The sequence below is a fragment of the Variovorax sp. VaC1 genome, from assembly GCF_043658315.1.
Taxonomy (GTDB): Bacteria; Pseudomonadota; Gammaproteobacteria; order Burkholderiales; family Burkholderiaceae_C; genus Variovorax.
This window is the reverse complement of the sequence record NZ_JBIGLT010000007.1, coordinates 167,369-553,435: the sequence shown is the minus strand read 5'-3', so window position 1 is coordinate 553,435 and position 386,067 is coordinate 167,369. Positions and strand designations below refer to the sequence as shown.

Genomic DNA, 386,067 nt, shown 5'->3' with positions numbered 1-386,067 from the left:
CGGCCGTGGCCGCCGGGCCCCGGTTTCCGTCCACCCGGACCGGGCTTCCGACCAGGGCCGGGTCCGCGCCCGCCGGTGGACCCTGGTTTCAGGCCGCCCCGGCCGCCGGGCTTCCGGCCCGGCGGAGGTGGTGGGCACCCGCACGGCGGTGGCGGCGGGCATCGGCACTGACTGACCGACTGAGCAGGGCGCGCGCTATCCGGCCTTGGCGGGCTGGGCGCCGGCGGCCGCCTGGCGGTCCCGTGCGATCAGCGCCACGAAGCGCTGGGCGCCCAGGCCCAGCGGGCGCTCTCTCGACCACACCAGATCGACCCACAGGTCGAGCCCGTTGCTGAGGTTCTCGAAAGGAATCTCGACCAGCGCGCCCGCTGCCACGTGCGGTCGTGCGAAGTTGCGCGGCAGCCAGCCCCAGCCGAGCCCGGCGGTGATCAGGCTCAGCGCCGCCAGCGCGTTGTCGGTGCGCCAGACATGGCGCGCGAACACGAAGCGCGGGTCGCTGGTGGTGAGGTCGCGCCCGGCGACCACGATCTGCCGGGTGTTCGTCAGGTGCTCTTCGCGCAGCCGGCCGCCGGAGGCCGCGAGCAGCACCGGATGGTCGGGCGCCATCACGGCCACCATGATGTCGCTGCCGACCTCCTGAAAGCCCTCGCGGCCGTCCAGGCTGGGGCGCTCGAACACCAGCGCCAGTTGCGCGCGGCCGCTGTGCAGCAGGTCGAGCGCGTCGGCCTGCGGGGCGGCCAGCACTTCCACCTGCAGCAGCGGGTATTCCTGTGCCAGTTCGGACAGCTGGCCGCTCCAGGGGGCGGCCAGCAGCTCGGGCGCGATGGCGAGCGTGAGCCGGTCTTCCAGCCCCTGCGTGAGCGCCAGCGCCTGCACCTGCAGTTGCTTGAGCTGGGCGGCCAGCAGCCGCGCCTGTGGTTCGAGCGAGCGGGCGGCGGCGGTCGGCTGGGGCTCGCGGCCGCTGCGGTCGAACAGCGGCAGGTCGAGCTCCGCTTCGAGGTTGGCGATGGCCATGCTCACGGCCGACGGCACCCGCCGCAGGGCCCGCGCGGCGGCCGAAAAAGAGCCGTGGTCGATCACGGCCAGGAAGACTTCGACGTTGTCGCTGGAGAAGGCCATGGCACCGATCTATCAGTAAAACTGAAACAAGTTAACTTTTTATATCAGCAAATAGCAAATAAAGTCCACCCCATCGCAGTCAAACATCTCAGTGAGCAAGTCATGCAAGGCATTCAGCGTCGCATCGTTTACATCTCCCTTTACGAAGGCATCGCCATCGTGGCCGCCAGTGCCGGCCTCGCACTGATGACGGACGCCGGCCTCGGCCATTCCGGCATGCTGGCGGTGGCCGCCTCGGTCATCGCGGTGCTCTGGAACCTGGCGTTCAACGCCCTGTTCGAGCGCTGGGAATCGCGCCAGGCCGTGCGCGGGCGCAGCGTGCGCCGCCGGATCGCCCACGCCATCGGCTTCGAAGGCGGGCTGATCGCCTTCCTGGTGCCGATGTTCGCGTGGGGCCTGGGCGTGTCGCTCTGGCAGGCGCTGGTGATGGACCTGGGGCTGGTGGTGTTCTTCCTGGTCTACACCTTCATCTTCAACTGGGCCTTCGATCGCGTGTTCGGTCTGCCGGCCTCGGCCATGGGCGAAGCGCAACCCGCGTAAGCCTGCGCTTACTTAACCGCCTTGCCGCGCCGGTTTGGACGCGGCAGCCGAGCGCATCGCCAGGGCACCGCTCAGGCGAAGGCGCTCGGTGTCGTTGAAGAGCGTCTCGCGCAACTGGGCCTGCTCGGCTTCGGAGGCGTTGGCGTAGCGGTCGAGCCGGGCATTCCACTCCTGCGTTTCCTGGTCGAGCGTCGCCAGGCCGCGCGCCACTTCGTAGCCGTAGGCCTCGCTGCGCGCGGCAAAGCGCTCCTGGGGGCTGGCGCCGCGCGCGTCCAGCGCCTCGGTCTGGCGCATCACGTCCAGGTGCGCCACCGATTCCTTGCGCACCTCGCGCTGTTCCGGCGACAGCCAGGCCTGCTCGCTTTTCGCGAGGGCCGCGGCCCGCTGCTCGGGCGTCAGGGCGGTGTTGGCGAGCAGTTCCAGCTTGTCGGCCATGAAGTTGTCCTGCCGGATCTGGTCGCCGAACAGGCCTTCGATTTCCTCGGGTGCGAAGTACTGGCGGCGCAGCGCCTCGCGCGCCTGCAGGCTGCGGCGCAGGTAGGCCGCGTCGCCGGGCGTGGGCGGCTGCATCGCCTGCATGGCTTCCTGCAGGTCGACGTAGCGCTCCAGCAGGCCCAAAGCGCGCACGCGCCAGTCTTCGCGCAGGTACTTGGCGAGCAGGGCGGGTGCCCTGGCCATCAGGGTGGCCTTGCTGTCGGCCTGTGCTTCGGCGAGCACCTTGTCGAAGACGGAGACCAGGTCGCTGGTCAGCAGCGCATCGGGGGCGGCGGGCGCCTGTGCCGGGCGTGGCTCGGGGCTTGCCGTGGGCCTGGCTGTGGTGGCCACGGCGTCGCGGGTGGCCGCCGGCGATGCATCGGTCGCGTCGGGCCCGGCCGCGAGCCAGCCACCGCCGACGGCGATCAGCAGCGCCCCGCCGGCGGCCCAGAAAGGCCATTGCCTGCGCATGCCCGCGCCCGCCTTCAGAGGCCCACGCTCTTCAGCCGCGCGGCCTGTTCCTTGAAGATTTCCGGCGGCTTCTTCTCGTAGTACGGGAACTGGCTGCCATAGGTGTTGCCCAGCACCTGGTTGACTTCGTCCAGATGGTTCTGGCGGTAGTCGCCCAGGTGGGTGCCCAGGCGCGTGGTGCAGACCGCGAGCAGGCCGTCGTTGGCTTCGCCGAAGAAGAAGAGCGTGCCCAGCGCCGACAGGGCGCCGTCGCTCGGGTCGAACAGGCTGAAGCCGGTCGAGACGCCCGACCACGAGTAGTAGCGCACGCCGTTGACCGTGGCCGCGCCGCTCTTGACGTCGCACGAGGAACCGGGGGCAGGGCGCCCCTGCGGGAATTTCTTGTCGAAGGCCGCGCCGCCCGCGGTGGTGAGCGAGGCGAGGGCGTTCAGCGGCACTTCGGGCAACTGGCTCGGGTCCTTGCCGGAGAGGAAGCCGATCACGTTCGTCAGCAGCCCGATGGCGGTCACGGCCACGCCTTGCGCAAGGCTGCCGTCGGGCAGCTTGGCCAGCAGGTCCGCCACCTTCGAGCCGCCGTTCGCACCGCCCACCGACGTGACCGACGCCACCATGTCGGGCGCCACCGCCGCAACGTAGCGCACCGTCGGCGCGCCCTGCGAATGGCCGATCAGGTTGAACTTGAGCGTGGGGTTCTTCTCGAGCACGCGGATGGTCTTGAGCTCCTGCAGCAGCTGCTCGCCACGGATCTCGGAGGTGTTGGTGCCCGACACCTGGGCCACGTAGACCTTGGCGCCCGCACCGGCCAGCTTGCCGGGAATGTCGTAGAAGTAATCGACACCCAGCAGGTTGTCGAAGCCCAGCAGGCCGTGGACCAGCACGATCGGGTACTTGGTCTTGGCCTCGTCGGATGTCGCGCGGGCCTGGACCAGCGTCGATGTTCCGCTGGCGGCGGCATGGGCGTTGTGCGTCAGGGCCGCTGCGGCCATGAGGCCGCAACAAAGCGCCACGGCGCGCATCGGGTTGGCTGCAAGCTGCAGTCGGGCGTTCCACTTCCTGGCCATCTGGCGCTCTCCCTTACGTTGGTTGAAAAACACGAACGTTCGTTCAGAAACGGTGGCCGCATTCTGTGGATGCACGCCGAAATGGAAACTGGGGTTTTCCCCGGGGCTGACCGAATCGCCCTAAAATGCGCGACTTCCCAAGGAGCGTTGCAGCGGCTTGCCACAGAGGCAAACCGTCAGGCTTGGGGCGACAACGACGCTCGCCTGTTCGACTGTTCCGCAGGTGAGGCCATGTCCCAGATTCCCGCTTCTTCCTCCTCTTCTTCTCCCGTTCCTCCGCCCATGAAGCTGTCCGGTCTCGAACCGGTCGCCATCGGCGAGGGCACGCTGTTCGTCAACATCGGCGAACGCACCAACGTCACCGGTTCCAAGGCCTTCGCGCGGATGATCCTGAACGGCCAGTTCGAAGAGGCCCTGGCCGTCGCGCGCCAGCAGGTCGAGAACGGCGCGCAGGTGATCGACATCAACATGGACGAGGCCATGCTCGACAGCAAGGCCGCCATGGTCCGCTTCCTGAACCTCATCGCCAGCGAGCCCGACATCGCGCGCGTGCCGGTGATGGTCGACAGCTCCAAGTGGGACGTGATCGAGGCCGGGCTGCGCTGCATCCAGGGCAAGGGCATCGTCAACTCGATCTCGATGAAAGAGGGCGTCGACAAGTTCAAGCACGAGGCCAAGCTGGTCAAGCGCTACGGCGCCGCCGCCGTGGTCATGGCCTTCGACGAGAAGGGCCAGGCCGACACCTACGAGCGCAAGGTTGAGATCTGCGAGCGGGCCTACCGCATCCTGGTCGACGAGGTGGGCTTTCCGCCCGAAGACATCATCTTCGACCCGAACATCTTCGCCATTGCCACCGGCATCGAGGAGCACGACAACTACGCGGTCGACTTCATCAACGCCGTGCGCTGGATCAAAGAGAACCTGCCGGGCGCGAAGGTCTCGGGCGGCGTGAGCAACGTGAGCTTCAGCTTCCGCGGCAACGACCCGGTGCGCGAAGCAATCCACACCGTGTTCCTGTACCACGCGATCAAGGCGGGCATGGACATGGGCATCGTCAACGCCGGCATGGTCGGCGTGTACGACGACCTCGAACCCGAACTGCGCGAGCGCGTCGAAGACGTGGTGCTCAACCGCCGCCCTGACGCCGGCGAGCGCCTCGTCGAAGTGGCCGAAACCGCCAAGAGCGGCGCGAAGGACGACAGCAAGAAGCTCGAATGGCGCGGCACGCCCGAGAACCCGGTGCACGTCAACCAACGCCTTTCGCATGCGATGGTGCACGGCATCACCGACTTCATCGTCGAAGACACCGAAGAGGCCTACCAGCAGATCCTTGCCAAGGGTGGGCGACCGCTGCACGTGATCGAAGGCCCGCTCATGGACGGCATGAACATCGTGGGCGACCTGTTCGGGCAGGGCAAGATGTTCCTGCCGCAGGTGGTGAAGTCGGCGCGCGTCATGAAGTCGGCCGTGGCCCACCTCATTCCGTACATCGAGGAAGAAAAGCGCCAGGACGAGGCCGCCGGCCGCGACGTGCGCACCAAGGGCAAGATCATCATCGCCACCGTGAAGGGCGACGTGCACGACATCGGCAAGAACATCGTCACCGTCGTGCTCCAGTGCAACAACTTCGAAGTGGTGAACATGGGCGTGATGGTCCCGTGCCACGAGATTCTTGCGAAGGCGAAGGTCGAGGGCGCGGACATCGTGGGCCTGTCGGGCCTCATCACGCCGAGCCTCGAAGAAATGCAGTACGTGGCCGGCGAAATGCAGAAGGACGACCACTTCCGCATCAAGAAGATCCCGCTGCTCATCGGCGGCGCCACCACCAGCCGCGTGCACACGGCCGTGAAGATCGCGCCGCACTACGAAGGCCCCGTGGTCTACGTGCCCGATGCTTCGCGCAGCGTGAGCGTGGCGCAGTCGCTGCTGAGCGACCAGGCCACCGCGTACATCGACGAGATCAACGCCGACTACGAGAAGGTGCGCGTCCAGCACGCCAACAAGAAGCAGGTGCCGATGTGGCCGCTGGCCAAGGCGCGCGCCAACAAGACGCCGATCGACTGGACGAACTACACGCCGCCTTGCCCCAAGTTCATCGGCCGGCGCGTGTTCAAGAACTTCGACCTCACCGAACTGGCCAAGTACATCGACTGGGGCCCCTTCTTCCAGACCTGGGACCTGGCCGGCCCGTTCCCCGCCATCCTGAAGGACGAGATCGTTGGCACCGAGGCCGTGCGCGTGTACGCCGACGGCCAGCGCATGTTGAAGCGCCTGATCGAAGGGCGCTGGCTCAGCGCCAGCGGCATCGTCGGTTTCTGGCCCGCCAACACGGTGAACGACGACGACATCGAGCTGTACACCGACGAGACGCGCAGCGAAGTCGCGCTCACCTGGTACGGCATGCGCCAGCAGACCGAAAAGCAGGTGATCGACGGCGTGATGCGCCCCAGCCGCTGCCTGGCCGACTTCGTCGCGCCGAAAGATAGCGGCCTGAAAGACTACGTGGGCATGTTCGCGGTCACCGCCGGCCTGGGCGTCGAGAAAAAAGAGAAGTACTTCATCGACGACCTGGACGACTACTCGGCCATCATGCTCAAGGCCCTGGCCGACCGGCTGGCCGAGGCCTTCGCCGAGGCATTGCACCACCGTGCGCGCACCGACTTCTGGGGCTACGCGCCCGACGAAGGCCTGAGCAACGAGGACATGATCGGCGAGAAGTACCGCGGCATCCGCCCCGCGCCAGGCTACCCGGCCTGCCCCGACCACAGCGTGAAGCGGCCGATGTTCGACCTTCTGGCGTGCGCGGACATTGGCATGACCCTGACGGAAAGCCTCGCTATGATGCCCGCCGCCAGCGTGAGCGGCTTCTACCTGGGCCACCCCGAGGCGACGTACTTCAACGTCGGCAAGATCGGGCACGACCAATTGCAGGACCAGGCCGCGCGACGCAAGGAAAGCGAATCCGACCTCGAGCGTCTGCTGGCGCCCAATCTTTGAGCGTTCTTCTTTGAACCTGCCGGCCGGCGTGGCCGCCCGGCACCGGGAGTTGTTATTCAGAAGCTGATGTTTGCAGCCGCGCACTACGCGGCACTGGCGATTTTCGTGATCAGCTGCTGGGGTGCCGGACGCGCCGTGCTGGCCCGCCTGGCGCCGCCGCCCCGGCGCGACGCGTGGCTCGAAGGCGCCGTGGCCGTGGCGCTTGGCGTCGGCCTTTTCATCTGCGTGTTCCAGGCGCTGGCCATCTTCGGTGCCTTCAAGGTCGAGGCCACCATCGCGCTGGTCGCGGCCGGCGTGGTGGCCGCTGCCTTGCAATTGCCCGCATGGCTGCGCGAGCAACGTGCGCTGCGCGCCCATGCCGCCGTGGCACCGTGGACATGGTTCGACAGGGTCGCGATGGTCGCGCTGGCGCTGGTTGCCTTGCCCGCGCTCGTCGCGCCGCTCGCACCGCCCGCCGCCTTCGACGAGCTGATGTACCACCTGCCCTATGCGCGCGAGGTCGCGCAGAACGGCTCGCTGGGCATCCACGCGTGGCTGCGCTACCCCTGGTTCCCGTACAACTACAACCTGCTCTACGCCGCCGCGCTGCAGGTGGGCGACGACGTGCTGCCGCACTTCCTCAACGGGCTGGCGGGTGCGTTGTCGGTGGTGATGGTGCTGCGCCTGGGCACGCTGCATGCCAGTCGGCTCACCGGCCTTGTGGGTGCGGCCATCTGGCTGGGGCTCGGTGATTATTCGAACGCGCTGATCGACATGGGCGTGGCGCTCTTCGTGCTGACGGCCTGCGTGTCGCTGTGGTGGTGGCGCGAGTCCGAGCCCGTGCACAGCGGCGCGCGCTGGCTGGCACTGGCTGCGTTCTTTCTGGGGCTGGCGGCCGGCTCGAAGTACCAGGCGCTGGTCTTCCTGCCGCTGGTGGCGCTGTTCGTCGTCTGGCACGAGCGCCGGCCGAAGGTCTGGGCGCTCGCGCTGCTGTGCTTCGTGATTCCGTGCCTCTACTGGTACGCGCGCAACGCCGTCATGACCGGCGACCCCTTCATCCCCATCGGCGCCCGCGTTTTCGGCTTCACCGAATGGGTGCCCGAGGACTACGTGCGGCAGGTCGACGACGTGCGCGCGCACGCGGCCATGCCGAACCCGCTCATCTGGCTGGTGGTGCTGGCGCCCTTCAGCGTGTTCTGGAAGCGTTCCGCGGCGGTGCGCGCGGCGGGCTGGTTCTGCCTGTACTCGGTGATCGTGTGGGCCGTGACTTCGCGCTATCCGCGCTACCTGATGGCCTCGTTTCCGCTGCTCGCGATGACGGCGGCCGTGGGCTGGCAGGTGTTCTTCGGTTGGATCGCCGCAGGTGTGCGCCGCGTCTTCGGCGCGAAGCGCACGCCGGCCACCGAAGCCAACACCGCATTCACCGGCGCCATGAGCCGCAACACCGCGCGCTCCGGCGCCCGCGTCGGCGACTGGGTGGCCGTGCTGCTGCTCGCCGTGCTGGCCGCCGTCGCCGTGCGCCAGACCGCGGCCAAGGTGGCGATGATCTCGCCCGACCCCGAGGCGCGCGAAGCCTTCCTGCGCAAGAACGTGCCGGGCTATGCCGTCATGGACTACATGCGCCGCAACGCCACCGGCCGCGTCTACCAGATCGCGCTGAGCGAGGCGATCTACTACGGCCCGAACCCGATCTGGGGCGATACGCTCGGCCCGTGGCGCTATGCCGACTTTCTCTTGCTGCCGCCCGCCGACATGGCGCGCAAGCTGGCCCAGCAGGGCTTCGCCGCCATCGTCATGTCGCCGGAGATGGTGCCGATCTTCACCACGCGGCCCGGCTTCGACACCCATTTCAACCTGCTGCTCGACAAAGACGGCAGCCGGGCCTACAGCATCCTTCCGAGCGCAGCACCATGACCGACGCCGATCTCTCCGCCGCCTCCTTCGCCGCTTCTTCCGCGAGCCGAAGCCGCAGCGGTGCGGCGCTGCGCATCGCCGCCGTCATCCCCTGCTACAACGAAGCGTTGGCCATCGCGCAGGTGGTCGAGGGCTTCCGCGCGGCGCTGCCCGAGGCCGAGATCCACGTCTTCGACAACAACTCGACCGATGACACGGCAGCCGTGGCACGCGCGGCGGGCGCCATCGTCACGCACGTGGCGGCGCCCGGCAAGGGCAACGTGGTGCGGCGCATGTTCGCGGACGTCGAGGCCGACGTGTACGTCATGGTCGACGGCGACGCCACCTACGACACCGGCGCCGCGCGCCGCCTGATCGACCGGCTGGTCGACGGCAACCTCGACATGGTGGTCGGCAACCGGGTCGACGACGGCCAGGACGCGCAGACCTACCGCAAGGGCCATCGCTTCGGCAATCGCCTGCTCACCGGCGCGGTGGTGCAGCTTTTTGGCGGCGGCCTCACCGACATGCTCTCGGGCTACCGCGTGTTCTCGCGGCGCTATGCGAAGTCGTTCCCGGCACTGTCGCGCGGCTTCGAGACCGAGACCGAACTCACGGTGCACGCGCTCGAACTGCGCATGCCTTACGCCGAGGAAAGCACCGCCTACAGCACGCGGCCCGAGGGCTCGCACAGCAAGCTCTCGACCTACCGCGATGGCTGGCGCATCCTCAAGGCCATCTGCAAGCTCTTCGTGAGCGAGCGGCCGCTGCAGTTCTTCTCGATCATCGCGGCCCTGCTCATGGTGGCATCGATCGCGCTGGCCGTGCCGCTGCTCATGACCTACATGCACACCGGCCTGGTGCCCCGGCTGCCCACGGCTGTGCTGTCCACCGGCGCGATGCTGGCGGCGATGCTGTCCTTCGTGTGCGGCATCGTGATGCACACCGTCACGCTCGGCCGGCAGGAGGCCAAGCGCCTGTGCTACCTGGCCATACCGGGTGTGCGCGACCGCATCACGCAGCAGCAGCAACAACAACGATGAAGCTCGGCCGCGAGTTCCTCTCGTTCGCCGTGGTCGGCGTGATCGGTCTCGTGGTCGACGTGGTGCTGCTGTACCTGCTGGCGCCGATGCTCGGCTGGTACGTGGCGCGGGTCGTCTCGTTCCTGGCGGCCGCCACCACGACCTGGGCCTTCAACCGTCGCTACACCTTTGCCACGCGCGTCTCGGCAAAGGGCTCGATCTGGCGTGAGTACTTCAGCTACCTGGCCACCATGGTCGCGGGCGCCGTGCTGAACTACGGCGCCTATGTGCTGACACTGCACTGGGTCGAGGGGCGCTGGGCTGCCGCGCTGGGCGTGGCAGTGGGCAGCATCGCGGGGATGGGCGCGAACTTTCTGTCGGCGCGCTTCCTGGTCTTCCGTTCGAAGTAACCGTCTTGCTCCCTCCCCCTCTGGGGGAGGGCTGGGGTGGGGGCACGCGGCGCATCCATCGGGCATCCAGCCTGCCCCCATCCCAACCTTCCCCCAGAGGGGGAGGGAGAAAGAGGAAGCACTGACGCTCTCAGTGCGCGCCCGACACCACTACCGGAATCTCTGTCGCGGGCGGCGTGTTGCGGCTGCGGCCGCAGCGCACGATGCCGTCGATCATCACCATGCCCACGCCCGGGATGTCGCCGAGCTGCACGCTTTCGAGCAGGCCCGGCGCGGGCGAGTGCTGCGCGCGGTCCATGAAGACAAAGTCGGCATCGCGACCCACTTCGACCAGCCCGCAGTTGAGCTTGCGGATCTTCGCGGTGTTGCCGGTGGCAAAGCAGAACACCAGCTCGGCCGGGATGTTCGCGATCGACGACAGCATCGCCACCATGCGCAGGATGCCCAGCGGCTGCACGCCCGAGCCCGCGGGCCCGTCGGTGCCCAGGATCACGCGGTGCAGGCACTTCAGTTCGAGCGCGGCCTTGGCTGCCGCGATGGCGACCTTCTCGTTGCCGTTGTGCACGATCTCGATGGCGCGCGAGCTCTTCTCGCACAGCTCGCACACATGCGCCTCGGGCAGCGAGGTGTGGCCGCCGTTGATGTGGCCGATGATGTCGGCGTCGGCTTCGAGCACCACGTCCTTGTCGATCAGGCCCGAGCCCGGGATCGACGGGCCGCCCGTGTGGATCGTGCTCTGGATGCCGTACTTGCGCGCCCAGGCCACCATCTCCTTGGCCTCGTAGCCGGCCTTCACCGAGCCCAGGCCGACTTCGCCGAGCAGGCCCACGCCGGCTTCGGCGAGTTCCTTGAAGTCGCTCTCGACCATGCCTTTTTCGATGACCGGCGCGCCGGCCAGCACCTTCACGCCGCCGGGGCGGAAGTTGTCGAAGGCGCGCTGCGCGGTGATGGCCAATGCCTTCAGGCCGACGATGTCCTTCGGGCGGCCGGGCAGGTGCACTTCGCCCGCGGAAATCATCGTCGTCACGCCGCCGTGCATGGTCGAGTCGATCCAGCCGATCTGGCCCTGGCGCGGCGTCCAGTCGCCGAACACCGGGTGCACGTGGCTGTCGATCAGGCCCGGTGCCACGCAGGTCTTGCGCGCGTCGATGACGGTCTGGGCGCCTTCGAGGTCGCAGTCTTTCTCCTTGCCGACCGCGACGATCAGGCCGTCGTTCACCACGATGGTGTCGGCGTCGAGGATGGGCTTGTCGATGTCGCCCGAGAGCAGCAGCCCGATGTTCTTTATGACGACCTTGCCCGACTTTGCGCCGGCTGCGATTTCTGCCATTTCGTGGTGTCCTCGTCGTGGGGTGGGGAGTTGTTGTCTTGTATGTCGTCCGCGCGCACGGTGCGCAGCACGGTCTCGATCACGAAGTCTTCCCAGTGCGTGATCGCCTCGGGCGATTCCAGCGGCTCGCCGAGGAAGGCGGTCAGCGTGTGCCGGTTCGAGGTGTAGAAATAGCCGGTGGACGCGATCAGCAGGTAGATGTCGCGAGCCACGAGGTCCTTGCGGAACAGGCCCTGCGAAGAACCGCTGGCCAGGATCTCGGAAATGATCGCCACCGCCCGCGACGAATACTCGCGCGCCCGCAGCGACTTCGAGATGTGCCGGCCCTTGTGCAGGTTCTCGGTGTTCAGCAGCGTCACGAACTCGGGGTTCTTGCGGTAGTAGCCGAGCACGAAGCGGATCACTTCGGTGAGCGCTTCCACGGGGCGGCTCGCGTCGAGCGCAATGGCGGCCTCGGCATCGTCCATGCGCTGGTAGATGCCTTCGAGCACCGCGATGAAGAGGCCTTCTTTGCTGCCGAAGTAGTAGTAGATCATCCGGTCGTACGACTTGGCCGCCTTGGAGATCTTCTCCACGCTGCCGCCGTCGTAGCCGTACTTGGCGAACACCTTGGTCGCCGACTTCAGGATGCTGTCGCGCGTGGCCTGCGCCGCCGCCTCGCGCACGCCGATGCGGCGCTGGGGCTTGGTCAACTTCGTGGCGGTGCGGCTGTCGGCCATCGTGCGCGCGGCGTCTCTTGGCTTACTTTTCTGCGAAGGCGCGTTCGACGACGAAGTCGCCCGGCGTCGAGGTGTTGCCTTCCTTGAAGCCACGCGCCTCGAGGATGTGCTTCAGGTCGACCAGCAGGCCGGGGCTGCCGCACAGCATGACGCGGTCTTCCTCGACGTTCAGGGGCGGCAGGCCCAGGTCATCGGTGAGCTTGTTGCTCTCGATCAGGTCGGTGATGCGGCCCTGGTTGCGGAACTCTTCGCGCGTGACCGTGGGGTAGTAGAGCAGCTGCTTTTCGATCATCTCGCCCAGGATCTCGTGCTTGGGCAGGTGGTCGGTCACGAGGTCGTGGTAGGCCAGCTCGTCGACCTGGCGCACGCCGTGCACCAGGATGACCTGCTCGAACTTCTCATACGTCTCGGGGTCGCGGATGATGCTCATGAACGGTGCAAGGCCGGTGCCCGTGCCGAACAGGTACAGGCGCTTGGCGGGCAGCGTGTAGTCGATCAGCAAAGTGCCGGTGGGCTTGCGGCCCACGATGATGGTGTCGCCCACCTGGATGTGCTGCAGCTTCGAGGTGAGCGGGCCGTCTTCCACCTTGATGCTCAGGAACTCGAGGTGCTCCTCGTAGTTGGGGCTCACGATGCTGTAGGCGCGCAGCAGGGGCTTGTTGTTGACCTTCAGGCCGATCATCGTGAAATGACCGTTCGAGAAGCGCAGCGCCGCATCGCGCGTGGTGGTGAAGGTGAACAGGCGGTCGGTCCAGTGGTGGACGCTCAGGACGCGTTCTTCGCTGAATGCACTCATACAGAACTCAAGTGTTGGTTGAAAACAGAGGAAGGTGGCTGAGCCGAAATGCACGCCTGTGGGGCGGCAACCGTCGGCCGGCTTCGAACCCTCCATTGTCGTTGGTCGGCAAAAACCCCGAGAGAAAACACCATTGCAAGCATCGGGCCCGTTTGCTACATTGACCTCGAATGTAGTGAACGCAACATGAAAGTGTAGGGAATGCTACACAAACGGCAGTCGACGCACAAGCGGGCAGACGGCACGTTTGTTGCAACCCTCGCCGGACGGTATTGCCCGACACACGCCCACGAGATCGCCCCGATGACAGAACACACCAAGACAGACGGATTGCCCGGCATCGACATGCCGGTGGTTGCCGAAGCCGGCAGCAGCGCCTTCGGCAAGGCGCCGCCGCGCAACGAGCGCATGAGCACCGCCAAGGTCGAGTGCAACGCCTGCCCCGTGCTGTGCCAGATCTCCGACGGCCGCACCGGTGCCTGCGACCGCTATGCCAACAAGGAAGGCGTGCTGGTGCGTGTCGACCCCGTGGTGCTGCTGCGCCGCGCAATCGCAGCCGATGCGCCCGCGCTGGTGCCGTTCAATCGCACCACCGAAGAAGCCGCCACCACAGCCGATGCAGCGGGCGCAGTGGCCGCACCCGACTGGAACGGCGACCTGCTGCACGCCGACGAAGTCTTCGTCACCGGCGTGGGCTCGTCCACCACCTACCCCGACTACAAGCCCGCCCCCTTCATCGTGGCTTCCAAAGCCCGTGGCGTCGACATGGTCACCGTCGTCACCGAGGGCATCTTCAGCTACTGCAGCTTCAAGGTGAAGATCGACACCGACCGCTTCCTCGGCTCCGAGCAGGCCAACGTGCGCTACCGCGGCGAGGTCGTGGGCCACGTCACCACGGCCGAATACGGCTCGCAGATGCTGTCGCTGGGCGGCGTGCATCACCTCACCGGCGGCAGCAAGAAAGAGGGCCGCATGACGGCCGAGCTGATGCAGCTGCTGGGCAACAAGAAGGCGGTGGAATGCACCATCGACGGCGGCTCCACCCTCGTCATCCAGGCCGGCAAGGCACCCATCGTCAACGGCGTCGAAGAGCAGCGCATGCGCGTGGGCTGCGGCTCGGCGGCGGTCGGCATCTTCGCGCGCCAGTTCGCGGGCGTGGCCGACGAGGTGGTGGTGGTCGACGACCACATCACCGGCGTGCTCACCGAGCACCAGGCCGGCCGCTGCCTCGACATGTCGCCCTCGGGCATCCAGATGCTGGGCCGCAAATCGACACCGGGGCGCTACTTCCAGGTGGCGAACCCGGGCAACGGCTGGGGCGGCACCGACATCGCCGATCCGCTCGCGATCATCGAAGGCTGGGAAGAGGGTGTCGCGCGCCCCGGCCTGCGCCTGCTCATGACATCGACCACCGGCGAGCATGCGCAGTGGTACGTGCTCGACGAGGCGCTCAAGCCGGTCGAGCACCCGATGCCGCCCGAAGTGAAGCGCATCGTTGATCGCATCGGCGAGAACTGCGAGCCGTCGCTGTGCACCGTGTTGTTCCTCGGCGGCGCCGGCGGCAGCCTGCGTGCAGGCGTCACCGAAAACCCGGTGCTGCTCACGCGCGCCATCAAGCGTGCGCTGGTCAACGTCACCTGCGGCGGCGCGCCGGCCTATGTGTGGCCCGGCGGTGGCATCACCGTGATGGCCGACGTCATGCGCATGCCCGACAACAGCTTCGGCACCGTGCCCACGCCGGCCATCGTGGCGCCCATCGAATTCAGCATGCGCCGCGACGACTACGAAGCGCTCGGCGGCCACATGGGGCACATCTTCTCGCTCGAACAGGCGCTTGCGCGCGGTGCGTGGCAGGAAGACGGCGCGCCGCTCGCGCGGCAGTGGCTCGCGATCGACGAGGCCAATCCGTGGCCGCTCGGTCACGCGCCGATGCTGGGTTGAAAAATGCCCGCGTCGATGCGCGCCGTGGTTCTTGCTCCTTCCCCCTCTGGGGGAAGGCAGGGATGGGGGCGGGCAGAGCGCCCGATGGCCGCGCCGCGTGCCCCCACCCCAACCCTCCCCCGGAAGGGGAGGGAGAAATGCGCACCCCTCGAGGGCGAGCCATGACCGCCCAACGCACAGCGCTCGACAACGACCGCTGGCATTTCAACCACGGCCCCATCGACATCGTGGCCGAAGCGCACGGCGACCGGTACGCCGTCGCGGCCGCGCACGACGCGGCCTGGGCGCGCTTCTCGCACGTGCTCGAAGAGCTGGTGCAAGAGCTGCCGCTGCTGCGCCTGCCGGTCACCGACAAGCTGCGCCCGCGCGGCGTCATCGCACGCCGCATGTGGGACGCCTGCGCCGCGTTCTCGCCGATGTTCATCACGCCGATGGCGGCGGTCGCGGGTGCCGTCGCGCAGGAGCTGATGCCCTTCTACGAGCGCCCCGGCATCGAGCGTGCATGGATCAACAACGGCGGCGACATCGCGCTGCACCTCGCGCCCGGCCAGAGCGCGCGCGTCGGTGTCTTCGCCGACATCGCGCGTTTCGACTGGCGCGAAAACAGCGGCCTGCTCACCACCGACGGCCAGTTCGAGCTGCACGCCGACCAGCCCGTGCGCGGCGTGGCCACCAGCGGCTGGCGCGGCCGCAGCTTCTCGCTGGGCATCGCCGACAGCGTGACGGTGCTGGCCGCCACCGCAGCGCAGGCCGACGCCGCCGCCACCGTGATCGCCAACGCCGTCGATGCCGACGACCCCGCCATCCGCCGCCGCCCCGCGAACGAATGCAAGGACAACAGCGACCTGGGTGACACCCTCGTCACCGTCGACGTGCCGCCGCTCGCACCGTCGCAGGTCAGGAGCGCACTCGATACGGGCGCGATCTGCGCGAAGGTGCTGCAAAAAGGCGGGCTCGTGTGGGCCGTTCTACTCGTTTGCCAGGGGCAGTGGAAACTCGTCGAGCCCTTATGCTCGAAGGCGCTCAAGAGCAAGCTGCCCAAGACAGTTGGTTCAGTATTTGCTTAACGAAAAGCAAGGTTCTTTTTCATGATCGAAATCCGTCGCGTCTTCACCCATGTCGAGCACATTCACCACGAGTTCGGACCGCGTGCCGACACGCCGTTGGTGCGCGGTGCCATCGGCGCCGTGCTGACCAATCCCTTCGCCGGCCGCTACGAGCCCGACATCCTTCCGATGATGGCGCTGCTCGACCCGGTGGGCGTCGACATGGCGCACAAGCTGCACGCCGCCATGGACGTGCCGCTCGACCAGATCGCCACCTACGGCAAGGGCGCCATCGTCGGTGCCGACGGCGAGCTGGAGCACGGTGCGCTCTGGCACGTGCCCGGCGGCTACGCCATGCGCGAACTGCTCGGCTGGAAGGGCAGCCGCGCGGCCTACACCGCGGGCAAGGCCGAAGAAAAAACCGGCCAGCCCGGCAATGCGCTTTCCATCGTGCCTTCGACCAAGAAGGTCGGCCCGCCCGGCGCCGCGCTCGACGTGCCGCTCACCAACATCAACGCGAGCTACGTGCGCGGCCAGTTCGACGCCATCGAAGTGCGCGTGCCCGGTGCGCCGGCTGCCGACGAGATCGTCTTCATCCTCGCAATGAGCACCGGCTACCGCGTGCACGCCCGCGTCGGTGGCCTGCTCGCGAAAGACATCAGCAAGTGGGACGGCCTGCGCTGATCCCCGCGCGCACAAAGACAAGCCAAAGAGACAAGACAAGGACCACACAGAACATGACCGCCAACATCCGCAAGCTCGTCATCCAGGTCGATGAAACCCGCAAGGAAATGGGCCAGGACGTGACGCCGCCCACGCGCCGCGCCGTCGCCATCGCCGTCATCGAGAACCCCTACGCCGGCCGCTACAGCGAGAACCTCGACGAGCTCATCGCCATCGGCGAAGAGCTCGGTGCGCTGCTCGGCCAGAAGGCCGTGAAGGCGCTAGGCATCGAGCCCGGCCAGGCGCAGAGCTACGGCAAGGCCGCCATCGTCGGCGAGCGCGGCGAGCTCGAACATGCCGCCGCCATCCTGCACCCCAAGCTCGGCGCGCCGCTGCGCGTGGCCGTTGAAAAGGGCGCGGCGCTCGTGCCTTCGGCCAAGAAGCAGGGCACGCTCGGCACCGCCATCGACGTGCCGCTCGGCCATAAAGACGCCGCCTTCGTGCGCAGCCATTTCGACGCCGTCGAAGCCCGCGTATCCGACGCGCCGCGCGCCAACGAAATCGTGGTCGCCGTGGCCGTCACCGACAGCGGCCGCCCGCTGCCGCGCATCGGCGGCCTGCAGGCCAGCGAGATCAAGGGCGAAGACGGCCTTCGCTGAGCCGGCCGCTTTCGCACCACCGTCACAACATCGTGTTTATTGTTCGAACCCAAGGAGCTTCCCGATGATTCCATTGCGCCATGTTTTCTGCGCTGCTTCCGTCGTCACGCTGGCCACAGCGGCCCTTGTCCCCGCGCATGCGCAGGGCGTGATCAAGATCGGTGAAATCAACAGCTACAAGGCGCAGCCCGCCTTCCTGGAGCCCTACAAGAAGGGCATGGAACTCGCGGTCGACGAGATCAACGCCAAGGGCGGCATCAACGGCAAGAAGATCGAGCTCATCAGCCGCGACGACAACGCCAACCCCGGCGACGCCGTGCGCGTGGCCGAAGAACTGATCTCGCGCGAAAAGATCGACGTGCTGGCCGGCGCTTTCCTGTCGAACACCGGCCTGGCGCTGGCCGACTTCGCCAAGCAAAAGAAGTTCTTCTACCTGGCCGCCGAGCCGCTCACCGACAAGATCGTCTGGAGCAACGGCAACAAGTACACCTACCGCCTGCGCCCCTCGACCTACATGCAGGTCGCGATGCTGGTGCCCGAGGCCGCCAAGCTCAAGAAGAAGCGCTGGGCCATCGTCTACCCCAACTACGAATACGGCCAGTCGTCGGTCGCCACCTTCAAGACGCTGCTGAAGGCCGCGCAGCCCGACGTGGAGTTCGTCGCCGAGCAGGCGCCGCCGCTGGGCAAGGTCGATTCGGGCAGCGTGGTGCAGGCCCTGGCCGATGCCAAGCCCGACGCGATCTTCAACGTGCTGTTCGGTGCCGACCTCTCCAAGTTCGTGCGCGAAGGCAACACGCGCGGCCTGTTCAAGGACCGTGAAGTCGTCAGCGTGCTGACCGGCGAGCCCGAGTACCTCGACCCCCTGAAGGACGAAGCGCCCAACGGCTGGATCGTGACCGGCTACCCGTGGTACGGCGTGAAGACGCCCGAGCACAAGGCCTTCCTCGACGCCTACCAGGCCAAGTTCAAGGACTACCCGCGCCTGGGCTCGGTGGTGGGCTACAGCGCCATTCACTCGATCGCGGCCGGCATCAAGAAGGCCGGTGGCACCGACACCGAGAAGCTCGTCGCGGCCTTCAAGGGCCTGCAGGTCGACTCGCCCTTCGGCAAGATCAGCTACCGCGCGCAAGACAACCAGTCCACCATGGGCGCGTATGTCGGCAAGACCAAGAACGATGGCGGCAAGGGCGTGATGGTCGACTACGTCTACCTCGACGGCGCCAAGTTCCAGCCTTCGGACGACGAAGTGAAAAAGATGCGCCCTGCGGACTGACCGCACGGCTCCTGCAACGCGCCGCTCACCGCCGGCAGCCGGCGGTGAGCGGCGCGGATGTCTCCAGTTTCCTCAGGGTCCTTCATGAGCTTTTCAGGCTTCGTTGTTCAGTTGCTCAACGGGTTGGCCGGCGCGTCTTCGCTCTTCTTCGTGGCGGCCGGCCTCTCGTTGATCTTCGGCGTGACGCGCATCGTCAACTTCGCCCATGGGTCGTTCTTCATGGTCGGCATCTACCTGGCGTATACGCTCGTCGACAAGCTGGGTTCGAGCCTGGGCTTCTGGCCCGCGCTGCTGATCGCGGCGGTGGCGGTCGGCGTGCTCGGCGCGCTCATCGAAGTGCTGCTGCTGCGCCGCATCTACAAGGCGCCCGAGCTGTTCCAGCTGCTCGCGACCTTCGCGCTGGTGCTGGTCATCAAGGACGCGGTGCTGTGGCTCTGGGGCCCTGACGAACTGCTCGGCCCGCGCGCGCCGGGCCTCAGGGGCTCGGTCGAAATCCTGGGCCGGCAGTTTCCTTCCTACGACCTGTTCCTGATCGTCATCGGCCCGGTGGTGCTGGGCCTGGTGTGGCTGCTGCTGACGCGCACGCGCTTCGGCACGCTGGTGCGCGCCGCCACGCAAGACCGCGAAATGGTCAGCGCACTGGGCGTCAACCAGGCTTGGCTTTTTACCGCCGTGTTCGCGCTTGGCGCCTTGCTCGCCGGCCTCGGTGGCGCACTGCAACTGCCGCGCGAACCCGCCACGCTCGAGATGGACCTGAACACCATCGGCGCCGCATTCGTGGTGGTCGTGGTGGGCGGCATGGGCTCACTGCCCGGTGCCTACGTGGCCGCGCTGCTCATCGCCGAGATCAAGGCCGTGTGCATCTGGCTCGGCGTGGTGCAGATCTTCGGCATCGACGTGTCTTTCTCCAAGCTCACGCTGATGGTCGACTTTCTGGTCATGGCCATCGTGCTGGTGTGGCGCCCGTGGGGCCTGTTCGGCCGGCCGCAGGCGCCGAGCCGCTACGTGGGCATGCAGGAAGAGCCGCTGCGCCGCCCGAGCAACGCCTACCTTGTCGCTGCCGCGGTGCTGGCGCTCATGCTCGCCGTGCTGCCGCTGCTGACGGTGAACTCGCCCTACACGCTGGTGCTGATGATCGACCTGCTGATCGCCGCGCTCTTCGCCACCAGCCTGCACTTCATCATGGGGCCGGCCGGCATGCACTCGTTCGGCCATGCCGCGTACTTCGGGCTCGGTGCCTACGGCGCCGCGCTGCTGGTGCGTGCACTGCACCTGCCGATGGAAGTCGCGCTCATCGCCGCGCCGATCGTGGCGGCGCTCGGCGCGCTGGTCTACGGCTGGTTCGCGGTGCGGCTGTCGGGCGTGTACCTGGCCATGCTCACCTTGGCCTTCGCGCAGATCACCTGGGCCATCACCTACCAGTGGGACAGCTTCACGGGCGGCAGCAACGGCCTGACGGGCGTGTGGCCTTCCGAGTGGCTCTCCGACAAGCAGGCCTACTACTGGCTCACGCTGGTGCTCGTCGGTTTTGGCGTGTGGTGGCTGCGGCGCGTGCTGTTCTCGCCCTTCGGCTATGCGCTGCGCGCGGGCCGCGACTCGGTGCTGCGCGCCGACGCCATCGGCATCGACGTCAAGCGCATGCAGTGGGCCGCATTCGTGATCGCGGGCACGGTGGCCGGCCTGGCCGGTGCGCTCTATGCCTTCTCGAAGGGCAGCATCTCGCCCGAGAGCCTGTCGGTCGGCAAGTCGGTGGACGGCCTCGTGATGGTGCTGCTCGGCGGCATCCAGACGCTGGCGGGGCCGGTGGTCGGCGCCATCACCTTCACCTGGCTGCACGACACCGTGGCGCGCAACACCGACTACTGGCGCGCGATGCTCGGCGCCATCATCCTGATCCTGGTGCTGCTGTTCCCGCAGGGCATTGCGGGCTCGATCAAGCAACTGACGGATCGGTGGCGTGCGCCGAAGAATGAAGCAGACGCTGAAGCCAAGCTCAAGGAGGTGAAAGCATGAGCCTCCTCAAGGTCACCAACCTCGGCAAATCGTTCGGCGGCGTCAAGGCCGTGGACGGCATCAGCTTCGAGCTGCCGCCCGGCGAACTGCTCGCGCTCATCGGCCCGAATGGCGCAGGCAAGTCCACCACCTTCAACATGGTCAACGGCCAGCTCAAGGCCGACCAGGGCTCGATCACGCTCGACGGCCAGGAACTCGTGGGCCGCAAGCCGCGCGAGATCTGGCGCAAGGGCGTGGGCCGAACCTTCCAGATCGCCGAGACCTTTGCCTCGCTCACCGTCGTCGAGAACGTGCAGATGGCGCTGCTCTCGCACGACCACAAGCTGTTCTCGATGTGGCGCCGCGCCGCCGACCACAAGCGCGACGAAGCGCTGGCGCTGCTCGACCAGGTCGGCATGAAGTCGCAGGCCGACCGGCCCTGCAGCGTGCTCGCCTATGGCGACGTGAAGCGCGTCGAGCTCGCCATCGCGATGGCCAATTCGCCCAAGCTGCTCTTGATGGACGAGCCCACCGCCGGCATGGCGCCCAAGGAGCGCAACTCGCTGATGGCGCTGACCAAGGACCTGGTCATCCAGCGCGGCATGGCCGTGCTGTTCACCGAGCACAGCATGGACGTGGTGTTCGCGTACGCCGACCGCATGATCGTGCTGGCGCGCGGCCGCCTCATCGCGCAGGGCAAGCCGCTGGAAATTCGCGACCACCCCAAGGTGCAGGAGGTGTACTTCGGCACCGGCAAGACCTTCGAGAAGAAGATCGCCGAAAAAGCGGCAGCTATTGGAGAAGCGGCATGAGCACGCACGAACCCCTGCTGGAAGCCAAGGCCCTGTGCGCCTGGTACGGCGCCGCACAGATTCTTTATGACGTCGACCTCGACGTGCGTCGCGGCGAAGTGGTCGCGCTCATGGGCCGCAACGGCGCGGGCAAGTCCACCACGCTGAAGGCGCTGATCGGCATGCTCGCCAAGCGCCGCGGCGCGGTGCGCTTTCTCGGCCACGACATCTCGAAGAGCGAGCCGCACCACGCGGCGCGCCTGGGCCTGGGCTTCGTGCCCGAAGACCGGCGCGTGTTCACCGACCTCACGGTGATGGAGAACCTCGAAGTCGGCAAGCAGCCCGCGCGCCGCTGGGCCGACGGCACCGATGCGCCGCTGTGGTCGCCCGAGCGGCTGTTCAAGCTGTTCCCCAATCTCGGCGAAATGCCCAACCGCCCCGGCGGCCGCATGAGCGGCGGCGAGCAGCAGATGCTGACCGTGGCGCGCACGCTGATGGGCAACCCCTACCTCGTGCTGCTCGATGAACCTTCCGAGGGCGTGGCGCCGGTCATCGTCGAGCAGATGGCGAACATGATCCTGGAACTGAAGGCGCAGGGCGTGAGCATCCTGCTGTCGGAGCAGAACATGCACTTTGCCGAACTGGTGTCCGACCGCGCCTACGTGCTCGAGAAGGGCCAGATCCGTTATCACGCGACGATGGCCGAGTTGGCGGCCAACGACGAAGTGCGCCGTGCGTATTTGAGCGTCTGATTTTTCTTCAACCCCTGGAGTCCACGCCATGCATCGCAGAACCCTCGTGAAATCCGCCGCAGCCCTCGGGCTGGCCGGTGGCCTCGGCAGTGTCGCTTTCAACGCCTTCGCGGCCGGCAAGATCAAGCCCGGCGCCAAGGCGGCGCTGATCGTGGTGGACGTGCAGAACTGCTTTCTCGACGGCGGCACGCTGGCGGTGAAGGGCGGCAACGAAGTCATTCCGGTCATCAACGCGCTGGCGCCGGCGTTCGAGAACATCGTCGTCACGCAGGACTGGCACACGGCCGGCCATGCTTCGTTTGCCAGCACCTACAGTGGCAAGAAACCCTTCGAGACCACCAAGCTCAGCTACGGCACGCAGGTGCTGTGGCCCGACCATTGCGTGCAGGGCACGGAAGACGCGGCGCTCGGCAAGGAGCTGAAGGTGCCGACCGCGCAGCTCATCATCCGCAAGGGCTTCCACAAGGAAATGGACAGCTACTCGGCCTTCGAGGAAGCCGACCACAAGACGGCCACCGGCCTGGCCGGCTACCTCAAGGCGCGCGGCATCAAGACCGTGTTCGTCACCGGCCTGGCCACCGACTTCTGCGTGGCCTGGACTGCGATGGACGCGCGCAAGGCCGGCTTCGAGGCCTACGTGATCGAAGACGCCACGCGCGGCATCGACCTCAATGGCTCGCTGGCCGCCGCGTGGAAGCAGATGGCGGCCAAGGGCGTCAAGCGCATCCAGTCCGGCGACATCCAGACCGCCTGAGGCACGCAGGGCCGACAACCTGCAACCACGACAAGACCAGAAAAAACAACGAGACAAACGACGCATGAAGCTTTCGATTTCAAGGCGCGCGGTGGTGGCGGGCGGCGCGGCCCTGGCGCTCGGCCCGGGTTTGCTGCGGTCGGCACGCGCGGACAACGGCGTGACGGACACCACCATCCGCATCGGCCAGTCGGCCGTGTTCAGCGGCCCGGCCAAAGACTTCGGCGTCGACTACCGCGCGGGCATCAAGCTGTACTTCGACCGCGTCAACAAGTCGGGCGGCGTCAACGGCCGCAAGATCGAACTGATCACGTATGACGACGCCTACGACCCCGCGAAGACGGCCGTCAACACCGCGAAGCTGATCGATGAAGACAAGGTCTTCGCGCTCACCGGCTACGTGGCCACCGGCAACCTCGCGGCCGCGATGCCGCTGGCCGAGAAGGCCGGCGTGCCGATGTTCGCGCCGCTGGTGGGCACCACGTCGTTTCGCACCAAGACCAACCGCTACCTGTTCCACGTGCGCGCGGGCTACGACCTGGAACTGCGCAAGATCATCAGCCACCTCTCGACCCTCGGCATCCAGTCGATCGCGGTGGTCTATCAAGACAGCGCCTTCGGCAAGTCGAACCTCGCGACCTGCGAGGAGCTGGCGGCCGACTACAAGGTCAAGGTGCTCAAGACCTTGCCGCTGGCGATCACCGCCGAAGACGCGAAGTCCGTCGTCGCGAGCCTGGCCGAAGCCAAGCCCGGTGCGGTCGTGATGATCATGGCCGGCCGCATGGTCGAGGTGTTCATGCGCGACTACCGCGCCAATGCGGTGGCGGCGCCGCTGTACACGCTGTCGGTCGGCATCACCGATGCGGCCGGCTCCGCCAAGCGGCTCGACGGCAAGCTCGCCGGGCTGGTCACGGCCAGCATCGTGCCGCCGCCGACCGCGCAGCGCGTGCCCATCGTGGCCGACTACCAGCGCGACCGCGCCGAGTTCGGCGAGAAGATCGACAGCTACACCGCGCTCGAGGGCTACATCGTCGCGCGCGTGATGGTCGAGGGCCTACGCCGCGCGGGCAAGACGCTCACGCGCGACAGCTTCATCGCCGGGCTCGAAAGCATCGGCAGCACGCGCTTCGGCGACTTCCCCGTCGACTACAGCGCGAAGAACCACAACGGCTCGACCTTCGTGGACCTGGAGATGTACACCCGTGACGGCCAGTTGCGGCGCTGAGCCGCTGCACCTGCGGGTCAACGGCCAGGCGCATGCAATCGCCGGCGTGCCGCGCGAGGCGACGCTGCTGCATCTGCTGCGCAACGATCTGGGGCTGAACGGCCCCAAGTACGGCTGCGGGCTGGGGCAGTGCGGTGCCTGCACGGTGCATGTCGATGGGGTGGCGGCGCGTGCCTGCGTGATTCCGGCGCATGGCGTGGCGGGGCGTGCGATCACGACGCTCGAAGGGCTGGGGGCGCGGGGCAATTGGCATCCGGTGCAGGCTGCGTTCGAAGACGCGCAGGCCGCGCAGTGTGGCTACTGCCTGAACGGCATGGTCATGCAGGCGGCGGCGTTGCTCGCGCGCGATCCGCAGGCGAGCGAGGCGCGCATTCGCAGCGAGCTGTCGGGCAACCTGTGCCGTTGCGGCACGCACATTGAAATTCTCGATGCGGTGCATCGTGCGGCGCTGCGCATGCGCGCGGAGACGAACCCGTGAGCCGCCCACGTTGTCGCCTCCCGAGGTTTTATCCCCTCTCCCTCTGGGAGAGGGCTAGGGTGAGGGCATCGGCCTTCACACAAGCACAGCCTCAACCATCGCCGCGTGCCCTCACCCCAACCCTCTCCCAGAGGGAGAGGGAGCAAGACGGGGAAACGGGGCAACAGCGATGACGCGACGCGCCGATCTGCCGCAAACACGCGCCGAGTTCTTGTCGGCCGATGGCGTCCTGCTCATCGTGCGCGAGGCGCCCCCTGCACCGCCGCCCACCAAAGGCCAGCCCGCATTGATCGCCGGCAACCCCATCGAAGGCGACGAGATCCTGCTCGCCGTGTGGGACGACGGCAGCGCCTCCGCGCTCAACGGCCACGTCGACCTGGGCACCGGCATCCAGACCGCGCTCGCGCAGATCGTGGCGGAGGAGCTCGACCTCGGCATGCCCTGCGTGCGCATGATGCTCGGCGACACCGCGCGCGTGCCCAACCAGGGCGCGACGATCGCGAGCGCATCGATCCAGATCCATGCGCAGCCGCTGCGCCTGGCCGCGGCGCAGGCGCGTGCATGGCTGCTTGCGCGCGCGGCCGAGCGCCTTGGCGTGGCGGTCGATGCGCTGCAGGTGCGCAATGGCGTGGTGCGCGTCACCGAAGCGCCGGACCACCACGTCAGCTATGCCGAACTCGTTGCCGGCCAGCGCACCGTGCTGCGGCTCGACCCGCAGGCGCAGCCCAAGAACCCGGCCGACTACCGCGTGGTCGGCACGCGGCAGGCGCGCGTCGATATTCCCGCCAAGCTCGCGGGCGAGCTCGTGTTCGTGCACGACATGCGCGTGCCCGGCATGCTGCACGGTCGCGTGGTGCGTCCGCCCTATGCGGGCGCGGACCATGGCGAGTTCATCGGCAACACGCTCGAGTCGGTCGATGAATCTTCCATCGCGCACATTCCCGGCATCCGTGCCGTGGTCGTCATCCGCGATTTCGTCGGCATCGTGGCCGAGCGCGAGGAACACGCTGAACAGGCACTGCGCGAACTGCGCGTGAAGTGGAAGCCGTGGCCCGGCATGCCCGACCTGTCCGATGTTGCGCAGGCCCTGCGCGACAACCCTTCGACGCAGCGCCTGCTGGTCGATGAAGGCGATGTCGATGGTGCGATGGCCGCGGCCGCGCAGCCGATGCAGCGCACCTACGTGTGGCCGTACCAGATGCATGCGTCCATCGGCCCTTCATGCGCGCTGGCCGAATGGCAACCGGCCGATGGCAGCGGCATGCAGCTGCGCTGCTGGGCCGGTTCGCAGAACCCGCATGTGCTGCGCGCCGACCTGGCGAAGCTCATGGGCGTCGAAGACGTGCAGGTCGATGTGGTCCGCATGGAGGCCGCAGGCTGCTATGGCCGCAATGGCGCGGACGACGTGGCTGCGGACGCCGCGCTGCTCGCACGCGCGGTCGGCATGCCGGTGCGCGTGCAGCTCACGCGCGAGCAGGAACACGCGTGGGAGCCGAAGGGCGCCGCGCAGCTCATGGAGATCGACGGCGGCCTGATGGCCGATGGCCGTATCGCCGCCTACGACTTCGAGACCTCGTACCCATCGAACGGCGCGCCGACGCTCGCGCTGCTGCTCACGCGCACCATCGAGCCGGTGGCGCAGGCCTTCGAGATGGGCGACCGCACCGCGCGCCCGCCCTACAGCTACGACAACCTGCGCGTGAAGGTCAACGACATGGCGCCGATCGTGCGCGCCTCGTGGCTGCGCGGCGTGTCGGCACTGCCGAGTTCGTTTGCGCATGAGTCGTACATCGACGAGCTGGCGACGGCTGCGGGTGTCGATCCGGTGCAGTTCCGGCTGCGCCATCTGGAAGATCCGCGCGCGGTCGAGCTGGTGCAGGCCACCGCGCAGAAGGCCGGCTGGCGCATGCGCACCGGGCCGCAGGAGAACGCCGACGGCGGGCTGGGCGAGGGCGGCGACATCCTCTTCGGCCAGGGCTTCGCGTATGCGCGCTACATCCACAGCAAGTGGCCCGGCTTCGGTGCCGCGTGGGCCGCATGGGTGGCCGATGTCGAGGTCAACCGCAAGACCGGCGAGGTGCATGTGCGCCGCGTCGTGGTGGGGCATGACGCGGGCTTGATGATCAACCCCGCAGGTGTCGAGCACCAGGTGCACGGCAATGTGATCCAGACGACCAGCCGGGCGCTCAAGGAGCGTGTGCAGTTCGCGCCGCAGCAGGGTGGCGCCGAGGCCGGTGGTGCGCAGCTGCCGGGCGTGTTGCCGTCGGGCGTGGTCGCGAGCCGCGAGTGGGGCAGCTACCCGATCATCAACTTCCGCGAAGTGCCGGTGATCGAGGTGATGCACATGCCGCGTCCGGGCGAGCCTTCGCTGGGGGCGGGGGAATCGTCGTCGGTGCCGGGGACGGCGGCGATCGCGAATGCGATCTTCGATGCGACGGGGGTGCGGTTTCGGGCGCCGCCGTTCACGCCGGAGACGGTGTTGGCGGAGTTGAATCGGGGTTTGCTCCCTCCCCCTCTGGGGGAGGGCGGGGGTGGGGGCATACGGCGCTCAGATGGTGACGCTGCTGTGCCCCCATCCCAACCTTCCCCCAGAGGGGGAAGGAGCAATGCCGAAGCCATCTGGCCCAAGAGGAAGGGTGTGTGGGCGACGGGCGCAGCCCTCTTCATCGGCGGCATCGGCGTTGTTGCCGGCCTGCTCGGCTGGCGCTCCGCCATCGCGCCCGTGTCCCTCACCGCACCGGTCTACAGCGAGTCCACCATCGAGCGCGGCCGCGTGCTCGCCGCCCTCGGCGATTGCGCCGTGTGCCACACTGCACCCGGCGGGGCACCCAACGCCGGAGGCCGCGCGATGGACACGCCCTTCGGCACGCTCTACACCACCAACCTCACGCCCGATGCCGACACCGGCCTGGGCCGCTGGTCGTTCAGCGCCTTCCAGCGCGCGATGCGCGAAGGCGTCTCGCGCGACGGCCATCACCTGTACCCCGCGTTCCCCTACACCGCATTCGCGAAGACCAGCGACGACGACCTGCAGGCGCTCTATGCGTACTTCATGTCGATGCCTGCCGTGCGCGCCGAAACGCCGAAGTCCGAACTCAAGTTCCCGTTCAGCATGCGGCCGCTGATGGCCGGCTGGAACGCGCTCTTTCATGACCCCGCGCCATTGCAGCCCGTGGCCACGCAAAGCGCCGAGTGGAACCGCGGCGCCTACCTCGTCAACGGCCTGGGCCATTGCGGCGCCTGCCACACGCCGCGCAATGCATTGGGTGCAGAGCAGGGCGGCAGCGCCTTTCTCTCGGGCGCGATGGTCGACGGCTGGGAAGCACCCTCGCTCACGCAGTTGTCGAAGTCGGCCGTGCCGTGGGATGCCGACGCGCTCTATCGCTACCTGCGCAACGGCCACTCGCCACGCCACGGCATCGCTGGCGGCCCGATGGCCGAGGTGGTGCGCGAACTGGCCCAGGTGCCCGACGCCGATGTGCGCGCCATGGCCACCTACCTCGGCTCGTTCAATCCATCGCCGGTGGCCGAACCACAGGCCATCGCGCAACAGGCGATCGACAACGCCGCCCGCACGCAAGGCCAGTTGCTCGGCTCCGCGCAGCGCATGTTCGACAGTGCATGTGCGTCATGCCATCACGATGGCAACGGCCCCACGCTGCTGGGCGTGAACACGCCGCTCGCGCTCAACAGCAACCTCACGAATGCGCGGCCCGACAACCTGCTGCGCACCATCCTCGATGGCGTGCGCGAACCCGCGAGCCGCGACATCGGCTTCATGCCCGCGTTTCGCGAAGCCCTCGACGACCGGCAGATCGCCGAACTGGCCGGCTACATGCGCGCACGCTTCGCGCCGCAGGAGCCGGCGTGGAAAGACCTGCCCGCCGAAGTCGCCCGCGTGCGCGCGGCACCGGGGCACTGACAGGGCCGGCCGTCGTCATCCGCGATGCGCCGCTACGATGCCCCGTAGCGACACATACCTACGGAGACACGACGCCATGCCCTTGAACCTCTCGACTTCTTCCAGCCTGCCCCGCGACGCCGAGCGCGCCACACTGGTCGGCCGCATCTGGCAACCGGGCGTGGGCCCGGTGCTGGTGGCTGTTCATGAGGGCGGCCTGCACGACCTCTCGACGCTCGCATCGACCATGAGCGAGCTGCTCGAAGGCGACGCACAGCCTGCAGAAGCCGTTCGCCGGGCATTGATGACGAACGCACCGCGCATCGCAACGCTCGACGCCGTGCTCGCCAACAGCGATGAGACCGCGCGCGACGAAAGCAAGCCCTGGCTGCTTGCGCCCTGCGACTTGCAGGCCATCAAGGCCAGTGGCGTGACCTTCGTCGCGAGCCTGCTCGAGCGCGTGATCGAGGAGCAGGCGCGCGGCGATGCATCGAAGGCCGAAGCCACGCGCGCCGCAATCGGCGATGTGCTCGGCGACAACCTTGCCGACATCGTGCCGGGCTCGCCCGAAGCCGCGAAGGTCAAGGACGTGCTGATCGCGCAGGGCCTGTGGTCGCAGTACCTCGAAGTCGGCATCGGCCCCGACGCCGAGATCTTCACCAAGGCCCCGGTGCTTGCGGCCGTGGGCACGGGCGCCGACGTCGGCATCCATTCGGGCTCCGTGTGGAACAACCCAGAGCCCGAAGTCGTGCTCGCGGTCAACAGCCGCGGCCAGACGCTGGGTGCCGCGCTCGGCAACGACGTCAACCTGCGCGACTTCGAAGGCCGCAGCGCATTGCTGCTCGGCAAGGCGAAGGACAACAACGCCTCGTGCGCCATCGGCCCCTTCGTCCGTCTGTTCGATGCGCACTTCGGCATCGCGGATGTGCGCCGCATCACGGTCGGGCTCGAAGTGACGGGGCCCGAAGGCTTCAGGCTCGAAGGATCGAGCTCGTTGTCGAAGATCAGCCGCGATCCGCTCGACCTCGTGGCGCAGACGGTGGGCATACATCACGCCTACCCAGACGGTTTCATGTTGTTTCTGGGAACCATGTTTGCGCCGACACAAGACCGTCACGGGCCTGGTCAAGGATTCACCCATGTGGTGGGCGACAGCGTGCGCATCGCCGCACCCGAATTGGGAGCGTTGGTCAATCGCGTGGTGCACGCCGATCAGGCGCCGCGATGGACTTTCGGCATCGGCGCGTTGATGCGCAACCTGGCCGGGCGCGGACTGTTGTAGTTGCGCTGTAGACGTTCGGTAAACGTTTTAAAAGGAGTTGTACTCCTTTGTGATTCATAGGCTGCGCGTTGCATTCTGTTGCGGTTGACCGAAGCTTGCGTACCCCTCAAGATAACTATTGTTGAAAAACGGTTAACAGGGGAGAAGAGTTGTCGCCGAGCGAGATCGAACTGTTGCAGTCGCCTGTGGAGGGCCCGTTCCCGTGCGGTGAAGATCTGGAGTACGACCCCGATTTCATGGCACTGCAGCAGGCAACGACGGGCAAGCGCGAACAACAGTTCGGGTCGACCATCATCCCCGCCGAGCCACCGGACTGGGCCCGCGTCGAGCGCATCGCCAAGCAGCTGTGCACGCGCACGCGAGACCTGCGTGTGCTGGTGCCGCTCACGCTGGCATGGACCGAAAGCCGGGGCCTTCCGGGCTATGTCGACGGCCTGCAGGTGGTCGATGCGGTGCTGCAGAAGTTCTGGAGCGACGTGCATCCGCGCGTGGTGGTCGATGAGGATTTCGAAGACCCGTTGCCGCGCATGAATGCGTTGGCTGCCCTGGCCGAATCCGAAGGACTCGGACGCAGCGTGCGCGATGCGCGCCTGCTGGACGACGGCGGCGCGGCCATGAGCCTGCGGCAGGTCGAGGCGCTGCTCGATTCGAGCAAGACCGACCAGGTCGACTACCCCGGCGGCATCGGCCGCCTGCGCGATGCGGCCCGCCGCGCGCACGAGAAAGAAGCGCCGCCGGTGGTGGCCCTGCGTGCCGCGCTCGATCTGCTGCAGCGCATTCGCCAGACCTCCGAGCGCGCGTTGGGGCAAAGCTGGGCGCCCGACTTCTCGCGCCTCGAACGCTCGCTGCGCACGGTGGTCCAGCTGCTCCCCGAGCAGGCGCAACCCGACCCGTCGCAAGCTGTTGAAGCCCCATCAGGAGTGGCATCGGATGGGGTCGCACCCACCGAATCGGTAGTACCAAATGCCGCGGCCGGTACGGCTGCAAATGGCGGCGCAGGACTACGCGCGGCCAGCATTAAAGATATTGAAATATCGAGTCGTGATGATGTGCAAGTGTTGTTGGAAAAAGCTTGCCTGTATCTGGAGCGTGCGGAGCCCAGCCATCCGGCGCCCATGCTGATACGAAGAGCGCAGCGGCTGCTGGACCTCAACTTCTTCCAGATCATCGAAGAGCTCGTGCCCGAGGGATTGCAAAAGATAGAGAGCCTCGCGGGGCGGCCGTTGAACGGCGGGAGCCCGTCGCAATAGCCACCAGACGCCGCGGGCCCGGCGACAGCCGGTCGATCAGGGGCGGACCCCACACGCATTCAGATTCAAGAGGAAGCTTATGGCAGACAACCGTGTCAGAAACAGTGGTCAGAAGTTCATCGCGCGCAACCGCGCGCCGCGTGTGCAGATCGAGTACGACGTCGAGATCTACGGCAGCGAACGCAAGATCCAGCTGCCCTTCGTGATGGGCGTCATCGCCGATCTCGCGGGCAAGCAGATCGATCCGATGCCGGACCTGGCCGAACGTGAATTCATGGCCGTGGACATCGACAACTTCGACGACCGCATGAAGTCGATCAAGCCGCGCGTGGCCTTCCAGGTGCCCAACACGCTCACCGGCGAAGGCCAGATGAATGTCGACATCACCTTCGACAGCATGGACGACTTCTCGCCCGCGCGCATCGCACGCCAGGTCGATGCGCTGCAGCAGCTGCTCGAAGCGCGCACCGAGCTGTCGAACCTGCTGTCCTACATGGACGGCAAGAACGGTGCGGAACAACTGATCGCGCAGGCGCTGCAGAACCCGGCGCTGCTCAAGTCGCTGGCGTCCGCGCCCAACCCCGCCGTTGCCAAGGCGGTGGAAGCCGCGAACGAAAAAGCGGGCTCGGCACCCGGCGCTTCTTCCGAGTAAGCGCACGCACGAGCAGCACCCGCAACGCAAGCCGACGACGACAGGATCTCCATCATGAGCACCGCACCCAAACAGACAGCAGCGCAAGCGCAGGCCACCGTGGAGGCGCTCGCGCCGAACGAGTTCTCCGACCTCCTGCAGCGCGAGTTCAAGCCCAAGACCGACCAGGCCCGCGAGGCGGTGGAGAACGCCGTCAAGACGCTGGCCGTGCAGGCGCTGGAAAACACCGTCACCATCTCCAACGATGCCTACCGCTCGGTGCAGGCCATCATCACGGAGATCGACCGCAAGCTCTCGGAGCAGATCAACCAGATCCTGCACCACGAAGACTTCCAGCAGCTCGAAGGCGCATGGCGCGGCCTGCACTATCTCGTGAACAACACCGAGACCGACGAGCAGCTCAAGATCCGCGTGATGTGCGCGTCCAAGCGCGAAGTGGCGCGCTCGCTCAAGCGCCACAAGGGCATCGGCTGGGACCAGAGCCCGTTGTTCAAGAAGATCTACGAAGCCGAGTACGGCCAGTTCGGCGGCGAGCCCTTCGGCGCGCTGATCGGCGACTTCCACTTCGACCACAGCCCGCCCGACGTCGAGATGCTCGGCGAAATGGCCAAGATCGCCGCGGCCGCGCACTGCCCCTTCATCGCCGGCGCATCGCCTACCGTGATGCAGATGGACTCGTGGCAGGAGCTGTCGAACCCGCGCGACCTGACCAAGATCTTCCAGAACACCGAGCACACCGCATGGCGCTCGCTGCGCGATTCGGAAGATGCGCGCTACATCGGCCTGGCCATGCCGCGCTTCCTGGCGCGCCTGCCTTATGGCGCGCGCACCAACCCGGTCGACGAATTCGAGTTCGAGGAAGAAACCGATTCGGCACAGCACACGCGCTACACCTGGGCCAACTCGGCCTACGCGATGGGCGTGAACATCAACCGCTCGTTCAAGCAGTTCGGCTGGTGCACGTCGATCCGCGGCGTGGAGTCGGGTGGCGCGGTCGAGAACCTGCCCACGCACACCTTCCCGACCGACGACGGCGGCGTGGACATGAAGTGCCCGACCGAGATCGCCATCAGCGACCGGCGCGAGGCCGAACTGGCCAAGAACGGCTTCATGCCGCTGGTGCACCGCAAGAACTCCGACTTCGCGGCCTTCATCGGCGCGCAGTCGCTGCAGTCGCCGGCCGAGTACTACGACGCCGATGCCACGGCCAACGCCAACCTGGCGGCACGCCTGCCGTACCTGTTCGCATGCTGCCGCTTCGCGCACTACCTGAAGTGCATCGTGCGCGACAAGATCGGTTCGTTCCGCGAGCGCGAGGACATGGAGCGCTGGCTCAACGACTGGATCATGAATTACGTCGACGGCAGCCCCGGCACGTCGTCACAAGACACGAAGGCAATGAAGCCGCTGGCGGCGGCCGAAGTCCAGGTGGAAGCCATCGAGGACAACCCCGGCTACTACGCCGCCAAGTTTTTTCTCCGGCCGCACTATCAGCTCGAAGGGCTGACGGTTTCCTTGCGGCTGGTTTCGAAGCTGCCATCCAACAAGAAGGACGGCAGCTAGTTCAACGGTGTCCCGGCACACGGGCGCAAATAACTTTGGGGGTTAATCATGGCAGTAGACATGTTCATGCGCGTCGAAGGCGCGAACGGCGAATCCAAGGACTCGAATCACAAGGAATGGACGGATATCAAGTCGTTTGCCTGGGGTGCGACGCAGCCTGGAAACATGGTCAGCGGCGGTGGCGGCGGTGTGGGCAAGGCCAGCTTCAACGACTTGCAGGTTCTGGCCCGCATCGACAAGGCGGCACCGTCCGTCATGAAGAACTGCGCAAGCGGCAAGCACCTGTCCAAGATCGAAGTGTCGGTGTGCAAGGCCGGCGGCTCGCAGATCGAATACACGCGCGTCACGCTCGAAGAAGTGCTGGTCACCTCGGTGCAGTACACGGCCGAACAGGGCTCTGACGCCGTGCTCGTGCAGTACGCCTTCCAGGCCGCCAAGGTGAAGCAGCAGTACTGGGAACAGACCGACAAGGGCGGCAAGGGCGCCGAGACGGTGCTGGCCTGGAACATCAAGGAAAACAAGGAAGCCTGATTTCCTTGCGCTGAGCCCGACGGGCCGCGCGCGTCGCACGATGGTGCGACGCGTTCGCGGGCCGGCCGGGGATGTTCCCCGACGGCCATCGACGGCCGTCTTTTGCACGACGGCTTTTTTTCGCGCCGCGTGCCAGCAGTCAATGAGGAAGCTTCATGGGCGATGGGTTTGCAGTGCTGGGCGATCGCTCCGTGGCCGAGCACACCGAAGGGGTACAGCGGCAGATTCGCGCCCGCCCCCAGGACGCCGGCCTGCGGCTTGCCCTGTGCCACTTTCTTGCGCTGCGCGGCGAATGGCAACGGGCTGAAGACCAGCTCAAGCTCGCCACCAAGCTCGATCCCACGTTCACGCCGGCCAGCGTCACCTGCGCGATGGCGCTCGCGGGCGAACGTCATCGCACCGAATTCTGGGCCGGCGGACGCGCGCCGGCCATCGTCTGCGGCAACGCGGACTGGGTCGAGCAGCTGATCGCCGCGGCGACGCTGCCGGCCGAACGCGCCGAAGAAGCAGCCGCCCTGCGCGACAGCGCGCGGCAGGCCGCGCCCGCATTGCAGGGCACCCTTGCCAGCGTCGACCGCTCGGATGCGCGCGCCGTGCAGGCGCTCGACGGCGAACCGGTCGAGCACAGCGAATTCGCCTGGCTGTGCGACGGCGACGCGCGCCTGGGCGCGGTGCTGGAACTGCTCACGCCCTCGGGCTATGCATGGCTGCCGCTGCCTTCGGTGCGGCGCATCAAGTTCTCGCGCCCGCAGCATCTGGTCGACCTGTTGTGGGCCCCGGCCCAGATCGAGCTGCACGACGGCCGCGCACTCAACGGCCTGGTGCCGGTGCGCTACCCCGGCCCGCTCGATGCCCTGGACGACGACACCGCGCTGGGCCGCCGCACCGACTGGCTCACGCTGCCCGGCGAGGCGCAGTACGCGGGCGTTGGCCAGCGCACGCTGATCAGCGAGGCCGGCGACCATTCATTGCTCGATCTGCGGCTCATCGAATTTGCGGCCGCGGCGAGCGCCTTGCCATGAGTGCCCTGATGGACGCCGAAGGCGACCCGCAGGAAAGCGTTGCGCGCGACCGCCTGCAACCCGTGCTGCTCGATCGCCTGACCGACAAGCAGCCGCTGACCCGGCAGGAGCGCGCGGGTTCGTTCCTCATGAGCGGCAAGCTGCTGCGCGACTCGGTGCTGCGCGATCTGCAATGGCTGCTGAACACCGCCAACTTCGGCGCCGACCACACCATCAACGGCATGCCGCGCGCACGCAGCTCGGTGCTGAACTACGGCGTGCGCGGCTGGGCCGGCGGGCGCATGTCGGAGGTCGACTTCGCGGACGTCGAGGCGGCCATCCGCGCCTCGATCATCGACTTCGAGCCGCGCATCATGAAGGACAGCATCGACGTGCGCTGCGTGACCGACGCGACCGAGCTGGAGCACCACAACCTGCTCGCGCTGGAGATCCGCGGCACGCTGTGGTCGGTGCCTTACCCGATCGAGTTCATCCTGCGTTCGGAGCTGGACCTGGAGAGCGGGCACATGGTGCTGCGGCCGACCGGGGGACTTTGATGCTGGCGTTCTCTTTTCGTGGAACACCGTGGAACCGGCTTTGCCGGGCCACCGGTGTTGCCCCCTGCAAGGGGGTTGGCGAAGCGACACGAAGTGCGCGCAGCCTGGGGGTGAGTCGCTGATGGATGCCCGGCTCCTCGACTACTACAACCGCGAGCTCACCTACATGCACGAGCTCGGGGCCGAGTTCGCGCAGCGCTATCCCAAGATCGCGGGCCGGCTCGGCATGCGCGGCATCGAGGTCAGCGACCCGTACGTGGAGCGTCTGCTCGAAGGCTTCAGCTTTCTCACGGCGCGCATCCAGCTCAAGATGGACGCGGAGTTTCCGCGCTTCTCGCAGCGGCTGCTCGAAGTGGTGTACCCCAACTTTCTCGCGCCGCTGCCCGCCATGGCCGTGGTGCAGATCGACGGCAATCTCAACGAAGGCTCGCTGAAGTCGGGCTACGAACTGCCGCGCCACACCATCCTGCGCGGCCGCATGATCAAGGGCGAGCAGACGGCCTGCGAGTTCCGCACCGGCCATGCCGTCACCCTGTGGCCCATCCGGATTGCCGAAGCGGGCATCGGGCCGGTGCCGGCGGAGATCGCGCATGCGATGCCCGTGGTGGCGCGGCAGGCCAAGAGCGCGCTCACCATCCGGCTCGAAGCCGTGGGCGGCGCACGCTTTTCCGACATGCCGCTCGACCGGCTCGAGTTCTTTCTCTCGGGCGCCGAGCTGCATGCGCTGCGCCTGCTCGAACTCGCGGCGCACCACAGCGTGGGTACCGTGTGCCGCAGCGGCCCCGGCAGCACCGCGCGCCTGGTACCGCTGGGCGACGACGCCATCCGCCACGAAGGCTTCGACCCCGAGCAGGCGCTGCTGCCTTACGACGCGCGCTCGTTCCAGGGCTATCGCCTGCTGCACGAGTACTTCGCCTTTCCCGATCGCTATCTGTTCTTCAGCGTGAGCAAACTGCGCGCGGCGGTCTCGGCCATCGGCGGCACCACGATGGAAATCGTGATCCTGCTCGACCGTGCCGATGCCGACCTGGAGCGGCTGGTCGATGCCAAGCACTTCTCGCTGTTCTGCACGCCCATCATCAACCTCGTGCCGCGTCGCAGCGACCGCATTCCGGTCGGTCCCGGCCAGCACGAGCACCATGCGGTGATCGACCGCACGCGGCCGCGCGACTTCGAGATCTTCACGGTCGAGCGCGTCACCGGCCACATGGCCAACGGCTCGGAGGAGCGCGAGTTCCGGCCCTTCCTCGGTTCGTTCGCGGCCGACGACGGCGACTTCGGTGCCTACTTCTCGCTGCGCCGCGAGCCGCGCCTCGTGTCCGACCGCGCACGGGCGCAGGGCACGCGCACCAGCTACACCGGCAGCGAGGTCTACGTGTCGCTGGTCGACCAGCACGACGCGCCCTTTCCGCACAGCCTGCGGCATATCACGCTCGATGCGCTGTGCACCAACCGCGATTTGCCGCTGCTGATGCCGACCGGCCTCGAGTCGGACTTCACGCTGCGCGTGTCGGCACCCGTGCGCGCCATCCGCATCCTGCGCGGCCCTTCGCGGCCTTACCCCGCGCTGGCCGAAGGCGCGCTCACCTGGCGCCTCATCAGCCACCTGGGCCTGAACTACCTGAGCCTGACCGACATCGATGCGGCGCAAGGCGCGGCCGCGTTGCGCGAGATGCTCGACCTCTACGGCAACCTGGCCGACCCGTCGGTGCGCCGCCAGATCCAGGGCGTGCGCTCGATGGCGCTGGCACCGGTGTTCCGCCGGCTGCCCGAGCCGGGGCCGATCGTCTTCGGGCGCGGCGTGGAGATCGCGCTGAAGATCGACGAGGTCGCGTTCTCGGGCGCCAGCCCTTACCTCTTCGGTGCCGTGCTGGAGCAGTTCTTCAGCCGCCACGTGTCGCTCAACGCGTTCACCGAGTTCGCGCTGTCCAGCCTGCAACGCGGCGAGATCGCGCGCTGGACGCCGCGCGTGGGACGCCGCCCCGCCGTATGAGCGAAGCCGGCGTCACTGAAGGCATGCAGCAACAAGCGTCGTCGGCCGAAGACGGCGAGGTGCTGCTGGACGCGGCCGTGGCCGGCATGGCCCACGGCATCCCGCCGTCCGCGCAGGCCACGCCCGCGCCGCGCGGCATGCCCGAGGCCGACCCCGAGCTCTGGGCCCGGCTGCTCGATCAACCCTTCGAGCACGACCTCTTCATGCTGCTGCGCCGCCTCGATGCGCAGGGCGACCATCCGCTGCTGGGCCGCGCGCCGCGCCCGCTCGACGAGCCGTTGCGGCTCGGGCAAGAGCCTTCGATGGCCTTCGCGCCATCGAACGTGTCGGGCGTGGAGACGGATGGCGATGGCCCACCGCGCATCTCGATCTACGGCTTTGGTTTGTTCGGCCCCAACGGCCCGTTGCCGCTGCACCTGACCGAGTACGCACGCGAGCGCAAGCGGCACCACGCCGACAACACGCTCAGCGCATTCGCCGACCTGTTCCATCACCGGCTGATCATGCTGTTCTACCGGGCCTGGGCCGATGCGCAGTCGGTCAACAGCCTGGACCGCGTCGACGGCCACCGCTTCGTCGACTACGTCGCGAGCCTCATGAGCATGGGGCAGCCAGGCCTGAAGAAACGCGACCGCATCGCCGACCATGCGCGCACCTTCATGGCGGGCCATCTTGTGCGTCAGACGCGCAACCCCGAAGGCCTGATTCAGATCCTGCGGCTGTACTTCGACGTGCCGGTGCGCGTCGAGGAGTTCGTCAGCAACTGGATGATGATCGACGAGCGCCAGGTGAGCCGCCTGGGCCTGTACGGGCGCAACCACCAGTTGGGAGGCGGCGCCACCATCGGCCTGGCGGTGCGCGATGCGCAGAGCAAGTTCCGCCTTGAGCTCGGGCCGCTGTCGCAGGCGCAGTTCCGCGAGTTCCTGCCGGGCAGCACGCGGCTGCGACAGGTGGTCGACTGGGTGCGCCAGTACGTCGGCATCGAATTCGCCTGGGAGCTGCGGCTCGTGCTGCGCAAGCAGGACGCGCAAGGCATGCAGCTCAACGGCGGCCAGCGCCTCGGATGGGGCAGCTGGCTCGGCACGCGCCTGTCGGACACCGACGCCGGCGACATGGTGTTCCAGCCCGAGGCCCTGTTTTCTTCCCACGCAACGGCGGCATCCGCTGCCGCGCCCGCATCTTCCCTATGACCGACATCCGCCGCGTCTCCCTGTTCTCGAAACTCAATCCGATGCTCTACAAGGCATTGGAGACCGCCACCGCATTCGCCAAGCTGCGCGGCAATGCGTACGTCGAGCTGGTGCACTGGCTGCACCAGATCCTGCAGCTGCAGGACAGCGACATGCTGCGCATCATCAAGCGCGCGGGCCTGAACCTCGACGCGGTCGAGCAGGACCTGGTGCGCGCGCTCGACCGCCTGCCGCACGGCGCCACGTCGATCAGCGATATCTCGGAGCATGTCGACAACGCCGTCGAACGCGCATGGGTGTACGCCAGCCTGCGCTTCGAGGCGACCTCGATCCGCGGCGCCTACCTGCTTGCGGGCATCATCAAGACGCCGGGGCTGCGGCAGGTGCTTTCGGGCATCTCGCGCGAGTTCGACAAGATCGTGCCCGACGTGCTGGTGGCGCAGTTGCCCGCATGGACCGAAGGTTCGCCCGAAGACGACTACGACGTCGCGCCAAGTGTGGGCGGCACTGGCAGTGCCGGCGCATCGGCCGCTGCGCACCACCAGGGCGATGGCCCGGCGGCGGGCGGCTCGGCGCTTGCGAAGTACGCGAGCGACCTGACGGCCAAGGCACGCGCGGGTGAACTCGATCCGGTCTACGGCCGCGACGACGAGATCCGCCAGATCATCGACATCCTGATGCGGCGCCGGCAGAACAACCCGTTGCTCACCGGCGAGGCTGGCGTGGGCAAGACGGCCGTGGTCGAAGGGCTGGCCTCGCGGCTGGCGGCCGGCGACGTGCCGCCTTCGCTCAAGGACGTGTCGCTGTGGGTGCTCGACCCCACCCTGCTGCAGGCCGGCGCGGGCGTGAAGGGCGAGTTCGAACAGCGGCTGCGCCAGGTGATCGACGAGGTCGAGAAAAGCCCCAAGCCCATCGTGCTGTTCGTCGACGAAGTGCACACGCTGGTCGGCGCGGGCGGCACCGCCGGCACCGGCGACGCGGCCAACCTGCTGAAGCCGGCGCTGGCGCGCGGACGGCTGCGCACCATCGGCGCGACCACCTGGTCGGAGTACAAGAAGTACATCGAGAAAGACCCGGCGCTCACACGCCGCTTTCAGACCATCCAGGTGCACGAGCCCACCGAGCCCAAGGCGGTCGTCATGCTGCGCGGCATCTCGGCCGAACTCGAAAAGCACCACGGCGTGCTCATCCTCGATGCCGCGCTCGAAGCGGCCGTGAGCCTGTCGCACCGCTACATTCCCGCACGGCAGTTGCCCGACAAGGCCGTGAGCCTGCTCGACACCGCCTGCGCGCGCGTGGCGCTGAGCCAGCATGCGCTGCCGGCTGCACTGGAGGATCTGCAGCGGCGCATCGAAGTGCTGGGCATCGAGTCGGGCATCGCGGGGCGCGAGGCAGCGATCGGCGTCGGCGAGCACCAGCGCGTTCAGGACATCGCGGCCGAAGTGGCGGCGGCGCAGGCCGAACTCGATCTGCTGGAGCAGCGGCGCGTGGAAGAAAGTGCGTTGGTCGAGCGCATCGTGGCGCTGCGCAAGCTGCTGTCGCCGGCGGCCGTGCCGGCGCAAGCCGAAGTGCAGGAAGAGGGCGTTGAGCGCGCGGAAGCCGCTGCCGCAGATACCGCACCGGCCGAGCCCGAAAGAACCCCTGAAGAGATTCGCGCCGAACTCAACGAGGCGCAAGACAAGCTCGTGCAGCTGCAAGGCGAATCGCCGCTCATCCTGGCGGCCGTCGATGCGCAAGCCATCGCCACCGTGGTGGCCGACTGGACCGGCATTCCCATCGGCCGCATGGTGCGCGACGACGCGCAATCGGTGCTGCGCCTCGGTGAGATCCTGTCGGCCCGCGTGGTCGCCCAGCCCGATGCGCTGGAGACCATCTCGCGCCGCATCCGCACCGCGCGTGCGCGGCTCGACAACCCCAACAAGCCCGTCGGCGTGTTCCTGCTGTGCGGCCCGTCGGGCGTCGGCAAGACCGAGACCGCGCTCGCGTTGTCGGAGGCCCTCTACGGTGGCGAGCAGAACCTCGTGACCATCAACATGAGCGAGTTCCAGGAGTCGCACACCGTCTCCACCCTCAAGGGCGCACCGCCCGGCTACGTGGGGTATGGCGAAGGCGGCGTGCTCACCGAGGCCGTGCGCCGCCGGCCCTACAGCGTGGTGCTGCTCGACGAGATCGAGAAGGCGCACACCGATGTGCACGAGATCTTCTTCCAAGTCTTCGACAAGGGCTGGATGGAAGACGGCGAAGGCCGCCACATCGACTTTCGCAACACCGTGATCATCATGACCTCGAACGTCGGCACCGACCTGGTCATGCAACTGTGCGAAGACCCGACCCTGCGGCCCGACCCCGAGCCGCTGGCCGCGGCGCTGCGCGAGCCGTTGCTCAAGGTGTTCGCGCCCGCGCTGCTGGGCCGGCTCGTCGTCGTGCCTTACTACCCGCTGCATGCCGAGGCCCTGCACCGCATCATCCGGCTGCAGCTCGACCGCATCGCCACACGCCTGCAAGCGAATCACGGCATCGCACTGGCCTACGACGACAGCGCTGTCGAACTCGTCGCGCGTCGTTGCACCGCCATCGAATCGGGTGGCCGGATGATCGACGCGATCCTCACGCACACCATCCTGCCGCGACTGAGCGAGGAAGTCATCGGTGCCACGGTCAGTGCGCGCAAGCTCGCGGGCGTGCAACTGAGTGCGGCCGGCGATGACTTTCATTACGAATTTTCTGAACACTGAGCGCAAAGAGGGAGTACCACATGGCCAGAGTCGTCATTGCACATACGCCGCTTGCACCGGACCAGTTGCTGTTCCGTTCGATGCACGGCAACGAAGGGCTGTCGGAGCTGTTCGAGTTCGAGGTGGACCTGCTGAGTCCCAACACCTCCGTCGACATGAAGGCGTTGCTCGGCAAGCCGCTCACGCTCGAGATCGTGACCATCGACGGGACGCCGCGCTACCTCAACGGGCAGATCACGCGCTTCACGATGATCGGCCGCGAAGAGAGCTCGTCGCGCTATGTGGTGTACCGGGCCCTCGTGCAGCCCTGGCTCTGGTATCTCACGCGCACCAGCGATTGCAAGATCTTCCAGAACAAGTCGGTGGTCGACATCCTGGACGAAGTGCTCGGCGAGTACGGGTTCGCGTTCGAGAAGAGGCTCAGCGCCAGCTACCGCCAGCGCGACTACTCGGTGCAGTACCAGGAGACCGACTTCGAATTCGTGAGCCGCATGATGGAACACGAAGGCATCTACTACTACTTCAAGCACGAGAAGAACCAGCACACGCTGGTGCTGGCTGACGACATGGGTGGGCACGACACGCTGCCGGGCTATCCGCGCATCGGCTACCTCGCCACCGATCGCGTGGGCGGGACGGGCCGCGAAGTGATCGACCAGTGGGAGGTGACCGAGGAGATTCGTCCCGGCACCTTCGTGGTCGACGACTTCGACTTCAAGAAGCCCAAGGCCGACCTGCTCAACACGCGCAGCCAGCCGCGCGACAACGACCACGGCCGCTACGAGATGTACGAGTGGCTCGGCGGCTACAGCGACGCCGGGCAGGGCGAGCACTACGCGCGCATCCGGCTCGAGGAAGCGCAGGCGAAGGCCGAAATCGACACCGGCCATTCCAACGTGCGCGGCATGGCGCCCGGTTACCGCTTCAACATGCAGAACGCGCCGCGCGATGAGGACAACAAGGAATACCTGATCGTCGCGGTGACGTACAACCTGCGCGAGGGCGGCTATGCAACGGGCAGCCCCGACGGCCTCTACAGCTTCAACTTCGGTGTGCAGCCCACGTCGTTTCCGTTCCGCGCGCCGCGCGTCACGCGGATGCCGACCACGCACGGCCCGCAGACCGCCACGGTCGTGGGCCCGCCCGGGGAAGACATCTGGATCGACAAGTACGGCCGCGTGAAGGTGCAGTTCCGCTGGGACCGCTACGGCCAGCGCAACGAAGACAGCTCATGCTGGGTGCGTGTGTCCAGCGCGTGGGCCGGCTCGAACTTCGGCGCGGTGAATCACCCGCGCGTGGGACAGGAAGTGGTCGTCGATTTCATCGCCGGTTGCCCCGACCGGCCGATCATCATCGGCCGCGTCTACAACGCCGACCAGATGCCGCCGCTCGAACTGCCGGCCAAGGCAACGGTCAGCGGCTTCATCAGCCGCACCATCAAGGGCGACGGAGAGCTGGCCAACCACTTCGTGATCGACGACGACCCCAGCAACGAGTCGATCAAGCTCCATGCGCAGAAGGATCTTGGCGTCAGCGTCGAGAACAATGAAAAACACACCGTGGAAGGTACGCGCGAGACGTGGATCGAGCGCGCGGACACCTACACGGGAAACACCTCGCTCGATGAGACGATCAACGGGCCGCACACGCTGACGGTCAACAAGGGCGGGCCGCAGAAGATCACCGTCAACGGCGGCGACCAGTTCATCAAGGTGGATGGTGGCAACCAGCAGGTCGATGTCATCGGGAATCAGACCATCCATGTCACCGGCAAGCGCACAGACACGGTGGACAAAGGGGAAGAGCGAATCATCGGTATCTCGCTCAAGGAAGACATTGCGGGCCCGCAGACCACGACGGTGGTCGGTCTGTATACCGAAAACACCAAGGGAAAGAAGGTGACGGTCGACGGCAACGAGGACTATCTCGTCAAGGGGGCCCAAAAGGTGCATGCGAACACGTCGTTGAGCGCGACGACGGATGGCCCCATGAACCTGGAAAGCACCAAGGCGGACATCACGATCAAGTCACCGACCAAGATCATCCTGAACGCACCGAATGTGGAGGACACGTCGAAGAAAAAAATAACGTTCACGGACTGGGGCATTGCTTTCAAGGGCTTCAACATGGGGATCACGGGGATCAACGTGAACGTCAATGTCGCAGCCATCACCGCGAATGGGAGGACGGTCAGCGTTGCCGTCCAGAACATGGGGTTCAACGCCTACTCGATCACGGGTTCCATCAACAAGTTCGACATGTATTCCGCCAGCGGGGCAATGGGCCTCTACTCCACCACGCAGACGCTGTTCCAGACAGCCAACAAGGCGACGACCATCGAAATGTCTCAAGTGAAGGTGAATCCCCGTGGGATCACCGTGTACCTCTGATGGCTCAGATGTCGGATCTTTTCGTTGGGTGGTTCGCTGAACACTGGCTTCTCATTGTTCCGATCGCAGTCGTCCTGCTGCTGTGGTCCGGGCTGACCGCGCTGGCCAAGCGCTATGTGTTCCACATATTGCATATGCAGAGCGAGGTCAACCGCCGTGTGATGGGCTCGGACCGCGCCGAGCGCGTGCTTCGCACCGGGCAGGCGGCGGTGGCGACGGTGCTCGACAGCCATGACACCGGCATGCGCGTCGAGTTCATCTATGTCATGGTGCGGCTCAAGCTCCGGGTACAGCCCGAGGGCGGGTTGCCCGCCTACGAGACTGAACTGGACGCTCCGATCAGTCCGGTGAAGCTCGCCGACTTCGCACCAGGGCGTTCCGTGAAGCTGCGCTTTGATCCGGTCTCACGCGAGATCGCCATCGACCAGCCGATGCGCTGAAGCAGGTGCGCTGCCCCGATGAAGACCATCAAGCCTTTTCGCCTGAGCATCCTCACGCGGCCCTTCCGAAGGCAACGGCAAGACCACCTGGGCGTCTCGGTCTTCGCGATGGCCAGCCTGGCGCCCGAGCCCTTGCTGATGCCTGACCAGGATCTCTGGAAGCTGGCGGCCGACGAGATCGGGCCCGGCAACGTGCTGGACATGGGTGTGCCCAAGATCGAGCCGGAGTGGTTGGTCAGCGGCTATGCGTACACGGCGCATCAGGACGACAAGACACTGTGCGCGGCCCAGGCCGTCTTCCATGGCAAGGCCAAGTCGTTGCTGGTGAGTGGTGATCGCTATTGGCTTGGCGGCCGCGCGACGCATCCCCAGCCTTTCGAGCGCCTGAGGCTGGATTGGGCACATGCCTATGGCGGCCCGGGCGAGTCCGAAAACCCCGAAGGCATCGGCAGCTTCGATGAAACGATCAACGGCGTGCATACGCGCCGGGTTCCCAATGTCGAGTTGCCCGGCGCGCGTCAGGACGCACCCGGGCGGCGCATCGTGCCTGCGGGTTTCGGCGCCGTGCCACCCGATCGGCCGCAGCGGCTCGCACTGATGGGGCGCGCCTACGACCAGCAGTGGCTGCAGCACGAGTACCCGGGTTTCGCCGATGACATGGACTGGCGCTACTTCAACGCTGCGCCTGCCGACCAGCGCCTGCCCGGCCAGCGCGAGTTGCCGCCGGGCGCCGCCTACGAACTGTGGAACATGCACCCTCGGCAGCCGGTGATGCGCGGCCAGCTGCCCGATTGGCAGGCGCGCTGCTTCGCCAGCTTTCAGAAAGACGGTGGCGCGCTGTCGGAAATTTCGCTGAGCTTGAGCACAGCCTGGTTTTTCCCACACGCCGAGCGCGTCATCCTGGTCTGGCACGGTGCATCACCCATCGCAGAGGATGACGCGGCCGACGTCAAGCACATCATGCCCGCGCTCGAGTTGCGCGGGCAGCCGCGGCCGCTCGCCCACTACCAGCAGGTGCTGCAGCAGCGCATCGATCCAGCCAAGGCGGTGCTGGTCCTGCGCGACAGCGACTTGGTCCCCAAGGCGGTCATGGGGCCGTGGGCGGGCGACCAGGTGCCCGATATCGCCTCGCTTCCGCTGGTGCGCAATCTGCGCGCAGGCCGGCAGCGCGAGCGCGAACGCCTGCACGCCCGTCTGCTGGAGCAGGGGCTGGACCCGGCGCAGTATCTGCCGCCCCTGTCCGAACCGGATTTGCAGCCGCCTGCCTCCATGGACGATCTGCCCGACTTCGCCGAGAAGGCCGATCAAGCCCTCGAGCAGATGCGCAAGGCGGCCCTTGCCCGCGGCGCCGAGGACCGGGCTCAGGTCGTCGCACACGGGATGCCCGCGGCCATTCACCCCGATATCGATATCCCGCCGCTGTCGCAGATGGATCCGCGCAAGCTGTCCGACGAGATCAAGGCGAGCATCGACAAGGCCATGACCGAGGTGGCATCGCAGACCGGCAAGCCTGTGCAGCGCCGATTCGACCCGGACCGCCTGCTGCACGACCTCGTGCGCCTCGAGGAAGACGCGGCGCGTGAGCGCCGAACACCCCTCACGCCCGACGAGGCCGCCGAAAGCGCGCGGCTGCGCGAGCAGGCCGGGCGCAGCGCGCGCATGGGGCACCTCTACGGCGCACACCTGCTCGAGCCGGCGCCGCCGGCCAGCAGCCTGCGCTCCAGGCGGCTGCGTCGGCGTCTCGAGGCCGCAGCCAGCGGCGAGCGTCGCTTCGCAGGCATGAGCTTCGCCGGCGCCAACCTCTCGGGGCTGGACCTGCGCGGTGCCGACTTCACGGAAGCGAACCTCGAAGACGTCGACTTCAGCGATGCGCGGCTCGATGGCTGCAACTTCACGCGCGCGGTGCTTGCGCGGACGCGGCTTGTCCGGGCGTCACTCACCGATGCGAGGCTGGACGAGGCCAACCTGGGTGGCGCGCATTGCGAAGGCGCGAACTTCACGGGTGCGAGCTTCGTGCAGACGCGTTGCAACAAGACCATTTTTCGTTCCTGCGTGCTGGCGAAGACCGCATTCAAGCAAGCCGATCTGTTCGAAAGCGAATGGGTGTGTTGCGATGCGCGCGGCTCGCACTGGGAGGAAATGGCGCTGCTCAAGCTGGCGCTGAAAGACATGGCTTTCGACAACGCCGCGTTCAAGCAGGTGAGCTGGATCGAGTGCAGCTTCAAGGGAGCATCTTTCGTACGCGCCGCGCTGAACGCCTGCGCTTTCGTCACCGTCGATGCGCAGGAGGGAGTCGACTTCACCGAGGCCAGCCTCGTGACCTGTTCCTTCGTCCATGGCTGCAGCCTGGTGCAGGCCGTGTTCTGCGCTGCTTCGCTCAGGCAGTGTGGCCTGCGCGGCGCCATATTGGTCGGCGTCGACCTCGCGAAGGCACGCCTTGACGGCTGCGACTTCTCCGAGTGCGACCTGCGGCGCGCGCGGCTGGAAGGGTTGCATGCCGGCGAGAGCCTGTTCATTCGCGCGGACTTGCGCGAAGCCTCGTTGCGCGGTGCGAACCTCATCGATGCCAATCTTTCCAAGGCCGACCTGCGCTTTGCCAGCCTGCAGGACGCCAATCTGTTTCGCGCCGACGTGTCGCAGGCCGCCATCGACGGCTCGACCACCTTTGTCGGCGCCTACACCCAAGGAGCCAAGACCTTGCCTGCAAGAAGGACTGAGCCGGTTCGATGACAGTCGAAGAACTTCTGGACAAGATTCGGCATGGCGAACCGGTGGTCAAGGCGAGTCTCGCGGGTCAGGACCTCAGCGGCATCGACTTGTCGGGGGCGCAGATGGAGCACGTCGACTTGAGCCGGACGAATCTGCGCGGCGCCTGCCTCGACGACAGCTCGCTGGCGCAATGCAACTTCGATCAAGCCGACCTGTCGGCGGCCAGCTTGAAAGGCGTGCGCGTGTTTCGGTGTCGATTGGAAGCCGCGCAACTCGGCCGCGCGTTCATGCAGGACGCCAACTTCTTCGAATCTTCACTGGCTCACGCGGATTTAGAGAAAGCGCAAATGGAGCGCGTGGCTTTTGTCCGATGCGAGCTCGGACATGCGGCGTTGAAGCCCAGCATCTGCGATCAGATCGTCATCACCGAATCACGGGTCGACCAGCTCGATTGCCGCGGGGCGAAGCTGCTGCACCTGATGTTCTTTCGCATGGATCTGCGCACGGTGGAGTTCGCCCAGGCCCAATGTGATGGTTCGATCTTGATGGAGTGCAATCTCGAAGGGCAGCGCTTGCCGCACACCGCCTTCCTGCGCTGCCAGTTCACCGACAGCGCCATGGCCGGTGTTGATTTCAGCGGCGCCGTGCTGACCCAGAGCAACTTCAAGGGCGCCACGCTGACCAAGGCGAATTTCAGCGCAGCGGATGCCGCGCAGACGATGTTCCCGGAGGCCGATCTGCGTGAAGCGAATTGCACCGATGCCATCTTCGATCAGTCGATCTGGGCCGACGCCAAACTCGAAGGTACCGATTTCAGCCGCTCGCGCCTGCCGTTGAGCGTGTTCCATCGCGCGCAGGCCAGGGGGGCCAGCTTTCGCGACGCGGACCTGCAGGATGCCGATTTTTCTTATGCCGGACTTCAGAATGCGGATCTGCGCAATGCACGTTTTTTGCGCACCCGCTTTCATCGCGCTGTGCGCACAGATGCGCGTTTCTCGGGAAGCGGTGGCATCATCGAAAACGATGCGGAGCTGTTCAAGGCTCAAGAGCTCCTTTCGCCGCGCTGATGCCGCCAGGCCTGTCCGTTCCACTGTTTACCCATCGAAACAAGGAAATCTCCATGTCAGTCGTTTCACTGCGCAAAGCCTCGAAACTGGCGACGCCGGTTCACTTCCAGGGGGTGGTCGCCGCATTGCTGCCGGATGGACGCGTCACCGTCGATGACGAGCAGGGTGCTGTCTGGGTTTGCCGGCGCGCGGCGAGCTGCCTGCTCAAACCGGCCGGCGGCGATACCGTGCTGGTGTCCGGTCCTGACAGCGCGCGGGCCTACCTGATCGCCGTGATCGAGCAGGCCGATGCGTCGTCAAGCTGCATCGAGGCGGCGGGCGACGTCACCTTCGCATCCACCGGCGATGGCCGGGTGACCATCGCGAGTGCCTCGGAGCTCAAGCTTCGCGCAGACAAGCGCTTCGTACTCAAGACGGAAGAGGGCGAGTGCGACATCGGTGAACTGCGGCTGGTGACGCGCTCCGCGCAGGCCGCGGCCGGAAGCGTCCGGCTGGTTGGCAAGGTGTTCGAGACCGTGGCCGATCGCATCGTGCAGATGGCGCGCCAGACGCTGCGCCTGACGGATGAAGTCGACCAGGTGCGTGCGGGCCACATGGACTACAAGGCCAGCGAGACGGTGCGCATTCATGGCCACCACACGATGGTCACCGGCCAGGAGCTGGTGAAGGTGGACGCGGCTCAGATCCACATGGGCTAGGCAAGGAGGTACCCGATGTTTGCAAATTGCCAGCTCATGGGAATGGACATGGCATTCCCCGACGTCTGCAGGACGCCGGTGCCCATTCCTTTCCCGAACATGGCCATGGGGCCGATGGCCATTCCGAATGCCTGGAACATCCTCTTCATGGCGATGCCGGCACATAACATGGCGACGACCACGCCAATCACCCTGGGCGATCAGCCCGGGGCACTGGGTGGCGTTGTGTCGCAGACCTTCATGCAGCAATCGCGTCATCTGACAGGCGCGTTCACCGTGCTTCTCAAGGGGACGCCGGCCACGCGGGTCACCAGCATCACGACGCAGAACCGATGCAACATCGTCGGCATGCGCATCGTGCCGAGCCAGTTCAAGGTGCTGATGCTGGCGCCCTGAGGGCGCACCGATTCAGACCGTCCCCGCCAGCGTCACCTGCTGCGGAAACCCCACCCACACGGCCAGCGCCGAGTAGTTGTCGCGCGACTCGTCGGCCTTGGCTTCGGCCGCGCGACGGATCAGCGCGAGCCACTCTTCCGCGCTGTCGGCCAGTTGCAGCGAGCGTTCCATCACCTGCTGCGAGATCAGCTGCCACAGGCCATCGGTGCACAGCAGGAAGGCATCGCCATCGGCCAGGCGCTGCGGCGCGGTGATCGTGGCTTCGGCCGTGGCGCGTGCGCCGAGTGCGCGGTACAGCAGATTGGTCTTCACCAGGCGCTCGCCGCCGTTCTGGTGGCTCGCGGCGGCATCACCCGAGCGCTCCGACAGGCTGTGGTCTTCGGTGCGCTGCATCAGCGCACCGCGGCGGAACCAGTAGAGGCGGCTGTCGCCCACGTGGGCCCAGCAGGCCTGGTTGGTGGCGCGGTCGACGAACAGCGAGACGAACGTGGCGCTCATCTTGCTCTGGTCGGCCAGCTCGCGCTGCTTCGCAAGAATGGCGTCGTTGGCGGACTTCACGCAGCGCTGGATGGTGTCGGCTTCGAGCGAAGGCGCGATGACGAAGGTGTCGAGGGCGGTGTCGACGGCGATGCGCGAGGCCAGCTCGCCGCCCGCGTTGCCACCGACGCCGTCGCTCACGACGAAGCAGGCGTTGTGTTCGTCGAGGTGGTAGCCAATGGCGTCCTGGTTGCCGCTGCGTTCGCCCACGCAGGAGAACTGCGAGGTCGAGATGGGCACGGCGAAAGCGCGGGCGGCCTCAAGCACGGCGAGCCTCCTTCAGCCGGTCCATTTCCTTGTCGTAGGCCTGCTGGAAGGCCCGGCCGAAGACGGCCTGGAAGTCGTCCTCGACCGCCGCGGTGGTGTCCGCATGCAGTGCCTGCAACTGGCGCCACAGCCGCGCCTCGCGTCCGCCGGGCAATACCTTCTCGCCGAAGCTGCCGTCGTGCGGCGTTTCGCGGTTGAGCACGGCGGGGTCGAAGCGCTGCAGCAGCGTGAGCAGCGCGGCACGCATGCCGGCCACCATGCCGAGTTGGTGCGACTGCAGGTCGCCGAGCGCATCGTGCACGGCGGCCTCGGGCGTGAGAAAGCCGGGCATGCGCGCACCGAACATCTGCATCAGCACGGCGCGGCCGTTGGGCAGGATCTTGAAGGGGTTGTTCTCTTCGTCCACGATCATCGTGATCTCGGCGCGCACCTCGCGCTTGAGCATCGCGCGCGAGGACAGCAGCTCGATGGTGCCGTCGGTGAAAGCGCGCATCAGGCGGCCCAGGCGCTGCATGGCCTCGATGTCGAGGGCCTGCTGGCCAGCGACGTCGGGCACGCCGGCGCCTTCGAGGAACGCCTTGAAGAGCGCTTCGGACGAAGCGGATGAACCGGAGGGCAGCGAAGGCGCATCGGTCGCCGGGGTCGTCGGTGCCACGGGCGTTGTAGGCGTCACCGGGGGCGCGACAGGCGTTGTTGCAACAGATGCCGTGACGACAGGCGCCACGGCCGTCGGCATTTCGACGGCAACAGGGGGCACTTCGGCTGCGATTGGCGGGGCTGCTGCCACGGGTGGCGCCACCACAGGGCTTTCCTGCACTGCAGGCGGAGGCGGCGGTGCAGGAGGAGGCGGTGGCGGTGGTGCCTCCACCTTCACCGGTGCCACGACAGGCGGCGGTGCGGCCACGACCGCAGGCGCTGCGACCGGATTCGGTGGCCGGAACTGCGCCGCCACTTCACGCGTGTGGTTCGCGTGGCTGAACCCCGGTGTGACCTGCGGCGTGGGCCGGGTCAGCAGGTCGAAGGGGGTATCGACTTCACCGAGCAACGGCTGGTCGTGCGTAGTGAGCGCGGTGGGGCGCGGATCGGACAGCGGCGAAGGCGCGCTGTCGTCGTGCGCGAAGAAGGACAGCGGATCGACGCCGCGCTTGAGCGCCACGTCCGACATGTCGTTCGCCGCATTTGGGTTCAGTTCCGCGAGCGGATCGACCGGGTTCCTGCGCGCCTGCGATGGCAGCTCGAAGGGCTCGTGTGCCATGGGGTCGGGCATCGGCGCGGGCGTGCTGTCGACGCGTCGCGGTGCGTTGGCCAGGATGGCGTCCCAGTCTGCCGCGGAAGGTATCTGCGACGAAGGCGCGCTTGCCGTGCGAGGCGCTGCAGCCGGTGCAGGTGATGACAAGGGCGGCGCGTACATCGCGGGTTGCACGGGCGCTGCAAAAGGGTCCCTGGGTGCATGCACCGGTGCGAATGCGGGAGGCGGTGCAAATGCAGGCGCCGGTGCGGGCACAGGCGCGGGTGCCTGCATGGGCGACGGCATCGCCACCGTTTGCTGCTGGTGCGCATCGCCGATGGGCAGCGCGCCTTCGCCGAACAGGTCCGAGAACACGTCGGATGCCGGCGATGCGGGCAGCAAGCCGCCGAGCGGGTTCGATGGCGTGGCGCGCGCATCGTGCGGCGCCGGCATCGGCGCGGGCGGCGGAGGCGGTGGTGGCGGTTGCCATGGCGGCGGTGCAGCCACCGCTTCCACCATGGGCGCCGCGCGCTGCGCGCTCGCGGCCTCCAGCAGATAGCTGCCGATGGCCACGTGGTCGCCATCGGCCACGCGCGATTCCTGCTCGTGCGCCAGCGTGCGTCCGTTGACGCTGATGGGCAGCACCGCGCTCATGTTGCGCAGCACCGCGACACCGTCTTCGTCGAAGCGCACGGTGGCCTGCAGGCGCGAGATCTGTCGCTGCTCGTCGGGCAGCACGAGGTGGTTGTCGGGACTGCGCCCGATCGTTCCGCCGGGCGCGGCGAGCAGTGCCGAGGGCCCCGCCGTCACCGGCCTGCCGGCATGTTCGATCACCGTCCAACGCATGGCTTCTCCGTGTTCATGTCGAGCCGCGGCCCTCTCTGTTGCCCGCGGCGTTCAACGCTTCATTCGCTTGGCGGCCTCGAAGGCCGGGCCCCACACCGGGTGCTTGCGTTCGGCCACGTTGAGATCGAAGCTGGGAAACGCGTCGAGGATCTTGCGGAACTGCGTGCGGCACTCGGGCACCTGGTTGGCCACGCAGTAGCTGAAAGCTTCGAGCTTCATCGCGTCGAGGCGCGTGTTGGGGTCGGCACCCTCGAACACCGAGACGCCACCGCTCTTGAGCGTGTTGATGGCCTTGGCGTAGTCGCCTTCGTCGTACGCCTGTTGCGCGCGTTCGAGCGTGGTGCGCGCGACCTGCTGGCTCAGGCGCTCGGGCGTGGGAGGCGGTGTGGGCTCGGGCGGCGGTGTGGTCTTACAACCGGTCACCAACAACAAAGTGAACGCCAGAGCTGGCAGACATGACTTCAATCTTCTCTCCTACCTCGCGAAAGGCAATGCTTGAGATAGTGTGCCGCTGTGTTGCGACATGCATGTGATGCGACATTCGAAGTGCGCATGACTTCGATAATATAGGCCGCGAACCTCTGGGGGAGATATCAATGCATCGACGAACCTTGCTACAAGGCGCACTTGCAACAACACCGTTGTTTGCGGGCCTCAGTGGATGCGCATCGACAGCCAAGTCCTTGCCCACACCCTATGCCATCTCGATCAGCATCGACGATGGCGTCAACCCCGACGGACGCGGCCAGGCCGCGCCGATCCTGGTGAAAGTCTTCGAACTGAAATCGTCCGGTAACTTCGAGACGGCAGACTACTTTGCACTACAGGACCGCGACCGCGAGACGCTGTCAACAGAACTCGTGAACGCAGACCAGGCCATCATGCGCAGCGGCGAAGAGCGCGTGTTCAAGCGCGAGGCCGGGCTCGACTCGCGTGCCATCGGCATCATCGCGGGCTACCGCAGGCTAGAAGCCGCGCGCTGGCGCATCGTGCTGCCACTGAAAGAACCGAAGCAGACCAACCTCTACAAGGTGTGGCAGTTCTCGCCGAGCGAGCAGGCGGTGCATGTTGCCATCCGCAAGACGGGCATCGAGCTACTACCAAGTCGCTAACTCTGGGGCTCCAGTAGTGCGAAAGTGCGAAAAATGAGTGCGAGAAATGCGGTGCAAAACGTAAGACGCGCCGTGTAGCATCAAGAGCAAAACCGATCGATCGGGAGGTCGTTCATCCACGCACCTCCCGCTTCCGTGTTGAGCACTCCCAGGAGGTTCTTTGGTGACAGTTCGCAACTCGGGCTCCGGAAGAAACGGCGCCCAACCGCAGGCATTGGCGAATCGCGTGGTGTGGTCCGAAGGCATGTACCTGCGGCCGCAGCATTTCCAGCAGCTGGAACGCTATGTCGAACAGTACGTGACCCGCCGCACCGCGGGCCTGCAAGGTGCCTATTGGGGTTGGCTGCACCTGGAGATCGACCGCGATGCCTATGCGCTCGGCCGCGTGTCGCTGCTCGGTGGCGCGGGTGTGCTGCCCGATGGAACACCGTTTTCTTTTGGCGCCGAAGATGCGCCGCTGCCTTATGAAGTGCCCAGCGACCTGACCGACGAGCTGATCGTGCTTGCGTTGCCGCTGCGCAGGCCGGGCAGCGAAGAGGTCATCTTCTCGGACGACGAAGGCTCGGCCGCGCGCTTCGGCGTGATCGAGCGCGAGGTCAACGACGGCAACGCGGTCGCGCTCGGCCCGGCCGTGCTGCAGCTTGCAGCACCGCGCCTGCGCCTGGCGCGCGCGTCCTCGCTCACGGCCGAATGGCAGGCCATCGGCGCGGTGCGCGTCATCGAACGGCGCACCGACCACAAGCTGGTGATCGATGCGAACTACATTCCGCCGGTGCTCGATGCCTCGGCGCACACCATGCTGCGCAGCATGATCGCCGAGCTGCACGGCCTGCTCACGCAACGCTCCGAAGCCCTGGCCTCGCGGCTGTCGCAACCGGGGCGCGGCGGCGTGAGCGAGGTCTCCGACTTTCTTCTGCTCGAACTGGTCAACCGCTACCTGGCCACCACCTGGCATGCGCAGCAGGCGGTGCAGGTGCACCCCGAAGAACTCTTCGTCGACTGGCTCAAGCTGGCCTGCCACCTCGCCACCCACACCTCGCCCACTCGCCGGCCGGTGCTGTGGCCGGTGTACGACCACGACAACCTCAACGAAAGCATTCGTCCGCTGATGGAAGAGCTGCGGCGTTCGCTGTCGGCGGTGCTCGAGCAGAGCGCCATCGCCATCGAGCTCGAAGAGCGCAGCCACGGCGTGCGCGTGGGCCGCATGCCCGACCCGGTGCTGGTGCGCAACGCGGGCTTCGTGCTCGCGGTGCATGCCGACCTGCCGGCCGAGGCGATCCAGCAGCGCTTTCCGACGCAGGTCAAGATCGGCTCGGTCGAGCGCATCCGCGACCTCGTGCAACTGCAGCTGCCTGGCGTGGTCGTGCGGCCGCTGCCCGTGGCGCCACGGCAGATTCCGTACAACGCGGGCTACCACTACTTCGAACTCGACAAGAGCGGCGACATGTGGCGCCAGCTCGAAAAATCAGGCGGCGTCGCCATGCACCTGGCCGGTGACTTTCCAGGGCTGGCCATGGAGTTCTGGGCCATCCGTCCGTGAGGGACTCTATGAACGGTGTCAACGACATGGCCGTCGGACCGGGAGGCTTCGTGCCGCCGAACCCCGGTGGCGGCGCGAACGGCGATTCGTCGCGCGGCTTCGGCGCGCAGCCCGAATCTTTTACCGCGTGGCATGACGCGCGGCGTCCGCATGCGGGCGACACGGCGCTGGCCGGCAACAACCCCTTGGTCGCGGCGGCCAATCCGCTGCTCGACCTGATCCCGCAGATCCGCGCCACCGGCCACCACCCCGCGCCCGCGCAACTGCGCGAGCATCTGGTCGATGAAGTGCGGCGCTTCGAGACGCGCGCGCAGCAGGCCGGCATCGCGCCCGAAGTGATCATCGGCGCGCGCTATTGCCTGTGCACGGCCGTCGACGAGGCCGCGGCGCTCACGCCGTGGGGCGGCAGCATCTGGTCGTCGCAGAGCCTGCTCGTGATGTTCCACAACGAGACCTGGGGCGGCGAGAAGTTCTTCCAGCTGCTCTCGCGCCTGGTGCAGAACCCGCAGCAGCACCTGCAGCTGATCGAACTCATCTACTTCTGCCTGGCCATGGGTTTCGAGGGGCGCTTTCGTGTCATCGACAACGGCCGCTCGCAGCTCGAAACGCTCAAGCAGCGGCTGCTGCAGATCATTCGACAGACACGCGGCGAGATCGCCGTGCCGCTGTCGCCGCACTGGCAGGACGCGAGCGCGCCGGTGCGCCGCACGCGCAACTGGCTGCCCGTGTGGGCGGTGGCCGCGCTGGCGGGGGTGCTGCTGGTCATCGCGTTCACGGTGCTCAACTTCAACCTGGCCGGCAGTTCCGACGGCGCGTTCGCGGCCGTCAATGCGGTGCACCTGCCGCAGTCGGCGCGCGCCGTGGCCATTCCGGCGGCGCAGCCGCGCCTGCAGCGCTTTCTTGAACCCGAGATCCGCGACGGCCTGCTGACCGTGCGCGACGAGGCCGACCGCAGCGTGGTGGTGCTGCGCGGCGACGGCCTGTTCGCCTCGGGCTCCGACCGCGTGCTCGACCGCTATGCGCCCGTGCTCGCGCGCGTGGCCGATGCGCTCAATGCGGTCGAAGGCAACGTCCTGGTCAGCGGCTTCAGCGACGACCAGCCGATCCGCAGCGTGCGCTTTCCTTCCAACTGGCAGCTTTCGCAGGCGCGTGCCGATGCGGTCAAGAAGATGATCGCCGCGCGCGTGACCCGACCCGAACGCCTGCGCGCCGAAGGCCGCGGCGATGCCGATCCGCTGGTGCCCAACGACTCGGCCGCCAACCGCGCGCGCAACCGGCGCGTCGAGGTCACGCTGCTGGTGGCGCCGGTGGCCGGCGTGCCGGTGCAGCCTGTGGCGCCCGCCCCCGCACCCGCGCAAGGAGGAGCACGCTGATGCTGCGCGCCATCTTCCGTTTTCTCATCAGCCGCGATCTCTGGGTCTTCCTGGGCCTGATCGCCGTTGCGTTCCTGATCTGGATCATCGGCCCGGCCATCGCCGTGGGCCGCTACCGGCCGCTCGAAGACGAACTCGTGCGCATCGTGGTCATCGTGCTGATGTTCGCGATCTGGCTGATACGGCTGGTCTACCGCAAGTGGCGCGAGCACCGGCTCAATGCGCAGCTGCTCAACCAGCTGCGCACGCCCTCGAAGAAAGAGAAAGAGGCCAAGCCCGAGGACGCGCCCGAAATCAAGGAGCTGCAGAGCGGCTTCACCGACGCCACCGCAATCCTGAAGAACATGCGCTTCGGGCAGGGCGCCGACGGCAAGCCCGCGAGCCGCTTCGCGGTGTTCGACCGGCAGTACCTGTACCAGCTGCCCTGGTACATCTTCATCGGCGCGCCGGGCTCGGGCAAGACCACGGCGCTGGTCAACTCCGACCTCGACTTTCCGCTGGCCGACCAGCTCGGCAAGGCCGCGGTGCGCGGCATCGGCGGCACGCGCAACTGCGACTGGTGGTTCACCAACGAGGCGGTGCTGATCGACACCGCCGGGCGCTACACCACGCACGAGAGCAACCGCGAGACCGACGAAGGCGAGTGGAAGGGCTTCATCGAGCTGCTCAAGAAGTTCAGGCCGCGCCAGCCGATCAACGGCGCCATCCTCACCATCAGCATCGCCGACCTGCCGCTGGCCGACGACGCGCAGCGCGCGCGTCACGCCATGGCGCTGCGCAAGCGGCTGCTGGAGCTGCGCAACGACCTGGGCATCGACTTCCCGGTCTATGTGCTGGTCACCAAGACCGACCTGCTGGCCGGCTTCAACGAGTACTTCGGCTCGCTGGGCCGCGCCGAGCGGCAGCAGGTGTGGGGCTTCACCTTCCCGATCGAAGGCAACCCGGCCAACAAGTCCCGGGGCAAGGCGGCCGCTCCCGCGAGCACCGACCTGCGCGAGCGCTTCCACCAGGAATACAAGCTGCTGCACCAACGCCTGGACGAACGCCTGCCCGAGCTGCTGGCGGCCGAGCCCGACCCGATGCGCCGCGCGCAGGCCTACCTGCTGCCGCAGCAGTTCGCAAGCTTCGAGGACATCCTCGGTACCTTCCTGGCCGACGTGTTCAACCCCTCGAAGTTCGAGGCCGCGTCGATGCTGCGCGGCGTGTACTTCACGAGCGGCACGCAAGAAGGCACGGCCTTCGACCGCGTGATGGGCGCGATCAAGCGCTACCTGCAGGTCAACGCGCCGCCGGCGCCGCCGCCCGGCCCCGGCAAGAGCTACTTCCTCAAGGAGCTGCTGCAGCAGGTGATCTTCCGCGACGCGGGCGTGGCCGGCACCAACCTGCGTTGGTACCGGCGCAAGCGCGCCATCGACATCGCGGGCTACAGCCTGATCGGCGTGCTGCTGGTGCTGTTCCTCGGTGCCTGCGTCAACAGCTGGCGCAACAACAAGGACTACGTGGCCGAGGTCGATGGCAACGCGAAGGCCTTCAACAAGGCGTCCGCGCGCGGCGAGCTGCCCACGGTGGTCGACTCCAGCGGCGACATCGCCAGCTCGCTGCTGGTGCTGGACAAGCTGCGCGACCTGCCCAAGTCGAGCCACTTCGACATCGGCGATCCGCCCGTGTCGTACCGCTTTGGCCTCTACCAGGGCGAGAAGCTGCAGGCCGCGACCGATGGCGTCTACCAGCGCGCGCTCGAAACCGTGCTGCTGCCGCAGGCGGCGCAGCGCATCGAGCAGTCGCTGCGCGAAGCCTCGAAGGCCGACGCGGAATACAGCTACGAGGCGCTCAAGGCCTACCTCATGCTGTACGACGCCGAGCGCTACGACGCCGACTTCCTGCAGGCGTGGCTGCTGACCGACGTCGACCGCAAGATCGGCGCCTCGCTCACGCGCGAGCAGCGCGCCAACCTCGAGATGCACCTGAAGACGCTGTTCGCGGGCCGCGTGCTGACGTCGCCCTTCGCGAAGGACGACCGCCTCATCACGCAGACGCGCGAGCGCCTGGCCGGCGTGCCGCTGGCGCAGCGCGCCTATGCGCGGCTGCGGCGCATACTGCTGCAGACCAGCCCGCCCAATGCCTTCAGCATTGCCGAGGCGGGCGGTGCCGAATCGGCGCTGGTGATCCGGCGCGCCAGCGGCAAGCCGCTGACCGACGGCATCCCCACGCTGTTCACCTACCGCGGCTACTGGGACACCTTCGACAAGCGCATGGCCGAGACCACGCTGTCGCTCGAACAGGAAGACCGCTGGGTGCTGCAGATCCGCGCGCCCGGCATCGCCGACATCACCTCGCGCGAGCTGCTGCTGCGCGAAGTGCGGCGGCTCTACCTCACCGACTACATCAAGGTGTGGGACGACTACCTGGTCGACATCCGGCTGGCCGACAGCCGCTCGCTGCTGCAGAGCATCCAGATGACGCGCGTGCTCTCGACCAGCGAGTCGCCGATGTCGCGGCTCATTCGCGGTGCGGCGCGCGAGACCGACCTGCTGCGCAACCACGACGAGGCCGCGCGCAGCCTGCTCGACCAGGCACAGAACCGCGTGGCCAGCACGCGCGAGCGCATCGAGCAACTGATCGGCCAGCCCGACGGCAGCCAGCGCCGCAACACGCAGGTCGACCGGCCCGAGTCGTTGGTCGACAACCACTTCGAGCCGCTGCGCCGCATGGTGACCGCGCCCAAGGCCGGCGGGCAGGCGCCCATCGACGCGACGGCCGCGCTCATCAACGAGCTGTACAACTTCCTCACCGCCACCGACACCGCATTGCGCAGCGGCAACATCCCGCCGTCGAGCGATGCGGTCACCAAGGTGCAGGCCGAGGCAGGGCGCTTGCCGGTGCCCTTCCAGGGCATGCTGAACGACCTGTCGGCCACCGCGTCGTCGAAGGCTGCGGCGGTGACGCGGCAGAACATCGGGCAAAGCGCGGCGGCCAGCATCGGCTCGTTCTGCAACCAGGCGATCGCGGGGCGCTATCCGTTCTCGCGCGGTTCCAACCGCGACGTGGCCTCGGGCGATTTCGCGCAGCTCTTCGCGCCGGGCGGAATGATGGACGACTTCTTCCAGAAGAACCTCGTCACGCAGGTCGACACCTCGGTCAACCCGTGGGCCTTCAAGCGCGGCGTGGACGGCAGCGCCTCGGGCCGCTCGGGGTATCTCGATTCGTTCCAGAAGGCGCAGGCGATCCGCGACGTGTTCTTCTCGGGCATGGCGGGCGGGCGCACGCCGTCGTTCACGCTCGACATCCGGCCCGAGGACATGGACGCCGCGCTCACGCAGTTCACGCTCGACGTCGATGGCCAGACGGTGCGCTATGCGCACGGCCCGCAGGCACCGAGCACCATCAAGTGGCCCGGCCCGCGCAACAGCAACCAGGTGCGCCTGCAGGTGACCACCGCCAACGGCACGCCGGCCGGCGGTATCGTGACCGAAGGGCCGTGGGCGTTGCATCGCCTGTTCGACAAGGCCTCGATCTCCGCGGGCAGTTCGCCCGAATCGTTCAACGCGACCTTCGACCTGCAGGGCAAGAAGGTGGTGCTGGCCGTGACGGCGAACAGCGTCTACAACCCGCTGCGGCTGCCGCAGATGAACAGCTTCTCGTGCCCCGGGAAGTCCTGACCGACATGAACAGCAGCATTCCCCCTCAAGCCTGGGTGCCGGTCGACGAACAGGTCGGCTGGTACGGCAAGCTGCCCGCCGCCGGCGACTTTCTTTATCGCCGCATGCCGCGCGAACTGCAGGCCTGGTGGGACCGCTGGATGCAGAACGGCCTGGGCAGCTTCAAGCGCTGGCCCGATGCGATGACGCGGCACTATGCGGTGGCGCCGGTCTGGAACTTCGCCATTCCGGCCACGCAGGGCGTCAATGCGGTGCAGCTCGGCTGCATCGCGCCGAGCTGCGACCGCGTGGGCCGCTACTACCCCGTGTGCGTGACGCTGCAGGTGGCCGCGTCGAGCTACCGGCCGTCGGTGCTGGAAGGCTCGGCCGAGTGGTACTGGCAATGCGGCACCGCCTTGCTGCAGGCCATCCGCCATGGCGTGGCACCCGACCAGTTCGACAGCCAGGTGCTGGCCGCGGGCCGCGCCGGCTTCCAGACCGCCAGCGGCGGCTCGGACGACATTCTTTCGATCCTCGGGCCTACAGCCGGTGGCGCGGGTGCCCAGCAGCGCCTGGGCTGGCCAGAGCTTCCACTGTGCTTCGATGCCTTCGGCAGCACCAGCTACTGGTGGACCAACCAGGCCGACGGGTCGCCGTTGCGGACCGCTGCCCACGGCGGCGGCCTCAACACACCGCTGTTTTCAAAACTGTTTTCGCAGGGGCATGTGCCATGGGCATGAAGCGTCACAAGAGCCACGGTCCGGCCGCGGGAGGAGAAGAAGCATGACAACGACGACGCATGGCATCGGCAGCCTGCCGGCCGATCCGCAAGAGCAGCCTCATCCGCTGGGCGTGGGCCATCGGCTGGACGAATTCGAGCTGCTGGAGGTGATCGGCGAAGGCGGCTTCGGCATCGTCTACCGCGCGTACGACCACTCGCTGCAGCGCGAGGTAGCCATCAAGGAATACATGCCCTCGATGCTCGCGCGCCGCGTGGGCGACAACAGCGTGCACGTGCGCTCCGAGCGGCTCACGGCCACCTTCGAGGCGGGCCTGCGCAGCTTCATCAACGAGGCGCGCACGCTCGCGCAGTTCAGCCACCCGGCGCTGGTGCGCGTGCATCGCTTCTGGGAGGCCAACTCGACCGCCTACATGGCGATCCAGCTCTACAAGGGGCGCACGCTGCGGCGGCTGGCCGAGGAAGAGCCGGGCAAGGTCACCGAGACCTGGCTGGTCGGCATGCTCGGCCCGCTGCTTGGCGCGCTCGAGACGCTGCACCGCAGCCAGTGCTTTCACCGCGACATCGCGCCCGACAACATCTTCATCCAGCAGGACGACCTGCCGGTGCTGCTCGACTTCGGCGCGGCGCGCAAGTCGATTGCCGACCTCGTCGACGAGGTGGCGGTGATGGTGAAGTCGGGCTACTCGCCGATCGAGCAGTACGCCGACGACAACACGCTGCTGCAGGGCGCATGGACCGACCTGTATGCGCTGGGCGCCGTGCTGTACCGCGCGGTCACCGGGAACCCGCCGCCCTCGGCCGTGGTGCGCAGCGTGCAGGACGCCTACGTGCCGCTGTCGTCGCTGGGGCGCAGCGACCTGAGCCCGGCCTTCTGCGCCGCCGTCGACCACACGCTGGCCGTGCACAGCAAGGACCGCACGCAGACCGTCGCGGCCTTCGCGGCCGAGCTGGGGCTCGTGAAGCTCGGCGAGATCTACGTGAGCGGCATGGCCGCGCCGACGGTGATCATTCCCGCCGCGCCCGTGCCGGCGACACCGCCGCCGCCGCAACGCGTGCCGCAGCAGTTTCCACCCGCGTCGGCGCCGGTGCCGCTGGAGGGCGGCGATACGCGGGGCTTCGCAACGCCACCGGTCGCGGCGGCCGAGCCCGTCATGAAAACCAGCGCCAAGGCCAAGCCGAAGCCGGCCGCTGCGCCGCAGCTTGCTGCGCGGAAGAAGGCGTCATCGGGAAAGCCGTGGCTGCTGGTCGGTGGGCTGGTGGTTGCGCTGGTCGCCGTGGGCAGCTGGATCGGCCTGCGCATGACCTCGACCAAGCCGGAGACCTCGACCGCGATGGTGCCCGTGCCGCCGCCTGCATCGTCGATGTCGAACACCGCATCGCCGCCGGCGGTGATGCCGCCGGACACGGGTGCGCCAGCCTCGACCCCGGTCGCCGGATCGGGTGCACCGGGCGCACCCGATGGCGTGGTGCCGCCGGCCGTTGCCGGTGGCAGCACCGTGGTCGCCGCCGCATCTCCGCCCGCGGCAGCGGCAAGCGCACCCGCTGCCGGCGGTTCGCTGACCCCGTTGGCGAGCGTGCCCGTCAACCAGCCGCCGACCACCGTCGTGCCGCCCGAGACCCCGGCTGTGACGGCCGAAGTCGAAGACTGGAACCTGGCGCAGGCCGAGAACACGCGCGAAGGCTACGAGGCCTACCTGCGCCGCTATCGCCGCGGCCTGCACGCGCGCGATGCACGCAACGCGATCGCCGAGCTGAACCGGCTCTCGCCACAGACCGTTCCGGTCGCGCCCGGCGCGCTGCCACCCGGTGCCGCCACCACGACGGTGGCGGGCGTGACCACGGGCACGGCAGGCGGCACCGCCGCACCCGCAGGCCCGCCGGGTACGGGGCGCGTGGTGCTCAACATCCGCCCGTGGGGCCAGGTGTTCGTCGATGGCGCGGACCGTGGCGTGAGCCCGCCGCTCAAGTCGCTGTCGCTGCGCCCCGGCATCTACAACATCGAAGTGCGCAACGGCGACCTCGAGGTGTACCGGCAGCGCGTGACGGTGCAGGACAGCAAGTCGGCACCCGTGGTGAGCCACGAGTTCAAGTAACGGCCAAGCGCCTCAGACGCGTCAGGCGGCGCTGCGCAGTGCCCGCCGGTACTGCACCGCTTCCGCCACGTGCACGATCTGCACCGCATCGGACGCGGCCAGGTCGGCGATGGTCCGCGCCACCTTCAGCGCGCGGTGCGTGCCGCGTGCCGACCATCCGAGCTTGTTCGCGGCGTTGAACATGAACTGGCGCGCCGAGGCCTCCAGCCCTGCGTGCACGTCGATGGCACTGCCTTGCAGCGATTGATTGGGCGTGCCCTGGCGCCGCATCGCGCGTTCGCGCGCAGCGACCACGCGGGTGCGGATGCTGTCGGTCGATTCGCCAGGCGGCGCATCGAGCAGCAACTGCGGTGACACCGCTGGCACCTCGATGTGCAGGTCGATGCGGTCCAGCAGCGGGCCGCTGAGCTTGCCCTGATAGCGTGATATCTGGTCGGGCGTGCAGCGGCAGGCCTTCGAGGCCGCGCCGAGATAACCGCAAGGGCAGGGGTTCATCGCGGCGATCAACTGGAACCGTGCCGGAAATTCCGCATGCCGCGCAGCCCGCGCGATCGTGATCGTGCCGGTCTCTAGTGGCTCGCGCAGGGCTTCCAGCGCGGCGCGCGCGAACTCGGGAAATTCGTCGAGGAACAGCACGCCGTGGTGGGCCCGCGAGATTTCACCGGGGCGTGGTGGCGACCCTCCTGTGAATTACTGCTAAATATGCGACTGAGAAAAATTGACTTCCAATGAGGCATGTCGCATGCTTCACATCAAATATCGTGACTGAAAACCACTAATAAGTGCGACTGAATGGAGATTTCAGCTTAATGACGCGACTCGTTTTGGATGGGCCAGTCAGGCCGCTTAAATTGGCCCGCAGAAGTCTTAGCGGGCGTGTTGCCCTCGGCGCTGGGGGGACGGCTGGCTATGAGTCTTCGCTTGAACGAGATTGGCTCATAGCCCTTGATTTCGATTGGCGAGTGAAGCGCATCCAGGAGCAGCCCTACACGCTGGGCTACTTACATGAGGGAACCCTTGTATTGCTCCTTGTCCCTGAAGTTTTTCAAGTGCGTGGACCAAATATTCGAACTGCTGCGACCTGGCGCGCATGCGCTCAAGAGCATCAGCGGGCGCTGGTGCGACACCGGCGTACGTCGGACTTCCCGCCGAGACCAGCGATGCGGCACCACTCGGTGTTTGAGGTGCGGGCTTCCCAAACTTTTGGCTGCTCTCCTTCTTCTGCTTATCGATCTTCGGCTCGTTAAGAAAAGCGAACGAATCCAAGGAGAAGACATTGATCGATTCGTCGGCATCTGGATCTGATGTAGACGTAGCCAATGCTTCGGGATCGCCTTCTACGGGAGGTTTTCCAGGCCGATAGGGGCGATTGCCTTCGGCGGGATGCTGCACTTCCCCTATCGCGTTGCTGGTGTGGCTTTCGCGCATGATGACTTGGTCCGGGAGGGACCAAGAGGAGCCTGTAATCGCCGTGACCAGGAAGCGCTCGAATTCCTGTGGCTGCGATGGTTTACGCGCGCGTAGCTCAAACCCCTGAAAAATCATCTTGAACGGATTTGGCTCCGAGCGATGTGGAATGTTCGCGCTTGCGAACCAACTTCGGCCCTCTGAGCCTCTCTTGCCGTTGTTTTGAATGAGCGAGTCGGTATACAGTGAATCGGCCTGCATTCGCCCATGCGGGTCGAACCATAGCAAAGCCAACGGTGCAGCCAAATGAAGAGGGACTCCTGGTTGCAGCACGATGTTCCAAGTCCCAGTCGCGGCATCGACCCCCGTAAATATTCCCGACTCGTAGTTGTTGAACGAGATGAGCTCCTTGGCAGACCGAATCCAAGCATCGCTGCAGAGGGCATTGATCATCTTTGAACTCAAGCCATAAAAAGCTCGGAAGATGACTATCTTTGGCAGGATGTATTCGGTTTTCTTGTGCCGAAACACGAGACAGCGCGATTCCTGAACGCCAGCGATGCCTCCGATAAGCTGATACTCGAAGCGATTCAGCACGCGAAAGGGTGTAGGAACCGTCCAATCGGGCGGAGCATCAATCTCGGCACCAATCCTCTGGTCAGCAATCGTCGTGCTGCCGGTGAGCGTAACTGTGCGGGATTTTCTCGGTAGCCGGCTAACTCGCCCCGCTCCCTCGATGACGTCACCTACGTACAGCAAGGGAAGGTAAGCAGCCTGGATCACACGACCAACAAACATCGGTGGTTCCTGCGCCGGCGCGGGATCGGAAGCGTATGGTGAGCGCGGCCTCGTGCCGAGTAGCTCTTTGACGTTGTCGTCGTTCAGCAGGGCGAGTGGTGATTCGGAATCATGACCGAGTTGAAAGCGGTCTATCCACTTAACAAGCCACAGGCCGGGTGGAAGAGGATCGTCTGCGAAAAGTTGCATCTGCTTATAGGGCTCCCTTCACTAATTTAACGCAGTCGCGTCAATAGTTGTAGATGAACTGCGTCAACTAGATCCACAAAATCTGCTGGGTGAGTTATCACTTCACAGTGCTGACTACGCGCTAGCGCAGGTACGCGGCGTTTGTAGTAGAGCGGCCCGGCTACGAAGGCAGGTTTCCTTTGACGAACTCAGACGGCTAGCCTTTCATGATCGGGAGAGGAGGAGAATTCATTCTCGGCGGCCTCATCGGCGCATCGAGTGGTCTTCTCCTGAGCTACTTGGTTGTGGATGCTGTGGGATTATTTGAAGGATCTCCATCGGTGTATTTTCCAGCGCTGCTTGAGAATCTGCCTGCCTATCGCTCGGCGCATACTCTCTATGACCGCTCACATTGCGTAGGAGATCCGGAAAAAATAGCGCCACATACTGGCTCTTCGGCCACAAAGGACTCGTAGCTGGCGGTGCGCCTCAAGCGCATTACTCTCCAAAGATAGAAGTGTCGATCTGGGGTCTGCTCTCCATTGGCCTGCGGGGGGGCTGCCTCTCCAATCAGCGCCGTACCGCAGAGCCCGCTCATCGCTGTGGGATGGGCTGGCGACCAGCCAGCGTTCCAGTAGTTGAGGGTTGCCACTTGCCTGTGTCCCGATGAGATCTTCAAATTGCCTTCCATTGGTTCGACAGTGAGGCCTCCGTCGATTCCGGTCATGATCGGGTAGTAAAGGCGGTTGGGGTACAGATCTGTCTGGAGATATCCGATTCGACCAAACCCATAGACGGTAGCCATTGGAGCAGCGTTTGTTTCGGGATCAAGCACACGCTCAAGTTCGACCTTCGGTACGGAAGTCGTCTGCGCGCACCCGGAAGCTTGGCAAGCACCGTAGTAACCCCGGATCTGCTGAGCATGAAAACGCTTTGCCAAGTCTTGTGCATCAACGGTAGTTGATCCCCACTGGCGCCACCTGACGACGGAGACCTCCACGATCTCGTTGTCGCTCACATACGTCGGCGTCACCAAGGCGAGCAGCACGGAACCAGGGTGGGTTGCAGATAGACCGGCGATCGCATCGCGAATGAAGGCTTTAACAGCACGATTTCTAGTGCCGACCCCTTGACCAAGCGGAGGCAGCCACCGAGGGCGCGTGGAACGCAGAAATGCCAGCGTGGGGTCTATAGGTAAAGCCGCGAGGGCCAGTATCATCGTCCACTTCTCGGGTGCACCCCAGAAGGCCCTTGCCACGGCGAGCGTGCGCTGATACGCCGTCGTCATTCGATGAGTTGCCCTGGACGTCAAGCCGCCTGTGGCATTGCCGCCAAGTGGTCGTACAAAATGGCCCAAATCGCCTTGGAGTGGCGCCCCTGGATAAGTTTGCTCGGTCTTGAACCACTCGAAGGCGCACTGTCGGATAAATGGAAGACCGGTGTCGCGCTCTAACTGCAGCAGACGTGTGCGATAAACCCGCGGTACGTTGACGCCTTGGATGTCTACAAATTGTGCCGGAGCGTCGAAGTCGTCGGGGGACTGTTGTAGCGAGGGATTTGGTTGCTCGTGCAACGTGAGTCCCATATCGCGCAGCAATACCTCTGCCAGTAATGAAGGGCGTGTCAACGCGGGTATCAGCCCGGCGTTTGGCCTTCCTCCTCGCTTGGCGGCCATCCAAAAGATGAACAGGATTTCGACAGCTTCGCCTTCCAGGCGGCAGCGTGTTAGCTCCTTCAAAAGCCGCCTCGACACTTCCTCGCAGGTCGCCGGCAGAAGCAAAAAAGCTGCGAGCTCTTGAATCACCCACCATCGCGTTGCTGATACAGGCCAGCGCAGGCGAGCAATGAGAATCTCGAGGTCCTCGCTCAAGCTGTGTCCCGTTTGGCTTCAACGAGAGCATCTGCCCATTCAGGGCGCTCGAGTCGCAGGGTCCTAGTGTCCTCTTGAACGGATCGAACCATCGCCTCGGTAAACTGAACTGCTTCAGTCTTTTTCCCCTGAAGACCAAGAAAGTAAACCATGATGTCGCTCGGAATGACGCGGCCTGCGAATGGCTTCTCGTACCAACTGAACGATGATTTCAAGAAGAACTCGTCGCATCGACGGGGGTACTTTTTGACGACGGTTCTCAACCGAGCTTCGGTGACCTCTCGGGGCTCCCAATGCATCGGCCCAAGCCATCCACCATTGAACCGCTGTGCCTGCACCACATACGGAAAGGCCGCGGCCGGACCTTCCAGCCTCACTTTCGTCGCGAAAGCCAAGTCAAGTAGCGCGTGCAGGTCATCGTCACGGCAATCGAGTGAAAGAAGTCTGGGCTCAAGCGTCGCGATCAGCTCCGAACCTTGCTGCTGTCCTTCCCAGTAGCTGTACCACTCACACAGAACGTCCCTGCGAATGCCGTAGTGCTCGGCCAGATCAGACAGCAGTCGAGGCAGGTCGGGCACCTTGTAAGTCTTGACGTCTCCAGGGAAAGGTTTCCAGTTGGTCGTCGAGTTTCCTGACTTTGGTGAACGGATCCTGCCTACGTCGACTCCGATGTGTTCTTCACCTTGAGCAAGCAGGTCCGCTGCGGTCGCATTTCCGCCAGTGGCTGCTTCTTCCATCCGGTCGACGGCTTCTCCATGGAGCCCTGTCCGCATCAATGCATTCAGCATGGGGGAGCTAGAGGCGCTGGTTGCCACGAATGTGTTGAAGCTGCTTTCGGCATGACTCCATTTGCCAGCCTCCGTGTGCTCCCTGTGCTTCTCTACGAGCGCGCCTCGGTGCAACCTCGCCAACAACTCATCTGCTTGGCCCAAGATGTGCCGAGTGCCCTTGCCGTCCGTGTACGACAACACGTTGTGTACCTGAGGAGAAATTTCGGCCAGCAGCCTGCGCGTCTCATCTGGAGCGATGGGCTCCAGATAGTCCAACGCATCCATGACTTCGGCGAGAGCCGGATCCTTGCGCTGGCCATAGCCGATCGCCAACTCCCATGTTCTACGGCACGCATCCGTAGCTAGCGTGCGGAGGTTGTGCCGCAAAGCCATCTCGCAAAGCTCGAGGCACATCGTCATGCGGGTACCGGTTTCCTCGTCGACGCTCGCGTCCAACGCTTCCAGTTGTTTTCGAATGAAAAAATCGGCTGCTTCGTCAGACAGAGCCTTCACGCCGCCAGACACGTATTGCACCCTGAACTGGTTTACGTCGAACCACTGCAGTGGCATGGCACGCTGCATCTCATCAATTTCGACCAATGGGCTTTGACCAAATCTTGAGCTCAGAAGGTGCAGATCGATTGCAATAGCGTGCAAAGAGCGCCGAAAGTCGGACGCGCCTTGGGCGAGATCGTAGTTCGACGAATATCCCGGAAGGGTGATGCTCTCAAATGCTTCATAGACATACGAAAAGGAGGTGGGTACTCCCGAACGCCATCGGCCTGCCGCATCTTTGCCAAGTTCACTGATGTGGTCCAGATAGTCCGAGACATTGTCCCGATCTCCGAATCTTGGGGCCTTGGATAGAGGGATGTCATCCGTCTTCGTGGTCAGCGCGAGGTGCGCCGAACCAAAAAACCAGTCATGGACAAGATTGGCAAGGGATTCCTGGCGCTGCTCGTATCCGCCATTCAACCAGTCCACTTCGAGCGGTCGTTTCCACACATCCGCTTTTCCTCCAACCATCGCCGTCAGGCAGCCGACGAGAACACCACAAGTAAGCCGGGGAAACTCAGTCCATGACGGAAGATCCGCGCCGGCTATGGCGGCTGCTCGAACTGCAGCATCACACACCATCTGCTTGGCGCTGTCTTCGGGAAGTTCGATAGCGATACCAACCAGAGCCCGCAGATCCTGCCTGTCGATGTACACCTCCATGAACTTGCGCACGATAGAAAGTGAGTTCTCGCGAACAATCTTAGCTGCCTGTGCCGTAGTTGTACCCAGTACACCAAGTGATCCAAATGCCCGCGCCAAATAAAGGTGCCCAATGCGCGCTTCATTCCTTCTATTCAGGTTGATGAAGCGGCTTTCGCCGCGGTACCGCCGATAGGCTTCTTCGGCGCACTTGACTGCAGTCGCTCTGTTGCCTCGGGCATCGAGTGACAGCCCAAGGGCTGCCATGTCTGTAGTCGGTAACTCGTGCCGCGATGCGACGGCCTCGTCAATGACGCTGTCGTCTTGAGCGAGCATCCAAGTGCATGCCTTGAGACGAGTCGCGTCTACGCCGTGGAGCTGGTACGAGAGGGCGTTCAGCAGTCGGGTTTTGAGGTGGCGAAGCCGATACGCGTCGGCATACTGTGCACGCTGGATCGCGTGCTCCTCGGCTTCGCCGAGAAGGCCTTCAAAAAGCTCGATAGAGTAGCCCTCTTGTAGGCGTTCCATGACCCAATCACGCCGCAATCCCTCAATGAGTTCATCTGGACGACCTTGCCTAGCTTTCACAGCCCAAAGCCAATTGACGCGTAAAGCATTGGGAGCGGATTGGCTTAACCAAGCCTCGACGTGCGGTGTCAGCTCTGCAATACGTCTTCCGTATTCATCGGTCTGCTTGATGAATACAACAAGGCTTTCGTGAAACGGCTTGAGTCCTGCCGCAGAGTTGTGTAGCAGGTGTTCGACTGCCGTGACTGCAGGAACGGGCAGTCCGGCGAGTACTGCAATCTCTGCAAACGCCGACTTGGGCCAAAAGAATGGGAACTCGCAAACCAGTCGTAAGACGTCCTTCTGACTTGCAGTGAGTAATTGCCAGAGCGAGCCGTAGTAGCTCTTGGCGTCGTGACTCAGGTCGCCAGCAAGCTGTTCGATGCTCCACTTCGAAAGCGCACGGCCCGAGTGAACAAGCTCCTCTGTCGCATAGATCACGTGCAGAGGATGGCCGTTTGTCCGCGCTCGCAACTCGGCCGCTGCAGATTGAAGTTCCTCTCCTGCGCGCGCTTCGTCGATGGTCATCTGTAGACGCCCCTGCGAAAGCTCTTTTCGCAGGTACTGGAAGACAGCCTCGTCAGACATCGACGGAAGTTCCCGCCATGTGCTGCGCGGGGCCTCGGTCAGCAGCCGGTTCGGCAATTGCTGGTCGTCGACGGGCTGGGTTCCGACCACTACCACCAGATTGTCCTCAGCCGGCAGGATCTGGTCGAATATCTCCTCCAGGGGGCGCTTGTCTTGGCCTTGGTTGCGCCAGACATGATCAAGACCGTCCAGGATGACCACAAAGGGCTTTCCCTTCGACTTGTAGTGACTGGCGCAGCTGGCCAAGACTGATCGCAGTGATTGATCCCCAGTCACCACGTCGCTGTGAAAGGTCTTGACCTGAGACTGTAGCGATTCTTCGACAACAAAGCTGGTGTGACGATCAAACGTCCGATCGGTGGCCGACAGGTAGTAGTGATGGCGAACGAAGGGGATTCCCTTTTTCTGCAGCAGTTCACACACTCTGCTCAGGTAGGTGCTTTTTCCGCGGCCTGGTGGCCCCGTCAGGACGATCGGCTGTTTAGGCCTTGCTTCGATGGCCGTGACGAAGCCGAGATGAAATGCGGTATCGGGAACTCGATACCCTGGCGGGATGAAGAAATTCTCCGGCAAGGGCTCGGGCGCCACCGCGCGAAGCGTCGTCTTCAGGATCTCGAGGGTGATCCACCCCTCAGGCGCCGGCTGGTTTTTCTCGATCGCCCAATGGACTGCACGGTACTTTAGTGCTTCTATGCCCTCCGCAGTCGCGTGGCGTCGAAGCCTCTGAGTGACGTGAGCTTCAATGCTGGAAAAGCCTTTGTCACTATGCCGAATCACCAGTGCCTTGAAGAGTCGCTTGGCGTTCGCGGCCCCATCGAGTGTTTCCTCGATCTTCAATCGAACATCTTCCGGGGCGCGGGTGTAGTTGATGAGGTTGTCGTCTGTAAGGCAGGTCTCCATCACGAGGTCCGGCACGCGATTGGTCAACAGGCGGATATCACCGATCTCCGATTGATCAATGGACTCAAATGCATCAAACCATTTGCGCAGATTAGATCGAGATTTCCCGCCTGCCTTGCCCGGTTTATCCAGCAGCCAGTCCCAGTTGAGTGGGTGCTTTTCCGAGGAAGGCGTGAACTTCACTTGCCACAGATCGCGGCGTCCATCAGCGCGAAGCGCAACCAGGTCGTCGAGACCCTGAGGTGCCACCTCCTCCTCATCGCATTCGAAGCGGACGCGCGTGTAGCGCGTAGGGGAGTCCAGCCAATCACAAAGCAAATTCACGCCCTGCATGGTCTGGTAAACGTATCCCGAAGCGGGGATGGCCGAAGTTTTGATTTCTGCGCTCATTGCAAGAGGGACATGTAGACGCAACGCGGTGGATTATTTAGGGGAACTCGACGTTGAGCACCTGTTCGGGCGAAACGGCCGTGTTTTTCCCATCGAAGCACCAGACGGCGCCGGGACCGGGACGGCCCTCCAAAGCGCAGGATTGCAGGTAGCGCAGAGACACACGTACGGCACACTCCGCAGAGGCACCCGCTGGCGCAACGAACTTCACTACGGCAGGTGTCCAGCGCTCTTGAAAAATCGTGAGCAAATCAAGTCCACTGGCGAATTGCACGTCCTCGCACAAATCCTCGATGATCTCAGGCATTCCGAGATAGTCGTGTTGACCGAGGGCGTTTGCATATGACGCAACCTCACGCACAAAGATGGCGTAAGGCCCCCAGTGCAGCGAGTTCTTGAGCTTATTTCCGAAGTGGAAGCCGAAGCCTCCTTGACGAGCGAAGGCTTGGTCGACTTCGCGTTTGGCGCCGGGATCGTCAAGGGTGGCAAGCAGCGCTTCTTTGAGCTGAGGGAGTACCCGTCCCAGTGGAAGGATTCCTTCGCCAAATGCGGTGGAGGCAGGCACTCTGGTGCAATGAAACCAGCAAAGCTCGTGCGGAAGATGCGGATGGCCGAGCGCTTCGCAGGCACGTGCGTACAGAAATTGGTCGTACTCGGGCAATGATTGCCAGTGCTCCTCAAAAAACCGTAGGTGACTTGAATCCCCCAGAAAGTGATTCAGGTCCGGGGAGGAACAGCCAAATATCTCAAGCAGCGACGCTTCAGTCGACTGGCGCGTCTCGCAGTCGAGCCGACTCCGGCGCATCACTTCTTCAGGCGGAGGGAAAACTGTGGTCATTGTTTGCATGTGCCCAATCCGGCAGAGCCCCGACATTGAGCTTCAGCATAGCTTCTCTGTCATGGTTAAAGAATGCTGCCGATCAGCGGAGCGGGATTTCAGGCTTCGCAGATTGGCCGGCATGCATGGTGTTTTCCATGGTGTCTACGCGAGTTTTAGGAGGGCATCATCGTCGTGGACATGAGCCATTTGCTCAGGGCAGATCACCCCGCGCCGATCAGACTCGTGCTCGCTGGACCGTAGTCCTTTTTGAAGCTGGTGAGCCAAAGGCGTTGACCTCTTGGGGACCCCGATCTGAGCGAGCAGGCGTGTAACCTCCATCGGATTCTCCAACGTGAAATAGATGTATGCAAATTCGAGATCCAATAGTCGAGCTGCACGAAACGCAGCTGTACCGCGCGCTCACCGAGTGTGATCCGGAATACGCGCAGCGCATCACGCAATTCGTCAGCGCGGTGGCGCCGATCATGGCTACCACCGAGCGGCATTTCCCTTACTTCACTCGGCACGACGCTCACCACGGATTTCGCGTTGTGCGTCGCATGGAGCAAGTGGTCAAGAAATCTTGTCTGGAGGCCGGCGCGGAAAATGCGTTCTCGGCCGTAGAAATTTTCCTTCTGATTGCAGCAGCCTATGCCCATGACCTCGGCATGACGGTTTTTCCCGGCGAAGCGGACGAGTTGCTGGGCATGCTGAAGCTGGAGCAGACGCCGGGATGGGAAACGCATCCCGACCTGCAGCGGCACCTGCGCCGCGAGCACTCTCGACGCGGAGGCGACTTCATTCTCAAAAATTCTGCGATGCTCGGAGTTCCGCTGAACCTGGTCAATGCGTTGGACACGATGATGAAGGCGCACAACTTGGCTGTCTCCGATTTAGAGGCACTCAATGTCGTCTATGCCGCTCAGGAACGTGAGTTCGAAATACGCCAACTCGCTGCAATCATTTGTGTCGGCGATGCGCTGGAGTTCAGTGACACCCGTGTGATGGAGGGAGTTCTTGATCGCATTCAGATCGATCCCAGCGACAGCGCACGCGTCTCCTACAGGGAGAACATGAAGCATGTGTGCGTCGGCGATAGCTTGGCTGTGGACAACGAAGGGCGTGTCATTGTCTCTGGAACGTTCCAGGAAGAAGAAGTACTGGGCCTTGCGCACTTCACGCTGGATCAAATGGAGGACTGGGTTCAAGGCTACTGCGACATTGACAGGCGAATGAAGCAGCCACGATTCAGGATTCGACCTGAGGTCTTCTCGCGCAACCTGGTGTTCACTGGTGGTCAGTTCGAGCGATTGGGAGTTCGCCTGAACAAGAAGAGCGTCATAGATCTGATCGCTTCAAACGCTGTATGGCGAACGAGCGCGGGCATTGCGGTTCGAGAGCTCATCCAGAACGCTGTGGAAGCCTGTCGCTACCGGGTTCATCATTCCGGGCCTGCAGATCGATACGTTCCTGCAGTGAGGGTGGAGTTTGATCGCGGCAATCACACCATCTCGGTTTCCGACAATGGGTGCGGCATGTCCGAACGGACGGTCCTCAATCACTTCCTCACGGTAGGAAGCAGTCGATCCAAGACCGCCGGATACATGGAGACGGACTATGCGCCGATCGCCCGCTTCGGCATCGGCTTCTGGTCTGTCTTTACGATTGCGCGCACCGCACGAATCGAGACCGCTGCTTTTGAGCCGTGCAGAGGTTCTCCAGCATCAGCCATGCAAGCAAGCGGCATTTCGTTTGAGGTCTCACTCGATGAGCTCAAGGAATACACCGTTTTTCGACCTGTCACGCGCCATTGCGGTACTCAAGTAGTTCTGACTCTTCGTAACGACGCCGTGTTCGATGACGTCGTTGCACAGGGCCGTGGAATGCTTCTTTGCTCGGAAATCCCGGTAAGCCTGTCTCTTGATGGTGAAGAAATTGAAGTTTCGCAGTCGGTGCCCGATGTCTCAGACCACGACATCTTGGGTAGTCGAAATCGAGTGATGGGCGAACTGGGAGTGCAGATCTTCCGGTGGCGCGGCACTGTAAATGCGACAGAGCTCGCTTTGGCTCTTGCATATCGGGTCGTCGATGGCAAGGCAAGCTTCCTTGCGGATTCATCGTCTTCACTCATGACTGCTATTGGAGGACTTCACCATCCTAAAACGAGTGTTTGTGGCTTCTCGGTTCCGGTACACCCCGATCCGTTGTGTATCGATCTCATGCGAATTGGCGTTTTCTTCGCAAACCACCGCAGCCCCGATGGGTTTGAGTTTTCTCTTGATCGGCAGCAGTTGCTGGTGAACGCCGCGTCACAGCGCTTCTCGCGAGAAATCACGGACCTGTTTCATGCTGGATACCGTGCGTTCCTGACAGCGACAAACTCACAAGATGCTGCGACCATCTCAGCCCTGCGCGATCAAGCGCAGATGAATGGCGGGAACGTCTACGACGCGTTCACCGGACTGGAGCTTTCTAGTGCTGCGGAGCGCTTTCCCGATTTGCTCTGCTTTCGGCTCCTTCCTGTGCAGCTTGCAGATAGCGGGAGCCCGGTGATACCGGTCCATGTCAATCTCGATGAACTTCGGAAGCTCCGTGGAACGGTCTACACACTGCAGAAAGGCGTTGACAGGCCAATCCAAGGCGGGAGGTATATCGGTCTCAATGTCGAAGATCCACGGATTTTGGCTTTTACCTATAACAATGTCCGGGCAATCGCGGCGGCTGATCCATCTACTCAGCCTGCATACGTTATGGAGGTCGACAGACGCGGATCAATGCTCTTTGACGCGGATCCCGAAAGCTCGGTCAGATTTATCAACATTCCCTCGTTTGACTCACTATGCATTCAAGTGATGAAGCTCGAGCGGGCTCGCTTCAACACTCCGCCTGAGAACATCCTTGCGCAAGTTCAGGGTAGGTGGTCGGGTGCCATTTATTTGCGGGCTTTCAACACACCCGATGCCACGCCCTACCTTTTCCTCGGAAGGTATCGTGTGCTGATTGAACGCTCCAGCCGGCTTGCCCAGCATCTGCAAGAACTGATGGATGCGGGCAAGCGCACGCGCCTTGCAGAGGTGATTGCTGATCTGAAGGAGGCCGAGGCCGGCTATCCTCCTGCTGCGATCGTTGATCTTCTGTGACCGTCACAGACGCGCCGCTGCGATGGCCGCACAGGACAAAAAGCCCTATCGCGGCGAATCGTCCAACTCACGTTTGGGCGATGGGTATAAGGACAGGACTCTCCGAGCACACAATGACTCGCTGTGCTCCGCGAGTCAGCGCGACATAGAGGTTCGAGGCTGTCATCAATTCAGGTTGCAAAATGACGGCCACGTCGGCCTCCAAGCCTTTGAGCAAAAGAGTGCTTCCGACAGCGCGACGTGACAATGAACGGCCAAGGTGGCGATTTCGTTCCCGAGCCTGAAGCACCGCGGCATGCAAGGTGCATGCCCCTCCCGCGGCCGCCTGCATTGCGGATATGCAGCATCTGAGAATTTCGGGCCGGTAGACGCGCACGCCGTCCTGTTCGGTCAAAGTGCTCAAGACTCGTAGCGCTGCTGGAATGCTCGGCGCGTTGGCGAAATCCACTGCAGCTGCCTCCACTGGTGTCGGAGGATTGCGCGGACGTCCTTGCCGCAGTATTTGCACCCTTTTCATCAGCTCTGTCGCTCCTACACCTATCATGAGGCTGGAGTAAAAGTTGATCATTTGCTCCAGCCCATCCGATGCTGCTGGGTCAAATCGACGCCCAAATCGAGCGAGATCTGCGAGGTCGACACTTTCCACCGCGGTGGCTCCAGGCGTCTGGCTGGCCAGTTGATAGCGGCCTTGAGGATTTCGAGCATCGCCAATGATGAGAACATCGCCGTGGCGGTTGGGCGCATGCACGCGAACGGCGGCCAGTCGTTGCTGAACGGCCGTGGAAGGATGGAGTTGGACCCACTGGACTTCGCCTGGAGCGCCACGCAGATCGATCGGCTGTCCTGCCAGAAGCTGCACTCTTGTGGCTAGTAGCCAGTTGCCGAGGTTCTCAGTTCCGGCTTTGCGCCAGCGCCACGGGGTCTGCAATTCGCCAGCGGCAGGAAACTGCGGTTGCACGTTGGCTTGCCAGTTCACAAGTTGATTTCCCGCGAACCCGAAGATGCCCTGTAGCGGATCTCCGAACACGCACGTTGGCAAGACGACGGCGGCCCAATCCACGATGGCGTGTTGGGTCAAACTGCAATCTTGGTATTCGTCAACGAGCAGACGGGAATATGTCGAGCGGAGCGCGTCACTCACATGACCAGCCTGGAGCAACTGCCAAGCAGCGCTTCGAATTGCCGGGTAGTCTTGGGCGGCGTTATCCAGATTCAAGATGCGGGGGTTGTGCCCGCTTCTGTGCGGAAACTTGCTGATGAGGCGAATAGCGAATCCATCGATGGTCGAGAGCCGGTAGGCTGTGTTCGGCACTCCTGCTCGCTGGAGGCGTGTGCGCAATGCGCTCACCCCGGCATTAGTATGCGTAAGGACGAGGACGGGCCTGGTGCCGCTGTGTTGGCTCACCGTGTCCGCGATGAGCTGGGTTTTCCCGCAGCCTGCTGGGGCAGTTATCGAGCCTCGAATGACTCCAGATAGGTCCAGCTCAGGCGGCATGAATCCATCCGCGAAGCTGTCCGACAAGTGTTTGGAAACCAAGCTCGCTGGTCGCTAGGTTTGGGCCCACGATATCCCTCGCGACGCCTTCAAATTTGGTCACAGACTTGAACCAACTGTTCTTTCCCTTGCGTGAGGCGAGGCTCAGCAAGGTTCGAGTCGCCGTGGTATAGCCACCGCCGGTAGTTCCCTCGGCCCAAGCAGTGTTCAGTGTCACTCGCCCTTGAGATTCGGACTGAATGTGCGCGTTGACGAGGTCGGCTTCGACGAGCTCTACCGCTCTTTGCACCAGTCCGCTGACCGCGTCATTGTGCAATGACAAGAACAATTCATCTTCAAGGGCGCGACCTGGCCTCCATGTGATGGTTGCCCCGCCTGCGGCAAAAAAAGTTTCAACGGACTGTTGTCTCGGGGTCTTGTCGGCATCCACGAGCACAAGCACCCTATAGCCAAGACTGAGCAGAGCGGTGCCCCTGGAGTAGCACTTGTCGGGGTCGCCGCCGCCAACGTTGACATGGGCCCCGCCCGTGGCGAAGAACGAGGGAGCGCCCTGGCTGACCCAGTATTGGTCCAGCCCACGCGCAAAACCCACCTCACTGGCACCTTCGCAGACGATGACCGATTTCGCGAGAAAGGCTTCAGGATCCGCGCGAATGGTGCTTTGAACGTCGTCGGCAACGCCTATCGCGCGCACGTGGTGCTGGTTTCCCCGCGCTCTGACAACGAAGACTTGGTCGCCTGACAGCTCCCGAATCGCAACGGGAGAATGCGTGGTCATGAAGACCTGCAGCGGCAACGTGGGGGCCTTGGCTCCGAGGGAATCCAGAAGACGAACCAGGCGATGCGGCTCAAGTCCATATTCCACTTCGTCCACCAATGCGATGGTGGCCGCTTCTGCCGCGGCGCGTTGAAGGCCTGCGATGAGGAGGCGAGCCGAGCCGGTACCTAGAGATCGAAGTGGTACGCCGACCTCGTTGTGTAGAGCGATGGCACCATCTCCTATCGAGACAGAGTGGGCGTCCAGGAGAGCTTGGGCAGATGCCCCGACGGGGACCCCGAGTGAGCCTGCAGTGGCGTTGACAACACCAATGGTTCGGGCCAACTGAACGCCCGCCTGGTTTCCGAAGCTCGCGCGGGCTTCGCGTGCCGCGCGCGCAAGCTCAGCTCCAAGGTTCGCGCGTTCTTCGGTGAGTCTGTTCAGAACCGAGCCTCGGGTCCAGGAGAGGTTCGTGTTCGCGTAGCTGCCGATGCGAGCTGGCGCGAGCGAATTTCTATCCTTCCAGGTCAAACCTCTTTCCAAGCCCTGCTGTTCTGCTCGTTCCGAGAACAATGTCCAAGAAGGCTCGAGGTCCCCTGTAACCCTCAAACGCAGCGTGATTACCGTCTCGATGCCGACGCGTGGCTCGTCTTCAACAAGCTTTGTCGCCGGGTCATACCCGCGCAGAAACTCTCCGTACGCATCGAGATTTTTAAGCTCGTCGGCCAACGCGCCCAGAGTCAATGCGATGACGATGGGCTGCTCGACATTCAGCCGAAAGAAGTCGGTGTCTCCAAAGGGCGCGCTTCGACGCGCTCCGAGACAGAGATCAATGGCGTCCAGAACGCTGGATTTCCCGCTATCCCCTGGACCGATGAGGCAATTGATGCCCGCCGAGGGTGACCAGTCCAGTGCCTGGATGGAGCGAAAGTTCCAGATCTCGATTCTTCGGATACGGGCCACGCGACCTCCCTGGTGCAAGTTGGCATTTGAGAGTACCTCCAAAGTATCTCAGCGGCTAGCGATTGCCGAGGCGCATCACTGCGACTGCCGCGTTCGCCAGGACTACCATGCGGCCCTCTCAAGAGGAGGAGTGCTCCGGTGTTGCTCTGCACAAGGCCCAAATCTTTCTCTCGGCTTCATCGACTGCGCTGGCGTCAGGAGAGTCGATTCGTATGGCCGTATGAACCCCGATGGGGCGGCTGACCAAGAACCGGTGTACGGCGATCAGCGTAAGCAACTTCGACAAATGCGAGTGGACCCAGGTCTGCTGTCATTCAATGCGAATGCTCCGAGGAGCTGCTGGGGCGCGCGGGTTCGAATCCTGCCGTAGTACTCTTGCTGCGGTGTTGCACTATCGCGTGGTTAGGCGCTCCGCAATTTCGCGTGCACCGAGGGTTCGCACTGTCGCAAGATTTTCGAGTTGCGCTGCCCGCGGGCGTGCCTTGCCTTGTTCCCAGTGGTAGATCGTCTGCCCGGACACGCCGACCAACTGCCCATAGCTCGCCGCAGACAGTTCGAGCTTTGCGCGATGTGCCGCCAACCTGGTTGCGCTGAATCGGCGCTTCGTGCCTGCCGCCGTCTCATCGTCTGAATCAGGCGCTGTGGCGGGGCCTGTCATTCCCCTCGCAACTCGACGCAGTTCCTTCTCGAGCGCATTCATTTGGCGACGTAGCTCAGCAATCGATGCGCGATGCGCGACCGATGCTTTCTTAAGAGTTTCGATCTCCGCACGCACTTCTTTGCGAGCAACGCGGGAGATTTCGGCTTTGAGGATCGAGGCGATATTTGGCATGGACGCATTGTGCCGTTCCATTGCAGCGCTGATGCTCCGCTTCTGGACCTACAAGCTTGAAATTGAAGAGCAACAGCGGTCGGCATCGAGGCGGTTCCTGAGTGGCTTTTTCTCCCTGACCTCTACCAGCGCCGAACCCCTGTCGAGCGGCAGTGTCCGTGACCCAAGTGAAGTCCGTGCAGGAGTTCTGTGAAACGATGCTCGCCGTCTTGCTTCGTGCAACCGCAGCCCCTAACGCCGCCAGTCGGACCAGGGAGTTCAATTGATCGGTATGCCACCTTTGTTTGCCGGCTCGAAGATGTAAGCAAGCGGTGTGCTGAACAAGATCACAAGACGATTGAGCCAGACCGCGGCGGTCCTGCATCCAATGCCTCCGCATCAAGAATTTAATGCAGGTCTTTGCAAGTCGAAGCTGGCCGGCATGCCCATCCGCGCTGTTTAGCGATCCGGCAGAGGGATTCCTTTAGGCGCTTCCATGCCCCATCGCCGACTACGTGGGGAGCGCACTCGATCTGAGCGTGAGCATAGTTTTCGTCCAAGGGGCGATGCAGTACGTCCACAGCGTGCTTCACCTCAACCTCATCGTTCTTGTTCATGGTCGCGACCGATATGCCGCGAACCTCGCTTGCACCAAGAGCGATCACTCCATCGGAGGGCGACTTTTTGGAAGCTTGAGGGGCGCCTTGACGCAGACCTTGTCTATCTACCGAAGGCTTGCGCTCCCGATCATTGAAGGCTGAGGTTCTAACTTGTAGAAGCTCCCCTGAGCCATCGCACATGAAGCAGTCCTCACTGTCTCGAACGGATCGCAACAAAAGTTCGTCTGCTGCTACCTCGGTGACAGGCTCAGGCATATTGCAGCCAACCCCAAACAGCCGCGAAAGCATCAAGCGATGGCATAGGGCGTTGGTCCATTTCCGTGTCTATGTTTGTTCCCCAACTACGGATGACTTCCATGGACTCAGGTGCAAAGTAGAGCGTGACCTTTCGCTCGCCGCTCCACCATTCGAAAAGCACCTCCCCGTCTTCGCTCGCGCTGATTTGAGGCTCGCGCCAGATTCCAACACGCGTGCTCAAGCGATAAAGCTCAGGCAAGCGTGCTTCAGCGTTTGCTATCGCTTCGGCCATTGGTCTAGCACTACCATTGCCGTCCCAGTTTTCGTCGAAATTTCGAATGAGTGCCAGCTTCTGTTGGGATTTCGATGTCAGCAATCTGGCAACCTGGTGTTGAGGTGGTTCCCCGATCTCTTCGGGTATTGAGCTGTATCGCCCCAGACCATATGTGTCTGCGGTGTTCGTCATGCTGCTCGACAACAGACTGCCGTGCCTAGTGGGATGCAAGTTCATTCGATCATCCTCCGGACCTCATCAGTAATAGCTGCTTCAAATATCTTGTTCTTTCGCTCGCGCAGTTGGTATAACACGTCCCAAACTGCGGCAGAGTCCATGGCAAGCTGTTTGGTGCAGAAGACGTCTATATCTAAAAGTACTGCCATCGCCTTCGGGTCTGGCGCCGCTTCGAGGCCAGAATTGACGATGGCTGTGTATTCGACGCCCAGATCTTTCTGCGGAAGCACCAGCTGCATGAAGTAGCCCTGCAGGTCGGCAGAAACGTCACCAATCAATCGAGGTGACAAGTTCAGATAGGTGTCTAGCTCGACACCCTGTGGTACGACGATTCGATTGATATATCGAACGGCAAGGCGATTAACTGAGGTGGCCTTGAACTCGAGAACGAAGTTCTCCAAGATTGGACGCATCTCCTCGGCGAAACTTTCCCACTCCGAGTACGGCTGCATATGGCTGTAGGACAAGCCTTGGCGACGTAGCTGCAATATTCGATCGCCCTTGGAGCTTGTCAGGCGCACACCGAGCGTCTCGCTTGCCGTGTTACTTGAAATCTCGCCCGCATTCGACGCCGCAAACGCCAATGCAAAGGTATTGATGCGTTGCGATTGGGGAAAGGAATCGCGCAGTGACGCCGCATATTTTGCAAGATGCGTCACCGTCGGCTGCTCCTCGAAACCGAGTTGCAGGTCGATAACAGCTTCTGCGATGGGTGCTCGGTTGTAGTGGGCCAATCTGATTGCGGCGACGTCTCGGGTGGGCATCAACCGGTTTTGTCCTCGTCAGTACGCCTATGTTGCCTCAGGAAATTGGCCTTGGGAATACGTGTTCGCCAGTTTATGCACCGATTTTCCACCAAGTTATCCACAATAGAGGGCGCAACGGCAGCCGGGATGGCAAGCAATGTGCGGCGGTCCGCTGCCGTGCCTACTATGACGTTGCGGGGACCCTTCCGCCGCAATCGTTGCCAGAGTGACCTGGGCTGTCGCCGACGCCGCTCGTCGCCAAAGGGCGCGGATATCGCGCACGAGCCACTTTGTGGCGGAGAAGGGGCCAGGCATGCTGGAGTCATGAGCAGGTCCTGTTCCACATGGACGAACAGGACCTTCCTCTTTTTTTCGCATTTTTCGACCGCGTTCACAGAGCGACGTCGAGTCGCATTCATTGATGGTGAGTCGCATTTATAGGTGGAATCAACACCTCCGCCCACCAGCGCCACCGCACTGGCTGTGTGATGGGGTGCCGCCGTTGGCCGGCACATCCACTTCTCGGTGGCAAAGCGCCCGCCAAGGCTCGCCACTGCGGCGCTCTCCAGCGCCTCGTCGATGCTCATCGGCGGTAGCAGGCCGGCAAAGCGCTGCGCAAGCATCGACTTGCCCGAGCCCGGCTCGCCCACCATCAACAGGCTGTGGCCACCCGCCGCCGCGATCTCAAGTGCGCGCTTGGCACCCGTGTGGCCCTTGACGTCGGCAAGGTCGGCATACGCGGGTGCGGCCACACCGGATGCGGCCTGCACCCGTGCCCAGCCGTCGCCTGGCGCATCGGGCAACTGCGCGGCCGCATCGGCGTCTGCGATGAACTGCCGCACCACGTCCAGCAGATGCCGTGCGCCGTAGACCTCGCCGCTAGGCACGAGCGCGGCCTCTTGCGCGCTGTCCATGGGCAGCACGAGCCGCGTGGCCACGCCGCGCACATGCAGGGCCAGTGCCATCGCCAGCGTGCCGCGCACGGGCCGCAAATCGCCCGAGAGAGACAGTTCCCCGGCGAACTCGTGGCCGGCAAGGCGGGCGTTGTCGATCTGCCCGCTGGCGGCCAGGATGCCCAGGGCAATCGGCAGGTCGAAGCGGCCCGAGTCCTTGGGCAGGTCGGCGGGCGCGAGGTTAACCACGATCTTCTTGTTGTTCGGAAACTCCAGCCCCGCGTTCTGGATGGCCGAGCGCACGCGTTCGCGCGCCTCTTTCACCTCGGTCTCTGCCAGGCCCACCAGCGTGAAGCTGGGCAGGCCGTTCGCCAGATGCACCTCGACAGTGACGCTGGCCGCTTCAAGCCCAAGCAAAGCGCGGCTCTGCACCAAAGACAGACTCATTCTTTTCCCTCTCCCCAAGATGGTGCGCCCATCTTTCTCGCGTCCGGTGGGGTGCGGTGTACCCGCATCTGCAACCACTCGAAACATCCGTTGTAACGAATTGGCTCTCAACCCGCGCCGCATTCACCGCCTTGAACGGCCGCATTCGTGCACTTTGGCACGCTCCCTGCTTTGGGGGTCATCAGGTTCCACAACATAACTTGCGAGGAGTTTCCCGATGACGCACCGTTCCGCCGTTCCGGCGCTGATCGTTCTGGCCACTGCATTGACCACGTCGGGCGTTGCCCTGGCGCAGACAGCAGCAACGACGGACGCCGCGGCGCCGGCGGCAGCTCCCGCCCCGAATCTCACGGGCAACGTGTCGCTGACCACGAACTACAAGTTCCGTGGCCAGGACCAGGACATGATCGGCCGCAACGACTACGCCAAGACCAAGGGCTTCAAGCCCGCCATCCAGGGCGGCCTGGACTACGCCTTCGGCGACAGCGGCTTCTACGTGGGCAACTGGAACTCCAGCGTCAACTGGCAGAAGGGCAACAGCATCGAGATGGACGTGTACGGCGGCTACAAGTTCAAGGCCGGCCCGATGGACATGGACGTGGGCGCGCTCACCTACATCTACCCGGGCAACTCGGCAGGCAACACCACCGAGCTGTATGTCGGCGCCACCTACACCAACGACGCCATCGGTTCGTTCACCGCCAAGTACTCGCACACGGTGTCGAAGGACTACTTCAACTTCGCAGGCAACAAGGGCGGCTCGGGCCTGAAGGGCACCAACACCGGCTACCTGAACCTGGCCTACAGCAAGGAGATCTTCCCCAAGGTCACGCTCAAGGCGGCGGTGGGCTACACGGCCCTTTCGAGCGACATCCGCAGGAACACGCCGTACAAGAGCTACGTCGACTACAACATCGGCGCCGCCTACGACTTCGGCAATGGCCTGTCGCTGACCGGCTCCGTGCAGGGCGCCAACAAGAAGACGGCCTACAACACCGCGGCCGGCCCGGTGTACGACTTCGGCTTCTACACCGTGCAGCAGGTCTATTCGCCGAACAAGGCGCGCTTCATCCTCACCTTGACGAAGACGCTGTAAACAACCACAACGAGGCGCGGCCCAAGCTGCTGCGCCATTTCATTTCCATCCAAAGGAGCAACTCATCATGAAGCTGGTCACAGCCATCATCAAACCGTTCAAGCTCGACGAGGTGCGCGAAGCACTGTCGGCCATCGGCGTGCAGGGGATCACCGTCACCGAGGTCAAGGGCTTCGGTCGCCAGAAGGGCCACACCGAGCTGTACCGCGGCGCGGAGTACGTGGTCGACTTCCTGCCCAAGGTCAAGATCGAGGCGGCTGTCTCCGATGACCTCGTCGATCGCGTGATCGAAGCCGTCGAGGGCGCAGCCCGCACCGGCAAGATCGGCGACGGCAAGATCTTTGTCTACAACCTCGAGCAGGTCGTTCGCATCCGCACCGGCGAAACAGGCCGCGAAGCTCTCTGATCCCGTCCAGGCCCGAAAGAACAACGACTATGAAAAAACTGCTTGTCTCTCTTGCGCTCGGCTTGAGCGTATTGGCCGCCGGCACCACCGGCTTCGCACAGACGCCCGCAGCGGCCACGGCCGAAGCGCCGGCCGCTTCGGCGCCGGCTGCCGCCGCACCTGCAGCGCCGGCCGCGCCAGCAGCAGCAGCCGACGCGGCACCTGCCGCTGCGGCAGCCGCGGCGCCCGCCGCCGCACCGGCACCGAAGATCGACTCCGGCGACACCGCCTGGATGCTGACCTCGACCCTGCTCGTGATCCTGATGACCATCCCCGGCCTGGCGCTGTTCTACGGCGGCCTGGGCCGCTCGAAGAACATGCTGTCGGTGCTGATGCAGGTCTTCGTGATCTTCTCGCTCATCAGCATCCTGTGGGCCGTCTACGGCTACAGCCTGGCCTTCTCGGGTGACGGAAACTTCTTCGGCACCTTCGACAAGATCTTCATGAAGGGCATCACGCAGGAAACCTTCGGTGCGCTGACCACCATTCCTGAATACGTGTTCGTCGCCTTCCAGGGCACCTTCGCGGCCATCACCGTGGCGCTGATCGTCGGCGCCTTCGCAGAGCGCGCCAAGTTCTCGGCCGTGCTGCTGTTCTCGGTGCTGTGGTTCACCTTCAGCTACGTGCCGATCGCCCACATCGTGTGGGGCGGCGGCCTGCTCGGCAAGGACGGCGCACTCGACTTCGCGGGCGGCACCGTGGTGCACATCAACGCCGGTGTGGCCGGCCTGGTCGGTGCCTACATGGTCGGCAAGCGCGTCGGCTACGGCAAGGAAGCCTTCACGCCGCACTCGCTCACGCTCACCATGGTCGGCGCCTCGCTGCTGTGGGTCGGCTGGTTCGGCTTCAACGCCGGCTCGGCCGGTGCTGCCAACGCCGTTGCCGGCCTGGCCTTCATCAACACAGTGCTTGCCACCGCCGCCGCCGCGCTGTCGTGGATCCTGGGTGAGAGCCTGCACAAGGGCAAGGCCTCGATGCTGGGCGCTGCGTCCGGTGCCGTTGCCGGCCTCGTGGCTGTCACGCCCGCCGCCGGCTTCGTCGGCCCGATGGGTTCGATCGTGCTCGGCCTGCTGGCTGGCCTGGTCTGCCTGTGGGGTGTCGGTGGCTTGAAGCGCATGCTCGGCGCCGACGACGCGTTCGACGTGTTCGGCGTGCACGGCGTGGGCGGCATCCTGGGTGCCATCCTGACCGGCGTGTTCGCGGCCAAGGGCCTCGGCGGCACCGGCGGCGCAACGCCCGACACCTTCGCGATGGGTGCACAGGTCTGGATCCAGATCAAGAGCGTGGCGCTCACGATCGTGTGGTCCGGCGTGGTGGCCTTCATTGCCTACAAGATCGCCGACCTCACCATCGGCCTGCGTGTGTCGGAAGAAGAAGAGCGCGAAGGCCTCGACATTTCTTCCCACGGCGAAACCGCCTACAACCGCTGATCCGCCGCCGCGGGGCTGCCCTCGGGTGGCCTCGCGGCTGGATGGATGACCGGATGACCACCATCCTTTTTTACAAGAACAAATCTTCGTAACGAGTTTTCAAGCGAGAGTCTCCTTTGGATGTTCAGCCCGCGAGCGCTTCGGCGCCAGCGGGCTTTTTTTTGCCCGCTGGCGCGATGGCCGGGGGCACAATCGACGGCACCATGTGGACCTCCATCGAAGACAGCCTTTGCGAACTGGGTGAATCGCCGTTCTGGCACCCGCAGGAACGTGCGCTCTACTGGCTCGACATTCCTGGCCGCGCCGCGCTGCGCACACGCGGCGACATCGGCACACCGTCCGCCACCGTCGAGCGATGGCCCTTGCCAACCGAGCCCGGCTGCATGGCGCCCGCGCGCAGCGGCGGCCTCGTGATCGCACTGCGCGACGGCATCTACCGCGCCCGCGAATGGGGCGGTGAACTGGTCGCGATGGCGCGCGTGGAGCACGACGTGCGCACCATGCGCTTCAACGACGGCAAGTGCGATGCGCTGGGCCGCTTCTGGGGCGGCTCGCTCAACGAGGCCAAAGACCGCCCCAACGCCGCGCTCTACTGCCTCGACGCGCGCAGCGACACGGGCATCTCGCCCACCATCACGCAGATGCTCAACGAGTCCACCACCGCCAACGGACTCGCGTTCTCACCAGATGCCCGCACGCTCTACTGGGCCGACACCGCCGCGCACGTGGTGTGCGCGTGGGACTGGGACGCCGAGGCCAATTCGCTGTCGCACGCGCGCGTGTTCCAGCAGTTCGACGCCAAGCCCGAAGGCTGGACGCCCGATTCGCCGGTGCGCTACGAAGGCCGCCCCGACGGCGCCACCATCGACGCGCAGGGCCACTACTGGGTGGCGATGTTCGAGGGCGCGCAGTTGCTGCGCTTCGCGCCGTCGGGCGAGCGTGTGGCGTCCATCGCCACGCCGGTGCAATGCCCGACCATGCCTTGCTTCGGTGGCGACGATCTGAAGACCTTGTTCGTCACCAGCGCCCGCAAGGGCCGACCTGTTGCGGAGGTCGAGCAGCGGCCGGCCTCGGGCACGGTGATCTCGATGCGGGTCGATACGCCGGGGTTGCCTGTCAGCTTCTTCGAGGACTAGTTTTTTTGCGTTGTGCGTGGGGTGCGTTGTTCAGGGCGCGCTCACGCCGACGGGGTACCTTGCTCCGCGAATGTCCCCCGGGGCTTCGCCCCTCCTCCTTTATTTCGCTGCGCAAGGTACCCCGCCAGCGTGAGCGTTGGGCAGTGCGGTGATTGATCGGCGAGCACAACGACAGCGCCTCTTGTGCGCAGGGCATCGGGTGCTCCCCGCAGCGAAATAAAGGAGGAGGCCGCAGGCCGGGGGACATTCGCGGAGGGGAGTACCCGGTGTCCTGTGCACGCGCCCTGAACAAGAGCCCCCAAACAAGGAGCCCCCTTGAACACGAGCAACCAGAACACATGCACCGCGTGACGAATCCAAGCACCGCAAATCCAGCGACAAGAGGCTAGACCCCCATGGCCCTGCAACACATCCCTCCCATCCAGTGCCTGCTGACTTTCGAGACCGTGGCCCGGCTGCGCCATGCGGGCCGCGCGGCCGACGAGCTGTGCGTGACGCCCAGCGCGGTGAGCCACCGCATCCGCCAGCTCGAATCGCATGTCGGCTTCAAGCTCTTCGGCCGCAGCGACTTCAGCCTCACGGCCGATGGCGCGGCCTACCTTGCGAACGTGCGCACGGGCCTCGCGGCACTGCAGGCCACGCCGCTCGGCAGCAGCGCCGTGCAGCGCGCCACGCGCCTGCGCATCGCCGTCACGCCCACCTTCAGCCGGCAGTTCCTCATGCCTCGGCTGGAGCTGTTCCGCAACATCTACCCCGACATCGAACTCGTGCTGCAGGTGTCGATCCCCTTGCTCGACGTCACGGCCGAGCAGGCCGACCTCGAAGTGCGCTACGGCCCTGGCGCGTATGCCGACTGCGAGCACCGCCTCCTGCTCGAAGAGCAGGTCGTGCCCGCCTGCAGCCCCAGCTACCTCAACGAGTTCGGCCCGTTCACCGGCTTTCGCACGGCCGCTGAAATTGCCAGCGCACGGCTGATCCGCAGCCCGCTCGAACCCTGGGGCACATGGTTCGCAAGCTGCGGGCTCGACCAGCCCGAGCCGAACATCGGCTCGCAGTTCAACGACCTCGGGCTCGTGTACGACGCCGCCGCCAGCGGCTTCGGCGTGGCGCTGGTGCGGCAGAAGCTGGGCGCCGAGTGGTTCGAGTCGGGCCGGCTCGTGGCGCTGTCGGAGCAGGCCGTGCCCTCGCCGCACCGGCACTACATCTGCTGGCAGCCCGGCACGCTCGAACGTTGGGAATGCGCGGCCTTTGCCGACTGGCTGGCGCAGAGCCTGCACTGAGCCCTGAGCCGCGCGGGCCACGCGTGGGGAGGGCGGCAAAGTTCTCTCAAGCGCCGCACAAAAAACCTTCAACCCGAAGGCGCCGCATTTCCGTAGAGTGCGGGCATCCACGAGACATTTCGCCAGAAGAAAACAAGACAGAAGGAAGAGGTCCGCCGCATGAACGCGCCGCTCACCCCCACGACCCACGAATCGCTACAGAAAGCAGAGCGCCAGTCCCAGGTCGTTCGCGCGCTGCAGGCGCACCTGCCGGCCCACGCGCTGATCTGGCACGACGAAGACACCACGCCCTACGAGTGCGACGGCCTTACCGCCTACCGCGCGCGCCCGCTGGTGGTCGCGCTGCCCGAAACCGAGGCGCAGGTGGCCGCCGTGCTCAAGACCTGCCACCAGCTCGGCGTGCCCGTGGTGGCGCGCGGCGCCGGCACCGGCCTGTCGGGCGGTGCCATGCCGCACACGCTGGGCGTGACCATGTCGCTCGCCAAGTTCAACCGCATCCTGAAGATCGATCCGGTGAGCCGCACGGCCGTCGTGCAGTGCGGCGTGCGCAACCTGGCCATCAGCGAGGCGGCATCGCCCTTCAACCTCTACTACGCACCCGACCCGTCGAGCCAGATCGCCTGCACCATCGGCGGCAACGTGGCCGAGAACTCGGGCGGCGTGCATTGCCTCAAGTACGGCCTCACGCTGCACAACGTGCTGCGTGTGCGAGGCTTCACCGCCGAGGGCGAGCCCATCGAATTCGGCGGCGAGGCGCTCGACGCGCCGGGGCTCGACCTGCTCGCGCTGGTGATCGGCAGCGAAGGCATGCTGGCCGTGACCACCGAGGTCACCGTCAAGCTGGTGCCCAAGCCGCAGCTGGCGCGCTGCATCATGGCCAGCTTCGACGACGTGCGCAAAGCGGGTGATGCGGTGGCGGCGGTGATCGCGGCCGGCATCATTCCGGCGGGGCTCGAGATGATGGACAAGCCCATGACTGCCGCCGTCGAAGACTTCGTGCACGCGGGCTACGACCTCGATGCCGCCGCCATTCTTCTGTGCGAATCCGACGGCACGCCCGAAGAGGTCGAGGAAGAAATCGGCCGCATGACCGCCGTGCTGCGCGGCTGCGGCGCCACCGCCATCGCGTGCAGCACCAGCGAAGACGAGCGCATGAAATTCTGGAGCGGCCGCAAGAACGCCTTTCCGGCTTCGGGTCGCATCAGCCCCGACTACATGTGCCTGGACTCCACCATTCCGCGCAAGCGGCTGGCCGACATCCTCCTGGCCATCCAGGAGATGGAGAAGAAGTACAACCTGCGCTGCTGCAACGTCTTCCACGCGGGCGATGGCAACCTGCATCCGCTGGTGCTGTTCGATGCGAACGACCCCGACGAACTGCACCGCTGCGAGCTGTTCGGCGCCGACATCCTCGAGACCAGCGTGGCGATGGGCGGCACCGTGTCGGGCGAGCACGGCGTGGGCGTGGAGAAGCTCAACAGCATGTGCGTGCAGTTCACCGCCACCGAGAACGAGCAGATGTTCGGCGTCAAGCGCGCCTTCGATCCTGTGGGGCTGCTGAACCCCGGCAAGGTGATCCCGACGCTGCAGCGTTGCGCCGAATACGGCAAGCAGGTGGTGCGCGGCGGCAGGTTGCCGCATGCCGACCTGCCGCGTTTCTGAAAGGGCACCGGTCATGGATCAAGCCCTGCACCAGATCGTCGAGCGCATTCGCGCCGCGACCTCCGACGCCACGCCGCTGTGCATTCGCGGCGGCGGCACCAAGGACTTTCATGGCGAAGCGCTTCAAGGCGAAGTGCTGAGTACCAGCGCGCTCACCGGCATCACGAGCTACGAGCCGAGTGAGCTGGTCGTGACCGTGCGCGCCGGCACGCCGCTCGCCGAACTCGAAGCGGTGCTCGCTGAAAAAGGGCAATGCCTGCCTTTCGAGCCGCCGCACTTCGGCACCAGTGGTGCCACCACCGTGGGCGGCATGGTCGCCGCCGGCCTCAGCGGCCCTGCGCGCGCCAGCGTGGGCGCGGTGCGCGACTACGTGCTCGGCGCCACGCTCGTCAACGGACGCGGCGAGCTGCTGAGCTTCGGCGGCCAGGTGATGAAGAACGTGGCGGGCTACGACGTTTCGCGCGTGCTCGCCGGCTCGCTCGGCACGCTGGGCGTGATCGCCGAGGTCAGCCTCAAGGTGCTGCCCGTGGCGCCGGCCGAAGCCACGCTTGAATTCGCCTGCGGCCAGGCCGATGCGCTGCGGCTGCTCAACGAATGGGGCGGCCGGCCGCTGCCATTGAATGCGAGCTGCTGGTTCGAGTACGCCGGTGCTGGTGCGCTCTACCTGCGGCTGCGCGGTGCGGTGGCCGCCGTGGAAGCGGCTTGTACTCATCTCGGCGGCGAGCGCAAGGACAACGTACGCGCCGCCGCCGATTGGCAAGCGCTGCGCGACCAGCAGTTGCCGTGGTTCGCCACGACCGAGGGGCCGGACGCGCTCTGGCGCCTGTCGGCGCCGCAGACCGCACCGGTGCTCGCAATGGATGGCGCTGTGCCATTGATCGAATGGCATGGCGGCCAGCGCTGGTACAAGGCGCCGCTCAGGCAGGCTGTGCGCATCCGCGAGATCGCACGCGCGGCGGGCGGCCATGCCACGCTGTTCAGGCTGCCTGCTGGTGCCGATGCGCAAACCGGTGCGCCGCGCTTCGACGCATTGAGCGCGCCGGTAGCACGCATTCATCGCGCGCTGATGCACGAGTTCGATCCGCACCGGCTCTTCAACCGCGGCCGGTTGTTCGCAGCCGAATAAATAAAAAAGAAACGACACCCGCGATGCAAACCGAACTCGCCCCCGAATTCCGCGACACCGACGAAGGCCGCGAAGCCGAAGCCATCCTGCGCAAGTGCGTGCACTGCGGCTTTTGCACCGCCACCTGCCCCACGTACCAACTGCTCGGCGACGAGTTGGACGGCCCGCGCGGCCGCATCTACCTCATCAAGCAGGTGCTCGAAGGCAAGACGCCCACGCGCAGCACGCAGCTGCACCTCGACCGGTGCCTGACCTGCCGCAATTGCGAAAGCACCTGCCCGAGCGGCGTGCAGTACGGCAACCTCGTCGACATCGGCCGCAAGATCGTGGACGAGAAAGTGCCGCGCCCCGCAATGGAATCGGCGCAGCGCTGGCTGCTGAAAGAAGGCCTGCCATCGCCGCTCTTCGGCCCTGCGATGAAGCTGGGCCAGTCGGTGCGCGGCCTGCTGCCCGAGGCGCTCAAGGCCAAGGTGCCCGCGAAGCAGGAAGCCGGCGCGTGGCCCACCGCCACCCATGCGCGCAAGGTGCTGATGCTCGCGGGCTGCGTGCAGCCGTCGATGATGCCGAACATCAACAGCGCCACCGCGCGCGTGCTCGACGCGGCCGGCATCCAGGTGGTGATCGCGAAGGAGGCCGGCTGCTGCGGCGCCGTGAAGTTTCACCTCAACGACCAGGAAGGCGGCAAGGCGCAGATGCGCGCCAACATCGATGCGTGGTGGCCGCAGGTCGAGCGCAACGAAGTCGAGGCCATCGTCATGAACGCCTCGGGCTGCGGCGTCACCGTGCGCGAGTACGGCCACATCCTGCAGCACGACCCGGCCTATGCCGCGAAGGCCGCGCGCATCAGTGAACTCACGCGCGACCTGAGCGAGCTGCTGCCCGACCTCGTTCCCGCATTGAAGGCCCGCGTGCGCGCGCCCGAAGGCGTGGTGGCCTACCACCCGCCCTGCACGCTGCAGCACGGCCAGAAGCTGCGCGGTGGCGTCGAGACGCACCTGCGCGCGTTGGGCTTCGACGTGCGCGTGGCCATGAACGAATCGCACCTGTGCTGCGGCTCGGCCGGCACCTACTCGGTGTTGCAGCCCGAGTTGGCCTATCCGCTGCGCGACCGCAAGCTGGGGCACCTGAAGCAGCTGCAGCCCACCACCATCGCTTCGGCCAACATCGGCTGCATCACGCACCTGCAAAGCGGCAGCGGCGACACGCCGGTGCGGCATTGGGTCGAGCTGCTCGACGCGGCGCTGGGGCCGCCAGGTAGGGCCTGATCGCACAGCAGGGCAGGGTGCGGTCCGACTCGCGCGAAACGCGCGGGCGGCGCATCATGGCGCACCGAACCTGCAAGGAGCCCGTGCCATGTCCCATGCCCACGCATTCTTCATTCCCGTCCGCCTGCGCCACGTGCTGCTGGCGTGCGCCTGCGCGACCGGCGCCCTGACGGCGCAGGCGCAAGCGCAGTCCGCCATGCCGGCCTGGCAGGGCGCGGGCTCGGTGCGCTATGTGTGCGGCGGCATCGGGTCGGACGAGTCGACGGCCATGCGCGCCGCCATGAAGGACCATCCGCTCGCGCTGCTGTTCTCGCGCGCGGACGGCGCCTACATGGCCAACGTCGCGGTCGCCATCAAGGGCGGCGACGCCAACACCGCCGCCGCGCTCGCCTTGCGCGCCAACGGGCCGATCTGCCTGATCGACCTGCCGGCGGGCCGCTACGTCATCGACGTGACCGCGCCCGGCGGCGAGAGCAAGAGCGAGACCGTGACGGTCGGCAGCGGCTCGAAGACGGCCAGCTTCCGCTTCTGAGCCTTGCCCGAGGCTGCGGCTACGGTGCCTCGCGCCGCAGCGGCAAGGTCAGCCAGAACGTGGTGCCCACGCCCGGCGCGCTTTCTGCCTCGATGCGCCCGCCGTGCTGCTGCAGCACCGCGCGCACCACCGAGAAGCCGAGGCCCATGCCGCGCGCGGCCGGCACCGCGGGTTGCGCGGTGGTTGCGCCGTTGTCTTTTTTCATGACCAGGCGCTGGCCGCGCGGCGTGCTGAGCAGGGCCTGCAATTGCGCGGCGGTCATGCCCGAACCTTCGTCGCTGACGATGATCCGCACGGCGCCTCCGGGCTGGCCGTCGGTGCCCGCAACGATGTCCATGCGCAGGCTCACGCAGCCGCCCCGCTGGCTGTGGCGGATGGCGTTGTTCAGCAGGTTCACGATGGCACGCGTCAGCAGCGAGCCGTCGGCGGGGATCACCGTTTCGTCGCTCTCGTCGAGCCGCGCCTCGACGCGCACGCCATTGGCCTGGGCATAGGGCCACACCTGGTCGCGCGCATCGAGCAGCACCGCGCCCACGTGCGTTTCGGCGAAGCGGTAGTCGTTCGACTCGGCCTCGGTGTAGTCCATGAAGCCTTCGGCCAGCGTGAGCGTGCGCTCGGCCTCGCGGCGGATGGCCTGAAGCAGGTCGTCGGGCGGCGGCGCGGCCCCGGGGTGCGTGGCCGCATCGTGCATCGACAGCAGGCTGAGGATGGTGATCTGCGGGCTGCGCAAGTCGTGCGACAGGAAGCGCCGCCATTCGTCGCGCTGGCGCTGGGCTTCGCGCTCGGCCGTGAGTTCGGGCAGCACGATCACCCAGCCACGGTCTTCGGGCGCGGCGGCGCCGAAGGCCGCGGCCTCCAGGCGGAACACGCGCGCCTCGGCTGTGATGTATTCGCCGTGCAGGCGCGCGGTCCAGTGCGTGCCGTCGGTTGTTGCTGCCGGGCTGGCCGTGGCGCCGGCCCGTGGCGTGGCCGCCAGCGGCGCGATCAGCGCGGGCAGCGACACGCCCCGCAGCGCGCCCGCATCGTCATGCCGCAAAGGGAGCGCGCCACCGCCCAACAGGCGGACGGCCGCGGCGTTGCTCGAACCGATGCGCCCTTCCTCGTCGCAGATCAGCATGGCCACGGGCATGGTGTGCATGGCCTCGTCCATCAGCTTCTGCATGCGCTGCACGCGGGCGATGGCACGGTCCAGCGCGCGCTTGGGCCGGGCCATGGGATCGGCAAGGGGGGCGCCGCGCGCGGGCAGTACTTCGAAGGCGCCGGCCGGCAGCGCGTCGAGTGCCTGGGCGCGCTCGCGCAGGTAGGCGAACTGCGACTCCAGCCGCCGCCAGCTCCACAGCATGTAAAGGATGATGAGCCCGAGCATCGGCGCCGCCGGCGGCAGCCACCAGTGCCGCGCGAACATGGCGACGACGCTCGTGAGCAGGCAGGCGGCGGCCAGGCCGAACGCGATCGGCAACGCGTGGTGCGCCATGCGCACCAGGAGCCACAGCGCGATCCAGAGCGGCACGATCGCCCATGCCGCGTAGGCCAGCGGCGACAGCACATACACGTTGCGCCCGTGCAGCAGGTTGTCGATGGCGTTGGCATGCACTTCCACGCCGGGCAGCACGCCGCGGATGCGCGCATTCGGCGTGAGCGTCTGGTCGCCCAGGCCCGGCGCGGTGGCGCCCACGAGCAGCAGCTTGTCGCGCAGCAACTCGCCGGGCACCTCGCCGCGCAGCACGCTCACGTAGGGCACGGTGCGGTAGCTGCCGCGCGGACCGGCGAAGAGCAGGCGCAGCGGGTCCTGGCGCAGCCAGGTGCGGTCCGGCGCGGCCCTTGTGGTGTCCGTGGTGTCGTCGGGGCCGGGCGGATGATTCGCTATCAGCGCGCCCACATAGGGCTGCAGGTGCCCGGCATAGCCCTCGCGCAGGTACAGCGTGCGCGCCACGCCGTCGATGTCGGGTGTCAGCTCCGCATGGCCGATGCCCTTGGCGCGCTCGGCGAACAGGCCCAGGGGCGGCAGGAAACCCGGCCAGTTGCCCGAGACCGGCGCCAGCGGGTTCGCATGCAGCAGCGGCAGGTAGACCGGCAGCTTTTCCATCGCCTGCGCCAGTCGCTCATCGTCGTGCGTGTCGACGCTGGGCTCGGTCAGGAAGAGGTCGAGCAGCACCGCGCGCGGCTTGTCGGCGGCCAGGCGCTCCAGCAGGCGCGCGTGCGTGTCGCGCGACCAGGGCCATCGGCCCAGCTCGCTCAGGCTGCGCTCGTCGATGGCGACGATCAGGATGTCGGGCGCCGGCGTGTGCGGTGCAAGGAGCAGCATCCGGTCGTGGATGGCCGCATCGAGCTGCAGCAGGCCGGGGCGCTGCGCGAGCCACAGGATCGCGATGGGCAGCAGCAGCGCCATCAACAGCCGTTCGACCGCGAGCCGCGTTCGCATGGTGCGGGCTCAGCGCGCGGGAATGTCGAAGCTCCCGCCGAAGCCTTGCAGCGGCTGGCCGGCGGCGTCGGTGGCGCCCGGCTCGCGCACCCGCCAGTGGTAGCGGCCGCCGAGCGCGAAGGGGCCGACCGTCATGCCGGTGGCATACACGGCAGGCTCGTTGATGAGCAGCAGCGAGAAATCGGCGCTGCGCGAAAGCTCGAAGCTGTAGCGGTGTCCGGCCACGCCGGGCCAGCGGATGTCGACGCGGCCGTCGGCCGCCAGCGTGGCCGAGCCTGCCTGGCCGCCCGGCGCGCTGCCGGTGGAGGGCGGCAGGTAGATCGTGCTGTCGCCGGGCAGGCCTTCGAGCTGCCCCGCGTCGAAGGCGGTCAGGCGCAACTGGTAGAAGCCGGCGTCGAGGTTGGGCGGCACGGTGAACGTGGGGCCGGGGCCGCGCTGTTCGTGCACCGGCAGCAGAAAGCGCTCGTCGCGCGCGAGCTGCAGCCGGTAGGTCTGCGCACCCGCGACGGGCATGAGCTGCAACGTCCGGTCGCCGCCGCGCGGGCCGGTGGCCGGCACGAGTTGCGGCGCCGGCAGCAGGGTGTGCGCCTGGGCGGTGCCGCTGTCCAGCAACACCGCGCCGTTGCCTGCGCGCAGCACCAGCGGCGCGGGCGGGGGCTCGGCGGGGCGCTGCTGTGCACCTTGCGCGGCTTGCGGATCTTGCGAGGCCACGGCGGTGTCGCGGCGCACGACCACTTCGCCCTCGATCACTTCGCCGGTCAGCAGGCCTTCTTCGTCGCGCACGCGGAAATGCGTGCCGCGCACGCCCAGGCCCATCGACCGCGCGCGGATCTCGAACTGCTGGCCGGGCTGCTGTTTCTCGACCTGCGATTCCACGCGGCCCTGCACCAGCCGCAGGCGGATGGTGGTCGTATCGACCGCCAGCACCTCGAGCGTGCTGCGCGACGGCAGCACCACGCGGCTGCCGCCGGGCAGGCCCAGGGTGACGAAGGCTTCGCCGCCGGTCACGAGGGTGTCGCCCGGTTCGATCGGCATGCCGGCCGTGAGCACCTGTTCGGGCGCCGTGCCGCGACGGCGCCAGGCCGGCCCTTCCACCGCGGCGATCACGGCCGAGCCTTCGGGCACGATGCGCCCGTCGACGAAGTACAGCACCTTGCCGGGCTGCAGCAGGCGGGGCTCGCCCACGTTGTTGCGCTGCTGCACCTCGGGCCAGCGCAGCGGCGACTGCAGCGTTTGCCCCGAAATGCCCCACAGGGTCTCGCCGGGCTGCACGACATGCGGCGGAGGCTGCGAAGGGGCCTGCGATTGCGCCGACACCGCGAGCGCCACGAGCCACGCGCACATCGCCAGCGGCCGGCACAGCCGCAATGGAAAAGCTCTTCTCGTCCGGGGTTCGCTGTTCGTCATGTCGGGATCGTTCTTGCCGGTGCCAGCATAGCCCCGGCCCATGAAGCGGGCATCAGGGCTCCGCCTGCTGCGTGGCTTCGAGCCGGTAGCCGCGTCCGTAGACGGTGCGCAGGCTCAGCCCGCGTTCGGCCTCCAGGCCGAGCTTGCTGCGCAGCCGGTAGATGTGGCTGTCCAGCGTGCGTGAGGGCAGCTCTTCGCTGCTGTAGCCGGCGCTTTCCAGCAGGTGGGCGCGCGACACCACGCCGCCCAGGTGCTGGAACAGCGTCAGCGCGAGCTTGAACTCGCGGTCGGTCAGCGCATGCCGTTCGGGCGGCGTGCCGTCCGGCGCGGCGGGATGGATCAGCACGCTCTGCGTGAGCCGGTCGAACTCCCAGCGGCCGAAGCGCTCCTGGTCCGACTGCGCCACCGGCGACCTTCGCGTCATCAGCCGCTGTACGCGCGCGCGCAGCTCCAGCGGGCGGAACGGCTTGACGATGTAGTCGTCGGCGCCGAAGTTCAGTGCCTGCACCACGTCCTGCTCCGACGCGCGCGAGCTGAGCATGAGCACCGGCACCAGGTCCTGTTGCCAGGTGCGCAGCCACTTCAGCAGCTCGACGCCTTCGAGCCCCGGCACGTTCCAGTCGAGCACCAGCAGGTCGAAGCTTTCACGCCGCAGCACGTTCTGCAGCGCCGTGCCGTCGGCGAAGGTGGTGCAGGTCACCGTCGTGTCGCCCACCGTGAGCAGGTGCTCCAGCGTGCGCACGAGGTGCGACTGCTGGTCGGGGTCGTCTTCGAGGATGGCGATGCGCATGGGCTCCGTTCGTCTGGCGGCGGGATTCTGACAGTGAATCGAGGGCGCAAATCTGACGAATTCGGACGCGCGCAGCCTCCGCCGCATTGTTAGCGGGCGTTTGCAAGTAGTAAAGAAATTCACAAATGGGGCTGAAATGCACCGGCAATTCTGACCAAACCTCGTGGCGTCTTCTTGCGCGAAGACCCCCCTCGACATCATCCGCGCCCTGTGCAGTGCCCGCGGCGCTGCGACCCCATTCGAGTTCGCGACTTCTCCGCTGGTCATGGCGCAGGGAGGTTGCGGGTCCCCACGATTGATCGAGGAATCGAGAGAAATGAACACAACCTATCGCTCCATATGGAACGAGGCACTGGGCACCTGGGTGGCCACAGCTGAAATCACGTGCGCACGAGGCAGGAAGTCCAGCAACAAGCGGGCGATTGCAGTTGCGGCGACTGCCTTTTTGATGGCCGCGGCTCTGCCTCTGCCGGGACGCGCAGATGTCGCCATCGGTACTTCAAGCGGAAGCGGCGCCCCGATCGTCTTTGGCACCAACAACGGCGCTGTGTGCTCGACATCGGCTGGAATGACGTCGACATCGCTTTGGACGTGTCAAGTGCCCAACAGCAGCGGCGGCTTTGCCACGGTCAGCGGCGTTCCCAGCAACGCCGCCGGCAACGGACCCGATTACGCATCCTTGAACAATTGGGTATCCGCCAAGCTGAGTGGCGCCAACGCCATCGCATTCGGCGATCTGACGACCCAGGCCACCGGCGCCGGATCCATCGCATTGGGCGTCGGCGCCTCGGCCACGGGCGGGGGCAATACGGCCGTCGGCAACAACGCCGCAGCGACGGGTGGCCTGGCGCTCGTCACCGTTTCGCGTCCGTCCGGGGCTGTCACTCTCAATCCCGCGGCGACGGCGATGGGCGCGAACAGCGCTGCCAGCGGTAGCGCCTCCACCGCCCTGGGCGGAGAGACGACGGCCAGCGCCTCCATGGCCACCGCCGTTGGGGCCACCTCCTATGCGAGCGGAACCAACGGGACGGCCGTCGGCGCTGGCGCCTATGTGGATCAATTCGCGGCGACTGCCGTGGGAAGCGGTGCCACCGGCAAGGGCTTGGGAAGCACGGCGATGGGGGCAGTCGCTACGGCTCTGGGCTCCGCGGCGACCGGGGTGGGCGGGGCATCGCTGGCTGGCGGCGACTATGCAACAGCCGTCGGATATGCCAGCGGGGCGATTGGAACAGCGACCTCGGCGATAGGGACCGCGTCGGCCGCAACAGGCGCGAGCAGCATCGCCATCGGCTCGGGAGTGACCGGCACCGCGATCCGCCCGACAGTCACCAACGCGGACGGTTCGAAGACCATCGGCGGATTCCAGATCAGCGCGGACGGCAACACGATCACGGCGCCCGACGGCACGCAGTACGTCGTGGGCAATGACCTGTCGGTTCCCGCCACCCAGAAGGCCCTGGCCATCCGGAATGCGCTTCAGGGGAACAGCGCACTTGCGACGGGCGACAACGCCATCGCGCAAGGGGCGGCGTCCACCGCGACAGGCGCGTCGAGCATCGCCGTGGGGGCCAGCGCGCAAGCCATGGCGGCAAGCGCCATTGCCGTGGGCCAAAGCGCGCAGGCCACGGGCACCCAGTCGCTCGCGATGGGCGATCAGGCCCAGGCTGCGGGACTCAACGCCGCCGCCATCGGCACCAGCGCCAAGGCAACGGGGCAGAACGCCACGGCCCTGGGCAACAACACCAATGCCGGCGGCGCTTCCAGCCTGGCGGCGGGCGACAGTTCCGCCGCCGCCGGCTTGCAGGCCACGGCACTGGGCGTGCAAGCCAGTGCGAGCCAGAGCAACGCCACCGCCCTGGGCTATGCGGCCACGGCCAGCGGCCAGCAGGCGACGGCACTGGGCGTTGGCGCAATCGCGTCGCAGCTCAACTCAACAGCCGTGGGCGTTGGTGCCCATGCCGACGGGACCAGCAGCCTGGCGATGGGCTCGTCCGCCACGGTCAGCAGCATCAGCACCGATGGCGTGGCGATCGGCTCCAATGCGTCGACCACAACGGCCGGCGGCGTTGCCCTGGGCGGCGGCTCGGCGGCGGGCACCGGGGGCGGTATTGCCGGCTATGTGCCAACCGGCGCTTCGACGGCGCAGACGGCCGCCGTCAACGCCACCACCGGAACCACCGGGGCCGCGGCAGTGGGCGATGCGGCCCATGGGGTGTATCGCCAGATCACCGGCGTGGCCGCGGGCACGGCCAACAGCGACGCGGTGAACGTGGCGCAGTTGCAGGCGGTGCAGACGCACTACTTCAGCGTCAACGCGACGAACCAGGCTGCTGGCAGCAACTACGCCAACGACGGTGCCGCAGGCACCAACGCGGTGGCCGCAGGTGTGAACGCCTTCGCGGCCGGAGCTTCCAGCGTGGCCATCGGCGACGGCGCGCGGGTCACGGGCACGGGCTTCTTTCCTGCCGGCGTGGCCATTGGCCAGAACGCCCAGTCCAACTCGTGGACCGCGCTGGCCATCGGCTCCAACGCCGGGAACGGCTACACCGGCGGCGGCTTCGACACTCTGGTGGGTGTCAACACCGGGCTGAATTCGACCAACGTCAACCCCAACAGCTACTCAGGCTCCACGCTGGTCGGCATGGCGGCGGGATCGAACGCCACGCTGGGCTATCGCGACACCTTCATCGGCTACCAGGCAGGCCAGAAGTCGAACGTCGGCGCCTCGCAGGGCAATGTTCAGGGGAACAATGTCGGCATTGGCGACAGTGCGTTCGGAAGCAGCACGGGTAACTGGAATGTCGTTGTGGGCCGTGAGGCCGGATCCAGCTCGACCGGGTCCAACAACCTGGCTGTGGGCGGGTTCCGAACGGGTACCTCGGTCAACGGCAGCGGCAATGTTGCCCTCGGATCGGAGGCGGGCCAGAGCGTGACGGGCAACAGCAACGTCGCGATCGGCTCGGCGACCGGCGGTGGATTCCCGATCACGGGCACGGGCGCCGGTTCGGGAGCGAATGGCTCGAACAACATCGCGTTTGGCGCTTCGGCGGGCCAGAACATCACGGCCAGCAACACGGTGTCCATCGGCCAGGGGGCGCGCGGCAGTGCGAACCAGGCCATTGCCATCGGCACTGGTGCGATTGCTTCGGGCACGCAGTCGATCAGCGTCGGCACGGGCAACGTGGTCAGCGGCAACAACTCGGGTGCGTTCGGCGATCCGAACAACATCTCGGGCAACGGTTCTTACGCGACGGGGAACAACAACACCATCGCGGCAAACAACGCCTTCGTGGTGGGCAACAACGTCACCATCGCCGCCGGCCTTGACGGCGCCGTGGCGCTCGGCAACAACAGCGGCGTGACGCAGACTGGCGGCGTGGCGCTGGGCAGCCAGTCGCAGGCGACAACGGCCGCGGGCATTGTGGGCTACGACCCGAGCACGGGCACAGCGGCGGCTGCCGGCACGCCCATCGCCAATACGACGAGCACGCTGGCCGCGGTGAGCGTGGGAGGCAACGGGCAGTACCGCCAGATCACCAATGTGGCCGCGGGTACCGCCGACAGCGACGCGGTCAACGTGAGCCAGCTGAAGGCGGTGAGCAGCGCCGCAGCGACGGGCGCGGTGCACTACTACAGCGTCAACTCCACCGCCACCGGCGCGGGCAGCAACTACGACAACAAGGGCGCCACCGGCACGAACGCGCTGGCTGCCGGCGTGGGCGCCACGGCGGGGCAGTCGAGCGACGTGGCCGTTGGCGCCAACGCCACGGCCAGCAGCCAGGCCACACCCAACTTCGGCTTCACCGGCCAGGCCACTGCCGTCGGCAGCGGCGCGTCCGCCTTGGCGTGGCATGCCACCGCCCTCGGCGCCAACGCCAATGCCGGCGGTGTCGCCTCCCTCGGGCTGGGCAACAGCGCCAACGCCAGCGGCGACTCCGCGATCGCCATCGGCGACACCGCCGTATCCACCGGCAATCACAGCATCGCGATGGGCTCGGGCGCCGAGGCCGACAACTACGCCTCGACCGCGATCGGCGCCTTCAGCAAGGCCACCACGGCGGGCTCCACCGCCCTGGGCGATTCCGCGCAGGCCACCGGCGGTACCAGTGCCGCCATCGGCTATGGCGCGCATGCAAGCGGCACCAACGCCGTGGCACTGGGCACCAGCGCCACGGCGCAGGGCACGGGCAACATCAGCATCGGAGCCGGCAGCACCTCCAACGGCGACGGGTCCATCGCGATGGGTTCGGGCGCCACGACCCGTTCGCCGGTCTGGGGCAACGGAATGAACGGCATCGCCATCGGCACCAATGCGGCGGCTGGCGCGCAGGGCATCGCCATCGGCCTGGGGGCCACCAACCAGATCGCCACGTCGGCGACCGGATCGATCAACGGACTGGACTCGATCGCCATCGGCACCAACTCGCAAACGATCACCGACGGCGACATGGCCATCGGCGCCAACGCGGTGGCCAAGGGCACGGGCGGCAATGCGTTCGCGGCCGGCTATGGTGCCAACGCGACCGGTGACAGCGTGGCACTGGGCACCAATGCTCAGTCCCAGGGGGCCGGCTCCGGCAATGGCACCACGGCCATCGGTGCGCAGACGAGCGCCACCAGCCCGCGCGCCACCGCGCTCGGCTACAAGGCCACGGCCACCGTCGATGACGGCGTGGCGCTGGGTGCGGGCTCGGTGGCCAGCACGGCCGCGGGTGTGGCGGGTTTCGACCCGGCGACCGGCGCCGCCAGCACCAGCACCTCGCCGACCTGGAAGAGCACCTGGGGCGCGGTGAGCGTGGGTGACGGCACCAACACGCGCCAGATCACCGGCGTGGCGGCGGGTGCCAACGCGACCGACGCGGTGAACGTGGCGCAACTGCAGGCCGTGAGCAGTGCGGCTGCGGCAGGGGCGGTGCATTACTACAGCGTCAATGACGGCGGCACGGCGGGCGCGAACTACGACAACACGGGGGCGACGGCGCCCTTCACGATCGCCGCGGGGGTTGGCGCCTCGGCATCGGCGGGCAACAGCATCGCCATCGGCCTGCGCGCGCAGGTTCCCGCAATCGAATCGATCGCGATCGGGCGCGACGCGCAAACCTACGGCCAGGGCAGCGTGTCCATCGGTACGGCAGCGGGCCAGGGCACCACCGGGAACGGCGGAAACTTTGCGAACGTCTACATCGGCTACGTTGCCGGCGCCAACAGCGGCGCCAACGGTGCCGCCGGGATCACCGCCATCGGCTACCAGGCCGGCAACAACGTGTCGGGCCGGGACAGCGCCTTCATCGGCAGCAACGCGGGCAACAACTCGAGCGGCAACAGCAACTACGCGTTCGGCTCCAGCGCGGGCCAGGACACCAGCGGCAGCGGGAATCTGGCGCTGGGCACCAATGCAGGTCCTGGCGGCGGCGCGACGACCAACGACAGCATCAGCATCGGCACGTTCTCGACGCCCTATGCGGGCACCAACCGCGCGGTCGCCATCGGCTATGGCTCGGGCGCGCAGGCCACCGATTCGATGGCACTGGGTTCGAACACGGTGGCTGTCAACGCGGGCAACGTGGCACTGGGTTCCGGCTCGGTGGCATCCACGCCGGCCGGTGTCCTTGGCTATGTTCCCACGGGAGCATCCGCCGGGCAGCAGGCCACGATCCTCGGCACCGCGGCGCTGACGCTCGGCGCCGTCTCCATCGGCGATGTGGCCAATGGCCAGTACCGCCAGATCAATGGCGTGGCTGCAGGCACGGCGCTCACGGATGCCGTCAACGTCGCGCAGTTGCAGGCCGTGTCGAGCCAGGTCGTGATTGCCGGCAGCAAGTGGGTCACGGGTTCGCAAACCACCACGTATGTCGCGCCGGTGGCCACGGGCACGGAAAGCACGGCCGTCGGGTCGGGTGCGGTCGTCAACGCCAACAACAGCGTGGCGGTCGGCACCGGTGCCACCGCGACCACCAACAACAGCGTGGCCCTTGGCAACGGCTCGACCACCACCGCCGCCACGCCAACGGCCAGCACCACGATCCAGGGCCAGACCTACAACTTCGCCGGTGCCAACCCCACCGGCGTGGTGAGCGTCGGCGCACCGGGTGCCGAGCGGCAGATCCAGAACGTCGCGGCCGGCCAGCTCAGCGCCAGCAGCACCGATGCGGTCAACGGCAGCCAGCTGTACGCGACCAACCAGGCGATCAACAACATCCAGGTGGGCGGCGCGGGCATCAAGTACTTCCACGCCAATTCGCAGGCGGCGGACTCGCAGGCCAGCGGCGCGAACAGCGTGGCGATCGGGCCGCAGTCGATCGCGCTGGGCACCAACAGCTTCGCGGGCGGCAACGGCGCGCAGGCCAACGGTGCGGGCAGCATCGCGCTGGGCACCAACGCCATCGCCACGAGCAGCAATGGCGTGGCGCTGGGCAACGGCGCCTCGGCCGACCGCGCGGGCATGAACGGGCAGCAGGAGATGTTCTCCAGCGTCTCGGTGCTGTCCACGCAGGGCGCGGTGTCGGTGGGGTCCGCCGGCAACGAGCGGCAGATCACCAACGTCGCCGGCGGCACGCAGGCCACCGACGCGGTGAACGTGCGCCAGCTGCAGGCGGTGCAGCAGAGCACCGTGCGCTACGACACCAACCCCGATGGCAGCGTCAACTACAACAGCGTGACGATGGGCAACGGCGGCTCGAGCGGGCCGGTGGCGGTGCACAACGTGGCGCCGGGCGTTGCGCCCACCGATGCGGTGAACGTGCAGCAGCTGAACCAGCAAGGCGCGGCCAGCACCGCGTACACCGATGCGCGCGTCAACGCGCTGGGCAACGACCTCAACAACGTCGCGCGCAACGCCTACTCCGGCGTGGCCGCTGCCATGGCGGTGCAGATGCCGGCGTCGTATGTGCCAGGCAAGACGGTGATGCGCATCGGCTATGGCGTCTTCAAGGGCGAGAGCGCGGTCGGCGTGAGCTTCCGTCGCACCGCCGAGAACAACGGCTGGAGCCTGACGGGCGGTGTCGGCGTCAGCCGCGCAGGGGCGGCGGCCACGGTCGGCGCCGAGTGGGTCTTCAATTGAGTGCAGGGAGAAAACAAACCATGAATCGAGCGATCTGCGGGGCCGCGCTGGTGGCGGTGATGCTGGCAGTCCAGGGGTGCGCCTCGCCGGGCGCGGCCATCGACAAGGACGCGCAGGCGCGCGCCGCGTCGGAACAACCGGCGGCGCCGAAGCCCGAGGACTTTCCGTCGCCCGATGGCGCGAAGTGGAAGCAGGGCGCCTTCCCCGGCACCGATGCGTTCGCCCGCATCCGCACGGGCATGGGCAAGGATCAGGTGCGCGAGCTGCTGGGCTGGCCGCACTTCAGCGAAGGGCTCTGGGGCGTGCGCGAGTGGAACTACCTCTTTCACTTTCGCACCGGCAAGAGCGCCGACTATGTGACCTGCCAATACATGGTGCGCTTCAACGGCGACGGCGTGTCGACCGGCGGATGGTGGAAGAACCCCGACTGCGCGCTGCTCGCCCAGCCGCCCGCCGCCACGCCGATTCCCGCCACCACGAAGCTCGCGCCGCCGCAGAAGGTGACGCTGAACGCCGACGGCCTGTTCCGCTTCGACGGGGCATCGCTTGCCGACCTGCTGCCCGACGGACGTGTGCGCCTCGAACGCCTGGCGACGGAGTTGCGCAACAACTTCCGCGCGCTGCACTACGTGCTCGTGACGGGGCACACCGACCGGTTGGGCGGCGACGCCTACAACGAGGCGCTGTCGCTCGAGCGTGCCAACACCGTGCGCGAACTGCTGGTGCAGCAGGGCATCGACCGCAAGCTGATCCGCACCGCAGGCATGGGCAAGCGCCAGCCGGTGGTCAGCGATTGCGAGGGCACGCGCAGTTCACCCGCGCTGCTGCATTGCCTGCAGCCGAACCGGCGCGTTGAGATCGACGTCGCAGGGGAGCAATAGGCCATGCGCGCAGAGGTCCATCGGGGGTATCGGATCGCTCTGGTGGATTCGGATGCACTGCAGCGCATCTGCACCAACAACTCGCTGTGGGCGCTGGGTGCGGACAGCACGCCTTTCGGGCGGGTGTCGGAGCTCGTGGCGGCGATCCGCGCGGGGCAGCGTTTCGATGCCGTCATCGTGGGCCTTCATGCCGACGCCACAAGAACGGCCGCCAGGTGGCCCGAGGTGGAAGAGGCCGCGGGCCGGCCGCTGCCCGTGGCGTACATGGCGCACTACACCGAGCTGGACAGCGTGCAGTGCCTGCCTTCGAGGATGCTGGACGCCGCGTCTTTCAGGCTGCTGGCTTCGCCGGTGGACGAGGACGCGTTGCGCACGTGGCTGAACACGCTCGACCCGTGGGACGCGGGGGCCGGGTTCTTGCCGCCGGCACCTCCTGGACTCAGGCGGCCGCCAGCGCGGCCTCGACGTCGCGCGTGAGCGATGCCGGCGTGTCCAGCGGCGCGTAGCGCTTGAGCACCGTGCCGTCGCGCCCGATCAGGAACTTGGTGAAGTTCCACTTGATGGCCGTCAGGCCCAGCAGGCCCGGCTTTTCCTTGGTCAGCCACTGGTACAGCGGCGCGGCGTTGCTGCCGTTGACGTCGATCTTTTCCATCATCGGAAAGCTCACGCCGTAGTTCTTGGTGCAGAAGGCGCCGATTTCCTCGTTCGTGCCCGGGTCTTGCGCGCCGAACTGGTTCGACGGAAAACCCAGCACCGTGAGGCCCTGGCCGGCGTACTTCTCGTGCAGTTCTTCGAGCCCCGCGAACTGCGGCGTGAAGCCGCATTTGCTGGCGGTGTTGACGATCAGCAGCACCTTGCCCTTGTAGGCCGAGAGCTTCACCGGCGTGCCGTCGATCTGGTTGGCCTCGAAGTCGTAGACGCTGGTCATGGGATGTTCCTCAGGTGGACACGGAGGCGCGATCATCGCGCGGCGGCGGCGTTCGTGCAAACGCCGACCACAGGGCGCCCAGCACGATCAGCGCACCGCCCACGAGGATGCGCGGGTCCATCGTGGCCGCGCCCAGCGCCACCGACGAGACGCTGGCGAACAGCACTTCCGACAGCATGATCACCGAGGTCGCGCTGGCCGCGAGCTTCGGTGCGGCGTACTGCAGGCACACGTTGGCGATCACGAAGCCCGTGCCCAGCAGCACGGCCCAGCCGAACCAGCCGGGCGAGGCCTGCATCGGCGAGTCGATGCCGCCGAAGGCCGTGCCGATGACTGCCGCGGTGCCCGCCACGACGGTGCAGCCGCAGAACATCGCCAGCGCGCGCGATTCACCCGGGGCTTGCCGCAGATGGCGCAGCACGATGTTGGTCACCGCGAAGCCGAAGCCCGCCGCCACGGCCAGCCAGTCGGGCAGGCTCGACGGCACGGGCCAGTCGGTGCCCGGCGTCTTGAGCACCACCACCACGCCGGTCAGCGCCAGCGTCACCCGCGCCAGCGCGCCACCCGTGGGCCGCTCGCCCAGCACCAGCCAGGCCAGCAGCACGCTCCACAGCGGCATCAGATAGAACAGCAGCACCACGCGCACCACGTCGCCCTGCGTCACGGCCCAGTTGAAACCCACGTTGGTGAAGCCGGCCGCAAGGCTCAGCAACCCCAGCATCGGGAACGTCGCAAAGCCCTTCCAGGCATGGCGACGCACGAGGCCCATCACGGTGGCGATGGCAAGGTAGACCAGGCCCGTGGTCCACAGCGGGTGCAGCCCGAGGCCCGCGAGATGGCGGAAGGGGAGCCAGGAGATGCCCCACACGAAGGCATTGAAGGTGAGGGCGAGCGCGGGCATGGTGGCGTTGGAAGGGGGCGCTCGGCGCGCCGGCCATCTGCACCAACGCGGTCGCGCAAGATCAGTGGTGCTTGTCGCTGCGGGCGATGGCCAGGAGGTGTTCGACTTCTTCGGGGTACTTCTTCAGGTTGCTTTCGTGCCAGCGCTTGATGAGCCACATGAAGCCCGCCACCACGAGGCCGAAGGCGCTGATGGCACCGTAGGCCGACAGGCCCAGGCCCGTGCACACGCTGTAGAACACGCCCAGCAGCAGGATGCAGGCCTGTTCGTTGAAGTTCTGTACCGCGATGGAGCGGCCCGCGCCCATCAGGTTGTGGCCGCGATGCTGCAGCAGCGCATTCATCGGGACCACCAGGAAGCCGCCCAGGCCGCCCAGGAAGATCAGGAAGGGAATCGCCAGCCAGATGTTGCCGATGAAGTTCATGGCGATCACCATCAGGCCCATCGCGATGCCCATCGGGATCACGCGGGTTGCCATGTCCAGCCGCATGTACACCGAGGCCACGACCGCGCCCACGGCCGTGCCGATCGTCACCACGCCGGTGAGCGCCGAGGCCTGCGTGGTGTTGTAGCCCAGGGCCAGCGAAGCCCAGGCCAGCACGATGTACTTGAGGTTGCCGCCGGCGCCCCAGAACAGCGTGGTGGTGGCCAGCGAGATCTGGCCGAGGCGGTCGCGCCACAGGCGGGAATTGCAATGCCAGAAGTCGGGCAGCAGCGCGGCGATGTTGCGCGCCATGCTGTGCTGCGGGTTGGCGCGCAGCGGGCGCATCTCGACGCCGGTGTGCGGAATGCGCGTGTTGAACCACGCGGCCAGCACATAGACGACGATCAGCACCGCGATCGCGGCCTCGGCCGGCGAATTGATGCCGGTGTCGATGAAGGGGAAGTCGAAGGCCAGCAGCTTGCTGGAGACCGTATGCCCGACCAGCGCGCCGCCGAGCACGATGCCCAGCAGGATCGAGGCGATGGTGAGACCCTCGATCCAGCCGTTGGCCTTCACCAGCTGGGAGGCCGGCAGCAGCTCGGTCAGGATGCCGTACTTGGCCGGCGAGTAGGCCGCCGCGCCCAGGCCCACGATCGAATACGACAGCAGCGGGTGCGAGCCGAACAGCATCATCAGGCAGCCGAGCACCTTGATCGCGTTGCTGATGAACATCACCCGGCCCTTGGGCAGCGCGTCGGCGAATGCGCCGACCAGCGGCGCCAGCACCACGTAGAAGACCGCGAAGATCGGCACCAGGGCCGCGCGTTGCCATTCGGGCGCGCCCGAACTTCGCATGAGGTCGACGGCAACAACGAAAAGCGCTTGGTCGGCCAGCGACGAAAAGAACTGGGCCGACATGATCGTGTAGAAACCGCGCTTCATCGATGGGCTGGCTGGCCAGAGGGTGGGTCTGCTGGCGGTAGTGAAAAAGTGTCGCGTTGGGAGCGAATGGGCGGTTATAGCATGGGGGTACGACGCCGAATTAGGCATCCCCACGGTATTCGCCCCCATTCCCGAAGGTGCTAAAACGTGGGCTGCATTTTCCTCGAACCTCGCCAGAGCCCGCCATGCCGCGCCCCATTCTCGCCACTGTCCACACGGAAGCCCTTCGCCACAACCTCGGCCAGGTCCGCCGCAAGGCCCTCGACGCCCGCGTCTGGGCCGTCGTCAAGGCCAACGCCTACGGCCATGGCATCGAGCGGGTTTACGAGGGGCTGCGCGGTGCCGACGGCTTTGCGCTGATCGATCTTGCCGAGGCCGAGCGCGTGCGCGCCCTGGGCTGGCGCGGCCCGGTGCTGCTGCTCGAAGGCGTGTTCGACGCGCGCGACCTGGAGCTGTGCTCGCGCCTGGACCTGTGGCACACCGTGCACTGCGACGAGCAGATCGACATGCTCGCGGCCCACAAGACCCTGAAGCCGCAGCGCGTGTTCCTGAAGATGAACTCCGGCATGAACCGCCTGGGCTTCACGTCCGAGCGCTTCGGTTCCGCCTGGACGCGCCTGAACGCCCTGACCCAGGTCGACGAGATCTCGCTCATGACCCACTTCAGCGATGCCGACGGCGCCCGCGGCATCGCCCACCAGCTCGAAGTGTTCGAGCGCGCCACGCGCGACATCCCGGGCGAACGCTCCATCGCCAACAGCGCCGCCACGCTGCGCCACGCCGACGCCACGCGCGGCGACTGGGTGCGCCCCGGCATCGTGCTGTACGGCAGCGCCCCCGACTTTCCGGTGCACGACGCGGCGCACTGGCAATTGCAGCCCACCATGACGCTGTCGACGCAGCTCATCGGCGTGCAGACGCTCAAGGCCGGCGACACCATCGGCTACGGCTCCAATTTCACGGCCGAAGGGCCGCTCACCATCGGCGTGGCCGCGGTCGGCTATGCCGACGGCTATCCGCGCCACTGCACCACCGGCACGCCCGTGCTGGTGAACGGCGTGCGCACCCGCATGGTCGGCCGCGTGAGCATGGACATGATCACCGTCGACCTCACGAACATTCCCGATGCGAAGTTCGGCGCCGAGGTCACGCTGTGGGGCCGCTCCCCCAAGACGGGCGCGCTGCTGTCCATCGACGAGGTCGCGCAGGCGGCCGGCACTGTCGGCTACGAACTCATGTGCGCCGTCGCGCCACGCGTGCCCTTCGCGGCCCAGGGCCCTGCCGACGATCGATGAAGGTTCTTTCCGATTGGCGCTCCGTGCGCCTCTGGGAAACGCAGGTCGAGCGCGACCTGCACCGCAACCACAGCCTGCGCACGCACGGCATCCTCATCGGCAGCTTCACGCTGCTGCTCATGTGGGGCGTGTCGGCGCTGCAGATGCACCTGTTCCATGTGGACTCGCTGGCGGTGCGCTACCTGCTCACGCTGGGCGTGGGGTACCTGGGTTATCTGCTCGTGCTGCGCTGGTGGGCCCGCTACCTGGTGAACACAACGACCGGGCTCGATGCCGATGCGGGCGACGCCATCGATGCCGTCGATTTCGCGCTCGATGCGGGCCGCGGCCTCGCCCGCGGCGGTGAGGGCATCGGCGGTGACGGCGGCGTGCTCTCCGACGTGGCGGGTGGTGCGCTCGACATCGCGGGCGGCGCGGACGAAGGTGCCATCGTCGTCGTGCCGGTGGTCGCCGTCTTCCTGATCTGCGTGGCACTGCTGTTCGGCGTCGGCTCGCTCGTGCTGCTGTACTTCAGCTGGGACGCCCTGCTGGCCGTGGCCATCGAAGTCGCCTTCTCGTACGTGTCGGCGCGTGCCGCGGTGCGCGTCGCGCGCGAAGGCTGGCTCATGGCGGCGGTGCGGCTGACGTGGAAGCCGCTGCTGGGCGCGGTCGTCAGCGCGGTGATCCTCGGCGCGCTGCTCGATCACTTCATGCCGCAGGTCAACTCCTTGCCCGAGGCCGTGCGGGTCTTGCTGAAGAAGCACTGAGCTGCGCGCCACGCCCGTCGGCCAGCGCGCCGAGCAGGTGATCGATCAACACCCTGCACTTGGGCGCCGTGAAGCGGTTCGGCGGATAAAGAATCCATGCGTGCCCGTGGTAGTTGCCCTGGAACTCCCAGTCGGCCAGCACCCGCACCACGCGGCCTTCGTCCAGCGCCTCGCGCGCCATGAAGGCCGGCACGCAGGCCACGCCCAGGCCCGCCAGCGCGCCTTCGAGTCGGATCTCGCTGTGGTTGGAGATGTAGCGCCCGCGCACCACGGCCGTCGCGTCTTCTTCGCCCTCTTTTTTGAACCGCCAGTGGTTGTCGCGCTCGTGCTCGCCGAGCGACAGGCAACTGTGCGCCAGAAGGTCGCGCGGATGCGCGATGGCCTCGTGCTGCGCCAGATAGCGCGGCGTCGCGCACAAGATGTGTTCGACCGCCATCAGCTGCCGCGCCACCAGCCCTTCGGGCGGGGCCGTCGTCAGCCGCACCACCAGGTCCACGCCTTCGCGGATCGGGTCGATGTCGCGGTCTTCCACGATCAGCTGCACATCGACCTCGGGGTAGCGCTGCAGAAAGTCGAGCAGGTGCGGATGCAGCACGCGCCGCGCAAAGGCCTTGGGCGCACTCAGGCGCACCAGCCCGCCCGGCTTGCGCGAGAACTGCTGCGCGACGTCCATCGTGCCCTGCGCCGCCAGCACCAGTTCGCGGCATCGAGCGAAGGCTTCGGCGCCGGGCTCCGTCAGGCGCAGCTGGCGCGTGGTCCGCTGCAGCAGCTGCACGCCGATCTCTTTTTCGAGCCGCTTGACCTGCCGGCTCGCGGCCGACGGCGTCATGCCCAGCAGGTCGGCCGCGGCCGAGAAGCTGCCGAGTTCGGCGACCCGCAGAAAGGTCACCATCTCCGGCAGTACTTTGAGAAATGAATTCGTTCCCACGGCGCAAGGGTCCTGTTCCGGCCGGTGGCTACCCGGCCCTGGTGAAGCCAGGAACAATTTCTTCTTTCTTGTTCATGGACGGCGGGCCGACAGTATGGATTCAAAGCAGTTGCGCGGTGCCGCGCCGGTCGGCCGGGGCGCGAAGTGGGCGGCAGGCATCGGTTCCGCCGAAATCATGCTGCTGCTGGTGGCCGCCGTGTGGGGCGGCAGCTATGCCGTCGCCAAGCAGGCCACGCAGCAGTTGCCCGTGCTGGAGTTCATCGCGCTGCGCTTCGGCCTGACCTTCGTCGTGCTGCTGCCGGCGCTCGGGCCGCTGTTCAACGCGCAATGGCGGCAGGGGCTCGCCGTGGGCGGCCTGCTCGGCGCCAACCTGCTGGCGATCTTCGTGTGCGAGACCTTCGGCGTGTCGCTCACCACCGCGAGCAACGCCGCCTTTCTCATCAGCCTGTGCGTGGCGATCACGCCTTTTGTCGAATGGTGGTTGCTGGGGCAACGGCCGGCGCGGCGCGTGTTCTGGGCGGCGGGTCTGTCGGCGTTGGGCGCGGCCATGTTGTCGGCCACGTCGCCCGCCGATATCTCGGTAGGCTGGGGCGATGGCCTCATAGTGGTCGCCGCCTTCCTGCGCGCCGTGATGGTCTGCATGACGCGGCGCCTGGCCGGCCGGCATGCGATGCCAGCGCTCACGCTGACGGCCGTGCAGGCGGGCGTGATGGCGCTCGGTGCCATGGCGATATCGCTCGTCGCGTCGCCGCCGAACGGCGCCTGGCACATGCCGCCCGCCACGGCATCCTTCTGGTGGGGCATGGCGTACCTCGTGCTGCTGTGCACCGTCTTCGCGTTCTTCGCGCAGAACCATGCGGCCTCGCGTTCGAGCCCGAGCCGGGTGTCGCTGCTGATGGGCAGCGAGCCGGTGTTCGGCGCGCTGATCGCGGCGTGCGGCTTCGGCGAGCGCATCGGGGCCTGGGGCTGGGCCGGGGGCTTGCTGATCGTGGTGGCGGCCTGGTGGGTGACGATGCCGCAGCCCGTTGCACCGCGCCCGCATTCGTGAATTTTTAGGCGCGCACCTGTCGGGCAGCGCCCTTCGGCCAAGGACAATCCCGGCCGGAGGAAGAACTGTTCACATGATCCTGAAAAAACGACCACACGCCGCTCTCCCATGCGGCATCGCACTGGCCATCCTTGGCTTCTCGGCGCACGCCGCCGAGCTCGAGGTGCCGGCCCCGGCGGCCGAACCCCCGGCAGTTGCCGCAGACACGCCGGCTCCGCCTGTCGAGGCAACGACAGCAGCGCCAGCACCACAACAATCCACGACGCGCGTGCGCTTCGGCCGGGGCTTCTACAAGCCCGGCATCGAACGGCTTCGTGTGGTCCGGCGCGAAGACACGGGCAACTACATCGCGGGGCAGATCGCGCTGAACGTGGCCACGACCTTGATCGCGGGCAGGCTGTCCGTCGGCGCACAGGGCTTTTCGAAAGACGACCTGGGCGGCACGACGCCGGAAGAACTCAAGGACGATCCGCTGGCCGTCAATCCGGCCATGAGCGAGCTGAACGATGCCTTGAGCAAGGTCGCGACCGACATCTACCGCAAGCGCGCCGAAGCCGCGTATGCGACGGCCCTGACGGACGGCTCCACGCCCGAGGAAATCGAAGAGGCGCGGCAGGTCCAGAAAGAGGCCGACACGCCGCTGCTCCCGGGGCCGTGGCACCTGGTCTACGAAAACCTCACGGGAACCGATGAGCTGTTCCGCCTGAAGTTCGGCGCCGAACTCGGCCGCGCGGGCTTCATGCGCCCGCCGTTCGCGTGCCTCTATCAATCGGAGCCCATCGCCTGGACGCAATGGAAAGCCGACAACTGGCAGCTGCTGCGTGAGGAACGCGCGAAGGCCGTGGCCAGTTGCACCGAGACGCTCGCGGCGACGCCCGAAAAGCGCTGGTGACCGATGAGCGCGGGCGCCGCCTGGCGCGCGCCCTCGCAGGTCGGGTCTCGCTCAGTAAAGCCCGAGCTGCCGCGTGCGCAGCCGCGCCAGCCCCAGCAGCGCATCCGTGAACGGCGTGGCCACGCCCGTCAGTTCGCCGAGCTCGCGCACCACCGTCACCAGCGCATCGAGTTCCACCGAGCGTCCGGCTTCCACGTCCTGCAGCATCGAGGTCTTGAACGCGCCGAGCTTCTTCGTGATCGCATGCCGGTCTTCGGGGCTCTGCGTGATCTCGATGCCGATGCGCCGGCCGATTTCCTTGGCTTCGAGCATCACGGCCGAGATGAAGCCGCGCACGTAGTCGTCGCCCATGATCAGGTCGGTGGTGCAGCCCGTGAGCGCGCTGATCGGGTTCACCGTCATGTTGCCCCACAGCTTGAACCACACGTCCTTCTGGATCTGCGGCGACAGCGTGGTGTCGATGCCGGTGCTCTTGAGCAGGTCGACCAGCTTCTGCACGCGCGGCGTGGCCTCGCCCGAAGGCTCGCCCACGATCAGCCCGTTGCCGAAGTGATGGCGCACCACGCCGGGCCCGTCGAGCGAGCAGCTGGCGTGCACCACGCAGCCGATCACGTTGCGGGCCGGAATGGCCTTGGCAATGGCGCCTTCGGGGTCGACGGCCGCGAGCCGGTGGCCTGTGATCTCGCCGCCGAAGCCGCCTTCGAGAAACCACCACGGCACGCCGTTCATCGCGACCAGCACCAGGGTGTCGGGTCCGATCAGCGGCCCGATGCGTTCGGCCACGCCGGCCAGCGCGGGCGCCTTCACGGCGATTACCACCAGGTCCTGCACGCCGAGCGCTTCGGGGTCGGCCACTGCGTTGACCGGCACGCGCGTGCGAATGTCGCCGCGCATCAGCGAGAGGCCGTCGCGTTGCAGCGCGTCGAGCGTGGCGCCGCGCGCCACCACGTTGAGCCGCTGGCCTGCCTGCGCCAGGCCCACGCCGATCCAGCCGCCGATGGCGCCTGCGCCGTAAATACAAATCTTCATGGGAAAAGTCGCCTCAGTTTCTGTAGCTCGGGTCGATGCGGTCCACCTGCCGCACCAGCGCATTGAACACGTCCTGTCCGGCGCCGTGCTCGGGGCTGAACTGCAGCGCATCGCGCGTGCAGCGGCGCGCGATGTCTTCGCTCACCGGCAGAACGGTTGCACCCATCGAGAAGGTCGCCATCTGGATCTCGCAGGCGCGCTGCAGCGTCCAGAGGATCGCGAAGGTCTGCGGCAGCGTCTGGCCCCAGGCCAGCAGGCCGTGGTTGCGTAGGATCACCGCGTTGCGGTTGCCGATGCTCTTGAGCAGGCGCGGGCCTTCGTCGGCATGGATCGTGATGCCCTCGAAGTCGTGGTACGCCACCATGTCGTGCAGCTGCGCGGTATAGAAGTTGGTCTGCTGCAGCCCTTCTTTCAGGCAGGCCACGGCGACGCCGGCCGTGGTGTGCGTGTGCATCACGCAGTGCGCGCCGGCCAGGCCATCGTGGATGGCCGCATGCACCACGAAGCCGGCCGGGTTCACCTTGTGCGTGGACCCGTCGAGCACATTGCCGTGCAGGTCGATCTTCACGAGGTTGCTGGCCGTGACCTCGCTGTAGTGCAGGCCGAAGGGGTTGATGAGGAACTGCTTCTCGCCACCCGTCACGCTGTCGGGCAGCCGCACCGTGATGTGGTTGTAGATCATCTCGACCCAGCCGAGCATCGCGAACACGCGGTAGCAGGCCGCAAGCTCTTCGCGCGCGGCGCGTTCGTCCGGATGCAGGTTGGGATGGACCAGCGAAGAGGCGGCTGGCGCGGCGGTGGCGGTGTTCATGGGCGGTTCCTTTCCGGGGTTGTCAGGCGTCTGCGGTGAAGCCGATCTTCTTGACGATCGGCCCCCACATCGCGGTGTCTTTCTTGAGCAGTTCGGCCAGTTCGGCGGGCGAGGACGACATCGCTTCCAGGCCGATGCCGGCAAGCCCTTCGACCACGTCCTTCGACGCGATGGCCTGCTTCATGGCGGCGTTCAGCCGTGCCACCACTTCGGGCGAGGCCTTGGCGGGCAGGAAGAAGCCGAACCATTCGCTGAAGGCCATGTCTTTCAGGCCTTGTTCGACCAGCGTCGGCACCTCGGGCGCAAAGCGGCTGCGCTTGGTGCCCGACGTGCCGAGGATGCGCACCTTGCCGCTGGCCAGGTGCTGCGTGATGTCGCCGATGGGGCCGGACACGGCCGACACGCTGCCGCCCAGCAGGTCGAGCATGGCCGGCTGCGTGCCGCGATAGGCCACGTGCTGCAGCGTGATGTCGGCGTTCTTGGCGAGCAGCGCGCCGATGAAGTGCGGCGTGGAGCCCGCGGCCGGCGAGCCGAAGTTGGCGCCCGCCGGATTGGCCTTGGCCCAGGCCAGGAACTCGGGCACCGTCTTCACGCTGGCCGGCACGGCCGGGCCGACCGCGAAGCCGAAGTCGAACACGCAGGCCAGCGAGACCGGCGCCAGGTCGGCCACCGGGTCGTACGGCAGCTTCTTGTAGATGTGCGGGTAGATCGTGAGCATCGAGGTCGGCGTCTGCAGCATGGTCGAACCATCGGCAGGCTGGCCCTTCACGAACGAGATGGCGATCTGCCCGCCCGCGCCGGTGCGGTTCTCGACCACCACCGAACTCGTGGCGTAGCCGGGGCTGAGCTTGGTGGCGACGCGGCGGCAGGTCACGTCGGACGTGCCGCCGGCCGAGAAGCCCGTGATGATGCGTGCGGTGTCCAACTGCGGCGGATGGGCCTGTGCAAAGGCTTGCTGGCCGATGCTGGCAAGCAGCGCGGATGCGCTGGTGGTCTGAAGAAGCTGGCGGCGTGAAATCGGCATGGTCGGTTGTCTCCGGTTTGTTGTCGTGCTGCAGAACTTCAGGACTCGTCGCGCAGCCACGTGACCGCGCCCGAATGGGTCACGGCGCCCTGGTGGGCCGGGCGCACGGTGAGTGCATATTTTTCGAGCACGCCGCCCCGGGCGATGCCTGCGTGGGTTGCGCGGCCGGCCAGCCGCGTGGCGATCTCTTCGGCGCCCAGTTCGACCGAGATCGAACGTGTCTCGGCCCGCGCGTCGATGGCGATGATGTCGCCGTCGCGCAGCGCCGCAATCGGCCCGCCATCGGCAGCCTCGGGCCCCGCATAGCCGATGCACAGGCCGCGCGTGGCGCCCGAGAAGCGCCCGTCGGTCAGCAGCGCGACCTTGTCGCCCATGCCCTGGCCGTAGAGCAGGGCGGTGATGCCCAGCATCTCGCGCATGCCGGGGCTGCCCTTGGGGCCTTCGTTGCGAATCACGATCACGTCGCCCGCTTCATAGTGGCGGTTCTGCACGGCGGTCTGTGCTTCTTCTTCCGAGTTGAAGACACGCGCCGGGCCGCGAAACACCAGGCCCTTCAGGCCCGCCGTCTTGAGCAGCGCGCCATCGGGGCAGAGGTTGCCCTTGAGCACCGCGAGGCCGCCGTCGCGCGTGATCGGATTGCCGGCCTCGCGCACCACGCGGCCATCGGGCGCGAGCGCGCCAGCCAGCTCTTCGGCCATCGTGCGGCCGGTGAAGGTGAGCACGTCGCCATGCAGGAAGCCCTGCTCCAGCAGCGTGCGCAGGATGACGCCTGCGCCGCCGATGTAGAACACGTCGCGCGCCAGGTACTGGCCACCGGGGCGCAGGTCGGCGATGAGTGGCGTGCGCGCGAAGACCTCGGCCACGTCGTCCAGATGAAACTTGATGCCCGCTTCGTGCGCAATCGCCGGCAGGTGCAGCGCGGCGTTGGTCGAACCGCCCGTGGCCGACACCACCGCGCAGGCGTTTTCGAGCGCCTTGCGCGTGACGATGTCGCGCGGCAGCGGGCTGTCACCCATCACCGCCTTCATGAGGTTCTTCGCGGCGCGGCGCATCAGCGGCGCGCGTTCGCTGAACACGGCAGGCACCATGCTCGAGCCGATGGGCGCCAGGCCCAGCGCCTCGGACACCATGCCCATCGTGTTGGCCGTGAACTGCCCCGCGCACGCACCGGCCGTGGGCAGGCAGGCGCGGCTCATCGCGTCGAGTTCGTCGTGCGTGGCGGTGCCGGCCAGCACCTTGCCGATGGTCTCGTAGGTGTCGACCACGTTCAGGTCGCGGCCGTCCGGCCCCGGCATCTGGCCCGGCAACGCCGAGCCGCCGTGCACGAACACGCTGGGCACATTGCAGCGCACCATGCCCATCATCAGGCCCGGCAGGTTCTTGTCGCAGGCGCCGATGGCGAAGATGCCGTCCCACTGGTGGCCGCGCGTGGAGGCTTCCACGCTGTCGGCGATCAGCTCGCGCGAGACCAGCGAGAAGCGCATGCCCGAATGCGCCATCGTCAACCCGTCGCTGATCGACACCACCGGGCACTCGTGCGGCGTGCCGCCGCCGGCATAGATGCCGGTCTTGGCATGCTGCGCCTGCTCGCGCAGGTTGAGGTTGCACGGGCTCATCTCGCCGCCGGTGTGAAACACGCCGATGTGCGGGCGCGCGATGTCCTCGTCGTCCTGCCCCAGCGCATGCAGGAAGCTGCGCGTGGTCGCGCGGATCGTGCCTTCGCGGATGGTGGCGGAGCGAAAGCGCTTGGGCGTCGGATCGGTGGGCGTGGTCATTCGGCTGGCTGGCGTTGGCTGGCTGGGTTTCAGGCGGTCAGAACATGCCGTTCTTGTTGGCGGCGGTTTCGGGAACGGGCTGCACCACGTCCCAGTGCTCGACGATCTTGCCGTTCTCGAGCTTGAAGATGTCGACGATGGCGCTGCCGCGCGTGCCCGGCTCGCGCACCGCATTCACATGCAGGATCACGTAGTCGCCATCGACGAAGCTGCGCTTGATGTCGCTGTGCGATTTCGGAAACTTCTCGCGCAGGAAGGCGACGAACTTGCGAAAGCCTTCGGGGCCATCGGCCGCCGTGGGGTTGTGCTGCACGTAGCGGTTGCCCACGTACTGCAGGGCCGCGTCGGCGTCCTTCTGGTTCAGGCCCTTCTCGTAGAAGGCGAGCACGGTCTGGCGGTTGGCTTCCTGCTGCGAGGTGGTGCCTTGCGTGGCGCCGCCCATGGGAGCGCAGGCTGCGAGGAACAGGGTGGCGGTGGCGGCGATGGCCGTCCAGGTGATGCGTTGCATTGGATAACTCCCTTGGTTGAAAAGATCAGTAGCCGTTGACAGCGTCGGTCTTCGCCGAGTTCCTGTACTTCGCCAGCAGCTGCTTGGCCGCCGCCGCGAGCACGATGGTGTCCACGCCCACCGCCACGAACAGCGCGCCGGCCGCGAGCCATTTGCGCGCCTGTTCCTCGGTGGTCGAGAGAATGCCCGGCGCCTTGCCGGCCTTCAGGATGCGCGCGATGGCATCGGCGATCACGGCCTGCACCTCGGGGTGGTTGGGTTGGCCCACGAAGCCCATCGAGGCCGACAGGTCGGCCGGCCCGATGAACACGCCGTCCACGCCCGGCGTGGCCGCGATGGCGTCGAGGTTCTTCATGGCCTCCACCGTCTCGGCCTGCACCAGCAGGCAGGTCTGCGCGTTGGCTACGTGCAGGTAGTTGGGGTAGGCCTGCCAGCGCGAGGCGCGCGCCAGCGCACTGCCCATGCCGCGAATGCCTTCGGGCGGATAGCGCATGCCCTGCACCAGCCGCGCCGCCTGCTCGGCGGTGTCGACCATCGGCACCAGCAGCGTCTGCGCGCCGATGTCCAGGTATTGCTTGATGAGCGTGGTGTCGCCGGTCGGGATGCGCACGATCGGGTGCGAACGCTCGGCCTCGGGCTGCGCCGACCACGCGCTCGAGATGCCCTGCAGTTGCGCGAGCACCGAGCGCACGTCGTTCGGCGCGTGCTCGCCGTCGACCAGCAGCCAGTCGTAGCCGGTGCCGGCCAGGATCTCGGCCGCATAGCCGTCGGCCAGGCCGACCCAGAGGCCGATCTGCGGCTTGCCGGCCTGCAGGGCCTGCTTGAAGGTGTTGGTGGGTGTTTGCATGAAGATGGCTTTCAGACGAAGCGGAAGGCGATGGCGCCCAGCGGGCCGTAGTCGGCGTGGAAGGTGTCGCCCGGCACGGCGGTGGTGGGCCGCGTGAACGAGCCGCCCAGCACCACTTCGCCGGCTTCCAGGTATTCGTCCCACGGTGCGAGCTTGTTCGCAAGCCAGGCCACGCCGGTGGCGGGGTGATTGAGCACGGCGGCGGCCACGCCCGACTCTTCGATCACGCCGTTCTTGTAGAGCAGCGCGCTCACCCAGCGCAGGTCGACCGCGTCGGGCTTCACCGGCCGGCCGCCGAGCACGATGCCCGCATTGGCCGCGTTGTCGGCGATGGTGTCGAACACCTTGCGCGGCGCCTTGGTGTGGCGGTCGAACTGCTCGATGCGCGCGTCGATGATCTCGATGGCGGGCACCACGTAGTCGGTGGCCGCGAGCACGTCGAAGATGGTCACGTTCGGGCCCTGCAGCTTCTTGCCGAGGATGAAGGCCAGCTCGACTTCGACGCGCGGTGCGATGAAGCGCTTGAACGGGATGTCGCCGCCCTGATCGAAGAACATGTCGTCCAGCAGCGTGCCGTAGTCGGGTTCGTCGATCTGGCTGGACTGCTGCATGGCGCGCGACGTGAGGCCGATCTTGTGGCCCTTCACGATGCGGCCTTCGGCGATCTTGTTCTTCACCCACTCGCGCGAGATGGCGTAGCCATCTTCGATGGTCATCTCGGGAAAGCGCTTGGAGAAATGCTCGACCTGCACGCGCGACTTTTCGCTCTCGTGCAGTTCGGCGGCCAGTTGGGCGATGGTGGCTTTGGACAGCATGGCGACTCGCTTCTTCTATGACTTGTTGAACAGGGGATGCAGGTTGCTGTGCTTGCCGTCGTACACCTGCCCGGGGCTTTCGTCGATCTGCAGCGTGATGCCGATGTGGCGCTTGTCGAAGATGGACGAGAAATGTGCGCGCACGTCGGCCAGCAGTTCGTCGCCGGCCTTCTTCTTCACTGCCTCCGAGCGGCCCGCGGCCATGCGGATGTTGAGGTACACGAAGGCGTAGTCGGCCTTGCCGTCGGCCACCGCGTAGTGCGCGGCGGGGTAGGCCAGCACGCGCGTGCCGCCGATCGGGAACACCGGCTTGTCGGCCTCGTCGCGCTGCTGGAGCATGGTGTCGGCCAGCGTGCGGCACAGGGCCGACATGTCGGTCTCGGCCTCGATGTTGGGCGTGTACAGGATCACCAGGTGCGGCATGTCGTGGCTCCGTTGTTCTTCTTCATGCCACCGACATCACGGCGGCCGTGCAGGTCACCGCGAAGATCGGAATGGCCTTCATGTGGAAGATCTCGCCCTTGCCGCGCGCGGCGGCGGCCACGCTCAGGAAGGTGCGAATCTCGAAGCCGCCCTGGCCCGCTTCGCGGTAGGTGGCCTCGTCGTTGTAGTCGGCCTGCGAGAGCAGCGCCTCGCGGTCGTTGGCGCACCAGCGGCGCATGAACTCGGCGTCCCACTCTGCATTGACCTTGCCCGAATCGGGCGTGGCCGGCCAGTGCGAGATGCCACCCGTGCCCACCAGCGCGATGCGCTCGGGTGCCTTGTCGCAGGCACGGCGCAGCGCTTCGCCGAAGGCCCAGGCGCGGTGCAGCGGCGTGAGCGGCGGGCCCTGGCAGTTGATGTTGACGGGGATGATCTTGGTGTCGAACTTCGGCGTGAGGAAGTTCAGCGGCACCATGATGCCGTGGTCGAACTTCCACTCTTCCGCGTAGGCCACGTCCACCGTCTGCATCACTTCGCGGATCAGGCGCTGCGACAGCGCGGCGTCGCCCGGGATGGTGTGCTTCTCGATGCCCAGCCACTTCGGGTCTTCGATCGGGCCTTCGTAGCTGTCGGCCATGCCGATGGCATAGGCCGGCATGTTGTTCATGAAGAAGTTCGCGAAGTGCTCGGCCGCGATGACGATCACCGCGTCGGGCTTCGTGGCGCGCATCGCCTCGCCGAAGCGATGGAACTGCGCGTGGAACTCGTCTTTCACCGCCGGGTCGGCGAGGTGCGCTCGGCCCGTGATGCCGGGGGCGTGGCTGCACACGCCTGCAAATACGAGACTCATACGCCTGCCACTTTCTCATCGGTTCCGGTTGTCATTGCGTAGATGCCGGCGCGCACCGGGCCGTACTTGCGCACGCCTTCACGCATGGCTTCGAGGTAGTCGGCCCATGCAATGCCGAGCAGCGGTGCGAAGTGCATCAGCAACTGGCCATTGCAGCCGAGCACGTAGAGCTTGCCGACGTCGCCGGTGGCGATGGCTTCACGCTCTTCGTCATTGAGGTCGTAGTCGGCAAGCAGCGCGGTGCGCGTGTCGCCACCTTCCGCATAGCGGCGCTGCACCTCCGCCTCGCGGTTGAGCGCGAACAGGAATTTCTGCATCGCATAGAGGCTCATCGGTCAGCCCTCGATCTGGATGTTGGCCTTGCGGATCACGTCGCCGTACTTCGCGATCTCGCTCTGGATGAACGCCGCGAAGCGCTCCGGCGTGCCCGACAGCGACGCGATGCCGCCCTTGTGGAAGGCATCGCTCACCACCGGCCCCGCGAGCGCGCGGTTCACCTCGGCGTTCATGCGCTGCACGATGGCGTCGGGCGTGCCGCTGGGCGCCAGCAGGCCGTTCCATGAATTGGACTCGATGGCCACGCCCTGTTCGGCCAGTGTGGGTATGGCGGGCGCGTACTGCGAGCGCTGCGCGGTCGCCATGCCCAGCGCAACGAGCTTGCCGTTCTGCACGTGGCTGCGGAACTCGGGCCAGTTGCCGAACATCATCGTCACCTGGCCGCCGAGCAGGTCGGTCAGCGCCGGGCCTTGTCCCTTGTAGGGCACGTGCACGATGTCCAGCCCCATCTGCTGCTTGAGCATTTCGCCCGACAGGTGCGCCGAGGTGCCGTTGCCGAAGGAGGCAAAGCTCAGCGTGCCCGGCTTGGCCTTGGCTGCGTTGCGCAGGTCGGCCAGCGTCTTCAGGCCGCTGTTCGGGTGCGTGGCGAGCACGTGCTCCGACATGCCCATGAGCGCGACCGGGCGCAGGTCTTTCTGCGTGTCGTAGGGCAGCTTGCGGATCAGCGTCTGGTTGGCCGTGAAGCTGTTGGCCACGCAGACGAAGGTGTAGCCGTCGGGCGCGGCCTTGGCTGCGGCATCGACGCCGATCACCGTGCCCGCGCCAGGCTTGTTGTCGATGATGACGGGCTGGCCCAGCGCCTTCGACAGTTCCACGCCGACGAGGCGTGCGACGAAGTCGGTGGTGCCGCCGGGTGTGAAGGGCACGATCACGCGGACCGGCTTGCTGGGCCATGCTGCCTGCGCGCGTGCCAGCGAGGGCAGGGCCGCGAGCGCTGCTGCGCCTTGCAGCAGCGTGCGGCGTTGTACGTTCACGCCACGGCCCGGCGTGAATTCGGGAGCGTGGCTCACGCCACGCCCCAGTGCGGAATGTGGTGCGAGCCCATCGACACCGCGATGTTCTTCGGCTCGCAGAACACTTCATAGCTCCAGGTGCCGCCTTCGCGGCCCGTGCCTGAGGCCTTGGTGCCACCGAAGGGCTGGCGCAGGTCACGCACGTTCTGGCTGTTGACGAAGCACATGCCGGCTTCCACGGCAGCGGCCACGCGGTGGGCCTTGCCGATGTTCTCGGTCCACACGTAGCTGGAGAGACCGTACTGGATGTCGTTGGCCAGGCGGATCGCATCGGCCTCGTCCTTGAACGGAATCAGGCAGGCGACGGGGCCGAAGATTTCGTCCTGCGCGATCTTCATGCGGTTGTCGACATCGGCGAACACGGTGGGCACAACGTAGTTGCCCTTCTTCACGCGATCGGGCAGGTTGGCCGGACCTTCGAGCCCGCCGCACAGCAGCGTTGCGCCTTCCTTCGGGCCCAGCTCGATGTAGCTGCGTACCTTGGCCAGGTGGGCCTGCGAGATCATGGGGCCGACGATGGTCTTCTCGTCCAGCGGGTCGCCCACGGTGATGCGCTTCGCGCGCTCCGCGAACTTCGCGGCAAAGTCGGCGTAGATCGACTGCTGCACCAGGATGCGCGAGCCGGCCGTGCAGCGCTCGCCGTTGTTGCTGAAGATCATGAACACGGCCGCGTCGAGCGCGCGGTCGAGGTCGGCGTCGTCGAAGATCACGAAGGGGCTCTTGCCGCCCAGCTCCATGCTGAACTTCTTCAGGCCCGCGCTCTTCACGATGCGGTTGCCCGTGGCGGTGGAGCCGGTGAACGAAATGGCGCGCACGTCGGGGTGGCCCACCAGCGGCTCGCCGGCCTCCTTGCCGTAGCCGTGCACCAGGTTCAGCACGCCGGGCGGAATGCCGGCCTCGAGCGCCAGCTCGCCCAGGCGCGCCGCCGTGAGCGGTGACAGCTCGCTCATCTTCAGCACGGCCGTGTTGCCGAAGGCCAGGCAGGGCGCGACCTTCCAGGTGGCCGTCATGAAGGGCACGTTCCATGGGCTGATGAGCGCGCACACGCCCACCGGATGGAACAGCGTGTAGTTCAGGTGCGTGGGCGTGGGGTAGGTGTGGCCGTCGACGCGCGTGCACATCTCGGCGAAGTAGTAGAAGTTGTCGGCCGCGCGCGGCACCAGCTGCTTGCCGGTCTGCGCGATCACCTGGCCGCAGTCGTTGGTTTCGGTCTGCGCGATCTCGGGCACGTTCGCGGCGATCAGGTCGCCGAGCTTGCGGATCAGCTTGGCGCGCTCGGGTGCGGGCATGCCGGCCCACTTGGGAAAGGCTTCCTTGGCAGCGGCCACGGCCGCGTTGACTTCGGCTTCGCCGCCCGAGGCGACTTCGGCCAGCACTTCCTGCGTGGCAGGGTTGACGGTCTCGAAGTAATCGGTGCCGGCAACGCTCTTGCCGTTGATCAGGTGATCGACTCTCATGCTTTTCCTTGGATGGTCTCGATGGTGTTCATGAGCGCGCCGATGCGCTCGATCTCGGTGACGATGACGTCGCCCGGCTTGCAATCGACCACGCCGTCCGGCGTGCCCGTGAGGATCAGGTCGCCCGGCGACAACGTCATGAAGCGGCTGAAGTACTCGATGAGGAAGGGCGCGTCGAAGATCATGTCGCGCGTGTTGCCCTGCTGCGTGACAGTGCCGTTGACGGTGGTGCGCAGCGCAAGGGCCATGGGGTCGGGCACGTCGGCCGCATCGACGAACCACGGGCCCAGCGGCGTGCAGGTGTCGCGGTTCTTCACGCGCAGGTTGGGGCGGTACCAGTTCTCCAGGTAGTCGCGGATGGCGTAGTCGTTGGCCACGGTGTAGCCGCCGATGAAGTCGTAGGCGTCGTCGCGCTTCACGTTCTTCGCGGTCTTGCCGATGACGATGGCGAGTTCGCATTCGTAATGCATGAACTGCACGTCGGCCGGGCGGTGCGTGTGCTGGCGGTGGCCTATCAGCGTGCTCTGGCCCTTGACGAAAACCAGCGGCTCTTCGGGCGCCTTGAACTCGAGTTCCTTGGCGTGGTCGGCGTAGTTCAGGCCGAGCGCGAGGATGGTGCGCGGGCGTGCCGTGGGTGCGAGCGGGGGGAGCCAGGTGAGCTGGTCCTGGAACACGATGCGGCCGTCGTCGAGGCGCACGGCTGCATCCGGGTGACCACCGAACTCATGAGCCGTGCCTGTGTATTCGCGGCCTTCGTAGATGACGCGTGCGTGCTTCATGCGGCTTCCTTCACCAGCGTGTCGACCAGTGTGTTGGTGAGGGTCTCGAAGCCCGGCGCAGAAATGTCGATGCGGTCGCCCGCGTGTGCCAACGGCCGGCCGGCGTCGCAGCCCAGCATCAGCACATCGCCGTGCGCAAGCGTCATGAAGTCGCCGACCTCGGCGAGCAGTTGCTTTGCCGGGCGCACGAGCTGCGAGAAGTCGATCGACTGCTTCAGCTCGCCGTTGACGCGCACCTCGGCGCGGAAGTTCGCGGGGTCGGCCACGTCCTGTGCGTCGCGCAGCACCGGGCCGATGCCCAGGAAGCCGTCGACGCACTTGAACTTGACCGGCGGGCGGAAGAAGCTGGCGTGCGGAATCGACAGGTCGTTCATCAGCACGAAGCCTTCGACGTCGCCCTCGGCGCCGATCACCATGCCGATGCTGGCGCCGACTTCCACCTCGGGCACGCCGGTGGGCACTGTGATGGCGCCGCCGTGCGGGCTCCAGGTGTTGGCCGTCTTCACATAGAGCACGGGCGCTTTCGGCGGTGCCTTGTAGGGCGGCTGCGTCATGTGCGGCGCGAGCGCCTCAACCTCGGCGCGGAAGTTCAGCAGGGTGCCGTACACCGTGCCAGTCGGAAGGTAATGGGGAAAGTCGCTCATGAGGGTTGTTCCAGTGCGATGAGTTCGTCGAGCAGCCCGTAGAGCTGCGTGAGCTTGGCCTTGCCCATGGACTTTTCCATCCACTCGTAGTGCGACTCGATGCTGGTCGACAGACGCTTGACCAGCTTCATGCCGTGCGGCGTGGCCTCGACCACGGTGCGGCGCTGGTCGGCCGGGTCGCGGCTGCGGGTGATGAGGTCGTCGCGCTCCATGCGCGCGAGCACGCCGGTGAGGCTGGGGCCGAGGATGAAGGCCTCGCGCGCGACGCGGCCGGTGTCGACCGCGCCGTGCTCGCCCAGCACGCGCAGCACGCGCCATTGCTGGTCGGACAGCGCGTGCTCGCGCAGGCTGGGCCGCGTGTGGGCCATCACGGCTTCGCGGGCCTGCAGCAGCAGGCGCGGCAAATTGCGGTGCGTGAAGGTGGTGCTCAAAAGCTGTGCCTCTCGAAATTACTTAACATGTTAAATGATTGGCCATTTCTTTCCAAGGCGCCGGCCATCAGGGTTTGTGCGGACACCTAAACTCGGAAGATGGCCAAGGACAAAACAACTTTCGTTTGCAGTGAATGCGGTGGCACCAGCCCCAAGTGGCTCGGAAAATGCCCGAGCTGCGGCGCCTGGAACACGCTCGTCGAGCAGGTCGCGGGCGCGGCCGGCGGCCCGGCCAACAACCGCTTCGGCACGCAGTTCGCGTCGCTCGCGGGCGCTTCCGAACTCGCCACGCTGTCCGAGATCGAGGCGACCGACGTCGCCCGCACGCCCACCGGCATCGACGAACTCGACCGCGTGCTCGGCGGCGGCATCGTCTCGGGCGGCGTCACGCTGATCGGCGGCGACCCCGGCATCGGCAAGTCGACGCTGCTGCTGCAGGCGGTCGATGCACTGCAGCACGCGGGGCAGAACGCGCTGTATGTCACCGGTGAAGAAAGCGGCTCGCAGGTTGCGCTGCGCTCGCGTCGCCTCGGGCTCGACCACTCGCAGGTGCAGGTGCTGGCCGAGATCCAGCTCGAAAAGATCATCGCCACGCTCGACGCCACGCGCCCGGCCATCGCGGTGATCGATTCGATCCAGACGGTGTATTCCGACCAGCTCACCTCCGCGCCCGGCTCGGTGGCGCAGGTGCGCGAATGCGCGGCGCACCTCACGCGCTTTGCCAAGACCAGCGGCACGGCCGTGGTGCTGGTGGGCCACGTCACGAAAGAAGGCGCGCTGGCCGGCCCGCGCGTGCTCGAGCACATGGTCGACACGGTGCTGTACTTCGAGGGCGACACGCATTCGAGCTTCCGCCTCGTGCGCGCCATCAAGAACCGCTTCGGCGCCGTCAACGAGATCGGCGTGTTCGCCATGACCGAGCGCGGCCTGAAGGGCGTGACCAACCCGAGCGCCATCTTCCTGAGCCAGCATGCCGAGCCAGTGCCCGGCAGCGTGGTGCTGGTCACGCTCGAAGGCACGCGGCCGATGCTGGTGGAAATCCAGGCGCTGGTCGACAACGGCGGGCCGAGCCCGCGCCGCCTGTCGGTGGGCCTGGACCGCGACCGCCTCGCGATGCTGCTGGCGGTGCTGCACCGCCATGCCGGCGTGGCCTGCATGGACCAGGACGTGTTCGTCAACGCGGTGGGCGGCGTGCGCATCAGCGAACCCGCGGCCGACCTGGCCGTGATGCTGGCCATCACCTCCAGCCTGCGCGGCAAGCCACTGCCCAAGGGCTTCATCGCCTTCGGCGAAGTGGGCCTGGCCGGCGAGGTGCGCCCTGCGCCGCGCGGGCAGGAGCGCCTGCGCGAGGCCGCCAAGCTGGGCTTCAGCGTGGCCGTGGTGCCCAAGGCCAATGCGCCGCGCAAGGGCGCCAAGGAAATCGAAGGCCTGACCATCCACCCCGTCGAGCGCATCGAAGAAGCGATGGACGTGGTGCGCCGCCTCGACTGACCAAGCGCAGGTTCGTGCCGCCGGCCGCCCCGCGGGTTACCCTGCGGGCGGTGGCGCAGCCGTTCACACCTTCGGAGGACCTTCACCATGCAACTCATCGTTTCCGCCAGCCTGATCGCGGCGGTCGTCCTGTGGGGGCTGGTTTCGCCGGCAACGCTCGACAGCGTGTTCAGCACCGCGCTGGCCGGCATCACGCGCAACTTCGGCTGGTTCTACCTGTGGGTGGTACTGGGGCTGGTGGTGCTGGCGTTCTTCCTGGCCTTCAGCCGCTTCGGCGACCTGAAGCTGGGCGATGAAGACGACGAGCCCGAGTTCTCGCTCGCCGCGTGGTTCGCGATGCTGTTCGCGGCCGGCATGGGCATCGGGCTGGTGTTCTGGGGTGTGGCCGAGCCGATCTCGCACTACACGAACCCGCCGCCGGGCGTGATCGCGGGCACGCCCGATGCTGCCGGCGTGGCCATGCGCTACGCGTTCTTCCATTGGGGCCTGCACCCGTGGGCCATCTACGGCATCGTCGGCTTGTCGATTGCTTTCTTCAGCTTTCGCCGCAAGGCGCTGCCGCTGGTGAGTTCGGCCACCGAGGCCTTGCCGTGGCGCTTCGTGCAGCGGCTGTCGCCGGCCTTCAACGTGCTGGCGGTGGTGGCCACGGCCTTCGGCGTCGCGGCCTCGCTGGGCATGGGCGCGACGCAGATCAACAGCGGGCTGCATGCGGCCTTCGGCATGACGATCGGGCGGGGAACGCAGGCGGCGATCATCGTGGTGACGACGGTGTTGTTCATCACCTCGGCGGTCACCGGCGTCGAGCGCGGCGTGAAGTGGCTGTCGATGGGCAACCTCGTGCTGGCGGCGCTGCTGGCGCTCGTGGTGCTGGTCGTGGGGCCGACCATTGCCATCGTCGAGACCTTCACCAACACGCTGGGCTCGTACCTGGCCGAGTTCGTGCGCATGAGCCTGCGCATGAACCCGTTCCGCAACAGCTCGTGGGTCGGCGACTGGACGCTCTTCTACTGGGCCTGGTGGCTGGCGTGGTCGCCGTTCGTGGGCCTCTTCATCGCGCGCGTGTCGCGCGGCCGCACGATCCGCCAGTTCATCCTGGGCACCGTGATCGCGCCCACGCTGGTGGGCTTCGCATGGTTCTCGGTGTTCGGCGGCGCGGCGCTCAACTTCCAGATCTTCCAGGGCGTGCCGCTGGTCGAGGCGGTCAAGGCCGATGTGTCGACCACCATGTTCGTGATGTTCAAGGCCATGCCCATGGGCATGCTGCTGTCGATGGTCGCGACGCTGCTGGTGTTCGTGTTCTTCGTGACCTCGGGCGATTCCGCCACGCTGGTGCTGGGCATCATGAGCACCAAGGGCAACCCGAACCCGCCGGCCCGCGTCAAGATCACCTGGGGCGTGCTGGTGGCGGCCATCGCACTGAGCCTGCTGTTCGCGGGCGGCATCAAGGCGATACAGACGGCGACCATCGTGTTCGCCTTGCCCTTTGCGTTCGTGATCCTGCTGATGGCGCTGTCGGTCACGCTGGCCATCCGCGACGACTGGAACGCGGAGCAGAAACGCGAACGCGAGCTGCGACGCAAGATGCGGCAGCTCGTGAACGGTTAGCTGTTGCCAAAAAAAGCCCGGCGCACCAGTGGCGCGCCGGGCACCCCCCCTTATCCCCCGATGTGCATCGTGAACGCCGGCCCGCTGTTGAGCACGCATTGGCCGCTGCCCAGCGTGGCCGAGTTCATCGTGTACTGGCAACTCAGGTTGCCGCCGCGGCTGCCGGTGGCATTTGCCACGCCGGCGCCCCGCGAGCCTGCGACCCGGGTTGCCTCTCCCTGAAACTGTTCGCCGCCGATCTGCGCATTGAAGTGGCCGCGGCCGTTCATGTCGCTGGTCACCGTGCCGCCGATCGCTCCGTAGCGCGCTGCCTCGGCGTTGGACGGATAGAGCCGTGCGCTGAAGGTCTGTGCCACCGGCACCGGTGCGACCGCATAGGCCTGCGACGACGGCGCGTTGGGTGCGGGCTGCCCCAGCGGCACCACGTAGCAACCGCTGAGTGCGGCGGCCGAGAGCGTGGCGACAAGGGTCAGGCGGACGAAGGTGACGGAGCGCGGAATGTTCATATGCTTTTCAGTGGCCCGGGCTGATGCCCGTGCGGCGAAATGTGCCGGCTGCGGCTCGCGCGCCCTGCGCTTTTCGCGGTGAGTACCGCCGCGCGCGCCCGGAAGTAGCCACGGCGGCTACTGCGGCATGCGCGGCCGGGCGGCAGAATCGCGCTCCCTTCTTCACAGGCCCCGAATGAAATCGACTTCTCCCCCGATTGCCGCAGTCATGGTCCACGTCGCCGATGTCGAGGCGGCGCTTGGCTGGTACGCGCGCGCATTTCCCGAGGCCGAGCGGGTGTCGATCGGCACACCGGCCTTCGAGTGCCTGTCGCTCTTCGGCGTGCTGCTGGAGATCGTTCCCGCGGACGAGAAGGTCGGCGCGGGTGCCTCCGGTTCGATCGTGTACTGGAATGTCGAATGCTTCGATGCCGCCCTGGGCCATCTGCAGTCGCTGGGTGCGACGCTCTACCGCGGCCCGATGCGGCTGGAGGGCGAGGAACACATGTGCCAGGTGCGCGACCCGTGGGGAAACTGCATCGGCCTGCGGGGCCTGTCCGGCGGGCGGCGACAATGCGCGCCATGAATTTCCAGAAATTGCTGGTGCCCGTGGGCGCCATCCTCCTTCTCGGCCTGGCCTGGCGCAGCGGTGGCTGGGGCGGCGTCGCACTGGCCGGCGGCGCGATCGTGATGTTTTTTCTGCTGCACTTCAATCGCGCGATGCAGGTGCTCAAGCGGGCCGCCGAACGGCCCGTGGGCTATGTCGGCAGCGCCGTGATGCTGAATGCCAAGCTCAAGCAGGGCGCGACGCTGATGCACGTCATCGCGATGACGCGCGCTCTCGGCGAACTGCGTTCGCCGAAGGACGAGCAGCCCGAGCTGTACCGCTGGACCGATTCCGGTGGCTCCTACGTCGATACCGTGTTCAACGGCGGCAAGCTGCAGAGCTGGGTCATGACGCGGCCCGAAACGCCGCCTGAAGAAGACACCAAGGACAATACCCCCGCGAGCTGATCGCTCACGTACCCACGCTCGTGCTCGCGCCCATCTTGCGGCGCAACTGCCGCCACGGCGGATTCGCCTTCGCATGGTGGCGCGCCTCCTTGGCGAACTCGGTGCACATGTGCGTCATCAGGTCGGCCGAGCGATAGACCAGGTACACCCCGAAGTCCGGCACCTCGTCGGTGATCGGCAGGCGCTCGAGCAGGCCCGGCTGCAGCCGCAGCGGCCCCGCGCCATGGAACACGAAGTCCGACCACATGCTGATCAGGTCGGTCTGTGTGGCCAATTGCAGCCCCAGCAGGTTCGATGCGCTCTGCACCATGCGCGTGGGCAGCGCGAGCCCGTTCAGGCGCATCGTGCTCACCAGCGGGCTGCCCGCGTCGTCGATGGGGTCGAGCACCAGCCAGTCGGCGTCGATCAGCGTGCGCAGCTTGCGCACGCGCCGCAGCGGATGGCCGGCGCGCACCGACAGGTGCATCGCCACTGAAAACAGCGGCTCCCACTGGAAGGCACCGGCGCCCGGCCCGTTGCAGGTGGAGATCAGGCCCAGGTCGAGCCGGCCTTCGCGAAGCCCTTCCAGAATTTGCTGCGGCCGCAGCTCGAAGCCGCACAGCGCCACGTTCGGAAAGCGCTGGCGAAACGAGGCCATCGCGTCGGGCAATGGCCCGCTCGACGCCACCGCGGTAAAGCCGATGTTCAGCTGCGCCTCGTCATGCCCGCGGATGGCCTCGATGTCTTCGAGCGCGTGCCGCAGTTCCTGCTCGACCAGGCTGGCGCGCTTGACCAGCGCCACGCCATAGGCCGTGAGGCTCACGCCGCGCGTGGAGCGCACCATCAGCGTCACGCCGAGTTCGCGCTCCAGCTCGGAGATGGTCTTGGACAGCGCCGGTTGCGTGGTGTGCAGGCTGCGCGAGGCCTCGTGGATGCTGCCATGCTGTGCCACCGCCAGCAGGACGCGCAACTGTTGCAGCTTCATCGTGGTGCGGCCTTCTCGGAAATGGGGCAAGAAATGGGGTGTCTCGGTAGTTGCCCCGATAGCCGCGAAAGGCCTCTTGTGTCGGGGATGCCATTTGGTTATCGGCATGAAAATTTGTGATTCTTCGCTGCAGCGCTTTGCCTGAATACTCCGCCGCGAACGGGCCCATCGCCCCCCCGCAAACAGTACGTGGAGTGACATTAGATGAGCGAAGCCGCATTGCCCGCAAGCCCGATCCAGGGTGCTTTACCCGCCAGCGCGCATGCGCCCCATGCCGCACACGGCAACGCACACGGCAACAAGGGAAAGCAAAGCCAGTTCCGCCTGATCGCCGCCTGCTCGCTGGGCAACGCGCTGGAGATGTACGACTTCACCGTCTACAGCTTCTTCGCGCTCCTAATCGGCAAGCTGTTCTTTCCGTCCGACAGCCCCTACGGCTCGCTGCTGCTCGCGGTGGCCACCTTCGGCATCGGCTTCGTGATGCGCCCGCTGGGCGGCGTGATCATCGGCAACTACGCCGACCGCAAGGGCCGCAAGGCCGCGATGACGCTGACCATCGGCCTCATGGTGATCGGCACGCTGTGCATCGCCCTGGCGCCGACCTATGCGTCGGCCGGCGTGTTCGGCTCGCTGATGATCGTGGCCGGCCGGCTGCTGCAGGGCTTTTCGCTCGGCGGCGAAGTGGGCGCGGCCACCTCGATGCTGATGGAGGCCGGCGGCGTCAAGGGCCGGGGCTTCCGCGTGAGCTGGCAACTGGCGAGCCAGGGCATCTCGGCGCTGCTGGGGGCGCTCACCGGCGCCGCGCTGTATGCCGCGCTGCCGCAGGCCTCGCTCGAAAGCTGGGGCTGGCGGCTGCCGTTTCTGCTCGGCCTGCTGATCGCGCCGGTGGGCCTGTACATCCGTGCGCACCTCGAAGAAACGCACACCGCCGACAGCCATGAGTCCAGCCCCATCGGCCGGCTGCTGCGTGCGCACGGCGGCACGGTGCTCAAGGGCATCTTCGCGACCACGGCGGGCACGGCCACCATGTACCTGGTCGTGTTCTTCATGCCGACCTACATGATCCGCGTGCTGCACATGCCGCCTTCGCTGTCGCTGCTGTCGGGCTGCGTCACCGGCATCACGCTGTTCGTGGTCTCGCTGGTGGCGGGGCGCCTGGCCGACCGGCTGCCCAACCGCAAGCCGCTGGTGATCGGCTCGCTGCTGTTCAGCGTGATCGCGGTCTATCCGGTGTTCTGGCTCATCAGCCACTACCCGAGCGTGCCGCTGGTGCTGGCGCTGTCGGCGCTGCTCACGGCGAGCGTGAACATCGGCACCACGCCCATGTTCCTGATGATGCTGGAGATGCTGCCGATCGGCGTGCGCGCCAGCGGCATCTCGGTGATCTACAGCATCGGCGTGACGGTGTTCGGTGGCTCCTCGCAGTTCATCGTGACCTGGCTGCTCGCGAAGACAGGCAACCCGATGTCGCCGGCCTTCTACATGATGGTCTGTGGCGTGCTGAGCCTCGTGGCGCTCCTGGCGATGCGTGAACGCAAGGCCGACTGAGCCACCTTTCTTCCTGCCTTCCTTCCTTCTTGTCGAACGAACCGAACGCCTTTCATGACACGCGAACTCAGCCTCCAGACCACCAAGCTCCTGTCCCGCCTGCTTCCGCCTGCCGACACGCAAGCCTTCATCGACATCCGCCGCCAGATCCACGCCAACCCCGAGCTCGGCTTCGAGGTGAGCGCCACCAGCACATTGGTGGCCAACCTGCTGCGCGAATGGGGCTACGAGGTGCACACGGGCATCGGCAAGACCGGCATCGTGGCGCAGCTCAAGCTGGGCAACGGCACGCGCCGGCTCGGCATTCGCGCCGACATGGACGCGCTGCCCATCGTCGAGGCCACGGGCCTGCCCTACGCAAGCCGCAACCCCGGCCGCATGCATGCCTGCGGCCACGACGGCCACACGGCCATCCTGCTGGCGGCCGCGAAGGCGCTGGCGCGCACGCGTGACTTCGACGGCACGCTGAACCTGATCTTCCAGCCCGACGAAGAAAACCTCTGCGGCGCGCGCGCAATGATCGAAGACGGCCTGTTCGAGCGCTTCCCCTGCGATGCGGTGTACGCGCTGCACAACGCGCCGGGCGTGCCGCTGGGCACCGCGCTCGTGGTGGCGGGGCCTGTCACGCTGTCGTCCGACGTGGCCGACGTCACGATCAAGGGCGTGGGTGGCCATGGCGCCATGCCGCATCGCTCGCGCGACCCTGTGGCCGCTGCGGCTGCGGTGGTGACGGCGCTGCAGACCGTGGTGGCGCGCAACGTGGCGCCCGACGACACGGCGGTGGTGTCGGTCGGCTTCATCCGCGGCGGTGCCACACACAACGTGATTCCGCAATCGGTCGCGCTCGGCCTCAACGTGCGTGCGGCACGGCCCGAGACGCGCGCGCTGGTCGAGCAGCGCATCCGCGAGATCGTGAGCTTCACCGCGCAGGCGCATGGCGTGGAAGCCGAGATCGACTATCGCCAGCTGGTGCCGCCGGTGGTCAACACCGTGGCCGAAACGCAGCTGATGGCGCAGGTCTGCACCGAGCTGGTCGGCGAGGCGAACGTCGTGACGCAAGTGCCCAAGGGCTTCGCGGGCAGCGAAGACTTCGCCTGGATGCTCGCCACGTTGCCGGGCTGCTATCTGCTGCTCGGCAACGGAGAGGGCGAGTTCGGCGGCTGCATGGTGCACAACCCCGGGTACGACTTCAATGACCAGGCGCTGCCGCTGGGGGCCGCCTGCTGGGTCCGACTCGCGCAGACCTACCTGGTCGCCTGAGGGGCAACGGAGGGCCCGTCAGAACGGCGCGTCTTCTTCCTCGACGGCATCGGCCGGGGTCGTGGTGGTCGGGGTCGATGCCGACGCGGCGGGCTTGGGCGTTTCGTCCGGCAGGGCCGCCGAGAACGCCGCTTCGCCGCCGAGCGCATCGAGCAGCGCCGGCACCATCTGGCCCAGCTCGCCGGTGGCAATGGCCACGTCGGCGTCGAAGTTGTCTTCTTTCTTGCCGCCCGCGGCGCCGTCACCCGTGCCTTCGAGGAACACGATCTTGCGGATCAGCATGCCCTGCGTCAGCTCGAAGGAGACGCGGTCGTCCCAGGTCATGGCCAGGCGCGTCGGGCGCTTGCCGTCGGTGATGTGCTGCTTGACCTCTTCGATGTCGAGCGGGTGCTTGGCATAGCGCACCACGGCCTTCGACTCGTCGGAGGCCTTCAGCTCGCACTCGCGGTCGATGGTGAAGCCGGCCGGCGGCTCCTGCGTGAGCAGCCAGTTGGCCATGGCGGCGGCCGGTTCGATCTGCGTGTTGATCAGGGCCACGGCAAAGCCGTCGAGCGACTTCACGAGGCTGGTGACCACTTCGTCGGCGCGCGCGGCATTGCCGCTGTTGATCACGAGGCGGTTCTCGGCCTTGTCGATCCACACGGCCACGCGGGCGCTGCGCGTGAAGGCCATCGGCAGCAGCTCCAGGGTGATGTCTTCCTTGAGCTCTTTCTTTTCCTTCTTGCCGGGCTTGCGGCCGGTGGTGGCCTCGATCTGCGCGCAACGCTCGTCGAGCTTGCGGCGCACGACCGAGCCGGGCACCGCCTTGCTCTCGATCATGTATTCGACCAGCCACTGGCCGTCGATGGATTCGACCAGCGGGCCGTTGGCCTCGCCGCGGGGCTCGACCCAGCCGGCGGACTTTTCCTGCGAGGGGCCGCAAGGCTCGAAGCGCAGCTTGCCGAGCCCTTCTTCTGCCTCGGCCAGTGTCTGGGACCAGGCAGGTTCGATGCGATAGACGATGACGTTCTTGAATACGGACACGGAAACCCTTTTTCCACTGGTTTGGACAACCGGCCATTGTCGGGTACTCGGTTCCGGACGCGGCCGTAAAATCGCAAGCTTTTGCGACATCCCCCCGGTCGCACCCCACCGCTTCCAAAGGAATCAGGAAATGAGCTCGATCCCCCCCTCGCTGGACGACCGTGACGGCAAGATCTGGATGGACGGCGAACTCGTGGACTGGCGCGACGCCAAGATCCACGTGCTGAGCCACACGTTGCACTACGGCTGCGGCGCCTTCGAGGGCGTGCGCGCCTACAAGACGGCGGACGGCAGCACGGCGATCTTCCGCCTGGCCGAGCACACCGAGCGCCTGTTCAACAGCGCCAAGATCCTGCGCATGAAGATCCCGTTCACGCAGGAACAGCTCAACGAGGCCCAGAAACAGGTGGTTCGCGAGAACAAGCTCGAAAGCTGCTACCTGCGCCCGCTGATCTGGATCGGCTCCGAAAAGCTGGGCGTGAGCCCCAAGGGCAACAAGATCCACGCCATGGTCGCGGCCTGGTCGTGGGGTGCGTACCTCGGCGAAGAAGGCATGAAGCGCGGCATCCGCGTGAAAACCTCGAGCTACACCCGCCACCACGTCAACATCACGATGACGCAGGCCAAGACGGTGAGCAACTACACCAACTCGATCCTGGCCAACATGGAAGCGCTGGACGACGGCTACGACGAGGCACTGCTGCTCGACGCGAGCGGCTTCGTTTCCGAAGGCGCGGGCGAGAACATCTTCGTGGTCAAGGGCGGCGTGGTCTACACGCCCGACCTGTCGGCCGGCGCGCTCAACGGCATCACGCGCAACACCATCCTGCACGTGTGCAAGGACCTGGGGCTCGAACTCGTGCAAAAGCGCATCACGCGCGACGAGGTCTACATTGCCGACGAAGCCTTCTTCACCGGCACGGCCGCTGAAGTGACGCCCATCCGCGAACTCGACCGCGTCGAGATCGGCAACCGTGGCGACGGCGGCGCGCGCGGCCCGATCACCGAGAAAATCCAGTCTGCCTTCTTCGACATCGTGAACGGCAAGAATCCCAAGTACGCCCACTGGCTCACGAAAGTCTGAAACCCATGTCTACCAATGCAACCGTCGAACTCCTGGCCAAGGAGCTCAACCATCAGGGCGGCGTGTTCTGCCCCAACCCCAAGGCGGACATGAAGCTCTGGAACAGTCACCCGAAGGTCTACCTCGACGTGGCGCGCACCGGCGAAGCCAAGTGCCCGTACTGCGGCACGGTGTACCGGCTGAAGGCCGGCGAAGCGGTTTCGGCGCGCCACTGACCTGACGGTCTTTGCCCCGGGTGGGTGCTTCGCGGCGATCAGGCCCGCGAAGCGGCCATGCCGGGTGCCTGCAATTTCTCTCGGGCCCTTTCAGGCCCTCTCAGGCCTGCTGTGCCGCCGGATCGAACGCCCTGGAACCGGCACGCGGCCACAGGTCGCGCCAGGGCGCCGGGTCTTTCGATTCCATGGCCAGCCGCAGGTAGACCTGCGAGATCCACAGCAGCGCCAGGCCGATCTGCGCGTCGCGCAGCGCCGAGTTCACGCTCGATGCGATCAGTGCGATCAGCGTGGCCGCCAGCGCGTAGCGGCCCGCGATGTCGGGCCGCTTCCATGCCTGCCAGACGGCGCCGGCCATGATGACCAGCAGGCTCAGCAAGGCCGGCAAGCCGCCCTGCGAGCCGACCCACAGGAAGTCGTTGTGCGGCATGTTCGAGTCGGCGAACAGCTTCGGGCCGCGCTTGTGCCACTGCTCGGTCCAGCCGCCGATGCCCCAGCCGGTGAAGGGCCGGTCGGCGATCATGAGGCTCGTGTCCTTGTACATGTAGTAGCGGATGACCCAGCTGCCCTTGAAGACGGCGCCGGACTGCGCCTCTTCGATCTCCTGCACGCCGGTCTCGACCTTGTGCTGCAGTTGCGGCAGCTGGTAGAGCCCGGCGCCGAGCACCACGGTGCCCAGCACCAGCGCGCCCACCAGCATCTTCAGGTGGTTGCGCCACTGGTGGATGCACACCGCCGGAATCACCAGCAGCAGCGCGAGCACCGAGGTGCGCGAGGTCAGCGGCAACGCCACCACCAGGCCCAGCCCGAGCATCAGCACGAAGGCGGGAATGGCGCGCAGCGGCCTGTGCGCAGCAATCTGCGCAATGCCCCACACGGCGGCGGTGGACGCCACCACGCTGAACAGCAGCGCGTTGCTGATCGACTTGTTGCCCACCTCCATGACCACCGCGCGCAGCGGCGACCAGATCGGAAAGCCGATGGCGTAGTAGAGAACGATCAGGAGGATGTTCAGCGCCGCGATCAGGAGGAAGCCGCGCAGCGCCCATATCGCTTCCTCGCGCGTGAGCGCCATCGCCATCAGCAGCGTGAGGCCGATGCGTATGCCGTGGAACAGGTTGGAGCCGGTTTCGGGGTAGTGCTGCCCGAAGGCCAGCACGATGAGGGTCCAGGCCAGGTAGGCCATCACCGGCCACCACATCGGGTTGGCGCGCAGCCGCGCGATGCGCTCGCGCGTGTCGCCGGCCAGCATCATCGTGAGCAGGAGAAGAATGGCCGACAGGTAGGTGACGCCGACCGGCAAGAACACCACCAGCCCCCAGAACATGGCCGCGGGCCGAACGATGTGCGATCTCTGCATAGGGGCGGGATTTTAGGTGCGGCCTGTGGCCGCTACCTGACTGCACCCGTGCGGGCGCAGGGTGCTTTTCTTTGGTGTCTTGTCAGTGGCCGCGTGCCACCGGCAGGCGAATCACGAAGCTCGCGCCGCCGCCCGGCCGGTCTTCGCAGCGCACCGAGCCGCCATGGCGTTCGGCGATCGATTTCACCAGCGACAGCCCCAGGCCGACACCGCCATTGCGCTCGCTGGCGCCGGGCAGGCGGTAGAAGGGCTCGAAGATGCGTTCGCGCAGCGCGGGCGGCACGCCCGGCCCCCGGTCGTTGACGCGCACGGTGGCAAAGCCGTTGGTGTTGCCCAGCTCGACGGCGATCTCGCCGGCGCCGTAGCGGCGGGCGTTTTCCAGCAGGTTGCGGATCGCGCGGCGCAAGAGGCGCGACACGCCGGGCACGGTGAGCGTGGCGTTGTCGGTGCCTTCGGCAAGGTCGAGCTCGGCGTTCACCTGCGCGCATTCCTCGGCGGCCAGGCCGGTCAGGTCGACCGCCTCGACGGTGCCCATGTCGGCCTCGCTGGCATCGAGCCGGCTGGCCAGCAGGATCTCGTCGATCAGCTGGTCGAGCTCGCCGATGTTGCGCGAGATCTCGTCGCGCGCGGCCGGGCTCGGGCGCTCGCCCATCAGCTCCAGGCCCATGCGGATGCGGGTGAGCGGCGAGCGGAGTTCATGCGATGCATTGGCCAGCAGCGACTTGTGCGAACGCACCAGCTGTTCGATGCGTTCGGCCGATGCGTTGAATCGTTTGGAGAGATCAGCCACTTCGTCCTGCCCTTCTTCGGTCACGCGCACCGAGAGATCGCCTTCACCCCATCGCTGCACGCCGCGCTGCAGCGATTCCAACCGCTGCGTGATGCGCCGCACGATCGGGTAGACGGCCAATGCCACCGCCACCCCCACCAACGCGATCATCCAGCCCAGCCCGAAGGGCGTGCGCCACGGCGCGAAGCCGGCCGCGCCGGTGGGCCGCTCGCGCGGCGCCACGCGCAGCGTGATGTCCTTGCCGTCGCTGAGCGTCACGTCGAACTCCAGGCCCTGGCCCGGCACGCGCAGCGCCTTGCCGGTGCCGATGGGCTTGTCTTGTGCATCGAGCACGACCACGTCGCGCGGCACGGGCGCCAGCCGCTCGCGCTCGGCCTGCGCCGCCTCGCGCACGATCCAGTTGGCCATCAGCGTGAGGATGACCACGCCGCCCACCACCGCGAGCCAGATGCGGACATAGAGGTGGCGGTTGTAGAGGCTGCGCAGCATCGGGGCCGGCTCAGTCTTGCTGCTTGGCGAACACGTAGCCCACGCCGCGCACGGTGAGGATGCGCTTCGGGTTCTTCGCATCGACCTCGATGGCGGCGCGGATGCGGCCCATGTGCACGTCGATCGAACGGTCGAAGGCTTCCAGCTCGCGGCCGCGCACGGCTTCCATGATCTGGTCGCGCGTGAGCACGCGGCCCGCGCGCTCGGCCATGGCCACCAGCAGGTCGAACTGGTAGGAGGTCAGGTCGGCCAGCGCGGAGGCCACCGACACGGTGCGCGCATTGCGGTCGATCTCCAGCGTGCCGAAGCGCATCACCGTGGAGGCTTCCGCCTCGGTGGCGGTCTCGCTGCGTCGGCGCAGCACCGCGCGGATGCGCGCCAGCAGCTCGCGCGGCTCGAAGGGCTTGGGCAGGTAGTCGTCGGCGCCGATCTCCAGGCCGATGATGCGGTCCATCGGATCGCCCTTGGCCGTGAGCATCAGCACCGACACCTTGGACAGGGGGCCGGGCAGTGCGCGGATGCGGCGACAGACTTCAAGCCCGTCGGTGTCGGGCAGCATCAGGTCGAGGATCACGAGGTCGGGCGCGTGCTGCTGCAGTTGCTCAAGCCCGCTGGTGCCGTCGCCGGCATGGTTGAAGGCGAAGCCCGACTGCGTCAGGTATTCGCCCACCATCTGCGCCAGGCGGGCGTCGTCTTCGATCATCAGGAGTTGGGGGGTGCTCATGCGCTTCATGGTCGTCCACGGGGAGCAAGCGGGCTTGAACGCTCCGTAAAGTTGGGTAAACGCAGCACCGGCCTGTCAACCGCAAGCGCTGCGAAAAGCATAGCGCCTTGCCCAGCGTTCACGGGCGCCATGTTCGTCTTCGAGTACCTACCAACGCGCGGGTGACGGAGCGCGCCGACCACCCCCCGCGCATCGTCAGCCCGCGGGCTGCAACTGCAGCCGCAGCGCGAGCGTGCCCGACAGCGGCAGTTCGATCGGCGCGCCTGCGCTGCCTGCGCTGCCTTCGACCTGCGCCAGCGCCTCGAACAGGCCCAGCGCATCGGCCATCGGGTTGATGCCGACCAGCGTGCGTGCCGCCGCCGAGCGCGGCGCCGCCGGCGCGCCGGTGCCATCGGTGCCGACCAGCGACCAGTCGAGCGAGGCCGCGGTGCGTTCGGTGCGCTCGTGCGCGATCACCAGCGCCACCGCGAGCAGGCCGCGGCTGTCGGTCACCGAGGTCAGCGGGCCGACGGTGGGCGTGTCGTAGCCCACCAGCAGCACCGGCTCCTGGTCGGCCGCGCACTGCACCGCCGCTTCGAGCAGGCCGGAGGCAAAGCTGTGTTCGTAGGCCGAAACCGCATTGCTGGCCGCCATGCAGCCGGTGCCGATGGTCCAGTAGCCCACGGCCGCGTTGTGCACCGAGTTGTGGAACTTGGTGGGCGACAGCATCTTCGGATCGGTCGCGAGCGTGCCGCACATGTAGTCGTTGATCGACAGGTCGCCGTGTGCCGACGTGAACACGCAGGGCACGTCGGCCGCATTGCGGCCCGAGGCCACCATCGCGGCGGCCGCCACTTCGAGCGCCAGCGCCACGGTGTCGGGCGCGCGGCGGCGCTCGGCCGGTGCCAGCACCTGCGGCGACGGGCGCTTGGCGGGCGGATCGGCCAGCGTGCCTTCGCCGCGGAAGGCGGCGCGCGCCGCGTCCCAGCCGGGCAGCGTGGGCGTCCAGAAGGCCGGGCCTTCGATGTAGAGGGTGGGGGGCACAGGGCGCGTCGTGGTCGTGCTCATGCGGCCTCCGCCTTGCCGAACACCAGCGAGCAGTTGTTGCCGCCGAAGCCGAAGGAGTTGGACAGGGCATAGCGCACCTCGCCATGCGCGGGCTGCAGCTTGATCTGCGGACCGAAGCCTTCGTCCAGCGTGCTCGTGTTGACGGTGCCCGGCATCAGGCCGCGCTCGATGGCCAGCAGGCTGATGACGGCCTCGACGATGCCGGCAGCGCCCAGCGTGTGGCCCATGAAACCCTTGGTCGAGCTGGCGTGCGTGCGGGCCGGGAAGCGGCGCGCCACCAGCGCGCCTTCGACCTCGTCGTTCTTCTGGCTCGCGGTGCCGTGCATGTTGATGTAGTCGATGGCCTCGGGCGCAAGGCCCGCGCGCGCCAGCGCCTCGTCGAGCGCGCGCTCGGCGCCCAGGCCCTCGGGGTGCGGGGTCGACATGTGGTGCGCGTCGCTCGCTTCGCCGTAGCCCAGCAGGTGCATCGGCGCGGCGTCGGCGCCGCTCTGCACGCGCTCGACCAGTGCAAAGCCGGCGGCCTCGCCCAGGCTGATGCCCTTGCGGCTGGCATCGAAAGGCCGGCAGGGTTCGCTCGACACCAGTTCGAGCGAGTTGAAGCCGAACAGCACGCTGCCGCACAGTGTGTCGGCACCGCCGACCACGGCCGCGTCGGCCAGGCCCAGGCGGATCAGCCGTTCGGCCGAAGCGAACACCTTGGCGCTGGACGAGCAGGCGGTCGAGATCGTCTCGCTCGGCCCGGTGAGGCCCAGCACCTGCGCGGTGAACATCGCCAGCGAATGGGGCGTGTGCACGGCGGCGCGGCGCTGGTTGGGCGCAAACATGCCTTCGGCGTCGAGCTGCGTGTAGGCCAGCTCGGTTTCGCCGATGCTGGCGGTCGAGGTGCCCAGCACCAGCGCGATGCGCGAGGCGCCGTACTTTTCGCGCGCGGCGGCCACCGCCTCGATGAAGCCGTCGGCATGCAGGCCCAGCCACGCGAGCCGGTTGTTGCGGCAGTCCCAGGGCATGAGCGCCTCGGGCAGGCGGATGTCTTCAAGACCGTCCACGCGGCCGATCCAGGTGGGCAGCGGTGCGTCGCCGAAGTCGTTGGCGCGCAGGCCGCTGCGCGATTGCGCGAGCGCGTCGGCCAGCGATTCCTTGCCGACACCGACGGCAGAGGTCGCCGTGAAGGCGCTGATTTGAAGGGGAGAAATTCGGGACGGCACGATCTTCTTTGAAAGGCTGCAGGCAACAGGGAACGCAGGGGAAGAAACGAATGTAAACCGGCACAGCCTACCAGTTGCAGGGCCTGCGCCGCGTCGGCCGATTCCTATAAGGCCATGGCCCTATTGACGGTCGGGAGGGCTTGTGGTGGTCGTCAGACGGGAAGCCAGCGCCACCAGCACCAGCACCGGCAGGCCCAGCACCGCGGTGGAGGTGAAGAAGGTGCTGTAGCCGTAGGCATCGACAAAAGCGCCCGAATAGCCGGCGATGAACTTCGGCAGCAGCAGCATCAGCGAGCTGAACAGCGCGTACTGCGTGGCCGAATAACTGATGTTCGTCAGGCTCGACAGGTAGGCGATGAAGGCCGCCGACGCAATGCCGCCGGCCAGGTTGTCGGCCGAGACCACCGCGATGAGCGCCGTGAGGTCGTGCCCGCGCGTGGCCAGCCAGGCAAACAGCAGGTTGCTGCCCGCGCTGAGCACCGCGCCCAGCATCAGCACGCGCATCACGCCCAGCCGCATCGACAGCACGCCGCCGACGAAGGCGCCGGCCAGCGTCATGATCACGCCGTAGATCTTGCTGACCGTGGCCACTTCGTCCTTGGTGAAGCCCATGTCCACGTAGAAGGGGTTGGCCATGATGCCCATCACCACGTCGCTGATGCGGTAGATGGCAATGAGCGAGAGGATCAGCACCGCCTGCCACTTGTAGCGGCGGATGAAATCGGCAAAGGGCTCGATCAGCACGCTGCGCAGCCATTCGGCGGCGTTCTTTGCCTTGGGCAGTGCGCGCTGCACCGGCTCGGGCGACAGCAGCACCGTGAGCACACCGACCGCCATCGAGGCGGCCATGACCAGGTAGGCCGTTTTCCAGGCGCCGTTCTGGTAGGCGGCCGCGCCAGTGACGGCGGCGGCCGGCGCCACCTCGGCCCAGGCCGCGACCCACAGCACGCCCGCGCCGGCCCAGATCATCGCGAGCCGGTAGCCGGTCTGGTAGGCGGCGGCGAGTGCGGCCTGCTTGCGCGCCTCGGCCGATTCGATGCGGAAGGCGTCCAGCGCGATGTCTTGCGTGGCCGAGCCGAAGGCCACCAGCAGCGCGCACCAGATCAATGGCGTGAGCCCGAGCCGCGGGTCGTTCAGCGCCATGCCGATCAGACCCGCGATGACCATGCACTGCGCCAGCAGCAGCCAGCCGCGTCGCCGCCCCAGCAGCGTGGTCAGCGGCGGCAGCGGCAGCCGGTCGACCAGCGGCGCCCAGACCCACTTGAAGCCATAGGCCAGCCCGACCCAGCTCAGGTAGCCGATGGTGGTGCGGTCGATGCCGGCTTCGCGCAGGCGAAAACTCAGCGTGCCCAGCACCAGCAGCAGCGGCAGCCCGGCCGAGAAGCCCAGCGCCAGCATGCGCAGCGTGGCGGGCTCGAGGTAGACCTTCAGGGCGTCACGCCAGGGCGGGGAAGGGGCGGTGGGGGTTTCGACGGGCGAGGCGGACATGAGCCCCGGATTGTCCATGAGTGCACGGGGACATCGGCCGGCCTTTTGCGTTCATTTGTTCCTATGATCCGGCCCATGTGCACACGATGCGAACGCCTTCTGCGTATTGATTCCGCCGACTCCACCGTTTCCGCGGCCTCGCCCTGGCAGCCGCGAAGGGCCTTCCTGCTGGCCGCCGCGGGCGCGGTGCTGGCCGGGCCCGCGCTGGCGCAGGTCAATGTCGGCAGTGCCTCGGTGGCGCGCAACATCGTGCCGGCTGAGAAGGTCGAGGCGGCCGGCGTGCAGCAGTACGCCGAGCTGCTCGAACAGGCCCGCGCCAAGGGCGCCCTGGCCGGCGACAACAACCCGCAGCTGCAGCGCCTGCGCGCCATCGCGCAGCGGCTCATTCCCTTTGCCACGCCGTGGAACTCGCGTGCGCGCGACTGGAAGTGGGAGGTCAACCTGATCGGCAGCAAGCAGATCAACGCCTTCTGCATGCCCGGCGGCAAGATCGCCTTCTTCACCGGCATCCTCGAGCAGCTCAAGCTGAGCGACGACGAGGTCGCGATGGTGATGGGCCACGAAATGGCCCACGCGCTGCGCGAGCATGCCCGCGCCCGCATGGCCAAGAGCGCGGGCACGGGGGCGGCGCTGTCGATCGGCGCGCAACTGCTGGGGCTCGGCCAGGTGGGCGACATCGCGGCCCGCGCCGGCACGCAGCTCATCACGCTGAAGTTCAGCCGCAGCGACGAGACCGAGGCCGACCTCGTGGGCCTCGAACTCGCGGCGCGCGCGGGCTACGACCCGAAGGCTTCGGTGACGCTCTGGCAGAAGATGGCTGCGGCGTCGAAGAACCAGGGCGGGCTGAACTTCCTGTCGACGCATCCGACGGGGCCGGATCGCATCACCAAGCTCGAAGCGAACCTGCCGAAGGTCGAGAAGCTTTACCGCGACGCGAAGAAGAGCTGAATGGTCTGACGCCCTCTCCCCTTGGGAAGAGGGAGGGGTGAGGGCCGTGGCGTTCATTCAGGGGTCGTGCCTTATCGGCGGCACTACACCGCAACCCTCCCCCCAAGGGGAGAGGGAGTAAATCCTCCCACCTGTTCCTGATCCGCGCGACCTGTGGTCGCCGCTGGCACATTGCTTGCATCTCGACTTGTACACAAGTTGGGATGCTTAAAGATGGTGCATGTAAAAAACGGATCGCCCGCCGCCGCCTGGATCGCGAAATTCGCGGTGCCCCTGGTTGGCGCGCACGCCGGTGAAAGGCTTGGCGCGGTCCTCCCGCTCGCCGGCCTGCGCTTCGCGGTCAAGGACAACATCGACGTCGCCGGCGTGCCGACCACCGCCGCCTGCCCGGCCTTCGACCGCCTGCCTGATGCCCACGCCGCCGTGGTGCAGCGCCTGCTCGACGCCGGTGCATCACTTGTCGGCAAGACCAATCTCGACCAGTTCGCCTGCGGACTCAACGGCACGCGCTCTCCTTATGGCGAAGTGCCCAACGCCTTCGATGCCAGCCTGGTTTCGGGTGGCTCCAGCTCCGGGTCGGCCTGCGTGGTCGCCGACGGAGAGGTCGACTTCGCCCTGGGCACCGACACCGCCGGCTCCGGCCGCGTGCCCGCCGGCCTGAACAACATCGTCGGCCTCAAGCCCTCGCGCGGCCTGCTGAGCGCCTTCGGCGTGGTGCCCGCGGCGCAGAGCGCGGATTGCGTGTCGATCTTTGCGCGCACCGTGGCGCTGGCGGTCGATGTGCTGCTGGCCACCGCGGGCCGCGACACGCGCGATCCGTATTCGCGCGACGTGCCCCTGCGCCGCCAGCCGCTGCCCGCGCACTTCCGCTTCGGCGTGCCCGACGCGCTGGCCTTCTTCGGCGATACCGCCGCCGAACAGGCCTTCGCCGATGCGCAGACGAAGCTCATCGCGTTGGGCGGAACGCCCGTCACCATTCCCCATGCGCCACTGGCCGAGGCCGCCGCGCTGCTTTATGAAAGCGCACTCGTCGCCGAACGCTACGCCGCGGTGCGCGAGTTCTTCGACGCCCACGAGAGTGAAGTGATCGAGCCCGTGCGCAGCATCCTTGCAAGCGGCCGCAACTACACGGCTGCCGACGTGTTCGACGCGCAAACGCGCCTGCGTGCCATCGCGCAGCAGGTCGAGCCGATGTGGCGCGACATCGACGTGCTGCTGGTGCCCACCGCGCCCACGCACTACAGCCGCGAGCGGATGCGCGCCGACCCGGTGGCACTCAACCGCAACCTCGGCGCGTACACCAACTTCGTCAACCTGCTCGACTACGCCGCGCTCTCGGTGCCGAGCAGCCTGCGTGCCGATGGCCTGCCCTTCGGCATCACCTTGATCGGCCCGTGCGGCAGCGACCTCGCATTGGCCGAGCTGGGCCAGCGCTACCACCACGCCACGGGTCTTGCGCAAGGCGCAACCGGCAAGCCCTTGCCCGCGCCGCGCGCGGTGCCGGGGCTGCGCGCGGTGGCGGCCGACACGCTGCCCATCGCAGTGGTCGGCGCGCACCTCTCGGGCATGCCGCTCAACGGGCAGCTCACCGAGCGCGGCGCCACGCTGCTGCGCGCCATGACCACCGCGCCGTCCTACCGTCTTCACGCACTGCCCGGCACCACGCCACCCAAGCCCGGCCTGCAGCGCGTGGCTGAAGGCGGCGCGGCCATCGCACTCGAAGTGTGGGCGGTGCCTCTTGCGCAAATCGGCGGCTTCCTCGCATTGATCCCGCCACCGCTTGGCCTCGGCAGCGTCGAGCTGGCCGATGGCAGCTGGGTGCACGGCTTCATCTGCGAAGGCCATGCGCTGGCCGGTGCGCAAGACGTGACCCATCACGGTGGCTGGCGCGCGTACATCGCGAGCCTCGACACCTTCCAGCAGGAGGTGCGCCGATGACACCCGAGATCAACATCCCCGACGTGCACGCCGAAGTCAGCGCCGTGTTCGCGCGCTACGAAGAAGCGCTTGTAAGCAACCAACGCGAGGTGCTCGACGAGCTGTTCTGGAACAGCCCGCACACGCTGCGCTACGGCTTCTCCGAGAACCACTACGGCCACGCCGACATCCGCGCCTTCCGCGCTTCGCTGCCCGTGCAGAGCCCGCCACGCGAACTGCTGCGCACCGTCATCACCACCTACGGCCGCGACTTCGCGACCGCCAACGTCGAATTTCGCCGCTCTGGCAGCCGCGAGATCGGCCGCCAGAGTCAGACCTGGCTGCGCACCGCCGAAGGCTGGCGCGTGGTCGCGGCCCACGTGAGTCTGCCGGTCTGACGCCGGATGCGGCAGCACATTTTTTGCACCTTCCTCCACTCCTCGAAAGAACGCCATGACAAGCCAACTCAATCGCCGTGATTCCCTCAAGTCCCTGGCCGCGCTGGGCGCCGTTGGTGCGCTCGGGGGCTGGAGCACCCTGGCCGGCGCGCAGGCCAAGCCGCTCACCGTCGGCGTGATCTATGTCGGCGCGCGCGACGACTACGGCTACAACCAGGCGCACGCCATGGCCGCCGCCGAAATCAAGAAGCTGCCCGGCATCAAGGTGGTCGAAGAAGAGAACGTGCCCGAGACCGCCGCCGTGCAGAAGACCATGGCCGGCATGATCTCGCAAGACGGCGCCAAGCTGCTCTTTCCCACGTCCTTCGGCTACTTCGATCCGCACATCCTCGCGGTCGCGCCCAAGTACCCCGACGTGCGCTTCTCGCACTGTGGCGGCCTCTGGACCGAGGGCAAGCACCCGAAGAACGTCGGCAGCTTCTTCGGCTACATCGATGAGTGCCAGTACCTGAACGGCGTGATCGCCGCGCACATGACGAAGAGCAACAAGATCGCCTTCGTCGCTGCCAAGCCGATTCCGCAGGTGCTGCGCAACATCAACGCCTTCACGCTCGGTGCGCGCTCTGTCAAGCCGAACATCACCTGCAGCGTGATCTTCACGGGCGACTGGTCGATGGCCGTGAAAGAGGCCGAGGCCACCAACAGCCTGGCCGACCAGGGCTGCGACGTGTTCACCATGCACGTCGATGGCCCCAAGGTGGTGGTCGAGACAGCCGCCAAGCGCGGCAAGATGGTCTGCGGCTACCACGCGAGCCAGGCCAAGCTCGCGCCCAACGCGTACCTCACGGGTGCCGAGTGGAACTGGCTCACTGCCTACAAGGCCGCCATCGACGCCGCGCAAACCGGCAAGCCGCACCCCAACTTTCTGCGCGGTGGCCTGAAAGAAGGCTACGTGAAGATGTCCGCCTACGGCCCGATGGTGACGGACGCCGCGAAGAAGCAGGCCGACGACATCAAGGCAAAGATGATCGCGGGCACCTTCGACATCTTCAAGGACGGCATCAAGGACAACAAGGGCGCCGTGGTGGTGCCGGCCGGCAAGGTGCTCAAGCAGACCGACCTGGAGCTGGAGAAGATGAACTACCTCGTCGAAGGCGTCATCGGTCAGGCCTGATCCGCGGAGCCTCGTCATGCGCCACGCGCTCAAGGAATTCGCCCTGCCGGTGTTCGCCATTGCGGCGGCACTGCTGCTGTTCGGCCTGCTGGTGGCCTTTGCCGGTGTCGATCCGGTGGAGGTCTGGACGACGCTCTTCAAGGGCGCGTTCGGCGACTGGTTCTCGTGGCAAAACACGTTGCAGCGCGCGGCGCCCTTGATGCTCACGGCGCTGTGCGTGGCGTTGCCCGCGCGCGCCGGGTTGATCGTCATCGGCGGCGAAGGCGCGCTGGTGCTGGGCGGCCTGGCCTGCGCGGCGCTTGCGCAAGCGGTGCCGCTGCCCGGCAACATCGTCGGCACGGTGGTGGTGTGCATCGCGGGTGCGGTCGTCGGCGGGCTGTGGATCATGCTCGCGGGCTGGCTACGCCAGTACCGCGGCATCAACGAAACCATCAGCAGCCTGCTGCTGGCCTACATCGCCATCGGCATCTTCAAGCACCTGGTTGAAGGGCCGCTTCGCGATCCGGCGAGCCTCAACAAGCCTTCGACCCACGCACTGAACGACGGCATGCTGATCGGCGGCATCGGAGGTTCCGACGTGCACTGGGGGCTGGTGATCGGCGTCGTGGCTTGCCTCGGGCTCGGCTGGTGGCTGCGCGCGACGGCTTCGGGTTTTTCGGTGCGCGTGGTCGGCGGCAATCCGCGCACCGCGCAGCTCGTGGGCCTGCCGGCCACGCGGCTCATCCTCACCGCCTGCGGACTGGGCGGCGCGTGCGCGGGGCTCGCGGGCGCGGTCGAGGTGGCGGCGGTGCACACCAACGCCAACGCCTCGCTGATCGCGGGGTACGGCTATGCAGGCATCCTCGTGTCGTTCATCGCGCGACACAACCCGGTGGCCATCGTGCCGGTGGCGATCCTGTTCGGCGGCTTTGGTGCAGCCGGCAGCCTGCTGCAGCGACGGCTCGGGTTGCCCGATGCATCGGTGCTGGTGCTGCAGGGCATTGCCTTCGTGCTGATCCTGGCGAGTGAGGGGCTGCGCACGGTCAACTGGAAGACCGTGGGCGACCGCATGCTGCCCGAGGCCAGGAGCTACACATGAGGAGGGGCTCCTTGTCTTGTCCCCTCTCCCTCTGGGAAAGGGTGCCAGACCGTTGCAGCGCGGAGGCCGTTGAATGACGGCCGACCAATGGATCGCCCTGATCGCCGGCATCGTCGGCGGCGCATTGCGCGTGGGCGCGCCCTTCCTGTTCGTGAGTCTGGGCGAATGCCTCACCGAGAAGTCGGGCCGCATCAACCTCGGGCTCGAAGGCGTGCTGGTGCTGTCGGCCATGGCCGCATTCGGCGGCGCGTACCTCACCGATTCGGCCTGGCTCGGCGTGTTGATCGGCGCCACGGCGGGCGCGGCGCTGGCGCTGCTGCATGGCCTGCTGTGTTCGCTCGACCGCGTGAACGACGTGGCCACCGGCATCGCGCTGATGCTGCTGGGCACTGGGCTCGCCTTCTACCTGGGCAAGCCGTTGATCCAGCCGCAGGCGCCGCAGATTCCTGCGATCCCGCTGGGCTTCTGGAGCGACAACACGGTGGTGCGCTCGGCGCTGCAGCTCAACGCGCTGGTGCCCATCGGCGTGGCGCTGGCGGTGCTGCTCTGGTGGGGCTTTGCGCGCACGCGCGCCGGCCTGCTGGTGCGCATGGCGGGCGATTCGGCACAGGCGACACGCGCGCTCGGCTACTCGGTCTCGGGCCTGCGCACCGCGACCACCACGGCGGGCGGCTTCATCGCGGGGCTCGGCGGTGCGTCGCTCACGCTGTTCTATCCGGGGAGCTGGAACGAAGGCATCTCCAGCGGACAGGGCCTGATCGCCGTGGCGCTCGTGATCTTCGCGCGCTGGAGCCCGCTGCGCTGCGTGGGCGCGGCGTTTCTCTTCGGCGGTGCGGGCGCCATCGGGCCGGCGCTGCAGTCCATCGGCGTCGGCTGGGGCTACCACCTGTTCAACACCGTGCCTTATGTGCTCACGCTGGTGATCCTGGTGTTCACCTGCAAGCCGGGCAGCGCCGCCATCGGCAGCCCCGGCGAACTTTCATCGACAAAAAACTGAGTGCCCGCGCAGGCCGAACCCAAGCCATGACCACCCTCGCCCACACCACCGAACGCCACGTCGCCGCCGAGCCCTATGCCTGGCCTTACAACGGCGCGCTGCGGCCCGACAACACCGCGTTGATCGTGATCGACATGCAGACCGACTTCTGCGGCAAGGGCGGGTATGTCGACGTGATGGGCTACGACCTGTCGCTGGTGCAGGCGCCCATCAAGCCCATCGCGCGCACGCTCGCGGCGCTGCGGCCGCTGGGCTTTCACATCATCCACACGCGCGAAGGCCACCGGCCCGACCTGGCCGACCTGCCGGCCAACAAGCGCTGGCGTTCGCGGCAGATCGGTGCGAACGGCGTGGGCATCGGCGACGACGGGCCCTGCGGCCGCATCCTGGTGCGCGGCGAGCCGGGCTGGGAGCTGATTCCCGAACTCGCACCGCTGCCGGGCGAGGTGGTGATCGACAAGCCGGGCAAGGGCTCGTTCTATGCAACCGACCTCGAACTGATCCTGCGCACGCGCGGCATCGAGAACCTGATCCTTGCCGGCATCACGACCGACGTGTGTGTGCACACGACGATGCGCGATGCCAACGACCGCGGCTTCGAGTGCCTGCTGCTGTCCGACTGCACGGCGGCCACCGACCATGGCAACCATCTGGCGGCGTTGAAGATGATCACGATGCAGGGCGGCGTGTTCGGCGCGCACACCACGTCGCAGGCGCTGCTGGCCACGCTCGCGCCCGAAGCGACCACGGCCTGAGGCACCACATGGCGGCCGCTCTTTCCGCGCAACCCATCGGCGGCCTGCCCGCCGGCACCGGCGCACTCGCGCTCGATACCTACGAGTTGACCAAGCGCTTCGGCAGCTTCACCGCGATGGACCGCGTGACGATGCGTGTCGAGCCCGGCTCGGTTCACGCGCTGCTCGGCGAGAACGGCGCGGGCAAGAGCACGCTGGTGAAGTGCGTGGCCGGCTTTCAGCGCGCGGAAGAGGGCAGCATCCTGATCGATGGTCGCGAGCAGGACATCGCCAACCCGATCGTGGGGCGCGCCCTGGGCATCGGCATGGTCTACCAGCACTTCACGCTCGCACCCGGCATGACGGTGGCCGAGAACCTGTTGCTGGCCGGCGGCAAGACGCCCGCGCTGATCGACTGGAAGAAAAAGCGCGCCGAGCTGGAAGACTTTCTGGCGACCACGCCCTTCAGCCTCGACCTCGATGCACGGCCTTCGGAACTTGCGGCGGGCGAGAAGCAGAAGCTCGAATTGCTCAAGCAGCTGTATCTGCAGCCGCGCCTGCTGATCCTCGACGAACCGACGTCGGTGTTGACGCCGCAGGAGGCCGACGAAGTGCTGGGCCATGTGCGTGCCATTGCGCGCAGCGGGCGGTGCACGGTGCTCATCATCACGCACAAGTTTCGCGAGGTGATGGCGTATGCCGACAGCGTGACGGTGCTGCGGCGCGGCAAGGCGGTGCATCACTGCCGCGTGGTGGGCACGAGCCCGTCGCAGCTTGCGCAGGCCATGATGGGTGGCGAGGGCGCGGTGGCTTCGGCGCCCGTGGCCAGAAGGCCGGTGGACGCGAGCGCGCCTGTCGCGCTGAAGGTGGAAGGGCTTCAGGCGCAGGGCGACCGGGGCACGCTGGCCTTGCACGACCTGAGCCTGTCGGTGCGTGCGGGCGAGATCCTCGGCGTGGCCGGCGTTTCCGGCAACGGCCAGCGCGAGCTGGTCGAGGCGCTGGTCGGGCAGCGGCCACGGCTGGCGGGCCGCGTGACAGTGATGGGACAGCCCTACAACGCACGGCGTGCGGAGAACCGCAGCCTCAAGGTCCGCAGCCTGCCCGAAGAGCCCTTGCGCAACGCATGCGTGGGCGATCTGAGCGTGTCGGACAACATGGCGCTGCGCGATTTCGACAGGCCCCCGTTGTCGCGCGGTGGGGTGCTCAACTTTCCGTTCTGGCGCAGCCGGGCGCGCGAGTGGATCGCGGCGTATGGCGTCAAGACGCAGGGCGAGGGCGCACCCATTCGCAGCCTGTCGGGCGGCAACGTGCAGCGCGCGGTGCTGGCGCGTGAACTGGCGGGCGACATCAACGTGCTGATTGCCGCCAATCCGGTGTTCGGCCTCGACTTCGCGGCGGTGGCGGAGATCCACTCGCGCATCGTGCAGGTGCGCGAGAAGGGCGGGGCGGTTCTGCTGATCAGCGAAGACCTCGACGAACTGCTGGAGCTGGCGGATCGCATTGTCGTGATGAGCGAAGGGCGCGTGGTGTTCGAGACTTCTGCTGCGGGGGCTGAACGGCATGTGATCGGGGGGCACATGGGGGGTGGGCATTCCGGGCCTTCTGTGGAGGCTGCTGCATGAGTGCTCTGTTGCTTGTTGCGAGGCCGCCCGGCATCCCCGCTGTGCCGGCCGCTTCGCGGCTTCCCTGCGGTGCTCGCGTTTCGCGGGGTCTCGCAGAACTCGCTTCGCTCAAACAGCTGCGAGCCCTGATCCGCGAAACGCTGCGCTCCTCGGCGGCCCAGAGGGGACGTCGGCACCGCACCGCCTGCCGGGCTTCGAGGGGGCGTGCTTGCCCTCTGTGCGTTTATGGCTCTGCACATAAGGGAGGACGACGATGCGCATAGGCATGGAAACGGCAGCACCTTTTCCTTACGAGTTTGAACTCGCGAACACGGCGTTGGTCCTCATCGACATGCAGCGCGATTTCATGGAGCCGGGGGGCTTTGGCGAGACCCTGGGCAACGACGTCTCGTTGCTTCAGGCGATCGTGCCGGCGACGCGGAAAGTCCTGCAGGCTTGGAGAGCCGCAGGCGGCCTCGTGGTCCACACTCGGGAGGCTCATGCCGCCGATCTGTCCGACTGCCCACCGGCCAAGCGCAACCGTGGCAAACCCGCGCTGCGCATCGGCGACGAGGGGCCGATGGGGCGCATCCTCGTGGCAGGGGAGCCCGGCAACCAGATCATCGAGGCGCTTGCACCCATCGACGGAGAGATCGTCATCGACAAGCCGGGCAAGGGCGCCTTCTATGCCACCGGGCTGCACGAAATGCTGCAGCAACGCGGCATCACCCACCTGCTGTTCGGCGGCGTCACCACCGAGGTCTGCGTGCAGACCTCCATGCGCGAAGCCAACGACCGGGGCTACGACTGCCTGCTGCTCGAAGACTGCACCGAGAGCTACTTTCCGGCCTTCAAGGCAGCCACGCTCGACATGGTGCGTGCCCAGGGCGCCATCGTCGGCTGGACGGCACCCAGCGCCGCGCTGCTTGCGGCGCTGCTGAACCACGCGGCATGACGCGGACGCCAGCGACTACCATTCCCCACGTGTCTACCGTTCGACCCCGCCCCGCTTCACCTGCTCCCGCCGTCGTCACTGCTGTCGATGCGGCTGTTTTCCGCACGCGGGCCGACGAGGTCTATGCGCAGCTCAAGCGCGACGTGGCCGACTTCATCCTCGTGCCGGGCGATCGCTTCACCGAGAACGAGATCAGCGAGCGGCTCGGCGTCTCGCGCACGCCGGTGCGGCAGGCGCTGTTCCGATTGCAGCAAGAGGGGTTTGTCGAAGTGCTGTTTCGCAGCGGCTGGCGCGTGCTGCCTTTCGACTTCGACCAGTTCGAGCAGCTCTACGATTTGCGCATGGTGCTGGAGACCACCGCCGTGCACCGCCTGTGCGAAACCGATCGCCACATCGACCGCGGCCTGATCGAGACGCTGGCCGACATCTGGCTCGTGCCCGTGGCGCAGCGCAGCGCCGACACCGCGCAGGTCGCGCAATGGGACGAGGCTTTTCATTGCACGCTGGTGGCTGCAGCCGGCAATGCCGAGATGGCGCGTGTGCATGGCGACGTGACGGACCGTATCCGCATCATCCGCCGGCTCGACTTCACGCAGCAGCCGCGCATCGACGCGACCTACGAGGAGCACGGCAAGATCCTGAAGGCCGTGCGCGCGAACCGTGGCGATCAGGCCGCGATGCTGCTGCGCGCGCACATCGAAACCAGCCAGGCGGAGGTGCGCAAGATCACGTTGCACCAGGTGCATCTGGCGCGGCACGCGGGGAAGGCGGCGCTGCGCTGAGGTTTCGCACCTGCAGCGCACCCTCAGGTGTGGTCAGGGAGCGCCGAGGGGCGCAAACATCATTCGGGGAAGGCGCGTAAGGCCCACTGCCATCATTCCATCCGGCGTCACCACCAGCTGACGGTCATAAAGATAACCGTACCCCTGGAGATTGAAGGATTTCAGCAGCGCCCCGCTGGGCGCATGGAGCCAGAGGCCGTCGTCAAGATAGCCGCCGTCGATGCCGCACAGCACGCGGCCGTCCCTGGTGACCTCGACGTTGTTGGGATAGGGGCTTCCCCCTGGAAGGCTTCCAATGAAGCCCAGGGTCAGAGGATCCACTGAAGAGCATCGGTAGGGCGAGCCCGATGCCGTATAGAGCGCAGTGCCGTCTGAATTCACTGCGATGTCCAAGCCGTTCGAGGCACCATTGATGAAAGCCGCTCCTGCGGTGGATTTCACCATCAGGGTGCCGTTCGCCATTGCCGAGTAGTCGACATCGTATGCACCGACGCTGGCCGGGCTCATGCCTTTGTCCTGTACGAAAACTCTTCGGCCATCGGACGTTGCCGTGAGATTCCAGTTGCTGCTGAAGGGTTGCGGCAACGCGGCAAAACGGGTTCCATCTATGTATGCGATGCCGTTGCCTGTCAGAACGACATCCTTGCCATTGACGCGGATCGCCAGCAGGGTTTGTGGATAAGACTCACCGGGTTTCAACGTCAGCGGCCAGGTCGCGATCTTCGATGCACTTGCCAGGTCGACGACGACGATGGGGCCGCCTCCTTTGTCGAGCACGTACAGGAGGCTTCCATCGGGCGCGACGCTCATGTCGCTCAGCCAAGCTCCGACGTTCGCGATGGTGCCGACTTTCGTGCCCAGGTGCGCGTTGTAGATGTCGATGAACGTGCCGCCGTTGTGCGCGTAGACGTAAGGTCGGACCTTGTCGGCGACGACGTTCGTGTAGCTCGCGGACAGCGGGGTCAGGGCGGTCAGCCCATCGTCGGCGCGCCACAGGCCGACACGGACGATCGCGTCCGCAACGCCCGGTTGGGACGTCTTCAGCGTCACGGTCGCATAGCTGGTCGCACCCGTCGGCGCCAGTTGGGGATCCGCGGTGAGCACAAGGCCCGGACCGGTTCCGGTGGTCCCGCTGCCCGTCACGGAAAGCCAGGAGGCACTGGAGGTGGCGGTCCACGGCAGGGCGCCTGCGAAGTTGTCGGTAACCCGCAGCGTTCTCGTGAGCACCGATCCACCAGGCGTGCTTGCAAAGCCGACGCCCCACTCGGAAGGAAGAAGCTGGCGCTTGTCCCGGTTCAACACCAGGGTCAGGGGCAGGGTGGCCGTGGTGCCGTTGACTTGCGCCGTCACGGTCGCTGTGCCCGATTGGGTGCCGGGCGCGGCGGCATTGAAAACCGGCGAGAAGCTCAACGAAGTGCCGCTCGCATCAACGGTGCCGGAGGTGGGCGAGGCGGTGACCCAGTCGGGCAGCGGCGCCGAGAGGGTCCAGGGCCATTTGTTGTCCCTGTTCAGACTCATCGTCAAGATCGATTGCGTGACCTCGTCTCGCCCCTTGGGGCCACCCAGTGTGACGGTCGTGGATGGCGCCGATAGCCTGGGTTGGGAGAGCGGGGCCAGGAGCGACGCCCTGGCAGCCAGAGAGTCCGGATCGACAGGCAGTCGTGACGAAGCGGTGCCCGCCGTCAAGCCGCTGATCGAATCAAGGCTCGTAGCTCGCAGCGGTACGGCCGCACCGTTCACGTCCGTCAAGGAAAGTGCCGTTGCGTTGTTCGTATCGGCAGGACTGGAAGTGGAAGTCGCCGACGCTGCGCCGGCAACGCCAGAAGAGCCTCCGCCTCCCCCACCACCGCATGCAACCAGCGCCAGACAAAAGCCAACGATGGCTGTGAATTTCAGCGTCATGTCCCTCTTCCCTCGTCATCTTTCTCGCTCGGAGCCGTACTGCGAAGTAATGCACGCATGCACGACGGTTAATACTTATTGCAAAAGTATCGCAGTTTTCGAGCGATGATAGTCTTGTGACCATGTGGTGGTCGATGCACTCTTGAGCCGCGCGCGCCATGCGGTCCGCGCGAGAAAAGCTGAGCCAAGATGCGCAAGAGAGAGTCGGCCGTATTGCTCATGGCCGCAGCCCCTTCTGTGCCCTTCAGCGGGGAAGGGGAAAAGGAGGTTGCATTTAACCAGCTGCGCCACCGTGGCGGCCTTCTGTACGTTCGGGTTCGTTACCAGCAGCAGCGTGCCCCAGGACGTGAGTGACACCGGCGTGAAGTCGTTCACCGGGTCGTAGCTCAGCGACTTGCAGAGGCTGCGGTTCATGAGCCGTACAGCGCTGTGATGCACGCCAGTGCAATTGCTACGGAGAACCGATGGGGACGAATGCCATTTTGGGATCGTTCGTCAGGCCTACAGCCATTGTTCCGTCTGGCGTGACGACCAACTGGCGTTCGAGTAGTCCCTTTGCGTAACCTGCAAACCTGAAGGTTTTCAGTGTTGTTCCATCGGGCGCGTAGATACTGATATCAGCGATTGAATACATGCCACCGCTGCCGCATAGCACACGACCATCCTTGGTTACCTCGACGTTGTTGGTCCCGAAATGTATGTCTGGAGCCGGAAGTTCCGCAATGAATGCCAAGGTTCCAGGATTCAGGGAATCGCAACTCCACCCCCCTGTTATGTAGAGCGCGGTCCCGTCTGCATTGGCTGCGATATCTCTCCCGCTCGTGCGGCTGACACCCCACATTTCTGCAGTGAGTGTTGCCGTCAGCGTCTGGTCTGGCATTGACCCGTAGTCGAGGCTGTACGCACGACCGCTGGCCGGACTGAGACCATTGTTTTGTGCGAAGACCTTCCGCCCGTCGGATGACGCGGTGAAATCCCAGTGGGCATATGACGACAACGTCGCAATGTGCTTGCCGTCCACGTACGCGTCTCCATCGCTTGCCAGGACGATGTTCTTGCCATTGGTTCGGATCGCCAACAAACTGCGTGGCGCGCCGACGCTGACCCCTCCTATCTGCGCTTTCAAAGGCCAGGTTTCGGTCTTCGTCAGGTTTGCGAGGTCAACGACAACAATGGTCTTGCTCGGCAAATACTCGCTCTCGGTGTCTCTGTCGAGTGCGTACAGCAAGCTGCCATCAGGTGCAACGGTCATCTCCGACAGGGCGGCCCCAACGTTTGCGATGGTGCCGACCTTTGTGCCCAGGTGTGCGTTGTAGATATCGATGGAAGTGCCGCCGTTGTGCGCATAGACGTAGGGCCGAATCTTGTCGGCCACGACGCTCGTATAGTCCGTCGGCAATGTGGTGGTGGCAGTCAGGCCTTGACTGGAGCGCCACAGTCCAACACGGATGACAGCCGCCTCTATATCCGGGTTGGACGTCTTCAACGTGACGGTCGCATAGCTGATCGTATCCATCGTCGCCAGCTGGGGATTCGCGGTGATTGCCAGGCCCGGGCCGATATCGGTCGTCCCACTGCCCGTCACGGAGAGCCAGGGCGCGCTGGAGGTGGCAGTCCACGGCAGGGCGCCGCCTCGGTTGTCGGTGACCCGCAGCGTTCTCGTGAGCACCGATCCACCAGGCGTGCTTGCAAAGCCGATGCCCCATTCGGAAGGAAGAAGCTGCCGCTTGAGTTTCAGTGCGGCCCGGGCCGTCAGGGAGGCCGGATCGAAAGGCGGTCCCGACGAGGCGGTGCTCGCCACCAAGCCACCGATCATCTCGGAATCCGAAGCCTGCGGCGAAGCGGTCGCACCGGCACTGTTCGCTTCCTTGAAAGAGAAAGCCTTTGTGCCGTCCAGCGACTGCTCGGGCAGCACTTCAGGTGTGAGCCCGACCTTGGCCTGCTGGCCATTCGTGCCGGCAGCACCTGCGCCCGCAAGGCCGGAAAAACCTCCGGCTCCACCGCTATCTCCACTCCCACCACATGCAACCAGTGCCAGGCAAAAGCCAACGATGGCTGTGAATTTCAGCGTCATGTCCCTCTTCCCTCGTCATCTCAATCGCTAGGAGCCGCACAGCGTTGCGATGCAGGGTGCATGCACGGCGGTCAATACTTATTGCAAAAAGTATCGCAGCTTCGTGTGACGAGTGTTTTGACCGTTGTGTGACGAGCGATGTTCATGCGTCGGGTGACTCGCCGCGGCGCAGCGGCCAAGGAGGAACAAGGGCCGGTGCATTCAGTCGGCCGTGATGTTCCCGCGCTTCACCACCCCAGCCCACCGATCCGCATCCTTCTTGATGAGTGCCCCGAACTCCGCCGGCGTCGAACTCGCCGGCACCATGCCCTGCGACTCGAACGACTTCGCCACGTCGGGCTGCTTCAGCACCGCCGCGATCTCCTTGTTGAGCCGCGCCACCACGTCGGGCGGCGTGCCCTTGGGTGCGAGCACGCCGTACCACATGTCCACGTTATCGGCGGTCACGCCGGCCTCGGCCAGCGTGGGCACATCGGGCAGTTGCGGCAGGCGCTTGCTGCTGCCGGTGGCAATGGCCTTGAGCTTGCCGACCTGGATGTGCTGCAGCGCCACGTGCACCGGCAGGAACATGGTGTCGATGCGTCCGCCCAGCAGGTCGGTCACCGCGCCGGCGGTGCCCTTGTACGGCACGTGCAGCATCTCGGTGCCGGAGCCCTGCATGAAGAGCGCCATCGACAGGTGATGCGGCGTGCCGACGCCCGGCGTGGCGTAAGTCAGCTTGCCGGGGTGGGCCTTGGCCGCGCTCACCAGCTGCGCCACCGTGGTGGCCTTCTGCACGTTCGGGTTCGTCACCAGCAGCAGCGTGCCCCAGGACGTGAGCGACACCGGCGTGAAGTCGTTCACCGGGTCGTAGCTCAGCGACTTGTAGAGGCTGCGGTTCATGACCAGCGTGTTGACCTGCACCATCAGCGTGTAGCCGTCGGGCCTGGCGCGGGCCACCTTCTCGCTGCCGATGTTGCCGCTGGCGCCGGCCACGTTGTCCACGATCACCGGCTGGCCCAGCAGGGCCGGCAGGCGGGCCGAGAGCTGGCGCGCCACGAGGTCGATGCCGGTGCCGGGCGTGTAGGGCACCACCAGCGTGATCGGCTGGTCGGGCCAGGCGTGGGCGGCCACGGCGGTGGCCGAGACGAGCAGGGCGGCAAGGGTGCGGGTGAACAGTCGCATGGGTGGGGGTCTCCGTTGTCTTTCTTGTGGGTGGGTGTGCCGGCGCTCAGAGGTACGAGGCGCGCGCCTTCAGCGCCACCGGGTCGTAGCCGGCCACGCGCTTGTAGTTGTCCGAGATGGCCTGCAGCTCGGCCGTGGTCACGACGTCTTCGATCTGCTCGAAGCGCTGGCCGCCCGAGCGCTCGAACACTTCGCGCAGGATCGCGTCGGGCGGGTTGCTGCGGTTGGTCAGCACGACGTCGGTGGTCGCCTTCACGCGCACGCGGTCGTAGTCCTCGAGCGCGGCGGTGCCCACGCCCAGGTCCTTGAGTGCGCCCGCCAGGAAGCGCGCGTCGATGATGGCCTGGCCCGCGCCGTTGGAGCCGCGCGGCACCATCGGGTGCGCGGCATCGCCCAGCAGCGTGAGGCGTCCGTGCGTCCAGCGCGGCAGCGGGTCCTGGTCGACCATGGGGTACTCGAGGATGGTGTCCGAGGCGAGGATCAGCGCCGGCACGTCGAGCCAGTCGAAATGCCAGTCGGCAAAGGCGGGCATGAAATCTTCGAGGCGACCGGAGCGGCTCCAGTCGCGCATCGCGGGCTGCGGCGCGTGGATCTCGGCCACCCAGTTCACGAGTTGGTGGCCCTGGGCATCGATGTCGTTGCGGATCGGGTAGATCACCATCTTGCCGACCGACAGCCAGCCCGCGCGCACCATGCTCGCACCGGACAGGAACGGCTTCCAGCGTGCGGTGCCGCGCCACATGTTCACGCCCGAGTAGCGCGGCGCGCCTTCGTTCGGATAGAGCTGCTTGCGCAGCGCCGAGTGGATGCCGTCGCAGCCGATCGCGACAGCGCCGCGCACCGAGGGCGCGTTCGCGAAATGCACGGTCACGCCTTCGGCGTCTTGCGTCACGCCGGTGCAGCGGCGGTCGCAGACCACGCTGTCGGGGCCCAGGCGCTTGAGCGTCTCTTCGTACAAGACGGTCTGCAGGTCGCCGCGATGGATCGAGAACTGGGGCCAGTCGTAACCCGCATGCTCGCCCGCCGCCTCGCGAAAGATCAGCTGGCCGTGCTCGGTGAAGAAGATCGATTCCTTGGTGCGAACGCCCACCACGTCGAGCTGCGGCAGCAGGCCCAGCTCGGTCAACTCGCGCACCGCGTGTGGCAGCAGGTTCACGCCCACGCCCAATGGCTTGAGTTCGGGCACGGCCTCGTACACGCGGCAGGGAATGCCGGCCTGGTGCAGGCTCAGCGCCAGGGTCAGGCCGCCGATGCCGGCGCCCAGGATGATGACTTCGTTCATGGTCGTTCGTGGTGTTGCGGTGTATCCCGGAGGCGCATTAGGAACGCAGGCGAGCCATTTGGGAAATTTAGATGTGATATGGATTTATCATGAATCCTTATGAACCTCTCGACCCGCCAGATGCGCGCCTTTCTGCATGTGGCGCGCATCGGCAACTTCACGCGCGCGGCCGAGCAGGCGCACATCACGCAGGCGGGGCTGAGCATCCTGATCCGCGAAATGGAAAAGCAGCTGGGCTGCCGGCTGTTCGACCGCACCACGCGCGTGGTGAGCCTCACGCCGGCCGGGCGGCGGCTGCTGCCGGTGGTCGAGCGCCTGGTCACCGACCTCGAGGACGTGGCCGCGCAGCTCGGCGCCGAGGGCGACGAGGCGCGCCAGACCTTGCGCATCGCGGCCACGCCGCTGGTGTCGTCGCACCTGCTGCCGCAGGTGTTCACCACCTTCCGGCAGGCCCATCCGCAGGTGAGTCTGCGCCTGTTCGATGCCGACCTGCACGACGTCGGCGCGATGGTGACCGCCGGCGATGCCGACATGGGCCTGGGCTTTTTCTTCAAGGTCGCGGCGGGGCTCGACCGCACGCCGGTCGGGCGCTTTCACCTGATGCGCGTGGCGCCCTTGCCGGGCGGTACCGGCGAGCCGCCCGCCGTGCGCACCACTCCCTGGTCGGCATTGCGCGGTGCCGGGCTCATCGGACTGCCGCCGGGCAACCCGATCCAGAAGGTGATCGACCAGCATCTGTCTACCATCGGCCTGGCCGACGCACAGCGGCCCGCGTTCAACTTCTTCGGCACGCTGATCTCGATGGTGGAGGCCGGCTTCGGCACCGCCGTGATGCCGACCTTCGCGCTTGCGGCCTGCCGCCGCCACCGCGTGCGCACCGACGTGCTGACCCAGCCGAAGGTCGGGCTCGACTTCTACCGCATCACCAAGCGCGGCACGCAAGAGACCGAAGCCATGCAGGCCTTCACCGCCACGCTGGTGAAGGCGCTGCCCGCGCTTTCGCGCTAGCGGGTTGCCACCCGCGGGCGCTCAGACCATCGCGTTGTCGCCGCCGGGAATTTCGTGCGCCTTGATCTGGCGGCGCGTGAGCTTGTAGAGCGTGGACGAAAGAAAACCGTCCTGGTGCGTGTTCTTGGTCACGTTGACCACGAACTCGTCTTCAGGCGCGACGGCCTGCGCGCCCATGATCCAGCGCACGCTCTCGCGGTAGTTGTAGAGCACCTTGTCGTTGGCGTCGGCCAGCAGGGTCGACAGCGCGGCCATGGCGATGGCGTCGCCGTTGGTCGCATGCTCGCGCACGAAGTCCAGGTGGCGATGGCGCGCGCTGAGGTCGGACAGGTCGCTGATGAACATCAACGCGCCCTCGGTGGCACTTTCGTGGCCGAGCTCGCGGGCCTTCAGCATGGCCTCGACCGCCTGCACCTGCAGCGCGGGGCGTTGCGCCGCGGGCGTGGCGTCTTCCCAGGCCATGTCGTGGCAAAGGTAGCCGAGCTTGTAGGCTGCGACGCTGTTGCCGACGTCTGCCGCCTGGCTGTAGCAGCGCATGGCCTGCTGCCGGTCTTTCGTGCCGTGCAGGCCACCGGCGTGGAAGATGCCGAGCGTGAGCAGGCACGAGGTGTCGCCTGCCGCAAGCCCGAGTTCCAGCATCTCGAAGGCTTCCTTGTTGCGCGGCACGCGCCACAGCGCGCGCGCCAGGTCGTCCCAGTGCTCGGTGCCGGCGGCACGCTCGCGCGCGGCCGCCAGCCACGCGTTGCCGGTCGCTTCGTTGGGCACGAAGCCGAAGACGCCCTTCAGGCTGCAGTAGCCGTGCAGGATCAGCGCGGTGTTGCATTCGTAGGCATTGGCGCTGTTGCAGATGGCCTGGCCCAGCCAGTGGCCTTCGGGCTCCTGTTCGAGGGCGATGTGCACCGCCATGTTCATCGCGTATTCGTCGTCGATGGGGTGGTGGCTCTCGGCTTCGCGCAGGCAGGCCAGTGCTTCCGCGTGCTGGTCGAGCATGTAGTGGCTGACGGCCAGCCAGCGCAGGGTTTCCCAGCGGTGGTAGGGGTAGAGCGCCTCGTTGGCGCGCTGGCGCGTGGCGGCCATGCGCTGCTGGGCTTCGGCCGGGTCGTCGTCCTTGTCGACCGAGTTGCCCTGGTAGTCGTCGCGCCAGATCTCGTGGCGCAACCGGTCTTTCTCGACCTCGTTCAGGTGGGCGCAGGCGGGCGATGCGATGAAGGCGCGCACGCGCTCGTGGCTGCCGCCCCAGCGCGGCTGCTGGAACCAGACGCACTGGCGCATGAAGAAGAACAGCCGCGGGTGCACGTGCAGCGTGGCATGAATCCAGTAAGAGATGCCGCTGATCATCTTCTTGCCCTGCACGGGCGAGGGCAGGGCGACGGGCGCTTCTTCGGGGCATGCGATGCGCTCGTCGTGCCGCAGGCCCGAGCGCGCGAGCATGGTGAGCAGCTCTTCGCGCGTGGCCGGGTCGCCGAGCGAAAACGAGTGTTGCAGCGGGCTGTCGGGCCAGCGGCCGCTGCGCACCAGCTCGGTCAGCCAGTCGGGCTCGTTGAAGGCCGAAGTGCTTTGCAGCAGCAGGGCGCAGCTGGTCCACATGGTGGGCGCGAGCGTCAGCGCCCGCAGGGCCGCGACCGCGCTGCGCGTGGCGCAGGCATGGGCGCATTCCCAGCCCAGCGCGGTGACCGAACTGGCCCAGCCCGAGCCTCGGTACTGGTAGGCCCAGTGGTACCAGTAGTGGGCTTCGCAAAGCCAGGCATGGGCCGATTGCGGGCGGGCGGCCTGCCAGGCGAGCAGCCGGGCCAGGCCCTCGGCGCCGTCCGCCGTGCAGCCGGCGAGGTCGTCGGGCAGCGCGCCGTAGTAGCGCTCTTCGTCGTCGCGGTCATGGAAGCTGGCGGCCAGCGCATCGTCCAGGCGCTGGTCGAGCGCGGCGTAGTCGCCGGTACGCAGCAGGGCGTCGATGTCGCAGAGCTTCCAGCGCGCGGGCGCGGGAGGAATCACGGTCGCTGCGGCGGGGGGCGTGTTTGTCGTCATGGGCGGGCGGTCGCGCTTCAGGCTGATTCGGGCCGATTCAGGCCGTCGCGACGGGGGCGATGGTGGTGGTGGTGGGTTGGGGGTCGAAGATGCGGTAGCGCTTCCACGGCAACGTGAGCCAGTTGCCCTGGGTGTTCTGCAGGTGCTCCTGCACTTCCAGCGTGGCGCGCGAAGAGGCGGGGCCGTCCTGGCTGCTGATGCGCAGCCAGTGCAGCCGTGCCCGCGCGTAGGCGTGGCCGAAGTCTTCCCAGCTCTCGAAGCTGTCCTGCGCGCGCTGCGCATTCAGGAACAGCACCAGCCAGGCCTGCGATTCGGGCACCCAGCCCAGCAGCGCGATGCAGCGCACCAGGAAGGCGGTGCGCGCGCAATCGAAGGCCAGCGCGTCGCGCACCTTGCCCTCGGCCGCGAGCTGTTCGTAGAAGTTGGCGTGGGTGCGGCCGAGTCCGCCGACCCAGCCGACCAGCGCGGCCTGCATCTGCGTGGCGATGTCGCGCTCGGGCAGGTCGGCGGCCATGTTCATTTCGCGCAGCACCTGCCTGGCCAACCGCTGGCGCTGCTCGGTGGGCAAGTCGAGCGCCAGCGCGTCGCTGTCGCAGCGCAGGCCGTTGCGCAGCAGCAGGATGTCGCCGAGCGCCAGCGCCCAGCGGCGGCGGTTGGGCACGACCTTGCCGGATTCGGCACGGGCCTGCGCCGCGCGCGCCGAGAGGTCGGCGTTGGCTTTTTCCATGTGGCCGATGACCTTGCCCGAGCCGTGCATGGCGACGCGGAAAACCGTGCGCACGATGAACCAGGCCACGCGCACCGCGAGGTACAGCAAGCCCAGCAGCAGCAAGAGGATGAAGGCCTTCAACATGTCGTCATGCAGCCGCGGTGGGTGGCGCGCACATGGCGGCGCTCAGCGAGATGCCCTCGATTTCCATCATCGCGGCGGGTGCCTGCGGTACCTCCGGCACATCCGGCGAGACCGTACGCAGCGACGGCGGCAGGCGGTTCTGGGGCAGCGTCAGCCGGGCGGCGGCCGCCACGGCCACGTCCATCTGCCGCAGCCGCGCCAGCTCATGCGGCGCGATGCGCAGCAGCAGCCATTGCAGCGCCGGCGGCGGCTGCTCGAAGTGCTCGATCAGGTGGAAGTTGCCGCTCATCACGCTGAGCAGGAAGTCGGGGCTCTGCACGTCGGTCACGAACTTCCATTCGCCCCGGGCGGTGTCCGATGCCTCGGGCTCGAACACCAGGCCCATGCCCTCGCAGTCGCTGTGGCGTTCGCCGCGCGGCGGCAGCGTGCGCAGAAACTGCAGCACGTCGTCGGCGTACTTGCGGATCGGGTGGCGGTTCTGCTTGCCCTTGATCTGGTCGACCCGCAGCCCGTCCGGATGTACTTCGAGGCTGATGGTCACGTGCGGCAGGTTGCCCGCGCTGCGCAGCGTGAACAGGCGCAGCCGGCCGCTCTGCGCGGCGCTGGCGTACTGCTCGCCGTAGCCGCCGGCGAGCTTCTTGATGTTGGCGAACTGCCCCAGGCAGTGCTGCATGTGGAACGACTCGTAGGCCATCTCCTCGCGCAGCGCCGCATGGCTGCCGACGAACTCGAAGATCACGCCGTTGGGCGTGCGCAGCAGCTCCTTCAGGGCCAGGCCGCTGCTGGGCACCCAGCCCTTGTTGCGCTTGGCCTGCATGCGCTGGTGTTCCTGCTCCCACATGGCCATCGCCATGAAGCAGGTGATGCGCTGCAGCTTCTGCTCGAGCCGCGTGCCGCGCCGCGAGCGCAGGAACTCGACCAGCATGCGCTCGCGATCGACCAGCAGCAGGTGCTCGGGGTCGAGGTAGTAGAAGGTCTTCGGGCTGGCTTCGGTGGCGGGCGATTCGGTCTTGTCCTGCGACTTGTCCTTCGACTTTTCCTTGTCCTTGTCTTTGTCCTGCGCGGTGGCCGTGGCGATCGGTGCGCGCGGCTGGAACTGCCTGGCCAGCCAATCGGGCAGCGGCTTGTCGGGGCCGGCCGCTGCCAGGTAGTCGGCGGGCGACTGCACCGGCAGCACGTTGGCGAAGCTGCCGATGGCCCAGCGGAAGAAGTGGTTCAGCAGCCAGGCCGTCATGTCGGCGTCGTCGCCGCGCTCGGCGCTGCGGCGTGCGATGGCGGCCTTGACCTCGGGGGCGTTCACCACGTCGCGCGGCAGGTACACCGCCGACGCAGCCGTGGCGGTGGACGAAGACGGCGCGACCGTGGAAGGAGGCGGAACGGGCATCGGCGGCGGCGCGACTTGCTTACAGCGTGAAGTCGTACTCCACCGTGATCGGTGCGTGGTCGCTGAACTTGACGGTCTTGTAGATCGCCTCGGTGCGCGCCAGCGCGCCGATGGCCGGCGTGGCCAGGTGGTAGTCGAGCCGCCATCCCACGTTGTTGGCGTAGGCCTGGCCGCGGTTGCTCCACCAGGTGTAGGCCTCGTCGGTGGTGTCGGGCTTGAGCCGGCGGTACACGTCCACCAGGCCCGCGCCGTCGGTGCCGGCGTCGAGCAGCTTCGTCATCCAGGCGCGTTCTTCGGGCAGGAAGCCGCTGTTTTTCTGGTTGCCGCGCCAGTTCTTCAGGTCGATCTGCTGGTGCGCGATGTTGATGTCGCCGCACAGGACGAAGTCGCGCTTCTTCTTGAGCGCCACCAGGTGCGGAAAGAAGCCCTCGAGAAAGCGGAACTTGGCGGCCTGCCGTTCTTCGCCCGAGCTGCCGCTCGGGAAGTAGCAGCTGATGACGGAGAACTTGCGCTTGGGCGTGTCGAAGCGCAGTTCGAGGTAGCGGCCTTCGGCGTCGAACTCGGCGTCGCCCCAGCCGACCACGACCTTGCTCGGCGCGTGCTTCGTGTAGACGGCGGTGCCGGCGTAGCCTTTCTTCTCGGCGAAGTGGAAGTGGCCCTTGAGCCCGGCCATCTCCTCGAAGCGGCCTTCGACGTCTCCGGCCTGGACCCGGATCTCCTGCATGCAAATACAATCCGGCGCAAGTTCGGCCACCCAGTCGGCCACGCCTTTGGTAGCGGCCGAACGCAGGCCATTGAGATTGAGACTGGTCAGTTTGAACACAAGGAAATTCCCGATGGCTGTAGATGGTGAGAAAAGCAGCGCGGTCGCACAGGACTTCGTCCAGTTTGCGTTGGATGCCGGCGTACTTCGCTTCGGCGAATTCAAGACAAAAGCCGGTCGGATGAGTCCTTATTTCTTCAATTCGGGGCTCTTCGACGACGGCGGCAAGATCGCGCGTCTGGCCGGATTCTATGCAGACCGGCTGATCGAGAGCGGGCTCGAATTCGACATGATCTTCGGCCCCGCCTACAAGGGCATCCCGCTGGGCGCCACGGTGGCCGCCGAGCTGGCCCGCCGGGGCCGCAACTACCCCTTTGCCTACAACCGCAAGGAAGCCAAGGCGCACGGCGAAGGCGGCAACCTGGTGGGCGCGCCGCTCAAGGGCCGCGTGCTGATCGTCGACGACGTGATGTCGGCCGGCACCGCGGTGCGCGAGTCGATCGCCGCGATCCAGGCCGCCGGCGCCACGCCGCATGCCGTGGCCATCGCGCTCGACCGGCAGGAGAAAGCCACCGAGAACGGCGTCGACGTGGACCACAGCGCCGTGCAGTACGTGCGCAACCAGCTCGGCCTGTCGGTGATCGCCATCGCCACGCTGGACGACCTGCTGAGCTACCTGTCGGGCAATGCCGCCGCCGACCTGGGCACGCACCGCGATCGCGTGCTGGCCTACCGCACGCGCTACGGCGCCGCCTGAGGCACGGCACCGATGCGCGCGCGCGATCACGGCAAGCCGACCCGCCTGCTGGCGGTCGCATCGTTTCTGGTGACTTCGGGTTTCAGCGGTGCGTTGCAGGCGCAATCGCAGAAACTGGAAGGCGCCGCCCCCGGCATCTTCACCTGCATCGACTCACGCGGCCGCACGCTCACGGCAGACCGGCCGATCGCGGAATGCAACGACCGCGAGCAGCGCGAGCTGAACCCCAGCGGTTCGGTTCGCCGCAAGGTCGAGCCCACCTATACGGCGCGCGAGCTGGCCGAGCGCGAAGACCGCGCCCGCGAAGCCGCCGCCCAGGCAGCGCGCCTGACCGACGAGCGCCGCCGCGAGCGCGCACTGCTGGTGCGCTACCCGAACGCCGCCACGCACGACCGCGAGCGCGCCGAAGCGCTGGTGCAGATCGACGCGGTGATCCAGGCGGCGAAGAAGCGCATCGCCGAGCTGGGCGAAGACCGCAAGAAGATCGACGAAGAGCTGGAGTTCTACAAGGCGGACACCAGCAAGGCGCCCGGTGCGGTGCGCCGCAAGCTCGAGGACAACACGCAGAGCGTGGCGGTGCAGAACCGCTTCATCGCCGAACAGGAAGAAGAGAAGAAGCGCGTGAATGCGCGCTTCGACGAAGAGCGCGGGCGGCTCAAGCTGATCTGGTCGCCGCAGAACGGCGGCAACCCTCGCTGAACCCGCCGGGGCCTTGCGCAAGGCCCCGGCTTCTTTGTTCGATCAGCCCAGCTTGGCTTTCAGCAGCTCGGTGACCTGCGCCGGGTTCGCCTTGCCGCCGCTGGCCTTCATGACCTGGCCCACGAGGCCGTTGAGCGCCTTCTCCTTGCCGGCGCGGTATTCGTCGACGTTCTTCGCGTTCTTGGCGATGACTTCGTCGAGGATCGCATCGAGGGCGCCGGTGTCGCTCATCGGCTTCAGGTCCTTGGCTTCGATGATCGCGTCGACATCGCTGCCTTCGCCGGTCCACAGGGCATCGAACACCACGCGCGCCGCGTTGTTCGGCAGCGTGCCGTCGGCAATGCGCTTGACCAGCTGGCCGAGTTGCTGCGCTTTGACCGGCGCGGCCTCGATGCCGATTTCGGCGGCGTTCAGGCGGCGTGCCATCTCGCCGGTGATCCAGTTGCTCGCGAGCTTGGGCGCGGCGCCGGCGTTCACGGCTTCATCGAAGTAGCGTGCGAGCGCGGTGCTCTGCGTGAGCTGCGTGGCGTCGTATTCCGACAGCCCGTGGTCGCGCACATAGCGTTCGGCCATGGCGCGCGGCAGCTCGGGCATGGTGGCCTTCACGCGCTCGATCCAGTCGGCCGCAATCACCAGCGGCGGCAGGTCGGGGTCGGGGAAGTAGCGGTAGTCGGCCGAGTCTTCCTTGGCACGCATCGCGCGCGTCTCGCCCGTGTCGGCGTTGAACAGCACGGTGGCCTGCTCGACCTTGCGGCCGTCTTCGATCTCTTCGATCTGCCAGCGGATCTCGAAATCGATCGCCTGCTGCATGTGCTTGAAGCTGTTCAGGTTCTTGATCTCGCGCCGCGTGCCGAGCTTGTCGCCGGGCTTGCGCACCGACACGTTGGCGTCGCAGCGGAAGCTGCCTTCCTGCATGTTGCCGTCGCAGATGCCGATCCACGTGACGATCTTGTGCAGCTCCTTGGCGTAGGCCACGGCCTCGGCGGTGGAGCGCATGTCGGGCTCGGTCACGATCTCCAGCAGCGGCGTGCCGGCGCGGTTCAGGTCGATGCCGCTCTGGCCGATGAAGTTCTCGTGCAGCGACTTGCCCGCGTCTTCTTCGAGGTGGGCGCGCACGAGGCGCACGGTCTTCTTTTCTTCGCCGAGAAAGAACGACACCGCACCGCCTTGCACCACCGGAATCTCGAACTGGCTGATCTGGTAGCCCTTGGGCAGGTCGGGGTAGAAGTAATTCTTGCGTGCGAACACGCTGCGCGGCGCGATGTGCGAGCCCAGCGCCAGGCCCAGCTTGATGGCGCGTTCGACCGCGCCCTTGTTCATCACGGGCAGCGTGCCGGGCAGCGCCAGGTCGACCGCGCAGGCCTGCGTGTTGGGCTCGGCGCCGAAAGCGGTGGACGCGCGGCTGAAGATCTTGCTGGCGGTCGAGAGTTGCGCGTGCGTCTCGAAGCCGATGATGACTTCATAGCCGCGCACCAGCGGACCGGTCGGGCGGCCCTGTTGTTGTGCTTCGAATGTGTTCACGGTCTCGCTCATCTCAAAAGCCCTCCGGCGTGCGTGCGTGCCAGTCGGTGGCCTGCTGGAAGCGGTGCGCTGCATTCAGCAGCTTCGCTTCGCCGAAGTAGTTGCCGATCAGCTGCAGGCCCACGGGCATGCCGCTGTCGAAGCCTGCGGGCACGCTCATGCCGGGCAGGCCGGCCAGCGATGCGGGCAGCGTGAAGATGTCGGCAAGGTAGTCGGCCACGGGGTCGTCGCCGTGCTCGCCGAGCTTCCATGCGGTGGTCGGCGCGGCAGGGCCGGCGATCACGTCGCACTGCTTGAAGGCCTGCTGGAAGTCGTCCGCGATCATGCGGCGAACCTTCTGTGCCTGCAGGTAGTAGGCGTCGTAGTAGCCGTGCGAGAGCACGTAGGTGCCGATCATGATGCGGCGCTTGACTTCGTCGCCGAAGCCTTCGGCGCGCGTGCGTTCGTACATGTCGGACAGGTCCTTGTACTGCTTGGCGCGGTGGCCGAACTTGACGCCGTCGAAGCGGCTCAGGTTGCTCGACGCTTCTGCAGCAGCCAGGATGTAGTACACGGGAATCGACAGCTCGGTGCGCGGCAGCGTGACCTCGACGCGCTTCGCGCCGAGTTTTTCATACTGCAACAGTGCTGCATCCATCGCCGCGCGCACGCCCGGTGCCACGCCTTCGCCGAAGAACTCCTTCGGCACGCCGATGCGCAGGCCTTCAAGCGAGTCGTTCAGCGAGCGGCTGAAGTTCTCGGCGGGCTTGTCGAGCGAGGTCGAATCGCGGTCGAGGTCGGAGCCGCAGAAGGCCGACAGCAGCAGCGCGCAGTCTTCGGCCGAGCGGGCCATCGGGCCGGCCTGATCGAGGCTCGATGCGAAGGCCACCATGCCGTAGCGCGAGGCGCGGCCGTAGGTCGGCTTGATGCCGGTCACGCCGCAGAACGAGGCGGGTTGGCGGATCGATCCGCCGGTGTCGGTGCCGGTGGCGGCGGGGGCAAGGCGTGCAGCCACGGCGGCTGCGCTGGCGCCCGAGGAGCCGCCCGGAATGCGTTCGCGGTTCCAGGGGTTTTGCACGGGCACGGCCTTGTCGTGGCCGACGGCGGGCACGGCGACGTTCTCGTTGGCCGAGCCCATCGCGAACTCGTCGCAGCTCAGCTTGCCGAGCGTGACCGCGCCGGCCTCGGCCAGGCGGCGCACCACGGTCGCGTCGAAGGGCGAGCGGTAGCCCGCGAGCATCTTCGAGCCGGCGGTGGTGGCGAAGTCGGTGGTGACGAAGATGTCCTTGTGCGCGATCGGCACGCCGGCCAGCGCGGGGGCGTTGCCGGCTGCAATTTGCGCGTCGGCCGCGCGGGCCTGGGCCAGCGTGACCTCTTCATTGACGTCGACGAAGGTGCCGAGCGACTCGTGCGCCTTCATGCGGCCCAGGAAAACCTGCGAGGCCTCGACGGCCGAGACCTTGCGGTCGGCCAGCGCCTTGGCCAGCGCAACCACACTCATTTGGTGCAATTCACCGCTGCTCATTATTCGATCACCTTGGGCACGAGGAACAGGCCGGCTTCGACGGCCGGGGCGCTCTTCTGGTTGGCTTCGCGGTTGTCGGGCTCGCTCACCACGTCGTCGCGAAGACGCAAGGTGATGTCCTCGATGGCCGCCACGGGGTGCGCCAGCGGCTCGACGCCTTCGGTGTCGACCGAACGCATGCGTTCAACCAGGTCGAAGAAGCCATTGATCTGGCTGAGCATGCGCTCGCTTTCGTCGGGAGCAAGCTGCAGCCTCGCCAGCGAGGCGATGCGCGCAATATCGGAAGTGGACAGTGACATAGGGTCGGGTGGCCAAAAAAAGCCGAGGTAATCGCACGCCGAAGAGGGTGCTAATACAGGAATCAGAGGGGATTCGGGTATTATCCCGCCTTTGCCGCAACCCCCGCGAACGCGCCGGCTTTTGCGTCAAAAACGATCAATTCACCCCGTCAAACGACCCAAAAATAGAGCGACGACCTGCCGGTGCGCAGGCCGTGCTCCAGAGGATTTCGCACATGTTTGGAGCTTTCCGTCGGTACTTTTCCACCGACCTTGCGATCGATCTCGGCACCGCCAACACCCTGATATTTGCCCGCAACAAGGGCATCGTGCTGGACGAGCCCTCGGTGGTCGCCATTCGCCACGAAGGTGGCCCCCACGGCAAGAAGGTGATCCAGGCCGTCGGCCGCGAGGCCAAGGCCATGCTGGGCAAGGTGCCCGGCAACATCGAGGCGATCCGCCCGATGAAGGACGGCGTCATTGCCGACTTCGTGATCACCGAGCAGATGATCAAGCAGTTCATCAAGATGGTGCACCCGCGCACGCTGCTCACGCCGAGCCCGCGCATCATCATCTGCGTGCCCTGCGGCTCGACCCAGGTCGAGCGCCGCGCCATCAAGGACGCGGCCGAGGCGGCCGGCGCCACCTCCGTCTACCTCATCGAAGAACCCATGGCCGCGGCCATCGGCGCGGGCCTCCCCGTCAGCGAAGCCTCGGGCTCGATGGTGGTGGACATCGGCGGCGGCACCACCGAAGTGGGCGTCATCTCGCTGGGCGGCATGGTCTACAAGGGCTCCGTGCGCGTCGGCGGCGACCGCTTCGACGAAGCCATCATCAACTACATCCGCCGCAACTACGGCATGCTGATCGGCGAGCCGACGGCCGAAGTCATCAAGAAGACCATCGGCTCGGCCTTCCCGGGCTCCGAGGTCAAGGAGATGGAAGTCAAGGGCCGCAACTTGTCCGAAGGCGTGCCGCGCAGCTTCACCATCAGCAGCAACGAAGTGCTGGAAGCCCTGACCGATCCGCTGAACAACATCGTCTCGGCCGTGAAGAACGCGCTGGAGCAGACGCCGCCCGAACTGGGCGCCGACATCGCCGACCGCGGCATGATGCTGACCGGCGGCGGCGCGCTGCTGCGCGACCTCGACCGCCTGCTGGCCGAAGAAACCGGCCTGCCGGTGCTCGTGGCCGAAGACCCGCTGACCTGCGTGGTGCGCGGCTGCGGCATCGCCCTCGAACGCATGGACCGCCTGGGCAGCATCTTCACGAGCGAGTAAAAGGCGAAAGCCATCATCGGCCGGCCTCTGCTTGCATAGGCCGGCTTTTTGTTATTTGATTCCGCACCACCGCCGGGTCTGAATTCATGCCTCTGGGCACGCTCGATCGCACAGCGCCACCTCTGTTCAACCAGGGGCAGTCGGCACTCAGCAAGCTGATCTTCTTCGGCGCGCTGTCGCTCTTCCTGATGGTGGCCGATGCGCGCTTTCATATCGTGCAGCCGATCCGCGCCGGCCTCGGCGCGGTGCTCTACCCGGTGCAATGGGTGGCGCTCAAGCCGGTGCAGATGGCAGTGGGTGGCGGCCGCTACCTCGAAGATTTGCAGACCGCGCAGCGCAACGAGGCCGATGCCCGCAAGGCGCTGATGATGCAGGCCGAGCGCGCCAGCCAGGCCGACACGCTGGCACAGGACAACGCCCGCCTGCGCGAGCTGCTTGAACTGCGCCAGACCACGCAGACCCCCGGCCGTGCGGCCGAGGTGCTGTACGACGCCGCCGATCCCTACACCCGCAAGATCGTGATCGACCAGGGCATGACGCAGGGCGTGGTGGCCGGCTCGCCGGTGATCGACGCGCGCGGCGTGCTCGGCCAGGTCACGCAAGTGCTGCCCTTCACGAGCGAGGTCACGCTGGTGATCGACCGCGACCTCGCCATTCCCGTGCAGAACACCCGCACCGGCGTGCGCAGCGTGGCCTTCGGCGACGCCTCGGCGCACGGCGGTGGCCTCGAACTGCGCTTCATGGCGGCCAACGCCGACCTGCAGGAAGGCGACTTGCTGTCCACCAGTGGCGTCGACGGCATCTACCCGGCCGGCCTGCCGGTCGCGAAGATCGAACGCATCGAACGCCGCGCCGACTCGGCCTTCGCCCGCATCTACTGCGTGCCGCTCGCGCATGTGACGGCCGCGCGCTACGTGCTCGTGCTCGAACCCACCGGCGCACCGACGGCCCCGCCGCCCGCGCCGCCCGTGACCACGCAGCGCAAGCGCCCCGACGGCAAGCCCGGCGCAGGCAAGAACGAAAAGAAGCCCGGAGAACGCCGATGATCAAGCGACCCGGCCAGCAGCAGCTCCTGCTGCCCGTCAGCCCGCTCTTCATGTGGACCAGCCTCGTCGTGGCGCTGCTGGTCAACATGGTGCCGATCGGCCGCGCCGTCTGGATGCCCGACCTGCTGGCGCTGGTGATCGTGTTCTGGGGCGTGCACCAGCCGGCGCGCGTGGGCATCGGCGCGGCCTTCGTGTTCGGCCTGTGCATGGACGTGCACCAGTCGTCGATGCTGGGCCAGCATGCGCTGTCCTACACCACGCTGGGCTTCTTCGCGATCACGATCCACCGGCGCCTGCTGTGGTACCCGGTGCTGTCGCAGGCGCTGCAGGTGCTGCCGCTCTTTGCGCTATCGCAGCTGATCGAGGTCATCACGCGGATGATCGGTGGCGGCGTGTTCCCGGGCTGGGCGGTGCTGATCTCGCCGGCCATCGAGGCCGCGCTCTGGCCGCTGGCCTCGGCCCTGTTGCTGGCGCCGCAGCGCCGCACGCCGGAACCGGACGAGAACCGACCGCTCTAATCCTGCCCCGCAGCCGCATTTGCCATTGCACTTGCACGCGCCTAAGCTCCCACCGCCATGACCGAAATCCGCAACGTCGCCGCCGATCTCGCGCGCTTCAAGCGCCGTGTGATCGTGATCGGACTGGCGGTGTTGTTTGCGTTCGGCCTGCTGTGCGCGCGGCTGGTCTACCTGCAGGTCACGCGGCACGAAGACCTGGCCGAGCAGGCCGAGAGCAACCGCACGGCCATCGTGCCGGTGGTGCCCAACCGTGGCCTGATCCTCGACCGCAACGGGATCGTGCTGGCCTCGAACTACTCGGCCTACACGCTGGAGATCACGCCTTCGAAGGTGGGCGACGTCGAGGAAACCATCGACAGCCTGACGCAGGTGCTCGAGATCTCTCCGCGCGACCGGCGCCGCTTCAAGCGCCTGCGCGAAGACTCGCGCAGCTTCGACTCCATTCCGATCCGCACCCGCCTGAGCGATGAAGAGGTGGCGCGCTTCGCGGCCCAGCGCTATCGCTTCCCGGGCGTCGAGATCAAGGCGCGCCTGTTCCGCAACTACCCGCAGGGCGAGCTGGCCTCGCACGTGCTCGGCTACATCGGCCGCATCAACCAGCGCGAGAAGACCGCGATGGAAGACTGGGACGAAGACGAGCAGGCCAACTACAAGGGCACCGACTACATCGGCAAGCTGGGCATCGAGCAGAGCTACGAGAAGACGCTGCACGGCCAGACTGGCGTGGAGCAGATGGAAACCTCGGCCGGCGGCCGCGCGGTGCGCCGCCTTGCGAGCCACCCGGCCACGCCCGGCAACACCGTGATGCTGGCGCTTGACATCAAGCTGCAGAAGCTGGTCGAAGACATGTTCGGCGAGCGGCGCGGCGCGGTGGTGGCCATCGATCCCAAGACCGGCGAGGTGCTGGCCTTCGTGAGCAAGCCGACCTTCGACCCCAACCTTTTCGTCGAAGGCATCGACAACGAAAGCTGGACGGCGCTGACCGAATCGCTCGACAAGCCACTGCTGAACCGCGCCCTGCGCGGCACCTACCCGCCGGGCTCCACGTACAAGCCCTTCATGGCGCTGGCCGCGCTGCAGACCGGCAAGCGCGGCCCCAGCGTGGTGGTGAACGACCCCGGCTACTTCAACTTCGGCGGCCACCGCTTCGGCAGCCCCGAAGGCTACCTGGGCGGCGTCGACATGCGGCGTGCGATCCAGCTGTCGAGCAACATCTATTTCTACTCGCTGGCCAACGAGATGGGCGTGGACATGATCCACGACGCCATGAAGCCGCTGGGCTTCGGCCAGATCACCGGCATCGACCTGGGCGGCGAAGTGCGCGGCGTGCTGCCCAGCACCGAGTGGAAGCGCAACACCTACAAGCGGCCTGAGGCCAAGAAGTGGTACGCCGGCGAAACCATCTCGCTGGGCATCGGCCAGGGCTACAACGCCTTCACGATGCTGCAGTTGGCGCAGGCCACGTCCATCGTGGCCGACGGGGGGCTCAAGCACAAGCCGCACCTCGTGCTGGCCACGCGCGACACGGTCAGCGGGCAGGTGGTGCCGCTGCCGCAACCGCCGGCGGAAAACCTCGGCTACACGCCGGCCGCGATCGCGGTGATCCGCGAAGGCCTGACCAGCGTGGTCACTGCCGGCACGGCGCGCGGCGTGTTCGCGGGCGCGAGCTACCAGGCGGCCGGCAAGACCGGCACGGCGCAGGCCGTGACGCAGGCGCAGAACACCAAGTACAACGCCCGCGCGCTGGAAGAACACCAGCGCGATCACGCGCTCTTCATGGGCTTCGCGCCAGTGAACGACCCGAAGATCGCCGTGGCGGTGATCGTCGAGAACGCAGGCTGGGGCGCGGGTGCGGCGGCTCCCATCGCGCGCCGCGTGTTCGACTACTGGCTGGCGAACCAGTACCCGAGCGAGGCCGACATGGCGGCCATCAAGACCGGCAAGGCGACCGCGCCGATCGGCAAGCCGCGCGTGGCGAGCGAAGTGGCGTGGCCGGCGGCTGCGAGCACGACGGCGCCTGCGCCCTGACGTCTTGCTCCCTCTCCCCTTGGGGAGAGGGTTGGGGTGAGGGGGGCGGCGATGAAGGCCGCGCGATGTGGTGAGGCCGCTTGCCCTCACCCTGACCCTCTCCCAGAGGGAGAGGAAATAAAACCTCAGACCACCGTGCCGGCAACTTCACCCAGGCCGATACGCACAGCCCCCGCGCGCTCGCAGTACCCGCGCATGACCAGCGTGTCCCCATCTTCCAGGAACGTCCGCTTCTCGCCATTCGGCAGCGTGATCGGCTGCTTGCCGCCCAGCGTCAGCTCCATCAGCGAGCCGGCTTCGTCGGGCTTCGGCCCCGACAGCGTGCCCGAGCCCAGCAGGTCGCCCGGCTGCAGGTTGCAGCCGTTCACCGTGTGGTGCGTGATGAGTTGCGCTGCGGTCCAGTAGGCGGCCTCGGTCGTGTTGCCGCGCGTCAGGCGCACGGGAGCGACGCCTTCGGCGCGCATCTTCGCGGTCTGCAGCAGCACTTCGAGCGTGATGTCGAGCGCGCCGCCTTCGCGGTTCGATGCCGAGTCGAGGTACGGCAGCGGCTGCGGGTCTTCCGCGGGCCGCTCGAACTTCGCGCGGAACGGCGCCAGCGCTTCCATCGTCACGATCCACGGCGACAGCGTGCTGGCGAAGTTCTTCGCCAGGAACGGGCCGAGTGGCTGGTATTCCCAGGCCTGCAGGTCGCGCGCCGACCAGTCGTTGAGCAGCGTCACGCCGAACAGGTGGTCTTCGGCCTCGCCGATGGCGATGGGCTCGCCCAGCGCATTGCCTTGGCCGACCAGGAAGCCCAGCTCCAGTTCGTAGTCCAGGCGCTTCGAAGGGCCGAAGCTCGGTGCCACGGCATCGGGCGCCTTGGTCTGGCCTTGCGGGCGCTTGAAGGTCTGGCCGCTCACGCCGATCGACGAGGCGCGGCCGTGGTAGCCGATCGGCACCCACTTGTAGTTGGGCATCAGCGGCTGGTCGGGGCGGAACAGCTTGCCGATGGTGGTCGCGTGATGGATGCCGGTGTAGAAGTCGGTGTAGTCGCCGATGCGGCAAGGCACCGTCATCTCGGCCTTGGCCTGCGCGAGTAGCGCCTTCGACCATGCGGCCTGCTTGTCGCTGCCTTCGGCAAGACCGGCCGAGATCGCGGCGCGCAGCGCCTGACGGTCTTTCACCGAGGCGTTCATCAGCGCGTTCATGTCGTCGGTGTCGATCAGGCCCGTGGCCTTCAGGTCCAGCACCTGGTCGCCGATGGCGACGCCGACGCGAAAGCCTTCGCTGCTGCCGGCGGTGCGAAAGCGGCCGAAGGGCAGGTTCTGGATCGGGAAGTCGGTGCCGGCTTCATTGGCCGAGGCGACCCAGCTGCGCAGCTTCGGGTCATGGGTGGCGTTCAGTGCGGTCATGGATGTCTTTCAAACAGTGTTCTATGAGGGCGGGGCTCTTTCGGGGAACACCGCAGAACCGGCTTTGCCGGGCTGCTGGTGTTGCCCCCGGTAGGGGGTAGGAGGCCACACGAAGTGGGCAAGCCTGGGGGCGAGTCTTAGTCTGCGCTCATGCCGGCCTTCTTGGCGACTTCGCCCAGGCGCTTGTATTCCGTGTCGGTCAGCGTGGTCAACTCCTGCGCGGTCGAGCCGCGTGGCGAGAAGCCGGCCTGCGCCAGCTTGGCCTTCACGTCGGGCATCGCAAGCGCTTCCACGAAGGCTTCGTTCAGCGCCTTCACGATCGGCGCCGGCAGCTTCGCCGGCCCGTACACGCCGAACCACGGCTCCAGCGCGTAGCCCTTCAGGCCCGCCTCGGCCATCGTCGGCACGTCGGGCAGCGACGGCGAGCGCGTGGGCCCGGCCACGGCCAGCGCGCGCAGCTTGCCAGCCTGGATGTGCGGCAGCGACGCCGGCAGGTTGTCGAACATCGCGCCGATGTTGTTGCCCAGCATGTCGGTGATGGCCGGGCCGCTGCCCTTGTAGGCGACGTGCACGAGGTCGGTGCCCGTCATCTGCGCGAACATCACGCCGGCGAGGTTCATCGACGTGCCGGCGCCCGCGGTGGCGTAGGGCATGCCGGGGTTCTTCTTCGCGGCCGCGATCAGGTCGGCCACCGATTTCACCGGCGAGGCCGCCGGCACTTCGAGCACGATGGTCGAGGTGCCCAGCAGGCTGATGGCGGTGAAGTCCTTGCGCGGGTCGAAGGCCATCGACTTGTAGATGTGCGGGTTCAGCGCATTGGTCGAGATGGCACCGAAGCCGATGGTGTAGCCATCGGGTGCGGCCTTGGCCACGGCGTCCATGCCGATGTTGCCGCCCGCGCCGCCGCGGTTGTCGATCAGCACCGGCTGGCCCAGCTTCTCCGACACTTTCTGGCCCACGGTGCGCGCCACCAGGTCGGTGGTGCCGCCGGGCGTGTAGGGCACCACGAAGCGGATCGGCTTCGTCGGGTAGTCGGCAGCCTGCGCGAAGAAGGGCACTGCGAGCAGGGCGACGGCCGCGGCGCGACGCGTGATGACGAAAGCGGTTGTCTTGTTCATGCTTTGAATTGGTCTTTCAGGCCGGCCCAGCAATCGGCGTAGTCGGTATCGAGCACGGGGCTCTTCAGGGCGAAGTTGGTGGGAATGAAGCGGTAGCGGCTCTCGAACATGAAGGCCAGCGTGTTGTCCAGCTTGTGCGGCTTCAGGTCGGCGTGCGTGGCCTTGTCGAAGGCCTCTTCGTCGGGGCCGTGCGGCACCATGCAGTTGTGCAGGCTCGCGCCACCGGGCTTGAAGCCGCCCGGCTTGGCGTCGTACTCGCCCAGCACCAGGCCCATGAATTCGCTCATGAGGTTGCGGTGGAACCATGGCGGACGGAAGGTGTTTTCCATCACCATCCAGCGCGGCGGGAAGATCACGAAGTCGCAGTTGGCCGTGCCGGGCGTGTCGCTGGGCGAAGTCAGCACGGTGAAGATCGACGGATCGGGATGGTCGAAGCTGATCGAGCCGATCACCATGAAGTGCGCCGTGTCGTACTTGACCGGCGCGAGGTTGCCGTGCCACGCGACCACGTTGAAGGGCGACTGCTTGGCCGGCGCCTTCCAGAAGCGGCCGGCGAATTTCTTGACCAGTTCGTAGGCTCCTTCTTCCGTCTCGAACGCCGCCACGGGCGCCTGGAAGTCGCGCGCATTGGCCAGGCCGTTCGAGCCGATGGGCCCCAGCTCGGGCAGGCGGAAATGCGCGCCGTAGTTCTCGCAGACATAGCCGCGCGAGAGGCCGTCGGGCAGCGCGACCTTGAAGGCCATGCCGCGCGGCAGCAGCGCGATTTCGCCGGGCTTGACGTCGAGCACGCCCAGCTCGGTCGTGACGACGAGGCGGCCCTGCTGCGGCACCACCAGCATCTCGCCGTCGGCGTTGACGAAGGCGCGGCGCTCCATCGAGCGGCCGGCCAGGTACATCAGCGAGCCGATGCCGACCTGCGACTCGGCGTCGCCATTCGCCGCGATGGTGTGCATGCCGTCGATGAAGTCGGCTTCGGCGGCGCCGTCCAGCGGCTGCGGATGCCAGCGCAGGGGCTCGGGCGGCAGCGCGATCTCGCGATCGGCGCCGGTGGTCCAATGCGGTTGCGCATACGGCTGGTAGCGGCCCGACACCACCGAAGGCTGGCGACGGTACAGCCAGGTGCGGCGGTTCTCATGGCGCGGCGCCGTGAAGGCCGTGCCCGAGATCAGCTCGGTGTACAGGTCGAACGGGCCGCGCTGCGGGTTGTTGCGGCCCTGCGGCAGCGCGCCGGCCACGGCCTCGGAGGCGTATTCGTTGCCGAAGCCGCTCTGGTAGCGCCGCTCGGTGGCGGGGGAGGGTTGGGTCATGGTGTTCTCTTTCGAAAATCGCGATGAGATGGAAATGATGCGGCGCGTTGCGTTCAGGCGCTGCGCGCGGCGTCGAAAGCCTCACGCAGCACGGCGAGCGAGCCGACGTGGTTGGCCAGCACGAGCACGAGGCGCGCGTTGAAGGCGTGGCTCTCTTCAGTGGAAAGCCCCTGGTGGGCCTCGATCAGCGCCTCGTAGAAATCGTCGGGCGCGTCGAGGTTCGGCGTGGTGATCAGTGATTGCTGTTGTTGCATGGCGTTCAGGCCTTTGCCAGTGCGCGGTGGGTCGCCGCGCGGATGTGGTCCGCCGTGGGCTGGCGCCAGCGCGCGCACACGTGCTGGTCGGGCCGCAGGAGGTAGACGGTACCGGGTTGCGCGTCGTAGCGCTGCGCCGCGAGTTCGCCGGCGGGCGTGCTGGCCTGCACCTGCACGATGTGCAGCGCCACATCGCTGGCCTTCAGCGCCTGCAGGCTGCGCGCGGCCGCCTCGCCGGTGCCGAACACCAGGGCCGTGAACCGCGCCGCATCGCATTCGCGCAGCAGCCAGCCGGTGCTGCCGTCGGCGCGCAGCACGGGCGCGTCGGCTGCGGCGGCGCCGGGCACCATCGCGCCGGCGAAGGCTTCGGCGTCGGGCGTGTTGAGCGGCGAATCGCGCAGCACCGTGGCGACGGAAAGCCGCCCGCTGTTGACCAGCGTTCGCGCAAAGGCATGGCGCCGGGTCAGCTCCAGCACCGCATCGCGAAAGAGCCGGCTCACCTCGCTCTTGGGCGTGATGAAGTCGGTGGCGCGCGTCGAGTTGCGGATGTTCTCGTCGGCCGCGAACTCGCGCTCGCTGGCGTAGCTGTCGAGCAGCGCGTCGGGCGCGTCGCCCTGCACCACGGCCGCGAGCTTCCACGCGAGGTTGTCGGCGTCTTGCACGCCCGAGTTGGCGCCGCGCGCGCCGAAGGGCGACACGCCGTGCGCCGAGTCGCCTGCAAACAGCACGCGGCCATGGCGGAAGTGCGCCATGCGCTGGCAGGCGAAGGTGTAGACGCTGGCCCAGCCGATCTGGAACTGCACGCCCTCGAAGCCGATGCTGTCGAGCAGGGCGCGCACGCGCGGCGTGATGTTCTCGGGCTTGCGTTCTTCCACCGGGTCGGCGTCCCAGCCGAGCTGGAAGTCGACGCGCCACATGCCGTCGGCTTGCTTGTGCAGCAGCACGCTCTGGCCGGGGTGGAACGAGGGGTCGAACCAGAAGCGGCGCTCGGTGGGCAGTTGCGCGTCCATCGTGATGTCGGCGATCAGGAAGCGGTCGCGGAACACGCGGCCCTTGGCCTCCTGGCCCAGCAGCTGGCGCAGGTTGGAGCGCGAGCCGTCGCAGGCGGCGACGTAGCCGGCCTGCAGCTGATAGTTGCCTTCGGGCGTTTCCACCGTCAGCACCGCGCCGTCGTCGCGCTGCTCGATGCCCGTGACCTTGCTGTTCCAGCGCAGGTCGATCAGCGGCAGCTCGGCCACGCGTTCGACGAGGTAGCCCTCGACGTAGTACTGCTGCAGGTTGATGAAGGCCGGGCGCTCATGGCCGGGCTCGGGCAGCAGGTCGAAGCGGTAGACCTGCTCGTCATGGAAGAACACCTTGCCCACGTTCCACGACACGCCCTTGTCGACCATGCGGTCGCCGCAGCCCAGGCGGTCGAACACTTCGAGCGTGCGCTTGGCGAAGCAGATGGCGCGCGAGCCGCTGGACAGGGTGTTGTCGTTGTCGAGCAGCACCACGGGAATCTGGCGCAGCGCCAAGTCGATGGCGAGCGTGAGGCCGACGGGGCCGGCGCCGACGATCACCACGGGGTGATGGGCAGGGGTGGCCGCGTCCTGGTCGGCGTGGCGTTTGTAGTCGAAGCGCAGACTTTGATAGTCGATCACGTGTTGTCTCCGTGTCCTTGGGTCTTGTATTGCTCCTTCCCCCTCTGGGGGAAGGTCGGGATGGGGGCTCGGCGGCGCTCGAAACTGGCGCTCTGCCTGCCCCCACCCCAGCCCTCCCCCAGCGGGGGAGGGGGCAAGGCAATCAGCCTTCCAGCGCCTTCCACATGTCGATGTCGCGCTGCGCCGTCCACACGCGCGGATCGGCGTGGCCCGAGGCTTCGTCGTACGCGCGGCTCACGTCGAAGGGCATGCAGTGGTCGAAGATCACCCACTGGCTGTACTTGGGCTTGAGCTTGGCGTAGGTGTCCTTGTAGACCGCGTTCAGGTCGCGGCCGGCCTTCACGCCTTCCTGCACGCTGGCGTACACGTCGGAGATGAAGTTGCGCGTGCCGGTCAGGCCCTCGGCCACGGCTTCGGGCGTGGTGAGCGCGGCGCCGCGGCCCGGCACCAGTGCCACGGGCTTGAGCGCGGCGATGTTGTCCAGCGTCTGCGGCCAGTCCTTGAAGTAGGCGTCGCCGGCGTAGGGCGTCGCGCCGAACTCGACCAGGTCGCCCGACAGCAGCGTGCGCTCCTGCGGCAGCCAGACGACGGTGTCGCCCTTGGTGTGGCCGCGGCCCAACTGGATCAGCTGCACTTCGAGCTTGCCCAGCCACAGCGTCATCTTGCCGGTGAAGGTCATGGTGGGCCAGGTCAGGCCCGGCGGCACGGTCTCGACGTTCTGGAACAGGCGCGGGAAGCGGCCGATTTCGCTGGCCTTGTCTTCCTCGCCACGCTCGACGATCAGGTCGCGCGTGTCCTGGCTGGCCAGCACGTGTTCGGCGCCGTAGCCCGCCGCGCCCAGCACACGCACCGCGTGGTAATGCGTGAGCACCACGTACTTGATGGGCTTGTCGGTCACTTCGCGGATGCGGCGCACCACGTCGGCGGCCATGGCGGGCGTGGCCTGGGTGTCGGCCACCAGCACGCAGTCGTCGCCGATGACGATGCCGGTGTTGGGGTCGCCCTCGGCGGTGTAGGCCCAGGCGTGCTCCGAGATCTGGCTGAAAGTGATCTTCTTTTCTTCCATGTCGGCCTGGCTGGCGAACTTCTTGGCTTGGCTCATCGTGTGTCTCCGGTTCGTGGGTGGGTTTCTGGCGGGGTCTGGAATTCGCGGGTCAAAAATTCGTTTAGAGCGAATGAATTTGCGGATAACGAATTTCTGCAGTGTAAGCGCCGGATCAGTTCATGTCTAATCCCTTCTTCATGAACGAACAACCAGACGGCAAGGCGGGCCATGGCAGCGACTGACACCGACCGCGCCCAGCGCGGCATCCAGAGCATCGAGGTCGGTGGCCAGCTGCTGCGTGCGCTGGTGCACCACGGCCGGCCGATGGCGCTGAAAGACCTCGCGCGCGAGGCCGACATGACGCCCGCCAAGGCGCACCCGTACATGGTGAGCTTCGGGCGCCTGGGCCTGATCGAGCAGGACCGTGCCAGCGGCCACTATCTGCTCGGACCGCTGGCCTTGCAACTGGGCCTGATCAGCCTGCAGCAGGCCGACCCGGTGCACATCGCCACGCCGCTGATCGGCCAACTGGCCCAGCAGATCGGCCACACCGTGGCGCTGGCCGTGTGGGGCGCGCGCGGCGCGACCATCGTGCGCACGGCCGAGTCGCCTTCGCCGGTGCACGTGAACATGCGGCACGGCACGGTGTTTTCGCTCACCCACACCGCCTCGGGCCGGGTGTTCGCCACCTACCTCGATGCCGCCGTGGTGCGGGCGCTGCTCGAGGAAGAGCGCCAGCGCCAGAAGCAGCGCAAGGGCGCCGAACCGGCCCCGCCTGCCGGCATGCCGCCGCTGCAGCCGCTGCCCTCGTGGAGCGACTTCGAGCAGCAGCTCAAGGAAGTGCGCGACCACGGCATCAGCCGCTCCGACGGCGAGGTGATCGAGGGCGTGAGCGCCATGGCCGCACCGGTGTTCGACCACACCGGCGCCATCGTGCTGGCCGTGACCGCCATCGGCCCGGCCGGCATCTTCGACACCGCGTGGGACGGCGAGATATCGCGCGCCCTCAAGGCCTGCGCGGACACCGTCTCCCAGCGGCTGGGCGCCACCGTGGCCCCGGCCGCCACCAGCCTTTCCAGAACCGAACGATGACGCCAGTCAGTCCCGATACATCTTTTTCCTTTTCTCTCGATGCGGCCACGGCGCTGCTGCGCGATGCCCGGCGCATCGTGGTTTTTTCCGGTGCGGGCCTGTCGCGCGCCTCGGGCATCCCGACCTACCGCGATGCCGACGGCCTCTGGAAGAGCCAGAACGCCCTGCAGTTCTCCCATGCCGAAGACCTGCAGCGCGATCCGTCCGGCTTCACCAAGTTCTGGGCGCAGCGCCTGTCGGTGGTCGAGTCGGCCCAGCCCAACCCGGGCCATGCCGCGCTGGCGCAGCTGCAAAGGTTGCGGCCCGCCACGCGGCTGGTCACGCAGAACGTCGACGGCCTCCTTACGCTGGCCGGCGGCCAGGACGTGCTCGAGCTGCACGGCTCGCTGCGCCGCTGGCGCTGCGACCACTGCGGCAACCGCAGCGGCCCGTGGCCTTTCCACCGGTGCCTGCGCTGCGGCTCGCACGCGCGGCCCGACGTGGTGATGTTCGGCGAGATGCTCAACGCCGGCGTGCTGCTCGACGCCCAGGTGGCGGCGCAAGAGTGCGACCTGTTCCTGGTGGTCGGCAGCACGACCATCGTCTACCCGGCCGCCGAGCTGCCGCAGACCGCGCTGGCCCACGGCGCGAAGCTGGTCACGCTCAACCTGGAGCCGCTGCCGCACCTGGACGATGCCGCCTCGGCGGTGCTGCGCGGCGCGTCCGAAGACCTGCTGCCGCGCCTGCTGGCGGGCATGGCCTGAAACCCCCGCACCGCCGTCGGGCACTTTCGCCCGGGCGACGGTCTAAACTCGTGCGCCCCACGAGGCGTCGCGAGTTCGCGCTTCCGCATACCTATTTCCAAAGATGACGCCCGCAAAACTCTGGTTGTCGATATTCCTGACGGCCTTTGCCGTCTTCACCGGACTGCTGATCCAGACACTGGTCACCCCCATTCCCTACGGTGACCTGGCCCGCATCGGCCGCATCTCCGACTACGACTTCGGCTGGCGCATCGAACCGCCGCACGTCGAGCCCGAGCTGCTGGAAGGCGTGCCCATCGACAAGGCCGACATCGTCGTCATCGGCGACAGCTTCTCGGCCACGCACCGCTGGCAGTCGCGGCTGGTGAAGGCCGGCTACGGCGTGACCACCGTCTTCTGGGACACGATCGACGAACGCCTGTGCGGCGACTTCGACGACTGGCTCGCCAAGGCGGGCTTTCGCGGCAAGCTGGTGATCGTCGAAAGCGTGGAGCGCATCGTGTCGCTGCGGCTGTCCAACTCGGAAGGGTGCGGCAAGATGAAGAAGCCGCTCGAATCCCAGGCCGCGCCGCGTTCGCCGCCGCCCGAGCACGTGCCCGGCTTTGCCCTGAACTGGGACGGGCAGCTCATCTCCGGCTGGCTCACGGCCCAATGCACCCGCGCCGCCATTGCCGGCAAGGTGAACGACGAATGCGACCAGCAGACCGTGGCCCGCCCCGTGCAGGACGGCTGCGAGCGCTTCAGCCACCGGCGCTGCGACCTGGCGTTGTTCCTGGCCGCCGATCGCGACCTGGGCGAAATCAAGCCGGAGAACGTGGCGCAGCTGCAGGCCTTCACCCGGTCGCAGGCCAAGGTGCCGATCCTGTGGATGCTGGTGCCCAACAAGTGGACCACCTACCTGGAGCCGACGCACTCGCAGACCTTCATGGCCGCCTTCAAGCAGACCGACCTGGGGCCGGATCTCTTCAGCTTCACGCAGGAAGAGAAGGTCAAGATGAAGGACTTCTACTTCCCCAACGACACCCACATCTCGATGCACGGCCAGCTGCTGCTGGGCGATCGCATGCTGCAGGCGGTGCGGCAGAAGCTGGGCGCCGCGCCCGCACCTTCCGGCGACTGACAAGGTGTGAATAAACCTGCTGCGCGTCCCGATCTCGCACCTGCGGTCCTCACCGTACAAAGTACGGCTCCGGTCCTCGATGCAAGCTCGGGGCGCTCGCTACGGTTTCTTCACACCTTGTGAGCCGGACGGGGCTCAGCCCTTCCGGCCGCCCAGCAGCACCAGCGCGCCGCCCACCACGATCACGGCGACGCCGGCCCAGGCCGGGAAGTTGACGGTCTGCTTTTCCTTCACCGAGAACTCCAGCGGGCCCAGCTTGGCCTGATGGGTTTCCTTGGTGAAGCTGAAGCTGCCCATGGCCAGGGCGGCGATGCCCGCCACGATGAGCAGGATGCCGACGATGCGCGTGACGTTCATGGGGACGGCCCTCCGTTCAGGGGTTTACTGGCGCGGCTGCAGCGGTTGTTGCTGCGGCTGCTGCTTCTGCAGCGCGTCCACCCATTGCACCACCTCGGCCACCGCGCCGTCGCTGGCCGCGATCAGCGCCTTCACGCCGCCGGGCGCATCGGCTGTGGGCGCGGGGCGGCGCACGGTGAACATGCGCTGGCCCATCACGCGGTCGCCGCCGGTCGTGCCGCGGATCAGCGTGGCGCGCAGGCGCACCAGGCCCACGCTGCTGGTGGCCGAATCGAAGTAGTGGCTGAACTCGTCGAGCGAGATGCGCAGCGTGTCGGGCACTTCGCCTTTGGCGCGCGCAATGGTCGCGCTCTCTTCCGGGCCGAGCACGGTGCGCTGCTGCGCCAGCGTGTCGCGCAGCCGCTGGCGCAGCAGTTGCGCGGGCGGCTGGCTCCAGCGCGACTGGCCGTAGGGGCGCAGCTCGTTGGCGTCGGCATAGCCCAGGCGGTACAGGATCTGCGTGCCGTCGATGCGCGTGTTGCTCTCGAACTCGGCCAGTGCCAGCGTGGGCAACTGCGTTGCAGCAGCGGGCGCTGCGGCGGCCGGGGCCGTGGCGCCGGGGCCGAAGTCGTACAGCGCCGCGCGCGCGGGCTTGTCGGGCAGCGCGCCGCAGCCGGCGGCCAGCAGCGCGATGCCGAAGAAGAGCGCCGCGGCGCCCACGCGGCGTGCACGGCGCGCGCGTGTGTTCAGGGTGGATCGAATGGCGTTCATGGTGGTGCTTGCCTTCCCTCAGGGCCGCGTGGCTGCCGGCGCGGAAAAACCGGGTTCGCCGGGGCCCGCGGCCGAGCCGCCGTTGCCGAACAGCAGCGATTGCGGGTTGTCGTTGATGCTGTCCGCCGCGCGGCCCAGCCGGCGCACGGCGTGCGAGGTGTCGTCGGCCACCCGGTTCACGCGTGGCAGCGTCGCCGAGTTGAACGAATCGACCGCCTGCGCCAGCGCCTTGGTGCCGTCGCCCAGCCGTTCCATCGGGCCGTCGGGTGCGTTCAGGCGGCCCACGGTGGTGTTGAAGTTGTTGGCCACGCGAGAGACGTCGCCGGCCGCCTTCTTCACCGAGGCCAGCGTGTCCGGCAGCTTGGTCAGGGCCGGGTTCAGGCCCGTCTTGACGGTGCTGTCGAGCGTCTTGAGCAGCGTGTTGGCGCTGGCCGAGGCGGCGGCGATGTTCTCCAGCGCATCGGCCGCGCGCTTCTGGTTCGGGTCGCTCAGCAGCTGGTTGGCGCGCTTGGTCACTTCCTCGACCTGGTTGATGATGGCTTCGCCACGGTCCTGCAGTTGCGCCAGCATCGAGGGCTTGAGCGGAATGCGCGGCGGGTCGTCGTTGTCGGGCTTCAGTGACACGGTCGATTCGCCCTTGTCGTCCAGCGCGATGAAGGCCAGGCCGGTCACGCCCTGGTAGCTCAGCGTGGCAAAGCTCGACGTGGTGAGCGGCACGCGCTCGTCGACGGTGATGCGCACCCGCACATTGCCCTTGACCTTGGGGTCGAAGTCGATCGAGGCCACCTTGCCGACCGCGATGCCCCGGTAGCGCACCGTGGCCTGCGGCTGCAGGCCGCTGACGGCCTCGCGCGTGGACAGTTCGTAGATGTTGCGCACGGTGTTGTCGCGCGTGAACCAGATCACCAGGGCGACGAGCGCGGCAATGAGGCCGAGCACGAAGGCGCCGGCGGCGAGGGCATGGGCCTTGTTTTCCATGATGGGGCTACCTTTCAGCGAGCGCCCGCGCTGGTGGCGGGCGGCGGTGTGGCTTCGGCGGGTTGGTCATGCAGGGCCTCCAGGGCGCGCTGTCCGCGTCCGCCGAGAAAGTATTCATGAATGAAGGGGTGCGGGTAGGCGATGACATCGCGTGCCGCGCCGCTGACGATCACCTTCTGGTCGGCCAGCACCGCGATACGGGTGCTCAGGTCGAACAGCGTGTCCAGGTCGTGCGTGACCATCACCACCGTCAGGCCCAGCTCGCGGTGCAGGCCGCGCAGCAGGTTGCAGAAGCTGTCGGACGCCTCGGGGTCGAGGCCGGCCGTGGGCTCGTCGAGCAGCAGCAGCGGCGGGTCCATGATGAGCGCGCGCGCCAGCGCCACGCGCTTGATCATGCCGCCCGACAGGTCCGACGGGCTCATGTTGGCGTGCCGGGGCTCCAGGCCCACCATCTGCAGCTTCACCAGCGCCGCGTGGCGGATGAGTCCGTCGGGCAGGAGCTTCAGCTCGCGCAGCGGAAAGGCGATGTTCTCCAGCACGCTGAAGGCCGAGAACAGCGCGCCGTGCTGGAACAGCATGCCCACGTTGGCCGCTCCGGTGGCGCTGAGTTCGCCGGGCGGCTGGCCCAGCACCTCGACCACGCCACGCGTCGGCTTTTCGAGCCCGAGGATCTGGCGCAGCAGCACCGTCTTGCCGGTGCCCGAGCCGCCGACCAGCGACAGCACTTCGCCACGGTCGATGTGCAGGTTCAGGTCGCGGTGCACCACCTGCTCGCCCTCGGCGTTGCGGAACACCGTCCACAGGCCGCGGATGTCGACCACGGCGGTGGGCGTGTCGGGGCGGATGGGCATGCTCATGGGCGCATCTCCATCACCCCCGGAACCCGATGCCCTTGAAGAGCACCGCAAACAGCGCGTCGACCAGGATCACCGCGGTGATCGACGTCACGACCGACGACGTGGTGCCGCGCCCCAGGCTCTCGGTGTTGGGCTTGACCTTCATGCCGAAGTAGCAGCCGATCAGCGCGATGAGAATGCCGAACACCGCCGACTTGGCCATGGCCAGCCAGAGGTTCGAGATCGGCACCGCGCGCGGCAGTGCCGACAGAAAGTAGGCCGGCGAAATGTCGAGCGCCGCGTCGGCCGCCAGCATGCCGCCCGCGAGCGCCGCCATCGAGGTCCAGAGGCTGATCAGCGGCATCGCGATGGCCAGCGCCAGCACGCGCGGCATCACCAGGCGAAAGCCGTGCGGAATGCCCATGACGCGCATCGCGTCGAGTTCTTCGGTCACGCGCATCACGCCGATCTGCGCGGTGATCGCCGAGCCCGAGCGGCCCGCGATCAGCACCGCCGCCAGCACCGGCCCCAGCTCGCGCACCAGCGACAGCCCGAGGATGTTGACCACGAAGGTCTCGGCGCCGTACTGGCGCAACTGCTGCGAGATCAGGTAGGCCAGCACCACACCGATCAAGAGGCCGACCAGCGCCGTGATGTGCAGCGCCGTGGCGCCGAACTGGTAGAGATGCCCCGAAAAATCGCGCCACGGGCCGCGGTGCGGGGCCCGGATCAGCGCGCCCACGTCGAGCGCCAACTGGCCGATCAGGCCCGTGAAGTCGCGCATCACGTACATCGCGCGCGGGCCGTTGTGCGAGAAGTCCCGCACGCGGTCGGCCAGCGTCCGGGGCGCTTCTTCGGGCGTGGCGGCGGTGAACTGCGCCACCTGGTCGAGCACCGCCTTCTGCTGCGGCGACATCTCCAGCGTGGCCGGCCATTCGTGGCGCCAGTGGTCCCAGAGCAGCTGCGCGCCGATGTGGTCGAGCTGCACGATGGGGCGCAGGTCCCAGGCGCGGTCGTCGGCAGGCGGCGCGGCTTCCAGGCTTTGGGCCAGCGCCCGCCAGGCCGGCTTGGACGACAGGCCCAGCGTGGTCCAGCGGCCGCTGGCCACGGTCCACGCGCGGCCGTCCTGTTCATGTTGCCGCACCAGCGGCATCACGCTGCCGGCGGCTGAAACGTCGGCAGGCGACGGTGCATTCGACATGGGCGTATGAACAGGAAAGTAAACAGAAAGGAGACGGGGAAGCGCGCATCGTAACCGGGTGCATCCATGCCCGATGTGCTCCAGACCCCTCGTTGGCGTAGGGCGCGACGCCGTTTCTTGCGAAGAACCGCGCTGACTGGGCAAGAAACGCCGACGACACATTGTTTGCGCCTTTTCAGCATCCCTTCAGGATCGCGCTTCCGGACAGGCGCGCGGCATGCCCCATGTGCCTTGCGCGCCTGCCCGCGCGTTTTTTTATTGGCCGTCGAGTTCGAGCCGGTAGGCCAGCGCGATGAACAGGCTCTGCGCCAGGCCGATGGCGCTGGTCAGCGAGCGGAATCCGAAGGAGATGTTCTCCTGCACGCACAGCACGGCCTCGGCCTGCTCGGCGAGCGGGCTCAGGCGGCTGTCGGTCAGGGCGATGATTCGCGCGCCGCGCTGGCTGGCCGCCTCGGCGATGGCCAGGGTTTCCGGCGCGTAGGGCGCGAACGAGATCGCCAGCAGCACGTCGCCCTTGCGCAGGGAGCGCAGCTGCCCCTCCTGCATGCCGCCGAGCGCGCCGATCAGCGCCACCCGCTTGTCGGTGTGCTGCAGCGCGTAGTCAAGATAGGACGCGATCGAGAACGAGCGGCGCATGCCGACCAGCCAGATCGAATCGGCCCCGGCCAGCAGCTCGACCGCCTGATCGAAGTCGCTGCGGTCCAGCGTGCCCAACAGCTCCTGCATGCCGGCGATGCTGCCGCCCAGGAACTGGCGCGCGATGTCGGTGCTGGCCAGCGGTTCGTTGACCTTGATCGCGTCGCGGATGCGCGCCTGGTAATTGCGCCCCGGCGCGATCTGCAGCGAGATCGCCTCCCGGAACAGCTTCTGCATTTCCGTGAAGCCGGTGAAGCCGAAGTGCTTGGCAAAGCGCACCACCGCCGAAGGCTGCACGCCGCAGGCCGCGGCCACTTCCTGGATGCCTTCGATCGCGAGGTGCTCGCGGTGCGTTTCCACGTACTTGCCGATCAGCTTCAGCTGGCGGCTGAGGTTCGGGTACTGCGCCGAAATATCGTTGAGCAGTCGCTGTTCTGCGGAGAGGGAAGGCTGCGATGAGGTGGCGTTCATGGGCGTGGGGCACGGGGAAAGGCGACGGCCAGGTCCGGGCAATCTTAGGGCCTGTGCCTTTCCGCGCGGCGGCGCGCCCGGCGCCGCTTCTTCGGGCTGCTTCTTCGCGCTGCCTGTTCTGTTTATTCCCACCAGGCTTCCATCTGGATGCCGTAGATGGTTGCGGCCCGTCGGCCATTCGCACCGAAGGTGCTGGCGTTGGCATCGGCCGCGGCCTTGTTCCAGCTCGCCCGCGTGGCGTAGATGCGGAACTCGGGCCGCGTCCAGAAGTCCGTGTTCGGCGAGAAGGCCACCGCCACCGTCCCCTTGTTCAGCGTCTGGCGCGGCTGGTCGCTGACGCTGCGGCGCGTCGTGCCCAGCTCTGCCAAGAGCTTGGTGTACTTCGCAATGCCATACGACACGCGCCCGCCGAGCGTGAAGTCCTTCGTCTCCGGCCCGTTGTCCGGGCGCGTGGTCTGGTAGCCGATCAGCGTCTGCCCGCCGAAGCGCCCGAACTGGAAGTCCATCGAATCCAGGATGCGGCGCTGCTTCGCACCCGCCTGCGGCGTCACCACCGTGCGCTCCACCAGCGGCGCGAACAGGAAGATGTCGGATGCGGATGCACCGAAGCCCGGCGGCAGCAGCAGCCCCGTGGTCGTGGTGCTGTTGTCCAGGTTGTAGAACTTGCCGCTGAGCGACGCATGCCCGCTCGATGCCTGTGCAATGAAGATGTTGTTCAGCCCCGGCACCAGGAAGTTCTTCTGGATGTGCATCAGGCCCAGCGCACCGCCATCCTTGCCCTTGGCGAAGTTGCCCGAGATCAGCCCGCCCGTGATCGTGAGCTTGCCGTCTGGGTTGGTCGGAATGTCGCGCCACTGCACGTTGATGCGCTTGGCGTTGTTCGGGTTGCCGCTTTTGTTGTCCACCGAGTCGGCCGTGTGCACCGCCACGTTCAGCCGGCCCAGGCCGCCCAGCGGGATGTCGTCGATGCCGGCGCCGTAGTTGTCGCCGTCCTCCACCACCCACTTGTCCACGATGTGCACGTCCTGGATGCGGTGGTAGCGCTGACCGGCCCACAGCGTGGCGCTGTTGCCGAAGATGCCGCTGAGCGAGAAGTACGCCTGCGCCGTGCCGCTCTTGCCGTTGTAGATCGTGGGCATGTAGAACACTCCCCACTTGATGCCGCCGCCCAGGTCGAACTTCTTGCCGATGCCGAATTCCAGGTAGTTGTCGCCCTCGTTGCCCAGGCGGTACTTCTGCAGGTCGCCGCCCAGCGAGTAGCCGCCCTTGGGTGCACCCTTGGGGGCGCCGAAGAAGCCGCCGCGGCCGTAGCCCCAGAACTCCAGGCCGGTGGCGTCGTTGACCTTCTTGATGAAGTCCTTGGTGGGGTCGGTCTTGACCTCGGCTTCGGGCGGGGCGTCCGTGGGTGTGTCCATCGACTGGGCATGGGCCAGTGTGTGGATGCCGGCGAACAGCACGAGGGCCGCGGCTGCGGTGGCTGGGGTCGCTGCGAGTCGGTTCGGCTTTCTGAATTTCACGTCATGTCTCCTCTTGTGGGTTTCGGTTGGCGGTGGAAAAAAGAAGTGGCCTGGCTTCTCGAGGGCGCAGGCGTGCCCTGCGCCAGCGACGCGGGTCGCTGGACGGTTCGGAAAGCGGGGGAGAGGGGGCCGGAGGGAGTGGCTAGGCTGCGGGCTGCAGCATCCACTCGTGGGCCGGGTCGTTCCTGAACACCCAGTAGCGGGTGGGTCCGGCCATCACGTTCAGGTAGTAGAGGTCGTAGCCGTGCGGCGCCACCACCGGGTGGTAGCCGCGCGGGACCATCACCGTGTCGTGGTTCTCCACCGCCATCGCCTCGTCGAGGCTGCGGTCATCGGTGTAGACGCGCTGGAAGGCAAAGCCCTGCGGCGGGTTCAACCGGTGGTAGTAGGTTTCTTCCAGCCGCGTTTCTTCGGGCAGCGCATCGCGCTCGTGCTTGTGCGGCGGGTAGCTCGACGAATGGCCGGCCGGCGTCAGCACTTCCACCACCAGCAGGTGCGCCGCGCGTGGGTCGGTGTGCGGCAGGATGTCGCAGACATGGCGCGTGTTGCTGCCCTTGCCGCGCACCGAGCGCGTCATCGCGGCCGGGTCGATCACCGACACCGTGCGGGGCTCGGTGCCGGCCGGCGCGGTGCACAGCGCCACTTCGGCGTTGCGCCGCGCGCGCACCGTGACGGTCTTGCCGCCGGGCACGTACACCGCGGCGGGCGACACGGGCTCGAACACGCTGTCGCGCGTGCCGAGCTTGTCGAAGCGCTGGCCGTCCACCTCCACGTCGACCGTGCCGGTCAGCACCACGAGGCACAACTCGCGCGCGCCGGTGTCGACCGATTCGCGCTCGCCTTCGGCCAGGCGCAGCACCTTGAAGCCGACGTGCGTCCAGCCGGCGCGCTCGGGTGTCACCTCGACCACCGTGCGTCCTTGCGCGGACGCCTTCACAAGAAGCGGACTGAGCGGCATCAGCGGGCTCCCTGTTCCATGGCGACGAGCTGGGCATCGGCCGTGGCAGCGTCGATCCGGTCCACGATGCGGCGCAGCGTCTCGTAGCCCTTCTTCGCGTAGGCGTAGCTCGGCGCGACTGCCGGGTCCTGCTCGGCTTCGACCACCAGCCAGCCTTCGTAGCCGCTCGCATGCAGCGTGCCGAGCAGCGTGTCGTAGTCGAGCGCGCCATCGCCCGGCACCGTGAAGGTGCCGTTCAGCACCCCGTCGAGGAACGACCAGCCGTTGTTGCGCGCCTGCCGGATCACGTCGGCGCGCACGTCCTTGCAGTGCACGTGCGCCACGCGGCTCGCGTGCTTCTGCAGCAGTTCGACCGGGTTGCCGGCCCCGCCGAAGTAGGCATGCCCGGTGTCGAACAGAAGGGACACGCAGTCGGGCGCGGTCAGGGCCATCAGCCGGTCGACGTCCTGCGGCGATTCGACATAGGCGCCCATGTGATGGTGGTACGCCAGCGTGATGCCGTATTGCGCCTTCAGGTGTTCGCCGAAGGCGTTCAACCGTTGTGCATACGCTTTCCATTGCGCGTCGTCGGCGAACTGCGGGCGCTTGGCCAGCGGCGTGTCCATGCGGCCCTGGATCGAGCCAGCGACCTCGCCGTAGACCACCACGCGGCAGCCGTTGAAGCGCAGCTTTTCCATGTGGGTGGCGCAGCGTTCGATCTCGTGGTCGACCGTGTCCTCGGCCAGTTGGCCCGAGTACCAGCCCGAGACGCAGGCCAGCCCGTACTGCGCCAGCTTGGCCTTCAGGGCCGCGGGCTCCTTCGGAAATTTGTTGCCCAGCTCGAAGCCGGCGTAGCCGATCTCGGCGCCTTCCTGCAGCGCGGTTTCGAGCGGCGTGTCGCCGCCCAGCGCGGGCAGGTCATCGTTCATCCAGGACAGGGGGTTGATGCCGATGCGGACGTTCCAGGTGTTCATGGTGTGGTTCTCTCCCAGGGGCGATGTCATTCAGAGTCGTTGATGTTGTTTGGCGGCTTCGTAGCGGGCGCGGGCGTCGAGCACTTCGGTGCGTGCCGACACCTCGGGAATCGCCACCTCCCACCAGCAGCCGCCTTCGGCCGTGGTGCGTTCCGCCGTGGTGTCGATCACGATCACCTGCGTGCGGCTGGCGGCGCGCGCGGCCCGCATGGCCTCGCGCAGTGCGGCGATGCCGTCCACGTGCACCGCCTGTGCGCCCATGCTGCGCGCGTGCGCGGCGAAGTCGATGTCCGATGCGCTTCCGCCTTCGGGAATGCAGTCGTCCAGCATGTTGTTGAAGCACTCGCCGCCGCTGGCGCGCTGCAGCCGGTGGATGCAGCCGTAGCCGCGGTTGTCCAGCACCACCACGATCAGCTTGCGACCGAGCAGCACCGAGGTGGCGATCTCGGCGTTGAGCATCATGTAGGAGCCGTCGCCCACCATGACGATCACTTCCTTGTCGGGCCGCGCGAGCTTGACGCCCAGGCCACCAGCGATCTCGTAGCCCATGGTGGAGTAGCCGTATTCCATGTGATAGCCCCCCGGCGCGCCGCTGCGCCAGAGCTTGTGCAGTTCGGCGGGCAGCGTGCCGGCCGCGCACACCACGATGTCGCGGGTCGGTGAATCGCTTGCGGAATCGCGCACGGCGCCGATCACTTCGGCGTCGTAAGGCAACTGGTCCCGTGGCGGCTGCGCGGTCGTGAGCTCGGTGACGCGTGCGGCCCAGCCGGCCGCCAGCGTGCGGCTGCGCGCGGTCCACGCCGGCTCGGCCTGCCAGCCTTCCAGTGCCTCGCCGAGCTGTTGCAGGCCGGTGCGCGCATCGCTCACCAGCGTGGCGCCGCCCCGCTTGGCGGCGTCGAAGGCCTGGACGTTCAGGCTCAGCAATGGCACGTGGCCGAAGAGGCTGTGCGAGCCGGTGGTGAAGTCCTGCAAACGCGTGCCGACCGCGAGGATCAGGTCGGCTTCTTGCGCGAGGGCGTTCGCGGCCGGCGAGCCGGTGACGCCCACCGCGCCCAGGTTGAGCGGATGGTCCCAGGCCAGGCTGCCTTTGCCGGCCTGGCTCTCGGCCACCGGCACGCCATGGGTTTCCGCGAAGCTGCGCAATGCATCCCACGCCTGGCTGTAGAGCACGCCGCCGCCCGCGACGATCAACGGCCTGCGCGACGAACGCAGCAGGGCGGCTGCATGCGTCAGCTCACGGGGCTCGGGCTGCGGCCTGCGCCAGCGAATCACCTCCGGTTGCAGGAAGTGCGTGGGGCAGTCAAAGGCCTCGGTCTGCACATCCTGCGGCAGCGCCAGGCAGACCGGGCCGCAATTGGCAGGGTCGGTCATGGTCTGGATCGCGCGGGGCAGGGCGGTAAGGATCTGCTCGGGCCGCATGATGCGGTCGAAGTAGCGCGTGACCGGCCGCAGGCAGTCGTTGACGCTCAGGTCGCCGTGCTGGAAATCTTCGAGCTGCTGGAGCACCGGATCGGGCGCGCGCGAGGCGAACACGTCGCCGGGCAGCAGCAGCAGCGGCAGCCGGTTGACGTGCGCCATCGCCGCCGAGGTGACGAGGTTGGTGGCGCCCGGCCCGATCGAGGTCGTGACCGCCATCGCGCGCTGGCGGAAATGCGCCTTGGCAAATGCCGTTGCCGCGTTCGCCATGCCTTGCTCGTTGTGGGCGCGGTACACCGGCAGCGTCTCGCGCCGCGTCGCCAGCGCCTCGCCAAGGCCGGCCACGTTGCCGTGACCGAAGATCGCGAACACGCCGCCCAGGTACGGCTGCACCGTGCCGTCGTCCATCTCGACGCGCAGCGCCGCAAGGTGCTGCACCAGCGCCTGCGCCATGGTGAGCCGTTGAGTGTCTTGTTGCTTCATGCAGGGCTCCTTCAGGCGGCCGCGCGCAGCGGCTGGTGGGCGAGGTCCCAGGCTTCCACCAGCGCGGCGAAATTGCGCGCCACTTCCTGCACCAGCGTTTCGTCGTCGATGGCCTGCTGCAGCCAGCGCAGGCCCGGTTCGGCCCAGAGCGTGCGTCCGATCATGAAGCCCTTGACCACCGGATTGGTGGCGTCCGAGAAGCTGCGCGCCAGATGCGCCAGCGGTTGGTTCAGCCCGAGGATCACCGCGCCCCGGCATTGCGGGTCGCGCGCGGCGATCAGCTCGGCGAGCCGGTCCCAGGCCTGCGGCGCCATCGGCGAGAGCTTCCACCATTCGGGCTTGAAGCCGAGGTTGTAGAGCCGCTCGATGGAGCGCAGCACCACGGCGTCGCGGGCTGCGTCGGTGTCCGTCTTCGGCAGCATGCCGGCGGGCGGGATCAGCTCCAGCAGCAGCTCGTGGCCGCTGGCGCGCGTGGCTTCCCACAGCTCGCGGATGCGGGCCTCCTGCTCCAGCCGCAGTTCGACCGCGTCGTCGGGGTGGTAGTACACGAGGCACTTGACGGTCTGCTCCACCGGCCACTGCACGAGCTGCGAAGCCACCGACGAAGTGCCATCGAAGCGCAGCGGGCGCGACAGCGGCAGCTCCACCGGCCGCCCGACCCACCAGCCGCAGCCGGTGGCGGCCGCGAGCGCGTCGCTGCCGTAGCTGCCGTCGATCAGCACGCCCACGCGGCCCTGCAGCGAATGGCTTTGCGCCACGCGCGCGGCGGCGGACACCAGCAACTGCTTGAGCGCCGGCACCCGCGATTCGTCGCTGCCGGCCTGGCGTGCGAGGTCGGCGAACTGCGCGCGGTGGTCGAAGGCCAGCACCGCCAGCGACGACCACGGCGTGCGTGCCGCGGTGGTACGGTGCAGGTGCGCCAGTTGCGCGTCCGCGTCGACCTTGGGGTTGCGCTGGCCGCTGAACCAGTGCGCCAGTTCGGCCGGCGTCGGCATCGCGGCCGAGCAGGCATGGCGCGAGACGACGATGGCGCCGCATGCGTTGGCCAGTTGCGCGGCCTCTTCGAAAGGCTGGCCGCGCAGCAGGCCGGTCATGAGGCCGGCGGCGAAGGCATCGCCGGCGCCCAGCACGTTCAGCACCTCGACCCGCTCGCCCTGCACCGTCTGCGCGTCTTCGATGCGCTCGGGCACCGCACCGGGAATGAAGCAGCAACCCGCTGCGCCCAGCTTCACCACCATGGCGGCTTGTGTCACGGCGCGCACCGCACGCAGCGAGGCCATCAGGTCGCCCGGCACGCCGCCGGCGATGAGGAATTCTTCTTCCGTGCCGATCAGCAGGTCGAAGCGCGGCAGCAGCGTCTGCAGCCGCTGCGTGACCTGCGCATCGGGCACGAAGCGGTTGGCGCCTTCGCCGCGCTTGGTCAGACCCCAGAGCACGGGGCGGTAATCGATGTCGAGCACGCGCAGCACGCCATGCTTTTGCGCGTGGTCGAGCGCGGCGACCGAGGCCGCGCGCACGCCGGGGGCGCTCAGGTGCGTGCCGGTGATCAGCAGCGCGCGGCATTGCGCGATGAAGGCCTCGTCGATGCCGTCGGCCTCCAGCGCCATGTCGGCGCAGTTCTCGCGATAGAACAGCAGGGGAAAGGTGTCGCGGTCTTTCAGTCCGAGCAGCACCAGTGCCGTCAGGCGCTGCGGATCGACCTGCACCTGCGACACGTCGCAGCCTTCGCGCTGCAGCGTCTCGACAAGGAAGCGGCCCATCTGCTCGTCGCCCACGCGCGAGATCATGGCGGCCCGCAGGCCCAGCCGCGCGGCGCCGAATGCGATGTTGGCGGAGCTGCCGCCCAGGTACTTGGAAAAGCTCGCGGCGTCTTCGAGCCGGCTGCCGATCTGCTGGGCGTACAGATCGACGGCGAGCCGGCCCAGGCAGGCCAGGTCGTAGCGGCGTCCTTCGGGGAAATTCAACGTTTGCATGTTTCTCTCTGTGGCTCTTGGTCTTCTGTCGTTGTCTTGTCAGTCAATCAGTGCTTGCCGCCGCGGCGCGACTTGGCGTAGGTGTCGAAGGCCACCGCGATGACGATGATCACGCCGATCACCACCTGCTGGTAGTAGGCCGATACGTTCAGCATCACGAGGCCGTTGAGCAGCACGCCCAGCAGTAGCGAGCCGATGATGGTTCCGCCCACGCCGCCCAGGCCACCGAAGAGGCTGGTGCCGCCGATCACCACCGCGGCGATCACGCGCAGCTCGTAGGAAATGCCGGCCACCGCCTCGGCGGAGCCCAGGCGCGCCGCGAGCAGGAAGCCGCTCAGGCCCGCCAGCAGGCCGACAAGCAGGTACACGCTCACCAGAATGCCCTTGACGTTCAGGCCCGACAGGCGCGCCGCTTCGGGGTTGCCGCCCACGGCGTAGATCGAGCGGCCGTAGCGGGTGTAGCGCAGCGTCACGTAGCCGGCGCCGGCCACCACCGCGAACACCAGCACCGGCACCGGAATGCCGAGCACGTCGCCGCGCCCCCACCAGCGAAAGCTTTCGTCGAAGCCGCTGATCGGGCCGCCGTCGTTCAGGATCAGCGTGGCGCCGCGCCAGATCGTCATGCCGCCCAGCGTGACGATGAACGGCGGCACGTTCAGCTTGGTGATGGTCTTGCCGTGCAGGTAGCCCGCCGCCATGCCGACGCCGCAGGCCACCAGCAGGGCGACCAGCCAGCTCAGCGGGAAGGTGCCGCCGAGCGCCATCACCACGGCCGCGGCGCACATGCCGGCGAAGGCCAGCAGCGAGCCGACCGCCAGGTCGACGCCGCCCGTGAGGATCACGCCGGTCATGCCGACCGCCATGATTCCGTAGATCGACACTTCGGTGAGGATGTTGAAGACGTTGCGCGTGGACAGGAAGCGCGGGTTCTGCGTGGCGAACAGCAGGATCAGCAGCACCAGGAACAGCAGCACGCCGTATTTTTCGAGGAAGCCCACGAGATCGAAGCTGCGCGGCTTGCGCGCCTCGACCGTGGCGGTGGTGGGGGTCATGGGTGTCTCCTTGCGGGGCGAATCGATGGTTTCATCTCAGGCGGCGAGCGCGCTCGGCAGCGCAGCCTCTTGCGGCGCGTCCTCGCCGAGCGCCATCAGGCGCATCAGCTGCTCTTCGGTGGCTTCGCCGCCGGGCGTGGAGCCGGTGATCACGCCGTTCATGAAGGTCACGATGCGGTCGCTCACGGCCATCACCTCGGGCAGCTCCGATGAGATGACGATCACCGCGACCCCCTGGGCCGCCATGTCGAACAGCACCTGGTGCACCTCGGCCTTGGCCCCCACGTCGATGCCCCGCGTGGGCTCGTCGACGATCAGCACCTTCGGGTTCAGCGCCATCGAGCGCGCCAGCAGCACCTTCTGCTGGTTGCCACCCGACAGCGTGCCGATGGTCACCTTGTCGCTGGACATCTTGATCGACAGCTTGCGGCGGTATTCCTCGATCAGCCGCGTCTCGGCCGCCTCGTCGACGAACCAGCGCATCTTGCTCAGGCGCCCGAGGCTGGGCAGCGTCATGTTCTGGCGGATCGAGTGCGACAGGAAGCAGCCCTGTTGCTTGCGGTCTTCCGGCACCAGCACGATGCCGGCGTCGATGCCGTCGCGCGGCGAGCGCAGCGTTACCAAGGCATCGCGCAGCCGCACGGTGCCGCTGTCGCAGGGGTCGGCGCCGAAGATCACGCGGGCCATCTCGGTGCGGCCCGCGCCCACGAGGCCGGCAAAGCCGACGATCTCGCCGGCCCGCACGTGCACCGACATGTTCAAGAGCGACGTAGCGCTGGTGCCCGAGACCGCCTTCAGGCGCGTCACGCCCTCGACCCGCAGCACCACCTCGCCCAGCGTGTTCGTGGCCTGGCGCTTCACGCCGGCCACGTCGCGGCCTACCATCTGGCGCACCAGGTCATTGACGCTGGCATCGGCCACCGTGCCCGTCGTCACGTAGCGGCCGTCGCGGAACACCGTGTAGCGGTCGCAGATGGTCTTGACCTCGTTGAGCTTGTGCGACACGTAGATGATGCCGATGCCGCGCGAACGCAGGTCGCGGATGATGTCCAGCAACTGACCCACCTCGCGCCCGCTCAGCGCGGCGGTCGGCTCGTCCATGATGATGAGCCGGGCCTGCACCGTCATCGCCTTCGCGATCTCGACCATCTGCTGCTTGGCCACGCTGAGCGTGCGCACCTCGGCGCGCGGATCGAGGTCGACCTTCAGGTCGGTCAGCACCTCCTGCGCGCGGGCGTACATGCGCGGCCAGTCGATCAGCCCGTGCCTGAGCGGCTCGCGGCCGATGTACATGTTCTCCGCCACCGACAGCGCGGGCAGCAGGTTGAACTCCTGGTAGATCGTGACGATGCCCATGCGCTGCCGCTGGATCGGCGTGTCGGTGGGCAGCAGGGCGCGGCCCTCGAAATGGAGCGTGCCTTCGTCGGCCGGCTGCGCACCCGCGAGGATCTTGAGCAGCGTCGACTTGCCCGCGCCGTTTTCGCCGAGCAGCGCGTGCACCTCGCCCGGCGCGATGTCGAGATGGACGCCGTCGAGCGCCTTCACGCCCGGGAAGGATTTGCGAACGCCGCGAACCGACAGCAGTGCAGTGGTGGACGACATGGCCGGTGCCTTACTTGAGCTCGCCGGCGCGCGCGGCCTCGGCGATGTTGGTGCGCGTGATGAGGATCGGCTCGATCGCGACGGTCTTGATCTCCGTCCTGTTGCGGATGTTGGCCACCAGCACCTGCAGCGCGGTGCGGATCTGCCGGCCGGGGCTTTGCTCCACCGTGGCGGCCATCTCGCCATCGCGCACTTTCTTCAGCGCGTCTGGCGAGGCGTCGTAGCCCAGCACCTTGATGCCCTGCTTGCCGAGGCCGGCCGACTGGATCGCCTCGACGGCGCCGAGCGCCATGTCGTCGTTGGCGGAAATGATCACCTGCGGCGGGTTGCCGGTCAGTGAGGTCAGGATGTTCTGCGTGACCGTCAGCCCCTGGTCGCGCGCCCAGTTGGCGGTCTGCTCCGCGACGATCTTGTACTTGGGACCGGCGGCGGCCAGCGCTTCGTGGATGCCCTTCGCGCGGTCGATGGCCGAGCTGCTGCCGGGCTGGCCCGTCAGGAAGACGATGCGCGCGCCCTCGGGGAAGTTCTGCACCACCCACTGCGCCATCTTCCGGCCACCCGCCACGTTGTCGGCGCCGACATGCGGAATGGGCTTCTTCGCGCCGTCCACGCGCCGGTCGACGGTCACGACGGGGATGTTCTCGGAAAGGATCTCGTTGATGGCCGGCACCATCGCCTTGGCGTCGGTCGGCGCGATGACGATGCCGCTCACGCCTTGGGTCAACGCGTTGGACACGTCGGCGCTTTGCTTGGGTGAACTGGCCTGGCCGTCGACCACGTTCACCTTGACCTTGAGCTTGCGGGCCTCGTCCAGCAGTTCGCGGTTCATGAACACGAAGAAGGGTTCGGCCATGTTGTGGAAGAGCACCGCGACGGGCTCGTTGTCGGCCAGCGCCGGCGAAGCCGGCAGGGCCAGGGTGGCGGCGATGGCCGCTGCGAACAGCACCCTGCGAAGAGGCCGTGTTGCGTTCTTCATTTCTATGTCTCCTGTGGCGTTGAGCGGTTTTGCCTGGGGCAAGCCGTGCTTTTTTGCGTGGTTTGTCGCCGGCCGGCCCGTCTGTGTGACGGTCACGCAAATTCTAGAAATGAAGAATCAAAATTGCAAAGAAATTTCTAAATAAATAGATAAGTGAAAACCCTGTTCCAAATTGGGAGGGGGTTTCGCAGAATCGCCATGGCCTTGCGCGGGAGGCGCCCGGCCGTTTTTTCTTCCCCCAACCCGCTTTCCAGCGAACTTCACCGACTCATGAAACAGGTAGCCGTCTTTGGCGCTGGCCGCATCGGCCGCATTCACGCAACCAACCTCGCGGCACTGCCGGGCGTGCGCTTGCGCTACATCAGCGATCCGGTGGGCGAGAGCGCGTCGTCGCTGGCCCATCGCCTGGGGGCCGAGGCCAGCTCCATCGAGGCGGCGCTGGCCGATCCGGCCATCGACGTGGTGGTCGTCACCTCGCCCACCACCACGCACAGCGACCTGATCCTGCGCGCCGCGCAGGCGGGCAAGCACATCTTCTGCGAGAAGCCGGTGGACTTGTCCGTGCCGCGCGCCGAGGCGTGTGCCGCAGCGGTGCGCGCCGCGGGCGTCGCCTGCATGATCGGCTTCCAGCGCCGCTTCGATCCGACCTTCAACGAGGTCAAGTCGCGCATCGAGCGCGGCGACATCGGCTCGCCCGAGATGCTGGTCATCACCAGCCGCGACCCGGGCGCACCGCCCGCCGAATACCTGCGGCAATCGGGCGGCATCTTTCGCGACATGCTGATCCACGATTTCGACGTGTTCCGCTGGATCCTCGGCCAGGGCGACGGCAGCGCCGGCCCCGATGAAGCCGCGTGGCTCAGCGCCACCGGCGCCTGCCTGGTCGATCCGGCCATCGGCGCCGTCGGCGACATCGACAGCGCGGTGGTCAGCATCCGCACCCGGGCCGGCCGGCTGTGCCAGATCAACGCCTCGCGCCGCGCCGCCTACGGCTACGACCAGCGCTTCGAGGTGCTGGGTGCCAAGGGCCTGCTGGCCGCCGGCAACCACCGGCCGCACGAGGTCACGCAGATGGACGCGAACGGCGTGCGCACCGACAACCCGGAGCCCTTCTTCCTCGAGCGCTACCGCGCGGCCTACCAGCTGGAGATGGCGCACTTCTTCGAGCAACTGCAGTCGGGCGGCAGCTTCCGCTGCTCGGTTCACGACGGCGTGGCGGCACAGAAGCTGGCCGACGCGGCGGCACTCTCGTTCGAGACCGGACAGCCCGTCACCTTTTCCGAATGAGCATCGCCATGACCAACACCACCACCCGCAAACCTCCTCTGCGCATCGGCATCGCCGGCCTCGGCCGACTGGGCTGGCGCCATGCCGAGAACATCGCCCACCGCATCCGCGATGCGCGCCTCGTCTGGGCCTGCAGCCCGGTGCAGGCCGAGCTCGATGCCGCGCGCAGCGAACTCGGCGTCGAGCAACTGACCACCGATTTCGACCGCTTCATCCACGCGCCCGACATCGACGCCGTGGTGCTCGTCACGCCGACCGCCATGCACGCGGCGCAGACCATCGCGGCGCTCGAAGCCGGCAAGCATGTCTTCGTCGAAAAGCCGCTGGCGCTCGACCTCGCCGATTGCGAACGCGTGGAGGCCGTCGCGGCGCGGCATCCGGACCGCGTGGCGATGGTGGGCTTCGTGCGCCGCTTCGACCCCAGCTACCGCCGCGCCCACGAAGGCGTGGGGCGTGGCGACATCGGGCGGCCCTTTCTCGTGCGCTCGCAGACCTGCGACATGAACGACCCCTCGGGCTTCTTCGTGCAGTACGCGCCGCAGTCCGGCGGCATCTTCATGGACTGCAGCGTGCACGACATCGACCTGGCGCGCTGGATGCTGGGCAACCCGCGCGCCGAGCGCGTCTTCGCCACCGGCACCATCGCCATGCACCCGGGCCTTGCGCCGCACGGCGACGTCGACAACGGGCTGGCGCTGGTCGACTTCGAGGGCGGTGGCCGCGCGGTGTTCTATGCCTCGCGCACCTTCGCGCACGGCCACGAGACGCAGACCGAAGTCATCGGCACCGCCGGCAAGCTGCTGGTCGGCCACGACGCGGCGCGCGACCGGATCGTGACGAGCGACAGCGCGGGCGTGCGCTTCGCGTCCACCGGCGATTTCTTCGAGCGCTTCGGCGATGCGTTCCTGCACGAGATGAACGCCTTCGTCGCGGCCTGCCGGGGCGAGGCCGCGCTGGGGCTCACGCTGTCCGACGCGACGGAGGCCACGCGCATCGGGCTGGCCATCACGCGCTCGCTGCGCAGCGGGCAGGCCGAGAAGGTCTGATCTCTTCGGCGTTTGAGGGCCGGATGTTTGTGCTGCCGTTCAGGCCGCAAAACCGCCGGCCAGCACTTCCCGCAGCCACGCGACGAAGGCGCTCACCGCCTGCGGCACATGCGTGGCATAGGGGCGAATCGCGTAGAGCCTTTCACCGAAGGCGCCCACCGAGCGCCATTGCGGCAGCACCTCCACCAGCTTGCCCGACTGCAGCGCCGACTGCGCGCTGAAGTCGGGCACCAGCGCAATGCCCAGGCCGGTCAGCGCGGCATCGCGCAACGCCTCGCTGTTGTTGGCGACCAATGGCCCCGACACCGGCACCGTGAGGCGCGGTGTCTTTGATTTCTGTGACGCCGTGCGCGCCTCGAAATGCCAGGTCGGCGTGTCCTGCGCGCGCGGGTAATGCAGGCAGTCGTGTTCGGCCAGCGCCGTCGGTTCGCGCGGCGTGCCACGCCGGCGCAGATAGGCGCGGCTGGCCACCAGCACGGAACGCGTGTCGCACAGCGTCCAGGCGACGTGCGTGTCGGGCGGCGAGGCCGTGTGCCGGATCGCGAGGTCGAAGCCTTCCATGGCGAGCGAACTGAGCCGGTCCGACAGGTCGAGCTCGATCCGCACCTCGGGCTGCGCGCGCAGGAAGTCGGCCAGCCGCGGCACCAGCTGCTGGCGCGCAAAGGCCACCGGTGCGGTGACACGCACCAGCCCGCGCGGCACGCCCGCCAGGTCGCGCACGCCGGCAAAGCTGTGGGCGATCTGCTCGAAGGGCGTGCGCATGTCTTCCACCAGCCGTTGCCCGGCTTCGGTCAGCCGCACGCTGCGCGTTGTGCGCTGCACCAATGGCGCGCCGGCCGCGCGCTCCAGCTCGGCGATGCGCTGGCTCATGGCCGCCTTGCTCACGCCCAGGCGCAGCGCGGCGGCCGTGAAGCTGCCCTGCTGCGCCAGCACCGTGAGCCAGTGCAGGTGCGTCCACAGCGACTCGATATTTTGAGGTTTCATGCATCCATTGTTCGCTATGCTGAACAATAAGTTCAAGTCTCGTGGCTATGCGCGTCGGCGGTCGCTGCCTAAACTGCCGCAACGCCCCCTTCTTCTTTCACGCGAAAGCCCCGACCCATGTCCACCGTTCACCTCGACCACTACATCGCCGGCAAGCCGGCCGCCAACACCTCCGGCCGCACGCAGGACGTGACCAACCCCGCCACCGGTGCCGTCACCGGCAAGGTGGGCCTGGCCGATGCCGCGCAAGTCTCGGCCGCCGTGGCCGCCGCACAGGCCGCCTTTCCGGCCTGGGCCGACACGCCGCCGATCCGCCGCGCCCGCGTGATGTTCAAGTTCTTGCAGCTGCTCAACGAGCACAAGGACGAGCTGGCCCACCTCATCACCGCCGAGCACGGCAAGGTCTTCACCGACGCGCAGGGTGAGGTCTCTCGCGGCATCGACATCGTCGAGTTCGCCTGCGGCATTCCGCAGCTGCTCAAGGGCGACTTCACCGACCAGGTCAGCACCGGCATCGACAACTGGACGCTGCGCCAGCCGCTCGGCGTGGTCGCCGGCATCACGCCTTTCAACTTCCCGGTGATGGTGCCGATGTGGATGTTCCCGGTGGCCATCGCCGCGGGCAACACCTTCGTGCTCAAGCCCAGCCCGACCGACCCGAGCGCATCGCTGCGCATGGCCGAGCTGCTGAAGGAAGCCGGCCTGCCCGACGGCGTGTTCAACGTGGTGCAGGGCGACAAGGTCGCTGTCGATGCGCTGCTGGAGCACCCCGACGTCAAGGCCATCAGCTTCGTCGGCTCCACGCCCATCGCCAACTACATCTACGAAACCGGCGCGCGCCACGGCAAGCGCGTGCAGGCGCTGGGCGGCGCCAAGAACCACATGGTCGTCATGCCCGACGCCGACATCGACCAGACCGTCGATGCACTCATCGGCGCAGGCTACGGCTCGGCCGGCGAGCGCTGCATGGCGATCAGCGTCGCGGTGCTGGTGGGCGACGTGGCCGACAAGATCGTGCCCAAGCTCGTCGAGCGCGCCAGGACGCTCAAGGTGCTCAACGGCACCAACCTCGCGGCCGAGATGGGCCCGATCGTCACGCGCGCCGCGCACGAGCGCATCACCGGCTACATCGCGCAGGGCGAGAAGGAAGGCGCGAAGCTGCTGGTCGACGGCCGCCAGTTCGACGGCAAGGTGGCCGGCGATGGCTGTGGCGACGGCTTCTGGATGGGCGGCACGCTGTTCGACCACGTCACGCCCGAGATGCGCATCTACAAGGAAGAGATCTTCGGCCCGGTGCTCGGCTGCGTGCGCGTGGCCAACTTCAAGGACGCGATCGACCTCGTCAACGCGCACGAGTTCGGCAACGGCGTGAGCTGCTTCACCCGCGACGGCAACGTGGCGCGCGAATTCAGCCGCCGCATCCAGGTCGGCATGGTCGGCATCAACGTGCCGATCCCGGTGCCGATGGCCTGGCACGGCTTCGGCGGCTGGAAGAAGAGCCTGTTCGGCGACATGCACGCCTACGGCGAAGAGGGCGTGCGCTTCTACACCAAGCAGAAGTCGGTCATGCAGCGTTGGCCCGAGAGCATCGGCAAGGGGGCGGAGTTCGTGATGCCGACGGCCAAGTAAGCAGATAAAAAGCAAGCCCCCGGCCGCTGTCGCGCCGGGGTCTCCCCGATCCTTCGGGTCCTGAAACGTTTCTTCCGTAGAGTTCGCGATGACCGCCTAGAAACCCGGACGCATTCCACGTCCAACATCAGAAGACCAGAGAGGACCGAGGAGAAATGGCAGCGAACAACGACAAGACGACTTCCCGTACTTCGGCCCCGGCCGGCATCGCGCTCTGGCGGCTGCTGGCCCTGGCCATTGCACTCGCGGCCCCGCCGCTGCACGCCGCCGGCGTGCTCAGCGTGAGCCCGCAGGGCGAGGCGCGCGATGTGCGCCAGCTGGCGATCCGCTTCGACGCCGATATGGTGCCGCTGGGCCAGAGCGATGGTGCTGAGCCCGCGAGCGTGCAGTGCTCGCCGCAGACGCCGCAAGGGCGCGCGCGCTGGATCGGACCGCGTGCCTGGGCCTTCGAGTTCGAGAGGGACGTGAGGGGTGGGACGCGATGCAATGTCGTGTTCAAGGCGGGGTTGAAGACGCTGGTGGGCGAGGCGGTGACTACGCCGCCGAACCCGGGCTTCGTCGCCGGTCCTTACGGTTTCTTCGCGTCTTATCCAGGCGAGGGTTCGGAGGTCGCGCCCGACCAGGTCTTCCTGCTGCAGCACCACGACCCGCAGCCAGCCGCCGACCCGCAACAGCTGGCCGCCGGCTTCACCTGCGAACGGCGCGACGGCGACAAAGTGCTGAGCCAGCCGACCGTGCCCGTGACCGGTGCCACGCTCGATGCCGCACGGCGCGCCGTGCCGTCCGTCACCTTCGCGCTGGCATTGCGCTGCGCGCAGCCCGTGCCCGAAGGCGTGGAACTGCGCCTGCGACAGGCGCCGGTGGGCAACGCGGAGCCACGGCTCTTCAACTACCGGGTGCGCCAGCCTTTTACGGCCCGTGTCGCCTGCACCGTCGTCGAGTACCCCAAGGGCAACAAGGCCTGCGATCCGCGCCAGCCGCTGGCGCTCACGTTCTCGGCGCCTCTCGGCATGCAGACCGCGCAGCAGATCCGCCTCGTGGGTGCTTCGGGTAGTGAGGTGCCGCTCAGGCCGTCGCCCAACTGGCGCAATGCCACGGAAACGACGCAGGTGCAGGTCATGCCGCCCGGAGGAAGTTTTGGCGAAGAGAGCCGCTACACATTCCAGATGCCAGCGGACCTGCGCGACCTGCTGGGCCGGCCGCTGGCGAACGCCAATGAGTTCCCGAAGGCCGTAGCGTTCGCGCGTCTGCCGCCGTATCTCGGCGCGGTGAATTCGCAGTCCGTCATGCCGTGGCAACCAGGCGCGTCCGCTGCCGTTGCGGCCTTCGCCGTGCGCCGCGTCGAAAAGTCGATGCCGCTGCGGCAATGGCGGCTCGGCGGAGAAATGGGCGCGGGCATCGAGGCCTACGCCATCGAACTGCTGCAGAGCCGGCAGAACGGTCAATGGCCCGCCGAACAGCTGACCGCCAAGGCGGGTGCGCCCCGCACCTCGACACTTGTTACGCAAGGCGACGCGATGGAGTTCGTCGGCGTGCCGTTGACCGCGCCCGGCCTGCATGTGGTGCGCGCCGACAGCGCAGCTTTTGCTGAATACATGGACGCCCGTACGCCGGGCCCGAACGAGTCGCCCGACGCCACGCCGCGCCAGCGCTACGCGGTGGTGCAGGCCACCAACCTCAACCCCGGTGCCAACTTCAGCGACACGGGCGCGTCGGTGGTCTGGGTCACGGCGCTCGACAGTGCGCAGCCAGTGGCGGGGGCGGACGTGGCGGTCTATTCGTGCACACGCGAACTTCTATGGCGCGGCAAGACCGATGCGCAGGGCCTGGCACGCCCTGAAGAGGCGCTGCGCGGCAAGCTGGCCTGCAGCGGCGGTGGCTACAACGGCGGCCCCTGGGTGGTCGCGCGCGCCGGCAACGACATGGCTCTGATGCAGGCTTCGATGGGCTGGAGCGGCTACTACGCCGGCCGTACGGCGCAGAACCTGCGTGCCCACACGGTCCTCGACCGTACCCTCTTCAAGGCCGGCGAGACCGTCAGCATGCAGCACGTGGTGCGGCTGCTCGAAAGCCGCGGCTTCGCGCTGCCGCCGACGGGCACGCTCGACGTCGAGATCCGCTACGGCTGGAGCGACAAGGTGAACGCCACCAGCGTGCCGCTGGCCGCCGACGGCAGCGCCACAAGCCAGTGGACGATTCCACTCGATGCCAAGCTCGGCAGCTACACGGTCCAGTTGTCGCAGGGTGGGAGTCATCTGGCCAGCACGCAATTCCAGGTCGAGGAGTTCCGCACGCCGGTGTTCGATGCCGCGCTGGGCGCCAAGGCGTTCTGGGAGCGTGATGTGCAAGTCACGCAACTCGATGCGCGCCTGGCCTACTTTGCCGGCGGTGCCGCGGCGGGCCTGCCCGTCAGCGTCCAACAGGGCTGGCTGCGCCAGGTGCAGGCTCCGCGTGTTGGTTACTTGTTCTACGAAGAGAGTATCGACATGGCCCCGGTCATGCCGGCGTCTATCCCGCGACGGGACCTCAAACTGGACAGCGGCGGCAGGGCGCAGATCCGGCTGAAAGCGCCGCCGCTCGAGCGGCCGATGCTTCTGCAGACCGAACTCAAGTTCCAGGACCCCAACGGCGAGACCCAGACCGTCGGAGCCAGCGCCATGCTGTGGCCCGATCGCATGAAGCTCGGCCTGCGCCTGCGCGCCAAGGACCGCGACCGGCCACAGGCCATCGAAGGCATCGCGCTGGACGACAAGGACCAGCCGGTGGCTGATGAGCCCGTGACTGTCCGCGTCAAGCCGGTGCGCCGGGACTGGAGCGGCGGCCAGAACCGGATCACGGATGTCGGGCTCGAGGTGGAGGTGTGCAGCACCCGCACTGACGCGCAGGGCCAGTGGGCGTGCGAGTGGCAGCTGCCTGCCAACGCGCAGGACCAGCAGGTGGCCGAGCAATGGCTGTTCACCGCCAGCGCGTCCGCCCTGAAGCGGAGCCGCGCCGTCGTGCGCACAGCGATGCTGCAGTACCGCTGGACGCTCGGCTGGCAGGCGGCGCTCGCGCGTGACGCGCTAAAGTTGGAGAACGGCCCGTCATTCAGTCCCGGCGACACGGCCATCGTGGTCGCGCGTCCTGAACGCCTGCCGGCGGACCTGCTGCTCACCACCGAGCGTGAAGGCGTGATGGCCGCCAGCGTGCATGCGATCACCGCGATGGAGCAGCGCATCCCGCTGCCGCTGAGTGCGCAGCATGCGCCCAATGTGCACCTCTCGGCGCGCTATGTGTATCCGCTGCAGGGTGCAGGCAACAGCGAGCCGCTGTCGAGCACGCAACGGGTGAGCGTGCGGGTTCGTCCTGACGCGTGGACGCTGTCGGTGGGCGTGCGTCCTGCGAGTGCGAGTGCGAGACCGCGCGCGCAGGTGCCGATGGAAGTTGCGGTGCGCGATGCCGCCGGCCGACCCGTGGCCGATGCGCGCGTGACCCTGGTGGCGGTCGACCAGGCCCTGCTGGCGCTCAAGCCCAACGGTACTTGGGCGCTTGCTGCCGCAATGTTTGCGGCGCGGGACAACGCAGTGCACACCACCGCACTCGACGCGCGCCTGCTGCGTCGCGTGGAGACAGGCCCGCAACCGCAGCACCGGCCGAACGACGAGGCCGCGCGCAGCATGTTCGGCGTCGCGCCTGTCGCGGCGGCGGCTCCGATGGTTTCAGCCTCCAAGGTCACCGATCCCAACGACCGCGACGAGTCGCCGCCGCGTACCGACCTCTCGTCGCTCATCCTCTGGCGCACCGACCTGCGCACCGACGCCGAGGGTATTGCCCGCGCCACCGTTCCGCTCAACGACGCGCTCACCCAGTTCCGCATCGTCGCCATCGCGAGCGCGGGAGAGGCACAGTTCGGCCAGGGTGAGACCACGATCACCAGCACCCAGCCGCTGCAGATATTCAGCGGCTTGCCCGAGTTGCTGCGCACGGACGACGCTATCGTGCAGAAGCTCAGCCTGCGCAACACCGGCACGACGCCGCTCGCCGTGGTGCTCAAGGCCGAGGCTGCGGTCGAGCCCAATGGCGAATGGCCTGGCGCACGCGAAGTCGTGCCCGCCGATGCATTGGCCGCGCGCGGCCTGAAGATCGAGCGCCGAGTGCACCTTGCGGCCGGCCAGACGCAGGAAGCGCTGTGGCCCGTGGCCGTGCCTGTAGGCGCCGGCACGCTGCGCTGGCGGATCAGTGCACAGGGCGGTGAAGAACGCGACGCGCTGGAAGTCACGCAGCGCGTGGTGCCCGCGCTGACCGCCACGGTGCGCCAGTCGACATTGCTGTCGGTGGCCGATACGGGCGCCGTGCCGGTCGTACAGCCGCGTGATGCCGTGCCGCTCACGGGCGGCGTGCGCGTGGCACTGCAGTCCAGCCTGGTCGATGCGGCGCTTGCCGAATCCACGCGCTGGATGGCTCAGTACCCGTACAGCTGCCTCGAACAGCAGAGCTCGCGCTTCGTCTCGCTCGACGACCGCGCGAGTTGGGACAAGCTGATGGCCCAGCTGCCCAAGTACATCGACGGCAAGGGCCTGGCGCGCTACTTCCCCGAGTCCTCGCTGCCCGGCAGCGAGATGCTCACCGTGCAGCTGCTCGACCTGGCCCACGCCAAGAGCTGGCCCGTGCCCGATGCGCCGCGCCGCCAGATGCTCGATGCGCTCGACTCCCTGCTGCAGGGCCGCATGGCCGCGCAAGACTGGGCGCCGCGCAACTACCTGGAGCCGCAACAACTCGCCGCGCAGGCCACTCTAGTGGAGCACGGCCGCGCGAAGATCGTGGTGCGTCCCAAGGCGCTCGATGCGCTCTCGGCCCAATCGCTGGTCGATTGGTCGCGCGCGCTCATGGCGATGACCTCTGATGCCGAGCACGACGCAGCCCTGAAGGAAGCCGGCGCGCAGCTGCGCAGCCGCTTCGACGTGCAGGGCACGCGCCTGCGCTGGCGCGACGAATCTTCGCTGCACTGGTGGTGGTTCATGTGGAGCGGCGACAGCACCGCCGCGCGCATGGCCCTGCTCGCGCAGCAATGGGCCGAGACCGACGCAAGCTGGAAGGCCGATGCGCCGCTCATCACGCAAGGGCTGGTCGGTCGCCAGAGCGCAGGCCGCTGGAGCACCACCACCGGCAATGCCTGGAGCACGGTCGCGCTGCGCCGCTTCCAGCAGCAGTTCGAAGCCGGCCCGGTCGATGGCACGACGCGCGCCACGTTGGGCAGCAACACGCGCGATGCGGTTTGGGCCGAGGCCAAGGCCCCGAGCATGCTGCTGCCTTGGCCCGCGCAAGGCGCCCAGGGCGCGCTGCAGCTGCGCCACGAAGGCAGCGGCAAGCCCTGGGCCACCATCAGCACGGTGGCCGCGGTGCGCAACACGCAACCCGTCGCCAACGGCCTTGTGGTGCACCGCAGCGTCACGCCGGTCGAACAGAAGCGCAAGGGCCAGTGGTCGGTGGGCGACGTCTACCGCGTGCGGCTGGATCTCGAATCGACCGCCGAACAGACCTGGGTGGTGGTGCGCGACGCCGTGCCCTCGGGCGCGAGCCAGCTCGGCCGCGGCCTGGGCCGCGAGAGCAATCTCGCGCAGCGTGGCGAAACCAGCGAAGGCTGGGCCTGGCCCAGCTACATCGAACGCACCACCGACAGCTACCGCGCGTATTTCCGCTATGTGCCGCGAGGCAACTGGCGCGTTGAATACAGCGTGCGGCTGAACAACGCGGGCGACTTCAAGTTGCCGCCGGTGCGCGTGGAGGCCATGTACGCGCCCGAAGTTTTCGGCGAGGGCACCGCCCAGACCATGACAGTGAAACCTTGAGAAAAAAGATGAGAGACAACGACATCACCTTCGACTTCATCATCATTGGCGCCGGCACCGCGGGTTCGCTCATGGCCAACCGGCTCAGCGCGGACAAGACAAAGCGCGTGCTGCTGATCGAGGCCGGCCGCAAGGACGACTACCACTGGATCCATATTCCGGTGGGCTACCTGTATTGCATCGGCAACCCGCGCACCGACTGGCTCTACACCACCGAGCCCGATGCGGGCCTGAACGGCCGCGTGCTGCGCTATCCGCGCGGCAAGACGCTGGGCGGCTCGTCGAGCATCAACGGCATGATCTACATGCGTGGCCAGTCGCGCGACTACGAGCAGTGGGCGCGGCTCACGGGCGACGAGTCGTGGCGCTGGCAGAACGTGCTGCCGGCCTTCAAGAAGCATGAAGACTTCTATCTCGGCGCCGACGAGATGCACGGCGCGGGCGGCGAGTGGCGCGTGGAAAAGCAACGCCTGCGCTGGGACATCCTGGACGCCTTCGCCGATGCCGCGGCGCAGGCCGACGTGCCGCACACCACCGACTTCAACCGTGGCAGCAACGAAGGCGTGGGCTACTTCCAGGTCAACCAGAAGAGCGGCTGGCGCTGGAACACCGCCAAGGCCTTCCTGCGGCCGACCTGCTATGGCAGGCCCAACTTCGAGCTGTGGACCGGCGCGCAGGTGTCGCGCCTGCTGTTCGAGACGCTGCCCGACGGCACGCGCCGCTGCACCGGCGCCGAGGTGTGGAACGGCAGCGAGATGGTCACCGCGCACGCCACGCGCGAAGTGATCCTGAGCGCGGGCGCCATCGGCTCGCCGCAGATCCTGCAGCTCTCGGGCGTCGGCCCGGCCGAGCTGCTGCGCCAGCACGGCATCGACGTGGTGCTCGATGCGCCCGGCGTCGGCGCCAACCTGCAAGACCACCTGCAGATCCGCGCGGTCTACAAGATCAGCGGCGCGCCCACGCTCAACGTGCTGGCGTCGTCGATGGTCGGCAAGGCGAAGATCGGCCTCGAATACCTGCTCAAGCGCAGCGGGCCGATGAGCATGGCGCCGTCGCAGCTCGGCGCCTTCACGCGCAGCTCGCCCGACCACGAATGGCCGAACCTGCAATACCACGTGCAGCCGCTGTCGCTCGATGCCTTCGGCGAGCCGCTGCACAGCTTCCCGGCCTTCACCGCGAGCGTGTGCAACCTGAACCCCACGAGCCGCGGCACCGTGCGCATCAAGAGCAGGCGCTTCGAAGATGCGCCCGCCATCGCGCCCAACTACCTGAGCACCGACGAAGACCGCAAGGTGGCGGCCGATTCATTGCGCGTGACGCGCCGCATCGCGTCGCAGCCCGCGCTGGCCAAGTACAAGCCCGAAGAATGGAAGCCCGGCGCGCAGTACCAGACCGACGAAGACCTCGCGCGGCTCGCGGGCGACATCGCCACCACCATCTTCCATCCGGTCGGCACCACGAAGATGGGCGCCGACAGCGACCCGATGGCGGTGCTCGACGCCAGGCTGCGCGTGCGTGGCGTGCAGGGCCTGCGCGTGGTCGATGCGGGTGCAATGCCCACCATCACCAGCGGCAACACCAACAGCCCGACATTGATGATGGCCGAGAAGGCGGCGGGCTGGATTCTCGAAGACAGCGCCGGCCGCTGAGGCGGCGTCAGCGGCGCGGCGTCGGCTTGCCCGGTCTGGCTTTGGGCTTGGGCTTTTTGTCGGCCGCCAGCCGCGCCTTCGCGCCTTCGAGCATGAGGTCCACGCCGACATCGAACATCGCATCGGGGCCGGCCTTGCGGTAGTTGGCGAAGGCCTCGGCCAGCAGGGGGCGCGACGCCGCGGCGGCATCGAGCGTCTGTTGCCGCACTTGCGCATCGGGCGGCGCGGCCTGTTCCTCGAGCACGCAGCCCACGGTGTAGCGGCCCAGTGCGATCAGCAGCGTCATGGCCTGCGTTGCCGGCATGCCCAGGCGGACCACGGCCGCGAGCTGGGCTTCCACCATGTCGAGATCGTCCGGGTCGGGCTCGGAGCCGGCATGCAGGCGCGCGCCGTCGCGCCGTGCCAGCAGCGCGCGGCGGAAGCTGCGCGCGTTCTCGCGCAGGAAGGTCTCCCACGTTTCCTCGGGCAGAGGCAGCCGGCGATCGTGCGCACGCCGCAGGAGCTCGCGGTTCATCGCATCGAGCAGCGCGCGCTTGTTCTTGAAATGCCAGTACAGCGCGGGCTGCTGCACGCCGAGCCGCTCGGCCAGCAGCCGGGTGCTGAGTTTGTCCATGCCGACCTCGTCGAGCAACGCAAGCGCTGCTTCGAGGATCACTTCACTGTCCAGTTTCATGCCGATGTCCGTGCCCGTTTCCGGGCCGATGGGTGGGGTGCTTCACAACCTGGAATTTATCGCTGATAATTCCTTATCAATGATAAATTCCAACATTTCTTCCAACCCCTCAGTCGCGGGCAGTCGCCATGCGCATGCGGTGATCCTGGCGATCGTCACGCTCGATGCCGTCGGCATCAGCCTGGTCATGCCGATCGTGCCGGGCCTGTTGCGCGAGGTCGGCCACACGGGTGATCTCGGCTGGCGCTTCGGCGCTTTTCTCTCGCTGTACGCGCTGATGCAGTTCCTCTGCGCGCCAGTGCTCGGCGCGCTCAGCGACCGTTTCGGCCGCCGGCCGGTGCTGCTGGTGTCGGTGGCGGGCGCGGCCATCGATGCGCTCTTCATGGCCTTCGCGCCCTCGCTGTGGATGCTGTTTGTGGGCCGCGCGATCGCGGGCATGACGGGCGCGAACATGGCGGTGGCCTCTGCCGCCGTCGCCGACCTCACGCCCGAGGACCAGCGCGCGCGCTGGTTCGGCCGCATGGGCGCCTGCTTCGGCCTGGGCTTCATCGCTGGGCCGGCCATCGGTGGCGTGCTCGGCGACCACGGCGTGCGGCTGCCCTTCATCGCGGCCGCGGTGCTCAACGGCCTGACCTTCCTCGTGGCCCTGCTGGTGCTGCGCGAATCGCGCCCACCCGACCTCGCGTCACGGCCTTTCGACCGCAGCGTGCTGCATCCGCTTGCGCCGCTGCGCTGGGCGGCGGGCTTTCCCGCGCTGCTGCCGATCCTCGGCGTGTTCCTGGTGCTCGTGCTGGTGGGCGAGGTCGCCGGCACGACCTGGGTGATCCACGGCGAAGACCGCTACGCCTGGAACGGCACCACGGTCGGCCTTTCGCTCGCGGGCTTCGGCCTGATCCACGCGGTGGTGCAGGGCTTTTTGGCGGGTCCGCTGGTCGAGCGCTGGGGCGAGCGCGTGGCGATCGCGGTCGGCACCCTCTCCGACTGCACGGCCTACGCGTTGATCGCCTTCGCCTCGCAGGGCTGGATGGCACTCGCGCTGCTGCCGTTGCTGTGCATGGGCGGCGTCGGTCAGCCCGCGCTGCAGGCGATGCTCTCGCGGCGCGTGGGCGAAGCCGACCAGGGGCGGCTGCAAGGCGTGCTCGCGAGCATCTCCAGCCTGGCCTCGGTGGTCGGGCCGTTGCTGATCAGCGCGCTGTACTTCGCGTACCGCGCGCGCTTTCCGGGCATCGTGTGGCTGGTCGGCGCCGCGCTCTACCTGCTGTGCCTGCCGGTGCTGCTGCGCAGGACCACACCTCAGGCGCCGGCGGCCGCCGCCGCGGCGCGTCGCTGAAGAAACTGCCGCACGGCCGGATCGCGTTCGAGACCGATCGCCAGCTGGTAGGCCTGTGCCGCCCCCGGCACGTCGCCGCTGCGGGCCAGCAGGTCGGCGCGCGCGGCCCAGTAGGGTTGGTAGTCCGCCAGCCGCGTGTCGCCGGCGAGGGCGTCGAGCGCCAACAGGCCAGCCGCGGGCCCCATGGTCTGCGCCAGGGCCACCGCCCGGTTGAGCGCCGCCACCGGCGAACCGGTGAGCGCGCACAGCGCGTCGTACAACTGGCCGACGGCCACCCAGTCGGCGCGGCCGGTGTGGCGGCGCACCGCGTGCGCGGACTGCACCGCCGCTTCCAACTGATAGCGGCCGCCGTCGTCCTGGCAGCGGCTGGCGCGCGACAGCAGCGCTTCGGCTTCGTCGATCATCGCGGTGTCCCAGCGCCGCGTGTCCTGCTCGCCCAGCGGCACATAGGCGCCCGAGGCATCGCGTCGTGCCTCGCGGCGCGCGTGCGCATGCAGCATCAGCGACAGCAGGCCCAGCGCCTCGCCTTCGTCGGGCAGCAGCGACGCGACCAGTCGGCCCAGCCAGATGGCCTCTTCCGCGAGATTGCGGCGGCGCGCGTCGGCGCCCTCGGGGTCCGACCAGCCTTCGGCGAAGGCCGCGTAGATGGCTTCGAGCACCGCGTCGAGCCGCTCGGCCAGCAGATGGCGCGGCGGCACTTCGAAGCCGATGCCGGCCTGACGGATCTTCGCCTTGGCACGGCTCAGCCGCTGGCCCATGGCGGCGGGCGCGATCAGGAAGGCCGAGGCAATCGCCGCGGCGTCGAAGCCGAGCACCACCTGCAGCATCAGCGGCGCGCGCACGCCGCGGTCGATGCCCGGATGCGCGCAGGCGAAGAGCAGGCCCAGCCGGCGATCGGGCATGCCGGACGGATCGTCCCGGCCCTCGTGTTCGTCGGCCGTCAGCTCCGCCAGCCATTGCAGGTGGGCGGCCGCGTCTTCGTCGAGCACCCGCTGGCGCACCGCGTCGACCCGGCGGCGCCGTGCCACGGTCAGCAGCCAGGCTTCGGGCGCCCGAGGCACGCCCTGCACCGGCCAGTCGGCCAGCGCGGCGGCGAAGGCTTCGGACAGTGCGTCCTCGGCGCCCGCCACGTCGTGCGTGCGGGCCGAGAGGAAGGCGACCAGCTTGCCGTAGCTGTGCCGCGCGGCCGATTCGGCCGCGCGTGCCGCTGCACGGGCGTCGTCGGCCGTCATCGGGCCTCAGTAGTCGGTGGCGGGCCAGAGCGGCCGCACCTCGACCGCGCCGTGGCTCGCGCCAGGGCAGCGCGCGGCCCAGGACAGGGCCGCGTCGAGGTCCGGCACGTCGATCAGGTAATAGCCTCCGAGCTGTTCGCGCGTGTCGGCGAAGGGGCCGTTCAGCACTTCGGTCTTGCCGGATTGCAGCCGCACGGTGGTGGCCGTGGTCGCCGGCCGCAGCCGGCTGCTGTGGCGCAACACGCCGGCCTTGCGCAGGGCTTCGCCGTAGGCGCCATAGGCGGCCAGGGCTTCGCTCGTCTGCGCGGGGGTCAGGGCCGCGAACCCGGTGGGGTCCGAAAAGAGCAGCAGCATGTATTCCATGACGATCTTCCTTCTGGTGACGGCGCGGCACCATGCCTCGCCTGGACAATGTCGCGTGGCGCGGCGCGGTTTCGACATCGGATCACAAAAAAAGAAAAGGCCGCAAGAAAAACTTGCGGCCCCTTGCGCCAGGAATGATGCCGCGGCTCAGCGCTCGATGGTCTTGTTCCAGCGCGCGTTCCACGCTGGCCGGTTCGCGTTGATGCTCTCCCAGTCGATGGTGACGGCGGTCTTCATCCACTTGTTGATGTTCGCCACCTGGGTCGCGCTTTCACCCGTCACCGGGGCCTTGGCGTTGGTCGGGATCTGCGCGCCGTACTGCAGCACGTTGGCCTGAGCCACCGGGCTGAGCAGGAACTCGGCGAGCTTCTGCGACAGCTCGGGCTCGCTGTTGTTGGCGATCACGCACTGCGCCGTGACCAGCACCACCGCGCCTTCCTTGGGCGGCGCGTACTCGACCGGAATGCCCTTGGACTTCAGCGAGTCCACGATGGTCGGCGTCAGCGGAAAGATCGCCGCCTCGCCGGTCTGGACCATCTCCGACAGCTTGGCCGAACTCGGGATGTACTCCAGCACGTTCGGTCCGATGGTGGTGGGCCAGGCCTTGAAGCCCGGCTCCACGTTCTTGTCGTTGCCGCCCTGCAGGCGGTTGAACATCAGGAAGCCGTGCAGCCCGAAGGACGAGGACGACATCGACTGGAACACCACCTTGCCCTTGAACTTCGGGTCGGCCAGGTCCATCCACGAGGTGGGTGCGGCCCAGCCCTTTTCCTTGAACATCTTCGCGTTGTAGGCCAGGCCCGTCATGCCCAGGCTCACGCCGCTGGCCATGTCGTCCTTGAAGCGTGCGGCGGGGTAGATCTCGCTGAGCGACTGACTGGGCTTCTGCTTCTGGCACAGGCCCATGCCGATGGCGCGCACCATGATGCCGTCGTCCAGGAACATCACGTGCATCTGCGGCTTGTCCTTGTTGGCCTGCGCCTTCGCAAGGATGTCGGACGAGGTGCCGGGCACCACCACCACCTTGGCGCCGTAGGCCTTCTCGAAGGCCGGGAACACGTACTGCGTGTACGCCTTCTCCATGGTGCCGCCGTTCATGCCGATGTAGAGCGTCGGGACTGTCTGCGCGAATGCGGCCCCGCTGCATGCGAGCGCGGCGGCTGCTGCGATCAGGGGGCGGCGTGCGAAGAAGGAGCAGGAGCGGGTGAGGCGAGGCATGGTTTTTCCTTTCAGTGGGGAAGGGCGTCGGAAGCGGTCGTGGATGCAGGTTGGGGTTCAGGTTCGGGAACGGGGTCGAAGCGTTCGATGGCAAAGGCATCGATGGGCGTGCTGCTGCGCCCGTCGCGTGCCAGTTCGGCAAGCACCTCGCCGGCGGCCGGACCGATCTGGAAGCCCGCGCCCGCAAAGCCGAAGCCATGGAACAGGCCCGGCGTGGTGCGGCTCGGGCCCAGCACCGGTTCGCGGTCGGGCAGGTAGCCTTCGGTGCCGCTCCAGGTGCGGATGAAATGCGCATGGCGCAGCGTGGGCAGCAGCTCGATGGCCTGCACCGCGAGCGTGGCGATGGCGTCGCGGTCGACGCGCGCGCGGTCGGCATCGAGCGCAATGCCCGCGCCGCCGCCCAGCACGAGATTGCCGCGCGCCACCTGCCGGCAGTAGATGCCGCCGCCCTCGACGCCGAGGCTCCAGTCCATGAAATGCGGCACCGGCTCCGTCACTGCCATCACCGGGTGGCCCGAGCGCAGCGGCAGCGTTTCGCCGAACCGTTCGGCGATGGCGCCGGCCCAGGCGCCCGCGCAGTTGAGCAGCACGGGCGCCTGCACTTCGAGTGCATTGCCGGAGCGCACCATGAAGAGCGCGCCGTCGTGCGCGACCTCGTCGACCTTGTGGCGCTCGAAGACCTGCGCGCCCGCGCGCTGCGCCGCGAGCGCGAAGGCCGGCGACACAAGGCGCGGATTGGCCTGCCCGTCTTCCACGCACAGCGAGCCGCCCACGGCGCGCGTGCCGAGCCAGGGGCATTGCGTGCGTAGGCGCGCGGCGGAGATCAGCTCCAGGCCCAGGTCGAAGTCGCTGCTCATGGTGCGGTAGCGCTCCAGCGAGGCCATGTCCGACTCGCTGCGTGCGATCTTGAAATGGCCCGAGCGGATGTATTCACCATCGGTGCCGAGCAACTCGGGCAGCCGACCCCAGATGCGGTGTGCGCGCTGTGCCAGCGGCAACTGGCTCAGCGGACGGCCCTGTCGCCGCACGCCGCCGTAGTTCACGCCACTGGAGCGCGAACCGCAAAGGTCGCGCTCCAGCAGCGCGACGCCGAGGCCCATCTGCCGCAGCGCCAGCGCGGCGGAGGCGCCGACGATGCCGCCGCCGATGATGGCGACGTCGGTGCGCAAGGTGCGGATCGTCGTCATGCGTCGCCCTCCGTGCAGGGCACGAGCCGGATCGGAATAGGCTTGATCGGCGCCTGTCCGCGCAAGCGGCCCACCTGCTGCACGGGTTGGCCGGTGGCATGCGCCAGGATCTCCGCCGCCGCCACGCCGCACATGCGGCCCTGGCAGCGGCCCATGCCCACGCGCGACAAGGCCTTGAGCCGGTTCATCTCGTCCGCGCCGTTGATGGCGACGGTCTGGCGCAGCGTGCCGGCCGTGACGTTCTCGCAGCGGCACACCACCAGATCGTCGGGCGCGTGCGCGGCCCAGTCCTGCGGCAATGGGAAGGCGCGCTCCAGGCCGCGGCGGAAGGTGGTCAATCTGTCGAGCTTGTGTTCGAGTGCCGTGGCGCGCGCGGCGTCGATGGCCACGCCGTTGTCGGCCAGCAGCGCCAGCGCGGCGCGCTCACCGGCCCACTCGGCCGCGTCCGCGCCCATGATGCTGGCGCCATCGCCCGCGAGGTACACGCCTTCGACGCTGGCGCGTCCCGCTGCATCGCGCACCGGCAGATGGGCGCGGTGCATCGGCGCGTAGTCGAAGCGGCAGCCGAGCAGGTCGGCCAGTTGCGTCTCGGAGCGCAGCGCGTAGCCGAAGCCGACGGCATCGCAGGCCAGCGTGCGTTCTTCGCGACCGTCGTGCCATGCCACGCCGGTGACGCGACCCTGCGGTTCGTCGCCGATCACGCGCAGCGGACGCACGCCGCTGTGCAGGGCAACGCCATGCGCGCGCAGCCAGCCCACGTAGTACACGCCCTTGGCGAACACGGCAGGTTGCGTCAGCATCGCGGGCGTCGCGGCGAGCTGGTCGGCAAGGCGCGCGGTGTCGAGCACCGCCGCCACCGTCACGCCGGCCTTCGCGTACTGATACGCCACCAGGTACAGCAACGGCCCTGTGCCCATGAACACCACGCGCTGCCCGATGGCGCAGCCCTGGAATTTGAGCGCCACCTGCGCACCGCCGAGCGTGTAGACGCCAGGCAGCGTCCAGCCCGGCACCGGCAGCACGCGGTCGGTCGCGCCTGTCGCCACGATCAGATGGCTGTAGGGCACGCGGCGGGTGCTGCGGGTCGGGTTGTGCAGCACGTCGAGTTGCTGCCCTTGCGCGTTCCACACGAGGCTGTCGGGGCGATGGTCGATGCTGCCTTGCAGCGCGTCGAAGGCCTGGTGTACTGCATCGGCACGCTTCGACTCGAAGCCGTAGAGCGTTTGCGCGCTGCGCTGCGTCAGGCCCGTGGGTGGACGCCGGTAGATCTGCCCGCCGGCACGCGGAGCTTCATCGATCACCACGGGCCGCAGGCCGTGCGCCACCAGTGTTTGCGCGGCGCGCACGCCGGCCGGTCCGGCGCCGACGATCACGGGCCGCAATGCGTTGGCCGTTGCAGTGGTCGTCGTCATGCGCCGTTCTTTCCCGTGACCAATGCCATGCCCGGTGCGATGAAGGTCGAGCAGGCGCGCAGCCGCTCGCCCTCGTCGGTCGAGATCCAGCAGTCCTGGCAGGCGCCCATCATGCAGAAGCCGGCACGCGGCAGCCCGCTGAATTCGTTGCGCCGAAGTTGATCGGATTGCGTGAGCACGGCCGTCAGCACGGTGTCGCCGGCCAGTGCGCGCGCGGGTGCACCGTCGAGCGTGAAGGGCACGGCCTCGCGGCCGTTCTGCTCGGCCACGCGATGCAGCAGCGCGCGTGCGCCGGTTGTCGATGATGTGTTTGTGCTCATCTGCGTCCCACCAGCACGCGGTCCAGCCCGTAGATGCGGTCGAGCAGCACCATCGCGAAAGCCGTGACCGCCACCATCAGCGCCGACACCGCCGCCATCAGCGGATCGATCGATTCGGTCGCGTACATGTACATGCGCACCGGCAGCGTCACCGTGCTCGGCGCGGTGACAAAGATCGACATCGTCACTTCGTCGAAGCTGTTGATGAAGGCCAGCATCCAGCCACCGGTGACGCCGGGCAGGATCATCGGCAGCGTGATGCGCCGGAACACCGTGGCTTGGCTCGCGCCCAGCGACAGCGCGGCCTGTTCGGCGCTGCGGTCGAAGCCCACCAGCGCGGCCACCACCAGCCGCAGCGTGTAGGGCGTGACGATGAGCGCATGCGCCATCACCAGCCAGCCGAAGCTGCCCGTGCCGCCGACCAGCGCGAACAGCTGCAGCAGCGCCACGCCCAGCACCAGGTGCGGCACGATCAGCGGCGACAGGAAGAGGCCATTGAGAAAGTCGCGCCCCGGAAATTCATAGCGCGTGATCGCCATGCCGGCCGGCACCGCGAGCAGCGTCGCGATGGTGGCCGAGCTGAGCGCCAGCCACAGGCTGTTCCAGAACGACTGCATGAAGTCGGGGTGCGCGAACACCGCCTTGAACCAGCGCAGCGAGAAGTGCGTGGTCGGAATGGTCAGCGTGTTCTCGGGCGTGAACGCGACGATGCACACCACCACCAGCGGTGCCAGCATGAAGACGATGACGAGCGCGTTGAAGGTGAGGGCGATGGGGCCGTTCTTGTTCATCGGGCCTCCCGCCGGGCCGCCCCAAGGGAGGCCTGCGCCCCCTTGGGGGGCAGCGAATACACGTAGTGATTGAGCGTGGGGGTCATGTCAGCCCAGCGCTTTCTTGTAGCGGCCTTCGACGAGGCGGTTGTAGCTGAGCATGACCACGAGGTTGGCCACCAGCAACACGAGTGCGACGGCCGCGCCGAGCGGCCAGTTCAGCTCGCTCAGGTATTCGTCGTAGACGATGGTCGCGACCATCTTCAGCCGCCGCCCACCCAGCAGACCCGGAATGGCGAACGAACTCGCGGCCAGGCCGAACACGATCAGGCTGCCCGACAGAATGCCCGGCATCACCTGCGGCAGCACGATGCGCCGCAGCGTGGTGAAGGGCGTGGCGTTGAGCGAGAGCGCCGCGTTCTCGACACCCGGGTCCAGCTTCTGCAGCGAGGTCCACACCGGGATCACCATGAAGGGCAGCATCACGTGCACCAGCGCGATGACCACCGCCGCGTTGGTGTAGAGGATCTTCACCGGCCCGATGCCGAGCAGGCCCAGCAGTCCGTTCACCGCGCCTTCGGGCCCGAGCAGCATGCTCCAGCCGAAGGCGCGCACCACCACCGACACCAGCAGCGGCGCGAGCACCACCAGCAGCAATACCGAGCGCCACGGGTTACGCATGCGGCTCAGCACATAGGCCTCGGGTGCGCCGATCACGACGCAGATCAGCGTGACGAGGGCCGAGACCCAGAAGGTGCGCCAGAAGATACCGAGGTAATAGGAGTCCGAGAACACCAGCGCGTAGTGCGCGAGCGTGAACTCGCCGGCCTTCGGCCCGGTGGCCGGGTCGTACACGTTGAACGACAGCACGGCCGTGAGCGCGAGCGGCACCAACAGCAGCGCGGTGAACAGCAGCAGCGCCGGCCCCGACAGCCACCACGGCGTGGCTTTGTTCTGCACGCTGCTCATGCCGCCACGGCCTCGTCGGCGGGCAGCAGCCGCATGCAGTGGGCGGGCCAGTCGATGCCGGTGCGGGCGCCTTCGTCGAGCGCGTCGCGGCCATCGTTGGGGCTCAGCACCGTGAGGTCGCCGACCGGCGTGGCGATGCGGTAGAGCCACTGGCTGCCGAGGAAAAAGCGCTCCTGCACCTCGCCGTCGAGGCGGCCCCGGCCCGGCGGCACCAGCTGCAGCTTCTCGGGCCGCACGCTCAGCAGCGCCGATGCGTCGACGCGAAAACCCGTGTCGTCCACGTCGAGCGAGAGCGCGCCGACCTCGACGCAGGTGCGGGTGGCGCCACTGTTCGACACGCGGCAGTTCAGCAGGTTGGCCTTGCCCACGAAGGTCGAGATGAAGCGCGTGCTCGGGTGCTCGTACACCCGCTGCGGATGGTCGATCTGCGTGGCGCAGCCGCCTTCCATCACCACCACGCGGTCGCTGATGGACATGGCCTCGCTCTGGTCGTGCGTGACCATCACCGTGGTGGTGCCGACCTTGCGCTGAATCTGGCGCAGCTCGAACTGCATCTCTTCGCGCAGCTTGGCGTCGAGGTTGGACAGGGGTTCGTCGAGCAGCAGCACCGGCGGCTCGATGACTAGCGCGCGGGCCAGCGCCACGCGTTGCCGCTGGCCGCCCGAGAGCTCGCGCGGGTAGCGCGTGGCGTGTGCCTCCAGGTGCACCAGCGCCAGCGCCTGCTTCACGCGGTCGGCGCGCTCGGCCTTGGGCATCTTGCGCATTTCGAGGCCGAAGCTCACGTTGTCGGCCACCGTCATGTGCGGGAACAGGGCGTAGGTCTGGAACACGATGCCCAGCCCGCGCGTGTTGGCCTTGGCATGCGTGATGTCCTTGCCCGCCAGTTCGATGCGCCCGCTGCTCACCGCCTCGAAGCCCGCAATCATCTGCAGCGTCGTGGTCTTGCCGCAGCCCGAAGGGCCGAGCAGCGAGACGAACTCGCCCTTTTCCACCGTGAGGTTCATGGCCGACACCGCGCGGGTGGCGCCATAGAACTTGGTCACGTCGGTGAGCCGGAGGAATGACATGGAAGAGCCTTTCTGCGGTGCGAATGGATGGCGTGCGACACCTTGGTGCATGCCATGGACGACTTGCTGCTTTCAATTCACTCTATTGCAACGATTGCGCCAGATCGCCTCGGGTATTCCATTAATCAGAATTTTTATCTGATTTATTCCGTTCAATGAAATATGATGGCCGAACGCAGTCCAAGAAATTCCACAGGAGGAAGGTATGGAAACCCCAACGGCGGCCAGCGGCGGCGTGCCCCGCGTCTTTTCGGTGATCCGCGCGCTCGGCGCGGTGCAGGCCGAAGGCGGCCGCGTGACCCAGATCGCACGGTCCGTGGGCCTCACGCAGGCCACCACGCACCGTTTGCTGCAATCGCTCATGGCCGAAGGCATGGTCGAGCAGGACGAACGCAGCAAGCTCTACCGGCTCAGCATCGACTTCTTCGCGCTCGCGGCCAGCGCGGGCAACCCCGGCGACCTGCGCTCGATCTGCCGGCCGGTGCTGCTGCGGCTGTGCGCGAGCCTGGGCGACAGCATCTTTCTATTGGCGCGCAGCGGTTTCGACGCGGTGTGCCTGGACCGCAGCGAAGGGCCGTTCCCGATCCGCTCCTTCACCGGCGACATCGGCGGGCGCATTGCGCTGGGCGTGGGGCAAGGCGCGCTGGCGATCCTGGCCTTTCTGCCCGAAGCCGAGCGCGAGGAAGTGATCCGCTTCAACCTGTCGCGTGTGCGCGAGTACGGCGTGTACGACGAGGTCTATTTGCGCACCGAGATCGAGCGCGTGCGGCAGCAGGGCTACGCGGGGCGCAACACCGGCCTGCTCGAAGGCATGGCCGGCGTGGCGGTGCCGATCCTCGACCGTGAAGGGCGCGCCGTGGCCGCGCTGAGCGTGGGCACCATCGCCGACCGGCTCAACCCCGACCGCATGCCCACGGTGGTCGAGCTGCTGAAGCGCGAAGCAGCGGCCATCGGGCCGAAGATCAACCCCTTCGACGCGACGCTGCGGCGGCCGGCGCAGAGCCTGGCGGGGTCGCCGGCGGGGCAGCGCATCACGCTGCCCGAGGCGCCCGGGCCGGCGTAGGCTCGCGGCGGGCGCATCGGCCGTTTCGTCTTCCGCTCATCCATCCATCCATCGAACGACAACGTGGAGCCTTCTTCATGCACGACCCTTCGATCCTCTACCCCGTGTTCGCCCTGGCCGCATGGACGGGCTTCGTCCTGCTGCTGATTCCCATCGTCCGCATCCGCGCGGTGAATCGCCGCGAGGTGCGGGCCGCCGATTTCCGCCTGGGCGAATCGCCGGCCGTGCCCGATGCGGTGCGCGTGCCGAACCGCAACTACATGAACCTGCTGGAGCTGCCGGTCCTGTTCTATGTGGTGTGCCTGCTGTTCTACGTGGCGGCCATGCCGTCGCCCACGGTGATCTGGCTGGCCTGGGCGTACGTGGCCCTGCGCGTGCTGCACAGCGTGGTGCACCTGACCTACAACCACGTCGTCCAGCGGCTGGTGCTGTTCGCCGTGAGCAACGGGGTGCTGGTGATGCTCTGGGTATCGGCAGCGACCCGGTTGGTGCGCTAGCCGCACGCGAATGTCGCGAGTTCATTCCTGAAACGCATCAGGTCCTTCCATATTTTCGCTATGCAAGGGTGCGGGATTCGCTGATATTGCCCGGATGTCCGAAGCCCACACCCCCCTTCCCGTCGCCACCGAAGTCGAACAACTGCTGCAGCGCCTGGGCGTGCCGCACACCGCCTACACCGGCGGCGATCTGGCGGTGCGCTCCCCGGTCACCGGCGAGGTGATCGCGCAGGTGCCGCAGACCACGCCGGTCGAGGCCACCGGCGCCATCGGCCGCGCGCACGAGGCCTTCAAGGCCTGGCGCAATGTGCCGGCGCCGCGCCGCGGCGAGCTGGTGCGCCTCCTGGGCGAAGAGCTGCGCGCCGCCAAGCGCGACCTGGGCCGCCTCGTCACGCTGGAGGCCGGCAAGATCCCGTCCGAAGGCGCGGGCGAGGTGCAGGAAATGATCGACATCTGCGACTTCGCGGTCGGCCTCTCTCGCCAGCTCTATGGCCTCACGCTGGCCACCGAGCGCGCCGAGCACCGGATGATGGAAACCTGGCATCCGCTGGGCGTGTGCGGCGTGATCTCGGCCTTCAACTTTCCGGTGGCCGTGTGGTCGTGGAACGCGGCGCTGGCGCTGGTGTGCGGCGACTCGGTGGTGTGGAAGCCGTCCGAGAAGACACCGCTGACCGCGCTGGCCACGCACGCCATCGCGCAGCGCGCCATCGAGCGCTTCGGCGATGCGCCCGAAGGCCTGCTCGGCCTGCTGCTGGGCCAGCGCGACATCGGCGAAGTGCTGGTCGACGACCACCGCGTGCCGATTCTTTCGGCCACCGGCTCCACCGCGATGGGGCGGCAGGTCGGGCCGAAGCTGGCGGCGCGTTTCGCCCGCGCGATTCTTGAACTGGGTGGCAACAACGCCGCCATCGTCACGCCCTCGGCCGACCTCGACCTCACGCTGCGCGGCATCGCCTTCGCGGCGATGGGCACGGCCGGCCAGCGCTGCACCACGCTGCGCCGCCTGTTCGTGCACGACAGCGTGTACGACGCGCTGGTGCCCAAGCTCGCGAAGGTTTATGGCAACGTGCAAGTGGGCGATCCGCGCGAGGCCGGCACGCTGGTCGGTCCGCTGATCGACCGCGCCGCCTTCGACGGCATGCAGAAGGCGCTCGGCGAAAGCCGCGAAGCCGGCGCGACGGTGCACGGCGGCCAGCGCGTCGACGGCATCGGCACGCAAGACGCCTACTACGTGCGCCCGGCGCTCGTGGAGCTGAAGGCGCACGCCGGCCCGGTGCTGCGCGAAACCTTCGCGCCCATCCTGTACGTGGTGCGCTACACCGAACTCGACGAAGCCATCGAATGGCACAACGCGGTGGGCGCGGGCCTGTCGTCGTCGATCTTCACGCTCAACGTGCGCGAGGCCGAGCGCTTCATGTCCAGCGCGGGTTCGGACTGCGGCATCGCCAACGTCAACATCGGCCCGAGCGGCGCTGAAATTGGCGGCGCCTTCGGTGGCGAGAAGGAAACCGGCGGCGGCCGCGAAGCCGGCTCCGACAGCTGGAAGGCGTACATGCGCCGCGCCACCAACACCATCAACTACTCGACGGCACTGCCCCTGGCCCAGGGCGTGACCTTCGACATCGGCGACTGATCGCCCCCCGGCCCGTTGTTCCTGCCGCGCAGCACTCGGCTGCAGCGGCAAGGAAGCGGCCGTGCCTTTCAAAGAAAAACTACCAGGAGACAGAGAAGATGAAGATGCAATTGAAGACCCTTGCCACCGCAGCGCTGCTCGCGCTCGCATTCGGCGGCGCCAGCGCGCAGACCGCCACCACCGGCACGCTCGACAAGATCAAGGCCAATGGCAAGGTCGTGCTCGGCGTGCGCGAAGCCTCGCCGCCGATGGCCTACATGCTGGGCGCGGGCGAGAAGTACGTGGGCTACCACGTCGAGCTGTGCGAGCGCGTGCTGAAAGACATCGCGCCCAACGCCAGGCTCGAATACATGGCCGTGACCGCGCAGAACACCATCCCGCTGGTGCAGAACGGCACGCTCGACATCGGCTGCGGCCCCACCACCAACAACACCGCGCGCCAGCAGCAGGTGGCTTTTGCGCTCACCACGTACGTGAGCGAAGTGCGCATGGCGACCAAGGTCGACTCGGGCATCACCACGCTCGACCAGCTCGCGGGCCGCAACGTGTCGGCATCGACCGGCACCACCGCCGTGCAGTTGCTGCGCAAGCGCGAGCGCGCGCAGAACGTCTCGTACAACACGATGCTCGGCAAGGACCATCTCGAAAGCTTCCTGCTGATGGAGTCGGGCCGTGCCGATGCCTTCGTGCTCGACGACAACCTGCTCGCCGGCATCATCGCCAACTCGAAGAGCCCGGCCTCCTACCGCATCGTGGGCGAGGCGCTGGGTTCCGAGCCCATCGCGCTGCTGTTCCGCAAGGACGACCCGGCCTTCAAGAGCGCGGTGGACGATTCGCTGCGCAAGCTCATGAAGAGCGGCGAGCTGGAAAAGATCTACACCAAGTGGTTCGTGGCAGCCATTCCGCCGAAGAACACCAGCCTGAACCTGCCGATGAGCCCGGCGCTCAAGCAGCTGATGCTCGAACCCAACGACAAGCCACTGGAGACCTACACCAAGTGACCCCCGACACCGCCGTGTTCTCGCCGGCGCAGCGCGTGCGCGCCATCCACGTCTCGGAGATCCTGCGCATCACCGACCAGGCGAACGCGCTCAAGCGCGCGGGCCGGCCGGTGATCGTGCTGGGCGCGGGCGAGCCCGACTTCGACACGCCGCACAACATCCGCGAAGCGGCGGTGCGCGCCATCGAAAAGGGCGACACGCGCTACACGGTGCTCGACGGCAGCCCGGCGATGAAGGCGGCGGTGCAGCTCAAGTTCAGGCGCGACAACGCGCTTGAATTCGCGCTCGACGAGATCAGCGTGAGCGCGGGCGCCAAGCAGGTGATCTTCAACGCGCTGATGGCGAGCCTCGACCCCGGCGACGAAGTGATCCTGCCCGCGCCGTACTGGACCTCTTACGCGGACATCGTGCAGATCTGCGGCGGCGTGCCGGTGTCGGTGGCCTGCAGCGAAGAGAACGGATTTCGCCTGAGCGCAACGCAGCTCGAAGCGGCGATCACGCCGCGCACGCGCTGGCTCTTTCTGAATTCGCCGTCGAACCCGAGCGGCGCGGCCTACAGCGCGGCGCAGTTGCAGCCGCTGTGCGATGTGCTGCTGCGCCATCCGCAGGTGTGGGTGCTGGCGGACGACATCTACGAACACATCCTCTACGACGGGTTGGCCTTTGCCACGCCCGTGGCGATCGAACCGCGCCTGCGCGAACGCACGCTGACGGTGAACGGCGTGTCGAAGGCCTACGCCATGACCGGCTGGCGCCTGGGTTACGGCGCGGGGCCGCGTGCGCTGATCGGCGCAATGGCGGTGGTGCAGAGCCAGTCGACCTCGTGCCCGTCGTCGATCACCCAGGCGGCGGCCATCGAAGCGCTGACCGGGCCGCAGGAGATCGTGGCCGAACGGTGCGCCGATTTCCAGGCGCGTCGTGACTTCGTGGTGGCCGCGCTGAACCGCATGCCTGGCCTGCATTGCCGCGTGCCCGAGGGCGCGTTCTATACCTTTGCGAGCTGCGCCGGCGTGCTCGGCAAGCGCACCCGTGGCGGCGCGCTGCTGCAGACCGACAGCGACTTCTGCCGCTATCTGCTGCAGGACTTTGAAGTGGCGGTGGTGCCGGGCAGCGTGTTCGGGCTGGCGCCGTATTTCCGCATTTCGTATGCAACGTCGATGGCGCAACTCGAAGAAGCCTGTGCCCGCATCGCCGCTGCATGCGAAGCCCTCGAATGACTTTGAATTTCTCCCTCCCCCTTTGGGGGAGGGCAGGGGTGGGGGCAGGCGGCCTTGCAATTGCTGTCGGCCCATCGACCGCCGCTTGCCCCCATCCCAACCTTCCCCCAGAGGGGGAAGGGGCAAGACCCGCACCTCATACCTTCATCATCTCCTTGGACACTGCATGACTTCCTCCCGCACCGGCGGCCAGATCCTGGTCGACCAGCTCATCACCCACGGCGTGCAGCAGCTCTTCTGCGTGCCCGGCGAAAGCTTTCTCGCCGTGCTCGATGCGCTGCACGACGCCGCCATCGACGTGACCGTGTGCCGCCAGGAAGGCGGCGCCACCATGATGGCCGAGGCGCAGGGCAAGCTCACCGGCAAGCCCGGGGTCTGCTTCGTCACGCGCGGACCGGGTGCCACCAACGCGGCGGCCGGCGTGCACATCGCGCACCAGGACTCGACGCCGCTGCTGCTGTTCGTGGGCCAGGTCGCGCGCGATGCGCTGGGCCGCGAGGCCTTCCAGGAGCTGGACTACGGCGCGGTCTTCGGCACCATGGCCAAGTGGGTCGTGCAGATCGACGATCCGGCGCGCGTGCCCGAGCTGGTGTCGCGCGCCTTCCATGTCGCCACCTCGGGCCGCCCCGGCCCCGTGGTGATCGCACTGCCCGAAGACATGCTGACCGAAGCCGCGACGGTGGCCGATGCGCTGCCGTATGCCGTGACCGAAACCCATCCCGGCGCGGCGCAACTGGCCGACCTGCAGCAGCGCCTGTCGCAGGCGCAACGGCCGGTCGTCATTCTGGGCGGCAGCCGCTGGTCGGAAGAAGCCACGCGGCAGTTCGCAGGTTTCGCCGAGGCTTTCTCGCTGCCCGTGTACTGCTCGTTCCGCCGCCAGATGCTGATGTCGGCCGAGCACCCTTGCTATGCCGGCGACCTGGGCCTTGGCGCGAACCCGCGCATGCTCGAACGCATCCGCAATTCAGACCTCGTACTGCTGGTCGGCGGGCGGCTGTCGGAAGTGCCATCGCAAGGCTACGAGCTGCTGGCCATTCCGCAGCCCAAACAGGCGCTGGTGCACGTGCACGCCAATGCCGACGAACTCGGCAAGCTCTACCGCCCTGCGCTCGGCATTCATGCCACGCCTCAGGCGTTTGCCGAAGCGGTGAGCGCATTGCGCCCGGCTTCAACGCCGACCTGGCAGGCCGAGACGAAGACCGCGCGCGAAGATTTCCTGCGCTGGAGCGACCCGGCTCCCATCCGCATTCCCGGCCCGCTGCAGATGGGGGAGGTCATGCAGCACCTGCGCGAAGTGCTGCCGGCCGACACCATCTTCTGCAACGGCGCGGGCAACTTCGCCACCTGGGTGCACCGCTTCTGGCCGTTCCGTGCGTTCGCCAGCCAGCTCGCACCCACCAGCGGCTCGATGGGCTACGGCCTGCCGGCCGGTGTCGGTGCCAAGCGGCTGTGGCCGCAGCGCGAGGTGGTCGTCTTCGCGGGCGACGGCGATTTCATGATGCACGGCCAGGAGTTCGCGACCGCCGTGCAGTACGGCCTGCCGATCATCGTGGTGCTGCTGGACAACGCCATGTACGGCACGATCCGCATGCACCAGGAAAAGCATTACCCCGGCCGCATCAGCGCGACCCAGTTGAAGAACCCGGATTTCCGCGGCTATGCCGAAGTGTTCGGTGGCCACGGCGAGCGCGTGACGAATACCGAAGAGTTCGGCCCCGCACTGGCGCGCGCCCGTGCCAGCGGCAAGCCCGCGATCCTGCATTGCCTGCTGGACCCGGAAGCCATCACGCCGGTCAGCACGCTCCAGAGCATTCGCAAGGCGGCGCTGGCTGCGAGTTGAGTCAGCGACGGAGGGCGTGATTGTTCAGCGCCGTGGTTGATCGGCCAGCGCAACGGCAGCGCCCACTGTGCACAGGGCACCGGGTGCTCCCCGCAGCGAAATAAAGGAGGAGGCCGAAGGCCGGGGGACATTCGCGGAGGGGAGTACCCGATGTCCTGTGCACGCGCCCCGAATGAATCCGCGCAACCCAAGAGTCAACGCAACCCACCCACATAGCGAGGCGGCGGCGTAGGCGGATTCCCATCCGGCTGCCGCGCCGCCAGCCGCGCAGCCCGCGCCAGCGGCTCCATCGCCTGTTCGAGGCGTGTCGCGAGCTGCTCCAGTTCCGCGTCCTGCGTGTCCGCCGCGTGCGCACGCGTCATGCGCACGATCTCGGCGGCGTACTCGGCATTGGTTGCCATCCACTCGGTGTCGGTCACGCGCCCATGCTTTCGCCGCAATGCCACGTGGAGGCGGGCGGCGAGGGCGATGCGTTCGCTTTCGGACATGGATGGCATGGTTCCTCCGTCGGTGGATCAGCTCCCCAGGTGTTCACGATGCTGTGCAAGATCGAGGCCCAGTTGCTCGCTTTCCGGATCGACGCGCAATCCGACCAGCACATGCACCAGGAACAGCACGATCGCCGTTCCCGCCGCACTGTAGATCGCCACGCTGCCGACGGCGATGGCCTGCGTCAGCACATTGCCGGTCGCGCCCGAGACACGCGCATCGGCGAACACGCCCGTGAGCAGCGCGCCCACGATGCCGCCGATGCCGTGCACGCCGAACACGTCGAGCGAATCGTCCGCGCCCAGCAGGTGCTTCAGGCCCGTCGCGCCCCAATAACAGGCCAGCCCCGCGATGGCGCCGATGGCCAGCGCCGCCGGCGGCGTCACGAAGCCCGCTGCGGGCGTGATCGCGACCAGCCCCGCCACCAGCCCCGAACACAGCCCCAGCAGCGACGGACTGCGCCGCACGGTCCATTCGCCGACCATCCAGCTCATCGCCCCGGCCGCCGCCGCGATGTGCGTGACCAGCATCGCCAGGCCCGCGCGCCCGTCCGCTGCCACCGCCGAGCCCGCATTGAAGCCGAACCAGCCCACCCACAGCAGGCCCGCGCCCACCATCGTGAAGGCCAGGCTGTACGGCTCGAAGGCCTCGCGCCCGTAGCCCTTTCGCGGCCCGAGCGCATAGGCGCAGACCAGCCCCGCGATGCCCGCGTTGACGTGCACCACCGAGCCGCCCGCGAAGTCGAGCGCGCCCATCTGCGCGAGCCAGCCGCCCGGTTCCCACACCCAGTGCGCGATCGGTGCATAGACCAGCACGCTCCACAGCAGCGCGAACCACAGCACCGCCGAAAAGCGCATGCGCTCGACAAAGGCGCCCAGCACCAGCGCGGTGGTGATGATCGCGAAGGTCAGCTGGAACATCGCGTAGATCGATTCGGGTACGTTGGGCGCGACATGGCTCACCGCCACCTGGCCGGCGTCCTTCAGGTACTCGAAACCCGAGAACCAGAAGCGCCCGGTGCCGCCCAGCCAGGGCCAGCCCTCGGTGAACGCCAGCGAATAGCCCAGCGCGAACCAGGTCAGCGAGACCGCCGCGGCAATCGCCACGACCGCGGCCATGGTCGCCAGCACGTTCTTGCGGCGCACCATGCCCGCATAGAAGAGGGCGATGCCGGGCAGCGTCATCAGCAGCACCAGCGCGGTCGAGGTCATCATCCAGGCGGTGTCGGCCGCGTTGATGGAGGCTTGCGGGACCAGGGCCATGACGGTGCTCTTCTTCGGGTGGTGAACCGTGGTGTGCAGTGCACAAGTCATGCCACATCGTTAACTACCAGAAACACTTTGGTTTGCGAACAGGTCTTCGCAGGTAAGGCAAAGCGGGTAATTCCTAATGCACTGGCGCGGTGCACCCCCTAAAGTCTGCGCACTCGCGAACGGGCCCTGCTCGTGCTGCCGAGGGTCCGAGGAGACAATCCCCCGAACAAGAAAAATGCTTCCGAAGGCTCCGTACGAGATGCCATGTCTGACTTTGAAAGGCGCCGCTGGTCGGCGCCTTTTTTATGCCCGCCAGACTGTCGAAGGGCACGTTTTTCCTGGAAGCCAAACAACCCCGGTTCGCGCGCAGCGTGTGCGTATGCAGCTATCGTTTCGGTAGCAAACCGGTGAGACAATCCCGGCATGGAAATGCTGGTGGTGACGGGCGCCTCGATGCTCGCGGGTTTTGTCGATTCGATCGTGGGCGGAGGCGGGTTGATCCTGGTGCCGGCGCTGTTCGCCGTGTTTCCCGGCGCACCGCCGGCCACGTTGCTGGGCACCAACAAGAGCGCGTCCATTTGGGGCACGGCCGCCGCCGCGGCCCAATTCAGCCAGCGGGTGCAGATGCGCTGGGGCGCCTTGTGGCCGGCCGCGCTGCTCGGTTTCGTGGGCTCGATGCTGGGCGCATGGGGCGTCACGGTGTTTCCGGGCGACTTCCTGCGCCGGGCGCTGCCGGTGATCCTGCTCGGCGTGCTGCTCTACACGCTGGCGCGCAAGGACATGGGCCGGCTGCACGCGCCGCGCTTCAGCGGCCGGGCCGAAACCCTGGCCGCCTGCACCATCGGCCTGTCGATCGGGCTGTACGACGGCTTCTTCGGGCCGGGCGCGGGCAGCTTCCTGGTGTTCCTGTTCGTGCGCTGGATGGGCTACGACTTTCTCAACGCCTCGGCCTCGGCCAAGCTCATCAACACCCTGACCAACGCCGCCGCGCTGATCCTGCTGGCCGCCAAGGGTCACGTCTGGTGGCACTACGGGCTGGTGATGGCGGTGGCGAACGTGGCGGGCAGCCTGCTGGGCACGCGCGTGGCGCTCAAGCACGGCGCGGGCTTCGTGCGGGTGGTGTTCATCGTCGTCGTGAGCGCGCTGATCCTGAAGACGGCTTACGACGCGTTCCTGAAATGAAACAACGCTGCCGCGCTGGGGTTTGACGCTTTGTGCCGTGGGGCGCGACTGTCCAGGGCGTGCTCGCGCCGACACGGTGTCATTCGCACGCCCCCGAACCGCAGCACCTCTCAAAACAAAAGCAAAAGCCGCAATAAAAAAGCCCCCGGATGGGGGCTCTTTGCGAAGGCCGAAGCCGCTCGGTTTACTCCTCGACAAAAGCCTCTTCGCGCTTGGCCTTGATGGCCGGCAGCAGCACGATGCCCAGCAGCATCGCCGCAGCCACCAACAGCCCCGCCGACAGCGGCCGCGTGACGAACACGCTCCACGCACCGCGCGACAGCAGCAGCGCGCGCCGCAGGTTCTCTTCCATCATCGGCCCGAGGATGAAGCCCAGCAGCAGCGGCGCAGGCTCCGTGCGCAGCTTGATGAACAGGTAGCCGATGAAGCCGAAGGCGGCCACCATCCACACGTCGAAGGTGTTGTTGTTGGTCGAGTACACGCCGATCGCGCAGAACAGCACGATGGCGGGGAACAGGAACTTGTAGGGCACCGTCAGCAGCTTGATCCACATGCCGATCAGCGGCAGGTTCAGGATGATCAGCATCGCGTTGCCGATCCACATCGAGGCGATCAGGCCCCAGAACAGCTCGGGGTTGCTGGTCATCACCTGCGGGCCCGGCTGGATGTTGTGGATGGTCATCGCGCCCACCATCAGCGCCATCACCGCGTTGGGCGGAATGCCCAGCGTCAGGAGTGGAATGAAGGAGGTTTGCGCACCGGCGTTGTTGGCCGACTCGGGCGAGGCCACGCCGCGGATGTTGCCCTTGCCGAACGGCACTTCGCCGGGCTTCATGCGGATCTTCTTTTCGAGCGCATACGAGGCGAACGAAGCCAGCAGCGCACCGCCACCGGGCAGAATGCCCAGTGCAGAACCGAGCGCCGTGCCGCGCAGCACGGCCGGCATCATGCGTTTGAAGTCGTCCTTGGTGGGCCACAGGCCCTTGACCTTGTGCGTGAACACTTCGCGCTCGTCGTCGGGCTGCGAGAGATTGCCGATGATTTCGCCGTAGCCGAACACGCCCATGGCGATCACCACGAAGCCGATGCCGTCGGTGAGTTCGGGAATGTCGAAGCTGTAGCGCGCCACGCCCGAGTTGACGTCGGTGCCCACGATGCCCAGCAGCAGGCCCAGCACGATCATGGCCACCGCCTTGATCAGCGAGCCCGAGGCCAGCACCACCGCGCCGATCAGGCCCAGCACCATCAGCGAGAAGTATTCGGCCGGGCCGAACTTGAAGGCCAGTTCGGTCAGCGGCGGCGCGAAGGCGGCCAGGATCAGCGTGCCCACGCAGCCGGCGAAGAACGAGCCCAGGCCCGCCGCCGCCAGCGCAGGGCCCGCGCGGCCCTGCCTTGCCATCTGGTAGCCATCGATGCAGGTGACCACCGAGGACGACTCCCCGGGCAGGTTCACCAGAATGGCCGTGGTCGAGCCGCCGTATTGCGCGCCGTAATAAATGCCGGCCAGCATGATCAGCGCCGACACGGGCGGCAGCGCATACGTGGCGGGCAGCAGCATCGCGATGGTCGCGACCGGGCCGATGCCCGGCAGCACGCCGATCAGCGTGCCCAGGATGCAGCCGATCAGGCAGTACAGCAGGTTGGTGAAGGTGAACGCGACGCCGAAGCCGGTCGCCAGGTTGTGGATCAGGTCCATGGTGTTGTTCTCCCTCAGCCCGAAATGAATGTGGGCCAGACCTGGATCTGCAACTTGAGCGCCCAGATGAACGCCACGTAGCTGCCTGCCGCCAGGATGGTCGAGAGAACCAGCACGTCGCGCAGCTTGAAGTGCTCGCCCGCCATGCTCGAGATGATCGTGAGCGCGTAGATCGCGATGACCATGCCCATCGCCGGCAGCCCGATGCTGGGCAGTCCGCCCAGCAGCACGCCGAAGGCGAGGTTGGCGCCGAGCACGAAGGCCAGCGGCTTCCAGGCCCACTTGCCGATCGGATCGCCGTCGGTGGTTTCCACCACCAGCGCCTGGAACATGATGATGACCCCGAGGATGGCCAGCAGGATGCCCAGCATCAGCGGGAAGTAGCCGGGCCCCATGCGGGCTCCGTTGCCGACCGTGTAGGTGGTCGCGCCAATCGCGAAAGCGCCCCCCACGGTGGTGAACATGACTCCTGAAAAGAAGTCAGCCTGACTCTTTATTTTCATTGTCTCGACCCTCTTGTTTTGGAGGGATGAGGGTCGTTGTCGGCGGCTGACCGTTGGCTGACCGCCCCGGTACGGACAAATGCGTACCGCCGGGACAGGGTTCTCCCGCAGGGCCCGGCGCGTGGTGCTTCGCTTCTTGCCGGTGGGCATCGCGGGCCCGCGAAGCCCGCTTGCTGGCGCGTTTGAAAAGGACGGCGCAGAAACGAAAAAAGCTCCCGAAGGAGCTTTTTATTCATTCAGAGGGCCGAGGCCCTCATGAGTGTGGGTGAGGGCTTAGTAGCCGCCGCGACCACCGCCGCCGCCGCCGTAACCGCCGCCGCCACCACCGCTACGGCCACCGCCGCCGCCGTAACCGCCGCCGCCGCCACCACCGTAGCCGCCGCCACCACCGCCGCCGTAGCCGCCACCACCGCCGGTGCGGGGAGGACGAGCTTCCATCGGACGGGCTTCGTTCACCGTCAGGGCGCGGCCCTGGAGCGAATGGCCGTTCATGGCTTCGATGGCTGCGAGTGCTTCAGCGTCCGAACCCATTTCGACGAAGCCGAAGCCCTTCGAACGGCCGGTGTCGCGTTCCATCATGACCTTGGCGCTGACGATCGAGCCGAACTCGCCGAAAGCCTGTTCCAGGTCGTTGTCACGCACAGAGTAGGCGAGGTTGCCTACGTAGAGTTTCTTGCCCATGGAGGGACTCCTAATTCAAACCAACAAAACAAAGCGATGGAGTCCCAGAATCACAACAAACAAAATGCGCTGTGGCGCGAAACTGACCGATCACCGAATTACGTGCACGGGAGACAAAGCTCGCAGACACGTAGGCGGGATTATCCAGCCCCATTTCGGAAAAGAGTGGGGAAATCATGTGTTATTGAGAAACATCTCGACCCGACGGGCGGTTTCGCAACGGTTTGAGCAGGTCCGAGAGCCCGTTGTGGTCTATTTCATGCATCAAATGGAGCAGCCGCCCTATTTCTCCCGAGGGAAAACCCTCGCGTGCAAACCACGTCAGGTAATTTCCGGGCAAATCGGCAATCAGCGTGCCCTTGTGTTTGCCAAAAGGCATTTGGAGCGTCACCAGGCGCTGAAGGTCTTCGGGGTTCATCGCGCGCTCAGCCTCCGGCCCGCTTGACCGTGTGGCCCTGCTTGACCAGCGCGGCGATCACGGTTTCGCGGTGGTCGCCCTGGATTTCGATGACGCCGTCCTTCACCGTGCCCCCCGAGCCGCAGGCCGTCTTGAGCTGCTTGCCGAGTGCCGTGAGCGCCTCCGCATTCAGTGCGACACCCTTGATGACGGTCACGCCCTTGCCTTTGCGCCCCTTGGTCTCGTGCGATACACGCACAATGCCGTCAGTGGCCGGCACGCGCGCCTTGAGTTCCTTGCAACGGCACTGGGCCACGGGCTCGCCGCAGTCGGGGCACATGCGTCCACCGGCCTCGGTGGAATACACCAGGGCGCTGCCGGTCTGCTGATTGCGCTGTTTCATCGTCGACATTCGGTACGTCTCTTCTCTATCTATCTCGGGTTTTCTCTCTGTCTGCTCACATGCCATTCGACTCACTGGGCCTGGCCCCCGCGCTCGTGCAGGCTGCCGCCGAAAGCGGCTATGCCGCGCCGACCGCCATCCAGGCCGCGGCCATCCCCGCGATTCTGCAAGGTCGCGACGTGCGGGGCTCGGCACAGACCGGTTCCGGCAAGACCGCTGCATTTTCCCTGCCGCTGCTGCAGCGCCTGGTCGCCGAAGCCGCGCAGTCGCCGCGCCGCGTGCGCGCGCTGGTGCTCGTGCCCACGCGCGAGCTCGCGGCCCAGGTCGGCGAGACCATGCGCAGCCTGGCGCAGCACCTGCCCCAGCGCCTGAAGATCGCCATCGCCTTCGGCGGCGTGTCGATCAACCCGCAGATGATGGGCCTGCGCGGCGGCGCCGACATCGTTGTCGCCACGCCCGGCCGTTTGCTCGACCTGGTGGACCACAACGCGCTCAAGCTCAACACCGTGTCGATGCTCGTGCTCGACGAGGCCGACCGCCTGTTCGACCTGGGCTTTGCCGACGAACTCAACCGCATCCTTGCGATGCTGCCCGCACAGCGCCAGAACCTGCTGTTTTCCGCCACCTTCCCGCCCGCCATCCAGGCGCTGGCTGACGGCATGCTGCGCGAGCCCGCCGTCGTCGACGTGCAGGGCGAGCCGGGCACCGAGCCGAACATCGTGCAGCGCGTGATCGAGGTCGACCCCGACCGCCGCACCCAGCTGCTGCGCCACCTGCTGAAAGAGAACGAGTGGGAGCGCGTGCTGGTCTTCGTCGCCACGCAGCATGCGGCGCAGATCGTGGCCGAGAAGCTCTACAAGAACGGCGTGTACGCAGTGCCTTTCCATGGCGACATCGCGCAGGGCACGCGCACCGACATCCTTGCGCAGTTCAAGCAGAGCCGCTGGGACGTGGTGATCGCCACCGACCTTGCGGCGCGCGGCATCGACATCGCGCAGCTTCCGGTGGTCATCAACTACGACCTGCCGCGCTCGCCGACCGACTACATCCATCGCATCGGCCGCACCGGCCGCGCAGGAGAAAGCGGCCTGGCCATCAGCTTCGTGAGCGCGTCCACTGAAGCGCATTTCCGCCTGATCGAAAAGCGCCAGGGCCTGAGCCTGCCGCGCGAGCGCATCGAAGGTTTCGAGCCGACCGAAGTGGCTGTGCCGATGGTCGATGCCACCGGCACCGGTGGCATCAAGGGAAAGCGGCCGAGCAAGAAAGACAAGCTGCGCGCGGCGCAGGCCGCCGCACAACAGCAGCAACAACAAGCCAAGCCTGCCGAGAACGACGACTGAGGTGCGTGCCGGTCTTCAGCCGATGTGGGTGGCGAACCAGTCCAGCATCAGCTCGGGCTTTTCCGAGAAGTAGTTGTAGCCATCGAAGCGCCGGCTCGTGCCTTCGATCCAGAACAGCTTCTTGTCTTTCGCGGCAATGTTGTCGTAGATGGTTTGCACGTCCGAGGGTTTGGTGAGCACGTCGTCGTGCACCTGCACCACGAGCGTGGGCACGGTGACCGCCTTGGCGTGTTCGATCGGCGACAGCTCGTCGATGCCGAAACCGGTGCGCCGGCGGCTCGCCGCATCGAAGAGTTCGGGCCCGTTCGCAATGCCCGCATTCTCCGAAGCGCGCTCCACGAAAGGCCGCGCCGACACCGGCTGGTGTGCCAGCAGCGCCTGGATGTGCGTGAACTCCTCGGGGTGCCTGTTCATCGCCACCATCGTCGAATTGCATCCGAGGCACACGCTCAACAGCGCCGTCTTCATGTGGCCGCGCGTCTTCGCATAGCGCAGCGAACCGATCACGTCGCGGTACTCCAGCAGCCCGATGCCGACCAGGCCGCCATTGCCCGCGTCGCTGCGGCCGTGATTGCGCAGGTCGTAGGCCAGCACGTTGTAGCCTGCGTCGTGCAGCGCCTTGTACTGCGGCAAAAAGTTGACCTCGAAGCCGCCGAAACCGGTCCACGGTTCGAGGTGCCCGGGATAGCCGTAGCGGTTGCCCGGCATGAAGTGATTGCAGATCACGAGGCGGTCGGAGTCGGCGGGAATGAACCAGCCTTCGAGGGCCACCCCGTCGAGCGATGGAAAGAAGACATCCTCGTAGGCCATGCCGTATTCGTCGGGCCGCCGGAGGATCGGCGTGCGCATCGAGTGCGCAAAGAAATCGGCCAGGCCATCGATGACCGGGTTGGTTGGCGGCTGTGTATTGCTCATGGTGTGGTTCCCTGTGTTTCCCTGTGTGAGGGCGGCACGGAGGTTGCCATAGGCACGTAGCCGGATTGTCAATTCGCCGCGCAGCGGCCTGAACTTCCGCCCGAGCAGTGGCGCGGCGGCGCGGCCCGCGCCTTTTCACCTTGCCAATCGCCGCTCGCTACGCATGCTTGCCAAGAAAGCTCGTGATCAGGTCCACCGGCAACGGGAACACGATGGTCGTGTTCTTGTCCGCACCGATCACCGTCAGCGTTTCGAGGTATCGCAGCTGGATCGCCTGCGGTTCCTGCGCCAGCACATGGGCCGCCTGGAACAGCTTCTCGGACGCCTGCAGTTCGCCCTCGGCGTGGATCACCTTGGCGCGGCGTTCGCGCTCCGCCTCGGCCTGCCGCGCGATGGCGCGAACCATCGATTCAGTGAGGTCGATCTGCTTGATCTCGACGTTCGACACCTTGATGCCCCACGACGCCGTCTGCACGTCCAGCGACTCGCGCACATCCAGGTTGAGCTTCTCGCGCTCGGCCAGCATGTCGTCCAGCTGGTGCTTGCCCAGCACCGAGCGCAGCGTGGTCTGCGCCAGCTGGCTGGTGGCGTTGAAGAAGTCCTTGACCTCGATGATGGCTTTCTCTGCGTTGACGATGCGGAAATAGACGACCGCGCTGACCTTCACCGACACGTTGTTGCGCGAGATCACGTCCTGCGTCGGCACCTCGAGCACCACGGTGCGCAGGTCGACGCGCACCACCTGCTGGATGCCCGGGATCACGACCACCAGGCCGGGCCCCGTGACCTTCGAGAACCGCCCGAGGGTGAACACGATGCCGCGCTCGTACTCCCGGAAAATCCATATCGCCGAAAAGACCAGCACCACCAGCAGGATGAAGATGACGGAGCCGATGCCGTAAGTCAAAGAGAACATGGTGATCTCCCGCGACCCCGACAGGAGCCGCTGGATCGTTGGACACGCGCATCGCGCAGGCGTTCCAGGATGGACGCGAAGAGGGGCCCGCCCAGTGTAGGCGCGCGCCTACCAGCCCATCTGCCGCGCCGCCAGTTCCTTCATGATTTCCTCGGCGCCGCCGCCGATCATCATCACCTTCACCTCGCGGTAGATGCGCTCGCTCACCGTGCCGCGCATGAAGCCCATGCCACCCAGGATCTGCACCGCCTGGTCGGCGCAGAACTGCATGGTCTGCGTCGCGTGGTTCTTGAGCATGCAGATCTGCGCCACCCACTCGGGCGCGTTGAAGCGGCCGGCGGCTTCGTGCGCATCGCCCTCGGCCGACACGGCTTCGAGCCACGCCTCGGTGGAGGCAATGCGCATCTGCATGTCCACCAGCTTGTGACGCACCGCCTGATGCTCGATGAGCGAAGCGCCGAAGGCCTTGCGCTCGCGTGCCCAGGCCAGTGCTTCGTCGAGGCAGGCTTGCGAAAAGCCCAACGCCCCGGCCGCCAGCCCGATGCGCTCGCCGTTGAAGTTGCCCATGATCATGCGGAAACCCGCGCCTTCATCGCCGAGCAGATAGCGCGCGGGCACGCGCACGTTGTCGAAGTGCAACGTGGCCGTGTCGGAGCACAGCCAGCCCATCTTCGACAGGCGCGTGCGATTGAGGCCGACCGAATCGCCCGGCACCAGCAGCATGGAGATGCCACCCGCGCCGCGCCCTTCGCCAGTGCGCACGGCCACCGTGATCCAGTCGGCGCGCATGCCCGAGGTGATGAAGGTCTTCTCGCCGTTCACCACGTAGTGATCGCCGTCGCGTTTTGCTGTCGTGCGCAGCGCCGCCACGTCCGAGCCGCCACCGGGTTCGGTGATGGCGAGCGCCGCGATCTTCTCGCCGCGCAACACCGGCGGCACCACCTCCTGGCGTACCGCATCGCTGCCATGCAGCACCACGGGCGGTAGGCCGATGTTGTGAGAGAACAGGCTGGCCAGCACCCCGCCGCTCTTGCCGTGCCGAGCGAGCGCGATCCATGCGGGCAGCTTGAGCGCATAAGAGGCCGGCGTGCCGCCCAACGCCTCGGGATAGCTCAGGCCGAGCAGCCCCAGTTCAGCGGCGCGCGTGTACAGCGTGCGCGGAAACTCGCCCGCGTCGTCCCATGCCTGCACATGCGGCGCGATCTCGCTTTCGGCAAAGCGCCGCACCGTGTCGGCAAGTGCCGTGCGGTCGGCCTGCAGTTCGGCGTCCATGTCGTGCTTCGCTTCAGCCGCGCTGCGGTGGCCGCTTGGCGATGCCCATCGTCTTCGCGAGGATGCCGAGCATCACTTCGTCCGCGCCGCCACCGATCGAACCCAGCCGGCCGTCGCGATAAAGACGCGAGACGCGGTTATCGAGCGTGAAGCCCATGCCGCCCCAGAACTGCAGGCAGGTGTCGGCCACCTGCCGAGTGAGGCGGCCGGTCTTGAGCTTGGCCATCGACGCCAGTTCGAGCACGTCCTCGCCCTGCACATGCAGGTCGCAGGCGCGGTACGTGAGGGCGCGCAGCGCCTCCACCTCGGTCTTGAGTTCGGCCAGCTTGAACTGCACCCACTGCTGGTCGGCCAGCGTGCCGCCGAACATCTGGCGCTGCTGCGCCCATTCGATGGTCTGTGCGATGCAGTCTTCCATCGACTCGAGCGAACTCGCGGCGGCCCACAGCCGCTCTTCCTGGAACTGCTGCATCTGGTAGATGAAGCCCTGGCCCTCTTCGCCGATGCGGTAGCGCTGCGGCACGCGCACGTTGTCGAAATAGATCAGACCCGTGTCGCTCGAATTCATGCCGATCTTGCGGATCTTCTTGGCCTTCTCGATGCCCGGGAGGTTCATCGGCACCATCACCAGCGACTTGTTGCGGTGCACCGGGCCATCGCTGGTGTTGACCAGCATGCACATCCAGTCGGCCTGCAGGCTGTTGGTGATCCACATCTTCTGGCCGCTGATGAGGTAGTCGTCGCCGTCCTTGCGCGCGTGGCTCTTCAGGCCCGCCACGTCGCTGCCCGCGCCGGGTTCGCTCACACCGATGCAGCCGACCATGTCGCCCGCGATGGCGGGTGCCAGGAACTCGCGGCGCAATTCATCGCTGCCGAAGCGTGCGAGCGCCGGCGTGCACATGTCGGTCTGCACGCCAATGGCCATCGGCACGCCGCCGCAGCTGATGTGACCCAGCGCCTCGGCCATGGCCATCGCATACGAATAGTCGAGCCCGGCACCGCCGAAAGCCTCGGGCTTGTTCAGGCCCAGCAGGCCGAGGTTGCCGAGCTTCTTGAAGACCTCGTGTGCGGGAAAGATTTCGGCCGCCTCCCATTCGTCCACATGCGGGTTGATCTCTTCATCGATGAAGCGGCGCAGGGTCTTCTGGATCTCGAGGTGTTCGTGGGTGTACTGCATGTTGCTTGTCTCCGGTCAGTCGTTCGATTCGTTCTTCGGCGGTGTCTGGAACACGCGCGGCGTCTGCGCCAGGTGAAAGCCATCGAAGGGCCGCACCGCCGCGCGCTGCTGTGCCTGCGCATCGGGCAGCGCCATTGGCCAGCCCATGCGCACCTGCGGCCGCGCGCCGTCCACGCGCAGCACGCTGCCGCTGATGAAGCTGGCGGCCGGGCTCAGCAGGAAGGCGATGGCGGCGGAGGTTTCGGCCTCGTTGCCGAAACGGCCCGCGGGCACGGTCTTGCGCATGGCGCGCAGCATGTCGCCGGCTTCGGGCGGGTAGTGGTCCATGCCGCTCGATGCGATGTAGCCCGGCGCCACGGCGTTCACGCGCACGCCGCTGGCGGCCCATTCGAGCGCTGCCGTTTCGGTGAAGCTCACCATGCCGGCGCGCGCGGCGCCGCTGTGGCCCATGTTCGGCATCGAGCCCCACATGTCGGCCACGATGTTGACGATGGCGCCGCCGTTCGCGCGCATGCTCTGCCCGAAGCATTCGCGCGCCACGAGAAAGCCGCCGGTGAGGTTGGTGTGGATCACCGCTTCCCAGCCCTTGGCCGAGATGTCGGCCAGCGGCGTGATGTACTGGCCGCCGGCGTTGTTGACGAGGCCGTCGATGCGGCCATGCGCAGCGACGATGGCCGCGACGGCCGTGCGCACGGCTTCTTCCTGGCGGATGTCGAAGGCCTGCGTGCTGGCCTTGCCGCCGGCCTCGACGATCTCGGCCTGCACCGCTGCGAGCTTCTCGGCATTGCGGCCGACCAGCACGACTTGCGCGCCGAGTGCCGCCAGTTCATGCGCGGTGCAGCGGCCGATGCCCGAGCCGCCGCCCGTGACGACGATGACCTGCCCGCCGAAAAGGCCGGGCGCGAAGACGGAGCGGTAGCGGGAAGAGGGGGCGTTCATGCGAAAGACTTCCGGGGCATTGAAAGAAAGAAGCGAGAGGCGGGCGCCGTCATGCGTCGGCGATTTCGGCGACCACATGGCGCGCGGCCACCTGGGCGCCCACGGCCACATGCAGTGCGGCAACACGGCCGGCGCGCGGTGCGCAATGCACGTGCTCCATCTTCATGGCTTCCAGCGTGACGAGCGGCTGTCCGGCCGCGACCGCATCGCCTTCGGCCACCAGCAGGGCGATGACGCGGCCGTTCATCGATGCGCGCAGCAGGCCGTCGCCACCGGCGGCGTCGGCACGCGCTTCGGTGACATGCGTGAGGTCGCGCAGCTCGAAAGATCGGCCGTGGAAGTGAATCCACAGGTGGTCGGCGGCTTCGCGCACCGCAAGTGCTTGATCCGCCATGCCTTGGCACGAGAAGCGCACGGTGCCATCGCCCGGCAAGGCCAGCAGGTCGACTCGCGTGGGTGCTTCGTTGTCCAGCGCCACATCGAAGTGGCCGGCGCCGCGCGGCGTCACGCGGGCTGCATGCACCTTGCCGTCGAGCGCGAATCGCAGGGCGTTGGGGAGCGTGTGCGCGAGTGGTGAAGGCCAGCCGCGTTCACCCAACTGGAGCAGCAGCGCGGCGAGCAATGCGGCATGCGTGTCGGTGGCCGCATCGGGTGCAAGCAGCGCATCGAGGTGATCGGCGATGAATGCCGTGGTCGCGCCACCGCTTGCAAACACGTCGTGCGAAAGCACGCGCTCCAGCAACTGCTGGTTGATTGCAAGGCCCAGTGCCACCGTGTCCTGCAGGCCCGCGACCAACCGGTGCCTGGCTTCATCGCGCGTGCGGCCATGGGCGATGAGCTTGGCGATCATCGAGTCATAGAAAGGCGGCACGACCGCACCATCGCGCAGCGCGTGCTCGGTGCGCAGGGCCGCAGCCGGCCGCCATGCGGCGAGCGTGCCGCTCTGCGGCATGAAGCCCTGCTGCGGGTCTTCGGCGCACAGCCGCACCTCGATCGCATGGCCGGTGATGCGCACGTCTTGCTGGGCCAGCGGTAGGGGCTCGCCGGCCGCGACGCGCAGTTGCAGCTCGACCAGATCGAGCCCGGTCACCGCCTCGGTCACCGGGTGCTCCACCTGCAGGCGCGTGTTCATTTCCATGAACCAGTACTGGCCTTCGGCATCGAGCAGGAATTCGAGCGTGCCCGCGCCTTCGTACGCGATGGCCTTCGCGGCGGCGACGGCGGTGGCGCCCATGCGTTCGCGCAGCGCCTCGGACACGGCCGGCGAAGGCGCTTCCTCGACCACCTTCTGATGCCTGCGCTGCACCGAGCAGTCGCGCTCGCCGAGATGGATGGCGTTGCCGTGCCGGTCGGCGAACACCTGGATCTCGATGTGGCGCGGCGCGACGATGGCGCGTTCCAGGATCACCGTGGTGTCGCCGAAGGCATTGAGCGCTTCGGACTGCGCGCTCTGCAGCAACTCCGCGAACGATGCGGCCGAGGTCACGAGCCGCATGCCGCGCCCGCCGCCACCGGCCGTGGCCTTGATCATCACGGGCCAGCCGATGCGCGCGGCTTCGGCGGCGAGCGTGGCGACGCTCTGGTCCTTGCCCTGGTAGCCGGGAATGCAGGGCACGCCGGCCGCCTGCATGAGCCGCTTGGCGCCGGCCTTGTCGCCCATCGCGCGAATGGCCTCTGGCGAGGGGCCGATGAAGACCAGCCCCGCGTCGCGGCAGGCCTGCGCGAACTCGGCGTTCTCGGCGAGAAAGCCGTAGCCGGGGTGCACCGCATCGGCACCGCTGGTGCGTGCAGCCTCGATGAGGGCGGCGATGTTCAGGTAGCTTTGCGCAGGGAGCGATTCGCCAATCCACACGGCCTGGTCGGCTTGCCGCACGTGCTCGGCATCCGCGTCTGCACTCGAATACACGGCAACCGTGCGGTAGCCCATGGTGCGCGCGGTGCGCATCACGCGCACCGCGATCTCGCCGCGGTTCGCAATCAGGATCTTGTGGAATTTTTTCATGGCCGTGCCACCGAAAACTGCATGGCCTGCGGCGTGCGCGCATCGGCATCGCGGCACACGGAGAGCACTTCGGCCAGCACCGCGCGGGTGTCGCGCGGGTCGATCACGCCGTCGTCGAGCAGCAGCGCGCTGGTGGTGAACACGCTCATCTGCCGATCGAAGCGCTCGATGATCTGCTGCTGCATCGCGTCGATCTTCGCGGTGTCGACCGTGCCCTTGCGCGCCATGCCGGCCTCCATGACGATGGCCATGGTCTTGGCGGCCTGCTCGCCGCCCATCACGGCGGTGCGCGCGTTGGGCCACGAGAAGCAGAAGCGCGGTGCAAAACCGCGCCCGCACATGCCGTAGTTGCCCGCGCCGTAAGAGGCGCCGCAGTACAGCGTGATCTGCGGCACGGTGGCGCTGGTCACGGCCTGGATCATCTTGGCACCGTGCTTGATGATGCCGGCCTCTTCGTGCGCGCGGCCCACCATGTAGCCGGTGATGTTCTGCAGGTAGACGATGGGCGTGCGCGACTGGCAGCAGGCCTGGATGAAGTGCGTGGCCTTGGTCGCGCCATCGGAATCGATGGGGCCGTTGTTGGTGATGATGCCGACCGCGTGGCCTTCGAGCCGGATGTGGCCGCAGACGGTGGCGCTGCCGTAGTGCTCGCTGAACTCCAGGAACTCCGAGCCATCGGCGATGCGCGCGATGACTTCGCGCATGTCCACCGGACGGCGCCCGTCGCTCGGCATGATGCCGAGCAGGTCTTCGGCGTCGTAGCGCGGCGGCGCGAATTTGCGCGGCGCTTCGTCGCGCGCCCAGTCGATGCCGCCGAGGATCGAGCGCGCGATGCGGATGGCGTCGCGGTCGTCTTCGGCCAGGTAGTCGCCCAAGCCCGAGATGTGGGTGTGCATCACGGCACCGCCCAGTTCTTCTTCGGTGGCGATCTCGCCGGTGGCGGCCTTCAGCAGGGGCGGCCCCGCGAGAAAGGCCCGCGTGCGGTCGCGCACCATCACGATGTAGTCGGACAGGCCCGTCTGGTAGGCACCGCCCGCGGTCGACGAGCCGTGCGTCACCGTCACCACCGGCAGCCCCGCGGCCGAGAGCCGCGAGAGGTTGCGAAAGATGTTGCCGCCGCGCACGAAGTCCTGCACGCGGTAGTGCATGAGGTTGGCGCCGGCGCTTTCCACCAGCTGCACGTAGGGCAGCTTGTTTTCGAGCGCGATCTCCTGCACGCGCAATTGCTTGTCCAGGCCCATGGGCTGCAGCGCGCCGGCGTCGATGCCGGAATCGGAGGCGTTGACCATGCAGCGCACGCCCGCCACCTGGCCGATGCCCGAGATCAGCCCGCCGCCGGGCACGCTTTTCGACAGGTCGGGGTTGTCATGGCCCAGCCCCGCGAGCGAGGCGAGCGGCAGGAAGGGCGCGCCGGTGTCCAGCAGCAGCGCGATGCGCTCGCGCGGCAGGAGCTGCCCGCGCTTGGCAAAGCGCTCGGCCGATGCGCCGGAGGCCGCCACGGCGCGGGCCTCGTGTGCACGCACCTGTTCGAGCAGGGCGAGCATGCCGGCGCGGTTGGCCTGGAAGGTGTCGCTGGCCGCGTGCAGCCGGGATTCGATGACGGGCATGAAGAGTCTGTGCAGATCGCTTGTTGAAGGTCTGCACAGACTGTAGGCCGCGGGCGCCGGGCCCGCTTGTGCCAACTAGCTGGTCAGCTGGTGCGTGCGCGGCGCTGCGTGGGCGCTGCGTCGAGACTGCTGCCGGTGACCACCCAGTAGATGAAGATCAGCACCGCGCCGGCCGTGCCGAACACCGTGAGGCCCATGGAGCTGCCGCCGATGGCCAGCGCGTCGGCGGGCGCCGCGGCGATGCAGACCATGCTGGCCGCGCTCATGCCCACGTAGTGCATGGTGCAGACCGCCACGCCCATCACGGCGGCGGCCGCGACCTTGTGCGTGAACTTGTTCAGGTTGAACGCCAGCCACAGGGCAGCGGCCGCTGCGGTGATGGCGATCAGCACCGACAGGCCGACCGTGGCGATGTTGAAGTCCATCGTGGCACGCATGTTCATCGCGTACATGCCCATGTAGTGCATCACGCACACGCCGAGCCCGGCCAGCAGGCTCCCGGCCGCCCAGCCCGACCTGCTGAACTTGCGCCGGCCGCCGGCCATGTACAGGGCAATGCCCGAGATCAGGATGGCCGCCACCAGCGACACCACCGTGAGCGGCATGTTGTAGGAGATGCCGACCGGCAGCCGGTACGCCAGCATGCCGATGAAGTGCATCGACCAGATGCCGATGCCGCCCAGCGCCACCGCGGCGCAGGCCACGACGGCGAGGTTGGGTTTGCCGTCCGCGCCGACCATGCGCCCCGCGCAGATCAGCGCCACCAGCGAACCGGCGAATGAAATCAGGAAGGAGAGCGCTACCAGGCCCAGTGAGTATTCGGGCGATAGCAATTGGCCTACGACGAGCGGAGTCATGCGTTTGTCCCTTCAGGAAAGAACGCCTGGGCAACACCCCCGACAGCCGGATGCGATCAGGGCGCCACGAGACGTCCCGATCAGTCTGTAATATTTGTTTTTAAAAGTAAATGATAATTTACACTTATTGTTACGCTACCTTACAGCGCGAATCCGGTAGATCGCGTTGTTGCGATCGGCGGCCATGTAGATCGTGCCGTCGCTCCCCACGGCAACGCCCGTGACCACGTACGGCGGCGGCATTCCGGGGCTCGGCGCCAGGCCGATCGGCAGGTTTTCGGCCACGGTGCGGCGGCTGCCGTTGGCCGGGTCGATCTCCACCAGCCGGCGGGCCGCGCTCTCGGCCACGATGAAACTGCCCCACGGCGTCTGCGCCACGCCTTCAGGCAGCGCCAGCCCGTCGGCCACGGTGCGCAGTGGCGCGCTGGCGTCCAGCGGAATGCGCAGCAGCTTGCCGGCCGCCTCGGTGACGTAGAGCGCGCCGTCGTGGCCGACGATCATTTGCACCGGGCCGCTCAGGCCGCTAGCAAGCACCAACTTGTCGGCAAACTTCGGCCCGCTCGCGCGGGTGATGCTGCCAGCGGCCAGCTCGGCGTAGATCACGCTGCCGTCGGCCATGGGGATCGCGTCGAACGGCGCCTTCAGGCCGTGGATGGTCTCGACGGTCTTGAGCGTCTGGCGGTCGACCAACTGCACCGTGCCGCCGAACCATGAGCTGAGCGCGAAGAGCCTCGCCGACAGGCCGACCGCGAAGGGGTAGTCCAGGTCCGGATCGCGCTGCATGCGGAACACGTCGCGCACTTCGCCGGTGCGTACATCGACCTGGCGAAAGCCGAAGACGTCGGCCACCCAGAGGTCGTTGCCGTCGATCTTCATGCCCGCCGGCACCGCCACCTTGCCGCTGGTGAGCGTGCGCAGCTCGCCCGTGGCCGGGTTGAAGGACTGCACCTCGTTGTTCGCCATGTTCGACACATAGATCATTCCGTCGGGCGCGATCGCGAGGTTGTCGAGCGACGGGCGCAACTGCTTCGCCACCGTCTTGTGGCCCGTGGCGAGGTCCACGCGCACCAGTTCGCCGCTGCGCGCATCCACCACCCAGAGGTTGCCCTTGCCGTCGAGGTTGGCCGCGGCCGGGATCTTGAAGCCATCGGCGATCACGGCCATGGCGCCGTTCGCCGGGTCGATCTTCACCACCTGGCCCTTGAACCACAGCGGCCCGTAGAGCATGCCGTCGGGCCCGACCTCGAAGCCGTTGAAGCCGCCCATGTCCTTCTTGATGAGCCGGGGCGGCTTCTTGCCGTCGCGGTCGATCTCCCACAGAGCGTCGCCCAGGAACACCTGCGAGGCGTAGAGCTTGCCGTTGCGGCGGTCGAAGTCGAGCGAGTTCAGGCCGGGCAGGTCCTTGGCCAGCACGCGCAGCGGCGCGTTGTCGCTCTCGCGGTAGCGCAGCATGCCCATGAGGTAGTTGGTCCATGCCAGCTCGCCCTTGGGGCCGACCGCGATGTCGTCGGCCTGGCCTTCGGGCGCGTCGATGAGCACGCGCGCCGCGCCGGTGGTGCGGTCGACCTCCCACAGCGTGTTGCCCAGCACCGAGCCCGCGAGCAGGCGGCCCTTGGCGTCGATGGCCAGCCCGTGCACGCCGGCGAACGAGGAGGGCGCGACCAGCGCCTCGGGTGCCGCCCACGATGCGGGCCGCGTGGGTGGCGTCGCCGGCGATGCAGGTGCCGGCGACACGGCCGCCGGCGCCGATGACGGCGGCGCGGACACCGGCGGCGTCACCGTGCTGCAGGCGCCCAGCAGGGCGGCGATGGCGGCCAGCGAGGCGCCGCGAAGGCTTGGACGGGGCATGCGTTCTTCTCCTCTTTTGATTGCGCGGAGCAGTCTAGGAGGCGGATGTGTCCGCGGGGTCGCTCCCGGGACAGGATGCGCACTTTCGTTCGCTGTGGATTACCCGCAGCCTTCAGATGCCCTTGAGCTTTCTCTTATTGGCTCAGCCGCGCAGCAGTTGCGTCACGGTGTGGATCAGCAGCCCCACCAGCCCGCCCACCAGCGTGCCGTTGATGCGGATGAACTGCAGGTCGCGCCCGATGTTGCGTTCGAGTTCGAGCGTCATCTCTTCGGCGTTCCACTCGCCCACGCGCTCCTCGATGTAGCGGCGGATGTCCTCGCGGTAGCGCTCGATGGCCAGCGGCGCGGCGGCCTCGATCTGCTCGTTGATCCAGCGGCGGATCGGCTCGTCGGCCTGCAGCCGCGTGCCGAGCGCGCCGGCCATCGACGCGATGCGCTGGCGGATCGTCGAGTCGCCACGGCCCAGGTCGTCATGCAGCCACGCCAGCAGCTCGCCCCAGAGCCCGTGCAGGTAATCGCCCAGAGCCGGGTGCGCGATCAGCTCGGCGCGGATCTGCTCGCCGCGCTGCTGGAATTCGGGGTCGAGCTTCAGGCGCACCACGAAGTCGTCGACGAAGTGGTCGAAGCGTCTGCGCATCGGATGGTCGGGCTCGGCCGCGAGTTCACCGATGGTGCGCGCCACCGCCGCCACGATCTTGCGGGTGGCGAGCTTGGCCGCCACCTGGTCGAGGCCCACGTAGCGCAGTGTCTTGATCTCGCGCGCAATCGCCTCGGTGATGTGCGCCTGCACCTCCTCGCCGTCGAGCAGGTCGGCCACCTGCTGCAGCACGTCGTCGAGCAGTGCCTGGTGGCGGCCACCGGCCGTGAGCGCGTCGAGCGCCTGGCCGGTCAGGCGCGACAGGTCGATCTTCGCCAGGCCTGCCGCGGCGGCGCGGCCCATGAAGTCGCGCACGCGTTCGTCGTCGAAGGCCGAGAGCCCGTAGCGCGTGGCGGCCACGCCCCATTCGCCGAGCTTCTGGCCGCTCGCGGGGCGCGCCAGCCAGTCGGCAATGCGGCCGGCCGCATCGAACTGGCGCAGCTTGGCGAGCACCTGTGCGGTGCTCAGGAAGTTGTTGCAGATGAAGCCGGCGAGCTTGGCGCCGATGCGGTCCTTGTTGCTCGGAATGATCGCGGTGTGCGGAATCGGCAGGCCCAGCGGCCGGCGGAACAGCGCCACCACCGCGAACCAGTCGGCAATGGCGCCGACCATTGCGGCTTCGGCGAAGGCCGCCACATAGCCCCAGGCCGGATGCTGCGCGTGCAGCGCGCTCGCCACCGCATAGAGCAGCGCCGCCGTGCACAGCAGGCCGAGCGCGACGCGCTTCATGCGACGCAGCGCATCGCTGCCCTCGGCTTCAGCCAATGGCAGGGGAGGTCGCGAGGCGCTCCATGAACAGCTCGCAGCGCGCGAGTTGTTCCAGGCTCACGAACTCGTCGGGCTGGTGCGCCTGCTCAATGCTGCCGGGGCCGCACACCACGGTGGGGATGCCGGCGTTCTTGAACAGGCCCGCTTCGGTGCCGAAGGCCACCAGCGTGGTGCGGTCTTCGCTCGCCAGGCGTTGCGCGAGCAGCGTGATCGGGTCGTTGGCTCCGCCAAGAAAGCTCGGGATCTCGCAGATGGTCTCGAACTTGAAGCCCGCATCGGGCGCCACCTTCTTCATCGCCGGCTCGATGCTGCCCGCGTAGGCCACCACGTCGGCCTGCATGCGCCGGGCGTCGGCCGTGGGCAGGTCGCGGAATTCATAGCGGAACTCGGCGTCGCGCGGCACCACGTTGTCGGCGATGCCGCCGTGGAACTGGCCCACGCTCGCGGTGCTGAAGGGCACGTCGAAGCCCTCGTAGCGCGGCTCGTTGCGCTCGAAGTCTTCCGCCATGTCGCGCACCTTGCCGATCACGCGGGCCGCCATCTCGATGGCGTTGACCGACTTGGGCGTGAGCGACGAATGCGCTTCCTTGCCGCGCACGCAGCACTTGTAGCGGTACACGCCCTTGTGCGCGATGGCCGGCACCATGCTGGTGGGTTCGCCCACGATGCAGGCCAGTGGCTTGATGCCGGCGTCGCGCATGTCGGCGATGAGCTCCTTCACGCCGAAGCAGCCGATCTCTTCTTCGTAGCTGAAGGCGAAGTGCACCGCGAAGGGCGAGTCGCTTTCAAGGAAGCGATGGGCATTGGCCAACGCGATGGCAATGAAGCTCTTCATGTCGGCCGAGCCGCGGCCGTACAGGCGCTCGTTCTGCACGATGGCTGAGAGCGGGTCGACGCTCCAGTCCTGCCCGTCCCAGGGCACCGTATCGGTGTGGCCCGAGACGATCACGCCGGCCGGCTTGCCTTCGCCCAGCGTGGCGAACAGGTTCGCCTTGGTGCGTTCGGCGTTGTAGGTGATGCGGCTCTTGACGCCCAGGGCCGCGAGGTGGCTCTGCGCAAAGTCGATCAGTTCGAGGTTGCTGTTGGCGCTGATGGTGTTCATGCGCACCAGGGTCTGGGCCAGCAGGAGGCTTTGGGGGGAAAGCGTGTGGAGCATGCAACACATTCTCCCGGAAGTCGGCGCCCTGCGCCGGCCGTCATCGAAGCCGTCACGCGAAGCGGGTACCCTGCTTTTTTTGGACGGAGAAGCAAAGACCATGCGCACCCTTCAGATCGCCCTGACCGCGACCGCCGCCCTGTGCGTTGCGGCCTGCAGCACCACCGGCCCTTCCAACAAGCTGCTGACGCTCGACGGCAATCCGCCGCTGGTCATTGCCCACCGTGGTGCATCGGGCTACCTGCCGGAAGAAACGCTCGAAGCCTATTCGCGCGCCATCGAACTGGGCGCCGACGTGATCGAGATGGACCTGGTCTCCACCAAGGACGGCGTGCTCATCGCCCGCCACGACCCCAACCTGGCCATCAGCACCGACGTGGCCAAGCACGCCCAATTCGCCTCGCGCAAGAAGACCATCAAGGTCGACGGCGAAACCCAGACCGGCTGGTTCAGCAACGACTTCACGCTGGCCGAAATCAAGACCCTGGGCGGCATCTCCACCGACGCCGAGCGGGCGCAGGAATACAACGGCAAGTTCAAGGTCGTGACCTTCCAGGAGATCATCGATTTCGCCAAGGCCAAGACGAAGGAAACCGGCCGCACCATCGCGATCTACCCCGAGTCCAAGAACCCGACCTACTTCCGCGACCTCGGCCTGCCGCTGGAAGACAAGATGATCGCCGCCATCGTCGCCGCCGGCTGGAACAACAAGGCCGCGCCGATCTACGTGCAGTCCTTCGAGCCCGGCAGCCTGAAGTACATGAAGAGCAAAGGCCTGAACACCAGGATCATCCAGCTGATCGACGGCGACAGCGTCGACCTGAAGACCGGCGCCGTGACCTTCGCCGTGCCCAGCGACCGCCCCTACGATTGGACCAAGGCCGGCGACAAGCGCAACTTCGACGCCATGGTCACGCCCGCGGGCCTGGCCGAAATCAAGACCTATGCCGACGGCATCGGCCCGTGGAAGCGCTACATCGTCAGCGTCAAGGGCACCATCGGCGCCGACGGCAAGCCGGTCGACGTGAACAAGGACGGCAAGATCGACGACGCCGACGCCACCTCGATGGCCCCGACCACGCTGATCGCCGACGCCCACAAGGCCGGCCTGTTCGTGCACCCCTTCACCTTCCGCAACGAGTCGCGCCGCCTCGCGTCCGACTACAACAAGGACGGCAAGAACGAGTACGGCGTGTACTACAAGCTCGGCGTCGATGGCGTGTTCACCGACTTCACGGACACCGCGCTGGCCGCGCGTGCGGACTACCTGAAGAGCATCGGCCGCTGAAGCCGGCGGCTTTCAGAAGGTCGTCGGGTGACCGGCGCTGTCGGTCTCCGATACCTTGAAGCGCGCCAGCTCGGCGCGCAGCCAGGTGCCCGCCTTGCCGAGCGGGCGCGCCTTGTTCCAGAGCAGGTCGACGCCCAGCAGCCAGTCGGTGTGCGGGTAGGCGCCCAGCTGTAGCTCGACCAGTTCGCCGTCGGCCAGTTCGCGCTGCACCAGCCGCCTCGGCAAGGTGGCCCAGCCCAGGCCGGCGCGCGTCATCTCCAGCAGCGCCAGGTAGCTCTCGGCGCGCCAGCACCGCGTGGCGCCCAGGTACTCGGTGGTGGGCAGCCGCTCGCTGTGCGCGCTGAAGGCGAGCCGGCGATGCCGGTGCAGGTCGGTGAAGTTCACCGTGGCCATGGCTGCCAGCGGATGCCCGCGCGCCGCCACGTGTGCCATCACCAGCTTGCCCATCTGCACGAAGTCCAGCTCGTGCGCGTAGCCCGGCTGCGCGAACCCGATGCCGATCTGCGCCTCGCCTTGCTTCACCAGCGCACTGACATCGCCGTGCAGCGGATGCCGCACTTCCAGGTCGACATACGGAAACTGCTCGGCAAAGGCCGCGAACGCCGGCATCAGCACGTTGTACGGAATCTCGATGGCCAGCGTGAGGCCCGACTCGACCGACTCCGACAGGCTCTGCGCATGGCCTTCCAGCGCCAGGCAACGGTCGAGCACGCCATGCGCCTCGCGCAGCATGCGGTGGCCCGCTTCGGTGAGCGTGGGGATCTTGGTCGCGCGGTCGAACAGGGCCACGCCCAGGTCGACTTCGAGGTTGCCGATGGCCGCGCTCACCGTCGACTGCGTCTTGCCCAACTGGCGCGCCGCCGCTGAAAAGGAACCGGCCCGCGCCACGGCGGCAAAGGTTTCGAGCTGCTCCAGCGAATAGCGCACGGCGTCCTTCTTCCATCGAAAAAAACGATGAATACTAACTTTGACTCCCGATGGAGGCCATCGATCATCCGCCCGTCCGGCCACAGAAGCCGGACCGGCACAAAGACGAGAACCCACAACGCGGAGACTTTCGATGACGCTTTCTTCCGGTGTCCACCCCGTGGACGAAGTGCTGCCCTCGCGGCAGATGGCGACCTATGGCCTGCAGCACGTGCTGGTGCTCTATGCGGGCGCGGTGGCGGTGCCGCTGATCCTGGGCAGCGCGCTCGGGCTCACACAGGCGCAGGTCGTGACGCTGATCCAGACCCTGGGCTTCTGGAAGTTCGGCGCGCGGCTGCCGCTGGTGCAGGCCTGCTCGTTCATCGCGCTGGCACCGATGATCATGATCGGCAAGGAATACGGGCTGCCCTACGTGTTCGGCGCCGTCATCGCCGGTGGCGCGATCACGGTGTTGCTGGCACCGGCCATCAGCCGGCTGCTGCGCTTTTTTCCGCCGGTGGTGATCGGCAGCCTCATCACCGTGATCGGCATCTCGCTGATGCCGGCCGCCGCCATCTGGCTGGGCGGCGGCAACCCCGATGCGGCCGATTTCGGCAGCGTGCCGAACCTGCTCCTGGGCCTTGTCACCATCTCCATCACGCTGTTCGTGTATGCCCGCTTCAGCGGTTTCGTCGGCAACCTGGCGGTGCTGCTGGGGCTGGTGGCGGGCACGGCGATTGCAGCGGCGTTCGGGCTCACCGACTTCGTGCAGGTGGGCCATGCGGCGTGGTTCGAGGTGAGCGCGCCTTTCGCATTCGGCCTGCCCGCGTTCGGGCTGGCCCCGATCCTGATCATGACGCTCGCAATGCTGGTCATCATGGCCGAGACCACCGGCAACTGCCTGGCCATCGGCCAGATCGTCGGCCGCCCGTCGACCCAGGCGACGCTGGGCAACGCCTTTCGCGCGGACGGCCTTTCGACCATGATCGGCGGCGTCTTCAACAGCTTTCCGTACAACGCCTTCACGCAGAACACCGGGCTCATCGCGCTGTCGGGCATCAAGAGCCGCTACGTGGTGGCCTCGGCGGGCGCGATCATGGTGCTGATGGGGTTGTTTCCCAAGCTCGGCGCATTGATCGCGTCGGTGCCGCGGCCGGTGCTCGGCGGCTGCGCGATCGTGATGTTCGGCATGACGACGGTGGCGGGCATCCAGGAGCTTTCGCGCGTCAGGTTCGAGGGCACGCGCAACGCGATCATCGTGGCGGTGTCGGTGAGCGTGGGCGTGCTGCCGATGTCGTTCCCCGCGCTGTTCGCGCATGCCAGCGGGCCGCTCAAGCTGGTGCTTGAAAGCGGCATCTTCCTGGGCGCGATCACGGCGGTGCTGCTCAATCTGCTGCTGAACCGGGGCACCGCGACGGTGACCGAAGAAGCGCCCGCGGTCGTGGCGCGCTGATCCAGACAAACATTTCTTTTCTCTCCCGACGAAGCCCTACCGACATGAACCACAGCCCACAAAACCCCACGCCCGCCAACCTGTCCCCGCGCGACCTCGAACTGCTGCGCATGACCATCGCGCTGTCCGAAGAATCGAAGGCCCGTGGCCGCCATCCCTTTGCCGCGCTGGTGGCCGACGAGCATGGCGAAGTCGTCGTGACGGCCGGCAACAACTCGATGCCGCCCGAAGGCGACCCCACGCAGCACGCCGAGCTGGTGGCGGCCGCGCAGGCGGCGCGCCGGCTCACGCCGGAGCAACTGGCGCGCTGCACGCTCTTCACCAGCGCCGAGCCCTGCTGCATGTGCGCCGGCGCCATCTACTGGACCAACATCGGCCGCGTGGTCTATGCGCTTTCGGAACACGCGCTGCTCGGCCTGACCGGCGACCATCCAGAAAACCCGACCTTCTCGCTGCCGTGCCGCGAGGTGTTCGTGCGCGGCCAGCGGCGCGTCGAAGTGGTGGGGCCGTTGCTCGAAGACGAGGCCGCGGCGCCGCATCGCGGCTTCTGGACCGCGGGCCACTGACACGCCGACTGCGTGTTTTCCGCCGTGCCTCGAAATGCCGGAGTGGATAGACTGGCGTTTTGAGACCACGCCATGAAACTCATTGATTCCCTCGTCACCCAGGCGGCCGGCATTGCCGCCGTCCGACGTGACCTCCACGCCCACCCCGAACTCTGCTTCGAAGAAGTCCGCACCGCTGATGTGGTGGCAGGCAAACTCACCGAATGGGGCATTCCCATCCACCGGGGGCTCGGCACCACCGGCGTGGTCGGCATCATCAAGAACGGCACCAGCAATCGCGCCGTCGGCCTGCGCGCCGACATGGACGCGCTGCCCGTCACCGAGCTGAACACCTTCGCCCACGCCAGCAAGCACCACGGCAAGATGCACGCCTGCGGCCACGACGGCCACACGGCGATGCTGCTGGCGGCCGCGCAGCACCTGGCGAAGAACCGCAACTTCGACGGCACCGTCTACCTGATCTTCCAGCCGGCCGAAGAGGGCGGCGGCGGTGCCCGCGAGATGATCAAGGAAGGGCTGTTCGAGCAGTTCCCGATGGACGCCGTGTTCGGCATGCACAACTGGCCCGGCATGGCCGCCGGCCAGTTCGCCGTGAGTCCCGGGCCGGTGATGGCGTCGGGCAACAAGTTCTATCTCAACGTGATCGGCAAGGGCGGCCATGCCGCGCTGCCGCAGACGGGCGTCGACCCGGTGCCGATCGCCTGCGAGATCGTGCAGGCCTTTCAGACCATCCTCACGCGCAAGATGAAGCCGACGGACTCGGCCGTGATCTCGGTCACCACCATCCACGCGGGCGAAACCAACAACGTGATTCCCGACAACTGCGAGCTGTCGGGCACGGTGCGTACCTTCTCGATCGAAGTGCTCGACATGATCGAAGCGCGCATGAAGCAGATCAGCGAGCACATCTGCGCGGCGCACGATGCCACCTGCGAGTTCCGCTTCGAGCGCTACTACCCGCCGACCATCAACACCGAGGCCGAAGCCGACTTCGCGCGCCGCGTGATGGGTGGCATCGTCGGCCCCGAGAACGTGTTGAAGCAAGAGGCCGCCATGACCTCGGAAGACTTCGCCTTCATGCTGCAGGCCAAGCCCGGCGCCTATGCCTTCATCGGCAACGGCGACGGCGCGCACCGCGACGTGCACCACGGCGAAGGCCCGTGCACGCTGCACAACGCGAGCTACGACTTCAACGACGACCTGATCCCGCTCGGCGCCACCTGCTGGGTACAGATCGCCGAGCAGTTCCTCAAGCCCGGCGGCGCTGCTGCCTGATCGCCTGATTCAACCGGAGGTCGAGCGTCACATGATCGGAATAGCCGAAGCCTTCTCGCCGCGCTACGCGCAGGCGCGCCAGAAATTCCTGCAGGGCTGCGTGAGCGCCGGCCTCACGGTCGAGCCGCACGCGCATCCACTGAAGGGTCGCGATGGCGAAGAGCTGTCGATGGACGTGGCGCTCGACGGCAATGCAGATGCCGAGCACCTGCTGATCGTCACCAGCGCCTGCCACGGCGTCGAGGGCCATTGCGGCAGCGGCGTGCAGGTGTTCGCGCTGCACGATGCCGAATGGCGCGAGAAGGCCAAGGCGCAGGGCGTGGCGGTGCTGTATGTGCACGCGCTGAACCCGCACGGTTTTTCGTACGGCCGGCGCGTCACGCACGAGAACGTCGACCTGAACCGCAACTTCCTCGACTTCTCCAAGCCGGTGCCGGTGAACGAGCCCTACGCCAAGCTGCACTCGCTGCTGTTGCCCGACACCTGGCCGCCCACGCCCGACAACCAGGCCGCGATTGCCAAGTGGATCGACAAGCATGGCGCCACCGCCTTCCAGGCGGCCGTGACCAGCGGCCAGTACCAGTTCGACGATGGCCTGTTCTTCGGCGGCAAGGCGCCGACCTGGAGCAACAAGACCATCCGCGAAGTGCTGCGCCGCCATGCCGGCCGCGCACGCCGCGTGGCCTGGATCGACCTGCACACGGGGCTCGGCCCCAACGGCCTGGGCGAACGGATCTTTGCCTGCCGCGACGACAAGGTGGCCTATGCGCGCGCCAACGCGTGGTGGGGCACGCCCGCGGCGCCGGTCACGTCGATCTACGACGGCTCATCGACCTCGGCGCTGCTGCGCGGGCTGATGTGGGACGCCATGTACGAAGAGTGCCCGCAGGCCGAGTACACAGGCATCGCGCTCGAATACGGCACCTTGCCGATGCTCGAAGTGACCGGCGCGCTGCGTGCCGACCACTGGCTGCACAAGCACCCGGAAGCGCCGGCCGACCTGGCCGATGGCATTCGTGCGCGGATGGTCGAGGCCTTCTATACCGACACCGACGCGTGGCGTGGGCAGATCGTCAGCCAGGCGCGGCAGGCGATGTTCCAGGCCGTGGATGGGCTCGCTGGTTGAACTGACCGACCGGCCTGCGCCAGTACGAGCGCAACGCTCATCGTGTCCGGTGTCCTGTGCACACGCCCCGAACAACGCTGACCGCTAAGTCCTGACCCGCCCGTCCCCCGTCAGCATCGACAGCTCGACGAACTTCGAGCCCACATGGTTCTTCGGCGAGAACGACACCTCGAAGCCGCCGAACTGCTGGCGGTCGATGCTCTCCAGCCCCGCGACCAGCCCATCCCGCGTGGCCTTGCCCGGGGCCTTGCGCAGCCCCTCCGTCAGCACCTTCGCGGCCAGATAGCCTTCCATGCTCGAGAAGTTCGCGCTGGCGCCGCCGCCCGCCTTGCGCACTGCCTCGGCGAATTCGCGCGTGATTGCGTTGGCCGGGTTGTAGGGCGAGGGCACCACCTGCGTCACCATCACGCCCGCGGCTTCCTTGCCCAGTTCATCGGCCAGCGCCTGCGTGCCGACGAAAGACAGGTTGATGAAGCTGCCGCCGTAGCCCGCCTTGCGCGCCTCGCGGATGAAGGCCGCGCACGCCTTGTAGGCGCCGACCTGGACCACCGCGTCGGGCCGCGCCGCCACCAGCGTCTTCACCGCCTGCGCCACGTCGGACGAGTTCCGCTCCACCGTGGCCAGCGCCACCGGCTTCAGCTCCTGCTGCGACAACGCCAGCGTCACGCCGTCGAGCCCGGCCTTGCCGTAGGCGTCGTTCTGATGAAAGACCGCGATCTTCTTCAGGCCCAGGTGGGTGAGGTGCTTCACCATCAACGCCGTTTCGTCGTTGTACGACGCGCGCAGGTGAAACACGTTCTTGTGAAAAGGCTCGCGCAGCGACATCGCGCCGGTGAACGGTGCGATGAACGGCACCTTGTCCTTCACCGCCAAGGGCAGCGCGGCCAGGCTGGTCGGCGTGCCGATGTAGCCGAACAGGGCGAACACGTCTTCCTCGATCAGCTTGCGGGTGTTGGCGGCGCAGCGGTCGGGCTCGTAGCCGTCGTCCAGGTTCTTGATGACCACGTCGCGCTGGCCCGGCTGCGCGTTGTACTGGTCGAGAAACAGCTTGGCGCCCTGGTGGAACTGGATGCCCAGTTGCGCCGCCGGCCCGGTGAACGGTGCCGACTGGCCCAGCACCAGCGGAGCCTCGCTCTGCGCCTGTGCAATGCCGAAGCCGCCCAGCGTGGCGGCCGCCCCGACGGTCAAGGAAAAACGCCTGCGATTCAACATCGTGAAAACCTCCCTCCGCGCTCTGGCTTGCGCACAAATTAGACTCGGCCGATGGCCCACGCACCGGATACCTTGCTCGAAGAAGCACCCCAGCCCGTCACCTCCACCGTGCTGGGGGCCTGCCCTCATGACTGCCCGGACACCTGCGCGCTGGTGACCACCGTCAAGGACGGCGTCGCCGTGAAGTTGCAGGGCAATGCCGCCCACTCGCACACGGGCGGCGTGCTATGCACCAAGGTGTCGCGCTACATCGAACGCAACGACCATGCCGAGCGGCTGGTGCAGCCCCTCAAGCGCGTCGGCCCCAAGGGCAGCGGCCAGTTCGAGCCGGTGTCGTGGGATGCCGCTCTGGATGACATCGCCGCGCATCTTCGGTCATTGCAGGGCAATCCTGAAGCAATTGTCCCCTACAGCTATGCGGGCACCATGGGCCTGGTGCAGGGCGAATCGATGGACCGGCGCTTCTTCCACAAGCTGGGCGCCACGCTGCTGGACCGCACGATCTGCTCGATGGCCGGTGGCGAGGCCATGGTCTACACGCTGGGCGCCAAGGTCGGCATGCGGATCGAGTTCTTCGCCGAGGCGAAGCTCATCCTCATCTGGGGCAGCAATTCCATCGCCAGCAACCTGCATTTCTGGCGCCATGCGCAGGCCGCCAAGCGCGCCGGCGCACGGCTGGTGTGCATCGACCCGCGCAAGACCGAAACCGCCGACAAGTGCGACGAGCACATCGCGCTGCTGCCCGGCACCGACGCCGCACTGGCACTGGCGCTGATGCACGAGCTGATCGTGCACGACTGGCTCGACCACGACTACATCGCCAGCTACACGCTGGGCTGGGAGCAACTGCGCGAGCGTGCCCTGCAGTGGCCGCCTTCGCGCGCGGCGCAAGTCTGCGGCGTGCCCGAAGAACAGATCGCGGCGCTGGCAAAGGCCTATGGCACCACTAAGCCCGCCGCGATCCGCCTGAACTACGGCATGCAGCGCGTGCGCGGCGGCGGCAACGCGGCCCGCGCCATCGCCTGCCTGCCCGCACTGGTCGGTGCCTGGCGCGACCGCGCAGGCGGCCTGCTGCTGAGCAGCTCGGGCCACTACCCGGTCGATCGTGCTGCGCTGCAGCGGCCCGACCTGATGGCCGGCCGCCGGCCGCGCACCATCAACATGAGCACCATCGGCGACGCGCTGCTCGACACCGCCAAGCCGGTGAAGGCCATCGTGGTCTACAACAGCAACCCCGTGGCCGTGGCGCCCGAGTCGGCCAAGGTGGCAGCGGGCTTCGCGCGCGAAGACCTCTTCACCGTGGTGCTGGAGCAGTTCCGCACCGACACCGCCGACTACGCCGACTACCTGCTGCCCGCTACCACGCAGTTGGAGCACTGGGACATTCACTGCAGCTACGGCCACACCGACGTGCTGCTCAACCGCCCGGCCGTGGCGCCGCGCGGCGAGGCCCGCAGCAACGCTTGGGTGTTCCGCGAGCTGGCGCGCCGCATGGGCTTCGACGAGCCCTGCTTCTCGGAGAGCGACGAGTCGCTGTGCCGCACCGCCTTTGCCGAAGACAGCATCGATTTTTCGCAGTTGCTCGCGCAGGGCTTCACCAGCGTGAAGCTGCCCGATGCGCCTTTTGCCGAAGGCAGGTTCCCCACGCCTTCGGGCCGCTGCGAATTCTTCAGTGGGCGCCTGCAGGCCATGGGCATGGACGGCCTGCCCGACCATGTGCCCAACTGGGAGCCGGCCGGCAGCTCGACCGAGTTCCCGCTCGCAATGATCTCGCCGCCCGCGCGCAACTTCCTCAACTCGACTTTCGTCAACGTGACGAGCCTGCGCGCCATCGAGGTCGAGCCGCTGCTCGAAATCCACGAGGCCGACGCCGCCGCGCGCGGCATCGAAGACGGCGCCATGGTGCGCGTGTTCAACAAGCGCGGCGAGCACCGTTGCCGCGCCGAGGTCTCGCGCCGTGCGCGGCAGGGCGTGGTGCACGGCATGGGCATCTGGTGGCGCAAGCTCGGCGTGGACGGCACCAACGTCAACGAACTCACCAGCCAGCGCCTGACCGACATCGGCCGCGGACCCACCTTCTACGACTGTCTGGTGCAAGTCGAAAAAGCATGAGGCCCCTGTTCGCCTTGACGCTGGCCGGTGCGGCGCTGCTGTCGCTCTCCGGCTGCGCCGACCTTGGGTACTACTGGCAATCGGCCAGCGGCCACATCGGCATCATGCGGGCCGCCAAGCCCGTGCCCGAATGGCTGGCCGACCCGGCCGTGTCGGCGCAGCTCAAGGCCAAGCTCGAACTCACGCAGCGCATCCGCCGTTTCGCGGTGACCGAGCTGGGCCTGCCCGACAACCCCAGCTACAAGTCGTACGCCGACCTGCACCGCGCCGCCGCCGTGTGGAACGTGGTGGCCGCGCCGCCGTATTCGCTCACGCTCAAGAGCTGGTGCTTCCCGGTTGCAGGTTGCGTGGGCTATCGCGGCTACTACGACGAGGCCGCGGCCAAGGCCGAAGCCGAGGCGCAGAAAAAGCTCGACATGGAAGTGGCGGTGTACCCCGTGCCCGCGTACTCCACGCTGGGCTGGATGAACTGGGCCGGCGGCGATCCGCTGCTGTCCACCTTCATCGGCTACCCCGAGGGCGAGCTCGCGCGCATCGTGTTCCACGAACTGGCGCACCAGGTGCTCTACGTGGCGGGCGACACGGTGTTCAACGAGTCGTACGCCACGGCGGTCGAGCGCATCGGCGGCGCGATGTGGCTGCAGCGCGAAGCCGGCGAGGCGGCCCGCCGCGAATACAGCCAGTTCGACGCGCAACGCCAGGACTTCCGGGCGCTTGCGCTCAACACCCGCCGCGCGCTGACGCAGGTTTACGAATCGCCGCAAGCCAAGGCCAAGGACTGGGCTGCGGTGGAGGTCATGAAGCAGGCCGCCATGGCGGACTTTCGCGCGCGCTATGCCAAGCTGCGCGAAGGCTGGCCGGGTCCGCGCCAGGGCGCCTACGACGGCTGGGTGGCGCGGGCGAACAACGCGGCCTTCGGTGCGCAGGGCGCCTACGACGACCTGGTGCCCAGCTTCGAGAAACTTTTCGAGCGCGAAGGCCACGACTGGCCGCGCTTCTACACTGAGGTCCGGCGCATTTCCAGATTGCCGACCGAGGAAGAACGCCGCAGCGCGCTGCAGGCGGCCACCGGTATCCTGCAAACCCACAGCGACCACAACGACAAAAACGGAGATCACGGTGCCTGACATCCATATCGAACGCAACCACACGCTGGGCATTGCCGGCGCCCGCGAAGTCGCGCGCCAATGGGTGCAACAGGCCGAGCAGGAGTTCGGCCTCGAGTGCGCCTACACCGAAGGCAAGGACCGCGACACCGCGCAGTTCACCCGCGCCGGCATCGACGGCACGGTCGAGGTCACGGCCAGCACTTTCACGCTCGATGCCACGCTGGGCTTTCTGTTCAGCAGCTTCAGCGAACAGATCGAACAGAAGATCACGCGTAACCTCGATGCGCTGCTCGACGCGCCGCAGGGCGGCAGTCGCTTTGCCTGAGCGGCTTTTCTTTCCTTCCCTCTTTTTTCAGACGATGGTGTAGCCGCCGTCTACCGGCAGCGCCACGCCGCTGACCATCGACGCACCGTCGCTCAGCAGGAACAGGACGGGCGCGACCACTTCTTCCACCTGTGCGAAGCGGCCCAGCGGAATGCCCCGGATCGCCGCCGCGCTCTTGACCGGATCGGCCCAGGCCTGTTCGGCCATGGGCGTGAGGGTGACGGTCGGGTTCACGCTGTTCACGCGAATGCCGTGCGGCCCGAATTCGAGGCACAGCGAGCGCGTGATCGCGTCCATCGCGGCCTTCGATGCGCAATAGCAAAGATGCGCGTCGAGCGCGACCAGCGCGGCCTGGCTCGACACGTTGACGATGCTGCCGCGCACGCCGGCCGCAATCATGGCCTTGCCGCAGCGCGAGGCCACCAGAGCGGCGGCGCGCGCGTTGACGGCCATCACGGCGTCGAAGTTCTCGGCCTTCAGGTCGAGTGCCGATTCGAGCAGGGCGATGCCGGCGCAGTTCACCACGAGGTCGAAGGCTGGCAGCGCGGCGAGGGCGCGTTCCAGTGCGGGGGCGTCGGCGACGTCGAGCACCAGTGGCGTGCAGCTGGCTTCGGCCTGCAGCGCATCCAGTGCGGCTGCGTTGCGTCCTATGGCGGTGACCTGCGCGCCCGATTGCGCGAGTCGTACCGCTACCGCGCGGCCGATGCCGCTGCTCGCACCGGTGACGAGTGCGCGCTTGCCGGAGAAGTCGAAGGAGGTGGTCATGTCGGTGGGTCTGTGAGGTGTTGTGTTCGGGGCGTGTGCGAATGACATCGGGTACTCCCCTCCGCGAATGTCCCCCGGCCTGCGGCCTCCTCCTTTATTTCGCTGCGGGGAGCACCCGATGCCATTCGCACATGAGCGCTGCGGTTGTGCTGGCCGATCAACGGCCGTGTCCATCGATCACGTCGATGGTGTGTTCTGCGCAGCGAAATAAAGGAAGAGGGGCGCAGCCCCGGGGGACATTCGCGGAGCAGAGCACACCGTCGGCGTGAGCGCGCCCTGAACGGCAGCGCCCCGAATCGAATGGACGGAGTTCATTTCAGCCGATGCATCGCATCCCGCAGCGCGGGGTAAAGCGACTTGTAGATATCGAAGCGCTCGCGATACACCGCCTGCGCTGAAGGCGCCGGCCGCGCCCGTTCCACCAGCGTGACCCAGCCGCGCTCGGCCGTTGCTGCATCGACCAGCCCCGCACCCAGCGCAGCAAGCATTGCCGCACCCAGCGCTGCTTCGACTTCTTCCTCGATGGTGAATACCGGGTAGCCGGTGATGTCCGCCACGATCTGCATCCACAGGTCCGAATGCGCGGCGCCGCCGACCACAATGAGTCGGTCGTCCAGCGGTTGCCCGCTTTGGCGGCCGGCCTCGATGTTGTGCTGCAGCGCGAAGCTCACGCCTTCGAGCACCGCGCGATACAGATGCGCGCGGCTGTGCGCGAGCGACAGGCCGATGAACGCGCCCTTGGCCTGCGCGTCCCAGATCGGGCTGCGCTCGCCCATCAGGTAGGGCAGGAAGACCAGCCCTTCCGCGCCGGGCGGCACGTCGACGGCCTTGCGCTCGATCAGCGCGTGCGCATCTTCGCCGGTGCGCGCGGCCTCGGCGATCTCGGCCTGGCAGAAGGTGTCCTTGAACCAGGTGATGGCCGCCCCCGCCGTGATCGCACCGCCGAACACATAGCTGCGGTCGGCGCCGCGGTACACATGCGGCATGGTGATGAGCTTGTGCCGCGCATCGACCGTCGGGCTCACGAAGCCCCAGCACATGCTGGTGCCGATCATCGCCACGTGGTCGCCGCTGCCGGTGACGCCCGCGCAAAAGGTGGCCACGGCCGCATCGACGCCGCCCGCCATCAGCGGCATGCCTTCGGCAAGGCCGAGCTTCGTGGCCCATTCCGCGCTGAGGCCACCCACGATGTCGCTCGACTCGACAAGGCGCGGCGGCATCATGCGCGCCAGAATGCCGAGCATGTCGAGCGCTTCGCTCGACCAGCGGCGCCGCGTCGCGTCGTACACGCCGCCGATGTTGCCGGCCGAGCTGTGATCGACCGCAAGCTCGCCGGTCAGGCGCCAGTTGATGTAGCTGTTGGGCGGCAGGAAGTACGCGGTCTTGGCCCACACCTCGGGCAACTGCTCGCGAATCCACAGGATCTTCGTGAAGCCGTGATAACTGTCAACGCCGTTGCCGGTGATGGCTTCGAGGCGCGGCACATCGACGTTCGCGTTCACCCACGCGACCTCGGCGGTGGCGCGCCGGTCCATCCAGATCAGGCAGGGGTGCAGCGGTTGCATGGCCGCATCCACCGGGATGCCCGCGCCACCGTAGAGGCTGCTCACGCACATCGCGGCAATGTCCGAAGGTGCGATGCCGCTTTGCGCGACGCAGGTGCGAACGCTCTCGCACACCGCGTCGAACCACACCGCGCAATCCTGTTGCGCCCACAACGGTTTCGGCGTTTCGGGCTGGTAGGCCACGCTGTGTTGCGAATGCACCTTGCCGTCGATGCCGACCAGCAGGCACTTGGTGCTCTGCGTGCCGATGTCGATGCCGATCACGTATTTCATGGTTGGCCGTCTCTCAGGATCTGGGCTGCGGCTTGAGCAGCACCTTGATGGAATCCAGCGAGTTTGCCAGCGCAAAGGCGCGTTCCCATTCGGTCAGCGGAAAGTCGTGCGTCACGATGCCCTTCGATGTGACGAGGCCGCGCGCCAGCAGGTCGATGGCGATGGGGTAGCAGTACGGCCCCAGGTGCGCGCCACGCACGTCCAGCTCCTTGCGGTCGCCGATGATCGACCAGTCGGCGCTGGTCTCCGAGCCGAACACGCTGAACTCGACGAAGCGGCCGAGCTTGCGGATCATCTCCAGCCCCTGCGTCACGCCGATGGGCGCGCCGGTGGTCTCGATGTACACGTCGCAACCGTAGCCTTCGGTCAGGCCCTTGACGATGGCGTCGGCGTTCTCGGTCTTGGGGTTGATGGTCACGTCGGCGCCGAACTGTTCGGCAAGTGCGAGGCGCTCGGGCACGAGGTCGATCACGATCAGCTTCTTCGGCGTCTTCAGACGCGCGGCCTGCACCATCATCAGGCCCAGCGGGCCGGCGCCTGCGATCACCACCACGTCGTCGAGCTGGATGTCGCCGCGGTTCACCGTGTGGATCGCGCACGAGAGCGGCTCGATGATGGCCGCGTCTTCCAGCGAGATGCCGTCGGGGATCTTGTGCACGCGCGAGGTCGGCGGCAGCCGCATGTAGTCGGCCATGCCGCCATCGGCCACGATGCGCTGGAAGCCGAAGATGTTGTGCACCTCGCACATCCAGTACTTGCCCGAGGTGCAGAAGCGGCACTTGCCGCAGGGCACGATCTGCTCGGCGATCACGCGGTCGCCTTTCTGCACGCCGAAGTGCTCGGCTGCGCCTTCGCCAAGCGCTTCGACGTAGCCGAAGAACTCGTGGCCTGGAATGACCGGAGCCTTGACCCACGAAGGCTGGCCGTCGCCGCCCCAGAACATCTTCGCGCCCGAGTGGCACTTGCAGTCCGAGGCGCAGATGCCGCAGGCGGCGATGGAGATCAGCAGTTCGTTCGCGCCGATGGTGGGCATGGCCACGGTTTCGAGGCGGTAGTCCTTGGGGCCGTGGCAGACGACGGCCTGCATGGCGGCGAGTTCGCCGATGGCACCCGAGGCGTTGGGCTGGAGTTTTTGGTACGACATGGGGTCCTTGTGGTCGGAGGGTGTGTTGGGTTTTGGCTTTTGGTTTTTCTCCCTCCCCCTCTGGGGGAGGGCAGGGGTGGGGGCAAGCGGCGTTGCCAATGGGCACGCTCTGCCTGCCCCCATCCCAGCCTTCCCCCAGAGGGGGAAGGAGCAAGACGGAAGGAAAGAGGGGTCAGCGCTTGGCTTCCCGGCTGATGAAGATCGCGAGCAACACGATCCCGCCCTTGATGATCAATTGCAGGTACGGCGACACGCCGATCATGTTGAGACCGTTGTTCAGCACGCCAAGCAGTAGCGCGCCAACCAGCGTGCCGACGATGGCGCCGCGGCCGCCGGCGATGGACGTGCCGCCCATCACCACCGCCGCGATCGCATCCAGCTCGAAGCCCACGCCCACGCCAGGCTGTCCGCTCGTGACGCGCGCCGCCTGCACGATGCCGGCGATGGCCGCGGTGAGGCCGCTCAGCGCATACACCAGCAGCTTGTAGCGCGACACGCGCACACCCGACAGCCGCGTGGCTTCCTCATTGCCTCCGATGGCATACACGTAACGGCCGAACGGCGCCATGTTCAGCAGCACATACGCCACGAGGTACGTCGCCAGCATGATGAGGATCGGCACCTTGATGCCCGCCAGCACGCCGCCGCCGAGAAAGGCGAACGAATCGGGCAGCCCGTCGATGGGGTAGCCGCCCGTGTAGATCAGCGCGATGCCGCGCGCAATGCCCATGGTGGCCAGCGTCACGATGATCGGCGGCATGCGCAGGTAGGCCACGCAGTAGCCGTTGAACAGGCCGATCACCACGCCGACGGCCAGCCCCAGCGGCACGGCAAGCATCGGCGGAAGGCCGAACTGCACCATCATTCCCGAGGCCAGCGTGCCCGACAGCGCAACCACCGCGCCCACTGAAAGATCGATGCCCCCGGTAAGGATCGCGGCCGTCATGCCGACCGCGATGATCGCGTTGATCGACGACTGCAGCGCGATGTTTTGCAGGTTGCCCCACGAGAGAAAGTTGTCGGTCGCGACGATCATGAAGACCGAGATCGCGACCAGCCCCACCAGCGGCAGGAAGGCTGTCGAGCGGCGCAGCTGGGTGAAGAACCCGCCGGCGGGCGCTGGTGGCGTGGGGTGAGTGGCGGTGGCATTCATTGCGGGCCCCCTGTCGTTGCGTGGCGCATGATGTCGCCGGAGTTGATGGAGTCGCCCTCGAGCGTGGCCACGATGGACCCGCCCGAGAACACGGCGACGCGGTCGCACATGCCGACGATCTCGGGCAGCTCGCTCGAGATCATCACGATGGCCTTGCCCTGTTGCGTCAGTTCGCGCATGAGGCCGTAGATCTCTGCCTTGGCGCCCACGTCGATGCCGCGCGTCGGCTCGTCGAAGATCAGCACCTCGCAGGCGTGGCCGAGCCAGCGCGCGATCACCACCTTCTGCTGGTTGCCACCCGAGAGCGTGGCCACGCGGGTCTCGATGTCGGGCGCCTTCACGCCCACGCGCTTCGCAAGCTCGCTGGCCGACTGCTTCTCCGACTTCTGGCTCACCAGCCCCGCATGACGGTGCTTGCCCAGGTTGTTCATCGAGATGTTGAAGCGGATCGTGAAGTCGGTGATGAGCCCCTCGACCTTGCGGCTCTCGGGCAGCAGGCCGATGCCGTTTTCCAGCGCCTGCGTCGGGTCGTTCAGGCGCACAGGCTTGCCGTTGCGCAGGACGGTCTTTCGATGCACGCGGTCGGCGCCCATCATCCCGAGCGCGAGTTCGGTGCGGCCCGAACCCACCAGCCCCGCGAAGCCGAGGATCTCGCCTTCGTGCAGGTCGAAGGCGTTGACCGGCCCGCCTTTGGCAAGCTGGATCTCCGGCACTTCGAGCACCTTGCGACCGCGCGGCGCGGGCTGCGGCTTGGGCGGAAAGTTGTGCTCGATGCGGCGGCCCACCATCATCTCGACCAGCGCATCCACGTTCGTTGCACCCACGTCCGCATGCCCTGCATTGGCCCCGTCGCGCAGCACGCTGATGCGGTCGCACACCTCGAAGATCTCGTCCAGGTGGTGCGAGATGAAGATCATCGCCACGCCCCTGGCACGCAGCTCGCGCATGATCTTGAACAGGTGCCCGGCCTCGTTCGGCGTGAGCGTGGCGGTCGGCTCGTCGAGCACCAGGAGCCGCGCCTTCAGCGACAGCGCCTTGCCGATTTCCACGAACTGCTGCTGCGCCACCGAGAGCCGGCAGATCGGAACGCCGAGGTCGATCTGCACGCCCAGCTCGTCGAAGAGCTGCTGGGCCGAGCGCTTCATCGCCGCCTTGTCCATCAGGCCGAAGCGGTTCTTCAGGTAGCGGCCCAGGAAGATGTTCTCGACTGCGTTCAGGTAAGGCACCAGGCTGAACTCCTGGAAGATGATGCCGATGCCCGCCGCGATCGCGTCGTTGTAGCCCGCGAACCTGCGCTCGCTGCCTTCGATGAAGATGCGGCCCTCGTCGGCCTGGTAGATGCCGCCGAGGATCTTCATCAGCGTCGACTTGCCCGCGCCGTTCTCGCCGAGCAGCGCATGCACCTCGCCCTTGCGGATCGAGAGCTCGATGCCCGCGAGCGCCTTCACGCCGGGGAAGCTCTTGGAGACGCCTTCGAGCCGCAGCATCTCGGCGTTGTCGTTCGTGGTCACGGGCTTGCCTGCCTGCTTGCTTGCTTGTTTGCCTGTCGCTTGTTCGCGCGGCTTACTTACCAGCTGAAGGTCTTGGCGCCTTCGGCGTCGATCAGCTTCACGTCGACCGGCACGGCGGCCGGCACGTTGGCGCCCCACTTCTTCGCCAGCGCAATGCCGATGGCCAGGCGGATCTGGTCGCGCGGGTACTGCGCGGTGGTCGCGATGAACTTGGAGCCCGGCTTCTGCATGGCCTTGATGGCCTCGGGCGCGCCATCGACGCTGGTGAGCTTCACGTCCTTGCCGCTGGCCTCGATGGCGGCGAGCGCGCCCATCGAGCCGCCGTCGTTCACGCTGAAGATGCCCTTCAGGTTGCCGTTGGCCTGCAGGATGTTCTCGGTCACGGTGAGCGCGGTGGCGCGCTCCTGCTTGCCGTTCTGCGTGCTCACGACCTTGATGCCGGGGTACTTGGCGAGCGCTTCGCGGCAGCCCTTCACGCGCTCCAGGATCGGCACGACCGGAATGCCGTCGAGGATCGCCACGTCGCCCTTCTCGCCGATGTTCTTGGCAAGGTACTCGCAGGCCAGGCGGCCCGCGTCGGTGTTCTTCGAGCCCACGAACGAATCGACCGGGCCCTGCGCATTCGCATCGACCGCCACCACGATCAGCCCCGCCTTCTTGGCCGAGCGCACGGCCGACTGCACGCCGGTGGAGTCGGTCGGGTTCAGCAGCAGGATGTCGACCTTCTTCTGGATCATGTCTTCCACGTCGCCGATCTGCTTGGCCACGTCGTGCCGCGCGTCGGTGGTGACCACGGTGGCGCCGATGCTGGCGGCGGCTTCTTCCAGCGCCTGCTTCATCGTCACGAAGTAGGGGTTGTTCAGTTCCTGGAAGGTCATGCCGATGCGCAGCGGCGGCTTCGGTGCCTGCGCCTGCGCGGCGGATGCAGCGCACAGCAGTGCGGCGGTGAGGGCGGTGGCTTTGAGGATGTTCTTCATGGTGGCTGTCTCCTTGGGTTTGTGACTGGCTGGCTGATGGACTGAGGGACTGACTGACGGTCGAAAAAACGCGGACAAAGGCTCGCCCCACGCGGCACCCGAAGGCGCCGCGCCGGTGACGACACGGGGAACACGGAAAGAGCCGGCTACGGCGGGCTGGCGGCACGCGAGGCCGCGGCCTGCATGCGATGGAAATTGCGGAACTTGGTCGGCGGCATGCGCTTGTGCAACAGGAACTGCCGGTTGAAGTTCGACACGTTGTTGAAGCCCACGTCCATGCAGACGTCGAGCACCGGCTTCTCGCTGCTGGTGAGCAGCTCGCAGGCGCGGCTGATGCGCAGCCGGTTCACATAGCGCACGAACGACTGGCCCGTGTGCTTGCGGAACGACCGCGAGAAAGCGCTCGGGCTCTGGCCCACCAGCTCGGCCAGCATCGGCTCGCGCAGGTCGTCGCCCAGGTTGGCCGCGATGTGCGCCAGCACGTTGTTGATCGCGTGCGACATGAAGGCCTTGGGGTCGGGCTTGAAGGCGGGGCTGGCGAGCCGCTGGCGGTCGCTGCTGTCGACCAGCAACTCGAGCAGCGACAGCAACAGGATCACGCGGCGCAACCCGCGCGCCTCGAGCAGCGACTCCATGATCGGCTTGGCGGCGACGGCGGTCTCGGCGGAAAAGAGCACGCCCGCGCCCGACTCGGCCAGCAGCGGCACGATGCGCTGGAACTCGGGGAAGGCGGCCGCCATGTGGTCGGGCAGCGTGGCCGGAAACTGGATCACGATGCCGCGTCGCTCGACGCTCTGGCCGGCGGGCACGTCGCTGATCCAGTTGTGCGGCAGGTCGGGGCCCATCAGCACGAGGTTGCCGGGCTCGAAGTGGCCGACGTGGTCGCCCACGAAGTACACGCCCTTGGTTTCCACGATCAGCTGGATTTCGTATTCGGGGTGGAAGTGCCAGCGCACCGTGCGATACGGATAGCCGTGCGCCCAGGCGGTGAACGACTCATCACCGCGGACTTCGACGATTTCCAGATCGGGTTGCATGGCGTTCTTCTTTCCTTGTCTCTTCGTTGACTTGTTTGTCGTGCATGGCGACGTGTGACAGCGTGGGGCGGACTGTACGAATCGCCCAGGACGTCAACAACCAGAGAAGGCGCTCCAGATTGATACTTTTTTGACCCAAGGGCAAGGCGCACAAGCTGTGCATTGCGTTGCAGCAAAGTGCTTTCTCCCCGGTGGGAGAAGGGCGCGCCGGGGCGATTGCTGCACTGCAAAAGGCGCGGCAAGTGCGGTGTCAAGAATTCATAGGTGTTTTCCCGCCCCGAGGCGGATGGCCGGCGGCACGGCACACTCTGGCGTCATGACGGAAACCGCTTCTTCCTCCTTCTCTTCCTCCTCTCCCACAGCCTCGGCCAAGGGCCCGCTGGCCGGCCTCAAGGTCGTCGAACTCGGGCAGCTCATTGCGGGGCCCTTCGCCGCACGCACGCTGGCCGACTTCGGCGCCGAGGTCGTCAAGATCGAGCCGCCCGGTGCGGGCGATCCGCTGCGCACCTGGCGGCTGCTGAAGGACGGCACGTCGGTCTGGTGGCAGGTGCAGTCGCGCAACAAGCGCTCGCTGGCGCTCGACCTGCGCGAGCCCGAGGCGCAGGCCATCGTGCGCCAGCTCGCGGCCGAGGCCGATGTGCTGATCGAGAACTTCCGCCCCGGTGCGATGGAAGGCTGGGGCCTGGGCCCCGATGCGCTGCTGGCCGCCAACCCCGCGCTCGTGATGCTGCGCATCAGCGGCTACGGCCAGACCGGCCCATATCGCGATCGCCCCGGCTTTGGCGTGGTGGCCGAGGCCATGGGCGGGCTGCGCCACCTCACGGGCGAGCCGGGTCGCGTGCCGGTGCGCGTGGGCGTGTCGATCGGCGACACCTTGGCGTCGCTACACGGCGTGATCGGCGTGCTGATGGCGATGCAGCACCGGCATGCGACGGTGAGTGCCGAGCATCCGAAGGGCGTGGGGCAGGTGATCGACGTGGCGCTCTATGAGGCGGTCTTCAACTGCATGGAAAGCCTGCTGCCCGAGTACGGCGAATTCGGCGCGGTGCGCGAGGCGGCCGGCAGCGCCTTGCCCGGCATCGCGCCGACCAATGCGTACCGCTGCGCGGACGGCGGCTATGCGCTCGTCGCGGGCAATGGCGACAGCATCTTTCGCAGGCTCATGGAATGCATCGGCCGGCCCGATCTCGCGGCCGATCCGGCGCTGTCGGGCAATGCCGGGCGGGTGGCGCAGGTCGGAATGCTCGACGCGGCCATCGGCGACTGGACCGCGCAGCGCACGGTGGACGAAGTGCTCGCTGTGCTCGATGCCGCGCATGTGCCGGCCGGGCGTATCTACACCATCGCCGACATCGCGGCCGATGCGCACTACGCTGCGCGCGGCATGCTGCAGCAGGTGGCCATGCCCGACGGCAGCGCGCTTTCTGTGCCCGGCTTCGTGCCCAAGCTGTCGCTCACGCCGGCCAGCCACCGGCACAACGCGCCGACGCTGGGCGCGGACACCGATGCGGTGTTGAAGGAAATCGGCTTGAGCGCCGAGCAGATCGCCGCGCTGCATGCGCGCGGGATCGTGGGTTAGCCAACCCGGAGCGTCAGGCTCGGAGCGATTCGATGAGGTCGATGTACTTCTGCTTGGCCTCGTCGGCGCTCGCACCCTTCTGGGCGGTCCAGGCGTCCCACTTGGCGCGCGCCACGATGTCGCTGAAGCTGGGCTTCTTGGCGGCGTTGTCGCCTTCGGTGGCCTGCTTGAACAGGCCGTAGATCTTGAGCAGGGTCGGGTTGTCGGGGCGCTCGGCGAGCAGCTTGGAGTTGGCCTGGGCGGCTTCGAACAGGGTGTTGAGATCGGACATGGCGGTCAAATTGGAATGCGGAAAACGCGCATCTTAAATGCCGCGGTACCCATGGGTACCAAAGTCAGTCGCGCAACCCCACGCGCGCCAGTTCCACGTCCAGCCGCTCCCGCGCATCCGCCGGCTTCAGCGCCGCGGCCTTCTCGAAAAGCCGCGTGGCTTCGCCCATGCGCGATTCGCCATGCAGCATCGCGAGCGCGCGGGCGTACTCCATCATTCCGGCGGCCGAATCGGGGTGCAGTTCGAGGCCGCGCTCGAACAGCTCGATCGATGTCTCGGCCCTCACGCCGTAGGTCATGCGCCCGACCAGCGCGCCCACCTTGTCGATCACCTCGGCATGGAAGGCCGCCAGCGCGAGGTGCGCGTCGGCGTGCCGGGGCTGCAGCGCGATCACGCGTTCCAGCGCGCCCTTGAGCTTGCTGCCCAGGCCCTGCGCCAGCGCGCGTGCCACGCTGATGCCCTGGCTGTAGCGGCCCAGCGCATAGGCCTGCCAGTACAGGGCGTGGCAGTTCTCGGGCTCGGCGGCAACCTGTGCGCCGGCGCGCTCGATCACCTGGCGGAACATCGACAGGCGCATGGCCTCGCGCGGCTCCAGGTAGTTGGCGTAGATGGCAGTGGCCTGGTTGGCGAGCACCAGGCCGTCGCCGCCATGCCGCAATCCGAGCGCGGCGGCGCGTTCGAACTCGCCGCTGTGGAACAGGGCCCAGCCTTCGGCGAGCGGCGAATCCTCGGCCGGCGGCGGCAGGCCGTTGCCGGCATGCAGGCGCTGCCAGTGCGGCAGCACGCTGCGGGCGTCGTAGCGCGGCGCATCGGCGTAGGGCAGGGGCGTCCAGGGTTCCGCGTTGGCGGCAACCGGACCGGCGGACATCAGCGAGAGCGGTTTGAAGTCTGGGTGAGGCATGGTCTAGACCGCCATATCGACAGTGGGGGCCGAGGCGCTGCCGCCTTGGGCAGCATCTTCTCCGTTGTAGGCGTTGCTCAGTGCCAGCAGATGCCGCCGCTGTTCGCGCCCGAGGTAGGGCGCCAGCAGGTGCAGCGTGTGGTGGCCGCCGCGCAGCAGTGCGCCCTGTGCATGCGCGGGCTCCAGCGCCTCGCGCGGGTTGCGCACGTACTCGTAGCTGAGCCAGTAGGTCAGCACCACGACCATGCTCTGCGCGAGCGTGTCGACCTCGTGCGCGTCGATCTCCAGGTGGCCGGCGCGGCTCAGGCCCGCAATCAGTTGGCGGATGGCGCGGGCCTTGTTCTTCAGCACCAGCTGGAACTGGGTCTCCAGGTGCCGGTTCTTGCTCAGCAGGTCGTTGAGGTCGCGATACAGAAAGCGGTAGCGCCAGATCAGCTCAAACAGGCTGTGCATGAAGAACCATGCGTCTTCCACGTCGTGCACGCCTTCGCTGGCGTGCAGCAGCTCGTTGAGCTCGGCCTCGTAGCCTTCGTAGAGCTTGTTGATCAGCTCTTCCTTGGCGGGGTAGTGGTAGTAGAGATTGCCCGGGCTGATGTTGAGCTCGCCCGCCACCAATGTGGTCGAGACGTTCGGTTCCCCGAAGCGGTTGAACAGGTCCAATGCGGCTTCGAGGATGCGTTGCGCTGTGCGGCGTGGCGCCTTCTTTGCCATGTCGGTGCCCCCGTGTGTCTCGTAGTCTCTTGGGGACACTCTAGCGTATGTGCACCGCACCATGGACGGTGCGGGCCATGTTTTGCGGCGCTGATTTTTTGTGCAGTGCCGCAATATCGGCAGGCTCAGCCGGCGTTGCCGCTCTTGTTGCGGCGCACGGTTTTCTTGGCTGGGGCGACGGGCGCCTTGCGTGCCGCGGTCTTGCGCGCGGCGCGTGCCGTCTTGGCGGGCGTGGCAGTTTCGCTAGCGGCGCCACCGCGGTGCTTCAGTTGTGCTTCGAGGGTGTCGATGCGGGCCTGCAGCGCGGCCACGTCGGCGGCCGAGGGCACGCCGAGTTTTTCGAGTGCGCGCGCCACGCGCTCCTCGAAGATGTTCTCCAGCTTGCCCCACTGGCCGGCAGCCTTGGTGCCGAACTCGCTGGCAAAGCCCGCCATGCGTTGCTGGGCCTGCGCCAGGGTTTCTTCGGCGGCCTGCTGGGTCTTCTTCTGCATGCCGGCGCCGTCCTTGACCAGCGCCTCGAAGGCCTTGCTGCCTTCTTGCTGCATCTTGGCGAAGGCGCCGAGGCCGGCCAGCCAGATCTGCTGGGCGGAATCCTTGATGCGGTCGGAGGCTTTGTTGTTGTTGCTGTCGTCGTCGGCGGTGGCCATGCGGATGTTCCTTGAAAGAGGCGTCGAATCGCAGGACTCTAGCCGCCCGCGGCCCCTGCCGTTAGAGCTTTCCGCCTAGCCGGAAAAGGTCAGGGCGTGGCGCCGGCCGCGCGGCTGGCATCGAGGTGCGTCTTGGCGCGCTCGGCCAGGGCCATTTCGCCGGGCGTGCCGGGCACGAAGCTCTCGACCGGCAGCGGCCGTCCGTGCGAGTCGACCGAGACGAACACGATCAGGCATTCGGTGGTCTTTTCCATCGCGCCGCCCTTCATGTCGCCGCTGCGCACCTCGACCGAGATGTTCATGCTGGTCTTGCCCGTGTAGGCCAGGCGGGCTTCGACCTCAACGAGGTCGCCGATCATGATCGGCCGGTGAAAGCGGATGCTGCCGATGAACGCGGTGACGCAGTAGCGCTTGGCCCAGCTGGTCGCGCAGGCGTAGCCGGCTTCGTCGATCCACTTCATGACCGTGCCGCCGTGGACCTTGCCGCCGAAGTTGACGGTGCTGGGTTCGGCGAGGAATCGCAGGGTGATGGAAGACATGGCGCGCCTTTTTGTGTGGGCTGTAGGGTGGGGAGCCGCGATTATGCGAGTGGCTGCCGTCTGCTTCGGCGCCGCTCGTCTCCCGTGCATGCTCGCCTGTCTGCAAGGCTTGTGCCAAGGGGGCTTGTTCGGGGCGAGTGCGCATGACACCGGGTGGTCCCCTCCGCGAATGTCCCCCGCTTCGCTCCTCCTTTATTTCGCTGCGGGGACCACCCGGTGTCATGCGCACAAGGGCGCGCTGCTGGTGTACCGCTGATCAACAGCGGCTCCGAACAACGCTCACGCCGGCGGTGTGCTCCCCGCAGCGAAATAAAGGAGGAGGCCGCAGGCCGGGGGACATTCGCGGAGGGGAGTACACCGTCGGCGTGAGCGCACCCCGAACAGCAGCGCCCCAAAAATTCAGCCGTTGAACAACTGCGCCATCGTCCGCCGCAGCCACGCATTGCCAGGGTCCGCATGAAAGCGCTCGTGCCAGTGCTGCTTGACCGCGTAGTCCGCCAGCGTGAAGGGCGGCTCCAGCAGCTTCACCGGTTCCTGCGTGGCCAGTACCTTGCCCAGGATGCGCGGCACCACCACGATCAGCTCGGTGTGCGCCACGATGCGCGCCACGCTCAAAAAGCTCGACAGCCGTACCACCACGTCGCGCTTCAGCCCCAGCCGGGCGATGGTCGTGTCGACGATCGCGTGGCCCGTGCCCGACGTCGACACCACCGCGTGCGCTTCCGCCTCGAAGCGCTTGCGCGTGAGCCGGGCGCCGATGCGCGGATGGTTCTGCGCCGCCAGGCACACGAAGTTCTGCATGAACAGCGTCTGCTGGTAGAAGCCCGCGTCCAGCTGCGGCATGAAGCCCACGGCCAGGTCAACCTCGCCGTCCTGCAGCCGGCGGCCGCTGATCGTCGAGATGATTTCGGTCTCGATGTGCACACCCGGCGCCACATGCCGCAGATGGTCGAGCAGGCCCGGCAGCAGCACCACCTCGCTGATGTCGGTCATGCAGATGCGAAAGCGCCGCTGCGCCTGCGCCGGATCGAAGCTGCTGCGGTTGCCCTGGGCCTGCGCCAGTTGCGCCAACGCCTCGCGCAGGTTGGGGTAGATGCGCTCGGCATGCGGCGTGGGCTGCATGCCCTGCGCGGTGCGGGTGAACAGGCGGTCGTCGAAATGCGCGCGCAGCTTGTTGAGCGCCGTGCTCGCCGCCGCCTGCGCCATGCCCAGCCGCTCGGCCGCCTTCGAGACATTGCCGGTCTTGTAGACCTCGTCGAACACGGCGAGCCATTCGAGATCGAGCTTGGACATGAGGGGCTTTTCCGAATGCGAAAGACACCATTATCCGAATTTGCAATTCCGGGTATTGGCTATCGGCCTTGAGGAAATAGTGGTGCGGATCAACAATGCCGCCGCTGGCGTTCATCGCCGGCGCCCGGAGACAAAAAACCGCCATGAACCCCGCCCCGCAAAACAAAGCCCCCGCGCCAGCCCCGGCCAACGCCGCCGAGCGCCGCGACTACTACGCGCGCATCCGCCCGCTGAACCTCTCGCCGCTGTGGGAGTCGCTGCACGCACTGGTGCCGCGCGAACCGCAGACGCCCTGCGTGCCCGCCCTGTGGCGCTACGACGAGATCCGCCCGCTGCTGATGGCATCGGCCGATCTCATCACCGCCGAGGAGGCCGTACGCCGCGTGCTGGTGCTCGAAAACCCGGCGCTGCCCGGCAACGCGTCGATCACGCAGTCGATCTACGCGGGCCTGCAGCTCATCATGCCGGGCGAGGTCGCGCCTTCGCACCGCCATGTGCAGTCGGCGCTGCGCTTCATCGTCGATGGCAAGGGCGCCTACACCACGGTGGGCGGCGAGCGCACCACCATGCACCCCGGCGACTTCATCATCACGCCCTCGTGGGCCTGGCACGACCACGGCAACGAAGGCATCGGCGGCGTGACCGAGCCGGTGGTGTGGCTCGACGGGCTCGACATTCCGATGCTGCGTTTCTTCGACGCGGGCTTCGCCGAGAACGACGATGCCAAGGTGCAGCACGTGTCGCGGCCCGAAGGCCACAGCCTGGCGCGCTTCGGCCACAACATGGTGCCGGTGCGGCACGACCATGTGTCGGCCACCTCGCCGATCTTCAACTACCCCTATGCGCGCAGCCGCGACGCATTGGCCCAGCTGCAGAAGCAGGAAGCGCCCGATGCGTGGCTGGGTCACAAGCTGCGCTACATCAACCCGCTGACGGGCGGCTCGCCGATGCCGACCATCTCGACCAACCTGCAGCTGTTGCCCAAGGGCTTCGCGGGCAAGACCCATCGCGCGACCGATGGCACGGTGTACAGCGTGGTCGAAGGCCACGGCACCGCCGAGATCGCCGGCCAGCGCTTCGAGTTCGGCCCGCGCGACACCTTCGTCGTGCCGTCGTGGGCACCGCTGCGGCTGTTGTCACCAGCCGAAGACACGGTGCTCTTCAGCTTCTCCGACCGTCCCGTGCAGCAGGCCATGGGCATCCTGCGCGAAGCCTTCCTCGAAGACGCCTGAACACAGGCCCATCTCCTTTCTTTTTCACTTGTTCGACCGTGTGCCGCCACGTGCGGCAGGAGCCCCCATGTCCTTCGTTTTCACGCCCCCTTCCATCGTCGGCCTGCCCATCGCCGATTCCGACAAGCTGTTCCCCGTGCGCCGCGTCTACTGCGTCGGCCGCAACTACGCGGCGCATGCGCGCGAGATGGGGTTCGACCCCGACCGCGAGCCGCCTTTCTTTTTCTGCAAGCCCAATGACGACGCATCGGTGGTGCCCGTGGCCGAAGGCCAGACCGGCGCCATTCCGTATCCGCCGCTCACCAGCAACTACCACTACGAAGCCGAGCTGGTCGTCGCCATCGGCAAGGGCGGCAAGGACATCCCGGTCGATCAGGCCGCCAGCCACATCCACAGCTACGCCGTGGGCCTGGACATGACGCGCCGCGACCTGCAGATGAAGATGCGCGAGCAGGGCCGCCCCTGGGAAATCGGCAAGGCCTTCGACTTCTCGGCGCCCATCGCACCGCTGCGCACGCTGGCCGACGTGGGCGAGATCAACGGCGGCGCCATCACGCTCGAAGTCGACGGGCAGGTGCGCCAGAACAGCGACATCACCCACCTGATCTGGTCGGTGAACGAAGTCATCGCCAATCTCTCGACGCTCTTCACGCTGCAGCCCGGCGACCTGATCTTCACCGGCACGCCCGAAGGCGTGGGCGCGGTGAAGCCGGGCCAGACGATCAAGGTGAGCATCGAGCGGCTGCCTTCGCTCACCGTTCGCATCGACTGACACGACACGACAGCGCCCGGGAACACAACGACAAGGAGACATCCACGTGCCAGCCGTCCCATCCACCATCGACGTCGCCAGCTTCATCGATCAGCGCAGGGTGTCGCCCTACCAGATCATGATCGTGGTCCTGTGCTTTCTGATCGTCGCCATCGACGGCTTCGACACGGCCGCGATCGGCTTCATCGCGCCGGCCATCCGGGCGCAGTGGCAGCTTGCGCCGGCCCAGCTCGCGCCGGTCTTCGGCGCCGGGCTGTTCGGGCTCATGGTGGGCGCGCTGACCATCGGGCCCTTTGCCGACCGCTTCGGCCGCCGGACGGTGCTGCTGCTCAGCGTCTTCTTCTTCGGCCTCATGAGCCTGGTGTCGGCCTGGTCGACATCGCTCGACATGCTGATCGTGCTGCGCTTTCTCACGGGCCTGGGGCTCGGGGGCGCCATGCCCAATGCGATCACGCTGACGGCCGAGTACTGCCCCGAGAAGCGGCGCTCGCTGCTGGTCATGACGATGTTCTGCGGCTTCACCGTCGGCTCGGCGCTGGGCGGCCTGGCATCCGCCGGACTGGTCGAAGCCTACGGATGGCATTCGGTGCTGGTCGTGGGAGGTGTGCTGCCGCTGTTGCTGCTGCCGGTGCTGTGGGTGTTGCTGCCCGAGTCGGCCCGTTACCTCGTCACCACCGGCAAGCGCCTCGATGAAGTCACGCGGACGCTGCGGCGCATCGCGCCCCACACCGACCTGCAAGGCGCCACCTACAGGCTGCCGCCGCGCCCGCCCGCTGGCTCGCCGGTGTCGCACCTCTTCAGGCCCGACCTGTTGCGCGGCACCTTGCTGATGTGGCTGGCCTTCTTCATGAGCATGCTCATCATCTATCTGCTGTCGAGCTGGTTGCCGACGCTGCTCAAGACCACCGGCGTCAGCCTCAAGACCGCGGCGCTGATCACCATGATGTTCCAGGTGGGCGGCACCCTGGGCGCGATCGCCCTGGGGTGGCTGATGGACCGGGCCAACCCGCACTACGTGCTGGCCGTGGCCTATGGGCTCGCCGCGCTTTTCATCGCCGCCATCGGCAGCTTCACCGCAACGCCGTGGCTGGTGGGAACGGTGGTGTTCCTGGCCGGCTTCTGCGTGTCCGGTGGGCAGGTCGGTGCCAACGCGCTGTCGGCGGCCTTCTATCCCACCGATTGCCGCGCGACCGGCGTGAGCTGGGCCAACGGCATCGGGCGCATCGGGTCGGTGGTCGGCTCGATGGGCGGCGGCGCGATGCTGGCCATGGGCCTCACGCTGCCCGCCCTGTTCGCGGTGGTCGGCATTCCGGCCATCGTCGCGGGGCTGACGCTGGCCATGCTGGGCGTTCATCGGGCGAGGACGCAGCGGCTTGCCTCCCATGTCGTGCGCGCCTAGAGGCGCCTGAACATCGAATGACCCGTTCCCCAGAGAAGAGATACGCAAGGAATCCATCAAGATGACGTCGACCCGAGTCAACCCCACCGTGCTGCTCGTCGGCGGCGGCATCGGCGGCATGGCCGCCGCGCTCGCGCTGGCCCGCCTGGGCGTGGCCATCGACCTGCTGGAACAGAGCGCCGCCATTGGCGAGATCGGCGCCGGCCTGCAGCTGGGCCCCAATGCCTTCGCGGCACTCGACGCGCTGGGCGTCGGCGAGGCGGTGCGCAGGGGCTCGGTGTTCACCGACCGGCTGGTGATGATGGACGCGGTCGATTGCAGCGAAGTGGCCTCGGTGCCCGTCGGCGAAGCCTTCCGCGCGCGCTTCAAGAATCCGTATGCGGTGAGCCACCGCGCCGACCTGCACGGCGCGATCCACGAGGCGGTGAAGCAGCATCCGCTGATCCGCTTCCACACCTCGGCGCAGGTCGAGTCGCTCGACATCGGCGCGCGCGGCGTGACGGCCATCACGCGAGACGGCCGGCGCTTCAGCGCCGATGCCATCGTCGGCTGCGACGGCGTGAAGTCGGTGGTGCGCGCGAAGCTCATCGGCGACGCGCCGCGCGTCTCGGGCCACGTGGTGTATCGCGCGGTGGTGCCGGCGGCCGACATGCCGGCCGACCTGCGCTGGAACGCGCCCGTGGTCTGGGCCGGCCCCAACTGCCACCTGGTGCACTACCCGCTGCGCCACGGCGAGCAATACAACCTGGTCGTCACCTTCCACAGCCGCGACAAGGAAGAGTGGGGTGTGACCGACGGCAGCAAGGAAGAAGTGCTGTCGTACTTCGACGGCGTGCATGCGCGCCCGCGCCAGTTGCTCGACCGGCCCACGTCGTGGCGCCGCTGGAGCACCGCCGACCGCGACCCGGTCGCGCGCTGGAGCGACGGCCCGGCCACGCTGCTGGGCGATGCGGCGCATCCCATGATGCAGTACCTCGCGCAGGGCGCCTGCATGGCGCTCGAAGACGCGGTGACGCTGGGCGAAGCCGTGAAGGCCTGCGACTTCGATATGGCCGCCGCGTTCAAGCTGTATGAAGCAGCGCGCGTGGCCCGCACCGCGCGCGTGGTGCTGTCGGTGCGCGAGATGGGCCGCATCTATCACGCCAGCGGCGTCGAGCGGCTGGTGCGCAACAGCCTCTGGGTGGGGCGCACGCCCGAGCGCTTCTACGATGCCGTCGAGTGGCTGTACGACTGGCGGCCCGCGCATTGCCTGGACGACGCGCCGCGCTGAAACCCGTTCCCTTCATCATCACCATTCGAGGCCGAAGGCCCAGGAGACAAAGCATGAACTTTCCGCGCGCACTGCTGACCGGCATCCTTGCCCTGACCGCCACCACGGGCGCGCTCGCGCAGGCCGGCGACTTTCCGAACAAGCCGGTGACGCTGGTCACGCCCTTCGCGGCCGGCAGCGGCCCCGACGCGGTGCTGCGGCTCGTGTCCGACAAGCTCTCGCGCCTGTGGGGCCAGCGCGTGCTGATCGACAACAAGCCCGGCGGCGGTGGCTTCATCGCCATAGATCAGGCCCGCCGCGCCGCGCCCGATGGCTACACGCTGCTGCAGCTCGACAGCGAGCACATCGCGGCGCTGCCGCACCTGTACAAGTCGAAGAACTTCGTGACGCTGCAGCACTTCGACCCGGTGGCCTCGCTGTTCCGCACGCCTTTCTTCGTGGCCGTGGCCAGCGATTCGAAGTGGAAGAACATGAGCGACCTGATCGCCGCCGCCAAGGCCGAGCCGGATGCGATGGTCTACGGCTCGTGGGGCGTCGGCAGCCCCGGCCACCTGGGCGCGCAACAGCTCGAGGCGCTCACCGGCATCCGCATGCGGCACGCGCCGTACCGCGAGGTGTCGCAGCTGTTCTCGAACGTGGGCGCCGGCGACGTGCCGTGGAGCTTTGCCAGCATTCCGTCGAGCCAGGGCATCTACAAGGCCGGCAAGCTGCGCTACCTCGCCATTGCCGCGCCCAGGCGCATTCCGCAGATGCCCGACGTGCCGACCATGGCCGAGGCCGGCGGCCCGGCGTCGCTGGAGGTCAATTCCTTCGTGTCGCTGCTCGCGCCCAAGGGCGTGCCGGCGGCCATCAAGTCGAAGATCAATGCCGACGTGGCGCAGGTCATCGCCGACCCCGAGATCCGCGCCCGCTTCGACACCTTCGCCTTCGAGCCGCTGGCGTGGTCGCCCGAGGAGATCGGGCGCAATGCCGAGGCCAAGTCGAAGGTGTATGGCGAGCTGGTGCGCAGGGGCAACATCAGTCTTGATTAAGCAGGGCGCGGCTTGCCCGCTGTCTTGCTCGACAGTTAAGCTGCCCCTCTTTTGGTTTTGACAACTTTTTCACACTTCTTTTCATGCAAGCTACCAAGAGAGCTCTTTTGATCGCCTGCGGCCTGGCCGCCGCTGCCGCGCTGCCGCTGACCGCCAGCGCCGACAACAACACCTGGCCGACCAAGCCGATCCGCCTGCTGGTGGGCTTCCCGGGCGGCTCCACGCCCGACATCGCCGCGCGCACCATCGCCGAGCCGCTGTCGAAGGTGCTGGGCCAGCCGATCGTGGTCGACAACAAGGCCGGTGCCTCGGGCAACATCGCGGCCGACCAGGTGGCCAAGGCCACCGACGACCACACGCTGGGCATCGTCATCAACGGCAACCTCACGTCGTCGAAGATGCTCTACGCCAAGCTGCCGTACGACCCGGCCAAGGACTTCACCTACCTGTCGCTGATCGCGACCGCGCCGCTGGTGCTGGTGGCGCAGAACAACCTACCCTCGGGCACCGCCTTCTTCGACGCGGGCCGCAAGGCCGGCGACAAGTGGAACTACGGCTCGGTGGGCATTGGCTCGGTCGGCCACCTGGGCATGGAACTGCTCAAGACCCGCGTGCCCGGCTTCAAGCCCGAGCACGTGCCCTACCAGGGCAACCCGCAGGTCATCACCGCCATGCTGGGCGACCAGGTGCAGATGGGCCTGATTCCGCCGGGCGTGGCCATGCCGCAGATCAAGGCCGGCAAGCTCAAGGCCATTGGCCTCACGGGCGGCCGCAGCGCGCTGGTGCCCGAGATCCCGCCGCTGTCCGATGCCGGCGTGAAAGACTTCAACCTCGAGGTGTGGGTGGCGCTGCTCGGCCCGGCCAACCTGTCGAAGACCGCGCAGGCGCGCATCAGCAACGCGCTCGAAGGCGTCATGAAAGACCCGGACGTGCGCCGCAAGCTCTTCGAGCAGGGCTGGCAGGCCGTGGGCACTTCGCCGGACGGCATGCGCACCCGCGTGAACGAAGAGGCGGCGATCATGACCAAGATCATTTCCGCACGCGGCATCAAGCTCCAGTAATGACAGCCCAGACCCTGCACGAGCCGGCACGCGAGCTGCCGGTCTTCGGTGAATACGACGTGGTGGTGGTCGGCGGCGGCCCCGCCGGCATCGCCGCCGCCGTGAGCGCCGCGCGCCACGGCGCCAACACGCTGCTGGTGGAGCGCTACGGCTTTCTCGGTGGCATGGGCACGGCCGGCGGCGTGACCAACTTCGCGGGCCTGTACGGCAAGCGCAAGGGCGAGATGACGCAGCTCGTGCACGGCGTGGTCGACGACCTGATCGACCGCATCGCCGCGCTCAACGGCATGAACGCGCCGCAGGACGGCATGGGCGGGCGCATCCGCGTGCGCTCGTACGACACCTCGGCCTACAAGCTGGCGGCCGACCAGTTGCTCGAGGCCGCGGGCGTCAAGCTGCTGTTCCACGCGTTCGCGGCGGCGGTCATTCATGACGGCAACCGCATGGCGGCGCTGGTGGTCGAGACCAAGTCGGGCCGCCAGGCGATCCGTGCCAACGCCTTCATCGACGCCAGCGGCGACGCCGACGTGGCCGCCTTCGCGGGCGTGCCCTTCGAGGTGGGCGACGGCCACGGCAGCGGGCTGTTCCCGACCACGATGTTCCGCATCGGCCAGGTCGACGCACCGGCCGCACTCGAAGCCGTGGGCGAGTTCAAGGCCATCAACGACGTCATGGCGCGCGTGCAGGCGCAGAAACCGGGCACCTACAAGTTTCCGCGCGAAGGCGCGATCCTGCGGCCCAACAAGGACCCGCGCGAATGGCGCGCCAACGTCACGCAGATCCGCAATGCGCAGGGCCATGCGATGAACGGCGTGGACGCACGCGAACTCACCGAAGGCGAGCTGGAAGGCCGCAGGCAGATCAGCGAGTACTTCAAGTTCCTGAAGGCCGAGGTGCCGGGCTTCGCCGGGTCGGCCATCGTGGAGATCGCGCCGCAGGTCGGCATCCGCGAGACGCGGCGCATCCAGGGCCTGTATGCGCTGCAGCGCGAAGACATCCTGGCGTCGGCCAAGTTCGACGACAACATCGGCCTGAATGCCTGGCCGATGGAAATGCATGCCGACGGCCGCATCGAATGGGCCTTCCCGCGCGACGAAGCCAATGCCTACAACCACCTGCCCTGGCGCATGCTGGTGCCGCGCACGCTGGACAACCTGCTGGTGGCCGGGCGCTGCGCCTCGATGACGCACGAAGGCCAGTCGGCCGCGCGCGCCAGCGGCGGCTGCTTCGTCATGGGGCAGGCCGCGGGCACGGCGGCGGCATCGCTGGGCCACACGGCCTTTGCGGCGGTGGACGTGCCGGCGCTGCAAAAGAAGCTGGCCGCCGACGGCGTGGACCTGGACCGCTGAACACGCCGCGCACATCCCGTGTGCGCCATGCGCGCGGGATGGCGCTAGAGTCCGGGGCTTGATGAACTCGAACCCCGGACGAAAAGTGCACTTTCTTTCGTTGTCGACCACCGCGCGTCGCATCCTCCTTGCCCTTTCCTGCGCCGCCCTCGGCCTGATGCTGTCGGCTTGCGCCAGTACACCCGAAGGCCAGCCCGTGCACGGCAAGGACCGGATCCTGAGCCTTGTCGCGGCCAAGGACGGCCGCAAGATCGCCATTGCCGGCGACACCTACCACTACGTGTTCGACGGCGACCCGTCCGTGGCGGCGCTGCTGCGCTGGGAAGGCCGCACCAAGATCACGCCCGCCCTGATCGGCGAGGTGAAAGTGGCGCGCAACCAGAGCTTCGAGGGCCAGTACATGCTGCTGGCTTTCGACGCCGACCTCACGCCCGAAGACCGGGTCTTCCTGATCCAGACCGGCTTTGCAAGGGCGGAGATGAAGTACGGCGACCGCACCGGATCGGCGCTGCGCTACTTCGGCACGATCTACGGCAAACGCTATGCGGCGGCGCCGTTGAAGTCGGCCGACACGGTCGATTTTGCGAAGCGCTACTACGTCAACTTCGTCGAGCAGGAAACGCTCAGCGGCGCCTTCACCAAGGCCACGCCCACGCCGCTGGTGTACGCCGACGACGGCTCGATGCTGCTGGGCGGCGTGCCCGTGCGCGTTGTCCAGGGCGGCACCGACTACAGCTGCCGCGCCGGCCTGATGGGCTTCTGCTTCTACAAATAAAGAAGCGCTCTCCGAACGGTCTGACGGCCTGACCGACCCGCGACAGCCCGCGGGCCCGGCCTTTGCTATGGTTGCGGGTTGCACTTTTTTTGCGTTGACCGCTCCCGCCCCGATGACCACCGATCCCGCCACTGCCACCCGCCTCGTCGACGAACTCGTCGCCCTCATGCAGCTCGAGCCGCTCGGGGGCGACCGCTTCCTGGCGCAGAGCGAAGACATCGGCACGCCCGCCGTGTTCGGCGGGCAGGTGCTCGGCCAGTCGCTGATGGCCGCCAGCCTCACGGTCGGCGCCGAACGGCCGGTGCATTCGATGCACGCCTACTTTCTCTTGCCGGGCGAGCATGCGCCCATCGAATACAGCGTCGACCGCGTGCGCGACGGCCGCAGCTTCACCACCCGCCATGTGGTGGCGCGCCAGCAGGAGCGCATCATCTTCGAGATGTCGGCCTCGTTCCAGACGGTGGACGACGGCATCGAGCACCAGTCCGCCATTCCCCAGGTGGACGGCCCCGAAGGCTTGCCGAGCGAACTCGACCAGCGCATTGCCCTGGGCGACCGCCTGCCCGAGCGCTGGCGCATCAAGGGCCTGGAGCCGCACGGCATCGAGTACCGCCGCGTCGAGCCCGAAGACCTGCTGACGCCGGCCGTGCGCCCGTCCGAAAGCGCGATCTGGATGCGCGCCATCGCGCCGCTGCCCGACGATCCGATGGTGCACCGCGCGCTGCTGGCCTATGCCTCCGACCACGGCCTGCTGCGCGCCGCGATGCTGCCGCACGGCCTGAGCTTCATGAGCGGGCAGGTGCGCCCCGCGAGCCTGGACCACGCGATGTGGTTCCACCGCGATTTCCGCATGGACGACTGGCTGCTCTACGTGCTCGATTCGCCCAGCGCGAGCGGTGCGCGCGGCCTGTGCCGTGGCAGCCTGTTCACGCGCGACGGCCGGCTGGTGGCCTCCACCGCGCAGGAAGGCATGCTGCGTATCGTCAAGCCGCGCTGAGATCGCCTGCCGCGAGCGGCGACGGCGCCGCGCCGTCGCGGCTGCGCTCGTCCAGCAGCCGCTGGTAGTTGTCGCGCAGCAGGATGCCGGCGTAGTACACGTGCTCGCGCATCAGCTGCTCGGCGCGCGCCGCGTCGCCCGCGATCACCGCCTGCACGATGCGGTGGTGGTCGTCGTGCGAACGCAGGATCACGCCGTGGTCGTTCCACAGCATGATCCGGTCCGACGCGAAAGGCACCGCCTGCGCCTGCGCGCCGAAGCGCACGATCCACTGGTTGCCGGCACCGTGCATCAGCGCGTTGTGCAGCTTCACGTTCATCTGCTGGTAGGGCGCCAGGTCTTCGACCAGCAGTTGCCCCTTCGCAAGTATTTCGTCGCCTTCGCGCAGGCACGCCTGCAATAGCGCGGCGGTCGGCTTGTCCACGCCCAGCGCCGCAAAGCGCCGGCAGGCCAGACCCTCCAGCACCGAGCGCACCTCGTAGGCCGCCAGGATGTCTTCGAGCGCGAACGAGCGCACCAGGTAGCCCTTCTTCGGCTGATGGTCGATCAGCCCTTCCATCGCCAGCGCGGCCAGCGCGGCGCGCACCGGCGTGCGCGACACCTTCAGGCTTTCGGCGATCGGCACTTCCTCGACCCGCATGCCGGGCGCAAGCCGCCCGTGAAGGATCCAGGTGCGCAGCGTCTCTGTGACTTGTTGGGAGAGTGTGTCCATGTCAGGTATACATGATGCCAGTGAATATAAGAATTAAGGCGTGATATTAGGGTTAACGAGGACTGTAAAAAGTATTCATGTATACACAATGCGGCCCTCGATCAACTTTCACGCCGCACCGACGCGGCACGGAGAACTCGCAGCCCATGGCGGAACATCATGCACAAGCACCCGGCCGGCTGGCCCTCGTGACCGGCGGCGGCCGCGGCATCGGCGAGGCCGTGTGCCGCCGCCTCGCGGCCAGCGGCTTTCGCGTCGTCGTGGCCGACATCGACGGCGACAACGCGCGCAACGTGGCGCAGTCGCTGGGTGACGGCCATCACTTCCGCCAGTTCGACGTGAGCGACGAGGCCGCGGTCGAGGCCGCGTTCGACGGCATCGAAAGCCAGCTCGGCCCCGTCGCCGCGCTGGTCTGCGTGGCCGGCATCCTGCTGATGCCCGGCGGCGAGCGCTCGCTCATCAAGGACACCTCGCTCGACGACTGGGAACGCACCTTCGCCGTGAACGCGCGCAGCGTGTTCCTGTGCGGCCGCGCCTACCTGCGCCGGCGCGAGGCGCTGCCCGTGGCGCATGGCCGCATCGTCACCTTCGGCTCGGTGGCGGCGCAGCTCGGCGGCTACCGCTCCAGCGCGACCTACATCGGCGCCAAGTCGGCGGTGCTGGGCCTGACCAAGGCGATGGCGCGCGAATCGGCGCACATGGGCATCACCGTCAACTCGGTAGCCCCCGGACTGATCGACACCGACATGCTGCGCGGCACCGTGCAGAGCAGCGGTGCGCTGACCGCCGCCGCTGCCAACATCCCGCTCGGGCGCATCGGCACGGTCGACGACGTGGCCGGCGCGGTCGACTACCTGGTCTCGGAGCAGGCGGCGTACATCACGGGCAACGTGATCGACGTCAACGGCGGCTACCGCATGCAGTAAGCGGGCAGCGCCTTTCACTCACACATACCAACGGAGACAGCTCATGAAAAAGAACCCTCTGATTCCCGCCCTGGCACGCGTGGCACTGGTCGCCGCACTGTCCACCCTGACGGGCGCCGCCTTTGCGCAGGCCGAGCCCGGCGTGACCGACAAGACCATCAAGATCGGCATGTTCTCGCCGATGTCGGGTGCGTCGATGAACTACGGCTTCGACGTCATCAACGCCGCGAAGATGTACTACGACAAGATCAACAAGGAAGGTGGCGTGAACGGCCGCAAGATCGAACTCGTGGTCGAAGACGACCGCTGCAACGCCAATGACCTGCTGGCCGCGGTGAAGAAGCTCACCGAGCAGGACCAGGTGTTTTTGCTCAACGGCGGCTCGTGCTCGGCGGCCGTGGTGGGCGCGCGCGAATACGTCGAGCGCGCCAAGATCCCGCTGGTGATGCTCAACGCCTCGGGCGACGGCGCGCTGTATCCGCCCTCGAAGTACATCTACGGCGCGTTCTCCATCTCGCAGCACGCGGTGGGTGGCTCGATGGTGCAGTTCGCGAGCGAGCACCTCAAGGCCAAGAAGATCGGCTACATCAACCACGACGACGCCTACGGCGGCTGGAACCTCGAGTCGGCGCAGGCACAGGCCAAGGCGCTCGGCGGCATCGACCTGCAGGTGCAGTCGGTCAACCCGAACATCACCGACGTCACGGCGCCCATGCTGAAGATCAAGGCGGCCAACCCCGACGTGCTGCTGCTCACCACCTATGCGCGGCCCGTGAGCCTGATCGTCAAGCGCGCCTTCGAGCTGGGCTTCAACAAGCCCATCGTGCTGGCCGTGAACTCCACCGCCGACCTGAAGCAACTGGTCGAGAACGTGGGCAACAAGGACGCCTTCAAGAACGTCTACATCCAGGAAGTGCTGGCCGACATGCCCGGCGGCCCCAAGCTGAAGTGGGTGTACGACATGTACAAGGCCGCGTATCCCGAGCTGGCTTCCAAGCCCGGTCATCCGCAGGCCTACATGCCCTACGGCATTCCGCCCGCGATGGCCGTGGTCAACGCACTGAAGGCGGCCGGCCCCAACCCCACGCGCGAGAAGGTGCTGACGGCGCTCTCGACCATGAAGTTCGACTCCGGCGTCATGGCCGGCCCGATCGAGTTCGGCCCCGACGACCGCGCGGCGCAGGAGTCGGCCATCTACATCAAGTTCGACGGCAGCAACATGGCTCTGGTGCCCGGCAGCTACAAGAGCGTGTGGAAGTACAAGCCCTGAGGGCCGGCGCGACATGAGCCTTTCCGACATCTGGCTGTTCGTCCAGCAGGGCGTGCTGTCCGGCATCGTCACCGGCAGCGTCTATGCGCTGCTCGCGGTGGCGATCGTCATGGTCTTCAAGACCACCGACGTGCCGAACTTCTCGCAGGGCGAGATCTTCATGGCCGGCGGCTACGCCGCGCTCTTTCCGCTGGTGGTGTGGGGCTGGCCCTACTGGGCCGCGGTGCTCGCGAGCATCGTCGTCACCGCCATGCTCGCCGCCGCGTTCCAGCGTGTGGTGATGCAGCGCGTGACCGCCTCGCGCGGCGTCGGCGTGCAGCTCGTGATTGCCACGCTCGGCTTTGCGTACCTGCTCAAGGGCCTGGTGCGCAAGACCGGCCTGGGCGACACGCCGCGCTCGTTGCCCTCGCTGGTGCCGCAAGACCCGATCATGATCGGGCAGGCCTCGCTCACGTTGCTCGACCTGGCCATCTTCGGCTCGGCCGTGGTGGTGATGGTGCTGCTGTATTTGATGTTCACGCGCACCCGCACCGGCCAGGCCATGCGCGCGGTGGGCATGAACCCGCGCGGCGCGCAGATCGTGGGCGTGAAGCTCGGCACCATCCGCATGAAGATCTGGGCGCTCACGGGCGTCATCTCGGCCATTGCGGCGCTGCTCATCACGCCCAAGATCCTCATCACGCCCGACATCGGCCACATCGCGATCCTGGCCTACGCGGCCGCCATCGTCGGTGGCTTCACCAGCCTGCCGGGCGCGGTGGTCGGCGGCTTCGTCATCGGCATCGTCGAGAACCTGGTGGGGCTTTTCATTTCGTCCAACGCCATCGTGGTCGCGCCCTTCGTGGCGATCATGGTGGTGCTGCTGGTGCGTCCGCAAGGGCTGCTCGGCGGCAAGCCTCAGGTGAAGAAGGTATGAGCGCTTCGACAGTTTCGTCCCCGTGGTGGGACCGCGCGGTGCTGCTCGGCATGGCCGTGGTGCTCGCGGTCTTGCCCTTCACCACCAGCGGCTATGTGCTGTACGTGGTCAACCTGCTGATGGTGTTCTCGGTGCTCGCGCTGGGCATGCACCTGGTCATTGGCGAGACGGGCCAGTTCGCGCTGTCGCACGCGGCCTTCTTCGGCATCGGCATCTACACGGCCGGGCTCATCAACAACCAGTGGCAGCCGCCGTTCTTCGTGTCCATTCTTGCGGGCGCCGTGCTGTCGGCCGCGCTCGGCTGGGTCATCGGACTGCTGGCGCTGCGCATGCGCGACATCTACCTGGCGTTGGCCACCTTCGCTTTCGGCGAGGCGATGCAGTGGGTGTTTTTGAACTGGGAGTCGGTGACCAACGGCTCGAACGGCTTGCAGATGAAGCCGGCCTCGCTCGGCGGCTACCAGCTCATGAACGACCTGCAGGCTTACCCCTTCGTCATCGCCATCGCGGCGCTGATGCTGTGGCTGACCGTGGCGCTGTCGCGCTCGCGGCTGGGCTCGTCGTTCCGCGCGGTGCGAGAGAGCGACGTGGCGGCCGTGGCGATGGGCGTGAACACGCGCGCGGTGAAGGTCACGGCCTTCGTGCTGTCGGCGGCGTTCGCGGGCGTGGCGGGCGGCATGTACACGCTGTTCACCTCGTTCATTCATCCCGAGAGCCTGGGCTTCCAGACCACCATCCTGATCCTCACGATGGTGGTGGTGGGCGGCCTCGGTTCGGTGCGCGGCGCGGTGGCCGGTGCCATCGTGTTCGGCCTGGCGTCGGAGCTGCTGCGGCAGGCACCGTCGTACCAGGAAATCATCTATGGCGGCATCCTCATGCTCTTCATGATGTTCCTGCCCAAGGGCATGGCGTCGCTGTTCACGGCGCGTCGCAAGGCGCAGCGTGCGACTTCCGTGAATGCAACGGAGAAGCACGCATGAGCGCCACTGCATTCCTCGACGTGCGCGACATCAGCGTGGTGTTCGGCGGCCTCAAGGCGGTGAACGGGCTGTCGTTCCAGGTGGAGCAAGGCCGCATCCACGCGCTGATCGGGCCGAACGGCGCGGGCAAGTCGACCACCTTCAACTGCATCTCGCGCTTCTACACACCGAGCAGCGGCAGCGTGACCTTCGAAGGCCGCGAGCTGACGAGCGTGTCGCCGCACCGCATGGCCTCGCTCGGCATCGCGCGCACCTTCCAGAACCTGGAGCTGTTCGCCGAACTGTCGGTGCTCGAGAACGTATTGCTCGGCACGCACTCGCGCGGCGCCAGCACGCTGGGCCGGCTGCTGCGCCGCCCCGACCGCGAAACCGAAGACTTCGCGATGCACCTGCTGGAGCGCGTCGGCCTGGCCGACGAACGCCACCAGCCGGCACGCGACCTCGACTTCGGCCGCCAGAAGCTGCTGGAGCTGGCGCGTGCGCTGGCCATCAAGCCCAAGCTGCTGTTGCTCGACGAGCCGGCGGCTGGTTTGCGCAACCGCGAGATCGAAAGCCTCGACCGGTTGCTGAAAGAGCTGGTGGCGCGCGACGGCATCACCGTGCTGCTGGTCGAGCATGTGATGCAACTGGTGATGTCGATCTCGGACCGCATCACCGTCATGGCCTTCGGCGAAAAGATCGCGGAAGGCACGCCCGCGGAAATCGGCAGCAATGCGCGCGTGATCGAAGCCTATCTGGGCAAGGGAAATGGAAAGGGAGCCGCGCATGGCTGAAGCATTGTTGTCCCTGCGCGCCATCTCGGCCGCCTATGGCCGCATCCAGGCGCTGTGCGATGTGTCGGTCGATGTGCCCGAGGGCGAGATCGTCGCGCTGCTCGGCAGCAACGGCGCGGGCAAGACCACCACGCTCAATTGCATCTCGAACCTCGTGGACTGCACCGAGGGCGAAGTGCGGCTCGATGGCGAACGCATCGACCGGCTGGGCTCCGACGCACTCGTCAAGCGCGGCATCGTGCAGGTGCCCGAAGGCCGCCAGGTGTTCCGCGACATGAGCGTGCGCGAGAACCTCGACCTGGGTGCCTACCTGCGGCGCGACCGCGCGGGCATTCGCAACGACCTCGAATCGGTCTACGCGATGTTCCCGCGCCTGAAGGAGCGCCAGCACCAGATGGCCGCCACCCTGTCGGGTGGCGAGCAGCAGATGCTGGCCATCGGCCGCGCGGTGATGGCGCGTCCGCGCGTGATGCTGTTCGACGAGCCGTCGATGGGCCTGTCGCCGCTGCTGGTGGAGCAGATGTTCGAGATCATCGAGCGCCTGCACCGCGAACAGAAGATCACCATCCTGCTGGTCGAGCAGAACGTGCAGCTTGCGCTGGCGGTGTCGAGCTACGGCTACATCCTCGAAAACGGCGAGATCTCTTTGCACGGCCCCGCCGAGCAGCTCGCGAACGACGAGGCCGTGCGCCGCGCCTACCTCGGCGTCTGACGGCGCCTCCCCGAAGGAAAACCCCATGCTCCTCAAAGACAAACTCTCGCTCGTCACCGGTGCCGCGCGCGGCTTGGGCGAAGCCATCGCGCGCCGCATGGCGGCCGAAGGCGCGCACGTGCTCGTGGTGGACCGCGACCTCGACGTGGCGCAACAGGTGGCCGCATCGATCCGCGAAGCCGGTGGCCGTGCCGATGCCGAGAGCGTCGATGTGAGCGATGCGGCGGCGGTCGATGCACTCGCGGTGCGCGTTGCGGCGTCGCATGGCGACATCGACGTGCTGGTCAACAACGCGGGCATTTCGGCGCGCTCGAAGTTCGACGAGCCCGGCGCGCGCGAAGCCTGGGACCGCGTGATGTCGGTCAACCTGCAGGGCGTGTTCAACGTCACGCAGGCCTTCGTGCCGGCGCTCAAGCGCTCGCAGGGCAACATCGTCAACCTGTCGTCCATCGTGGCCTTCGGCGCGGGCATCTCGTCGGCCGGCTACGTCGTGGCCAAAGGGGGAGTGCGCTCGCTCACACAAGTGCTGGCGCGCGACCTCGCACCGTACGGCGTGCGCGTGAACGCGGTGGCGCCGGGCCTGATGGTCACCGACATGACCGCCGGCCAACGCGAGACAGAACACGGCACCGACTGGTACATGAGCCGCGTGCCCATCAAGCGCCACGGCGAGGCCGACGAGATTGCCGGGCCGGTCGTCTTTCTTGCGTCGTCGATGGCCAGCTACGTCAATGGCGTGGTGCTGCCGGTCGATGGCGGCTACCTGGCGGTCTGAGCACCGCCGCACATCGGAACAACCATGAACAACAGCAGTACAGAGAAGCCGCTCGTCCTCGTGACAGGCGGCGCCAGCGGCATGGGCCGCGCCATCGTCGAGCGCATGGCGCGCGACGGCTGGCGCGTGGTCATGGCCGACTTCAACGGCGAGCTGGCCGAGCGCGAAACGCAGGTGCTGCGCGCCGCCGGCCTCGACGTGGAGTGCCGCGCCATCGACCTCACCGACGAAGCGGCCGTGCGCGCGATGGTGCAGCAACTGCCACCGCTCGCGGCGCTGGTCAACAACGCCGGCATCTTCGACGAGCGGGCCTTTCTCGACGTGACCTCGGCGGACTTTCGCCGCATGTACGAAGTGAACCTGCTGGCCGTGGCCACGCTCACGCAGGAGGCCGCGCGCAAGATGACGGACGGCGCGCGCATCGTCAACATCGCATCGCGTGCCTACCTGGGTGCGAAGAACCATGCGCACTACGTGGCGTCGAAGGCTGCGCTGGTGGGCTACACGCGCGCCAGCGCGATGGAACTGGCGCCGCGCGGCATCATGGTCAACGCCATCGCACCGGGGCTGATCGACACGCCGCTCTTGCGCGCGCTCTCGCCCGAACGCCTGGCCGCGCAGCTTGCGCTGCAGCCCACCGGCGCAGCCGGCCGGCCCGAAGACATCGCGCATGCGGTGGCCTTCTTCGCATCGCCCTCGACCTGCTTCGTCACGGGGCAGGTGCTGTTCGTCGATGGCGGCAAGTCGCTGGGAGGCTCCGGGTCCTGATGGCACAGCAGCAACAACAAGAGAAGACCGCGTACGACGTCGTCGTCATCGGCAGCGGCGCGGGTGGTCTTTCCGCCGCGCTCACCGCAAAGCTCGAAGGCCTCGACGTGCTCGTGGTCGAGAAGACCGATCGCATCGGCGGATCGACCGCCATCTCGGGCGGCGCCGTGTGGGTGCCGCTCAACGACCAGGCCGAGGCGGCCGGCCATCCCGACACGCGCGGCAAGGCCTGGACCTACCTGCAGAACACCGTGGGCGCGGCCGGCGACGAAGAACTGCGCCACGCATTCCTCGACGCGGGCCCGCTCGCACTGCGCTACCTGCGCGAACGCACCGACGTGCAACTGGCCGCACGCACCTATTCGCCCGACTACTACCCCGACCGCGAAGGCGCCGCCATGGGCGGCCGTTCGCTCGACCCCATCGAGTTCGACGGCCGGCTGCTCGGCCCTCACTTCAAGACGCTGCGCGATCCGCTGCCCGAGTTCTGCGTGCTCGGCGGGATGATGGTCAACATGACCGACGTGAAGCACCTGCTCGGGGTCTGGCGCTCACTTGCATCGTGGAAGCATGGCGTGAAGCTGGTGCTGCGCTACTTCGGCGACCGCCTGAGCGGCCATCACCGCGGCACGCGGCTGCTGCTGGGCAATGCGCTGGCGGCGCGGCTCTTTCACAGCGTGCTGAAGAAGGGCATTCCGTTCTGGCTGAACACGCCGGCACTGGGGCTGGAGAAGGACGCAACAGGCGCCGTCACCGGCGTGCGCCTGCGCCGCGACGGCAAGGAGCTGACCGTGCACGCGCGGCGCGGCGTGGTCATCGCTACCGGCGGCTTTCCGTGGAACGCGGCCATGCGCGGCCAGCACTACCCGGCGCCTACCGGGCCGTATTCGATGTCGCCCCAAGACAATGCCGGCGAAGGCATCGCGATGGCGCGGCAGGCCGGCGGCGTGCTCGGCACCGGCCACACGGGGCCGGCGCTGTGGGCGCCCGTCTCACTGCTCACGCGGCCCGACGGCAGCGTGCTGCGCTATCCGCACCTGGTGTGGGACCGCGCCAAGCCGGGGCTGATCGCGGTCGATGCGCGCGGCGAGCGCTTCGTCAATGAATCGACCTCGTACCACGAGTTCGTGCGCGGCATGTACCGCGCGAATGCCAACGCCACGGCCATTCCCGCGCTGCTGGTGTGCGACAGCGCCTTCATGGAGAAGTGGGGCCTGGGCCTTGCCTTGCCCGGCGGCCGTCCGCGCGAGCATCTGGTGCGCGCCGGTTATCTCTACCGCGCCGACACGCTCGAAGCACTCGCGCAGCAGGCGGGCGTGGACCCGGCCGGGCTGGTGCGCACCGTCGCCAAATTCAACCCGCTCGCCGCGCAAGGCCAGGACCCGGTGTTCGGCAAGGGCGGCGATGCCTACAACCGCTACCTCGGCGATCCGGACCATCAACCCAACGCCTGCCTTGCGCCGGTGAAGCAGGCGCCGTTCTATGCCGTGAAGGTGTACCCCGGCGACATCGGCACCGCGCTCGGCATTCGCGCCGACGGCAACGCCCGCGCGCTCGATGCGCAGGGCGAGCCCATCGCGGGCCTGTATGTGGCCGGCAACGACATGCACTCGGTCATGGGCGGCGAGTACCCTGCGCCGGGTATCACGCTCGGGCCCGCGCTAACCTTCGGCTGGGTGGCGGGCATGCACCTGGCACACGGCGCGGCAGAGCACGCCTGAACAACATCACTTCTTCTTCTTCACCATCATGAAAATCTTCTTCTCTCCCGCTTCCCCCTTCGTGCGCAAGTGCATGGTCGTGGCACACGAGCTGGGCATTGCCGACCGCATCGAGAAGCTGCCGAGCGCGGCCGGCCCGGTGAAGCGCGACGCCACCATCATTCCGAAGAACCCGCTGGGCCAGGTGCCGACCTTCCTGACCGACGACGGCCAGGTGCTGTTCGACAGCCGCGTGATCTGCGAGTACCTGAACGCCACGCAGTCGGGCAAGCTGTTCCCGGCCGAAGGCGCCGACCGCTGGGCACGTCTCACGGAACTGTCGCTGGCCGACGGCATGACCGGCGCCGCACTGCTCGCGCGCTACGAAAACGTGCTGCGCCCCGAGGAGCTTCGCTGGTCCGACTGGACCGACGGCCAGCTCGCCAAGGTGAGCACCGGCCTTGAATGGCTCGAAGGCGCGACGCCTTCTTTTGGCGACCGCGTCGACATCGGCACCATCGCTTTCGCCTGTGCGCTGGGCTACATGGACTTCCGCTTTCCCGCCGTCGACTGGCGCGCCGAGGCGCCGAACAGCGCGAAGTGGTTCAAGGTGTTCAACCAGCGCGCTTCGATGCAGGCGACGTTGCCTACGGCATAGGCCGGCTTCGGTTCGTTGCGTGGGGTGCGCTGTTGAGGGCGCGCCCACGCCGACGGCGTACTCCCCTCCGCGAATGTCCTCAGGCCTTCGTTTCGTTGCACATGCATTAGGCCTGTCATCATCGCGCCGTTGAGCAACTATGGGGTGACAAAGGGCCATGATCGAACTCGGGCAGGAAGATGCAGCAGCGCTGTATGACATATACGAGCGGGTATTGAAGGTAATGTCTGAGGCCGAGACAGTAGTCTGGCAACTGCCAAAAACACCAGAACGCGACCAACTCTTGCATGCGCACACCGGCGTCGTCGTCGATATCCTCTCGCGACTAAAAACACCTTTGGTCCTTCAGTATCCTGAACTGGACACTTCATTACCCAAGGGCTCGCCAGACACTGAGTTAGATGGCGAAGAGCAGAAGGTAGTCGCGGCGCTCTCTGAATCTCAGATCGCTCTCATCGACAGCATGCTTCTCGCCGACTGCGCGCCGACTTGGAGGAAAGTGGCACGCATCGTAGGAACGGCAATGACTAGGGGGCCAGAAGAGCTGGCAGAAGTGCCGATCGGCTTCTTGGCCCGGAGAGTGAAGGCGCTGGTCGAGTCAGGCGAGCTGGAGTCGAGCGGCAACTTGGACTACATGCGTTTCAGCGAGGTGCGTCTCCCGCGGTGAGCGAGCGCATTGCGCAGCGCACTATCTGCCCCGCCCGCTTCGCTAGAGGAGGATGCAGGGGGCATTTGCGGAGGGGAGTACCCGGTGTCATCCGCACGCGCCCCGAACAGCAGCGGCCCGAAACACAACCCCGCCTGGCAGCAGACCCGAATCCTTGGCTAAATGCAGGCTTTGCATGAACCAAGGAACCCTGCATGTCTTCTGATGCACAGAAAAAAGTAGCCATCGTCACCGCCGGTGGCAGCGGCATGGGCGCAGCCGCTGCCCGCAAGCTCGCGGACGACGGCTTTCGCGTGGCCATTCTTTCGTCGTCGGGCAAGGGCGAGGCGCTCGCGGCCGAACTGGGCGGCATCGGCGTGACGGGCTCGAACCAATCGAACGATGACGTCAAGCGGCTCGTGGACCGCGTCGCCAACGAATGGGGCCGCGTCGATGTGCTGGTCAACAGCGCAGGCCACGGCCCTCGCGCGCCGATCCTGGAGATCACCGACGAAGACTGGCACCGCGGCATGGACGTCTACCTGCTGAGCGCGGTGCGCCCCAGCCGCCTCGTTGTACCGCTGATGGTGGCGCAGGGCGGCGGCACGATCATCAACATCTCGACCTTCGCGGCCTTCGAGCCCGACCCGGTGTTCCCGACTTCGGGCGTGTTCCGCGCCGGCCTTGCAGCCTTCACCAAGCTGTTCGCCGACAAGTACGCCGCGCAGAACGTGCGCATGAACAACGTGCTGCCCGGCTTCATCGACAGCCTGCCCGAGAAGGCCGAGTTCCGTTCGCGCATTCCGATGGGCCGCTACGGCAAGAGCAGCGAGATCGCCGCCGTCATCGGCTTTCTCGCATCGGAAGGCGCGGGCTACATCACCGGGCAGAACCTGCGCGTGGACGGCGGGATCACGCGCTCGGTGTAAGGCCCGCGCTGTCGCGGCTCAACGTCCGGAAGCGCCCCGGGCTTTCGCCCACGGTGCGCTTGAAGGCCGCACTGAAAGCTGTTTCTGATTGGTAGCCGACGCGCTCTGCGATGCGTGCAATGGCTTCGTCGCCATGCCGCAGCGCATTGCGCGCCACCGTCATGCGCCAGCCGCCGAGGTAGTCGAGCGGCGTCGAGCCGGTCAACGTCTTGAAGCGCACCGCGAAGGCCGTGCGAGACATGCCGGCCGACTGGGCGAGGCGCTCCACGGTCCATGGCCGCGCGATGTCGCCATGCATCTGCGACAGCGCTTCGCCGATGCGCGCATCGGCCATCGCGCCGAGCCAGCCTTCGGGTTGCGGCGCATGGGCCAGATACACGCGCAGTGCCTGCACCAGCACCAGCGCCGCGAGGTTGGTGCGTGCCAGCGATGCGCCCGGCCGCAGTTCGGCCGTTTCCCAGGCCAGCAGATCGAGAAGCCCCACCAGCGGCCGCGCACCGGGGTCGCTCGCGCGCAGATGGATGAGCGGCGGCAGGTGGCGCAACAGCAGTTCGCCGGCCTCGCCATGCAGGGTGAAGCGGCCACTGGCCATGACGGCCAGCGGGCCGTCTTCGGCGCTCTGGCCTTCATAGCGCAGCACGCCATCGGGCCCGCGATGGTCGCGGCTGATTTGCACGCCGTCCTGCAGCGGACCGGGCGGATCGCTGGAGGCCGTGAAAGGCTGGCCGTTGGTCAGCAGGAAGAAGTCGCCCGCGTCCAGCACGACCGGCGCGCCGGCGCCCTCGACCTGCAGGCGGAACCGCCCTGCGAGCACCCCGCCCAGCTTGATGTGCGAGGCGTAGTGCGGATACCGAAAGGCCCACAGGCCGCGCGCCTCGAAGCGTGACGAGAGCGTGCTGCTCACCGTGAGCATCGACAGCACATCGGACAAGGGGTCCATGGTTTGTACGGATGAATAGGAAATGCGGGCTGTTGATTATTCAATCATCCAGCCTGCAGCGCGACCATCGGCGCATGTCCTCATCGAACGCTCAACTTTCCCGCTACGCCATCGTGCTGGGCCTGCTCACCGCGATCGGACCGTCGGCCATCGACATGTACCTGCCCGCGCTGCCGGCCATCGGGCACGCGCTGGGGGCTGGCCCGCATGCGGTGCAGGCCAGCCTGATGGCCTTCTTCATCGCGACCGGCATCGGCCAGCTGGTGGCCGGCCCGCTGTCGGACATGTTCGGGCGCAAGCGGCCGATGTACGTGGGCCTGGGTGTGTTCGTGGCCGCGAGCATCGGCTGTGCGCTGGCGCCGAGCATCGGCGTGCTGATCGCGTTCCGCTTCCTGCAGGGGCTCGGCGCCTGTGCCTGCATGGTGACGCCGCGCGCGGTGGTGCGCGACCTGCACACCGGTGCCGAGGCGGCGCGGCTCATGTCGCTGTTGATCCTGGTCTACAGCGTGTCGCCGATCCTTGCGCCGCTGGTGGGCAGCGTCGTGGCCGACGCGGCCAGCTGGCGCGCGGTGTTCTGGGTGATCGGCGCGCTCGCGGTGCTGGCCGTGGCCATGGTGGCGCTCCTGCTGCCCGAGACGCGGCCGCCGGCGGCGCGGCTGCAGAGCAGCCTGCGCGGCGCGATGGCCGGCTACGGCGTGCTGCTGCGCGACCGGCATTTCATGGCGGTGGCCTTCATGGCATCGCTCACGCTCTCGGGCTTCTTCATCTACGTCGCGAATTCGTCCTTCGTGATGAGCACGCATTTCGGCGTGTCGCCGCGCCTGTACGCCGTGCTGTTCGCGCTGAATGCGGTGTCGATGATCGCGGCGTCGCAGATGAACGGCTGGCTCGCGGCGCGCTTCGGCATCCGGCGCGTGTTGCGCACGGCGGTCATGGCGCATGCCGCCATCACCGCGCTGCTGCTGGTGCTCACGCTGGCGGGCGTCGACCGCATCGGCGTGCTGGTCGGCCTGCTGATGGCCGTGTACGGGCTCAATGGCGTGATCGTGCCGTCGACCTTCGTGGTCGCGATGGAAGGGCATGCCGCGCGGGCCGGCACCGCATCGGCGCTGCTGGGCACGATGAACTTCGCGGGTGGCGCGGTGGCCGTGGCGCTGGTCGCGCCGTTTGCCGACGGCACGCCGCTGCCGATGGTGGCGGGCATTGCGTGCTGCTCGGCCGTCGTCGGCGCGTTGGCCCTGCGCGTGCTGGGCCGTGGCGGCAGCCACAACGGACACCGGACGGAGGTCGCGGGCACCTGATTCCGCGCCGTCCCGGGCGCGCCCTCTTACACTTTTGTTTACATCAAGATACCATTCGTATCCATTCTGAACATCGCCGCGGTGGCGCCCTTTTGTTCAGTTTGCCGGTGAAGCAAAAACAATGAGGCGACGCGCGATGAGACAGTGGTGGGTTCGATGTGGTGCGGCCGCGACACTCGTGGCGGCGGCGCTGGGCGCGGGTGCGCAGGGCGAACGCTTCGACATCGTGCGCTTCGAGGTCGACGGCAACACCTTGCTCGGCCCCGCGGAAATCGACCGGCTGGTCGGCCCGCTGACGGGCCAGGGGCGCGCCTACGGCGACATCCAGCGCGCCGTCGATGCGCTGCAGCAGGCCTACGCGAAGGCCGGCTACACGATGGTGAAGGTCTCGGTGCCCGAGCAGGAGCTGACCGGCGGCATCGTCAGGCTCAAGGTCGTGCAGCCCGTGATCGGCGCGGTCGCCGTCACCGGCAACAACCGGTTCAGCACCGACAACATCCTGGCCAGCCTGCCGCAACTGCAGCCGGGGCGCGTGCCGGACCTGCGCGCCATTTCCGAGTCGGTGCAGCTGGCCAACGACAACCCGGCCAAGCACATCGGCGTGTCGCTCGCCGAGGGCGCGACGCCCGGCACCCTTGACGCCAAGGTGGCGGTGACCGACAACAACCCGCTGCGCATCATCGCCACGCTCGACAACACCGGCACGCCCGCGAGCGGCCGCTGGCGCACCGGCGTCGCGCTGCAGCATGCGAACCTGTTCGACCGCGACCAGGTGGGCACGCTGGCCTACACCACCTCGCCCGACAGCCCCTCGGGCATGCGCCTGGAGCTGTATTCGCTCGGCTACCGGATTCCGCTGTACCGCCTGGGCGACAGCATCGACTTCGTCTATGGCAAGTCGAGCGCCAACTCGCCGGCCAGCTCGCCCACGCTCGGCGGCGTGCTGGGCTTCACCGGCAAGGGCGACATCTACGGCCTGCGCTGGAACCACTTCCTGGGCCGCAGCGGCGAGTACAGCGCCAAGCTCGTGCTCGGCATCGACCGCAAGCGCATCGATTCGCGCTGCAACATCGGCGGCGAAGACGTGAGCATCGCGCCGCCGACGCCGCCCATCGCTTCCTGCGTGCCCTACACCACGGCTCCGCTGAGCCTGACCTACATCGGCCAGCGCGAAGGCGTCGGCGAAACGCTGGGCTACAGCGTCGGCATCTCGCGCAACCTTGCGAGCGGCACGCGCTACACCAACGTCGACGGCCGCACCGACCGCTACTCGTACCTCACGCCCGGCAACCGCGACACGCACGACGGCTTCGTGGTGCTGCATGGCGCGGCCTCGTGGTTCAAGGGACTGGCGGGCGACTGGCAGGTGCGCCTGAACGGCAGCGCGCAGTACGCGCGCACGCCGCTGGTGTCGAGCGAGCAGTTCGGCCTGACCGGGCTGTCATTGGTGCGCGGCTTCCAGGAGCGCGCGGTGGTGGCCGACAGCGGCGCCATCGTCAATGCCGAGCTGTACACGCCCGAGCTGGCCGGCCGGGCCGGCATTCCGGGCCAGCTGCGCGCGCTGGTGTTCTACGACGCCGGCTACGGCGCCAACAGCCGCGTGGCGGGCACCGCGGTGCCGCGCCACGTCACCGTCTCGAGCATGGGCGTCGGCGCGCGCTACGCCTGGAGCCGCGACTTCAACCTGCGGCTGGACATCGCCCGCGTCAACGACGCCGGCAATTCGCTGACCGAGAAGCGCGGCGACTGGCGCGCGCACCTGAGCGCCATGCTGGCGTTCTGACCCTCTCCACAAGGCAGACCCTCATGCGCTTGCACCTCCGCCCCCGCTTCATTTCCCTGGCCATCGCCGCCGCGTGTGCCGTGATCGGCACGCCCCTGTGGGCACAGCTTGCGCCGGGTGCGTTGCCGACCGGGTGGAGCGTCACCTCGGGCAGCGTCTCGATCGTGCGCAACGGCACGACGCTGAACATCAACCAGGGCACGCCGCAGGCGCTGGTCAACTTCGCGACCTTCAATGTGGGCGCGGACGCGCTGGTCGATATCCGCCAGCCCGGCAGCACCTCGGCGCTGCTTGCCCGCACCATCGGCGGCGACCCCTCGCTGATCTACGGGCAGATCAAGGCCAACGGTGCGCTGTGGCTCATCAATCCGGCCGGCATCATGGTCGGGCCGGGCGCGCGCATCGACGTCGGCAGCTTCATCGCGAGCACGCTCAACGTGAACGACAGCGACTTCCTGGCGGGCCGGCTGACCTTCAAGGCCGGCGCCACGGCCGGCGAGATCCGCAACGCGGGCACCATCACCACCGCCAGCGGCGGCAGCATCTACATGGTCGCGCCGAGCGTGACCAACACCGGCACGCTGACCGCGCCGAACGGCGAGATCCTGCTCGCGGCCGGCCAGAGCGTGCAGCTGATGGACACCGGCACGCCGGGCGTTTCGGTGGCCATCACCGGCACGGCCGGCGAGGTGAAGAACCTCGGGCGCATCGCCGCCGAAGCGGGCCGCATCGGCCTGGCGGCGGGGCTGGTGAGCAACGGCGGCAGCATCAATGCCGACAGCGTGGTGCGCGAGGGCGGCCGCGTGTTCCTGCGCGCATCGGGCGACCTCAAGACCACGGCCGCTTCCGACATCAGCGCCAACGGCACCACCGGCGGCAACGTGCAGCTCTATGCCGACGGCGCGGCCGCCATCGACGGGCGCGTGTCGGCCACCGGCAGCGCGGGACGCGGCGGCTATGTCGATACCTCGGGCCAACGCTCGCTCGATGTCGTCAACGTGCCCACGGTGGGCAAGGGCGGCGAGTGGCACATCGACCCCTACAGCATCGAGATCGTGGCCGGCGGCGGCAGCGGCGGCACCACCGGCAGCAACGCCATCAGCTCGAACGAGACCAGCGCGTACATCGGCGCCGACGTGGTCACGGCGCAGCTCGATGCGGGCGTGAACGTGAGCATCACGACCGGCCGCGGCAACCCGGCGACAGACATCGACCAGGGCAACATCACCGTGTCGTCGGCCATCGCCAAGCGCGGGGCCATCGATTCGGCGCTGACGCTGAACGCCAGCAACAACATCGTCATCAACGCACCGATCACCAGCAGCGCCAGCGCACTCACGCTGAACCTCAACAGCAACTACCAGGGCGACTATCCCGCCAGCCCCACCACCAACCATGCCGTGAAGCTCAACGCGGGCATGGACCTGCACGGCGGCGTGCTCACGGTGTCCGAGGGCGTGATACAGAACGGCAACGGCACGCTCGACATCGCGAGCGGCACGACCACGCTTGGCTTGCCAGGCTCCGCCATCAACGCGGCGACGGTCAATGTCGCATCGGGCGCCACGCTGGCGGTGGGCGTCGCGGGATCGCCGGTCGCGCCGATCTCGGGCGTGCTCAACAACGCCGGCACGGTGTCGGTCAGCGGCGCGGGCACCGCGGTGTTTGGCCAGGGCGGCACGCACACCGGCACCTTCGACGTGGGCTCGGGCACCACGCTGTCGCTCTCGGGCGGGCATGCCTTCAATGCAGGCGCGGGCTTCACAGGCACCGGCACCGTCGAGTGGTCCGGCAACGTGACGCTCGGCACGGCGGTGGTGTTCGGCGCCAGCGGCAACAACAACAGCCTGGTGCTGCACGCGAGCAACATCTACGGCAGCGCGGGCGGTTCGCTCTCGACCCAGGGCGCGCCCGTCGTGGTCGACGGCCAGGTCGTGCTGCAGGGCGCCACCGCATGGCGCAACGGCGCGGCCATCGCCGTGACCGGCGGCGGTGCGATCAATGCGCGCAGCGAAGGCGTCTACTTCGAGAACAACGGCAGCATCACCACCTCGGGCACGCAGTCCGACGTGCTCGCGGGCTCGGGTGCCTTCATCAGCAACTTCGTCAACAACGGCACGCTCATCAAGAACAGCGCCAGCGACCAGCAATACACCGGCATGTCCAACAGCAACGGCAGCACGGTGCGCGTCGATGCGGGCACGCTGACGCTGCAGGGCGTTTCGCTCGACGGGCAGGTGCTGGTCGCGGGCGGCACGCGCCTGACGCTCGACAGCGTGAACCTCAACAGCCACGTCGCCTTTGCCGGCGCGGGCACGATGGCCTGGAAGAACTACATCACGCTGCTCGGCGCGGTGGACATCGGCGCCTCGGCGCCGCAGCTCGCCATCGGCGAGGCGGCCACGATCAACGGGCAGGGCTACGCGCTCACCACGCGCAACCTCGTGAGCGTGGACGCAGCCCAGCTCGATATCCTGGACCAGACCACCTGGAACAACTACGGCACCGTCAACCTCGGCGCGGCGTCGCCGGCCAGCCTGGTCTTCCATGGCAGCGGCGCCTTCAACAACAAGGCGGGCGCGGTGCTCGACCTCGCCGCGCAATCGCATGTGACGCTGGTTGCGGGCAGCACGATCACCAACGATGCCAACGCCACCGTGCGCATCGCGGCAAACGCCTCGGATGCCGCGCCGCTCTTCACCGCGGGCGATATCGGGCGGCTCCCGAACAGCGGCACAGTCGTCAAGAGCGGCGCCGGTACGGCCTACGTACCGCTGGCCAACCTGGCCGGCGGCACGGTGCAGATCAACGAAGGCGAGCTCGATGCGCGCCTGGGCGCCGACAACCCGAACAACGGCGCCATCGTGCTGCAGGCCGGCACCACGCTGGGCAGCGGCGGCACCCACCTGTACAACAACGGCAGCATCGCGGGCAGCGGCGCCATCGCGCTGGGCGGCGACGCCACGCTGTTCAACAACGGCACCGTGTCGCCCGGCACGGCCGGCGCCACGGGCACGCTCGCCGTGCAGGGCAACTACACGCAGGGCAGCAGCGGCGTGCTGAACATCCGGCTCGGCAACGACGGCTTCGACCTGCTCGATGTGGGCGGATCGGTCAACCTCGGCGGGACGCTGAACCTCGGCGCGCTGGGCGGCTTCGTGCCCGCCAACGGCGCAACGGCCGACTTCGTGGTGACGCGCGGCGCCTACAACAGCGGTGCCTTCGCCCAGGTCAACGCGCCGCCCTTGGCATCGAGCAGCAGCACCGCGACGCTCTTCGTCAGCTATCCGTCGAGCGGCGCGACCGTGGCACGCGCCCTGGCCGTCACCGCGCCGACGCTGTCGGCGTGCACCGCGAATGCCGCGTTGCCGGGCTGCTCGGCCGTGCTGCCGACACTGTCGGCCTGCACCGCCAACGCCGCGCTGCCGGGTTGCACCGCCGTGTTGCCGACGCTGGCCTCCTGCACGGTGAATGCCGCGCTGCCAGGCTGCTCCGCCGTGCTGCCGAGCGCGGCCATGTGCGCGGTGAGCCCGTCGCTCGCAGGTTGTTCCGCCGTGGCATCGACGCCCGCGGTGGTGCCTCCGCCGTCCGCCGACATCTGCACGATCGCGCCCAACTCGGCGCTCTGCCAGGTCCTGTCGCCGCCGACGGCGTCGTCACCGGTCGCGCCTGTGCAGCAGGCGGCCAGCGAAGTCGTCAAGACCGTCGTTGCATCGCTGCCCACGAGCGACGCTTCGTCGACGTCCCCGGACCCGAAGTTGAAGGACAAGACCGCGACCGATGCCGACCTGGTGGCGAAGAGCGAGCCCAAGTCCGGCGCGACCCCGAAGAAGATGTACTGCAATTGAGGCCGGCACACACCATGAAACCGTTTCAATCCATCGCCGGCCTGCTGGCCCTTGCCGCATCGCTCGCAGGGGCCACCGCCGCCCACGCACAGGCCGTCGGCACGGTGACCAACCTGTCGGGCGTGCTGGTCGTTCGCAGCGCAGAAGGCACCACCCGGCTCTTGGCCGTGGACTCGCAGATCCGCCGGGGCGACACGCTCATGACCGAGAGCCGCGCCTACGCGCAGCTGAAGTTCAACGACGGTGCCGAGCTGATCCTGCAGCCGCAGTCGATGCTGGTGGTGACGCGCTACGACTACGACGCTGGCAAGCCGCAGCAGGACAGCATCGAGCTGGGCCTGGCGCAGGGCGGCTTTCGCAGCATTGCCGGGGCCGTGGGCCAGCGCAGCAAGGACGCCACCGTCATCAACACGCCGATGGGCGCACTGAAGGGCAACGCCAGCATGGTCGTGTCCCTTCAGCAGCCTTGAGCCACCGCCTTCGCGAGACCCCGATGAAAAAACACTTCTTCGCCCTGCTTGCCGCCGTGGTCGCGATGGCCGCGACGCCCGCTTTTGCACAGAACAACGTGCCGCCGATACCCGGCGCCGCACGGGCGCCCGGTCTCTACGTGCAGGTGCTCGATGGGCTGATCCACGTCACCAACCCGGCCGGCACGGCCAATTTCAGCGCGGGGCAGTTCGGCTTCACGCCCTCGTTCACCGTACCGCCTGTGGTCGTACCCCAGAACCCGGGCATTCAGTTCACGCCGCCGCCCGTGTTCAATTCGGGCACGCCCGTCGCGGCGAACGGCAGCAATGCACCCAAGTCGAATGCCGTCGACTGCGAAGTGCGATAGGCGCGAGCAAGAGGCCTAGACGCCCAGGTAGCGCGTCCACAGCGAGCGGTCGGCGTCGAGCGCGGCCGAGTCGCCCTGCCACACCACGCGCCCGCGTTCGAGGATCACGTGGCGGTTGGCCAGCGGCAGCAGGCGCTGCACGTACTTGTCGACCACCAGGATCGCTTCGCCCTCGGCCTTGAGCGTGGCGATGCAATGCCAGATCTCTTCGCGGATCACCGGTGCGAGGCCTTCGGTGGCTTCGTCGAGGATCAACAGGCGCGGGTGCGTGGACAGCGCCCGCGCGATGGCCAGCATCTGCTGCTCGCCGCCCGAGAGCTGGTTGCCTGCATTGGCCTTGCGCTCCGACAGGCGCGGGAACAGGCCGTAGAGCGCCTCGACCGTCCAGCGCGGCGCGCTGCCGGGGCGCGGCCGTGCGAAGGCGCGCAGGTGCTCGTCGACACTGAGGTTCGGAAACACGTGCCGGCCCTCGGGCACGATGGCCACGCCGCGCCGCGCGATGGCATCCGGCTTGTGGCCACCGATGGCCGCGCCGTCGAAATGCACGTTGCCGCGCATCGGCGCGAGCGTGCCGGTCAGCACCTTCAGCAGCGTGCTCTTGCCCATGCCGTTGCGGCCGAGCAGCGCAAGCACTTCGCCGGGGCGGATGTCGAGGTCGATGCCGAACAGCACCTGGCTTGCGCCGTAGCCGGCCTCGATGGCCTTCGCTTCGAGCAATGTCGTGGTCATGAATGGCCTTCTGCTTCTGTGCCTAGGTAGACGGCCTGCACATCGGGGTGGCCCCGCACTTCGTCGGCGGTGCCGCTCATCAGCACCTTGCCCTGCACCAGCACCGTGAGCCGGTTGGCCAGGCGGAACACCGCGTCCATGTCGTGTTCGATCAAAAGGATCGCCATCGACGCGCGCAGCGATTCGATCAACTCGACCATGCGTGCCGATTCGTCGGGGCCCATGCCGGCCATCGGCTCGTCGAGCAGCAGCAACTTGGGTTCGGCCGCGAGCGCCAGCGCCACGTCGAGCGCGCGCTGCGCACCGTGCGGCAAGGTGCCGGCGATGCGGTTGCGCTCGCTGCCCAGGCCCACGCGGTCGGCCAGCGCCACGGCGCGGTCGATCAGGTCGCGCTCGGTCGCGCGCGGCGCCATGAAGCGCAGGCTGCTGCCCGCATGGGCCTGCGCCGCGAGCATGAGGTTGTCGTGCACCGTCTCCTTGGCGAAGACGCGCGTGACCTGGAAGCAGCGCGACATGCCGGCAGCCACGCGCTGGTGGTCCTTGAGCTTCGTGATGTCGATCTCGTCGAGCAGGATGCGGCCCGCGTCGGCCTTCAGCAGCCCGGTGATGAGGTTCACCAGCGTGGTCTTGCCCGCGCCGTTCGGCCCGATCAGCGCATGCACTTCGCCGCGCTCCACGGTGAGGTTCACATGGTCGGTGGCCAGCAGTCCGCCGAAGCGCTTGACCAATCCTTCGATTCTGAAAAGGCTCATGGTGTTGCCTTGTTCCCTCGCCCCTCTGGGGAGAGGGTTGGGGTGAGGGGCCGGCGGCGCTTGTAGAGAGCAGCAAGCCCTTTGGGTGCCCACAGCGCAACGGCGATCAACAGCAGCCCCAGCGGCATGTGCCAATGCTCCGTGTGCTGCTTGAGCGCCTCCTCGAGCACCAGCCACACGACGGCGCCCACGGGCCCGCCCCAGCTGCGGCCCAGCCCGCCTATGACCACCATCACCAGCAGCGTCGCGGACTGCGTCCAGTGCATCGTGGCCGGGCTCACGAAGCCGTTGCCGCCGGCGAGCAGCGCACCCGCCAATCCGGCGATGGCCCCCGCGATGGTGAACGCCACCAGCTGCAGGCGGAACACCGGATAGCCCAGTGCCCGCATGCGCGTCTCGTTGTCGCGGATGCCCATCAGCGCATGGCCGAAGCGCGATTGCGTCGCGCGGTGCAGCCACCACAGCGCCAGCGCGACGATCACCAGCACCACCCAGTAGAAGTTCGACTCGTTGCCCAGGTCGAGGCCGGGCAGCAGCGTGGGGCGCGACATCAGCGTGTAGCCGTCGTCGCCGCCATAGCGGCGCAGCGACACCACCACGAAGTACAGCATCTGCGCGAAGGCCAGCGTGGTCATGATGAAGTACACGCCGCGCGTGCGCAGCGCCACCGTGCCGATCAGCGCGGCGACGAGGCCGGCCACGAGCGCTGCCGCCGGCCACATGATCCAGGCCGACACGACGCCCGCGTCGCTGAGCGCCACCAGCGTGTACGCGCCCATGCCGATGAAGCCCGCATGCCCCAGCGCCACCATGCCGCCGAAGCCGAGGATGAAATTGAGGCTCGCCGCGGCCAGCGCCACGATGAGCACGCGCCGCACGAAGCCGATGTAGAACTCGAGCCCGAACAGCGGCGCGACCAGCGGAAACGCCGCGAGCAGCACGAAGAGCAGCCCGAGGCCGATGTAGCGTGAAGATGAGGAAGAGGGCTTCATGCGCGTGCCGAGAAAAGCCCCGAGGGCCGGAAGATCAGGACGATCACCATCAGCGCGTACATCGCGACTTCGGCGAACAGCGGGCCCAGATCGGCCGCCGTGGCGGGCGGCAGCGTGGCACGCAGCAGCATCGGCACGAAGGCGCGTCCGACGGTGTCGACCACGCCCACCAGCAGTGCGGCCACGAAGGCGCCGCGCACCGAACCGATGCCGCCGATCACCAGCACCACCAGCGCCGGAATCAGGATGGCTTCTCCCATGCCGACCTGCACCGCGACGATCGGGCCCATCAGCGCGCCGGCCAGCGCGGCCAGCGCCGCGCCGAGCAGGAACACGCCGTTGAAGATGCGGCCCACGCGCACGCCCATCAGCTCGGCCATCGGCCGGTCGGACGCGCCCGCGCGCACCCGCATGCCGATGCGCGTGTGGTTGACCAGCAGGTACAGCGCGAGCGCCACCAGCAGCCCACCGACAAGGATCACGAGGCGGTAGGCCGGGTAGGGCAGGCCGTCCATGAGATTGACCGGCCCAGAGAGCGCAGCCGGCGTCGGCGCCATCACCGGCGACGGGCCCCAGGCCATCGTCACGATGTCGTCGGCCACCAGGATCACGCCGAAGGTGGCGAGCACCTGCGCGAGGTGGTCGCGTGTGTAGAGCCGGCGCATCAGCAGCACTTCGAGCAGCAACGCCACCACCACCGTGACCGCCACCGCGATGACGATGGCGGCAGTGAACGAGCCGGTGCGCGTGTGCGCCTCGGCCGCCACGTACGCGCCGGCCATGAACAGCGAGCCGTGCGCAAGGTTCAGCACGTCCATGATGCCGAACACCAGCGTGAGCCCGGCCGCCAGCAGGAACAGCATCAGCCCGTAGCCGAGGCCGTTGAGCAGCTGCTCGAGAACAAGAATTCCACTCATAGGATCACAAGGATTGCCCGCGTTTTCATTCGGGAAACACCGAGGAACCGGCTCCGCCGGGCCTCAGGTGTTGCCCCCGGTAGGGGGTTGGAGAAGCGACACGAAGTGCGCGTAGCCTGGGGGCGAGCTTTATTTGAGCGGGCACTTGTCGGCGTAGGAGTCGCCGTAGTTCGTGAGCACCGTGTTGATCAGCTTGTTCGTGACCTTGCCCTGTGCGTCCTTGCCGATCACGCGCAGGTAGAAGTTCTCGACCGGATAGTGGTTGTTCGCGTACTTGAAGTTGCCGCGCGTCGAGGCGTAGTTGGCCTTCTTCAGTGCGGCGATGACGGCTTCGCGGTTCTGTGCGTTGCCGCCCGACTGCTTCACGGCCGCGTCCATCGCAAGGATCGCATCGTAGGCCTGCGCGGCGTACACCGACGGATAGCGGCCGTTGTATTCCTTGCGGAACGCGGCCACGAAAGACTTGTTGGCGGCGTTGTCCAGGTCGTGCGCCCAGTGCGAGGTGTTGAACAGGCCGAGCATCGGCTCGCCCACCGCACCGATCACGTCTTCGTCGGCCGAGAAGCCGCTGGTCACGAGCGTGATGTCCTTCGACAGGCCCGCGCCCACGAACTGCTTGATGAAGTTGATGCCCATGGCGCCGGGCAGGAAGAAGTAGATCGAGTCGGGCTTGGCCGCGCGCAGTTGCGCGAGCTCGGCGGCGTAGTCGATCTGGCCGAGCTTGGTGTACAGCTCGTCGGCCACCTGGCCCTTGAACTGGCGCTTGAAGCCGCCGAGCGCATCCTTGCCGGCCGGGTAGTTGGGTGCGATCAGCACGATCTTCTTGAAGGCGCGGTCTTGCGCGAACTTGCCGGCCGCTTCATGGAACTGGTCGTTCTGGTAGGCGGTGCCGAAGAAGTAGGCATTGCATTGCGCACCCGCGAACTGGCTCGGGCCGGCATTGGCCGAGAGGTACGGCACCTTCGCGTTGAAGAGCGTCGGGCCCACGGCCAGCGCCACGTTGGAGCCGATGGGGCCGCTGAAGAGGTCGATCTTGTCGCGCTGGATCATGCGGTCGACCAGCTGCTTGGCCTGGTCGGGGCTGCCGGCCATGTCGGCCTGGATGAACTCGACGTCTTGCCCGCCGAGCTTGCCGTTGAGCTGCTTGATGCCCAGCGCGAAACCGTCGCGCGCCTCGGCGCCCAATGCCGCGAAAGGCCCCGAGATGTCGAGGGCCAGGCCGACCTTGACGGGGGCGGCGGTGGCCGACACTGCAGCCCCGAGGGCGGCGCCGCACAGCAGCAGCGAGAGCAGGGTGCGCGGCAGCGCGGGCGACTTCAGGGGCAGGTGGCTCATCAGGTTCTCCGTCAAGGATGGGTGAAACGACGCGTCGGCACCACGTCATGCAGCACCGACGACATCGAACCGTTGATAGCTAAATACTTTAACTATAAACAATTCAATGTCAACGGTGCTAGCACGAATGGTGCCAGTGGGTCGTGTCACTTCCTGGTGCGCTGCCTGTTCAAGAACACCGCGGAACCGGCTTTGCCGGGCCGCAGGTGTTGCCCCCTGAAAGGGAGTTGGCGCAGCGACACGAAGTGCGCGAAGACTGGGGGTCAGCCAAACGGATTGGCCGTCGCAAACCACAGGCCGATGCCGGTGGCGATGATGAATGCGCCGTCTGTCACACCCGCGATCAGGAAGAACTTGGTCTGCAGCGTGTCGACCATTTCGGGCTGGCGCGCGCTGCTTTCCAGAAACTTCTGGCCGACCAGTCCGATGCCCAGGCACGAGCCGAGTGCGGCAATGCCGATCAGCAGGGCGACTGCGAGGGGAAGGATGTTGAAGCCGGTCATGGTGTTTTCTCCTGGTTGGTTGATCGATGGACGTACTTTCCCAGAGCGGGTGCGCACGGTCCATGACGTGGGAGGTCATGGGCGGCAAGAAAAAAGCCGGCCGCATGACGCGGCCGGCTTTGCTTTCAGGTGAGTGCCAGGGCTTCAGGGCAGCTGGGTCCAGCTCTGGTTGTTGCCGCCGTTGCAGGTCCAGGTGATCAGCGCCGTGTCCTGCGTCGTGGCGTTGTTCGGCACGTCGAGGCACGAACCCGAAGCACGGTTCTTCAGGGCGCCGCCCACCTGGCTCCATTGCGTGGTGTCGCCGGCCGAGCAGGCCAGCTGCACCACCGCCGCGTTCGTCGTCGCGGTGCCGTTCTGCGCCAGGCACAGGCCGCTGTGCTCGGCCTTGAACTGCACGTAGCCGCCGGGCAGGCCCGTCACCGTGAACCTCTCGTTGCCCGCGTTGCCGCATGGCCACTGCACCACCGTCGTTCCGCTCGTCGTTGCAGCGCCCTTGACGTTCACGCACAGGTTGCTGTGGTTCGAGCGGATGCGGGTGATGGTCGGCGTCGGGTCGGTGTCCTGCGAGCGCACGTACTCGCGGATCGCCACCACGTCGGCGGGCGGCAGGCTGCTGGCGTTGCCGTGACCGCTGGCGAGCACGTCCTGCAGCGTGGCCGCCTGGCCGTTGTGGAAGAACGCCGTCGTGTTCCAGGTGCCCAGCAGCGTCGGGGTGTCGAAGCCCACGCCCGCCAGCGGCTGGCTCATGCCCTTGCCCGACGAGGCCTGGATCGTGCCCACGTCATGCCGCACGCCGTCGCGGAAGGTGGCGCCGGTGTGGCAGGTCACGCACTGCGCCGAGGCGAACAGCGCCTGGCCCCGCGCCGCATCCACGCTGAGGCTGCCGTCGGCGTTGCGCGCCGGGCTGCGCATGTACTTGTTCAGCGAGGTCAGGTAGGCCGCCAGGTCGTCCAGCTGCGCGCTCTTGCCGGCCTTGGGCGCGCCCAGCGGGTCTTGCGTGGCCGCGAAGTCCGCATTCGTCAGGAAGCCGGTGCCGCCGAACTCGTTGCGGATGTCGTTCTCGAAGTCCTGCACCTCGTCGAAGTTGGCCGTCCAGTGCAGCTTGCCGTGGCCCAGGCCGCGCCGTCCCTGCAGGCTGATGGTGCGGCGCAGGCCCTCGCCGCGCTGGGTGAAGTCCCACACCATGCCGTCGTCGCCGGCATCCGCGTGGCAGCTCGCGCAGGAGATGTAGTTGTCCTTGCTCATGCGTCGGTCGGCCGCGTTGTAGAACACCTGCTTGCCGCGCAGCGCCGCGGGCGACATCGGCTCCTGCGCGACCGTCGAGACGTTCTGCAGGAAGACCGCCGCCGCCGATTCCGACGCCAGCACCGAGGCCACGTCGTGCACCGACACCGAGCGCGCCAGGAAGTTGTTGACGTACAGGCGCTTGCGCACCGCGTCCAGGTACAGGCCGTGCGGCGCGCTGCTCGCGTTGATCTCGCCCCGCACCGAGCGGCTGTACGGATCGACGATGGCCACGCGGTTGCCTTCCATCTGCGCCACGAAGAGGTAGTCGCCCGACGGCGAGAACAGCGCGGCGCGCGCCGGTGCGCGGTCGTCGAAGTCGATCTGCTCGGCGAACACTTCGGCCGCCGTCTGCAGGTTGACCTGCGAGAGGATGGAACGCACCGTCTGGTCGTGCACCAGGTTGTTGCCGTCCCTGAACTTGCCGCGCACGATGTTGTCCTTCTTCGAAGGCAGCACCGCCCGCGTGCCGTCCGGCGAGATGACGACCTGGCTCAGGTAGTTGGCCACGCCGCGCGCGCGGCTTTCGGTATCGACCGTGGTGGTGTCCACCGGCAGCGCGATGGTCGTCATCGCGCTCATGGTCTGCAGGTTCACCTTGTGCAGCTGGCCGCCGGTCATCTTCGACTTGAAGCGCGTGACGTAGGCCACCTGCGCATCGGCGTTGACGGCAATGCCGCGCAGGTTGCCGTCGAGCGCGACCGCGCCGGTGGTGGCGCCGTTGCTCGGGTCGAAGCTCATCAGCACCGACTTGCTCTCCAGCGTCAGCAGGCCCTTGGCGCCGTCGGGCGTGAAGGCCACGCCGTACGGGCCGCTGCCGTAGGCCAGCGGCACGGTGGCCGAGGTGCTGCCGTCGGCCGCGTTGAGCACCACCAGCTTGTCTTCGCCCTGCACCGTGACCCAGAGGCGGCCGTCGGGGCCCACGGCCAGCGTCTTCGGCTCTTCGCCCACGCGCACTTCCCAGCGCTTGGCCAGCGTCTGTGCGTCGATGGCGGCGACCGTGCCGCTGTCGGGGTTGACCGAGTACACCGCGTTCGCGTCGCCCGCGATGTTGGTGGTGTGCGTGGGCGCGCGCGCCGTGACCGGAACGATCACCGTGAGGTTGTACGTGTAGAAGGTCTCGCGGCCGTTGGCGTCCTTCACCGTCAGCGTCACCGTGAAGTGGCCGGGGCGCGTGTAGGTGTAGCTGTAGTTCGGCTGGTTCGAATAGGCCGTCTGCGTGCCGTCGCCGAAGTTCCAGCGGAACTGCGCGCCGCCGCTGCCCAGCGTGGCCGGGTTGAACACCAGCTGGCCGTTGACGATCTTCGGCCCGCCGCCAAGGCCCGGGTCGCCGATGATGGCCTGGCCGCGCAGCGTGTTCACCTCGGTGTCGTTGAGCACGCGGCCGTACACGCGCACTTCCGCCAGCGTGCCCTTGAACAGCGCCGCGTTGCCCTGGATCTGGCCCAGCACGCTGAACTTGTTCGACAGGCCCTTGTTGCCCGTGGGGCCGGTGGAGGTGGTCTTCACGCCATCGACGTACACCGCCTGCGCGCCCGAGGCCGCGTCGCGCGTCAACACCACGTGGTGCCAGTTGCCGTCGTTCACGGCCGCCGTGGACGCCGTGCCCGCGTCGTTGCCGATCGACAGCTTGATGCGGCCGCCGTTGTCGAGCCAGCCCCAGAACACGTCGTCCGCGCCGCCCGACTGGTCGCGCCCGAAGATGCCGGGCGCGGTCCACGAGTTGGGGCCGCCTGCCTGCGTGGTCTTCATGTAGAAGCTCAGCGATGCGGTGCCGCCGAGTACGGTGGCCACCGAGTCGTTCTTCAGCGGCACACCGGCGGTGCGGTTCGCGAAGTTCATGCCGATGCTCTCGAACGCATCGCCCTGTGCCGGCGTGCCGCCGTTGTTGCCGACCGGGTCCGAGAGGTTGCCGGCCAGCGTCCAGTGGTGCATCAGGTTGATGTCGGTCGCGTTGCCGGTGTTGAAGGTCGATTTGTAGTCCGCGCCGATGGCGTTGCCCGCGTAGTCCTTCAGGCCGTTGGCCGGCAGGAACACTTCATAGCTCGTGCCCGGCTGCAGCGGCTGCTCGGGGTGGAAGTTGACGATGCCCAGCTGCACGCTGTAGGTGCCCGCCAGCGTGTTGCCGCCCACCGGGCGCACGATGAAGGTGTTGGAATTCACGCTCTCGGGCCGGATGTTGTCGGTCATGCCCAGGCCGATGCGCGAGGTCAGTGCCTGCTGCTTCGCGCCGTTGGCGGGCGAGACCTGCTTCACCTCGGGCTTGGTGGTGTCCGGGTCCACCGAGTGCACGATGAAGCCGCTGCCCGAGCCGTGGTCGTTGCCCACGAAGACGAGGTTGCCGAACATCGCGACCTGGCCATTGTCCGAGTGCGAGAAGTTCGGATCGTCCTCACGCAGGATGCTGCCGCGGCCCACTTCGACATGGTTCAGCGGATTGCTCACGTCGACCTTGTGGATGCGCGTCTGCGCGCCCTGGATCACGTAGTTGTCCTGCGTGGCGCAGTAGAGCTGTTCGTCGATGACGAGGCGGTTGTCTTCGGCCACGAAGCGCGAGCGGTCACTCAGGTCGTAGCTGTACATCTTGGCGCCGCTGTTGCGCGCGGAGGCGTGCAGGTTCCGGCCGTCGAAGCAGGTCGCGTAATAGAACGGCGTGGTGCCCACGATCGAATCGAGCACCTTGGGGTTGAGCGGGTCGGAGATGTCCAGGCTCGCGAAGCCGCCGTTGCTTTCCATCGCGGTCAGCACCATGTGGTTGCCCATCGTGAAGATCGGGCCGATGCGAAAGCCGCCGAGCTCGCCCGTCGGCACCGGGTTCGGCTTGCCGGCGCCGCGGTTCGCGACCACCGCGTTCGCGGGGTCCGTGGCATCGACGATGAAGATGCCGCGGCCGGCAGACGCCACGTACAGGTAGGGCGCCTGCCACCACAGCTGCCAGGCCACGTTCTCGTAGTCGCCGCCGTTCACGCCGGGCAGCGCCAGCTTCTTCACCTGCTTGATGTCGTTGATGTCGGTGAAGTCCCAGAACTCGACGCCGTTGATGCTGGGCAGCACCACGTAGGTCTTGCCGCCGATCTTCGCGGTGCCGAAGGAGTGCGTTTCGCGGAACTCCCTGGTGCGGGCTTCGGGCTCGTAGATTTTCTTGACGAGCTTGATCTGGCGCGGGTTCGACACGTCGTACAGCAGGAAGCCGCCCGGGCCCAGGCCGCTGTCCGGCGCGAAGGAGGTGAGGAAGTAGCCGTTGATCATGATGCCCGCGTTCATGCCGTAGTCCTTGCGGCCCGGGTAGGTGGCGGGCACCTCGCGCGACTCGTAGGCATCGCTGTGCGCCGGGTCGAGCGGGTGCGCCAGGCTCGTGATCATCGACACGGGCTTGAACAGCTCGGCCGAGGTGTAGGTGAGATTGCCCAGGCCCGGCCCCTGCAGCGGGAGCGGGTCGGCGACGGCTTCGGACACCGCCGCCGCCATGTTGCCCAGGGTCGTCATCGGACTGACCCCGGTGATCGCCGCATGCGTCAGCAAGGTGATGCATGGCAGCAGGAACGCCATCAAGTAATACCGGATTTTCATCGTCGCCTCCAGGTTGTTTGAAGTTCGCAGGGAACCCTCTTCCTCGATCAACTCCGTCTCTCACCAGCAAAGCGCGCGCGCAGGCGCACCCCCGGCGGGCAACGAAACCGTTGCCCGCCGTGCAGCCTCTCCCTCCTCCGTTATGCGGGCGTCAGCGCATCACTTCGCGCCGCCCGATTCATAGATGTCCCATGCCTCCTTGGCGCTGGCGCCGCGGTGGATCATGGCCATCAGCGCATCGACCACCGCCGACGGGTTGGCGTGCTGGTAGACGTTGCGCCCGTACACCATGCCGACCGCACCCTCGTCCATCAGCACGCGCGAACGCGCGAAGACCTGCTGCAGGTCTTCGCGGCCGCCGCCGCGCACGAGCACGGGGCAGCGCGCGGCCTGCACCACGCGGTGGAAATCCTTCGGGTCGCTGGTCGGGTCGGCCTTGACGATGTCGGCGCCCATCTCGCGCGCCAGGCGCACCAGCGTCACGATCTTCTCGGCGTCGCCGTCGACCATGTAGCGGCTGCCCGGCGTGGGCGACTGCATCACCAGCGGCTCGATCATCAGCGGCATGCCGTAGCGGTCGCAGTCGGCGCGCACGCGCGCGATGTTCTGCACGCACTGGCGAAACAGGTCGGGCTCGTTCGGCAGCATGAACAGGTTGACCACCACGCAGGCCGCGTCGCGCTGCACGGCCGGCAGCACCGGGTCGTGCTCGTTCTGCAACTGGGCCCACATCACGCGGTGCAGCGTGGCGTTGTAGGGGTTGCCCATGTCGATGCGCATCACCAGCGCGGGCTTGTCACGGCCGGGGCGGTCCTGCAGCAGGTCGGACTGGCCGTAGTTGAGCTGGAGTGCATCGGGCTTGGCGCCCACGAGCCTGTCGATGACCTGGGGCATGTCCTCCAGGCCGTCGAGGAACGAGGGCTCGTTGCACACGCCGTGGTCGAGCGCGATGTCCAGGCAGCGGCCGTTGTTCAGCAGCCGGTTCAGGCGTGCGGTCTTGTCTTTCGACATACGAAGGGAATCCTTGTTCAGAGAAATGAGGGGAATGAAGCGGCGGGCGTCAGGCCAGCGCGTTCAGGTGGCGGGCGGCGGCCGCGTCGATCAGCAGCAGCGCGTCGTCGCGCAAGGTGATCGCGCCGGCGGCCGCGTTCTCGATGGCCTGCTTCGGCACGCGCGCGCCGCACAGCGCCACCGAGACGCTGCCACGCGCGAGCGTCCACGCGATCATCATCTGGCCGAAGGAGCATTCGAGCTGCTTGCGCAGCGGCTCCAGTTCTTCGAAGAAGGCCTTGAGCTTCGTGCGGTTCGCCGTGCTGAAGCGCGGGTTGGTGGCGCGCTGGTCGTCGCCGGTGAACTGGCGCGCGGGATCAATGGGGCCGGCCAGCAGGCCGAGCGCCAGCGACGAGTAGCCGAGCACCGCCACGTTGTGCTCGGTGCACAGCGGCATCAGCGTCTGCTCGATCTCGCGGTCGATCAGGCTGTAGCGCTCCTGCGCCGCATCGACCGGGCCGTATTGCAGGTACTCGGCCAGCGTCTCGGGGCTCACGTTGCTCACGCCGATGGCGCGGATCTTTCCCTGCTTCTTGAGTGCGAGCAGTGCGTCCATGGTCTCGGCCACGGGCGTGGTGCTGTCCTGCCAGTGCGTGATGTACAGGTCGATGTAGTCGGTCTGCAGGCGCTTGAGGCTCTCTTCGCATTCATGAAAGATCGACTCGCGCCCGAGGTAGCGGTACACCGGGTGGCCGTCTTCTTCAAAGAAGTGCGTTCCCTGTTGGGTGTGCCACACCAGTCCGCACTTGGTGGCGATGACGGCCTCTTGTCGGCGCCCCTTGAGGGCCGTGCCGACGATGCTCTCGGAACGGCCCAGGCCGTAGGCTGGCGCGGTGTCGATCAGCGTCACGCCTGCGTCCAGCGAGGCCTGGATGGCCAGCACGGCGGCCGCGTTGTCGCCGCCGCCCCACATCCATCCGCCCATGGCCCAGGTGCCCAGGCCGATGGCCGAGCTTTCGATGTCCGAGGGGCCGAGGGTGGTCTTCTTCATCGTCGATGCAGTGGTGGTGCTCATCGCTTGGTCTTTCGGGTGTTCAGGATGTGGTCGATGGTCACGGCCGCGAGCAGGATCAAGCCCTTGATCACGTCTTGCCAGTAAGGCGACACGTCGAGCAGGATCAGCGAGCTGGTCACCACCGACAGCAGGGCCAGGCCGAGCACCGCGCCCAGCACCGTGCCCGAGCCGCCCTTGAGGCTGGCGCCGCCGATCACGGCGGCCGCGATCACGTTGAGTTCCATGCCCATGCCGAAGGTCGGCGTGGCGGCGCCGAAGCGCGCCGTGTAGATCACGCCGGCTAGGCCCGCCGAGGCAGAGCACAGCACCGTGACCCAGAACTTCACGTGGCCCACGCGAATGCCCGAGTACAGCGCGGCCTTCTCGTTGCTGCCGGTGTAGAACACGCGGCGCAGCAGCGTCGAGCGGCGCAGCACGAAGTCGCTGACCACCACGATCGCCAGGAAGATCAGGATCACCGCCGGAATGCCGAACAGCGTGCCCTGGCCGATGAACTTGAACTCCGCCGGCAGCGAGAACAGCGACTGCGGCGTGCCCTGCGTGAGCGCCAGGCACAGCCCGCGCACGATCACCATGAAGGCCAGCGAGGCGATGAAGTGGTTCAGCCCGATGCGCGTGACGCAGCCGCCGATCATGGCGCCGATCAATGCGCTCGCGCCAATGGCCACGAGGCCTGCGGTCCATGGGTCCAGGCCCATGAGGAAGAGCTTGCCCGTGACCACCATCGCGAAGCACACCACCGAGCCCACCGACAGGTCGATGCCGCCGACGATCAGCAGAATGGTCATGCCGACCACCACGATGCCTTCGATGGAGAACGACAGCAGCATCGCGCGCACGTTGTCCCACGTGAGGAAGTAGGGCGAGGCAAAGCTCATGGCCACGCACAGCACCGCGATGATGAGCAACAGGCCCATCTCGCGCATGCTGGTGAGCTTGTTGGGCGGCTTCGCCGGGCCGCCCGGTGCCTGCCGTGGCGCCACGCCGGCGTCGAGTTGTGCGGGGTAGTTCATGCCATCTCCTGTTCGAGTCCGGAGGCCAGCCGCAGCAGCGCCTCTTCCGTCATTTCGTTGTCTTGCAGTTCACCGGCCAGCCGGCCGTCGCGGATCACCAGTGCGCGGTCGCACAGCCCGATGATTTCGGGCAGCTCCGACGAGATCACGACCACGCCCACGCCCTGGCCCGCCAGCTCGCGCAGGATGTGGTGGATCTCCGACTTGGCGCCCACGTCGACGCCGCGCGTGGGTTCGTCCATCAGCAGCACCGACGGGTTGGTGGCCAGCAGCTTGGCGATGGCCACCTTCTGCTGGTTGCCGCCCGACAGGCTCGCCACGTCGATGGCCACGCCGTCGGACTTCAACTTGAGCTTGGCGCCCAGGTCGGTCGCCAGCTTGTGTTCGGCCGCGCGCTGCAGCAGACCGAAGCGCGAGCTGACGCGCTGCAGCGCCATCGATGCGATGTTCTGCGCAATGGGCAGGTCGAGGTACACGCCGGCCGCCTTGCGGTCTTCGCTGAGGTAGGCGATGCCTTCGCGCAGCGCGTCGCTGTACTTGCGCACCGTGAGCGTCTTGCCGCGCAGGCGCACCGTGCCGCGCGTGGCGGGGCGCAGGCCGCACACGGTCTCGGCGAGTTCGCTGCGGCCGGCGCCCATCAGGCCGGCAATGCCGAGGATCTCGCCGCGCCTGAGCGTGAACGAGATGCCATGCACGCGCTCGCCATCGGCGATGTCGCTCACTTCGAGCACGGGGTCGTTCGAGCTTCGGTCGTCCTGCTTCGGCGGGTAGTAGTTGCCCAGGTCGCGCCCGACCATGCGGCGCACCAGGTCGTCGGCATTGAGTTCGGCCAGCGGGCCGCAATGCACGTTGCGCCCGTCGCGCAGCACGGTCACGCGGTCGCCATGCGCAAAGATCTCGGCCATGCGGTGGCTGATGTAGATGATGCCGATGCCCTGCGCCTTGAGGTCGTGCAGCACCTTGAAGAGCGCCACCGATTCGTTGTCGGTCAGCGCGGCCGTCGGCTCGTCGAGGATCAGCACCTTGCAGTCGAGCGTGAGCGCCTTGGCGATCTCGATGAGCTGCTGGCTCGAAATGCTCAGCGTGCTCACCAGCGAGGCGGGGTCGATGTCCTGCCCCAGCCGCTGCAGCACCTTGCCGGCGCGCTCGTTCAGGCTCGCGTAGTTCATCCACGCATGCTTGCCGGCGTTGATCTCGGGCATGAAGATGTTCTCGGCCACGGTGGCGTCGCCGCACAAGGCGATCTCCTGGTGCACCAGGCCGATGCCCAGGCGCATCGCATGCGCCGGGCCGTCGATGGCCACCTTCTGGCCGTCGAGCGAGATCGTGCCCTCGTCCGGCTGGTGAATGCCATCGATGATGTTCATCAGCGTGGACTTGCCCGCGCCGTTCTCGCCGCACAGGGCGTGGATCTCGCCGGCGTGCAACGAGAAGTCCACGCCCGAGAGCGCGCGCGAAGCGCCGAAGCGCTTGCTGATGCCGCGCAACTCGAGCAGTGCGCCCACCGCGTTCTCCCGGCTCACTCGCCGATGCCCTTGGTGCCGCGGCGGGCGAGGTACTTGTCCCAGTAGAAGTCGTCGGCATTGGCCTTGCTGACCACGGCCAGGCCGTTGTCCAGGAAGGGCACGGCCATCGGGTTGGTGCCGTTGCGCCTGGCGTCGTTCATCGGGTCGATGAGCGAAGGGTTCTTGGCCAGGAACAGCATCATCATCCCCATGTAGCCCTGCATGCCCTGGTTCGGGTTGATGGAGCCGAACACGTCGCCCGACTTGATCATGTCGAGGATCTTCGCGTTCACGTCGCAGCACATCACCTTGATGTTCTTCTTGGTCTCTACCTTGGCCTGCGCCGCGCCGAGCGCCGAGTTGGCCTCGGGCATGAACAGCGCACCCAGGTTCGGGTTGGCCTGTGCCAGGCTCAGCACGGCCTGGTAGGCCTTGTTCGGGTCCTGGTTGCTGGCGGCGCGGCCGACCAGCTTCATGCCCGGGTGCTTGGTCTTCATGCGGTTGACGAAGGCGGCGATGCGGCGGTCGTGGTTGTCCTGGCCGGGGTTTTCCAGCACGGCGTATTCGCCCTTGCCGTTGAGCGACGCGGCAATCGCATCGGCCGCCTGCGTGCCTTCGCGGTCGTTGTCCGAGGTGATGAACGAGGTGCGCTTGGAGTTCGGCGAGTCGGCCGCGAAGGTGACGACCGGGATGCCCATCGCCGCCGCGCGGTTGATCGGCTCGATGAAGGGGTCGGGGTTCATCGGATGCAGCAGGATGCCGGCCGGCTTGCGCGCCAGTTCCTGCTCGAAGGACGCGAGCTGCTTGTTGACGTCGTACTCCGGCGTGCCGGTGTAGCGGGTGCGAACGCCCAGCGTGCGGCCGAGTTGCTTCATCATTTCGTAGACCGGAAACCAGTATTCCACGCCCGACACCATCACGTTCATCACGTAGACGTCGCTGGCGTTGCCGCGCAGGCCGGCACCCGCGGCGGGGGTTGCCGCTTGCTGCTGCGCAAGCGCGCTCGCACCGGCCAGGCCGATGCCGGCGGCCGCTGCGGACTTCAGGAAATTACGCCTCATTTTTTGTCTCCTCACGTTGGGTGGCACAGCTTGCTGATGCTGCTTTTGAAGGCAGCTCTCTGATCCTCGTTGTCACGACAGTTGTTATGACAGGCTAGAATGTACGCGCTGCCTGTTTACGGGGTTAACTAGGGGAAACACTACTGGCAAGGTGCTTTTATTCCGCCGAAGCTGTTATGACATGAAGCCCAACATACTCATCGGCATCGACATGGGGTCGAGCAGCCTGAAAGCCCTGGCCCTCGAGGCCGGGAGCGGCCGGGCCGTCGCCCTGTCCCGAATGCCACTGCCGCACGACCGGCTGCCCGCGGGGGGATGCGAAGTGAGCGCGACCGCCATCCGCTCGGCCCTGACCCATGTGCTGCGCGACGTTGCCCACCAGCTCGGCGCCCGCGTGGCCGAAGTCCGCGCCATCGGCTGCACTGGCCACGGCGCGGGGCTCTATGCGCTCGATGCGCGCAACCAGCTTGTGGGTGGGCGGGCCGTGGCCTCGACCGACCAGCGTGCCGATGCGCGTGCGCGCGCACTGGCTGCCAGCCATGGCCCGCGCCTGTTCGCGGATGTGGGCTGCCAGCCCTGGCCGGGACAGCCCACGGTGATCGCGGCCGAGCTGCTGGGCACCGACGCCGTGCAGCGCGGCGAGGTGCACCGCCTGCTGTTCGCGAAGGACTATCTCGGCTTTCTGCTGACCGGCGAGATCGCGACCGATGCCAGCGACGCCAGCACCGCCGGGCTGGTGTCGATTGCCACGGGCACGTGGTCGCAGGCGGCCTTCGATGCCTCGGGCATCGCGGACCTCGGCCCGCGTGCTTTCGGGCCTCTGCTGCCGAGCAGCACGGTGCTCGGGCAGCTGCAGCCATCGGAAGCGGCACTGTGCGGATTGCCCGCGGGCATTCCCGTCGCGATGGGTGCCATCGACCTGCTTGCCTCGATGACCGCGATCTGCGCCGAAGGGCGCGGGCGCGCGGTGTCGGTGTTCGGCACGTGGTGCGTGAACGCCGTCATCGGGCCGGTGATCGAGCCCAAGCCCGACGTTGCGGCCGTCGTGAACTTCGGCCGCGAGCGGCAACGGCTCTACATGGAGAACAGCCCCTCGTCGATGGCCAACATCGCGTGGCTGGCCGGCGCGCTGGGCCTGCCCGATGCGCGTGCCGTGGTCGATCTGGCGATGTCGGTGCCGCTGGGTGCGGGTGGCTTGCGCTTCCTGCCTTTCGTGAATGGCGGAGGCGGCATCACCGCCGGCTTCGTCGGGCTCAAGAGCCATCACACGCGCGGCGACATGGCGCGTGCCGTGGTCGATGCCACGGCGGCCCTGCATGTGCGGCACACCGCGCGCCTTGCGGCATGCGGCCTGCCCGTGTCGGCCACGACCGTGCTCGGCGGCGGTGCCAGCGACGTGCGGCTGGTGCGCCTGCTCGCTTCATTTCTCGGCCGCCCGGTCGAGCGCTGCGCCGACGACGAAACCGGTGCGCGCGGCGCCGCGATCTATGCCGCCATGTCGCAGGACATCGACCACGCCGCGCAGGGCAGCGCCTTGCTCGCGCCCTGCGGCATCGTCGAGCCCGATGCGCGCGACGCGCAGGCCCATGCCGATTTCAACGCCGGTTTCAATGAACTGATCGACACCATGTCTCCTGTGTTCTCTCATCTGGCAGAGGGGGCGATGAGCGCCGCCCGGCCGCCCGAAGGCGCTCGCACCGCAGCGCGAAGCGCGGAGGTTTCTCCATGAGCGCCTGGCAACTGCCTTTCGTGCGTCCTGCCTCGCTGGCGGATCGCCATTTTTCGACCGTGATCGTCGGCGCCGGCATCAACGGTGTCGGCGTGTTCCGCGACCTGTCGCTGCAGCGCGTCGATTGCCTGATCGTCGACAAGGGCGACTTCAGTGCCGGTGCCAGCAGTGCACCGTCGCGCATGATCCACGGCGGCCTGCGCTACCTGGAAAACGGCAGCTTCTCGCTGGTGGCCGAGGCCACGCGCGAGCGCAACCTGCTGCTGCGCAACGCGCCGCACCTGGTGCAGCCGCTCAAGACCGTGGTGCCGCTGTCGAGCTTCTTCGGCGGCCTCATGAGCAGCGCGCTCAAGTTCTTCGGCCGCATGCCGCCGCAACGCACGCGCGGCCTGCTGGCCGTGGCCGCGGGCCTTCGCCTGTACGACCTGCTGGGCCGCCGCCAGCGCGTGATGCCCAACCACCGCATAAGCCGCGTGCCGCCGACCGACCGCAACCTGTTCCGCGCGGCCGTGCGCTGGACCGCCACCTTCTTCGATGCATGGATCAGCCACCCCGAGTGGCTCATCCTCGAGTTGATCGGCGACGCCTGCCGCGACCAGCCGCGCTCGGCCGCCGCCAACTACTGCCGCGTGATGGGCTGCGCGGGCAACATCCTGACGCTGCGCGACGAGATCACCGGTGCGCTGGTGCGCGTGACGGCCGACACCGTGGTCAACGCAACGGGCGCGTGGCTCGACCGCAGCACCGCCGTGCTCGGCGGCGCGGGCTCGCGCGTGATGGGCACCAAGGGCTCGCACCTCGTGCTCGACCATCCCGTGCTGCGCGACGCGCTCGAAGGCCGCATGGCCTACTTCGAGGCGGTCGACGGGCGGGTGTGCATCGTCTATCCGTTCCTCGACCGCGTGCTGGTGGGCTCCACCGACATCCCGGTGGAAGACCCCGACAAGATCGCGACCGAGCCGGCCGAGGTCGACTACCTGCTCGACGTGCTGGGCGAGGTCTTTCCGAACATGGCCTTCGGCCGCGACAACGTGGTCTACACCTACGTCGGCGTGCGCCCGCTCGCGCGTTCCGATGCCGACAAGCCGGGGCAGATTTCGCGCGACCACTCGGTGGTGGTCGACCTGCCCAATGCCACGCGCGACATTCCCATCGTCGGCCTCGTCGGCGGCAAGTGGACGACCTTCCGCGCGCTGGCCGAAGAAGCGACGAACGAAGTGCTGCAGCGGCTGGGCCGCCCGCGCACCGCATCGACCGAAGGCCTGCCCATCGGCGGCGGCGCCGAACTGCCGGCCGATGCGCAAGCCACCGAGCGCTTTCTCGACCGCATGGTCGCGGCCTCGGGCCTGGGCCGTGCGCGTGCGCAGGTGCTGCTGCGCCGCTATGGATCGAAGGCACTGCCGCTGGCGCAGCGCCTCGGGGCTTCGGGCGACGTGCCGCTGCTGCACGCGCCCGATTACTCGGTGGCCGAGCTGTCCTACCTGTGCCTTGAAACGGGTGTGATGCATCTCGACGATCTGGTGATCCGCCGAACCTTGCTTGCGATCCGTGGCCTTGTCACCGACGCGGCGCTGGCCGAAATGGCGAGCGTTGCGGCCGAGGCGCTGGGGTGGGATGCAACCCTGGCGCACAAGGAGCTGCAGGCCTGCAGCACCGCATTGCGCGAGCGCCATGGTGTGCGGCTCTCGCCGGTGGCGGCCGAGGTGGCACCTTCTTTCGATGCATCATTGATGGCCAGCTCGGCCTTTGGCCAGTCGTGAAATATGAACCACTGGTCGATCAGCGATGCACCAACGGCACTCACTGTGCGAATGGCATCGGGTGCTCCCCGCAGCGAAACAAAGCAGGAGGCCGCAGGCCGGGGGACATTCGCGGAGGGGCGTGGCCGGTGTCATCCGCACGCGCCCCGAACAGCAGCGCTCCTGAACCCACAAAGCCGGTCCCATGAAAAATCCACGACTGCGTGGTGAACCACTGACATGAACTCTTCGACCGACACCCCGACCGTGCTCGACCGCGATTCCGAATCCCCCCTGTGGGCCCAGTTCCGCGACGCCATCCGCATGCAGATATTGCAGGGCGTGCTGCCCATCGGCGCCAAGCTGCCTTCCGAGGCCGAGCTGGGCGAGCAGTTCGGCATCTCGCGCATCGTGGTGCGCGAGGCGCTGGCCGACCTCGTGCGCAACAACCTCATCTACAAGATCAAGGGCCGTGGCGCCTTCGTGTCGGCGCGCGAGCGCGATGAAGATTTTGTCTCGACCGTGCTCGGCTTCTCCGACGAAATGGAGCGCAAGGGCCGCTCGGTGCGCACGCAGATCCTCACGCAGGAACTGCGCGCGCCCACCGAGCAGGAGGCCGCGTCGCTGGGCCTGACCGACGACACCCAGGTGGTCGCGCTCAAGCGCCTGCGCAGCGTCGATGGCGAGCTGCGCCTGCTGGTCGAAACCGTGGTGCCCGCCGACCTGGCGCCGGGCCTGCATCGCACGCGCCTGGACGACCGCTCGCTCTACGACGTGCTGCGCCGGCAATACGGCCTGCGCCTCGTGCGTGCCGAGCGCTGGATCGATGCGGTGCTGCCCGATGCCGCGACCTGCGAACTGCTCGACCTGCCGCAGCCCGAGCCGCTGCTGCGCATCGAGTCGATTGCCTACGGTGCCAATGGGCGGCCACTGGAGCACTATCGCGCGCTGCACCGCTGCAAGACCAGCCGCCTGCACGTGCAGACGACGACCTGAGGCCCCGAGGCGCGCGTCAGGCCTTGGCGGTGTCGCGCGAAGGCCAGAGCACTGAGGCGATCGCGACCATCATCAGCGCGACCGCGACCCAGTCCTGCCAGTGCACGACTTCGCCCAGCCACACTGCGCCGCTGAACACGCCGAGCACGGGGATGAACATCACGCTCAGCGTCGAGGCAATGGGCGGCAGGCCGCGCGCCAGATAGAACCACGCCGCGTGCGCAAAGCCGAAGATCAGCACCGCGTTGTAGCCGATCGATCCCCACGTCACGCTGCCGGGCCAGCGCAACTGCTCGCGCTCGAAGAGCAATGACAGCACCGTCATCACCACCGCCGTGAGCGCCGTCATCCAGAACGACAGCGTGAGCGTCGGCAACCCGATGCGCGTGTGCCGCAACAGCTGCGTGCCCAGTGCCCACGTGGCGGCGGCCACCAGCGCCAGCGCCACGTAGCCGGGCCGCCCCGCGAAGTCGGTGAGCTCGTGCCACAGCAGCAGCCCGACGCCGACCGCGCAGGCACCCACGCCGAGCCACGCACGCCGCGTGAGCACGGCCGCGAACAGCACGGCCCCGATGACGGCGGAGAACACCGGCATCGTGTAGCCCAGGATCGCCGCGCGCCCGCCCGACAGCGCCTTCACCGCCAGGATGATGCAGGCGTGCCAGACGAACATGTTGGTGGCGCCCAGCCACAGCAGCTCGGGCCACGCGCTGCGCGGCACGCGAAACGGCACCTTCATCCACACCAGCGCAAGGCCCAGCACCGGCAGGCCCAGCCAGATCGAGATCGCGCGAAAGCCGAGCGGCGGATAGTCCGCCACGCCCAGCTTCATCACTGGCCAGTTGAAACCCCAGGCGAGGGTCAGGAGAACGAGAAGGACGAACTGGCGCGGTGTGAAGGAGGGCATGGGCTGCGATTGTGGCGCGGCCTGTGTGTCTGTGTGCAGGCGCCTACAGCAGCCGCTTGAGGTAACGCCCCGTGTGGCTCGCCTCGTTCGCCGCGATGTCTTCCGGCGTGCCTTCGCCCACCACCGTGCCGCCGCCCGCGCCCCCTTCGGGGCCCATGTCGATCAGCCAGTCGGCGGTCTTGATGACGTCCAGGTTGTGCTCGATCACGACGATGGTGTTGCCCGCGTCGCGCAGTTGGTGCAGCACCTTCAGCAGCAGCTCGATGTCGGCGAAGTGCAAACCGGTGGTCGGCTCGTCGAGGATGTAGAGCGTGCGGCCGGTGTCACGCTTGCTGAGCTCCAGCGCGAGCTTCACGCGCTGGGCCTCGCCGCCCGACAGCGTGGTGGCCGACTGGCCCAGCTTGATGTAGCTCAGGCCCACGTCGAGCAGCGTGCGCAGCTTGCGTTCGATGGTGGGCACGGCCTTCAGAAACTCGTGCGCGGTCTCGACCGTCATCTCGAGGATCTGCGCGATGTTCTTGCCCTTGTAGAGCACCTCGAGTGTTTCGCGGTTGTAGCGCTGGCCGTGGCAGACCTCGCAGGGCACGTACACGTCGGGCAGGAAGTGCATCTCGACCTTCACGACGCCATCGCCCTGGCAGGCCTCGCAGCGGCCGCCGGCCACGTTGAAGCTGAAGCGGCCGGGGCCGTAGCCGCGTTCGCGCGCGGTGTTGGTCTCGGCCATCAGCTCGCGGATGGGTGTGAACAGGCCCGTGTAGGTGGCCGGGTTGCTGCGCGGCGTGCGGCCGATGGGGCTCTGGTCGACGTTGATGACCTTGTCGAAATACTCGATGCCCTCGACCGACTCGTGCGCGGCCGGCTCCTCATGTGCGCGGTACAGGGTACGCGCCACGGCGGTGTAGAGCGTGTCGTTCACCAGCGTCGATTTGCCGGAGCCCGAGACACCCGTCACGCAGGTCAGCAGGCCGACCGGGAAGGCCACGCTCACGTTCTTCAGGTTGTTGCCGGTGGCGCCGACCACGCGGATCTCCTGCAGGTCGGTCTGCGTGGCAAGGTGGGCCGCTTCGCGCGCGGCACGCCGTTCGGCTGCGGGGCTTTGCGGAAAGCGCGAGGGCTTCTTGCCTTCGTTGAAGGCGGCCTTCTTCACGACCGGCAACCACGCAGTGCGGTGCTTCGGCACTTCGATCTTGCGCACGCCCGAGAGGTACTGGCCGGTGAGCGATTCGGGGTTGGCCGACACCTCGGCATAGGTACCCTGCGCCATCACGCGGCCGCCGTGCACGCCGGCGCCGGGGCCCATGTCGATCACGTGGTCGGCGGCGTGGATCATGTCCTCGTCGTGCTCGACCACGATCACGCTGTTGCCGATGTCGCGCAGATGCTTGAGCGTGCCAATCAGGCGGTCGTTGTCGCGCTGGTGCAGGCCGATGCTGGGCTCGTCGAGCACGTACATCACGCCCGTGAGGCCCGAGCCGATCTGCGACGCAAGGCGAATGCGCTGCGCCTCGCCGCCCGAAAGGGTTTCGGCGCTGCGGTCCAGGCTCAGGTAATTGAGGCCCACGTCGTTGAGGAATTTCAGGCGCAGGCCGATCTCGCGCACGACCTTGTCGGCGATGTCGGCCTTGGCGCCGCGCAGCTTGAGCGTCTGGAACCACGCGAGCGAATCGCGCAGCGTGAGGTGGCTCAACTCGAAGATCGCCATGCGCGGCGGCTCGCCGCCATCGGCCGGGCGCGCCGATTCATCGACCAGGAACACGTTGCGCGCCTCGCGCCGCAGCCGCGAGCCGCCGCAATCGGGGCAGGGCTGCAGGTTGCGAAAGCGCGCGAGGTCTTCGCGCACCATCACCGAATCGGTCTCGCGGTAGCGCCGCGCCATGTTCGGGATGATCCCTTCGAAGGGGTGCTTCTTCGTGAGCTTCTTGCCCGCGAAGTTGCCCGACTCCATGGTGTAGTTGAACTTGATCTCTTCGGCCGCCGAGCCGTGCAGCAGCACCTGCTGCACCGACGCGGGCAGCGACTCGAAGGCCGCGTCGACGTCGAACTTGTAGTGCTTGGCGACGCTCTCGATCATGCTGAAGTAGTAGCCGTTGCGGCGGTCCCAGCCCTTGATGGCGCCGCTGGCGAGCGACAGCGACGGGAAGGCGACCACGCGCGCCGGGTCGAACACCTCGCGGTGGCCCAGGCCATCGCAGCTCGGGCAGGCACCCACGGGCGAGTTGAACGAGAAGAGGCGCGGCTCCAGCTCCGACAGCGAGTAGTGGCAGCTCGGGCAGGCGAACTTGGCGTTGAACAGGTGCTCCTTGTCGGCCACCCCTTCGGCGCCCAGCTCCAGCGCAATGGCACGGCCTTCGGCCAGGCGCAGCGCGGCCTCGAAGCTTTCGGCCAGGCGCTGCTGCATGTCGGGGCGCGCGCGCAGGCGGTCGATGACCACGTCGATGTCGTGCTTCTCGGTCTTCTTGAGTTTGGGCAGGTCGTTGTATTCGTAGGTCTGCCCGTCGACGCGAAAGCGCACGTAGCCCGCGGCCTGCATCTCGGCGAAGAGTTCGAGGAACTCGCCCTTTTTCTCGCGTGCCACGGGCGCCAGGATCATCAGCCGGGGCTCGTCGGGCAGCGCCAGCGTGGCGTCGACCATCTGCGAGACGGTCTGCGCCTGCAGCGGCAGGTGGTGGTCGGGGCAGTAGGGCGTGCCAGCGCGGGCGTACAGCAGGCGCAGGTAGTCGTGGATCTCGGTCACCGTACCCACGGTGGAGCGCGGGTTGTGGCTGGTGGCCTTCTGCTCGATGCTGATGGCGGGCGACAGGCCCTCGATCACGTCGACATCGGGCTTGTCCATGAGCTGCAAAAACTGCCGCGCATAGGCCGACAGGCTCTCGACGTAGCGCCGCTGCCCTTCGGCATACAGCGTGTCGAAGGCCAGACTCGACTTGCCCGAGCCCGACAGGCCGGTGATGACCACCAGCTTGTTGCGCGGAATGTCGAGATCGACGTTCTTCAGGTTGTGGGTGCGCGCGCCGCGGATGCTGATGCGCTGCTGCGCCAGCACCGCGCCGAGGTAGGTGTCGCGTTCGAGTTTCGCGTCGCGCGCGCGCTCCGCGAAGTCTTCAGTGGATGTTGAATTCAAGGGGGCGATCGTCCGAGGGCAACCGGACATGATAGACCGCCCGCGATTTCATGGCGAGCGGGCGGGTTCCGGCGGTTCGGCAGGGGGCGCTTCGGGCGGGGGCGGACGCACCGGTTCGGTGGTGCCGATGGCCCGGCCGACCATGTGCTCGGCCAGCGTGTCGTACAGCGGCCGGCTGATCATGCGAGAGACCAGGCTGGCCAGCATGGCGGCCGCCATCAGGCTCAGCACCATCGAATGGCCGTCGACCATCTCCATCACGATGATGAAGGCCGTGAGCGGCGCCTGCGTCACCGCGGCCAGGAAGCCGGCCATGCCCATCGCGATGAGCGCCGGGCCCAGGTCGCCATTGGCCAGCCGCGCCACCGCGTCGCCGATGCCCGCACCGATGGACAGCGAGGGCGCAAAGATGCCGCCCGGCACGCCGCACCACGCCGTGAGCCAGGTGGCGACGAACTTGAGCACCGTGTAAAGCGGCGTCAGCTGGTCATGGCCCTGCAGCATCTGCTTGACCGCCTCCGAGCCGGCGCCGAAGGTGACGCCGCCCGTGACCAGCCCGATCACCGCCACCGCCAGCCCGCCGGCGGCCGCGAAGCGCACCGGAAAGCGCGCCCGCCAGCGGTTCAGGCGCCCGGGCGCGCCCGTCAGCGAGGCGATCAGCAGCCGTGCGAACAGCCCGCCGGCCGCGCCGCTGAGCAGCGTGACCAGCAGGCCGGGCCCGAGCGCGTCCCAGCCCAGCCGGGGCACGCGGATCACGCCGAAGTAGCTGGTGTTGCCAAAAGCCGAAACCGCCACCAGGCCCGCCAGCACGATGGCCGTGATGATCAGCCCGCTGGAGCGCGCCTCGAGCCGGCCCGACAGTTCCTCGATGGCAAACACCACGCCCGCCAGCGGCGCATTGAAGGCCGCCGCGATGCCGGCCGCGCCGCCCGCCACCAGCAGTGCGCGCCCGTCGATGGTGGTGTTGGGCGACAGCCAACGCCGCGCGTGCTGCATCACGCCGGCCGCCACCTGCACCGAAGGGCCCTCGCGGCCGATCGACAGCCCGGCCGCGAACCCCGCCGCGCCGAGCCCGATCTTGGCGACCGTGAGCCGCAGCGAGGCGAACATGAAACGCCGTTCCTCGGGCAGCGCCGGGTGCAGCGCCGCCTTGATCTGCGGAATGCCCGAGCCGCCCGCGCCGGGGAAAAAGCGCAGCGTGAACCAGACGATGCCGGCGGTGATGAGCGGCGTGGTCAGCAGCACGGCCCAGGGCCAGGCGCTGTAGAAACGGTGAAAGCCCGCAAAGATCCAGTCGCTGGCCAGCGTGAACCCCACCACGAACAGCCCGGCCGCGATGGCGTAGCCCAGCACGATGGCGCGGTCGAGCCAGACGCGGCCGCCCGACAGCTCGGCGCGCAGGTGCTCGAAAAAGTCAGGTTCACGGTTCATCGGCAAGGCCCATTCTGGCACCTGACGGGGGTGCGGCCATCCGGCATCGGGCACAATCGAGGGTTCTCTTCCTCCTCCTTCATCTACTTATCAGGGGCAGTGCATATGGCATCGGTCAACAAAGTCATCGTCGTCGGCAATCTGGGTCGCGATCCTGAAATGCGAACCTTCCCGAGCGGCGACCAGGTCGCGAACGTCACAGTGGCCACCACCGATCGCTGGAAAGACAAGCAAAGCGGCGAAATGCGCGAAGCCACCGAATGGCACCGCATCGTCTTCAACGGCCGCCTGGCCGAAATTGCCGGCCAGTACCTGCGCAAGGGCTCGCAGGTCTATGTCGAAGGAAGCCTGCGCACGCGCAAGTGGACCGACAAGGACGGCATCGAAAAGTACACCACCGAGATCCGCGCCGACCAGATGCAGATGCTCGGCAGCCGTCAAGGCCAGGGCGGCCCATCGGGCGGTCCCGAGGACGACGGCGGTTATTCGCAAGGTGGCGGCGGTGGCGGCTACTCGCAGGGCGGCAATGGCGGCGGCGGTGGTGGCGGCTACGCCCCCCGTGCACCCGCAGCGGCACCGCGTGCTCCGGCACCGGCTCCGCGCCAGGCACCGGCCAAATCGTCGTCGGGCTTCGACGACATGGACGACGACATTCCGTTCTGAAGCCGAAACCGATCTTTCGGTTTTGTCGATCAAGGCCCGCTCTTCCGAGAGCGGGCTTTTTTTATTCCTGAGCCCAGGCCGCCGCTGCGGACGGCCGCGCTGGAACGGGCCGGGACGTCAGCACATTCCTAGCGCAGCACCAGCACGGGAATGTGCGAGTGCGTCAGCACATGCAGCGTCTCGCTGCCCATCAGCAAGCGCGCGAGGCTGCGCCGCCCGTGGGACGCCATCACGATCAGATCGCACTGCTGGTTCTTGGCAGTGGTGATGAGGGCCTCGGCCACCTGGTTCGATGTCATGACGATGGCCTGGGCGCTCTTCACGCCCCTGCCAAGCGCCTTCGCCTTGACTGCATCGACCAGATGCTGGGCGTTCATTTCCACCTGTCGCTGGTTGGCTTCGATCTCCCGCTGGCCCAGCACCATCGAGCCCTCGAAGTAGCCATAAGGCTGCAGATGCGCCACGGTGACGCTGACCAGCTCTGCGCCGGTCAGCACGGCAAGGTCGATGGCTGCAACGACCGCCTGTTCCGACAGCGCGGAGCCATCGGTCGCAACAAGTATGCGCTTGTACATGGCAGGCTCCTTGGCCCCCGGCACCGCGGGTGCCACCCAATCAGTCTAGTGCGCAGGTTCCTGATGAACAAGGAACGAGGGTCGGCTGCAAACTCTAATTTCGCGCTACCTTCTGCGTGTGCAAGAAAGGGCGCCCATGGCCAATCGACCCGACCGCGCGATCCTGCGACAGATCCCCAAGGGTGTCTGGGTGCTCGGCTTCGTCAGCATGCTGATGGACATCTCTTCGGAAATGATCCACAGCCTGCTGCCGCTGTTCATGGTCTCCGTGCTGAGCGCCAGCGCGTTCACGGTCGGATTGATCGAAGGGCTCGCCGAGGCCACCGCGCTGATCGTCAAGGTCTTCTCGGGAACGCTCAGCGACTATCTCGGCAGGCGCAAGGGGCTGGCCGTGCTCGGCTACGCATTGGGCGCGTTGACCAAGCCGCTGTTCGCGCTCGCCCCCAGCCTGGGCATCGTGCTGACGGCGCGGCTGCTCGACCGGGTCGGCAAGGGAATCCGCGGGGCGCCGCGCGACGCGATGGTCGCCGACATCGCACCGGCACATCTGCGCGGCGCGGCCTTTGGCCTGCGCCAGTCGATCGACACCCTCGGGGCCTTTCTCGGGCCCCTGCTGGCGGTCGGCTTGATGCTGCTGTGGGCCAACGATTTCAGGGCCGTGTTCTGGGTTGCGGTGGTCCCCGGAGCGATGGCCGTCGCGCTGCTCGCATTCGGCCTGCGCGAGCCGGCGCATCGGCAAGGCGCCAAGCGCATCAACCCGATCCGTCGCGAAAACCTGAAGCGCCTCGGCGCCGGGTACTGGTGGGTGGTGCTCATCGGCGCGGTGTTCACGCTGGCCCGGTTCAGCGAGGCCTTCCTGGTGCTGCGGGCCCAGCAGGTCGGCATTCCGGTGGCGCTGGTGCCGCTCGTGATGGTGGCGATGAACCTCGTCTATGCGCTGTCGGCCTACCCGTTCGGCAAGCTCTCCGACCGCATGAGCCACACCCGGTTGCTGGCCCTCGGCCTGGCAGTGCTGATCGCGGCCGACCTGGTCCTGGCTGCCAGCAGTCACTGGCGCATGGTGCTGGCCGGCGTCGCGCTTTGGGGCGTGCACATGGGCATGACGCAGGGCCTGCTGGCCGCCATGGTGGCCGATGCCGCACCGGCCGACCTGCGCGGCACGGCCTTCGGGTTCTTCAACCTGGTCAGCGGCCTTGCGATGCTGGTTGCCAGCGTGGTGGCCGGCCTGGTGTGGGATCGGTTCGGCGCATCCGTCACGTTTTATGCAGGGGCGGCCTTTTGCGTGGTGGCGCTTGCAGGGCTGGCGTGGCGTCGCCGATAGCCAGTTGCAACCCGGTCCGGGCGTGAAGCCTCGACAGCCTGCATCTGGTGTTCGCCCGGATGGAGCACGTCTCGACGCGTCAGGAAACAACCTCTTGGCACCTCGCCTCTAGAAGCCAGCCTCGCGCCAGGCCACCGACGCGGCATAGCGCAGGAAGCGCATCGCCGGCACTTCCCATTGCCCGGCGATGGCCACGCGGCCGCGCCACGACGGGCTGGTGGCAGCGAGTGCGTCATCGGCGTCGAGCACCACGCGATAGACGGCGTGTTCCGGATACAGCGTGCCGCCTTTCTCGCGCACCAGCACGTCACCGCCGAACAACGATGCCAGCTCCGGCTCGCCCAGCGTGCGGCTGGCGTCGCGATCGATGCTGGCCACGGTCAGTTGCAGCGCGGGGCCGCCCAGGCCGCCGGCGATGAACAGCGCCCGGTCGCCACGGGCGATGCGGCGCACGGCTTCTTCGTCCACGTAGGTCACGACCTGCCATTTGCCGGACGCGACCAGCGAGCCGAGGTATTCCTGGCCCTTGAGCCATTCGCCGGGACGCAGGTCGGGGTCGATGTCGACCATCACCCCGGCGTTGGGCGCGACCGGTCGGTAGCGTTGCAGGTCGGTCTCCACGGCTGCCTGCTCGGCGCTGGCAAAAGCCAGTTGGTCGTTGAGCACCTGCCAGTCCTTGCGGCTGGTCGCATCGAGGCCGGAGGCCGCCGATTGCCAGGCCAGAAGGTTGTGGCGCGCATCGGCCTCGCTGGCGCGCAGGTCCAGTTCCGCGGAGGACAGATGCAGCAGCGGTTGGCCAGGCTGCACCACCTGTCCGTTGCCGACCGGCAGCGATTCCACCATGGCGTAGACCGGGGCATACAGAGCCAGCCGGGTCTGCGGCTGCAGCAAGCCCGAGGTATGCACGCGGTCCGGCCAGGGCAGAAAGACGGCAAGCACCAGCAGGGCCGCAAGCAAGGCGCTGCGGCGGGCGCGGCGGCTGTGGCGCAAGGCGGTGCGGCGCGCGCGCCAGGCCTGCAACTCGCGCCACACGGGCAACGCAACGAACCAGACCATCTCCACGGTGAACAGGATGATTCCGACTGCCTTGATGAAGAAGTGATAGACCAGCGCCGCGATGCCGAGGAACAGCACGAGCCGGTAGATCCAGACCGCCCAGGCAAACAGGATCAGGCCGGTGTGCCGGCCGCGCGGAAATGCTTCCGGCACCGGCTCGCCCAGTGCGAACAGGCGTTCGCGCAGGTCCCAGCGCGCCAATGCGAAGGCACGGCCATGCAGGTTGGGCAGGCCGAGGAAGTCCGACAGCATGTAGTAGCCGTCGAAGCGCATGAAGGGGCTGGCGTTGATGAGCAGCGTGGTGATCCACGTGGTGGTCGAGAGCAGGAATGCGACCTGCTTGGGGCCGCCCTCAGGCAGCCAGGTCCAGGCCAGCGTCGCCCACACGGCGATGCACAGCTCGGTGACGATGCCGGCACTGGCCACCGCCAGCCGCTGCCCGCGGCGCGCCAGCTTCCACACCTCGTTGGTGTCGGTGTAGGCCACCGGCCACATCACCAGGAACGCCAGGCCCATGGTCGGCACCCGGCAGCCGTAGCGCTTGGCGGTGAGCGCGTGCCCCATCTCGTGGCAGGTCTTGGCGAACACGATGGCGCAGCCGTACAGCACCGCGCCGTTCCAGCTCAGCGTGTCCATCAGCGTGGCGGAGAAGCGGTCCCACTCGCGGTACACGCCGGCCAGCCCGAGCACGCCGGCGGCGATGGTCAGGCGGCGGAACGTGGGCCCGAACAGGAACGCCAGCCGCGGTTGCAGCCAGCTCAGCCAGCGGTCCGGCCGCAGCAGCGGAATGCGAAAGAACAGGTAGTTGTGCAGCAGCCACTGGTGCCAGTTGCCGCGCTGCCTGTCGCGCATCGCGGCCATGGCGGGGGCGGCCCCCTGGCCGGGCTGCAGCAACTGCTGCTCGCGCAGGAAGGCCACCAGGCGCTCGAGTGCGTCGCTGTCGAGCTGCAAGGCGGTGTCGCGGTTGATCTCGCCGAGCACCGCCTGCGGATCGCGCAGGTCCCAGCGGCTGAGCATTTCGAAGCTGGGCCAGTCGAGCTGGAAGAACAGGTTGCGCACGGGGTCGTGCAGCGTCCAGCTGGGCTGGCCGTCGGCCAGCCGCGGACCGGCACCGATGGCCAGCTCCTGGCGCAGGCTGGGGAGGCTCGGCGACATGCGGTTCTACACGGCAAGAAACTGGCGGATGCTCGCGAGCGGGCGCCGCAGCATCCAGTAGACCAGCGGGACCCGCTCGCCCGCCAGCTTTGCCGTGCCCTTGAGGCCGATGCGCTGGTCGATGGGCGCGTCGAGCCTGGCGCGCACGCGGTAGGCGTAGCTGCCGTCGGGGCGGGCGGTGGCGCGGTGGCTCATGTAGCGCAGCGTGCCCGACACCGGCGACATCGGCGATGCCGCCAGGTACAGGTGCAGTGGTGCGTTGTCGGCCAGCGGAATGGCGTCGCCGATGGGAACCCAGGCTTCGATCTCGACATCGGTGGCCGAGGCCACCTGCATGATGCGTTCGCCTGTCTGTACCGGGCGACCGATCCACTCCGAAGGATCGTCGAACAGCACGATGCCCGCCTGCGGCGCCAGCACGCGGGAGCGTTGGGCCTGGCCTTCAAGAAAGCCCGACTGGGCCTTCTTCTCCGCGATCTTGCCGAGCAGCGTGGCCAGTTGCGGCTTGGCGCGCGGGTCGTTGAGCACCATCTGCGCCGCCTGCCGGTATTCGGCCTCGGCGGTGCCCAGCGCTTCGCGCGCCACGCTCAGGCGGCTGTCGATCGGCGCCTGGTCGAAAGAGAACAGCGGCGCACCCGCGGCCACCATCTGGTTCGGGCGAACCGCGAAATCCGCGATCACGCCGTCGAGCGGTGCGCGGATGGTGGCCGGGTTGGCCGGCACCAGCTCGCCGGGTGCCAGCACCGTGAGGCGAACCGGCAGGCACAGCACGGCCAGCAGCACCAGCCCCACGCCGAGCCGGCGGCGCCATCGCTTGCCTTGCGGTCCACCGTTCCACCAGCCGCGCAGCCGTGCGGGCAGCGCGGCCACGGACCATGCGGAACGCCGGTGCGTGGCACGCCAGGCGTGCTGCCAGGTGTCCATCCATTCATCGAGCACGGCCAGTTGCTCGGGCGACAACGGGGCGTCGCCCGCCAGCAGCAGCCCTGCCGCGTCTGCGGTGTTTGCGGTTGCGTTGGCCTGCGCGTCATCGCGCCGGCGCAGGCCGCGCAGCGGCACCCAGGTCGCGAAGGCGGGCAGCCATTCGCTCCACGCGACGCCGACGTCGCGGGGCAGCTGCGCAGGATCGACCGCCAGTGCGCCGCCGGCGGTGTGTTGCGTGGCCAGCGTGCGGCACAACGTGCCGACCCACTGCGCATAGGGCGCATTGGCTTCCACCGCGACCACGCCGGACAGCGTGTGGACGCCGCCGGCGCCGAACCACAGCGCGGCCTGGCGGTACGGTGCCAGCAAGCGGGTGTCGTTGACCGCCAGGAAGGCCAGTTCGTTGCCGCTGGCCGCGGCGCGTGCGCGCCGGGCCAGTTCGATCAGCGTGAGCAGGGGGTTGGCGGGGGCGCCAGGGTTCATGTCCGCAGTCTCGCCACCGCCGCGCCCTGCGACAGCGACGCGAGGCGATCAGCGGTGCTGCCGCGTGCTGCGCGCAACTGGTCGCTCAGGCTGGCGCGGCCAGCCGGCTCTGCAAGGTCGCGCTGCCATCCAGCGCTTGCACCCTTGACGCCCACGTCCTTGGTCACGGTGATCTTGAAGACCTGCGCCGTCTCGCGGCCGTGCGCATCGCGCGCCACCACCTTGAAGGTCAGCGTGCCTTCGAAGGCGATCGGCGGCGTTCCCTCGAAACGCGCGGTGCGGGCATCGAACCTGAGCCAGCCCGGCAGGGGCTTTCCATCCACTATCGACACTCGCAACTCGAGCTTCGTTTTTTCGTTGTCCTGGGTGAAGGCGTCGCTGGGCAGCTGGAGCGAGAGGGGCTCGCCGGCATGCACCGCGAAGTCGCGGATCTGCGCGTTGACGAACAACGCGCCGTCGCGACCTGCGCCGAGCAGTGTGCTGCCCGGGCTCGCGAAGGTTCCATCGGGTCCCGGCGTGACGGCCAGCAATTCGGCGAGTCCACCGCGCAAAACGACATCGGGCCGCAGTTCGGCCAATTGCCATCCACCGACGCTGCTTGCCTCTCCTGCAAACGTGGGCACGACGATCGGTGCGATCTCCGTGGCGGGCGCCGGCAGCCACGGTTGCAGCATAGGCGGCGGAGGCGTCTGGAAAGTGGGCGTCACCACCGGGGGCTGTGGGAGCGTCGGAGTCGGCGGCGTGGCCGCCACTTCGCGCAGCGGCCCGGTGTTGCCCGCCAGATCGGAAACCCTCAATTGCAAGGCGCCGTCGCCGGCCCCCGCGAGCGACCATGACGTGCGGTCGGCCGCTACCGCGACGGCGAACCAGCTCTGCCCGCCATCGCGGGAGGCGAACAGCGTTTCGTCCGCGCCGAGCGGTGCCGACAAGCTGCCCTGCACGGCGCCGTCGGCAGTTCGCACGATGCGCTCGGCCGCGCTGGCAGGTGCCGTCGTGTCGAGTACGTAGGCATGCTGGTACGGCGTGCCGCCGCCGAGCGCATTGGAGACGCGCACCGCCAGGGTGCCGCTGCCGGCCAGTGTGGCATCGATCGACCATTGTCTGGCGCCGATGCTGGCCACGGCGGTGCGCCAGGTGCTGCCGCCATCGAGAGACACCTCGACCGACTCGCCAGCCGCGAGCGCGCCGGAGAGGCTGCCGCTGATGGTCTGGCCCGCGGCGTTGGTCACGAAGTCGGCGTTGCTCGCGCCGTGGTCGGCGGAGAACACCGCGCCGGTGACCGTGGTGGTGGGCACGGTACCCAGCACCAGCTCGCCGGCCGTCGTGTCGGTCGCGACGTTGCCTGCAAGGTCGGTCACGGTCGCCACCACCTCGTAGCGCTGGTTCAACGCCAGGGTCAGCGTGCCGCTGACCGGCACGGCGCTGGCCAGGTCCAGGTGCCAGGCACCAGCCACGGGGACAACGTCGTAGGTGGCACCACCCACGGTCACCGTCAGGGTCTCGCCGGCCGCCAGGGTGGCGCTGCCGGTGAGCACGGGCGTGGTGCTCATGGACGACAGCGGGTCGACGCCCGGCACCGAGGCGGCCGTGTCGTACACATAGGCTTGCGACAGCACGGTGCCGTCATTGCCGGCGTTGTCGACGACCTTGACCAGCAGGGTGTTGCTGCCGGTCAGCGTCTGGCCGGCCAGCGACCACCCGTTGCTGCCGACGGGGATGCTGGCAGCGGTCCAGGTGGCGCCGTTGTCGAGCGAGACCAGCACGCTCTCGCCGGCCGCCAGGTTGGCCGACAAGGTGCCGCTGACGGTCTGCGACGCGGTCCTGGTAATGAAGTCGGTGCTGGAGGCGCCGGTGTCGTTCGAGAAGGCGACGCTGGCCACGTTGGTGGCCGGCGCCGTGGTGTCGAGCACATAGGCCTGGGACGTGCTGGCGCCGTCGTTGCCGGCGGCATCGGTCACGCGCAGTTTCAGCGTGTCGCTGCCTGCCAGCGTGACGCCGTTCCAGGTCAGCGTGGTGCCGCTCACTTTGCTGGTGATGTCGGTCCAGGTGGCGCCGTTGTCCAGCGATCCGTAGACGATGTCGCCGGCGGCCGGTGCGCTGCTGAGCGTGGCGGTGATGGTCTGCGCCGCGGTGTTGGTGATGAAGTCGCTGTTGCTGGCGCCCGTATCGGCCGACAACGCCAGGTTGCCGAAGCTGATGGTCGGCGCCGTGGTGTCGAGCACATAGGCTTGCGAATAGGCGGAACCGTTGTTGCCGGCGTCGTCGCTGACGCGCACCTTGAGCGTGCCGCTGCCGGCCAGCGTCTGGCCCGCCAGCGACCAGGCATTGGAGCCGGTCGAGGCGGTGGCCAGCGTCCAGGTGGCACCGTTGTCGAGCGAGACATAGACGTGCTCGCCAGCCGCCAGGTTGGACACCAGCGTGCCGCTGATGGTCTGTGCCGCCGTCCTGGTGATGAAGTCGCTGGCCGACGTGCCGGTGTCCGCCGAGAAGGCGGCGGTGGCCACGGTGTTGGTCGGCGCGGCGGTGTCGATCACGATGTCCTTGTTGGCACCCAGCGAGCCGGCCGTGCCCGGCGCGGCCAGCGTGACCATGGCGGCCTGGTGGGCGCCGCCGGCGTCGATGATGGTGGCCCCGTTGAGCGACAGCGCGCCGGACGAGCTGTAGTCGAGGTCCGCGCTGTTCTGGCCGGCACCGACGGTGTAGCTGAAGGTCAGCGTGTGGGTGCCCGAGCCGCCGGTGTAGGTGGCGCTGCCGCCGCCGTCGAGCGCCAGCGTCGGCGTGCCGCCGGTGGTGTCCACGTTGACCGCACCGGAGAAGTCGACCGTGATGGTGATGGTCGCGCCGCTGCCGTAGGCGCCGTTGGCGGTGGAGGCGCTGACGCTGGTGACGGTGGGGCTCGTGCCGTCGACGTTGATGGCGGCCGTGCTGCCGACGCCGTTGAGGGTGGTCACGATGTCGTTGCCGGCGGGGTCCTGCACCAGGGCGCCATTGAGCGACAGCGCGCCGACGGTGATGCCGTTGGCGTCCACGTCACCGTGCGGCACGGTGTAGCGGAACAGCAGCGTGTTGGTGCCCGAGCCGGACACATAGTCGGCGTAGCGGGTGGTGGCACCGACCACGAGGGCAATGCGCGGCGTGCCGCCAAAGGTGTCGACGATGACGGCCTCGCTGAAGTTGACCGTGAAGTCCAGCGCGCCGCCGCTGTAGTAGGTGCCGTTGGCCGGCACCGTGACCGAGGCCACGGTGGGAGCGGCGGTGTCGATGGTGATCGTCAGCCCGGCGGAGGCGGCAGAGACATTGCCGGCGGTGTCTGTGGACACGGCGGTGATGGTGTGGTCGCCCTGGGTCAGGACGCCTGTGGTGTAGGTCCAGCCGCCGGCGCCGGCGACGACCGTGCCGAGCAGCGTGGCGCCGTCGTACAGCGTGACCGTGCTGCCGTTCTCGGCCGTGCCGCTCAGCGTCGGCGTGGTGTCGCGGGTGACGTTGTCGTTGTTGAGCGCGCCGGTGTCGCTGGACGTGACCAGATCAGGCATGCCGGGCGTGGCTGGGGCACTGGTGTCGAGCACATAGGCCTGGGACGCGATCGTGCCGTCGTTGCCGGCGGCATCGGTCACGCGCAGTTTCAGCGTGTCGCTGCCTGCCAGCGTGACGCCGTTCCAGGTCAGCGTGGTGCCGCTCACCTTGCTGGTGATGTCGGTCCAGGTGGCGCCGTTGTCCAGCGATCCGTAGACGATGTCGCCGGCGGCCGGTGCGCTGCTGAGCGTGGCGGTGATGGTCTGCGCCGCGGTCTTGGTAATGAAGTCGCTGTTGCTGGCGCCCGTGTCGGCCGACAACGCCAGGTTGCTGAAGCCGATGGTCGGCGCCGTGGTGTCGTAGACATAGGCCTGCGACCGCACGGTGCCGTCATTGCCCGCCTTGTCGCTGACCTTGACCTGGAGCGTGCTGCTGGCGGTGAGCGTGGCGCCGGCAAGGGACCAGGTGTTCTGGCCGACGGTGGCCGTGGCGGCGGTCCAGGTGGTGCCGTTGTTGAGCGACACATAGACCCTCTCGCCGTTGGCCAGGTTGGCTGACAAGGTGCCGCTGATGGTTTGCGCCGCCGTGTTGGTGATGAAGTCGGTGGACGAGCTGCCGCTGTCGTTGGAGAACGCAACCGTGGCCACGGCCGTGGTCGGCGCGGTGGTGTCGAGCGTGTAGATCTGGAAGCTCAGCGCGCTGTCGTTGCCGGCGGCATCGGTGACCTTGAACATGATGGCGTTGCTGCCTGCAACGAGCGTGGCGCCGCTCCAGCTCAGCGTGGTGCCGCTCACCTTGTTGGTGATGTCGATCCAGGTGTTGCCACCATCGGTCGAGCCCTGGACGGTGTCGCCAGCGGCCAGTGCGCTGCTGAGCGTGGCGGTGATGGTCTGCGACGCGCTCTTGGTGATGAAGTCGGAGCTGCTGATGCCGGTGTCGGCCGACAGTGCGATGCCGCCGAAGCTGGTGGTGGGCGCCGTCGTGTCCAACGCATAGGTGTGCGAGTAGGCGGTGCTGAAGGCGTCGGCGTTGGTGACGCGCGCAAGGAAGGTGTTGCTGCCGACCAGCGTGGTGGCCGTGCTCCACGTGCTGGTGCCGGCCAGGTAGTTGGTGGCATCGCTCCAGGTGCCGCCGTTGTCATAGGACACCTGCACCTTTTCGCCGATGCCGAGGTTGGTCGACAGCGTGCCGGTGATGGTCTGCGTCGCGGTGTTGGTGATGAAGTCGGTGTTGCTGGTGCCGGTGTCGCTCGACAGGCTGGCACCGATCACCTTGGCCGCAGGCGGAAGCAGTTTGACGTCGGTGATGTTGAAGTTCTGGAATGTCGCGTAGTCGGCCGAGGTGATGGTGACGCTGCGCATGTCATTGAGCGCGGTGTTGAACCCGGACACCGTGGATATGGTGTTGTTGCTGTTGATGCCGGCTTGGGTGAAGCTGCTCATGGTGCCATCAGCCCAAGTGATGTTGAAGGTGAGCGTGCCGGTATTGGCCTGGGCGCCAAAGGAGCTGATGTCGAAGCTGTAGCCCGCCGCGACCGAGACGGTAAGGCTGATGCCATTGCTACCGGCGGACGCATACGGGTAGAGGCCATCGTCCGGCATGCCGTAGTTGTAGATGTACATCTCCGGACCGGTGAACCGGATGGTCTGGCCCGACACGTTTTTGTTGATGACGGTCACTGGCGTGACATCGTTACCGTCGCTGCCGTAGACGAAGGGCACCACCGTCAACACGCCGTCGTACTGTGTCAGCGCCAGTTCGCGCACATCGATGGTGCCGTCGTGCGCTTCCAGCGTCCAGTTGCCGCCCAGCCGCGCGGCTCCCGTCAGGTCGGTCGAAGCGGCCACATCGGCGCCGGTGGCCTTGGCGATGCCATCCAGCAGCTTCGCGCCATTGCTGCCCGCCGCCACGTCGCAGCCGTAGAGCAGCAGGTCGCCGTCGGTTGTCAGCGCGCGCCCGAGTTCGGCCAGCTCGGCCTGCGTGGCGGCCGACGACAGCGAGGACTCGGTCAACTGCGTGGTGCCCAGGTTGACCACGCCCTGCGAGCCGTGCGACAGGATGTGGATGGCATCCAGCCCACGCTGGTTGGCGGCCCATTGCGCGATCTGCGCCAGCCCGTCGCGGCTGCCGTCGAACTCGACGATACCGACGCCGTCGCGCACGCCCGCTTCCAGGCTCTTGTAGTTGGCCAGCGAGGTGTCGACCAGCACTACCTCTTTCTTGCCCTGGTCCTTCGCCGGTTCGGCGGTGCGCACTTCCACCGCCGGCGGTACGGGTGGCGGCGCGCTGTCGTGGGCGGCTTGCGCGGCATGGGCCGCGTCGGCCACGGCGCCGTCGAACATGAAGCGCTGTTCCAGTGCGAGCAGTTGCGATGTCGCGCGCAACGCACGGCGGCCGCCGAGGGTGCTGGCGGACAGGCGCAGGGGAAAAATCGTGGGGTTCATGGCGGGCTTCCCTGAAGAGGCGCGGCTGTTGCGCTGGACGGGTGAAAAGAGGATCAGCGCGGCGGCGCCATCAGGACCTTGCCGCTCATGCCGGCGGCCAGTTCGCTGAAGCGGCCGTCGATGACGGCGCTCAACTTGACCGACTGGCTCACCGGATCGACGCGGGCCGCGATGCGCTGCACCTTGGCCGGGTAGGTCTTGCCGGTTTCGTCGATATTGACTTCGAACGCCGTGCCAGCGCGCACCCAAGCGAGCCAGCGCGACGGAACGATGAACTCCAACTCCAGCTGGCTGTCGTCGATGATTTCCAGCAAGGGCTGGCCCGGCTGCACGTACTGCTGCTCGCGCGCCTTCTGCTCGGCGATGCGCCCGGAGAACGGGGCGGCAATCTGGCATTTGCCGATCAGTGCGCGATTGGCCGAGACCTCGGCCTGCGCCTTCAGCGTTTCAGCCTTCGACACGTCGAGCTCGACCTTGCCCACCGAATTCAGGTCGGACAGTTTCTGGTTGCCGCGCCAGGCGGTGTTGGCCGCCGCCAGCGCGGCCTCGGCCTTGGCCAGCTGGGCCTGCTGCAGCAGGCAGTCGAACTGCACCAGCATCTGCCCCTGCTTGAAGGCGGCGCCTTCCGACAGCGGCAGCCGGTTGATCTTGGCGCCGATCTCGGCGGCCAGCGTCGTGTAGCGGCGCGGCGCCAACTGGGCCCGCACCTCGCGTGTTTCCAACACCGAGCCGGGCGTCGGCTGCGCTTGCGGTGCAGCAGCCCACACGCCCGAGGCCAGCATTGCCAATGCGCACGCCAGCGCGCTGTACAGGCGCACCCGGAGCACGGGCAACCTCACCGGACGTCCTCGGCGGAGGGCAGCTCGCCCTTGTTCCAGGCTTGCAGGGATTGACCGACCGCGCTGGTCAGGGCCGCCAGCGGCATGCCGGACGAGGCGTCAATCGACGGCTCCATGCCCAGCGTGGCTTGCAGGCGCGATGCCGCCGCCTGCGCATTCGACAGCGCCTGATAGCGACGCAGCTGCGACAGCACCGACGCGCTTTGCTGCGAGATCCGGTCCAGCACCGACAGCTTCTGTGCATCGGCCTGGTTGGCGACGTGCTGGGCGATGCGGCTGTCGACCTGGGCAATCGTGTCGGAGCGCTCGTACTGGCGGGCCGTGTTGGCGTATTGCAGGCGCGCAATGTGCAACTGCGTGAGCACGGCCATCTGCATGGCCATGCGGCGCTGGTCTGCCAATGCGACGCCGGTGTCGGCCAGGCGCATCTGCGCGGGCGCCGACAGCAGGCCCAGCAGGTTGAACGAAATCTGCGCGCCCGCCTCGTTCCAGTTCTGGTGGATCAGGAAGTCGTCGTTGCTGTGCCGGAAGCCGTAGTTGAACGACAGCCCCGGAAACAGCTTGAGCAGCGCGCGCCGCGTTTCCTGTTGCGCGATGCGGGCGTTGTACATGCCTTCGCGCAGGTCGGGGTTGCGCATCAGCGCTACCTCTTCCAGCTTGTCCAGGGGCTGTTGCAGCCAGGCGGTGTTCACTTCACTGGAGGGCTCGACCACGGTGTAGGGCGTGGTCAGCGGCAGGGCGGTCAGGGTCGCCAGTTCGACGCGCGCGGTCGACAGCTCCTGCTCGATGGTCTCCAGCAGGCGCAGGTTCTCCAGCAGCTGGCGCTGGTAGCGCAGCGGCTCCAGCGGCGAGCGGATGCGGTCGTCTTCGGCCTTGCGTGCGTCCTTGAGCGCCTGCTCCGAGTCGGCGATGGTCGTGCGCAGCAGGGGCATCAGCTTCTGCGCGGCGGCCACGCGCCAGTAGGCGGTGCGCACGTCCAGGATCAGGTTGTGCAGAGCCTTGCGGCGGCGCTCGCCGGCGATCAGCACGCGGTCGGCGTTCTGGCGCGCGGCGTAGTAACTCTGGCCGAAGTCGAGCAGGCTCCACGAAAGGCCGATTTCGCCCGTGGCGGCCTGGCGGCTCGAGGAAATGTACGGATGGGCCAGCGACGGCAGGCCGGTGACCGAATCGACGCTGTTGGTGATCAGGTCGTTGTTTCGCTCGCGGTAGCCGGCCGAGGCGATCAGCTTGGGCAGCATGTCGAACTTGCCGACCTCGAAGGTGCCCACGGCAACGGCTTCTTCCATGGCGCGGTAGCGGCGGTCGGCGTTGTACTTGATGGCACGGGCGATGGCACCGTCCAGCGTCAGCGGGCCGGCCAACGGCTCGACGTCGCGCTGCAGCGTGGCTTTGTCCTGCTCCAGCGTCGCGCGGATTTCCGGCGCCGAAAGCTGGGAGGTTTCCACGTTGAACGAGGCGCAGCCGGTGAGCCCCAGCATCGCGGTGACGCCGATCGCCGCGGCCTTTGCCGCAGCGGAACGAAAGTGAAAAGGTGGATGTTGTGGGTTGTTGTGCATGGACGGGGCTTTGTGTTCTCTCTGATCGCGCCTCGACACGCAGCCGCCCACGGAGATCGCCGTGGCCGACGAGAGCATCGGCGGTGGCCCGTGCCGATGGACTCGACAGGGCCGGCAAAACCGTTTGGAGGAGGCGATTCGAGACAGTGAAAGACGCGCTGCTCGGTGCAAAACGCGATCAAGCAAGTCTTTGTTTCCAAGTGTAATTTTATTAATCAAAAATACACAAGTGGCATCTCGTCGAATGGGCGAATTTCGTGCCGATGCCGAACGGCAAAGCCGCGCCGATAGAAAAATCTGTGTCGCGCGCAAGCCGAAATACCTGATTTCGGAGATGCGCTGCGCACCTCGAACGTGGCATCGAGGTGCGCTGACGGGCCGGGATTGCCGGCCGCCTGGCGAAAGCCTGTATCTCCGGACCTAACCTCGCATGGCGCCGTCGATGCAGGTGACGCAGGCGCCACCGATGAGAACGCGGCCCGTTGAATCGACATTCACTGCAATGCGGCCATCGCGGCCCACGCAGCGCCCCTGCGTGGCGACGTAATCCTTGCCGCCGGAAGGCAACAGGCCGCGCGCCCACAGGAACGCAGCCACGCTGCCATTGCCGCTTCCGCAGACGGGGTCTTCATTCACGCCGGAAGAGGGCGCGAAGGTGCGCACTTCGATCGCCGCATCTCCGGACGGGTGCGCGCCGAACACCGTGAGCCCGGTCACGCGCAGCCGACGCTCCAGTTCCGCCAGTTTCGCGAGATCCGGACGCAGGCCGATCACCGTGTCGGCATCTTCGAGCTGCGCAATGACCCAGACAGGGCCGACGTTCACGGTGGCGGGCGCGACCTTCGCCTTCAGCTTGCATCCGACGATGGCCTCGAGATCGTTCAGGTCCGCGTCCTGCAAGGTGCCGATTCGCGCCGGTGGCAGCTCGAAGCTCAGGCGACGCTCCGCGCCCATGCCGGAGACGGTCAACGCGACCAGGCCCATGCCGCATTCCTGCACCAGCCGGCCGTCGTCGCGGGGTGTCGCGCGTCCGGCTTCGAGGATGGCGTGGGCGCTGCCCAGCGTGGGGTGGCCCGCGAACGGCAGCTCGTTGCGGGGCGTGAATATCCGCAACCGGTAGTCCGCATCCCGCGACGTCGGGGGCAGCACGAAGGTCGTTTCGGAGAGGTTGGTCCATCCGGCGATGACTTGCATCTGATGGGTGTCGAGGCCTTCGGCGTCGAGGATCACCGCGACGGGGTTGCCCATGAAAGGACGGGAGGTGAAGACATCGACTACTTTGTAGGAGCGTTTCATTTTTTCCTTTCGAATTTCACGTTCAACGCAGAGTCCAGGCTGGCCGACAGCGCGGCCAGTGCGGGTGCCAGCCTTGCAGGGGGCAGGTACCCGAAGCCGAGGCGGAACACCCGATCGGCCTCGCCGAACCACCGCCCTGACGCGAGCTGCAGGTTGTGGTCCGGCAGCAGTGCCCAGAAACGCGAGACGGCCGCTTCGTCGAACACATCGGCGCGCAGCCGCAGGCAGCTCAATGCGCCGCCATCGGGCCTGATCCATTCGATGCGGCCGCGTTCGGCCTCGCACCAATCCGACAGCGTGCGCAGGGCACTCGCGAGCAGGCGTCGCCGGGGTTCGAGCACCCGCTCCCTGTTGCGCAACAGGGCCGCGGCCAGCGTTTCGTCGAGCACCGAGCCGGAGATCACGGTATTCATCTTCGCCACCGTGAGCCTCGCCCGAAGGCCTGCGTCGGCCACCGTGAGCCAGCCGGTTCGAAGCCCCGGTGCGCCCAGTGCCTTCGAGACAGAGGCACCCGTGACGATGCGCGGATCAAGGCTCGCAAAGCTCTCGGCCATCTTGTCGTCGCCGTAGCAGGCCTCGCGATAGGTCTCGTCGATGAAGAGCAGCGCGCCGGGCGAGAGCCTCTTCATCAGTTCAAGGAGCTTCTCGACATCGGCGCGCGATGTCCGCACACCGCTGGGGTTCTGCGGCGAGGCGACGCTCACGAGCTTGGTCTTCGAGGCCAGGCACGCTTCGATCTGCGCGAGATCGAGCCGGTAGCCGCTCTCGAACGAGAGCCTGACCTCGCGCACCGTCACGCCGGCGCCCAGCAGGCTGTCGCGGCTCGGCGGAAAGCAGGGCGTCGCCAGCACGGCTTCGTCGCCCGCGCGGCAGACCTCGAAGGCCAGAAGGAAGAGGCCGAGCGCCGTGCCTTGGGTCGTGAGGACGTGTTCCGCCGGAACCTTACACGCCTGCGCAATCTCGCGCCGCAGGGCCAGCGAACCGGCGGACGTGCCGTAGCCCAGCTTCAGGTCGCGGATGTTCTCCAGGCCCGGAAAGTCCAGCAACTCGCCGAGGGTCAGGTCTTGCGAAGTGCTTTCCGCCAGATTGAACGGGCGGTTCACATCGAGCAGCGAAATGATCTCGTTGTAGGGAAACCGTCCGCGCCATGGCGGGGACGCCGCGTCGCGAACGGCGTCGCTTTTTTCTCTCTCGGCAAGACTCTCTGGTGCAGCTTTCATCATTTCGCCTCGAACCTTCAGTGGGTAGTTCAGCCGGGGCATCGTAGCCAGCAAGGTCGAAGTGCAACAGCCACAGTTTTTCGATTTTTCGACCAGCACAGTTGGCTTGCCGCGCCGCATCCGCAGGGCTGAAAATGGGCGCCATGTTGGAAGCGCATGCCCCCTATCGATACGAGCAATTGGCCGACCTCATCGTCGGCATGATCGACAAAGGGGCGCTGTCCGCGGGCATGCGTGTTCCGTCGGTGCGCACCGTCAGCGAGCAACATCGCATCAGCATCGCGACGGCGCTGCAGGCCTACCGGCTGCTGGAAGATCGCGGTGTTCTCGTGGCCCGGCCGCAGTCGGGCTTCTACGTCTCGGGTGCCCGCCATGCGGCGCTGGCACTGCCTTCCACCTCGCGCCCTCGCACGCGTGCATCGACCGTGTCGATCAGCGGTGCCGTTGCCGCGTTGCTGGAGCATGCGTCGAACACGTCGCTGGTTCCGCTGGGGTGCGCGGTGCCCGACGTGGGCTTGCTGCAGTCGAAGCGGCTCGACCTCATGCTGGCACGCCTGGCGCGCCAGCACGGTGCCCGTCACAACGTCTACAGCCCGCCACGCGGCGAGGCGGCCTTGCGCCGCGAGATCGCCAGGCGGTCGATGCGAACGGGCCATGCCTTGTCGCCCGACGACATCCTCATCACCAGCGGTTGCACCGAAGCCCTGACGCTTGCGCTGGGCGCGGTGGCCAGGCCCGGCGACACGATCGCCGTCGAGTCCCCGACCTACTTCGGTCTCTTGCACACGCTCGAAGTCCTGGGGCTGAAGGCACTCGAACTGGCGACCGATCCGGTTCGCGGCGTGGATGTCGCCGCGCTGGCGCGCGTGCTCGACAAGGAGCCGGTTGCGGCTTGCGTGCTCTCGTCCAGCTTCAGCAATCCCCTGGGGTCCGTGATGACCGAGAGCGACAAGCGCGCGCTCCTGGCGCTCCTTGCGCAGCACGCCATGCCGCTGATCGAAGACGATGTGTATGGCGACATCCACTTCGGCCGCGAGCGCCCCCAGCCCTTCATCGCGCTGGACCATGGCAAGAACACGGTCATCTACTGCAGCTCTTTCTCGAAGAGCCTCGCGCCCGGTTACCGGATCGGCTGGATCGCACCGGGTGCCCACACGCAGCGCGTGATGGAGCGCAAACTGGCCTTCAGCCTGAGCAGCCCGGTCCTGCCTCAGCTCGCGATCGCGGAGTTTCTCGAAGGCAACACCTACGACGTGCATCTGCGGCGGGTCCGGCGCGTCCTCGAAGAGAACCTCGCGCGCATGGTCCGGGCCATCGAGGCCAGCTTTCCCGCTGAAACGAAAGTGAGCCGCCCCACCGGCGGCTTCATGCTCTGGCTGGAGCTTCCCAAGCACTTCGACTCGCGCGCGTTGTTCGAGGAAGCGCTCGAGCATGGCATCTGCTTCGCGCCGGGGGATGTGTTTTCGGCAAGCCGCCGCTATCGCAACTGCCTGCGCCTGAGTGCCGGACATGCATGGAACGATCGCATCGAAGCCGGCGTGCGCCGGCTGGGTCGAATGGCGCGCGCGCAATTGGCATCGGGCTGATGTCGCGGTGCGTGCCCTCGCAGCACGCCGCCGCAACCACGATGGTCGACCGTCGTGGGCCCTGCGGAATCAGGCCTCGTGCCCCCGTCGTTCAGCCTTCGCGCTGCGGCCACCGATGCCGCGTGCCTCCGGAACGCCGGTCGGCTTTTTCCACGACGGCGCCTTGCGCGATCAACTCGCCGCCGCGCTGCTCCAGGTGCCGCAGGCAACGCAAAAAGATGTCGAGCTCCGAAGGATCGATGCCCGCCAGCAGGTCGGTGTTGAGCGCTGCGATCCGCGGGAACAGCCTGGCGAAGAGCTGTTGGCCCGAAGGGCTCAGGCGCACGTGCACCTCGCGCCCGTCTTGCGCATCCTGGCGCCGCTCGACCAGCTTCTTGTCGACGAGGCTGCGCAGCCCGCGCGAGGTGCGCACGCGGTCCAGCTGCAGGTGCGCGGCGAGCGTCGACGACGTCAGCTCGCCTTCTTGCGCGAGCGTGCCGATCATTCCCCACTCGCGGCGCGTGATGCCGAAGCCGCCTTCGACGAGGCGCGTCGCCATGCCGCTGCCGGCGCGCGCGGCGCGCGACAGCCGGTACAGCAACAGGTCGTCCAGGGATTGCGGCGCGCGCAACGCTGCCGCGTCGGGAAAGGATTGCATACGGATGGATTCAGAAGGGCCGGGAGTGTGGTCCGCTCGCCTCAGCGCACAGGTGATGGATTAGATCAACTGTTTGTGGCGTACGTATAACTCGGTAACAAGTTTCCACAAGCAGCAACAGGTTCGGCGGGCGATTTTCGCTGTGCAGGAATCGCGCCTGCCTGACTGTCTGCCTGCCTGCTCATCACCCCCGCCTCCAGGAGATCCGATGGTTGCATTCCTTTCCCGGCGCAAGCTCATGGCATGGGGCATGGCCCTTGCCGCCTGCGCACCCGTGGCCCATGCCCAGGCACCCGCGCTGGACGCGCCGCTGAGCCTCGTGGTCGGCTACGCCCCCGGCGGCAGCACAGACCGCATCGCGCGCCTGATCGCGGAGCGGCTGACGCCCAAGCTCGGCGTGGCGGTGACTGTCGAGAACCGCCCCGGCGAAGGCGGCCGGCTGGCGGCCAAGGAGGTCAAGCGCGCACCCGCGGGGCAGAACGTGCTGATGCTCGGCAACCCCGCGGTGATGGTGGTGGCGCCGCTCGTCTTCAAGGACGCGGGCTACGACCCCGACAAGGACTTCGTGCCCGTCTCGCAGGTCAGCAGCTACGACTTCGCGCTCGCGGTGGGCAACAAGCTGCAGCTCGACCGCGCGATGTTCCTGGTCGGGCGGCTCTGGGCGCATCCCGAAGAGGCGGTCTTCGGCGTGCCGGCCACCGGCAGCCTGCCGCACTTCTTCGGCCTGATGGTGGGCGATGCGCTGAGCGTGCAGCCGCAGATCAAGGGCTATGGCGGATCGGCGCCGCTGTCGGCCGACCTGATCGGCGGCAGCCTGCCGATTGCCATCGACACGCTCGACTCGGTCTATGCCCAGCATGTGGCCGGCAAGATCCGCATCCTGGCCGTGTCGGGCAAGAAGCGCGCGAGCTTCGCGCCCGGCATTCCGACCTTCCGCGAGGCCGGCATGAAGATCGATGCCGATGGCTGGAACACCTTCTTCGCGCCCAGCTCGATGGCACCCGCGAAGGTGCAGCTGCTGGCCAATGCGATCCACGATGTGATGAAAGACCCGGGGCTGCAGAAGGCGGCCGACGCGCTCTACATCACGCCCGTGGTGAGCACCGCCGCGGAGACCGCGCAGATGCTCAAGGCCTATCGCCAGCAGTGGGAGCCGGTGGTGCGCCGCTCGGGTTTCCAGCCCTGAGCGTTCAATCGTTCATTCAGCTCGCGAGGGCGCGCATCTCGGCAATGAGATCGGCCTTGCCCTCGAAGCCGATGCCCGGCAGCGGCGGCAGCGTGACGTAGCCGTTGTCTACCTTCACGCCATCGGGGAAGCCGCCGTAGGGCTGGAACAGGTCGGGGTAGCTCTCGTTGCCGCCGAGCCCGAGGCCCGCTGCAATCGCCAGCGACATCTGGTGGCCGCCGTGCGGAATGCAGCGCGAGGGCGACCAGCCGTGCGCCTTCAGCATGTCGAGCGTGCGCAGGTACTCCACCAGCCCATAGCTCAGCGCGCAGTCGAACTGCAGCCAGTCGCGGTCGGGCCGCATGCCGCCGTGGCGAATCAGGTTGCGTGCGTCCTGCATCGAGAACAGGTTCTCGCCCGTGGCCATGGGGCCGGCATACACCTCGCCCAGCTTCGCCTGCAGTTCGTAGTCGAGCGGATCGCCGGCTTCCTCGTACCAGAACAGCGGGTACTGCGACAGCGCGCGGCCGTAGTCGATGGCGGTGGGCAGGTCGAAGCGGCCGTTGGCGTCCACCGCCAGTTGCTGGCCGGGGCCGAGGAGCTTGAGCACCGATTCGATGCGCTCGCAATCTTCCGCGAGCGAGGCGCCGCCGATCTTCATCTTCACCACCGAGTAGCCGCGCTCCAGGTAGCTGGTCATCTCGCGCTGCAGTCCTTCCAGCCCCTTGCCCGGGTGGTAGTAGCCGCCGGCCGCATAGACGAACACGCGCGGGTTGGGCGTGCCGTTGCCGTAGCGTTCGGCCAGCAACTGGTAGAGCGGCTTGCCGGCGATCTTGGCGACCGCGTCCCACACGGCCATGTCGATGGTGCCGACGGCCACCGAGCGCTCGCCGTGGCCGCCGGGCTTCTCGTTGATCATCATGCGGGCCCAGATCTTGTGCGCGTCGAGGTTGTCGCCCGTCTCGTCGATGAGCGATGCGGGATCGGCTTCGAGCAGGCGCGGCAAAAAGCGCTCGCGGATCAGGCCGCCCTGGCCATAGCGGCCGTTGGAGTTGAAGCCGTAGCCGACGACGGGCTTGCCATCGCGGATCACGTCGGTGACCACTGCCACCAGGCTCAGGGTCATCTTCGAGAAGTCGATGTAGGCGTTGCGGATGTCCGACTTGATGGGGCGCGTGGACTCGCGGATGTCGACGATTTTCATGGTCTGTCTGTGATGAAAAAGAAAGGAAAAAAACTCAGCGGTGCAGCGACGCACCGCCGCAGATGGCGATGTCCTGCCCGGTGATGGCGGCGGCGGATGGAGAAAGCAAGAAGCCGGCGAGCGCGGCGATTTCTTCCGGCTGGATCAGCCGGCCGATGGGCGGCAGGCGCGGCGCGCTGTCCGCGCGCGCGGGGTCCTGCAGCATCGATGTTTGTGTGGCGCCGGGCGACACCACGTTGATCGTCACGCCCCGGTCGGCGACTTCCGCCGCCCAGCTTCGCGCGAGCGCGATCAGCGCGGCCTTGGTCGCGGCGTACTGTCCGCGTCCGGGCATGCCTTGCGCGACGCGGCTGCCGACGAACACCACGCGGCCACCGGTGCCGCGCGCGGCCATCGCGGGCACGAGGGCATCGGCCAGCCGTGTGGCCGCATCGACGTGCAGGCGCCACATCAGCTCCCCGCCCGCGTGGTCGAGACGGCCCAGCGGGCCCACGCGCAGCACGCCGGCCGCATGCACCAGCGCGTCGACGTCTCCGAGCGTGGCCGTGGCGCGCGCGATGTCTTCAGGCTGCGACAGGTCGACCGTCGCATGCGTGAAGCCCGCCTGCGACAGCAGCGTCGGCGCCGCGAGGTCGAGCCCGCTCACGCGCCAGCCTTGCGCCAGCAGGTGCAACGCGATGGCGCGGCCGATGCCGCCGCTGCTGCCCGTCACCACGGCATGCGGCACTGCGGTGCCCTCATTCGACATGGATGCTGCCTTCCACAATGATCTTCTTCGAGCGCGCCATGTCGGCCGCCTGGAACCTGGCGAAGTCGTCGACGCTGCCCGGCGTGAGCAGCAGGCCCTGCGCGTTGAGCGTCTCGCGCATGTCGGTGCCCAAGGCCTTGTTGACCTCGGCATTCAGCCGCTGCGTGATGGCGGGCGGCAGCTTCGCCGGGCCCCACAGCCCATACCAGCTGTAGAACTCGTAGCCCGGAATGCTCTCGGCCACCGTGGGCACGTTCGGCAGGCTCGTGGCGCGCGTGGCCGAGGTCACTGCAATCACCTTCACCATGCCGCTCTTTTGGTACTGCAGCGAGCCGAGGATGGGGTCGATGAAGCCGTCGATCTGCCCGCCGATCAAATCCTGGAAGGCCGGCGCGGTGCCCTTGTACGGCACGATCAAATAGTCGAGCCCGCCGCCCGCGCGCTTGAGCAACTCGGTCGACAGGTGGCCGGCCGAGCCGATCGAGCCCACCGCGAAAGTCATCTTGCCCGGATGCGCCTTGGCATAGGCAATGAGCGACTTCACGTCGGTCACCGGCAGGTTCTTGTTGATGGCCACCGACAGCGGTGCCTTGGCGACCAGCGCCACCGGTGCGAAGTCTTTCACCACGTCGTAGGGCACGGACTTCATCGTCATCGGCGCGGTCGTGAAGGTCGAGGCGTTGAACAGCAGCGTGTAGCCATCCGCCGGTGCCTTGGACACCACGTCGGCGCCGATGATGCCGTTGCCGCCGGACCGGTTCTCGACGATGAAGGTCTGTCCCGTCTGCTCGCCGAGCTTCTGCGCCAGCAGGCGGCCGATGGTGTCGAGCGTGCCGCCCGGCGGAAACGGGATCACCATGCGCACCGGCCTGCTTGGCCAGGTCTGTTGGGCAAAGCCCGGAGCAGCTGCGGCCAGCGCGAGGGCCATGAGCGTGGCCTGCGCGGCGCGCAGGAAATGGTGGCGTTGCATGTCTCTTGTCTCCTTGTGTTTATCGGAAAGACCCGGCGGTGCCGGGCGGGCGCTCAGCGCCTGGACAGGCCGGCCTGCTGCACGGCTGCGTGCAGCGCTTCCATCTCGCGCGCGTTGGGCGCTTCGGTCGGCGGGCGCACCGTGGCGTTGTCGAGCACGCCGGCCAGGTACATGCCGCCCTTCATGCGCGCATGCGCTTCGCCGGTCGGCTCGCCACCGCCGTACACCGCATCCTTGAGCGGCGTGATGAGTGCCTGCATCGCCATCGCCTTCTTCAGGTCGCCGGCCTTCACCGCATTCCACAGGTCGATGATGAGTTGCGGGATGAAGGTCGCGAAGCCGACCAGCGCGCCATCGACGCCTTGCACCATCGAGGCCAGCAGGTATTCGTCGTGGCAGGTGAGGATCGCCTTCGACGCATCGGCCTCGCGGATCGCCTGGATGTCGCGGGCGTACTTGTTCATGTCACGCTGCCCGACCTTGAAGGCCTGCAGGTAGGGCAGGCGGGCCAGTTCGGCCAGCAGCTGCGAGGAGTACGAGGCGCGCGTCCATGCCGGGTACACGTGGCAGACCAGGTCCAGTTCGGGCGCGGCGCGGTGGATGGCGTCGAAGTACTGCAGCGCATGCCCCGGCGTGAAGCCGAAGCGCAGCCAGTGGTGCGGCGGCATCACGTCGAGCGCCACGGCACCGGCGGCCTGCGCGGCGCGCGCATGCTCGGCGGCTTCGGCCAGCCCTTCGCACACGATGGACGAGATCACCGGCATGCGGCCGCGCAGTTCGTCGGCAACGATGCGGGTCACTTCGGCGCGCTCGGTGGGGGTCAGCGAGAACACCTCGCCGGTGTGGCCATTGGTCATGATCGCCACCACGCCGTCATGGCCTGCTAGCCACGAAGCGAGCTTGCGCAAGGCCGGCTCGTCGATGCGGTGGTCGGCGGTGAAGGGGCAGGAAATGGCGGGAATGATCCCGCGATAATTCGCGATGGAAGGCATGCTGTGTCTCCGTTGGGGTTCGAGGTGCAGGAATGCGTGCATCTTTTGCTGGCGGGGTGCGAACCGTCCAATACTCGAATCGCATACAACTATTCAAACCACCAGATCGCGCTGTGCATGGGCCCCGGCAACCGACCCCTCGACCTCGAATGGCTGGAAGATTTCCTGGCCCTGGCCGAGACCGGCAATTTCTCGCGCGCCGCGCAGGCACGCGCCATCGCGCAGCCCGCGTTCAGCCGCCACATCCGCGCGTTGGAAGAGTGGGTGGGCGTCGACCTGTTCGACCGCAGCGCGCACCCGACTGCGCTGACAGCCGCGGGCAAGCGCTTTCAGCCGCTGCTGCAGGAAGTGCTGGCCGGCCTTGAAGCCGCTCGCATCAAGGCGAAGGCCGCGCACGACCTCGCCGCCGCGAGCCTGAGCTTCGCGGCCACGCACGTGCTGTCGCTCACCTTCTTTCCGCGCTGGCTGGGCAGCATCGAGGCCCGGCTGACCCTGGGCCCGATCCAGACGATTTCAGACAGCTCCCTGGCCTGCGAAGACCTGATGCTGCAGCGCCGCGTGCAGTTCGTGCTGTGCCACGGCCATGCCGATGCACCCGGCAGGCTGGACGATGCGCAGTACCCGATGCAACGCCTGAGCGACGACGTGCTGCTGCCGGTCGCGGCGCCCGATGCGAGCGGTGGGCCGCTGCACGCGCTCGGCAGCGGACAGGCGCCGTCGGTGCTGGCGTACAGCGAGGCCTCGGGCCTGGGGCGGATCATGCGGTCGATCCAGGACAGCGAGTTCGGCAAGGACTTCGCTTCATCGCTGTCGGTGGTCTTCACCGCGCACCACGCCGCGCTGCTGCGCACGATGGCACTCGAAGGGCGTGGCCTTGCGTGGTTGCCGATGAGCCTGGTGGCGGACGACCTGCGCAATGGCACGCTGGTGGATGCCGGCGCGGGCGCGTGGCGGGTGCCGGTGGACATCCGGCTGTACCGGCAGACCGCGCACATGGCGCCGGTGGCCGAGGCGCTGTGGCAGCTGGTCAATGACGGTGTGTCGCGCGGCTGAATTCTTCAGGCCATCGAAACGGCAGTGCGCCCGACACACCACCGGACCAGGCCTGTGGCGTCTTCACGCTCGACGTGAGCGAAGGCGCGGCCCGGCGAATCAATCGACCCGGATATTGCGCGCACGCACCAGCGCGCTGACGCGGCCGGTTTCGTCCTGCACGAACTTCGAGAACGCCTCGGGCGTCGTGCCCGCAGGTTCCAGTCCGAGCTGCAGCAGCTTTTGTCGGACCTTGGGTTCGTTGACCGCTGCCTGCACTGCCTTGCCGAGCTTCTGCACGATGTCGGGCGGTGTGCCCTTGGGCAGGAACACGCCGTTCCACTCGACGACGTTGTAGCCCGGCAGGCCCGACTCGGCGAGCGTCGGTGTGTCGGGCAAGGTGGGCACGCGCTTGGCCGAACTCACGGCCAGCGCGCGCAGCTTGCCCGACTGCACATAGCCGAGGGTCGATGCCGCGTTGCCGAAGTAGGCCGACACCTGCTCGCCCATCACGTCGGTCAGCGCGGGCGCGCCGCCTTTGTAAGGCACATGCATCAGGTTGATCTTCGCCTGCTCGTTCAGCGCTTCGCCGGCCAGGTGCGAGCCGGTGCCACCGCCCGCCGAGGCAAAGCTCAGCTTGCCGGGGTTCTTGCGCGCGAAGTCCAGGAACTCGGCCACCGTCTTGTATGGCGCGGTGGCAGGCACCACGAGGATCTGCGGCGCGGTGGCCACCAACGACACCGGAATGAAGTCTTTCGCCGCGTCGAAGGGCAGCTTGCGCAGCGACGGATTGACAGAGAACGCCGACGCGTCGTAGAGCACCGTGTAGCCGTCGCGGGGCGCCTTGGCCACGTTGTCGGCGCCGATCACGCCGCCCGCGCCGGGCTTGTTGTCGATGATGATCTGCTGGCCCAGCGCAATGCTCATCTGCTGCGCGACGATGCGCGCCGTGTTGTCGGCACCGCCGCCCGCGGCGTAGGGCACCACCATGCGGATCGGCTTGTCGGGCCATGCGGCGGTCCAGCCCAGCAGCGGCATGCAGGCGGCCAGCGCCGCGATCGATGTCAGGACGCGTCTTCTTCTTGTCTTCATTCGGATGTCTCGCTCGGTCTTTGTGGTTTCAGGAAAAGTCGTAGAGCCGCGCCGGGTTGTCGACCAGCACACGGTGGCGCGTGGCCGCATCGGGCACCCACTCGCCGAGCAGGTCGAACAGCACCGCGTCGTCGGGCTTGGCGATGGGCTCCGTGGGGTGTGGCCAGTCGCTGCCCCACACCACGCGCTCGGGTGCCTGTTGCACCCAGGCCCGCGCGATGGCGGTCGTGTCCGCATAGCCACCGGCTGCGCCCACCTTGGAATCGAGGTAGGCGCCGGACAGCTTGATCCACGTGCGGCCGTTGTCGCGCAGCCGGCTGATGACGCCGAACGCGGGATGCGATGCGGCATCGGGCAAGGGCAGCCGCGCGAGATGGTCGAACACGATCGTGCAGGGCAGGCGCGCCAGCAAGGCTGCGTGTGCCGCGATCTGGTCGGCGTTCCAGTGCAGCTGCACATGCCAGCCCAGCGCATGCACGCGCTGCGCCAGGGGCTCGACCATGGAGAAATCGGTCGCCGCGTGCGTGGGCGTGTAGAGCGTGAAGCGGATGCCGCGAATGCCACCCGCGTGCAGGCGTTCGAGTTCGGCATCGGTCACCTCGGGCCGCACCACCGCAATGCCTCGCGCATGCGCGGCGCCGAGCGATTGGATGGCCGCCAGCGTCACGCTGTTGTCGGTGCCGTGCGCGCGCGGCTGCACGACGACCGTGCGCTGCGTGCCGATGCGCTGCTGCAGCAGGCGGTAGTCGTCGACGGTGGCGCCATCGACCATGGCATCCGGTGCGCCGAAATGCGCGAAGCGGCGGTCGTAGATGTGCATGTGCGCGTCGCAGGCGCCCGCGGGCGCCACGTCGATGGGCTTGTGCGTGCCGCTGCTGTGGGGATACGCGGCGCTCGTGCTCATGTTGCCTTGCGCACTGACAGCACCGCGTCGGTGTGCTGCCCCAGCGTCGGCGCGGCAAAGGGCTCGGGGCCCGGCGTGCGGCCGAACTGCACCGGCCGTGTGAAGCCGCGGTAGGTGCCCAGCGTGGGGTGCGCGAAGGTCGCCACCATGTCTTCGGCCAGCACCTGCTCGTTGTCGAACATGTCCTCGACCGTGCGCGCGGCGGAGCAGGGCACGTCTTCGCCGAACAGCGCTTCCCATTCGAGCGCGGTGCGCGTGGCCAGCGCGGTGCGCAGCTTCGGCACGATCTCGGCGAAATGCTGCGCGCGCTTGCGCACCGAGTCATAGCGTTCGTCGGCCGCGAGTTCGGGCAAGCCGACCTTGGCGCACAGCGCCTGCCAGAAATGCGGCGTGTTGGCCGAGATGTAGATGTAGCCCTCGCGCGTCGGGTGCAGGCCGGTGATGCCGCCCGAGCGCATGTCGCGCCCCACGTCTTTCGGCTCGCCCTCGGCCCACACCATGCGCGCCGACTGCATCGTGAGCGCCGAGCGCAGCAGCGACACGCCGACGTACTGGCCCTGGCCGCTTTTCTCGCGCTCGTACAGCGCCGAGGCCACGCCCGCGGCCACCAGCGCGGCCGCGTAGTAGTCGACCACCGAGCCATACAGAATTTCGGGTGCTTCGCCGCGCTTGCCTTGCAGCGCGCACATGCCGGTCATGGTCTGCAGCACCTGGTCGTAGCCCGCCTTCTCGCGCAGCGGACCGGTTTCTCCATAGCCGGTGACGCTGCAATAGATCAGGCGCGGATTGACGGTTTTCAGTTGGTCATAAGCGATGCCAAGCCGGGGCGGCACGCTGGGCCGGAAGTTATGCACCAGCACGTCGGCCGTGCGCACCAGCGCCATCAGCGCGGCGAGGTCGTCCGCGTTCTTCAGGTCGAGCACCGCGCCGAGCTTGCTGCGGTTGACGCCGATGAACGCGCGGCTCTCGGCTTCCAGCGTCGAAGGGTACTTGCGCAGGTTGTCGCCGGTGGGCGGCTCGATCTTGATGACTTCTGCGCCCTGGTCGGCCAGCAGCGAGCAGCCGTACGGGCCCGCGATGTAGGCGCTCAGATCGAGCACGCGCAGGCCGCTCAACGGCCCGGCCGGGCCGCCGCGCGCAGGCAGGCGTGTGTCGTCTTGGGGGGCGTCGAGGCTCATGGATCTTTCTTTCTCTTTGTCGTCTGTCTTCAGTCGGCGGTGATGTTCTGTTGGCGCGCCAGCGTCTTCCAGCGCGCCACGTCGTCGGCGATGACGGTGCCGAACTGCGCCGGCGTGAGCGGCGTGGCGATGGCGCCTTCGCGCAGGAAGTTGGCCGCGATCGCGGGCTTGGCCAGGATGCGGTTGACGGCGCCGTTGAGCCTGGCGACCACATCGGGCGGCGTGCCGGCCGGTGCCAGCAGGCCCCACCAGAGCTCGAATTCGTAGCCCGGCACCGCCGTGGACATCGGCGTGAGTTCGGGCGCGACCGGGCTGGCCTTCAGGCTCGTGATGCCGACGGCGCGCAGCTTGCCGGCACGCACCATCGGCAGCAGCGACGGGCCGCTGGAGATCAGCAGCTGCGTCTGGTTGCCGATCAGGTCGGTCACGGCCGGGCCCATGCCCTTGTAGGGGATGTGCGCGATCTGCAGGTCGCCCACCTTGGCCTTGAGCAGCTCGGTGCCGAACTGGTTGACGCTGCCCGAGCCCGACGACGCGTAGTTGTACTGGCCCGGCTTTGCCTTGATGGCGGCGATCAGCTCGGCCGGCGTCTTTGCCGGAAAGTCGTTGTTGACCGCGACGATGAACGGTCCCTTGGCGAACATGGCCACGGGCGCCAGGCCCTTGACCGGATCGAAGGGGAGCTTCGATTGCACGGCCGCGTTGGTCGTCATGCTCGAAGACACCGCCACCAGCAGGTAGCCGTCGGGCGTGGCCTTGGCGACCTGCGCGGTGCCGGTGTTGCCGCTCGCGCCGGGGCGGTTGTCGATGATCACGGGCTGCTTGAGTTCGTCGCCCAACTCTTTGGCCACCTGGCGCGCGAAGGTGTCGTTCGAGCCGCCGGCCGGATAGGGAACGACGATGGTGACGGGCTTGGCGGGGTACGCGGGCGGCTGTGCGAACACGTTGGCGCCTGGCAGGCCAATGCCTGAAAGAAGGGCCATGGCAAGGGCTAGATCGCGCAGGCGAAGGGATGTAGGCATGTGTCTTGTCTCCGGTTTTTTTCTTGAAGCGAGAGGGTCAGACCGGCAGCAGGCCGAGGCTGCGCGCGCTCGCGACGATGGCGCGCGCGCGGATCACGAAGGGGATGTCGATCATTTTTCCGTCCACGACATAGGCGCCTACGCCATTCGCATCGGCGTCGCGGGCGGCCTCGACCACCTTGCATGCGTGCGCGATTTCTTCGTCGGTGGGGCGGAACACCTCGTTGGCGATGGCGATCTGGCTCGGGTGAATGCAGGTCTTTCCGAGAAAGCCGAGGTTGCGCGACAGCATGGCCTCGGCGCGGAAGCCTTCGGCGTCTCGGATGTCGGCGAAGGCGCCGTCGTAGGCGTAGATGCCCGCTTCGCCGGCGGCCATGCGCACCGCGAACATCGCCTGCTGGATGGCCGCAGGCTCGCGCCGCGCAATGCCCAGCGGCTCGAACAGATCGCCCAGGCCCAGCTGCAGGCCCATCACGCGCGGATGGGCCAGTGCGAGTTGCGACGTGGTGCGCAAGGCAGCAGCCGACTCGATGTTCAGCAGCAGGCCGACGGGCGTGCGCACGCCGTTGGCCTGTTCGGCGCGCTCGATCGCCTCGACCGCGGCGCGCACGTGCGCGGGGCTTTCCGGCTTCGGCAGGTTGATGATGTGCACGCCGGGCTGCACCGTCGCTGCCACGTCGTGCGCGAAGTACGGCGTGTCCATGGCGTTGACGCGAACGATCAGCGTCTTGCCGGATGCGGTGGTGTCACTGCCTTGCAGCAGCAGTTGCCGCACGGTGTTGCGCGCCTCGTTCTTGCGCGGTTCGGACACCGCGTCTTCCAGGTCGAGGCAGATGCCATCGGCCGCGCTGACCAACGCCTTGGCGAACAACTCGGGGCGCGTGCCGGGAACGAACAGTTTGCTTCTCATGCACCGCAGTGTGTGCAGTTCATGAGATTAGAAAAACATATGCTCTCTATGATCAGATGATAGAAAATTTATCTTCATGGAAACGGCCTACCTGCACAGCTTTCTCCTGGTGGTGGAATCGGGCTCGATGTCGGAGGCCGCGCGCCGCCTCGACCTGACGCCCGCGGCGGTGGCCCAGCAGATCCGCACGCTGGAGCGCGAACTCAATGCGCCGCTGCTGGCGCGCGCCGGCCGCACGGTGCAGCCCACTGAGGCGGGGCACCAGCTGGTGCAGCGGGCCCGCAACCTGCTGCGCGAGGTGGGCGACATCAAGGCGCTGCTGGGCAGCGACGCGGCGGGTGGCGAACTGCTCATCGGCACTATCAACACGGCCATTCACAGCCTGCTGCCGGACATCCTCGCGCGCTTCGTGAAGACGCATCCGGGCGCCAAGGTCTTTTTGCAATCGGGCACGACGGCGACGCTCTACAAGGCGGTGCAGCAGGGCGAGCTCGACGCGGCCGTGTGCCTGTACCCGCCCTATGTGCTCGCCAAGACCTTCGACTGGTCGCTGCTGCGCGAAGAGCCGCTGGTGCTGCTGGCGCCGAGCCGCCTGGCGCGGCGCGATCCGCACGAGCTGCTGAGAACCTCGCCGCTGATCCGCTACGACCGCAACCTCGGCGGCGGCAAGCAGGCCGACCGCTACCTGCGCGCGGCGGGCATCGCGCCGCAGGAGCGCTTCGAGCTCAGTTCGTTGCTGGCCATCGCGATGATGGTCGATCGCGGCCTGGGCGTTTCGCTGGTGCCCGACATTGCATCGCCGCTGCTGGAAGGCCAGCGCGTGACGAAGATCCCGTTGCCGCTGCCGTCGGAGCCGCGCCGCTTCGGCATCCTGTGGCAGCGCGCATCGCCGCGCCTGCGGCTGATCCAGGGTTTTGTCGAAAGCGCCGAGATCGTCGTCTCCGGCAAGGGGCCGGCGCGCGGACCGGGCCGCCGCAGCCAACCCGCAGTTTGAGGAGATGGCAACGCGGCTCGATCGCCTGTCATCTCTTTTTCTTCCGGGCTTGGCATAATCGCGGCTCCTGTCATTGGGGAGTAGCTAACCTTTCGTTCTTCGAAAGGTGCTCACGTCAACAGTCTTGGAGTTCTGCGAATTCCATGGCGTGAGCTTCAACCGGAACCGTCTCGGTTTCCGGCTTGACCAGCGAGACCTTTGGCCACAGCGTGAACCGTCAGCCGGACGAGCCACGTTGCTGTGCCAATGGTTCACTGCTTGTCCGGCGCCCCACGTTCCATGCTTACTACATTGGTCTTGTTTGCCTTGTCCGCAGGCGCGATCTATTTCGCCTGCGAGTTCTTCGTCAATGGCGTGGAGTGGCTCGGCCACCGCCTGAATCTCAGCGCCACCGCCACCGGCACCGTGCTTGCGGCATTCGGCACCGCATTGCCGGAAAGCGCGGTCACCTTCACCGCCGTGGTGATGGGCAGCACGCCGGCGCAGAAGGACATCGGTGTCGGTGCCGCTCTCGGCGGTCCGCTGGTCCTTGCCACCATCGCCTACGCGGTGGTCGGCTTTGCGCTGATCGCCAACCGGCGCAAGCAGCAGGGGCTGGCCAACCGGCACGAGGTTGCTGTCGACCAGCGCAGGCTGAGCCGCGACCAGGCCTGGTTCATGGCGATCTTCGTGGTGAAGGCGGGCCTGGGCCTGGTGGTTTTCAGCATCAAGCCGTGGCTCGGCGTGCTGTTCCTGGCGGCCTATGCGATCTACGTCTGGCGCGAGCTTCGGGGTGGAGAAAGCGAGGGCGCGGAAGATTTCGAGCCGCTCAAGATCCGCCCGAAGGACGCCAATCCGCCCCTGTTCTGGGTGGCGCTGCAAACCATCGCGGCACTGGCGGTCGTCGCGGCGGCATCGCATGTCTTCGTCATCCAGCTCGAATCGCTCGGCATCGCGTTCGGCATGTCGCCGCACATGGTGGCGCTGCTGCTGAGCCCGGTGGCCACCGAACTGCCGGAGACGATGAACGCGTTGATCTGGGTGCGCCAGGGCAAGGAGCGGCTGGCGCTTGCCAACATCTCCGGCGCCATGATGATCCAGGCGACGATTCCCAGCGCATTGGGCCTGTTCTTCACGCCGTGGCTGTTCGACGGGCCGCTCATGGCCGCCGCCGTGGTGACGATGGTGGCCGTGGCTTTCCTGTGGTCGCTGTTCCGGCGCGGCGTCATGGACACCCGGCTGCTGGCCAGCGCAGGCCTGCTGTACTTCGTCTTCGCGGGGTACGTCGTTTGGTATTTCAGCTGACGCACGGCCGCGTTCCATGGCGAGACTCGCGGCCCGCGCGCTTTGCAGGGCGCTGCAGCGGCACTGGCATTGGGTTGCCGTGGCGGTGGTCGTGATGCTCTACCTGGGGTTCAACGTCTGCGAATGGGTGGCGATCTGCCCGTAGCGCCGCTTCGCGACCATGCCGGATGCAGTCCGGCAACGGCGGCCCGTCCCAAGCCATGAGGTCTTTTGTATAATTGAGAACAGTTCTTATTAACTTCTGACCGCGGCTTGACCGGCTGCGTGGGAAAGCCATGTCGGCCGCCGAGTTCGCGTTGCAGCATCAAGTGAAGGGGTTGTACAGCGACCATCACGGGTGGCTGCATGCGTGGCTGCGCAGAAAGCTGGGCTGCTCGCACAACGCCGCCGACCTGGCGCACGACACCTTCGTGCGCGTGCTAAGCAAGAAGGAGCCCGTGGCGGCGGCTGAGCCTCGCGCGTACTTGGCGACCATCGCGCACGGGCTGGTGGTCGATTTCCACCGGCGCCGCGCGCTCGAGCGGGCCTACCTCGACACGCTGGCCGCGCTGCCCGAGCCGCAGATGCCGTCGCTCGAAGCGCGGGCCATCGTGCTCGAGGCCCTCACGGCCATCGACGCCATGCTCGACGGCATGAAGCCGGCGGTGCGGCAGGCCTTCATCCTTTCGCAGCTCGACGGGCTCACCTACGCCGAGATCGCCCGGCGCCTGGGCGTGACGGTGCGCACGGTCAACAACTACATGCTCAAGGCCATCGAGCATTGCTACCTGCTCGCACCGTGAGAACACCGCAACCCGAATCGACGGCCACGGTGCACGGCACCGGCGCGCCGGCCCGCACCGAACTCGACGTGCGCAAGGAGGCGGTTGCCTGGTACGCGCGCCTGTGCTCGGGCGATGCGCTCGAAGCCGACAAGGCCGCGTGGCAACGCTGGCGCCAGGCGCACCCCGATCATCAGCGGGCCTGGCAACGGCTCGAGGCCATGCAGGCCACCTTGCGGCGCGTGCCGGGGCATATCGCCGCGTCCACCTTGCGCGCGGCACAGCCCGACCGGCGCCGCGTGCTGCGCGGCATCGGCGTCGTGGCCTCGGGCGGTGCGCTGGCGTACCTCTCGTGGCAGGCGGTTGATGCGCAAGGCGGCTGGCATGCGTGGCTGGCCGACCATCGCACGGGCACCGGCGAGCAGCAGTCCGTCGAGCTGGCCGATGGCTCGAAGCTCTTGCTGAACACGCGCACGTCCGTCGATGTGGCGATGAATGCTTCGCGCCGGGTCGTCCGGCTGCGGGAGGGCGAGATCCTGGTCGAGACCGCGAAGCACCGCGGCCTGCGTGTTGATGCGCAGGTCGATGCGCGGCCCTTCACGGTCGAGACCGATCACGGCCGCATCGTCGCACTCGGCACCCGCTTCACGGTTCGGCGCGATGGTGACCGGACGGCCGTGACGGTGCTGGAAGACGCCGTGGAAATCCGCGCGTCCGAGGCGCCCGAACAGGCCGTCGTGCTGCGCGCCGGCCAGCAGGTCGGCTTCACGCGTGGCCGCATCGACACGCCCCGGCAGGCCGACCCCGCTTCCGCCGAATGGGCGCAGGGCAGCCTCGTGGTGAACGACTGGCGGCTGGGCGACGTGGTGGCCGAGCTGTCGCGCTACCGCCGCGGCCGGCTGGCCTGCGACCCGGCGGTGGAAGACCTCCGCGTGTCGGGCGCATTCCCGCTCCAGGACACCGACAAGGCACTGGCGGTGATCGCCCGTTCGCTCCCGGTGCGTGTGTTTGCCATGACCCGCTACTGGGTCACGCTGGGCCCGCTCTGAGCTTCAGTGCTCACCGCATCCGTTCGCCTTTTCAAAATTCTTTTCGTTCCGGCTTTCATCTTTTTCGATCTCGTTCGGCCTACCAGAGAAGACGCCCAACACCGAACCCTGTGCCGAAGGAGATCCGAATGTCCGAGAACCCGTCACGCCGCGATCGCGCGCGTGAGCCCCTTGCCCCCGCCGCGCTCTTGCCCGTCACGCATGCCGTGCACAAGGCCCTGCTGTGCCTGTTCGCCGCCGTGGCCCTGCCCGCCGCGACGGCATGGGCCGCCGAGCCCGCCGTCGGCCAAGCGGCGGCGCGTACGCAGAGCCAGCCGGCCAAGGCCTACCGCATCGACGCAGGCCCGTTGTCGTCGGTGCTGGGGCGTTTCGCGGCAGCCGCCGGCGTGGCGCTGTCGTTCGACCCTGCCAGCACCCGCACGCTGAATTCCAGCGGCATTCAGGGCAGCTACACGGTGCACGCAGGCTTTGCCGCCTTGCTGGCCGGCACCGGGCTCGAAGCCGTGGAAGGCGGCGTGGGCGAGTTCACCTTGCGCAAGGCGGTGCCCGCATCGCAAGCGGCTGCATCCAGCAGCGAGCCCGACACCGACGCAGACGGCACGCTGCCCGCCGTGCGCGTGGTGGCCCGCGCCGCGCCCGCGCCCTCCGACGCGGACGACCGCTACCAGCCCACGCCCGACGCATCGACCCTGCGCACCACCGCGCCGGTGCTCGACATCCCGCAGGTGGTCAACGTGGTGCCGGCCCAGGTGATCCGCGACCAGCGCCCGCGCAACATCGACGATGCACTCAACAACGTCAGCGGCATCACGCAGGGCAACACCCTGGCCAGCACGCAAGACACCATCATGAAGCGTGGCTTCGGTGGCAACCGCGACGGATCGATCATGCACAACGGCATGCCGCTGGTGCAGGGCCGGGGCATGAACGCGGCGGCCGAAAGCGTCGAGGTGCTCAAGGGCCCGTCGTCGCTGCTGTACGGGATCATGGACCCGGGCGGCGTGATCAACGTGGTCAGCAAGAAGCCGCAACTGCGCCAGCGCACGGCCGTGTCGCTGCTCGGATCGGGCTACGCCAACGGCCGCACCGGCACCGGCGCCACGCTCGACACCACCGGCCCCATCGGCGAGAACGGCCTGGCCTACCGGCTGATCGTCGATCACGTCGACGAAGACTACTGGCGCAACTTCGGCACGCACCGCGAGACCCTCGTCGCGCCATCGCTCGCCTGGTATGGCGACGACACGCAGGCCGTGCTCTGGTACGAGTATCGCAAGTACGTCACGCCCTTCGACCGTGGCACCGCGCTCGACCCGCGCACCCAGCGTCCGCTGAACCTGCCGAAGACGCAGCGGCTCGATGAGCCGTTCAACGAGATGCGCGGCGAAACCCACCTGGGCCAGCTCTCGGTCGATCACCAGTTCGGCGGCGGCTGGGCCGGCCACCTGAACCTCAGCTACAACCGCGAGACCTACGACGCCAACCAGCTGCGCGTGAACGGCCTGAACGCCACGCGCGGCACGCTCACGCGCAGCAACGACGCGACGCACGGCGCCCTGAGCACCGACAGCTACGGCACCGCGTACGTCGACGGCAGCGTGCAGCTGGCGGGCATGCGGCACGATCTGCAGTTCGGCGTCGACGCCGAGTACCGCAAGATCTACCGCGCCGACCTGCTGCGCCAGGCCACCACGCGCACCTTCAGCTACCTGTTCCCGGTGTACGGCCTCGAGCTGCCTTCGAGCACCGTGTCGGCCAGCGACAGCGACCAGACCGACAAGCTCCACAACCAGTCGCTGTTCTTCCAGGACTCGATCCACCTGAACGACAAGTGGATCGCCGTCGTCGCCTTGCGCTACCAGGCATGGACGCAGACGGCAGGGCGCGGCCGGCCGTTCAAGGTCAACACCGACACCGACGGCTCCAAGGTGCTGCCGCGCGTGGGGCTGGTCTACAAGTGGAGCGACACCGTCTCGCTGTACGGCAGCTACACGCAGTCGCTCAAGCCCGCATCGACCATCGCGCCGCTGTCGAGCGGCTTCGTCCTCGACTCGGCCGTGCAGCCGGAAACCGCCAAGTCGTGGGAGTTCGGCGCCAAGCTCGACATGCCGGGCGGCATCACCGGCACCGTGGCCCTGTTCGACATCCACAAGAAGAACGTGCTCGTGTCGCAGTTCAACGACGTGACCAAGCTGACCGACTGGCGCACCTCGGGCGCCGCGCGTTCGCGCGGCCTCGAGATCGACTTCGCGGGCCAGCTCGGCAAGCGCTGGAGCGCCATCGGCAGCTATGCCTTCGTCGATGCGAAGACCACGCAAGACCCGCTGTACGCGGGCAACCGGCTCTGGAACGTGGCGCGCCAGACGGCCTCGATCTCGGCCGTGTACGACGCCGGCCCGGTGTTCGGCGGCGAAGGCCGGCTGCGCCTGGGCGCGGGTGCGCGCTACGTCGGCAAGCGCGCGGGCGACTCCGCCAACAGCTTCGAGCTGCCGGCCTACACCACGGTCGACGCCTTCGCCACGTACGACACGCGCATGTACGGGCGCAAGGTGAAGTTCCAGCTCAACGTGAAGAACCTGTTCGACAAGACCTACTACCCCTCGGCCGTCAACACCTACTTCATCTCGATGGGCGATGCGCGCCAGGTGTCGCTGCTGACCACCTTCGAGTTCTAGGATGAATTCGCTCATGCATCTCTCGCGCCGCGCCGCTTCTCTTCTCGTCGCATGCGGGCTGCTGGCCGGCCTGCAGGCCGCGCAGGCGACCGAACCTGCTGCCTCTGCCACCTCCACCGCTGCAGGCAACGGACGCAAGGTCGTGCTGCTGGTGCAGCGCAGCGGCCCGAACCTGCCGGTCGATGAAAAGATCCGGCAGCACCTCGAATCGCGCGGCTACGCCGTCACGCTGCAGGACCAGTCGGCCAGCCCCGCGGTGGCGAACGGTTCGGACCTCGTCGTCATCTCGTCCACCGTCGCGGCCAAGGACGTGAGCGGCGCGTGGCGCCAGTTGCCCGTGCCCCTGCTCACCTGGGAGAACGACCTCCTGGACGACCTCGCGATGACCGGCAAGCGGCACGACGTCGACTTCGGCGAAGCGCCCAAGGAGCGCTACCTCTGGATCGTGAACGCACCGCACCCGATGGCAGCGGGGCTCGCCGCCGGCGTGAACAACGTCTACGTGAAGCAGGCCGCCATGAGCTGGGGCAAGCCCGGCCTGGGCGCCATCACCATCGCCACGCTCTACGGCCAGCCCGAGAAGGCGGCGATCTTCGGCTACGAGAAGGGCGCGACGATGGACTACGAATCGCTCGCCCCGGCACGCCGGGTGATGTTCTTCCTAGACAACGACACCTTCACCAACCTTGCGCCTTCGGGCCGGCAGCTGTTCGGCGCGGCGATCGACTGGGCAGTGGGTGCGCGATAAATGAAACTCCCCGGACTGCGCCAGATCTGGTTCCAGCTGCATTGGCTGATCGGCATCACGGCCGGCACGGTGCTGGTCGTGATCGGCCTGAGCGGCGCGGTCCTTTCGTTTCATGAAGAGCTGCTGGACGCGATGAATCCGGGCGGGCGCGAAGTGCCCGCGCAGGCCGCGCCGGCGCTCACGCCGCCGCAACTGCTCGGCGCCGTGCGCCAGGCCTTCGGCGAACGGCAGGTCGGCACGCTCACCGTGTACGCAGCGCCGGGTGCCGCGGCACGCGTCATCTTCGCGCCGCCCAAGGGCGAGCGGCGCGGCGAGACCGTCTACCTCGATCCGTATTCGGGTGCCGCGCTGCCGCCGCTCGTTGGCGCCGATTTCTTCGAGTGGGTCGAGGAACTGCATCGCTGGCTGCTGCTGCCGCGCGAGCAGGGCAAGACGACGGCCGGCGTGCTGGCCGGCGGCCTGTTGCTGCTGTCGCTCTCGGGCCTGTACCTGCGATGGCCGCGCCGGCCGCTCGACTGGCGCGCATGGCTCACCTTCGACACCGCCCTCAAGGGCCGTTCCTTCTTGTGGGGCCTGCATTCGGTGCTGGGCACCTGCGCGCTGCTGGTGTACCTGGTGCTCACCACCACCGGCATGTACTGGGCCTTCGATGCATTGCGCGACACCGTCGACGTGATGGTGGGCGGCGCGCGAACGGCCGCGCGCCCGGCGGCCGGTGCGGCTGCGGCACCGCGTGTGCGGAACATGGCGCGCGCGGACGCGGGCGCGGTCGACATCGCGCCGGCATGGGCCGCCTTCGAGCAACTCGCCAAGAACTCCAGTGGATGGAGCCAGGCGATCCTGCGCGTGCCTTCGGGTGCGACGCCCTCGGTGCTCTTCACCTGGCTGGACGCCGATCCGCCGCACGACCGCGCGCGCAACCGCACGACGGTCCGGCTGCCCGACGGCGAGGTCACGCAGGACGAGCGCTACGCTTCCAAGTCGCAAGGCGGGCGCTTCCTGGCGACGATCTACCCGCTTCACATGGGCACCTACTTCGGCTTGCCCGGACGCATCGCGATGCTGCTGGCGTCGTTGATGCTGCCGGTGTTCGCGGTCACGGGCTGGATGCTGTACCTCGACCGGCGGCGCAAGAAGCGCGCGGTTCGTGCCGAGCGCGCGGCGCTTGGCACGGTGCCCCGGCCCGACGACGGCGCGCTGCCCGAGCGCGTGCTGCTGGCCTTCGCCAGCCAGTCGGGCGTGGCCGAAGGCATCGCGTTGCGCAGTGCCGCCGCACTGCAGGCCGCCGGCGTCGCCGTCACGCTGGCGTCGCTGGCGCGGCTCGATGCCGGACAGTTGCGCGATCACCAGCGCGTGCTGATGGTCGTCAGCAGTTTCGGCGAAGGCGGGCCGCCCGATATGGCGCGGCGCTTTGCGCAGCAGCTGTCGCAGTTCGGCGATGCGGTGCTTTCGCATCTGCGCTACGGCCTGCTGGCCCTGGGCGACCGGAACTACCCGCGCTTTTGCGGCTTCGGCCATACGCTCGACCAGGCGCTGGTGGCGGCCGGTGCGCAATCGATGTTCCCGATGATCGAGGTGGACAACGGCGACCCGGGTGCGCTCGCGGCCTGGCGGCACAAGCTCGGCGTGCTGGCCGGTGCGGGCGATGACCACAGCGCCGGTCTGCCGGTGCCACAGGCCGACGAGGCGCCCTTTGCCAACTGGACGCTGTCGGCACGCCGCCTGCTCAATGCGGACAGCATCGGCACGCCGCTGTACGAGATCGAACTCACGCCGGCGCATGGCGAGCTGCCTTCATGGCAGCCGGGTGCGCTGGTCGAGCTGCTGCCGCACTTGCACGACGCCCAGTCGCGTGCCGACAACCTGGCGCCATTGGCGCCCCGGCGTTACTCCATCGCCTCGGTGCCAGAGGAAGGGCGCGTGCGCCTGCTGGTGCGCCAGGCGCGCCATGCGTCGGGGCTGGGCATCGCCTCCGGCTGGCTCACCGCACATGCGCCGCAGGGCGCGGACATCGCGCTGCGCCTGCTGCGCAATCCGGGCTTCGAGCTTGTCGATGGCGACGTGCCCTGCATCTTCATCGGCAACGGCTCGGGCTATGCCGGGCTGCGCGGACACCTGCGCGAGCGCATCGCGCGCGGGCATCGGCGCAACTGGCTGCTGTTCGGCGAACGGCAACGCGCGCACGACGCCTTCTTCATGGACGAAGTGGCGCAATGGCGCACGCAAGGGGCGATCGAGCGTGTCGACCTGGCCTTCTCGCGCGACCAGCCCACGCGCATCTACGTGCAGGACCGGCTGCGCGAGGCGGCCGACACGTTGCGCCGCTGGATCGGCGACGGCGCGGTGGTCTATGTCTGCGGCAGCATGGCGGGCATGGCCGCGGGTGTCGATGCGGTGTTCGAAGAAGTGCTGGGGCGCGCCGCGCTCGACGACCTCATCGCCGAAGGCCGCTACCGCCGCGACGTGTACTGAATCTGACATCGGCGGCTATCCGCAGCGGCGCGGTATGGCATCCGGTCGAAGTTCTTCGTGCGGGTGCTGCATCGCCTAGCATCCGGCGATGGTCACGCCCCTCGCTTTCGTCGTGTCGTTCTTCGCAGGCCTCGCCGCATGACCGATCCACTTCCCCGTCTGCGGATCAGGCAATTGCGCACCCGAACCGGCGGCCTCATCGACCTGGACGTGGCGGCGGGCGAATGCATCTGCATCCTCGGCAAGTCTGGCTCGGGCAAGAGCGTCTTCCTGCGCCTGATCGCGGACATGGACCCGGGGGAGGGGGCCGTCGCGCTCGATGGCATCGATCGCAATGCAGGATCGGGCCCCGAATGGCGCCGCCGTGTGATCTACCAGGCGGCTGAGCCCGCATGGTGGGCGCCCACGGCGGCCGGGCATTTTCCTGACGGCATCGACGAGCCGCTGACGGGTTGGCTGGCGGACGTGGGCCTGTCGGGCGACCTGCTCGCCTCCGACATCGCGCGCCTGTCCACGGGCGAGCGCCAGCGCATGGCGCTCCTGCGCTCGCTCGCGCGCAAGCCGGCCGTGCTGCTGCTCGATGAACCGACGGCTTCGCTCGACGCCAAGACCACGCTCGAGGTCGAAGCACTGCTGTCGCGCCAGCTTCAAGCGGGCCTGACGATCCTGATGGTGACCCACTCGCAGGAGCAGGCAGACCGTATGGGCCACCGGCGTTTCGAAATGGCGCAAGGCCAGCTGCAGGCCATCGCATGACCACCATCCATCTCGACGCCACCGACCTCGTGCTCGCCACGCTGCTGGTGCTGCTGAACGCGGGCGCCTCGCTGATGCTGCACCTGCAACTGCATCGCCAGGTGCTGTGGGCCGCGACGCGCATGGTGGTGCAGCTTCTGCTGGTGGGGCTGGTGCTGCGCTTCGTCTTCAGCGCGGCGTCGCCGGTGGCGACGCTCACCATCGTCGTCCTGATGATCCTGGCCGCCGCGCGCGAGGTGGCGGTGCGGCCCGCGTGGCGGCTCAAGGGCGGTGGCAACTTTCGCATCGGCGCGGCGGCGGTCGGTGTGTCGAGCGTGGCGACGGTGGTGCTGGCGCTGATGACGGCGATCCGCCCGCAACCCTGGTATGACCCGCGCTACGCCATTCCGCTCATGGGCATCGTGCTGGGCAGCGTGCTCAATTCGGCCAGCCTCGGGCTCGACAGCTTCTTCGAGGGCGTGACCAAGGGCCGCGCCGGCATCGAGGCCCAGCTGGCGCTGGGCTCGACCATCCACCAGTCGCTCGCGGAGCTGATCCGCTCGTCGATCCGCCGGGGGATGATCCCGATCATCAACCAGATGTCGGCGGCCGGCGTCATCACGCTGCCGGGCATCATGACCGGCCAGTTGCTGGCGGGCATGGACCCGATCGAGGCCGCGAAGTACCAGATCCTGCTGCTGTTCCTGCTCACCGGCGCGGGCGGACTGGCGGCCGCCGGCGCGGTCTACATGGCGGCGCGGTCGATGACCGACGAGCGCCAGCGGCTGCGCTCGGACCGGTTGGGCTGAGCGCTCGCGCCGGACCCGCGGGCCGATCGAATCGTTGCCTGCGTATAACCATCTGCTTACAATGAGAACGATTCGCAATAAGTGCTGCGATCGCATTGCAAGCCTTCATGTCTTCCTCCGAAGCCTCCATTCGCCTCGTGCACACGCTCTACAGCGACCATCAACCGTGGTTGCTGGACATGCTGCGCCGCAAGCTGGGCAACGTGGACAACGCGGCCGACCTGGCGCAGGACACCTTCGCGCGCATTCTTTCTTCCAATGAATCGGGGCCGCTGCGCGAGCCGCGCGCCTACCTGACGACCGTGGCGAGCCGCATCGCCGCCCAGTATTTCCGTCGCCTTGCACTGGAGCGCACGTACCTGGACGCGATCGCGCATCTCCCGGAGGCCGTGAGCCCCTCGCCCGAGACCCGGTTGCTGGTGCTCGAAGCCCTGGCGGCGGTGAGCCGCGTGCTCGACGGCCTTAAGCCGCACGTGCGCGAGATCTTCCTGATGGCGCAGCTCGACGGCATGACCTATCCGCAGATCGCCCTGCAGCTCCAGGTGTCCGTCAACGTCGTGCAAAAGGCGATGGTGAAGGCGTACCGCCACTGCTACGACGCAGTCTATGGCGAGTGAGTCCGGCGCCAGCCGCTTCGAGCGGCTCGTGTTCCGGCCCTCGGCCGATGCGCCTCGTCCGATCGATCCCGCCATCGTCGACCAGGCGGTGGCCTGGCTGGTGAAGATCCAGTCCGGCGGCGCGTCGGCCAGCGAAAGCGATGCCTGCGACCGCTGGCGCCAGTCGCACCCCGACCACGAGCGCGCCTGGCTGCGCCTGTGCGGGTTGGGCCGCGACCTGCGCGAAGGCACCAGCGCCGTGGCCCCGCAGATCGCCCGCTCGACTCTGCGCGGTGTCGATCGCCAGCAGCGCCGATGGGCGCTCAAGGCCGTGGCGGGCCTGGGTGTTAGCGCATGGGGCGCGTGGGGCGCATGGGCGATGCGGCACGACATCGCCGCGCTGAACGCCGACCACCGCACCGCCGCCGGCGAGCGGCGGCGCGTCGTGCTGGCCGATGGCACGCAGGTCATGCTGAACACGCGCACCGCGATCGACGTGCGCTTCGACGCGGCGACGCGCACGCTCCGGCTGCTGGGCGGCGAGATCATGGTGGCCACCGCAAAGGACGCCGCACGGCGCCCGTTCGTCGTGCTCGGCCGCGACGGGCGCATCGTGCCCATCGGCACGCGCTTCGTCGTGCGCGAGTTCGACGGCGAGGGTGGCGAAAGAAGCGAGGTGACTGTGCTCGAAGGCGCCGTGGACGTGAGCGCGGGCGAGCGCTCCCTGGTGACCCGCGTGCTCGCCGGCAACCGCGTGCGCTACAGCGCGGCGAGCGTCGGCGCCGTGGGCCATCTGGACGAAAGTGCCGCCGCCTGGGCCGACGGCAGCCTGGTGGTCGAGCGCATGCGGCTGGACGATTTCGTGGCCGAACTGGGCCGCTATCGCACCGGTGTGCTGCGCTGCGACCCCGCGGTGGCGGGCGTGCTGGTGAGCGGCTCCTTTCCGCTGGCCGACACCGATGCGGTGCTCGCCATGCTGGAAGAAACGCTGCCCGTCAGGCGCCAATCCCTGAGCCGCTACTGGGTGACGGTCGCGGCCCGGTAAGGCGCCTCGAAAAAAAACCTGCCGGAAAGTGGCAGGTTCCGGAATCTCGTGCATCAACGGAAAGAGGTGCCGCGAAAAGCAAGCGGTGCGGCTTCCATTTCCATCGATCACAGAGAGCTCTTCACATGGCATTCATCGCACGGCCCGAACGACGTTTCCGGCCCTCTCCACTGGCCACGCTTGCCCGCGCCGGTTGCCTGTCCGCGGCACTGGGCGTGGCCGCCACGGGCGGGGCGCCGGCCTGGGCGCAGGCTGCACAGGTGGCAGGCCAGAGCCGGCCCTACGCCATCGCCGCCGGTTCGCTGGACAGCGTGCTGGGCCGCTTCGGCCGTGAAGCCAACGTGATGATCGCGATCGATCCGACGCTGACGAAGGGCCTGGACAGCCCGGGCCTGCAAGGCAGCTTCAGCGTGTCCGAGGGGCTCGACCGGCTGCTCGCGGGCAGCGGGCTCGAAGCAGTGTCGGGCGCGGGCGGCGGGTGGCGGCTGCGCAAGGCGGCGGGCGCGGCCGTGGTCGCACCGGCATCGGCGGCGTCGGGCAGCGAAGCGGGGGCTTCAGGAACAACGCTGGCACCCGTCATCGTCAGCGCCCAGCGCGAGCGGCTCTACGACGTGCAGGACGTCAACGCCGGCGCGCTCGGCATCCGCTCGCTGCAGGACCTGCCGTTCGCCGTCGGCTCCTACACCGTGGACACCATCGAGGCCCAGCGCGCCCGCACCGCACTGGACGTGCTGCGCAACGATCCGTCGGTCACGCCGACCTCGGGCTTCTCGTCGTTCGACGGCGTGGCCGTGCGCGGCTTCTCGGCCAACTCCTTCAACAACGTGCGCCGCGACGGCCTGCTGGCCAACGTCTACAGCGACGTGCCGCTGGAGAACAAGGAACGCGTCGACGTGCTCAAGGGCCTGTCGGGCTTCCTGTATGGCGTGGGCGAGCCCAGCGGCATCGTCAACTACGTGGTCAAGCGGCCGACGCGCGAGCGCTTTGCGAGCGTGACCGCCGAAGTGCGCAGCTACGGCGGGCGCTATGCGGCCGTCGATGCCGGTGGTCCGCTGGATGCCAACGGCACCGTCGGCTACCGCTTCAATGCCGCGACCGAGAAGGTCGGCGACTTCACCCACTTCGGCGACCTGAAGCGCGACTTCCTGAGTGGCGCGGTCGACATCAAGATCAACCGCGATGCGCTGCTGCAGCTCGACTTCGACTGGCAGCGCAAATCGCTCGCGGCCAGCGGCATGATCGGCCCGCGCAGCGACGGCACCGTGCTGGCCGCATCGCGCTTCAATCCGCGCACGCTGGTCGGCCAGCCCTGGGGCCAGTACAAGACCGACGCCTGGAACATCGGCGCGCGCCTCGACTACGCGCTGAACAGCAACTGGGACCTGACCGCGCAGCTGGGCTTCAGCCGCACCAAGCGCAATGCGCTGTTCTTCAACGCCTCGCAGATCGCGCCGAACGGCGATGTGCTCAAGGGCAACACGCGCTACGAGGCCGAGCCTTACCCCACCGCCGCCGGCCAGGTGTTCGCCACCGGCCGCTTCAAGACCGGCACGCTCGGGCACGAGACGGTCATCGGCTACTCGTACTCCAGCCTGCAATCGCCCGATGGCGACTACCAGCGCTTTCCGCAGCTCATCGGCAACGTCTTCCGGCCGCTGCCTTACCTGCAGCCCTACCTGGCCGACAACACCCACCTGCCCGCGAGCACCGCGCGGCAGAGCAGCGTGTTCGTGAGCGACACCATCAGCTTCACGCCGCAGTGGCAACTGTTGGTGGGCGCGCGCCACATCAGCTACAGCAGCGACATCGGCAGCAAGTACGACGGCACGCCCAAGTACACGACGCGCGTCACCGTGCCCACGCTGAGCGTGATGTTCAAGCCGTCGGAGCGCACCACCTTCTACGCCACTTATGGCGAAGGCTTCGAGCAGGGCGCCTACGCGCCGAGCTATGCCGAGAACGCGCTGCAGAAGCTGGGCCCCATCAAGAGCCGCCAGTACGAGATCGGCGTGAAGAGCCGCGTGCTCGACGGCCTGATGGTCACCGCCGCTGCCTTCGACATGGACAAGCCGCTGCAGGCCGTCACGCCCTCGGACAACATCTTTCGCCAGCAGGGGCGGCAGCGCCACCGGGGCGTCGAGTTCACCGCCAATGGCGAGATCACGCCGCAGCTGAGCGGCATTGCCGGCGTATCCTGGCTCGATGCCGAGCAGCGCGAGACCGGCGATGCGGCGCTCGAAGGACGCCGCCCGAGCAACGTCGCGCGCTTCCAGGCCAACCTGTTCCTCGACTACCGGCTGACCTCGGTGCCGGGCCTGTCGTTCAACACGGGCATCTACCACGTGGGCAACCGCCCGCTCGACCGCGCCAACACGATGATCGTTCCGGCCTTCACGCGCTGGGACCTTGGCGCGGCCTACGTGACGAAGGTGCTGGGCAAGGCCTCGGTGGTCCGGCTGTCGATCGAGAACGTCACCAACAGGCGCTACTGGAGTTCCGTCAACTATGGCGGCGTGACGCAAGGCAACCCGCGCATCGTCCGCCTGGCGATGACGACGAACTTCTGAGGCGCATGCAGCGATGAACACCTCTTCTTTTTCTTTCGCGCATTGCCGCCTCGCGCTGGCCGCATGCCTTCTGTCGGCCGTGTTCTGCGTGCCCGCCGCCGCGCATGGCGTGTGGGTCACGCAGCGCGCGGGCGAGCTGGCGCTGGTTCTGGGCGAAGGCGCGCTCGACGAAGCCTACGAGGCCCGCCAGGTTCACGAGGTGAAGGCCTTCACCGCGACTGGTGCGCCCGCGGGCGTCAAGCTGCAGCCGCGCGCCCGCAACGTGGTCGTCGAGCCCGATGCCAATGCGGCCGTGCTCTCGATGGCGGTCGAAGATGGCTTCTGGTCGCAGGGCGCCGACGGCAAATGGGTCAGCGGCTCGCGCCTGCAGGTGCCGGCCGCGCGCAAGGCGGGCTACTACATGAAGCTCGGCACCACCTTGCTCAAGCCGGTGCAGATGCCATTCAAGCCGCTCGGCACCGCGCTGGAGATCGTGCCGTTGTCCGATCCGCTGAAGCTGCGCCGGGGCGAGCGGCTGGTGGTCCGCGTCCTGTCGAACGGCCAGCCGGTGGCGGGCGCGGCGGTCATCGGCGACTTCATCGGCAACACCTCGGGGCCGCGCGTCAAGACCGACAAGACAGGGCGGGCCACGCTCGTCGTCGGAAGCAGCGGCTTGAACGTGATCGCGGTGTCCCTCACGCGGCCGCGAAGCGACCGGAGCGAGGCAGATGAAGACGGGCTCGAAGCCACGCTGGCGTTCACGTTGCCGCGTGCCGGCGACTGATCGCCGCATGCACATGGCAGGGCGGTGAGGGTGCGCCAACACTTCGTGCGGCTGCATCGGTGGGCGGGGCTCGTCACGGCCGCCTTCCTGCTGATGGCCGGATTGACGGGCAGCCTGCTGGCTTTCGAGGACAGCCTCGAAGCCTGGTTGAACCCGGCGCTGTTCGTCGTCCATGCACCGCCGGCGGCATCGGCGCTCGACCCGTTCGTGTTGCGTGAAAGGGCACAGCTTGCCGCGCCGCCGCAGGCGCTGGTCGATACGGTGATCCTGAACCGGCATGACGGCCGTTCGCTGCGGTTCATTCTCTCGGCCCGCGTCGACCCAAAGACCGGCCAGCCGTTCGCGCTCGATGTCGATGAGCTGTTCATGGACCCCTACAGCGCGGCGGTGCTCGGTACGCGGCTGTGGGGCGCATCGCTGTTCCGGCGCGAGACCGCCATCAGCTTTCTGTACCGGCTGCACTACTCCCTGGCGATGTCCGCGCCGTGGAGCGCGCGTGTGCTGGGCGCGGTGGGGCTGCTGTGGACGCTCAATTGCCTCATCGGCTTCGGCCTCACGTTGCCGCGCAGGGTGCCCGCTCGCAGCCCCGCAGGTTCGCCACCGGGCTGGTGGCGGCGTTGGCGAAGCGCGTGGCGCGTGGCGCCGTCCGGCAGCGTTGCGCGGCTGATGCTGGGCCTCCATCGGGCGCCGGGTCTCTGGCTGTGGCCGGTGCTGCTGGTCTTCGCGTGGTCGAGCGTGATGCTGACCTTGCGCGACAGCGTCTACCGGCCCGTCATGTCGCTGGGCGTCGTGTCGCAGGATCTCTGGGCAGGCCTGCCTTCGTGCCCGGTTCCGATGGCGCAGCCCATGCTCGATTGGCGGGCTGCGCATGCGGCCGGCCAGCAAGCACTGTCGACGCTGGCCCGCGAAAGGAACTTCGTCGTCGAAGCGGAGCGCGACCTGCGCCTCGACCGCGCGCACGGCGTTTATGTGTACCGGGTCCGATCGAGCCTCGACATTCGGGACGCGGCCGGTGCGACCGCCGTGCTGATCGACGCCGACAGCGGCGCATTGCGCGGGTTTGCCGGCGGCGGCAAGGGCAACGCGCTGGAAGACTGGCTCGGTGCGCTGCACATGGCGCGCGTGTTCGGCACGCCCTACAAGCTTTTCGTCGCGTTGCTGGGGATGGCCGTGGCGCTGTTGTCAGTCACCGGCGTGCTCATGTGGGTTCGCAGGACGCGCGCACGCGCGGCTTCGTAGGCCGCAGGCTCGGTCAGTCCTCGGCCGGCGGCTCCACGTGTTCGTCATACTGCGGCAGCGCGTCGGTGATCGTGAACCACGGCGCCTTCGAGCCCACGAAGATGTGCGCGCTCGGCCGGATCGCCGGGGCATCGACCAGCGTGCCCAGGGTGACGTGGGCGTACATGCCCTCGCGCACGATCGAATAGAGCAGCGAGCCGCAATGCCCGCAGTGCATGTCGCCCGCGTCCCGCTCGCCGAAGACCAGCAGCCTGTCTTCGCCCTGCGTGATCGCCAGCTTGTGGCGCTCGATGCCCGCGAAGGGCTTGAACGCCGAGCCCGTCGCGCGCCGGCAGTTGGCGCAGTGGCAGTTCAGGGCGTAGACGAATTCATCCGCGACCGCATAGCGGACCGCGCCGCACAAGCACTGGCCGGTGAGCTGTCGCCGGGGCGCTTCCTCGGGAGCGGTCACAGGCCTTTCCTTCTTGCTTCGCCGAGGGCCTACTTCATCCTCGCGCGCAGCAGCGCACGGCCGATGAGTCCACCGATCCCGGCACCTACGGCCGAGATGGTGTAGATCTCCCCGTCACCAAGGTTCACGCCGGGCAGGATGAACTTCAGGAGAACGGCCACGAGACAAAACCCGAAGAACGCGCCGACGCCGCTGTACATGCGGGAGTCCAGCTCGCCGGTCGTCTTGCGGTAGCTGTCCGAATGGCCCACGGCTTCCTGGATCAGCGTGGTGCGGCATTGAAAGCAGCGCACGTCCGTCGCCGAATTGAGATGGTTGCAGACGGGGCACTGCACGAAGCAACCTCAGCCCGCCAGGCCCACGAACACGTTCTGCACGTCGTCGTTCGCGTCGATGGCGGCCAGGAAGGTTTCGACTTCTTCCAGGTGCTCGGCACTCAGGCTGGCCGGATCGACCGGGTTCTTGGGCTTGTAGCCCAGCTTGGCCGACAGCACGGTGAAGCCCTGGGCCGGCAGCGCGCGGCTCACGAGGTCGAGGTCGGTGGGGTCGGTCAGGAAGACGGTGGTGTTGCCTTCGCCGGCCGGCTCGAAGTCTTGCGCGCCGGCCTCGATGGCGGCCACTTCGGGGTCGGCGCCGGCGCCCGTGGGCTCGGCTTCGATCATGCCGACGTGGTCGAAGTCCCACGACACCGAGCCCGAGGTGCCCAGCTGGCCCTTGCGGAACAGCACGCGCATTTCGGGCGCGGTGCGGTTCACGTTGTCGGTCAGGCACTCGACCATCACCGGCACGCGGTGCGGCGCAAAGCCTTCATAGATGACGTGCTCGAAGTGCACCGCTTCGCCCGTGAGGCCCGCGCCCTTCTTGATGGCGCGGTCCAGCGTGTCCTTGGGCATCGAGACCTTGCGGGCCTGCTCGACGACGAGCCGCAGGCGCGAGTTGGAGGCCGGATCGGCGCCGTTGCGCGCGGCCATCATGATTTCCTTGGCGAGCTTGCCGAAGAGCCGGCCCTTGGCATTGGCGGCCAGATCCTTGTGTTTTGCTTTCCATTGCGCGCCCATGTCTGATTCCTTGAGGTGTGTGTTGCGGCCTTGTCTGGCTCTCGTCTGGTTCTCGGCAGAAGGGCTGGATGACCGGTTTGGGGCGACTACTGTAGCTGGAGCGCGGCCGGGAGGGAAACCGGGTGCGTGCCACCACTTGCCCGAGGCAGGAATCGGCCTTTTCGGGAGGCGTGCGCGCGTCATCCTCGATGCGCCGACAGCAGTTTTTTCCAAGTCACGAAAGCGGATCGTGCCTACGCTGTGGCCATTCCTTCACCCCTCGGCATCGAACGACCACCATGCAGACCCACGGCACGCGACAACAACGCCAGCAGACAGACATCTTTCATCGCCTGCACAGCGGCCCCGGCCCGCTCGTGCTGGTGAACGCATGGGACGCGGCCAGCGCGCGCATCGTCGAGCGCGCCGGTGCATCGGC

General features: G+C 67.3%; 321 protein-coding genes, 2 pseudogenes and 2 riboswitches (1 of these 325 running past the window's edge). Of the genes and pseudogenes, 158 read left to right on the top strand and 165 right to left on the bottom strand.

The features are described from left to right. Positions 1-195: 195 nt before the first annotated feature. Complete coding sequence (locus tag ACGLHS_RS27940) at positions 196-1,119, bottom strand: LysR family transcriptional regulator (protein WP_093247135.1); 924 nt, start codon at positions 1,117-1,119, stop codon at positions 196-198. Between the two features lie 102 nt (positions 1,120-1,221). Between ACGLHS_RS27940 and ACGLHS_RS27935 the strand changes: the two genes are divergently transcribed. Further along, on the top strand, positions 1,222-1,659 hold the full coding sequence (locus ACGLHS_RS27935) for a PACE efflux transporter (RefSeq protein ID WP_093247134.1): 438 nt from the start codon (positions 1,222-1,224) through the stop codon (positions 1,657-1,659). Positions 1,660-1,671: 12 nt separating this feature from the next. On the opposite strand, the gene ACGLHS_RS27930 is transcribed toward ACGLHS_RS27935, so the two are convergent. Together ACGLHS_RS27930 and ACGLHS_RS27925 are read right to left on the bottom strand one after the other, a co-directional pair. Beyond that, entirely contained in the window at positions 1,672-2,604 is a 933-nt protein-coding gene (locus tag ACGLHS_RS27930) for a lipase secretion chaperone (RefSeq protein WP_394485105.1), read from the bottom strand. Positions 2,605-2,618: 14 nt separating this feature from the next. Then, complete coding sequence (locus ACGLHS_RS27925) at positions 2,619-3,665, bottom strand: triacylglycerol lipase (protein ID WP_093247132.1); 1,047 nt, start codon at positions 3,663-3,665, stop codon at positions 2,619-2,621. A gap of 133 nt (positions 3,666-3,798) precedes the next feature. Then, positions 3,799-3,874: riboswitch (S-adenosyl-L-homocysteine riboswitch) on the top strand. A gap of 73 nt (positions 3,875-3,947) precedes the next feature. On the opposite strand from ACGLHS_RS27925, the gene metH reads away from it, so the two are divergent. The 4 genes from metH (at position 3,948) to ACGLHS_RS27905 (ending at position 9,966) form a co-directional block, all read left to right on the top strand. Then, a complete protein-coding gene (gene metH, locus ACGLHS_RS27920; RefSeq protein WP_394485102.1) occupies positions 3,948-6,662 on the top strand; it encodes a methionine synthase in 2,715 nt (904 codons plus the stop codon). Positions 6,663-6,728: 66 nt separating this feature from the next. Next, a complete protein-coding gene (locus tag ACGLHS_RS27915; protein WP_394485100.1) occupies positions 6,729-8,555 on the top strand; it encodes an ArnT family glycosyltransferase in 1,827 nt (608 codons plus the stop codon). Continuing rightward, the gene (locus ACGLHS_RS27910; RefSeq protein WP_394485098.1) at positions 8,552-9,577 is read left to right on the top strand and encodes a glycosyltransferase; all 1,026 of its coding nucleotides are present in this window, start codon (positions 8,552-8,554) and stop codon (positions 9,575-9,577) included. The genes ACGLHS_RS27915 and ACGLHS_RS27910 overlap by 4 nt, the downstream gene beginning before the upstream one ends. Next, positions 9,574-9,966 (top strand): GtrA family protein, encoded by a 393-nt coding sequence (locus tag ACGLHS_RS27905; protein ID WP_394485096.1) that lies wholly within the window; start codon positions 9,574-9,576, stop codon positions 9,964-9,966. Before ACGLHS_RS27910 ends, ACGLHS_RS27905 begins: the two co-directional genes overlap by 4 nt. Positions 9,967-10,096: 130 nt before the next feature. Here the strand turns inward: ACGLHS_RS27905 and ACGLHS_RS27900 are convergent, their stop codons facing one another. From ACGLHS_RS27900 to ACGLHS_RS27890, 3 genes are read right to left on the bottom strand one after another with little or no spacing between them, the layout of a single operon-like run. Further along, positions 10,097-11,296: an amidohydrolase family protein gene (locus ACGLHS_RS27900; protein WP_394485093.1), complete on the bottom strand. Its 1,200-nt coding sequence runs from the start codon at positions 11,294-11,296 to the stop codon at positions 10,097-10,099. Continuing rightward, the gene (locus tag ACGLHS_RS27895; protein ID WP_394485091.1) at positions 11,251-12,015 is read right to left on the bottom strand and encodes a TetR family transcriptional regulator; all 765 of its coding nucleotides are present in this window, start codon (positions 12,013-12,015) and stop codon (positions 11,251-11,253) included. The genes ACGLHS_RS27900 and ACGLHS_RS27895 overlap by 46 nt, the downstream gene beginning before the upstream one ends. 22 nt (positions 12,016-12,037) lie before the next feature. Further along, positions 12,038-12,811 carry a ferredoxin--NADP reductase gene (locus ACGLHS_RS27890; protein WP_394485089.1) on the bottom strand — a complete coding sequence of 258 codons (774 nt, stop codon included), beginning with the start codon at positions 12,809-12,811 and terminating at the stop codon, positions 12,038-12,040. A 303-nt stretch (positions 12,812-13,114) separates the two neighbouring features. Between ACGLHS_RS27890 and ACGLHS_RS27885 the strand changes: the two genes are divergently transcribed. From ACGLHS_RS27885 to ACGLHS_RS27750, 28 genes are all read left to right on the top strand, one after another. Next, the gene (locus ACGLHS_RS27885; protein ID WP_394485087.1) at positions 13,115-14,752 is read left to right on the top strand and encodes a 6-hydroxynicotinate reductase; all 1,638 of its coding nucleotides are present in this window, start codon (positions 13,115-13,117) and stop codon (positions 14,750-14,752) included. A 161-nt stretch (positions 14,753-14,913) separates the two neighbouring features. Continuing rightward, positions 14,914-15,819 (top strand): UPF0280 family protein, encoded by a 906-nt coding sequence (locus ACGLHS_RS27880; RefSeq protein ID WP_394485085.1) that lies wholly within the window; start codon positions 14,914-14,916, stop codon positions 15,817-15,819. A 21-nt stretch (positions 15,820-15,840) separates the two neighbouring features. Beyond that, complete coding sequence (locus ACGLHS_RS27875) at positions 15,841-16,482, top strand: amino acid synthesis family protein (RefSeq protein WP_093247121.1); 642 nt, start codon at positions 15,841-15,843, stop codon at positions 16,480-16,482. A 53-nt stretch (positions 16,483-16,535) separates the two neighbouring features. After that, on the top strand, positions 16,536-17,120 hold the full coding sequence (locus ACGLHS_RS27870) for an amino acid synthesis family protein (RefSeq protein ID WP_394485083.1): 585 nt from the start codon (positions 16,536-16,538) through the stop codon (positions 17,118-17,120). 64 nt (positions 17,121-17,184) lie between these two features. Then, positions 17,185-18,393: an ABC transporter substrate-binding protein gene (locus tag ACGLHS_RS27865; RefSeq protein ID WP_394485080.1), complete on the top strand. Its 1,209-nt coding sequence runs from the start codon at positions 17,185-17,187 to the stop codon at positions 18,391-18,393. Positions 18,394-18,477: 84 nt separating this feature from the next. Beyond that, the gene (locus tag ACGLHS_RS27860; RefSeq protein ID WP_394485078.1) at positions 18,478-20,406 is read left to right on the top strand and encodes an ABC transporter permease; all 1,929 of its coding nucleotides are present in this window, start codon (positions 18,478-18,480) and stop codon (positions 20,404-20,406) included. Then, positions 20,403-21,197 (top strand): ABC transporter ATP-binding protein, encoded by a 795-nt coding sequence (locus ACGLHS_RS27855; RefSeq protein WP_093247117.1) that lies wholly within the window; start codon positions 20,403-20,405, stop codon positions 21,195-21,197. Before ACGLHS_RS27860 ends, ACGLHS_RS27855 begins: the two co-directional genes overlap by 4 nt. After that, positions 21,194-21,928 (top strand): ABC transporter ATP-binding protein, encoded by a 735-nt coding sequence (locus ACGLHS_RS27850; protein ID WP_093247116.1) that lies wholly within the window; start codon positions 21,194-21,196, stop codon positions 21,926-21,928. The genes ACGLHS_RS27855 and ACGLHS_RS27850 overlap by 4 nt, the downstream gene beginning before the upstream one ends. Positions 21,929-21,956: 28 nt before the next feature. Then, positions 21,957-22,682 (top strand): bifunctional nicotinamidase/pyrazinamidase, encoded by a 726-nt coding sequence (pncA, locus tag ACGLHS_RS27845; protein WP_394485075.1) that lies wholly within the window; start codon positions 21,957-21,959, stop codon positions 22,680-22,682. Between the two features lie 64 nt (positions 22,683-22,746). Then, entirely contained in the window at positions 22,747-23,907 is a 1,161-nt protein-coding gene (locus ACGLHS_RS27840) for an ABC transporter substrate-binding protein (RefSeq protein ID WP_394485073.1), read from the top strand. Further along, a complete protein-coding gene (locus tag ACGLHS_RS27835) occupies positions 23,885-24,385 on the top strand; it encodes a (2Fe-2S)-binding protein (RefSeq protein WP_394485071.1) in 501 nt (166 codons plus the stop codon). The genes ACGLHS_RS27840 and ACGLHS_RS27835 overlap by 23 nt, the downstream gene beginning before the upstream one ends. 169 nt (positions 24,386-24,554) lie before the next feature. Beyond that, positions 24,555-28,307 (top strand): molybdopterin cofactor-binding domain-containing protein, encoded by a 3,753-nt coding sequence (locus ACGLHS_RS27830; protein WP_394485069.1) that lies wholly within the window; start codon positions 24,555-24,557, stop codon positions 28,305-28,307. Between the two features lie 76 nt (positions 28,308-28,383). Next, on the top strand, positions 28,384-29,568 hold the full coding sequence (locus ACGLHS_RS27825) for a fumarylacetoacetate hydrolase family protein (RefSeq protein ID WP_394485067.1): 1,185 nt from the start codon (positions 28,384-28,386) through the stop codon (positions 29,566-29,568). 149 nt (positions 29,569-29,717) lie between these two features. Next, entirely contained in the window at positions 29,718-30,818 is a 1,101-nt protein-coding gene (tssA, locus tag ACGLHS_RS27820) for a type VI secretion system protein TssA (RefSeq protein WP_394485064.1), read from the top strand. Positions 30,819-30,897: 79 nt separating this feature from the next. Then, positions 30,898-31,470, top strand: a complete 573-nt coding sequence (gene tssB / locus ACGLHS_RS27815; protein WP_093247110.1) for a type VI secretion system contractile sheath small subunit — start codon at positions 30,898-30,900, stop codon at positions 31,468-31,470. A gap of 54 nt (positions 31,471-31,524) precedes the next feature. Further along, entirely contained in the window at positions 31,525-33,033 is a 1,509-nt protein-coding gene (gene tssC / locus ACGLHS_RS27810; RefSeq protein ID WP_093247109.1) for a type VI secretion system contractile sheath large subunit, read from the top strand. 48 nt (positions 33,034-33,081) lie between these two features. Beyond that, positions 33,082-33,564: a type VI secretion system tube protein Hcp gene (locus ACGLHS_RS27805; RefSeq protein WP_093247108.1), complete on the top strand. Its 483-nt coding sequence runs from the start codon at positions 33,082-33,084 to the stop codon at positions 33,562-33,564. A 155-nt stretch (positions 33,565-33,719) separates the two neighbouring features. Then, positions 33,720-34,586, top strand: a complete 867-nt coding sequence (locus ACGLHS_RS27800) for a type VI secretion system accessory protein TagJ (RefSeq protein WP_093247107.1) — start codon at positions 33,720-33,722, stop codon at positions 34,584-34,586. A gap of 8 nt (positions 34,587-34,594) precedes the next feature. Continuing rightward, complete coding sequence (tssE, locus tag ACGLHS_RS27795; RefSeq protein ID WP_093247106.1) at positions 34,595-35,122, top strand: type VI secretion system baseplate subunit TssE; 528 nt, start codon at positions 34,595-34,597, stop codon at positions 35,120-35,122. Positions 35,123-35,243: 121 nt separating this feature from the next. Continuing rightward, the gene (gene tssF, locus ACGLHS_RS27790; RefSeq protein WP_394485061.1) at positions 35,244-37,115 is read left to right on the top strand and encodes a type VI secretion system baseplate subunit TssF; all 1,872 of its coding nucleotides are present in this window, start codon (positions 35,244-35,246) and stop codon (positions 37,113-37,115) included. Beyond that, positions 37,112-38,305 (top strand): type VI secretion system baseplate subunit TssG, encoded by a 1,194-nt coding sequence (tssG, locus tag ACGLHS_RS27785; RefSeq protein ID WP_394485059.1) that lies wholly within the window; start codon positions 37,112-37,114, stop codon positions 38,303-38,305. Before tssF ends, tssG begins: the two co-directional genes overlap by 4 nt. Then, positions 38,302-41,040 carry a type VI secretion system ATPase TssH gene (gene tssH / locus ACGLHS_RS27780; RefSeq protein ID WP_394485057.1) on the top strand — a complete coding sequence of 913 codons (2,739 nt, stop codon included), beginning with the start codon at positions 38,302-38,304 and terminating at the stop codon, positions 41,038-41,040. The genes tssG and tssH overlap by 4 nt, the downstream gene beginning before the upstream one ends. 20 nt (positions 41,041-41,060) lie before the next feature. Continuing rightward, on the top strand, positions 41,061-43,430 hold the full coding sequence (locus ACGLHS_RS27775; protein ID WP_394485055.1) for a type VI secretion system Vgr family protein: 2,370 nt from the start codon (positions 41,061-41,063) through the stop codon (positions 43,428-43,430). After that, positions 43,430-43,870, top strand: a complete 441-nt coding sequence (locus ACGLHS_RS27770; RefSeq protein WP_394485053.1) for a hypothetical protein — start codon at positions 43,430-43,432, stop codon at positions 43,868-43,870. The genes ACGLHS_RS27775 and ACGLHS_RS27770 overlap by 1 nt, the downstream gene beginning before the upstream one ends. Before the next feature lie 18 nt (positions 43,871-43,888). After that, positions 43,889-46,600, top strand: coding sequence for a DUF2169 domain-containing protein (locus ACGLHS_RS27765; protein WP_394485050.1), 2,712 nt, complete (start codon positions 43,889-43,891; stop codon positions 46,598-46,600). Beyond that, complete coding sequence (locus ACGLHS_RS27760; protein WP_394485048.1) at positions 46,597-47,646, top strand: pentapeptide repeat-containing protein; 1,050 nt, start codon at positions 46,597-46,599, stop codon at positions 47,644-47,646. Before ACGLHS_RS27765 ends, ACGLHS_RS27760 begins: the two co-directional genes overlap by 4 nt. A gap of 53 nt (positions 47,647-47,699) precedes the next feature. Further along, on the top strand, positions 47,700-48,344 hold the full coding sequence (locus ACGLHS_RS27755) for a DUF3540 domain-containing protein (protein ID WP_093247097.1): 645 nt from the start codon (positions 47,700-47,702) through the stop codon (positions 48,342-48,344). 15 nt (positions 48,345-48,359) lie between these two features. After that, entirely contained in the window at positions 48,360-48,740 is a 381-nt protein-coding gene (locus ACGLHS_RS27750; RefSeq protein ID WP_093247096.1) for a DUF4150 domain-containing protein, read from the top strand. Between the two features lie 12 nt (positions 48,741-48,752). Here ACGLHS_RS27750 and ACGLHS_RS27745 read toward each other — a convergent pair whose 3' ends face one another. Genes ACGLHS_RS27745 through ACGLHS_RS27735 form a run of 3 tightly spaced genes read right to left on the bottom strand, consistent with a single transcriptional unit; the run spans position 48,753 to position 52,083 of the window. Then, positions 48,753-49,544: a PP2C family serine/threonine-protein phosphatase gene (locus ACGLHS_RS27745; RefSeq protein ID WP_093247095.1), complete on the bottom strand. Its 792-nt coding sequence runs from the start codon at positions 49,542-49,544 to the stop codon at positions 48,753-48,755. Continuing rightward, positions 49,537-51,618 carry a type VI secretion system-associated FHA domain protein TagH gene (tagH, locus tag ACGLHS_RS27740; protein ID WP_394485044.1) on the bottom strand — a complete coding sequence of 694 codons (2,082 nt, stop codon included), beginning with the start codon at positions 51,616-51,618 and terminating at the stop codon, positions 49,537-49,539. Before tagH ends, ACGLHS_RS27745 begins: the two co-directional genes overlap by 8 nt. A gap of 51 nt (positions 51,619-51,669) precedes the next feature. Further along, the gene (locus ACGLHS_RS27735) at positions 51,670-52,083 is read right to left on the bottom strand and encodes a TssQ family T6SS-associated lipoprotein (protein ID WP_394485042.1); all 414 of its coding nucleotides are present in this window, start codon (positions 52,081-52,083) and stop codon (positions 51,670-51,672) included. Positions 52,084-52,214: 131 nt separating this feature from the next. Between ACGLHS_RS27735 and tssJ the strand changes: the two genes are divergently transcribed. The 6 genes from tssJ (at position 52,215) to ACGLHS_RS27705 (ending at position 62,116) form a co-directional block, all read left to right on the top strand. Next, entirely contained in the window at positions 52,215-52,730 is a 516-nt protein-coding gene (gene tssJ / locus ACGLHS_RS27730; protein WP_394485040.1) for a type VI secretion system lipoprotein TssJ, read from the top strand. Between the two features lie 244 nt (positions 52,731-52,974). Further along, on the top strand, positions 52,975-54,270 hold the full coding sequence (gene tssK / locus ACGLHS_RS27725) for a type VI secretion system baseplate subunit TssK (protein WP_394485119.1): 1,296 nt from the start codon (positions 52,975-52,977) through the stop codon (positions 54,268-54,270). Positions 54,271-54,278: 8 nt separating this feature from the next. Further along, a complete protein-coding gene (locus ACGLHS_RS27720; RefSeq protein WP_394485039.1) occupies positions 54,279-55,643 on the top strand; it encodes a DotU family type VI secretion system protein in 1,365 nt (454 codons plus the stop codon). Beyond that, complete coding sequence (tssM, locus tag ACGLHS_RS27715; RefSeq protein WP_093247089.1) at positions 55,643-59,302, top strand: type VI secretion system membrane subunit TssM; 3,660 nt, start codon at positions 55,643-55,645, stop codon at positions 59,300-59,302. The genes ACGLHS_RS27720 and tssM overlap by 1 nt, the downstream gene beginning before the upstream one ends. Before the next feature lie 5 nt (positions 59,303-59,307). Beyond that, positions 59,308-60,021, top strand: coding sequence for a type VI secretion system-associated protein TagF (gene tagF / locus ACGLHS_RS27710; RefSeq protein WP_093247088.1), 714 nt, complete (start codon positions 59,308-59,310; stop codon positions 60,019-60,021). Positions 60,022-60,064: 43 nt separating this feature from the next. Beyond that, positions 60,065-62,116 carry a serine/threonine protein kinase gene (locus ACGLHS_RS27705; protein WP_394485036.1) on the top strand — a complete coding sequence of 684 codons (2,052 nt, stop codon included), beginning with the start codon at positions 60,065-60,067 and terminating at the stop codon, positions 62,114-62,116. A gap of 21 nt (positions 62,117-62,137) precedes the next feature. On the opposite strand, the pseudogene ACGLHS_RS27700 reads toward ACGLHS_RS27705, so the two are convergent. From ACGLHS_RS27700 to ACGLHS_RS27680, 5 genes and pseudogenes are all read right to left on the bottom strand, one after another. Then, a pseudogene (locus ACGLHS_RS27700) lies at positions 62,138-62,800 on the bottom strand (ATP-binding protein); the annotation flags it as partial. Between the two features lie 252 nt (positions 62,801-63,052). Beyond that, positions 63,053-64,510 carry a hypothetical protein gene (locus tag ACGLHS_RS27695; RefSeq protein ID WP_394485035.1) on the bottom strand — a complete coding sequence of 486 codons (1,458 nt, stop codon included), beginning with the start codon at positions 64,508-64,510 and terminating at the stop codon, positions 63,053-63,055. Positions 64,511-64,886: 376 nt separating this feature from the next. After that, positions 64,887-66,359, bottom strand: coding sequence for a multidrug DMT transporter permease (locus tag ACGLHS_RS27690; RefSeq protein ID WP_394485033.1), 1,473 nt, complete (start codon positions 66,357-66,359; stop codon positions 64,887-64,889). Next, complete coding sequence (locus ACGLHS_RS27685) at positions 66,356-70,771, bottom strand: NACHT domain-containing protein (protein WP_394485031.1); 4,416 nt, start codon at positions 70,769-70,771, stop codon at positions 66,356-66,358. The genes ACGLHS_RS27690 and ACGLHS_RS27685 overlap by 4 nt, the downstream gene beginning before the upstream one ends. Positions 70,772-70,808: 37 nt before the next feature. Continuing rightward, positions 70,809-71,618 carry a hypothetical protein gene (locus ACGLHS_RS27680; RefSeq protein ID WP_394485028.1) on the bottom strand — a complete coding sequence of 270 codons (810 nt, stop codon included), beginning with the start codon at positions 71,616-71,618 and terminating at the stop codon, positions 70,809-70,811. Positions 71,619-71,956: 338 nt separating this feature from the next. Here ACGLHS_RS27680 and ACGLHS_RS27675 point away from each other — a divergent pair, with 338 nt between their 5' ends. After that, on the top strand, positions 71,957-74,731 hold the full coding sequence (locus ACGLHS_RS27675; RefSeq protein WP_394485026.1) for an ATP-binding protein: 2,775 nt from the start codon (positions 71,957-71,959) through the stop codon (positions 74,729-74,731). Positions 74,732-74,798: 67 nt separating this feature from the next. On the opposite strand, the gene ACGLHS_RS27670 is transcribed toward ACGLHS_RS27675, so the two are convergent. The 6 genes from ACGLHS_RS27670 to ACGLHS_RS27645 all read right to left on the bottom strand — a co-directional run bounded on the left by ACGLHS_RS27670 (position 74,799) and on the right by ACGLHS_RS27645 (position 82,211). Then, complete coding sequence (locus ACGLHS_RS27670; RefSeq protein ID WP_394485024.1) at positions 74,799-76,226, bottom strand: UvrD-helicase domain-containing protein; 1,428 nt, start codon at positions 76,224-76,226, stop codon at positions 74,799-74,801. Further along, on the bottom strand, positions 76,216-77,946 hold the full coding sequence (locus ACGLHS_RS27665; protein WP_394485022.1) for an ATP-dependent endonuclease: 1,731 nt from the start codon (positions 77,944-77,946) through the stop codon (positions 76,216-76,218). The genes ACGLHS_RS27670 and ACGLHS_RS27665 overlap by 11 nt, the downstream gene beginning before the upstream one ends. Positions 77,947-78,337: 391 nt before the next feature. Further along, complete coding sequence (locus ACGLHS_RS27660; RefSeq protein ID WP_394485020.1) at positions 78,338-78,778, bottom strand: helix-turn-helix domain-containing protein; 441 nt, start codon at positions 78,776-78,778, stop codon at positions 78,338-78,340. An 846-nt stretch (positions 78,779-79,624) separates the two neighbouring features. Further along, complete coding sequence (locus tag ACGLHS_RS27655; protein ID WP_394485018.1) at positions 79,625-80,080, bottom strand: hypothetical protein; 456 nt, start codon at positions 80,078-80,080, stop codon at positions 79,625-79,627. Between the two features lie 41 nt (positions 80,081-80,121). Then, a complete protein-coding gene (locus tag ACGLHS_RS27650) occupies positions 80,122-80,859 on the bottom strand; it encodes a TIGR04255 family protein (protein ID WP_394485016.1) in 738 nt (245 codons plus the stop codon). Between the two features lie 29 nt (positions 80,860-80,888). After that, complete coding sequence (locus tag ACGLHS_RS27645) at positions 80,889-82,211, bottom strand: YifB family Mg chelatase-like AAA ATPase (protein WP_394485014.1); 1,323 nt, start codon at positions 82,209-82,211, stop codon at positions 80,889-80,891. Between the two features lie 217 nt (positions 82,212-82,428). On the opposite strand from ACGLHS_RS27645, the gene ACGLHS_RS27640 reads away from it, so the two are divergent. From ACGLHS_RS27640 to ACGLHS_RS27600, 9 genes are all read left to right on the top strand, one after another. Beyond that, entirely contained in the window at positions 82,429-83,307 is an 879-nt protein-coding gene (locus ACGLHS_RS27640; RefSeq protein ID WP_394485012.1) for a TorF family putative porin, read from the top strand. Between the two features lie 67 nt (positions 83,308-83,374). After that, entirely contained in the window at positions 83,375-83,713 is a 339-nt protein-coding gene (gene glnK / locus ACGLHS_RS27635; RefSeq protein ID WP_007833403.1) for a P-II family nitrogen regulator, read from the top strand. Between the two features lie 29 nt (positions 83,714-83,742). Beyond that, complete coding sequence (locus tag ACGLHS_RS27630) at positions 83,743-85,182, top strand: ammonium transporter (RefSeq protein ID WP_394485009.1); 1,440 nt, start codon at positions 83,743-83,745, stop codon at positions 85,180-85,182. A 203-nt stretch (positions 85,183-85,385) separates the two neighbouring features. Then, a complete protein-coding gene (locus ACGLHS_RS27625; RefSeq protein WP_394485118.1) occupies positions 85,386-86,318 on the top strand; it encodes an SMP-30/gluconolactonase/LRE family protein in 933 nt (310 codons plus the stop codon). 395 nt (positions 86,319-86,713) lie between these two features. Beyond that, the gene (locus ACGLHS_RS27620) at positions 86,714-87,598 is read left to right on the top strand and encodes a LysR substrate-binding domain-containing protein (RefSeq protein ID WP_394485007.1); all 885 of its coding nucleotides are present in this window, start codon (positions 86,714-86,716) and stop codon (positions 87,596-87,598) included. A 159-nt stretch (positions 87,599-87,757) separates the two neighbouring features. Continuing rightward, complete coding sequence (locus ACGLHS_RS27615) at positions 87,758-89,260, top strand: FAD-linked oxidase C-terminal domain-containing protein (protein WP_394485005.1); 1,503 nt, start codon at positions 87,758-87,760, stop codon at positions 89,258-89,260. Positions 89,261-89,273: 13 nt separating this feature from the next. Beyond that, on the top strand, positions 89,274-90,386 hold the full coding sequence (gene glcE, locus ACGLHS_RS27610; protein ID WP_394485003.1) for a glycolate oxidase subunit GlcE: 1,113 nt from the start codon (positions 89,274-89,276) through the stop codon (positions 90,384-90,386). Positions 90,387-90,409: 23 nt separating this feature from the next. After that, entirely contained in the window at positions 90,410-91,651 is a 1,242-nt protein-coding gene (gene glcF, locus ACGLHS_RS27605) for a glycolate oxidase subunit GlcF (protein WP_394485001.1), read from the top strand. Between the two features lie 88 nt (positions 91,652-91,739). After that, the gene (locus ACGLHS_RS27600) at positions 91,740-92,183 is read left to right on the top strand and encodes a carboxypeptidase-like regulatory domain-containing protein (protein ID WP_394484999.1); all 444 of its coding nucleotides are present in this window, start codon (positions 91,740-91,742) and stop codon (positions 92,181-92,183) included. Positions 92,184-92,202: 19 nt separating this feature from the next. Here ACGLHS_RS27600 and ACGLHS_RS27595 read toward each other — a convergent pair whose 3' ends face one another. Genes ACGLHS_RS27595 through ACGLHS_RS27585 form a run of 3 tightly spaced genes read right to left on the bottom strand, consistent with a single transcriptional unit; the run spans position 92,203 to position 96,802 of the window. After that, on the bottom strand, positions 92,203-94,605 hold the full coding sequence (locus tag ACGLHS_RS27595; protein WP_394484997.1) for a CHASE2 domain-containing protein: 2,403 nt from the start codon (positions 94,603-94,605) through the stop codon (positions 92,203-92,205). Positions 94,606-94,614: 9 nt separating this feature from the next. After that, positions 94,615-96,012: a FecR domain-containing protein gene (locus ACGLHS_RS27590; protein WP_394484995.1), complete on the bottom strand. Its 1,398-nt coding sequence runs from the start codon at positions 96,010-96,012 to the stop codon at positions 94,615-94,617. A gap of 52 nt (positions 96,013-96,064) precedes the next feature. Further along, positions 96,065-96,802, bottom strand: a complete 738-nt coding sequence (locus tag ACGLHS_RS27585; RefSeq protein ID WP_093247076.1) for a response regulator transcription factor — start codon at positions 96,800-96,802, stop codon at positions 96,065-96,067. A 265-nt stretch (positions 96,803-97,067) separates the two neighbouring features. Between ACGLHS_RS27585 and ACGLHS_RS27580 the strand changes: the two are divergent. From ACGLHS_RS27580 to ACGLHS_RS27565, 4 genes and pseudogenes are all read left to right on the top strand, one after another. Next, positions 97,068-97,250: pseudogene (locus tag ACGLHS_RS27580) on the top strand (ESPR domain-containing protein); the annotation flags it as partial. A gap of 150 nt (positions 97,251-97,400) precedes the next feature. Beyond that, the gene (locus ACGLHS_RS27575) at positions 97,401-103,862 is read left to right on the top strand and encodes a hypothetical protein (RefSeq protein WP_394485117.1); all 6,462 of its coding nucleotides are present in this window, start codon (positions 97,401-97,403) and stop codon (positions 103,860-103,862) included. A gap of 20 nt (positions 103,863-103,882) precedes the next feature. After that, positions 103,883-104,743 (top strand): OmpA family protein, encoded by an 861-nt coding sequence (locus ACGLHS_RS27570; RefSeq protein WP_394484993.1) that lies wholly within the window; start codon positions 103,883-103,885, stop codon positions 104,741-104,743. A gap of 42 nt (positions 104,744-104,785) precedes the next feature. Beyond that, entirely contained in the window at positions 104,786-105,220 is a 435-nt protein-coding gene (locus ACGLHS_RS27565) for a hypothetical protein (RefSeq protein WP_394484991.1), read from the top strand. On the opposite strand, the gene ACGLHS_RS27560 is transcribed toward ACGLHS_RS27565, so the two are convergent. The 3 genes from ACGLHS_RS27560 to lplT all read right to left on the bottom strand — a co-directional run bounded on the left by ACGLHS_RS27560 (position 105,183) and on the right by lplT (position 107,938). Beyond that, complete coding sequence (locus ACGLHS_RS27560) at positions 105,183-105,671, bottom strand: glutathione peroxidase (protein ID WP_093247072.1); 489 nt, start codon at positions 105,669-105,671, stop codon at positions 105,183-105,185. The genes ACGLHS_RS27565 and ACGLHS_RS27560 overlap by 38 nt on opposite strands. A gap of 10 nt (positions 105,672-105,681) precedes the next feature. Next, a complete protein-coding gene (locus tag ACGLHS_RS27555) occupies positions 105,682-106,572 on the bottom strand; it encodes a DMT family transporter (RefSeq protein WP_394484989.1) in 891 nt (296 codons plus the stop codon). 61 nt (positions 106,573-106,633) lie between these two features. Continuing rightward, on the bottom strand, positions 106,634-107,938 hold the full coding sequence (lplT, locus tag ACGLHS_RS27550) for a lysophospholipid transporter LplT (RefSeq protein WP_093247070.1): 1,305 nt from the start codon (positions 107,936-107,938) through the stop codon (positions 106,634-106,636). 185 nt (positions 107,939-108,123) lie between these two features. On the opposite strand from lplT, the gene alr reads away from it, so the two are divergent. Together alr and ACGLHS_RS27540 are read left to right on the top strand one after the other, a co-directional pair. Beyond that, a complete protein-coding gene (gene alr / locus ACGLHS_RS27545) occupies positions 108,124-109,233 on the top strand; it encodes an alanine racemase (protein ID WP_394484986.1) in 1,110 nt (369 codons plus the stop codon). Beyond that, complete coding sequence (locus ACGLHS_RS27540; RefSeq protein WP_394484984.1) at positions 109,230-109,979, top strand: hypothetical protein; 750 nt, start codon at positions 109,230-109,232, stop codon at positions 109,977-109,979. Before alr ends, ACGLHS_RS27540 begins: the two co-directional genes overlap by 4 nt. Here the strand turns inward: ACGLHS_RS27540 and ACGLHS_RS27535 are convergent. After that, on the bottom strand, positions 109,933-110,907 hold the full coding sequence (locus tag ACGLHS_RS27535) for a LysR family transcriptional regulator (protein ID WP_394484982.1): 975 nt from the start codon (positions 110,905-110,907) through the stop codon (positions 109,933-109,935). The genes ACGLHS_RS27540 and ACGLHS_RS27535 overlap by 47 nt on opposite strands. Before the next feature lie 94 nt (positions 110,908-111,001). Between ACGLHS_RS27535 and ACGLHS_RS27530 the strand changes: the two genes are divergently transcribed. Together ACGLHS_RS27530 and ACGLHS_RS27525 are read left to right on the top strand one after the other, a co-directional pair. Beyond that, positions 111,002-111,955: a DMT family transporter gene (locus tag ACGLHS_RS27530; RefSeq protein WP_394484980.1), complete on the top strand. Its 954-nt coding sequence runs from the start codon at positions 111,002-111,004 to the stop codon at positions 111,953-111,955. Positions 111,956-112,028: 73 nt separating this feature from the next. Next, complete coding sequence (locus ACGLHS_RS27525) at positions 112,029-112,847, top strand: hypothetical protein (protein WP_394484978.1); 819 nt, start codon at positions 112,029-112,031, stop codon at positions 112,845-112,847. 51 nt (positions 112,848-112,898) lie between these two features. On the opposite strand, the gene ACGLHS_RS27520 is transcribed toward ACGLHS_RS27525, so the two are convergent. Genes ACGLHS_RS27520 through hpaR form a run of 15 tightly spaced genes read right to left on the bottom strand, consistent with a single transcriptional unit; the run spans position 112,899 to position 125,589 of the window. After that, positions 112,899-113,876: a 2-dehydropantoate 2-reductase gene (locus ACGLHS_RS27520; protein WP_394484976.1), complete on the bottom strand. Its 978-nt coding sequence runs from the start codon at positions 113,874-113,876 to the stop codon at positions 112,899-112,901. 13 nt (positions 113,877-113,889) lie between these two features. Further along, on the bottom strand, positions 113,890-114,687 hold the full coding sequence (locus ACGLHS_RS27515; protein WP_394484974.1) for a class II aldolase/adducin family protein: 798 nt from the start codon (positions 114,685-114,687) through the stop codon (positions 113,890-113,892). Positions 114,688-114,709: 22 nt separating this feature from the next. Beyond that, complete coding sequence (locus ACGLHS_RS27510) at positions 114,710-115,711, bottom strand: Bug family tripartite tricarboxylate transporter substrate binding protein (protein ID WP_394484972.1); 1,002 nt, start codon at positions 115,709-115,711, stop codon at positions 114,710-114,712. Positions 115,712-115,749: 38 nt separating this feature from the next. Next, positions 115,750-117,486, bottom strand: coding sequence for a dihydroxy-acid dehydratase (gene ilvD, locus ACGLHS_RS27505; RefSeq protein WP_394484969.1), 1,737 nt, complete (start codon positions 117,484-117,486; stop codon positions 115,750-115,752). A gap of 37 nt (positions 117,487-117,523) precedes the next feature. Beyond that, complete coding sequence (locus ACGLHS_RS27500; RefSeq protein WP_394484967.1) at positions 117,524-117,994, bottom strand: nuclear transport factor 2 family protein; 471 nt, start codon at positions 117,992-117,994, stop codon at positions 117,524-117,526. 25 nt (positions 117,995-118,019) lie between these two features. Next, positions 118,020-118,841: a 4-hydroxy-2-oxoheptanedioate aldolase gene (gene hpaI / locus ACGLHS_RS27495; protein WP_394484966.1), complete on the bottom strand. Its 822-nt coding sequence runs from the start codon at positions 118,839-118,841 to the stop codon at positions 118,020-118,022. Between the two features lie 11 nt (positions 118,842-118,852). Further along, entirely contained in the window at positions 118,853-119,656 is an 804-nt protein-coding gene (hpaH, locus tag ACGLHS_RS27490; RefSeq protein WP_093247058.1) for a 2-oxo-hept-4-ene-1,7-dioate hydratase, read from the bottom strand. A 15-nt stretch (positions 119,657-119,671) separates the two neighbouring features. Next, positions 119,672-120,079, bottom strand: a complete 408-nt coding sequence (locus ACGLHS_RS27485; RefSeq protein ID WP_394484964.1) for a 5-carboxymethyl-2-hydroxymuconate Delta-isomerase — start codon at positions 120,077-120,079, stop codon at positions 119,672-119,674. Between the two features lie 22 nt (positions 120,080-120,101). Continuing rightward, the gene (locus ACGLHS_RS27480) at positions 120,102-120,929 is read right to left on the bottom strand and encodes an extradiol ring-cleavage dioxygenase (protein WP_394484962.1); all 828 of its coding nucleotides are present in this window, start codon (positions 120,927-120,929) and stop codon (positions 120,102-120,104) included. Beyond that, a complete protein-coding gene (locus ACGLHS_RS27475; RefSeq protein WP_394484960.1) occupies positions 120,926-121,261 on the bottom strand; it encodes an aromatic ring-opening dioxygenase subunit LigA in 336 nt (111 codons plus the stop codon). The genes ACGLHS_RS27480 and ACGLHS_RS27475 overlap by 4 nt, the downstream gene beginning before the upstream one ends. Positions 121,262-121,264: 3 nt before the next feature. Further along, positions 121,265-122,239 carry a tripartite tricarboxylate transporter substrate binding protein gene (locus tag ACGLHS_RS27470; protein ID WP_394485116.1) on the bottom strand — a complete coding sequence of 325 codons (975 nt, stop codon included), beginning with the start codon at positions 122,237-122,239 and terminating at the stop codon, positions 121,265-121,267. A 32-nt stretch (positions 122,240-122,271) separates the two neighbouring features. After that, positions 122,272-123,735 (bottom strand): 5-carboxymethyl-2-hydroxymuconate semialdehyde dehydrogenase, encoded by a 1,464-nt coding sequence (hpaE, locus tag ACGLHS_RS27465; protein ID WP_394484958.1) that lies wholly within the window; start codon positions 123,733-123,735, stop codon positions 122,272-122,274. Then, complete coding sequence (locus ACGLHS_RS27460; RefSeq protein ID WP_394484956.1) at positions 123,732-124,514, bottom strand: fumarylacetoacetate hydrolase family protein; 783 nt, start codon at positions 124,512-124,514, stop codon at positions 123,732-123,734. Before ACGLHS_RS27460 ends, hpaE begins: the two co-directional genes overlap by 4 nt. Next, on the bottom strand, positions 124,511-125,158 hold the full coding sequence (locus tag ACGLHS_RS27455) for a fumarylacetoacetate hydrolase family protein (protein WP_394484954.1): 648 nt from the start codon (positions 125,156-125,158) through the stop codon (positions 124,511-124,513). The genes ACGLHS_RS27460 and ACGLHS_RS27455 overlap by 4 nt, the downstream gene beginning before the upstream one ends. Beyond that, on the bottom strand, positions 125,155-125,589 hold the full coding sequence (gene hpaR / locus ACGLHS_RS27450) for a homoprotocatechuate degradation operon regulator HpaR (RefSeq protein WP_093247051.1): 435 nt from the start codon (positions 125,587-125,589) through the stop codon (positions 125,155-125,157). Before hpaR ends, ACGLHS_RS27455 begins: the two co-directional genes overlap by 4 nt. Positions 125,590-125,688: 99 nt before the next feature. On the opposite strand from hpaR, the gene radA reads away from it, so the two are divergent. Next, a complete protein-coding gene (gene radA, locus ACGLHS_RS27445; RefSeq protein ID WP_394484952.1) occupies positions 125,689-127,080 on the top strand; it encodes a DNA repair protein RadA in 1,392 nt (463 codons plus the stop codon). A gap of 87 nt (positions 127,081-127,167) precedes the next feature. Next, positions 127,168-128,685, top strand: coding sequence for a BCCT family transporter (locus tag ACGLHS_RS27440; RefSeq protein WP_394484950.1), 1,518 nt, complete (start codon positions 127,168-127,170; stop codon positions 128,683-128,685). Positions 128,686-128,735: 50 nt separating this feature from the next. On the opposite strand, the gene ACGLHS_RS27435 is transcribed toward ACGLHS_RS27440, so the two are convergent. Continuing rightward, complete coding sequence (locus ACGLHS_RS27435) at positions 128,736-129,191, bottom strand: hypothetical protein (RefSeq protein ID WP_093247048.1); 456 nt, start codon at positions 129,189-129,191, stop codon at positions 128,736-128,738. A 208-nt stretch (positions 129,192-129,399) separates the two neighbouring features. On the opposite strand from ACGLHS_RS27435, the gene ACGLHS_RS27430 reads away from it, so the two are divergent. Both ACGLHS_RS27430 and ACGLHS_RS27425 read left to right on the top strand, forming a co-directional pair. Then, on the top strand, positions 129,400-129,756 hold the full coding sequence (locus ACGLHS_RS27430) for a VOC family protein (RefSeq protein ID WP_394484947.1): 357 nt from the start codon (positions 129,400-129,402) through the stop codon (positions 129,754-129,756). After that, a complete protein-coding gene (locus ACGLHS_RS27425) occupies positions 129,744-130,184 on the top strand; it encodes a glycerate kinase (protein WP_394484945.1) in 441 nt (146 codons plus the stop codon). Before ACGLHS_RS27430 ends, ACGLHS_RS27425 begins: the two co-directional genes overlap by 13 nt. Positions 130,185-130,188: 4 nt before the next feature. Here ACGLHS_RS27425 and ACGLHS_RS27420 read toward each other — a convergent pair whose 3' ends face one another. Next, positions 130,189-131,148 carry a LysR family transcriptional regulator gene (locus ACGLHS_RS27420; RefSeq protein ID WP_394484943.1) on the bottom strand — a complete coding sequence of 320 codons (960 nt, stop codon included), beginning with the start codon at positions 131,146-131,148 and terminating at the stop codon, positions 130,189-130,191. Between the two features lie 204 nt (positions 131,149-131,352). On the opposite strand from ACGLHS_RS27420, the gene ACGLHS_RS27415 reads away from it, so the two are divergent. Together ACGLHS_RS27415 and ACGLHS_RS27410 are read left to right on the top strand one after the other, a co-directional pair. After that, positions 131,353-132,696 (top strand): MFS transporter, encoded by a 1,344-nt coding sequence (locus ACGLHS_RS27415; RefSeq protein WP_394484941.1) that lies wholly within the window; start codon positions 131,353-131,355, stop codon positions 132,694-132,696. Between the two features lie 54 nt (positions 132,697-132,750). Next, the gene (locus tag ACGLHS_RS27410; RefSeq protein ID WP_394484938.1) at positions 132,751-133,956 is read left to right on the top strand and encodes a M20 aminoacylase family protein; all 1,206 of its coding nucleotides are present in this window, start codon (positions 132,751-132,753) and stop codon (positions 133,954-133,956) included. Positions 133,957-133,974: 18 nt separating this feature from the next. On the opposite strand, the gene ACGLHS_RS27405 is transcribed toward ACGLHS_RS27410, so the two are convergent. Continuing rightward, positions 133,975-134,979 (bottom strand): recombination-associated protein RdgC, encoded by a 1,005-nt coding sequence (locus ACGLHS_RS27405; protein ID WP_093247042.1) that lies wholly within the window; start codon positions 134,977-134,979, stop codon positions 133,975-133,977. A 130-nt stretch (positions 134,980-135,109) separates the two neighbouring features. On the opposite strand from ACGLHS_RS27405, the gene ACGLHS_RS27400 reads away from it, so the two are divergent. Both ACGLHS_RS27400 and ACGLHS_RS27395 read left to right on the top strand, forming a co-directional pair. After that, positions 135,110-136,063 carry a branched-chain amino acid transaminase gene (locus ACGLHS_RS27400; protein WP_093247041.1) on the top strand — a complete coding sequence of 318 codons (954 nt, stop codon included), beginning with the start codon at positions 135,110-135,112 and terminating at the stop codon, positions 136,061-136,063. Between the two features lie 5 nt (positions 136,064-136,068). After that, positions 136,069-136,278 carry a zinc-finger domain-containing protein gene (locus ACGLHS_RS27395; RefSeq protein WP_093247040.1) on the top strand — a complete coding sequence of 70 codons (210 nt, stop codon included), beginning with the start codon at positions 136,069-136,071 and terminating at the stop codon, positions 136,276-136,278. Positions 136,279-136,378: 100 nt separating this feature from the next. Here the strand turns inward: ACGLHS_RS27395 and ACGLHS_RS27390 are convergent, their stop codons facing one another. The 6 genes from ACGLHS_RS27390 to ACGLHS_RS27365 all read right to left on the bottom strand — a co-directional run bounded on the left by ACGLHS_RS27390 (position 136,379) and on the right by ACGLHS_RS27365 (position 143,396). Next, on the bottom strand, positions 136,379-137,635 hold the full coding sequence (locus tag ACGLHS_RS27390; RefSeq protein WP_093247039.1) for an O-antigen ligase: 1,257 nt from the start codon (positions 137,633-137,635) through the stop codon (positions 136,379-136,381). 82 nt (positions 137,636-137,717) lie between these two features. After that, positions 137,718-138,914 carry an ATP-binding protein gene (locus ACGLHS_RS27385; RefSeq protein WP_093247038.1) on the bottom strand — a complete coding sequence of 399 codons (1,197 nt, stop codon included), beginning with the start codon at positions 138,912-138,914 and terminating at the stop codon, positions 137,718-137,720. Positions 138,915-138,924: 10 nt separating this feature from the next. Continuing rightward, the gene (locus tag ACGLHS_RS27380; RefSeq protein WP_093247037.1) at positions 138,925-139,647 is read right to left on the bottom strand and encodes a response regulator transcription factor; all 723 of its coding nucleotides are present in this window, start codon (positions 139,645-139,647) and stop codon (positions 138,925-138,927) included. 186 nt (positions 139,648-139,833) lie between these two features. Continuing rightward, positions 139,834-140,685, bottom strand: a complete 852-nt coding sequence (locus ACGLHS_RS27375) for a beta-ketoacyl synthase chain length factor (RefSeq protein WP_394484933.1) — start codon at positions 140,683-140,685, stop codon at positions 139,834-139,836. After that, positions 140,682-141,890, bottom strand: a complete 1,209-nt coding sequence (locus ACGLHS_RS27370) for a beta-ketoacyl-[acyl-carrier-protein] synthase family protein (protein ID WP_394484931.1) — start codon at positions 141,888-141,890, stop codon at positions 140,682-140,684. The genes ACGLHS_RS27375 and ACGLHS_RS27370 overlap by 4 nt, the downstream gene beginning before the upstream one ends. A gap of 120 nt (positions 141,891-142,010) precedes the next feature. Continuing rightward, positions 142,011-143,396, bottom strand: coding sequence for an AmpG family muropeptide MFS transporter (locus ACGLHS_RS27365; RefSeq protein ID WP_394484929.1), 1,386 nt, complete (start codon positions 143,394-143,396; stop codon positions 142,011-142,013). A gap of 57 nt (positions 143,397-143,453) precedes the next feature. Between ACGLHS_RS27365 and ACGLHS_RS27360 the strand changes: the two genes are divergently transcribed. The 10 genes from ACGLHS_RS27360 (at position 143,454) to ACGLHS_RS27315 (ending at position 153,962) form a co-directional block, all read left to right on the top strand. Then, positions 143,454-144,326 carry a M48 family metallopeptidase gene (locus ACGLHS_RS27360; protein ID WP_394484926.1) on the top strand — a complete coding sequence of 291 codons (873 nt, stop codon included), beginning with the start codon at positions 143,454-143,456 and terminating at the stop codon, positions 144,324-144,326. A 213-nt stretch (positions 144,327-144,539) separates the two neighbouring features. Beyond that, the gene (gene atzF / locus ACGLHS_RS27355; RefSeq protein ID WP_394484924.1) at positions 144,540-146,264 is read left to right on the top strand and encodes an allophanate hydrolase; all 1,725 of its coding nucleotides are present in this window, start codon (positions 144,540-144,542) and stop codon (positions 146,262-146,264) included. After that, positions 146,261-146,641 carry an oxalurate catabolism protein HpxZ gene (hpxZ, locus tag ACGLHS_RS27350; protein WP_394484922.1) on the top strand — a complete coding sequence of 127 codons (381 nt, stop codon included), beginning with the start codon at positions 146,261-146,263 and terminating at the stop codon, positions 146,639-146,641. Before atzF ends, hpxZ begins: the two co-directional genes overlap by 4 nt. A 55-nt stretch (positions 146,642-146,696) precedes the next feature. Further along, positions 146,697-147,815 (top strand): BMP family ABC transporter substrate-binding protein, encoded by a 1,119-nt coding sequence (locus ACGLHS_RS27345; protein WP_394484920.1) that lies wholly within the window; start codon positions 146,697-146,699, stop codon positions 147,813-147,815. A gap of 16 nt (positions 147,816-147,831) precedes the next feature. Further along, positions 147,832-148,893: an ABC transporter permease gene (locus ACGLHS_RS27340; protein ID WP_394484918.1), complete on the top strand. Its 1,062-nt coding sequence runs from the start codon at positions 147,832-147,834 to the stop codon at positions 148,891-148,893. A 73-nt stretch (positions 148,894-148,966) separates the two neighbouring features. Then, positions 148,967-149,890 carry an ABC transporter permease gene (locus ACGLHS_RS27335; protein ID WP_394484917.1) on the top strand — a complete coding sequence of 308 codons (924 nt, stop codon included), beginning with the start codon at positions 148,967-148,969 and terminating at the stop codon, positions 149,888-149,890. 26 nt (positions 149,891-149,916) lie between these two features. Then, on the top strand, positions 149,917-150,645 hold the full coding sequence (locus ACGLHS_RS27330; protein ID WP_394484915.1) for a cysteine hydrolase family protein: 729 nt from the start codon (positions 149,917-149,919) through the stop codon (positions 150,643-150,645). A gap of 8 nt (positions 150,646-150,653) precedes the next feature. Continuing rightward, positions 150,654-152,246 carry an ABC transporter ATP-binding protein gene (locus ACGLHS_RS27325; protein ID WP_394484913.1) on the top strand — a complete coding sequence of 531 codons (1,593 nt, stop codon included), beginning with the start codon at positions 150,654-150,656 and terminating at the stop codon, positions 152,244-152,246. A gap of 253 nt (positions 152,247-152,499) precedes the next feature. After that, on the top strand, positions 152,500-153,180 hold the full coding sequence (locus tag ACGLHS_RS27320) for a cysteine hydrolase family protein (RefSeq protein ID WP_394484911.1): 681 nt from the start codon (positions 152,500-152,502) through the stop codon (positions 153,178-153,180). Continuing rightward, positions 153,177-153,962 (top strand): GntR family transcriptional regulator, encoded by a 786-nt coding sequence (locus ACGLHS_RS27315; RefSeq protein WP_394484909.1) that lies wholly within the window; start codon positions 153,177-153,179, stop codon positions 153,960-153,962. Before ACGLHS_RS27320 ends, ACGLHS_RS27315 begins: the two co-directional genes overlap by 4 nt. A 33-nt stretch (positions 153,963-153,995) precedes the next feature. On the opposite strand, the gene ACGLHS_RS27310 is transcribed toward ACGLHS_RS27315, so the two are convergent. From ACGLHS_RS27310 to ACGLHS_RS27290, 5 genes are all read right to left on the bottom strand, one after another. Then, a complete protein-coding gene (locus ACGLHS_RS27310; protein WP_394484907.1) occupies positions 153,996-155,864 on the bottom strand; it encodes a hypothetical protein in 1,869 nt (622 codons plus the stop codon). A gap of 75 nt (positions 155,865-155,939) precedes the next feature. Next, a complete protein-coding gene (locus tag ACGLHS_RS27305) occupies positions 155,940-156,278 on the bottom strand; it encodes a hypothetical protein (protein WP_394484905.1) in 339 nt (112 codons plus the stop codon). 37 nt (positions 156,279-156,315) lie between these two features. Beyond that, the gene (locus ACGLHS_RS27300) at positions 156,316-157,938 is read right to left on the bottom strand and encodes a YncE family protein (protein WP_394484903.1); all 1,623 of its coding nucleotides are present in this window, start codon (positions 157,936-157,938) and stop codon (positions 156,316-156,318) included. A gap of 201 nt (positions 157,939-158,139) precedes the next feature. Then, a complete protein-coding gene (locus tag ACGLHS_RS27295; RefSeq protein WP_394484901.1) occupies positions 158,140-159,102 on the bottom strand; it encodes a Bug family tripartite tricarboxylate transporter substrate binding protein in 963 nt (320 codons plus the stop codon). Between the two features lie 46 nt (positions 159,103-159,148). Then, on the bottom strand, positions 159,149-160,384 hold the full coding sequence (locus tag ACGLHS_RS27290; RefSeq protein ID WP_394484899.1) for a flavin-dependent oxidoreductase: 1,236 nt from the start codon (positions 160,382-160,384) through the stop codon (positions 159,149-159,151). Between the two features lie 99 nt (positions 160,385-160,483). On the opposite strand from ACGLHS_RS27290, the gene ACGLHS_RS27285 reads away from it, so the two are divergent. Then, the gene (locus tag ACGLHS_RS27285) at positions 160,484-161,392 is read left to right on the top strand and encodes a LysR family transcriptional regulator (RefSeq protein ID WP_394484896.1); all 909 of its coding nucleotides are present in this window, start codon (positions 160,484-160,486) and stop codon (positions 161,390-161,392) included. 21 nt (positions 161,393-161,413) lie between these two features. Here ACGLHS_RS27285 and ACGLHS_RS27280 read toward each other — a convergent pair whose 3' ends face one another. The 4 genes from ACGLHS_RS27280 to ACGLHS_RS27265 are packed head-to-tail and all read right to left on the bottom strand — an operon-like array spanning position 161,414 to position 166,474. Continuing rightward, positions 161,414-163,414, bottom strand: a complete 2,001-nt coding sequence (locus ACGLHS_RS27280; protein ID WP_394484894.1) for a DUF4034 domain-containing protein — start codon at positions 163,412-163,414, stop codon at positions 161,414-161,416. A 37-nt stretch (positions 163,415-163,451) separates the two neighbouring features. After that, positions 163,452-164,267, bottom strand: a complete 816-nt coding sequence (locus ACGLHS_RS27275) for a DUF1266 domain-containing protein (RefSeq protein ID WP_394484892.1) — start codon at positions 164,265-164,267, stop codon at positions 163,452-163,454. 4 nt (positions 164,268-164,271) lie between these two features. Beyond that, positions 164,272-165,651: a hypothetical protein gene (locus tag ACGLHS_RS27270; protein WP_394484890.1), complete on the bottom strand. Its 1,380-nt coding sequence runs from the start codon at positions 165,649-165,651 to the stop codon at positions 164,272-164,274. Between the two features lie 19 nt (positions 165,652-165,670). Beyond that, a complete protein-coding gene (locus tag ACGLHS_RS27265; protein WP_093247019.1) occupies positions 165,671-166,474 on the bottom strand; it encodes an exodeoxyribonuclease III in 804 nt (267 codons plus the stop codon). 13 nt (positions 166,475-166,487) lie between these two features. Here ACGLHS_RS27265 and pyrE point away from each other — a divergent pair, with 13 nt between their 5' ends. Further along, complete coding sequence (gene pyrE / locus ACGLHS_RS27260) at positions 166,488-167,171, top strand: orotate phosphoribosyltransferase (protein ID WP_394484888.1); 684 nt, start codon at positions 166,488-166,490, stop codon at positions 167,169-167,171. A gap of 12 nt (positions 167,172-167,183) precedes the next feature. Further along, entirely contained in the window at positions 167,184-167,870 is a 687-nt protein-coding gene (locus ACGLHS_RS27255) for a DUF4124 domain-containing protein (RefSeq protein ID WP_394484886.1), read from the top strand. A gap of 42 nt (positions 167,871-167,912) precedes the next feature. On the opposite strand, the gene gatB is transcribed toward ACGLHS_RS27255, so the two are convergent. Genes gatB through gatC form a run of 3 tightly spaced genes read right to left on the bottom strand, consistent with a single transcriptional unit; the run spans position 167,913 to position 171,194 of the window. Next, positions 167,913-169,403, bottom strand: a complete 1,491-nt coding sequence (gene gatB / locus ACGLHS_RS27250) for an Asp-tRNA(Asn)/Glu-tRNA(Gln) amidotransferase subunit GatB (RefSeq protein ID WP_394484883.1) — start codon at positions 169,401-169,403, stop codon at positions 167,913-167,915. A 1-nt stretch (position 169,404) separates the two neighbouring features. Beyond that, the gene (gatA, locus tag ACGLHS_RS27245) at positions 169,405-170,895 is read right to left on the bottom strand and encodes an Asp-tRNA(Asn)/Glu-tRNA(Gln) amidotransferase subunit GatA (RefSeq protein ID WP_394484881.1); all 1,491 of its coding nucleotides are present in this window, start codon (positions 170,893-170,895) and stop codon (positions 169,405-169,407) included. Beyond that, entirely contained in the window at positions 170,895-171,194 is a 300-nt protein-coding gene (gatC, locus tag ACGLHS_RS27240) for an Asp-tRNA(Asn)/Glu-tRNA(Gln) amidotransferase subunit GatC (protein WP_093247014.1), read from the bottom strand. Before gatC ends, gatA begins: the two co-directional genes overlap by 1 nt. 215 nt (positions 171,195-171,409) lie before the next feature. Here gatC and ACGLHS_RS27235 point away from each other — a divergent pair, with 215 nt between their 5' ends. The 4 genes from ACGLHS_RS27235 (at position 171,410) to mrdA (ending at position 176,045) form a co-directional block, all read left to right on the top strand. Further along, the gene (locus ACGLHS_RS27235; protein ID WP_013538761.1) at positions 171,410-172,453 is read left to right on the top strand and encodes a rod shape-determining protein; all 1,044 of its coding nucleotides are present in this window, start codon (positions 171,410-171,412) and stop codon (positions 172,451-172,453) included. Positions 172,454-172,539: 86 nt separating this feature from the next. Continuing rightward, positions 172,540-173,499: a rod shape-determining protein MreC gene (mreC, locus tag ACGLHS_RS27230; protein WP_093247013.1), complete on the top strand. Its 960-nt coding sequence runs from the start codon at positions 172,540-172,542 to the stop codon at positions 173,497-173,499. After that, a complete protein-coding gene (mreD, locus tag ACGLHS_RS27225; protein WP_394484877.1) occupies positions 173,496-174,017 on the top strand; it encodes a rod shape-determining protein MreD in 522 nt (173 codons plus the stop codon). Before mreC ends, mreD begins: the two co-directional genes overlap by 4 nt. A 57-nt stretch (positions 174,018-174,074) precedes the next feature. Further along, positions 174,075-176,045: a penicillin-binding protein 2 gene (gene mrdA, locus ACGLHS_RS27220; RefSeq protein WP_093247011.1), complete on the top strand. Its 1,971-nt coding sequence runs from the start codon at positions 174,075-174,077 to the stop codon at positions 176,043-176,045. A gap of 125 nt (positions 176,046-176,170) precedes the next feature. Here mrdA and fahA read toward each other — a convergent pair whose 3' ends face one another. From fahA to ACGLHS_RS27190, 6 genes are all read right to left on the bottom strand, one after another. Continuing rightward, positions 176,171-177,436 (bottom strand): fumarylacetoacetase, encoded by a 1,266-nt coding sequence (gene fahA, locus ACGLHS_RS27215; RefSeq protein ID WP_394484875.1) that lies wholly within the window; start codon positions 177,434-177,436, stop codon positions 176,171-176,173. A gap of 137 nt (positions 177,437-177,573) precedes the next feature. Further along, positions 177,574-178,554: a Bug family tripartite tricarboxylate transporter substrate binding protein gene (locus tag ACGLHS_RS27210; protein WP_394484873.1), complete on the bottom strand. Its 981-nt coding sequence runs from the start codon at positions 178,552-178,554 to the stop codon at positions 177,574-177,576. Then, positions 178,551-179,861 (bottom strand): homogentisate 1,2-dioxygenase, encoded by a 1,311-nt coding sequence (gene hmgA / locus ACGLHS_RS27205; protein WP_394484871.1) that lies wholly within the window; start codon positions 179,859-179,861, stop codon positions 178,551-178,553. The genes ACGLHS_RS27210 and hmgA overlap by 4 nt, the downstream gene beginning before the upstream one ends. 53 nt (positions 179,862-179,914) lie before the next feature. After that, positions 179,915-180,115: a DUF2783 domain-containing protein gene (locus tag ACGLHS_RS27200; RefSeq protein WP_394484869.1), complete on the bottom strand. Its 201-nt coding sequence runs from the start codon at positions 180,113-180,115 to the stop codon at positions 179,915-179,917. A 5-nt stretch (positions 180,116-180,120) separates the two neighbouring features. Next, positions 180,121-181,758, bottom strand: coding sequence for an FAD-dependent oxidoreductase (locus ACGLHS_RS27195; RefSeq protein WP_394484867.1), 1,638 nt, complete (start codon positions 181,756-181,758; stop codon positions 180,121-180,123). 142 nt (positions 181,759-181,900) lie between these two features. After that, on the bottom strand, positions 181,901-182,860 hold the full coding sequence (locus tag ACGLHS_RS27190; protein WP_093247005.1) for an MBL fold metallo-hydrolase: 960 nt from the start codon (positions 182,858-182,860) through the stop codon (positions 181,901-181,903). A gap of 171 nt (positions 182,861-183,031) precedes the next feature. Between ACGLHS_RS27190 and ACGLHS_RS27185 the strand changes: the two genes are divergently transcribed. The 3 genes from ACGLHS_RS27185 (at position 183,032) to ACGLHS_RS27175 (ending at position 185,758) form a co-directional block, all read left to right on the top strand. Further along, positions 183,032-183,895, top strand: coding sequence for an IclR family transcriptional regulator (locus tag ACGLHS_RS27185; protein WP_093247004.1), 864 nt, complete (start codon positions 183,032-183,034; stop codon positions 183,893-183,895). Beyond that, on the top strand, positions 183,892-184,638 hold the full coding sequence (locus ACGLHS_RS27180; protein WP_394484864.1) for an NAD-dependent deacetylase: 747 nt from the start codon (positions 183,892-183,894) through the stop codon (positions 184,636-184,638). The genes ACGLHS_RS27185 and ACGLHS_RS27180 overlap by 4 nt, the downstream gene beginning before the upstream one ends. 103 nt (positions 184,639-184,741) lie before the next feature. Continuing rightward, positions 184,742-185,758, top strand: a complete 1,017-nt coding sequence (locus tag ACGLHS_RS27175; RefSeq protein ID WP_394484862.1) for a hypothetical protein — start codon at positions 184,742-184,744, stop codon at positions 185,756-185,758. 135 nt (positions 185,759-185,893) lie between these two features. Here ACGLHS_RS27175 and ACGLHS_RS27170 read toward each other — a convergent pair whose 3' ends face one another. From ACGLHS_RS27170 to ACGLHS_RS27105, 14 genes are all read right to left on the bottom strand, one after another. Next, positions 185,894-186,115, bottom strand: a complete 222-nt coding sequence (locus ACGLHS_RS27170; protein WP_394484861.1) for a hypothetical protein — start codon at positions 186,113-186,115, stop codon at positions 185,894-185,896. A 24-nt stretch (positions 186,116-186,139) separates the two neighbouring features. Beyond that, positions 186,140-186,865: an ABC-type transport auxiliary lipoprotein family protein gene (locus ACGLHS_RS27165; protein WP_394484859.1), complete on the bottom strand. Its 726-nt coding sequence runs from the start codon at positions 186,863-186,865 to the stop codon at positions 186,140-186,142. Between the two features lie 18 nt (positions 186,866-186,883). Next, entirely contained in the window at positions 186,884-187,843 is a 960-nt protein-coding gene (locus tag ACGLHS_RS27160; RefSeq protein ID WP_093246999.1) for an MlaD family protein, read from the bottom strand. Positions 187,844-187,857: 14 nt separating this feature from the next. Beyond that, the gene (locus tag ACGLHS_RS27155) at positions 187,858-188,700 is read right to left on the bottom strand and encodes an ABC transporter ATP-binding protein (protein WP_093246998.1); all 843 of its coding nucleotides are present in this window, start codon (positions 188,698-188,700) and stop codon (positions 187,858-187,860) included. 13 nt (positions 188,701-188,713) lie between these two features. Continuing rightward, a complete protein-coding gene (locus ACGLHS_RS27150) occupies positions 188,714-189,880 on the bottom strand; it encodes an ABC transporter permease (RefSeq protein ID WP_093246997.1) in 1,167 nt (388 codons plus the stop codon). Positions 189,881-190,135: 255 nt separating this feature from the next. After that, positions 190,136-190,987: a MurR/RpiR family transcriptional regulator gene (locus tag ACGLHS_RS27145; protein ID WP_394484856.1), complete on the bottom strand. Its 852-nt coding sequence runs from the start codon at positions 190,985-190,987 to the stop codon at positions 190,136-190,138. 122 nt (positions 190,988-191,109) lie between these two features. Then, entirely contained in the window at positions 191,110-192,504 is a 1,395-nt protein-coding gene (locus ACGLHS_RS27140; RefSeq protein WP_394484854.1) for a carbohydrate porin, read from the bottom strand. A gap of 142 nt (positions 192,505-192,646) precedes the next feature. Then, a complete protein-coding gene (gene iolB / locus ACGLHS_RS27135) occupies positions 192,647-193,462 on the bottom strand; it encodes a 5-deoxy-glucuronate isomerase (protein ID WP_394484852.1) in 816 nt (271 codons plus the stop codon). Continuing rightward, positions 193,462-194,415, bottom strand: a complete 954-nt coding sequence (gene iolE, locus ACGLHS_RS27130) for a myo-inosose-2 dehydratase (RefSeq protein ID WP_394484850.1) — start codon at positions 194,413-194,415, stop codon at positions 193,462-193,464. The genes iolB and iolE overlap by 1 nt, the downstream gene beginning before the upstream one ends. 30 nt (positions 194,416-194,445) lie before the next feature. After that, positions 194,446-196,314: a 3D-(3,5/4)-trihydroxycyclohexane-1,2-dione acylhydrolase (decyclizing) gene (gene iolD / locus ACGLHS_RS27125; RefSeq protein WP_394484849.1), complete on the bottom strand. Its 1,869-nt coding sequence runs from the start codon at positions 196,312-196,314 to the stop codon at positions 194,446-194,448. A gap of 11 nt (positions 196,315-196,325) precedes the next feature. Then, complete coding sequence (iolC, locus tag ACGLHS_RS27120) at positions 196,326-198,287, bottom strand: 5-dehydro-2-deoxygluconokinase (protein ID WP_394484847.1); 1,962 nt, start codon at positions 198,285-198,287, stop codon at positions 196,326-196,328. Between the two features lie 47 nt (positions 198,288-198,334). Further along, positions 198,335-199,339 carry an ABC transporter permease gene (locus ACGLHS_RS27115; RefSeq protein WP_093246481.1) on the bottom strand — a complete coding sequence of 335 codons (1,005 nt, stop codon included), beginning with the start codon at positions 199,337-199,339 and terminating at the stop codon, positions 198,335-198,337. Positions 199,340-199,375: 36 nt separating this feature from the next. Beyond that, positions 199,376-200,941: a sugar ABC transporter ATP-binding protein gene (locus tag ACGLHS_RS27110; RefSeq protein ID WP_394484845.1), complete on the bottom strand. Its 1,566-nt coding sequence runs from the start codon at positions 200,939-200,941 to the stop codon at positions 199,376-199,378. Positions 200,942-200,951: 10 nt separating this feature from the next. Then, the gene (locus tag ACGLHS_RS27105) at positions 200,952-201,917 is read right to left on the bottom strand and encodes a sugar ABC transporter substrate-binding protein (protein ID WP_394484843.1); all 966 of its coding nucleotides are present in this window, start codon (positions 201,915-201,917) and stop codon (positions 200,952-200,954) included. 270 nt (positions 201,918-202,187) lie between these two features. On the opposite strand from ACGLHS_RS27105, the gene iolG reads away from it, so the two are divergent. Both iolG and ACGLHS_RS27095 read left to right on the top strand, forming a co-directional pair. Continuing rightward, positions 202,188-203,204, top strand: coding sequence for an inositol 2-dehydrogenase (gene iolG, locus ACGLHS_RS27100; protein WP_394484842.1), 1,017 nt, complete (start codon positions 202,188-202,190; stop codon positions 203,202-203,204). Between the two features lie 8 nt (positions 203,205-203,212). Next, entirely contained in the window at positions 203,213-204,250 is a 1,038-nt protein-coding gene (locus ACGLHS_RS27095) for a Gfo/Idh/MocA family oxidoreductase (RefSeq protein ID WP_394484840.1), read from the top strand. 39 nt (positions 204,251-204,289) lie between these two features. Here the strand turns inward: ACGLHS_RS27095 and ACGLHS_RS27090 are convergent, their stop codons facing one another. Continuing rightward, complete coding sequence (locus tag ACGLHS_RS27090) at positions 204,290-205,234, bottom strand: LysR family transcriptional regulator (RefSeq protein WP_394484838.1); 945 nt, start codon at positions 205,232-205,234, stop codon at positions 204,290-204,292. A gap of 117 nt (positions 205,235-205,351) precedes the next feature. Here ACGLHS_RS27090 and ACGLHS_RS27085 point away from each other — a divergent pair, with 117 nt between their 5' ends. From ACGLHS_RS27085 to ACGLHS_RS27075, 3 genes are all read left to right on the top strand, one after another. Next, positions 205,352-206,863 (top strand): CoA-acylating methylmalonate-semialdehyde dehydrogenase, encoded by a 1,512-nt coding sequence (locus ACGLHS_RS27085; protein WP_394484836.1) that lies wholly within the window; start codon positions 205,352-205,354, stop codon positions 206,861-206,863. 155 nt (positions 206,864-207,018) lie between these two features. After that, positions 207,019-212,691 (top strand): MG2 domain-containing protein, encoded by a 5,673-nt coding sequence (locus ACGLHS_RS27080; protein WP_394484835.1) that lies wholly within the window; start codon positions 207,019-207,021, stop codon positions 212,689-212,691. An 8-nt stretch (positions 212,692-212,699) separates the two neighbouring features. Beyond that, complete coding sequence (locus ACGLHS_RS27075) at positions 212,700-214,340, top strand: GMC family oxidoreductase (protein ID WP_394484833.1); 1,641 nt, start codon at positions 212,700-212,702, stop codon at positions 214,338-214,340. Positions 214,341-214,347: 7 nt separating this feature from the next. On the opposite strand, the gene tetR is transcribed toward ACGLHS_RS27075, so the two are convergent. Then, entirely contained in the window at positions 214,348-215,013 is a 666-nt protein-coding gene (gene tetR / locus ACGLHS_RS27070) for a tetracycline resistance transcriptional repressor TetR (RefSeq protein ID WP_394484831.1), read from the bottom strand. Between the two features lie 79 nt (positions 215,014-215,092). Between tetR and tet the strand changes: the two genes are divergently transcribed. Beyond that, the gene (gene tet / locus ACGLHS_RS27065; RefSeq protein WP_394484829.1) at positions 215,093-216,343 is read left to right on the top strand and encodes a Tet(A)/Tet(B)/Tet(C) family tetracycline efflux MFS transporter; all 1,251 of its coding nucleotides are present in this window, start codon (positions 215,093-215,095) and stop codon (positions 216,341-216,343) included. On the opposite strand, the gene ACGLHS_RS27060 is transcribed toward tet, so the two are convergent. The 9 genes from ACGLHS_RS27060 to ACGLHS_RS27020 all read right to left on the bottom strand — a co-directional run bounded on the left by ACGLHS_RS27060 (position 216,307) and on the right by ACGLHS_RS27020 (position 224,881). Beyond that, a complete protein-coding gene (locus ACGLHS_RS27060; protein WP_394484828.1) occupies positions 216,307-217,575 on the bottom strand; it encodes an RNA polymerase sigma factor in 1,269 nt (422 codons plus the stop codon). The two genes, tet and ACGLHS_RS27060, sit on opposite strands and share 37 nt — an antisense overlap. 6 nt (positions 217,576-217,581) lie before the next feature. Then, positions 217,582-217,938, bottom strand: a complete 357-nt coding sequence (locus tag ACGLHS_RS27055) for a YciI family protein (RefSeq protein ID WP_394484826.1) — start codon at positions 217,936-217,938, stop codon at positions 217,582-217,584. A 147-nt stretch (positions 217,939-218,085) separates the two neighbouring features. After that, complete coding sequence (locus tag ACGLHS_RS27050; protein WP_394484824.1) at positions 218,086-219,156, bottom strand: ABC transporter substrate-binding protein; 1,071 nt, start codon at positions 219,154-219,156, stop codon at positions 218,086-218,088. An 11-nt stretch (positions 219,157-219,167) separates the two neighbouring features. Continuing rightward, positions 219,168-220,343, bottom strand: coding sequence for an NAD(P)/FAD-dependent oxidoreductase (locus ACGLHS_RS27045; protein WP_394484822.1), 1,176 nt, complete (start codon positions 220,341-220,343; stop codon positions 219,168-219,170). Further along, positions 220,340-221,755 (bottom strand): FAD-dependent oxidoreductase, encoded by a 1,416-nt coding sequence (locus tag ACGLHS_RS27040; RefSeq protein ID WP_394484819.1) that lies wholly within the window; start codon positions 221,753-221,755, stop codon positions 220,340-220,342. The genes ACGLHS_RS27045 and ACGLHS_RS27040 overlap by 4 nt, the downstream gene beginning before the upstream one ends. Continuing rightward, a complete protein-coding gene (locus tag ACGLHS_RS27035; protein WP_394484817.1) occupies positions 221,752-222,075 on the bottom strand; it encodes a (2Fe-2S)-binding protein in 324 nt (107 codons plus the stop codon). Before ACGLHS_RS27035 ends, ACGLHS_RS27040 begins: the two co-directional genes overlap by 4 nt. Then, entirely contained in the window at positions 222,072-222,866 is a 795-nt protein-coding gene (locus ACGLHS_RS27030; protein ID WP_394484816.1) for an ABC transporter permease, read from the bottom strand. Before ACGLHS_RS27030 ends, ACGLHS_RS27035 begins: the two co-directional genes overlap by 4 nt. An 87-nt stretch (positions 222,867-222,953) precedes the next feature. Next, a complete protein-coding gene (locus tag ACGLHS_RS27025) occupies positions 222,954-223,814 on the bottom strand; it encodes an ABC transporter permease (protein ID WP_394484814.1) in 861 nt (286 codons plus the stop codon). Then, positions 223,811-224,881 (bottom strand): ABC transporter ATP-binding protein, encoded by a 1,071-nt coding sequence (locus ACGLHS_RS27020; RefSeq protein ID WP_394484812.1) that lies wholly within the window; start codon positions 224,879-224,881, stop codon positions 223,811-223,813. Before ACGLHS_RS27020 ends, ACGLHS_RS27025 begins: the two co-directional genes overlap by 4 nt. A 205-nt stretch (positions 224,882-225,086) precedes the next feature. Between ACGLHS_RS27020 and ACGLHS_RS27015 the strand changes: the two genes are divergently transcribed. The 6 genes from ACGLHS_RS27015 (at position 225,087) to ACGLHS_RS26990 (ending at position 232,132) form a co-directional block, all read left to right on the top strand. Beyond that, positions 225,087-225,944, top strand: coding sequence for an IclR family transcriptional regulator (locus ACGLHS_RS27015; RefSeq protein ID WP_093246460.1), 858 nt, complete (start codon positions 225,087-225,089; stop codon positions 225,942-225,944). Between the two features lie 77 nt (positions 225,945-226,021). Then, positions 226,022-226,441, top strand: a complete 420-nt coding sequence (locus ACGLHS_RS27010; RefSeq protein WP_093246459.1) for an MAPEG family protein — start codon at positions 226,022-226,024, stop codon at positions 226,439-226,441. Between the two features lie 94 nt (positions 226,442-226,535). Next, entirely contained in the window at positions 226,536-228,074 is a 1,539-nt protein-coding gene (locus ACGLHS_RS27005; RefSeq protein WP_394484810.1) for an aldehyde dehydrogenase family protein, read from the top strand. Between the two features lie 98 nt (positions 228,075-228,172). Further along, a complete protein-coding gene (locus tag ACGLHS_RS27000) occupies positions 228,173-229,075 on the top strand; it encodes an amino acid ABC transporter substrate-binding protein (RefSeq protein ID WP_394484808.1) in 903 nt (300 codons plus the stop codon). Further along, the gene (locus ACGLHS_RS26995) at positions 229,072-230,292 is read left to right on the top strand and encodes a pyridoxal phosphate-dependent aminotransferase (RefSeq protein WP_394484806.1); all 1,221 of its coding nucleotides are present in this window, start codon (positions 229,072-229,074) and stop codon (positions 230,290-230,292) included. The genes ACGLHS_RS27000 and ACGLHS_RS26995 overlap by 4 nt, the downstream gene beginning before the upstream one ends. A gap of 166 nt (positions 230,293-230,458) precedes the next feature. Continuing rightward, positions 230,459-232,132, top strand: a complete 1,674-nt coding sequence (locus tag ACGLHS_RS26990; RefSeq protein WP_394484804.1) for a thiamine pyrophosphate-binding protein — start codon at positions 230,459-230,461, stop codon at positions 232,130-232,132. A gap of 194 nt (positions 232,133-232,326) precedes the next feature. Here ACGLHS_RS26990 and ACGLHS_RS26985 read toward each other — a convergent pair whose 3' ends face one another. Together ACGLHS_RS26985 and ACGLHS_RS26980 are read right to left on the bottom strand one after the other, a co-directional pair. Further along, on the bottom strand, positions 232,327-232,629 hold the full coding sequence (locus ACGLHS_RS26985) for a hypothetical protein (protein WP_093246454.1): 303 nt from the start codon (positions 232,627-232,629) through the stop codon (positions 232,327-232,329). A gap of 18 nt (positions 232,630-232,647) precedes the next feature. Continuing rightward, positions 232,648-233,934, bottom strand: coding sequence for an ammonium transporter (locus tag ACGLHS_RS26980; RefSeq protein ID WP_394484802.1), 1,287 nt, complete (start codon positions 233,932-233,934; stop codon positions 232,648-232,650). 363 nt (positions 233,935-234,297) lie between these two features. On the opposite strand from ACGLHS_RS26980, the gene ACGLHS_RS26975 reads away from it, so the two are divergent. Further along, on the top strand, positions 234,298-235,056 hold the full coding sequence (locus ACGLHS_RS26975; protein ID WP_093246452.1) for a TSUP family transporter: 759 nt from the start codon (positions 234,298-234,300) through the stop codon (positions 235,054-235,056). A 184-nt stretch (positions 235,057-235,240) separates the two neighbouring features. Here the strand turns inward: ACGLHS_RS26975 and ACGLHS_RS26970 are convergent, their stop codons facing one another. The 5 genes from ACGLHS_RS26970 to ACGLHS_RS26950 form a co-directional block, all read right to left on the bottom strand. After that, the gene (locus ACGLHS_RS26970; protein ID WP_093246451.1) at positions 235,241-236,752 is read right to left on the bottom strand and encodes a tripartite tricarboxylate transporter permease; all 1,512 of its coding nucleotides are present in this window, start codon (positions 236,750-236,752) and stop codon (positions 235,241-235,243) included. A 14-nt stretch (positions 236,753-236,766) separates the two neighbouring features. Beyond that, positions 236,767-237,255 (bottom strand): tripartite tricarboxylate transporter TctB family protein, encoded by a 489-nt coding sequence (locus ACGLHS_RS26965; RefSeq protein ID WP_394484800.1) that lies wholly within the window; start codon positions 237,253-237,255, stop codon positions 236,767-236,769. Positions 237,256-237,528: 273 nt separating this feature from the next. Beyond that, entirely contained in the window at positions 237,529-237,936 is a 408-nt protein-coding gene (locus ACGLHS_RS26960) for an RNA recognition motif domain-containing protein (RefSeq protein ID WP_394484798.1), read from the bottom strand. A 181-nt stretch (positions 237,937-238,117) separates the two neighbouring features. After that, positions 238,118-238,354, bottom strand: coding sequence for a DUF3820 family protein (locus ACGLHS_RS26955; protein WP_093246448.1), 237 nt, complete (start codon positions 238,352-238,354; stop codon positions 238,118-238,120). Between the two features lie 7 nt (positions 238,355-238,361). Beyond that, positions 238,362-238,745: a translation initiation factor Sui1 gene (locus tag ACGLHS_RS26950; RefSeq protein ID WP_394484796.1), complete on the bottom strand. Its 384-nt coding sequence runs from the start codon at positions 238,743-238,745 to the stop codon at positions 238,362-238,364. A 50-nt stretch (positions 238,746-238,795) separates the two neighbouring features. Here ACGLHS_RS26950 and ACGLHS_RS26945 point away from each other — a divergent pair, with 50 nt between their 5' ends. Then, positions 238,796-240,076, top strand: a complete 1,281-nt coding sequence (locus tag ACGLHS_RS26945; protein WP_394484794.1) for a DEAD/DEAH box helicase — start codon at positions 238,796-238,798, stop codon at positions 240,074-240,076. A gap of 15 nt (positions 240,077-240,091) precedes the next feature. Here the strand turns inward: ACGLHS_RS26945 and ACGLHS_RS26940 are convergent, their stop codons facing one another. From ACGLHS_RS26940 to argE, 11 genes are all read right to left on the bottom strand, one after another. Next, positions 240,092-240,991, bottom strand: coding sequence for an alpha/beta hydrolase family protein (locus ACGLHS_RS26940; RefSeq protein WP_394484792.1), 900 nt, complete (start codon positions 240,989-240,991; stop codon positions 240,092-240,094). 157 nt (positions 240,992-241,148) lie between these two features. Then, the gene (locus ACGLHS_RS26935; protein ID WP_394484790.1) at positions 241,149-241,907 is read right to left on the bottom strand and encodes a slipin family protein; all 759 of its coding nucleotides are present in this window, start codon (positions 241,905-241,907) and stop codon (positions 241,149-241,151) included. 108 nt (positions 241,908-242,015) lie between these two features. Beyond that, on the bottom strand, positions 242,016-243,179 hold the full coding sequence (locus ACGLHS_RS26930) for an acyl-CoA dehydrogenase family protein (protein ID WP_394484788.1): 1,164 nt from the start codon (positions 243,177-243,179) through the stop codon (positions 242,016-242,018). Between the two features lie 13 nt (positions 243,180-243,192). Further along, complete coding sequence (locus tag ACGLHS_RS26925; RefSeq protein WP_394484785.1) at positions 243,193-244,356, bottom strand: acyl-CoA dehydrogenase family protein; 1,164 nt, start codon at positions 244,354-244,356, stop codon at positions 243,193-243,195. A 15-nt stretch (positions 244,357-244,371) separates the two neighbouring features. Beyond that, on the bottom strand, positions 244,372-245,295 hold the full coding sequence (locus ACGLHS_RS26920; RefSeq protein WP_394484783.1) for an SDR family oxidoreductase: 924 nt from the start codon (positions 245,293-245,295) through the stop codon (positions 244,372-244,374). Positions 245,296-245,344: 49 nt separating this feature from the next. Further along, entirely contained in the window at positions 245,345-247,297 is a 1,953-nt protein-coding gene (locus ACGLHS_RS26915; RefSeq protein ID WP_394484781.1) for an acetyl/propionyl/methylcrotonyl-CoA carboxylase subunit alpha, read from the bottom strand. Then, on the bottom strand, positions 247,294-248,904 hold the full coding sequence (locus tag ACGLHS_RS26910; protein WP_394484779.1) for an acyl-CoA carboxylase subunit beta: 1,611 nt from the start codon (positions 248,902-248,904) through the stop codon (positions 247,294-247,296). Before ACGLHS_RS26910 ends, ACGLHS_RS26915 begins: the two co-directional genes overlap by 4 nt. Before the next feature lie 83 nt (positions 248,905-248,987). Further along, positions 248,988-249,761 (bottom strand): MHYT domain-containing protein, encoded by a 774-nt coding sequence (locus ACGLHS_RS26905; RefSeq protein ID WP_093246439.1) that lies wholly within the window; start codon positions 249,759-249,761, stop codon positions 248,988-248,990. A 135-nt stretch (positions 249,762-249,896) separates the two neighbouring features. Then, complete coding sequence (locus ACGLHS_RS26900; RefSeq protein WP_394484777.1) at positions 249,897-251,609, bottom strand: hypothetical protein; 1,713 nt, start codon at positions 251,607-251,609, stop codon at positions 249,897-249,899. A 142-nt stretch (positions 251,610-251,751) separates the two neighbouring features. After that, the gene (locus ACGLHS_RS26895; RefSeq protein WP_394484775.1) at positions 251,752-253,011 is read right to left on the bottom strand and encodes a DUF445 domain-containing protein; all 1,260 of its coding nucleotides are present in this window, start codon (positions 253,009-253,011) and stop codon (positions 251,752-251,754) included. After that, the gene (gene argE / locus ACGLHS_RS26890) at positions 253,004-254,170 is read right to left on the bottom strand and encodes an acetylornithine deacetylase (protein WP_394484773.1); all 1,167 of its coding nucleotides are present in this window, start codon (positions 254,168-254,170) and stop codon (positions 253,004-253,006) included. The genes ACGLHS_RS26895 and argE overlap by 8 nt, the downstream gene beginning before the upstream one ends. Before the next feature lie 100 nt (positions 254,171-254,270). Here argE and ACGLHS_RS26885 point away from each other — a divergent pair, with 100 nt between their 5' ends. Beyond that, positions 254,271-255,458: a glycerophosphodiester phosphodiesterase gene (locus tag ACGLHS_RS26885; protein WP_394484771.1), complete on the top strand. Its 1,188-nt coding sequence runs from the start codon at positions 254,271-254,273 to the stop codon at positions 255,456-255,458. A gap of 12 nt (positions 255,459-255,470) precedes the next feature. On the opposite strand, the gene ACGLHS_RS26880 is transcribed toward ACGLHS_RS26885, so the two are convergent. Next, positions 255,471-256,385 carry a LysR family transcriptional regulator gene (locus ACGLHS_RS26880; RefSeq protein WP_394484769.1) on the bottom strand — a complete coding sequence of 305 codons (915 nt, stop codon included), beginning with the start codon at positions 256,383-256,385 and terminating at the stop codon, positions 255,471-255,473. A 133-nt stretch (positions 256,386-256,518) separates the two neighbouring features. Here ACGLHS_RS26880 and ACGLHS_RS26875 point away from each other — a divergent pair, with 133 nt between their 5' ends. The 4 genes from ACGLHS_RS26875 (at position 256,519) to ACGLHS_RS26860 (ending at position 260,784) form a co-directional block, all read left to right on the top strand. After that, complete coding sequence (locus tag ACGLHS_RS26875; protein ID WP_394484767.1) at positions 256,519-257,817, top strand: nucleobase:cation symporter-2 family protein; 1,299 nt, start codon at positions 256,519-256,521, stop codon at positions 257,815-257,817. 44 nt (positions 257,818-257,861) lie between these two features. Beyond that, positions 257,862-258,383, top strand: a complete 522-nt coding sequence (locus tag ACGLHS_RS26870) for a nucleoside deaminase (protein WP_394484765.1) — start codon at positions 257,862-257,864, stop codon at positions 258,381-258,383. 72 nt (positions 258,384-258,455) lie between these two features. After that, positions 258,456-259,658 carry a M20 aminoacylase family protein gene (locus ACGLHS_RS26865; protein WP_394484763.1) on the top strand — a complete coding sequence of 401 codons (1,203 nt, stop codon included), beginning with the start codon at positions 258,456-258,458 and terminating at the stop codon, positions 259,656-259,658. A 31-nt stretch (positions 259,659-259,689) separates the two neighbouring features. Beyond that, positions 259,690-260,784: a M14 family metallopeptidase gene (locus tag ACGLHS_RS26860; protein WP_394484761.1), complete on the top strand. Its 1,095-nt coding sequence runs from the start codon at positions 259,690-259,692 to the stop codon at positions 260,782-260,784. Positions 260,785-260,868: 84 nt separating this feature from the next. Here ACGLHS_RS26860 and ACGLHS_RS26855 read toward each other — a convergent pair whose 3' ends face one another. Then, positions 260,869-261,996, bottom strand: a complete 1,128-nt coding sequence (locus tag ACGLHS_RS26855) for an ABC transporter substrate-binding protein (RefSeq protein ID WP_394484759.1) — start codon at positions 261,994-261,996, stop codon at positions 260,869-260,871. 51 nt (positions 261,997-262,047) lie between these two features. On the opposite strand from ACGLHS_RS26855, the gene ACGLHS_RS26850 reads away from it, so the two are divergent. Genes ACGLHS_RS26850 through ACGLHS_RS26840 form a run of 3 tightly spaced genes read left to right on the top strand, consistent with a single transcriptional unit; the run spans position 262,048 to position 265,542 of the window. Next, the gene (locus tag ACGLHS_RS26850) at positions 262,048-264,108 is read left to right on the top strand and encodes a molybdopterin-dependent oxidoreductase (protein ID WP_394484757.1); all 2,061 of its coding nucleotides are present in this window, start codon (positions 262,048-262,050) and stop codon (positions 264,106-264,108) included. Further along, a complete protein-coding gene (locus ACGLHS_RS26845) occupies positions 264,105-265,235 on the top strand; it encodes an aminopeptidase (protein ID WP_394484755.1) in 1,131 nt (376 codons plus the stop codon). Before ACGLHS_RS26850 ends, ACGLHS_RS26845 begins: the two co-directional genes overlap by 4 nt. Beyond that, positions 265,228-265,542, top strand: a complete 315-nt coding sequence (locus tag ACGLHS_RS26840) for a polyhydroxyalkanoic acid system family protein (protein ID WP_093246427.1) — start codon at positions 265,228-265,230, stop codon at positions 265,540-265,542. Before ACGLHS_RS26845 ends, ACGLHS_RS26840 begins: the two co-directional genes overlap by 8 nt. 27 nt (positions 265,543-265,569) lie before the next feature. On the opposite strand, the gene ACGLHS_RS26835 is transcribed toward ACGLHS_RS26840, so the two are convergent. The 7 genes from ACGLHS_RS26835 to ACGLHS_RS26805 form a co-directional block, all read right to left on the bottom strand. Further along, positions 265,570-266,307: an SDR family oxidoreductase gene (locus ACGLHS_RS26835; RefSeq protein ID WP_394484753.1), complete on the bottom strand. Its 738-nt coding sequence runs from the start codon at positions 266,305-266,307 to the stop codon at positions 265,570-265,572. 311 nt (positions 266,308-266,618) lie between these two features. Next, a complete protein-coding gene (locus ACGLHS_RS26830; protein ID WP_394484751.1) occupies positions 266,619-268,145 on the bottom strand; it encodes an FGGY-family carbohydrate kinase in 1,527 nt (508 codons plus the stop codon). A gap of 13 nt (positions 268,146-268,158) precedes the next feature. Further along, on the bottom strand, positions 268,159-269,289 hold the full coding sequence (locus ACGLHS_RS26825; protein WP_394484748.1) for an alcohol dehydrogenase catalytic domain-containing protein: 1,131 nt from the start codon (positions 269,287-269,289) through the stop codon (positions 268,159-268,161). Positions 269,290-269,461: 172 nt separating this feature from the next. After that, positions 269,462-270,442 carry an ABC transporter permease gene (locus ACGLHS_RS26820; protein ID WP_093053717.1) on the bottom strand — a complete coding sequence of 327 codons (981 nt, stop codon included), beginning with the start codon at positions 270,440-270,442 and terminating at the stop codon, positions 269,462-269,464. Next, the gene (locus ACGLHS_RS26815) at positions 270,439-272,016 is read right to left on the bottom strand and encodes a sugar ABC transporter ATP-binding protein (RefSeq protein ID WP_394485115.1); all 1,578 of its coding nucleotides are present in this window, start codon (positions 272,014-272,016) and stop codon (positions 270,439-270,441) included. The genes ACGLHS_RS26820 and ACGLHS_RS26815 overlap by 4 nt, the downstream gene beginning before the upstream one ends. After that, positions 272,010-272,930 (bottom strand): ABC transporter substrate-binding protein, encoded by a 921-nt coding sequence (locus ACGLHS_RS26810; protein ID WP_394484746.1) that lies wholly within the window; start codon positions 272,928-272,930, stop codon positions 272,010-272,012. Before ACGLHS_RS26810 ends, ACGLHS_RS26815 begins: the two co-directional genes overlap by 7 nt. A gap of 146 nt (positions 272,931-273,076) precedes the next feature. Further along, positions 273,077-273,967, bottom strand: coding sequence for an AraC family transcriptional regulator (locus tag ACGLHS_RS26805; protein ID WP_093246422.1), 891 nt, complete (start codon positions 273,965-273,967; stop codon positions 273,077-273,079). 316 nt (positions 273,968-274,283) lie between these two features. Between ACGLHS_RS26805 and ACGLHS_RS26800 the strand changes: the two genes are divergently transcribed. After that, positions 274,284-275,546: a CaiB/BaiF CoA transferase family protein gene (locus ACGLHS_RS26800; protein ID WP_394484744.1), complete on the top strand. Its 1,263-nt coding sequence runs from the start codon at positions 274,284-274,286 to the stop codon at positions 275,544-275,546. Positions 275,547-275,559: 13 nt separating this feature from the next. Here ACGLHS_RS26800 and ACGLHS_RS26795 read toward each other — a convergent pair whose 3' ends face one another. The 6 genes from ACGLHS_RS26795 to ACGLHS_RS26770 all read right to left on the bottom strand — a co-directional run bounded on the left by ACGLHS_RS26795 (position 275,560) and on the right by ACGLHS_RS26770 (position 279,908). Beyond that, entirely contained in the window at positions 275,560-275,817 is a 258-nt protein-coding gene (locus tag ACGLHS_RS26795; protein WP_394484742.1) for an acyl-CoA-binding protein, read from the bottom strand. Between the two features lie 64 nt (positions 275,818-275,881). Then, on the bottom strand, positions 275,882-276,718 hold the full coding sequence (locus ACGLHS_RS26790; RefSeq protein WP_394484740.1) for a hypothetical protein: 837 nt from the start codon (positions 276,716-276,718) through the stop codon (positions 275,882-275,884). Positions 276,719-276,721: 3 nt separating this feature from the next. After that, a complete protein-coding gene (locus tag ACGLHS_RS26785; RefSeq protein ID WP_093246419.1) occupies positions 276,722-277,429 on the bottom strand; it encodes a TetR/AcrR family transcriptional regulator in 708 nt (235 codons plus the stop codon). A 125-nt stretch (positions 277,430-277,554) separates the two neighbouring features. Next, the gene (locus tag ACGLHS_RS26780; RefSeq protein ID WP_394484737.1) at positions 277,555-278,076 is read right to left on the bottom strand and encodes a phasin family protein; all 522 of its coding nucleotides are present in this window, start codon (positions 278,074-278,076) and stop codon (positions 277,555-277,557) included. Positions 278,077-278,165: 89 nt separating this feature from the next. Continuing rightward, entirely contained in the window at positions 278,166-278,615 is a 450-nt protein-coding gene (locus ACGLHS_RS26775) for an acyl-CoA thioesterase (RefSeq protein ID WP_093246417.1), read from the bottom strand. Positions 278,616-279,014: 399 nt separating this feature from the next. Then, on the bottom strand, positions 279,015-279,908 hold the full coding sequence (locus ACGLHS_RS26770; protein WP_093246416.1) for a LysR family transcriptional regulator: 894 nt from the start codon (positions 279,906-279,908) through the stop codon (positions 279,015-279,017). A 143-nt stretch (positions 279,909-280,051) separates the two neighbouring features. Here ACGLHS_RS26770 and gtdA point away from each other — a divergent pair, with 143 nt between their 5' ends. From gtdA to ACGLHS_RS26725, 9 genes are all read left to right on the top strand, one after another. Beyond that, entirely contained in the window at positions 280,052-281,140 is a 1,089-nt protein-coding gene (gene gtdA, locus ACGLHS_RS26765) for a gentisate 1,2-dioxygenase (RefSeq protein WP_394484735.1), read from the top strand. 67 nt (positions 281,141-281,207) lie between these two features. Beyond that, positions 281,208-281,912 (top strand): fumarylacetoacetate hydrolase family protein, encoded by a 705-nt coding sequence (locus ACGLHS_RS26760; protein ID WP_394484733.1) that lies wholly within the window; start codon positions 281,208-281,210, stop codon positions 281,910-281,912. 46 nt (positions 281,913-281,958) lie between these two features. Continuing rightward, the gene (locus ACGLHS_RS26755) at positions 281,959-283,311 is read left to right on the top strand and encodes an MFS transporter (RefSeq protein WP_394484730.1); all 1,353 of its coding nucleotides are present in this window, start codon (positions 281,959-281,961) and stop codon (positions 283,309-283,311) included. Positions 283,312-283,372: 61 nt separating this feature from the next. Beyond that, on the top strand, positions 283,373-284,581 hold the full coding sequence (locus tag ACGLHS_RS26750; RefSeq protein ID WP_394484728.1) for a 3-hydroxybenzoate 6-monooxygenase: 1,209 nt from the start codon (positions 283,373-283,375) through the stop codon (positions 284,579-284,581). 53 nt (positions 284,582-284,634) lie between these two features. Then, a complete protein-coding gene (locus ACGLHS_RS26745) occupies positions 284,635-285,612 on the top strand; it encodes a Bug family tripartite tricarboxylate transporter substrate binding protein (RefSeq protein WP_394484726.1) in 978 nt (325 codons plus the stop codon). An 83-nt stretch (positions 285,613-285,695) separates the two neighbouring features. Continuing rightward, a complete protein-coding gene (locus tag ACGLHS_RS26740) occupies positions 285,696-286,673 on the top strand; it encodes a Bug family tripartite tricarboxylate transporter substrate binding protein (RefSeq protein ID WP_394484724.1) in 978 nt (325 codons plus the stop codon). Then, entirely contained in the window at positions 286,673-288,022 is a 1,350-nt protein-coding gene (locus tag ACGLHS_RS26735) for an FAD-dependent oxidoreductase (protein ID WP_394484722.1), read from the top strand. The genes ACGLHS_RS26740 and ACGLHS_RS26735 overlap by 1 nt, the downstream gene beginning before the upstream one ends. A gap of 61 nt (positions 288,023-288,083) precedes the next feature. Beyond that, positions 288,084-288,797: a hypothetical protein gene (locus tag ACGLHS_RS26730; protein WP_394484720.1), complete on the top strand. Its 714-nt coding sequence runs from the start codon at positions 288,084-288,086 to the stop codon at positions 288,795-288,797. A gap of 112 nt (positions 288,798-288,909) precedes the next feature. After that, the gene (locus ACGLHS_RS26725; RefSeq protein WP_394484718.1) at positions 288,910-289,794 is read left to right on the top strand and encodes an acyl-CoA thioesterase; all 885 of its coding nucleotides are present in this window, start codon (positions 288,910-288,912) and stop codon (positions 289,792-289,794) included. On the opposite strand, the gene ACGLHS_RS26720 is transcribed toward ACGLHS_RS26725, so the two are convergent. Further along, positions 289,781-290,506 (bottom strand): GntR family transcriptional regulator, encoded by a 726-nt coding sequence (locus ACGLHS_RS26720; RefSeq protein ID WP_394484716.1) that lies wholly within the window; start codon positions 290,504-290,506, stop codon positions 289,781-289,783. The genes ACGLHS_RS26725 and ACGLHS_RS26720 overlap by 14 nt on opposite strands. 146 nt (positions 290,507-290,652) lie before the next feature. Here ACGLHS_RS26720 and ACGLHS_RS26715 point away from each other — a divergent pair, with 146 nt between their 5' ends. The 12 genes from ACGLHS_RS26715 (at position 290,653) to ACGLHS_RS26660 (ending at position 301,559) form a co-directional block, all read left to right on the top strand. Further along, complete coding sequence (locus ACGLHS_RS26715; RefSeq protein ID WP_394484714.1) at positions 290,653-291,432, top strand: SDR family NAD(P)-dependent oxidoreductase; 780 nt, start codon at positions 290,653-290,655, stop codon at positions 291,430-291,432. A gap of 43 nt (positions 291,433-291,475) precedes the next feature. Next, positions 291,476-292,702: an ABC transporter substrate-binding protein gene (locus ACGLHS_RS26710; RefSeq protein WP_394484712.1), complete on the top strand. Its 1,227-nt coding sequence runs from the start codon at positions 291,476-291,478 to the stop codon at positions 292,700-292,702. A gap of 13 nt (positions 292,703-292,715) precedes the next feature. Further along, entirely contained in the window at positions 292,716-293,618 is a 903-nt protein-coding gene (locus ACGLHS_RS26705; RefSeq protein WP_093246405.1) for a branched-chain amino acid ABC transporter permease, read from the top strand. Further along, on the top strand, positions 293,615-294,598 hold the full coding sequence (locus ACGLHS_RS26700; protein ID WP_394484709.1) for a branched-chain amino acid ABC transporter permease: 984 nt from the start codon (positions 293,615-293,617) through the stop codon (positions 294,596-294,598). Before ACGLHS_RS26705 ends, ACGLHS_RS26700 begins: the two co-directional genes overlap by 4 nt. Then, on the top strand, positions 294,595-295,371 hold the full coding sequence (locus ACGLHS_RS26695) for an ABC transporter ATP-binding protein (protein WP_093246403.1): 777 nt from the start codon (positions 294,595-294,597) through the stop codon (positions 295,369-295,371). The genes ACGLHS_RS26700 and ACGLHS_RS26695 overlap by 4 nt, the downstream gene beginning before the upstream one ends. Beyond that, the gene (locus ACGLHS_RS26690; protein WP_394484707.1) at positions 295,364-296,083 is read left to right on the top strand and encodes an ABC transporter ATP-binding protein; all 720 of its coding nucleotides are present in this window, start codon (positions 295,364-295,366) and stop codon (positions 296,081-296,083) included. The genes ACGLHS_RS26695 and ACGLHS_RS26690 overlap by 8 nt, the downstream gene beginning before the upstream one ends. Before the next feature lie 25 nt (positions 296,084-296,108). Further along, positions 296,109-296,858 carry an SDR family NAD(P)-dependent oxidoreductase gene (locus ACGLHS_RS26685; protein ID WP_394484705.1) on the top strand — a complete coding sequence of 250 codons (750 nt, stop codon included), beginning with the start codon at positions 296,109-296,111 and terminating at the stop codon, positions 296,856-296,858. A gap of 24 nt (positions 296,859-296,882) precedes the next feature. Beyond that, positions 296,883-297,626, top strand: coding sequence for an SDR family NAD(P)-dependent oxidoreductase (locus tag ACGLHS_RS26680; RefSeq protein WP_394484703.1), 744 nt, complete (start codon positions 296,883-296,885; stop codon positions 297,624-297,626). Beyond that, positions 297,626-299,347, top strand: a complete 1,722-nt coding sequence (locus ACGLHS_RS26675; protein WP_394484701.1) for an FAD-dependent oxidoreductase — start codon at positions 297,626-297,628, stop codon at positions 299,345-299,347. The genes ACGLHS_RS26680 and ACGLHS_RS26675 overlap by 1 nt, the downstream gene beginning before the upstream one ends. 28 nt (positions 299,348-299,375) lie before the next feature. Then, on the top strand, positions 299,376-299,984 hold the full coding sequence (locus ACGLHS_RS26670; protein ID WP_394484699.1) for a glutathione S-transferase: 609 nt from the start codon (positions 299,376-299,378) through the stop codon (positions 299,982-299,984). A gap of 157 nt (positions 299,985-300,141) precedes the next feature. Beyond that, positions 300,142-300,651, top strand: coding sequence for a DUF3658 domain-containing protein (locus tag ACGLHS_RS26665; protein ID WP_394484697.1), 510 nt, complete (start codon positions 300,142-300,144; stop codon positions 300,649-300,651). A gap of 194 nt (positions 300,652-300,845) precedes the next feature. Then, on the top strand, positions 300,846-301,559 hold the full coding sequence (locus ACGLHS_RS26660) for an SDR family oxidoreductase (RefSeq protein ID WP_394484695.1): 714 nt from the start codon (positions 300,846-300,848) through the stop codon (positions 301,557-301,559). On the opposite strand, the gene ACGLHS_RS26655 is transcribed toward ACGLHS_RS26660, so the two are convergent. Then, entirely contained in the window at positions 301,543-302,499 is a 957-nt protein-coding gene (locus ACGLHS_RS26655; RefSeq protein WP_394484693.1) for an AraC family transcriptional regulator, read from the bottom strand. The genes ACGLHS_RS26660 and ACGLHS_RS26655 overlap by 17 nt on opposite strands. Before the next feature lie 74 nt (positions 302,500-302,573). On the opposite strand from ACGLHS_RS26655, the gene ACGLHS_RS26650 reads away from it, so the two are divergent. The 5 genes from ACGLHS_RS26650 to ACGLHS_RS26630 all read left to right on the top strand — a co-directional run bounded on the left by ACGLHS_RS26650 (position 302,574) and on the right by ACGLHS_RS26630 (position 310,269). Beyond that, positions 302,574-303,800 (top strand): multidrug effflux MFS transporter, encoded by a 1,227-nt coding sequence (locus tag ACGLHS_RS26650; protein ID WP_394484691.1) that lies wholly within the window; start codon positions 302,574-302,576, stop codon positions 303,798-303,800. Positions 303,801-303,936: 136 nt separating this feature from the next. After that, positions 303,937-305,583: a ShlB/FhaC/HecB family hemolysin secretion/activation protein gene (locus ACGLHS_RS26645; protein ID WP_394484689.1), complete on the top strand. Its 1,647-nt coding sequence runs from the start codon at positions 303,937-303,939 to the stop codon at positions 305,581-305,583. Between the two features lie 23 nt (positions 305,584-305,606). Then, positions 305,607-309,431, top strand: a complete 3,825-nt coding sequence (locus ACGLHS_RS26640; protein WP_394484687.1) for a filamentous hemagglutinin N-terminal domain-containing protein — start codon at positions 305,607-305,609, stop codon at positions 309,429-309,431. 14 nt (positions 309,432-309,445) lie between these two features. After that, entirely contained in the window at positions 309,446-309,901 is a 456-nt protein-coding gene (locus ACGLHS_RS26635; RefSeq protein WP_394484685.1) for a hypothetical protein, read from the top strand. 23 nt (positions 309,902-309,924) lie between these two features. Further along, positions 309,925-310,269, top strand: coding sequence for a hypothetical protein (locus ACGLHS_RS26630; RefSeq protein WP_394484683.1), 345 nt, complete (start codon positions 309,925-309,927; stop codon positions 310,267-310,269). A gap of 15 nt (positions 310,270-310,284) precedes the next feature. Here ACGLHS_RS26630 and ACGLHS_RS26625 read toward each other — a convergent pair whose 3' ends face one another. The 12 genes from ACGLHS_RS26625 to ACGLHS_RS26570 all read right to left on the bottom strand — a co-directional run bounded on the left by ACGLHS_RS26625 (position 310,285) and on the right by ACGLHS_RS26570 (position 325,995). Next, on the bottom strand, positions 310,285-310,998 hold the full coding sequence (locus tag ACGLHS_RS26625) for an ABC transporter ATP-binding protein (protein WP_394484681.1): 714 nt from the start codon (positions 310,996-310,998) through the stop codon (positions 310,285-310,287). After that, positions 310,995-311,750 (bottom strand): ABC transporter ATP-binding protein, encoded by a 756-nt coding sequence (locus ACGLHS_RS26620; RefSeq protein ID WP_093246390.1) that lies wholly within the window; start codon positions 311,748-311,750, stop codon positions 310,995-310,997. Before ACGLHS_RS26620 ends, ACGLHS_RS26625 begins: the two co-directional genes overlap by 4 nt. Next, positions 311,747-312,742, bottom strand: a complete 996-nt coding sequence (locus ACGLHS_RS26615) for a branched-chain amino acid ABC transporter permease (protein WP_394484679.1) — start codon at positions 312,740-312,742, stop codon at positions 311,747-311,749. The genes ACGLHS_RS26620 and ACGLHS_RS26615 overlap by 4 nt, the downstream gene beginning before the upstream one ends. Next, positions 312,739-313,659 (bottom strand): branched-chain amino acid ABC transporter permease, encoded by a 921-nt coding sequence (locus ACGLHS_RS26610; protein WP_093246388.1) that lies wholly within the window; start codon positions 313,657-313,659, stop codon positions 312,739-312,741. Before ACGLHS_RS26610 ends, ACGLHS_RS26615 begins: the two co-directional genes overlap by 4 nt. Positions 313,660-313,788: 129 nt before the next feature. Next, on the bottom strand, positions 313,789-314,994 hold the full coding sequence (locus ACGLHS_RS26605; protein WP_093246387.1) for an ABC transporter substrate-binding protein: 1,206 nt from the start codon (positions 314,992-314,994) through the stop codon (positions 313,789-313,791). Between the two features lie 263 nt (positions 314,995-315,257). Continuing rightward, complete coding sequence (atpE, locus tag ACGLHS_RS26600) at positions 315,258-315,497, bottom strand: F0F1 ATP synthase subunit C (RefSeq protein ID WP_081270724.1); 240 nt, start codon at positions 315,495-315,497, stop codon at positions 315,258-315,260. A gap of 144 nt (positions 315,498-315,641) precedes the next feature. Then, complete coding sequence (locus tag ACGLHS_RS26595; protein ID WP_394484676.1) at positions 315,642-320,351, bottom strand: RICIN domain-containing protein; 4,710 nt, start codon at positions 320,349-320,351, stop codon at positions 315,642-315,644. A gap of 159 nt (positions 320,352-320,510) precedes the next feature. After that, entirely contained in the window at positions 320,511-321,362 is an 852-nt protein-coding gene (locus tag ACGLHS_RS26590) for a class I fructose-bisphosphate aldolase (RefSeq protein WP_093246385.1), read from the bottom strand. Between the two features lie 49 nt (positions 321,363-321,411). Further along, on the bottom strand, positions 321,412-322,392 hold the full coding sequence (locus ACGLHS_RS26585) for an aldo/keto reductase (RefSeq protein WP_394485114.1): 981 nt from the start codon (positions 322,390-322,392) through the stop codon (positions 321,412-321,414). 20 nt (positions 322,393-322,412) lie between these two features. Next, on the bottom strand, positions 322,413-323,429 hold the full coding sequence (locus ACGLHS_RS26580) for an ABC transporter permease (protein ID WP_093246384.1): 1,017 nt from the start codon (positions 323,427-323,429) through the stop codon (positions 322,413-322,415). Further along, the gene (locus tag ACGLHS_RS26575; RefSeq protein WP_394485113.1) at positions 323,426-324,934 is read right to left on the bottom strand and encodes a sugar ABC transporter ATP-binding protein; all 1,509 of its coding nucleotides are present in this window, start codon (positions 324,932-324,934) and stop codon (positions 323,426-323,428) included. Before ACGLHS_RS26575 ends, ACGLHS_RS26580 begins: the two co-directional genes overlap by 4 nt. Before the next feature lie 14 nt (positions 324,935-324,948). After that, positions 324,949-325,995, bottom strand: coding sequence for a substrate-binding domain-containing protein (locus tag ACGLHS_RS26570; RefSeq protein WP_394484674.1), 1,047 nt, complete (start codon positions 325,993-325,995; stop codon positions 324,949-324,951). Positions 325,996-326,176: 181 nt separating this feature from the next. Here ACGLHS_RS26570 and ACGLHS_RS26565 point away from each other — a divergent pair, with 181 nt between their 5' ends. The 3 genes from ACGLHS_RS26565 to ACGLHS_RS26555 all read left to right on the top strand — a co-directional run bounded on the left by ACGLHS_RS26565 (position 326,177) and on the right by ACGLHS_RS26555 (position 330,459). After that, positions 326,177-327,724: an FGGY family carbohydrate kinase gene (locus ACGLHS_RS26565; protein ID WP_394484672.1), complete on the top strand. Its 1,548-nt coding sequence runs from the start codon at positions 326,177-326,179 to the stop codon at positions 327,722-327,724. Then, the gene (locus tag ACGLHS_RS26560; RefSeq protein ID WP_394484670.1) at positions 327,721-329,484 is read left to right on the top strand and encodes a glycerol-3-phosphate dehydrogenase/oxidase; all 1,764 of its coding nucleotides are present in this window, start codon (positions 327,721-327,723) and stop codon (positions 329,482-329,484) included. Before ACGLHS_RS26565 ends, ACGLHS_RS26560 begins: the two co-directional genes overlap by 4 nt. A gap of 219 nt (positions 329,485-329,703) precedes the next feature. Then, positions 329,704-330,459: a GntR family transcriptional regulator gene (locus tag ACGLHS_RS26555; RefSeq protein ID WP_394484668.1), complete on the top strand. Its 756-nt coding sequence runs from the start codon at positions 329,704-329,706 to the stop codon at positions 330,457-330,459. A 16-nt stretch (positions 330,460-330,475) separates the two neighbouring features. Here the strand turns inward: ACGLHS_RS26555 and ACGLHS_RS26550 are convergent, their stop codons facing one another. The 3 genes from ACGLHS_RS26550 to ACGLHS_RS26540 are packed head-to-tail and all read right to left on the bottom strand — an operon-like array spanning position 330,476 to position 335,918. Then, positions 330,476-331,366, bottom strand: coding sequence for a DMT family transporter (locus tag ACGLHS_RS26550; RefSeq protein ID WP_093246379.1), 891 nt, complete (start codon positions 331,364-331,366; stop codon positions 330,476-330,478). 43 nt (positions 331,367-331,409) lie between these two features. Next, positions 331,410-334,517, bottom strand: a complete 3,108-nt coding sequence (gene uvrA / locus ACGLHS_RS26545) for an excinuclease ABC subunit UvrA (protein ID WP_394484666.1) — start codon at positions 334,515-334,517, stop codon at positions 331,410-331,412. Positions 334,518-334,535: 18 nt separating this feature from the next. Continuing rightward, positions 334,536-335,918 carry a chloride channel protein gene (locus ACGLHS_RS26540; protein ID WP_394484664.1) on the bottom strand — a complete coding sequence of 461 codons (1,383 nt, stop codon included), beginning with the start codon at positions 335,916-335,918 and terminating at the stop codon, positions 334,536-334,538. Between the two features lie 105 nt (positions 335,919-336,023). Between ACGLHS_RS26540 and ssb the strand changes: the two genes are divergently transcribed. Continuing rightward, positions 336,024-336,581 carry a single-stranded DNA-binding protein gene (ssb, locus tag ACGLHS_RS26535; RefSeq protein ID WP_081270734.1) on the top strand — a complete coding sequence of 186 codons (558 nt, stop codon included), beginning with the start codon at positions 336,024-336,026 and terminating at the stop codon, positions 336,579-336,581. A gap of 128 nt (positions 336,582-336,709) precedes the next feature. Here the strand turns inward: ssb and ACGLHS_RS26530 are convergent, their stop codons facing one another. Then, on the bottom strand, positions 336,710-337,156 hold the full coding sequence (locus ACGLHS_RS26530) for a universal stress protein (protein ID WP_394484661.1): 447 nt from the start codon (positions 337,154-337,156) through the stop codon (positions 336,710-336,712). A gap of 136 nt (positions 337,157-337,292) precedes the next feature. Between ACGLHS_RS26530 and ACGLHS_RS26525 the strand changes: the two genes are divergently transcribed. Then, positions 337,293-338,477: an MFS transporter gene (locus ACGLHS_RS26525; RefSeq protein WP_394484659.1), complete on the top strand. Its 1,185-nt coding sequence runs from the start codon at positions 337,293-337,295 to the stop codon at positions 338,475-338,477. A gap of 108 nt (positions 338,478-338,585) precedes the next feature. Here ACGLHS_RS26525 and ACGLHS_RS26520 read toward each other — a convergent pair whose 3' ends face one another. From ACGLHS_RS26520 to ACGLHS_RS26490, 7 genes are all read right to left on the bottom strand, one after another. Further along, positions 338,586-340,688 (bottom strand): HlyD family efflux transporter periplasmic adaptor subunit, encoded by a 2,103-nt coding sequence (locus ACGLHS_RS26520; protein WP_394484657.1) that lies wholly within the window; start codon positions 340,686-340,688, stop codon positions 338,586-338,588. Between the two features lie 6 nt (positions 340,689-340,694). Continuing rightward, a complete protein-coding gene (locus tag ACGLHS_RS26515; RefSeq protein ID WP_394484654.1) occupies positions 340,695-342,095 on the bottom strand; it encodes an efflux RND transporter periplasmic adaptor subunit in 1,401 nt (466 codons plus the stop codon). After that, on the bottom strand, positions 342,092-348,052 hold the full coding sequence (locus tag ACGLHS_RS26510; RefSeq protein WP_394484652.1) for an Ig-like domain-containing protein: 5,961 nt from the start codon (positions 348,050-348,052) through the stop codon (positions 342,092-342,094). Before ACGLHS_RS26510 ends, ACGLHS_RS26515 begins: the two co-directional genes overlap by 4 nt. Before the next feature lie 53 nt (positions 348,053-348,105). Continuing rightward, the gene (locus tag ACGLHS_RS26505; protein ID WP_394484650.1) at positions 348,106-348,891 is read right to left on the bottom strand and encodes an efflux RND transporter periplasmic adaptor subunit; all 786 of its coding nucleotides are present in this window, start codon (positions 348,889-348,891) and stop codon (positions 348,106-348,108) included. Then, positions 348,888-350,447, bottom strand: a complete 1,560-nt coding sequence (locus ACGLHS_RS26500; protein ID WP_394484648.1) for a TolC family protein — start codon at positions 350,445-350,447, stop codon at positions 348,888-348,890. Before ACGLHS_RS26500 ends, ACGLHS_RS26505 begins: the two co-directional genes overlap by 4 nt. A gap of 420 nt (positions 350,448-350,867) precedes the next feature. Continuing rightward, positions 350,868-351,743 (bottom strand): PhzF family phenazine biosynthesis protein, encoded by an 876-nt coding sequence (locus ACGLHS_RS26495; protein ID WP_394484646.1) that lies wholly within the window; start codon positions 351,741-351,743, stop codon positions 350,868-350,870. Further along, the gene (locus ACGLHS_RS26490) at positions 351,740-353,083 is read right to left on the bottom strand and encodes a pyridoxal phosphate-dependent aminotransferase (RefSeq protein ID WP_394484644.1); all 1,344 of its coding nucleotides are present in this window, start codon (positions 353,081-353,083) and stop codon (positions 351,740-351,742) included. The genes ACGLHS_RS26495 and ACGLHS_RS26490 overlap by 4 nt, the downstream gene beginning before the upstream one ends. A 14-nt stretch (positions 353,084-353,097) precedes the next feature. Here ACGLHS_RS26490 and ACGLHS_RS26485 point away from each other — a divergent pair, with 14 nt between their 5' ends. After that, entirely contained in the window at positions 353,098-354,549 is a 1,452-nt protein-coding gene (locus ACGLHS_RS26485; RefSeq protein ID WP_394484642.1) for a PLP-dependent aminotransferase family protein, read from the top strand. Between the two features lie 91 nt (positions 354,550-354,640). Here ACGLHS_RS26485 and ACGLHS_RS26480 read toward each other — a convergent pair whose 3' ends face one another. Further along, the gene (locus ACGLHS_RS26480; protein ID WP_394484640.1) at positions 354,641-355,186 is read right to left on the bottom strand and encodes a MarR family winged helix-turn-helix transcriptional regulator; all 546 of its coding nucleotides are present in this window, start codon (positions 355,184-355,186) and stop codon (positions 354,641-354,643) included. Between the two features lie 208 nt (positions 355,187-355,394). On the opposite strand from ACGLHS_RS26480, the gene ACGLHS_RS26475 reads away from it, so the two are divergent. Next, entirely contained in the window at positions 355,395-356,372 is a 978-nt protein-coding gene (locus ACGLHS_RS26475) for a tripartite tricarboxylate transporter substrate-binding protein (protein ID WP_093246362.1), read from the top strand. A gap of 16 nt (positions 356,373-356,388) precedes the next feature. Here ACGLHS_RS26475 and ACGLHS_RS26470 read toward each other — a convergent pair whose 3' ends face one another. Genes ACGLHS_RS26470 through ACGLHS_RS26455 form a run of 4 tightly spaced genes read right to left on the bottom strand, consistent with a single transcriptional unit; the run spans position 356,389 to position 360,265 of the window. Beyond that, on the bottom strand, positions 356,389-357,555 hold the full coding sequence (locus ACGLHS_RS26470; protein ID WP_394484637.1) for a mandelate racemase/muconate lactonizing enzyme family protein: 1,167 nt from the start codon (positions 357,553-357,555) through the stop codon (positions 356,389-356,391). Between the two features lie 34 nt (positions 357,556-357,589). Next, entirely contained in the window at positions 357,590-358,303 is a 714-nt protein-coding gene (locus ACGLHS_RS26465) for an SDR family NAD(P)-dependent oxidoreductase (RefSeq protein ID WP_394484635.1), read from the bottom strand. Then, positions 358,293-359,273, bottom strand: coding sequence for a Bug family tripartite tricarboxylate transporter substrate binding protein (locus ACGLHS_RS26460; RefSeq protein WP_394484633.1), 981 nt, complete (start codon positions 359,271-359,273; stop codon positions 358,293-358,295). The genes ACGLHS_RS26465 and ACGLHS_RS26460 overlap by 11 nt, the downstream gene beginning before the upstream one ends. Positions 359,274-359,326: 53 nt before the next feature. Beyond that, positions 359,327-360,265, bottom strand: coding sequence for a dihydrodipicolinate synthase family protein (locus tag ACGLHS_RS26455; RefSeq protein ID WP_394484631.1), 939 nt, complete (start codon positions 360,263-360,265; stop codon positions 359,327-359,329). A 117-nt stretch (positions 360,266-360,382) separates the two neighbouring features. On the opposite strand from ACGLHS_RS26455, the gene ACGLHS_RS26450 reads away from it, so the two are divergent. Further along, a complete protein-coding gene (locus ACGLHS_RS26450) occupies positions 360,383-361,318 on the top strand; it encodes a LysR family transcriptional regulator (protein ID WP_394484629.1) in 936 nt (311 codons plus the stop codon). Between the two features lie 99 nt (positions 361,319-361,417). On the opposite strand, the gene ACGLHS_RS26445 is transcribed toward ACGLHS_RS26450, so the two are convergent. The 5 genes from ACGLHS_RS26445 to ACGLHS_RS26425 are packed head-to-tail and all read right to left on the bottom strand — an operon-like array spanning position 361,418 to position 366,403. Continuing rightward, positions 361,418-362,389: a Bug family tripartite tricarboxylate transporter substrate binding protein gene (locus ACGLHS_RS26445; protein WP_394484627.1), complete on the bottom strand. Its 972-nt coding sequence runs from the start codon at positions 362,387-362,389 to the stop codon at positions 361,418-361,420. 28 nt (positions 362,390-362,417) lie between these two features. Further along, the gene (locus ACGLHS_RS26440) at positions 362,418-363,293 is read right to left on the bottom strand and encodes an amidohydrolase family protein (protein WP_394484626.1); all 876 of its coding nucleotides are present in this window, start codon (positions 363,291-363,293) and stop codon (positions 362,418-362,420) included. Then, on the bottom strand, positions 363,290-364,471 hold the full coding sequence (locus tag ACGLHS_RS26435; RefSeq protein ID WP_394484624.1) for a CaiB/BaiF CoA transferase family protein: 1,182 nt from the start codon (positions 364,469-364,471) through the stop codon (positions 363,290-363,292). The genes ACGLHS_RS26440 and ACGLHS_RS26435 overlap by 4 nt, the downstream gene beginning before the upstream one ends. 29 nt (positions 364,472-364,500) lie before the next feature. After that, positions 364,501-365,493, bottom strand: coding sequence for a tripartite tricarboxylate transporter substrate binding protein (locus ACGLHS_RS26430; protein ID WP_394484622.1), 993 nt, complete (start codon positions 365,491-365,493; stop codon positions 364,501-364,503). Positions 365,494-365,530: 37 nt separating this feature from the next. Next, complete coding sequence (locus ACGLHS_RS26425; protein WP_394484620.1) at positions 365,531-366,403, bottom strand: HpcH/HpaI aldolase/citrate lyase family protein; 873 nt, start codon at positions 366,401-366,403, stop codon at positions 365,531-365,533. 76 nt (positions 366,404-366,479) lie between these two features. Between ACGLHS_RS26425 and ACGLHS_RS26420 the strand changes: the two genes are divergently transcribed. The 15 genes from ACGLHS_RS26420 (at position 366,480) to ACGLHS_RS26350 (ending at position 384,140) form a co-directional block, all read left to right on the top strand. Beyond that, a complete protein-coding gene (locus ACGLHS_RS26420; protein WP_394484618.1) occupies positions 366,480-367,397 on the top strand; it encodes a LysR family transcriptional regulator in 918 nt (305 codons plus the stop codon). A 63-nt stretch (positions 367,398-367,460) separates the two neighbouring features. Continuing rightward, positions 367,461-367,669: riboswitch (yybP-ykoY riboswitch) on the top strand. Positions 367,670-367,676: 7 nt separating this feature from the next. After that, on the top strand, positions 367,677-368,681 hold the full coding sequence (locus ACGLHS_RS26415; RefSeq protein ID WP_394484616.1) for a sodium:calcium antiporter: 1,005 nt from the start codon (positions 367,677-367,679) through the stop codon (positions 368,679-368,681). A 16-nt stretch (positions 368,682-368,697) separates the two neighbouring features. Continuing rightward, positions 368,698-368,826, top strand: a complete 129-nt coding sequence (locus ACGLHS_RS26410) for a hypothetical protein (RefSeq protein WP_394484614.1) — start codon at positions 368,698-368,700, stop codon at positions 368,824-368,826. Positions 368,827-368,956: 130 nt separating this feature from the next. Further along, entirely contained in the window at positions 368,957-369,463 is a 507-nt protein-coding gene (locus ACGLHS_RS26405) for a sigma-70 family RNA polymerase sigma factor (RefSeq protein WP_093246352.1), read from the top strand. Further along, entirely contained in the window at positions 369,460-370,491 is a 1,032-nt protein-coding gene (locus ACGLHS_RS26400) for a FecR domain-containing protein (RefSeq protein ID WP_394484612.1), read from the top strand. The genes ACGLHS_RS26405 and ACGLHS_RS26400 overlap by 4 nt, the downstream gene beginning before the upstream one ends. A gap of 128 nt (positions 370,492-370,619) precedes the next feature. After that, complete coding sequence (locus tag ACGLHS_RS26395; RefSeq protein ID WP_394484610.1) at positions 370,620-373,166, top strand: TonB-dependent siderophore receptor; 2,547 nt, start codon at positions 370,620-370,622, stop codon at positions 373,164-373,166. Position 373,167: 1 nt separating this feature from the next. Next, a complete protein-coding gene (locus ACGLHS_RS26390; RefSeq protein WP_394484608.1) occupies positions 373,168-373,914 on the top strand; it encodes a hypothetical protein in 747 nt (248 codons plus the stop codon). Continuing rightward, positions 373,915-376,386: a PepSY domain-containing protein gene (locus tag ACGLHS_RS26385; RefSeq protein WP_394484606.1), complete on the top strand. Its 2,472-nt coding sequence runs from the start codon at positions 373,915-373,917 to the stop codon at positions 376,384-376,386. Positions 376,387-376,560: 174 nt separating this feature from the next. Beyond that, complete coding sequence (locus ACGLHS_RS26380; protein WP_394484604.1) at positions 376,561-377,142, top strand: ATP-binding cassette domain-containing protein; 582 nt, start codon at positions 376,561-376,563, stop codon at positions 377,140-377,142. Next, complete coding sequence (locus tag ACGLHS_RS26375; RefSeq protein ID WP_394484602.1) at positions 377,139-377,930, top strand: ABC transporter permease; 792 nt, start codon at positions 377,139-377,141, stop codon at positions 377,928-377,930. Before ACGLHS_RS26380 ends, ACGLHS_RS26375 begins: the two co-directional genes overlap by 4 nt. Before the next feature lie 107 nt (positions 377,931-378,037). Next, positions 378,038-378,547, top strand: a complete 510-nt coding sequence (locus ACGLHS_RS26370) for a sigma-70 family RNA polymerase sigma factor (protein WP_394484599.1) — start codon at positions 378,038-378,040, stop codon at positions 378,545-378,547. Then, a complete protein-coding gene (locus ACGLHS_RS26365) occupies positions 378,537-379,571 on the top strand; it encodes a FecR domain-containing protein (RefSeq protein ID WP_394484596.1) in 1,035 nt (344 codons plus the stop codon). The genes ACGLHS_RS26370 and ACGLHS_RS26365 overlap by 11 nt, the downstream gene beginning before the upstream one ends. 125 nt (positions 379,572-379,696) lie before the next feature. After that, positions 379,697-382,138 (top strand): TonB-dependent siderophore receptor, encoded by a 2,442-nt coding sequence (locus ACGLHS_RS26360; RefSeq protein WP_394484594.1) that lies wholly within the window; start codon positions 379,697-379,699, stop codon positions 382,136-382,138. Between the two features lie 13 nt (positions 382,139-382,151). After that, positions 382,152-382,901, top strand: a complete 750-nt coding sequence (locus ACGLHS_RS26355; RefSeq protein ID WP_394484592.1) for a DUF4198 domain-containing protein — start codon at positions 382,152-382,154, stop codon at positions 382,899-382,901. A 24-nt stretch (positions 382,902-382,925) separates the two neighbouring features. Then, positions 382,926-384,140 (top strand): PepSY-associated TM helix domain-containing protein, encoded by a 1,215-nt coding sequence (locus ACGLHS_RS26350; RefSeq protein WP_394484589.1) that lies wholly within the window; start codon positions 382,926-382,928, stop codon positions 384,138-384,140. Positions 384,141-384,153: 13 nt separating this feature from the next. Here ACGLHS_RS26350 and ACGLHS_RS26345 read toward each other — a convergent pair whose 3' ends face one another. From ACGLHS_RS26345 to ACGLHS_RS26335, 3 genes are read right to left on the bottom strand one after another with little or no spacing between them, the layout of a single operon-like run. After that, entirely contained in the window at positions 384,154-384,591 is a 438-nt protein-coding gene (locus ACGLHS_RS26345) for a GFA family protein (RefSeq protein WP_394484587.1), read from the bottom strand. Positions 384,592-384,620: 29 nt separating this feature from the next. Further along, entirely contained in the window at positions 384,621-384,884 is a 264-nt protein-coding gene (locus ACGLHS_RS26340; RefSeq protein WP_394484585.1) for a hypothetical protein, read from the bottom strand. Positions 384,885-384,935: 51 nt separating this feature from the next. Beyond that, positions 384,936-385,649, bottom strand: coding sequence for a YebC/PmpR family DNA-binding transcriptional regulator (locus ACGLHS_RS26335; RefSeq protein ID WP_093246342.1), 714 nt, complete (start codon positions 385,647-385,649; stop codon positions 384,936-384,938). 278 nt (positions 385,650-385,927) lie between these two features. Here ACGLHS_RS26335 and ACGLHS_RS26330 point away from each other — a divergent pair, with 278 nt between their 5' ends. Beyond that, positions 385,928-386,067: the beginning of an isocitrate lyase/phosphoenolpyruvate mutase family protein gene (locus ACGLHS_RS26330; protein WP_394484582.1), read on the top strand. It continues 718 nt past the right edge of the window; 140 of the gene's 858 nt are visible here — the first part of the coding sequence; the start codon lies at positions 385,928-385,930; the stop codon falls past the right edge of the window.

Excerpts from the sequence above, each read along its gene's own strand:
- ACGLHS_RS27940 (WP_093247135.1), bottom strand. The coding sequence starts at position 1,119 with ATGGCCTTCTCCAGCGACAACGTCGAAGTCTTCCTGGCCGTGATCGAC.
- ACGLHS_RS27935 (WP_093247134.1), top strand. The coding sequence starts at position 1,222 with ATGCAAGGCATTCAGCGTCGCATCGTTTACATCTCCCTTTACGAAGGC.
- ACGLHS_RS27930 (WP_394485105.1), bottom strand. The coding sequence starts at position 2,604 with ATGCGCAGGCAATGGCCTTTCTGGGCCGCCGGCGGGGCGCTGCTGATC.
- ACGLHS_RS27925 (WP_093247132.1), bottom strand. The coding sequence starts at position 3,665 with ATGGCCAGGAAGTGGAACGCCCGACTGCAGCTTGCAGCCAACCCGATG.
- metH (WP_394485102.1), top strand. The coding sequence starts at position 3,948 with ATGAAGCTGTCCGGTCTCGAACCGGTCGCCATCGGCGAGGGCACGCTG.
- ACGLHS_RS27915 (WP_394485100.1), top strand. The coding sequence starts at position 6,729 with ATGTTTGCAGCCGCGCACTACGCGGCACTGGCGATTTTCGTGATCAGC.
- ACGLHS_RS27910 (WP_394485098.1), top strand. The coding sequence starts at position 8,552 with ATGACCGACGCCGATCTCTCCGCCGCCTCCTTCGCCGCTTCTTCCGCG.
- ACGLHS_RS27905 (WP_394485096.1), top strand. The coding sequence starts at position 9,574 with ATGAAGCTCGGCCGCGAGTTCCTCTCGTTCGCCGTGGTCGGCGTGATC.
- ACGLHS_RS27900 (WP_394485093.1), bottom strand. The coding sequence starts at position 11,296 with ATGGCAGAAATCGCAGCCGGCGCAAAGTCGGGCAAGGTCGTCATAAAG.
- ACGLHS_RS27895 (WP_394485091.1), bottom strand. The coding sequence starts at position 12,015 with ATGGCCGACAGCCGCACCGCCACGAAGTTGACCAAGCCCCAGCGCCGC.
- ACGLHS_RS27890 (WP_394485089.1), bottom strand. The coding sequence starts at position 12,811 with ATGAGTGCATTCAGCGAAGAACGCGTCCTGAGCGTCCACCACTGGACC.
- ACGLHS_RS27885 (WP_394485087.1), top strand. The coding sequence starts at position 13,115 with ATGACAGAACACACCAAGACAGACGGATTGCCCGGCATCGACATGCCG.
- ACGLHS_RS27880 (WP_394485085.1), top strand. The coding sequence starts at position 14,914 with ATGACCGCCCAACGCACAGCGCTCGACAACGACCGCTGGCATTTCAAC.
- ACGLHS_RS27875 (WP_093247121.1), top strand. The coding sequence starts at position 15,841 with ATGATCGAAATCCGTCGCGTCTTCACCCATGTCGAGCACATTCACCAC.
- ACGLHS_RS27870 (WP_394485083.1), top strand. The coding sequence starts at position 16,536 with ATGACCGCCAACATCCGCAAGCTCGTCATCCAGGTCGATGAAACCCGC.
- ACGLHS_RS27865 (WP_394485080.1), top strand. The coding sequence starts at position 17,185 with ATGATTCCATTGCGCCATGTTTTCTGCGCTGCTTCCGTCGTCACGCTG.
- ACGLHS_RS27860 (WP_394485078.1), top strand. The coding sequence starts at position 18,478 with ATGAGCTTTTCAGGCTTCGTTGTTCAGTTGCTCAACGGGTTGGCCGGC.
- ACGLHS_RS27855 (WP_093247117.1), top strand. The coding sequence starts at position 20,403 with ATGAGCCTCCTCAAGGTCACCAACCTCGGCAAATCGTTCGGCGGCGTC.
- ACGLHS_RS27850 (WP_093247116.1), top strand. The coding sequence starts at position 21,194 with ATGAGCACGCACGAACCCCTGCTGGAAGCCAAGGCCCTGTGCGCCTGG.
- pncA (WP_394485075.1), top strand. The coding sequence starts at position 21,957 with ATGCATCGCAGAACCCTCGTGAAATCCGCCGCAGCCCTCGGGCTGGCC.
- ACGLHS_RS27840 (WP_394485073.1), top strand. The coding sequence starts at position 22,747 with ATGAAGCTTTCGATTTCAAGGCGCGCGGTGGTGGCGGGCGGCGCGGCC.
- ACGLHS_RS27830 (WP_394485069.1), top strand. The coding sequence starts at position 24,555 with ATGACGCGACGCGCCGATCTGCCGCAAACACGCGCCGAGTTCTTGTCG.
- ACGLHS_RS27825 (WP_394485067.1), top strand. The coding sequence starts at position 28,384 with ATGCCCTTGAACCTCTCGACTTCTTCCAGCCTGCCCCGCGACGCCGAG.
- tssB (WP_093247110.1), top strand. The coding sequence starts at position 30,898 with ATGGCAGACAACCGTGTCAGAAACAGTGGTCAGAAGTTCATCGCGCGC.
- tssC (WP_093247109.1), top strand. The coding sequence starts at position 31,525 with ATGAGCACCGCACCCAAACAGACAGCAGCGCAAGCGCAGGCCACCGTG.
- ACGLHS_RS27805 (WP_093247108.1), top strand. The coding sequence starts at position 33,082 with ATGGCAGTAGACATGTTCATGCGCGTCGAAGGCGCGAACGGCGAATCC.
- ACGLHS_RS27800 (WP_093247107.1), top strand. The coding sequence starts at position 33,720 with ATGGGCGATGGGTTTGCAGTGCTGGGCGATCGCTCCGTGGCCGAGCAC.
- tssE (WP_093247106.1), top strand. The coding sequence starts at position 34,595 with ATGGACGCCGAAGGCGACCCGCAGGAAAGCGTTGCGCGCGACCGCCTG.
- tssF (WP_394485061.1), top strand. The coding sequence starts at position 35,244 with ATGGATGCCCGGCTCCTCGACTACTACAACCGCGAGCTCACCTACATG.
- tssG (WP_394485059.1), top strand. The coding sequence starts at position 37,112 with ATGAGCGAAGCCGGCGTCACTGAAGGCATGCAGCAACAAGCGTCGTCG.
- tssH (WP_394485057.1), top strand. The coding sequence starts at position 38,302 with ATGACCGACATCCGCCGCGTCTCCCTGTTCTCGAAACTCAATCCGATG.
- ACGLHS_RS27775 (WP_394485055.1), top strand. The coding sequence starts at position 41,061 with ATGGCCAGAGTCGTCATTGCACATACGCCGCTTGCACCGGACCAGTTG.
- ACGLHS_RS27770 (WP_394485053.1), top strand. The coding sequence starts at position 43,430 with ATGGCTCAGATGTCGGATCTTTTCGTTGGGTGGTTCGCTGAACACTGG.
- ACGLHS_RS27765 (WP_394485050.1), top strand. The coding sequence starts at position 43,889 with ATGAAGACCATCAAGCCTTTTCGCCTGAGCATCCTCACGCGGCCCTTC.
- ACGLHS_RS27760 (WP_394485048.1), top strand. The coding sequence starts at position 46,597 with ATGACAGTCGAAGAACTTCTGGACAAGATTCGGCATGGCGAACCGGTG.
- ACGLHS_RS27755 (WP_093247097.1), top strand. The coding sequence starts at position 47,700 with ATGTCAGTCGTTTCACTGCGCAAAGCCTCGAAACTGGCGACGCCGGTT.
- ACGLHS_RS27750 (WP_093247096.1), top strand. The coding sequence starts at position 48,360 with ATGTTTGCAAATTGCCAGCTCATGGGAATGGACATGGCATTCCCCGAC.
- tagH (WP_394485044.1), bottom strand. The coding sequence starts at position 51,618 with ATGCGTTGGACGGTGATCGAACATGCCGGCAGGCCGGTGACGGCGGGG.
- tssJ (WP_394485040.1), top strand. The coding sequence starts at position 52,215 with ATGCATCGACGAACCTTGCTACAAGGCGCACTTGCAACAACACCGTTG.
- tssK (WP_394485119.1), top strand. The coding sequence starts at position 52,975 with ATGTACCTGCGGCCGCAGCATTTCCAGCAGCTGGAACGCTATGTCGAA.
- ACGLHS_RS27720 (WP_394485039.1), top strand. The coding sequence starts at position 54,279 with ATGAACGGTGTCAACGACATGGCCGTCGGACCGGGAGGCTTCGTGCCG.
- tssM (WP_093247089.1), top strand. The coding sequence starts at position 55,643 with ATGCTGCGCGCCATCTTCCGTTTTCTCATCAGCCGCGATCTCTGGGTC.
- tagF (WP_093247088.1), top strand. The coding sequence starts at position 59,308 with ATGAACAGCAGCATTCCCCCTCAAGCCTGGGTGCCGGTCGACGAACAG.
- ACGLHS_RS27705 (WP_394485036.1), top strand. The coding sequence starts at position 60,065 with ATGACAACGACGACGCATGGCATCGGCAGCCTGCCGGCCGATCCGCAA.
- ACGLHS_RS27695 (WP_394485035.1), bottom strand. The coding sequence starts at position 64,510 with ATGCAACTTTTCGCAGACGATCCTCTTCCACCCGGCCTGTGGCTTGTT.
- ACGLHS_RS27685 (WP_394485031.1), bottom strand. The coding sequence starts at position 70,771 with ATGAGCGCAGAAATCAAAACTTCGGCCATCCCCGCTTCGGGATACGTT.
- ACGLHS_RS27680 (WP_394485028.1), bottom strand. The coding sequence starts at position 71,618 with ATGCAAACAATGACCACAGTTTTCCCTCCGCCTGAAGAAGTGATGCGC.
- ACGLHS_RS27675 (WP_394485026.1), top strand. The coding sequence starts at position 71,957 with ATGCAAATTCGAGATCCAATAGTCGAGCTGCACGAAACGCAGCTGTAC.
- ACGLHS_RS27670 (WP_394485024.1), bottom strand. The coding sequence starts at position 76,226 with ATGCCGCCTGAGCTGGACCTATCTGGAGTCATTCGAGGCTCGATAACT.
- ACGLHS_RS27660 (WP_394485020.1), bottom strand. The coding sequence starts at position 78,778 with ATGCCAAATATCGCCTCGATCCTCAAAGCCGAAATCTCCCGCGTTGCT.
- ACGLHS_RS27655 (WP_394485018.1), bottom strand. The coding sequence starts at position 80,080 with ATGACGAACACCGCAGACACATATGGTCTGGGGCGATACAGCTCAATA.
- ACGLHS_RS27645 (WP_394485014.1), bottom strand. The coding sequence starts at position 82,211 with ATGAGTCTGTCTTTGGTGCAGAGCCGCGCTTTGCTTGGGCTTGAAGCG.
- ACGLHS_RS27640 (WP_394485012.1), top strand. The coding sequence starts at position 82,429 with ATGACGCACCGTTCCGCCGTTCCGGCGCTGATCGTTCTGGCCACTGCA.
- glnK (WP_007833403.1), top strand. The coding sequence starts at position 83,375 with ATGAAGCTGGTCACAGCCATCATCAAACCGTTCAAGCTCGACGAGGTG.
- ACGLHS_RS27630 (WP_394485009.1), top strand. The coding sequence starts at position 83,743 with ATGAAAAAACTGCTTGTCTCTCTTGCGCTCGGCTTGAGCGTATTGGCC.
- ACGLHS_RS27625 (WP_394485118.1), top strand. The coding sequence starts at position 85,386 with ATGTGGACCTCCATCGAAGACAGCCTTTGCGAACTGGGTGAATCGCCG.
- ACGLHS_RS27620 (WP_394485007.1), top strand. The coding sequence starts at position 86,714 with ATGGCCCTGCAACACATCCCTCCCATCCAGTGCCTGCTGACTTTCGAG.
- ACGLHS_RS27615 (WP_394485005.1), top strand. The coding sequence starts at position 87,758 with ATGAACGCGCCGCTCACCCCCACGACCCACGAATCGCTACAGAAAGCA.
- glcE (WP_394485003.1), top strand. The coding sequence starts at position 89,274 with ATGGATCAAGCCCTGCACCAGATCGTCGAGCGCATTCGCGCCGCGACC.
- glcF (WP_394485001.1), top strand. The coding sequence starts at position 90,410 with ATGCAAACCGAACTCGCCCCCGAATTCCGCGACACCGACGAAGGCCGC.
- ACGLHS_RS27600 (WP_394484999.1), top strand. The coding sequence starts at position 91,740 with ATGTCCCATGCCCACGCATTCTTCATTCCCGTCCGCCTGCGCCACGTG.
- ACGLHS_RS27595 (WP_394484997.1), bottom strand. The coding sequence starts at position 94,605 with ATGCGAACGCGGCTCGCGGTCGAACGGCTGTTGATGGCGCTGCTGCTG.
- ACGLHS_RS27590 (WP_394484995.1), bottom strand. The coding sequence starts at position 96,012 with ATGACGAACAGCGAACCCCGGACGAGAAGAGCTTTTCCATTGCGGCTG.
- ACGLHS_RS27585 (WP_093247076.1), bottom strand. The coding sequence starts at position 96,802 with ATGCGCATCGCCATCCTCGAAGACGACCCCGACCAGCAGTCGCACCTC.
- ACGLHS_RS27570 (WP_394484993.1), top strand. The coding sequence starts at position 103,883 with ATGAATCGAGCGATCTGCGGGGCCGCGCTGGTGGCGGTGATGCTGGCA.
- ACGLHS_RS27560 (WP_093247072.1), bottom strand. The coding sequence starts at position 105,671 with ATGACCAGCGTCTACGACTTCGAGGCCAACCAGATCGACGGCACGCCG.
- ACGLHS_RS27555 (WP_394484989.1), bottom strand. The coding sequence starts at position 106,572 with ATGCCCGCGCTCGCCCTCACCTTCAATGCCTTCGTGTGGGGCATCTCC.
- lplT (WP_093247070.1), bottom strand. The coding sequence starts at position 107,938 with ATGAAGCGCGGTTTCTACACGATCATGTCGGCCCAGTTCTTTTCGTCG.
- alr (WP_394484986.1), top strand. The coding sequence starts at position 108,124 with ATGCCGCGCCCCATTCTCGCCACTGTCCACACGGAAGCCCTTCGCCAC.
- ACGLHS_RS27540 (WP_394484984.1), top strand. The coding sequence starts at position 109,230 with ATGAAGGTTCTTTCCGATTGGCGCTCCGTGCGCCTCTGGGAAACGCAG.
- ACGLHS_RS27530 (WP_394484980.1), top strand. The coding sequence starts at position 111,002 with ATGGATTCAAAGCAGTTGCGCGGTGCCGCGCCGGTCGGCCGGGGCGCG.
- ACGLHS_RS27525 (WP_394484978.1), top strand. The coding sequence starts at position 112,029 with ATGATCCTGAAAAAACGACCACACGCCGCTCTCCCATGCGGCATCGCA.
- ACGLHS_RS27520 (WP_394484976.1), bottom strand. The coding sequence starts at position 113,876 with ATGAAGATTTGTATTTACGGCGCAGGCGCCATCGGCGGCTGGATCGGC.
- ACGLHS_RS27515 (WP_394484974.1), bottom strand. The coding sequence starts at position 114,687 with ATGAACACCGCCACCGCCGCGCCAGCCGCCTCTTCGCTGGTCCATCCC.
- ACGLHS_RS27510 (WP_394484972.1), bottom strand. The coding sequence starts at position 115,711 with ATGCCGATTTCACGCCGCCAGCTTCTTCAGACCACCAGCGCATCCGCG.
- ilvD (WP_394484969.1), bottom strand. The coding sequence starts at position 117,486 with ATGACCACGCCCACCGATCCGACGCCCAAGCGCTTTCGCTCCGCCACC.
- ACGLHS_RS27500 (WP_394484967.1), bottom strand. The coding sequence starts at position 117,994 with ATGCAACGCATCACCTGGACGGCCATCGCCGCCACCGCCACCCTGTTC.
- hpaI (WP_394484966.1), bottom strand. The coding sequence starts at position 118,841 with ATGCAAACACCCACCAACACCTTCAAGCAGGCCCTGCAGGCCGGCAAG.
- hpaH (WP_093247058.1), bottom strand. The coding sequence starts at position 119,656 with ATGCTGTCCAAAGCCACCATCGCCCAACTGGCCGCCGAACTGCACGAG.
- ACGLHS_RS27485 (WP_394484964.1), bottom strand. The coding sequence starts at position 120,079 with ATGCCGCACCTGGTGATCCTGTACACGCCCAACATCGAGGCCGAGACC.
- ACGLHS_RS27480 (WP_394484962.1), bottom strand. The coding sequence starts at position 120,929 with ATGAGTCTCGTATTTGCAGGCGTGTGCAGCCACGCCCCCGGCATCACG.
- ACGLHS_RS27475 (WP_394484960.1), bottom strand. The coding sequence starts at position 121,261 with ATGAGCCTCTATGCGATGCAGAAATTCCTGTTCGCGCTCAACCGCGAG.
- hpaE (WP_394484958.1), bottom strand. The coding sequence starts at position 123,735 with ATGAGAGTCGATCACCTGATCAACGGCAAGAGCGTTGCCGGCACCGAT.
- ACGLHS_RS27460 (WP_394484956.1), bottom strand. The coding sequence starts at position 124,514 with ATGAAGCACGCACGCGTCATCTACGAAGGCCGCGAATACACAGGCACG.
- ACGLHS_RS27455 (WP_394484954.1), bottom strand. The coding sequence starts at position 125,158 with ATGAGCGACTTTCCCCATTACCTTCCGACTGGCACGGTGTACGGCACC.
- radA (WP_394484952.1), top strand. The coding sequence starts at position 125,689 with ATGGCCAAGGACAAAACAACTTTCGTTTGCAGTGAATGCGGTGGCACC.
- ACGLHS_RS27440 (WP_394484950.1), top strand. The coding sequence starts at position 127,168 with ATGCAACTCATCGTTTCCGCCAGCCTGATCGCGGCGGTCGTCCTGTGG.
- ACGLHS_RS27435 (WP_093247048.1), bottom strand. The coding sequence starts at position 129,191 with ATGAACATTCCGCGCTCCGTCACCTTCGTCCGCCTGACCCTTGTCGCC.
- ACGLHS_RS27430 (WP_394484947.1), top strand. The coding sequence starts at position 129,400 with ATGGTCCACGTCGCCGATGTCGAGGCGGCGCTTGGCTGGTACGCGCGC.
- ACGLHS_RS27425 (WP_394484945.1), top strand. The coding sequence starts at position 129,744 with ATGCGCGCCATGAATTTCCAGAAATTGCTGGTGCCCGTGGGCGCCATC.
- ACGLHS_RS27420 (WP_394484943.1), bottom strand. The coding sequence starts at position 131,148 with ATGAAGCTGCAACAGTTGCGCGTCCTGCTGGCGGTGGCACAGCATGGC.
- ACGLHS_RS27415 (WP_394484941.1), top strand. The coding sequence starts at position 131,353 with ATGAGCGAAGCCGCATTGCCCGCAAGCCCGATCCAGGGTGCTTTACCC.
- ACGLHS_RS27410 (WP_394484938.1), top strand. The coding sequence starts at position 132,751 with ATGACACGCGAACTCAGCCTCCAGACCACCAAGCTCCTGTCCCGCCTG.
- ACGLHS_RS27400 (WP_093247041.1), top strand. The coding sequence starts at position 135,110 with ATGAGCTCGATCCCCCCCTCGCTGGACGACCGTGACGGCAAGATCTGG.
- ACGLHS_RS27395 (WP_093247040.1), top strand. The coding sequence starts at position 136,069 with ATGTCTACCAATGCAACCGTCGAACTCCTGGCCAAGGAGCTCAACCAT.
- ACGLHS_RS27390 (WP_093247039.1), bottom strand. The coding sequence starts at position 137,635 with ATGCAGAGATCGCACATCGTTCGGCCCGCGGCCATGTTCTGGGGGCTG.
- ACGLHS_RS27385 (WP_093247038.1), bottom strand. The coding sequence starts at position 138,914 with ATGCTGCGCAGCCTCTACAACCGCCACCTCTATGTCCGCATCTGGCTC.
- ACGLHS_RS27380 (WP_093247037.1), bottom strand. The coding sequence starts at position 139,647 with ATGAAGCGCATGAGCACCCCCCAACTCCTGATGATCGAAGACGACGCC.
- ACGLHS_RS27375 (WP_394484933.1), bottom strand. The coding sequence starts at position 140,685 with ATGAGCACGACCACGACGCGCCCTGTGCCCCCCACCCTCTACATCGAA.
- ACGLHS_RS27365 (WP_394484929.1), bottom strand. The coding sequence starts at position 143,396 with ATGGACAATCCGGGGCTCATGTCCGCCTCGCCCGTCGAAACCCCCACC.
- ACGLHS_RS27360 (WP_394484926.1), top strand. The coding sequence starts at position 143,454 with ATGTGCACACGATGCGAACGCCTTCTGCGTATTGATTCCGCCGACTCC.
- atzF (WP_394484924.1), top strand. The coding sequence starts at position 144,540 with ATGGTGCATGTAAAAAACGGATCGCCCGCCGCCGCCTGGATCGCGAAA.
- hpxZ (WP_394484922.1), top strand. The coding sequence starts at position 146,261 with ATGACACCCGAGATCAACATCCCCGACGTGCACGCCGAAGTCAGCGCC.
- ACGLHS_RS27345 (WP_394484920.1), top strand. The coding sequence starts at position 146,697 with ATGACAAGCCAACTCAATCGCCGTGATTCCCTCAAGTCCCTGGCCGCG.
- ACGLHS_RS27340 (WP_394484918.1), top strand. The coding sequence starts at position 147,832 with ATGCGCCACGCGCTCAAGGAATTCGCCCTGCCGGTGTTCGCCATTGCG.
- ACGLHS_RS27335 (WP_394484917.1), top strand. The coding sequence starts at position 148,967 with ATGACGGCCGACCAATGGATCGCCCTGATCGCCGGCATCGTCGGCGGC.
- ACGLHS_RS27330 (WP_394484915.1), top strand. The coding sequence starts at position 149,917 with ATGACCACCCTCGCCCACACCACCGAACGCCACGTCGCCGCCGAGCCC.
- ACGLHS_RS27325 (WP_394484913.1), top strand. The coding sequence starts at position 150,654 with ATGGCGGCCGCTCTTTCCGCGCAACCCATCGGCGGCCTGCCCGCCGGC.
- ACGLHS_RS27320 (WP_394484911.1), top strand. The coding sequence starts at position 152,500 with ATGCGCATAGGCATGGAAACGGCAGCACCTTTTCCTTACGAGTTTGAA.
- ACGLHS_RS27315 (WP_394484909.1), top strand. The coding sequence starts at position 153,177 with ATGACGCGGACGCCAGCGACTACCATTCCCCACGTGTCTACCGTTCGA.
- ACGLHS_RS27310 (WP_394484907.1), bottom strand. The coding sequence starts at position 155,864 with ATGACGCTGAAATTCACAGCCATCGTTGGCTTTTGTCTGGCGCTGGTT.
- ACGLHS_RS27305 (WP_394484905.1), bottom strand. The coding sequence starts at position 156,278 with ATGAACCGCAGCCTCTGCAAGTCGCTGAGCTACGACCCGGTGAACGAC.
- ACGLHS_RS27300 (WP_394484903.1), bottom strand. The coding sequence starts at position 157,938 with ATGACGCTGAAATTCACAGCCATCGTTGGCTTTTGCCTGGCACTGGTT.
- ACGLHS_RS27295 (WP_394484901.1), bottom strand. The coding sequence starts at position 159,102 with ATGCGACTGTTCACCCGCACCCTTGCCGCCCTGCTCGTCTCGGCCACC.
- ACGLHS_RS27290 (WP_394484899.1), bottom strand. The coding sequence starts at position 160,384 with ATGAACGAAGTCATCATCCTGGGCGCCGGCATCGGCGGCCTGACCCTG.
- ACGLHS_RS27285 (WP_394484896.1), top strand. The coding sequence starts at position 160,484 with ATGAACCTCTCGACCCGCCAGATGCGCGCCTTTCTGCATGTGGCGCGC.
- ACGLHS_RS27280 (WP_394484894.1), bottom strand. The coding sequence starts at position 163,414 with ATGACGACAAACACGCCCCCCGCCGCAGCGACCGTGATTCCTCCCGCG.
- ACGLHS_RS27275 (WP_394484892.1), bottom strand. The coding sequence starts at position 164,267 with ATGTTGAAGGCCTTCATCCTCTTGCTGCTGCTGGGCTTGCTGTACCTC.
- ACGLHS_RS27270 (WP_394484890.1), bottom strand. The coding sequence starts at position 165,651 with ATGCCCGTTCCGCCTCCTTCCACGGTCGCGCCGTCTTCGTCCACCGCC.
- pyrE (WP_394484888.1), top strand. The coding sequence starts at position 166,488 with ATGGCTGTAGATGGTGAGAAAAGCAGCGCGGTCGCACAGGACTTCGTC.
- ACGLHS_RS27255 (WP_394484886.1), top strand. The coding sequence starts at position 167,184 with ATGCGCGCGCGCGATCACGGCAAGCCGACCCGCCTGCTGGCGGTCGCA.
- gatB (WP_394484883.1), bottom strand. The coding sequence starts at position 169,403 with ATGAGCGAGACCGTGAACACATTCGAAGCACAACAACAGGGCCGCCCG.
- gatA (WP_394484881.1), bottom strand. The coding sequence starts at position 170,895 with ATGAGCAGCGGTGAATTGCACCAAATGAGTGTGGTTGCGCTGGCCAAG.
- gatC (WP_093247014.1), bottom strand. The coding sequence starts at position 171,194 with ATGTCACTGTCCACTTCCGATATTGCGCGCATCGCCTCGCTGGCGAGG.
- ACGLHS_RS27235 (WP_013538761.1), top strand. The coding sequence starts at position 171,410 with ATGTTTGGAGCTTTCCGTCGGTACTTTTCCACCGACCTTGCGATCGAT.
- mreC (WP_093247013.1), top strand. The coding sequence starts at position 172,540 with ATGCCTCTGGGCACGCTCGATCGCACAGCGCCACCTCTGTTCAACCAG.
- mreD (WP_394484877.1), top strand. The coding sequence starts at position 173,496 with ATGATCAAGCGACCCGGCCAGCAGCAGCTCCTGCTGCCCGTCAGCCCG.
- mrdA (WP_093247011.1), top strand. The coding sequence starts at position 174,075 with ATGACCGAAATCCGCAACGTCGCCGCCGATCTCGCGCGCTTCAAGCGC.
- fahA (WP_394484875.1), bottom strand. The coding sequence starts at position 177,436 with ATGACCGCACTGAACGCCACCCATGACCCGAAGCTGCGCAGCTGGGTC.
- ACGLHS_RS27210 (WP_394484873.1), bottom strand. The coding sequence starts at position 178,554 with ATGAACAAGACAACCGCTTTCGTCATCACGCGTCGCGCCGCGGCCGTC.
- hmgA (WP_394484871.1), bottom strand. The coding sequence starts at position 179,861 with ATGACCCAACCCTCCCCCGCCACCGAGCGGCGCTACCAGAGCGGCTTC.
- ACGLHS_RS27200 (WP_394484869.1), bottom strand. The coding sequence starts at position 180,115 with ATGCAACAACAGCAATCACTGATCACCACGCCGAACCTCGACGCGCCC.
- ACGLHS_RS27190 (WP_093247005.1), bottom strand. The coding sequence starts at position 182,860 with ATGAGCCAAGCCAAGAAGTTCGCCAGCCAGGCCGACATGGAAGAAAAG.
- ACGLHS_RS27185 (WP_093247004.1), top strand. The coding sequence starts at position 183,032 with ATGGCAGCGACTGACACCGACCGCGCCCAGCGCGGCATCCAGAGCATC.
- ACGLHS_RS27180 (WP_394484864.1), top strand. The coding sequence starts at position 183,892 with ATGACGCCAGTCAGTCCCGATACATCTTTTTCCTTTTCTCTCGATGCG.
- ACGLHS_RS27175 (WP_394484862.1), top strand. The coding sequence starts at position 184,742 with ATGACGCCCGCAAAACTCTGGTTGTCGATATTCCTGACGGCCTTTGCC.
- ACGLHS_RS27170 (WP_394484861.1), bottom strand. The coding sequence starts at position 186,115 with ATGAACGTCACGCGCATCGTCGGCATCCTGCTCATCGTGGCGGGCATC.
- ACGLHS_RS27165 (WP_394484859.1), bottom strand. The coding sequence starts at position 186,865 with ATGAACGCCATTCGATCCACCCTGAACACACGCGCGCGCCGTGCACGC.
- ACGLHS_RS27160 (WP_093246999.1), bottom strand. The coding sequence starts at position 187,843 with ATGGAAAACAAGGCCCATGCCCTCGCCGCCGGCGCCTTCGTGCTCGGC.
- ACGLHS_RS27155 (WP_093246998.1), bottom strand. The coding sequence starts at position 188,700 with ATGAGCATGCCCATCCGCCCCGACACGCCCACCGCCGTGGTCGACATC.
- ACGLHS_RS27150 (WP_093246997.1), bottom strand. The coding sequence starts at position 189,880 with ATGTCGAATGCACCGTCGCCTGCCGACGTTTCAGCCGCCGGCAGCGTG.
- ACGLHS_RS27145 (WP_394484856.1), bottom strand. The coding sequence starts at position 190,987 with ATGAACGCCACCTCATCGCAGCCTTCCCTCTCCGCAGAACAGCGACTG.
- iolB (WP_394484852.1), bottom strand. The coding sequence starts at position 193,462 with ATGCCGCTCAGTCCGCTTCTTGTGAAGGCGTCCGCGCAAGGACGCACG.
- iolE (WP_394484850.1), bottom strand. The coding sequence starts at position 194,415 with ATGAACACCTGGAACGTCCGCATCGGCATCAACCCCCTGTCCTGGATG.
- iolD (WP_394484849.1), bottom strand. The coding sequence starts at position 196,314 with ATGAAGCAACAAGACACTCAACGGCTCACCATGGCGCAGGCGCTGGTG.
- iolC (WP_394484847.1), bottom strand. The coding sequence starts at position 198,287 with ATGCAAACGTTGAATTTCCCCGAAGGACGCCGCTACGACCTGGCCTGC.
- ACGLHS_RS27115 (WP_093246481.1), bottom strand. The coding sequence starts at position 199,339 with ATGACCCCCACCACCGCCACGGTCGAGGCGCGCAAGCCGCGCAGCTTC.
- ACGLHS_RS27110 (WP_394484845.1), bottom strand. The coding sequence starts at position 200,941 with ATGTCGTCCACCACTGCACTGCTGTCGGTTCGCGGCGTTCGCAAATCC.
- ACGLHS_RS27105 (WP_394484843.1), bottom strand. The coding sequence starts at position 201,917 with ATGAAGAACGCAACACGGCCTCTTCGCAGGGTGCTGTTCGCAGCGGCC.
- iolG (WP_394484842.1), top strand. The coding sequence starts at position 202,188 with ATGAAACAGGTAGCCGTCTTTGGCGCTGGCCGCATCGGCCGCATTCAC.
- ACGLHS_RS27095 (WP_394484840.1), top strand. The coding sequence starts at position 203,213 with ATGACCAACACCACCACCCGCAAACCTCCTCTGCGCATCGGCATCGCC.
- ACGLHS_RS27090 (WP_394484838.1), bottom strand. The coding sequence starts at position 205,234 with ATGAAACCTCAAAATATCGAGTCGCTGTGGACGCACCTGCACTGGCTC.
- ACGLHS_RS27085 (WP_394484836.1), top strand. The coding sequence starts at position 205,352 with ATGTCCACCGTTCACCTCGACCACTACATCGCCGGCAAGCCGGCCGCC.
- ACGLHS_RS27080 (WP_394484835.1), top strand. The coding sequence starts at position 207,019 with ATGGCAGCGAACAACGACAAGACGACTTCCCGTACTTCGGCCCCGGCC.
- ACGLHS_RS27075 (WP_394484833.1), top strand. The coding sequence starts at position 212,700 with ATGAGAGACAACGACATCACCTTCGACTTCATCATCATTGGCGCCGGC.
- tetR (WP_394484831.1), bottom strand. The coding sequence starts at position 215,013 with ATGAAACTGGACAGTGAAGTGATCCTCGAAGCAGCGCTTGCGTTGCTC.
- tet (WP_394484829.1), top strand. The coding sequence starts at position 215,093 with ATGATAAATTCCAACATTTCTTCCAACCCCTCAGTCGCGGGCAGTCGC.
- ACGLHS_RS27060 (WP_394484828.1), bottom strand. The coding sequence starts at position 217,575 with ATGACGGCCGACGACGCCCGTGCAGCGGCACGCGCGGCCGAATCGGCC.
- ACGLHS_RS27055 (WP_394484826.1), bottom strand. The coding sequence starts at position 217,938 with ATGGAATACATGCTGCTGCTCTTTTCGGACCCCACCGGGTTCGCGGCC.
- ACGLHS_RS27050 (WP_394484824.1), bottom strand. The coding sequence starts at position 219,156 with ATGCCTCGCCTCACCCGCTCCTGCTCCTTCTTCGCACGCCGCCCCCTG.
- ACGLHS_RS27045 (WP_394484822.1), bottom strand. The coding sequence starts at position 220,343 with ATGACGACGATCCGCACCTTGCGCACCGACGTCGCCATCATCGGCGGC.
- ACGLHS_RS27040 (WP_394484819.1), bottom strand. The coding sequence starts at position 221,755 with ATGACGACGACCACTGCAACGGCCAACGCATTGCGGCCCGTGATCGTC.
- ACGLHS_RS27035 (WP_394484817.1), bottom strand. The coding sequence starts at position 222,075 with ATGAGCACAAACACATCATCGACAACCGGCGCACGCGCGCTGCTGCAT.
- ACGLHS_RS27030 (WP_394484816.1), bottom strand. The coding sequence starts at position 222,866 with ATGAACAAGAACGGCCCCATCGCCCTCACCTTCAACGCGCTCGTCATC.
- ACGLHS_RS27025 (WP_394484814.1), bottom strand. The coding sequence starts at position 223,814 with ATGAGCAGCGTGCAGAACAAAGCCACGCCGTGGTGGCTGTCGGGGCCG.
- ACGLHS_RS27020 (WP_394484812.1), bottom strand. The coding sequence starts at position 224,881 with ATGTCATTCCTCCGGCTCACCGACGTGACCAAGTTCTATGGCGCCACC.
- ACGLHS_RS27015 (WP_093246460.1), top strand. The coding sequence starts at position 225,087 with ATGGAAACCCCAACGGCGGCCAGCGGCGGCGTGCCCCGCGTCTTTTCG.
- ACGLHS_RS27010 (WP_093246459.1), top strand. The coding sequence starts at position 226,022 with ATGCACGACCCTTCGATCCTCTACCCCGTGTTCGCCCTGGCCGCATGG.
- ACGLHS_RS27005 (WP_394484810.1), top strand. The coding sequence starts at position 226,536 with ATGTCCGAAGCCCACACCCCCCTTCCCGTCGCCACCGAAGTCGAACAA.
- ACGLHS_RS27000 (WP_394484808.1), top strand. The coding sequence starts at position 228,173 with ATGAAGATGCAATTGAAGACCCTTGCCACCGCAGCGCTGCTCGCGCTC.
- ACGLHS_RS26990 (WP_394484804.1), top strand. The coding sequence starts at position 230,459 with ATGACTTCCTCCCGCACCGGCGGCCAGATCCTGGTCGACCAGCTCATC.
- ACGLHS_RS26985 (WP_093246454.1), bottom strand. The coding sequence starts at position 232,629 with ATGCCATCCATGTCCGAAAGCGAACGCATCGCCCTCGCCGCCCGCCTC.
- ACGLHS_RS26980 (WP_394484802.1), bottom strand. The coding sequence starts at position 233,934 with ATGACTTGTGCACTGCACACCACGGTTCACCACCCGAAGAAGAGCACC.
- ACGLHS_RS26975 (WP_093246452.1), top strand. The coding sequence starts at position 234,298 with ATGGAAATGCTGGTGGTGACGGGCGCCTCGATGCTCGCGGGTTTTGTC.
- ACGLHS_RS26970 (WP_093246451.1), bottom strand. The coding sequence starts at position 236,752 with ATGGACCTGATCCACAACCTGGCGACCGGCTTCGGCGTCGCGTTCACC.
- ACGLHS_RS26965 (WP_394484800.1), bottom strand. The coding sequence starts at position 237,255 with ATGAAAATAAAGAGTCAGGCTGACTTCTTTTCAGGAGTCATGTTCACC.
- ACGLHS_RS26960 (WP_394484798.1), bottom strand. The coding sequence starts at position 237,936 with ATGGGCAAGAAACTCTACGTAGGCAACCTCGCCTACTCTGTGCGTGAC.
- ACGLHS_RS26955 (WP_093246448.1), bottom strand. The coding sequence starts at position 238,354 with ATGAACCCCGAAGACCTTCAGCGCCTGGTGACGCTCCAAATGCCTTTT.
- ACGLHS_RS26950 (WP_394484796.1), bottom strand. The coding sequence starts at position 238,745 with ATGTCGACGATGAAACAGCGCAATCAGCAGACCGGCAGCGCCCTGGTG.
- ACGLHS_RS26945 (WP_394484794.1), top strand. The coding sequence starts at position 238,796 with ATGCCATTCGACTCACTGGGCCTGGCCCCCGCGCTCGTGCAGGCTGCC.
- ACGLHS_RS26940 (WP_394484792.1), bottom strand. The coding sequence starts at position 240,991 with ATGAGCAATACACAGCCGCCAACCAACCCGGTCATCGATGGCCTGGCC.
- ACGLHS_RS26935 (WP_394484790.1), bottom strand. The coding sequence starts at position 241,907 with ATGTTCTCTTTGACTTACGGCATCGGCTCCGTCATCTTCATCCTGCTG.
- ACGLHS_RS26930 (WP_394484788.1), bottom strand. The coding sequence starts at position 243,179 with ATGGACGCCGAACTGCAGGCCGACCGCACGGCACTTGCCGACACGGTG.
- ACGLHS_RS26925 (WP_394484785.1), bottom strand. The coding sequence starts at position 244,356 with ATGCAGTACACCCACGAACACCTCGAGATCCAGAAGACCCTGCGCCGC.
- ACGLHS_RS26920 (WP_394484783.1), bottom strand. The coding sequence starts at position 245,295 with ATGAACGCCCCCTCTTCCCGCTACCGCTCCGTCTTCGCGCCCGGCCTT.
- ACGLHS_RS26915 (WP_394484781.1), bottom strand. The coding sequence starts at position 247,297 with ATGAAAAAATTCCACAAGATCCTGATTGCGAACCGCGGCGAGATCGCG.
- ACGLHS_RS26910 (WP_394484779.1), bottom strand. The coding sequence starts at position 248,904 with ATGCCCGTCATCGAATCCCGGCTGCACGCGGCCAGCGACACCTTCCAG.
- ACGLHS_RS26905 (WP_093246439.1), bottom strand. The coding sequence starts at position 249,761 with ATGACTCCGCTCGTCGTAGGCCAATTGCTATCGCCCGAATACTCACTG.
- ACGLHS_RS26900 (WP_394484777.1), bottom strand. The coding sequence starts at position 251,609 with ATGCCCCGTCCAAGCCTTCGCGGCGCCTCGCTGGCCGCCATCGCCGCC.
- argE (WP_394484773.1), bottom strand. The coding sequence starts at position 254,170 with ATGCTCCACACGCTTTCCCCCCAAAGCCTCCTGCTGGCCCAGACCCTG.
- ACGLHS_RS26885 (WP_394484771.1), top strand. The coding sequence starts at position 254,271 with ATGCGCACCCTTCAGATCGCCCTGACCGCGACCGCCGCCCTGTGCGTT.
- ACGLHS_RS26875 (WP_394484767.1), top strand. The coding sequence starts at position 256,519 with ATGACGCTTTCTTCCGGTGTCCACCCCGTGGACGAAGTGCTGCCCTCG.
- ACGLHS_RS26870 (WP_394484765.1), top strand. The coding sequence starts at position 257,862 with ATGAACCACAGCCCACAAAACCCCACGCCCGCCAACCTGTCCCCGCGC.
- ACGLHS_RS26865 (WP_394484763.1), top strand. The coding sequence starts at position 258,456 with ATGAAACTCATTGATTCCCTCGTCACCCAGGCGGCCGGCATTGCCGCC.
- ACGLHS_RS26860 (WP_394484761.1), top strand. The coding sequence starts at position 259,690 with ATGATCGGAATAGCCGAAGCCTTCTCGCCGCGCTACGCGCAGGCGCGC.
- ACGLHS_RS26855 (WP_394484759.1), bottom strand. The coding sequence starts at position 261,996 with ATGTTGAATCGCAGGCGTTTTTCCTTGACCGTCGGGGCGGCCGCCACG.
- ACGLHS_RS26850 (WP_394484757.1), top strand. The coding sequence starts at position 262,048 with ATGGCCCACGCACCGGATACCTTGCTCGAAGAAGCACCCCAGCCCGTC.
- ACGLHS_RS26845 (WP_394484755.1), top strand. The coding sequence starts at position 264,105 with ATGAGGCCCCTGTTCGCCTTGACGCTGGCCGGTGCGGCGCTGCTGTCG.
- ACGLHS_RS26835 (WP_394484753.1), bottom strand. The coding sequence starts at position 266,307 with ATGACCACCTCCTTCGACTTCTCCGGCAAGCGCGCACTCGTCACCGGT.
- ACGLHS_RS26830 (WP_394484751.1), bottom strand. The coding sequence starts at position 268,145 with ATGAAATACGTGATCGGCATCGACATCGGCACGCAGAGCACCAAGTGC.
- ACGLHS_RS26825 (WP_394484748.1), bottom strand. The coding sequence starts at position 269,289 with ATGTCGTACCAAAAACTCCAGCCCAACGCCTCGGGTGCCATCGGCGAA.
- ACGLHS_RS26820 (WP_093053717.1), bottom strand. The coding sequence starts at position 270,442 with ATGAATGCCACCGCCACTCACCCCACGCCACCAGCGCCCGCCGGCGGG.
- ACGLHS_RS26810 (WP_394484746.1), bottom strand. The coding sequence starts at position 272,930 with ATGAAGAACATCCTCAAAGCCACCGCCCTCACCGCCGCACTGCTGTGC.
- ACGLHS_RS26805 (WP_093246422.1), bottom strand. The coding sequence starts at position 273,967 with ATGCAACCCGATCTGGAAATCGTCGAAGTCCGCGGTGATGAGTCGTTC.
- ACGLHS_RS26800 (WP_394484744.1), top strand. The coding sequence starts at position 274,284 with ATGACGGAAACCGCTTCTTCCTCCTTCTCTTCCTCCTCTCCCACAGCC.
- ACGLHS_RS26795 (WP_394484742.1), bottom strand. The coding sequence starts at position 275,817 with ATGTCCGATCTCAACACCCTGTTCGAAGCCGCCCAGGCCAACTCCAAG.
- ACGLHS_RS26790 (WP_394484740.1), bottom strand. The coding sequence starts at position 276,718 with ATGCCTCACCCAGACTTCAAACCGCTCTCGCTGATGTCCGCCGGTCCG.
- ACGLHS_RS26785 (WP_093246419.1), bottom strand. The coding sequence starts at position 277,429 with ATGGCAAAGAAGGCGCCACGCCGCACAGCGCAACGCATCCTCGAAGCC.
- ACGLHS_RS26780 (WP_394484737.1), bottom strand. The coding sequence starts at position 278,076 with ATGGCCACCGCCGACGACGACAGCAACAACAACAAAGCCTCCGACCGC.
- ACGLHS_RS26775 (WP_093246417.1), bottom strand. The coding sequence starts at position 278,615 with ATGTCTTCCATCACCCTGCGATTCCTCGCCGAACCCAGCACCGTCAAC.
- ACGLHS_RS26770 (WP_093246416.1), bottom strand. The coding sequence starts at position 279,908 with ATGTCCAAGCTCGATCTCGAATGGCTCGCCGTGTTCGACGAGGTCTAC.
- gtdA (WP_394484735.1), top strand. The coding sequence starts at position 280,052 with ATGAACCCCGCCCCGCAAAACAAAGCCCCCGCGCCAGCCCCGGCCAAC.
- ACGLHS_RS26760 (WP_394484733.1), top strand. The coding sequence starts at position 281,208 with ATGTCCTTCGTTTTCACGCCCCCTTCCATCGTCGGCCTGCCCATCGCC.
- ACGLHS_RS26750 (WP_394484728.1), top strand. The coding sequence starts at position 283,373 with ATGACGTCGACCCGAGTCAACCCCACCGTGCTGCTCGTCGGCGGCGGC.
- ACGLHS_RS26745 (WP_394484726.1), top strand. The coding sequence starts at position 284,635 with ATGAACTTTCCGCGCGCACTGCTGACCGGCATCCTTGCCCTGACCGCC.
- ACGLHS_RS26740 (WP_394484724.1), top strand. The coding sequence starts at position 285,696 with ATGCAAGCTACCAAGAGAGCTCTTTTGATCGCCTGCGGCCTGGCCGCC.
- ACGLHS_RS26735 (WP_394484722.1), top strand. The coding sequence starts at position 286,673 with ATGACAGCCCAGACCCTGCACGAGCCGGCACGCGAGCTGCCGGTCTTC.
- ACGLHS_RS26730 (WP_394484720.1), top strand. The coding sequence starts at position 288,084 with ATGAACTCGAACCCCGGACGAAAAGTGCACTTTCTTTCGTTGTCGACC.
- ACGLHS_RS26725 (WP_394484718.1), top strand. The coding sequence starts at position 288,910 with ATGACCACCGATCCCGCCACTGCCACCCGCCTCGTCGACGAACTCGTC.
- ACGLHS_RS26720 (WP_394484716.1), bottom strand. The coding sequence starts at position 290,506 with ATGGACACACTCTCCCAACAAGTCACAGAGACGCTGCGCACCTGGATC.
- ACGLHS_RS26715 (WP_394484714.1), top strand. The coding sequence starts at position 290,653 with ATGGCGGAACATCATGCACAAGCACCCGGCCGGCTGGCCCTCGTGACC.
- ACGLHS_RS26710 (WP_394484712.1), top strand. The coding sequence starts at position 291,476 with ATGAAAAAGAACCCTCTGATTCCCGCCCTGGCACGCGTGGCACTGGTC.
- ACGLHS_RS26705 (WP_093246405.1), top strand. The coding sequence starts at position 292,716 with ATGAGCCTTTCCGACATCTGGCTGTTCGTCCAGCAGGGCGTGCTGTCC.
- ACGLHS_RS26700 (WP_394484709.1), top strand. The coding sequence starts at position 293,615 with ATGAGCGCTTCGACAGTTTCGTCCCCGTGGTGGGACCGCGCGGTGCTG.
- ACGLHS_RS26695 (WP_093246403.1), top strand. The coding sequence starts at position 294,595 with ATGAGCGCCACTGCATTCCTCGACGTGCGCGACATCAGCGTGGTGTTC.
- ACGLHS_RS26690 (WP_394484707.1), top strand. The coding sequence starts at position 295,364 with ATGGCTGAAGCATTGTTGTCCCTGCGCGCCATCTCGGCCGCCTATGGC.
- ACGLHS_RS26685 (WP_394484705.1), top strand. The coding sequence starts at position 296,109 with ATGCTCCTCAAAGACAAACTCTCGCTCGTCACCGGTGCCGCGCGCGGC.
- ACGLHS_RS26680 (WP_394484703.1), top strand. The coding sequence starts at position 296,883 with ATGAACAACAGCAGTACAGAGAAGCCGCTCGTCCTCGTGACAGGCGGC.
- ACGLHS_RS26675 (WP_394484701.1), top strand. The coding sequence starts at position 297,626 with ATGGCACAGCAGCAACAACAAGAGAAGACCGCGTACGACGTCGTCGTC.
- ACGLHS_RS26670 (WP_394484699.1), top strand. The coding sequence starts at position 299,376 with ATGAAAATCTTCTTCTCTCCCGCTTCCCCCTTCGTGCGCAAGTGCATG.
- ACGLHS_RS26665 (WP_394484697.1), top strand. The coding sequence starts at position 300,142 with ATGATCGAACTCGGGCAGGAAGATGCAGCAGCGCTGTATGACATATAC.
- ACGLHS_RS26660 (WP_394484695.1), top strand. The coding sequence starts at position 300,846 with ATGTCTTCTGATGCACAGAAAAAAGTAGCCATCGTCACCGCCGGTGGC.
- ACGLHS_RS26655 (WP_394484693.1), bottom strand. The coding sequence starts at position 302,499 with ATGGACCCCTTGTCCGATGTGCTGTCGATGCTCACGGTGAGCAGCACG.
- ACGLHS_RS26650 (WP_394484691.1), top strand. The coding sequence starts at position 302,574 with ATGTCCTCATCGAACGCTCAACTTTCCCGCTACGCCATCGTGCTGGGC.
- ACGLHS_RS26645 (WP_394484689.1), top strand. The coding sequence starts at position 303,937 with ATGAGACAGTGGTGGGTTCGATGTGGTGCGGCCGCGACACTCGTGGCG.
- ACGLHS_RS26640 (WP_394484687.1), top strand. The coding sequence starts at position 305,607 with ATGCGCTTGCACCTCCGCCCCCGCTTCATTTCCCTGGCCATCGCCGCC.
- ACGLHS_RS26635 (WP_394484685.1), top strand. The coding sequence starts at position 309,446 with ATGAAACCGTTTCAATCCATCGCCGGCCTGCTGGCCCTTGCCGCATCG.
- ACGLHS_RS26630 (WP_394484683.1), top strand. The coding sequence starts at position 309,925 with ATGAAAAAACACTTCTTCGCCCTGCTTGCCGCCGTGGTCGCGATGGCC.
- ACGLHS_RS26625 (WP_394484681.1), bottom strand. The coding sequence starts at position 310,998 with ATGACCACGACATTGCTCGAAGCGAAGGCCATCGAGGCCGGCTACGGC.
- ACGLHS_RS26620 (WP_093246390.1), bottom strand. The coding sequence starts at position 311,750 with ATGAGCCTTTTCAGAATCGAAGGATTGGTCAAGCGCTTCGGCGGACTG.
- ACGLHS_RS26615 (WP_394484679.1), bottom strand. The coding sequence starts at position 312,742 with ATGAAGCCCTCTTCCTCATCTTCACGCTACATCGGCCTCGGGCTGCTC.
- ACGLHS_RS26610 (WP_093246388.1), bottom strand. The coding sequence starts at position 313,659 with ATGAGTGGAATTCTTGTTCTCGAGCAGCTGCTCAACGGCCTCGGCTAC.
- ACGLHS_RS26605 (WP_093246387.1), bottom strand. The coding sequence starts at position 314,994 with ATGAGCCACCTGCCCCTGAAGTCGCCCGCGCTGCCGCGCACCCTGCTC.
- atpE (WP_081270724.1), bottom strand. The coding sequence starts at position 315,497 with ATGACCGGCTTCAACATCCTTCCCCTCGCAGTCGCCCTGCTGATCGGC.
- ACGLHS_RS26595 (WP_394484676.1), bottom strand. The coding sequence starts at position 320,351 with ATGAAAATCCGGTATTACTTGATGGCGTTCCTGCTGCCATGCATCACC.
- ACGLHS_RS26590 (WP_093246385.1), bottom strand. The coding sequence starts at position 321,362 with ATGTCGAAAGACAAGACCGCACGCCTGAACCGGCTGCTGAACAACGGC.
- ACGLHS_RS26585 (WP_394485114.1), bottom strand. The coding sequence starts at position 322,392 with ATGAAGAAGACCACCCTCGGCCCCTCGGACATCGAAAGCTCGGCCATC.
- ACGLHS_RS26580 (WP_093246384.1), bottom strand. The coding sequence starts at position 323,429 with ATGAACTACCCCGCACAACTCGACGCCGGCGTGGCGCCACGGCAGGCA.
- ACGLHS_RS26570 (WP_394484674.1), bottom strand. The coding sequence starts at position 325,995 with ATGAGGCGTAATTTCCTGAAGTCCGCAGCGGCCGCCGGCATCGGCCTG.
- ACGLHS_RS26565 (WP_394484672.1), top strand. The coding sequence starts at position 326,177 with ATGAAGCCCAACATACTCATCGGCATCGACATGGGGTCGAGCAGCCTG.
- ACGLHS_RS26560 (WP_394484670.1), top strand. The coding sequence starts at position 327,721 with ATGAGCGCCTGGCAACTGCCTTTCGTGCGTCCTGCCTCGCTGGCGGAT.
- ACGLHS_RS26555 (WP_394484668.1), top strand. The coding sequence starts at position 329,704 with ATGAACTCTTCGACCGACACCCCGACCGTGCTCGACCGCGATTCCGAA.
- ACGLHS_RS26550 (WP_093246379.1), bottom strand. The coding sequence starts at position 331,366 with ATGCCCTCCTTCACACCGCGCCAGTTCGTCCTTCTCGTTCTCCTGACC.
- uvrA (WP_394484666.1), bottom strand. The coding sequence starts at position 334,517 with ATGTCCGGTTGCCCTCGGACGATCGCCCCCTTGAATTCAACATCCACT.
- ACGLHS_RS26540 (WP_394484664.1), bottom strand. The coding sequence starts at position 335,918 with ATGAACCGTGAACCTGACTTTTTCGAGCACCTGCGCGCCGAGCTGTCG.
- ssb (WP_081270734.1), top strand. The coding sequence starts at position 336,024 with ATGGCATCGGTCAACAAAGTCATCGTCGTCGGCAATCTGGGTCGCGAT.
- ACGLHS_RS26530 (WP_394484661.1), bottom strand. The coding sequence starts at position 337,156 with ATGTACAAGCGCATACTTGTTGCGACCGATGGCTCCGCGCTGTCGGAA.
- ACGLHS_RS26525 (WP_394484659.1), top strand. The coding sequence starts at position 337,293 with ATGGCCAATCGACCCGACCGCGCGATCCTGCGACAGATCCCCAAGGGT.
- ACGLHS_RS26520 (WP_394484657.1), bottom strand. The coding sequence starts at position 340,688 with ATGTCGCCGAGCCTCCCCAGCCTGCGCCAGGAGCTGGCCATCGGTGCC.
- ACGLHS_RS26515 (WP_394484654.1), bottom strand. The coding sequence starts at position 342,095 with ATGAACCCTGGCGCCCCCGCCAACCCCCTGCTCACGCTGATCGAACTG.
- ACGLHS_RS26510 (WP_394484652.1), bottom strand. The coding sequence starts at position 348,052 with ATGAACCCCACGATTTTTCCCCTGCGCCTGTCCGCCAGCACCCTCGGC.
- ACGLHS_RS26500 (WP_394484648.1), bottom strand. The coding sequence starts at position 350,447 with ATGCACAACAACCCACAACATCCACCTTTTCACTTTCGTTCCGCTGCG.
- ACGLHS_RS26495 (WP_394484646.1), bottom strand. The coding sequence starts at position 351,743 with ATGAAACGCTCCTACAAAGTAGTCGATGTCTTCACCTCCCGTCCTTTC.
- ACGLHS_RS26490 (WP_394484644.1), bottom strand. The coding sequence starts at position 353,083 with ATGCGGCGCGGCAAGCCAACTGTGCTGGTCGAAAAATCGAAAAACTGT.
- ACGLHS_RS26485 (WP_394484642.1), top strand. The coding sequence starts at position 353,098 with ATGGGCGCCATGTTGGAAGCGCATGCCCCCTATCGATACGAGCAATTG.
- ACGLHS_RS26480 (WP_394484640.1), bottom strand. The coding sequence starts at position 355,186 with ATGCAATCCTTTCCCGACGCGGCAGCGTTGCGCGCGCCGCAATCCCTG.
- ACGLHS_RS26475 (WP_093246362.1), top strand. The coding sequence starts at position 355,395 with ATGGTTGCATTCCTTTCCCGGCGCAAGCTCATGGCATGGGGCATGGCC.
- ACGLHS_RS26470 (WP_394484637.1), bottom strand. The coding sequence starts at position 357,555 with ATGAAAATCGTCGACATCCGCGAGTCCACGCGCCCCATCAAGTCGGAC.
- ACGLHS_RS26465 (WP_394484635.1), bottom strand. The coding sequence starts at position 358,303 with ATGTCGAATGAGGGCACCGCAGTGCCGCATGCCGTGGTGACGGGCAGC.
- ACGLHS_RS26460 (WP_394484633.1), bottom strand. The coding sequence starts at position 359,273 with ATGCAACGCCACCATTTCCTGCGCGCCGCGCAGGCCACGCTCATGGCC.
- ACGLHS_RS26455 (WP_394484631.1), bottom strand. The coding sequence starts at position 360,265 with ATGCCTTCCATCGCGAATTATCGCGGGATCATTCCCGCCATTTCCTGC.
- ACGLHS_RS26450 (WP_394484629.1), top strand. The coding sequence starts at position 360,383 with ATGGGCCCCGGCAACCGACCCCTCGACCTCGAATGGCTGGAAGATTTC.
- ACGLHS_RS26445 (WP_394484627.1), bottom strand. The coding sequence starts at position 362,389 with ATGAAGACAAGAAGAAGACGCGTCCTGACATCGATCGCGGCGCTGGCC.
- ACGLHS_RS26440 (WP_394484626.1), bottom strand. The coding sequence starts at position 363,293 with ATGAGCACGAGCGCCGCGTATCCCCACAGCAGCGGCACGCACAAGCCC.
- ACGLHS_RS26435 (WP_394484624.1), bottom strand. The coding sequence starts at position 364,471 with ATGAGCCTCGACGCCCCCCAAGACGACACACGCCTGCCTGCGCGCGGC.
- ACGLHS_RS26430 (WP_394484622.1), bottom strand. The coding sequence starts at position 365,493 with ATGCCTACATCCCTTCGCCTGCGCGATCTAGCCCTTGCCATGGCCCTT.
- ACGLHS_RS26425 (WP_394484620.1), bottom strand. The coding sequence starts at position 366,403 with ATGAGAAGCAAACTGTTCGTTCCCGGCACGCGCCCCGAGTTGTTCGCC.
- ACGLHS_RS26420 (WP_394484618.1), top strand. The coding sequence starts at position 366,480 with ATGGAAACGGCCTACCTGCACAGCTTTCTCCTGGTGGTGGAATCGGGC.
- ACGLHS_RS26415 (WP_394484616.1), top strand. The coding sequence starts at position 367,677 with ATGCTTACTACATTGGTCTTGTTTGCCTTGTCCGCAGGCGCGATCTAT.
- ACGLHS_RS26410 (WP_394484614.1), top strand. The coding sequence starts at position 368,698 with ATGGCGAGACTCGCGGCCCGCGCGCTTTGCAGGGCGCTGCAGCGGCAC.
- ACGLHS_RS26405 (WP_093246352.1), top strand. The coding sequence starts at position 368,957 with ATGTCGGCCGCCGAGTTCGCGTTGCAGCATCAAGTGAAGGGGTTGTAC.
- ACGLHS_RS26395 (WP_394484610.1), top strand. The coding sequence starts at position 370,620 with ATGTCCGAGAACCCGTCACGCCGCGATCGCGCGCGTGAGCCCCTTGCC.
- ACGLHS_RS26390 (WP_394484608.1), top strand. The coding sequence starts at position 373,168 with ATGAATTCGCTCATGCATCTCTCGCGCCGCGCCGCTTCTCTTCTCGTC.
- ACGLHS_RS26385 (WP_394484606.1), top strand. The coding sequence starts at position 373,915 with ATGAAACTCCCCGGACTGCGCCAGATCTGGTTCCAGCTGCATTGGCTG.
- ACGLHS_RS26375 (WP_394484602.1), top strand. The coding sequence starts at position 377,139 with ATGACCACCATCCATCTCGACGCCACCGACCTCGTGCTCGCCACGCTG.
- ACGLHS_RS26370 (WP_394484599.1), top strand. The coding sequence starts at position 378,038 with ATGTCTTCCTCCGAAGCCTCCATTCGCCTCGTGCACACGCTCTACAGC.
- ACGLHS_RS26365 (WP_394484596.1), top strand. The coding sequence starts at position 378,537 with ATGGCGAGTGAGTCCGGCGCCAGCCGCTTCGAGCGGCTCGTGTTCCGG.
- ACGLHS_RS26360 (WP_394484594.1), top strand. The coding sequence starts at position 379,697 with ATGGCATTCATCGCACGGCCCGAACGACGTTTCCGGCCCTCTCCACTG.
- ACGLHS_RS26355 (WP_394484592.1), top strand. The coding sequence starts at position 382,152 with ATGAACACCTCTTCTTTTTCTTTCGCGCATTGCCGCCTCGCGCTGGCC.
- ACGLHS_RS26335 (WP_093246342.1), bottom strand. The coding sequence starts at position 385,649 with ATGGGCGCGCAATGGAAAGCAAAACACAAGGATCTGGCCGCCAATGCC.